This window comes from Nonomuraea sp. N2-4H, assembly GCF_045291505.1.
GTDB lineage: Bacteria > Actinomycetota > Actinomycetes > Streptosporangiales > Streptosporangiaceae > Nonomuraea > Nonomuraea fastidiosa.
Genome location: NZ_CP147987.1, coordinates 3,127,505 through 3,577,764, shown reverse-complemented (window position 1 = coordinate 3,577,764; position 450,260 = coordinate 3,127,505). Strand labels below are relative to the sequence as shown.

The window sequence follows — 450,260 nt, the reverse complement described above, 5'->3', positions numbered from 1 at the left end:
TCCTCGGCACCGTACGCGACGACGACGAGGCCTACGCGCTGATCCGGCGCTACATGGACGCGCTGCCGTCCGGCAGCTACCTGATGATCGAGGACGGCACCAAGACGGTCAAGCCGGAGGCGGCGGCCGAAGCCGAGCAGCTTCGCGACGAGGGCCACGTCTACAGCTACGAGCTGCGCACCCCCGCCAGGATCGAGCGGTTCTTCGACGGCCTGGAGCTGATCGAACCGGGTGTCGTGTCGGTCTCGCAGTGGCGTTCCGAGGCGGAGGCGGTCACCGGATCGCCCGACCCGGTGGACGCGTACTGCGGCGTCGCCCGCAAACCCTGAGCGCTGCTCAGCTTGACGGTGTGGCCGCCAGGTCGCGCAGCAGGCCGGCGGTCTCGTCCGGCGGCAGCGCGGCCAGCCCCAGCTCGTCCATCAGGGCGTGGTGCGGCAGCACATCGGCGCTCTTGGTGACGTACTGTGCGGTGGTGAGCTGCTCGATGTAGACGACGTCGGGCAGCTGCTGCTGCGGGAAGCGCAGGATCGTCACCGGGCCGATGCCGCCGGCGATCTCGCTGGAGGTGAACGGCAGCACCTGGATGGTGACGTGGGGCAGCTCGCTCATGCGCGCCAGGTGCTCCCACTGGGCGCGCATGGTGGCCTCGTCGGCGACGCGGCGGTGCAGCGCGGCCTCGTCCAGCACCACCCACAGCTTCGCCGGATCGTCCCCGGTGAGCACGCTCTGGCGGCGCATCCGCACGGCCACCCGCTGCTCCAGCACGCTGCCCGTGGCGCCTTGGGCGATGACCGCCCGCGCGTACGCCTCGGTCTGCAGCAGGCCAGGCACGAGCTGCACCTCGAAGGCGCGGATGAGGCAGGCGTCCTGCTCGAGGCCGAGATAGGGCTCGAACCAGTCGGGGATCGCCTCGCGGTACTCCTGCCACCAGCTCGGCGCGTTGGCCTGCTCCACCAAGGCGAGCAGGCTGGCCCGCGCGCCCTCGTCGGTGACGCCGTACAGGGTGAGCAGGTCGGCGACGTCGCGCACCTTGAAACTCGTGCGGCCGGCCTCCATCCGGCTGATCTTCGAGGTCGAGCCTCGGAGGAGGAACGCGGCCTCCTCACGGCTGACCCCGCGCGCCTCCCGCAGCCGCCGCAACTGGGCCCCGACGAGGGCGCGCAGCGTCGTGGGCGCGGACCAGAGCCCGGTGCCGTCAGTGACGTCGCTCAGGTCGCTCATGTCGGCAGCCGGCATCAATGCTCCCTCGGTGTCAGGCCCTCGCCCACTCCAGCATCGCCCCCATATTGGCACGAACCAACGGCCGCACGATCGGCGATCCGCCGAAGGAGAACGCGCGGGTGCGGCCTGTGCCGGTGGCGATCATATGTGATGTCCGTGGTGCCACGACGTATTCGCCCTTCGCGTTTTTCTCCGGCGGTCCGTGCCTCTTTGGCGGCTTTTGGGGAGTTTTCGTGGTACCGGGTCTGAGCAGGTCTCGATCGCATGTCGAACGGCGGGCGGGGAAGGGCTTCCGCTTCCTGGCGCCGCTTTTTTGAGAGTGGCGCCCGATAAGCTCCGCTCCCGTGTTATCAGCTGATTTATGGCGCTATATCAGGATCGGATTGGTAAGTCTGGTCCTGCTGGGCGCGATCGCGGGCCTCATACTCGGCGACGACGTGCTCTGGGTGGCCGTCGAATGGTCGCCGCCGCCGTACATCGGGTTCTTCCACCGCAGCCCTTACGGCCTCGCCGTCGTCACGGCGCTGCTCGCCGCCGCTCCGGTGAAGGCCGCCGCCCTGTGGATCATCCTGCGTCCCCCGGAGCCGGGGCCGCTCAGAGGGCGGGAACGGGCGCTGCGCCTGCTGCTCTATCTGGCGGTGGCGGACGGTCTCGTGCTGTGGGCGCCGATCTCGTGGATCTCCGACGCGGCAGGCGCGGCCTTCCAGCTCGCGCTATGGGCCGCGATCGACACGCTGCTGCTGCTCGTCATCCGCTGGCGGTCCCGGGTGCTGCGGGCCGTGGCGGGGGTGATGTTCGCGTGCGAGCTGGCCTTGGCGGTGGTGGACCTGCTCGGCTCGCTCGGCCTCACGGATGCCGGATACGGCACCGTCTACACGGTGGGCTCCATCGTGGCCGCCCTGGCGACGACCGCCCTCACCGTCGCCGGGCAGTGGCGCGACGGCCGGTGGAGCCGCGGCACGTTGGGCGCGGGCTGGCTGTCGACGGTCTCCGTCGCGTCGGCGTACCCGGTCTTCTTCGTGGGCGGCTCGGACTTCGAGGGCCCGCTGGTGTGGATCGTGGTCACCGACGTCATACGGCTCACCGGCGCGCTCTATCTCGCGGCGACCGCCAGGGAGATGCCCGTCGCGCCCGTCCCGTCGGCGTCCGGGCGCCGGTCGCGCGGGCGGGCGTACCGGGCCGCCGTGGCAGCCCTGGCCCTCCTGCCGATCGCCGTGCTGGTCCAGCCGGAGGAGCACGCGCGCCGCACCCTCACCGGCGCGGCGGAGGACTGCTACGACCGGCCGGAGTCCGGCGACCTGGACCCGGCGCGGCGCGAGGCCGTGTTCCTGTGCCTGGCGCGCGAGGGCAGCCAGGGGACGCCGCCCATGTTCCCGGACAGCATGTCGGACCAGGCGATCCTCGCGTACGGGCGGGCGCTGTGCCGTACGCAGGACCCCGCGAAGCAGCAGACGCTGCTGAGGGAGGCGGGAAGCCCGCGGGCGGAGTGGGGCGCCGATCCGTGGGACCTCGTCTACGTCTGCCCGGAGATCGTCGGCAAGACCCACCCCGATCTGCTGCGGTCGAGCGAGGAACGGAAGCAGGCGGAGATCGACTACGTCGCCGAGCACAACGCGACGTGCCGCGACCCGTGGCCCAGGACGAAGGGCGTCGTCCAGGCCACCGCCTACTACTTCCTGTTCGTCGACGGCGACCCCGGCTACCTCGTTTACGACCCCGCAGATGAGCAAGGGGAGGGTGGGGACCGGACGATGGACGAGCTTTACCAGAAGGGCAACAAGACGGGGCTCGGGGTGACCCCCACCGCGGTCCTCGTCGGGCACGTCGCCGACGTCACCGGCCTCTGCCTCACGGTCAAAGCCTTCCGCAAGGCGCCGCCGCCCCGTACGGGCGGGTGGGACACCGTGCACGAAGTGCCGATCACGACCCGCGGCGGGCGGCTCACCGTCCCGGAGATGGACGGGGGAGAGGTGGGCGCGGGCGCGCCGATGCCGAACCTCGCGATCAACGGCAAGGGCCGCTACCGGCTCCGCGTGTACGTCCGGGTGACGCGCGGGGGAGAAGAGGAGCACCTGGTCGTGGTGTACCCCGGTTCTTCGAGGAAACGGCTCGACCTGAAGTCGTTGTACGGACGCCGCAACTCACGAGCTCAGGGACAAGATTGATCCGATGGGAACCATCGCCCCTGCTCCTCCCATCACATCTACGGAAGGAGCGAGGAACCGGCCACCCGGTTCCCGCGCGTAGCATCGACAGCGCAGGGGAGGTCACCGAGACGAGGTGAAAGCAACGGGCCGCGACCACGCCCACCACGGCGGCACGACCGCCGGCGGCGCGGCGCGCCCGATCGATCCCTTCCACGGCCGGGGGAGTGGCCACCCCCCGGCGCCGTCGCCCGCGCAGGCGTACGGTCGTCCGGCATTTTCCGAGCGTCCCGAGTCCGAGCACACCGTGAACGTGCCCGGTGCACCCTCCGACGACGGAGGTTCCGCGTTCGACCCGGACCTCTGACCGCGCGCGGCCGGGGGAGCGCGACCCGTTCCGCCGCCGCGTCCACCACGACGACGAGGAAGACAAATCACATGCATCCTGAGGCGTTAACCCAACGCGCGCGCCGCCACGGATGGAAGGTGGCGTCCGCCGAGGGTCCAGTGATCGCCGTTGAGCGCCACCATTGGCGCATGAGGGTCACCTTCACCGGGAAGGCCCCTCAGACGGCCAGCATCACCGGCCCCGACCTCGAGGAGAGCCGGCCCGTCAATCTCCGTCTGATCAATTCGTTGCTACGGGCGAGCCCGGCGGAGTTCGCCGAGCACGCCCACGAGGCGATCATCGGCGAAGGCCAGAACGGCAGTCAGGCACGCACGTGACCGAACCGTCAGGAGGGTGGCCGGGGCCGCTCGGCCCCAGGCCCCGTCCCCTGCGACGACCCGCCGGGAGTCGTCGCGGCGCAGTGAGCGATGCCCGGCGATCGACGACCAGAGCAAGCCCCTCGGCGTGAGTGCCGAGACCGAGATATCCGAGACCGCGCTCATCCGGCGCGGGACTCCGCCGGTGCGGTCCCCGCACCCACCCCCATCCCGCTCCGCGCGTGAGGTGCGGCGTCCGCCCGGCCCCACGGACCGAGCTCGGGCCGGGCGGACGCCGCCGTCTTGAGCCGCGTCAGGTGCCGCGCGCGGCGTCGTAGCGGGCGATACGCCGTTCCAGTCGATGAGGTCGCACAGCTTCTCGACGTCGTCCGGGCGGACGTTGCGGTACTGCAGGTGGCAGGCGTGCTCCCGGGCGTCGAAGACGAGCGGCGGGGTGGTGTTCATGCCGACGTTGCCGTGGTGGTCGTAGACCTGCTCGACCACCAGACGACGGCCGACCGGCTCCCAGGCCGGCACGCCCCAGCCCGAGCCCTGCACGGTCTTCTCCAGCCCGACCAGCCCGCCGAACTCGCCTTCTCACGAGCCTCCGCCGGCCGCTCCAACGTGTCGTTGGCGCCCTCGGCACAGGCGGCGTGATGCACCTAGGGGTGGAGCGCCGCAGGCGGCGGTGACATGCGGGCCTGCGCCGGTGAGGCGCGGCCCGCGGGCGAGGGCTACGGCCTGGTCGGAGGCGGGTTCTCCGCGCTGTGGAGGTCCGGAGGGAGGGGGTGGGCTTCGGGGTGCAGGGCTCGGGCGCACAGCGTGAGCGTCTCGGCGAGCCTCCTGCGGTCCGCGGCGTCGACGTCGGCGAGCATGACGGCCTCGATGCCGTCGAGCGAGCGGTCGCAGCGCTGCAGCTTCCGCAGCCCTTCAGCAGTGAGACGGGTACGCAGGGCGCGCCCGCCGTCGGGATGAGGTTCGCGGGCGATCAGGCCGCGCTTTTCGAGATCGCGGATGACGAGGTTCATCGCCTGCGGGGTGACGAAGGCGATGCGGGCGAGGTCGGCCGACGAGGGCGCGTCGCGCAGGCGTAACTCGCTGAGCGCCATGTACTCGGTGGTCGTGATGCCGTGCCGGGCGAGCGCTTCGTCGAGGCAGGCGCGGATGCGGCGTTCCAGCCGGAACACCAGATAGCTCACGTGGGGCGGCGGTGCGTGCGGCGCGGCGGCCGCGGGGACAGCCGGATCGGTCACCAGCCGACCATATCGTGCCCGGGCGCCGATGTAAGTTTCCTGAACATGTATCAAGGACCTTGATGTCAAGGTACTTGATAACCAGCGGAAACGGCCTTTCTCCGAATGATCGCGTGAACGCGCCTGCCGGGCGTCCATTGACGACGTGCCGCGGCGCTTTTATTTTCCAGCAACCCGGATCCACACGCTGAGACGGAGAAAGGGATCGCGAAATGACACGATTAACCACAGTGCTGGCCCACGCCTGCGCCGCGGCGCTCTTCGCCGTCATGACCGTGGTGGCCGGCTCACCGGCCGCCGCCGCGACCCTGGTCGAGGTGACGAACTTCGGCAGCAACCCGGGCAACATGCGGATGCACGTCTACGTACCGGACTCGCGCCCCGCCTCGCCCGCGATCGTGGTCGCCATGCACGGCTGCGGCGGCTCCGGCCCCGGCTTCCACCAGAGCAGCGAGTTCGCGTCCCTGGCCGACCGGTACGGCTTCATCGTCATCTACCCGACCGCCACCCAGTCGGCCGGGTTCGGCAACTGCTTCGACACCTGGTCGGACGCGGCCAAACGGCGCGGTGGCGGCAGCGATCCCGTCTCGCTCCTGTCCATGATCGACTACGTCGAGCGGACCTACGGGGGCGACCCTGACCGGGTCTACGCGACCGGCAGCTCGTCCGGCGGCATGATGACCCAGCACATGCTCGCCGTCTACCCGGACGTGTTCAAGGCGGGCGCGTCCTTCATGGGCGTGCCGTTCGACTGCTTCGCCGGCGCCTCCGACTACCCGCCGGGCAGCAGCAGGTGCACCGGCGGCAGCATGGACCGCACACCCCAGCAGTGGGGCGACGCGGTACGCCAGGCGTACCCCGGCTATTCCGGCGCCCGCCCGCGCGTGCAGCTCTGGCACGGCACCGCCGACACCCTGGTGCCGTACTCGCTGCTGCGCGAGTCGATCGAGCAGTGGACCGACGTGTTCGGGCTGAGCCAGACGCCGACCTCCACCGACAGCCCGCAGGCCGGCTGGAACCGCAGCCGCTACGCCGATGCGTCCGGCACCGTGCTGGTGGAGGCGTACAGCATCCAGGGCGCGGGCCACGCGCTCCCGCAGTCGGGCATGGCCCGCTACGCCGTCGAGTTCTTCGGCCTGACCACCCAATCGAACGACACCACGCCGCCCACGGCCCCATCCGGGCTCACCGCCTCGGGCACCACCGCGACCGGCACCACCTTGACGTGGACCGCCGCCACGGACGACACCGGCGTGACCGGCTACGACATCCTGCGCGCACCGGGCGCGTCGGGCGGGACCTTCGCCCAGGTCGGCACCTCGGCCACGACCTCGTACGCCGACACGGGCCTGACCCCGAACACGACCTACCGCTACCAGGTCCGGGCGCGCGACGCCGCCGGCAACGTCTCGCCGGTCTCCGACACCGTCCAGATCACCACCCAGGAAGGGGGTCCGAGCGACGGCACCTGCTCGGCCGTCCCGACCGTGCAGTCCGAGTGGGGGAACGGCTACGTCATCCAGCCGCTCACCGTCACCAACACCGGCACCTCGACGATCACCGGCTGGACCGTCACCTTCACCCTGCCCGCCGGGCACACCCTGACCGGTTCATGGAACGCCGACGTCACCACCAGCGGCCAGACCGTCACGGTCAGGAACGTCGGCCACAACGGCACGCTCGCGCCGGGAGCCGCGACGACCAGCGTCGGCTTCCAGGTCAGCAGGCCGAACGGCGACAGCGCCCTGCCGTCCGGCTACACCTGCGCATGACCGCCCAGGGTCACGGCCCCTTGACGCCGGGGCCGTGACCCTGGGACACCCGCCTAGACCGTCACAGCCGCGCCCTCGAGCACCCGCATGAAGGCCCGCGACCATTCCGGCAGGTCAGGCCAGCCGCGGCAGGACACCATGGAGCCGTCCACCACGTCGGGCGCGTCGACGAACGTCGCGCCCGCCAGCTCCATGTCCGTCTTCAGCGGCGGGAACGCCGCCGTCCTGCGCCCGCGCAGCAGCCCGAACGCCGCCGGCACCTGCGGGCCGTGGCAGATCGTGCCCACCGGCAGGCCGCGCTCGAAGAAGTGGCGCACGATCGGTCCGACGTGGGGATCGGTGCGGATGTACTCCGGCGCACGCCCACCCGGGATCACCAGCGCCTGGAACTCCTCCGGACGCACGTCGCCGAACGCGAGATCCACCTGCAGCTGGTGGCCGGGCTTTTCGGTGTAGGCGTCCCACCCGGGTTCGAAGTCGTGCACGACCAGCTTCAGCGCGCGGGTGGTGGGGGCGGCCACGACCGCCTCGTGTCCTCCCTCGCGGAGCCGGAAGACGGGGTACATGGTGTCGAGCTCTTCCGCCGCATCACCGGCCAGAACAAGCACACGTGCCATGGCTCACTCCTTGCTCTCCCTTCGGTTGAGCGTAGTCCGCCTGCGCCGGAAAGGGCAGACCTCGGCCTGGTGCTCCGATGCGATCGACACCGTCGGCCGTCCTCCAGGTGAGGCGGTGGCTTCCGCTCTGGTTCTCTGACGGGAACGCGTCATGAGATGCGGGACCAGCGCTGGTTGGCCGCACCCGTGCACGTCCAGATCTGCAGCCGGCTGCCGTTCGCGGTGGCGTTGCCCGCCACGTCCAGGCATTTGCCCGCGCCCACCGCCGTGATGGTGCCGTCGTCGTTGAAGCGCCACTTCTGGTTGTCCTGGCCGTTGCAGTCCCAGATGATGACCGCGGTGCCATCGGCGGTGCCGGCCTGCTCGACGTCCAGGCACTTGCCGCCGTAGACGCGCAGCTCGCCGTCGGCGGTCACGGTCCACTGCTGGTTGGCCTGCTGGTGGCAGTCCCAGATGATCACGGGGGTGCCGTTGGCCTGGGAGGCTTCGGTCACGTCGAGGCAGCGGCCCGAGCCCGCCCCTTGAATGCGGACGGGCGGCGGGGCCGGGGTGCCGCCGCTGACGCGGAACACGGCGGTGCCGTGCGCCGGCACCGTCGCCGAAATGGTGCCGGTCGTCGTGGTGACGGCGTTCGTCCAGGCGTCGCGCAGCGTGAACGGGCCGCCGGTGAGGCCGATGGCGGCGGCCGTGGTGCTGATCGTGGTGGTGCTGCCGCCCTGGTTGAACAGCGCGACCGCGACGTCGCCGTTGCTCAGCCGCTTGGCCAGCACGCGGCGCGTTCCGTCGAAGCCGACCTGAACGGCCTGCAGGCCGAGCGGGTCCTGGTTGATCGCGATCAGGTTCGCGTTCTTCAGGATCGTCGAGGTGGCGGAGTCCATGTTGCGGATGTCGTTCCCGGCGATCAGCGGGGCGGCCATGATCGCCCACAGCGCGAAGTGGCTGCGCATCTCGGTGTCGTTCATGCCGCCGCGGCCGACGACCATCATGTCCGGGTCGTTGAACTGTCCCGGCCGGGCGTTGCCCGCGAGCGGCACGTTCACGTCCACGATGTTCTTGATGCCCATCGGGTAGCCGTTGGTCTGCCCCGTGTCCCAGGCGTTCGTGATGTCCTCGGTCGTGCGCCAGATGTTGGCGACGTCGCCCCAGTCACGCTGCGGCCCGGTCTTCTCGTGGATGCTGTTGGGGTTGATGCTGTAGAGGATCGGCCGGCCGGTCGCGGCCAGCGCGTCGCGCATCTTCGCGAACGTGCGCACCTGGTCGTCGATGGTGCCGGTGGGGGAGCACCAGTCGTACTTGAGGTAGTCGACGCCCCAGGCGGCGAACTGCCGGGCGTCCTGCTCCTCGTGGCCGAGGCTGCCGGTCGCGCCCGGATAGCTGCCGAAGTACTGTGCGCAGGTCCGGTCGAGCGGCGCCTGGTACAGGCCGAACTTCAGGCCCCTGGCGTGCAGGTAGTCGCCGAGCGCCTTCATGCCGCTGGGGAACCTGGACGGGTTGGCCTGCAGGTTGCCCGCCGAGTCGCGCTCGGGCGCGAACCAGCAGTCGTCGACCACCACGTACTCGTAGCCCAGGTCGCGCATGCCGGAGCTGACGAGCGCGTCGGCCGTCTGCTTGATCAGCGTCTCGTTGATGTTGCAGCCGAAGGTGTTCCAGGTGTTCCAGCCCATCGGCGGGGTGCGGCCCACGCCGTTCTCCAGCGCCTGCGCGGGCGGGCCGGTCACGATGGCGCCCGCCGTCATGGTGAGCAGCATGGTCAGGGCGAGAGAGATGCGCGTTCGTTTCCTGGTCATCGAAGTCTCTCCTCAACGGGGGGTACGGGGGCTCGTCCGGCGGTTCACTGGGACGTGAAACGCCACCAGTCGACGTTCAGCAGGTAGCCGCTGCCGCCGGTGAAGCGGAGGTAGAGGTCGTGCGTGCCGGTCGCGCCGGACACCGGGCAGCTGACCGAGGTCCAGCTCTGCCAGCCGCCGGTGCCGGTGACGGTGCAGGTGCCCACGAGGGTGCCCGTGGGGCCGTCGAGCCGCAGCTCGATCCGGCCGCCGTCGGTGGCCGAGGCCACGCGGGCGGTGAAGGAGGACGCGCCGCCGCCGAACGCGACGCCCTTGACCTTGAGGTAGTCGCCGTTCTCGATATAGCCGACGTTCATGCCGCCCTCGCTGGACGGCTCCGTCTCGACGCCCTGGGCCCACGCGGTCGTCTCGGCCTCCTGGCGGACGTACGGGTCGAGCGTGCCGATCTGCGGCGGCCCCGCGGTGGTCATGGTGATCGTGGGGAACGTGCCGTCCGCGTTGTAGCTGAACTTCTCGACGGCCACTGACCTGGTGAAACCACCTCCGCCCGGGAGCGCGCCGTTGTGGTAGAAGAAGTACGAGCCGCCCCGGTAATCGATGACGCCCGGATGGTTGGTGAAGCTGCTGCCCTGGGTCGGCATGATCGTGCCCCGGTACGTCCACGGGCCGGTCGGGGTGGGCGCGGTCGAATAGCCGATGAACTCCGAGCAGCACTCGGCGGCGAAGACGATGTAGTACAGGCCGTTGCGCTTGTAGACCCAGGGGCCCTCCTCGTACAGGGTCGGGCGGTCGGGGTTGCCGGTACGCGTGCCGAACCCGGCGGTGGTGAGCGGGATCTGCGTCGGGGCGCCGGAGTAGGAGATCATGTCGGGATTAAGCCGGACGTACCAGAGGTTGGGGTTGCCCCAGTACAGGTAGGCCTGGCCGTCGTCGTCGATGAAGACGTTCGGGTCGATCTCGTTGTTGTTGACGAGCGGGCGCCCGAGGGCGTCATGGAACGGCCCTGTGGGGCTGTCGGAAACCCCGACACCGATGGCCATCGAGCCGGTGGCGCGGTGGCGTACCGGCACATACCAGTAGAAGCGGCCGTTGCGGTGGACGACGTGGCCCGCCCAGGCGTTGTCGTCGGCCCAGGCGAACGTCTCCAGGCTCATGGGCGAGCCGTGATCGGTCCAGTTGGCCATGTCCGTGGTGGAGTAGACGCGCCATTCGCGCATCGTGAACCACGTGGAGCCGTCCTCGTCGTGGCCGGTGTAGACGTAGAGGCGGCCGTCGTGGACGAGGGGCGCGGGGTCGGCCGTGTAGATGGTCTGCACGATCGGGTTGTCGGCGGCGGCCGCGGACGGGAACAGCACGCTGGGAAGCAGCAGGCCCATGGTGCACAGGACCGTGCGCAGGACGGATTTCACCGATGGTCTCCCTTGTGGCAGGTGCTGTTAGCGCTAACATCAAGCGGGTACGTGAAGCTCCTGTCGCGGAGTACAGCCGAGGGCCTGGGCGGAGTCAATGACGGGATCCGCCCGCCGGTGGGGGCGTCGCGGCGGGCACACCTTCTCGCCTGGCGTTTCGCGCCCGGGGAGATCACGATGCGGCGCCGGCGGGCGTGAAACTTTCAGGGCGGCGCGGCGTTGACGATAGAGATCCGATGTTAGTTGTCGTTCCTTCGCCGGGTGTTTCGGGCGCCGATTTTCCTGTCCGATGCGTGATCGGCCGGTTGACGGGCACCGTCATGCCGCTTTACCTTCCTCCAGGAAGTCGGCGCGCCCCCGTAAGCCCGCGACCCCCAAGGGGACGATCACAGAGATGTCCGATGTATCGCGAAGGCAAGTTCTGAAGTTCGGCGCTGTCGGTGCCGGTGCCGCGATGTTCCCGCTGTCCTGGACGGCCACCGCGAGGGCCGCCGTCGCGCCGCCTCCCGAGGTGCGCGCCGCCCACGACCTCGCCCTCTGGTACGACGAGAGCGCCGGCACCGACTGGCTGCGCGCCCTGCCGATCGGCAACGGCCGCCTCGGCGCCATGGTGTTCGGCAACACCGACACCGAGCGGCTGCAGCTCAACGAGGACACCGTCTGGGCGGGCGGCCCGTACGACCAGAGCAACCCCAGGGGCGCGCAGGAGCTGGACCGGATCCGGCAGCTCGTCTTCCAGGACAAGTGGAGCGAGGCCCAGGCCCTCATCGACCAGGCCATGCTCGGCGCCCCCGCCGGGCAGCTCGCCTACCAGACGGTCGGCGACCTGCGGCTCACCTTCCCCGGCGGCGCCGCCGTCGCGGAGTACCACCGCTACCTCGACCTCACCACCGCGATCACGGGCGTGTCCTACCGGCGGAACGGCGTGCGCTACCGGCGCGAGGTGTTCGCCAGCGCCCCCGACCAGGTGATCGCCGTCCGCCTGACCGCCGACACACCCGGCTCGATCACGTTCTCCGCGACGTTCGCAAGCCCCCAGCGGACGACGCTGACCAGCCCCGACGCGACCACCGTGGGCCTCGACGGCGTCTCCGGCGACATGGAAGGGCTGAAGGGCTCCGTCAAGTTCCTCGCCCTGGCCCGCGCCGTCGCCGAGGGCGGCACCGTCAGCAGCTCGAACGGCACCCTCCAGGTGCGCGACGCCGACAGCGTGACGCTGCTGATCTCCATCGGCTCCAGCTACCGCGACTGGCGCGACGTCAGCGGCGACCACGAGGGCATCGCCCGCCGCCACCTCGACGCCGCCGCGGGCAGAGCGTACGACGACCTCAGAGGGCGGCACGTCGCCGACTACCGGCGGCTGTTCGGGCGCACCACCCTCGACCTCGGCCGCACCGCGGCCGCCGACCAGCCCACCGACGTGCGGATCGCGCAGCACGCGAGCACCGACGACCCGCAGTTCTCCGTGCTGCTGTTCCAGTTCGGCCGCTACCTGCTGATCTCCTCCTCCAGGCCCGGCACCCAACCGGCCAACCTGCAGGGCATCTGGAACGACTCGCTGAGCCCGGCGTGGGACTCCAAATACACGATCAACGCCAACCTGCCGATGAACTACTGGCCGGCCGACACCACGAACCTGCCGGAGTGCTTCGAGCCGGTCTTCAAGATGATCGACGAGCTGGCGGTCAGCGGCGCACGCACGGCCAAGGCGCAGTACGACGCCGGCGGTTGGGTGACCCACCACAACACCGACGCCTGGCGGGGCACGTCCGTCGTGGACGGCGCGTTCTGGGGCATGTGGCAGACCGGCGGCGCCTGGCTGGCCACCCTCATCTGGGACCACTACGCCTTCACCGGCGACCTCGGCTTCCTCCGCGAGCACTACCCGGCCATGAAGGGCGCCGCGCAGTTCTTCCTCGACACGCTCGTCGAGGAGCCGAACCTCGGCTACCTGGTCACCAACCCGTCCAACTCGCCGGAGCTGGCCCACCACCCCGACGCCAGCGTCTGCGCGGGGCCCACGATGGACAACCAGATCCTGCGCGACCTGTTCGACGGCTGCGCCAAGGCCGCCGACGCGCTCGGCGTCGACGCGGACTTCCGCGAGCAGGTCCTCGCCGCCCGCGACCGGCTCGCCCCCATGAAGATCGGCTCGCGCGGCAACATCCAGGAGTGGCTGTACGACTGGATCGAGCCCGAGACCAACCACCGGCACGTCTCCCACCTCTACGGCCTGCACCCCAGCAACCAGATCACCAAGCGCGGCACGCCCGAGCTGCACGACGCCGCCCGGCGCACCCTCGAACTGCGCGGCGACGACGGCACCGGCTGGTCGCTCGCCTGGAAGATCAACTACTGGGCGCGCCTGGAGGAGGGCGACCGGGCGCACGAGCTGCTCCGCCTCCTCGTCCGTACGGACCGGCTCGCGCCCAACATGTTCGACCTGCATCCCCCGTTCCAGATCGACGGCAACTTCGGCGCCACCTCCGGCATCGCCGAGATGCTGCTGCACAGCCACGCCGGCGAGCTGCACGTGCTGCCCGCTCTGCCGCCCGCCTGGCCGAACGGCGAGGTGCGCGGCCTGCGCGGGCGCGGCGGTCACACGGTGGACGCCACCTGGAGGTCCGGCGCGGCCACGGAGGTCCGCATCGCCTTCGACCGCACGGCGACGGTGAACGTCCGCAGCCGCGCGTTCACGGGCGAAGTCAAGGTGACCGACACCGGGACCGGCGACGCCGTGAAGGTCGAGCGCCCCGAGCCGGACGTCATCACCGTGTCAGGCCGCGCGGGCCGCACCTACCGCATCACCGTGACCGGCTGACCGTGTTGTCAGGGCTGCCCTGACGCCGTATGCTCTCGCGTACAGGTGTCAGGGCTAACCTGACAAACGTCTCCGCCGGAAGGGCGCACGCGCATGAGCTCCACTCCTCCGCCCCGCTGCTCGTTCTGCGGGAAGGCGGCCGCCGAAGTCGGCAAGATCATCGCCGGGCCCGGCATCTACATCTGCGACCAATGCGTCGCGGCCTGCAACGACATCCTGGCCGCCGGCGCCGGGCCGTCCCAGCCGGAGATCCCCGAATGGGGGAGCATGTCCGACGAGGAGATCCTGCGCGCCCTGCCCAGGATCGACGCCGTCGGCACCCAGGTCGAGCTCGGCCTGCGCCGCAGGGTCGCCGACCTGCGCGCCCGGGGCGTGAGCTGGGCCAGGATCGGCGCGGCGCTCGGCATCACCCGCCAGTCGGCCTGGGAACGCTTCGCCGACGAGGAGAAGCGCTCCCACGCCGGCACCCCATGACCGCGCACTGCCGCGCGTACGCGTGACCGGCCGGGGCAGCGTCGCCAGTGCCCGCCACGGCAGGTGTAGGTGCGCCCGTTGGAGACGATCCCGATCGCGCCGGGAGAGCCGCAGAAGCCCCCGTCGCCCCCTTCCGCGACGACGCCGAATGCCTGCGCCGGCTGCGCTGCCCCGAACCTCCCGACCGGCGCCGCCGGATGGAGCTCTTCGCCGCCGCCTACGGCCTGCCCTCCCTGGAGGGCCTGGTCGATGCGGTCATCGACGTGCAGCGCGACACCATCGAGCAGGTCGCCCGGCTCGCCGCCGCCCGCATCCAGCAGGCGCGGCGGCCGCTGCTCGAATGGGGCTCGACGCTCCTCGGCGACGCCGAGTTCGCCGCCGCCACCACCGCCCTGCGCCGCGTCCTCGACCGTGCGTGAGCGGTGAAGCTTGCATGTGCCCACCCCAGATGGATAGCGTCCAACCGGAATAAGCGTTCCAGTTCGTTGACGTGGGAGGGCGTTCCAGATGTCGACCCCCAAGGCGGCCCAGCAGCAGCCGCGCCGGGCGGATGCGATACGCAACCGGAACCTCGCCTTGGAAGCGGCCAAGACACTGCTCGTCCGGCCCGGCGCGACGCTCACCGTGGAGACCATCGCCCGCCAGGCCGGGCTGGGGGCCGCGACGGTCGTACGGGCCTTCGGCACCAAGGACGCGCTCATCGACGCGGCCACCGCCGACCTGCTCGAACCGCTCGTCCAGCGCGCCCGCGAGGCACTGACCGAGGACGACCCGGGCGCGGCGCTGCGCGCGTTCCTGCTCGAACTGATCGACTTCCAGGCCGCCCACCGGGTCATGAGCGGGCAGCTCGAGGGCCTGCAGCTCCCCTTGACCGCCACGCTGCGCACCGAGCTCCGCGACGCCCTGCACGCCATGCTCGCGCGGGCGCGCGACGCCGGCGCGATCAGGACCGACATCCACCCCGCCGTCACCACCGTGCTGCTGGGCGAGGCGACCTACGCCATCGCCCGCTCCAGCGAGAGCTCCCCGGAGCTCGCCGCCGGCTTCGTCACGGTCATGATGGACGGCCTGCGCCCGCAACCTGGTAGCGGCGCGCAGGAGCCTGAAGCGCGACCGACGGTGTGACGGCGGCGGCCACGCCCTCCGTCCGCTGCGAGCCGCCCGGTGGCCGCCGGTGAGCGGCGAGGCCGATCACTCGTCGAGAATCGTGACGGGACTCCCGCAGATCCAGCACAGGCGCATCAGGATCTCGTCTGACGGATGTGGCTGCTCGTCGTCCGGATCCCACAGAAAGCCGTGCGTGATCGTCGTCTGTTCGCTGCCCGTGGCCTCGTAGCAGGCCCGGCAAGCGGCGCTCCGGCACTGCGTGCACCGGTACCCCGCTCCGGCAAGGATCACCCGGTCGGCACTCCACGCGAAGTCCGCCGTGTGCCAGGGGTGGCCGCAGTCCGGGTCGCCGCAGGAGGAGGGCGTCACATCGGTGACGGGCAGGACCGGGTAGCCGCAGCGGGCGCAGTGGGTCGGCGACGGCGTCGGCTACGGAAGCGGCGTGCGCTCGGGTATCTCGATCAAGGAGCCGTCGGCCTCGTCGAAAATCATGATCATGTCGCGGCCGAGGTCGCGGTGCGGCGTCTCCACGATCACGTAGTGGCCCTCTCGGCGGACGTCCCGGCGGCGCAGGTACTCCAGTGCGATGGCCTCCGTCTTGACCCAGGACACCTCGTAGACGTGACCGTTGTCCTTCCTGTCCACGATGTGGTCGCTGCCCTCGACGGAGTCGGCGTAGACGCGCCACGCGCCGTACGCGCGGACGCCGGGCTCGTACGGGGACCGTTTGCGACGTCGCCACCACATGAGGTCAGTATCCACGCGCCGGCCGGGACTCGTCCCGATAGGAATTCCAGCCGGCCTCGGCCGCGCGGAACGCCGGTGCGATGTGCGACGCAGGCGGGCCTGGGCGGTGGCGTTCCGGGTTCGTGCACCATCCTTGTGACAGCCGGCGAAGAGTGAGGAGAGTCGTGCAGTTCACACCGTCGTGGGAGTCGTTGGAGGAGCGGGAGACGCCAGAGTGGTTCCCGAAGGCCAAGTTCGGGCTCTGGGGACACTGGGGGCCGCAGTGTCAGCCGGGGTTCGGGGATTGGTACGCCCGGAACATGTACCTCCCGGGCACCGACGCCTACCGGTTCCACCTGGAGCGGTACGGGCATCCGTCGCAGTTCGGGTTCAAAGACGTCATTAACGAGTGGAAGGCGGCTCGCTGGGATCCTGAGGAACTGCTCGGCCTGTACGCGCGTACGGGTGCCCGCTACTTCGTGGCCATGGCCAACCACCACGACAACCTCGACCTATGGGACAGCCCGCACCACGCGTGGAACTCGGTGCGGGTGGGCCCGCGCCGCGACATCGTGGGGGAGTGGGCCGCCGCTGCGCGCGGGCAGGGGCTGCGGTTCGGGGTGAGCGTGCACGCGGCGCACGCCTGGTCGTGGTACGAGCCGAGCCAGGGCGCCGATCCCGACGGGCCGCTGGCGGGCGTGCCGTACGACGGGCGGCTGACCAAGGCGGACGGCGCGGGCACCTGGTGGGAAGGGCTCGACCCGCAGGAGCTGTACGCCCAGAACCACCGGCCGGTCCCCGGCTTCGACCAGCCGGAGACGGTCAACCGCACCTGGGACTGGCCCGACCCCGAGCACTGGCCGGACGCCGCCTACCAGGCGAACTTCAAGGCCAGGACCCTGCAGCTGGCCGGAAAGTACCGGCCGGATCTGGTGTACTTCGACGACACCGTGCTGCCGCTGCACCAGTGCGGCCCGGTCGGGCTGGAGATCGCGGCCGAGCTGTACAACCTCAGCGAGGACATGGTCGTCTGCGGCAAGATCCTCGACGAGCGGCAGCGGCGCGCCCTCACCTGGGACGTCGAGCGCGGCGCGAGCGACCGCATCGAACCGGAACCCTGGCAGACCTGCACCTGCCTGGGCTCGTGGCACTACGACGAGCGCAGGCTCGCCGAGCACGGCTACAAGAGCGCGGCGCAGGTGATCGGCATGCTCGCCGACGTGGTCAGCAAGAACGGCAACCTCCTGCTCAGCGTCCCGATCACCGGCGATGGCGAGATCGACGACGACGAGCGGGCGATCCTGGCCGGCATCGGCGACTGGCTCGCGGTCAACGGTGAAGCGATCTTCGACACCGTCCCCTGGAAGGTGTTCGGCGAGGGACCGTCGGCGGACGACCCGCCCGCGCTCAGGGCCCAGGGCTTCAACGAGGGCGGCGCGATGACCGCCGAGGACATCCGTTACACCGCCACCGGCACGTCCCTCTACGCCATCGCGCTCGCCGAGCCGGTTCGGGGACCGGTGGTGCTGCGGCGGCTCGGGCGGGCGTCCGGGCTGCTCGACCGGGAGATCACCGGGGTGCGCGCGCTCGGCGACGGGCGGCCCGTGACCTGGCGGCAGGAGGAGCGGGCACTGGTGATCGAGTCGGCGGCGCAGGTCCATCGCATCGATCTCGGGCCCATGCCGCATTGAGTCTGTTGTCCCCATGCGGGCGGCCGGGGGTGGCGGTCCAGCGCCCCGGACAGCAGACCGGGGGTGGTGGTCCAGCACCCGGGACACCAGGCCGGGTGGTGGGGGTCCAGCGCGCCATCACCCGGCCGTCCTCGGCAGCGGGCCGGGTGATGGCTGCGGACATCGTCACCCTGCCGCCGCGCGGCTCACGTGCCGATGTTCGCCTGCGGGCCCGCGCCCGACTGGACGATGGACGGCACCTGCGACGCCGCGTCCAGGCCGGACGCCGCCGTTGCCGTCATGGCGGATCGTGCTCGCCAGTTCCAGAGCCGGCCAGCGCTTCCACGGCCGCCAGGGACCGGCCCATCAACGAGGCGCACCACATCGGCGGCGCCGCCATCCTCATGTGCGACGCCACCATCCCCGGCCGCGGCGAGGGCCGCCTCGACGCCGAGACCCTCGCCTGAACGCGCTCCACCCTCGGCGGCCTCGACTTGCGTGTTCGACCGTGCGCGGAATGCGCCTTTCCTTATATCGGTGGTTTTCAAGGGTTGATAGGAGAGGCCAGGACGACGGTGATGTCCACGGGTTCGGTGTCGGTGCGGTAGAAATGCGGGGCGTCGCCGGCGAAGGCGAGCATATCGCCGGGGTTCAATTCCTGCGGGGCATCGACGGGTCCGGCCGTCACCCGCCCGGAGGAGACCAGCAGGTGCTCGATCGTGCCGGTCGCATGCGGCACCCCGGCCAGCTCCGTCTCGGGCGGCACCCGCAGACGCCAGATCTCCAGGCTGTTGCCGCTGCTGATGCGGCGCAGCAGCTCGCGTGAGACCTCACCCGGCGCGGCGGGCGTGCCCGGCCGGTAGACCGGGCCGGTGTCGGCCTCGCGGGCCAGCAGGTCGGCGAGCGGGATGCCCAGCGCGATGGCGATCGCGTCCAGGGTGTCGATGGTCGGGTTGCCCTTGCCCGCCTCCAGCTGCGACAAGGTGGCCTTGCTCAGCCCGGCGCGCCGCGCCGTCTCCGCCGCGCTCATGCCGCGCTGCTGGCGGCGCAGGCGGATCTTCGCGCCGATCGCGGCCGCGGTGCTGCTGACCGGCTGCCGGCCGGTTGCGGTCATCAGGCGCTCCTGTGGGCGGCGGTGTAGGAGACGCGGATGCGGCCCTTCTTGACCTTCAGCCCCGTCACGGTCACCTCGGCCAGGTCGGCGAGGCTGCGCACGTGGGTGCCGCCGCACGGCACCGCGTGCAGGTCGTCGATGTGCACCATGCGCCGCCGCTCGCCGTCGTTCCGCGCGAAAACCGGCAGATCATCCTTGATCGCCTCCACCACCGCGGCCTGCAGGGTGGCGGTCACCTCCTCCCGGCCCTGCGGATCGGCCAGCCGCGTCTCCGCCTCCGGCATCAGGAACTCGATCCGCGCCTGACCGGGGAAGTGGTTGTTGCCCACCTTCTCCCATCCCTGCCGCTGGCCCATCGCCTCGACCAGGTGTCCCGCCGTGTGCAGCGCGGCATGCAGCATCCGGGTCTGCAGGTCGATCCGCGCCCGTACGGGCTGCCCCTCGGTGAACGGCGGCAGGCTGCCGCCCTCCGGCGCCATCGCCACCACCAGGCCCGACTCGTGGTCACGTACCGGGACGATCTCCTCGTCGTCCAGCCAGCCCCGATCGGCGGGCTGCCCGCCGCCCTGCGGGTGGAACGGGCACTGCTCGACGGCCGCCCACGACGTGCCGTCCCGCTTGCCGGTCGCGATCACCCGCGTGTCGATCTCTGCCAGGTAGGTGTCGTCGAGGTAGACGCTGACCTGTTCGGTGTCCGTCCCTATTGGGTGAATCATACGTTCACTATAACGAACCACAGAATGCGGTTGAACGTACCGTTCACTTCATCGAACGGTGACCTTCTGGCCGCACGGAGGCTCATACGGCCGGTCAGGGAGGTATCGCCGCCACTGCTCGGGGGTGATGGGGTCGCCGACCGCCGCGCAGATGTCTCTGAGCACGCTCTCCGGCCTCATGTCCCAGGTGTCGACACCCGCACCGCTTCGCACGGTGTTGAGGAAGCGCCCATCCGGGCTGAAGGCGAGTGCCGAGATCGATTTCGACGACTCGCTGGGCAGATAAGACTGCAGCTTGGGAGAGCCCGTGTCGCTCACCTCCCAGATCTCGATGCGCTCCTTGCCGGTTCCGCCGTGGTCCGCGACCAGGGCGAGAAGGGTCCCGTCGGGGCTGAAGCCGAGGGGACCGCCGTCGTTGCCCAGCGTGAGGCGGGTCACCGCTTCGGGGGACCGGGGGTTCGCGATACGCCACAGGGTCAGTGTCCCGGCGGGGTCGTAGACGGCGAGGAGCCTGCCATCCGGCCGGAACGCGATCCGCGCAGAACCTATCCCGCCCTGAACGTTCCGTTCCCACACCTTCTCGGGCCGCGCTGGGTCCGTGACATCCCACCCCTGCAACAGATCGCTGTCGTTGGCCTGTGGCTGAGCGGGATCCGTGCGGGGTGCGTCGACGAGGACGAGGGTTTCACCGTCCGGCGAGAAGGCGAACTGACTGGTGATCGCCTTGATCTGGCTGATCTCCCGCGGATGCCTGGGGTCGGCGATGTCGTAGATCCGTACGACCGGCGGTTTGCGGTTCCCCTTGACGAAGCCGCTGAGATCGGAGAGCGCAAGGATGGGCCGGGTGGGGCTGAAGGCGATCCCCTGCACACCGTTGTCCAGCTCTTCGATGGTGGCCAGCAAAGGCGCGTCTTTGGCGGCCGTGCGCAGCCGCAGACCCACGTAATCTGCTTTCTCGCCTTTCTTGTTCACCTTCTCGAACATCTCCACGTCGGCGAGCAGACGTCCGTCGGGGCTGAGGGCGATGCCGGCGCCGTAGAGCAGGCCGGGGGAGCGGGTCGCGGCCAGGACCTCGCTCTCTCGCGTGGACGTCACGTCGATGAGGAAATTCCCCGTACTCCCTTCAAGGGCGAGCAGCTCCTTGTCCCCCGCCCGGCGGTGATCGAAGTGAGCTCCGCCTCCGGGCTCTATCGGGATGACCGATTCGGCGCCGAGCTGGCCGTAGTTGTCGATGTCCCAGACGCGAACCCCACGGTTCGTGGCCTGCAACATTCTGCGAGGATGAGCGGGGTCGAACAGGACCATGCCCGCCTCGCGTTCCGTTGCCGCGGCGCCCTCTCCCGAGGCACCGGTCTTGATCGATGCGGGTTCATCGGTCCTCGTGTAGAACTGGACGTGCCAGGAGCGGCCGCAGGTCCCGACGAAATACTGGTGCGCCGGGTTGAACGCCACGGAATCCACGCTGTCGTGACAGCCGGGCAACGGCCGGTCGCCTGCCGGCCCTTTCTCTTCCGGGCCCACGCGCCTGGGGCGGCCCGGCTCGTCCAGCCGCCATAGCCGGAGCTTGTCGTAGGTGCTCCCCGCCACCGCTGCCGCGAGCAGCCGCCCATGGGGATCGAAGGCCACCCGGTGCAGTGGCTGAGGGTTCGTCCTGGTGTCGTGGCGGTACTTCGCGCCTTCGAGCACCGCGACCCGGTCGGGCCGTCCGGAGCCTGCCGCCGTCCAGATCTGGATGCGGCCGTCCACGCTCATGCTGGCGAGCAGGTCGCGTTCGGTGGACGCGGCCAGGGAGTCCACCCGCGAGGAATGCGCCTTGAGCGGCGGCAACGGTTGGGGCCTGGCGCGGTCGGCGACGTCCCAGACCCGGATCTCGCCCGCCTGCGTACCGGCGTAAAGGATCCCGCCGTCCGGGGTGAGCGCGAGCGAGTAGGCGGCCTGGTCCAGGTCGGATGCGGAGACCTGCCGGGGACGGCGGGGATCGGCGACGTCCCACAGCCGGATCCTCGTCTGCGGCCCGTACGTGACCATGGCGAGCGTCCGGCCGTCCCGGCTGAGCACGACGGGGCCGATCAGGTCGACGTCCTGCGGCTCGACCCGGCCGGAACCACCTTCGAACCGCAGCTCGACGGCCCTGCCGGCCGAGATGGCGAGGACGCGCCCGTCGCCGCTGAAGGCGAGGTCGTAGGCCGGCTCGTCCTCGTTGATCACACCGGGTGTGCGCCTGCTGTTGAGCAGCGCGCCGCGCCCCGCCTCCTTGTTCATCCGGTACGCCATCAGGCTGAGCTGCTTCGCCAGGCCGGGTTGTTCCTCGCGCAGGCTCTCGGCCTCGGCCGCGAGGTACCTGGCGAGGTCGCGTTCTGACGCCTGCTCCGCCCGCCGCTGGAAGACGAAGGAGCCGACCCCGCCGGACGCCGCGAGCACGACCAGGACCAGCAGGGACGCCATCACGATCCGGGCCCGCCGCACGCTCCGCCGCTCCTGCCGCCAGGACGCCGCGACGAACTCGGCGATCACGGGATCGGGTTCGAGCGCGCTCGCCGACGAGGACTCGGCACGCGCCCGGACGGCGGCCAGCCTGCTGCCCCGATACAGCAGCGACGGCTCCCGCCCGGCCTGCTCCCATGCCCGCGCGTCGGCGGCGAGCTGCTGCCGGGCACGCAGCCACTCTCGGTCGGCGTCCACCCACTCCGCCAGCCGTGGCCAGGCGCGCAGCAGCGCCTCATGGCTGATGCGGGCGGAGTCGTGGTCGAGCGTCAGCAGGCGAGCCTCGATGAACGCCTCCAGCGCCCGCTGCCCGGCCGCGCGGTCGGGCAGGCCCTGCAGCAGCGTGGAGCGGTCGACGGGCTGGGCGGTGTCGGCGGAGTCCTCGCCGACGCGCACCAGCCGGGGCAGCATGAGCCGCGCGGCCTCCTTCGCCTGCTGGTCGAGCTCCTCGTACGCCTTCTCGGCCGTGGTCTTGATCGCCTCCGCGATGCCGCCGGTGGCGCGGTACTGGGCGACGGTGAGCCGCGATCCGACCCGGCGCAGCCAGGTCGCCCACAGCACGTGGGACAGCAGGGGCAGCGCCCCTGCGGTCGGCTGCCGGTCGGCGGTCGCTCCGAACTCGTGCAGGATGATGTCGGCGAGACCGTCGTCGAGGATCAGCCCCGCGGCCGCCGCGGGCCCTTCGATGGCGGAACGGAGCTCGTCCGGGGTCATCGGCTCGATCAGCACCTGCCTGTCGCGCAGGGCGGTGAGCAGTTCGGGATGGGCGGCGGCCCGGCCGTAGAAGTCGGCCCGGAGCGCGAGCACCACCGGCGCCCTCGACGCCAGGGCGGTGACCGCCCGCAGGAACGCGGCCCGCTCCGACGGCACCCGGCAGAGGGTGAACAGCTCTTCCAACTGGTCGACCAGCACGATCAGCCGCTGCTCGGGCCGCCCCGCCAGCAGCCGTTCCGCCAGCTCGACGGCGTGATCGGGGCTGTCGCGCAGAGCGTCGGCGTCCTCAGGGCCGGTCCCGAACGCGGCCGCCAGCCGCCGCAGCGGGTCACCGCCGGGAGTGAGGCGCAGCGGAAGCCAAGAGGTGGTGCCCGATAAGCCCCGTTCGCGCAGACTCGCCGTGAGACCGGCATTGAGGAGTGACGTCTTCCCCGAACCCGACGGGCCCACCAAGATCAGCGGACCCGGCTCGGCCGCCTCCGCGAGCGCGGCGAACAACCGCTCCGTCATGCGGTCGCGCCCGAAGAACACGCCGGCGTCGTCCACACCGTACGCGTCGAGACCGAGGTACGGGCAGCGGCCCGGCGCGGGCTCCGGCTCCTCCTGGACCTCCGGCCTCGCGGGCACCGCCGGGTTCGGCGCGATGACGAGGTGCCCCGAGCGGTCCCCGGCCTGACGCCGTGGCAGCGGCCCCTGCCGCTCGCTCATGGCACGGAACACTCCGTCGAACACGGCGTCCAGGGTCAGCGGCTGGACCCCGCGCGGGTCGCCGTTCGTCAGCAGGTCGATGAGCGCGCCGGTGAACGCGGTGTGCTTCGCATCCGGGGGAGCGAGGGCGAGCTGCTCGGCCGAGCTCATGAGGTACATGCCGTGCGCGGGCGTCATGGGAAGGGCCGCGCCCCCTCCCAAGGACGCTCGCCCGGAGAAACAGCAGTCGAGGACGACGACGACGGACGACGCCCGGCTCGCCTCCAGGGCCTGCCGCAGCGAGGAGAACGACAGAGCCTGGTGCTCGGCCATCCCGGGAGTCAGCCGGTCGGTGCTGGACGCCGCCAGGTACAGCTCTCCGTCCGGGCCGATGAGGCCGTGCCCGATGAAGTAGACGAGCAGCACCGTTTCCGCGCGCTGCGCCTCCTCGGCGACGGCCCGTGCCATGGTCCGCGCGTCGGGCGGATCGAGCAGCGTGCGCAGGCGGTCGGGCCGTACGCCGCAGCGCTCCGTCAGGACCTTGCCGAGGTCCTCGGAGGAGGTGGCGACCGCCTTCACCGACGGCAGCCCCGGGTTCTCGTGATGCGCCGTGGCGATCAGCAGCACCCGTACGCCGGGGCCCGACAGGTCGGTCACGGCAGCGCGCGTGGCTCGGGCTCGTCGGCGTTCCGCTGATGCTGCTTGAGCAGGGCGGCGACGTCGGTCACCTGCTGCTGCAGCGCGGTGCTGTCGAGACCGGCGACGCGTTTCGCGGTCAGCTCCAGCGAGGTGCCGTCGGGGAGCGTCACCTTGATGCTCACCTCACCACGGCGGGTGCGCAGCCAGGCGACGAGCCCGGTCACGAACGCGGTCACCGCCCCGGCCGGCCCGAGCGCCACCGACAGCGCCTCCAGCAGCGGACCCAGGGTGCCGGGCTCCGGCGGCCGTTCCACGCCGTCGATCCGCCCGCGTAACTCGGGAGCATCGCTCAGCCAGTCTCGCAGGGAACGGAGTAAATCTCCTCGATCGGAGCCTTCCGCGATGACCGTGACGTCCATGGGTTTCCCGTCCTCGCCTGAGATGGTCCTTTGCCGCGCCGGAGGTGTTCGCCGCCTCTCTGGTGGCTTAACGGAGATCATCACTTCGATCCTAATGACGGCGGATCATTTCGCGTGGTCGCGCTTTCCGCGCCGTTGCTCTTTCGGTGATCGCGCACATGCTGACCTGTTGTGATGGCGGCACTGTCACCAGACGTAGGACCGGCTTCACTGATGTCGATCTTGACGCGCATATCTCCGTCTGGCTTGATCGTGGGGTTTCGTCTTCACGAGAAGCGGAGGTGTGCGTGCGCTTCTTATCCTCTGTCCGGCGCAGGTCCATCGCGTCACGATCGTCCGTGATCGGTGGAGTTCTGGCTCTGGCCGCCGGCCTGGTCGTCGCCGTGGCGCCCACGGCCGCGGCCGACGATACCTTGACCGACCTCGGGCCCGTCCCCTCGAACCGCAACGACATCGTCGTCGCGGGTGACAAGGTCGTCGTGTCCCTCGACGATCGCATCGTCTTCACCGACAGGAAGGGCGAGGTCGAGGAAACGATCACCGATGTTTCCGGCGCCCACGGACTGATCGCGACAGCTGACGGCACCCGCGTGTACGCGGCGCTGTCCGGCTCCGGAGAGGTGGCCGAGATCGACATCGCCACGCGGGAGATCGCGCGGCGCATCAACCTCAGCGACTACGGCTGCCCTTACGATCTGGCGCTCACCGGCGACCGCCTGTGGGTCGCCTATTCCTGCGGCGAGAGGGGCGTGCTGGGCCTCGACCTCTCCACACCGGAGTCCGAGCCGGTGAACGTCGACACCTCGCTGCTGAAGGCGGGTCCGCTCATCGCGGCGGCCGGCGACACGCTGGTCCTGGGCGAAACGCTGAGCCCTGCCGACTTGTTCGTCTACGACGTGAGCGGCGCCGCTCCCGTCCTGCGCGGCGAGATCGACGGACACGCCCACGATCATCACGGCTTGGATGACGTCGCGGTCACTCCGGACGGCTCGTACATCATCTCGGCGTTCACGCTTCCTGATGCCTTCAGCATGTGGGACGCCGTCACCTTGACCAAGGTGCGCGACTACCAGAAGGGACCCGAGGCCGAGGGCTACCCCCGGTCCGTCGCGATCAGCCCGGACGGCGCCTACATCGCGGGCGGGCGCACACTGGGCTTCGGGATGACGGTGTACGACAGGGCGTCGGGCGCCGAACTCTTCACCGCGAACCCTCCCAAGGGCGAAGTGGCACGCGGAAGCAGCGCCTACGCCGGCCGTGACATCTACAGCCTGGTGCAGGCGGACGAGCGCATCTACCTGTGGCGGCTGCACGACGTGACCCTGCCGGAGAGTTCCCTGACGCTGACGGCGGAGCCCGGCGCGACGGTGCACGTCCCGTTCACCATGACAGGACGGCTGACCTTCCCCGACGGCACGGCCCCGGGCGCGCAGCCCCTCATCGTGACCCGCACGGCCGGCGACGGCACCACCGAGACCCTGCCCGGCGTGACCACCGCTGAGGACGGCACCTACACGATCAACGACACACCCCCGGCCGGCGGTCAGACCACCTACACCGTGCTGTGGGACGGAGACGGCAAGCGCCGGTGGAGCAAGGCGTCGGTCACCATGATGGTCAGATACCAGGCCGTGCTCACGCTGAACGGACCGGCCACCGCGGTCGCCGGCACAACGCTGCGGCTCTGGGGATCGCTGGAAGCCGTGGGCACCGACCGGCCGGAGAACGTCTGGATCCCGATGGAACGCACCCGCAAGAGCGACGGCCAGACCGTCACCGGCAACATCTACCAGGGCGGCATCGGCACGTTCACCTTCAGAGACAGCCCGGAGCCCGGCGAGTACACCTACACGCTGCGATGGCCCGGCGACTCGCGCACGGGACCGGCGGAGGCCAGCCACACGGTCATCATCGAAGCACCCGCGGGCTGACCTCGCACCGCCGCTGGGGCCTGGCGTTCAGAAGGCGCGCTCGTGGTGGATGTGCTGGGGGAGCAGGTCGAGGAACGCGTGCAGCGCCCGCGTCGGCTTGTGCCGGGCCGAGCGGATCGCACAGAGCGTCCAGGACAGCCGCTTCCCGTCCAGGCGCAGCGCCCGCACGCCCGGCGGTACGCCGAGCGCCTCGGGCAGGAGCGCCACGCCGAGGCCGTGGGCGACGTACTGGGGGATCGTGGTGATGTCGGAGACCTCGACCCGCACCTGCCGGGTGAGCGCCGAGCGGGCGAACGCCTCGTCCACCCGGTGCCGCTGGCCGAACCCCAGCGGCATGTCGATGAACGGCTCGCCCGCGACGTCGGCCAGGCTCACCGCCTCGCGCCGCGCCAGCGGGTGGTCCTCGGGGACGAGGAGCCGCAGGTCGTACCTCTTGATCGGTACGACGTGCAGGTGCTCGTCGCGCAGGTGCGTGCCGACGAAGGCCACGTCCATGCGGCCCTCCTTGATGTGCTCGGCCAGCCCCGCCGTTCCGCGCTGCGACATGGAGATGCGCAGCAGCACGCCCGGGTGCCTGCGGTGGAAGTCGCCGGCCAGCGCGGGCACGTCCACGATGGTCATGCTGGTCAGCATGCCGACGGTGAGGCTGCCGCGCAGGCCGGACGAGACCGGCTCGACGGCGGCGCGCGCCCGGTCGAGGGCCTCCAGCGCGGCCCTGGCCTCGGGCAGGAACGCCGACCCCGCCTCGGTGAGATGCACCGATCGGGTCGAACGCGACACCAGCTCGACGCGCAGCTCGCTCTCCAGTGCCTTGATGCCCGCCGACAGCGTCGACTGCGTGACCTGGAGGCGCTGGGCGGCGCGGGTGAAGTTCATCTCCTCGGCCACCGCGATGAAGTACTCCAGCCTGCGCTCGTCCATGCCGCCCTCCCTCATCTATCGAAGCACACGATAACGGCATCGGAACTCTTCGTTGGACGCGATAGGTCAGCGTCGGTGAGAGTGGGCATGCGGCTCTCGACATGCAGGCCGCCATCCACGACATCGCGACGAAGGACGACTCATGCGCGTATTTCTCACCGGCGGCACCGGCTACGTCGGCGCGGCGGTCCTCCACAGGCTGGTAACTGCGGGGCACCAGGTCAGCGCACTGGTCCGCGACCCGGACAAGGCGGAGATCGTAAGAGACAGGGGAGCGGAGCCCGTCATCGGCGACCTGGCCGACGGCCCCTCCGTGCGACGGTTCGCCGACGCCGCCGACGGCGTCATCCACACGGCGCTCCCCGCCGACGGATCCAGCGCGCGGATCGACGACTCGGCGGCGACGAGCATCCTCGCCGCGCTCGAGGGCAGCGACCGGCCGTACGTCCACACCACGGGGGCGTGGGTGCACGGCAGCGGCGCCGCGATCACCGAGTCGAGCCCGATGAACCCGCCGCGCCTGACCGCCTGGCGGGTGCCGATCGCGGAACGCGTGCTCGCCGCGCCGGGCGTGCGCGGCGTCGTGATCGCCCCCGCCCTGGTCTACGGCCACGGCGGCGGGCTGGTGAACCTGGTCGCCGCCGGGCCGCGCACCGAGGGGGACGCACCGGCCCTCACCATGATCGGCCACGGCGACCAGCACTGGGCCACGGTGCACGTCGACGACCTCGCCGACCTCTACGTACGGGCGCTGGAAGGCGCACCCGCGGGCTCGTACTTCATCGGCGCGAGCGGTGTGAACCCCACCGTCCGCGAGATCACCGAGGCCGTGAGCCGGACGATCGGCCTGGACGGCCGGGTCGCCCCTGAGACGGTGGTCCAGACGCTGGAACGCCTCGGGCTGCTCGGCGAGGCCCTGCTGCTCGACCAGCAGGCCGGCGGGGAGGCCGCGCGGCGGATCCTCGGCTGGGCCCCGGAGCGTCCGTCGATCCTCGACGACATCGCCGCGGGCGCGCTCGCCGCCGCCTCCTGACGCACACCGACCCAGGGGAGGCTCCATGACCTCGACCACCATGTCTCGCCGGGCGCCCGCCCGGTCACCGTCCCGCTCGCGCGTCCTGGCCGTGGTCGCGGCCGTCGCGGCGGGCACCGTCGTACCGGTGCAGTCCCGCCTGAACGCCGAGCTGAGCCACCGGCTCGGCGACGGGATCGCCGCCGCGGCCATCAGCTTCACCGGCGGCCTGATCATCATGAGCGTGCTCGCACTCTTCCTGCCGGGGCTGCGCCGGGCGCTCAAGGACGTGCCCGCCGCCACGCGCGAGCGCGGCCTGCCCCGCCGCTACCTGCTGGCGGGCGTGCTGGGCGGGACGTTCGCGCTGGCGCAGTCCACGGTGGCGCTCGTCACGGGGATCGCGGTGTTCACCGTGTCGGCCATCGCGGGACAGACCATCGGCGGGCTTATCGTCGACGCGCCGGGGCGTCGGCGGCGGCGTCAAGCAGCGGCCCAGCGTCCATCGCCTGGCGGGCGCGCTCCTCACGCTGGTGGCCGCGGTGGTCTCCGCCCTGCCGGGGCTCTCCGGCGTGCCGTCGGCGGCCACGGTGCTGTTCCCCGCGCTGCTCGCCGTGTTCGGCGGTCTCCTGCTGGGGTTGCAGCAGGCCATGAACGGCGCCACCGGGGCGGCGGTCGCCTCGCCGCTCGCCGCCACCTGGGTGAACTTCGCCGTCGGGTCGATCTTCCTCGGCCTCGCCCTGACCGCCAAGACCCTGGCCGGCGGACCATCCGGCCCCGCGCAGCCCACCGCGTGGTGGATGTATCTCGGCGGCCTGTGCGGGGTGGTGTTCATCGGCACCGCCGCCGTGCTCGTCCGCAGAATCGGCGTGCTCCTGCTGGGTATGGCATCGATCGCCGGGCAGCTCGCGGGCTCGATCGTCCTGGACGCCGTGCTGCCGTCCGGTGATCACGCGCCGGGCGCGTTCACCGTCGCCGGCGCGCTCCTCACCTTCGCGGCCGTCTCGATCGCCGCCCGCCGCACGCCGGCCGCCAAGACCTCCTGAACCACGAGAAGGAAGAACCATGTCGTACGAACGCATCCTGATCAAGGGCGCGTACCTGATGACGCAGGACGAAAAGCTCGGCGACCTCGTCGGGGACGTCCTCATCGCCGATGGAACGATCCAGGCGATCGGCCGCGACCTCCAGGACGACCGCGCCCGCGTGATCGACGGCTCCGGCAGCGCCGTGCTCCCCGGCTTCATCGACACCCACCGCCACAACTGGCAGGGAGCGCTGCGCAGCCTGGGCCCGTCCTGGACCTACCAGGAGTACCGCAACGCCATCCAGATCGGCCTCGGCCAGTACTTCGAGCCCGAGGACGTCTACATCGGCAACCTCGCCGCCGACCTGCTCTCCATCGACGCCGGCGTCACCACGGTGCGCGACGAGTCGCACATCAGCAACAGCTCCGAGCACACCGACGCCGCCATCAACGCGCACTGGGACTCGGGCATCCGCGCCGTCTTCGACCACGGCTGGCCGTCAACGGAGGCCGAGGAGTGGCAGTTCGGCAGCGCGAGGACGCACCCCGAGGACATCAGGCGCGTACGCGCCGAGGTGCTCGCCGACGACACCGCCCGCGTCACGCTCAACGCGATGCTCCGCGGCCCCGAACTGTCCACGTTCGAGGTGGCCGAGCACGACATCCGGCTCGCCAGGGAGCTCGGGCTCCGCATCAGCATGCACGTGGGTCTCGGCGAATGGGGCGCCAAGCAGCAGGCCATCCGCAAGCTGGCCGAGGCGGGGCTGCTCGGCTCCGACATGACGTTCATCCACTGCTGCACCTCGACCGACGAGGAGCTGCGGATGCTCGCCGATCACGGCGCCACCGCGTCCGTGGCCTCCGCGCTGGAGGTCTTCATGCCGGGGCTCGGCCAGCCGGCGACCAACCGGCTGCTCGCCGCGGGCGTACGCCCGAGCCTGAGCGTCGACACCGAGACCATCGTCAGTGGCGACATGTTCGGCGTCATGCGGGCGGCGCTCGCCTACCAGCAGCTCGTCATCGCCGGGGCGGCCGGCCCGATGGACCGCGCCCCCGGCCTGCCCACCTTCGGCTCCGCGGACCTGATCTCGTTCGCCACCATCGAGGGCGCGCGGGCCTGCGGGATCGACCACCGTACGGGGAGCCTGACGCCCGGCAAACAGGCCGACCTGATCATGATCAGGCTCGACCACGCGAACCTGCTGCCCGCCACCGACGTCGCGGCCGCGATCGTCGCGGGCGGTCACGCGGGCAATGTGGACACCGTGCTCGTCGGCGGCCGGGTCCTGAAGGAGGGCGGTGTGCTGAAGGGTGGTGAGACGGTGTTCGAGCAGGCGGCGGCATCCCGCGACCGCCTGTTCCGCGCCGCCGGCTACCCGCCGCAGTAGCCGTCCAGGCGGAAGCGCACCAACTTCGCACCAACGTGGGTTCGTACGATCGGCGGCCATGTCGTATTCGCCCCACAAACCGTTGCTCGCGTCGATCCTCGCTCTCGTCCTGGCCGGTGGCGGTGGCGCCACCGCCTGCGCGTTGCCGCCCCAGCCGGGGCGCGGCGGCGACGACGGCGCGCGTACGGGGGCGACGGCGCCGGAGGAGAACGAGCCGGAGAAGGAGCGAGCGGCCGTCCGGCTGGCCTCCTACAAAGGCGAGGACCTCTGCTCGATCTTCCCCGCCGCTCTGCTGAAGAAGCTGGTGCCGAACGCGGAGGAGAACCCCGCCGACGACACCTCCACGCTGTCGTCCGCCGAGAGCACCTGCGAGTGGAACTCGGGCGAGCAGCCGAGCAGCAGGATCGATCACAAGCGCCACCTCGAGGTGAGCCTGCTCACCTACGACAAGGCCCAGGGCGGTTTCAACGCGCAGCGGCACTTCGGCATCAAGAAGCAGGACACCCAGGAGATGCTGGCGGACCCGCCTCCGGGGACCAGGTTCGGCAGGCTGACCAGCGTTCCCGGCCTGGGTGAGTCGTCGTACGCGTTCACGACCGTGGACACCGGCACGCCCACGAAGAGCGTGGACGCCGAGGTGACCTTCGAGCTCTCCGGCGCTCTGGTGATCCTCCGCTACAGCGGGTACGACAGCCTGCCCGGCCTGAACGGCGGCTACCGGCGGCTTCCCGAGTCGCAGGTGATGAGCTCCGCGCAGCAGGCGGCGAAGGCGTTCGCCGCCGCGCTGCTGAAGGGCGGCACCCGGAGGGACGACGACAGCGGCGAGGCCGGCCGGATCACCGCCGCTTCCAGGGGGCAGGACGTGTGCAAGGCGCTCCCGGCGGAGACCGTGCGCAAGTACGTCGGTAAGGCCAGGACGAGCGCCCGCAACAACGAGTACTCCGACGAGCGCTGGGCGGTGTGCAGCTGGAGCAGCACCTTCGAGCCCGACGGCAGCGGCGAGACCGCGTACGACATGGTGGACCTGCGGGTCCAGGTCACGACCATGAAGAAGGGCGCCGCCGCGGCCCGCGTCGAGTTCCGGGAGAAGAAGGAGGCCGCCGCGGCCACGCCCGCCGGGGTGTCCGAGCGGCTGACGAAGGACAGCGGGCCGGTGGCGGTGGCGGGCATCGGCGAGGAGGCGTTCGTCCAGATCAAGACGAGTACGCAGATCGTCAACCGGCGCGAGGCGGTCCTCGTCTACCGGGTGGGCGGTCAGGTCGTCCAGGTGACGTTCGGCGGTCTGTCGACCGTGGCCACGACCGCCGGCCCGGACTCCGGCACTACGGCCCTCAGCCAGGAGCGGGTGCTGAACCCGGTCAAGGACGTCGCCAAGCAACTGGCCGCGCGCACCACCGGCAGGTGACGCCCGCACGCCCCGTGTATCGCACGGGGCGTGGGTCCAGCGTGAGGCGGCGTCAGCGGGCGAGCGACTCCTCCTGGCGAGTACGCAGGGTGGACAGCGCCCAGCGGCCCGGGCCGAGTACGGCGATCAGCAGGAAACCCCAGCAGAACAGGGCGGCCTTCTCGCCGCCGTTCTCGATGGGGAACAACGCCTGCGGCTGGTGGACGACGAAGTAGGCGTAGGCCATGGTGCCCGAGCAGATCACCGCGGCGACGCGGGTGGCCACGCCGAGAAGCACCAGTCCGCCGGCGACGAGCTCGATGACGGCGGCGTACCAGCCCGGCCATTCCGCGAACGCCGGTGGCGCGCCGCCCTGCGGCCCGCCGGGAACGCCGAAGAGAGTGGCGGCGCCGTGGCAGGCGAACAGCAGACCGAGCACCATTCTGTAGAGGGCCAGGAAGAGATCCTGCCGCTCTTTGACCAGTGTTTCCATGGCGGGCGTCCTTTCTCGGCAGGGCTCTCACCGTGCCGCCTTGTGTCATCTCCACAAGCCGGATGAAAAGTCGTGGGAGCGCTCCCAAAAAGGTCAACTCTCGGGCTGTGTCATGTCAACTCGAGGTGGTCAGGAAAGAACGGCCGAAGGCGTGAGAAAGCGGCTTTGACTTGGTTCAACGGCGCGCCGCTAAAACTTTCGGCAAGGTGAAAATTTCATCGGCATCGGAGGGGCCCATTGGGTCGAAGCCGCACGTCGAGCGAGGCGTGTCGGAAGGCCGGGGCGGCGGGTCGCCGGTGCCGGTTCTCACGAGCCTTTTCCCGCCGCCGTGTTAGCGCTAACTTGGCGCTGTAAGGCGAAGTGATCTCCGTGGGGCGACGGCGTACGAGAAGGGTTCGCTCATGGACACATCCCGAGCCAGGAAGCTGCTCGCCGGGCTGGCGGCGCTGGTCCTCCTGCCGATCATCACGGTGAGCTTAGGGGCGACGCCCGCCGTGGCCGCCACCGCCCAGTTCCGCGGTGTCAACTGGGCGGTGCTCGGCGACAACTTCAGCACCGGCCCGCTCGTCATCGACGGTCTCAGCAGCTCCGACAGCTACGCCACCGTGCAGGCCAAGGCCAACGCGGTCTACGACGACATGCAGGCCACGCTCGGCGTCAACACGGTCCGGCTGCCGATCAACACCCACACCGTCGGCACCGCCTGGTGGAACGCCTACCGCGGCGCCATCGACGCCGCCACGGCGCGCGGGTGGAAGGTCATCCTCGCGTACTGGGAGGACGGCGCGGCATCGGGCGGCCGCATCACCAACCTGACGGCGTGGCACTCGATGTGGTCCACCGTCACCTCCCAGTACGCCTCCAACAACCTCGTCTACTTCGAGCCGATGAACGAGCCCCACGGCTACAGCTCCACCGAGTGGCGCAACCTCGCCGCCGACTGGCTGAGCCGGCACTCCGCGGCCCCGCACGGCCGGGTGCTCATCGGCGGCACCGGCTACAGCCAGGACCTGCGCGATCTGTGCGGCGACTCGCGCTTCGCCGGCACGCTGTTCTCGTTCCACCACTATGCGTTCTTCTATCCGGAGAACACCTACGACGGCTGGCGCTCCCACGTACAGACCCGGCTCGGGAGCTGCGCCTCGCGGGCGATCGTCACCGAGTTCGGCGCGCCGATGAACAACGGGCTCAACTACCTCGACCCCAACAGCCCGGACAACTTCGTCCGCCACATCCGCGCCGTCACCCAGGTGATGCGCGACAACGCCATGGGCGGCACGTACTGGCCGGCGCTCGGCGGCAAGCCCGGCGACATCGGCTACGACTGGTACTCGATGTACGCCAAGAGCGGCAGCGGCACCAACCTCGACCTCACGATCCGCAACCAGTCCGGCGCCGACCGGCTGCGCTACGGCTGGGGCGACGACGTCGACGACGGCGGCAGCACACCGACCACTCAGATCGTCAACCAGAACTCCGGCAAGTGCGCCGACGTGCTGGAGGCGTCGACCGCGAACGCCGCCGAGATCATCCAGTACACCTGCACCGGCGCCGCCAACCAGCAGTGGCAGCTGCGCGATCTCGGCAACGGCTACTACAACATCGTGGCCCAGCACTCCGGCAAGTGCCTCGACGTCAACAACGCCTCCACCGCGAACAACGCGCCCGTCATCCAGTACACCTGCGGCACCGGCACCAACCAGCAGTGGCAGCTCCGCCCCGTGTCCGGCACCGGCTACGTGGAGATCGTCGCCCGCCACTCGGGCAAGTGCCTCGACGTGTCCGGCCAGTCCACGGCGAACAGCGCCCGCATCCAGCAGTACGACTGCTGGGGCGGCGCCAACCAGCGCTGGGACGTCTGAGCCCCACACGACCGTGTCCGGCGGACGGCTGCCGCCGCGTCGAGCCGTCCCGCCCGGTACACGCCCGGCCCCGCCGCCGTCGCGTCACGGCGGCGGGGCGGCGTCCTGAGGTGCCCGGTCGCGCGCGGCGGGAGGCCGGCCGTGCACGCAGTCAGGGAGCGGTCAGCCGCGCCTGGCCGGCGGCCAGCCGTACCCCCAGCCGCCCTGCACCATGGTCTGGAACGCCCACCCGTCCTCGGTGCGCACGAGCAGGTCGGCGTAGTGCATCCGCTGCTCCTGCCCGTCGATCGTCATCGTGGCCTCGGTCTCGACGATCACCAGGTTCGGGCTGAGGAAGCGCGGGGTGCGGGTCGAGCGCAGATCGAGCCCCGCGGTGCCGCCGCCCATCGACTCCTTCATCGCCTCGATGTACTCGGCCCGCGTCCACTGCTTGACGCTCGCGTAACCGTCAGGCACGTCGGTGACCACGTTCATGGGGAACACCGCCAGATCGGCCAGCTCCTCGATCGCGCCCTGCTCGGCCAGCGCGTCGTAGGTGGCGAACCAGTCGTCGATGCTCTTCAGCTCGTCAGCGCTCGGTCGGTACACGCCGCCCCTCCTCATGTCGTTGTCGTACGAAGTACCGTACACCATACGCTAAGTCTTCGCATCCTGAGGCGCGGGTGACGCGACGTCAGGTATGACCGGAGACGACAGGAGCCTGCGCTCAGCCCTCTACGCCAAGATCGACCGGCAGGGCGCGGAGACTCCGGCGAAGGGGGTTCACCACGGCGGCCTGGAAGTACCTCAAGCGCGCCGTGGGCTTCGGGCCTCGACCGCGCGCGGCCCACTGACAGGCCGGGCGTGCCGGCGTCCGGCCGCGGGCCTCAGCCGCGTGCGGGCGACGGTGGCCGTGGAACTCAGCGGCGGGCGATGTCGCCGGTGGCGTCCTGCCCGGCGTCGGTGGTGCGGCGGAGGAAGTCGGCGAGCAGGTCGAGCTCGGCATCGGTGTACCGGTCGCAGATGTCGTCCATCTTCGAGCTCATGCCGCCGTACAGCTCGAACAGCTCCGCGTTGCGCTCCTTGAGCGCCCGCACCATGACGGCGCGCCGGTCGGACGCCTCCGGGTCGCGCTCCCGGGTCACCCAGCCGCCGCGCTGCAGCCGGTCGAGGATGCCGGTGATGGTGGCCGGGTGCAGGCCCGCGCGGCGGGCCAAGGCGGTGGGGCTGATCGGACCGTACCGGTTGATGATGTCCAGGCACGACAGATCGACGTCCTTGAGACCCGCGTGCGCACCGACCTGATGGTTGAGCAGCGAGAGCTGGATGCTCAGCGCGCGCAGCGACTCCTTGATCTCGCTCGTCACCCGGCGCCGCCGCCGCGCGGGCTCGGCTTCTCCGGAGGTCGAGGACGTCATGCGATGGGCCTTCCGCGGGCGAGTACGACCTGCGTATTTTATGCGGCTCGAAACACTTCGGCGGTCACGCGAGAAGCTCCGCGCGACCCCGCGACGCCCTGGACGTGTGCGCGGCGGCCGCGAGGTGATCGTGCAGGCCAGGCGACGTCCACGGCGGCGTAATCGCAGGGTGATGGCTTGTGCGCGTTCAGCGGCGCAGGGCGGTCACCCGGTCCATGCGGGACAGCTTCTCGGGGTTGCGGACGGCGTACAGGCCGGTGATGAGGGAGCCGTCGACGCGCAGCGCCAGGACGGAGTCGAGCTCGCCGCCCTGCCGGGCGATCAGCGCCGGGTGGCCGTTCACCTGCGCGGGCTCCAGGGAGACCGTGGAGTGGAGCCGGCAGAGCACGCGGGCCACCTCGTCCGCCCCCACGATCGGCGCGAGCGCCGCGCGTACGACCCCGCCGCCGTCGGTGAGCAGGACGACGTCCGGCGCGAGGATGCCGAGCAGGCGCCGCAGATCGCCGGTCTCCACCGCTTCCTGGAACGCCGCCAGCGCCCCACGGCTCTCGGCGGCGGAGACGGCCGTGCGCGGTCGCTGCGCGGCGACGTGCGCGCGTGCCCGGTGCGCGGTCTGGCGGACCGTGGCGGGGGTCTTGCCGACGGCGTCTGCGATCTCCTCGTACGCCACGCCGAACACCTCCCGCAGGACGAACACCACCCGCTCGACCGGCGTCAGCGTCTCCAGCACCAGCAGCATCGCCATCGAGACGCTGTCGGCGAGCTCGACGTCGTCGGCCACATCGGGCGAGGTCAGCAGCGGCTCGGGCAGCCAGGGGCCGACATAGGACTCCTTGCGCCTGCCGAGCCTGCGCAGATGGCCGAGCGCCTGGCTGGTGACGATGCGCACCAGGTACGCACGATGGTCCCGTACGGCCTCGACGTCCACGCCCGCCCACCGGAGCCAGGTCTCCTGCAGCACGTCCTCGGCGTCGGCGGCGGAGCCGAGCAGCTCGTAGGCCACGGTGAACAGCAGGTTCCGATGCGTGACGAACGCCTCGGTCACCACGTCCACACCTGCCGGGTCGTTCATCGGGTCGGCTCCTGCCTGTTTCGCTGACTGCCGGGTCGCACACGAGATGCCCGTCACCGCCGTTCTGTGACATCCGGGGCTGGTGGCGTATGTCACATCGCCGCGCCGTCACACGGGGCGGGGCGCCGGCATCTCGTGGTCGTCCAGTACGCGACAAACCTAGTGAGGACGGACAATCATGGAGCCTCGTTTCAACCTGTTCGACAGCCCTACGGCGGCGAAGGTGGCCAAGCGGTTCTTCGGCGTCTCGGCGATCCTCGACCAGTCCACGCTGCCGAAGACCCTGCGCGAGCTGGTCGAGCTGCGCGTCGCCCAGCTCAACGGCTGCGCATACTGCGTCGACGTGCACACCAAGGAGGCCGCGGCCGCGGGGGAGAGCGCGCTGCGGATCAACCTGGTCGCCGCCTGGCGGCACAGCACGGTCTTCACCGAGGCCGAGCGGGCGGCGCTGGCGCTCGCCGAGGAGGGCACCCGGCTCGGTGACGGCGGCGTGTCCGACGAGACCTGGGCGGCGGTGCGCGAGCACTACGACGACGACCAGGTCGGTGCGCTGGTCTGCCTGGTCTCCCTGATCAACGCGGCCACCCGGATGAACGTCATCGTGCACAACCCGGGCGGCTCGTACCAGCCGGGCGCGTTCGCCGCCCTGTCGAACTGAGCCGCGCGCGGCGGGACCGGACGGGCCGGCGCTCCGCCGACCCGTCCGGTCCGGTTCACCTGGTGGGTGCCGAGCCCGGGAGCGGGCTGTCGTCGGCGTACCTGACCTCGTAGACGCGCTCGGCGAACTTCCAGCCGTCGGGCGTGCGCCGGTAGCGGTCGTGGTAGACGGCGTAGTTCGCGTGGGAGGCGCCGTCGCGCATGCGCCCGAACTCGTGGATGTAGGCGCGTCCGGTCGCGGTGTCGCCGTCGATCCTGATGACGCCGGGGTGGACGTTCTGTACGAAGAACTCCCACAATCCCTGCCCCCACTCGATCCCGGCGCGGATCTCCTTGCTGCCCACGAACTCCCTGCCGATGTGCGGCCACCGCATGGCGGCGTCGGGCGTGAACAGGGATTCGACGCGGTCGTAGTCCCGGGTCAGCACCGCGTCGGTCAGCTCGCCGCGCAGCGCCTCGATCTCGACGCGGTCGGCGATGGCTCGCATGTCGCTCATGGGTTCCCCCTCGTTCCGATGCTGGGGTTCCAGCATCGGAACGAGGGGGCGGCGGAACAACGTAAGGTTCGAGCGGCGATCCATAACATGGGGGTTATTCGTGGAGCTGAGGGACATCGAGATCTTCCTGACGCTCGCCGAGGAACTGCACTTCGGCCGCACCGCCGAACGCCTGCGCGTCTCGCAGGCGCGCGTCAGCCAGGCCATCGGCAGGCAGGAACGGCGGCTCGGCGTCGCGCTGTTCGACCGCACCAGCCGCCGCGTCACCCTCACCCCCGTCGGGCGGCGGCTGCGCGAGGACCTGGCGCAGGCGTACGAGCTGATCCAGGAAGGGCTCGCCCGGGCGAGGGCGGCCGGTGCGGCGCGGACCCTGCGGGTGGGCGTGTTCGGCCATGCCGGGTACGTGCTGCGCCCGCTCGTCGACGCCTTCCGCAGCCGCCACCCCGGCGGCGACGTGCAGTTCTGCGAGGTCACCGGCGGCGACCCGTTCGGCGCGCTGCGCGCCGGAGAGGCCGACGCGCACGTGCTGTGGCTACCGGTGGCCGAGCCCGATCTCACCGTCGGCCCGACCGTGCTCACCAGCGGGCGGGTGCTGGCGGTCGCGGCCGGCCATCCGCTCGCCGAACGCGGCAGCGCGTCCCTGGAGGATCTGGCCGACGAGCACGTGGTGGACCTCGGGCCAGGCGCGCCCGAGTACTGGGTGGCGTCCATGGTCCCCGTCCGTACGCCGTCCGGGCGGCGGGTCCCTCGCGGGCCGGTCGCGCGGACGTTCCACGAAATCCTCACCCTGGTCGCCGCCGGTCGCTGCGTCCACCCGCTCGGCGAGATCGCGGCCCGGTACAACAGCCCGCCCGGCGTCGTCTTCGTGCCGCTTCGCGACGCCCCCGCCCTTCACTTCGCCCTGGTCTGGGCGACGGCCGCCGACGGCCCGCACGTGCGCGCGCTGGCCCAGACCGCCGCCGACCTCGGGCCGATCGCGTTCGGCGAGCCAGACTGAGGGCGTCTCGGGACGCCTCGTTGAGGCGTCAGCCCTCGCGCAAGGCGCGGAAGGCGCCGGCGTGGTCGGCCACCCAGGCGGCGTACGTACGCGCCGGTCGGCCGAGGATCCTCTCGACCTCGCCGGTGACGGCCTCGGCGGGGCCCATGCCTCTGGCGTACCTGGCCAGCAATGCCTGCACGAACGGCTCGGGGAAGCCGCGCCGGATCATGCTCTGCCCGTACGCGTCCGGCGGGATCTCCTGATAGTGCAGCGGCCTGCCGATCGCCTCGCCGATCGTGACCACCAGCTCCTCGTGGGAGATCGGCTCCGGGCCGGTGAGCGGCACCTTCATGAAGGTGAGCTCGTCGCCGAGGAGCGCCCGCACGGCGACCTCCGCCAGGTCCCCTTCGTGGATCAGCGGCTCGGCGAAGGAGGCGTACGGGCCGCGTACGACGTCGCCCGCAGACCGCTCGCCTGCGGATCGCGGGTGACGGCGCGTACCTGCACGCCTTCGGCGGCGAGGAAGGAGAGGAGAGGACGCCCGATGGTGCCGGTGGCACCGGTGACAAGGATCATGACATGTCCCTTCTGATATGAAACTCATATTATATGAGTTTCATATCAGTTAGCGGCGGGGGGTGGATGGACCGAAGTGGACAGAGGGTGCAGAAAGGTGCCAATCGGCTGACTGAAGGTGATCTTCGCCGCTAGCCTGCGTGATCACCGAACATCACCCTCAGAACGGGAGCATTCATGCGACACCCTGTTGTCGTGGGCGCGTTACTCGCCGTGGTCGCGACCGCCGGCCTCCTGGCCGGGCAGACCACCGGCGCCGCCGCCTCGGCGGAGAGCGCGTCCGGCGGCTGGTACACCGAGTTACCGGACGCCATACGGGTCTGCGACAACGCCACGTGGCAGGACGGCCCGGAGAGCGCGCCGGAGGGGGCCATCGTGGTCCCGGCCGGCGACAACGCGGGCTTCGACTTCGGCCAGAGCGGCAAGACGTACTGGTTCGCCCCGGGCGTCCACACTCTGGGCGACGGCCAGTACAGCCAGATCACCCCCGGAGACGGCAGCACCTTCCTGGGCGCTCCGGGCGCCGTCCTCGACGGCATGAACAAGAACGTCTACGCCTTCACCGGCCACGCCTCGAACGTGCGCATCGCCTACCTCGAGATCCGCAACTTCGGCAGGGGCGCGGACAACAAGAACGAGGGCGTCATCAACCACGACGCGGCCTCCGGCTGGGTCATGGAGCACCTCTACGCCCACCACAACGACGGCGCCGCCGTGTTCCTCGGCAACGCCAACACCGTCCGCTTCAGCTGCCTGAAGGACAACGGCCAGTACGGCGCCAGCGCGTACCGGGAAGAGATCGAGGGCGAGCGGGCGGTCAAGGACCTCGTCGTCCACAACAACGAGATCGCCGGCAACAACCAGGACGACTGGGAGACCAGGGAGCAGGGCTGCGGCTGCAGCGGCGGCGTCAAGTTCTGGGACGTCGAAGGCGCCACCGTCACCCAGAACTACGTGCACGACAACCTGGGCGTCGGCCTCTGGGCCGACACCAACAACGTCGACTTCCTGTTCGACCGCAACTGGATCGAGCACAACGAGAGCGAAGGCATCTGGTACGAGATCAGCTACAACGCCACCATCACCCGCAACGTCTTCAAGAAGAACGGCTGGGTCGGCGGCAACGACAACCAGGGCTCCCCGTCGCCCGCCATCTACATCTCCGAGTCCGGCGGTGACGCGAGGCTCCCGAGCGAGGTGAGCGGCAGCACCGATCTCAACATCGCCGACAACTACTTCGAGGACAACTTCTCCGGCGTCTCGATCTTCGAGAACGCCAACCGCTTCTGCAACAGCAACGGCAACACCAGCAAGAGCTACTGCACGCCGTTCGTCTCCCCGACGGTGATCCCGGAACCGCACAACACCGACTACCCGAACCCCATCAACGACACCCACCCCTGCTACACCGGCATCGCGAACGAGCCGCTGCGCACCGACTGCCGCTGGCACTCGCGCAACGTGAAGGTGACCGGGAACGAGTTCCGCTTCGAGCGTTCGAACGTGCCCTGCGCCGGCACCTACTGCGGGGTTCAGGCCCTGTACGCCCAGGGCGCCGACAACATGTCGTGGGCGCCGTACACGGTGACGGAGATCCAGCAGAACGTCATGTTCAACGCCGGCAACAGCTTCGCGGACAACACCTACATCGGTGACTGGAAGTTCGCCAAGGGCTGGGGCGAGACGGTCACCTGGGACGTGTGGCGCGCCGCACCGTACAACCAGGACGCTGGCAGCACGCTGAACGGCTCCTCGGAGGAACCGCCGACGCCCAACGCCCTCGACACCGACACCTCGACCCTCGAAGGCTCGATCGGCACCTGGGCCGCCTGGTACAGCGCCTCCGCCGAGCGGTCGGCCGAGGCCGCCCACGAGGGCGACTACGGCCTGCGCGTCGAGGTGACCGAGGCCCACGGCTGGGGCGTCACCACGGACAACTGGCCCGGCTTCACCGCCAGGCAGGGCGGCAAGCAGATCGGCTTCTGGGCCAGGCAGGGCAGCCCCGGCGTCTCCGCCGCGACCCTGAGCGTGCTGTGGCGCGACTCGAGCGAGGAGCTGCTGCGCAGCGACGAGATCACGCTGGACGGGCTGAGCACGAGCTGGAAGGAGTTCACCGCCGAGCTCACCGCCCCGGCGGGCACCGCCACCGTCGCCCTGGAGCTGACGGGTGACGGCGACGCCGGCGAGGTCCTCCACCTCGACGACATCGTGATCGCCGACGCGTGACCACCCGGGGTGGGATCGGCTACCTCTTTCCCGATCCCACCCCGTCACCCCTCGGACGACATGGTCCCCAGCAGGTATTCATCCGCCTTCTCGGGATCGGACCGCATCACCTGAAGGATCTCCCCCTCCGGCTCGGGCCCGACCTGCCGCACCTGCTCGACGCTGGTGACGTTCACAGACGTCCCCTCCCACCTGGCGGATTCCAGGAAGAGCACTTTGTAGCTGGAGCCCACGACCTACCAGCCGCGCTGCTCCAGCCTGCCACGTGCTATCTCCAGCGCCTCGTCGCCGCCCGATGCGCCGACGTCGATGAGCATGTTCTCCAACACCAGGATCGTGTTCTCGTACATGGGGTCGTCCTCGGTGCGGGCGACCACCGTGCCGATGCCGCTCACCTCCTCGACGGCCGCGGGATCGACCGATAACACCCTCGGCGCCCCACCCTGCGGGGAACACCGTGGCATCATCGTTGCGCTGCCCGGAAGGCGCAGCCGAGGAGCGGGGAACGGCGGACGGGAAGGGCGGCCATGGCAGACCCGTCACGCGATCCGCCCTGGCCGGCCACCGCCTACCGTGGGACGCCGGGCCGTCGCAGCCAGCGTGAGCCCGGTCAGCACGGCGAGCAGGACCCAGGCGGCGGCGAAACCCCCGGTCACGTCCGTGAGGAGCCCGAGCGCGGGCGGCGCGAGGATGATCGCCACCTGGTTGACCGCCATGGCCAGCCCCAGCGCGAAGCCGGTGCGGTCGGGCGGCGCCGCCTCGGCCGCATATGCGACCCACGGGCCGTACCAGCCGATGCCGAAGAAGCCGAGCCAGACGAAGAGCAGGCAGGCGACGGCAGGGGAGCGGCCGGCGGGGGTGGCGAGCAGCGCCATCCCGGCGATCACCGCGGCCAGGCAGGCCAGCACGCAGGCGTACCGGCCGGACTTGTGGCGATCGCTCCAGGCCGCCAGGCAGACCCGGCCCAGCGCACCGGCGCACTGGACCGCCACATAGACCAGCGCGGCCGGGGCGGCCTCCATGGACGCCACCTCGTGCAGGTAGAGCACGGTGAGCACGCCAAGCCCGCTGTGCACCGACACCAGGCACGTACCGGACAGGATGACCTTCTTCATGTACGGCTCGCGCAGCAGGTCCAGCCGCATGGGGGACGCCGTCCGCGCGGGAGGCCGGTGCGGCGGGCGGCGGTAGAAGGCCATGAACGCGACCGCCCCCGCCAGCGCGACGAGCGCCCCGGCCACCAGCGTCGAGCGCCAGCCGAAGGCCGTGGCCAGCGCGGGCAGCGCGGAGGCGGAGAGCACCCCGCCGAGCGGCAGCCCCGCCTGCCGGATCCCCATGGCCAGGCCGCGCTGCGAGGTGTCGAACCAGGACGCCACCGACTTGCTGCCGCCCGGCTGGATCGTGCTGTATCCGGCGCCGACGATCAGCAGTGCGGCGAGCAGCGAGACGTATCCGGGGGCCAGGCTGCCGGCGGCCAGCGCCACGGCGACGACGAGAGCGCCGGTGCCGACCACCCAGCGTTCGTCGTGCCGGTCCAGCAGCCGTCCCGCCACCAGCAGCCCGGCCAGCGGCAGGAGCTGAGCCGCCGACAGCAGCAGGCCCAGGCGGGTGGTGTTCAGGTCGAGGTCCCGCTGCAGGTGGACGCTCATCGCGCCGATGCCCTGCACGAAGAACGCCGCCGCGGCCTGGGTGAACGTCGCGACCCCCAGGACGACCCAGCGGTACCGGCCCGCCGCCCTCACGGGATCCGACATGACGGGCAAGTCGGGACGATTCCTGAAATGTCGTGATCGGATGGCGCCATGGCGTACAGGCTTGCGTAAGGGCCTTATACGCCTCAACCCTTACTGTCTGCGACCGTCACAGGAGCAGGCGGGAGGCGGCGTGCAGGGCGACGTACCGCCTGCTCAGACGGGAAGCGGCGCGGGCCTCGCCAGGCGCTCATGCCGGGTACGCGTGGGTCTCGGTGGCCTTGACCGACGCCCAGATCCGCTGACCCGGGCTCAGGTCGAGGTCGGCCACGGCGGCGGGCGTGATGTCGGCGAACACCGCGATCGGGCCGTCGAGGTGGACGCGGACGTTGTCGCCGTGCCGTTCGATCCCGTCGATGCGGGCCTGCCAGAGGTTGCGCGGGCTGCCGTCGGGACGGGAACGGTAGAGCGCGACGGCACCGGGCGGGAACGCCACGAACACCGGCCCCGTCAGCTGCTCGGAAGCATGCAGCGGCACCTCGCCGACCTTGACCTGGTGCCCGTCCGCCGTGCCCCGGTAGAGGTTGAGCCCGACGAGGCGGGCGACGTAGTCGGTACGCGGGCGGCGCGCCACCTCGGCGGGGGCGCCCTGCTGGACGACGGCGCCGTTCTCGATGACGATCAGCCGGTCGGCCAGCACCATGGCGTCCAGCGGGTCGTGCGTGACCAGCACGGTCGCGCCGTCGAAATCGGCGAGGTGGCGGCGCAACCCTGAGCGGATCTCCAAGCGGGTGTGGGCGTCGAGCGCGGCCAGCGGCTCGTCGAGCAGCAGCAGTTCGGGACGTACGGCGAGCGCGCGGGCCAGCGCCACCCGCTGCGCCTGCCCGCCGGACAGTTGCCGGGGCCTGGCGGCGGCGCGATCGGCCAGCCCGACCCGCTCCAGCAGCTCGGCCGCGACACGACGTGCCTCGGCCTTGGGCACGCCCTGGCAGCGCGGCCCGAAGGCGACGTTGTCCAGCGCGGACAGGTGGGGGAAGAGCAGGTAGTCCTGGAACACCATGCCGATCGGGCGGCTCTCGGCGGGCAGTGTGTGCAGCGGCCGGCCGCGCAGCGTGATGTGGCCACCGGACAGCCGGGTGAGCCCGGCCAGGGCCCGCAAAGCGGTGGTCTTGCCCGCGCCGTTGGGGCCGAGCAGCGCCACCACCTCGCCCGCCCGGACGCTGATGGCGATGTCGAGGGTGAAGGCGGGCCTGGTGACGACCAGGTGGGCGTCCAGCGTCATGGCGCGCTCACCCACCGGTCGCGCAGGCTCGCCAGGATGATCACCGAGACGGCCAGCAGCACCAGGCTGAGCACGATGGCCGCCTCGGGTTCGGTCTCCAGTGCCAGGTAGACGGCCAGCGGCATGGTGCGGGTGGTGCCGGGGAAGTTCCCGGCGAACGTGATCGTCGCCCCGAACTCGCCGAGCGCCCGCGCCCAGCACAGCACCGCCCCCGCCACCACGCCCGGCATCACCATCGGCAGCGTGACCCGCCGGAACACCGTCCACCGCGAGGCCCCGAGCGTGGCGGCGGCCTCCTCGAAGCGCCGGTCGGCCCCGCGCAGCGCCCCCTCCACGCTGATCACCAGGAACGGCATGGCCACGAACGCCTCGGCCACGATCACCCCGGCCGTGGTGAACGGCAGCGTCACGCCGAACGACGCCTCCAGCCACTGCCCGGCGATGCCGCGCCGCCCGAGCACGAGCAGCAGCGCCACGCCGCCGACCACGGGCGGCAGCACCAGCGGCACCGTGACCAGCGCCCGCACCACCCGCCGCCCGGGGAACTCGACCCTGGCCAGCAGCCAGGCCAGCGGCACGCCGAGCAGCAGGCACACGGCGGTGGCGACGGTGGCGCTCACCAGCGACAGCCGCAGCGCCTCCAGCACCTGCGGCTCGGCCAGCCGCGCGGGCAGCGTGCCCCACGGGGCGCGGATGAGCAGCCCGGCGAGCGGCAGCACCAGGAACGCCAGCCCGGCCAGCGCGGGCACGACCAGCATCCACGGCAGCCGCCCGGCGACCTCGCGGCTGCGCTGTTCCTGAACGGGCGCGCTCATCAGGGGGCGTCGAACCCGGCCTTGACCAGCACGTCCTTGCCCTGCTGCGACAGCACCAGGTCGACGAACCGCCGGGCCGCCGCACCGGCCGGAGCCTTGTCAAGCGCGGCGATGGGATAGTCGTTGACCGCCTGATCGGCCTCGGGGAACGCGATGCCCTGCACCTTGCCCGCGGCGGCGATGACGTCGGTCTTGTAGACCAGCGCGGCGTCCACCTCGCCCAGCTCGACCTTGGTCAGCGTGGCCTTGACGTCCTGCTCCAGGGTGACGGGCGTGACCTGCAGGTCGGCCGCTTGCAGGGCCTTGACGGCCGCCGCGCCGCACGGCACCTGCTCGGCGCAGAGCGCCACCTTCACGTTCGGGTCGGTGAGGTCCTTCAGCTCGTCGACCTTGGCCGGATTGCCGGCGGGTACGGCGATCTGCAGCGTGTTCCGCGCGAACGTCGTCGGCGAGCCCGCCAGGGACGCGTCCGTGACGGTCTTCATGGTGGCCGGGCTGGCGGCGGCGAACACGTCGGCAGGGGCGCCCTGGACGATCTGCTGGGCCAGGGTGGCGCTGGAGCCGAAGTTGAACGTCACCGTCGTGCCCGGATGCGCGGCCTCGTATATCCTGCCGAGCTCGGTGAACGTCTCGGTCAGCGACGCCGCCGCGAACACCGTCAGCTCCGTGGCCGCTCCGGCCCCCGAGCCCGTGAACGCGGCGGGCTCGCCGGAGCCGCAGCCGGACAGGCCCGCGAGCGCCAGCGCGACGGGTAGCACGGCCGCCCATCGGGACACACGCCTGAACACCACGGGGCCTCCTCACACGTTGCCGGCCACGCGCTCGTGACCCGGGATCTCCACGACGACGTTGGTGGACTTGATCACCGCGTCGGCCACCACACCCGGCTCCAGCCCCAGCTCGTCGGCGGCCTGACGGCTCATCAGCGACACCACCCTGAACGGCCCGGCGGCGATCTCCACCTGCGCCATCACCGCGTCGCGCACCACGTCGGTCACGATCCCCCGGAAGTGGTTGCGCGCCGACGAACGGCCGCCGCCCTCGCTCTCCCCGACCTGGGAGCGCGCGAAGGCCGCCAGATCGGCGCCGCCGACCCGCCGATGACCGTGCTCGTCGCGCTCGGCCCGCAGCCGGCCCGCGTCCACCCAGCGGCGGACGGTGTCGGCGCTTACCCCGAGCAGCGCCGCCGCCTCGCTGATCCGAAACGTCGTCACAAGCCCCACTCTATGCCCGCATCTGCAAGCCTGACCACTCTCCTTTCCCCGCAGAAGCGGTGGGAACCCTCACTTCGGCTTGGTATCTACGAGATCACGCACGCGCGCGGGGGGCGTGACCCGGGAGGCGGCGGCTTCGAGGAGCCGTGGAGCGAGGGCGGCGGCCTGGGCGCGGATCTCGGGGACGGCGGTCGTCTCGTACAGGGTGCCGCGCAGCAGCGGGCCCAGCGCGAACAGGCGATCGCTCGGCCGCCCGGACGCGTCCAGCACCGCGCCGTCAGCAGCGGCGTCCAGGCCGAGCATGAGCGGGTCGGGGCGGGCCTGACCGGCGTTGATGAGGCTCGCGATGAACGGGTCGGAGGTGACGTCGGGCGACGGCCCGGTGGCGTTGACCAGCCAGCCGACGTCCAAGCCGGTGATGGCGCCGTCAAGGTCGGCGTGGACGCGCAGCCCGCTCGCGGCGGGCCCGGCCGTGGTCGGGCTCGCCGCGAGCTCGGCGCTGATCAGGGTGCCGCGCAGCAGCCGCAACCGCCCGCTCGCGCGCAGCTCGTCGAGGGCGGCGGCGGACGCGGGCGGGATGCGGTGCCGGTGGACCTCCCAGTAGCGGGCCACCCGCCGCAGGAACAGCCGCCGCTCATCCGGGGCGAGCCGCCGCCACAGATCCTGTACGTGCGGCCGCAGCCCCTCCATCACGCCCTGCCAGTCGCCGCCGTTCGCCCGGATGGCCCGGCGGACGACGGCGAGCAGCTCCGCCACCCGCAGCGGGCCGCCGGGGACGGCGACGGGGATCGGCAGGGCCGGGCGGATCGGGTGCGCGCGGGGGAGCAGGGCGTGCCGGGACAGCGCGTACACGACGGTGCCGGGGTGCGCCCTGGTCACGGTGAGCGCGACGTCCACCATCGTCAGGCCGGTGCCGAGCACCAGCACGGGCGCGCCGTCGTCGATCGCGGCAAGCGCGCCCGGCGCCCACGGGTCGGCGATGTGGCGGGGATGCGCGGCCACGCCGGGCAGCGGGGCGGGGCGGCGGTTGCCCAGCGCGAGGACGACCGCGCCGGCCTCGACCCGCCCGCCGTCGGCGAGGCGTACCGCGTGGTCGGCGTCGAGCGAGGCGGCGGTCGCGGTGACGCGGTGCAGCGGGCGCTCGGGCGGGTCCTCCGCATCGGCCAGCACCTCGCGCAGGTAGCGGCCGTAGAGGGCGCGCGGCAGGTAGTCGTAGGCGTGCACGCCCGCCGAACGCGCCCAGTCGCGCAGGTGATCAGGATCGTCGTCGAAGGCGCTCATGCGCTCGACCCGGGTGTTGAGCAGGTGGTGCGGATCGGTGGTCGAGTAGGCCTGGCCGAGCGCGTGCCAGGCCGCCCTGGTCGATCAGGGTGACCGCCAGCGGAGTGGCGGTGGCGCGGGCGAGTCGCAGCAGGTGGATCGCGGTCAGGGCGCCGCTCGCGCCGCCCCCGACGATGGCGACCGAAGGTAGGACCATAAACCCACTATAGCTGTAGGATATATAGGATATTTGAGACTGCGATGCGCTATCCGTACGTTTTGTACGGCCCGCCTCACGGAAAGTCCGGGGAACTCTCGAACGCCCTGCGGATAAAGACGATCGTGAGCACCATCGCAGAACGGGAGCCCGTCGTGACGGACCGTCCACCCCTGAGCGCCCATCCGCCGCCGGCGGCCGGACGAGCGGGAACGATGGAGGCCCGCGACGACTCCTCGATCATCCGAGCCTCGCTGCGCACGCCCGAGTGCTTCGCGGAGCTGTTCGACCGGCACGCCGCCACCCTGCACCGCTACGTCGTGCGGCGGCTCGGCCCCGAGCACGCCGAGGACGTGGTGGCCGAGGCGTTCACCAGGGCGTTCGAGACGCGCCACCGCTACGAGTTCGGCCGCGCCGAGGCGCTGCCCTGGCTGTACGGCATCACCACCAACATCATCGGCGTGCACCGCCGCGCCGAGGTGCGCGGACTGCGGGCCCTGGCCAGAACGGGCGAGGACCCCGTGACGGCGGCGTTCGACGACCGGGTGGCCGCCCGGGTGTCCGCCTCGGCGACCCGCCGCAGGCTGGCCGCCGCGCTGGCCAGGCTCGGGCGCGGCGAGCGTGACGTGCTGCTGCTGATCGCCTGGGGCGACCTGACGTACGAGGAGACGGCCAGGGCGCTGGGCGTGCCCGTCGGCACCGTCCGCTCGCGCCTGTCGCGCGCCCGCCGCAAGGTCACAGCCGCCCTGGGCGGCGCCAACCCCGCCGAGACGAGAGAAGAAGACCATGGATGACCTGCGCCTGATCAAGGAACTGCGCTCGGAGGTGACGGAGGCCGGCCCGGACGCCCTGTCCGGCGCGCGGGGGCGGCTGCTGGCCGCGACGGCCCGGGGGACGGCTCCCCGGCGCGCCCCTCGGCCGTGGACCGTGCGCCTCGCCGGCATCGCCGCCGCCGGGCTCGCGGTGGCCGCCGCCGTCATAATCGTGACGAACCAGGCCGTCGCGCCCGTCGCAGAGCCCCGGCACCTCACCTCCGCCAAGGACGTCCTGCTCGTCGCCGCGGACAGCGCGCGGCGCGCACCGCAGGATCCCGCGACCTACTGGCACATCAAGCGGGAGAACGAGGACGGCGCGGTCATCGGCGAGACCTGGACCACGCGTGACGGACAGCGGTGGAGCCGGGGAGAGCCCGGCAACGGAAGAGACCTGATCAAGCTGGACTCCGGCACGTTCCTGCTCGGGACCGCGGGCGACGACGGCCCCCGGCTCACCATGGAAGATCTCGAAACGCTGCCGGCCGAGCCCGAGGCGCTGCGGCGGAAGGTCGTCGAGATGCGGAAGGGCGACGCGGAAGACGGGGGCGATCCCGCGCTGATCCCGCTGCTGTCGCTGGTCGCGGAGCTCCCCGCGCCGGCCGAGGTGCGGGCGGCGGCGTTCCGCGCCCTCGCCGAGCTGCCGGGCGTACGGCGGCTCCGCACGGTCGAGGACGGCGAAGAGCTGCAGTTCCGGAACGGCCTGAGTGACCGCAAGGTGGTCATCGATCCGGACACCTCCCGGGTGGTCCGCACCGACCTGCTTCCGGCGGCCACAGGAGGCATCACGACCTCGGGCGACGGGTTCATCAAGCTGACCGCGGAGTGGACGGACGAAGGTCCGCGGTGAGACGCGGCCCCGCGCATCGGCCGCACGATCGATATGAGGAGAACCATGACGTTAGGCAAGTCGATACTCGCCGTTGTGCTGGCGGGGACGATCGGCGCCACACCCGCACCGGCGCACGCCCAGGCCGCGCCGGGCGCGCAGCCGGAGGCGGTGACGCTGATCACCGGTGACCGCGTCGTGCTCACCGGGCGGGGGCATCGCGTGGAGCCCGGGCCCGGCAGGCAGGCCGCCTTCTTCACGAAGGTGCGCGACGGGCACCTGCACGTGATCCCGTCCGACGCCGCGCCGCTGCTCGCGCAGGGCGTGCTCGACCGGCGGCTGTTCGACGTCACCCAGCTCCTGGCCTGGGGCTACGGTGACGCCGACACCCCCGACATCCCCGTCATCGAGCAGGGCGTCAGCACCGGCTCCCCGCAGGTGCGGCGGCTGTCCGCGCTGGGCATGAACGCGGCCCGCGTACCCAAGAAGAGCGCCACGCAGACCTGGCGGACCCTCACCGGCTCCCGCACGCTGGTGGCGGGCCGCACCAAGCTGTGGCTGGACGGCCGCAGAAGCCCTTACCTGAACGAGAGCGTCAAGCAGGTCGGCGCGCCGCAGGCGTGGCAGCAGGGCTTCGCGGGCAAGGGCGTCAAGGTCGCGGTGCTCGACACCGGATACGACCCCGACCACCCGGACCTGAAGGACGCGGTCGTAGCGGAGCGCAACTTCACCAACGATCCGGACATCCGCGACACCAGCGGCCACGGCACGCACGTCGCGTCGATCGTGGCGGGCAGGGGTGAGAAGTACCGCGGCGTGGCCCCCGAGGCGAGCCTGGCCATCGGCAAGGTGGGCACGATCGCGGGCATCACCGAATCCGCCGCGCTCGCCGGCCTGGAGTGGGCCGCCATCGAGGTCAAGGCCAGGGTCGTCAACCTGAGCTGGGGCGGCCCGGACGGTCCTGAGCAGGATCCGGTGGAGCAGGCGGTCACCACGCTCTCGGAACGGACCGGCACGCTGTTCGTCGCGGCGACGGGGAACAGCGTGCAGACCAGCGTGGGCAGTCCCAGCAGCACCGATGCGGCGCTCGCCGTGGGAGCGGTGGACAAGCAGGGCCGGATGACCGGGTACTCCAGCCGGGGGCCGCGCACGGGCGACCACGCGATCAAACCCGACGTGACCGCGCCGGGAGAGGAGATCACAGCCGCCGTCCCCGGAGGCGATCACGAAGTGATGGGCGGCACCTCGATGGCCGCCCCGCACGTGACGGGAGCGGCGGCCATCCTCGCCCAGCGCCACCCGGACTGGACCGGCGCCCAGCTCAAGGCCGCGCTCATCGGCAGCGCCGCCCCCGTTGAGGACGCGACCCCGTACGATCAGGGCACGGGAACGATCGACCTGGTGCGCGCGCTGCGCCAGCAGGTCGTGGCCGAGCAGCCCAACGTGTGGGCTGCCTTCCCGTGGAACGAGAGCGGCGACCGTACGGCGGCCAAGACCATCACCTACGCCAACTCGGGCGACACGCCGGTCACCCTCGAGCTGTCGGCCGACGGTGAGGTCCTGAAGCTGTCGTCCGAGCAGGTCACGGTCCCCGCCGGTGGCGAGGCGTCGGTGACGCTCACCATCGACGCGCGCGGCAAGGCTCCGGGCGACTACCCGGGCACGGTCACCGCCAGGTCGGGCGAGACGGTGGTCCGCACGCTGGCCGGCGCGTACGTGGAGCCGGAGTCGTACGACGTCACCGTCAACGTCGTGAGCAGGCAGGGCGAGCCGATCGACCCCGCCGATGCCGAGGTCTACGACGCCGAGACGGGGGCCGTCCATGTGCTGGCCTTCAGGAACGGGACGGCCACGGTGCGCCTGCCCGAGGGCGACTGGAACCTGTACACCGCCACCTTCGAGAAGGTGGACGGGACAGTGACCGAGACGTTCGCCGATCGCCCGCTGAAGGTCGACGGCGGGGATCAGCGGATCACCGTGGACCACCGCAAGAGCAAGCCGACGCAGGTCACCGTGGACGACCCGGGCGCCCAGCTCACCAGGGAAACCAACCTCGGGCTGGAGCACGGCGCCTGGGGCAATTGGTCGTCGAGCAACCTCGATGCCAACTCCGAGACGTTCGTCGTACCCGCCGCGTCCCCGGGGCTGACCTACACGCTGGGGACCACATGGCTGAGCAAGGACGTCTCACCCAGCCCGTACGTCTACACCCTCGTCGACCGGCGCACCGGCGGCATCCCCGACGATCCCACCTATCACGCCGAGCGAGAGGACCTGGCCAAGGTCACCGCGACCTACCGGGCCTCGGGAACGCCCGGCACCGGTATCGCCTCGGTCCAGCTGACCGGGTCGGGGCCGCTGGGAGCCATGGTGGTCTCGTTGGTCCGCGGCATCGAGCTGCCGGGTAGGCTCGTCCACTACCGGACCCCCGGCCTGCCCTACGCCGGCACCTTCGGGACCGGCACGGGGCTGATCTCCGCCGACAGCGGGACCGCGGAGCCGGGAAGCCACACGACGGAGGTCTGGAACGCCGCCGTCACCGGCCCGTCGTTCCGCACGACGGCCGGCGAGCGCACCGGCGACGAGCTGAGCTTTCCCGCGACCGGGATGTTCGCCGACGGGCGGCCCGGCAGCACCGGCACCGACTCCGCCGCCACCGGCACCGCCACCCTCACCAGGGACGGCGAGACGCTGGCCACCGCCGACCTCGCGGCGTGCCACGTGCCCCGGCCGGAGCGCTGTGAGCTGCGCGCCGACCTGCCCGCAGGATCCGGCGACTACACGCTGACCGCGTCGCTGCGCCGGGAGGCTCCGCTCTCCACGGAGGTGACGTCGGCCTGGACGTTCTCCTCCGCGACCACCACCGAGCGGCGGGCGCTGCCGCTGATGGCCGTCCGCTACAGCCCCGAGGGCCTGGACGACTTCAACCGCGCCGAGCCGGGCGCCACCACCCGGCTGCCCGTGTGGGTCGAGCGCAACCCCGGCGCGGCGGAGGCGGAGGTGAGGGAGATCCGGCTGGAGATGTCCGCCGACGACGGCGCCACCTGGAGCGTTGTGCCCGTCACCCGGACGGACTCCGGCTGGGCCGCCTCGCTGGCGAACCCCGCCGAAGCCGGGTTCGTCTCCCTTCGCGCGACGGTCACCGACGCCGACGGCAACGGCGTTACCCAGACGGTCATCCGCGCGTACGCCGTGGGCTGACGGCTGAGACGGGCCGGCGCACGCGGCGCCGACCAGGCCGGCGATGAGGGCCTGTACGGCGGTGAGGGCCCGTGCGGCGCCGGCCGGGGCGGCGGTGAGGACGCGTGCGGCGCTGGCCAGGACGGCGGTGAGGACGCGCGCGGCGTCCTCACCGCCGCCCCTTGCCGTCGCGCCGGTGCAGGCGGGCGTTGACGCGCAACAGGCCGGGCACCAGCAGATACACCACCGCGGGCACCACGATCGCGGTCACCACCAGCGTGCGCAGCGCCATCGGCAGCGGCGAGATCACCGGCCCGAGCAGCGCCTGCACCAGCATGAGCATGGCGTAGACGGCGAACCAGGTGAGAAGCGCGCGACGGTGCACGGAGGGAGCGGCAGGCATGACTGATCCTTTCAACGACGCAAATCCAACTCGTCAGTTGGAGTTTATGCGCGAGACTCTCCAACTGTCGAGTTGGATTTTTGGGCTATGCTGGCGGACATGGCATGGAACACGGCCCGTACGCGGCAGTTGCTGCTGGACGCGGCGATCGACGAGTTCGCCGAGTACGGCCCCGAGGCCGCCAGGCTCGACCGCATCGCCGCCACCGCCGGCGTCAACAAGGAGCGCATCTACCAGTACTTCGGCAACAAGGAGCAGCTCTTCGGCGCCGTGCTGAGCTGGAGCCTGGAGCGGCTGGCCGAAGCCGTGCCGCTGGAAGGGCCGCTCGCCGCGAACCTGCCGGAGTACGCGGGCCGCGTCTTCGACTACCACCGCGAGCACCCGCAGTTCATCAGGCTGCTGTACTGGGAGGGCCTGCATCGCGGCGGCGACCCCATCGCCGCCAGGGAGGAGCGGGCTGAGCACTACGCCGCCAAGCTCGCCGCCCTGGCCGCCGCGCAGAAGGAGGGCGCGGTCCCGTCGGAGTTCGCGCCGGGGGAGCTGCTCTACGCGGTGATCGCGCTGGCCGGATGGTGGTACGCCACCCCGCCGCTCGCCCAGATGATCATGGGCGATGACGTCGAGAACGCCCGCGAGACCCTGGTCAGGGTGGTGGCCAAGCTGGTCTCCTGACCATCGCCGCTCTCGTCACCGGCGGCTCTGGAGCCGCAACGGCGGTGCGCGCGCCGCTCACCCGCCGCCCGGCGGCTGATCAGCCGGAGCGATGGCACCAGCGTCCCGCCGACGGGAGCACGGCCAGAACGGCAGCCGTGGCGGCCGCCACGGCTGTCAGCGGGGAGGCGATGAAGACGAGCTTGGGCATGGTCCCTTCGAGGGTCGGCACCCCGCCCATCGCCAGGTATTGCCCGATGGCGCTCAGGCCGTGCAGCGCCGTCGTGCCGCCGGCCGCGAAGATCATCCAGCGGCCGGCGTTGTTTCGCCGGGTGAGAAGAAGCGCACCTGTGGCCAGCATGACGGCCTCCACAACGGTCAGGATCAGGTCGCCCATGAGCAATCCGAACCACGGGGTGGTGTGCTCGAGGCGTTTGGCCAGTTCGAGGCTCATGGCCAGCAGGCCAGGCAGGCAGAGGAGCGCCAGGGCCGTCGCGGCCCGTGCGATGCCGGCCGCGCGATGGTCGGGTGCCGGATGGGTACCGCCGGCAGCGGACGGCTCTCGTACGGGCTCGGTGCGATCGGCGGTCTGGCGACGGCGATGACCCGGGTCAGGTGCTGGTGCGGCGCGCTGCGGTCGGAAGGCGCCGGCCCCGGCATACGGCCGATCGGCCGTGACGCCGCCCGCAACAGCGCCGCCGGGTTCGACACGGGTGCGCCCGGGCGGCTGGGGGTCCGAGCGGATCGCCTCGCGCATCATGGCGCCGCGTTCGGCGATCATCGCGGTCACGTCCGGCGGCAGCCAGGCGGCGGTGGTGAAGCCGTCCACGTGCGGCGCGAGATGATCGAGGACGTCGTCCAGGGCCGGCCGCTCGGCCGGGTTCTTGGCCAGGCAGGAGCGGAGCAGGGGCACGAGGTCGTCGGGCACTCCGGCGAGGTCCGGCTCCTGGTGCACGACCCGGTAGACCACGAGGTCGGGACGCCCGCCACCGAACGGCCCGGTGCCCCTGGCGGCGTACGCGAGGACGCAGCCGAGCGAGAAGACGTCACTCTCGGGACCGGCCCTGCCGCCCGTGGCCTGCTCCGGGGACATGAACCCGGGAGTGCCGATGACGGACGTGGACAGGTGGACGGTGTCGAGCGCCTTGGCGATGCCGAAGTCGATGACGCGGGGCCCGTCATCGGCGAGGATCACGTTGCGGTGGGTGAGGTCCCGATGCACCAGTCCGTAGGCGTGGATCGCGGACAGCCCTTCGGCCAGGCCGGCACCCAGCAAGCGGACGGCGGGCGGCGGCAGGGGTCCGTGCGTTCCGACGGCTTCGGCCAGGGAGGGGCCCGGGATGTAGGCGGTGGCCAGCCATGGCGGGTCGGCGCTCGTGTCGGCGTCGACCACCTGGGCGGTGTAGAAGCCGCCGACCTGCCTGGCGGCGGCGACCTCGGCCGCGAAACGGCGCCGGAACTCCGAATCCCCGGCGAGTTCGCGGTGCACCACCTTGACCGCGACCGCGCGACCTCCCCGCGACCTGCCCAGATAGACGTGGCCCATCCCGCCGCTGCCCAGTTCCCTGATCAGCCGGTACGGCCCGATCTGCCGCAGGTCGCCATCCCGCATGAGATCCATCGGCCCATGGTGCCGTAAACCCGGGAGCCGCGTCCCGCCACTGCGCGAATTGCTCATGAGGTAGAACGTTCGGTCTTGACGAAGTGGACGGATACCGACAGGATGAGACCGAACGTTTTACCTCTTAATGGTGACGTCCTGCCGCGTGGAGACGTCACAGCCGCTTCACCCCGAAGCGCACAAGACCCGAAAGGCCGCATCATGCGAACCCATGTCCTTCGCCGCGCCGCGCCGCGCTCGCCATCGGCACGGCCGCCCTGCTCGGCGCCACCACGCCCGGCGCGGCGATGGCTGAGAACGCGAAGCCGACCGTGGTCCTCGTGCACGGGGCGTGGGCGGAGTCGTCGAGCTGGTCGGCGGTGATGGAGCGCCTGCGCAAAGACGGTTATCCGGTACGCGCCATCGCCAACCCGCTGCGCGGCCTCACCAGCGACACCGCGTACGTCTCCAGCTGCCTGGCCACGATCGACGGCCCGATGGTCCTGGTCGGCCACTCGTACGGCGGCGCCGTGATCACTAACTCCGCCGTCTCCGACCCCGACGTCAAGGCCCTCGTGTACGTCGCCGGCTTTATCCCCGCCAAGGGCGAGACGGTGGGGGACCTGGCGGCCAAGTCGTCGCCGCCCATCCCGCTGGTCACCACCGAGGTCCCCGGCGGTGCGGAGGTCTCCATCGACCCGGCGCACTTCCGTGAGTCGTTCGCCGGAGACGTCGACAGGACCACCGCGGCCGACCTCGCCGCGGTTCAGCGGCCCGCCGGCACCAAGGCGGTCACCGACGCGAGCGTGCAGGAGGCGTACCGCACCATCCCCTCCTGGATCCTGATCACCCGCCGTGACAAGGCGATCGCCCCCGACCTGCAGCGTTTCATGTCCAAGCGGGCAGGCGCGCACATCGAGGAGGTCAACGCCTCCCACGCCGTGATGGTCAGCCGTCCCGACGCGGTCACGCGCGTGATCGAGGACGCCGCCCGCGCCACCCGTTGATCGCCATGCTCTCAGCGGACGGTGAACTCCATCCCGCGACGAAGGCCCCATGACCGCACACGAACCACTCGACCGGCTGACCGGCACCCTGCGGCGCACCATCGGCGCGGGCCGCGTGACCACCACAGGCCCGGACTACGAGGCCGCCCGCCACATCGGGAACGGCGCCGCGCAAGCCCGCCCCGCAGTGATCGTCCGCCGCGCCGATCCGGCCGATGCCCAGGCGGCCGTACGGGCCGCGCGGGAGGCGGGCGTGCCGCTGCCGGTGCGCGGCGGCGGCCACGACTGGGCCGGACGTTCGCTCAGCGGCCGGTTCGGGCTCGCCCTGGACAACCTGCTCTCCGCCGGCATGGTGCTCGCCTGCGGCTCCCTCACCGCCGACGCCGAACACGAACCGGACCCGCTGTGGGCTTTGCGCGGCGGTGGCGGGAACTTCGGTGTTGTGACCTCGATGCGCGTCCGGCCGCACGCCGTGCCGGTGCTGCTGTCCGGCATGGTGCTGTTCCCGTGGGAACAGGCCGGGAGCGTGCCGGCCGGGCTGGACGACGTCCTGGCCGCGCGCCCGGACGAGCTGACCGTGCAATCTGGCGTCTTGGCGGGACCGGACGGCAAGCCCCTGATGGTCCTCGCGCCGACCTGGAGCGGCGACGACGCGGCGGCGGGGGAGCGGGCGCTGTCCCGGCTCGACGGCCTCGGTACGCCGCTCGTCTCCCAGGCAGGCCCCACCAGCATGGCCGAGATGCTCGCGGGCATCGGTGCGCAGTTCCCCTTCGGGCGGCATGTCGAGATCCGTACGCGTTCCGTGCCGTCGCCGACCCCGGGCGTACGCGGGGTGCTGGCGGGTTCTCCTGGGAGCCCGGCGACGCCCGTGAGTCCGCCCACCGCGCCTGCGCCGCCGCGCCCCTCGAGACGGACGCGCAGAAAGGTGAACACATGAATCTGCGGACAAGGATGACCCGCTACGCGGTGATCGCGGGCTTGTGCGGCGCGGCGACGGCGTTGGCCGTCCCGCGAGCCACCGCCGCCGCGACGCCGGTCGCCGCGGGCGCGGTCGCGGCCTCGCCGGGCAGGCTCGGCCCTCTGACGGACCTCGTCATCGAACGGCTGCTCGTCAGCGACGACGTGGCGGCCTCCAAGTTCGGCACCGGCTCGCCCATCGAGGACCCCGTACGCGAGCAGCAGGTCCTCGACCAGGTCCGCCGCCAGGCCGGTGAGGCCGGGGTGGACCCGGACGCGGCGGTGACGTTCTTCCGCGACCAGATCACCGCGAGCAAGGTCGTACAGAAGGGACTCTTCGCGCGCTGGACCGCTCACCCGGAGCAGGCCCCCACGACCCGCCCCGACCTCGCCCAGATCCGCGCCCGCCTCGACCGGCTCACCACGGACCTGCTGCGCCGGCTCAAGCGCACCGGACACGTACGGTCCAAGCCCGCCGCCTGCACGGCCCAGCTCGCCCTCGCCACCGCGACGGGCGCGGCGAGGCAGCACCTGGACGCCCTGCACCGCCGAGCACTCAAGACGGCGACCCACTCGGTGTGCCGCCTGCCCGGCCACTGACGCCGCCGTCACGGGGCCGGCGGCTGATCCTCGTTCGCGGTCGTGTTCGCGTTGGAGGCGCTGCGGCGGGCAACCGCTTCCCGGACGCCGGGATCCACCGGCAGGCCGCGGCGGCCGGAGCCTTCCTGGCGTTCGACGGTCCGTCCCGCGCACACCACGGCACCGACTGGCGCCTGCTGGACCGCCTCGCGGCCCTCGCCGACGCCGGCCACGCCCACCAGCTCCTGCTCGGCGCCGACACGGTCACCCCGGCCGCCCGGTCGAGCGCCGACGGTCCGGGCATGCCGTTCCTGCTCAGCGGCCTGCGCCCGCGCATCGGACGGGAGCTGGGATCCGGCCTCGCATCCGCCATCTTCACCGAGAACCCCGCCCGCGCATTCGCAACGCGATGGCGGCGACCCTGACCCGACCTGGGCCGGAAACGTCAGATACACGTCGCGAGCTTCAGGTGGCCCCCGCTGCGGTGCTCGCCGCGACCGTCGTCACCCCGGCGTACGCCGCCAGGAGGCCGAGCGCCCCTGACGTTCACCCGCTCTTCGCGTCCCCGGTGGGTTCGATGCGGACGATGGCCGTGTCGCCGGTGATCCTGAGGACCTGGAGGCTCATGGCGTCGTTGATGGTCGCGGTGATGCCCTTGGCGCAGTCCATGCGGACGCCGCCGCCTCCCCCGAGACCACGGTGCCGCCGCCGTCACAGTTCGAGATGCTGAAACCCATCCCCGTCACCGGCGCGACCATCTCGACCGAGTCGCGGCGGATCGCCTTCACCTCGATCGGCCCGAGGCCGTAGCGTTCCGGCACGACGACGGCGTCCCCTGCGGTGACCTTGATCTCGCACGTTCCGTCAGCGCACGGTCCGGTCAGCGAAGGCGCGGGCGCCGCCGTGTCCGTGGAAGCCGCCGTGTCCGTGGAAGCCGCCGTGTCCGTGGGGGGCGACGCCGCCGAGCCGGAGCCGCCGGCCGCCTGGCCTCCGATGGGGGCGGCGGGGGCGGGGGAAGAACCCGAGGAACACGCGGTGAGGGCGGCGAACATGACGGCTATGGCGACGGCCATGGACGACCTTGTGCGCATCATGATCCCCATCGAACCGCGCCGTTACCGGCGACGTCCACTGGGCGATGCGCGGTTGTTGGCTGAGCGTTACACACGGCCGCGTACCAGCCCGAGATCACCTGTAGGGTGCGCCGGAAGCGAAGGAGTTCCCGACATGTCATCCTCTGCCCCGTTAGCCTGGGCGGCGGCGCCGGCCGCCGCTGCCTACCCCACGTGGGACGCCTGGAGGACCAGGTTCGAGTGGCCCGCGCCGCCGGAACGCATATACGAGGAGTACTACGCGGGGGACGCGGGCGGCTTCGCCGAGGGCTCGGTGCGCTGCGACCCTGGCGCGATCGACCGCTCGCCGTTCCTGCTGGTGCGCGACGACCTCGCCACGCTCGCCGAGGTCGCGACGACGTGGGCCGTTCCCGTGCTCATCGTGCTGTTCGCCCTCGTACGCAGGTGCTCGCCGACGGCTGCACCGCGCGCCGCATGGGCGCTGACGCTGCTCGCCGTCATCCGGCCGCTCTCGGCCGACTACCGGGGTGAGGACGTCTGCTCCGGCTCGCTCCCGCTGTTCACCGCCGACTGGTTCGAGGCGGTCTTGGCCGGGTGGGAGCTCGGGGAGCTGTGGCTGCTCGGCGCCGCCCTGCTGGTGCTGCTCGCGTCCGGCGCTGAACGGCGGACGTTCACGCCGGTTCGATCCCTACGGGGACTCCGTTGAGACCGCGGTGCCGCCGGCGTCGTCGAGCACCTTCGCTGAGACACCTCAGTGGTGCTGGGCCCCGGTCTCGATCCGGCCGCCGACCTGCTCGCGCAGCCCTTCGAGCAGCTCGGGCGTGGACACGACCGTCCACCGGTCGCCGACCAGGTACGTCCCGCCGTACGGCTGGGCGTGATCGAGCCAGGCGCGCTTGCCCTCGTCGGTGGTGAACGTGACGATCGTGTACCGGCCGCGCTCGGTCTGGCAGGCCGCCTGCTTGAGCTCGTCGGCGTCGATCTGCAGGCGCGCCTTCGGGCAGCCGGCGGTGGCCTTGAGCTTCTTCATGCTCACCCTGGGCAGCTCGGCGGCGGGGGAGGGCTGTGGCTGCGTGCCGCCGCCTGTCATGGATGCGTGCCCCTGATGCTGCATCTGGTGCTGCGGCTGCGGTCGGGCTGCCGCTGCGCCGGCCGCTTGGGGCTGCGGGTTCCCACAGGACGCCAGGCACGCGCCCAGCACGATCGCACCCGCCGAGACGGCCAGCAGGCCCGTGACCCGCTTGCGTGCACGGGCGAGTGGTGGCGGTTGCGGTGTGAGCGTCATGGTGGTGTTCCTCCGTTCAGGCGGCTCCGATCGGAGGTACGCGCGCCCGTCCGCACGCGGTTCACGCTCGTGGAAAAGGGTTCGTGCCCGTCATGGACCGCCGGTTAGCATCGCGCGGATGAACACTGATCGTCTGCCGTTGCTGTGGTTGTCGGGCCCGTCGGGCGTCGGGAAGTCGTCGGCCGCGTTCGAGATCTGCGCGCGGCTCGGCCGGGAGGGCGTCAAGGCGGCGTTCGTGGACGCCGACCAGATCGGCCTCATCTACCCCGCGCCGGAGGAGAACACCCACCGGCTCCGCGCCCGCAACCTGGCCGCCCTGTGGGAGGGGTTCCGGGAGGAAGGCGTGGAGTGCCTGGTGCTCGCCGGCTTCGTGGACACCCCGGAGGAGGTGCGGGAGTACACTTCACGGCTGCCCGACGCCGACTTCACCGTGTGCAGGTTGCGGGTCTCGGGGGAGGAGCTGCGGCGGCGCTTCCTCGGGCGGGGCTGGATGCCGGACCTGGTGGAGCAGGCGGTCGCCGAGGCCGAGGCCCAGGAGCGTTCGGCGTACGCGGACCTGTCCGTGGACACGGGCGGGCTGACGGTGCGGGAGACGGCCCGCCTGATCATGGAACGCGCGGGCCGGCCGCGACGGGTCGCCCCTGTTGTGCGGCCGGGACGTTCTGAGCCCGGCCCGATGGCGGACGGCGAGCCGGTGCCGCTGCTCTGGTTCACGGGAGCGACGGCGGTGGGCAAGTCCACGGTCGCGTACGAGGTGTTCCGGCACATCGTGGAGACCGGCGCGCGGGCGGCGTACGTCGACCTGAAGCAGATCGCCACGCTGCGACCCGCCTCCGGCGACCCGCGGGACCTCAAGGCACGCAACCTCGCGGCGCTGTGGGCGGGCTACCGCGCGGCCGGAGCCACGTACCTGATCGTCTGCGGCGAGGCGGACACCGACGAGACCGTCCGCGACTACACCCGCCGGCTCTCCGACGTGACCCCCACCGTGTGCCGGCTGCACGCCTCCCCGGCCACGCTGCTCGAACGCGTCACGGCCCGCGGCCGGGGCGAGGGACCGACGATCCCCGGCGACGAGCTGAAAGGGCTGGACGAGCCCGCCCTGCGCGAAGCCGCTGCCCGCGCGGCGACGGAGGCGGACGCTCTCGATCGGGCCGATGCGGGGGACCTGCGGATCGGCACCGACGGCCGGCCGGTGGCCGACGTGGTCGCCTCCGTGCTGGCCGGCATCGGGCTCGCACCGGAGGATGCCCGCGCTTGAGCCGTCCTGTCCGGGGCATTCAGGTGGACCGGCGGCCGGCCCCGGAAGGGCGGCGCCCGCCTGGCCCCGCGGACCAAGCTCAGGCCGGGTGGGCGCCGCCGGCTCGGAGGCCGGAGAGGCTGCGCAGCGAAGGCGATCGAGCCCCGCGGCGCAAACCGGCCGCACGTTACGGTACTGCAGGTGACGGGCGCGTTCCCAGGCCTCGAGAGATGATCACGGCCGTGCGGACGCCCGCCGCCGCGCGGACAGGGGAGCGGCGCCACCGCGCCACACCTGCGTCAAAGAGGGACCGCGCCGGCATCGCCACTCCGCCCGAAGCCGGATCACCGTCGAACTGAGTTGCGCCGAAATCGCACCTGGGCGGATCAGGACGTCTGACGTGGCTTGGGGGCGGGCTCGGGCTCGGTCCAGGACGCGACGAGGTCGAGCAGGCCGGGGAAGCGCGCGTTCAAATCGTCCACACGGACGTGGCTGCGGCGCTCAAGGCCGTACTGACGCTGCCTGATGATGCCGGCCTCGCGCAGGGCCTTGAAGTGATGGGTGAGCGAGGACTTCGGCCGGTCGATGCCGAACCAGCCGCACGTGTGGTCGAAGCTCTCCCGCTCCAGCAAGAGCTTGTTCACGATGCGCAGCCGCAGCGGATCGCTCAGCGCGCTCAGCACCGTCTCAAGGCGCAGGTCGTCGACTGCGGGCTCGGGCAGCGGCTCGGGCAGACCGGCAGGTTCCGGCAGCTTCACGATGGCGGCCAGGGTCGGCTCCTCCCACGAGTTCCTCAGTACGACTCGAATCGTACTGCATGCTATTGTTCGACTCCATTCGTACAAGTTCGACAAAACTCGTACAGGAGAGAGTCGTGTCCGAAACCCAGACCGATCCCGCGCGCCGCCGAACCGGCACCGGCCCGAGACCCGCTCCCACCTGGTGGGTATGGCTGGCCGCCTGGCCGGTCACGGCCGTCTTCGTGCTGTCGAACGTCGCGACACCGCTCTACGCGCTATGGCAGCGGGACATCGGCTTCTCCAAGGGCACGCTCACCGTGGTCTTCGCGTTCTACATCGTCGGCCTGCTCGGCTCGCTGCTCGTCTCCGGTGTGGCCGCCGACCGGCTGGGCCGCAAGCGCGTACTGCTGCCCGCGCTCGGCCTCGCGCTCGCCGCCTGCGCGATCTTCGCGACGGCGCAGAGCGTGGCCGCGCTGATCGCGGCCCGGCTGTTCACCGGCATCGCCGTCGGCGCCGTGGTCTCGGCCGGCATGGCGGCGGTCAGCGACGTCGCAGGGACGGCCCGCGCGCGGCTCGGCGCGCTGCTCGCCTCCTGCGCCATGGTCTTCGGCGCAGGCCTCGGCCCGCTGCTCGCCGGCGTCCTGTCGGAGACGCTGCCCGCACCGACCGTCACCGTCTTCGCCGTCGAGGCGGCCCTGCTGGCGACCGCCGTCCTCGCCGTCGCCCGCATGCCCCTGCACCGCCCCGCCGCGGTTCGTCAGACGGCGGGGGAGGTCTCGGAGTCCGCCGAGGCCGGTAGGCCGGAGGAGCGGCGGGCCGAACCCGCGCGGGGCTCCTGGGTGCGCCTGCCGCGCGTGCCTCAAGGCAACGGCCTGCGGCTGGCCCTCGGCCTCGCCGTGTTCGCCCCTGGCATCACCGCCACCTCGTTCGTTCTGTCGCTCGGCCCCTCGCTGCTGTCCGGCCTGCTGGACACCACCAGCCGCGTCGTTGCCGGAGCCATAGCCTGCGCGATGTTCCTCGCCGCGACCGGGGTCCAGTTCCTCGTGCAGCGTCTCGGCCGCCGCGCCATGCTCGTAGCGGGAGCCGCCGCCATCGCCGCGAGCATGGCCGCCCTGATCGCCGCCGTGCACACCTCGAACGTCCCGGCGCTGCTCGCCGCCGCGTTGCTGGCCGGAGCCGGCCAGGGCCTGGGCCAGCTCGGTGGACTGTCCCTGCTGAACGCCAGCGTCCCGCCCGACCGGCTGGCCGAGGCCAACGCGGCGTTCAACGTCGGCGGCTACCTTCCGGCCGGCACTCTCCCCGTCGCCACCGGCTACCTCAGCGACGCCATCGGCCTGGCGAGCGGCACGACCGCTTTCGGGATCGCTCTGATCACCCTGGCCGTCGCAGGTGGCATCGTGGTCCTCACAACGGGACGCCGAGTCACGGAACCGGCCGGCACGCGTACACCTGACAGGCATCGCAGAACACACCCACCCCGGTGACCAGCGCGGATTACCAGCACCCCGGCATCCAGAACGACACCGATCCTGCGCCGGGCCCGCCTTCCGGTTCCGGTCCGTTGGGTGCTCTTTTCGCTCGGCGTTAGGTGATCGTCTCGCGAGACGACATGGTCACGTTTTCGTGGTGCGAACCAAACCCCGCGAATGTCGGTCACATAGGGCATAGCGAGGGAGGGCCTTCATGTCCGTCCGAGTGCTCGTCGCCGCGTTCGTGGGTGTGGCGCTGATCATGGCCGGCATTCAGCCGGTGAATGCGAAGGAGCCGGGCACGCCCACCCTGAGCGCGCCGGCCACGGAGTCGGAGCCGTGGGTCAAGCCGGCCGGTACGTCAGGCAAGGTCAACGACAGGGGCCCGTTGCGCCTGGCCTCGTACTCGCTGGTCTTCGACGCCGGCCAAGGGCTCTACGGTTACCTGCGCGAAGGGAAGAAGTTCGTCAAGACGCCGTACCGCGAGGCGGTGGTGGCGCCCGGGCGGCGGTGGGTGGCCGGGATCCCGGGCTACGAGTTGTGGAAGGCGAAGAAAAAGATCGACCTGATCGATCGGCACAGCGGCAGGAAGCACACCATTTCCCTGCCCGCGCCGGCGACGTCGCCCGAGTGGTCGCCGGATGGCCGTACGCTCCTGCTGACCGCGTACAGGAACATCGGTGGCGGCAGCCTGACCGTCATCGGCTTCATCACCCTGAACGTGGCCGATCGCGTTCCCCGGCTGGTCAAGGCAGGGCCCCGCCACATAGTCTCCGGCGGCTGGGAGGCCGGGCGTAACTACCGGTTCTTCTTCGCCGGAGGATCCGACCGGGTGCTCGCCCGGCACGACGACGCGGACGCCTCCTCGCCCAAGAGCCGCCTCGCCGTCTACGACCTGCGGGGAAAACCGCGCAGGTACTACACCGGAGTCGGCGTGCCGGACGAGACGTCGGCGTCGCACGTGTTCTCGCCGTCCGGGCGGCTGTTCGCCACCATGGTCTGTGACGACGACCTCAGGTGCGCGATCTGGATCGTCGAGACGTCGACGGGCAAGATCGTGCGCCGGATCGGCGGCAAGGGCCTTCGCGCATTCATCGACTGGTACGACGACGAGCACACATCATCGTGCAGCGGGAACGCGGCCGAACCCACCTGTTCCAGCGCGTCGATCTTGCGGGCCGAGGCGGTGTCGACCTGATCAGGGAGAAGCTCACCGCCAACGTGGCCGGCTGACGACCCGCATCTGGAACGGGTCCACTTCGTACGCCCGGCATAGTGCTCCAGCCGTGTCCACCTCGTCTGCGGCGGTGTGTGCGGAAGCGGGGTGCATGATCGGCGCCGATCCGCAAGGGCGCCGGGATGCGTTGTCTCGCCGTACGCGGTGAGCTGCGGAAATTTCACCGGGAAGTCAGTGGAAGATCCCTTACCGTCACTGAAGTGTGCCTGGTCGATGGATCTCCCGATACATACCTTCCTGGTGTCGGACCATGCATACATCCGGGCGAGGGATGCATGAGCGCGTACGCAGGAAGTTCAGACGAACCCCAGAAGTGGACATGCAGGCTGTTCGGGGGAAGAAGGCGAGCCGAGGAAGCCGTACGGATGGCCGAGGAAGCGCTCAAGGGGACTCAGCGCATCTCGGATGAAATCGCTGAGCGGATGGACACGATGAGAGCCGCGGTGGAGCAGAGGCTCGACCGGCTGTCGGTGGACGTCGCTCGGCTCAACCGGCCTGAGCCGAAGCAGGCATGGAGTGTGGAAGAGGAGCTGGGGCATCTCCTTTTGGAGATCATCAAGGATGGTCATACCCAGATTCATCTGCATAAGAAGCTCGCTGAGTTCGTCACGGAGGAGACCGCGCGAGGGGCGAGTCTGGCCGCCGACGAGGTTCTTAGCGCAAGCCGGGACAAGCCGCTGAAGCCTGGCGTGTTGAATACGTTCAAGCAGCTAGCAGAGGATCCGCTGCATGCGCTCGATCGTCAAGCGAAAAGCGGCCGGCCGAAGGCGGACGCCGGCGGAGCGTAGCCGTGGCAATGGTGCCGGTTCTTCCGCCATCCGTCACATGCCTACGGCGTGATCAGGTGCATCCTCCGCAGCGTCCACCTCAGGGCAGCGGGTCCTGCGAGTACGCGATCAGGCCGGTCACCTTGCTGGCCGGTTCCCGGCAGAGCGCGAGTGCGGCGGCGGCCATCACCTCCGGGGGTTCGGCGTTCGGGTCGTTCTCGGTGGTCAGGCCGTGGAAGAGGGTGCCGGGGGTGGGGACGACCTGGGTGGGGGCGAGGGAGTTGACGGCGATGTTGTCGGCGTACAGCTCGGCGGCGAGGCCCGTGGTGAGGCGTTCCAGCGCAGCCTTGCACATGCCGTACACGGTGGCGCCCAGGCCGGCGAGCCGGTCCGGTGGGATGGACGGGTGCCGGGCGGCCACCGATGAGATGTTGAGTATCCAGCCCTGGCCGCGTTCCCGCATGCCGGGGATGACGAGCTGGGCGAGGTGCGTCGGCGCGTTCACCTGGACTTCGAACATGAGGGCCATGCGGCGCGGGCTGAAGTCCGCGACCGGTGTGAAGTAGGTGACGGCGGCGTTGTTGACCAGGATGTCCACCCGGCCGAAGCGGTCGAGGACCTGCGACACCAGGCGGGCCCTGTCGTCGGGGACCGACAGGTCGGCGGCGAACGCCTCCGCCGTGCCGCCCGCGTCGCGGATGCGGCCGACGGTGTCGCGCAGCGTGCCCGGCAGCCGGTTGGTGCCCTCCTCCAGCGTCCTGGCGGTGGCCGCGATCCGCGCGCCCGCCGCGCCGAACGCCTCGGCGATCGCGGCGCCGATGCCCCTGCTGGCTCCGGTCACGATCGCGACCCGTCCGTCCAGCTCGCCCATGGCCACTCCCTCATTCTAGAACTATGTTCTGAAATGAGCTTCTGTCCGGGCGGCGCAGGCTGTCAAGGGCTCAGGCGGGCAGGGGGCCGCGCCCAGTGCGGTCGGTCAAGGGCTCAGTCCAACGGGGACCCTGGCGCGGCCGGTCAAGGGGTCAGTCGAGCAGGGATCGGCCCAGCGCGTACGCCTCCGTCAGGTCGCCGCCCCGATAGCTGAGGGCGGCCAGATCGGCGAGGTGGTGGTCGGCGTTGACGGCGACCGTGTTGGTCAGCCGCCGGAACAGCGGCGCGTCCGACATCGAGTCCCCGTACGCGACGCACCGCTCGTACGTCAGCCCGTACCGCCGCCGCAGCCGCTCGGCGATCCCGACCTTGTCGGACGGGGTGAGGATGTTGGCGGGATCGAGCGGCTCGGCGAACGGCGGCGCCGGGAACCGCGACGCCACCACCTCGTCGAAGCCCAGGTCGAGCAGGTGCCGGGCGAAGAAGTCCGGCGACATGGTGATGACCGCGGAGTGCTCGCCGCGCTCGCGGATGTCGCGGCAGACCTGCTCGATGCCGTTCAGCCACGGGCTGGCCGCGAACGCCTCCGCCACGGCCGCCTCCGTCAGCTCGCGCCACAGCTCGTGGATGGCGGCGGCGAAGCCCCGCGTGTCGATCTCGCCGGCCGCGAACCTGGCCTCCAGCTCCACGAGTTCGTCGTACGTGCCGAGCCGCCGGGCGATCTGCAGGCTGGCCGAGGAGCCGGTGAGCAGCGTGCCGTCCATGTCGAAGACGTGCAGGGACGTCATCCCATCACCCGCGCCTTCCGCCCCGGTCCTCTCATGTCCATCCGAGATCGTAGCGGGGTGGGGCGAAACGGGAGAACCGGGCGTTCAGCGCGTGGTGGCGATGGCCCTCAGGCCGTCCGTGTGAACACGGACGGATGCCGGGTGCCGGACGCGACAGATGACGTGCTCACGCGATGCGCGCCTCGTCGGTCTCGCCGTCCGACAGGAACGCCGCCAGCGCCTGCCCCTCCTCGGCCAGCTCGGCCCGCTCGGCACGCGTGAGATCGCGCAGCGGGGCGATGACGACCGCGCCGGAAGGACCGCGTTCGACGGTCCAGGTGGCCGACACCCGGCCGTCCACCAGGACGACGCGGGCCCCCGCCACCGACAGGTTCCGGTGCTCGTCGTCGATGATGCGGGTGCGGTCGTGGTAGCCGAGGATCGCGTTGTCGAAGGCCGGCAGGAAACGTACGGGGGCGGGCGTGTCAGGGTCGGGGCGCGGCGCGTCCGGCAGGTCGAGCAGCACCCGGCCGCGCTCGTCCTTGAACGTGACCAGCTCGTCCCGTACGGCCGCCACGGCTGCGGGCAACCCCGCCAGACCGGCCCAGGCCCGCAGGTCCGCGGTGGCGGCGGGGCCGTAGGCGGCGAGATAGCGGCGTACGAGCTCCCGGCCCGCGGGGTCGGAGCCGTCGGCGGGCAGCGGTTCGATCTTGCGGCCGAGCCAGGACTCCAGCGTGGCGTAGCGCACCCCCGCCTTCGTCCGCCACACACCGCGCGGCGGCAGCTGCACCGCCGGGACGAGCGCGGCCATGGCCAGCTCGCCTAACGCCCGGGCGTCCGCCTCCGGCCGGTGCTCCGCCAGCGTCCTGCCCACCTCGCCCATCGACCGGGGTACGCCGTCCGCCATGATCGCCACGGTCGCCGCCTGCAGCTCCTCCAGGTCGATGCCGTCCAGCTCCCGCCGGTACACGGCGAGCACCTTCTGCCGCAGCATCGCGTCATGGCGGGCCCGCCAGGCGAGCGCGTCGTCGGCGGTCACGAGGTGCACGGTCCTGCGCATGAGAGGCATCCGTACGACCTGCCGCCCGGTGAGCAGCCCCGACAGCTCCGCGGGGTCGAACGCCGACAACCGCGACCACAACCCCACGAACGGCTCCTGCGGCTCCTGCGCCTGCAACCCGCACAGGTGCGCGACCGCGTCCAGTGCGGGGACGGCGGCCCGTTCGAGCAGCGACTGCCGGGCCAGCGTGGCGCGGTTGAGCGCCCGCGTGCTGAGAACGACCATGAGCATCCTTCGAGGGGCGGGACGGGTGGCGCTACGGACACACTCTCGCAGGAATTGCGGCCAGGTCATGGCCGCAATGGCAACCCCCGCGCCTTCGGGTACCCCGCCGCATGTAACTCCGCGGACACAGCATAGATACAAGCATGTATTCATGCCTGGTATCCTGAAGGCATGTCCGAGACCGCCAAGCGTCCGTCCGCTGCTCAGACCGCGTACGCCGTCACAAAGGAGCTCATCCTCTCCGGCGAGCTGCCCGGCGGCACCCTCATCAGCGAGGGCGAGATCGCCGAGCGCGTACAGGTCAGCAGGACCCCCGTGCGCGAGGCGTTCCTGCGCCTTGAGTCGGAGGAGCTGCTGGCGCTGCACCCCAAGCGCGGCGCGGTCGTCGTGCCGGTGCCGCCGGGAGAGGCGGCCGACGTGCTGGAGCTGCGGCTCGCGCTGGAGCGTTCCGCGGCCGAGCGCATCGCGCGCACCGGCCTGCCCGATGAGCACGACCAGCGGATGCGCGACCTGCTGGCCCGGCAGCGGGAGCTGGCGGCGGCGGGTGACGTCGGAAAGTACGCGGAGGCGGACGAGGCGTTCCACCGGTCCATCGTCGAGGCGTCGGGCAACCGCCTGGCCGCCCGCTTCTACGCCACCCTCGGCGACCGCCAGCGCCGCATGAGCATCTCGGCGCTGCGGCTGCGTCCCGAACGACTGCCACTGCTCACGGGTGAGCACGAGACGCTCCTCGATCACCTGCGGGCCGGCGAGACCACGGCCTTCGGAGAAGCGCTCCACGCCCATCTGACGGCCACCCACGGCAACCTGCACTGACCCCGGCCTGCCCCTTGACCTCCAGGCCGCATGGGGGTTCCTCGGCAGGTCCCGGGCCCCGCCCCGGCAGGCACGTCCGCAACGCTCCCGTTCGTACACGACCGACGCCGAAAGTCCCTATCGTCATGCTCGAAACACGGCAGGCCACCGCGGTGAAACCGCCCGCACCCCGCAGGTCGTCCTGGAGGGTCGTCGCGGTGGCGATGTTCCTCTGCGGGTGGGGCGGCAACCAGTTCACGCCGCTGCTGCTCATGTACCGCCGCCTCGGCGGCTACTCGATGCTCGACGTGGACGCCTTCCTCGGCGCGTACGTCGTCGGCCTCGTCCCCGGCCTGCTCCTGGCCGGCCCCGTCTCCGACCGGCGCGGCCGGCGTCCCGTCCTCGTGGCGGGCACCGTCGCGTCCGCGCTGGCGAGCCTCGTGCTGTGCTTCGGCGGCCAGAGCCCCTGGGCGATCTACGCGGGCCGTCTGGTCACCGGCGTCGCGGTCGGCATCGCGATGGCGGTGGGCAGCAGCTGGGTGAAGGAGCTGTCGTCCGGCGAGGACGGCGCGCTGCCCGCCCGGCGCGCCTCGCTCTGCCAGACGGCGGGGTTCGCGCTGGGTGCCGCCGTGGCGGGCGCGCTCGCCCAGTGGGGTCCGTGGCCCATGGTCAGCCCGTACGTCGTGCACCTGCTGCTCACCGCGGCCGTCCCCGTGCCGCTGCTGCGCGTGCCCGAGACCCGCGCGCCCGGCCCTCACCCGGAGGGGCGGGGAGTGCTGGCCTCGCTGCTCGACGACCTGCGCATACCCGCACCGGCGCGGCGGCGGTTCCGGCTGGTGGTCCTGCCGATGGCGCCGTGGGTGTTCGGGGCGGCCGGGCTCGCGTACGCGGTCATGCCGCAGCTCGTGGACACCCGCGTGGGGGAGTGGGGCCTGGTGTACGCCACCGGCCTGACCGTGCTGATGCTCGGCATGGGGGTGGCCGTCCAGCCGGTGGCCAAGAGGCTGCGCGGCGGGCGGGCGCCGGTGGCGGCCATGGGCGTGATGCTCGCGGGGGCGGTGCTGTGCGCGGCGGGCGCGGTGGTGCTGTCGCCGTGGCTGGCCGCCGCTGCCGCCGCCGTGCTCGGCGCCGGGTACGGGATCGCGGTCGTGTCCGGGCTGCTGGAAATCCAGCGCATGGCGGGCGCGGACGACCTGGCCGGCCTCACGGGGATCTACTACATGCTCGCGTATGCGGGATTTCTGCTTCCTGCCCTGCTGGCCGGATTGTCGGCGTGGCTGTCGTACCCGGTGATGCTGGCGGCGGTGGCCTGCGCGGCGCTGATCTGCCTGGCCGTCGTCGCGACCGGCGTACGCGTCACCGCGCGAGCCGGTCACTGATCCTGGCCGAAGGGACGGGGGGTTAGCTGAGAGTAACGGAAAGTTACGGTGAGTGACATCGCGGTGGGTTATCACAGCAGGTGCGTGCCGCCCGCGGCGTCACAGCAGTAACGGGCGTCGCACCCGGCATCGCGCTCCGTGATCCGCTACACCGTGGAGGTATCCATGCGTCCATCCCCCCGTAGCGTCGCCGTCGCCGCGGCCGCCGCGCTAGCGGGCGGCCTCGTGCTGGCGGCGCCCGCCGCGCACGCCGTGGTCGACCCCGCCAAGATCAACGTTCTGGAGTCCCTGCAGAAGGCCGACCCGATCGTGATGGCCAACTGCGCCACCGGCACCGTGGCCGACCCCGTGGGGGCCGTCGTCATACCGCCGGAAGTGCCGCTCGTCGGCTGCCTCACCCTCTGAACGCGCCGGAGCGGGACCCATCCGCGGGTCCCGCTCCGCGTTCTCCCTCACGACGGGGGCCGTCAGGAGTGCCGGGGGAGGCGGTGGCGAAGCGCCTCAAGCCTGGCTTGTACACTCTTGGCGTTTCTTGGGGGAATCGGGGGAATCGCGCGTGCCGCTGGAGCAGGTCCTGGTGTTGCTGACCGCGGCGGCCGCAGCCGGATGGGTCGACGCCGTCGTGGGAGGCGGCGGGCTGCTGCAGCTCCCCGCCATCCTGATGACCGGCATGCCGACGGTCGAGGCGATGGCCACCAACAAGCTGTCGTCGGTCTTCGGCACCACCTCCGCCGCCGTCGCGTACGCGCGCTCCAGCAAGCTCGACCGCGAGGTCGCGATCCCGGGCGCGGCCATGGCCGTGGTGAGCGCCGGACTCGGCGCGTGGGCGGCCGCGTCCATCTCCGCCGACGTGCTGCGGCCCGCCGTCATGGTGGTGCTGCTCGCGGTGGCCGCGTTCGTGACGCTGCGGCCGAGCATGGGGGCGCTGCCCGAGCCGCGGCTGCGCACCAGGGCCCGGGTGGTGGCGGCGGTGGCCACGGCCGGGATCGGCATCGCCTTCTACGACGGGATCATGGGGCCCGGCACCGGAACGTTCCTCATCATCGCCTTCACCACGATCCTCGGGCTCGACTTCGTCTCCGCGTCCGCCTCCGCGAAGATCATCAACATCGGCACGAACGTCGGCGCGCTGGCCGTGTTCGCGGTGGAGGGGCACGTGCAGTGGCTGCTCGGCCTCCTGATGGCGGTCTGCAACATCGCGGGGGCGCAGGTCGGGGCGCGGATGGCGCTCAAGCGGGGGGCGGCGTTCGTACGGATCGTGCTGTTGTGCGTGGTCGTGGCGATGGTGATCAGGCTCGGGTGGCAGCAGTTCGCCTGACCCCGGTCCGTCCGGCCTGGCCGGTCCCGTCGCGTGTCAGCGCCCGGCTGCAGGACGACGCCGGGTCCACCGCCAGGCCGACGCGCCCCGGCTGAGCGCCCTGCCGTGCGGCGCTTGCGTTCCGGCTGGTCGCGGCTTGCCCCGGACGCCCCGGGAGGCGCGCCGCTTTGCCCAGATCGGGCGTGACCTGCCGGAAATAGAATGGCCGGCATGCGCGCCAGCCGCCTCCTTTCTCTGCTTCTGCTCCTGCAGACGCGGGGCCGTATGACCGCGCCCGAGATCGCGGCCGAGCTGGAGGTGTCCGTACGCACCGTCTACCGCGACATCGAGGCCCTGTCGGCGGCCGGCGTGCCGGTCTACGCCGACCGCGGACCCGCCGGCGGCTACCGGCTGCTCGACGGCTACCGCACCAGGCTGAACGGCCTGACCGCCGAGGAGGCGTCCTCACTCTTTTTGGCCGGACTGCCGGGACCCGCCGCCGAGCTGGGCCTGGCCGAGGTCGCCGCCAACGCCGAGCTGAAGCTCCTGGCCGCGCTGCCGCCCGAGCCGCGCTCCCAGGCCGCCCGCATGCGGGAGCGGTTCCTGCTGGACGTGCCCAGCTGGTACCGCTCCGCCGACGACGTGCCGCACCTGACCGAGGTGGCCGAGGCCGTGTGGGACCAGCGGCCGCTGCACATGACCTACCGGCGGTGGGGCCGGGAGGTGGTCGACCGGGTGATCCACCCGTACGGGCTGGTGCTCAAGGGCGGCTCCTGGTACCTCGTGGCCGCGCCTCCCGGCGGCTCGCCGCGTACCTACCGGGTCGCGCGCATCCTCACCCTGGAGACGCTGCCCGGACGCTTCACCCGGCCGGAGGACTTCGAGCTGGCGACGTTCTGGGCCAAGTACGCCAAGGAGTTCCGCGAGCGGATGTACACCGCCGAAGCGGTCATCAGGCTCGCTCCCGGGCGGGGCGACCTGCTGGCGTACACGATGGGCGCGGACGTGGTCGCCGCCGCGCTGGCCGCCGCCGGCGAGCCCGACCCCGAAGGCTGGGTCACGCTCACCTTGCCCATCGAGTCGCTCACGCACGCCCGCTGGCTGCTGCTGCGCATGGGCACCGACGTCGAGGTTCTCGAGCCGCCGGAGCTGCGCGCGATGATGGCCGAGGCGGCCGCCGGCCTGGCCAAGCTGTACTGCTGACCGCCGCCTGCGCGGCGTGGCCGCCGGGCCGGGCGGAAAATCAGGCGACACCCGCGCCCGCCATCTGCCAGCATCCCCGGCATGTACCTTCTCGCTTTCGTGGGCGCGTGCGTCCTGGTGGCCATGGCGCCTGGGGTGAGCACGGCCATCATCATGCGCCAGACCCTGCGCGCCGGCCGCGGCTCCGGCCTGGCCGCCACGCTGGGCAACGAGACCGGGATCCTGCTGTGGGGCCTGGCGGCGGCGTTCGGGCTGTCCGCCCTGGTCGTGGCCTCGCAGCTGGCCTACGACGTGATGCGCGTGACGGGCGCGGTCGTGCTGGTGGTCATGGGCGCGCAGGCGCTGTGGCAGGCGAGGAAGCCGGCCCCCGTCACCGCCGCCGAAGGGGAGGCGGTGACGAGCCATCGCGGGGCCTACCTGGCGGGCCTCGGCACGTGCCTGGCGAACCCGAAGGCGGCCGTGTTCGCGATGTCGTTCCTGCCGCAGTTCGTCCCGGCCGGGCAGGACGTGCCGTTCACCCTCGCCACGCTGGCCGTCGTGTGGGTGCTGGTGGACGTGCTCTGGTACGCGCTGCTCATCTGGGCCGTCGCCCTGGCGAAGGACTGGCTGGGCCGCCCGGCCGTCAAGCGGCGGCTCGAACAGATCTCCGGCGTGGTGCTGATCGGCCTCGGCGTGCGGATGGCGGTGGAGTCACGATGACGATCTGGTACGACGAGCGCGGCGCGGGCGAGCCGGTGGTGCTGCTGCACGCGACCGCGGCCGACTCCGGCATGTGGGACGCCCAGTGGGAGGCGCTGGCGGACCGCTTCCGGGTGATCAAAGTGGACTTCCGCGGCTACGGCCGCAGCCCGTACGAGGCCGGGGAGCCGTACAGCGACGCGGGCGACGTCGCCAAGGTGCTGGCCGCGCTCGGCGTCAGCAGGGCGGCGCTGGTCGGGTCGTCGGGCGGCGGCCGGGTCGCCCTGGAACTGGCGGCCGCCGGGCTGGCGGGGCGGCTGGTCCTGCTCAACCCGCTGGGCACGCTGGAGCCGACACCCGACCTGCGGGCGTACTGGGACGAGGAAGGACGCCTGCTGAAGCAGCGTGACGTGCAGGGCGCGGCCGAGCTGAACGCCCGCACGCTCCTCGGTCCCGACGCGGGCCAGGCGGCGCGGGACAGGCTGGTGGCGATGCAGCGGCACGCGTTCGAGGTGCAGCTCGCCGCCAACCCCGAGCCCGAGCAGGTCGAGAACGAGATCACCCCGGCCGAGATCGACGTGCCCGCGCTGGTGGTGTCGGGCGGGCACGATCTGCCGTACTTCCGCGAGAGCGCCCGCCATCTCGCCGCCGAGCTTCCCCAGGCGCGGCTGCTTGAGCTGGAGTGGGCCGGGCACCTGCCGGCGCTCGAACGTCCCGATGAGATCAACGCACTGCTGCTGGATTACCTTTAGTGCATGACGAACGACCTGGCGGACCTCATGAGGCAGGCACAGGACGACGATCCGCTGCTGGCGCTGCACGCCACGAGCGCGCTGCGGCGCGAGATCGAGCGGCTGGAGGCGGTCCAGGTGCGGCGCGCCAGGGTGGCGGGGCTGGCCTGGTCGCAGATCGCCGACGCGATCGGGGTGAGCAAGCAGGCGGTGCATAAGAAGTACGGCCGCCGCTAGCGCGCCACCTCCTCGGTGGCGTCGAGCCGAATCGCTCGGCACCGGTCCGCGACCAGGGCGATCCGCGAACTGTCGAGCGCAGTCTCGGCTGCTCGTGGGTGGGAGCCCAGGGCGCAAGCAGGCTGTTCGTCAGGCGTTCCCGCCGAGAAATCTACAATGTAAAGGCGCCCGGCTTCGATGCTCTGCAGTAGTCAGACAAACGCGGGATCCCGCGAGAGCGCCTGAAAAGACCAGCCGTCTTGGGGTAACCCGCCGCCGCGCCGAGTCCGCGCCCATCGCACCCGCTCCGACGCCCATCGCACCCGCTCCGACGCCCATCGCACCCGCTCCGACGCCCATCGCACCTGTTCCGACGCCCATCGCACCCGCTCCGGCCGCGGCTGATCGGGAACGCCTCAATGACCGCCATGTCGGGTCCGGCCGCACGTGCCGGTGCCAGGCGCGGTGTCGAGGGCAGCGGCGTTCACGGCGCTGGAACGAGAATGCGCTGCATTGGAACAGTGCGCGGCGCCGGAACGACAGCGCGCTGCATTGGAGGAGTGCCCGGCGCCGGAACGACAGCGCACGGCATGGGACCAGTGCCCGGCGATGGAGCGAAGGGATGTCCTTGCGCACATCGGCCGCGCCCCGCGCGTCGCTCCCCGGAACACCGTCCACGCGCGCTCAGGTCGGCTCCCTGGCCCGTAGAGAGCCCGCGAGGGTCACCCCGCGAAGACGAGCCGAGGGGATCGTGGCGCCGCCGGGCGCAGACGGTAGTGGCAGGCACCGGGCGGGAGGACCTTTGCCGCGGGGGCAGGTGTGAACCCGTGGCAGATCACCAGGCAGGCATGCCCGCGAGGGACTCATGAGAAGGCACGGGGTCACTGACGGGTCACCGGGCAGGGGCGCCCGCCCGTGAGGGACTCAGTAGACAGCGCATGGCGGGTCACCGGACAAATGCGCCCGTGAGACGCCGGCGGGTCAACGGTCGGGTATGCCCGCGAGACGCTGACGCGTCACTGGGCGGGCATGCCCGTATGAGGGGCTTATGAGACAGCGCGTGAACCCCGGCGGGCCACTGGGCGGCCGCAGCGTGAAGGCGCAGGTGAGAACGAGAGTGGACCAGGCTGGATCACCTCGCGGAGACGGCGTAAGCGGGCTCACGGGCCGGGCGGGGTGCAGCCGGGCGGTGGCGTTCGCGGGCCGGCCACCAGATGCGCGGGCCCAGGTGACAGGTCAGCGCCGGCACCAGGAACGAGCGGACGATCACGGTGTCGATCACGACCCCGACCGCCACCAGCAGCCCGAGCTGGACCACCGGCACCAGCGGCAGCACGGTCAGCACGGAGAAGGCCGCCGCCAGCACCACCCCGGCCGCCGTGATCACCCCGCCGGTCGCGCGCAGCGCGTGCAGGGTCGCCTGGCGGGTGCCGAGGCGCACGGTCTCCTCCCGCACCCGGGCCATCAGGAAGATGTTGTAGTCGACGCCGAACGCGACCAGGAACACGAACGCGTACAGGGCGAATGACACGTCCATCACGGGATAGTCCAGCACCTGCGTGAACAGTGCCGAGCACACCCCCAGCGTGGCCGCGAACGACAGCACCACCGTGCCCATCAGCAGCAGCGGCGCCACCAGCGAGCGCAGCAGGACGACCAGGATCAATCCGACGACCAGCAGGATCAGCGGCACGACGAGGCGGGCGTCGGAGAGCGCGGCGTTCTTGGCGTCGAGCAGCTCGCCGGTGACCCCGCCGACCAGCGCCGCGTCGCCGGCCGCCACGCGTACGGCCGCCCGCAGGTTCTCCACCAGACGCTCGGCGTGCGGCGTGTTCGGCTCGGCGGCCAGCACCACGTCGTAGACCCGCCAGGGCGCGGCGGGCCCCCTGCGTACGGACACCACTCCCTCGGCCCCGCGTACGGCCCGCGCCACGGCGGCGGTCGAACCTTGCTTGGCCAGCACCACGACGGGCGCGCTGGCCGGATAGTGCCGCCGCAGCGCCTCGTAGCCATCCACCGAGCCCGTACGGGTGGTGAACATCGCCGACGGTGGGATGCCGGAGGCGTCCAGCGTGGTCAACCCCAGACACATCACCGCAAGCAGGACCAGCGATCCCACCCACACCACGGGAGCCCGCCGCCCCACGAACTCCGCCACCCGCGCCCAGATCCGCCCAGGCCCCGCACCTGCACCAGGCCGCCCCTGGTCGGGCTCGGTGCCTGCGCCCGGCCGGGCCTGGTCAGCTTCCATGCCTGTGCCCGGCCAAGCCCGGTAAGGATCCACGTCCGCGCCCTGCCTGCGGAAACGCGTGAGCCCGAAACCTCGCGCGATACCTACCGGCGCGCCGATATCGGCTACGTCTGACGAGTCGAAGCCTGGGCGGGGAGTGGACGGCCAGAAGGCGCGACGGCCGCCGAGCAGCATGAGGGCGGGCAGCAGAGTGACCATCACCGCCATCGTGATGAGCACCCCGATGGCGGCGGCCGCGCCGATCGAGCGCAGGGCGTTGGTGTCGGCCGCCACCAAGCAGCCGATACCGCCCGCCACCGTCAGCGCCGAGGCGACGACCGTACGGACGCCGCTCGCCATCGCCTCCTTCAGCGCCGCTGTCTCGCCGACCGTGACGCGCAGCCGCTCGCGGAAGCGGGCGACCAGCAGCAGCGCGTAGTCAGTGGCCACCCCGAACACCAGCACCGTGAACACCTCAGGCGTGGCCGCCCGCAGAGTGATCAGCCCCGACCGGCCCAGCGCGTAGATCGCCGCCGCCGAGCACAGATAGGCGACCAGCACGGACAGCATGGGGATCAGCCACAGCACCGGACTGCGATAGACGGCCAGCAGGACCAGCAGCACCACGGTCACGCTCAGCGCCAGCAGCGTGCCGTCCACTTGCAGGAACGCGTCGGAGTAGTCGGCCGCAACCCCGGCCGCGCCCGCGACATGGCTGACCAGCCCCGGCGGGTTGGCCTCGGCCGCGATGCGGCGCACCTCCTCGACCAGCGGGGAGATCATCACGCCTGGCTTGCCCGACAGTAGCACCGTCACCTGCAGCGCACGCCTGTCGACGCTGGGCAGCGGCGCCGCCGAGGTGCCCACCACGTTGGGCACGCGGGCGAACTCTCGTAGGTCGCGCCGCACGGCAACGAGATCGTCGGGCCGCAGCGGGCCCGGGCGCTCGTAGACGACCAGCGTGGGCACCGTACGCCCGGACTGCTCGGCCACCAGGTCGAGCACGCGCGCCGACTCGACGCCCCTGGCGAGCATAGACGTGCCGCTGGTGACGCGGACGTCCTCCAGCGGGCCGCTCGTGAGAACGGCCGCCAGCGTGAGGACGACCCACCCGAGCACCACGCAGGCGGCAATCGCCCGCGCGCGCATTCTGCGAAAAAGAACCGGCAATTCCCGCCCACCCCCGGCTTGGTACAAAGGCGCCGGCCGACACGTAGACCCTAGATTCCCGATCCTGCTCAAACAAATTGACGAGGCGGTCTTTTATTTACGTCAGGCGGCAACAAAAGCCGACATTGCACTATTAGTAGGGCGAAGGAATTTGTGGTGAAGGAAGGGAATGTGCGGCTTTTGCCCTATGTGAGGGCGTGCTGATTTCGCCTCTCCGCGAACGCCCACGGACGCAGGTGCGGGGTGTCGGGTGCGTGCGGGGGAGTGGGGGTGCACGGGTATGCGCCCGGCTATGGACGCGGGCGTGGGCAAGGCCACGGGTGGGGGCCGGGGCGCGGACATGGAGCGGTGCCGGGTGGCGGTGTGGTCGGGGGCGGGGTCAGGCGCGTACGCGGAGGTCGGCGAAGAGGGCGCGGTGGTCGGAGCCGGGGATGTCGAAGATCTGCGTGGCCGCCGCTCCGGCGCGCGAGTCGGTCAGTACGTGGTCGATGGCGACCAGCGGCGGCAGCGATCGGCCGTGTGGCCAGGTCGGGATGAGGCCGTTGCCGGTGGAGTCGGCGGCGTCGGTGTAGCCGGTGGCGAGGAGGTCGCGGAAGACGGCGTGGTCGAGGGTCGCGTTGAAGTCGCCTGCCAGGATCCGGGGAGGTCCGGACGTGGGGGCGGGCGGCAGGGAGGCCACCCCGGCGTGCCATTCGGGGACCGTACGTGGTACGGGCGCCACCGGGTGCACCACGACCACTTCGACAGGCGAGCCGCCGGGGAGCGAGACCTCAGCGACCGGCATGTGGTGCCCCACCGGCTGGAACAGCCCCTTGCGTTCGCGCAGCGGGTGGCGGGAGTAGATGCCGCTGCCCTCGGGACCACGTACGTCGGGCACGCTGATGTGGTACGGCAGCAGGTGATTGAGGCCGGCCGCGTTGAGCCGGACCATGGCCGACCAGGTGAGTTCCTGGATGCTGAGGACGTCCACCTGAAGTCGGCGTACGAGATCCACGAGGACGGCCGCGTCGCCCCGCCCGCCGTTGAGGTTGGCGGTCAGCACCCGCAACGCGCGCCCGCCCGCCGGGGCGGCGCCGTCGCCGAACGCGCGCGGCACCACGCACCAGGCGAGGCAGGCGCAGACCACCACCATGATCGCCGTTGCGGCCCGGCTCCTGAGCACGACCGCGACGCCCAGCACGACCAGCGCCATCACCGCGAAGTACGGCGTGAACGCGGCCATCGGCACCAGGAAGACGCCGGTCTCCAGCCCGCCGAGCCGCACCGCCGTACCGGCCGCGAACAGCACCGCCAGGCCGACCGTCAGCCGCCTGCGCCACACCCGCCGGGGCCGCGCCTTGGGCACCGCCGCCTCCACGTCCTCCTGCATCAGCACGAGCGCTCAGGCTAGAAGACCATCCTTAACGTCTGATGAGGAACAGCCCGCCGCGCGGGCCGTGCGGTGCCGGGGCCTCGCCTGCGCCGGCGCGAGTACCCGAGGCTGTCCCCTTGCTGTTCGCGCGGGAGGCACGGCAGCGCTGTTGGCGGGAGGCGCGACAGCGCCGGGAGGCACGGCAGCGCTGGGAGGCACGGCAGCGCTGTTCGCGGGGGCACGGCAGCGAGCCTCGGTGGCCTTGGGAGCGTGTGACGCTATGCGGCTGACGACTGGCCTGGGCGGTCGGCCTCGTGGTTTGCGCCGGCGTGAGTGCGCAGGTTCCGGGGTTGTTCTCGGCTTCGGATGCCCTGCCGCGCGGGGCGCGCGGTGGCGGTGTCCCACTTGCGTCAGTGTGTAGCGCCCAGGCTGAAGGATCATCCTCGACGTGTGATGAGGGTCAGCTTGCCGCGCGGGCCGCGCGGTGGCGGCGGACTGCGTCGCGGTTGGCGCAGCGCTGTGAGCAGTAGCGCTGTCGTCCGGTACGCGAGGTGTCGGCGAAGATCGTGGCGCACTCGATGACGGCGCAGCGCCTGAGCCGGTGCATGCCCCGCCCCACCAGGTGCAGCGCCGTGCCGACAGAGATCAGAGCGGCCAGTACGGCGCCGGGCGGTTGGTCGTCGTCGCGGTAGTGCAGGTGCCAGCCGCTGCCCGCGTGGTCGGTCAGGCGCGGGTGGGCTGCGGATGCGGCCAGCATGCGGTTGACCAGCTCGGCTCTCCGCTGCTCGTCGGGGGTGTCCACAACCTGCTCCCATGCGTCGAGTACGGCGTGCACCCGCTCTACGTCCTGCGCCGTGACCGGCGACTCCAGCGCGAGCCCGAACGCACGGCAGCGGTCAGCGAGCTCGGCGGGGGTCGAGGGCCGCTGGTTGGCGAGGGACGCGGCCAGCTTCACAGCGTCCTCGCCGTAAGGGTTCAGATGCACAATGCCATTACAGCACGCTCAGACCAGGCCGACCATGAAGCCCTCGTCCTTGATGCCCCAGTACGCGGCCGGCCGGTACTGGCGCATCGCCTGCTCGATGATCGGGATGTACTTGGGGTTCGAGCCGAGCGGCAGCCGGTAGCCGTTCTTGACGGTGTGGAACTCCCACAGGTGCTCCATCTCCGGATGCCGCTGCCGGAAGCCGGGGTCGGCCGGGAACAGGTCGAGCCGGACCATCGTCTTGCGGAACAGGTAATCGGCCAGTTTGACGCGGCGCTGCTGCGTACGGGAGATGCCGACGCCCGCCAGCTCCTGCCACGCCGCCGCCCACGGCCGCCCCTGCGGATCGTCCCAGCGCACACCGGCCGCGTCGAAGACGAGCCGGCGCGGCCGGGCGAGCTTCTTCCAGGTGAAGACCGGCAGCAGGCCGATGAGCAGGAAGATCGCCCCCACGATCCCGATGGCGACCGCCGTACCCGAGCCGCCCGTGGTCTGCCCCGTCAGCGCCGAGAAGACGGCGAGGAGCCCGATCGCGCCCGCGACCGAGCCGCCGATCACCGACTTGACCTTGGCGTCGCCGCCCACGTCGATGACCACGGGAGCCGGTGCCGCGGCCGGGACCGGCGGTGCCGCAGGACCCCCTGGCGCTGCGGGACCCGGTGGTGTGGCGGTCCTCGGTGGCGCGGCGTGGCCCGGCGGTGCCGCGGGGCTCGGCGGTGTGGCTGTCCCCGGTGGCGCGGCAGGGCCCCACGGTGCGGTGGCGCCTGGCGGTGCGGCGTGGCCCGGCGGCATGGCAGAGCCTGGCGGGGGATAGGGCGGCCGGGGCGGGTAGGGCTGCTGCTGGAGGGGGCCGTATGTCATGGGATGTCACGTTAACGGGGGTGAACAGCGGAGATGTCACGCTTCAGGGTTTTGCGAAGCGAAGGCGTTGCGGTTGTGCGAAGCGCGGGCGTGGGGGTCGTGCAAAGTACGGGCGTGCGGGTTGTGGCGCTCGCTCCTCCCGTTCGCGGCGCGTTCCTTCCGTTCGTGGGCCGCTCCTCCCGTTCGGGGCTCGTCGTTCCGCTCGCGGCGCGGACACTCCCCACCGGCAACGTGTTGCTTGGCAGAACATCTACGCCGCCGAAAGTCGGCGATCGGTAGTATCTGGGTATGAGTGACGAACCCGTGGCGAACCACACCTTCGGCTGGACGCTCGGCGTCCTGCTGCGCGCTTACCAGAGCACGGTCGTCACGGTGATCGGCGACCTGCCCCATGGCCAGCGTGGCTATCAGACGCTCGCCGCCGTCGTGAGCGGCCGGCATCCGACTCAGCTCGCCCTGGCCTCTTACCTCGGCATCGACCGCACCGTGCTGACCTACCTCGTGGACGACCTGGTCGAGGCAGGGCTGGTGGAACGCAGGCTCAACCCGAACGACCGGCGGCAGCGCCGCATCGTGGCCACCGACAAGGGCGAGCGCGTCTACAAGGAACTCGAACGCCGGGTGAGCGAGGCCGAGGACCACCTGCTCGGCGCGCTGTCGCCGGACGAGCGCACCGCGTTCAAGGACATGTTGCAGCGGACGGCCTGCGCCGTGAGCGACATCGAACCGGCCAAGGACCCGTGCCAGGTGGCCGAAGAGATGCTGTCGGACGGCGGCTGACCAGGCGTTTCGTGCCCTCCCCAAATTAGTGCCGGATGCGGGGAATGTCCTCGCGCAAACGGTGGTTGTGCCACTCGTCTGGCGCTGAGATCGTCTAACTGACAACATATTTGGAGGAGGGCACCATGGCTGACTACGGCCACGACCTCAAGTTCGGCACCTTCATCACTCCCCTGAACGCCTCACCGAAGGAGGTCGTCGCCCTCGCGCAGGAGACTGAGGCCGCCGGGCTCGACCTGGTCACATTCCAGGACCACCCCTACCAATCGGCTTTCCTCGACACGTGGACGCTGCTGTCGTACGTCGCCGCCGTGACCGAACGCGTCCACCTGTCGGGCAACGTCGTCAACCTGCCGCTGCGCCCGCCCGCCGTGCTCGGCAAGGCCGCGGCCAGCCTTGACCTGCTCAGCGGTGGCCGGTTCGAGCTCGGGCTGGGCGCCGGCGGGTTCTGGGACGCGATCGAGGCCATGGGCGGCCGCCGGCTCAGCCCCGGCAAGGCCGTGGACGCGCTGAGCGAGGCCATCGACATCATCCGCGGCATCTGGGACGCGGACAACCGGACCCGGTTCCGCGTGGACGGCACCTACTACAAGGTCGACGGGGTCAAGCGCGGGCCCGCCCCGGCGCACGACATCGGCATCTGGCTGGGGGCGTACAAGCCGAAGATGCTCAAGCTCGTCGGTGCCAAGGCCGACGGATGGCTGCCCTCCCTGCCGTACATTGAGAGCCTGGAGCAGATCAAGGAGTCCAACGCCATCATCGACGAAGCCGCCGCCGCGGCCGGGCGCAAGCCCACGGACATCCGGCGGCTGCTCAACATCGGCGGCCGCTTCAGCGCCACCCCCAGTGACCGGCTCCTGTCCGGCCCGCCCGAGCAGTGGGCCGAGCAGCTGGCCACCCTCACCCTTCAGTTCGGCTTCTCCAGCTACATCCTGATGGCCAACGACGACCCCGCCACCATCAGGACGTTCGGCGAAGAGGTCGCGCCCGCCGTTCGCGAGCTCGTGTCGAAGGAGCGTGCCAAGTGAGCACTCGGTACGGCCACTCCCTCCGCCTCGGCCTGCTGCTCACCGGCACCGACCGGGACAGCGCCGCCGAACTCGCCCGGCTCGGTGAGGAGCTGGGGTACGACCTGATCGCCGTCCACGACCGCCCGGCGACTCCTGACGACCACGATCGGCCGTCCGGCCTGGACCCGTGGACGTTGCTGAGCTGGGTGGCGGGGCGCACCGGCCGCATCACGCTGGCCGCCCTCACACGGCCCGCCGTCGCGCCTGCGCAGCCCGCCGCCACGGCCGCCTCTGGCCCCGTCCTGCCCGCCGCCGCGTACGGCACCGTCCCCACGGTGACCGGGCGCGCCGCCGCCAGCCTCGACCTGCTCACCGGCGGACGCGTCGAGCTGGCCCTGGCGGCGGGCCCGGGCGCCGACGAGGCCGCCGAGATCATCCGCGGCATCTGGTCGGCCTCCGACCGCTCGCCGCTGAGCCACGACGGGGAGCACTACCGGGTGCCTGGCATGGAACGCGGCCCCGCTCCCGCGCACGACATCCCGCTCTGGATCGCCGGGGGCGCCGACCCCGAGGCGCTGCGCCTGGCCGCCCGCAAGGCCGACGCCTGGCTCCTCACCTCCAGCCCGGACGGGGAACGTGGCGATCTGCCGGCCACGCTGAAAGAGGCGAACGCCGTCATCGACGAGGCCGCCAAGGAGGCGGGACGCGACCCGCGCGAGATCCGCCGCATGGTCCACGTCACCGGCGCGCCCCAGGCGTCCGACCTCCTGCCGCTCATCGAGGAGGCAGGCGTCGGCACGATCCTGCTGGCCACCGACGACCCGGAGGAGGTCAGGCGCTTCGCGCGCGACACCGCCCCGGCCCTGCGCGCGGCGGCCCAGCAGAACAGGGAGGCCCAGGTCAAGAGCGTGTTCGTCCGCAGCAAGCGCCACCCCGACATCGACTACGACGCCATCCCCGCCTCCCTGGCCGCCGACGCCGTCGAGCCCGGCGACCCCGGCTACGCCCGCGTGCGCTCGACGTACATGCGCGGCGGAGCCCCCGGCCTGGTCCTGCGGCCCGGCACGCCGGAGGAGGTGAGCGAGGCGGTGCGGTACGCCCGCACGCAGCCGGTGAAGCTGTCGATCCGCAGCGGCGGTCACGGCATCAGCGGCCGCTCGACCAACCGCGGCGGCATCGTCATCGACGTCTCCCGCATGGACGCCATCGAGGTGCTCGACAAGGAGACCCGCCGCGTCCGCATCGAGCCCGGCGCACGCTGGGGCGATGTGGCCGCCGCGCTCGCCCCGCACGGCTGGGCGCTCAGCTCCGGCGACTACGGCAGCGTCGGTGTGGGCGGGCTGGCGACGGCCGGCGGCATCGGCTGGTTCGTCCGCGAGCACGGCCTGACCATCGACCACCTGCGGGCGGTGGAGATGGTGCTGGCCGACGGCACGCGGGTACGGGCCGACGAGAACGAGAACGCCGACCTGTTCTGGGCGGTGCGCGGCGCGGGCGCCAACTTCGGCATCGTGACGTCGTTCGAGTTCGAGGTGGACGAGGTGGGCGACGTGGGGTTCGCCCAGTTCATCGTGGACGCCACCGACACCGCGGGCCTGCTGGAACGCTGGGGCGCCGCCGTGGAGGCCGCGCCGCGCGACGTGACCAGCACCCTGCTCATCGGCCGTCCCCAGCCGGGCCAGCCGGTCATCGGGCAGATCTCGGCCGTCGTGGACTCGTCCGACTCCGACACCATCGTCTCCAGGCTGCAGCCCATCGCGGGCGTGGCGCCGCTGCTGGACTACAGCATCCAGGTGATGCCGTACTACGCGATCATGGCGGGCCCGCACGGTCCCCAGATGGGGCAGGGTGAGCCGGTGGCCAGGTCGGGGCTGGCCGACCACCTGACGCCCGAGCTGGCGGCGGCGGCCGAGAAGCTGGTGCGCAGCGGGCAGACCTACTTCTTCCAGATCAGGGGCATGGGCGGCGCTTCGAGCGACGTGCCGCCGGACGCCACGGCGTACGCGGGCCGCTCGGCCAACTTCCAGCTGGTCGCGTTCGGCCAGAGCAAGCGCGGTCTGGACGAGCAGTGGGACCCCATGATCGACCACTTCTCCGGCCTGTACATCAACTTCGAGACCGACCAGCGCCCGGAGCGCCTGCACGAGGCCTACCCTGAGGGTCACCTGCGGCGGCTGCGGGAGCTCAAGCGCCGCTACGACCCGGAGAACGTCTTCCGCGACAACTTCCCGATCGAGCCCGCCGAGCCCGCCGAGGCGGCCGAGTCCGTCACGGTCTGACGCGGGCTCACGCGAGGTCCCACAGCAGGCGGTAATAGGCGAGGCGTACGGGGTCGGGCTCGATCCCGTACCCCTCGCGGTGCCCGCCGAGAAGGTGCCGCTCCGCAACGAGATGCTGATCTTCGGCGTGCACTCGCTCCCGGTCGCCTGGTCCTGACGCGCCCGGCGTGCGGCCCGCGGCCTGCGCGGCTCCTTTCTGGGCTCCCTCCCCACGGCGGCCTGCCGCCGTTCGCGCCTTCTCCGTCCCGGCTAGACCGATTACGGCGACTTGCCCGACACGGGCGGAATCGCCTGGGACAGTCGCGGCGTGGAAAGTGTGCGACGTGTGGCGCGGTTGCGGCGGGGCGGGGTGTTGTGGCCCGCTTCCCGGGCGGCAGGGGTCGATGTGGGGCGGCTGGCGCTGCCCAGCCTGGTGGTGTTCGCGCCGCTGGCGTGGTTCGCCGCGCTGGCCGCCCTGCCCATGGTGGGGTCGCTGGCGCTGGTCAACGGTGAGCTGGTGTTCGCCGAGGATCCCGGGCCGTGGCAGACCGGCTGGACGGCGGTCGTCGGGGTTGCGGCGGTGGCGGCGTACGCGGTGGTGTCGGGCGCCACGACGCTCCTGGCCGCCGCCCGCCAGACGGGACGGCACGCCGAGCCGGCGGCGGCGCTCGGGATGGCGGTGCGCCGCCGGCGCGGGCTGCTCGCGGTCACCGTGATCGCGCTGCTCGGCGCGGCGGCGGTGGCAGGGGCCGGGGCAGGCGTGCAGGCGGCCGCCGGCTGGAGCCTGCTCACCTGGCTCACGGTGGCCGGGCTCGCGCCGGCCGTCACGCCGGTCGTGCTGGCCGTGCCGGTGCTGATCCTGGAACGGCACAAGCCGCTCCAAGCGGTCGGCCGGGCGTACGCGCTGGCCGTCGAGGGCACCTGGCCGGATTTGATCGCGCTGCTGACCGGAGCGGTGCTCGTGCCGGGCCTGGCCGTCTGGGGCGCGATATGGGCCCTGGGAGCCGTCCCCGCTCCGCTGGCGATCACGCTGGCCGCCGCGCTCGCCGCGACCGTGGTGCCGTTCCAGGCGAGCGTCGTGACCCGCGCCTACCTGCAACGCCTGGCCCGGCGGCACGCCGGGCCGCAGGACTCCGCCGTCTTCCCGGAGACCGCCGTCCTCCAGGAGATCTCCTTCCGTGCGGACGTCGCGCCGCGCGCGGGGTCGTGGCCGTACAGGCTGCTCGCGGCCGTCCTGCTGCCGGCCGTCCTGTACACGATGACCGCGACCGCCAACCTGCTCGACCGGCCCCGGCTCCACCAGCGGCCCGTCACCGCCCTGACCGACAGCGGCGCAGAACCGCTCGTGGCGCACCTGACCGGCGACGGCCGCCTGCTGCTGCTCCTGGACAAGGCGGCCACCCCGCCGGCGCTGGTGGCCTGCACGGACACCGCCTGCACCGACACCGTCACGGTGTACGCCGGCCCCGAAGGCTCCGACCGCTGGGGAAGCCTGACCACGGCCCCCATGCCCGACGGCCGGCTGCTCGTGGCGGCCTGGGCCGGCAGCGGCATCGGCGGTCCCACCCAGGTCGAGGTGCTGCTGTGCGACGCGAGGAGCTGCACCGCGCCGGAACGCAGCACCGGGCGGTTGCCGTCGGTGCCGCACGAGCTCGCGCTCGCGGCGGCCGCCCGTCCCGGCGGCGGGCTGGTGCTGGCGCACGCCGGCGAGCCGGACGCGGCCCGGCCGGGGGAGCAGACGGTGGCGTTCAGCTTCTGCGCCGACCCGGCCTGCACCACGCCGGTCACCCGGCAGGCGGCGGTGCTGAAGCTGCCGTCGTACCTGCACAAGGAGGAGGGGTTCGCGCTCGGCGTCGCTCCCGACGGCCGGCCGGTCGCCGCCCAGCTCGACGCCACGACGGGCGCGGTGCACGTCGTCTCCTGCCAGGACGCGGCCTGCGCGCGGGCCACGGTGCGCACGCCCGTGCCCGGCTCGGCGGCCATGGAACGGGACGTCCTCCGGAGCCTGGCCGGGTCCGCTCTCACGCTGGCGATGCGCGAGGACGGGCGGCCGGTGATCGCGTACCAGGCGGGCGGAGACGGCGCGCTCACGCTGCTCGACTGCCGCACGCCCGACTGCGCGGACGGCGGCACCGTGCGGCTGGCCGAGGCCACCAGCGGCCCGCCCGTGCTGGTGCTGGACCAGGCGGGCCGGGCCCTGCTCGCCTACCGGGACGTGGAGCGCGACCGGCTCGCGCTGGCCTCATGCGCCGGCGTGCGCTGCGCCACGGTCGCCGTGACCAGGCTGACGGGCACGGGCGGCCACGTGGCGATGACGCTGGACGGCGAGGGACGGCCGGTGCTCGCCTGGCAGGCCCACCAGGGCCGCGAGGGCAGCCGCGTCATGGTGGCGACCCTGCTCGGCCGCTGAGCACCGGTCGCGGGACGGCGCGGGCGAGACGGTGCCGGTCAGAGACGCAGCAGCGGCGGCCAGGTCTGCGGCCCCACCTCACCGTCGGCGTCGAGGCCCTCGGACCGCTGGAACTCGCGGACGAGCTCCACGAGCTGATCGTCATAGACGGTGGAGTTCAGCCAGCCCTCCAGCCCGTCGGCGACCTCGGCGTACGCGGCCCGGGGGACGCGCCCGCGCGCGAACAGGCACCCCCTGACGGTCTTGACGTCGAAGTTGTCGTCGCCGCGCCGGATCAGCGGCAGTTGCTTCACGATGTCCTCCGTCCAGGACGGCCCCGCCCCGCCGCCTCCCGGGGCGGGCTGACCGTCGACGAGGGCGGCGACGGCCGCCCTGAAGTCGTCCATGTCGATCGAATGAGGATCGGGCTTGGAGGTGTTGACCTCACGGTGCGCCTTGACGCGCGAGGCGGGCAGCCCGAACTCGCGGCACAGCTCCGCGCACAGCTTCCGGTACGCGTCCAGCTGCTCGGCCGGCCACGGCTGCGAGCCGTCGTTCTCGGCCTCGATGCCCAGCGAGCGGGAGTTGGTGTGGAAGTCCGACGTGGACGGCGCGTTGTGCCAGCACCGGCCGGCCGCGATCACGTAGATGTGACCGGAGCGGCCGAGCCCGAAGTGCGACAGCGGCCCGTCGAGCCCGGGACGGCCGTCGCGTACGACGGCGAGCGAGGGATAGTCGCCGCCGCCTGCGGGCCCCGCGGTGTGGTGGCAGACGATGCCTTGCACCTCCGGCTGCGGGCCGTGACCGCGCTCACGCCATCCGGACACCTCGGTCACCGGGTAGCCGGTGCGCCGGGCGACGTCGGCGAGCCGGGTCAGGAAAGGCATCGAGGACCTCCGTCGTGCGTCTCGATGATGCTCACACCCTTCGGTGGATGGGGGAGAAGACCGCGTCATCGCGGTGCGCGGACGCCGCGGGGGACGGGCGTCCGCGGGCCTCGCCGTCGTGGCGGGCGCCTACAGATCATTAGCATGCCGTACCCGAGCGCGACCGGAAGATTCGCGGAAATCACAGCGAGCGAGGTCAGGGGCGTACGGCGCCGACGAGGCGGCTACGCCAGTACGCGTCGAGCGTGACGACCTTGACGACGTCGCCGGTCTGCGGGGCGTGGATCATCTTCCCGTCGCCGACGTACATGCCCATGTGCCCGAGCCCTCTGCTGAACAGCAGGTCGCCGGGCTGCGCCGCCGACAGCGGGACGCGCCGGGCGGCGCCCCAGGCCCACTGCGTGTACGTGGTGCGCGGCAGCTTCACCCCCGCCGCCCGCCAGGCCGCCTGCACCAGACCCGAGCAGTCCCACGAGCCCGGCCCGGTGCCGCCGTACCGGTAGGGCTTGCCGATCTGCGCGAACGCGAACTCCAGCGCCCGCCGCGCGTTGCCCGACGCGGGACCGGTGTACGGGCGGCCCGTGCTGCGGGGATCGCCCGTCTTGAACGCCCCGAGCCGCCGCAGCAGCGCGGTCTGCTGGTCGACGAGCTTGTCCACCTCGGCCTGCTCGCGGCGTACCGCCTCGCGCGCCTTCTCGGCCTCGGCCAGCACGTCCTTGGCCCGGTCGCGCTTGTCCCGCAGCCGCGCGGTGGCCGCCTCGAACGCCCGCAGCCGGGCGGCGCGGTCGCGGGCGAGCGCCTCCAGAGCGGCCATGCCGCCGAGCACGGACTCGGGATCGCCCCTGCCGACGAAGCGCTGCCAGCCGAGCGGCGAGCCGAGCCGGTAGTCGCGCGCGGCCAGCTCGGCGAGCTGTGCGCGCAGCTCCTCGGCCCGCGCGTCGTCCCGCGCCGCCTCGGCGTCGAGCGCCCGGTAGCGCTCGCGGGCCTTCCGGTAGGCCTCGGTCGCCCGGTTGTAGCGCTCGACGAGCTGGTCCGCCTTCTCGTTGAGCTTGACCAGCCGCGCCCTGACCTGGGCCGGCGACGGGTCGGCCATGGCGGGTGCGGGTGACGCCAGGGCTCCCGCGCACAGCGCCGCCGACACCATCGCCGCCCGTACCTTCACGTCCGCGCCTCCTCGGTCATCACGACGAGGTACGCAGCGGCCGTGCCGGCCGGTTCACCGATCGGCGCGGGGCCAGATGCGGGCGGTTCCGGTGCGTGAGCCGCGCCGCCCGCCCGGGTTCCGCCCGGGCGGGCGGCGCGCGTCCGGGGGCTTACCCGGCGGCGGCGAGTTCGGTTTCGAAGCGGCGGCGCAGCGCGGCCTTCTCGGGCTCGGGCAGCCAGCAGGCCTCCACCCCGGCCAGCGCCATCGCCCGCAGCCGCTCGTCCGGCACGCCGAGGTCTTCGGACAGGATGCGGTACTCCTCGGCCAGCGACGTCGGGAACATGCCCGGGTCGTCGGATGCGGGGATGACGTTCAGCCCGGCCTCGATCATCGCCGCGATCGAGGCCCGCCGCCACGGCCGCCACGACCGCCGCGACGTGGTCGAGATGACCGTGAACGGCACCTGCTCGTCCCTGACCCTGGCCACCACCTCGTCGTCCTCCAGGACGAAGTAGCCGTGGTCGATCCGGTCGCAGCCGAGCACGTCCAGGCAGGTGACCGTGTTGACGGCGACGGGCGCGTGCTCGGAGGAGTGCGCGGTACGGCGCAGCCCCGCCTCGCCGGCCAGCCGGAACGCCGCCGCGAACCGCTCGGGCGGCCCCGCCGTCTCCAGGTTGTCCAGGCCGATCCCGGCGACGTACTCGTGCGGGTGCTCCACCACCGTGCGCACCCACTCCAGCGCCTCCTCGCCGCTCCTGCTCCGGTCCACCGCCGCGATCAGCCGGCCGGTCATGCCGAAGTCGCGCTCGGCCATCCTGATGCCCTCGGCGTACGCCTCGACGACGGTCGCGTAGCCGAGCTTGCGCTGGTGCTCGGTGAGCGCGTCGAACGACAGCTCCAGGTGCAGGGTGTTGCTGGTGCGGTGGGCGGCTTCGAACGCCTCGTAGGTGATCCTGGTGAGATCGTCGGCGTCGCGCAGCGTCTGCAGCACCCACGACGACACCTGAAACAGCGAGTACGACACCTCGGGCTCGTCGGCGCTCCTGCCCTGCGGCACCGGGATGCGGGTGTCCAGGTAGAGCTTCGGGTCCGGCGGCAGCGAGTTGACCTGGGCGTAGATGCGCTCCGGCGGGTCCGGCAGATCGAGCTTCTCCCTGCGCGCCAGCTCGGCGAAGGTGGAGGCGCGCACGGTGCCGATCAGGTGGCAGTGCAGATCGACCTTGGGCAGCGCTGCGAGGTTCACTTGCCGGCCACCTCGCGGGTGAAGCGCTTGACCCACTCGTCGCGGGTGTCCACGAGCTGGGCCGGATCGAGCGTCTTGTAGCCGGCGGCGACCGGGTCCTTGGCCGCCTCGCCGGTCACCTTGGCGATCTCGGGCGGGATGTCGGCCTTCGGGTTCACCGGCAGGTCACCGACGATCTTCGCTGTGGCGCTCTGCGCCTCCGCCGACAGCAGGTAGTCGATGAACTTCTTCGCGCCCTCCTGGTTGCGCGCGCCCTTGGGGATCATGGCCCGGTTGGTGGCCATGTAGCGGCCCTTGGCGGGGGCGGTCCAGGCGATCGGCTCGCCCGAGGTGACGAGCTGGGTGGCGAACCCGCTGAGCGCGTCGGCGGCGACGATCTCGCCCTGTGACAGCAGGTTGGTGACCTCGGTGGTGGAGCTGTAGAACTGCAGCACGTTCGGCGCCCAGCCGGACAGCGTGCGCAGCGAGGTGTCGATGTCGTACGGGCCCTTGCCGTACGCCTCGCCCACCCCGGAGATCATGAGCTGCCCCGCGGTCACCGAGATGTCGGGCAGCGCCACCTTCTTGGCGTACGCCGCGTCGCCGAACAGCTTCCAGTCGGCCGCCTGATCCTTCGACAGCTTCTCGGTGTTGTAGATGATCCCGTTGAGCTGGTGGGTGTAGGCGGGCCCCTCGTAGGCGCCCTCGGTCGCGAACGGTGCCAGCTCCTTCATGGCAGGCACGTCCACCTTCTCGAACAGGCCGTCCTTCTGCCCGAGCGCGGCGAAGTAGTCGGAGATCAGCACCACGTCCGCCTCCGGCCTGCCCTTGGTGAGCTTGAGCTTCGACAGCCGGTCGGCGTTGGAGCCGGTGTCCAGCTCCACCTTGATCCCGGTCTTCTTCGTGAACGGGTCGACGACCGCCTGCTCGAACTCCTTCACCCCGAAGGGGAAGGTGCTGACCACGATGGTGTTCTGCTCGGCCTGCTCGCCGCCGGAGCTCGATCCTGAGCATCCGGCCGCGGCGAGCAGCGACAGGGCAACGGCCAGTACGGCACGGCGCGTGGGCATGGGTGTTCCTTCTTTCAGCGGGGAAGTGGGACCAGCCGGTCGTCCGGCGTGATCACCGAGACGCTCGATCCGGGAGCCGGGGCGTCGCCGCCGCGTACGTCGGCGAGCAGCCTGACGGTCGCGCCCGACGGGTCCACCACGTCGAGCGAGACCAGCAGATCGACGCCGCGGAAGGCGACGTCGGCCACCGTGGCGTGCAGGCCCTGGCCCTTCCCGGCGATGCGCAGGTGCTCGGGCCTGATGGTCATCAGGGTGCCGTCGGCGGCGGTGAGGAAGTTCTCGTAGCCGAGGAACTCGGCGACGAAGCGGTCGGCGGGCCGGGGAAGATCTCCTGGGGCGAGCCCTGCTGGACGATTCTGCCCTCGTTCATGATGACCATGTGGTCGGACATCTCCAGCGCCTCGTCCTGGTCGTGGGTGACGAGGATGACGGTCAGCCCGGTCTCGGCCTGGATGCGCCTGATCTCGGCCCGCATCTGCACCCGCAGGCGGGCGTCGAGGTTCGACAGCGGCTCGTCGAGCAGCAGCAGCTTCGGCCTGATCGCGATCGCGCGGGCGAGGGCCACCCGCTGCTGCTGGCCGCCGGAGAGCTTCTTCGGCTTGCGGTCCGCCAGGTGCGCCAGCCCGACCAGCTCCAGGACCTCCATGACGCGGGCCCGCCGCTCGGCGGCCGGCACCTTGCGCAGCTTGAGCCCGTACCCGACGTTGTCGGCCACCGTCATGTGCGGGAACAGCGCGTACGACTGGAAGACCATGCCGAGGTTCCGCTTCTCCGGCGGGGTGCGGGTGCTGTCCACGCCGCCGATGCGGATCGTCCCGGAGGTCGGCTCGGCGTAGCCGGCGATCATCCGCAGGGTGGTGGTCTTGCCGCAGCCGCTGGGGCCGAGCAGCGTCGTGAGCCTCCCGGCCGGCACGGCCAGGTCGATCGCGTCCACGGCGGTGAAGGCGCCGAACGTCTTGGTGACGGCGATCAGCTCGGCGGCGGCGGTCATGGGTCGATCCCTCCGAAGATCTTGGCGAACCCGACGGTGCGCTCGGCGACCATCGCGATGACGACGGTGGCGGCCAGGATGAGGGTGGAGGCGGCGGCCACCATCGGGTCGTAGGACTGCTGGACGTAGTCGAGCATCGTCACCGGCAGCGTGCGGAAGTCGCGCCCCTGCAGCAGCAGCGACAGCGGCACGTTGTTGAAGGACGTGACCAGGCTGAGCAGCCCGGCCGAGAAGATCCCCGGGCGCAGCAGCGGCAGCGTGACGCCGAAGAACGCGCGCAGCGGCGAGGCCCCGAGCCCCCTGGCGGCCTCCTCCAGCGCGGGGTCGGCCAGCGCCAGCGACGCGCCGGTGACGCGCACCGCGTACGGCAGCATCAGCGCGGTGTGCCCGGCGAGCAGGGTGCTGAAGTTGTCCAGGCCCAGCCCCACCATGAGCTGCTGGTAGAGCGCGAGCCCGACGACCAGCTCGGGCACGATGAGCGGCGACAGGAACAACCCCTCGACGAGCCCCTTGCCGGGCAGCCTGCCCCGGTGGATGGCGAGCGTGACGGGCACGCCGACCAGCAGCGCGAGCAGCGTGGCGAGCACGGCGAGCTGGAGGCTGGACAGCGCGGCCTCCATGAACGGCTCGTAGCCCAGCGCCTCGCCGAACCAGCGCAGCGAGAACCCGTCCGGCGGGAAGCGCAGCACGCTGCCCGAGGTGAACGCGGTGGACACCACGAAGATGATCGGCACGATCATCATGACGTAGCCAACGACCGCCAGCGCCGCCGTGATGGGCCGCTTCACGAGGTGGCCCCCTTGCGTCCCATCAGCGACGACAGCCCCGAGACCAGGAAGACCAGCACCGTCATGATGAGCGCCGTCGCCGAGGCCGACGCCCAGTCGACGGTGGTGCTCGCGTACGTGAACAGCTGCGTGGACAGCATCCGCTGGCTGGACCCGCCGAGCAGGTACGGCGTGGTGTAGGCGGTGACGGACCCGGCGAAGACCAGCGTGGCGGCCACCACGATGCCCGGCATGGTCAGCGGGATGACGATGTTCCACAGCGTGCGGATGCGGCCCGCGCCCAGCCCGCGCGAGGCGTCGTCGAGACCGGGATCGACCTGGGCGACGGCCGAGTAGCACGAGATGATCGCCAGCGGCAGGAACAGCTGGGTGAGCCCGAGGACGATCGCCACCTTGGTGTAGAGCAGCTGCGGCGCCGTCTCCACCAGGCCCAGCGAGACGAGGAGCTGCCCGAGCGCGCCCTTGGAGCCGAGGATCACCAGCCAGCCGAACGTCCGCACCACGTTGCTCAGCATCAGCGGGAAGATCGCCACCGCCAGCAGCACGCCGCTCCAGCGGGAGCGCGAGCGCGCCAGCCAGTACGCGATGGGGAACCCGAGGAAGACGCAGATGACCGTGACCACCAGGGCCAGCCCTACCGTGCGCCCGATGACCTCGAGGTCGTAGGGGTCCTTGAGCATCTCGCCCAGGCGCGCGAAGATCTCACTGGTCGAGACGTCCGGCGGCGCGAAGAGCATCGCGACCGAGGGGACGAGGAAACCCGCGAGGAGAAGGACGAGCCCTGGCACCAGTAGAAGGGCCGATGTGCGAGAGATGTCGGCGTCCTTTCTCGGTGGCGTACGCTGTCACTGGAACCGGTTACGGAACCGGTTGCATGAGCCTGACCATAGAGGACGAGCCGCCTCGCGCACAAACCACTGCGTTAAATCCGTGTTAACTGGTCAAGGAGGATCATTGCCGACACTGGCGGACGTCGCCGTACTGGCGGGGGTATCGAAGGCGACGGCCTCCCGCGCTCTGGGCCGGCCCGACCTGGCCGCCCCGGAGACCGTCGCCCGCGTGCGCGCGGCGGCCGAACAGCTGGGATTCGTGCCCAACCGGGCGGCCACCCAGCTCGCGCGAGGCAGGACCGGCGTGGTCGCCATCGTGGTGCCCACGCTCGACAACACCTTCTTCACCCCGATCATCGGCGGCGCCCAGGCGCGCGCCGCGGAGTCGGGCATGCAGCTCACCGTCGCGGTGCACTCGCTGGAGCACACCTCCCAGCTCGCCGCCGTCGAGCAGCTCGCCCACCAGGTGGACGGCTTCCTGCTCACCGCGCCACGGGGGTCCGACGAGATCATCCGCGCGGCGGCGGCGTACAAGCCCACCGTGCTCATCGACCGCGAGATCGACGGCATGCCCTCGACGGTCGCCGACACCGCCACCGCGTTCGGCGCGCTCGTCGGCTGGTTCGCCGACAAGGGGCACGAGCGCATCGTCTACGTCGGCGGACCCGCGGGATCCTGGCAGGACCGCCAGCGTCAGGCCGCCATCCGCGCCGCCGCCGAGGAGGGCGGGGTGACGCTGACCATGCTCGGTCCCTACCCCTCGACGTTCGCCTCGGGGGTGGCGGCGGCCGACGACGTGGTGGCCGCCCGCGCCACCGCCGTCGTCCCCTACGCCACCTCCATCGGGCTCGGCCTGATGTTCGCCCTCATGCGGCGCGGCGTCGACGACGTCGTGGTCAGCTCCGAGCGCATGGTCGTCGACAGCCTCGGCCTGCACGACGTGCCCTCGATCGACGTGGACGGCGAGAAACTGGGGCAGGTCGCCATGGATCAGCTCATGACGCTCCTCGGTGAGCGCAAGGAGGCCCCCGAGCCCACCCGCCAGCGCCTCGACGTCCCGCTCAGCTGATGCGGATGCCGCAGACGTTGCCGGCCTGCGCTTGATCGCCGGGGCCGCTGCGGGCCGCGCTGCCCGCAGCGGCTACCGCTGACCTGACCTCATCCCGGCGAGGTCCAGCAGGGCCGTGTGGGTCTCCTGGCCGGCCGCCGCGATCAGGTCGCCCGCGCCGCCGTCCGTGACGGCCGGGGTCATGCGCGGGCGGCAGGGACGGGGCGAGGGGCGGTGATGATGCCCGTCACCAGGCGCTCCAGGCGCTCACGGTCGCCGGGGTCGATGTCGCCGATGAGCCGCTCGACGTGCTCGGTGACCTTGCGGTGGGCCGCGTACGCGATCTCTCTGCCCTGCTCGGTCAGCTCGATGCGGGCCGCGCGGCGGTCGCGCTGGTCGCGCACCCTGGCCACCACGCCGCGCTTCTCGGCCCGGTCGACCAGCCCCGTCATGCTGCATCTCTCCAACCCCATGACTGACTACGGGCACGAGCTGCTGTTCGGCGCCAACCTCATCCCGTCGAGCGAGCACCCGGACACCGTAGTGGCGCCCGCCATGCTCGCGCAGAGCGCGACCAGCCTCGACCTGCTCAGCGGCGGGCGCTTCGAGCTGGCGCTCGGCGCGGGCGGGTTCTGGGACGCGATCGCGAGCATGGGCGGGCCGCGCCGCACCCCCGGCCAGGCGGTCGCCGCCCTGGAGGAGGCCATCGCGATCACCCGGGCCGCGTGGGACCCGCCCGGCGAGGTGATCTTCCACGGTGAGCATCACTCGATCGACGGCATGGCGCGCGGGCCGCGTCCCGCCCACGACGTCGCCATCTGGGTGGGCGGCTACCGGCCGCGCATGCTGGAGCTCATCGGCCGCGCCGCCGACGGCTGGCTGCCCTCGCTGCCCCGCCTGGAGGAGCTCGAGGCCCTGGAACGCGGCAACGCCGTCATCGACGAGGCCGCAGAACGCGCCGGTCGCCAGCCGCCGGCATCAGGCGGCTGCTCAACCTGGCCGAAGAACCGCCCGCCGAGCAGCTGGCCGAGCTGGCGCTGACCTACGGCACCAGCGTCTTCACGCTCCTCACCATGGATCCGGCGCGGATCAGGCGGTTCGGGGAGGAGACGGCGCCCGCCGTACGCGAGCTCGTGGCCAAGGAGCGCGTGGTCACTCCGCGATGAACGGGCGCAGCAGCGCGAGCAGGGCGCGCGGCCTGTGCAGCGGGATGATGTGGCCGCAGTCCTCGATGACGTGCCCGGTCAGGTCGCCGGCGTACGGGCGCAGCTGCCGCTCCAGGGCGGCGCCGACGGGTTTGGCGCCGATCGCCAGCGTCGGCACCGTCAGCCGGGCGGTCACCGCCTGCTCGATCTGCGCCGCGCTCTGCGGCAGCGCCCGGTAGTAGGAGAAGGCGCAGGCCAGGGCCTCGCGACCGGTGTACGCGCGGACGAAGGCGTCCCTGATGGCGGGCGTGACCCCGTCGCCGAGGGTGCCGGCGTCCAGGAACCAGTCGACGTACGCGGCCTCGTTGCCCTCCAGCACGGTCTCGGCCAGGCCGGGCACCGCGTGGAAGCCGAACCACCACGGCGGCCCGCCGGCCAGGAAGTCCTCGGCGCCGGGCAGCCGGCCGAGCAGCGACTCCATGACGACCAGGCGCCGCACGAGGTCGGGACGGCGGGCGGCGAGCAGGAAGGCGGGCGGGGTGCCCGCGTCGATGCCGGCCACCGCGGCCGAGGACACGCCGAGCGCGGTGAGCAGCGCGGCGGCGTCATCGGCCAGGGTGGCGGCATCGTACCCGGTGGCGGGCCTGCTGCTCGCGCCGAACCCGCGCAGGTCCGGCGCGATCACCTGGTGGCGGGCCGACAGGTCGGCCATGACGTCCGTCCACACCTGCCACGTGTGCGGGAAGCCGTGCAGCAGCAGGACGGCGGGGCCGGAGCCGGCGATGGCGACGTTCAGCTCGACGCCGTTGACGCGGACGCGGCGCAGCTCGGGCATGGGAGCACTCCAGGCGTGGTGAGAAAGGGTGACCAGGTCACAGTAGGGAACTAGGCTGGTTTCCCCAAGACGGCACTTCTCTCTCAGGTGGTGAGCTCCAGGTGACCAGGTCCGAGAGCGCGGGCGGCCGGCGGGGAGACCTGTTCGACCCGCTCTGCCCGACCCGGCAGCTGCTCGACCGCGTCGGCGCCAAGTGGACCTCGATGGCGGTCAAAGTGCTGGCCGAGGCGGCGCCGGACGAGCTGCGGTTCGCGGAGCTGCGGCGCCGCATTCCCGGCATCTCACAGAAGATGCTCTCGGTCACCCTGCAGAGCCTGGTGCGCGACGGGCTGGCCGAGCGCCGCGTCGAGCCGACCGTGCCGCCCGCCGTCCACTACCGGCTCACCGATCTCGGCCTGTCGCTCGAAGGCCCGCTCGCCGCGCTCCGCCAGTGGGCCGAGACCCACATGGCGCAGATCGAGCACAACAACCGGCTCGCCGACGAGATCGGCCCCACCTGAGCGTGCGGTAGGTTGCCCGCCATGGTTGAGATCGACTCCGTCGCCTGGCCGCCCGATCCCGTCAGGACCGAGCGCCTCCTGCTCAGGGCGCCGGAGGCCCGCGATCGCGCGGCGTTCGTCGAGCTGCTGTCCTCGCCGGAGGTGCACGCCTACCTGGGCGGCCCCGGCGACCGCGATCGGCTCGAACGCGAGCTGCCGGAGGTGCCGGGGCGGCCGGGCACCTTCGTCGTCGATCTCGGCGGGCAGATGATCGGGCTGGTGGAGTTCAAGCGCGCCGGCGAGCACGGCCGCCCGGCCGCCGTCGGCAAGGCCGAGCTCGGCTACCTGTTCCTGCCCCGGGCCTGGGGCCACGGGTACGCCACCGAGGCGTGCGCGGCGGCGCTCGGCTGGCTCGGCCGCGTCCTGCCCGGCGAGCCGGTGGTGCTCACCACCCAGACCGCCAACGCCGCGTCCATGCGCCTCGCGGCCAGGCTCGGGTTCGCCGAGGTGGAACGGTTCCACGCCTGGGGCGCCGAGCAGTGGCTCGGACAGCGTCCCCCGGCCAGGCCCGCCGTCTGAGCCCTGACTCTCCAGCAGCTCAGGCGAGGTGGGGGAGGGGTCGCCGGTGAAGCGGCGCAGCTCCGGGCTGAGCGCGGCGACGGCGGCGGTCACCAGGAGCAGCCCGCCGAGCGCGACGAGCGTCGCCGCGCCGCCCAGCGCCGCGGCGAGCGCACCGCCGAGCACGGGCCCGAGCGGCTTGAGCGCGAACCCGCTCACGCTCAGCACCGCGCCCACCCGGCCGAGCGTCGCCTCCGGCACCATGCGGGCGATCACCACGCTCACCACCACGTTCAGCGAGGGCGTGGAGAGCGTGATGAACACCAGCGGCGGCATCGGCCACCACATCCCGAAGGGCAGCGCCGTGGCCGCCAGCGCGGTGCCGAAGACCGTCACCACGGCCAGCGTGATCTTGCCGGGCGGCGGCAGCCTGCCGATGCGCCCCGACAGCGGCGCGCCGAACCGTCTCCTTCCGCGCGGCTGTCGTCCGATGCGCCTTCAGCGGCGGGGCGGCGCGGCACCTTCGCCAGGGCGTAGAAGAGCGTGGCGGCCACGTACGTGATCGCGTCCACCACGAACGGCACCGCCCGCCCCAGGCCGTACAGCAGCCCGCCGGGCGGCGGCCCGACGAGCCCGGCCGCGTGGGTGCGGGACTCCTCCTGCGCGTACGCGCTGTGCAGCTGCCCGGGCGGGACGATGCCGCGGATCGCCGTGGTCGTGAGGGGCGAGATGAACGCCACGCACAACCCGTCCAGCACCGCCAGCACGATGAACTGCCAGACCCGCACCTGGCCGGTGACCACCAGCGCCGCCAGCACCGCGGAGACCACGGCCTGCAGGCCCTGGGCGGTGATGAGCGTACGGCGGCGATCCCACCGATCGACCCAGACCCCGGCCGGATCTGCAGCGCGAGGTTGGCGGCGGTGCGGGCCCCGCGACGACGCCCGCCAGCCCTGGCGAGCCGGTGAGCGCCAGCACCAGCAGCGGCGTCGCGAGCCTGGTGAGCTCCGAGCCCAGCTCGGAGACCGCGCTGCCGGCCCACAGCAGCTGGAAGCGGACGTTCTTGCGCAGCGGGACGATGGCGGTCATGGGGCGGCTTCCTCGCGGGCGGGGGGCGGCCTGGCCGGGACGGGCGCCGGCCGGGTCGGGGCGGGACCGGGAGAAGATACCTCATCCTGCCTGCCCGGTAGGGGCGCGTTCGTCCAGCAGGCCCGCCTCGCGCAGATCGGACCACAAAGCCGCGGGTACGGGGGACGAGAACGCGGCGACGTTGCGCCGCACCTCCTCGGCCGAGCGCATGCCGGCCACGACCCCCGCGACGGCCGGGTGCAGCAGCGGGAAGGCCATCGCCGCCTGGGGGAGCGTCACGCCGTGGGCCGCGCAGACGTCCGCGATGCGGTGCACCCGCTCCAGCACGTACGGGGTGGCGGGCGCGTAGTCGTAGCGGGCTCCTTCCCGGGGCCGTTCCGTGGCCAGCAGGCCGGAGTTGAAGACGGACGCGGCCAGCACCGACACGCCGCGCTCGGCGCAGGCGGGCATGAGGTCGTCGAGCGCGCTGTGGTTGAGCAGCGTGTAGCGGCCGGACAGCATGACCACGTCGGCGTCGGTCTCGCGGACCAGGCGGGTGAGCTTGGCGGAGTCGTACATGCCCGCGCCGATCGCGCCGACGACGCCCTGCGCGCGCAGCTCGGCCAGCGCCGGGTAGGCGTCGCGCAGCGCGGCCTCGAAGTGCTGCTCGGCGTCGTGGAGGAACAGCACGTCGATCCGGTCGACGCCCATGCGGGCCAGCGAGTCCTCGACGCTGCGCAGGACGCCGTCGCGGGAGAAGTCCCAGACGCGCCGGTGCGTGGCCGGCACGGCGAACTCCTCGTCCATCCGGCCTTGCGGATCCTGCGGCACCAGCAGCCGCCCGACCTTCGTCGAGAGCGTGAACTCCGCCCGCGGCTTGTCTCGCAGCAGCTCGCCGATGCGGCGCTCGGAGTGCCCGATGCCGTAGTGGGGTGAGGTGTCGTAGTAGCGGATGCCCGCCTCCCAGGCCGCCTTCAGCGCCCCGGCGGCGGTGGCGTCGTCCAGCGGTTCGAACAGGCCGCCCAGCGGGCCGCCGCCGAAGCCCAGCTCGGTGACGCCGACCATACTGCGGCCGAGCCGATTCATGCGCATAGGCTGTGTCTCCCTCGTCATGCGGTCGCGAGATGGTCGGACAGGACGTGCGTGATGACGCGGCGCTGCTCGGCGGCCTTGACCCGGTCGGAGTCAGTGTCGGAGTCGATGGCCGAGGCCAGCAGCAGCAGGGCCTTCCACAGCGCCCACCCGCGCGCCCGCGCCCACATGCCGGGGTCGCCGCCCACGGCCGCCCGGAAGGCCTCCCTGGACGCGCCCTCGAGCATCGTCCAGGCGATCACCAGGTCGCAGGCCGGGTCGCCGACCCCGGAGGTGCCGAAGTCGATCACGGCCGTCAGCCTGCCGCCGGCGACCAGCAGGTTCCCGGCGGCGACGTCGCCGTGGAACCACACGGGCCGCCCGGTCCAGGTCGCCGCCAGCGCCGCCCGCCACACCTCGGCGGCCAGATCCGTATCGACGCGGCCCTCCAGCGCGGCCAGGCAGCGGCGGGTCTCCTCGTCGTAGTGGCGCAGCGAGGCGCCCCGGTAGAAGCTGTGCTCGCCCGCCGCAGGACCGCCCGTGGAGTCGCAGCGCTGCAGCGCCAGCAGGAACTCGGCCAGCTGCACGGCGAACGCCGACATGTCGCCGATGCGCGACGGGTGCGCGGTCTCGCCCTCCAGCCAGCCGCGCACCGACCACGGATGCGCGTAGCCCTCGCCGGGCTCGCCGGTGGCCAGGATCGGCGGCACGGCCACCGGCAGGTGCGGCGCCAGGCGCGGCAGCCAGACGCTCTCCTTCCGCACGGCGGGCGCGTAACCGGCGGCGGTCGGCAGGCGTACCGTCATGTCCTCGCCCAGCCGGTACGTACGGTTGTCATGGCCGTCCACGGGCACCGGGACGACCGGCAGGCCCGCCCACTGAGGGAACTGGGCGGCGATCAGCCGGCCTACCAGGTCGGCGGTGATGCCCGCGCGCCCGTCTCGAGGCGCGGAGACGGCGGATGCGTTCTGCATGAAACTCCGTTTTTATCAGCGCAGGTCAGAAGGCCGGGAACGCCCAGCCGGAGGGGTGGAAAGGGGCGCGCTCGCCGCGGAAGGCGAGCGAGGCGGCGGCGAGCGCGCCGGGACGCAGCTCCTCCACGCGGCCCGCCGCTGCCAGCGACGACAAGGTGGTGCCGCCCAGGTAGGCCGCGCCCAGCTCGGCGGCGGTCAGCCGCAGGTCGGGATGGGCCCGCGTACGCTCGCAGGACACCGACTCGCCGCCGGCCGTCAGGCGGTAGCGGCCCGCGTTCCACGGGCAGAAGGCGTCCTGCACCTCCAGCACCACGTCCAGCGGCGCCGCGTACCCGCGTGCCGCCAGCGCCCGCGGCACGTCCGCGAGCCGCACCCACAGGTTGTCCATCACGGTGGCGTGCGCCGCGCGCGGATCGGACATCAGGTGGATCAGCGGCTCGTCCACGGCCCCGTCGTAGGCCAGCTCGCTGTGCGCGTCGAGGTCGATGAGGAAGCGCCACAAGGCGGCGTACGCCTGCCTGGTGGTGGCCGCGACCTCGATCACCCGCACAAGAGGCGGCTTGGAGCGGTAGAGGGCGTAGCCGGTGACCTCGCCGCCCCGCTCGGTGTGCACGGCGAAGCGCAGCGCCGTGCCGCCGTCGCGGGCCCGCTCGTCCTCGGCCAGGCGCGCCTCCCAGAACCGGTCGGTGCGGTCCACCCACCCGACCCCGCTCCTGCGCGCGGTGTCGTAGACCTTCTCCAGCAGCGGCCTGGCCTCGTGGCGGCCGAGCAGGCGGATCGTGCCGTCGCCGACGTCGGTGCCGGGCCGCAGGCCCATGAACCTCTTGTCGCCCCTGATCAGGGCCACCTGGCTGGCCAGGCCGTAGCCGAAGCGGCCGTAGATCGTGGCCTGGGCGGCGTTGAGCGCGGCGAACGGCTCGCCGCCCGACTCGTACAGGTCGGTGAGCTGCCTGCGCATCATCGCGGTGAGGATCCCGCGCCGGCGGTGGGTGGGCAGGACCGCGACGAGCGTGATGCCCGCTACCGGCACGGACACCGGCGCCGTCCAGCCGGGCACCGTCATCACGCGGCCGTAGATGGACGCCCCGCCGACGATGTCGGGGCCGTCGCAGGCGGCCAGCGTGCGTGCCGGGTCGAGGGAGCGGGCGGCGTTGCGCAGCCCGCCCTCGCGCCGCCAGTCCTGGCCGTAGGTGGTGGTGACCATGCGCGCCCAGGCGTCGATCTCGTCCGCTCCGATGGTGCGCAGCGGATAGGTGGTTGTCATGCTTCGAGCGTGGCCGGATAAAGATCCATAGCGCATCAGGTTTTTTCGGTATTTATATGCTGGCGCGATGATGGCGGAGCGCGTGGTCAGTCCGGTGTTCGTCGGCCGGACGGAAGAGCTGTCCGAGCTGGCCGCGGCCCTCGGCACGGCCATCGAGCAGGGGCCGGCGGTGGCGCTGGTGGCCGGCGAGGCCGGCATCGGCAAGTCGCGGCTGCTCGCCGAGTTCGCCGGATCCCTGGGCGATCGGGCGATGGTGGTCGAGGGCGCGTGCACGGAGCTGGGCAGCGACAGCCTGCCGTACGCGCCGTTCGTCACCGTGCTGCGCAGGCTGATCCGCGTCGAGGGCGCGCTGCCCGGCCCCTACCGCCAGCTCGCCCGCTGGTTCCCCGAGCTGGGCGACGCGGGCGACGCCGAGGGTGGCAAGCACCGGCTCTTCGAGGAGGCGCTGACGCTGATCGAACGGGTCGCCGCGCACCGCCCGCTGGTCATCGCCGTCGAGGACCTGCACTGGGCGGATGCCGCCACCCGCGAACTCCTCGGCTTCCTCGCCAGGAACCTCGCCCAGCCCGGCGTGCTGCTCACGATCACCTACCGGCCCCCCGAGACCGGCGACGGGCGGCTCGGGCCGCTGCTGTCGGAGCTGTCCCGCCGCCCGCGCACCACCCTGCTCCGCCTGCACCGCCTCGACCGGCAGGGCGTGGCCCGCCAGCTCGCCGCGATCCTCGGCACCGAGCCGGACGCCGCCGCCGTACGCCGGGTCCACGAGCGCAGCGACGGCAACCCGCTGTTCGTCGAGGCCCTGGCCCGCGCCGGCGAACGCACCCCCGACAGCCTGCGCAGCCTGCTGCTGTCCGGCCCGCGCGCGCTGCCGGGACCGGCTCGCGAGCTGCTGCGCATCGCCTCCGTGGCGGGTGGCAGGGTCGGGCACCGGCTGCTCGCGCAGGTGGCCGGGCAGGACGGCGCCGAGCTGGACGCGCTGCTGCGCGAGCTGATCGACGCCAGCCTGCTCGTCACATCGGGCGACGGCTACGACTTCCGCCACGCGCTGATCCGGCACGTGGTGTACGAGGACCTGCTGCCGGGCGAGCGGGCCCGCCTGCACGCCCGCTACGCCGAGGCCCTGCGCGGCTCCGGCGCCTATGCCGAGCTGGCCGCCCACGCCAGTGCCGCCGGGGACCGCAGGCTGGCGCTGACCGCGGCGTACCGGGCGGCGGGGCAGGCGCGCCGCACGTACGCGTACGAGGAGCAGGCCCGCCTCCTCGGCCAGGTGCTCGACTTGTGGGACCCGGACGTGGACCTCGGCGTGGACAGGATCGGCGTGCTGACCGAGGCCGCCGAGGCGTGCATGCTCAGCGGCGACTACGCACGGGGCGTGGACCTCGCCGCCGAGGGGCTGGCCGAGGTGGACGAGCGGCGCGAGCCGGAGCGCGCCGCCCTGCTGCTGGAGCACCGGGGCAGGCTACGGCACCGGCTGAGCATGACCGGCGTCACCGACTGGGAGCACGCCCTGGAGCTGCTGCCCGCCGGAGACGGCCTGCAGCGGGGCCGGCTGCTCGGCGTGCTGGCCATGGGGCTGCTGCCGGAGGTGGACAGGGCGCGCGAGCCGTTCGAGGAGGCGCTGCGGATCGGCCGCCTCACCGGCGACCCCTTGGTCACGGTGCGGGGCCTGCTCGGCGTGGGCCTGATGCGGCGCGACCTCGGCATGCTGGAGGAGGCGCGTACGCTGGCCGCCCGGCTCGACGGCCACGACCTGCTCATGACGGTCCCGATGTACGAGGCGCTGCTGCACACCAGGGCCGGCGACCACCGGCGCGCCATCGCCGCCGCCCGCGAGGGCATGCGCCACGCCCGCCGCTACGGCCTCGGCCGCAGCCGGGGCGCGGAGCTCGCCCGCTACGCAGGGCGCGGCCTGATCCTGGCGGGACAGTGGGATGAGGCGGCCGAGCTGCTGCGCGACGGCCTCCAGGAGGATCCGCCGCCGCTGTCGCGGCAGGCCCTGCTCATCCTCTCCGGACGGCTGGCGCTGCTGCGCGGCGACCTCGCCGCGGCGGCCGAAGCCGCGTCCGCCGTCGAGCACGCGGGCCCCGGCAGCCCGTACGGCCGCCATCAGCTCCTCTGCCTGCTCGCCGCCGCCCAGGGCGCGTTCGAGCGCGCCGACCTGCTGCTGGAACGGGCCCTCGCCGACCCCGACCTCACCCGCGTCTACAGCAGCGACGCCCGCCCGGTGCTGGTGGCGGGGGCGCTGGTGCAGCGGGCCAGGCTCGCTCACGGCACGGGGGAGGCGCTGCGGCGGCGGGTCGCCGAACGCCAGGCCGAGCTCGCCGCCGCCGACGCCCGGCTCGGCGTGGACGGGCGGCTCGACCGGGCCTGGCAGGTCACGCTCCACGCGCTGCTTGATGACGACGGCTATGACCGGGCGGCCGAGGCATGGCGGGAGCTGCGCCAGCCGTACGAGCTGGCGCTGTGCCTGTACCACGGCGCCCGCGTCGCGCTGGCGGCGGGCGACCGCGAGGGCGCGACGGCCCGGCTGCGGGAGGCGGCGCGGCTGGCCGACGACCTGGGCGCGGCGCCGCTGGCCAGGGAGATCGCCCTGCTCGGGCGGCCCCGGCCGGCGCAGGAGGGGCTGACCGAGCGCGAGCGCGACGTGCTCAGGCTGATCGCCGAGGGCCTGTCCAACCGGCAGATCGCCGCCCGCCTGCACATCTCGCCGAGCACGGCGGGCGTGCACGTCTCCCACATCCTGACGAAGCTCGGCGCGGCGACGCGTACGGAGGCGACCGCCATCGCCTTCCGCGAGGGGCTGACCGGCCCTTGACCTGTTCGTCCAGCTTTACCTATGTCACACTGGACGAGTGTCGTACATCGACGTGTTGATCCTGCGGCAGCTCGCCCAAGGACCGGCCCACGGCTACGAGCTGCGCAAGCAGGTGGAGGCCGGCACCGGTTACGTGCTGCACAACAACTCCCTGTATCCGGCGCTGCGCCGCATGGAGGAGGCCGGCGCGGTGGTCAAGACCGCGCAGGCCCAGGAGAAGCGCCCGCCGCGCCACGTGTACGAGATCACCGAGGCAGGACGCGAGCTGCTGCACGACCTGCTGGCCGAGCTGCCGCCCGAGAGCGCAGGGGACGAGGCGGAGTTCCTGTGTCGCGTAGCCCACTTCGACCTGCTGGCGCCTGGGGAGCGGCTGGCCGTGCTCGACGCCAGGGAGAAGGCCGTCGAGGCCAGGATGGCGCACCTGCGCTCCCTGGACGAGGGGGCGCGCGACGACCGGTGGGGGTCGCTGGTCACCCGCGAGATGATCCGCCGCGGTGAGTCGGAACGGGGGTGGCTGCGCGAGCTGCGCGCGCGAGCCGGGGAGGGCGCATGAGCACGGGGACGTGGTGGTTCCTGGCCGGGTACGCGGGCCTTGCCGGGCTCTTCCTGCTGGAGGCGCTGGCCCGCCACGACGGGCCTGCCGTGAGCATGGACGCCTCGCCCGACGACCGCGGCACCTCCCTCATGATCGGCCTGGCCTTCGCCGTCGCCGCTTGCCTGCCGCCGCTGCTCCGCCTCCTGCCGGCCGGATCGCTGCCCCTGGCCGTGGCCCCCGCCGGCCTGGTGATCGAAGGGGCGGGTCTGGCGCTGCGCGGATGGTCGATGCGGACGCTGGGCCGCTTCTACTCCCGAACCCTCCGCATCGAGGGCGACGGGCACCGGCTCGTGCGGACGGGGCCGTACCGGCTGGTGCGGCATCCCGGCTACGCGGGCTCGCTGCTCATCTGGGCGGGGTTCGCGCTCACCTCGGGCAGCGCCGTCGCTCTCGTGGCCGTGGCCGCCCTTCTGGGCTGGACGTACGGGCGGCGTATCGCCGCCGAGGAGCGGATGCTGGAGCGGCGGCTCCCCGAGTACGCGGACTACCGGGCCGTCACGGGCGCGCTGATCCCGTTCATCAGGAGGGCGGGCGGCCCGCGCGGCTGAAATTCATCGCGTATCTCTGAGCCTCACTCAGGCAGGTCCTCCGTACGGACCCGGCCCCCGTCGAGCACGACGACCCGGTCCACGAGGTCCAGCGTCGCCCGCCGGTGCGTGATCCACACGGTGGTGCAGCCGGCCAGCTCGCTGCGCAGCCGCCGGAGCAGCCGGGCCTCGGTGCCGGCGTCGAGCTGGCTGGTGACCTCGTCGCAGATCAGCAGGGCGGGGCGGCGCAGCAGCGCCTGAGCGAGGGACAGGCGCTGCAGCTCCCCGCCCGACAGGTTCCGGCCGCGCTCGCTGAGCGGCGTGCCGAGCTGCTCGGGCAGGCCGCGTACGGTGTCGGCCAACGCCACGACCTCCAGCGCGTGCCACAGGTCCGCCTCGCTCGCGTCCGGACGGGCGAGGCGGAGGTTGTCGGCCACGGTGCCGGAGAAGACGAACGGCCGCTGGTCGGCCAGCGCCACCCGGCGGCGCAGCTCGTCGTCGGGGATGTCGCGCAGGTCGGTGCCGTCGAGCGTGATCGTGCCCTCCGTGGGCGTGAGCGCGGCGGCCAGCAGGTAGCCGAGCGACGACTTGCCGCTGCCGGTCGGACCGAGCACGGCCGTGGCCGACCCTGGCGGCAGGTCGAGGTCGATGCCGTCCAGCACCGGCGGCACGCCAGCGGGCGCGCCGGGGTAGGCGAAGCGGACGCCGCGCATGGACACGGCGACGCCCGTACGGGGCCGCGTACTCGTTCCGGCGGCCGGCCTCGCACCCGGGACCGCGCCCGGCCCGGCGCCCGGCCCGGCGGCCGGCCTCGCGCCGGGCACCGCATTGAGCCCGGCCGCCGCCTCTGCTCCGCCCGGCCTGGCACCGGGAACGGCCGCGGCACCGGCGCCCGCTCCCGCACCCGGCGCGGACTCGTCCTGGCCGGACCCGGCGGGCGCGTCGATGATGGCGAACAGCCTCCTGGCGGCGGCCAGCGTGGTGCCGAACTCCGAGGCGAACGCCTCGACCGCCGTCAGCGCGGGCCCCAGCGCGAGGGCCACGGCGACCGACACCCACCACGCGAGCATGGTGATCCTGCCGTCCTGCCACAGGTACGCGCCGGCCAGCGCGATCGCGCACACGGTCGCCGCCAGCACGGCGGTGTTCGCGGCGCTCCGTGAGGCGGTGCGGACGGCCAGCGTCCGGGTGCCGGCGGTGGCGCGGGCGTCGAGCGCGTCGAGCCGGTCCTGCCACTGGCCGAGCGCCCGCAGCAGCGTCAGCTCGCGCAACCCGCCGATGCTGTCGGTGACGTGCGCGGCGATCTGCCCCCGGGTGTGCTGCCGCCGCCGGGCCGCACGTTCGGACGCGCGACGGCCGAGCAGCGGCACCACCAGGCCGGAGACCGCCGCACCGGCCAGCAGGATCACCCCGAGCGCCGGGTCGGCGGCCACGGCCAGGCAGGCGGCCGAGCCGATGGAGACGACGGCGGCGGCGATCGCGGGCGCGATCGTGTGGGCGTAGAAGACCTCGACGCTGTTGACGTCGGCGGTGGCGCGCGCGGTGAGGTCGCCGGAGCGGTGCTGGTGCAGCACGCCGCGCGACAGCCGGGTCAGCGCGTCGAAGAACGTGACGCGCAGCCTGGCCAGCACGGTGAACGCCACCCAGTGCCCGAGGTACTGCTCGCCGTAGTGCGCGGCGCCCTTGGCGAGGGCGAGCACCGCGATCAGCACGGCCGTCCCCGCGATGCTGATCTCGTCGATCCTGACGACCGCGCCCACGGCGACCGCGAGGATCGCGATGCCGCAGGCCAGTTGCACCACGCGCAGCGCCGTGGAGAGCGCCAGCGGGATCGCGAACGGCCGGGCGAACGCGGCCAGCCGGGCGATCATCGTGCCACCGCCTTCTCGGCCTGGACCTCGATGACCCGGTCGGCGACTCCGCTGAGCGCGGGTGAGTGGGTGGCGACGATGATCGTACGGGTGCCGCGCAGGCGGCGCAGCGAGTCGATGATGAGCTGCTCGGAACGCGCGTCCACGTGGCTCGTCGGCTCGTCGAGCAGCAGCACGGCGGCGTCGATGAGCAGCGCGCGGGCCAGCGCCAGCCGCTGCGCCTGCCCGCCCGACAGCGTGAGGCCCTCCTCGCCGACGCGCGCCTCCAGGCCGCCCGGCATCGCCTCCACCTCGGCGGCCAGCCGCGCATCCCGCAGGGCCTGCCACATGCGTTCCTCGCTCGCGGTGGGGTCGGCGAGCCGCAGGTTGCTCGCGATGGTGCCGCTGAACAACCAGCTGTGCTGGGGAACCAGCGCCAGGCCCGGCGCGCCGCCCCCGGCCGCGGGGAGGCGTACGGTGCCGCTGCGCGGCGCCAGCTCTCCGGCGATCACCGACAGCAGCGTGGACTTGCCCGCGCCCGACGGGCCCACGAGCGCCACCATCTCGCCCCGGCGCACGCTGAACGTCACGTCCGTCACGACGTCCGGCCCGTCGCCGTGGCCCGCGGTGACCGCGACCAGCTCTACCGCATCCCGTTCGTCACCGTCATCGGGATGGGCTGCGGGCGCGGCCGTGTCACCGTGGTCCGGGGCCGCAGGGCGTTCACCGGCCAGGGCGGCGAGGATCTGACGTCCCGCGGCCCGGCCCGTCATGGCGATGTAGAAGAACTGGCCGACGACGCTGATCGGCTCGGTCAGCAGCAACGAGATCAGCACCAGCGCCACGGCCGTGCCCGCGGAGATCGCGCCCGACGCGTACCGCGACAAGGCGAGCGCGGTGCCGGTGCCGATCAGCCCGCCGTAGAACACCACGTCCGTGATGAGCAGCACGAGCTGGTTGCCCGCCAGCAGCCGCATGGTGGCGCGGCGCTGCCGCTCGCTCTCCTCGGCCAGCAGTTCGGATCGGCGCTGCGCCGCGCCCAGCAGGGTGAGCAGCCGCAGCCCCTGAATGGACTCCAGGAACTGCGCGGCGAGGCGCCTCGACTGCGTCTGGTACGCGGCGGAGGACGCGCGGAACAACCGCTGGAACCCGCCGACCACCGGCGGCACCGCCACCACGACCGCCAGCAGCACCAGCGCCGAGGTCACGTCGATGACGAGCGCGACGACCACCACGACGACCAGGGGAGTGGTGACCGACGCGACCAGCGGGCCGAGGAAGCCGCCGCGCCAGGCGGCGAGCTTGGCGGCGCTCTCGGTGGCCAGCGAGGCGAGCGAGCCCGTCACCGGGCCGCCGCCCGCGCGGGCCTCCCGCCGCGTCCCGCCGGACAGGACGAACCGGTGGATCCTCGCCCGTACGCTGACCTCCGCCACACCTTCGCCACGGCCGCGCGCGACGCCCTGGCCGACGGCACCGGCGGCGGCGAGCACGATGCCGCCCGCCATCGTCGCGAGCGCAGCCCACAGCCGGTCGCCGCCGGCCATGACGTCGTCGATGAGCCGGCCGATGCCCAGGTAGCACGTGCACAGGCCGACCGCGACCAGCCAGCCGCAGGCAAGGGCCGCCAGGACGTGGGGTCGTACCGGCAGATCGAGCCGGGATGGTGACAGGTCGGGGCTGGCGGGGCTCATCGCATCTCCTCGGGGTGCAGCCAGCGGGCGATCTCCTCCAGCCCGTCGGCGACGCGCACGCCGCCCGTGCCGTACGAGATCCGCGCCGGCAGGAGCTTGACGCGGCCGTCGCGCACGGCGGGCAGCTCCGCCACGGCCGGGTTGTCCAGGACGCCGGCGAACGACTCCCGGCCCTTGCCGGTGACGTCGATCAGCAGGATGGCGTCGGGGGCGGCGGCGATGAGCTGCTCGGCGGTGACCGGCGCGGTGGCGCGCAAACCGATCTTATCGGCCACCAGGTCCCCTCCGGCGCGCTTCACGAGATCGGAGGCGAGCACATCGGCGGCGTTGATGAACGGCCTGCCCGCCTGGTTGGACAGGATCGCCACGCCGGGCCGCCGCGCGGGCTCACCGAGCCGCGCGGCCACGTCGCGGGCGCGCCGGTCGAGCTCGGCGTTCAGCTCGGCGGCCGTGGACTCGGCGCCGAGCGCGGTGCCGAGCAGCGTCAGGTTCTGCTTGACCTCCTCCAGGGTGCTCCAGCCGTTGCCGATGGCGATCATCGGGATGCCGGCCTTGGCGAGCGCGGCCCGGGCGTCACGCTCGCCGCCGTGCCTGGTGGTGACGAGGATGAGGTCGGGGGCGAGAGAGATGATCTGTTCGGGGTCGGGATCGTTGCCCGGCGGCAGCTTGGTGGGGACCTTCGCCATCTGCTCGGCGTGGCTGGACAGCGACGCGCCGGCGCTGGACGCGGGGACGGCGATGAGCCGGTCGGGGCCGGCCAGCTCCATGGCGGCTTCGGCGGTGTCCGGAGAGAGTGCGGCGATGCGCTGCGGCCGGGCGGGGATCGTGATCTGCCGTACGGGGTCGCCGGGCACCTGGACGGTGCGCGGGAAGGCGGCGTCCGAGGGGTGGTTCGCGGGTGCGGCGGGCGCCGGGGCGCACGCGGTGAGCAGGCCGAGGCCGAGCACGGCGGCGGCGAGGCGGATCAGGGTGGGGTTCACGGGTTCTCCAAGGCGGTGACGGTGAGTGAGCCGGTGACGTCGTCGGGGCGGACCACGGCGCCGACGCCGTACGCGGTGGCCAGGTGATCGGGGGTGAGCACGGTCGCGGGCGGGCCGCAGGCGATCACCCGGCCGCCGGACAGCAGGGCCAGCTCGGTGCAGTAGCGGGCGGCGAGGTTGAGGTCGTGCAGCACGACCAGCACCGTGCGCCCGGCGCCGGCGCAGCCGCGCAGCAGCCGCAGGACGTCGAGCTGGTGGCGCAGGTCGAGGGCGGAGACCGGCTCGTCGGCCAGCAGCACGGGGGCGTCCTGGGCGAGCGCCTTGGCCAGGAGCACGAGCTGGCGCTCGCCGCCCGAGAGCGTGGCCACGCTCCGCCCGGCCAGGTGCGCGGTGCCGGTGGCGGCCATGGCGCGCTGTGCGGTCCGGTGGTCGGCGGCGCTTTCGCGGGCGAAGCGGCCGAGGTGCGGGTGCCGTCCCATGAGCGTCACCTGGTAGGCGGTGAACGGGAACGGCAGCGCGATGTCCTGGGGCAGGTAGGCCACGTCGCGGGCCAGCTCTTGGGGTTTCCTGGCGTGCACCGGGCGGCCCGCGAGCAGCACGCGTCCTCGGCTGGGGCGGTGCAGCCCGGCGATCGTCCGCAGCAGCGTGGACTTGCCCGCGCCGTTGGGGCCGACCAGACCCACGATCCGCCCCGGCGGCACGGCCAGCTCGACATCGTGGAGCACCGCGTTCCCGTCCAGGTCCACGTGCAGGCCGTCGACGGCGATCATCGGGCGCTCCTTGCGGACCAGAGCACCAGCAGCAGGAACACCGGCGCGCCGGCGAACGCGGTGACCACGCCGGTCTGCAGCGCCACCGGCACCGGCGACATCCGCGCCGCCGTGTCCGCCAGCACCAGGAACGCCGCCCCCAGCAGCGCGCTCGCCGGGAGCAGCAGCCGGTGGTCGGGCCCCGCGACCAGCCTGACGATGTGCGGCGCCACCAGGCCGACGAAGCCGATCACCCCGCTGACCGACACCGCCGCCCCGGCCAGCAGGGACGCCAGAATCAGCAGGAGGTGCCGGGTGCGGGTCACGTCCACGCCGCCGGTGCGCGCCGCGTCGTCGCCGAGCAGCATCACGTTGAGGTCGCGGGCGAACGCCGGCGTCACTGCCACACCGGCGAGCACCGGGCCGGCGATGAGCCGGACGTGCTCCCACGTACGGGCGTCCAGATCGCCCTGCAACCAGAAGACGACGCCGCGCAGCGACTCCTCGTCCGGCGCGTTGGCCACCAGAACGGACACGACCGCGCCGAGCAGCGCATTGAGCGCGACCCCCGCCAGCAGCACGGTGGCCATGCCCCGCTCCCGGCCGAACGCCCCGATCGCGTAGACCACGGCCACCGTGACCAGCGCCCCGGCGAACGCGGCGGCCGGGAGCACGAGGCCGCCAGCCGCGCCCGAGGTGATCGCCAGCACCGCCCCCACGGCCGCGCCCGACGACACGCCGGTCACGCCCGGCTCGGCCAGCGGGTTGCCGAACAACGCCTGCATCACCGCGCCCGCCACGCCCAGCGCCGCGCCGGCCAGCGCCGCCACCAGGACTCTCGGCAGCCGGAGCTGCTCGACCACGAGGACGTCCTGTGCCGTCACCCCGTCGCCCGGCAGCCCGAGGTGGGCGGCCAGGATCGTGGCGACGTCGCCGGGCGCGACCGGGACGGGGCCGAGCGAGACGGCCGCCATGCCCGCCGCGACGAGCAGCACGGCCAGCCCGGCGAGGGTGACGGCGGTCCTGGGGCGCGGTCTGGGGAGGGGTTCTTCGGGGGTGGGCTCGATCATGCGGCACCACATGCAAAGTCCGACATGGTCGAGAATGATAATGATTATCGTATTGAGTGGGAAATCGGGGGGTCGCGCAGCCGCCATGACGCAGCGGAGGTGGGACGGCGATCAGGGGGGACGGAGACCATGAGAGGGACCGCCAGAGACGGGAGCGCTGAGGCGATGGCGACGGAGCCAGGGAAGCCGGGGCAGGCGAGCAGGCGTCAGGGAAGCCGGGGCGGGCGAGCCGGGGTCAGGGAAGCCGGTGGCGGTGGTAGGCGAGGAGGGCGAGGGCCGCGATCCCGCAGGCGGCGGCCACCGCGCCCATGACCCATCCGTAGCCGGCCGCCTGGGCCAGAGCGACGGCGGCGAGCGGCGCGAGCGCCTTGTCGGCGACCGCGAACAGCGCGATCCGGCCGGACAGGCCGGCGTAGGCGGCGGTGCCGTACCGCTCGGCGAGCAGGTGCGGCAGCGTGATCGTGCCGACCCCGAACCCGATCCCGAACAGCAGCACGCACGCGACCGCCCCCGCCGCGTGCGCCGCCACCACGGGCAGCAGCAGCGCCCCGGCGCCCTGCACGGCGAAGACGCCCGCGGCGACCGGGGCGGCGTGCCAGCGGCGGCGCAGGCCGGTGGTGACCACGCGGCCGGTGACCGACAGCACGCCGAGCAGCCCGGCCACGGTGGAGGCGAAAACGGGGGAATGCCCGACGTGGACCAGGTAGGTGACCAGCAGCACCGCGATCGTGGCCACCGCACCGCTGTGCGCGGTGAAGGCCGTCGCCAGCAGCCAGAACGGCCGCGCCCGCACGGCCTCCCGCACCAGATCGTCCCGGGCCTTGGCGGCGGCCCTCGCGGCATGGTGCGCCGGCCTGCGCAGGACGAGGGCGTGCAGCGGGATCGCGGCCACGCCGTACCCGATGCCGAGGACGACCAGCGCCTGACGCCAGCCGTAGCGCTCGACGAGCAGACCCGACAGCGGCAGGAACACCGCCGATGCGAACCCGGCCACGATGGTCACCGCGAGCAGCGCGTTCGCCCGCCCGCGCCCGTGCGCAGGACCGTCGAACCAGGCGACGATGACGGCGAACGCCGGCTCGTACAGCACCATGGCCGAGGCCACGCCGATACCCAGGAACGCGGCGTAGAGCTGGAGCAGGTCGTGCGCCTGCGACCACCCCAGAACGGCCAGCGTGCCCAGCACAGAACCGGCCGTCATCAACCCCCGCCCGCCCCGCGCGTCCAGCCACCTCCCCGCGGCCGGGGCGCACAGGGCGGTGGTCAGCACGGCGAGCGTGAGCGCACCCGCGACCTGCGTACCGCTCGCGCGCAGGTCCCGGGCCATGGGGGCGAGGAAGACGGAGAAGGCGTAATAGAGCACCCCGTAGCCGATGGTCTGCGTGACGGCCAGCGCCGCGACCATCCGCCACCCCCGGTGAAACCGGCGCCGGCCGGTGGCGGCGCCAGGACCTCGGTCTCGGGCGAAGCGCGCGCGTCTGCGTTCGTGCATGACCTCAGCCTGCGCCCGGGCAGGGCGCGGACGTGGATCTCCGGCGGTGAGTCGTCCGGCCGGGAAGGCGGTAATGTCCCGGGCCATGGCCTTCGACCACAACGAGCATTACCACGACCTGCTCGTCAGGGAAGTCCCCGAGGGCGCGAGCAGAGCCCTCGACGTGGGGTGCGGCGCCGGCGCGTTCGCCCGCCGGCTGGCCGGGCTCGGCCTGGAGGTCGACGCGATCGACACGGTCCCCATGCTCGATGCGGCGAGGAACATGCCGGAATCGGTGCGTTTCCGGCAGCTCGACATCACCTCGGCCGACCTCCCCGAGCGGCACTACGACTTCATCTCCTGTCTGGCGAGCATCCACCACGTGCCGTTCGCCACGGTGACCCGCTTACGCCGCGCGCTCGCCCCGGGCGGGCGGCTCGTGATCCTGGGGCTGTACCGCGAGAGCACGCTGACGGACTTCCTGGTCAGCATGGCGGCGGTGCCCGCGAACGCGGTGGCCCGCCTGGTGACGGCCGGAAGACCGCGAACCGGCCGGGCCGTGATGCCGACGACCGACCCCGTCATGACGCTGCCGGAGATCAGGGCCGCCGCCGCGGACCTCCTTCCCGGCGCCACGATCCGCCGCCTCCTCTTCTGGCGCTACCTCCTCGTCTACACCGAACCCCGGGAGACGAGCGCGGGCTGAGAGCAGGACGGGCGGGTCAGGCGGGATGCCAGCCGAGTGCGGGGCCCAGTTTCGTGGCGATGTCGGTGAGGATCTGTACGTAGTCCTCGTGCTCGAAGGTGAACGGCAGCGCGAAGGCCACCTCGTCGATCTCCTGGAACGCCGCGTGCGCGTACAGCCGCTCGGCGATCTCGGCGGATTCGCCGACGAAGTCCGGAGAGAACAGCATGCGGGCGGGACCCTGCGGTGCGGCGGTGCGGGGCAGGCGCTTGGCCGCGTACTCGGCGTACTTGGCCTTCTGCTCCTGGGTGGCCGAGTCGGTGGGGATGACGACGAGGCCCTGGGAGACGCGGGCCTTGTCACCGTGCGGGTGGCGGGCGCGGAACTCCCGGATGTGGGAGAGCTGGATCTGGGCGAAGTCCTCCGACTCCTCGGCCTTGACGACGCTGCTGGTGAGGAAGTTGATGCCCTGCTCGCCGGCCCAGCGGGCCGAGCGCAGGCTGGCGCCGCCGTACCACATGCGGGAGGCGAGACCGGGCGAGTGGGGCTGTACCCGGTCGGAGAAGACCTCGAAGCCCTCGGTGCCGCTGAAGGAGGTGGCCGGTTCGCCGCGTACGAAGCTCAGCAGCAGGCGCACCCGCTCGTAGCTGAAGTCCTCCGCGTCGGCGGTGTCCGGGTAGAGGGCGTCCTTGATCTGGTCGTAGTGCATGGGCGGGCCGACGCTGACGCCGGGGTTGAGCCGGCCGCCGGACAGGATGTCCACGGTGGCGAGGTCTTCGGCCAGGCGCAGCGGGTTCTCCCAGCCGAGGGGGATGACGGCGGTGCCGAGTTCGATGCGGGTGGTGCGCTGGGTCGCGGCGGCCAGGACGGCGACGGGGGAGGAGATGCCGTACTGCAGGTGGCGGTGGCGCACCCAGGCGCTGTCGAAGCCGAGCTGCTCGCCCAGCTCGATGATGCGCAGGGTCGACTCGTGTCCGGGGCGCGGGTCGTTCCCGTCGAACAGCCCGATGGTCAGGAAACCCAGCTTGCGCAGGGGGCGCGTGGGCAGCGGCACGGCGGCTTCCTCTCTCCCGCGATATTGCCTATCCAAAAGGTAGGTTATATCGGGACAAGGAGGAACTTGTCAGGGGATGGCGCGCAACACCCGGAAATTGTGGGTTGCGTCGCGTTCGAGCTGCTTCACCAGGCCGTACTCCCACTCCAGGTACGCCTCCATGGCCTCCCGGGGATTGTCCGTGCCCTCGTACGGCCGCCGGTACCGGTCGTTCGGGGCGACCGCGTATCGCACGGAATCCGTCTCCAAGCCCTCCCACGCCCCGGTGCCGCCGTCCAGCGCGAACACCGGGACGGAGGTGAGGCGGCGCAGGTCGGCCGCGGCGAAGCGGGCCAGCACGCCGGTCGGCGAGGTGACCACGTACCGCTCGGCGTCCCCGATCGCGCCGAGCGCGGCGGGCAGCAGCGCCCTGGCGGCGTACCAGGCGCCGGGGACGTGCCCGGCGGCGTACGCACGGCTGGGCCCGACGTCGATGACCACCGCCGAGCGGCTGTCCAGCCAGGTGCGCAGGGTCGCCGCGTCCACGGTGTCCATCCGGGGCGGCTCGGGATGGAGGGGCGGCTCCTCGCCCTTCCAGACCAGGTCATCGGGCGCGGCCGGGCTGATCGCGTACGTCTCCCAGCCCATCTGGGCCAGCCACGACCCGGTCATCGCGGCGCGGACCCCGTCGTCGTCCACGACCACGATGCGCGCGCCGCGCACCGGCGCGTAGTGGTCGGTCTCCTGCACGAGCTGCCCGCCGGGCGCGTGGCGGGCCCCGTCGAGGTGCCCGGAGGCGTACTCGGCGGCGGAGCGGACGTCGAAGACGTACGTGGTGCGCCCGGGCTCGCGCAGGCCGGGCAGGTCTCGAGCGCCGATGAAGGCGACCCCGGCCCGCTCGGCGACGGCGCGGGCCCCCGCCACGGCTCGGGCGTGGTGCTCCGGCGTCACGGCGGGCGGTGCCGTCCTGGTGGCGCCGTGGTCGAGGCGCTGCCCGGCGAGCGTCCAGCCGATGGTGCCGTCGCGCAGCGCCGCGACCGGGTTGGGCAGGCCGGCGTTGATGAGGGACTGCGCGCCGATGATGCTGCGGGTGCGGCCCGCGCAGTTCACCACGATGGGGGTGGCGGGGTCGGGCGCCAGCTCGCGGACGCGCAGCACCAGCTCCGCGCCGGGCACGCTGGTGGCGGTCGGGATGCTCGTGGTGGCGTACTCGTCGAACGTGCGCGCGTCCACGATGACCGGCGGCGTGCCCGCGTCGATCAGCTCCCGCACCCGCTGCGGCGGCAGCGATGGAGTGCCGGCGACCGACTCGACCAGCTCGCCGAACGCCTTGCTCGGCACGTTCACGTCCTGGAAGATCTCACCGCCCGAGGCGATCCAGCCGTCGAGCCCGCCCTCCAGCTCGTGCACGCGGGTGTAGCCGAGCCGCCGCAGCACGCCGATCGCCCGGGAGGCGGGGGAGTCCGCGTCGCCGTAGACGACGATCGGGGTGTCGCAGCGGGGGATGCGCCGCCAGGCGTCCAGCTCTAAGCGGGAGAGCGGGAAGCTGGCCGCCCACAGCGGGTGGCCCCGCGCGTGGACGGCCTCCTCGCGTACGTCGGCGATGACGACTTCGCTGCGGCGCAGCAGCAGCGCCCGCACCTGCTCGGCGTGCATCGGAGCGGCTCTAGCGGATCTCGACTTCGGACCAGTCGAGCCCGTCGAGGTTCACCACGATCGCCTCCTGCGTCGTACGCGCGATGACCACGACGGCCTCGGTCTCCGGGTCGGGGTTCTCCTCCCGGTGCGGCACGTACGGCGGCACGAAGATGTAGTCGCCCGGATCGGTCTCGACGCGGCGCTCCACCGGCTGGTCGCCCTCCACGTCGAGGAAGACGAAGACGGGATGGCCGGAGACGACGTAGATGGCGGTCTCGGAGGCCCCGTGGTGGTGGTTGCCCGACGCCGTGGACGCGGCGACGTGCGTCTGCCCCATCCACAGGTTGGCCGAGCCGACCGTCTTGCCGCTGATCGCCTCCAGGCGGGTCATGCCAGAAGTCTGCGTGGTCTGGCCGAGCAGCCCGCTCGGGGCCACGTGGTGCAGGGTGCGGTGGAACGGGTCGATCCCGGCGGGCACGAGCACACCGCTGGGCGTACGGACGAGGTCACGGTCGGGCATCAGGCTCCTTTGGCGAGGACGAGGTCGTGCGGGGGCACCTCGGTCAGGACCGGGGTCGTCAGCAGGCGGCGCAGCGTCTGCGCGACGCGTTCGGACACGGCGGGCTTGACGCCTCTGCGCGTCCAGAGCGCCAGCGGCAGCGGCTTGGGCCGGGGGAGGTCGTCGCGGGGCACCAGGCCGTCGGGGGTCTGCCCGAGCGTCGCCAGCAGCGCCACGCCCGCGCCCGCGCTCACGGCGGCCTGCACCCCGGCGAGCTGGTTGGCCTCGGCGGCGATCGCGACGGGCACCGCGTGGTGCGCCAGCGTGGTCAGCGCGCGGTCGCGCAGCGCGCAGGGATGGTCGAACGCGACGACCGGCAGCGGCTCGCCGTGGCGGGGCGGCGTCCAGCCGGGCGCGGAGTACCAGGTCAAGGCCAGGTCGCCGACCGGGGTGGCGTGCGGGTCGTCGGCGGGGCCGATGAGCAGGGCCAGGTCGATGCGGCCTGCGGCGAAGCTCTCGCGCAGCTTGGTGCCGCGGTCGATGCGGAACTTCACGCCGTAGCGGGGCGCGGCCCCGTCGAGCGCGGTGGCCAGGTGCGGCAGGAGCTGGGCGGCGGCGTGCTCGGTCGAGCCGATGACGATCGTGCCGCGCGGCTCCTCGCCGAAGCTGCGCAGCCCCTCGTCGTGCAGCGCGAGGATGCCGCGCGCCAGATTGAGCAGCTTCTCGCCGTCGGCGGTGAACCGGGAGCCACGCCCGCGCCGCTCCACCAACGGCCGCCCGATCGCCGACTCCAGCCGGCGGACGTGCTGGCTCACCGCCCCCTGGCTCAGGTGGAGGGCGTCGGCGGCGCGCTGGAAGCCGCCGGCGTCGGCGACGGCGACGAAGCTGCGCAACGGAGCGATGTCCAGCGTACGGTTCATGAACGCCAGCATACCCATTATTCCTACCTGATGTAAGGGTAATTATCACGTGACGTGATGAACCGCGATTAGAAACCGTCGTTGGACAGCCGGGCGTGCGACACCGCAGGCTGGGACCAGACGTCGCCCGGCGGCGCCGACGACGGCGCCCCACACCCTCGGCCGCACCGTCGCGCCGCACCTCCATGCCGCTCACGCGCCGGCTCCGGCGTGCCCTCGCGCGCCCGCAGGGCGCGGCGGCACCGAAACGTCGAAAGGCAGACACTTGTCGATCCAGATCTTGGGGATGGTCTCGACCACCTACGGCTCGGAAAGCGCCGGATGGCGGGGTCCGGTCGTCGATCCCGGCTACCTCACCGACTTCGCCCGAGCCCACGAGCAGTCCGGCTTCGACCGCGTGCTCATCGCCCACAGCGCCAGCTCGCCCGAGGGCTTCGCCGCCGCCGCCCACGTGCTCTACAACACCGAACGCCTCGGCGTGCTCATCGCCCAGCGGCCCGGGTTCATCCAGCCCACGCTGACCGCGCGCAAGCTCGCCACCCTCGACAACCTCACCGGCGCGGGCCTGCGCGATCCACCACATCACCGGCGGCAGCGACACCGACCAGCGGCGCGACGGCGACTTCCACGGCAAGGAGGCCCGCTACCGCCGCACCGCCGAATTCATCGAGGTGCTGCGGCGCACGCTCACCTCCGGCGAGCCGTTCGACTACGAGGGCGAGTTCTACCGCTTCGAGGGCGCGTTCAGCTCCGTCAAACCGCACGGCGAGGTGCCGATCTTCTTCGGCGGCCAGTCCGACGACGCCATCCGCGTCGGCGGGCGCTGGGCCGACGTCTACGCCCTGTGGGGCGAGCCCCTGGCCCAGACCCGCGAGCGCATCGAGCTCATCCGCGCCGAAGCCGCCCGGCACGGCCGCGACATCGCCTTCTCCCTGTCCGTACGCCCGATCGTCGCCGACACCGAGGAGGCCGCCTGGGACAAGGCCGCCGCCATCCGCCGCGCGTTCGAAGAGAACCTCGCCGGTGGCAACGGCGGCGCCGCGGGCTGGCGCATCGGCCGCGGTGAGAACACCGCCGTCGGCGCCAAGCGGCTCAAGGACGAGGCCGACGAGAAGCTGATCCACGACGAGCGGCTCTGGTTCGGCGTCACCCAGCTCACCGACGGCGGCGGCAACTCCACCGCCCTGGTCGGCACCCCGCAGCAGGTCGCCGACGCGCTGCTGAAGTACTACGACCTCGGCATCCGCACGTTCCTCATCCGCGGCTTCGACCCGCTGCAGGACGTGCGCGACTGGGGCGAGGAGCTGGTGCCGCTGCTGCGCGCCGGGGCCGCCGCCCGCGAGCGGCGGCTCGCTCCCGCGGGGCGAGGGTGAGCTCCGTGCGCAACCCCGCACTCAAGGTCGCCGGCATCGCCGCCGCGGTGACGCTCCTGCTCACCGGCTGCGTCTCCCAGGCGTCGATACGCCAGGACGCCGGCGGGCAGTCCGGCGACACCCTCACCTGGGGCTGGTCGCTGCCGTCCACCTGGGACCCGGTCACCTCCGCCGTCGGCAACGACGTCCACGCCCTCACCCTCGTCTACGAGGGGATCACCGAGGTGGACGAGAACGGCGAGGCCAGACCGGGACTCGCCGAGTCGTGGACGTACGCGGGCGACGGCCGCTCGGTCACCTTCCACCTGCGCCCCGGCCTGACCTTCTCCGACGGCACCAATCTCGACGCCACCGCCGTTAAGGCCAGCCTGGAGCGCGGCAAGACCGCCAAGGACTCCACGATCGCCCCGCAGCTCGCCACCATCGAGCGCATCACCGCCGACAGCGAGACCGACGTGACCCTCCACCTCAACCAGGTGGACTACCAGATCCCGCTGCTGCTGGCGGGCAAGACCGGGCAGGTCGTCAGCCCCGCGGCGGCGAAGGACCCGGCCAGGCTGGCCACCCGGCCGGTCGGCGCGGGACCGTTCATCCTCACCGGCTACGTGCCCGGCTCGCAGGCCACGCTGGTGAAGAACCCGGACTTCTGGAACGCCGACCAGATCCACATCGCCAACTTCGTGCTCAAACCGGCCCCCGACCCGTCGGTCGCGGTCGCCGGCCTGCAATCGGGGCAGTACGACGTCGCCGACCTCACCGCCGCCCAGGTCGCCGGCGTCAAGGCCGCGGGCTTCCCCGTGCTGACCACCGACGTGCTGCCGGTCCGCGTCCTCGACGTGAACAACACGGTCAAGCCGTTCGACAACCCCAAGGTCGTCGAGGCCATCAGCACCGCGATCGACCGGCGGGCACTCGTCGAGACCGCCAACTTCGGCTACGGCGAGCCCGCCTGGCAGCCGTTCCCCAAGGGCTACGTCGCCTACAACCCCGAGCTGGAGAACCTCTACCCGCACGACGTGGCCAAGGCCAGACGGCTGCTGGCCGAGGCCGGCTACCCCGACGGCGTGGACGTCCAGCTCGCGCTCAACAGGGCCGACGACCCCGTGGGCGAGCTGATCCAGCAGCAGCTCAACGCCGCCGGCATCCGCACGAAGCTCACCGTCATGACGCCGGGCGTCAACAACTACATCACCCGCAGGCACCCGTTCGTGCTCGACCAGTTCAACGCCCGCCAGTCGCCGGTGCAGGCGCTGCAGGTGCTGTTCGGCCCCGAGGGCCTGATGAACCTCGGTAAGACCACACCCAAGGAGCTGCCCGCCGCCGTCGCCAAGGCCGGCGGGTACGCCCTCGACGACCCCGCCTACCCGGCCGCCATCCAGAAGGCCACCAAGATCGCGGTGACGAACATGCCCAACGTCTTCCTGTTCACGGTGACCCGCTTCACCGCGCACAGCCCCAAGGTGCAGGGCCTGCGCAACTGGGTGGACATCCAGCGGTTCGAGGTCGTCCGGGTGACCACGTGACCGCTCTCGACCTGCGCGATCGCGCGGCCCCTCCGAGCACGGCCCCGGCGTCCTCCCGGCCGGGGCCGGCCGCGCTGCTGCTCAGGGCGGCCGCCGCCCTGAGCAGGGGGCTGTTCATCGCGGTGCCCGTCATGCTCGTCTCCACCTTCATCACGTTCATGCTGGGCGGGCTCACCGAGCAGGATCCCGCCTCGGTCGTGCTCGGCGACTCCGCCACCCCCGCCGACGTGCAGCGCATGCGCGAGGCGTTCGGGCTCGACCGGCCGCTGCTGCTGCGCTACGTGACGTGGCTGTGGAACGCCCTGCACGGCGACCTCGGCGCCTCCTGGTTCACCAAGATCCCGGTGGCGCAGAGCATCGCCGAGCGGCTGCCCGTCAGCCTGTCGGTGGCCGCCGGGGCGCTGCTCATCGCCGTCGTGCTCGGCGGCGTCTTCGGCACGCTCGCCGCCGTACGCCAGGGCGGCCTGCTGGACCGCACGGTCACCGTCGTCACCTCCGTGCTGGCGACCGTCCCCGGCTTCGTCGCCGCGGTCGCGCTCATCACGGTGTTCGCGCTGATCGTGCCGGTGCTGCCGGCGGGCGGCTGGGCACCTCCGTCCGCCGGCCTCGGCACCTGGGCGAGCTTCCTGCTGCTGCCCAGCCTGGCGCTCAGCCTCGACGCCGCCGCCGACGTCGCCCGCCAGCTGCGCACCGGCCTGGCCGGCACCCTGCACGAGAACTACATCGTCGGCGCCCGCATGCGCGGACTGCCCGGCCGCCGGGTCGTGCTCGTCCACGCGCTGCGCAACGGCGCCGGACCCGCGGTCGCCGTGCTCGGCATGCACGTGCCCCGGCTCATCGGCGGGGCCGTCATCACCGAGACCGTGTTCGCGCTGCCCGGCATCGGCGAGCTGACCAAGTCCGCCGCGCTGAGCGGTGACGTGCCCGTCGTCCAAGGGGCGCTGCTCGTCACGATCGCGGTCGTGCTGGTCTCCTCCGCGATCGTCAACGTCCTGCTGGTCAAGCTCCGGCCGGCCGCCAGGAGGGAGCTATGAAGGCCATCACCGACGCCCTGCGCACCCGCGCGGGCGCCGTCGCGGCGATTGTGCTCGCGGCCGTGCTCGTCCTCGCCGTGACCGGGCCGTTCCTCGCGCCGTACGACGCGCTGAAGAACAGCGCCGACATCCTCCAGCCGCCCAGCGCCCAGCACTGGTTCGGCACCGACTACCTCGGCCGCGACGTGCTCAGCCGGGTGCTGGCCGGCGCGCCCGCCTCGGTGTTCACCGCCTTCGAGGCCGTCGCCATCGGGCTCGTCATCGGCGTCGTGCCCGGCATCACCTCGGTCTACCTCGGCCGCGCCTACGAGTGGATCACGCTGCGCATCATGGACGGGCTCATCGCGCTGCCCTTCCTGATCTTCGCGATCGCGGTCGCCGCGCTGCTCGGCAACGCCGTCCACCAGGCGATGGTCGCCGTCGGCATCCTCCTCGCGCCGTCGTTCTACCGCATCACCAGAGCCGCCGCGCTCAGCCACGCGGGCGCCCAGTACGTCACCGCCGCGCAGCTCTTCGGCGCCTCCGCCTGGCGGGTGCTGCGCACCCACGTGTGGCCGAAGATCGTGCCGACGCTCGTCGTGACCACCGCGAACGCCACCGCCTCCGCACTGCTCATCGTCTCGTCGCTGACCTTCCTCGGCATCGGCGTCGTGCCGCCCGAGCCCACCTGGGGCGGCATCGTCGCCGGCGACCTCGGCTACCTGGCGCAGCGGCCGTACGGGCCGGTGTTCCCCTCGCTGTTCATCATGGCGACCGTCGGCGCGCTCAACCTGCTCGCCGACGGCATCAGGGACGCCGGCGGCGACCGGGGCCGGGCCAGGACACTCATGAGAGGAGCCCGCCGTGTCCGCCTCACCTGACTTCGCGACCGCCGTCCGCCCATCCGCCGGCGATGGGGCGGGCCGCGAGCCGCTGCTGTCGGTACGCGGCCTGCGCGTCAGCGTCGCCGACGGCACCGAGGTCGTGCACGGCGTGGACCTCGGCGTGCCGCGCGGCTCGGCCGCCGGGCTGGTCGGCGAGTCCGGCAGCGGCAAGACCCTGACCTGCCGCGCCGTGCTCGGCCTGCTGCCCGCCGGCGTCCAGGTCACCGGCGGGCAGATCGCCTTCGACGGCGCCGAGCTGACCGCGCTGCCCGACGCCGAGCGAGCGCGGCTGCGCGGCACCGGAATCGCCGCTGTCTTCCAGGACCCCGCCTCCTACCTCAACCCCTCGATCACCGTCGGCGAGCAGCTCGCCGAGGTGCTGCGCGTCAAGGTCGGGCTCGGCCGCCGCGCCGCCCGCGAACGCGCCGTGGAGCTGCTGCACGCCATGGGGCTGCGCCGCCCCGAGTACGTCTACACGCAGTACCCCTTCGAGCTGTCCGGTGGCATGCTGCAGCGCGTCCTGATCGCCATGGCGATCAGCGCCGACCCCGAGCTGCTCATCGCCGACGAGGCCACCACCGCGCTCGACGTGACCGTGCAGGCCGAGGTGCTGGAGCTGCTGTCGGAGCTGCGCCGCGACCGCGGGCTCACGCTCATCGTCGTCTCCCACGACCTCGCCGTCATCGCGCAGACCTGCGACACGGTCCACGTGTTCCGCGACGGCGCCGTGGTCGAGTCAGGCCCGACCCGGCGGGTGCTGCGCGCGCCGCGCCACCCGTACACGCGGCAGCTCATCGACGCCCACGAGCGCTTCGGCATCGACCGGGTGCGCGAACAGCGAAGGAGCCCCCGATGACCGCGCTGCTCGACGTACGCGGCCTGCGCGTCTCGCTCGGCCGCGGCCGCGCGCGCACCGAGATCCTGCACGGCGCCGATCTCACCGTGGCGCCCGGCGAGATCGTCGGGCTGATCGGCGAGACCGGCTCCGGCAAGACCACGCTCGCCAGGGCCGTGCTCGGCCTGGTGCCGCCGAGCGCCGGCACCGTCGCGATCGACGGGCGCGAGGTGAGCGGGCTGCGCGGCCGCGAGCTGCGCGCCTTCCGCCGCGGCGGCGCCGTCCAGTACGTCTTCCAGGACCCGCTGCGCAGCCTCGACCCCGACCGCACCGTGGCCGACACCCTGGTCGAGGGCCTCGCCGTACGCGGCGGGCGCGGCCGCGCCGAGCTCCGCGCGGCCGCCGAGGAGGCGGCGCGGCACGTCTCACTCCCGCCCGACCTGCTGCCCAGGTACCCGGGCGAGCTGTCGGGCGGCCAGCGGCAGCGGGTCGCGATCGGGCGCGCCATCGCGGTCGATCCCCGGCTGCTGATCTGCGACGAGCCGGTCAGCGCACTCGACGCCTCGACCCGCATCACCATCCTGGAGCTGCTGCTGCGGCTGCGCGAGACGCGCGGCCTCGGCGTGCTGCTGATCACCCACGACCTCGGCTCGCTGGGCGGCGTCGCGGACCGCGTCGTCGTGCTCTACCACGGGCAGGTGGTGGAGACCGGCACCACCGAGGAGATCCTCCTCGCCCCGCGCCACCCCTACACGCGGCTGCTGGTGACGTCCGTGCCGTCGATCACCGACGATCAGCCGCCCGACCCCGCCGCCCGCCGCCCGCCGCGCGCTGCGCGAGCAGGTACGCGCCCTCGCCGACCTCCCTCGAACGTCTGGAGCATGAGCATGACGCACAGTGGCGACCACCACGCCCCCGAAGGGCTGCGTACCAGGGGCACGGTCATCGTCGTGCCCGGCCGTGGCGAGACCCGCGCCACCTACGCCCGCCTCGGCGCGCGGCTCGCCTACGACGCCTACCGGGTGCGGGTCATCGGCCCGCCCGCCGCCGGTCCCACCGCGGCGACCGTCCTGGACGATCTGGCCGCCCGGCTGACCGGGGCCGTCGAGGGCGTCGCCGCCGAGCGGCCGGAAGGGCTGCCGCGCCCGCTGGTGCTGGCCGGATCCGACCTGGGCGCCGCCGCCCTGTCCGCCCTCCTCGCCACCGCTTCCGGGACCTCGGCATGGTGGCCGGACGCGGTCGTGCTCGCGGGCCTGCCCGGCGCCGGGTCCCGGGCCGGCGGCGGCTGGGAGGACGAATTGGACGTCCGTACGCACTGTCCCACCCACCGCGGCGTGCTGACCGGCGACGCGTCCGTACGGCGCGGCGCGCTGGCCGACGCCCTGCCGCAGGACCTGCTGGACGCCGCCTACGCCGACGCCACCGGCATCCCCCACCTGCTGCTCGCCGGGCAGGCCGACCCGCTCGCCGACCACGACGCGCTCGCCCGGGCGGCCAAGGCGCTGCCGAGGGCGCGGCTGGTCAGCGTACGCGGCGCCCACCACGACGTGCTCAACGACCTGCAGCACCGCTCGGTCGCCGCGGAGATCGTCGCGTTCCTGGAAGCGCTGCGCGACGACCTGGTCCCCGCCGTCACCGTGGAGAGCAGCACCTGGTGACCCGCCGCGGGGGCGCCGCGCGATGATCAGCCTCACCGCGCCCGTCGCCCTAAGCTGTCGGTATGTCCCCCGCACTGGTCCTCCTCGACGGCGTGCGCTGGCACGGCGCCCGCGTGTCCGGCGACCGCGCCCACACGCTGCTCGCCGTGCTCGCCCTGCACGGCCGGGCGGGGGTCAGCGACGAACGGCTGGTCGAGGAGCTGTGGCCGGACGAGCCGCCGGCCAACCCCACCAAGGCGCTCCAGGTGGTCGTCTCGCGCACCAGGGCGGCGACCGCCGCCGACGTCATCGTCAGGACACCTCACGGCTACCGGCTCGGGCTGCCCGCATGCGAGGTGGACGTGCTGCTGCTCGGCGAGCTGGCCGAGCGGGCCCGCGACGCCCTCGCCGCGGGCGACACCGCGCTCGCGCACCGGCACGCGGGCGAGGCGCTGGCGATCACCGCCGCACTGCACGACACGAAAGGTCCTTCCGGCGCGCTCGCCGAGCTGCGCGCGACCGCCGCGACCTGGGCCGCCGAGGCCCGCAGGGTGGCGGCCGTCGCGCACTCGCGCGACGGCGCGCACCCCACCGCACTGCCGCTGCTCGAACAGGCCGCCGCCGACCGGCCGCACGACGAGGAGCTGCTGGCCTGCCTGCTGCGCAGCGAGGCCGCCGTACGCGGCACGCCCGCCGCACTCGAACGCTACGAGCGCCACCGCGCCGCCGTGGCCGCCCGCCTGGGCACCGACCCCGGCCCCGAGCTGGCCCGCGTCCACGCCGAACTGCTGGCCGCCGACCGGCCGGTACGCCAGGGCATCCAGTACGACGGCTCCACCCTGCTCGGCCGCGACGACGACATCCGCGCCGTGCAGGCCCTGCTGCACACCCACCGCGTGGTCTCCATCGTCGGTCCCGGCGGGCTGGGCAAGACCCGGTTGGCGCACGCCGTCGGCAGGAACGCCCCGCAACCCGTCGCCCACTTCGTCGAGCTGGTCGGCGTCTCCTCACCGGAGGGTGTGGTGGGCGAGGTCGGCTCGGCGCTCGGCGTACGCGACTCGGTCAGCGGGCGCCGCATCCTGACCTCCGAGCAGCGCTCCAACGTACGCGCCAGGATCGCCCAGCAGCTCTCCCAGACGCCCGCGCTGCTCATCCTCGACAACTGCGAGCACGTCATCGAGGCCGTCGCCGACCTGGTGGCGTTCCTCACCGTGACCACCCGCGACCTGCGCGTGCTCATCACCTCCCGCGCGCCGCTGTCCATCCCCGCCGAGCGCGTCTATCAGCTCGGCGAGCTGTCCACGCGGGACGCGGTCGAGCTGTTCCGCCAGCGCGCCGTCGCCGCCCGGCCGGACGTGCTGCTCGACGACGAGACGGTCGAGCGGGTCGTCGCCCGCCTTGACGGGCTGCCGCTGGCGATCGAGCTGGCCGCCGCCAAGGTGCGGGTGATGTCGGTGGCGGAGATCGCACGCCGCCTCGCCGACCGGTTCGCGCTGCTGCGCGGCGGCAACCGTACGGCGCCGGACCGGCATCGCACCCTGCACGCCGTCATCGACTGGTCGTGGAACCTGCTGGACGAGCCCGAACGCCGGGCGCTGCGCTGGATGTCGCTGTTCGGCGACGGCTTCACGCTCGCCGCCGCCGAGGCCGTGCTCGGTCCCGACGCCCTGCCCGCCGTGGACGCCCTGACTGAGCAGTCGATGCTGAGCGTCCGCGAGACCGCGTACGGCCTGCGCTACCGCATGCTGGAGACCGTCAGGGAGTTCGGGCGGATGCGGCTGAAGGAGGCGGGCGAGGAGGAGCCCGCCAAAAAGGCGCAGCGGGAGTGGGCGGCCTCCTACTCGCTCTTCCACGCCGCGCGCTTCTTCGGGCCGGAGGAGTTCGAGGCGACCGACGCGCTGCGCGCCGAGGAGGGCAACCTCGCCGACCTGCTGCGGCAGGCGCTCGCCGAGCCCGACCTGCCCACGCTGGTGCGGCTGCTGCCGGGTCTCGGCGGCATGTGGTCGATACGCGGCGACCACCAGCGCATCCTCGTGCACCGCGACGCGATCATCGCAACGTTCACGGGCTGGAGACCGCCGCCCGACCTGGTCGAGGAGACCAGGGTGGCGATGCTGATCACGCTCCAGAACATCATGATCCTCACCGACCGGCACGGGCACGCGCTGCTCGACCTGCTCCGCTCGCTGCCCGTCAGCGAGGCGACTCATCCCAGGGTCCTGGCGATGTGCCAGGTGCTGGACGCCTGGCACGGGCTCGACGCCCCCGGCATGCTGGCCCGGCTGTCGCAGCTGTCGCAAAGCCCCGACCGCGACGTGGCGATCGAGGCGGCCCGGCAACTCGCCCATGTCCTGGAGAACGCCGGTGACCTGGCCGGGGCCACCGCGGCCGCAGAACGCACCCTGGCGCTGCTGAACGAAGGCGACGAGGGGCAGTGGCAGAGCGCGATCATGCACGCCATGCTGGCCCAGCTCGTCATGCAGCTCGGCGACCGCAAGCGGGCTCTCGCGCACGCCCGGATCGCCGTACCGGTCCTGCAGCGCCTCGGCGCCTCCGACGACGAGGCGCAGCTCCGGGCCGTGCTGGTGACGTGCGCCATCGAAGACGGCGACCTCGAGCGCGCGGAGGCCGAGCTCGCCGCGATCGCCTACATCAACGACAACGAGCCGGTGATGGGCGGCGTGGCGACCGTCGCGCTGTGCTCCGCCGAGATCGCCCTGGCCAGAGGCGAGACGGACGCCGCGCTGGCCGCGTACCGGCGGGCCGTGCAGAGCGCGCGCGACCTGCAGCTGGCCGGCATGGGACCCGCTGAGGTCGCCCCATGGACGGTGGTGGCCGAGTCGGTGGCCCTGACCGCGCACGCCCGCCACGCGCGCGGGGACGGCGTCCGCTACGGCGAGCGGCTGTACGCCGACGTGATCGGTCACGACCTGCTCTTCGGCGACAACCCCATCCGCGACTACCCCATCTGCGGCTCGGCGCTCTTCGCCCTGGGCGCCTGGGGGCTGCTGCGCTCCGCCATGCCCGCGAAGACCGCGATCAGGATGCTGGTGCTGGCCGAGCGGTTCTCGTACATCGCCCTGCTGCCGAGCATGTCCATGGAGCGCATCGAGCCGCACGCGGAGCGGATCGCGCCGGGGACGCTCGCCGCGATACGCGCCGAGTACGGCACCCGCACCGGGCCCGACCTGCTGGACGAGGCACGCCTCCTCGTCCGGCAGGTGGCGGGCTCACAGGTGCCGCTTGTAGCTGCGCACCGACAGTGGCGCGAAGACCGCGATGACGATCAGGCCGGCGAGCACCGTCCAGGCCACCTCGCCGGAGACGACGGCGCTGTTGGCCAGGTCGCGGGCGGCCGTGACCAGGTGTGACACCGGGTTGACCGTCACGAACGCGGCCAGCCAGCCGGGCAGCGTCTCGACCGGGACGAACGCGTTCGACAGGAACGTCAGCGGAAACATGATCATCATGGAGATGCCCTGCACCGCCTGGGCGCTCCTGGCGATCGTGCCGACCCACGTGAAGATCCACGCCAGCGACCAGCCGGTGAAGATAGACAACACGATCGCGGCGAGCACGCCGCCCACGCCGCCGCCCGGCCGGTAGCCCATGAGCAGGCCCATGGAGAACGTCAGCGTGGCCGCGATCGTGTAGCGCAGCAGGTCGGCCACCATGGGACCGGCCAGCGGCGCGATCCTGGCGATCGGCAACGCCTTGAACCGGTCGAACACGCCCTTCTCCATGTCCTCGCGCAGCTGCGTACCGGTGGCCATGCAGGTCGTCAGCACGGTCTGGGCGAGGATGCCCGGAATCATCAGCGGCAGGTAGCTCTGCACGTCGCCCGCGATCGCGCCGCCGAAGATGTAGGCGAACATCGCGGTGAACAGGATCGGCTGCACCGCCACGTCGAAGAACTGCTCGGGGTTGCGGCGCATCTTCTTCAGCGCCCGCCACGCCATCGTCATCGTCTGGCGCACCGTCTCCGCCACGGTGACGCGCCGGCGGGTGGCGGCCACCCGGGCGGCGACGTCGATCCGCTCGCGGGCGGGTGCGATCGTGGTGGTGGTCATCGGCGGTCCTCCTTCGTCGTGTCGGCGTCCGTCTCGTGGCCGGTGAGCACCAGGAACACCTCGTCCAGGCTGGGCTTGGCCACGCTCACCGACGAGATCGACAGCCCGGCGGTGCGCAGCGCGATCAGCACCTCGGCCGCCATGTCGGCCTGCTCCAGCGCGACGTTCAGCCGGGCCTGCTTCGGGCTGAGCACCGGGTCGGAGCCCAGCACCCGCCGCACCACCTGGACCGCGTCCTGCACGTCGCCGGGGTCGGCCAGGTGCACCTGCAGGGTGGAGTCGCCGACCGCGGTCTTCAGCTCGTCCGGGGTGCCCTCGGCGACCTTGCGGCCGCGGTCGATGACCGCGATGCGGTCGGAGAGCTGGTCGGCCTCGTCCAGGTACTGGGTGGTCAGCAGCACCGTGCAGCCGTCGGCCACCAGCTCGCGGATGGTGTCCCACATCTGGCCGCGCGTACGCGGATCGAGCCCGGTGGTCGGCTCGTCCAGGAAGATCAGCGGCGGCCTGGTGATCAGGCTCGCCGCCAGGTCGAGGCGGCGCCGCATACCGCCGGAGAACTGCGCGATCGGCTTGTCCGCGGCGTCCTCCAGGCCGAACCTGCCCAGCAGGTCGTCGCCGACACGCCGGGCGCGCGGGCTCGGCAGGCCCTGGAGGCGGCCGAACAGCCACAGGTTCTCGCGGGCGGTCAGGTTCTCGTCGACGGAGGCGTACTGTCCGGTGACGCCGACGAGCTGGCGGATGACGTGCGGCTCGCGGGAGACGTCCACGCCGAAGATCTCGGCGCGGCCCTCGTCGATCGCCAGCAGCGTCGCCAGCATCCGCAGCGTGGTGGTCTTGCCCGCGCCGTTCGGGCCGAGAACGCCGAAGATCTCGCCGGTGCGTATGTCGAGGTCGATGCCGTCCACCGCGCGGTGGGTGCCGAACGCCTTCGCCAGCCCCTCCGCGCGGACGGCCACGACTGGGGGAGCGTCCAGATTCGTGATGCTCATGCACGCAACTGTCGGCGGCCCGGGTTTCACGCCGCCCTCGGCCGGGTTTCACGAGACCGCGGCCGTGTGAAACCAGGGGGCGCGGTTTTGTCGGTGGCGTCTGGCAGGGTGAGTCACGCTTGCCCCCGCTCGACCATGGAGGAAGACATGTCGTTCCAGGCGTACCTCGACAACATCGAGGAGAAGACCGGCCTGACGCCGCGGCAGTTCATCGCGCTTGCCAAGGAGCGGGGTTACGACGACCCGTCCGTGAAGGCGGGAGTGATCATCGACTGGCTCAAGGAGGACTACGGGCTGGGGCGAGGGCATGCGATGGCGCTCGTCCACGTGATCAAGAAGGGCCCGAAGATCGACGCCAAGCACGTGGGCGGCACGGGCTCGCACCGCGACGAGTCCGACACGCTGTGGCTCGACGGCAAAGCCACCCGCCCCACCGCCTGACCCTGACCGCCCGCCGGGCGCGCCGGCTCTCCGGTGGGCGGCACTCGCCGCCCTCGTTACCGCCGTCTCGGGCGGGCAGCGGGCGGTGGGGGTGGCGGTCGGCCAGGACCAGTACGAGCACCCTGATGCAGCCGGGCGGCGCGCTGCGGCGATACTGCTCGACGTGACACGACGCGACGACCACCCCGGCACGCCCGAACACCCGGCCGCCGCCTCGCCTCCGGCTCCGTCCGCGGCTTCGGCTCCGGGCGTGTCCGTGCCCCCGGCCGCCGCCCCGCCCTCGGCTGCGGGCGCGCCCGTGGGCCGGTCTGCGACTTCGGCCTCTCCCGCGTCCGGGGCTCCCTCCTCGTCTTCTGGCGCTTCCGGGGGGCCGTCCGCAGCCGCGGCTGCGGATCCGAGCGGGCGGGCACGGGCGCGAGAGCTGGGCGTCGTCGTCGGAAGGCTGCCCACCGGGCCGCTCAACGCGATCACCGACGTCGAAGGCGTCCTGGTCGGCCACACCACGATCGACGACGGCGCCGACCTCCACACCGGGGTCACCGCGATCGTGCCGGAGCAGCTGTTCAGCACCTGGCGGCTGCCCGCTGCCGTGCACGTCGGCAACGGCTACGGCAAGCTCATCGGCTCCACCCAGATCGACGAGCTCGGCGTCCTGGAGTCGCCCATCGTGCTGACCGGCACGCTGTCGGTCTACCGGGCGGCCGACGCGCTGCTGTCGTACGTGATGCGGCGCCGCCCCGACGGCCTGTCGTTCAACTGCGTGGCGGGGGAGACCAACGACGGTTACCTGTCCGACATCCGGCGGCGGCCGATCACCGAGCGGCACGTGCTCGACGCGCTCGAAGGCGCGAGCGGCGGCCAGCCCGGCGAGGGATGCGTGGGCGCGGGCACCGGGACGACCGCGCTCGGCTTCAAGGCCGGTATCGGCACCTCGTCACGGCGGCTGGAGGTCGAGGGCGGCGTCCCGGTCACGACGGGAGCGCTCGTCCAGGCGAACTTCGGCGGCGTACTGACCGTCCAGGGCGTCCCGATGCCGGCCGCCGAGCTGATCCCAGGAGCCGACGGCGCCGAGCCGCCGGGCAACTCCTGCATGATCGTGGTCGCCACCGACGCCCCGCTCGACGCCGCCGGCTCGGCCGCCTGGCTCGCCGGGCGATCTTCGCGATGGGGCGGGTGGGCGTCGTACTCGCACGGCAGCGGCGACTACGCGATCGCCTTCAGCACCGCGCCGCCCCAAGTCCCGCTCCTGCCCGACGAGGCGCTCACCCCGGTGTTCGCCGCCGTCATGGACGCCGTCGAGGAAGCCCTGCTCAACGCCCTGTTCAAGGCCACGACCACCACGGGATACCAGGGCCACGTCAGCCACGCCGTCCCCTACGACCGCCTCTTGCATCGCCTCCATCGTCAGCGCCCCTGATCGGGCCGTGGGCTTCCCGCGTGCTCTCTCGCCCGGCTCCGGTGCCGTCCCCATCGCGAGCGCCCCTGAGCGAGCCCCCGGGCGTCTCCTGTACCGCCGCGCCTCGCGTGCGACGCTGATCAGCCCTCCCCGTCCGGCCGCTCCTTAGCGCGCGGGAACGGCCGTGACCGCGGGTGGACGTCGCCATCGACGGCACACCCTGAGCGTGTCAGGCGCGCGTCGCCGGCCGGGAGGACAGGACGAGGAGGAGGGCGCCTGCGGTCAGCGCGATGCCGAACCAGACGACGCTGGTCACCCCCAGCCCGTCCGCGAACAGCCCGCCGACGAGCGCCCCCAGCGCGATGGAGGTGTTGTACGCCATCGTGTTGAGCGACATCGCGGCCTCGAACGTCTCAGGAGCGGCCGCCTGCGTCATCGTGACCTGGCTGAGCTGCACGATGCCGAAGGTGACACCCCACAGGATCAGCGTGACCACCGCACCCGCCTGCGTCTGCCCGAGGGTGAGCAGCAACAGCAGGGACGCCACGAGCCCGGCCGACCCGCCGATGAAGCCGCGCCGCGCGTTCCTGGCCACGATGGGCCCGGCGACGAGGTTGCCCACCGCGCCGCCGACGCCGTACGCCATGAGCAGGATCGTCACGAACAGCGGCGTGGCGGCGGCGTGCTCCTCCAGGTAGGGCCGGACGAAGGTGTACGCGCCGAAGTGCCCCAGCACGAACAGCACGACGGCCGTCAGCACCAGCCGCAGCGGCCCGTTCCGCAGCGGAAGACGGAACACCTCGCGCGCCGAGACCGCGTTGTCCGACGGCAGCGACGGAATGAGGACGGCGACCGCGACGAGCACCAGCGCGCTGAGCCCGCCCCAGATGAGGAACGTGGTCCGCCAGTCCGTCAGGCTCTCCAGCGTGGTGCCCAAGGGGATGCCGGCCACCGCGCCGATGGAGATGCCCGACATCACCACGGCGGCGGCCCGGCTCGCGTGCCGTTCCGGCACCAGCCGCATCGCCATGGCCACGCCGATCCCCCAGAACGTGCCGCTGGCGAACCCCATCACCAGCCGCGTGGTCAGCACCAGCGGGAAGTTCGCCGACACGGACGTGATCACGTTCCCCAGCGTCAGCACCACGAGCAGCGCGGCCAGCAGCGTCCGCCGGTTGACGCGCCTGGTCCACGCCACGATGAACGGCACGCCCAACCCCGCGGAAACCCCCATCAACGTCACCATCAGTCCCGCAGTGCCCACGGAGATGCCGAGGCCGGCGCTGATGGGGGTGAGCAGGCCGACCGGCATCAGCTCGGTGGTGAGGAAGACGAACAGGCTGGCGGTGATCGCCGCGACACCGAGCCACGGCCTGACCTGGGATGGCCGCTCTTGCCGAGCGGCACGACTCGCTTGGTTCACAGTCATGCGTTCCAGCGTGGTGGAACACCGATCAATGAGTCCAACACATACTTTTCATCGTGATCGATCGTGATTCATGATAGATGGGTGGAACTTCAGCAGTTGAGGTACGTCGTCGCGGTCGCCGAGACCATGAACTTCACCCGCGCCGCCGAGCGCTGCCGTGTCGTACAGTCGGCGCTCAGCCACCAGATCGCCGCCCTCGAACGCGAGCTGGGCGCCCGTCTGTTCGAGCGGACCAGCCGCAGGGTCCGGCTGACGGCCGCGGGCGAGGCCTTCCTTCCGGCCGCCCGCGAATGCCTGGAGGCCGCCGACCGCGCGCGGGCCGAGGTGGCGGCGGCCGGCGGCGAGATCCTCGGCCGGCTGGCCGTCGGCGCCATCCCCACGGTGACCGCGCTCGACCTGCCGGTGGAGCTGCGCGAGTTCCGCCGCCGCCATCCCCGCGTCCGCATCACGCTCACCTCGGCGGGCAGCGACCCGCTCATCGAACGGGTCCGGCAGGGCGCCATGGACGTCGCGTTCCTCGGCCTGCCGCCCCGCACCGAGCCGAAGGGGGTGCGCAGCCGCCGGCTGGGCGGCGGCGAACTGGTCGCCGTGGTGGCCCCCGACCATCCCCGTACGGAGCGGGAGGCGGATCTGCGGAGCCTGGCGGACGAGCCGTTCATCGACTTCCGCGCCGGCGCGGCCGGACGGGTGCAGTCTGACGAGGCGTTCGCGGCGGCCGGGGTGCGGCGCGAGGTGCCGTTCGAGGTGTCGTCCGCGGACTTCATGGTCGATCTGGTACGCCAGGGGCTCGGCGTGGGCATGCTGCCCGCCGCGTACGCCCCCCGCTTCCCCGACCTGCGCGTCATCCGCCTGCGCGACGACCCCACCCGCGTTGAGCACCTCATCTGGCACGACCCGCCGTCCCCGGCCGCCAAGGCGTTCCTGGACCAGATCGGCGGCGATCGGCGGGAGGAGGGACCCGCGGCCGTGTGAGATCATCACGGCCATGAGTCCCGACAAGAGCCCTGACGGCGGCAGGACCGGCATCGGCGACATGGTGGCGGAGCTGATCGGCTTCTGGACGTTCGGCCCCGAGCCCCACGCCTCCGAGCACAACGTCCGCTACCACCCCGTCAAGCTCGTCATCTGGACGATTGTGGCGATCGGCGTCTCGGCCGCCGTCTCCGCGGTGCGGCTCGCGCTCTTCGGCGAGCCGAGGGCGGGCTGGGCGGTGGCGCTGTTCCCGCTGGTGCCGCCGCTCACCGGAGCGCTGGCGCACCGGCCGCCCCGCTACGTGCCCGCCCTGGTGGCGGGGATCGCGGCCGGCCTGGTCACGGCCCTGATGATCGGGATCGACCTCGGCACGTCCCTCAGCTCGTTCTGGACGGGCTTCGCCGGCATGAGCGCCGGGTTCCTGGCCTGCTCGGTGGTCTTCGCGGCCGTCACGTGGCCGCGCCCCACCCCGCTGGAGGACGCCGAGGACTTCAGCGGCTGAAGCGCCGGTCGGGCGGTGCTCCACCGCGCCGGTCAGACGGCGATCGCCCCTGACGCCGCCGCGAGCGCGGCGCGGGCGCCGGTGATGGGTGCGCCGTGACCGACGCAGGCCAGGTCGGCGTCCACGTCCGCGAGCCGGAGGAACGATCGCAGCGCCGCCGCGCGGTCCCGGTGAAAGACGCCGGGCGTGACCTGCCCGTTCACGTGCGCGACCGTGTCGCCGGTGAACAGCACACCGAAGCGCGGCAGGTACAGCGCGATGCTGCCGTCGGTGTGGCCGGGCTGGTGGAGGACGTGCGCGCCGCCGCCGAAGTCGATGACGTCCCCGTCCTTCAGCTCCTGGTCCACCCGGCACGGCGGTGCGGCGGGCAGCAGGTGCGCGCCGAGGTCGCGGTGCAGATCCCGCTCCTCGTCGGTGAGGTCCAGCGGGGGCACGGGGACGTCGCCGCGGATCACCGGCGCGTCCTGCCAGTGAGCCATGACGCTGACCTCGCCCCACCCGCTGATCTCGGCTGCCCCGCCGCTGTGGTCTTCGTGGTGATGGGTGAGCACCACGCGCCTGACGTCGCCTTTGCGCATGCCCAGCTCCTCGATCGCGGCGGCGATCTCCGCCGCCGAGGTGGCGATGCCGGTGTCCACGACAGTGAGCTCGCCCCCGTCGTTCCACAGGTACGCCTGGCCGAACTCCAGCAGCAGCAGGTGCAGCTCAGGACGCACCTCGATGATCTTCACGTGCCACTCCTTCCTGATCGCGCAGACCAGCAAAGCGGGCGGCCGTGTCCGCCGTCCAACAACGATCCGCCGCCGATTGACAACCGCTGGGCGATGATCACAGGCTCTCAGCGTGGAACCGGACATCGAGGGCATGCGGGCGTTCGTCGTCACCGCCGAGGAACTGCACTTCGGCCGTGCCGCCGCCCGCCTCTACCTCACCCAGCAGGCGCTGTCGAAGCGGGTGCGCCGCCTGGAGGAGGCGCTGGCGGCGCCGCTGTTCACCCGCACTACCCGGGCGGTGGAGCTGACCGAGGCGGGCCGGCGGCTGCTGCCCAAGGCGCGGGCGGCGGTGTCGGCGTTCGACCTGGCGGTACGTGAGGTGCGCGACGGAGGCGAGCCGCTGCGCGTGGACGTCTACGACGAGCGGTTCACGCCGCTGCGGATGATCCGCCAGGCCAGCGAGCTCGATCCCCGCCTGCGGGTCGAGCTCAGCATGCGCCAGGGGCTGTCGGTGGCGTTGCCCGCCCTGCGGCGCCAGGAGATCGATGCCGCCTTCGGCCGCGTCCACGACACCCCCGCCCCTTGGCCGGGCGAACTGCTGCACCGGCTCGTGCACCTGGAGCCGCTGGTCGCCTACGTCCCTGAAGACCATGCCCTGGCCGGCAGGGACGTGCTGCGGCCCGCCGACCTGCGGCCCGCGGGCATCGCGATGCCCGACCCCGCGGGCGCGGTGGAATGGCGCGGCTACCTGACGTGGCTGGCCCGGCGGCTCGGCGTGCCGCTGCGCTTCAACCCGCCCGCGATCGGCCTGCGGCACCTGGTGGAGCAGTTCCTGGCGGAGAAGGAGGCGGTGGGGCTCGGGGAGAAGAGCATCGACGCCTCGGGCAGCGGGCTGCGCCGTATCCCGATCGTCGAGCCCGAGCCGCTCATGCCGTGGTCGCTCGTCTGGCACCGCCGCAACCCGAGCCCGCTGCTGCGCACGCTGCTGCGCCACCTGCGCCCCCGCCGGCTGCCACCCGCCTCCGACCGCACAGTGTGGGTACCCGACATCGACCGCCTGCCCCCTCCCTCCTGACGAGGGCGGGCACGTGGCTCAGCCGGCTGCGGGCTGAGCGCCCTGCTCGCGATCAGCGGGCGGCCGCTCAGTGGGGGATCGCGTCGATGACCTCGCGGGCGCCCTGCCGCAGCAGGGCGACGGCGACCGAGGTGCCGAGGGTGGCCGGGTCGAGAGGGCCGGCCCACTCGTGGGCGTCGAGGACCGTCTTGCCGTCGGGGGAGAACACCCGGGCGCGCAGCGACAGCCGGCCGTCGCGCTCGGCGCGGGCGTACCCGGCGATGGGGCTGTTGCAGTGGCCCTGCAGGACGTGGAGCAGCATGCGCTCGGCGGTGATCTCCCGCCAGGTGGGCGGGTGGCCGAGGCCGGCGACGGCGTCGATGGTCGCGGTGTCGTCCTCGCGGCACTGCAGGGCGAGCACCCCCGCGCCGATCGGCGGGCACATGGTCTCCAGCGACAGGATCTCGCTGATGCGGTCGCGCAGCCCGATGCGTTCCAGGCCGGAGACGGCGAGCAGCAGGGCGTCGGCCTCGCCCGCGTCGAGCTTGGCCAGGCGGCTGTTGGCGTTGCCGCGGATCGGCACGCAGCGCAGGTGCGGGTGGGAGGCGGCGAGCTGGGCGACCCGGCGTACGGACGAGGTGCCGATGCGGGTGCCGTCGGGCAGCTCGTCCAGCGTGAGGCCGCCGGGGTGGACGAGGGCGTCGCGCAGGTCGTCGCGCTTGAGGTGGGCGGCGAACACCGTCCCGGCCGGCAGCGGCCGGTCGGCGGGGATGTCCTTCATGCAGTGGACCGCCAGGTCGGCCCGCCCGGTCAGCAGCGCCTCGTCCACCTCCTTGGTGAACGCGCCCTTGCCGCCCAGCTCCGACAGCGCCCCCTGCCACCTGTCCCCGGACGTCGTCACCGGCACCACCTCGGTGCGGATGCCGGGATGCAGCGCGGCCAACTCGCCGCGTACGCGCTCGACCTGGGCGAGCGCCATGGGTGACGAGCGGGTGGCGATGCGGATGAGCTCGGGTACGGCCATCCGCCGATCGTAGACTGTCGGCCCGCGGACCGGACCCGCTTTGCCGATGTCCGGGCATCCGATTAAGGACGGCCGTGGCGGCGGGCGCTACAGCGGATCGCGGGGTGCTGGAGATGATGACGGCGCTGGGCCGGGCGTCGCTGGACTGGCTGCGCGAGCGGTGGTGACCCCGCCCGGGCGCAGGCGTTCCAGCTCGGCCGCGCGGCGCAGGTCCTTGGGACGGCCCAGGGTGCGGCGCATCAGGATGAGGTCGTCGAGGCAGGCGTAGTGCACGGTGAGGCCGTCCGGACCGGTCGCGGTGAGCGCGCGGTCCAGGAAGCCCGGCACATGCAGGTCGCCCCACGGCAGCGCCGGGGTGCAGCAGTCGCCGCCCGCCCCGGGCGCGGTGAACGCCACCTTCGGCCGCAGGAACGACTTCGGCTCCAGCGGCAGCCCGCCGCCCAGCCGCGCCCCGATCGAGGCGAACGCGGCCGCCACGGCGGGAGCGTGCGCGGGCGAGCCGTCCCAGAGCAGGTCGAGGTCGCCGGTCAGCTCCGCCGAGCCGTGCATGATGCCCGCGACCTGCCCGATCACCACCGCCCTGACCCCGTGCCGGTGCAGCGCCTCGAGCAGCGGGAACGGGTCGAAGCCGAGCGCGCCGTCGGTGCCGATCGTGCCGACGTCGTCATCGGCGTCCTCATGGCTCAGGCCGGTGCTCTCACGGCGGGTCTCACGGGTACGGCGGGCGGCGGCGCGAAGGCGTTCCAGCGGATCGTCGATCATCCGAAGCATGTAACACCGGCGGAGCGTTCGGCGCACCCTGCCTGCCGCCCGGTCAGCACGTGTCCGATGCCCGGGTCGGCGCCGTCAGGTCAGCGCGCCGGCACGGCGTCACGGCACCAGCCGGTAGCGGTGCCGCGACGGCTTCCACTCCACGGTCATCACGGTCGCGTCGTCCTGCAGCCGTCCGCCCTGGTGGGCCAGGATCGCCTGGATGAGCCGCCGCAGCGTCTCGGGTGCCGCCAGCCCGTCGGCCTCCCGTTTGACGACGAAGTCGATGAAGCGGTCAAGCCCGAACTCCTCGCCGTCCGGGCTCTTGGCCTCGATGATCCCGTCGGTGTAGAGCAGCAGCCGGTCGCCGGGTTCGAGCTGGAAGCGCAGCTCGCCGGTCGTCCCGCCCAGCCCGAGCCCCATCGGCGGGTCGGGGGTGCTCGACAGCGTGGCCACCAGCCGGCCGCCGCGCAGCACCAGCGGCGGGTGGTGGCCGCGGTTCACCCAGGTCAGCACGCCCGTACGCAGGTCGAGCGCGGCCAGTATCCCGGTGGCGAAACGCCCCTCGAACTCGCCGCCGATCGCCTCGTCCACCGCCTGTGCGGTCTCGGCCAGGCTCCTGCCCTGCCTGCGGTGGTTACGCGAGGCGCCCATCGCGAGCGTGGCCGTCAGACCGGCGGAGGTGTCGTGGCCCATGGAGTCGTAGATCGACAGGTGCAACGTGTGGCCGTCGATCGCGTAGTCGTACGTGTCGCCGCCCATCGCGTACGCGGGCTCCAGCGTCGCGCTGACCACCACGTCGTCGTTGGCGAACGTGCCGGGCGGCAGCAGGTTCCACAGCACCTCGGCCGACAGCGTCAGAGGATGGGCGCGTACCAGCCGCGCACACGAGTCGCTGTGCGGGCGCTTGCTCACCACCAGCAGCGCCACCAGCGACGCCAGAGCCTTGACCCGCTCCTCGACCGGCTCGCCGTCGTGCGGCGCGGTCAGGCCCAGCGTGCCGATCCGCTCGGCGCCGTCGAGCAGGGGCGTCCACATCCGGTACGGCCCGTCGTCGCCCACGCGCGACCTCACCAGCGACACCGACTGGAACGCCCGCCCCGGCAGCGTCCCGTCGATCTTGATCGTTGGCAGTGGGCCGCCGGAGGCGTCCTGCTGGCCCGGCAGCGGCACGAGGAGCAGGTGCTGCAGGTCGGTCACGTAGATCGCGAGGTCGGAGAAGCCTTCGAGCCGCGCGTGCTCGGCGACCAGGGCCGGCATCTCCTCCATGCCGGCCAGGTGCATGGCGGTGAGCAGGCCGTCGAGTGCCCGCTCACCGGCGCTGCGCAGGTCGCCGGTTGCCTGTTCGCCGTCGTCTCGCACGCCGTCCCCCTTCCGGCCGCCTCACTCCTCCCGTCCCTACCCGGGAGCGTCGCGCGTATCGGTGCGGGAGGGACGGCGGTGGAGGGGTCAGCGGGCCGTGGTGAAGCGGCCGAGCAGCTCGTCCACGGCGGCGAAGTCCGCGACCACGTCGGCGGCCGGGCGCTCGCGCCGCACCGTGCCCACCGCCTGCCCCGCGTACACGTAGGCGGTGTCGTAGTCGCGTCCGGCCCGCGCCGCCTGCAGCTCGGCCCGCGCCCCCGCGTTGCGGGCCAGCTCGTCCTCGCGGCCCTTCCACCGGTCGTAGAAGGCGTTGCGCAGCGCCCGGCCGCCGTACTCGGGCGGCCACGCCAGCCCTTGCGCGACGTCGAACACCCGCCCGTAGGCGGTGCCGGTCTCCCCGGTGGCGAGCAGCCGCTCGCGTCCCTCGGGGAGAGCGTCGTCTCGGTGCAGCCGAGGAACGCGGTGCCCGCCCAGCCGCCCTCCGCGCCCGCGGCGAGCACGGCGGCCAGCCCGCGCGCGGTGGCGACGCCCCCGGCCGCGAGCACCGGCGCGCGCACGGCGTCCAGCACGCCCTGCAGCAGCGGCAGCGTGGCGACCTCGTCGCGGCCGTGCCCGCCGCCTTCGCCGCCCCTGGCCACCACCACGTCCGCGCCGGACTTCTCGGCCTGCACGGCCTCCTCGGTGGTGCCCGCCTGGACGGCCACGGTGATCCCGGCCGCGCGCAGCGGCTCGACGTACGGGGCGTAGTCGCCGAAACTGACCGACACCAGGGCGGGCCGCACCCGCAGCACCGCGTCGAGATGCTCGGGATGATCGCCGAGCGCCCAGGCCAGCAGCCCGATGCCGTACGGCCTGCCGGTCGCGGCGGCGACCTGCGCCTGCTCCTCGATCCACGACGCGGTCGCCGACGGCGGCACCCCGAACATGCCGAGCGCCCCCGCGGCCGACACCGCCGCCGCCAGCCGCCCGTCGCTCACGCCCGCCATGGGCGCGCCCACCAGCGGCACCGTCAGCCCGAACCGCTCGGTCAACCAGGTACGCGGCATGGTCCCTCCTCGCTCCGCAACGGCGGCCCCAGCGTAACCCTCGCGAGGGAAGCGTCAGGTGACCGGCTCGATGGCGTACGTGGACTGCACCACTCCCGCCCCGAGCACCCTGGTCGCCACGTGCCGCAGCGGCACGTCCCGCTCGAGCGGCCCGAACAGCGGCACCCCGCTCCCGATCAGCACCGGCACCGTGGTGATGGTGAGCGCGTCGATCAGCCCGGCCCGCAGGAACGTGCGGATGACCTGGCCGCCGTCCACGTAGACGCTCTTGGCGCCGCGCTCGTCCAGCGCGCGCAGCAGGTCGCCGAGGTCGCGGTGCACGCTGATGCGCGGGTCCGCGTCAAGGGGGAGAGTGGTGCTGAGCACGGCGACGTGCCAGGCCCTCGTACGGCCACGGATCATAGGTTCGGCCCGGCTCGTACGTGCCGCGCCCCATGACGACGGTGTCGATGCCCTCGATGAACGCGTCATAGCCGTAGTCGCCGGCGGCCTCGCCCCTGCTGGTGAGCCAGTGCAGGTCGCCGTCCTCGCGGGCGATGAACCCGTCGAGGCTGACGCCGACGAACGCGGCCGCCTTGAACGCCCGATCCACCATGGTGCCTCTCCCGGTCAATTAGTAAACGTATATTCGTTTACTAACGTACCCCAAGCGCAAGCCGGCGATGATGTCGGTGGAGGAGTCCATGATGGTGGCCATGACTTCATGGCAGGAGTTCCAGCGTCAGGCGCCCGAGCTGGCCGAGGCCGCTCGGCGGCTGATGGACGCGTACAAGCACAAGGTCCTCGCCACCCTGCGCAAGGACGGCTCGCCGCGGGTCAGCGGCACCGAGGTCGACCGCAGGAACGGCGAGCTGTGGCTGGGCTCGATGGCCGGCGCGGTCAAGGCGCTGGACCTGCGGCGCGATCCGCGCATGGCGATCCACGTGACGTCCGCGTTCAACGACGACCCGGCCACGTGGGAGGGCGACCTGAAGCTGGCCGGCCGGGCGATCGAGATCACCGACCCGCGGGAGCGTGCGGCGGCCGGGCAGCCCGGCGACGACTCCCACCTGTTCAGGGTCGAGCTGAGCGAGGTGGTGTGGACCCGCGTCGAGGGCGACGAGCTGGTCATCAGGGCCTGGCGCGCGGACAAGGGGGAGCGGGAGTTCCGCCGTAAGTAATCTACAACGTAAAGGCGTGGGGCCGGTAGCCGAGGTAGGCGAGGTCGAACTCGGCGTAGAAGTGCAGTGCGCCGCGGGCCTGGAGCTCGTCCATGCGCCGCCGTACGGTCGACCGCGACCAGCCGGTGGCGGAGGCGAGAGCGGGCAGTGCCATGCGGCCGTCGTGGGCGAGGACGTTCAGCAGGCGCAGGTCGTCGGCGTCGCAGTGCGGCAGCCCGGCGCCCGCCGCGGTGTCGGGGCGGCGGGCGAGCGCGGCGGCGACGGCGTCGGCGGTTCCCGGTGCGCACCGCAGGCGCAGCATCCAGCGCCCGTACCCGTGGAATCCGGCGGGGGCACCGCGACCACCCGCAGCAGGCCGGCCGAGCGCAACCGCCGATAGCGGCGCGCGACCGTCTGGTCGGAGACGCCCAGCACTTCGGCGATGCGGCTGAACGGTGCGCGCGCGTCGAGCTGGAGCGCGTGGATGAGCCGCCGGTCGAGCTCGTCCGCCGTGTCGATTCCCACCGTTCACAGGCTCGTGAGTGTCGGATCCGCGTCATGCGCCCGCTTCCGGCTCGCCATCGGGTCGCCCGGACCGCACCCTCGTCCCGAGACGTGAGCCCGAGACCTGAGAAGGGATGAGGCGATGATTCTGGTGACCGGCGCCACGGGGAACGTGGGGCGACACGTGCTCGCGCGGCTCCAGGCGATGGGCAGGACCGATGCCCGCGCCCTGGTACGCCCCGGGAAGGCGGCGCACGTATCGGTGCCCGCCGTGACCGGAGGTCTCGATGCCCCGGAAGGGCTGGGCGAGGCGCTGGACGGGGTCACGGCGGTCTTCCTGGTGTGGCCGTTTCTCACCACCAGGGGCGCGCCCGCCGTGCTGGAGGCGATCGCCCGGCGTGCCCGGCACGTGGTGTACGTGTCGTCGATCGGCGTGGGCGGCCCCGAGGAGCGCGACGACCCCATCTTCCGGCTGCACGCCGCCATGGAGCGCCTCATCGAGGAGTCCGGTCTGCGGCGGACGGTGCCCCGCGTTCGCGCTGCTCGCCGCGTACGCGATCATCTTCGCGCCCATCACGATGCCGCACCTGGTCCGGGACATCCTCGGCGGCGACCCGCTGTCGCCCGAGATCCGGGAGGTCCTGCGGGCCCAGCTCGTCACCCTGCTCACGGAGGAGTCCACATCATGACCACGGTCGTCTTCGGCGCGGGGCGGCGTCGGCCGCCACGTCGCCGCGGGTCTGACCGCCGCCGGCGTTCCGGTGCGGCTGACGAGCAGGACGCCGGACGCGTCCCACGTGCGCGCGGACCTGGACGCCCCGCAGACGCTGCCCGCCGCACTGGAAGGCGCCACGCACGTCTTCCTCTACGCCAGGCCCGCGGGCATCGAGGGGTTCGTGGCGGCCGCCCGCTCGGCCGGGGTGCGGCACGTGGTGCTGCTGTCGTCCGCGGCGATCGTGCAGCCCGGCGCCGCCCGCAATCCGATCGCGCGCGACCATCGCATCGTGGAGTCGGCCCTGGAGGAGTCGGGGCTGTCGTGGACCTTCCTCCGCGCGGGGATGTTCGCGACCAACACCCGCTGGTGGTGGTCGCGGACGATCAAGAGCGGGGAGGCCGTGCGGCTGCCGTATCCGGAGGCGATGACCGCTCCCGTGAGCGAGCGGGACCTGGCGGCGCTCGCGGTGACGGCGCTGACCGAGCGGGGGCACGGGCGGCAGGCGTACACGGTGTACGGGCCGCAGGCGCTCACCCTGCGCGAGCAGGTCGGCCACATCGGCGCCGCCCTCGGCAGGGCGATCCCGGTCGAGGAGGTCACGCCCGAGCAGGGGCGGGCCGACCTGGCCGCGACGATGCCCGCGACGGCTGTGGAGGTCGTCATGCGGACGTGGGCGGCGGGCGCCGAGGCCGTGCCCGAGACGTCGGTCATCGTCGAGAAGGTCACCGGACGATCCGCCCGGACGTTCGCGGAGTGGGTGTGCGACCACGCCGCCGACTTCCGCTGAGGTCCCGCGCCGGCCTGGCGGCCCGGCCGGTGGCGGCGGACGTTAGGGTGTCGCCATGAACACCCCCGCGGCCGAGATCGACATCGACGCCGATCTCGTCGATCGTCTCGTCCGTGCCCAGCACCCGGATCTGGCGGGCCCGCTCACCCTGGTCGCCAACGGCTGGGACAACGTGATCTACCGCCTGGGATCCGACCTGTCCGTACGGTTGCCGCGCCGCGAGGTGGCGGTCGAGCTGATCGTCAATGAGCAGCGCTGGCTGCCGGTCCTGGCGGGGTATGTGGAGGTCGCGCTGCCGGTCCCGGTGCGGGCGGGGGTGGCGGGTGAGGGGTATCCGTGGCCGTGGACGATCGCGCCCTGGTTCGAGGGCCGTACGGTCGCCGCCGTGCCGCCGGCCGAGCGGGCGGGGCTGGCGGTTCCGCTGGCCGCGTTCATGAACGGTCTGCACCGGCCCGCGCCGCCGGAGGCGCCGCGTAACCCCGTGCGCGGTGTGCCGCTGGCCGCCCGCGACGAGGCGGTGCGGGGCCGCCTGCGGTCGATCCCCCGCTCGGCGGAGCTGCTGGCCCTGTGGGAGAAGGCGGTGGCGCTGCCGTCCTGGCAGGGGCCTGCGCTGTGGCTGCACGGCGACCCGCATCCGGCGAACCTCCTGGCCGGCGCCGACGGTGGCGGGCTGGCGGCGGTGCTGGACTTCGGCGACCTGACCAGCGGCGATCCGGCCACCGATCTGGCCGCCGCGTGGCTGGTGTTCGAGGAGGAGGCGCGGGAGGTGTTCCGCGCGCACGTGGACGCCGACGAGACGACGTGGGAGCGGGCCCGCGGCTGGGCCTTGGTCATGGGCACGGCGCTGGCCGCCCATTCGGCCGATCATCCCGGCATGGCGGCCATCGGCGAGCACGTCCTCGGCCAGGTCCTGCTCTCCTGATCTCTGATCGCGCGGGCGGCGTACGGCGACGGATGCGGCCGGGCCCAGACCCGCGCGCTGCGGATCCCGGGCCCGGCCGCGGCGCCGGGCGTGGTGTGCGGCGTCCTGGTCACGCCGCGCACCACGCCGTCCGCGCGACGGCGGTGGTCAGGCGGCGGGCTGGTCGAGGTCGGACAGGTCGAGGACGAAGCGGTAGCGGACGTCGTTGTTGTCCAGGCGGTGGAGCGCCTCCTCGACGCGGCTGGACGGCAGCACCTCGATGTCGGCGGTGACCTGGTGCCGGGCGGCGAACTCCAGCAGCTCGGCGGTCTGCCGGGTGCCGCCGGTGCCGGACCCGGTGAGCTTCCTGCGGCCACGCATCAGCTCCATGATCGCAACCGTGGTCGGGAAGGGGTAGCCGAGGATGGACAGGGTGCCGTCCAGGGCCACCATGCTGATGTACGGGGTCAGGTCGTGCTCGATCGGGACGGTGTCGAGGATGACGTCGAACCGGTGGCGGGCGGCCGCGACCTGCGCCTCGTCGGTGGTCACCAGCAGGTCGCAGGCGCCCAGCGCGCGGGCGTCGCCGGCCTTGTCGGGGGTGCGGCTGAGCACGGTGACCTCGGCGCCGAGCGCGACGGCCAGCTTCACGCCGAGGTGGCCGAGGCCGCCGAGCCCGGCGACGGCGACCTTGGTGCCCTTGCCGACGCCGGCGGCGCGCAGCGGCTCCCAGGTGGTGATCCCGGCGCACAGCAGCGGGGCGGCGCCGGCCGGGTCGAGGCCGTCGGGCAGGTGGTAGGCGAACCTCTCGGTCACCACGAACTCGCGGCTGTAGCCGCCCTGGTTCTTGGTGCCGTCCACGCGGTCCTTGGCGCCATAGGTGCTGGTGGGGCCCTCAAGGCAGTAGTTCTCCTGGCCGATCTCGCACATCGCGCACTTGCCGCAGGAGTCGACGATGGTGCCGACCGCGACCCGGTCGCCGGGGGCGAAGCGGGTGACGGCGGGGCCGACGGCGGTGACCGTGCCGGTGAACTCGTGGCCGGGGACGATCGCGCCCTCCTTCAGCATGCCCTTGACTCGGTGCAGGTCGCTGTGGCAGACGCCGCAGTAGTCGACGCGTAGCGCGATGTCGTGGTCGCGCAGATCGCGCCGCTCGATGGTGACCCGCTCCAGGGTCACCGAGCCGTCGCCGGTGCTGCGCCATGCGGTGGTGGTACGCACGATTGCCTCCAAACAGACTATTCGGTCTGTTTCGGGAGCGTAGCGCGTCGCCGCGAAAAAGCAAACCAACTAGTCTGTTTGCTATGGTGGTGCCCATGCCTGAACTGCCCACCACCGCGCGCGGTGCCGCGACGCGCAGGCGCATCCTCGACGCGGCCGCGGCGGAGTTCGCCGAGCGCGGCATCGCCGGGGCCAGGATCGACCGCATCATCGCGGCGGCCAAGACGAACAAGGCCCAGCTCTACGGCTATTTCGGCAGCAAGGACGGGCTGTTCGACGCCGTGATCGCCGATCTGTCCGACCGGTTGCGCAACGCTGTCCCGCTGGACGCCGACGATCTGCCCGGGTGGGCCGTCAGCATCTACGACGAGAACCTGCGCCATCCCGAGCTGGCCCGCCTGACGGCCTGGCTGCGCCTGGAGCGCCACCCGACGGGCCGCCTGATGGACGATGCCCCCGATGACGGCCCGAAGCTCGAGGCGATCAAGGCCGCGCAGGCGGCCGGCCGGGTGCGGCAGGGGGATCCGGCGGCGCTGATGGCCCTGGTCATCTCCCTGGCCTTCGCCTGGTCGCCGGTCAGCAGCTACCACGCGGCCTCGGCCGGCGAGCCGGAGGATGTGCACGAGCGCCGCCGCGCGCTGCTGCGCGAGACCGTCGCCCGCGCCGTCGCTCCCTGATCCAGTTTTGATCTACAACGTAAAGGCGCGGGGTCTTCTCGCCCCGGTGGCCGGGATCAGTGGACGGAGAAGCCGCCGTCCACGAAGAGCATCTGTCCGGTGATGAACGAGCACGCCTCGCTCGCGAGGAAGACCGCCGCGCCGGCGAAGTCCTGCGGCAGGCCGTTGCGTCCGACCATGTGGCGGGCGGCGAGGGCTTCGACGCGGCCGGGGATGGCCTGGGCCTCGGCGGTGAGCGGGGTGAGCACGAAGCCGGGGATGATCGTGTTGACGCGCACGCCGTGGGCGGACCACGCCTCGGCCTGGGAGCGGGTGAGCCCGGCGAGGGCGGCCTTGAAGGCGCCGTAGATGCCGCTGTCGCCGAAGGCGCTGATGGACTGCTGGGAGCCGACGTTGATGATGCGGCCCCAGCCGCGGGCGGCCATCTTCGGGCCGTAGTGCTGGCCGAGCAGGTAGGGGGCGGTGAAGTTGACGGCCAGCGTGCGGTCGTAGTCGTCCTGGGTGAGCTCGGCCATCGGCTTGCGGATGTTGTTGCCGGCGTCGTTGACGAGGATGTCGATGTCGTCGCCCGCGGTGGCGACGACGCGTTCGACGTCGGCGCGCACGCCGAGGTCGGCGGCGATGGCGGAGGCGGTGACGCCGTGCTCGCGCATGCGGGTGACGGCCTGGTCGAGTGCGCTTTGCGTACGGGCGACGATGACGACTTCGGCTCCGGCGCGCCCGATGGCCTCGGCCGTCGCGTACCCGATGCCGGAACTTCCGCCGGTGACCAGGGCGCGCCGGCCGTGGAGGGAGAACAGCTCTCGCAGATAGTCCGCCATGGACGGTCAAGCTAGCACCTGCGGTGCGGCAGGAAAGGCGGGGAGGGTGATTGCGCGCGGGCGTGCGCGGGACTAAGCTCGTGCGTCCATCACATTACGTCGAGCTCCACAGACCTCCAGAAGGAGTATATCACGGAATGGCTAATCGTCAAGATGGTCTCGCCGAAGCCCTTGACACCGAGCAGCGCACCGTGTCGTGGCTTTACGGCAGGCTCGACGCCGCCAGGGAGCGTGCGCGGGAGGCGCTGCGCGAGGTGTACGCCAGGGGCGGCGCTGCGGGCACCCGCCAGGCGCGGGTGGAGCGCGAGGTGCTGGCCGCCGAGCAGGCGCGGCGGCTGGCGCAGCTCGACGCGGTCGAACGCGGCCTGTGCTTCGGCCGCATCGACGACGCCGACGGCAACACCACCTACATCGGCAGGATCGGGCTGCGCGACGAGCAGCACGAGTCGGTGCTCATCGACTGGCGGGCGCCGGCCGCGCGGCCGTTCTACGTCGCCACCGCCGCCGACCCCGGCGGCCTGGTGCGCCGCCGGCACCTGCACCTGAAGGACCGCGTGGTGGTCGGCATCGACGACGAGGTGTTCGACCTGGAGGGCATGAGCGAGGGCGACCGCCGCACGCTGGTGGGCGAGGCGGCGCTGCTGGCCGCGCTGCGCCGGGGCCGCACCGGGCGGATGAGCGACGTGGTGGCCACCATCCAGGCCGAGCAGGACCGGGTGATCAGGTCCGCCCTGCAGGGGGCGCTGGTCGTCCAGGGCGGCCCCGGCACCGGCAAGACGGTCGCGGCGCTGCACCGGGCGGCGTACCTGCTCTACACCCACCGCGACACGCTGGAACGGCGCGGCGTGCTGGTGGTGGGCCCCAACCCGATGTTCCTGCGCTACATCAGCCAGGTGCTGCCCGCGCTGGGTGAGACGCAGGTCGTGATGACCACGGTGGGCGGGATGTTCCCCGGGGTGACGGCGGCCGTGGCCGACAAGCCCGCGCAGGCGCTGGTCAAGGGCGACCTGCGCATGGCCGAGCTGCTGGCCGAGGCGCTGCGGCGGCGCCAGCGGGTGCCGGACGGCGATCTGGTGATCGAGCTGGACGGGCTGCGGCTGCGCGTGCCGCACGGGACCTGCCTGCGGCTGCGCGACCGGGCCCGCGCGGTGCGGCTGCCGCACAACATGGCGCGCAAGCTGTACGTCACCGAGCTGCTGAAGGAGCTGGCCAGGGCCGAGGCGCGGGCGCTTGAGGAGTCGCTGCACATCGAGGAGCTGGACATCCCCGATGAGCCGGAGCTGAGCGAGCCGCTGGATCTGGAAGGCGACCTCGACGAGCTCGACATCGAGCTGGCCTCGCGGCGGCTGTGGGGCGAGCCGGAGGTGCGCGCGGCGGTGGAGGAGCTGTGGCCGGAGCTGACGCCGCAGCGTTTCGTGGCCGAGCTGCTGTCCTCGCCGGAGGAGCTGGAGGCGGCGGCCCCCGCCGGGCTGTCGTGGCGTGCGCTGGTGCGCCCGCTGGAGTCGCCGTGGACGGTGGGCGATGTGCCGCTGCTGGACGAGGCGGCCGAGCTGCTGGGCGAGGACGACTCGGCGCAGCGGGTCGCGGCCCGGCGCGAGCGCGAGGAGCAGGCCGGGGAGGAGCGGTACGCGGCCGAGGTGCTGCAGGTCACGGGCGTGGCCGAGCAGGGCATTCTGGAGCGGGCCGACGTGCTGGCCGAGCGGCACGCCGATGACGGCATCGGGATGACGACGGCCGACCGGGCGGCGGCGGACCGCACCTGGGCGTACGGTCACGTGATCGTGGACGAGGCGCAGGAGCTGTCGCCGATGGCGTGGCGGATGGTGATGCGGCGGGTGCCGGCGAAGTCGCTGACCGTGGTGGGCGATCTGGCGCAGACGGGCTCGGCGGCGGGCGCGCGCTCCTGGGGCGAGGTGCTCGACCCCTACCTGGAGGGCCGCTGGCGGGTGGAGCGGCTGGAGGTCAACTACCGTACGCCGGTGGAGATCATGCGGGTGGCGGCCGACGTGCTGCGCTCGTTCGCGCCCGATGAGGAGCCGCCGGAGTCCGTACGCGAGGGCGAGTCCGAGCCGCGCGCCCTGAGGCTGCCGGTGGAGGCGCTGCCCGGCGTGGTGGACGAGGAGCTGGCCGCCATCGGGGAGGGCCGGCTGGGCGTGCTGACGCCGGATGCGCGGCATGCGCGGGTGTCGGCGCTGTTCCCCGGCAGCGGGCTCGAGGCGCCGGTGGCGGTGCTGACGGTGGGTCAGGCCAAGGGACTGGAGTTCGACGCGGTCGTCGTGGTCGATCCCGCGGGGATCCTGGAGCAGTCGCCGATGGGCGGTCAGGACCTGTATGTGGCGGTGACGCGGGCGACGCGGCGGCTGACGGTCGTGTACGAGGACAAGCTGCCGTCCGTCCTGTCCCGCCTGGCCTGACCAAGGGGCGGCCCCGTATCCGTGGGTGCTGTGAATCTACATTGTAAAGGCGTCGGGTTGGTGACAAGCCTCCGCCCCTCAAAGAGAAGAACAGCACCCACAGGCGAGGCCCCCGGTCAGCCGCCGATGCCGCCGTGGGGGTCGCGGCGCAGCTCGGGCCCGCCGGGGATGACTTCGCAGGGTGCGACGGGGCCGGTGGCGACGCGGGGGCGGGCGATGGCCATGCGGTCGTCCCCGTCCTCGATGTACCAGAGGGTGTAGACGAAGGTCTGGCCCGGCTTGATCTGTTCCGGGTGGAGCCTGCTGTAGGTCTCCTCGCCTTCGGCGGGCGGCTCGGCGGTGAGGAGGGCGGGGTTGTCCGGCAGGTACGTGGCCCTGGGCTCTTTGCAGTCCTTGCCGGCGGGGAGGAAGGTGACGTCGGCCTGGACGCCGAAGCCGCGCAGGCGCCGTTCGATGAGCTCGGGGTGCTTGTAGTCGGTGATGTAGATCTTGATGGATCCGTCGGGTTCGCGGATGACGGCGTTGGCGGGGGTGCCGCCGTGGTCGAGGGCGATGGGCAGGCCGATGACGAGGGCGGCGGCCGCGGCGGTCGCGAGGGCGGCGAGGATCGGCCAGCGGGGGCGGCGTGCGGGTGGGGTGGCGGTCTGCTGGTCGATGAGGGTCATGAGGTGGGTTTTCCTGAGGGCGTGCCGGTGGGCGGGAAGGTCGCGTTCCTGTGGGAGGCGGTGGTCGGTCACAGCTGTTCTCCCTTCCTGCTGAGCGCGGTGAAGGCGGTCGCTCCATCGGCGTGGTGCGGGGGTTGTGGCGGAGAGGTTCTTCAGGCGGGTGCGGGCGCGGGCGAGCCGGGAGCGTACGGTGCCGACGGGGATGTCGAGGGCGATGGCCGCTTCCTGGTAGGTGAGCTGGGACCAGACGCACAGTTCGAGGACTTCGCGGTCTGCTCGGGGCAGCTGGTCGATGAGCGCGAGGATGTCGCGCATGCGGTGTTCGTCGTCGATGCGGCCGGCGATGTCGTCGGCGGGGTCGGGTTCGCAGGCCGAGGCGGGGAGCTGCTGGAGTGCGTTCTTGTGCCGGCGCAGGGCGCGGTGGCGGTTGCGCAGGACGTTGTTGGCGACGCCGAGGAGCCAGGGCAGGACGCTGTCGTGGTGGATGCGTACCTGGTCGCGGCGGCGCCATGCTTCGAGGAAGACGACGGAGGTGAGGTCTTCGGCGGCCGACCAGTCGGCGGTGCGGCGGAAGCAGTGGTTATAGATGTGGCGCGCGTAGGCGTCGAACAGGGCCCCGAAGGCTTCGCTGTCGCCGTCGGCCGCGCGTGACCATAATTCGCGATCGGTGCTCACGCTCTGTCTGTGTCCGCGCGTGGGGCGGGGTTCCGTGTGATGGGCGCCACAGGTGCCGGGCGGTCGTCAGCGGTGGGCGGGGGTGTCGTGCTCGTTGCGGGCGAGGTTGCCGGCGACGGTGTGGATGGTGCGGGTGACCTGGTCGAGGGCGCGCAGGGTCTCGGTGTCGAGGTGGTCCATGATGCGCCGGTACTGTTCGACGCCGGCGTTGTTGATCTCTTCGATGAGGCGGGTGCCGGCGGGGTGAGTTCGACGCGGCGTACGCGGCGGTCGTGGGGGTCTTCGTGGCGGCTGACGAGGCCGTGGGCGACGAGGCGGTCGACGATGCCGGTGACGGTGCCGAGTCCGACGCCGAGGTCGTGGGCGAGGTCCTGTCCGGATGCGGAGCCGTTGATGGACAGGAGCATGATGACTTTGAGCTGGCGGAGGGTGAGGTTGGAGGTGAAGAGGGGGCTTTGGTGTTGCTGGGCGAACAGTCGTGCCAGGGCTCGTTGGGTTTGGTTGATCCGGTGGATCAGCTCTTCGCGTTCGTTGTTCACGCTCACCTCTCGCTTCCTGAGAAGGTTATCAGGAAAGCTTGTTGTGGCTAAATATTCGTTCTAGGCGAAGTGTTAGTCTTGGGCGAACTCTTAGAGGGGGAGCTCTGTGACCGCATTCGCCCGGTTGAGCTTGGTCAACCGCAGTCTTGTGATCTTGGTGGCGGTCGTGCTCAGCGCCTTCGGCGTGTTCACGATCCCGCAGCTGAAGCAGCAGTTGTTGCCGTCGTTGTCGTTTCCCGGGGCGTTCGTGGTGGCGTCCTATCCCGGGGCGTCGCCGGAGATCGTCGAGGATCAGGTGACGGCGCCGATCGAGGACTCCTTCCAGGGCCTGGCCGGGATGGAGCAGATGACGTCGACGTCGAAGGAGGGCCTGGCGCAGATCCAGGTGGCCTTCGAGTACGGCACGGACATCGACGCGGCGCTGAACAAGATGCAGCAGGCGATCAACCGGGTGTCGTTGCCGGATGGTGTGGAGCCGCAGGTGGTGGCGGGGAGCACCGATGACATTCCGGTGATGGTGCTGGCGGTCGGCGACGGCGGTGACGAGCGGGCGATGGCCGACAAGCTGCGGCGGATCGCGGTGCCCGAGCTGTCCAGCGTGGAGGGCGTGCGCGAGGTGTCGGTGACCGGCACCCGTGACGAGGTCGTGACGATCGAGCCGGATGCGGGGAAGATGGCGCTGGCGGGGGTGTCGGCGGCGCAGATCCCCGAGGTGCTGAAGGCGAACGGGACGCCGATTCCGGCGGGCACGCTGACGTCGGACGGTAAGGCGCTGACGGTGCAGGTGGGCTCGCGGGTCGACTCGGTGGCCAAGCTGAAGAGCCTGTATCTGACGCCGTCCCAGCCGCAGCCCCAGGCGCAGCCTCAGCAGCCGCAGGCTCAGGGCCGGCCGGGTCAGGCGCAGCCTGCTCAGGCCGCACAGGCGCAGCAGCAGGCGGCGCGGCCGAAGCCGCTCAAGCCGGTGAAGCTGGGCGATGTGGCGGTGATCAAGCGGGGGCTGGCCGAGGCGACGACGATCACCAGGACGGACGGCAAGGCGAGCCTGGGGCTGTCGGTGACGATGGTGCCCGACGGGAACGCGGTGGCGATCTCGCGTGACATCCGGGAGAAGCTGCCGGAGCTGACGCGGGCGCTGGGTGATTCGTCGGACACGGCGGTGTCGGTGGTGTTCGACCAGGCGCCGTACGTGGAGCAGTCGATCGAGAGCTTGACGACCGAGGGCCTGCTGGGCCTGGTGTTCGCCGTTTTGGTGATCTTGGTGTTCCTGCTGTCGGTGCGCTCGACGCTGGTGACGGCGGTGTCGATCCCGCTGTCGGTGGTGATCGCGTTGCTGGTGCTGTGGGCGGGTGATCATTCGCTGAACCTGCTGACGCTGGGCGCGCTGACGATCGCGGTGGGCCGTGTGGTGGACGACTCGATCGTGGTGCTGGAGAACATCAAGCGGCATCTGGGCTACGGCGAGGCCAAGATGCAGGCCATCTTGACCGCGGTGCGCGAGGTGGCGGGGGCGGTGACGGCCTCGACGCTGACGACGGTGGCGGTGTTCGCGCCGATCGCGCTGGTGGGCGGCATGGTGGGCGAACTGTTCAGCCCGTTCGCGATCACGGTGACGGTGGCGTTGCTGGCGTCGCTGGTGGTGTCGCTGACCGTGGTGCCGGTGCTGGCGTACTGGTTTTTGACGGCGCCGGATCTGTCGCCGGAGGAGGCGCGCCGGCAGCGTGCGGAGGCCGAGGCGAAGGAGCTGCGCTCGCCGTTGCAGCGGGCGTATCTGCCGGTGCTGCGGTTCGCGACGCGGTTCAAGCTGGTGACGATCCTCATCGGGGTGGCGGTGTTCGTCGCGACGATGGGCATCGCGGGGTCGTTGCGGACGAACTTCCTGGACGCTTCGGGGCAGAACACGTTGTCGTTGTCGCAGCGGATGCCGGTGGGCACGGATCTGGCGACGACGGACAAGGCGGCGCGGAAGGTCGAGGAGGTGCTCGCCGGTCAGGCGGGTGTGGAGACGTACCAGGTGAACGTCGGCGGCGGCAGCGCGATGGCCGGCGGTCTGGGCGGCGGCGCGGACCGGGCGTCGTTCTCGGTGACGCTGGCCGAGGACGCCGATGCCGCGGCGGTGGAGGCCGAGCTGCGCGAGAAGATCGACGGCCTGTCGGGTGTGGGCGAGGTGACGGTCGGCGGCGCGGCCGGTGGCGGCGGGTTCGCGGTGGACACGATCGAGGTGATCGTGCGGGCGTCGGATGCCGGGACGCTGAGCGCGGCGGCCGAGAAGGTGACGTCGGCGCTGGGTGAGGTGCCGGGTCTGCGTGATGTGTCGTCGAACCTGGAGTCGAGCGCGCCGCGGGTCGAGGTCGTGGTGAACCGGGAGAAGGCGGCCGAGCGCGGCCTGTCGGAGGCCGCGGTGGGGCAGGCGGTGGCGCAGGCGTTCCGTGGTGCGCCGCTGGGGCAGATCACGCTGGACGGCCGGTCGAGCGATCTGGTGTTGCGGGGTGCGGAGGCGCCGGACGACATCAAGGCGATCAAGGATCTGCGGTTGCCGACGGCGGCGGGGCTGGTGAAGCTGTCGTCGGTGGCGTCGGTGCGTCAGGTGGACGGGCCGACGCAGGTGACGCGGATCGATGGTGAGCGTTCTGCGACGGTGTCGGCGCGTGCCGTCGATGCCGGGAACCTGGGTGCGGTGACGCAGGAGCTGACCGAGAAGCTGGACGGGCTGGATCTGGGTGCCGGGGCGTCGTACGAGATCGGCGGTGTGTCGGCGGATCAGGCGGATGCGTTCGAGGATCTGGGGCTGGCGATTCTGGCGGCGATCGCGATCGTGTTCATGATCATGGTGGCGACGTTCCGGAGTTTCGTGCAGCCGGTGATCTTGCTGGTGTCGATTCCGTTCGCGGCGACGGGTGCGATCGGGTTGCTGGTGGCGACGGACACGGCGCTGGGCGTGCCGGCGTTGATCGGGATGCTGATGCTGGTCGGCATCGTGGTGACGAACGCGATCGTGCTGATCGACCTGATCAACCAGTATCGGGAGCAGGGCATGGGCGTCGTGGAGGCGGTGATCGAGGGCGGCCGGCGGCGGTTGCGTCCGATTCTGATGACCGCGGTGGCGACGATCTGCGCGTTGACGCCGATGGCGCTGGGCGTGACGGGGTCGGGCGGGTTCATCTCGCAGCCTTTGGCGATCGTGGTGATCGGTGGCCTGGTGTCGTCGACGCTGCTGACGCTGGTGCTGGTGCCGACGCTGTATGTGGTGGTGACCCGGGACCGCGACAAGGGCGCGCGGGGTGCGGGTGAGCCGAAGGTGAAGGACCTGGCCGGTTCCCCGGCCTGAGGACCTGAGCGCGCCCGGCGGGTGGTCGCCCGCCGGGCGCACCGCCGTTTCGGGGCGCGGCTGGCGTCCGTGAGGCTGGTGAGAGACCGGGGCGAGCGCGGAGCAGGCGGCCGCGCGGGGCTGCTCGTCGTGGCGCGCCTGGGGCGGGTCAGCCGGGCGGGTCGTCGATTTTGAGTTCTCAGCCGGCGTCGGCGATGAAGATGACCAGGAGCCTGCCCGGCTGGGTCCGGCTGGTGTTCTCGGTGAGCAGGTGGTGGGTGCCGGGCGGCTCGGTCCAGTTCTCGCCCTGCCGGAAGGTGCGCACGCCCTCGCCGGCCAGGCGGCTGCGGAAGGTGCCGTCGAGGACGTAGGCGTAGACGAAGGCGTTGCCGTGCTTGTGGGGGCCGGCGCGGCCGCCGGGGGAAGGTGATCAGGACCGAGGTGAAGGTCTTGCCTTTGACGTTGGGCAGCTGCTGTTCGAGCAGGACGGTGCGGGTTTCGGCGGGAGTGGTCGTGGCGATGGCCGGCGCGGGCCCGGCGGGGGCGGTGGCGTGGTGGGGCGCGGCGGCGCATCCCGCGGCGAGCAGGCAGGTCACGGTCGCGCCCGCCAGCAGGGCGCGGCCCGGGCGTGGTCGGATCATGAGGCTGCTCCCGTTCTGCTCCGGTGTCGCTCGGCGCATCTTCTGTCCGGGCAGGCGCGCAGGTAACCGGCGGCCGGTTCAAGTCTTGGTGTACGGAGCCGGGGGCCGGGCGATGACGCGGCCGGGCGGGCGGAGGTGACCGGCGGGGGTGTGAATAGACTTGTCCGACGTGACTTCCAAGCCGCGTATCCCGAATGTTCTGGCCGGTCGCTACGCCTCGGCGGAGCTGGCCCGCCTGTGGTCACCCGAATACAAGATCATCGCTGAGCGGCGGTTGTGGCTGGCGGTGCTGCGGGCGCAGGCCGAGCTGGGCGTGGCGGTGCCCGAGAGCGCGATCGCCGATTATGAGAAGGTGGTCGAGCGGGTCGATCTCGACTCGATCGCGGCGCGCGAGCGGGTGACGCGGCACGACGTCAAGGCCCGCATCGAGGAGTTCAACGCGCTGGCCGGGCACGAGCAGGTCCATAAGGGCATGACCTCGCGCGACCTGACCGAGAACGTCGAGCAGCTGCAGGTGCGCGACAGCCTGCTGCTGGTGCGCGACCGGGTCGTGGCGTTGCTGGCGCGGCTGGCGCGGCTGGCGCACGAGCACGAGGCGACGGTGATCGCCGGCCGCTCGCACAATGTGGCGGCCCAGGCCACGACGCTCGGCAAGCGGTTCGCCACGGCGGCCGATGAGCTGCTGGTGGCCTACTGGCGGCTGGAGGAGCTGATCGCCCGCTACCCGCTGCGCGGCATCAAGGGGCCGGTGGGCACCGCGCAGGACATGCTCGACCTGCTGGGCGGCGATCGGGGCAAGCTGGCCGCGCTGGAGGAGCGGGTGGCGGCCCACTTGGGGTTCGAGCACCGCTTCACCAGCGTCGGGCAGGTTTATCCGCGCTCGCTCGACTTCGAGGTGGTGACGGCTTTGGTGCAGCTGGCGGCGGCGCCGTCGTCGCTGGCCAAGACGATCCGGCTGATGGCCGGGCACGAGCTGGTCACCGAGGGGTTCAAGGAGGGGCAGGTCGGCTCCTCGGCGATGCCGCACAAGATGAACACCCGTTCCTGCGAGCGGGTCAACGGCCTGGCGGTGGTGCTGCGCGGCTACGCCTCGATGGTGGGCGAGCTGTCCGGTGATCAGTGGAACGAGGGTGATGTGTCGTGCTCGGTGGTGCGCAGGGTCGCGCTGCCGGATGCGTTCTTCGCCTTCGACGGGCTGGTGGAGACGATGCTGACGGTGCTGGAGGAGTTCGGCGCCTTCCCCGCCGTGATCGCCGCCGAGCTGGACCGCTACCTGCCGTTCCTGGCCACGACGAAGATGCTGATGGCGGCGGTGCGGGCCGGGGTGGGCCGCGAGCAGGCCCACGAGCTGATCAAGGAGCACGCGGTGGCCTCCGCTTTGGCGATGCGCTCGCGCGGCGCCGCCAACGAGCTGCTGGACCGGCTGGCCGGCGATGACCGCTTCCCCCTCGGCCGCGATGAGCTGGAGGGCCTGCTGGCCGACCGGGTGTCGTTCACCGGCGCGGCCGGCGACCAGGTGCGGGCCGTCACCCAGGCGGTCGAGGCGATCGTGGCCGAGCATCCGGAGGCGGCCGCCTACCGGCCGGGGGCGATTTTGTGATCATGCCGCTGCGCTCGGAGGCGGAGCTGCGGGCGGCGTGCGGCGATGCCGACCTGGTGATGTGGACGGGCCAGGGGTTGCGCGGGCGGGCGCGGGCCTGGGCGCTGGGGGATGCGGTGGTGGCCGCCTGCCCCGGCATCTCCCGCGGTGACCGCTTAGCCGTGCACGGCCCCGTGCCGGAGGCGGTGCGGCTGGTCCGGCACGCCCTGGCCGAGCTGGGCCCCACCTACCGGCCCTGGGGCGAGGCGGGCCTTTTGGCCGAGGTGACGGCCCGCGTCGACGGGCTGGCCGAACGGGGCCGCTTTTCGTGGATGAGCCTGCCCGCTGCCGCCGCCGAGAGCCTGCCGGCCGCTGTCGTGGACGGCGGGGCGCAGGTGGGGTGGCTGCAGGCCGCGGAGGAGGCGGAGGTGGCCGAGCTGCTGGCCGCCGACGCCCCCCACTCCTACGCGGTTCCCGGCGGTTCGGGTGTGCGGCGCTGGGCGGGCATCCGCCTTGACGGCGAGCTGGCGGCGGTCGCGGCCGACGCCTGGTCGGCGCCCACCGTCGGGCTGCTGGCCGGGGTCGCGACGCGGGCGCGTTATCGCGGGCGCGGGCTGGCGCGGCTGGTGTGCGGGTGGGTGACGCGGCAGCTGGTGGCCGCGTACGGGCGTGCGGCGCTCATGGTGGACGACGACAATCCCGCCGCGATCACCGTGTACGAGCACCTCGGCTACCGCAGGGTGCGCGTCATGGCCTGCCACCTCGCTCTCTGACCTCCGTGGGGAACCGCCCGGCCCCACCCGCACAAATCCGGCCCGCGCCCCGCGCGGGGGAAAACCGGGTGAGGTTCGGCGGGCGCTGGTGCACAGTTGACGGCGTGATGACCGATTTCGTACCTGGTATCGAATTGTCGCGCTCCTTCTACGGTGAGGTCGTGGCCCCGCTGGTGACCGGCGTGCCGCACGCGGCGGCGCTGATCGGGCCCGGGTCGGAGGTGCTGGCGTTCGACACCGCCCGCTCCGCCGACCACGACTGGGGGCCGCGGGTGCTGGTGTTCGTGGCGGCCGATCAGGTGGCCGAGATCGAGCAGCGGGTGGTCGCCGGGCTGCCGGAGCGGTTTCGCGGATACCCGACCGTGTTCGGCTACCACGGGCGGGTGCAGCCGGGGGTGCGGGTGACGGAGCTGGGGTCGTGGCTGGTGGAGCGGCTCGGGTTCGACCCGCGGGGCGGGGTGTCGCTGCTGGACTGGCTGTCGTCGCCCTGGCAGAGCCTGGCCGAGGTGACCGGTGGTGAGGTGTTCCACGACGGGCTCGGCGAGCCGGGCCTTAAGACGGTCCGGCGGCTGCTGCGCTGGTATCCGGAGGATGTGTGGCGGTATGTGCTGGCCTGTCAGTGGCGGCGCATCGCGCAGGAGGAGCCGTTCCCGGGGCGCTGCGGCGAGGTGGGCGACGAGCTGGGCTCGGCCGTGGTGGGGGCGCGGCTGGCGCGGGAGGTGATGCGGCTCGCGCTGCTGCTGCGCCGCCGCTATCCTCCGTACGCCAAATGGCTGGGCAGCGCGCTGGCCCGGCTGCCCGGCTCGGCCGAGCTGGGCGAATCCCTGGGCGCGGCGCTGGCGGCGCGGTCGTGGCGGGAGCGCGAGGACGGCCTGGCCGCCGCCTACGGCAGGCTCGCCGCGCTGCAGAACCGCACGGCGCTGGCCGAGCGGCTCGATGAGCGGGTGCGCTGCTTCCACGACCGGCCGTTCCGGGTGATCGGCGGCGACCGGTTCGCCGAGGCGCTCATGGCGCAGATCTCAGACCCCGCTGTACGGGGCCTGCCGGTGGGCGGGTGCGTCGATCAGGTCTGCGATGCGGTGGACGTGCTCACCCGGCCGGAGCGCGCCCGCGCCGTGACCGCCGCCGCCCTCGGCCTCACCGCCTGACCACCCGCCCGGACGGGCGGAAGCTCCTTCCCGGGGGCAGGCCGACACTCCGTGACATGCGCCGGGGGCCGCGTGGAGGCGGTCAGAACCGCGCGGTGGTCATCGAGTACCAGGTCGGCGGGGACGTCAGCAGCACCACCGCCACGACCACCGCGAGCGAGCCGGGCAGGCGCGCCCTGGTGAGAGCGGCCGACGGGGGCGTGCACTCCCACGTCGCCGGCGACCACGCCCCGCCCCGGCCTCGCCTGCGTGCAGGTGTGCGGCGCGCCGCCCGCGCGGTGAGCCCTGAGGTGGCGGCGGTGATGGCACGGCGGGGGAGGGAGGAGATCGCGATGCCGTCCCCGGTTCGTGGCCGCGGCGATCGCGTTCGCCATCGAGCAGGCCGACGGGAGAGACGTCAGCGAGGTCGTGGTCCGGCCCGCCGCCCGAGACTGATCCGATCAGGTGGTGCCCGTCAGGGCCCGGTAGGCGGCCGGCGGTGTGCCGTACTGGCGCTTGAAGGCGTGGGTGAAGGTGTACTGCGAGCTGTAGCCGACCTGGCGGGCGATCGTGTGGACGGGGGCGTCGCCGCTGCGCAGCAGCCGGGCGGCGGTGGTCAGCCGCCACCAGGTCACATACGCCAGTGGCGGCCGCCCGGTCAGGGTGGTGAAGCGGCGGGCGAAGGCGGCTCGTGACAGCCCGGCCCGCGCCCCGAGTTCCTCGACCGTCCACGGGTGGGCCGGGTCGGCGTGGACGGCGCGCAGGGCGGCCGCCACGGCGGGGTCGTGCAGGGCCGCGGCCCATCCGGCGGGGGAGTGGCCGTCGGCGTGCTGTTGCTCGAACCAGGCGCGCAGGATGTAGAGCAGCAGCAGGTCCAGCAGTGTGAGCAGCACGCCGTCGGAGCCGGGGCGGGCCGGGGCGTCCAGCTCGGTCCCGAGCAGGTCGACGGCGGCGCGCAGCTGTCCGTGCCGCCCCACGTGGGCGGGCAGGTGGACGACGTCGGGCAGGTCGTCCAGCAGCGGGTGCTGGGCCGAGCCGTCCAGCAGGTACGCGCCGCACAGCATGTCCACGCTCACCGCCCCCGGCCCGCCTGCGGCGGAGGCTGCCTCGTCCACGCTGGAGTCTCCCTGCTGACGCGTGCTGGAGGGGGCCTGCTCGGGCGCGCCGGCGGGGGCCGCCGACCCGGCGTCGGACAGGGTGTGGGCGCAGCCGCGCGGCAGGAACGCCACGTCCCCGGGCCCGAGCACGATCGGCTCGCCCTGCGGCGGCGTCAGCCGGCACGTTCCGCGCAGGACGACGTGGAACCCGGCCGCCGGCATCGCGGGGAAATGCTCGGCGAAGGGGGCGGGGCGGCTCACCCGCCGCGAATGGGGGCGGCCCGTGCGGGCCGCGCTCACCACGTCCGACAACACGTCCATCCTGACACCCTAACCGGCTCTTCTTTGAAGACGATGGCGCAAAGGTGCACGCGTCTTGCTTATTCCGGCGTCTCGTGCCGGAGCCGTAGCGTGCTGCGCGGGGCTGATCCCCTATCGGCGTGTTCGAGGAGACGAGATGAAGATCACCGTGTACGGCGCGAGCGGCTACCAGGGCAGGCTCGTCCTGGCCGAGCTGGCCCGCCGCGGCATCGAGCCGATCCTGGCCGGACGCGATCCGGCCCGCCTCACGCAAGCGGCCGAGGCCACCGGCCTGCACGGCGCGCAGCGGCGGCAGGCCGCAGCCGGCGACCACCGGGCTCTGGCGCGCGCTTTCACCGGCAGCGATGCCGTCATCAACTGTGCCGGGCCTTTCACTTTCACCGCCCGCGCCGTGGCGGCGGCCGCGATCGACGCCGGCTGCCACTACGTCGACACCTGCGGCGAGCAGCTCGCCATCAAGGACCTCTTCGACACCCTCGCGTCCCGAGCACGTGGTGCCGGGGTGAGTGTGGTGCCCGCCGCCACCGACGGCTGCGTCCTGCTGGATCTGCTGGCGAGCCTGGTGGCCGCCCGCCTGGACCGGATCGGGGAGATGCGCACCGTCCACCTCATCGGCCCGGGCGGGGGCGTCTCGCGCGGCACGCTGCGCTCGCTGGCCGCGACGATCGAGACCGTCCGATCGGGCGGCCTGGTCTACGACGGCGGCCTCTGGCGTCCTGCATCGCCCGGCCGCCGCGGTGAGGTGCGGCTGCCGGGGCGGGAGGAGGTGCTGCCGGTTGCGGGGTTCGCGGTGCCGGAGGTGGTGACCATTCCCCGCCACGTACGTCTTGCGCGCCTGGAGGGGCTGGCCGAGGCCGGGCTGGGGGAGCGGCTGGGCGACGCGCCCCCACCCGAGGTCATCGCGAGCCTGCCCGAGGGGCCGGCCGAGCGGGAGCGCCGCGCCCAGCGTTTCACCTACCTGGCCGAGGCCGCCGGCACGGACGGGCGGCGGGTGCGCGGCGTCGTGGAGGGGAGCGACACCTACGGCCTGACGGCGGCGATCGCGGTGGAAAGCGCCCGCCGCCTGGTGGCCGAGCCCGCGAAGGCGGGGGTGCTGGCGCCCGCGCAGGCGTTCGATCCCGGCGCGTTCCTGGACTTTCTGGGCGCGTACGGGGTGCGGTGGGCGATCGAGGGCGGGCCGGGGCGCTGACCCACCCACCCGGATATCCGACTTGTCTGGAATTTCATGAAATCTACTTTGTAAAGGGCATGGGAAAATGCGGCACCTCACACCTGCAAAGAAGAAAAACCACGGCTAGAGGAGGGAGGCGGCCAGCTCCTCGACACGGACGCGCCAGGCGTCCAGGGTGGCGGTCTGGCCGGCGTGGGTGAGGACCAGCCGCGCGCCGTGCCCGGTGCCCGCTGCCAGCTCCCAGCGCACGGTCCCGCCGCCGGTGTCGTACTCCAGCAGCTTGCCGGCCTCGATGCGGCTGACCGGGCCGGGCGGTGCGGCGGGCACGGTGAACGGCTGCGGCGGCGGCGCGCCGACGGTGGCCTCGGGGCCGCCGAGCCGCTGCCAGACGTCCTCGGCGGGGCGGGTGAGCTGGCGTTCGACGCGGACGCCGCCGTCGGTGACGGTGGCCGCGGGCAGGCCGAGGATGGCGATGAAGTCCTCGTGCAGGCGGGCGGTGTCGCCGGTGCCGGGGAACGGGCGTTCGTCGAGGTGGGCGTGGAGGGCGGCCAGGCAGGTGTGCCAGCCGGCGGCGAAGCTGGCGGCGCCGTGGCGGTCGGCGAAGGTGTGGGTGAAGGTCAGCAGGGTGCCGTCGCCGTCGGGGGCGAGCTCCCAGCGCAGCTCATCGTCGCCCCAGGTGTGGGCGAAGACGCGCGGCGGGTCGTTGACGGTGATGCGTCCGCCGGGGCCGAAGCCGTAGGCGATGCGGTCGCCGTCGATGCTGACCTCGGCGGGGAACCAGGCGGCCATGTGCTCGGGGCCGGTGACGGCCCGCCACACTTTTCCGGGCGGGTGGGGCAGGCGGCGCTGCATCCGCAGGGTGGTGCGGCCGTCGGCGTGCAGGGTGACGCTTTCGTTCACGGTGTGTCGTCCTTCATGGTGTCGAGGTGGTGTTCGAGGCGGTCAAGGGTGTCGTTCCACAGGCGGCGGTAGGGGGTGAGCCAGGCGTCGATCTCGGCCAGGGGGCGGGGGTTGAGCTCGTACCAGCGGCGCTGGGCGTCCTTGCGGACGGTGACCAGGCCGGCGCGGCGCAGGGCGGCCAGGTGCTTGCTGGTGGCGGGCTGGGTGAGGCCGAGCAGGCGGGTGAGCTCGCCGACCTGGTGGGGGCGCTGCAGGAGGAGGTCGAGGATGCGCCGGCGGGTGGGTTCGGCGACGACGTCGAACGGCATGCCCGTGAATATACCGAGCCGGTTATATGCCCGCAAGGGCATGTTCAGAGGTGGCGGCGCGCGTTGGCGTGGATCGCGGTGCGGAAGTAGGCGGCAAGGCCCGGGGCGAGGGCGTCGTAGACGGCGGCGAAACGGGGGTCGGAGGCGTACAGGTCGCCCAGGCAGCGGTGCAGCTCGTGGTCGCAGGTGTAGAACCAGCGGTTGATGTGAGCGCGGTGCCGCTCGGCGATGTCCATCACCTCCGGTGAGTCGGCCGGCAGTCCGCCGGTGCAGGCGGCGGTCAGCTCGTCGTTGATGGCCTGGGCCTCCTCGGCGAGCAGCAGCCAGTCCTGCTTGGTGTAGGAGGCGATGCGCTCCTGGCTCTCGGCGTACTGGGGGTGTGGCCCCAGCGGCGCTCGACCTCGGCGTCGTAGTCCTCGGGCCGCAGGGAGCCGAAGACCTCCAGGCGTTCCTCGGCCGTCAGCGAGATGCCGGTGGTGCGGGCGTTGATGGCGCGCTCGACGGCGGCGATGACCTGGCTGATGCGCTCGGCCTTGGCGGTCAGCAGCCGGTGCTGGCGGCGCAGGTGGTCGAGGTGGTCGGCGCCGGGACGGTCGAGGATGGCGGCGATCTCCTCCAGCGGGAAGCCGAGCTCGCGATACAGCAGGATCTGCTGCAGGCGGGTGATGTCGTCGTCGCTGTAGCGGCGGTATCCGGCGGGGGTGCGCTCGCGGGGCGACAGCAGGCCGATCTCGTCGTAGTGGTGCAGGGTCCGCACGGTGACGCCGGCCAGCCGGGCGACCTGGCCCACGGTGAAGCTCATGCCTTCCACCTTGCCGCCTGGGACCGGGTGGTGGTCAAACCGGGCCATGCTGGTGGGTGTGGATGAGGAGTTGCTGCCGATCGGGCGGTTCGCCCGGCTGGGCCGGTTGAGCGTCAAGCAGCTGCGGCACTACGACGAGCTGGGGCTGCTGCGGCCGGCGTACGTGGACCAGGCGACCGGCTACCGCTACTACCGGCCCTCGCAGGCGCGGCAGGCGTTGTCGATCGGGCTGCTGCGGTCGCTTGATGTGCCGCTGGCGGTGATCGGGCAGGTGCTGGCCGGGTCGGCGGACGCGCTGGAGGGGGTGCGCCGGCAGCTGGAGGAGGAGCTGGCGCGGCGGCGCAGGACGCTCGGGGTGCTGGAACGGGTGATGGCCGAGGGCCTTCCCGAGACCGCCGTGCGCGTGGTGGAGGAGGAGCCGCTCGCGGTGGTGCTGGAGCGCGAGCCGGCGGCGGGCATGGAGGACGTGGGACGGGCCACCTCGGCGGCGGTGGCGCGGCTGCTGGCCGGGCACGCGGGACAGGGGCCGGTGCGGCTGGTCGGGTTGTTCCCGCTGGATGTGGCGGAGGCGATGGAGGTGGAGGTCGGCCTGGCCGTGGAGCGGGGGCGGGCCGGGGCGGTGGTGCTGCCGGGCGGGCGGTTCGCCTGCGCCACCCACGTGGGGGCGTATGAGCAGATGTCGCTGACCGTGCACGGGCTGCTGGCCTGGTGCGCCGAGCGGGGGCGGGCGGTGCGCGGGCCGGTGCGGGAGGTGTATGTGTCGGATCCGGCGGTGACGGCGCCGGGGGAGCTGGTGACTCAGGTGCTGGTGCCGCTGGAGGACGACCCGCCCGCCAGGTAATAGATGCCCGTATGGGTGCTTATGGGTGCTTTTTGGGCAGGCTCAGGGAGGTGGGGGAACGCCCCCGACAAGCGGGAAGGGAAAAGCGAGGGACGGTGATCATGACTCATCATCGGCCGCCCCGCCCGCCTGCCCAGGCCGCGTACCTGGTGGCCCCGCAGACCCCGGTGGGCGCGGCCACCTCCGGTGGCCGGCGGACGCGGGGCGGTCCCAGCCCTAACGGCCCCGCCGGCGCGGGCGGCGCCCCGTCGGCCGTGTGGACGCTGCCGGCCCTGCCGGCCTCGGTGCCGCAGGCACGCCACCTGATGCGCAACGCGCTCGCCGGCTGGGGCATGCGCCCCAGCGCCGAGGCCGAGCTGCTGGCCGACGAACTGGTGACCAACGCCGTCCGGCACGGCCGCGGCCCCGTACGCCTGCAGATCCGGCTGCGCTGCTCCGGCGAACGCCTGCTGCTGCGCTGCGAGGTCGGCGACCGCGGCAGCGGCATGCCCCAGCTGCGGCCCGCCGGCATCGAAGACGAAGGCGGACGCGGCCTGGCCCTGGTGGCCGGGCTGTCGCGCGCCTGGGGCTGCGTCCGCACCCGCAGCGGCAAGGTCGTCTGGTTCGACATGCCCGTGGAGTCCTGCTGACGCCCGGCGCGCGCAGCGCGTCAAGCACGGGCCGTACGCCCGCCATGACATGGTCAAATCTTCCCGCGCGCCTCCGGCTCGCTCGCCCCGCCCACCTGGCGGGACTTAGCCTGAAGGCGACGGCGAGCAGGCGCCCTCCTGCGACTTCACGAGGCACCATGACAGCGGTGATGACGCACACCATCAGCGGACGCCCCGGCGGCGCACCCGCCGCATCCCGCCGCGTGCCCGCCCGGATCAGGCCGCGCCCGCACGTGCCTACAATGCCATCCGCATCCCCCCGGCCGACCGCGCCCGCCGCCTGCGAGGACCCGGCGCCCGGCGTTCACCGGCACCGCCGCACCCACCCGCGGCCCGCCTCGCCGGACCTCTCCTGTGGCGTCCCGCCGGCGGCGCGGCGCAGGAGAGCAACGCTTCGCCCGCCGGCCGGACGGCGCACCGCCGGACCGGCCTTGCGACCGTATCCGCCCGCCGCGTGCCCCAAGCCGGGCCGGGCGGGCGCCGATCGACGGGAGTTACGCCCTATGCCGAGCACACGCCCCGCCGCCGCCACGCGCCCAGGACGCGCACGGCGGCCGGCCGACACCCGGCGTCCGGCCGGCCAGGTACGCGCCGACGCGCGCAGACCGGGCGGACGCCGCACCACAGGCGGCGCCTGCGCACGCCCGCGCCCCGCGCTCGCGCGGCCCGTGGTGCCGCGCCGGGCCGGATGCGCCGCCGCACGAGCATCGCAAGCCTTATCACCGCAGCCCGGCGGCCCAGGCGCGGGAGCCCGATCGGGAGCGGGAGCCGTCGCACCGGCACCCGCCAGACGCTCCTGCGACCCCGCACGCCGCCCGGACCTCGACACCGCCCACACCGGCCACGCCAAGGGGCGGGCCGAGCGCGGCCACCAGGCGGCCGCGATCTTCGAGCACGGGTTATTACGCACGGCTCCTCTAACGCACGGCTCCTCTAACGCACGGCTCGGTGAGCAGCACGTCCCAGGCGGCGGCGAGGGCCGCTGCCCGCGCGCGGAGCCCGTCCTCGCCCGGCCGCGCGCACAGGCGGCGGAACCCGCCAGGCCGGATGATCCGGGCAGGGCTCGGCCGCGCGCACAGGCGGCGGAACCCGCCAGATCGGACGATCCAGGCAGGGGCGCCGGTCATCCGGGGCAGGGCAAGGTCGCACCCGGACGGCAGGGGAGACGCCCGGACGGCGGGGGAGACGCCTGGGCCGGCTCGCGCACGCCGTCACCCCGGGGACCGGACCGGTATTTGTATCCCAGGGGTATAAAGTGGAGGTCATGGTGCGACCTCCGCTGACCCCCGAAGAGCGGCTGCGCGGCGAGCAACTCGGACACGTGCTGCGCCAGGCCCGCGGCGACCGCAGCATCGTCGAGGTCGCCGCCGCCGCGGGCATGTCCGCCGAGACCCTGCGTAAGATCGAGACCGGCCGCATCGCCACGCCCGCGTTCTTCACCATCGCGGCCCTGGCCGACGTGCTCGGCATCTCCCTCGACCAGCTCGCCGTCCGCTCCACCCCGGCTCCCGCACCCTGACATCCCGCCCGGAGCGGGCCTGACGGTGATACCGTGTCCTTGCTACTCAGTGGTACCAAGTAGCCGGGAGCTGGCGGCGCGTGGACAACCTCACGGAGATGCTGAAAGGCACGCTCGAAGGCTGCGTGCTGGAGATCATCGGCAGCGAGGAGACCTACGGCTACGCCATCACCCGCCGCCTGAACGACCTCGGCTTCACCGACGTCGTCGAAGGCACCGTCTACACCATCCTGCTCCGGCTGGAGAAGAACGGCCTGGTCCAGGTCACCAAACGCCCCTCCGAGGTCGGGCCGCCGCGCAAGTTCTACGCCCTCAACGACGCCGGCCGCGAGCAGCTCGCCACCTTCTGGGCGAAATGGGACTACATCGCCGAACGCCTCGGCAAGCTCAGGGAAGGCCGCGGATGAACCTCGCCCGCATCGGCGACCGCCCCGCCGCCTGAGGCCCCCCACGGTTCACGCCGGCGGGTCCAGGCGGGCGGCGACGCCGTCCAGCACCCACTCCAGCCCCGTGTGGAACGCCGTCTCGGCGTCCACCTCCCGCCCCTCGCTGACGAACCGCGACAGCGCCGGAAAGCGGCCCGTGGCCAGCATCTTGGTGAGGTACGGGCCGTGGGCGTGCTGCCAGTCGCGCTCCGACAGGCCCGTGGCGCGCTCGGCTCGCAGGTGCGCGATCTCCCGCCGGATCGCGCCGGTGCAGTAGTCGTTGACCACCTCCACGGCCCGCATCACGGCCTGCAGGTCGGCCACCCCGTCCAGCGCCGACAGCAACGCCTCCATCACGGCCAGGGCGTTCGGCCCCAGCGCCGGGCGGCCGCCGAGCAGATCGGCCAGCCACTCGTGCCGCAGAGCCGACGCACGGGTGCGGCAGGCGTGCCCGCGCAGCGCCTCGCGCCACCCGCCCGCCGGCCCGGCGGGCAGCAGCTCGGCCCTGACCTCGTCCACCATGAGGTCGAACAGCTCCTCCTTGGTGGAGATGAAGCCGTACAGGCGCATCGGGCCCGCCTGGAGCCGGGCGGCCACCTTGCGCAACGACACCGCCTCCAGCCCGCCCTCGTCCGCCAGCTCGATCGCGGCGGCGACGATCCGCTGCCGGTCCAGCGGCGCGGGGCGGGCGGGCCGCTCGGGCCGGTCCCACACAGTCATGCAGGACATCGTACTGTTGCGATACTCCGTATCGGAGCGATACGGTGTATCGACATGAGACACCGTATCGCCGTGGTGGGGGCAGGCCCCGCCGGCCTCACCTTCGCCCGCGTCCTGCACCGCCACGGCCGCCCCGCCACCGTCCTCGAACGCGACACCGCACCCCACGCCCGCCCCCAAGGCGGCACCCTCGACCTCCACGACGCCCTCGGCCAGCGCGCCCTCGGCAAAGCCGGCCTGCTCGCCGAGTTCACCCGCCTGTCCCGCCCCGAAGGACAGGCCATGCGCATCCTCGACACCGACGGCACCGTCCTGCGCGACTGGAAGCCCCGCCCCGGCGAACGCGCCAACCCCGAAATCGACCGCGGCCACCTGCGCGACCTGCTCCTCGGCCCCCTCTACGTCCAGTGGGGGACGACGGTGACCGAGGTCGAACCCGCCAATGACGGCGTGCGGGTCCGCTACGCCGACGGACGCACCGCCACCTTCGACCTCGTCATCGGCGCCGATGGCGCCTGGTCGCGCGTCCGCGCCGCCCTGTCACCGGTCACCCCCCACTACACCGGCGTCACCTACCTCGAAACCGGCATCGACGACATCGATGACCGTCACCCCGAGCTGGCCCGCCTCATCGGCGACGGCTCACTGGCCGTCTACGGCGTCAACCGCGGCCTGGTCGCCCAGCGCAACAGCGGCGGCCACGTCAAGGTCTACGCGCAGTTCCGCGCGCCCCGCACCTGGCACACCGACCCCGAACGCCACCTGGGCCTCACCGGATGGCCCCGCGTGAACCTGGCCGACCCGCAGGCCGTACGGGCGCTGCTGGAGGCACTGTTCGACGGCTGGGCGCCGCACCTGCTCGACCTGCTGCGCCACGGCACCGCCTTCCACCACCGCCCCCTGCACGTCCTGCCCCCGGACCACACCTGGACCCACGTGCCCGGCGTGACCCTCATCGGCGACGCCGCCCACCTCATGCCGCCCCTCGGCGTCGGCGCCAACCTCGCCATGCTGGAAGGCGCCGAACTCGCCGAGGCCCTCGCCGCAACGGACGACCTCGACGCCGCCGTCCGCGCGTTCGAGCAGACCATGTGGGAACGCGCCCGCACCTTCGCCACGATGACGATCGCCGGACTGCAACGCCTGGTCAGCCCCGACCCCGCCCAGGCGATCGCCCTCTTCGACGAGCTCCAGCCCGCCTGACCCCCCTTGCGGCCACACAGCACCCCTCAGCCGGACCGCCGGTCACGCAACAGCGGATGGGCCCGCATCGCCACCTCCAGCTCCCCGGGCAGATCATCCCGGTAACGCCCCAACGTGGACAGATCTCCGTGTCCCAGCACCCGCCGCACCGCGTCCATGTCGACCGCGTCCGCCAGCAGATGCGTCGCCGTCGTATGCCGCAGCCCGTGCGGGGTGACCGAGCGACGCTGATCGGCCGGCACCCGCGCCTGCACCCGGTCGATCACCGCCTGCACATCACCCCGCGCCAGCCGCCGCCCCCGCCACGACAGCAACAACGCCTTGTCATCCTCGGCATCCGCGCGACGGCCCCGCTCCAGATACGCCTGCAGCACCGCCGCCACGTCATCCGGCAGCGGCACATCACGCGTGCGGCCGCCCTTGCCGAAGATCCGCCAATACCGCACCCCGTCGTTGGTGTAGAAGTCCTCCACATTCGCCCGCACCAGCTCCGACACCCGCGGCCCCACCGTCGCCAGCAACAGCACGATCACCGCATCACGCAGCTCCGTGCGCTGATCACGCCGCCTGCCCTGCTCCGGCGCGGCCTCGGTCAGCGCCCGCGCCGCCTTGATGAGGCCCTGCGCCTGCTCGCGGGTCAGCGCCCGCCGCTGCGGCGCCAGCCCGCCCCGCTCCCTGGCCGTCACGCTCGAGCGCGTCATCGGGTTGATCTGCACCCACCCGGCCAGCGTCGCATGCTTGAACAACGCCGAGATCGACCGGCGAAACCGCGCCTGCGACGACGGCGACTGCCCCGCCGCCCGCTGCCCGCCGCCGCGTCTGCGGCCGTCAGGACGGCGCGCGAACGCCAGCAAAATCGCATCGACGTCCTCACCCGTCAGATCGTCGAGCACCACATCAGGACCGGCCAGCTCCACCAGCGTGGCCACATCACGGGCATAGACCTCGGCCGTGGACGGCGACAGCGCCCCCGTCAGCGTCCTGGCGCGCACCAGCTCCACATAACGGTCCGCCGCCTCCGCCACCGTCACCCGGTCGAGCTCCGCAGGCCGCACCGGCACCCCTCCCATCACGCGCAACACGATCGGCAAGATCCACGCACGACGGTAGCGGCCGCCACCGACAATCTCAGGCCCCCGCAACACGGCGAACGCCGGCCCCACCGAGGACCGGCGCCCACCCCACGGCAGCAAGGGGGGTCAGATGTCGCGGAAGGTCTCGATCCGCGCGCCCAGCGCGTTCAGCCGCTCGGCCAGATCCTCATACCCCCGGTTGATCACGTACACGTTGCGCAGCACCGACGTGCCCTCGGCCGCCATCATCGCCAGCAGCACCACCACCGCCGGCCGCAACGCCGGCGGGCACATCATCTCCGCGCTGCGCCAGCGCGTCGGCCCCTCCACCAGCACCCGGTGCGGATCCAGCAGCTTCACCGACGCGCCCAGCCGGGTCAGCTCCGTCAGATAGATCGCGCGGTTGTCGTAGACCCAGTCGTGGATGAGCGTCTGCCCCTGCGCCGAGGCCGCGATCGCCGCGAAGAACGGCACGTTGTCGATGTTCAGCCCCGGGAACGGCATCGGGTGGATCTTGTCGATGGGGGAGACCAGCTTCGACGGCCGCACCGTCAGATCCACCAGCCGGGTCCGGCCGTTGGCGGCCGCGTACTCGCCGCCCCGGTCGTGATCCAGCCCCATCTCCTCCAGCACCGCCAGCTCGATCTCCAGGAACTCCACCGGCACCCGGCAGATCGTCAGCTCCGACGACGTCACCACCGCAGCCGCCAGCAGGCTCATCGCCTCCACCGGATCCTCCGACGGCGAGTAGTCGACGTCCCGCTCGATGTCGGGCACGCCGTGCACCGTCAGCGTCGTGGTGCCGATGCCCTCCACCCGCACGCCCAGCTGCTCCAGAAAGAAGCACAGGTCCTGGACCATGTAGTTGGAGGAGGCGTTGCGGATCACCGTCACCCCGTCATGGCGGGCCGCGGCCAGCAGCGCGTTCTCCGTCACCGTATCGCCCCGCTCGGTCAGCACGATCGGCCGCGACGGCGACACCCCGCGATCCACCCGGGCGTGGTAGAACCCGCCGGTGGCGGTGATGTCCAGCCCGAAGTGCTTCAGCGCCGACATGTGCGGCTGCACCGTACGGGTGCCCAGGTCGCAGCCGCCCGCGTACGGGATCTGGAACTGATCCGTACGGTGCATCAGCGGACCCAGGAACATGATCACGCTGCGGGTGCGGCGCGCCGCCTCGGTGTCCATCGACTCCAGCTCCAGCCGGGACGGCGGCACGATCTCCAGGTCGCTGCCCTCGTTGATCCAGCGCGCCCGCACCCCGATCGAGGCCAGCACCTCCAGGATGCGGTACACCTCCTCGATCCGCGCCACCTTCCGCAGGATCGTCCGGCCGGAGTTGAGCAGCGACGCGCACAGCAGCGCCACGCACGCGTTCTTCGACGTCTTGACGTCGATGCTGCCCGACAACCGGCGGCCGCCCACCACCCGCAGATGCATCGGCCCCGCATAGCCGAGCGAGACGATCTCGCTGTCGAGCGCCTCGCCGATCCGGGCGATCATCTCAAGACTGATGTTCTGATTTCCGCGCTCGATCCGGTTCACCGCGCTCTGGCTCGTCGCCAGCGCATCCGCCAGCTGCAGCTGTGTCCAACCGCGATGCTGGCGAGCGTCCCGGATCAGCCGGCCGATCCGCACAAGGTAATCATCTGCCACAACAGCAGACCATATCTCACATATGAGATGTACTCGCGCCCAAGGGTGCCGACGCGCCGGACAGCTCCCGAAGACGCGCCAGATGCTCCGGCGTCGCCTGCGGCTTCAGCTTGTGCACGAACGCATGCCGCGCCTGCCGGAACCCGCTGCGATCGTCGAACATGTCCCGGCTCATCTCCGCCAGCTCCTCGGCCCGATAGGCATCCAGCGGCTTACGCCGCTCATCGGCCTCGCGCGCCTGCCGCCGCGCCGCCAGGAACCGCTCATAGTTCGGATCGGCCGCAAGCCGCTCGGCGTACTCCAGCACCCGCCGCTCGAAGTCCAGCCGCGAACCCGCCAGCGCCTTGTCGGCCAGCCCGACCTCCACCGCCTCGGCGGCGCCGATCGGCAACGCCTCCTGCGTCAGCCGCCGCGCCACATCCGCGCCCACCCGGCGCGTCAGCGAATACGTCCAGTACTCACTGCCGAACAGCCCCATCGTCCGGTAATGCGGGTTCAACACCACCGAATCCCGCACGATCACCCGGTCGGCGCCCAGCCCCATCATCACCCCGCCCGCACCGGCGTTCCCGCCGATCGACGTCACCACCAGCTGACTGGTGCACCCCACGATCTCCCGGCAGACCGCGTTGATGGCGTTGATGTTCATCCACGCCTCCAGCTCCGGCTGCCGCGCCGCCTCGATCACGTTCAGATGGATGCCGTTGGAGAACACCTCACCGCCGCGCACCACCAGCACCCGCGTGTCCTGCGAGACCGCGTACCGCAGCGCCGAGGCCAGCCGCCGGCACTGCTCGGTCGACATCGCCCCGTTGTAGAAGTCGAAGCTCACCACGCCCACGCCCTCGCTGCGGTCGTAGGTGATCTCGCTGTAGCCCGACCGCTGCGGCACCCCGGCCACCGCGTCGCCGAGCGCCATCGTGGCCGGCAGCTTGATACCGCCCTCACGCTCGACCTTCACATGACCCACCCACAGCGTGCCGTCACCGGTGTGCACCAGCACCGCGCCCTCACGCCGGCCGGCCACCGTACCGGGCGTGCCCAGCAGCTCAGGACCCCGGTAGACGTCGAACACCCGCACCGGAAGATCGCACAGCACCGACCGGCCGCCCGGCGCGCCGTCGGCCGCCCGCACCCGCCGCAGGATGTCCTCGGTCGGCTCGCCCCAGGAGAACTCCCGGTCGGCGTGCCGCATCGGCCGCCGCAGCCGCCCCTTCACCTCCGGGTTGCGGTAGTCCAGCGGCACCGGCACGAACGCCGGATCGGCCGCCTTGCGCGCCACCTCCGCCACCAGCTCGACCGCCGCGTCCGCCACCGGCCCGTTGTACAGCGCCGACTTGCGCGGCGGCTCCGAGGGCATCGGGAACGTCCGGTACGCCCAGATCGGGCCGGCGTCCATCTCCTCCACCGCCTGCAGCGCCGTCACCCCCCACTCGGGCTCGGCGTCGGCGATCGCCCAGTCCAGCGAGGACGGGCCGCGGTCACCGGGAGGCCCCGGGTGGATGATCACCGTACGGCGGGTGCGCCACAACGCCTCAGGCACCCGCTCCTTCAGGAACGGGCAGATGATCAGATCGGGCTTGTGCAGCTCGGCCGCCTCCGTCATCTGCTCAGGTGAGATCGCCAGCTCCACGCCGACGTCGTGCCCGGAGCGACGCAGCTCCAGCCAGGCTCGCTGGGTCAGGCCGTTGAAGGAGGAACAGAGCAGCAAGATACGCAACGCGGGAACTTCTTTCCGAACAGGGGAGCAGCGGTCACCAGGGCGGGACTTACCGGGCGGGCGGCGCCTCGCCGCACGCGCCACAACCCTTTACGGCAGTCCCATATGACCCATACATGCTCAAGATGCTGACATGAAATTTCCACTGCTGGTGACCAAACACGACAAAAACCCTGGTCGGAGGCCCCAGATTGACCTGCTTTGCCCGGAAAGATCCCGCCCGGTCACCAGACCACCACGCAACGAACCGGTCCCGCCCGCCGGCCACTCCCGGGAAGACCACCAACCCCTCAGCGCCAGACCACCGGACCTCACCCGAGGACCTGCCAGCCACATCACCGCAGACCGAACCGAGCCTCGGGGACGGGGCGCCCGAGCGGGGGAGAGGCCCGAGCGCCCCCGGCGATGACAGTCCGCCCATGCAGGACACATCACCACACCCCCAGCATCCCGCCCCACCACCCCACCGCAGGTCACGCCCAGGACAGAATCCACCGACAGCCCCTTGACACAACCCCGCCCCACCACGATCCAAACCCGCCACCCCACCCCGACTTCCCGCACCACCAAAACCCCTTGACCCACCCTTCACCCCACCTGCACCCGGCCACCCGCCCCCACACCCCATCCTGAACGAAACGAAAGGACACGCCATGCACCCCACCCTCACCACCCTGACCGCCACCCTCGCCCTCACCACCGCCTGCACCACCACCCCACCCGCACCCCCAGACGCCCACCCGCCACCGCCCGCCGCCGCCCGCACCACCGACTGCGGACGCACCCCCGCCGGACTCCACATCACCGCCGACCTGCCCGCCATCCACCCCGCAACCGCCTGCACCACCGCACGCCACGTCGCCGACGCCTACCAGCGCAACCGCCCCGCCCCAGACGACGACCTGCCCAACTTCACCATCAACGTCGACGGCGCCACCTGGGAATGCCGCCTCATCACCGGCACCCACCCCCACGGCCGCTGCCAGCACCCCGCCGGAGGCGACGTCACCCTCACCACCTGACCCCGGACACAAAAGCCGCCGAGCAGCCCCTCAGCCACCCGGCCAACCCCTCTCCCAGCCAGACCCGGCCTCAGACGATGCCACCCACCGGCTCGCCGTCGTGCACACCACCCACGCACACCAGCCGCGCCGGACCGGTCGCGCTCAGCATGACGACCCCCCGAACACACATGCCGCAGTCGTCGAGACCTGCGGCACCCCGCCGGCCCGGACGAGGCCACCGGCACGGCCGACGCAGGCAAGGCCGCGCTCACCGGCAGCGCAGCATTCAGCGCGAGCACCGCCACAACGACACCGACACGAGACATGACCCCGCCCAATCACGAAAAGTCACACTTAGTGACTCTTCGCTTCCTGTCGCACGACCACAAAGATCTCAGGAAGGAAGTCCATGTCTGACCTTGCCCTCCTCACCCGCCGCACCCTTCTGGCTGCAACGGCCCCCACCGCCGCCCTTGCCCCTGACAAGTCCCGCCCATACGCGTGGTCGCAAGGTCCCCACCTGGGACAGCATGGCCTCATGAGCCTCGGGTTCGAAGCGTGGGGCCTGCGGCGGGATCAGTCATCCAGCCCCCTGGGCGCCACCACCTCCTAAGTCCGAAGTGTCTGGTTTGCTCGCGTTTGGGGTGACTAGTCTCCGCCCGGGGCGGGGTAGGGGAGCGCCGCTGATGCGTCACCCGCGCTGCTGCGTGCATGTGGGGGTGGGGTGCGACGGCGTGGGTCCATCGCTCGCGCCGCCTGGTGTGACGAGGGGAGCAGGCCGTCGCCACCAGGTGTCGGGGGCGTGTGCGAACACATCACGTCACGACAATCGCCACATCCAAGGACGAATGGAAAGTAAAGCGCTATACCATACAGAACCTACATTCTGTCTGGTATCGGAATGGAATGGGTAAGGGAAACGTCGGCCGGGGGTGGGGCCGGCGGCCGTGACCCCAGAGACCGGGAATCCTCGGCTGGGGGCTCACAACCGGTTGACGAAGCGTGCTGCGGCGCGCTGGCTCATGCCGGTCTCACCGCGTACGAGGAAGACGGCCTCACGGATCTGCCCGAGCGCCTTCAGCTCCCGGGCTTGATCGACAAGGTCGATGCTGATCGTCGGCCGGTTGCGCGGGCTCCTGGTGAGCCGCACCGCGAAGATGATCAGCCAGATGGCCGCGGCGGTGATCACTGCGGTGATCGCGACGAGGCCGGGTGTGGTGATTGCTAAGGCGGGCATGGTGTGGCGCCTGCCCGTGCGCATCGCCCTTATTCGCAGGCGTTGCCGGTTGCTTGATAATGAACATTATGTCAAGTAGACCGTTTCCGGGACGGGGCGGGGAGCAGCGGTCGCTGCTCCCCGAGCCCACTTCATCCGAGTCATCACCGGCGACGCGTCTGACGCCTTCGCTGCTGCCGGAAACTTCGAGAGCCGCGTGCCGCCTGCGTCTCGAACGCGGGCGGCACCTCGTTCCAGCGCCGCGAACGCCGGCCCCGGGCCCGCGCACAGGCCGTCATCACCGCACTCTCCATTTCCCGCATGACCGGTGCGCGCAGGCGAGCGGCGGGATCAGCGCGCTGGTGACGGCCATCCGCAGCACCTCGTCCAGCGTGCGCGGGCCCGGGGCCGGGGCGCCGGCGGCCCGCTCCCCTCGTCACGCCCCTCACCTACCGTCCCCCACCGATACGAGCGCGTGCACACCGTCGGCCCCGTCACCGCGGCCTGCCGACCCGGCATCCGGCGGGCCTTGCCGGTCTCGCGGTGCGGTCCCCCGCGCAGCCGTCCGCACCGCTCGGCCGGATGCCGCCCTCTCGGACGTTCCGTGTCGAAGTCGCATGCACCCCCTGGCCGAGGCGCTCGTGGTAAGCGCGGGGCTGATCAGCGGCGCTGTGCAGCAGCTCTCTTGGGGCGAGTGTCAGCGGCGGCGACCTACGCGAACAGGTCGTCAGTGCGGCTGAAGGCAGATCCCTTGCGCCGGCCCCATCACTTTCCGGCCCGCCGTTGCTGCGCTGCGGATCGGGCAGGGGTGGGCGCGCAGGTTGGATGTGGCGCCGCTGCCGAAGGCTCTGTCTGCCGGAGCGGTGTCGGTTACATGTAGGTGTATGGGGTGCCGGATGCGCCGATCGAGAAATCGCACGGGCGTTTATCGGATGTCGGAGCCGGGTCTGTAGGCGGCCGATGCGGGCCTTAACCGCGATTCGGGTGATTATTGGCCGCGTTTGGTGCGGGTGGCCATCAATTGACGGGCTCCTCCCCCGGTTCCCGCTGCCAGGAGTTTCAGTGTGGCGAAGGTGAGCAGGCGGGTGGCGATGATGACGAGGGTGCCGGTGAGGAGTGCGGTGGGGCCGTCGATGTGCAGGGGCAGGCCGAGGGTGGTGCAGAGCCGGTCGGACAGCCACAGGGCGGCGGGTGGGGCGAAGAGGGAGAGGCTCAGGATCGCGGCCGGGGGTTGTGACGGCCCCTCCGTCCGGTGGTCGAGGGTGGTGCGGGCGGCAAGGGTGGTGCGGGCGGCGAAGGTGGTGGCGCCCAGGGTGAGGGTAGTGACGGCGATGGCCCCGGCTTGTTGCGGGGGTGGGCCGGCGAGGTGGATGCCGGGGGTGAGCACGAGTGCGGTGCAGGCGGCGGTGAAGGAGGCGGCGAGGGTGGTGGCGATGGTCGTGGTGGTGGCCGGGAGGGGCGTGGGGGGTGGTCTTAAGTGGGCCATCAATTGAGAATGGCACGCTTTTCGAGGTTATGCGAGGTGGGTGATGATATGGCGGTGTTTATGGGGCTTAATGCGGCTGGTTTATGGCGGGTATTGTGCGGAAATGCACATCTCCGGGCGGTGGGCGGTGAAGGCTTGCGGTGCGGGCCTCCAGGGGTGCGAAGGTGCTGGTGGCAGGGTGGGTGGCCACTCTCCTGCTGGTGAGATGGATGTGTCTGGTGGGAAGATTTTTGGGCCGTGTCGAGGCATGTGCGCAGGGTGATTTTGTGGGCGTTGAGCGGGGGTTTCAGCCTCTCAGGTGGCGGTGTTCGGGGTGTTGACTGCGGGTTTGACTTTGTGTTGATTGACTGTCGCCGCCGGGGTGCGGCGTTTTAGGGTGGAGCTCCTGCCGTTCGCGCCGCGAGAGGAGCAGCACGTGGGGACCGAGTCGGTGTTATGTCCGGTATGCCGGGGGGTTCTGCCCGCGTCGGGCAAGGATGCGTACACGACGTTGCGCGGCCGGTTGATCGTGTCGAACGGGTACTGCGCGGGTGGCTGCGTGGAGCGGCGTGCGCAGGCGGCTGAGCAGGAGGCGCAGCGGCGTGCCCGGCAGCAGGCGAGCCCGCGGCCGGGTGCCGGGCCGCAGCGCCCGGTGCCGGGGCGGATGCAGGAGGCTCGGCCCGAGCCCGAGTCTCCGGAGCGGGCTCCGGAGCCGGTGAGGGGGCAGGGGCCCTCCCCTGCCGCTGGTCCCTCCCCCGCCGTCGCGGGTGCGGGCAGGGTGCCGCTGCGCGCGGTGCGCTGATCGGTGGCCGGTCGCCCGCCTCTCAGGGTGTGTAGGGGCGGGCGGCGGTGACGGCCGACAGGGGCAGTGGCCCGTACAGGTGGGGGTAGCCGTTCTCGATGCGGACGTCGAGGCCGGTGGGGTCGATGTCGAGGACGAGCAGCGGCTCGGTGACGTCGCGGTAGTAGGTGGCGTGGACGGTGCGCAGCTGGTCCATGTCGCGGCTGCAGTGGATGAAGCCCTCGTCGTCGAGGGTGCGGCCGAGGGTGGAGATGCGGTACTCCCCCGCGCTTTGGGCGTGCTGCCAGTCGGTGCGCAGGGCGAGATGGTGGATCATGTGCTTCATTATGGCGGTCTCGGCGGCCTGGGCGAGGAGGGCGCGGGCGTCGTCGAGGGGGCGCTGTTCGACGAGGTGCTCGAGCCAGAGCGTGGAGACGGTGGTGGAGAGCAGCCGCACGCGGGTGTCGTGCGGGGGCAGGCCGAGGGTGCGGGCGAGGATGTGCAGGCAGCCGTCGGTCCAGCGGCGGGCGATGGCCTGCAGGGCGGGGTCGCGGCCGGCGTGGACGTACAGCTCCCACAGGCCGAGCTGGCGGGTGCGGTCGGCGGCGGCGATCTGGTCGAGCAGGCCGGGCAGGCCGTGGCGGGCGATCCAGTCGCGCAGGGTGCCGAGCTCGCGGTCGACGAGGGTGGCGAAGGCTTCGGCGATGAGCTGGTCGCGTGAGGCGAAGTAGTAGGTGGTGGCGGCCAGGGGCAGTCCGGCGTGGCGGGCGACCGCGCGGTGGGTGACGGCGGCGAAGCCGCCGTCGGTGAGCAGGTGGACGGCGGCGTCGAGCAGGGTGGCGCGGCGGCGTCGGCTGCGGTCTTGGGCGGGGCCGCGGTGCTGGGTCAATGGGCACCTGCGAGGTTGAGGAGGACGACGCCGGCGATGATGAGGAGGATACCGCCGATCTTGAGGGCGGTGAGGGTCTCGCCCATGAAGGCGGCGCCGATGAGGGCGATGGCGGCGGTGCCGGCGCCGGACCAGACGGCGTAGGCGGTGCCCATGTCGAGCTGGAGTTTCAGGACGCGGGCGAGCAGGGCGAAGGAGGTGAGGTAGCCGGCGGCGACGACGATGCTCCAGCCGAGGTGGCTCAGGCCGTTGCTGAGTTTGAGTGCGCTGGTGGCGATGACTTCTGAGGCGATGGCGAGGGCGAGCAGGAGCCAGGCCATGGGGGTCTCCCTGACTGGAAGTGGTACGGGCGTACCGGATTTTAGGGTGGTGCCGTGTGCGCTCCCCCGGTTGGCGTGATCCGCTTGAAAACGCTGTCGAAAACGTGTTCCACTGGTGGGCGTGGATTGGGACGTGCTGGCGCTGGTCGATTCCACGGCCGCCGATGATCGGCCGCTGATCGAACGCCGTGCGGTGGTGCGTAACGGTTTTTACGAGATGCAGGCCCGCACGGTGATCGAGAGGGTGCCGCCGGCGGCGGGCATCGCGCAGGAGTGGGCCGTCTCCCCCTATCGGGGTTGCGCGCATGCCTGCCGGGGCTGCGGGGCGCGGGCCGGGCACCGCAGGCTCGGCCTCGGTGCCGGCGGCGATTTCGACACGCGTATCGTCGTGCGGCCGAATGTGGTCGAGCGCCTGCGGGCGGAGCTGGCGCGCTGGGACGGCCGGGAGCTGGCCGTCGGCGTCGGCGGTGACTGCTACCAGGCGGCCGAGGAGACCTACCGGCTCATGCCCGGGGTGATCGGGGCGCTGGCGCGCTCGGATACGCCGTTCACCGTCTACACCAAGAGCGCTCTGGTGCTGCGTGATGCGGCGCTGCTGGCGCGGGCGGGCGCCCGGGTGGCGGTGTCGATCGCGTTCGTCGACGAGCGGATCCGGCGGGCGGTGGAGCCGGGGGCGCCGTCGGCGCAGGCGCGGCTGGAGCTGGTGTCGGCGCTGGTGGAGGCGGGTGTGGAGTGCCGGGTGCTGATGGCGCCGGTGTTGCCGCTGCTCAGTGACGCCGCCGATCAGCTGGCGGCGACCGTGCGCCGGATCGCCGCGACGGGGGCGCGGGCGGTGGAGCCGGTGGTGTTGCGGCTGCCGCCGGGTACCCGCGAGTGGTACCTGCGGTGGCTGGAGCAGGCGCACCCGTCGCTGGTGGAGCGCTATGAGGAGCTGTACGACCGTGCGGGCCTGCCGGCCGAGGGCTATGAGCGGCGCATCACCGGGCAGATCGCGCAGCTGTGCCGGGTGTACGGCATGGCGTGCGGCGCCCCCGAGCCCGCGCGGCGCGAGCCGAGGGCGGCGCAGCTGGCTTTGGTGTAGCCGGTCATCCGGTGGCGGGGCAGACGGTGCCGGGCGGCGGGAGCCTGAGCGTGGTGAGGTAGCGGTTGACGTGGGCGGTGACGCAGCCGCTTGAGCTGTTGAGGTAGGCCATGTGGCCGTGGCCGTCGTAGCGGATGGTGGACGAGCCCGGCACGTGGCGGATGGTGGTGGCGACCTCGTCGTGGTCGGTCCAGGTGCCTACGCCCAGGACGGGCGGTAGTGCGTGGCCGGGCAGCGGGGCGGGTGGGTTGGTGACGGGTGCGGGCCAGCCGGCGCAGGCCAGCGCCCACCAGGCGCGCTGTCCGGCGAAGTGCGGTGAGAGCTCGCGCGCTTTCGCCAGTGCGGCGCGGTAGGCGGCGTATCCGGTGTATCCCCCGCCGTCGAGGCAGCGCGTCATGTTCTGTCCGACCGGTGAGGGCACTTTGGGCCGGTCGGTGGCCTGGCGTACGTAGGCGGCGAAGCCGGAGGCGTCTCCGTCGGCGGCTTTGGCGATGGCGTCGGCGAGCTGGACCCAGCGCGGCCGGTCGGGTTCGCGGCCCGGCGAGGTGAAGCTGGGCGCGGCGGCCACCTTGACGTCGAACCCTGTGTAGGCGGTGCCGTCGGGGTCGCCGCGGACGGGGATGGGGGTGCGGTCGGCGCGCTCCACCAGGTGGCGCCACACTTGTTTGACGTCGCGGCCGTGCAGGGCGCAGGAGGGGTCCGTGCGGCACCAGGCGGCGAAGCGGTCCAGTTGCCGTTCGGCCCGCTGGTACAGGCGGGGTTCGCCGGTGGCGGTGTCCTCGGTGTGGCTGGTGGTGCCGTCCATGACCAGGGCGCGGATGCGGGAGGGGAACAGGCGGGCGTAGGCGGCGGCGGGGTGTCCGCCGTAGGAGTTGGCCAGCAGGTTCACGCGGGGTTCGCCGAGGGCGGCGCGCAGGGCGTCGATGTCGCGGGCGACGGAGGCGGAGTCCATGTGGTCGAACAGTTCCGGGTCGGCGGCGCGGCAGCGCTCGGCGTGGGCGCGGTTGGTGCGGGCGAGTGCGGCGTACTCGGCGCGGTTGCGCGGCAGGGGCAGGTAGGGGCCGGTGGTCAGGCACTCATGTGGCAGCGGCCCGCCGGGGGTGACGGCGTTGCGCGGGGCGAAGCTGATGACGTCGAAGCGTCGGCGCAGGGGATCGAGCCTGCCCTGGTACTGCGTGAGGTCGTCGATGCCGGAGGCTCCGGGGCCGCCGGGGATGGAGATGACGGTGCCGATGCGGCGCTGGGTGCCGGAGGCGGGGAGCATGGCGAGCGGGATGGTGATGGTGCGGCCGGTGGGGTGGTTCCAGTCGAGCGGTACCCGCAGGTCGGCGCAGCGCATCTCGCGGGGCAGGCCGGGTGTGGTGCAGGGGTGCCAGGCCAGGTGCCGTGCGGGTGCGGCCTCGGTGGCGGGCAGCGCGATGAGTCCGGTCGCGAGTGTGAGGGCCGCCCCTGCGGCCAGGACCGCCGCTTTGTGGCGTTTGAGCGCGATGGCGGTGGCCCCGGCGGTCAGCGCGAGGAGCGGGTAGGCGGCGAGCAGGGCGGCGGCCGCCGGTGGGGGCAGCAGGCCGCCGGTTCCGGCGATCTCCTCCGGTAGGGCGGCGAGCGTGTACGCGCTCACCTGGGCCCGCAGCGGGGCGGGCAGTGCTTGGACGGCGACGGGCAGCACGACGAAGAGCAGGGCGAGGGCGACCAGGCTGCCCGGCGTGGATCGCAGTGTCGCGCCCACTCCCAGCCCGGCCAGCGCCGCGGCGGTCATCGACAGTCCGGCGGCCACGAGCGTGGTGAGCGCCCCGGGGTCGGTGAGCGGGATGCCGAGGCTCTGCCCGTCGAGCAGGATCTGCCCGGCCCGCTCCCCCAGCACGCTTTGTGCGGTCAGGTGCATGGCGAAGGCCAGGAGTTGCCCGGCGGGGAGGGTGACGGCGGCCAGGCCGGGGATCTTGGCCGCCAGGAGCAGCTGCCGCTGCGGTACCGCCATGAGGCTGGTGTGGATCATGCCGGTGGCGTATTCGGAGGTGATGGTGAGCGCGCCGAACGTGCCGAGCACGAAGTGCGCGATGGGCAGCCCGGGGCCGAGGCCGGTGCCGTTGCCGGTGAAGCGCAGGCGTTCTTCGAACGTCTGGGTGTCGAAGCCGCGTCCGATGAGGTACGCCACGGCGGCGCAGGCCAGGACGGCGAGCAGGGTGCAGGCGAGCAGGAGGGCGTTGGAGCGCAACGTGCGGAGCTTGAGCCATTCGGCGGCGATGGCGTCCCATGCGTGTGTCATCGCCGGGCCTCCTGTGGGTGGTCGTCGGTGAGTTCCAGGAACGCTTCCTCCAGGGTGGCGGTGCGCGGGGTCAGCTCGCGCAGGGGGATCTGGGCCGTGAGTGCGAGCTCGCCGATCGTCTGCGGTGCCAGGCCGTGTACGGACAGCTCGCCGGGGCCGGGGGTGACGGTGGCGCCGTGGGCGCGCAGGACCTCGGCGAGGCGGTCGGGGTGGGCGGCGCGGACGAGCACGTCGCGGTGGAAGCGGGCGGCGAGCGCGTCCACCGGGGTGTCGGCGATCAGGCGGCCGCCTGCGATGACGATGACGTGGTCGGCGGTCAGTGCCAGCTCGTTCATCAGGTGGCTGGACAGCAGCACGGTCCGGCCCTGGTCGGCCAGGCGGCGCAGCAGGTCGCGGATCCAGCGGATGCCTTCGACGTCGAGCCCGTTGAGCGGTTCGTCGAACATCAGCGCCTGCGGGTCGCCGAGCAGCGCGGCGGCGATGCCGAGCCGCTGGCGCATGCCCAGGGAGTAGGTGGCGATGCGCCGGTCGGCGGCTTGGTGCAGGCCCGCCTCATCGAGCACCTCTTCCACCCGGCGGAGGGGGATGTGGTTGCTGCGGACCAGCCAGGTCAGGTGGGCGCGGGCGGTGCGGCCGCCGTGGACGGCTGCGGCGTCCAGCAGTGCGCCCATGGTGTGCAAGGGGCGGCGCAGTGCGGTGTAGGGGCGGCCGTCGATGAGCGCCTGCCCGGCGGCGGGGGTGTGCAGGCCGAGGATGGCGCGCATGGTCGTGGATTTGCCGGCGCCGTTCGGGCCGAGGAAGCCGGTGACCAGGCCTGGTTTGACGGTGAAGGTGAGGTGGTCCACGGCGCGGGTGCGGCCGTAGCGGATGGTCAGGTCTTGTACGTCGATCACAGTCGGACAGCCTGGCGGCCGGGCGCGGTGGTCTCCATGGGGGCGGGCCCACCGCGTGGGTGGGGGAAACGCTCCCGCCGGGGGTGGGGCCAGGCCTACCGTCTCATGTGCGCCGGCACGGCAGACTGCCTGGTGTGAGAGTGAGAGTCTGGGGGGCGGCGGCGCTGCGCGGGGCGGGCGAGCTGGTGCTCAACGTCGTCACCGGCCTGGCGGCGCTGCTGCTCGTGGCCGGGCTGGCGGTGTGCGCGGTGCTGGTGCCGGTGGGCGTGCGGGGGCCGTTCGAGCGCGTGCGGCGGGTCGCCGGGGATCTTGCCGGTTTCCAGGCGGAGCGGGTCCTCGGCGCGGCCAGGAGGGTGAGCGGGCGGCGGGAGCTGGTGTGGCTGGTGGTGCACGCGGTCGCCGGGCCGGCTCCGTGGTGGTGCTGTGGGCGATGGTGGCGGCGCTGGATTATGTGTTCCTGCGGATGCGGCCGGCCGAGACGAGCGTGTGGAACACCTTCGCGTTGAGCGTGGCGACCGTGGCGATCGCGGTGGTGGTCGTGCTGGCGGTTCCGGTGTTGCGGCGCGGTCAGGCGCTGCCGGTGCGGTACCTGCTGGCGGGCTTGGGGCCGCGGGAGCGGATCAGGGAGCTGGCCGCCTCGAGGGCGGCGGTGGTGGACGCGCGTGCGGCCGAGTTGCGCCGTATCGAGCGTGATCTGCATGACGGTGCGCAGGCCAAGCTGGTGGCGATCCGCATGCAGCTCGGGTTGGCGCGCGGCGCACGTGATGTGGAGGAGGTGCGGGCGATGATCGATGAGGCGCGTGAGGTGGCCGGTGAGGCGCTGGCGGAACTGCGCGATCTGGTGCGCGGTATCCATCCGCCGGTGCTGGCCGATCGCGGGCTGGCCGGGGCGATCGAGGCGTCGGCGTTGTTGTGTCCGATGCCGGTGGAGGTGGACATCGATCTGCCCGGCCGTCCGCAGCCGCCGGTGGAGTCGGCGGTGTACTTCGCCGCGGCCGAGGCGCTGACGAACGTGGCCAAGCACAGCGGTGCCTCCCGTGCGTGGGTGCGTCTGCGCTATGGCGGCGGGGTGCTGCGGCTGGTGGTGGGCGACGACGGGCGTGGCGGGGTGCGGCGTGATGCGGGTGGCGGGGTGCGCGGCATCGCCGATCGTCTGTCGGTCTTCGATGGTTCGCTTGTGGTGAGCAGTCCTGAGGGCGGGCCGACGGTGCTGACGATGGAGGTTCCGTGCGTGTTGTCATAGCCGAGGATCTCGCGCTGCTGCGCGATGGGCTGGTGCGGTTGTTGTCGGCCCATGGGTTCACTGTGGCCGAGGCGGTGGACAACGAGCCGATGCTGCTGGCGGCGCTGCTGCGGCACCGGCCCGATGTGGCGGTGATCGATGTGCGGTTGCCGCCGGGTTTCACCGATGAGGGGCTGCGGGCGGCGCTGGAGGCGCGCCGGCGGGTGCCGGGGCTGCCGGTGCTGATCCTGTCGCAGTACGTCGAGCAGCTGTATGCGCGTGAGCTGCTGGCGGATCGTGGCGGTGGGGTGGGGTACCTGCTGAAGGACCGGGTGGGTGATGTGGAGCGGTTCGTCGATGCGGTACGTCAGGTCGCCGCCGGTGGCACGGCGATGGATCCGGAGGTGGTGTCGCAGTTGCTGACCCGGCGGGACCGGCAGGGGCCGTTGACCGCTTTGACGCCGCGCGAGCGTGAGGTGCTGGCGTTGATGGCCGAGGGGTTGTCGAATCTGGCGATCGCCGCCCGGCTGGGGGTGAGTGACAAGGCGGTGGGCAAGCACACCAACAACATTTTCGCCAAGCTCGGCCTGCCGCCCTCGGATGATCACAATCGGCGGGTGATGGCGGTGCTGGCGTATCTGCAGGCGGTGCCGCGCTGAGCCGGTCCTCCAGGTGATGTGGAGCCGCTGACACCGGCGAAGGCGCCGGTCCGGCCGCCCCGCGAGGGGGCGGCCGGACCGGTCACAAGAGGGGGGTTACTGGCCGACGTTGGCGTTGTACTTCTGGATGGCCTGCTGCAGGCTGTCGGCGGCGGCCTGCATGGCCTGCTCGGCCGAGGTCTTCGGCTCCTGGCCAGCGCCGGCGGGGACGGCCTGCTCCAGGCCGACCTCGGCCGCCTTCCTGGCCTCGGGCATGATGCCGAGCAGGCAGCCGGAGGTGGCCGGCGACGGCTTTTGGGCGCGCAGCTGGGTGACCGCGACCTGGAAGTTGGGGTCGTCGTTGGAGGTGGCCTGCGGGTTGACCGGCACGTAGCCGGTGGCGGCGTGCCACTTGCCCTGCTGCTCAGGGGTGTTGGCGAACTTCACGAACTCCCAGGCGGCGCGCTTTTCGGCGTCGGTGTGGCCGACGGCGTTGATCCACAGGGAGGCGCCGCCGATGATGGTGCCGCCGCTGGAGTCGGCCGACGGCTTGGGGAACGGCGCGGTCTTCAGCTCGAACTTGCCCTTGGCGGCCTCGGTGTAGCCGCCGAGCGCGCTGGTGGACTCCAGGTGCAGGGCGACGGTGCCGGTCTTGAAGGCGTTCTGGGCCTGGTCGGTGGGGCGGCCGGTGTTGGTGGCGTAGCCCTGTTTGACCAGGTCGCCGAGCCATTGGGCGAACTTGACGCCGGCGCCGGTGCCGAAGTTCACCTTGGTGGCAAGGCCGTTGCGGCCGTTGCCGTTGTCGCAGTATTCGGTGTTGTCCTGGGCCATGAGCTGCTCGACGAACCAGCCGTACAGGGCGGCGTTGAAGCCGTACTGCTTGACGGTGCCGCCTTCTTTGATGGTGAGCTTCTTGGCCCATTCGGCGATCTCGTCGAGGGTGGCCGGCGGCTTGTCGGGGTCGAGGCCGGCCTTGCGGACGGCGTCGGCGTTCATGTAGAGCAGCGGGGCCGAGGAGTTGAACGGCATCGACCAGAGTTTGCCCTTGATGCTGTAGTAGCTGGCGATGTTGGGCTCGATGTTGGCGTTCTGGTCGAACTTGTCGGCCTCGATGAACTTGTACATCGGTACGACCTGCTGGGCGTCGTACATGAAGCGCGAGCCGATGTCGTAGATCTGCACCAGCGGCGGGGTGGCGCCCTGCTGGACGGCCTGCTTGTAGGCGACGATCATCTGGTCGTAGTCGCCTTTGAACACCGGCTTGACGGTGATCTTGGGGTTGGCCTTCTTGAAGTCGTCCACCATGGCCTTGATGGCCAGCTCGTTCTTCTCCTTCATCGAGTGCCAGAACTCGATCTCGATCGGTTCGGTGATCGCGTCAGGTCCTGGAGCGGTGGCGGCCTCGCCGCCTTCGTCTGAGCCGCTGTCGCCGCCGCAGCCGGTCAGGGCGAGGCTGAGGGCGGCCGCGACGGCCAGGGCGCCGCGGGTGCGGCGGAATCGGGGTCGTGCCATGAGGGAACTCCGTTTCTGATTCACGATCACTTCACGGCGCCCGCGGTGAGCCCGCGGATGATGAAGCGCTGCCCGAAGATCACGAGTGCGAGGGTGGGAAGGAGAGCGAGGGTGACGCCGGCCAGGATCAGCGTGGGGCTGGAGGACTCGGCGTCGTTCAGCATCGACACGCCGATCTGCAGGGTCTTGTAGCGGTCGTCGTTGCCGAGGATCAGCGGCCAGAAGTACTGGTTCCAGGTGGTCATGAACACGTACACGCCGACGGCGGCGATGGCCGGTTTCGACAGCGGGATGAGGATGCGCCACAAAAAGCGCAGGTGGCCGCAGCCGTCCATGACGGCGGCGTCGCGGACTTCGAGGGGGAACTGCAGGAACGACTGGCGCAGCAGGAAGGTGCCGAAGGCGTGTGCGAGGAACGGCAGGGTCAACCCGAGGTAGGTCAGCGGTCCCTTGGTCAGGCCGAGGTCGGAGATGAGCAGGTAGTTGGGCAGGATGATCGCCTCCCACGGCACCATGAGGGTCACCATGAACAGCGCGAACATCGCGGTTTTGGCCCACATGCGCAAGAACGCGAAGGCGTAGGCGGCCAGCACGCTGGTGATCAGCTGGGAGATGGTGACGATGCCGGTCTGGATGGCGGAGTTGAGGTACTGGCGGGCCAGCGGGATCGTGTCCAGCGCCGAGGTGAAGTTGCCCAGGTCGATGGCGGTGGGCAGCAGCTTGGGCGGGTAGCTGGCCAGGTCGCTCGGGGTCATGATGCCGCCGACGACCGCGTAGTACAGCGGGAAGACCACCGGCAGGGCGCAGACGATGAGCACCAGGTAGACGACCAGCTTGCTCGCAAGCGACGAGGAGGTGGAGGTGGGGGTGCGGCTCATCGGTAGTGGACTTTCCTTTCCAGCACGCCGAACTGGATGCCCGTGCAGATCAGCACGATGACCAGCAGCACGATCGCCGCGGCGCTGGCCGTGCCGAAGTCGGAGGAGCCGTAGCTGAAGGCCTTTTCGTAGATCCAGTAGACGAGCGTGGAGGTCGCGCCGTCGGGGCCGCCCTTGGTGAGGATGTGGATCTGGCCGAAGCTCTGCAGCGCGTGGATCGTGGAGATCACGATGAGGAAGAACAGCTGCGGCGAGAGCATGGGGATGGTGATGCGGTAGTGCAGCCGCCATCCGGTGGCGCCGTCCAGCCTGGCCGCCTCGACCACTTCGGTGGGGATGGTGCCGATGCCGGCCGACAGGACCAGGACGTTGTAGCCGAGCGTCATCCAGACGGTGGTGATCGAGACGGAGATGAGGGCCAGGTCGGGTTCGGTGAGCCAGCCGATCCGCTCGATTCCGAAGTGGCTGAGGATGCCGTTGGCCATGCCGACGGCGGGGTTGTAGATCAGCGCGAAGATCACTGATGCGGTCGCCACGGAGAAGGCGAACGGCAGCGCGAAGACGGTGCGGAACATGCGCTGCCCGCTGATGCGCGACTCCAGCAGCAGCACGATCACCAGCGCGCCGAGGATGCCGGGCACGACGGTGAACAGTACGAACAGCGCCGTGGTGCCGAGGGCTTTGAAGAAGGTGGCATCGGCGAACATGGCCGTGAAGTTGTCGAGGCCGACGAACTTGTTGGCCCGGCCGATGATGTCGGTCCCCATGGTGGACAGGTAGAAGGTCCTGCCCAGCGGATAGAAGACGAAGATCGCGAAGATGATGAGGGAGGGCGCGAGATAGAGCAGTGCTAACCGGCGCTCGCCCGTCGGTCCCCGTTGGCTGCTAGCGCGCGCTTCCATCGTCGTGCCGTCCTGCTTTCGTTCATCGGTGGTTCACATTTGTGCTTGCTGGATTCTGCCCAGCCGAGTCAGCTTGCGGTAGGTCTGACCAGTGACTTCACCATGAACGTTCGCGGAACGTTATCCGCGTGGCCGGCAGGCCGTTCACCGTCACGGTCTCGCGCCTGGCGGTAGGGGCGGTACGGGCGCCGGTACGGACAGCGCCGCGCCAGCGGGGGTGCCTAGCGTCACTGGACCTCGGCGCTGGCCAACCAGGGCAACCTGGCCAGCGCCCTGCGCCGTCTCGGCGAACAGGAGCGGGCCTATGCCTTGCTGGATGAGGCGCCGGCGGCCTACCGCAGGGCGGCGAACATGCGCGGTGAGCTGTCGACGCTGGATGAGCCGGCGTTGTGGCACCTGCAGCGCGGCCAGGCGGCCACCGGGCTGAAGGTGGCGCGGCGGGCCCATGAGATGGCGATCGCGGTCCACGGCAGGAAGGCCACCGCGCAGACCGCGGCCACCGTGGCCAAGGCGTACCTGGCGCTGGGCGAGGCCGAGACGGCGGCCGGATGGTACGAGCGGTGCCTGTCGATCGCGCATGCGACGTACCCGTTCGCGGAGGCGCGGGCGCTGGCCGGTCTGGCGGCGGCCCGGCTGGAGGGCGGGGACGCCCAGGCGGCGCGCGGCCTGGCTGAGCAGGCCGCGGCGATCGCCTCGGCGTGCGGGTTCCGCCGGCTGGCGGCCCGCGCGCGGACGGTGCTGGCGGCGTGCGGGGCGCAGGTGCTCATCGGCTGACGGCCCGCACCGGGCAGGCGATCGATGCCGCAGTAATGTGATCGGATACCCATGACAGGCAAGGGACGGCGGATCGAAATGAGAGCTATCGTTTACCGCACCACTGGCGATCCCGATGTGCTGGAGCTCGTCGAGCGTGACACGCCCGAGCCGGGGCCCGGCGAGGTACGGGTGCGCGTCGCCGTGTCCGGGGTCAACCCGACGGACTGGAAGACCCGTTCCGGCGCCACCAATCCCAAGATCTTCCCTGAGGTGACGCCGCACCTGGACGGCGCCGGGGTGATCGACGCCGTCGGCGAGGGCGTCGATGCGGGCAGGATCGGCCAGCGGGTGTGGCTGTACATGGCGACGCTGGGCCGCGCGACCGGCACCGCGGCCGAGTACACCGTCGTCTCCGCCGACCAGGCGGTGCCGCTGCCCGATGGGGTGAGTTTCGACGTCGGCGCCGCGCTGGGGGTGCCGGCGCTGACCGCGCACCGGGCGCTGACGGTCGCCGAGGACGGGCCGCGCCGGCTGCGGCCCGGCGCGCTGGAGGGCAAGGTGGTGCTGGCCGCCGGCGGGGCGGGCGCGGTCGGGCATGCCGCCATCCAGCTCGCCCGCTGGGCCGGGGCGACCGTGATCAGCACGGTCAGCGGGCCGGAGAAGGCGCGCCTGGCCACCGCCGCCGGCGCCCACCACGTCATCAACTACCGGCAGGGCGATCCGGCGGGTGAGATCCGCGCGATCGCGCCCGACGGGGTGGACATCATCGCCGAGGTGGCGCTGGGGGCGAACCTGGAGCTGGATCTGGCGGTGCTGCGCACCGGGGGCGTCATCTCCACCTACGCCAACGACGGCGGCAAGCCGGTGGGGCTGGACGTGCGGCAGAACATGATGCTCAACACCCGCTTTCAGTTCCTGGTGCTCTACACCGTCGGCGAGGAGGCGCTGCTGGCGGGTGCCGAGGATGTGGCCGCGGCGGTGGCGGACGGGGCGATGCCGGTCGGTGAGGAGCACGGGCTGCCGCTGATCCGTTTCCCGCTGGAGCGCACCGCCGATGCCCATCGGGCGGTGGAGGGCGGCGCGGTCGGCAAGGTCGTGGTGGACGTCGCGCCCTGACCGGCGGGCGTGGGCCCGGCCGCGGCTGGAGGCGTCAGGCGGCGGCCGGATCGATGCGGCGCTGCAGCAGCATGCCGGGCCACTCCCCCACGGTGAACGGGGCCACGCGGGTGAAGCCGCAGCTTTCGTAGAAGGCGACCAGCCGGCCGTCGCCGCCGGCGTAGCAGTCGACGCGCAGCAGGCCCAGGCCGCGCTCGCGGGCTTGGCCTGCGGCCCAGTCGAGCAGGGCGCGGCCGACGCCGTGGCCGGCGTGGCGGCGGTCGGTCACCAGCGCCTGGACGTACAGTTCGGGCTCGGTGGCGGGGGTGACGTAGTCGTGGGCGGGCCCGATGGAGATCGCGCCGGCGGGCTCGCCGTCGCGTTCGGCGATGTGCATGCCGCCGCCGCGCTGCCAGCCGGCGACCTGTTCGGTGCGGCGGGCGTCCCCGGTGAAGGGGCGGGTGCCCCACTGGCCGGTGCGGCCCTGGGCGGTCAGCCAGGCCACGGCGCTGTCGAACATGGCCAGGGTGACGGGCACGTCCTCCGGGCCGGCGGGGCGGATGTGAATCACTGTGCGGTGTCTTTCCTCGTCAGGGCGTGGCGTCCGTCAGGGCGCTGCCTTTCTTCCACTGGGAGAACGGCATCTGCCAGAAGCCCCAGCCGTTGTTCCACTCCAGCTCGCGGTCGGTGCCGGTGATCTCGACGACGTCGCCGCGCTGCATGGTGTCGTAGAACCACTTGGCCTGGTCGGGGCGGGCGTTGATGCAGCCGTGGCTGACGTTCTGCCGGCCCTGGGCCCAGACGTTGTCCTTGGCGTGGACGTACTCGCCGGAGTTGGAGATCCGCACCGCGTGGTTGATCATCACGTCGTAGTACTCCGGGTCGCCCTTCTTGCGGCCCGGGGAGATCATGCGCACGGGGTTGCCGCGTTCCATGGTCAGGTGCACGCCGGAGGTGGTGGTGTACTCGCGGGTGGTGCCCTTGCCGGCGCTGATGCGCATGGTCTGCACGCGCTTGCCGTCGCGGTAGACGTACATCATGTGCTTGCGGACGTCGACCTTGCTGATCTGCCGCGCGCCGATCTGCAGGTCGGCGGTGTAGTCCTTGACGCCGTAGAGGCCCTTGCCGGCCTTGATGCCGGTGATGTCGGCGTTGAAGGTGACCGTCTGGTGGGCGGGCCAGTATTTGGCGGTGCGGTAGATGACGACCTTGTCGTTGATCCAACGCCAGGCGCCCGGCACGGGCTTTTCCGCCTCGACCTTCAGGGCGCGCTCGATGCGGGCCTTGTAGGTGACGGGCTGGTTGAAGGTGACGATGATGGGGGCGCCGACGCCGATCTTCTCGCCCTTGCGGTTGGGCGTCACGTCGGCCACCTGCAGGGCGCGTTCGGGCTTGGCGGTGGTGAACGTGCTGGTGGCGGTGGTGGCGCCGGCGGTGGCCGAGACGCGGTAGCGGGTGGACGGCTTCAGCGGCGTCTTGGAGATCCACCGGGTCTTGTCGGCGTTGAACTTGCCCGACAGCTGCTCGCCTTCGGCCTCGACCGTGACGTTGTCCAGGGCGCCGCCTGCGGCGGTCACCACGACCTTTTTGTCGGGGTGGACCTTGCTGGTGCCTTCGGCCGGGGTGATGGCGACGGTGGGCGCCTGCGGGGTGGCGACGATGGTGGCGTCGGGGGCGTCGGGAGGCGGGCTGGCGGAGCCGCCTGAGCAGGACGTCGTCAGGGCGGCCGCGGCCAGCAGTGCGAGGGCGGCGGGTCTCCTGTGGACGGTCACTGCGTTCAACGTCTTCCTCTCCCCAACGGTGCCCTCAAGGGCACGTCAAGAACCCTAATGCTTACGCATATAAGACGCCGAATCGTTTGGGAGAGTTCGATCACATTTCCATTACTTGTGGGGGGCGGCCAGGCGGTGGGTGAGCCCGGTGTGGCGGCGACCGGCCCCTTTGGTGCGGACGGCCTGGGCCAGCGCCCGGCGCGAGCCGACGATGACGACGAGCTTCTTGGCGCGGGTGATGGCGGTGTAGAGGAGGTTGCGCTGCAGCATCATCCAGGCGCTGGTGGCCAGCGGGATCACCACGGCGGGGTATTCGCTGCCCTGGGAGCGGTGGATGGAGACGGCGTAGGCGTGGGCGAGCTCGTCGAGCTCGTCGAAGGCGTAGTCGACGGACTCGTCCTCGTCGGTGAGGACGGTGAGCTTGTGCTCGTCGGGGCGGATGTCGGTGACGATGCCGACCGTGCCGTTGAACACCCCCGCCGCGCCCTTGTCGTAGTTGTTGCGCAGCTGGGTGACCTTGTCGCCGATGCGGAAGACGCGGCCGCCGTAGCGGCGTTCGGGCATGTTCTCCCGTGCCGGGGTCAGCGCCTCCTGCAGGGCGGCGTTGAGGTTGCCCGCGCCGGCGGCGCCGCGGTGCATGGGCGCCAGGACCTGCACGTCGCGGCGGGGGTCCAGGCCGAAGCGGCGCGGGATGCGGCGGGCGACGACGTCGACGGTGAGGGCGGCGATCTCCTCCGGCTCCTCGCAGGGGAACAGGAAGAAGTCCTTCATGCCCTCCAGGACGGGGTGGCGGCCGGTGTTGACGCGGTGGGCGTTGACGACGACGCCGGACTCCTGGGCCTGGCGGAAGATCTGCGTCAGGCGCACGCGCGGGATGCCGGGGGCGGCCAGCAGGTCTTTGAGCACTTCGCCGGCGCCGACCGACGGCAGCTGGTCGACATCGCCGACGAACAGCAGGTGCGCGCCGGGCGCGACGGCCTTGACGAGCTTGTTGGCCAGCAGCAGGTCCAGCATCGACGCCTCGTCCACCACGACCAGGTCGGCGTCGAGGGGGTTGTCGCGGTCGAAGGTGGGATCGCCGCCGGGGCGCAGCTGCAGCAGCCGGTGGACGGTGGTGGCCTCGTGCCCGGTCAGCTCGGCCAGGCGCTTGGCGGCCCGGCCGGTGGGGGCGGCCAGGATGACCTTGGCGCGTTTGGCGCGGGCCAGCAGCACGATCGAGCGTACGGTGAAGCTCTTGCCGCAGCCGGGGCCGCCGGTCAGCACGGCGACCTTGTGCGTCAGCGCCAGGCGGACGGCCTGGCGCTGCTCGGGGGCCAGCTCGGCGCCGGTCTGGCCGTGCAGCCAGCGCTCGGCGCGCTCCCAGTCGACGTCGGTGAAGCTCTTGAGCCGGTCGTGGCCGTTGTGCAGCAGGCCGAGCAGGCTCGCCGCCAGGGAGGCTTCGGCGCGCTGGAAGGGCGGCAGGTAGACGGCCGGGACGTGGTTGTCGCCCGCGGGGACCTCCTCGCGGATGACGCCCTCGTCGGCCACCAGCTCCTCCAGGCAGGCGGTGACGAGGTCGGGCGGCACGTCGAGGATCTTGACGGCGTCGGCGACGAGGTTGGGGGCGGGCAGGTAGCAGTGGCCGTCGTCGGCGGCCTGCGACAGGGTGTAGCGCAGCCCGGCCTTGACGCGTTCGGGGCTGTCGTGGGGGATGCCGACGGCCTGGGCGATGGTGTCGGCGGTCTTGAAGCCGATGCCCCACACGTCGTCGGCCAGCTTGTACGGCTGGGTACGCACGACGTTGATGGAGCCTTCGCCGTACTGCTTGAAGATGCGCACCGCGATGGAGGTGGACACGCCGACCCCCTGCAGGAAGATCATCACCTCTTTGATGATCTTCTGTTCCTCCCAGGCGGCGGCGATCATCTTGGTGCGCTTGGGGCCGAGGCCGGGCACCTCGATCAGGCGTTCGGGATGCTGCTCGATGATGTCGAGGGTGTCGGTGCCGAAGTGGTCGACGATGCGCTCGGCCATCTTGGGGCCGATGCCCTTGATCAACCCGGAGCCGAGGTAGCGGCGGATGCCCTGCACGGTGGCCGGCAGGACGGTGGTGTAGGACCACACCTCGAACTGGCGGCCGTAGCGGGGGTGGGAGGTCCAGCGTCCGCGCAGCCGCAGCGACTCGCCGACCTGCGCGCCGAGCAGCGGGCCGACGACGGTCAGCAGGTCGGGGCCGGTGCGGTCGGTGGCGACCCGGGCGATGGTGTAGCCGGTCTCCTCGTTGGCGTAGGTGATGCGTTCGAGGACCGCCTCCAGCGTCGCACCGACCGGCCCGTTGTCGCCAGGCTTCACGCGCCAACCCTCCTCCGCCTGCTTGTCGGTGGCAAGAGTAGAGGAACGGGCCGACGAGAGTGATCGCCGCGGCGGGGACAGGCTCGTCCGGCCGCCGCCTGCGGCCCCTGATCGGCACCTGATGCGGCGCGCCGCTTCCCGGCCGGGGGCGGCGCGCTCGCTTCAAGCGCCGAGGCGGGGAACAGGCCGTTGACGAGGGCGCGCAGGCCGGCGTCGTCCGCCTCATCCTCGACACCTTCGATCGCGCTCCCTCCCGCTGAGCGCGCGATCAGCGACTACCCTTGTGGCTCATGAGTCAGGTGGGACAGACGACGGCCCGCGCCCTGCTGCGCAGGCTGGCCGTCGAGCAGGCCGAATGCAGGATGCCGTCGCTGACGGCGGCAATCGTCCGCGACGGGCGGACGGCGTGGTTCGGCGGCAGAGGCCGCGTCGGCGACCACGAGCCGACGCCGGCCACCCAATACCGCATCGGGTCGATCACCAAGAGCATGGTCGCCGTCGTCGTCATGCGGCTGCGCGATGAGGGCCTGCTCGACCTCAACGACCCCCTCGAGCGGCACCTGCCCGGCACCAAGGTCGGCCACCTCACCATCGCCCAGCTGATGTCGCACACCGCGGGCCTGACCGCCGAGCCGCCCACCGAATGGTGGGAGCGCACCCCGGGCATCCCCGTCCACGACCTGATCGACCGGCTCGACGACAAGGAGCTCAAGCACCGGCCGGGCCGCCGCTTCCACTACTCCAACGTCGGGTTCGCGCTGCTCGGCGAGCTGGTGGGCCGCCTGCGCGGCACGACCTGGCTCAAGGCGCTGCGCGCCGAGGTGCTCGACCCGCTCGGCATGCACGACACCACCGCGCGCCCCCGCCCGCCGCACGCCACCGGCTATGCGGTGCATCCCTTCGCCGACGTGGTGCTGGCCGAGCCCGAGCACGACGCCGACGCCATGGGCCCGGCCGGGCAGCTGTGGTCCACCCCGCACGACCTGGCCCGCTGGGCCGCCTTCCTGTGCGGCCACACCGGCGGCGTGCTGTCGCAGGACACCCTGGCCGAGATGCGCGAGCCGGCCGGCGTCGACGACGGCGACACCTGGACCTCCGGCTTCGGGCTCGGCCTGCAGCTGTCGCGCTCGCGCGGCCGCCGCCTGTCCGGCCACACCGGCTCCATGCCCGGCTTCCTGGCCACCGTGTGGACCGACCCGGCCGACGACGTCGGCGTGCTGTTCATGGCCAACACCACCACCGGCATGAGCGGCACCCTCACCGACGACCTGCTCGACATCCTGCACGAGTTCGAGCCGCGCATGCCCGACGAGTGGCGGCCCGTCCCCGCCGACCCCGAGCTGCTCGCCCTCACCGGGCTGTGGCACTGGGGCCCCAAGCCGTACGTGCTGCGCCTGCTGCCCGAGCGCCGCCTGTCGCTGGAGCCGGTCGGCGGCGCCGGGCGGGCCTCACGGTTCGTGCCGCAGGACGACGGCACCTGGCTCGGCCTGGACGGCTACTACGCCGGCGAGACGCTGCGCGTGGCGCCCGACCACCTCAACCTCAACACCTTCATCTTCACCCGCGAGCCGTACGACCCGGGCGCGCCCGTGCCCGGCGGCGCCGGCGACTGGCACGCCTAAGAGCCGTCCTCAGAGGCGTCCTCGCCCGCCAGCATCGCGGCCACCTGGGCGGCCGGGCCGGGCGGCAGCGCGCCGTGCAGCAGCTCCACCCGGTGCACCAGGCGCGGCTCGGCCAGCCGCACGCCCGTGCACGGCCCCGCCGGCCGGGCAGAGGCGGGCAGCAGGGTCAGCCCGTGCCCGGCGGCCACCAGGGTGAGCACGGTGTGCACGTCGCCGCCGTCATAGGCCACGGCGGCGCGAAAGCCGTCGCCGGCCAGCTCGCGCAGCCGCTCCAGCGGGCACAGCGGGCTCTGCAGCCAGCGTGCGTCGATCAGGTCGGCAAGGCGCAGCGCCGTCCGGCGGGCCAGCGGGTGGCCGGGCGGCAGCATGACCAGCAGGTCCTCCTCGCTGACGCCGGTGGCCGTCATGGGGCCGGTCTCGGGCAGGCGCACCGGGTCGCTGGGCGCGGTGATGCCGTCGGCCAGAGCCAGGTCCGCCTCGCCGCCGGCGACCGCGGCGGCCACCTCCTGGTGCCCGCAGGTGCGCAGATGCACATCCAGGCGGGGCAGACGCTCCCGCGCGGTGGCCAGGCGGCCTGCCAGGGTGGCGTTGATCGCCAGCGGGGTGGCGGCCAGCCGCAGCAGGTGGCCGGGCTCGGCGGCGGCGCGCCGTACGTCGGCGCGGGCCGCGCGGTCGAGCTGCCCGGCCACCCGTTCTTCGTCGGCGTGATGTTCCAGCCGGAGCTGGCCGGCGACGGGCGGCGCCCGCACCCGGTGATCTCGGCGTTCGCCGCCGCCGTCGCCCGCCACGCCGTCACGGCGAGGACCTGACGAGGTCAGCGGGAGGCTTCGCGTCTGGTCGAGGCCAGGTGGACGTTGATGGAGCGGGTGAGGGTCAGCGGATCCTCAGGGTCGTCGGCCTGGAAGCTCACGCGCCGGAGCAGGCCGACCCTGTCGAGCCCGACGCCCTCGCGGGCCAGGACGAAGACGAGGGCGAGGAACGCGGCGCGCGCGTTGCCGTCGTCGAAGGGGTGGAAGAAGCACACGTCGAGGTAGGCGCGTGCCGCGCGGGCGGTCAGGAACAGCGGCCGCTCGCGGTCGTACGCGCTCTCGGCCAGGCAGGCGTCCAGCCGGGCACGCGTGCCGGGAGCGATGCCATAGCGCTCCCTGCCCCCTTTGGCGAAGGCCGGCGAGCGGCGGAACGGCGGCGGCTGCGGCGTGCCCAGGACGTGCTGCTGCCAGGACTGTAACCGCTCGAAGGTGAGGTCGGCGCCGCGCGCGGCGTCCGCGCGGGCCAGCTCCAGGGCGGCCAGCAGGCCGTCGGCGCGGGCGGGGTCGATGGCGCCGTCGAAGAGGCGGATGTCGTCCGCGGCGCCGTCACGGGACGGGGTCACCGGGCCGCCTTCGCCGCCGTCCGAGGCGTCGTGCCACGGCACGGACGCGCGGATCTCCAGCCAGCGTTCGAGGTGGTCGGGTTCGGAGCGAGGCGGGGCGGTGTCCCAGTGCAGGGTCTGGGCGAGGCGTTCGGCGACGTCGTCGACCAGCACCAGATCGGGGCCGGTCCAGCTGCGGAATCGCCCGCCGATCGCTTCGGCGACCAGGGTCTCCGCGACGCCGGCCGGCACCTGCCAGCGCTGCAGGAACCACGACAGCACCTGCCCGCAGTGGCCGTACCAGCCGCTGCCGCCGCCGGTGCGGTCGACGACCTGCCAGATCAGGTTGCGCGCGGCGCGCTCCCACAGGATCCGCTGGTCGTCGATGGAGGCCGGATCCAGCGGGTACGCCTCGAACCAGCCGGCCACGCTCTCCAGCCACGCCCGCCACTCGCGCAACGCCTCGGCGACCCGGGCGATCGTCTCCTCCGGCGTGCCGATCGAGCCTCGCGGGCAGCACCAGGCGCCGACCGGGCCGCCGTCGAAGTCCCCTTCGTCGTGGGACCATCGCCAGCCCAGCACCCAGCGGCCGTAGTGCTCGGCGAGGGCGTATGACATGGCGTCCGCCCACAGGTCGTCCGCGTGCCTTGCGGCGTTCGGGCCGGGCACGCGGCGAGCCGGTCCGAGTGAGGCCACCACCTGCGCGGCCGAGGAGGGATCGAACGGATGGCGGGCGGGGTCCACCTCATCCCACGTCAGGTAGCCGGGATGCAGATCGCTGATCACGACTCCAACCTGCCACGCCGGCCTGCCGGCCGGTCATGGGCGTTCGCGCCCGGCGGAGCGGCTTTTTGAAACGCCCGGCCGGTGCCGCGTTCAGCCTGTGGCGGCCAGGGCTGCCAGCTTGCGCAGCGAGTGGCGCGCCACGGCGGTCACCAGCGGCCGCAGCAGCGGCCAGGCCGCCTGCCCCAGCACCCCCAGGGGCAGGTACAGCTCCTCGGCCCACACCACCCGGCTGCCTCCGGGCACGGCGCGTACGCGGATGGCGCCCCGCCCGCGCACCAGGCGGCCGGTGTGGGTGACGCGCAGCAGCGACGGCGGCTCCCAGTGGGTGATCGTCATCGTGTCGAGGAAGCCGAACGGCCGCGCCCCCGTGTAGGCCTCCAGGCCGTCATCGCCCACCCGCCGGGCGGTGGTCATGAACATCCACTCCTGATGCCGCGGCCAGTCGGTGATCAGCGTGAACACCTGCTCGGGCGGCGCCGCCACGTGCCCGGCGACGGCGGTGTAGACGGGTCTCACCCTCGCGCACTCCCCTTCAGCTGGACGAAGCCGCCACCTACCCGCCGGCGGCCGCCTGACTCTCGCGCCGGTCAGGAGTTCGCAGGCGGGCGGTGGTGAGGAGCCGGGCCGTGTCGATGACGTACTGGCGGCGGCGCGCGTACGCGGCCTGCTCGTCGTCCTCGTCCAGGACGGCCCTGCACATGCCGGGCACGGCGAAGTTCCAGGCGATGAGCCCCATGAGCGTGAACAGCAGGTCCTGGCCGGCGCGTACGCACGAGGGGTGGTCGGAGGCCGGCACCATGCCGCTGTCGGTCAGCAAGCGCACCTTGTCGCGGAAGGTCTCCCGCCGCTCGGCCTCGCCGATGAAGCAGTCACCGGCCTCCAGCGCCTCCCACAGCAGCAGCCTGATCAGCTCGGGATGCTCCCGGTACCAGTCGAACATCTGCCCGACCGACTCGGCGATCGCGTCCGGGTCGATCGTCACCGTGCAGCTGATCTCCTCGAGCTTGGCCCGTACGACGGCGGCGAACAGCTTCTCCTTGCTGCCGAAGTAGAGGTAGATGGCCTGCTTGTTGGCCTGGGCCTCCTCGGCGATGCGGGCGACCCGCGCGCCGGCCAGGCCGTATCGGGCGAACTCTGCCGTCGCCGCCTCGAAGATGCGTCGTCTGGTGTCGTCCGCGTCGTAGGCCATACGTCAAATTAAACCATCCGGTTGACTATGGCGTCGCCGGCGTGCAGGATCGGGCCCAAGGACAAAAACATCCAGTTGGTTTATTTCGAAGGGGCATCATCCTCATGACCACCCCCATTCCCGTCCGCACGCCGCTGCCCGCATCGCTGGCCGGCTCCACCGTGCTGCTGCTGGGCGGCAGCTCCGGCATCGGCCTGGCCGCCGGCACCCTGCTGCGCCGGGTCGGCGCCCGCGTCGTGCTGGTCGGCCGCGACCCCGAGCGGCTGAAGGCCGCCGCCGGCCACGTACGCGCCGCCGCGCCGAGCGGCGAGGACGACGTGCTCACCGCGGCCGGCGATGCCGGCGACGAGCGCACGCTGGACCAGGCGTTCGAGCGGGCCGGCGAGGTGCAGCACGTCTACTCCACCGCGGGCGGCATCGGCGGCGCCGGCCTGCTGAAAGACCTGACCTCCGAAAGCATCCGCGAGACCCTCGCGCAGGCGGCGTGGCGGCCCTTCGCCATCGCCCGTGCCGCCGCCGCCCGCCTGCCGCCGGCGGCTCGCTCACCTTTAGCTCCGGCATCCTCGTGGAGCGGCCCATGCCCGGCATGTCCGCCCCGCTGACGGCCGCGGGCAGCGTGGAGATCCTCACCAAGACCCTGGCGGTCGAGCTCGCCCCCTCGCGGGTGCGCGTCAACACCATTCGCTACGGCCGCATCGACACCCCGCTGCTGCGCTCGCTGCCCGGCCTGGACTCCGACGAGGGCGTCGCCGCCGCCGGTGCAGACGCCCCGCTCGGCCGCGTCGGCACGGCCCAGGAGGCCGCCGCCGCGGCGCTGTTCTGCATGGCCAATAACTACGTCACCGGCCAGATCATCACCGTCGACGGCGGCGAGAGCCTGGCCTGAGCCCGCCCGTCAGTGCAACGTGGGGCGGTAGACGAGCTCCTGGATACGGCCGTCGAGCGTCCGGCTCTCCAGCAGCTCCAGATCGAAGTCCGCCGCGCCCTTGAAGATCGGGGCCGCTCCCGTACGTCCCGTGATCACCGGGAAGATCGTCACCTGCACCCGGTCCACCAGGCCCGCCGCCATCAGGGCCCGGTTCATCGCCAGGCTGCCGTGCGAGCGCAGCGGCACCTTCGACTGCTCCTTCAGCCGCGCCACCACCTCCACCGCATCGCCCCTCTCGACGGTCGCGCCCGGCCAGTCGAGCGGCTCGGTGAGCGTGTTGGAGATCACGGTGGTCGGCAGGTTCCGCATGCGGGTCACCCACGGGTCGCGCACGTCCGCCTCCGCGCCGGCGTCGGCCAGCATCCGCACGAAGTCGCGGAACGTGGTGGCGCCGAAGACCATGCGCTGCTCCTCGCTGTAGCAGGCAAGCCGGTGCTGAAGCAGCTCGGGGCCCTGCTTGCCCCAGTAGCCCGTCCAGTCGCCGGTCGCCGAGCCGAAGCCGTCGAGGCTGGCGAAGACGTCGAAGGTGTAGGTGACGGTCACGGCGCTCTCCTCGCGTACGGGCGATCGGGTTCGTCCTTACAGACCGGGCATCGGCCCGGAACTCATCGCCGCCGGCGCGATCGATTGTTCACCCGTTCCTGCGTGATCGCCCAGGTCATCGGCAGGACATTCACCGGACATCGCCGCCGGCGACGCTCGCGCGGCCGCGTACCGGAGATCTCCCATGAGGATGCGCGACACCCTCATCGGCTCGCCCGCTGACCGCCGGATCGGGGCGCGCGCGGGCGGCTTCGCCTGAGCGTTCCCCGGCGTCAGCGCTGCGGGCTCAGCCCGGCCACGGCCAGCGCGAACAGGCGCTCGGCCGCCCCCTGGGGTCGGGGTGGTGCTCGGTGGCCAGCGCGATGCCGACCACCAGCGTGACCAGGTCGGCGACGGTGACCTCGCCGGAGACCGCGCCGTCCTCGACGGCCCGGCGCAGCAGCGGGCCGCCGGCCTCCTCCATGCGGACTGAGCAGGCGTTCTGGTGCGCCGCCTCGGTCTCGGCGTCGTAGGTGAGGACGTTGGCGAGCCCCCGGGCGGTCACGCAGTAGGCCAGCAGGTCGCCCAGCCATTCCAGCAGGGCGGCCCGGCTGTCGTCCTTGCCGGCCAGCTCGCGGGCGCGCTCGCACAGGGCGTCGATGCGCTGGTGGGAGACCGCCTCCAGCAGGGCGCGGCGGGTCGGGAAGTGGCGGCGCACGGTGGCCGAGCCGACCCCGGCGACGCGGGCGATCTGCTCCAGCGAGGCGTTCGCGCCGTGGGCGGCGACCTCCTGCTCGGCCACGGCGAGGATCCGCGCATGGTTGCGCCGGGCGTCCGCGCGCTGGCGCTCGGGCATCGCGTCATCACCCCCTCGGTAAACGGCGGGCCCCGCCGTTTTTGGTCGGCAGAGGAGAGTCGTGTCCGCATCCACCGCACCCGTCCTGGTCACCGGCGTCACCGGCAGGCAGGGTCGGCGACGTGCTCAACCCTGCCATGGACAAACCCGGCGTACGGGAGAACCTTCCTGAGATCCGGCGCGCCGAGATGGCCGCCGCCCGCGAGATCCTCGGCGTGCGGCAGCAGTTTCTCGGCTACGTCGACTCCGGCCTGCCCGGCCCCGGCGAGCCGCTGCCCGACGACTGCTTCGCCCGCACGCCCGTCGAGCAGGCGGCCGGGCGGCTGGTGGCGCTCATCCGCTCCTTCCGCCCGCACGTGATCATCACCTACGACGAGACCGGCGGCTACCCGCACCCCGACCACGTGCACACCCACCGGGTGACGGTGGCCGCCTTCGACGCGGCAGGCGACGCCGCCTCCTACCCCGAGGCGGGCGCGCCGTGGCAGCCGAGCAAGCTCTACTACCACGGCGCGCTGTCCAAGGCGTGGTTCCAGACCATGCACGACGCCCTGACCGCACGCGGTCTCGACTCCCCCATGGCGGGCGTCCTGGCCGAGTTCCCCGCCGACGCGCCCGAGCCGGCGTTCACCACCCGCGTGCCCTGCGCCGAGCACTTCGCCACCCGGGACCGGGCGCTGCTCGCGCACGCCACCCAGATCGATCCGGCAGGAGGGTTCATGCTCCACGACCGCGACGTCGAACGCGAGGTCTGGCCCACCGAGGACTACCACCTGGCCCGCAGCCACGTGGAGGTCACGCTGCCGGAGGACGACCTGTTCGCCGGGCTGCGCCCCGCGGGCTGACGTCAGAACCCGATCAGCTCGGGCGGGTCCGCGGCCTGGCTCAGCACCTGCGGAACGGCCGCCCGCAGCGTGGCCATCTGGGCGGCGTCCAGGTCGAGGGCGACCTCGAAGACGGTCTCGGTCTGCAGGTCGTCGGCGGCCCACGCCGGCAGCTCCAGCCGCAGCGTCGCTTTGTCGAGGGTCAGCGACCGCACGGGTTCGCCGAGGGCTTCGTCGGGGTCCAGCCGCGCTCCGTCGGCGATCCCGAACGGGTGACGGACCAGCCAGTACTCATCGCCGAAGGCGACCACCACGAGCCTCTCCTCCTCGGGATCGCCCGGCCGTGTCTCCAGGTAGAGGTACCGCAGGCCGGGCGGCGGCTCGGCCTGCTCATCCAGCCGGACGGCGCGGGCTGTCATGCCCGTGGCCGGGGTGTAGGACACCTCGCCGGTGATCGGCGGCTGGTGGTGGGTCAGGACGGTGCGCCAATCGGCGAGGGGGATGCCCGGCGGCCTGAGCCGGCTGGACACCACCGAGGCGGGCGGGCTCAGCGGCGCGGCCGTGGGCAGCGCCGCCACCAGCCAGCCGGGCGGCTCGTGCCGGTGGAACACCGTCATCTCCCCCAGCGCCCCCAGCGGATCGACCTGCGCGAACGGCATCTCCTCGCCGTCGGTGCGGCAGACGTAGCCGCGGCTGTCGGCGGACAGCTCCAGCTCGCAGGTGAACCAGGTGCCCTCGCCCTCCCGGTACGACATCTCGCGCAGCCGCTCGAACGGCTCGTCCAGGCCGTCGACCGCGAGCGGCCGGCCGTCGCACGTGACGGTCGTCTCCCCGACCGCGCCCACCTGGGCCCGTCGTACGGTCATGCGGGAGGCGTCCGGTCCGGCGGCGGCGCGCACCAGGTCGGCGATGTGCAGGCGCACGCCGTGTGCCTCGCCCTTCATCGGCTGTGACCTGTGGTGACCCATCATGCTCGGCCTTCCTTCGCGGCATCGGTGACGGCCCCGGCGCTCCCGTGCCCGCCGGGCGAGGTCAACAGGGTGTGCAGGCCGCGCAGCTCGCGCAGCAGCGCGCTGCTCCCCTTGCGGGAGGCCAGGTCGCGCACCTGCGGGATCTCCCCGCGCGCCCCGCACCATCCGGCGACCCTGGCGGCCAGCACGACGAAGCCGGCGAGCCCGTTGCGCGGCCGCTGCCCCGGCGCGGGCAGCAGCACGGGCAGCGCCGCCACCGCGATCGACCACACCTGTGCGTGCGCGCCGCGCTCGGCGGCCTCGCCCAAGGCGGCCACCATGTCGCCCATCCGCGCCTTGCGGCTCTTGAGCATGAGCCCGACCTGCCTGCCGAGCTCCCCGGCCGGCAGCTCGCCGCGCGCGGCCACCTCCAGCAGCACCTCCACCGCCTCCGGCCGCTGCCGGGCATCGCCCAGCAGCCGCGCAAGCACCACCGCGAACGACTCGCCCACCGGCCCTTCGGCCCGCGCCAGCGACCGCGCGTACTGCGCGTACAGCGTCCACTCGTCCGTGCCGCGCAGCAGGCCGCGGGTGAGGTGCGCCGCGGCCACCTCGCGGTGTGAGGGCAGCATGGCGGGCCACCAGTCGAGGTGATGTGCCAGGACGTGGTGCTCGAACCGGCGGAACATCAGGTCCACCAGCGGCAGTCCCGTGCGCACGCGACGGCGGACGAAGGTCATCAGCTCGACGGGGTGGTCGTGGCCGCAGCAGTCGACGTTCACCTCGAGATCCCGATTGCCGCTATACCACCGCAGCGTCAGCTCGGGCTCAGGGTGCCGCCAGCCGGCCAGGATGCGCCCCGCCGCCGACGTCAGGCGACCGGCATCGGGAAGCTCGCCCGGCGGCAGCCGCAGCAGCGCTTGCTGCAGGTCGGCGGCCAGCGGCTTGACGCCCGCCGCCTCCAGCACCTCCATGCGGCGCACCAGCTCGTCGGCGGCCACGTGCCCGGTGTCGTGCGTGGGCGTGGCCAGCAGCAGCGGCGGCAGCGTGCCCTCCTCCAGCGCGCGCAGGATCTCGGCCGCGCGGTACAGCACCAGCAGCTGCGGGGTGGGCAGCTCCGCCACCGGCATCGCCGTACGCCACACCTGCGCGTCAGGCGCCTGGTCGGTGAGGTGGTCGGCCAGGCCCTGGAACCAGCGGTCCACGGAGGTCCAGTTGGCGGCCCGGGGACCCGACTTCCACATGGGGGTCCTGATCGTGGCCAGCGCCGCCGCCAGCGCGTCGCGGTCGTGGTAGGCGAGCGTGACGAACCCGGCCAGCAGCCGCTCCCAGGTCTGCCACGAGTGCAGATGGCTGTCCGACCACAGCTCCACCAGCTCGCCGGGTTCGGCGGGCGGCGGCTCGAAGGGCCGGGCGCGCTCGGGCGCGGCGGGCAGCGGCGGCAGGTGGACCGGCTCGGCCTCGGCGACCGTGCCGCCGCCGAACGCGTCCGCCACCCGGGCGCCCGGCTCGGGCGGCAGCAGTCCGATCGCCTGACGTATCGTCTCGCGGCCCTGCTCGTCCATGCCGGGCGCGCAGGCCAGCGCCAGCTCGGCCGCCTTCTCCTGCAGCTCGGCGAAGCCGGCCCCGAACGCCCTGGCCAGCGGCGCCGCCGCCACGACCGCCAGCTCGGGCGCGCGGCGCACCTCCGCACGCAGCCACGACAGCCCGGCCCGCACCAGCTTGCGCTCGGGGCGGAACAGTAAGGACTCCCATGCCTCGGCCAGGTCGCCGGCGGTCAGCGCCGGGCAGCCGCGCAGCCGCTTGGCGGCCGCCTCGGCGACCGTGCCCGGGGCGGCGGGCAGCAGCGGCAGGTAGTCGCGGGCGCGGGGCTCGACCTCGGCCGGCTGCGGGTCGAGCGCTTCGTGCAGGCGTACGAAGAAGCGCAGCTCGACCGGGGTGCCGCCGAGCAGGAACCGCCGCAGGCAGCCGTCGAGGAGATCGGCCCGCCGCACCCGCCCGCTCCCGGCGAGCCGCAGCAGCGCGCCCAGCAACCCCCGATCGGGGTCGGTGTCCCACTGCAGGACCCGCCCCACGCCCTGCGCCTCGAACAGCCGGGGCAGCAGGTGGCCGAGCAGCGGATCATCGGCCAGGCCCTCCGGCGGCTGCGCGGCCCAGCCGGCCACCAGCGCGTCGTTGCGCGGCGGCTCGATGCCGGTCTGGCGCAGCAGCTCCAGCGCCAGCCGCATGCCGCGGTCGTCGGCGGCGCGCAGCCGCCGCGCCAGCCGTTCGGCCAGGTCGGCCCGCCAGGCGGCGGGACGGCCGGCGAGCACGGCGAGGATGAGGTCGACGTCGTCGTCGGGGCCGGCCCACTGCGGCGCGAACGAGCGCCGATACAGCCACGACGCGACGGCCGCCGCGCCGCCCAGGGTGGCCGCGCCCGCCACCCGCAGCACGGGACCGAAGCCGGCCAGGCCGCCGGAGTCCCACCCGCTGTGGACGGCCGGCAGCTCCTTCAGCACCTCCGGCAGCATCGCCGCGACCCGCCTGCGTGACGGCCCGTCGAGCGCCATGACACGCTCGGCGAGCCGCTCGGCGTCGCGCCGCCGGATCAGCTTCCTGATCTCGTCCTCATGATCCATGTCAGGGCACGGTAACCGGCCATGCCGACATTTCGCGGACAGTTCGCCGGCACCCGTCCGGCGTTTTCGATCAACGTCGATGAGCCGGCCGTGCGCCTGCCCTTGATCATCAGCCCGATGGGCGCGCCGGGGAGGGTGACGGCTCAGGTCAGGACTTCAGGAAGTGGAGCACCGCCAGCACGCGCCGGCTGTATCCGGTGATGTGCGACAGGTCGAGCTTGTCGAACAGCGAGTTGACGTGCTTTTCCACCGCGCTCTGCGAGATGTGCAGCGCCTGGGCGATCGAGGCGTTGGTCAGGCCCTGGGCCATGAGCTCCAGCACCTCGCGCTCGCGGGCGGTCAGCTTCGCCAGCGGGTCGCGCCGGGTGGTGCGGGCCAGCAGCTGGCGCACCACCTCGGGGTCGAAGGCGGCGCCGCCCGCGCCCACGCGCTCCAGGGCGTCGAGGAAGTCGCCGACCTGGCCGACGCGGTCCTTCAGCAGGTAGCCGACCCCTTCGACGTCGGAGCTCATCAGCTCGGTCGCGTAGCGCTTCTCCACGTACTGCGACAGCACCAGCACCTTCACCTGCGGCCGGCGCCTGCGGATCTCCAGCGCCGCCCGCAGGCCCTCGTCGGTGTGGGTGGGCGGCATGCGCACGTCGACCACCACGATGTCGGGCTCGTGCCGCTCCACGGCCTCGATGAGCGCCTCGCCGTCGCTGACGGCGGCCGGCACCTCGTGGCCCTCCTCCAGCAGCAGCCGTACCAGGCCCTCGCGCAGCAGCGTGGAGTCCTCGGCCAGGATCACCCGCACGGCAGCACCGCCGTGACCGTGGTGGGGCCGCCCGCGGGGCTGTCGACCTCGAACCGGCCGTCCAGCGCCGCCACCCGCCTGGCCAGCCCGGACAGGCCGCCGCCCGACGGCCGCGCGCCGCCGACGCCGTCGTCACGCACGCGTACGAGCACCGCCGCCCCCTCCTTGTGCACCTCGACCGTGATGGCCGCCGCCCCTGAGTGCTTGGCGGCGTTCGTCACCGCCTCGCACACCACGAAGTACGCCGCCGTCTCCACCGCCATCGGGGGACGTTCGGGCAGCCGGCAATCTACCGTGACCGGGACGCTCGAGCGCTCCGCGACCCCGGCGAGCGCCTCGCCGAGCCCGAGCGAGTCCAGCCCGCTCGGGTAGACGCGCCAGGCCACCTCGCGCAGCTCGGCCAGCGCCTGCTGCGCCTCCTGGTGTGCCTGCTGCAGCAGCTCGGGGCGGCCGCGCAGGGAGCGGCCGATGAGCATCGACAGCGCTACCAGGCGTTGCTGCAGCCCGTCGTGCAGGTCGCGTTCGATGCGGCGCCGCTCGGAGTCGACCGCGGCGACGATGCCGGCCCGGCTCTCGGCCAGCTCGTCGATGCGGCGCCGCAGCTTCTCGGTCGGGTCGGGGCCGAGCATGCGGACGGCCAGCCGGCGTTCCAGCGCGTGCACGCCCGCCACCCCCGACAGGTCCAGGAACAGCAGGACGAACCCGCTGATCGTCAGGTACGCCACCAGCGGCGCCGTCGGCCGCATGCCGTCGTACGGCTCGCCCATGCTCCAGGCCAGCAGCAGCCGTGTCACCATCACCGCGCCGATCGCCAGCAGCGCGATCACCAGGCCGCCGAGCACCCCGATGGGCAGCCGCGCCGCCAGGTAGCGCAGGGCGCGATCGCCGCGCTCGTCGCCGAGCGCGTCCAGCTCGGAGGTTTGCAGGCGCAGGCGGCGCGCCTCCAGCCGGGCCAGGCGGCGGCCGGTCGCGCGGACGTTCGGATGGCTCAGGAACGGCAGCGCCACGATGAGGAAGAGGAGTTCGAACAGTGCGGTCAGACCGCCCGCCGTGACCGCGCCGGTCACCCGCAGGCCCTCAGCGACGGCTCGCATGCCTGCCCTTGCGCCGCTCGGCCAGCCGGACGCCGATGAACACCAGGATCGCCACCACCACGATGGCGATCACCACGTTGGTGGCGATGCCGACGTACGTCTCGACGAGGTGCCAGTTCTCCCCCAGCACGTAGCCGGCCATGACGAAGATCGTGTTCCAGATGAGGCTGCCCGCCGCGGTGAGCAGCGTGAACGTGAGCACCGGCATGCGCTCGACACCGGCCGGGATGGAGATCAGGCTGCGAAAAATGGGGATCATCCGGCCGAAGAAGACGGTCATGCGGCCGTGCCGCTGGAAGAACGCCTCGGTCTTCTCGATGTCGGAGGTCTTGACCAGGGGGAGCTTCGCTGCGATGGCCAGCGTGCGCTCGCGGCCCAGCAGGGCTCCCACGCCGTACAGCGCGAGCGCGCCGATCACCGAGCCCAGGGTGGTCCAGATGATCACGTCGAGCAGCTGCATCTCGCCCTGGCTCGCGGTGAAACCCGACAGCGGCAGGATCACCTCGCTCGGCAGGGGCGGAAAGAGATTCTCCAGCGCGACGGCGAGGCCCGCCCCGGGTGCTCCGAGGCGGTCCATGAGTCCTACCAGCCAGTCAGTCATGCGATCCAGGCTATGGATGATCGGAACGCGTGCGGAATGAGGCCGATGCCCGTTCGCTACTGCGGTAAACCCCACCCCCCACGTACCGTACACTGTACGGCCGTGAGCTCTCAGACGGATCTGGCCCGGTACCCTGCGGTCTTCCAGCCCGGCGACCCGCCACGAAGCGGGCACATCGCCTTCCTCACCCCAGAGGGGGACAGTGTGCTGACCGTAGCGGAAGAACGTGACGGCGGCGTGGCCACCCGGTCCGTCCCCGCCACGTTCGTGCCCGTCGGGCAGGCCGTCGCCGCCCTGGCCAGAGCCCGCAAAGACCCCCACGCTCACCCAGCGGCGCGCTTCTGGGGCGCCGCCGCGCTCATCGCGCTGCAGCTCGTCACCCGGGGCCGCATCCTGCCCGGCGTATCCCCCGGCGAGCACGACTCCTGGCGGGCCGGGCCGCTGGACGCCGACGACGCCCGCCGCGTACGCGAGTTGGCCGCCGCCATGCCCGCCGCCGCCCGCGCCGTACCGCTCTCTCTGGACGGCACCCCGCACGCCGCCGGTGATGCGCTGCTGCCTGACGCCGAGCCGCTGCTGCGGGCCTTCCTCGACGCCGTCGCCGACGCCATGCCGCGCTCGCCCGGCGCCGTACGCGCCACCGGACAGACCGCCTACGCCGCCATGAACCCCGTCAAGGTGCCCCACCTGCGCGGCTGGGCCGAGGAGGTCTCATCAGGGCTGGACGCGGGCCTGCGGCTGTCGCTGCGCATCGAGGCCGACGACCTGGCCGGCGATCAGGACGGCGCCGAGCTCCGCGCCGTCGCCCAGCTGCACAGCCTCGCCGACCCCGCGCTCGTCGTGGACGCCGCCGACCTGTGGCGCGGCCGCGACCCCGGCTTCGGCCCGCGCGCCAGGATCGAGGCCACCCTCGCCGTACGCCGGGCCGCCCGCGCCTGGCCCCGCCTGCAGGAACTGCTCGACAGCGCCGTGCCCGACGAGCTCGCGCTGTCCGACGGCGACGTGGAGGAGCTGCTGGCCGGGGCCGCCGACCGGCTGGCCGCCGCGGGCGTGGACGTGCACTGGCCGCGATCCCTCGTCCGCGGCCTCACCGCCCGTGCCGTCGTCGGCGACCGCGACCCGGCGCCGTCCGACCTGCCCTCCTTCCTCGGCGGCAACCACCTGGCGAGCTTCGACTGGCAGCTCGCGCTCGGCGGGCAGCGCCTGACCGCCGAGGAGATGGACCGGCTCGCCGAAGCGCACCGCCCCGTCGTACGGCTGCGCGACCAGTGGGTGCTCATCGACCCCGACCTGGCGCGCAAGGCCCGGCAGCGCGAGCTCAAGCCGCTGACCGGCATCGAAGCGCTCGCCGCCGCGCTCACCGGAACGGTCGAGGCCGAGGGCGAGCAGGTGCCCGTCGAGCCCACCGCCTGGCTCGACGAGCTGCGCCGCCGCCTGTGCGAACCCGCCGACGTGCCGCCGCCGCCCGGCCTGGCCGCCACCCTGCGCGACTACCAGCTCTCCGGGCTGCGCTGGCTGGCCAGGATGACCTCGCTCGGTCTCGGCGCCTGCCTGGCCGACGACATGGGCCTCGGCAAGACCGTCACGCTCATCGCCCTGCACCTGCACCGTGCGGCCGGGCCGACGCTGGTCGTCTGCCCGGCCTCGCTGCTGGGCAACTGGGAGCGGGAGATCGCCCGCTTCGCGCCCGGCGTCCCGGTACGCCGCTACCACGGAGGCAACCGCACGCTCGCCGACGAGGGGTTCGTGCTCACCACGTACGCCACCATGCGCCTCGACGCCGACCGCCTGGCCGCGCACACCTGGGGCATGGTGGTCGCCGACGAGGCCCAGCACGTCAAGAACCCCGCGTCCGGCACCGCCAAGGCGCTGCGCGAGATCCCCGCCGCCGCCCGCGTCGCCCTGACCGGCACCCCCGTCGAGAACAATCTGTCGGAGCTGTGGGCCATCCTCGACTGGACCACTCCCGGCCTGCTCGGACCGCTCGCCCGTTTCCGCGCCCGCTGGGCCAGGCCGGTCGAGTCCGGCGACACCGAGGCGGCGGAACGCCTGTCGCGGCTGGTCGGGCCGTTCCTGCTGCGCCGCCGCAAGAGCGACCCCGGCATCGCGCCCGAGCTGCCGCCCAAGACCGAGACCGACCGCCCCGTGCCGCTCACCACCGAGCAGGCCGGCCTGTACGAGGCCGTCGTCCGCGAGATCATGGGCCGGATCGCCGACGCGCGCGGCATGGCCAGGCGCGGGCTCATCGTCAAGCTGCTCACCGGGCTCAAGCAGATCTGCAACCACCCCGCCCAGTACCTGCACGAGAGCGACCCGCGCCTGCCCGGCCGCTCCGGCAAGCTGGAGCTGCTCGACGAGCTGATCGACACCATCGTCGCCGAGGACGGCTCCGTGCTCGTCTTCACCCAGTACGTCGCCATGGCCCGCCTCCTTGACAGGCACCTCACCGGGCGCGGGATCGCCACCCAGCTCCTGCACGGCGGCACGCCGGTCGCCCGCCGCGAGGAGATGGTGCGGCGCTTCCAGGACGGCGAGGCCCCCGTCTTCCTGCTGTCGCTCAAGGCCGCGGGCACCGGCCTGAACCTCACCCGCGCCGACCACGTCATCCACTACGACCGCTGGTGGAACCCGGCCGTCGAGGACCAGGCGACCGACCGCGCGTACCGGATCGGCCAGACCAGGCCCGTCCAGGTGCACCGGCTCATCGCCGAGGGCACCATCGAGGACCGCATCGCCACGATGCTGGCCGCCAAGCGCTCCCTCGCCGAGGCGGTGCTCGCCTCCGGCGAGGCCGCCTTCACCGAGCTGACCGACGCCGAACTCGCCGCCCTGGTCGAACTCCGATGACCCGGCCGACCGCCCTCGGCCCGGCTCGCCGCCGCGATTCCCCGCCGATCGCCCTCGGCTCGGCTCGCCGCCGCGATTCCCCGCCGATCGCCCTCGGCTCGGCTCGCCGCCTCGGCTCCTTGCCGGCCGCTCTCGGCTCGGCTCGCCGCCTCGATCCCTCGCCGGCCGCCCCGGGCCGGTTCGCGTCGAAGCCCCCGTTGACCGTCCTGAAGTCCCGCATGAGCGTCCTGGAGCCCCGATGACCCCCGCCCGCGGCTTCCCCGCCTTCCCCCGCCAGCGCGCCGGCGCCCGCTTCGCCACCTCCTGGTGGGGCCGCGCCTGGATCCAGGCCATGGAGGACACCTCGCTCGACGCCGGCCTGCTGCGCAAGGGCCGCGCCTACGCCAAGACCGGGCAGCTCGGCCCGATCACCGTCAGCCCCGGCAGGCTCGCCGCCGTCGCCGAGAACGACTACGACGTGGTCGTGAGCGTCGAGCAGCTCACCGATGCCGAGTGGGAACGCTTCCTCGACCAGGTCGCCGCCAAGGCCGGCCACATCGCCGCGCTGCTCGACGGCGACATGCCGCACGACCTGGTGGAGGCGGCGCAGGACGCCGCCGTGCCGCTGCTGCCCTCCGTCGGCGACCTGGAGCCCGAGTGCTCCTGCCCCGACTGGGGTCACCCCTGCGTGCACGCCGCCGCCCTGTGCTACCAGGCGTCATGGCTGCTGGACGCCGACCCGTTCGTGCTGCTGCTCCTGCGCGGGCGCGGCGAGCGCGAGCTGGTCGAGGCGCTGCAGAATCGCGACGTGCCCGCCGCCGCGGGCCCGCCCGGGGCCGGTGGCGGTCCGGCGGGCTCGGAGGGCGCGGACGCGACCGGTGGCGTCCTGCGGCCGTCCGGGACGCCCGCGAGCGTGGCGTTCGCGGCGGGGGTGCCGCCGCTGCCCGAGCCGCCGCCGTACGACGTCGCCTTCACCCCGCCCGCCCTCGACCCGGCGCCCGGCGTGGACGTGGCCGCCCTGCAGGTGCTGGCCGCCTCGGCGTCCGCCCGGGCGCGCGAGCTGCTGCTGCACGACCGGTGGCCGGAGCTGACCGAGCACGAGGACCACGTACGGCTGATCGCCGAGCACATCGGCGACGAAGGCGCCGACGACGGGCCGGCAGTGGCCGCCTGGCGGCACGGCGGCGCCGAGGGCCTGGCCGTGCTCGAACGCCCCTGGACGCCGCCCCGCCAGGACCTGGCCAGAGCGCGCGCCCGGCTCGAAGCGGCCTGGGAGGGCGAGCGGCCTCCGCCCCTGCACGCCTGGCGCAACCGCTGGACGCTCGGCGACGAGATCCAGCTCCGTTACGGCCGCGACGGCCGCTGGTACCCGTTCACCCGCCGCGACGACCGGTGGTGGCCCGCCGGTCCCCCGGAGCGCGACCCCTCCGCGCTCATCGGCTGAGCCACCACCCTCACGCGGCCATCGAGACAGCGGCCATCGGACACCCTCACGTGGCCACCGACACCACGTGCCCCACCGACGTACGGTCGTCGATCAGCGTGAGCATGCAGTCGGCCAGGTCGGCGCGCGTGGTGGTGTGCCCGCCGCGCACGCTGAGGTCGCGGGCCGTGCGGTAGCGGCCCGGGGCCGCGGCGTCGGTGAGGCGGGCGGGCCGCACGATCGTCCAGTCGGTGTCCGAGTCGCGCAGCAGCCGCTCGGCTCGCGCCAGGTCGGCGTAGGAGTGGCGGAAGACGCGTTGCACGATCGGCTTGAGCACGTACCGGGTGACGAGGCCGTCGCCCGCGTCGCTCTCCAGGCCGGCGGCGCTGACCATGAGCAGGCGGCGCGCCCCGGCGTGTTCCATGGCGGTCAGGATCGAGCGGATGCTGCCGGAGCAGACGGTGGTGGGGCCGTTGCCGTGCGGGCCCATCGCGCTGAGCACGGCGTCGCGACCGGCGACGGCGGGGGTGACGGCGTCGGGGTCCATGACGTCGGCCACCACGACGTCGGCCCGTTCGCGCAGCTCGGCGGGCAGCCGGGCCGGGTCGCGGACCACGGCGGTGACCTCGTGGCCCCGGTCCAGCCCCTGGCGGACGAGCTGGATCCCGCTGCCGCCGGTCGCTCCGAAGACAGTGATCTTCATACGACTCCTCCCAAGGGGGTGAGTGAGTACTCACTACCCTACTCGGAGAGGGCCGCGGTCACTCAGGCGCGTAGAAACCGGTGGTCGCGCGAACGGCCGCCTCGACGGCCTCGGGCACGCCCCCGGCCGCTCGGTACGCCTCGCCCCACGCCTCGCTGCTGGCCACGATGCAGCGGCGGCCCTCCTCGGTCTCGTGGAAGGTGTCGGTGTCGGGCTTGGATGCGCCGGTCAGGTGCAGGGCCAGGCCGAGCAGGCTCAGGTCCCAGCCCACCCCCGTGGCGCCGGGGCCGAACTGCGCCCACATCTCCTCCGGCACCTCCGCCGTGTGGCGCAGCTCCAGCAGCGTGCCGCCGTCCTTGGCGGTCAGGCTCACCTCGACCTCGCTGAAGCCGGGGTTCGGCCCGAACAGCCAGCTCACCTTGAACAGGCTGGGCGGCTCGCAGCGCAGGATCTCGCCGTGGGCGTTGCCCTCGAGCTGGTAGTGGCCGCCGAGCCGAAGGTCGCCGGAGACCGGCATGAACCAGCGGGCCAGCCGGTCGGCCTCGGTGCAGGCCGACCAGACGTCCTCGATCTCGGCGTCGTAGTGGCGGCGCAGTACCTGCACCTTGCGCTTGCCGTCGATCAGCTCGCGGTGCGCTTTGTTGATCTCTTCGACCATGTCCATCAGGACTCCTCCTTCTCATTGGTGATGCGGCGTTCGCGCTTGCCCCGGGCCAGCTCCGTGGCCAGCGCGTCCAGGCGCTGGTCCCAGAAAGCGCGAAAGCGCTCCAGCCAGGCGTCGATCTCCCGCAGCGGGCCGGGCTCGACGGCGTACAGGCGTCGGGTGCCCTCTGCCCGTACGCTGGCGAACCCGCTGTCGCGCAGCACCCGCAGGTGCTGGGAGACGGCCGGCTGGGAGATGCCGAACTCGCGCTGGATGACGGCGGTGACCTCGCCGGAGCTCTGCTCGCCGGTTGCCAGCAGCTCCAGGATCCGGCGGCGTACCGGATCGCCGAGGACGTCAAAGGCGTGCACCCACGAGAGTGTTTCAGGAAGAGCTTATATAAGTCAAGGCTTAATCTTCGTCGTCGAGCCCGCGAGCGCTCAGCGCCTCGCCGAGGGCGTCGGCGTACCGCAGAGAGCTGACCACCAGCGGCACCGCGAAGGCGCGCAGGCTGCGCTCGACGCCCCTGGCCCGCTGTGCCTCCCTGACCCGCGTGGCCAGCGAGGCCACCACCGGCACGCTGCGGATGGTCAGCGACAGCAGCAACGACAGACGGAACGGATCCAGCCCCACGAACCTGACCGGCGACAGCAGGCGTTCCAGCGCCGCCGTCATGTCCGACGACCTCGTGGTCACCGTCACCAGCCCGGCCAGCGCCACCGCCAGCACCACCCGCAGCGTCGTGGCCAGCGCCGCGTCCAGTCCCACGAGCACGAACTGCACGGCGAACAGCGCGAGCGCGAACCAGCGCACCGGCTTGATCTGCGCCCACGCCACCGCCGCGCCGACCCTGGCGAGCGCGTACAGGCCCGCTGTCACGGCCGCCGCCCCGGCCAGCGCGAGCGGCGAGCTCAGCAGCACCAGCACCGTGCAGGCCAGTGCGAGCGCGGCCAGCTTGGCCCCGGCCGGCAGCCGGTGCAGCAGTGAGCTTCCGGGGACGTAGGAACCGGTCAGGCTGTTCACGCCATCAGCTTCCGGTAGTGGGCGATGGCCTCGGCGGGGGTGCCGTCGGCGGCGATGCGGCCCTCGTCGATCACCAGCACCCGGTCGAAGCCCGACAGCAGCGGCAGGTCGTGGGTGACCAGGAGCACCTGCTGCGGCATCTCCTCCAGCAGCTCCGCGACCTGGCGGGAGTGGCGCAGGTCGAGCAGCGTGGTGGGCTCGTCCATGACGATGATCTCCGGCTCCAGCACCATGACCGAGCAGAGCGCGAGCAGCTGCTTCTGCCCGCCCGACAGGTGGTGCGCGGGATGGTCGGCGTGATCGGCCAGGCCGTAGCGCTCCAGCACCTGGCGTACCCGCCGGTCCACCTCCTCGCGCGACAGGCCCTTGCGGCGCAGCGAGAACGCGACGTCCTCGGCCACCGTCGGCATGACGATCTGCGCGTCGGGATCGGTGAACAGAAAGCCGACACCGCGCCTGATCTTGGCGCCGTCGCGGCGGGTGTCCATGCCGAGCACCGTGACGCTGCCCGACGTCGGCAGCGCCAGGCCGTTGACCAGCCGGGCCAGCGTGCTCTTGCCCGAGCCGTTGGCGCCCACCACGCCGACCCGGCGCTCGGGCAGCTCCGCGGTGATGCCGCGCAGCACGTCGCGGGTGCCCAGCCGGACGTGCACGTCCGCGAATTCGATCATGTCTCACACCACCTCGAACAGGGCGGCCACGCCGAGCCCGCCGCCGACCGCGGCCGCGGCCAGGCCGAGCGTGCCCTTGGGAGCCGCCGCACGGACGAGCCTGCTGAACAACCTGGTCACCACGACCGCCCCCGTCGCGCCCCACGGGTGCCCGAGCGCGAGCGCGCCGCCGTCGGGGCAGACCCGCTCGTCGTCCGCGCCGAGCGGGTCGAGCCCGAGCGCGTCGGTGACGGCCAGCACCTGGGCCGCGAACGCCTCCACGATCTCCACCGCCGCGAGCGACTCCAGACTTGTTCCGGTACGCGCGAGCACCCGCTCGATCGCGGGCACCGGCCCCCACCCGGGCAGCTCGGGATCGCACCCGGTCACCGCCCCGGCCAGAAGCCGCAGGCCGGGCAGGCCCGCCCGCACATGCTCGGGCACCACGGCCACGGCGGCGGCGCCGTCGCTGACCGGGGAGGAGTTCCCCGCCGTCACCGTGCCGCCCGGCACGAACGCGGCCGGCAGCCGGGCCAGCGACGCCGCGCGCAGCGGGCGCGGGCGCTGGTCGTCGCCGCGGCCTGCGACGGGCACGATCTCCTGGGCGAACCGACCCGCCGCGCGGGCGGCCAGGGCGCGGGCGTGGCTGCGGCAGGCGTAGGCGTCCTGGCGTTCGCGATCGATTTTCCTGGCCTGGGCCAGCGCCTCGGCGGCCGGGCCCATGTCGGGGTCGGGGGTGCCGTGGGGCGTGAACGGCGCCCGCTCGTACGGGGCGCCGGCCCCGCGGAACGTGCGCAGCGGCGCGGTCGAGGCGCTCTCCACACCTCCGGCGATCACCAGGTCGGCCTCGCCCGCGCGTACCGCCTGACCGGCGAGCAGGATCGCGGCCAGCCCGCTGCCGCACTGCCGGTCCACCGTCACCCCGGGCACCTCGTGCCCGAGCCCGGCGGCCAGCGCGCAGACCCTGGCCAGGTTGCCGCCCGGGCCCATGCAGTTGCCCAGCATCACGTCATCGATCCGCCGTCCCGGCAGGTCGGCGGCGACGGCGGCGATCACGGGCGCGGCCAGGTGCTCGGCGGTCAGCTCCTTGTACGCGTGCCCGGCCGTGCCGATCGGGGTGCGCCTTGCGGCCACCACCACGGGGGTCAGGTCCATGTCACACCAGCCGCCTGATCGCCGGGTCGCCGTCCGCCAGCCGGGCCGCCACCTGCGCCCGCGCCGGCTTGCCCGTGGGCGTGCGGGGCAGGCCGGACATCGCGTACCAGCGGCGGGGCCGCTGCGCCCAGTCGAGCGCGGCGCGCGCGGCCTCCTCCAGCAGGGCGCGCGCGGGCGGCTCGCCGAACGGGCTCTCGATGACGGCGGTCACCACCGACTCCAGGGACGGGTGCGGCGTCCCGACCACCACGGCATCTGCCACGCCGGGCACCTTGCGCAGCACCTCCTCGACGTCCTCGGGCACGACGGTGGCCCCGCCGGTCTGGATCGCCCCGTCGCCGCGCCCGCGTACGCGCAGCCCGCCCTCCTTGTGGTAGGGCTCGGCCACATCGCCCACGCTCACCCAGCCGTCGCCGTCGCGCCGCAGCGGCCCGGCCGCCTCACCCAGGTAGCCCTCGGCCAGCCATGGCGAGCGCACCCACACCTCGCCCAGCGGCCCGTCGCCGCGCACCTCGATCTCCACTTCGGGAAAGGGACGCAGGCCGCTCCCGTCGGTGTCGGCGGCCACGAACGACAGCTCGGTGGCCCCGTAGTAGGCGACCACCCGCACCCCGGCCTTCTCCGCGGCCTGCCGGGCGCCGGGGGCGAGGGCCGCGCCACCGACCACGGCCACCCGCAGCGCTCCCGGCCGCTCCAGCACGTCCGGCAGCCGGTGCGGCACCAGGTGCACGACGGTCGCCTCGGCGAGGTGATCGGCCAGCGCGCCGCCGGGCCAGCGGCCGGGCAGCAGCGCCGTCGCGCCGGTGGCCAGGGTGTGCAGGGCGGCGAACGCGTACAGGGAGGAGACCAGCGGGCCGGGAATGAGCACGACGTCGTCGGGGCCGATGCCGGTCAGCGCGTTCAGGTGGGGGTACGAATCGGTCCAGGAGGCGCGAGTACGGACGATGGCGCGCGGCCGTCCCGTGCTGCCGGAGCTGAAGCAGGCCCAGGCGAGATCGCCTGGTTGGGCGCGGCGCGGCACATCGGGCCCGGCCGCGTACGGCAGGGGCGCGTCGATCAGCACCGCCACCGGCGGCGCGGCGGGCGTGCGCCGGTCGGCGGGTCGAGTCGCGTGCGGCGCCGGCTCGCCGGCGGGCACCGTCGCCGACGGCCCGGTGACCGCCGCTAGAGGGCCGGTGACGGCCGATAGAGAGCCGGTGGCCGCCGTCAGGGGGCCGGTGACCGCCGCCCACCGCGCGCGGTCCCAGGTGTGCTCGCCCACCAGCGGCGTCGCCCCGGCCAGGTCGGCGGCCAGCACGGCGACGAGCAGCTCCACCGGGTCGGCCAGACCGATCGCGGCCGTGGTGCCGGGCCCGGCCCCGGTCTCGGCCAGGTGCCTGGCGGCACCCTTGACCCGGTCGGCGAGCTGCGCGTACGTCAGCTCGCCACCGGGTCCGCGCACCGCGAGCCTGGAGGGGCGCTCGGCGGCGTGCGCCAGCACGTGTTCTGCTACGGGCATCGAGCCGTCAGCGCTCCCCACCGGCGCGCAGGCGTTCCTGGTGCACGGCGGGCACCGCGTCGGGGTAGGCCCGCTGGACGCCCCTGACCACGACGGCCGTCAGCGCCGCCTTGATGAGGTCGCCGGGCACGAACACCAGCGTGAGCCCGGCCGCCGCGCCGAGCGAGGCGCCCGACACCAACGCCTGGATCGGGATCCCGAACAGGTAGACCACGCCCATGCCGCCCGCGACGCTCGCCAGGAACAGCCGGAGCGTGCTCGGGCTGCGGCCGGCCCGCTCGACCAGCCAGCCGGTGAGGGCCGCGCCGGGCAGCCAGCCGATGAGGAACCCGGCCGACGGCGCGGTGAACACGCCCAGCCCGCCTCGCCCGCCGGCCAGCAGCGGCAGGCCGGCGGCCACCAGCACGTACAGCACCAGTACGGCCAGCGCGCCGCGCCAGGTGCCGAGGATGGCGCCGGCCAGCATCACGCCCATGGTCTGCAGCGTGATCGGGACCGCGTTGCCGAAGACGTTCAGCGTGCCGGGCAGGCCCATCACCGCGATCAGCGCGGTGAACACGGCCACCCGCGCGAGCGTGCCCGTCTCGAGCCTCCTGCGCTGTTTCCCTTCATCCTTCATGGCGTCGATCCCACACCAGAACGGGCACGCTCAGGCATGGAGGTATCCCACAACATTCCCTCCGATCATCTGCTGGCGATCGATACCGCGTTCACGCGCCGTCCCTGCCGCACGGCGCCGCATCGAACGCGGCAGTTATCCCGTCTTGCCGGGATCGCAGCTCTTTGGCGCTCAGTGTACGGTTCGGCAGGATCACCGTGACCGGCCGGGATGCCACCTTGAGACTGACGCGGATCGTGTCCGGGGTCAGCGTCGTGCCGTTGGGATAGTGCAGGCGTACGCGATAGTCGCGGACCTCGCCACCGTCCTCCAGGCAGTCGCGGGCGCCGTTCTCGACCCGTTTCATCAGACCCTGGTTGATCTGCCGCCCGCGCATGGGGACGAGGTTGTAGCGCATGCTCACGCCGCGGAACGAGGCGGCGATGAGGTGGCCGCCCTGCCAGTCGCCGCGCCCGCCCCAGTCGCCGACCGCGCCTTCGCAGGAGCCGCGCGGGGCGTCCCGGTCGACCAGGATCCTGGCCACGGCCTCGACGGGGCGGCCCGCGGCGTCGGTGGTGAAGGTGTGGTCGTAGGCGCGATAGGTGGCTGAAGGCCGGAGCAGGCGCGCGCACGGGACGGCGTCCGGCTTGGCGGGCGCGGGCGCTGGGGCGGATGCGGGGGCGGATGCGGGGGCGGTGAGCAGGAGCGCGGTGGCGCCCGCGCCGCCCAGGGCACGGCGAAGCCGGGTCGGGGGCACGACGGGAAGTCCTCTCGGGATTCAGGGGATGCGCCGCGCAGGGGAAGGGAAGGCCGGCGGCATGGAGGAACTCGATCGGCCGCCTGCCGGCTTTGTCGTGACGTCCGTGCCCGCGAGGAGTACTACGTAACGTTACCGATCGGCCACTTTGAGCGCTTGTCGCAGATAGGTCCGGCTGCGAAAAGCAGCGCCCTGGCCAGGTCGGTGGCCGCCGTGGTGCGGCCGCGGTGCGATGGCCTCGCGAATTCGCCCTTCTCACGGCCATCCGTCCCGATAATCTGCGGCAAGATCGAATCCGGGGATTCGGTCGCCATCGACTGACCAGACCAGATGGATCGAGACCGCAGCATGACCGGACCAGGAACACTGATCGGCGGCCGTTACCGGCTCGAACACCCGCTGGGCCAGGGCGGCTTCGGTCGCGTCTGGAAGGCCCATGACGACCGGCTGCGCGCCGACGTGGTCGTCAAGGAGGTGTACCTCCCTCCGACCCTCGACGAGGAGGATCGCAACGCGCGACTCAAGTACGCCGAGCGGGAGGCCCGCAACGCCGCCCGGCTGCGCCACTGCCCCAACATCGTGCCCGTCTACGACGTGGTCATCGAGGACGGCCGGCCGTGGATCATCATGGAGCTGATCAACGGCGAGTCGCTCGAGGACCGGATGCGGACCGGGCCGCTGGCGGAGCCCGACGTCGCCGACCTTGCCAAGGCGCTCCTTCATGCCTTGGAGGCGGCCCACGGCGCGGGTGTCGTCCACCGCGACATCAAACCCGCGAACGTCATGCTGGCCGCCGACGGTCGGATCATGCTGACCGACTTCGGCATCGCCATTCACGAGACCGACACCCGCATGACATCGACCGGCACGGTGATCGGCTCCTTCGAGTACATGGCGCCCGAGCGTTTCAACGGCGATCACGGCTCGCCCGCCTCCGACCTGTTCTCCGTGGGCGCGACCCTGTATCAGGCGGCGGAGGGCGTCTCACCGTTCCGGCGCGGCGCCGTCCCCGCCACCATCGCCGCCGTCCTCCGTGACGAGCCTCCGCCGCTCACCCGCGCCACACGCCTCGCCCCGCTGCTGAACGCCCTGCTGGCCAAGGACCCCGGCAAGCGCCCCTCCATCCCCGACGCCCTCGACCTCCTCCGCACCCCTGACCAGGGACCCGCGCCGACGAAGAGGTACACCACACCGGTCACCGCGCCCACTGTCCCGCAGGAGACGCCGGAGAAGCCCGACCCGCCGGCCTCCCCGCCCATCGCTCCTCAGGACGCACCTGCTTTCCAGGAGTCCTGGACGGGTGACGAGCGCCTTTCGGCGTTCTGCTGGGAGGAAGGTCCGGAGCTGTTGTCGTGGATCTTTCGGGGCCTCGCCTTCATCGTCGCGACCCTTGTCGTGATCGGGCAAGCGCTCGGAGAGCTGGACGACTCGACGAGGTGGGTGGGCATGGGGGTCTTTGCGGCCTTGATGCTGGTCGGCCCCCTGGCGAACCAGTGGTTGCGCTTCACGACGAAGAGGAGCATGCCCGCGAGAAGCGTGCGCCTCGACCGGGACGGCGTCACCGGCAGCGACGGCTCCGGCGTCCAGACCATCCCCTGGACCGCGATCAGGCAGGTCACCGTCCGCCACACCGACGACGCCATGGGCGTCGCCCACCACCCGCTGGCCCTGCACGTGCGGCTGGACCAGCCGGGCTCCGCGGTGTACCGCCCGGTCGGCTGGCCGCTGGACACCCCCGTGCCCAAGATCTTCCGGCGCGCCATCGAGAAGGACGACTGGGTGCCCGTCTGCGTCCTCGGCCCTCTGTCCGACCCGCGCAGGACCGACTTGAAGAACGCCCTGGCGGCCTGCAAGGGGCCCCTGACGGCGGACGAGCTGAACTGGTGACCGCCTGTCAGGCGGCCAGGCGCAGCGCCCTGGCCACATCCGCGGTCGCGGCCGAGGTCTCGGCGGCGGTGTAGCCGCCGCGCAGCGAGGCGTCGAGGTCCTTCAGGCCGTTGCCGCTCAGCGTGATCACCGCGCGCAGGCCGGGTTCCAGCCCGCCCCTGGCGTGCAGGTCGAGCAGCCCCGCCACGCCCGCCGCCGAGGCGGGCTCGGCGAAGACGCCGTCGCGGCGGGCGATCATCCGGTACGCGGCGAAGATCTGCTCGTCGCTCACCGCGGCGATCAGCCCACCGGACTCGTCGCGGGCCGCGATCGCGCCGTCCCAGGTCGCCGGGTGACCGACGTTGATCGCGCTGGCCTCCGTGCGCGGCTCGGCCACCGGCGCGCCGTGCACCAGCGGGGCCGCGCCCGCCGCCTGGAAACCCCACATGCGCGGCAGCCGGTCCGGGCTGTAGGCGCGGTAGCCGGTCCAGGTCGCGGTGATGTTGCCGCCGTTGCCGACCGGCAGGCAGTGCACGTCGGGGGCCGCGCCGAGGGCGTCCACGATCTCGTACGCGACCGTGCGCTGCCCGGCCAGCCGCAGCTCGTTGCGCACCGAGTTGACGAGGGCGACCGGGTGGTGGGCGGCCAGCTCGCGGGCCACCCGCAGGCAGTCGTCGAACGTGCCGCCGACCTCGACGATCTCCGCGCCGTACCGTACGGCCTGGGCCAGCTTGCCCAGCGCCACCCTGCCCTTGGGCACGAGCACGGCGGCGCGCAGCCCGGCGCGGGCCGCGTAGGCGGCGGCAGAGGCGCTGGTGTTGCCGGTGGAGGCGCAGATGACGGTCTGCGCGCCGGCCTCGACGGCGCGGCTGATCGCCACGGTCATGCCGCGATCCTTGAACGACCCCGTCGGGTTCGCCCCCTCGACCTTCAGCCAGACCTCGCAGCCGGTCAGCTCGGACAGGTGGGCCGAGCGCAGCAGCGGGGTGTTGCCCTCGTTGAGCGAGACGGCCGGGGTGTCGGGGGTGACCGGCAGGAAGCGCCGGTAGGGGCTGTCGATCAGGCCACGCCAGGTGTTCATGCCGAGAACCGTAACATTCGTTAGAAGATTTCGGTACGGACGGGTTGATGTAACATTTGTCAGCATGGAGAGCGACGCGATCGTGGCCCGGCTCAGCTCCGTCTACGCGGAGCTGCCACCCGGCGAGCGCGCGGTGGTGCGGGTGCTGCTCGACGACCATCCGTTCGCTGCGCTGGGCTCGCTGCGCGCGCTGGCCGAGCGTGCGGGGGTGAGCCCGCCGACCGCCTCCCGGCTGTTCGACCGGCTCGGGTACGCGGGGTTCGCCGAGTTCCAGGCCGCCGTACGCGACGGCGCCAGAGACCGCTCGCGCCTGCTGGAGTACGTCACCGGGAAAAGCGAGCCCGGCGAGCCGTCAGGCGGGCTGGGAGAGGCGGCGGAGGAACTGCGCGCCGGCCTGGACGGCGCGCTGGCCGCCGTGCCCGCGCCGCTCTGCGACCGCGCCGCGGGCCTGCTGGCCGAGGCCAGGACGGTCTGGGCGCTCGGCGGACCGCTCAGCGAGCTGGCCGCCGACTACCTCATCCGCCAGCTCGCCGGCCTGCGCCCCGGCGCGCACCGGGTGCCGGAGCCGCCGCACGCGCGCGCCCGCACCGTGCTCGACCTGGGCGCGTCCGACCTGGTGGTGGCCTACGACTTCCGCCGCTACTCCCCCGCCACCGAGCGCTTCGTACGCGCCGCGCGCGGCAGGGGCGCACGGCTGATCCTCATCACCGACACGTGGGGCTCGCCGCTGGCCGCCGAGGCGGAGCTGCTGATCGCGCTGCCGCGCGAGGCCGCCGGGCCGATCGCGCCGCTCACCCACGAGATCGCGGTCACCGAGCTGCTGCTCGTCGCCACCGCCGCGCGCCTGGCCCCGGCCGAACGGCTGGCCGAGCTGGATGCGCTCACCCGGTCGCTGTGAGCCGCTTGTAGAAGAAGCTGCACTCGCGCAGCGTGCCGTCGGGCGAGGCCGCATAATCGGGGACGATGCCGTAGCGGGTCCACCCGCCGGTGAGGTAGACGTGCTCGGCCGCGCTGCCGGTCTCGGTGTCGAGCATCAGCAGGTCGAGCCCCGCCGCAAGCGCCGCCTGCTCGGCCGCGGCCAGCAGGGCGCGTGCGTGGCCGCGCCCGCGCGCCTCGCTGTGGACCATGAGTTTGACGATCTCGCCGCGGTGGCGGGCGTTCGCCTTGGTCGCGGGGGCGAGGCCGACGGTGCCCACGACCGCGCCGTTCTCGCGGCAGACCCACACGATGAGATCGCCCGAGGCCACGGCCGGGGCCTGCGCGCGCCACCAGGCGGCGGCGTCCTCGTGGTCGAACGGCGTGACGAACCCCAGCGACGAGCCGCCGTCCACGGCGTCGGCGAGCAGTGCGGCCAGCTCCTTGACGCAGGTGTCGAACGCGGCCGGGGTCAGGCGGGCGATGGTGCGCATGGGGCTCCTCCCGGGGGTCAGGGCAGGACGACGAAGATGGCGTACCGGACCGGATCGGGGCCCGGGCAGCGGAACCGGGACGGCCCCCACAGCCGGAAGCGCAGGCAGTCACCGGCTCCCACGGTGTGGGTGCGGCCGTCGAAGGTGATCTCCACCGCGCCCTCCAGCACCCAGATGTGCTGCTCAAGGCCGGGTACGGGCGGTGCGTCGTAGGAGATGTCGGCACCCGGCCGCAGCCGCCCCTCCACGACCTCGCCGCTCAGCCCGGGATGGGGCGGCGAGACCGAGCGGCGGACGAACCCCGACGTCTCGTCCCGCCACACCTGCTGCGCCCCGGCCGCCACGATCTGCGGCGGCTCGGACTCCACCTCGGCGAGCAGCCGCGACATCGTCCGCCCGTACACCTCGCAGAGCTTGCCGAGCAGCGCCGCCGTGGGGCTGATCTCGCCGCGCTCCAGCCGCGACAGCGTCGAGCGGCTGATGCCGGAGCGGCTCGCCAGCTCCTCCAGCGACCAGTGGTGCTCGACGCGCAGCCGGGCGAGCCGATCGGCCAGCCTGGCCTCCACATCCACGGGCTGTCTCATATCCGGGATGATATCCCAGATCTGAGAATCAGCGTCGGCGGATCTTGATGTCGCGCATGTCCGTCACGCCGATGCGCAGCACCTCGTACGGCTGCCCGTACGCCTCCAGCGCCGCCATCGCGCCCAGGGCCGCCTCGTCCTCCCCGTCGTCCGGCCCGGCCGGTACCTGGCAGCGGAAGGTGAACGCCGACACGCTCGGGTCGTGGGTGAAGGTGCCCGCCTCGGTGTACGCCGTGCCGCCCGCCGCGCGCACCGCCTCCCGTCCGGCGTCGTCGATCGCCTGGAACTTGCCGCTGATCGTCACCCGGAACATCGCGTCACTCCCCGCGTACGCCATAGCCCAGCACCTTCTCCCCCAGCACGCTCTCGGCCGCGTCGAGCAGATCGAGCACGGCGGCGGCGATCTCGTCGGGCCGCTCACCCGCCGCCGTACGGCGGCCGATCTCGCCCATCACCAGCGCGTGCAGGCTGCCGATGTGCCAGGCGATCACGCGGGGCAGCGGATCTTGCGGCCCATCACCGCACTCCTCGGCCAGCAGCGCGGCCAGCTCGTCGGTCATCCTGCGGCCCAGGTCCTCAAGGCGCGCGGTCAGCGTGGGCGCGGCCCGCATCATCTCCAGCACCCGGCCGAAGCCCGGAGTGAGGCCCACCCGGCGCTCGCGCTCACGCACCTCCTGCCGCAGCCGCGCCAGCACCGCACCGGCCGCCGACTCGCCGGGCGCGCGCCCGGCCACGATGTCGGCCAGCCGGCGGGGCGAGGCCTCCTCAGGAGGCAGCACCAGGTCCTCTTTGGACTGGAAGTAGTTGTAGACGGTGTTCACCGACACCTCGGCGGCGTCGGCGACCTCGGCGATCGTCACGTTGTCGAAGCCGCGCTCCACGAACAGGCCGACGGCCACCTCGGAGATGCGCTGCCGCGTCAGGCGCTTCTTGCGCTCGCGGAGCCCTTCTGTCATGCCGCTGGAGCGTACTGCAAACTTTCAGTGGACTCCAACTTTACAGCCGACTCCACGAAAGGAGTTCGTGGCACGCATGGATGAGAGTGGAGAAGAAGAGAAACCGGCCCCTCAGAACACCCGCTGACATGGCGGCATAGGGGCGGAAGGGAAGAGATGTGGCGCCGGGCCCGGACGCACCATCAGCATACGTCCGGGGTGTCCCTATCGCCACAGAGACACCCCGGACGTGCGAGTCGTGCGTCAGCCGTTCAGCAGCGCGACGAGCTGCTCCTCCTCGTAGGCGAGGTGCGCCTCCAGCTCCTTGGTGAGCCGGTCCACCCCGGCGACCAGGTCGGCGGGAGCGACGTCGGCGGCGGACAGCAGCGCCTTGAGCTCGTCGAGCAGCCGCGCCACCACCTCGTGCTCGGCCCGCATCCGCTGGATCGCCGGGGCCAGCTCCGGGAACTGCTGCTCCATCCCGCGGAACAGGCCGTTGTCCTCGTGCGTGTGGTGCACGTGCAGGCCGCTGCACATCGTCAGGCAGTTGACCCGCAGCTGCGCGGCCAGGCGCGGCCCCGAGGCGGCGGCCTCCCTGCGGATCAAGGCCAGCTCGCGGCGGAAGGCGTCGTGGATGTCCTTGAGCGCGTCGCCCATACGCCGCCCGGGCGGCGGCCCGGGGTTCACCTGCACCAGCGCCACCACCGGCAGCGTGCGGCCCGAGCGCTCCTCGTAGGCGGCCCAGCCCGGGTCCATCTCGGCCGCGCGGGCGAACAGGCGGTCGCGCTCCTCGCCCTCGAGCACGATGGCGTCGGCCTCGTAGGTGAGAATGCCGTCCTCGACCGTCACCCGCGGGTTGGCGAGCACGTTGTGGTACCAGTCCGGGTGCTTGGGCGAGCCGCCCGCCGAGGCGATGACGAGCAGGCGGTCCTCATCGGGCAGGTAGCCGAGCGGGGTGGTGTGGGGGCGTCCGGTCTTGGCGCCGGTGGTGGTGAGCAGCAGCAGCCTGCCGCCCTCGAAGGGGCCGCCGACCTTGCCGCGGTTGGCCCGGAACTCGTCGATGATCTGCTGGTTGAAGTTGTTCGGCATGCTGAAAAGAAGGCTCCTGGTGAGTGGGTGTCGTGGACATGCTGAAACCCGCACGGACATGCCGGCGTACGGGTGTTACGACACCGAACCAGGCATGGGGAGACGCGCGGGCGCGGTGTGCTCAGGCACGACCGACGGTGCTAGTGGCCATTGGCGTCAACCCCCTTGGTACGGCGCCTCCATGCCGCGACCGTCCTCCCGGACCGCGACACGCGACGCGACCGCCATTACGCCCAGATCGCCCAAGATCTGTCAACCGGCGTCGGGCTGAGTACAGTAGCTGTACTGAAGGGGGTGGGTGCGACCGCACGCGACAAGGGCTCATCCGCCGACGAGCCTGCCAGGAGCCAGGCAGCAGGCAGCGCCGCAGCTACCACCTCACCAAGGCAGGCGCGGACCTGCAGGTGGTGCTGGGCGCGCTGCAGCAGTGGGGCGACGCCCACCGCCCGCGCCCGTCCGGGCCGTCGGCCCTGCGCAGGACGCGCTCCACCGGCGAGCCCGTGCACGTCGCGTTCGTGAACGGAGAGGGCCGCGAGGTGGCCTGCGACGACGTCGTGATCGACGTCCATCCGTGATCGATACCAGGCTTTGCCGGAGGTTGAGGTAGGACGCGGTCTCGCCGGGCACGCCGACCCAGTCACGCCGCCGGGTCCGGCGGCCGGCATGAGAAAGGAAGTTCCGCGATGACCGCTGTGCGGGCCGACGCGTCCGGCCAGTTCATGATCGAGAAGACGCTGCCTGTCAACCGGCTCGGCTACGGCACCATGCAGCTGACCGGGCCCGGCGTGTGGGGGCCGCCGGCCGACGAGGACGAGGCCGTACGCGTGCTGCGCCGCGCGGCCGAGCTCGGCGTGACGCTCTTCGACACGGCCGACTCCTACGGCCCCCTGGTCGCCGAGCCGCTGCTCAAGCGGGCGCTCGCCCCGTACGACGAGAGCATCGTCATCGCCACCAAGGCCGGGCTCACCCGCCAGGGCCCCAACCAGTGGACGCCCGTCGGCAGGCCCGCCTACCTGCGCCAGCAGTGCGAGATGAGCCTGCGCGTCCTCGGGCTCGAGCGGATCCCGCTGCTCCAGCTCCACCGCGTCGACCCGGAGGTGCCGCTCGAGGACCAGGTCGGCGAGCTGAAGAAGCTCCAGGACGAAGGCAAGATCGCGCACATCGGCCTGTCGGAGGTCAGCGTCGAGCAGATCGAGCAGGCGCGCGCCGTCGCCCCGATCGCCACGGTCCAGAACCTCTATAACCTGTCCAACCGGTCCGCCGAGGACGTGCTGGAGTACTGCGAGCGCCACGAGATCGGCTTCATCCCGTGGTTCCCGCTGGCCACCGGCCAGCTCGCCAAGCCCGGCGGGGCGCTCGACACGATCGCCTCGCGGCTGCCGGCCACGCCGTCGCAGCTCGCGCTCGCGTGGCTGCTGCGCCGTTCCCCGGTGATGCTGCCGATCCCCGGCACCTCCTCCATCGCCCACCTGGAGGAGAACGTCGCCGCCGCCGGCATCGAGCTGTCCGACGACGACTTCGCCGAGCTGTCCTCGGCGGTCTCCTCCTCGAGCTGAGTCCCGCCCGGTTGGGGCCGTCCCCGGGCCCGCCGGGACGGTCACCGGCCGGCACCTTCTCACGTGACATCCGGTCCGGGCCTGCCGCGCGGGTGTGAGGATGTCACGTGCGACGGGGAAGCTCCTGGGAAGGTGGCGCGATCACCTCCCCATCTGAGTTGTCTTTTGCAACTCAGCTGGTGAACGGAGAAACAGCATGGACATCAAGGGATCGGTCGCCCTCGTGACGGGCGGAAATCGCGGGATCGGCCGCGCGTTCGCCCGAGCGCTCGTCCAGCATGGCGCGGCGAAGGTGTACGTCGGCGTCCGAGACCCGGGCAGTGTGCAGGACGCCGACGTCGTGCCGCTGCGCCTGGACGTCACCGACGAGCGCGGCATCGCCGCCGCGGCGCGGGAGGCCGGTGACGTCTCCATCCTGATCAACAACGCGGGCGTCGGTGACGGCAGGACCGCGCTGCTGGAGGGCACGCTCGACGGCGCCCGCCAGGCGATGGAGGTCAACCTCTTCGGCACCTGGCGGGTCTCGCGCGCCTTCGCCCCGATCCTGGCCCGCAACGGCGGCGGCGCCCTGGTCAACATGCTGTCGCTGGCCTCCTGGGGCGGGCGGCCCGGCTTCCCGGGGTACGCGGCGTCGAAGGCCGCGCAGTGGTCGCTGACCGACTCCCTGCGCCAGGGGCTGCGCGAGGAGGGGACGCTGGTGATCGGGGTGCACGTCGGGTTCGTGGACACGGATATGGCCGCCTGGGTCGACGCTCCGAAGATCAGCCCTGAGGCCGTGGCGGAGCAGACCATGGAGGCGCTGCTCGCGGGCCGTGCCGAGGTGCTGGCCGACGAGCGGACCCGCGAGGCCAAGGCCGCGCTGTCGCAGCCGATCGTCTGATCTTCACGCCCTCTCGGCTTCCGCAGGTGCCCGGCCGGCCGGAGCCACATCGCCTTCCCGCCTCGTGAGCAGGAGCGCGGCCGCGGCGAGCAGCGTGCACAGCGTCATACCGGCGAACAGCGGCACGGCGGTGTGGCCTCCGGCGATGCCCATCAAGGGGGCCACGGCCGCGCCGAGGGCGTTCTGCAGCGTGCCCAGCACCGCCGAGCCCGTGCCCGCCGCATGCGGTACGCGGTCCAGCGCGAGGCCGGTGGCGGTGGCGCAGACCTGGCCGAGCCCGATGAAGGCGACGCCCAGCAGGCCCAGCGCCCAGAACCGGTTCAGCTGCCCGGCGAGGGTGAGGAGCAGCGCGGCGACACCGGGGACGAGCATGAGCGCCAGCCCCGCGCGCAGCAGCAGGCGGGGGCTGATGCGGCCGGCGAGACGGCTGCCGGCCAGCGTGGAGGCCGTCGCGGTCAGCGCGCCCGCGGAGAAGACGGCCGACGCCGTGCCCACGCTGAAGCCCAGGACGTTCTGCAGGAGGAACGGCGAGGCGGAGATGTAGCAGAACAGCGCGGCGAACGCGAGGCAGAAGGCGAGCATGTAGCCGAGGTAGGGGCGGTCGGTGAGGACCGTGACGCCGGCCCGCAGCGAAGCGCCCGCGCCGCCGGTGTGCCGCCGCTCGGCGGGCAGCGTCTCGGGGATGCGTACGCAAGCTGCTGCGAACATCAGCGCCGACGCGCCCGCCAGCACCCAGAACACCGCACGCCAGCTCCCTGTGCCGCCCACCACGGCACCGCCCGCCAGCGGAGCGAGGATGGGCGCGATGCCGCCGAGCCCCATGAGCAGGCCGAACAGCCTGGCCGCCGCCGCGCCGCTCGCGACGTCGGTCACCACGGCACGGCCGACGACCACCCCTGCCGCACCCGCGAATCCCGTGACGAAGCGCAGCACGACCAGCACGCCCAGCGTGGGCGCGACCGCGCACAGCGCCGTGGCCAGTGTGCAGACGCCGGTGCCGATGAGGATCGGCCCGCGCCGCCCGTAGCGGTCGGAGAGCGGGCCGAGCACGAGCTGGCCCGTCGCCAGCCCCACGAGGAAGGCGGTGAGCGTGAGCTGGACGCCGGCCGCGTCCGTGCCCAGCTCGCGCGCCATGGTGGGAAAACCCGGCAGGTACATGTCGGTGGACAGCGGCACCACGAACGACAGCAGGGCGAGGGTCACCGTCAGCCCTGAAGCCACCGGCCGTCGGGCGGCGAAGGTCATCGGCACTCCGGTCAAATAGATATAAGTTCATATCTATATCTAAGGTAAGATCCAGGAGTGCGCAAGAGCGATGCCCCTGCCGGCCGTGACGACCTGCTTCGCGAGGCCAGGCGGCTCGCGCCGGCACTGTACGCGCTCGCCCGCGTGTTGCGGCAGGGCGGCATCACCGAAGCGGGCCTGCCGCCCCTGCCCCCGTCGGAGCTCGACGTGCTGCGCTACGTTCTCGACTGCCCCGGCACCGGCACCAAGGCGCTCGCCCACGAGCTGGGGCTGCACAGCAGCAACGTCAGCACGGCCGTGCGCGCCCTGCTCGCCCGCGGGCTCATCCGCCGCGAGCCCGACCCGCACGACCGCCGCGCGGTGCGCCTCTATCCGACCGTGGACGCCCAGCACGGCATGGCCATGATCGAGGACGCCTGGGCGGAGATGTTCGCCGACGCCCTCGCCGCGCTGACGCCTGACCAGCGCGGCGCGCTGCAGGCCGCGGTGCCCGCGCTGCGCGCGCTCGGCGCTCCCCTGCGGGAGCGCCGCTCCCCGCCCGCGACTAGCCGGCGGGCTCGCCGAACCAGCGGGCCAGGTGTTCATCGAGGTCGCGCTGGTCGTCGCCGAGCCAGGCCACGTGGCCGTCAGGACGGAGCAGCACACCCGGTACGTCCACCGCCGCGCCGGGATCGGTGAGCTGATCGACGCGGTCCGACCAGCCGCCTGCGGTGAGGCGTCCCGTACGGTCGAGCAGCAGGCCGCGCCCACCGCGCAGCAGGTCGTACAGGCGGCACCGCGTCAGCCCGACGTCGGGCATGCGACGGCCGAGCAGGTCGGGACCCGCGCCGAAGTCGTAGCGGACGGCGATCGCGGTGATCTTCTCGATGAGGCGGCGGTTCACCTCGTCGATGTCCATCAGCTCGGCGAGCAGCCGCCGCACCGCGCGCGGCCCCGCCTCCGGGGACGCCAGGACGGCCTGGGCGCGGGTGTTGTCGAGGACGTCGGCGGCGACCGGGTGGCGTTCGGCGTGGTAGGTGTCGAGCAGCGTGTCCGGCGCCCAGCCGCGCACCTGCGCCGCCAGTTTCCAGCCGAGGTTGACCGCGTCCTGGATGCCGAGGTTGAGCCCCTGCCCGCCGAAGGGCGGATGGATGTGGGCCGCGTCCCCGGCCAGCAGCACCCGCCCGACCCGATAGCGCTCGGCCAGCCGGGTGGCGTCGCCGAAGCGGGACAGCCAGCGCGGAGAGTGCACGCCGAAGTCGGTGCCGGCGACGGCGCGCAGCCGCTGCCGGAAGTCGTCCAGCGTGGGCGGGCGCGAGCGGTCGGCCACGCCGCCCGCGGGGACGACGACGCTGTAGGTCCTGCCGCCGTTGAACGGCCTGATCCAGAACGGCCACTGGCGGGCGGCGACGGCGGAGGCCACGGCGGCGATCTCCTCCTGCGGCGCGCTCGCCTCCATCTCGCCCATGAGCGTGTCATTGCGCGCGGGCTCGCCGGGGAAGCCGACGCCGAGCCGCTTGCGCACCGTGCTGCGGGCGCCGTCGCAGCCGATGAGGTAGCGGGCGCGCAGCCGCTCGCCGCCGGTCAGCTCGACGGTCACCCCCTCGGCGTCCTGCTCGAAGCCGGTCACCGCGCGGCCGGGAATGACCTGCGCGCCCAGCTCGGCGGCGCGCTCTTCGAGCAGGCGGTTGATGACCGGTTGCGGCATGCCCAGGACGTACGCGTACGGGGTGTCGAGGCCCTCGGGCGCGGGCTTGGGGATGGCGGCGAAGAAGCCCGCCGCAGGACGCCGCCTGCCGTGCGGGAGCAGGCGGTCGAGCAGCCCGCGCATCGCCATCAGCTCCAGGCTGCGGATGTGCAGGCCGACGATGCGGACCATCGGCCCAGGCTCGCTCTCGCGCTCGGCGACGAGGACCCGTACGCCGTGCAGCCGCAGCTCGGCGGCCAGCATGGCGCCCGTGGGCCCGCAACCGGCGATGACCACGTCGTACGGCGGATCGGCGGGTTCGGCGTGCGAGGGCTCGACGGACTTCGGAGAAGAGTGCATTTTCGGTGCCTTTCGACGGGAGTGCCGGGGTGGGGCGCTCCCGGCGGCACCTACGTCGCTCGCCTGACCGTGGCGCGAGGGCGGAGCGCCCACTTCGCTACAGCGTTCATGGGTCTGTCACCTCCTCGGGCCGTGTCACGGTCGCCGGTACGGTACAAGCCCGGCGACCGCCCGGTCCACCGCTTTTCCCCGGCGGCTTGACCTTGACGCGGCGTCAACGTCTTAACTGGGCACATGCGGATCGGAGAGCTGGCCGCGCTGCTCGGGGTGTCCACCCGTACCGTGCGCCATTACCACCACCAGGGCGTCCTGCCGGAGCCGCCGCGCCTGGCCAACGGCTACCGCGAGTACGGCATGCGCGACGCCATCGCCCTGGCCCGCGTACGCCGGCTGGTGGGGCTGGGGCTCAGCCTCGACGAGATCCGCGACGTCATGGCCGAGGAGCGCTCCAGGGAGCTGCCCGAGATCCTCGCCGAGATCGACGCCGACCTGGCCGCGCAGGAACGCGACATCCGCCTGCGGCGGGCCAGGCTCGCCGAGGTGCTGAGCCGGGTCGAGGACGGCACGCTCAGCCCCGACGACACCGCATCGCCCGACCTGGTGTCGTTCCTCAAGGCCATCGACGTGCCGGCCTCGCCGTCGGCGGCCTGGGACCGCGACCTGCTCATGCTCGTCGACAGCGTCTCACGCGCGCCGGACGGGCGGCGGACGTTCGCCGCGCTCGACGCGCTGACCGCCGACCCCGAGCTGGCGGCGCGCGGGCACGACTTCTACCGCAGGCTCGACGAGCTGGCCGGCGCCGATCCCGACGACCCGCGGGTGGCGCCGATGGCCGAGGAGCTGGCCGCGTTCAGTCTGGAGCACGTGCTGGCCGACCACGCGGTGGACGGCTGGAGGGCCGAAGCGGTCGAGCCGTTCCTGGACGGCCTGGCCCCGGCCCAGGCCGAAGTGGTCCGCCGCGCGATCCGCCTCATCGGCGCCCGCCTGCCCCGCTGACGCCGGCCGAGGGCGCGGGACTCCTCCCGCGCCGGACGTGACGCTCGCCGAAGGGGGCGAGGGAGAGCACCACCGGCAGCGCCGGCCGTCGAGCTAGCCGCCGAGCGCGTTCAGCCGGGCGAGGTCGGCGCCGGAGAGCCGCAGCTCGCCCGCCGCCACGTTCTCGGCCAGGTGGCCGAGGTCGCCGGTGCCGGGGATGGCGAGCACGTTGTGGCCCTGGGCGAGCGTCCAGGCCAGGCGGACCTGCGCGGGTGAGGCGCCGTGGGCGCGGGCGATCTCCTCCACCGCCCCGTGCTCGCCGGTCACCGCTCCCGACTCGCGGCCGGTCCCGGCGATCGCGAAGAACGGCACGTACGCGATGCCCTGCTCGCCGCAGGCGCGCAGCAGCTCACGCTCCTCGGCCGGAGAGCCGATGCCGAACGCGTTCTGCACGCACACCACCGGCGCGATCGCCTGCGCCTCGGCGAGCTGCGCGGCCGTGACGTTGGAGACGCCCAGGTGCCGGATGAGCCCGGCGTCGCGCAGCTCGGCCAGCGCGCCGAAGTGCTCGGCGATGGAGCCGTTCCGCCTGCTGCCGGGCACGCGCAGGTTCACCACGTCGAGCCGGTCGCGGCCGAGCGTCCGCAGGTTCTGCTCCACCTGCTCGCGCAGCTGCGCGGGCTTGGCCCACCACCAGTCGCCGGTCACGCGGCTGCGGCCCGGCCAGACCTTGGTGGCGATGACCAGGTCGTCGGGGTACGGGGCCAGCGCCCGCGCGATCAGGTCGTTGGCCGCCAGGTCGCCGGTGAAGTAGAAGGCCGCGGTGTCGATGTGGTTCACGCCGAGCTCGATCGCCCGCCGGAGCACGGCGATGGCCTGCTTGGGGTCGCGCTTGTCGGAGCCGAAGGCGACCCGCCCGGGCAGGCGCATCGCGCCGAAGCCGATGCGGTTGACGGTCAGGTCGCCGAGCCGCCACGTGCCCGCACTCGCCGCAGAAGTCATGTCGATCCTCATCACATGTCAGTCGAACGCCCATTTTCGGGCACGAAAAAAGCCTCCTCGGCAGCGGACGGATATCCGGCCGAGAAGGCTCACGCGTTCACGATCATCATATCAGCTCCCCCGGCGGTGGTGTTCCCGCGCTGTCCATGCCACACTCACTGTTATAGAACTCTGAGAAGAGTTATAGAACGAGAGAGGGAGGCCGGCATGTACGACGTGCTGCCTTGGACAGACCCAGCCCCGCCGGGCGCGACGATGGCCGAGCCCCGCGACCTGGGCAGATTCGGCGCCTACGGCGGCAGATACGCACCCGAATCCCTGGTGGAGGCCTGCCACCAGGTGGGCGAGGCGTTCCGCGCCGCCTGGACCGACCCCGGCTTCCGCGGGGCCCTGGCGGACCTGCTGGCCGTGCACGCGGGCCGGCCCACCCCGCTCACCCCGGCCGCCCGCCTGTCGGAGGAGCTGGGCGTGCGGCTCTACCTCAAGCGCGAGGACCTCACCCACACCGGCTCCCACAAGATCAACAACGTGCTGGGGCAGGCCCTGCTCGCCAAGCGCATGGGCAAGGCCAGGCTGATCGCCGAAACCGGCGCGGGCCAGCACGGCGTGGCCACCGCGACCGCCGCCGCGCTGCTCGGGCTGCAGGCCACGGTGTTCATGGGCGCACGCGACATCGAACGCCAGGAGCTGAACGTCTTCCGCATGCGCGTCCTGGGCGCCGACGTGGTGCCGGTGAGCACCGGCAGCCGGACGCTCAAGGACGCCACCAGCGAGGCCATGCGCCACTGGGTGAGCACCACCGGAGACTCCCACTACTGCATCGGCTCGGTCGTCGGGCCCGACCCGTACCCGTGGATGGTCAGGGAACTGCAGCGGGTCATCGGCGACGAGGCCCGCGCCCAGTGCGCCGCCGCGCTGCCCGCCGGAGTGCCCGACCACGTGGTGGCCTGCGTCGGCGGCGGCTCCAACGCGGCGGGCACGTTCGCCGGGTTCGCCGACACCTCCGCCCGGCTGGTCGGCGTCGAGGCCGAGGGCGGGGCGGGAGCCGCCAGAGGCCGGCTCGGCGTGCTGCACGGGGCCCGCTCGCTGTTCCTCCAGGACGGCGACGGGCAGATCGTCGAGGCGCACTCCATCGCCGCCGGGCTCGACTATCCCGGCGTCGGCCCCGAGCACGCCCACCTGCGCGACCTGGGTCGGGCCCGCTACGTCACGGTGACCGACGAGGAGGCGGTCGCCGCCGCCGTACGGCTGGCCCGCACCGAGGGCATCCTGCTGGCGCTGGAGTCCGCGCACGCCCTCGCCTGGATCATCCGCGCGGCGGGCGACGGCGAGCTGCGGGCCGGATCGACGGTGCTGATGACGCTGTCCGGCCGCGGCGACAAGGACATGGCGACGTTGAAGGAGCTGCTGTGAACGACTCGGTCCTGACCATGGGCGCGGTCGAGCGCCACCTGCGGGCCCGCCGCGACGCCGGGCGCGGCCTGCTCATGCCGTACGTCACCGCCGGCATCACCCCCGGCTGGACCGGCTACCTGCACGCGTTCGCCGCCGCGGGAGCCGACGCCATCGAGGTCGGCCTGCCGTTCTCCGACCCCACGCTCGACGGCCCCACCATCCAGCAGGCGAGCCAGGAGGCCCTCAGCAGGGGCGCGAGCACCCGCGGCATCCTCGCCGACCTGTCCGCGCTGCCGGACCTGGGCGTGCCGCTGATCGCGAGCACCTACTACAACCTCGTGCTGCACGACGGCCCCGAGGCGTTCTGCGCCGCGCTGCGCCGGGCGGGCGTCACCGGGCTCATCGTGCCCGACCTGCCGGTGCACGAGGCGGACGAGCTGATGGAGGCGGCGGCCGCGTACGACGTCGAACCCGCCCTGCTGGCCTCGCCCACGACACCGGACGCCCGGCTGGCGGAGATCGGCGCCCGCAGCCGCGGGTTCGTCTACGCGGTCTCGGTCATGGGCATCACCGGCGAGCGGGCCGCGCTCGCCGGGTCGGCGGCACGGCTCGCCGCCCGCCTCAAGAACGTCACCGACCTGCCGGTCTTGCTAGGATTCGGCATCTCCACCCCGGATCAGGCCCGCGAAGCCCGCCGGCACGCCGACGGCGTGGTGGTCGGCGCGGCCGTCATGCGGCGCGTGCTCGACGGGGCGGCACCGGACGACCTGCGGGCCTTCGTCACGACCCTGCGGCAGGCCCTCGACCAGGAGTGTGACCCACCACGATGACCGCCGACGCCGGGCACGAGGCGAGATACCGCGCCATCGCCGCCGACCTCGCCGCGAAGATCCGGTCCGGCCACTACGCCCCCGGCGAGGCACTGCCGCCGCAGCGCGAGCTGAGCGCCTCCTACGGGGTCACGCTCATGACGCTGCGCCAGGCGCTGCGGCAGCTCAGCGACGAACGGCTGATCGTGCAGCGGCCCGGCAAGGGCACGTTCGTCTCGCCGCCGCACCTGGCGTACCAGCTCGACTCGCTGCGCAGCCTGGCCGACGACCTGCGCACGCAGGGCCACGATGTGCGGACCGTGGTGGTCGGCCGGGCCGTGCGCCGTGCGCCCGCCCGCGTCGCCGCCGAGCTGCGGCTGCCGCCCGGCGAGAGCGCGCTGCGCCTTGAGCGGGTGCGCGAGTTCGCCGGGCGTCCGGCCGTCCACCAGGTCTCGTGGGTACGCCGCCCGGTGGGCGACCGCATCCGCGACCGCGACTTCACCGAGGTCTCGCTCTACACCGCGCTCGCCGACGCCGGGGTGGCGGTCGCCCGCGCGTCCGAGGTGGTGCGGCCCGGCCTGCTCGACGGCGCCGCCGCCCGCCGCCTGCGCGAGCCGGAGGGCAGCCCGGTGCTGCTCAGCACCCGCGTCACCCACACGCTCGACGGCACGCCCGTGGTGTCCGACCACGCCACGATCCTGGGCAGCATGATGGAGATCCGTACCGAACGCGCCGCCACCGGCCTCTCCCTCACCTGGCGCGCCACCTCCTGACCCGATCACCCGGGGGCGTGTCCATGCGGGCGTGATCCGCATCTCGCGCGGCCGCCGGCCCTCCGGCGTCCTCGTGGCGGTGAAGCGCTGTCGCAGGGGCGAAGGGGGCGCCCCGCCGGCGCGCGCAGCTCGCCTCAGCGGGGCGAGTGCACGGTCACGTCGCCGGCGAAGACGGTGCCCGCGTGCTGCCGGCGCTTCTCGTCGAGCAGGAGCGCGAAGCGGGCGAGCAGGAGCGCGAAGCGGGCGAGCAGGCCGGCGATCGTCAGGCCGACTGACGCAACCCGTTATGATCAGCGCCATGAGCGGCGGAGCCGAAGCGACCGACACGCTGCACTCCGGCGGGACGAAGACGCCGGAGCGGCTGCGCCGACGGGTCCTCGGCGACCTCCACGACGAGCTGCTCGCCCTGCCGGCCGCCGCGGAGCGCGACCAGTTCGTGGACCTGCTCACCCGCCTGCTGGACCACCACACCCGGCGGGCACCGCATCTCGACGCCGCGCGCCGGCGGTGAGGAGGTTCGCATGCCCGTGACGCGCCGCCGCAGATTCTGGTGGATCGCGGGTGCGGCGGTCGCGGTGGTGCTCGCCGCGGCCGTGGCGGTGACCGCGATCGCCTTCCCGTCCGTCGCGGCCACCACATGTCCGGGCTGTTACGGCCTGGAACGGATCGCGCCCGGCGTCTACGCCGAGCCGGGTCTGGCCCCGGCCGAGCGACGGCGCGTGACCGAGGCCGTCGCGCAGGCGAACGAGCGGGTTCGCGCCTTCTTCGGCGGCCGGGTGACCGCCCCCGACGTCCTGGTGTGCCTGACCGATGGCTGTTACCGCAGGATCGGCGGCGGCGGTGAACGCGGCATCGCCGTGCTCAACCGGTCGGTCATGCTGTCCCCGCGCGGCGTCGATCCGGTGATCGCCTCACACGAGCTGACCCATGTGGAGCTGCACGCCCGCCTCGACGGCGCCGGCGTCCCGCAGTGGTTCGACGAGGGCCTGGCGGTCCTGGTCAGCGACGATCCCCGCTACCTCGCCCCGGCCGGGGACCGCTGCCTGCGCGCGCCCCGCGGGGCTCTGCCGGACACGCTCGACGGCTGGCTGCGCGCGGCGTCGGCCGATCCTCAGACGTACGCCGACGCCGCCTGCCAGGTGCACCGGTGGGTGACGGCCAACGGCGGCGAGAAGGCCGTCGCCGGCCTCATCGAACGGCTGGCGTCAGGTCAGCCCTTCCCCAGCACGCGCTGAACGCGAGCCACCGGCCCACCGGCGGCCCGAGATACCGCGTGCTGAACGCGAGCCACCGGCTCACCGGTCCTCCGAGGCGCCACGCGCTGAAACGGGCCACCGGCCCACCGGCGGCCCGAGGCGCCACGTGCCCCCAGCCTCCTCAGGCCCCACAGAGGCCCGGCTGACTACACCTCGTCCCTTGTTCGATTGCCAGAATATGTAGACCGGTCTATTTTTTGAGGCATGGGACGTAAGGGCGCGGAGACGCGCGCACGACTGCTCGACACCGCCCAGGAGCTGATCGAGGCCGGCGGCTACTTCGGCGCCGGGCTCAACCAGGTGATCGCAGCCAGCGGCATGCCCAGAGGCTCGCTCTACTTCCACTTCCCCGGTGGCAAGGACGAGCTGATCGCCGAGGCGCTGCGACGCGCCGGACGGGAGATCGCGGACGCGGCGCACCAGCTCGCCACCACGGCACCTGACACGACGGCCCTGGTCACGGGCCTGATCACGATGCTCGGAGACCGCCTTGAGTCGTCCGGGTGGCGCAAGGGCTGCCCGGTCGCCACCGTCGCGCTGGAGCTGGCCGCCACCCACGACGTGCTTCAGCAGGTGTGCGCCGAGGTCTACGACTCCTGGGAGCGCATCCTGTCCGACCGGCTCGCCGCCGACGGGCACCCCGACCCCGAGGGCGCCGCCACGACCGTGCTCGCCCTGATCGAGGGCGCGCTGCTGCTCGCCAGAGCGCGGCGCGACCGCCGGTCGCTCGACACCGTGGCCCGCCGGGCCGCGGTCCTGCTCACCGCCTCTTGAGGAGCCCGCTCATGTCATCAGACTCCCCCGACTCCATCGTCTTCGGCGCCGCCGGGTTCATCGGGCGTGCCGTGGTGGCCGAGCTGCTGCGCCGCGGCAACCGGGTGGCCGCCGCCGTACGCGGGAACCCCGACAGGCTCACCCCCTGGCTGGACGGCGAGGGCGTGCCGCTCGGCGGGCTCAGCGTCGTACGCGCCGACATCACCACGTCCGGCCTCGGCCTGCCGCCCACCGGCCTGGACGGCGTGCGCGACGTCTACAACTGCGCGGCCCGCTTCGCGTTCGGGCTGAGCGTGGAGGAGGCGCGGGCGGCCAACGTGACCGGTGCGCTCAACGTCCTCGACTGGGCCGCCGAACGGGCAGGCCTGCGGCGGGTCGTGCACATCAGCGGCTACCGCGTCAGCCCGGGACCCGGGGGCGAGCAGCCCGACTACCGGCGCGAGGGCGCGTACGAGGCGTCGAAGAAGGAGGGCGACACGGCGATCAGGGCCCGCGCCGCCGAACGCGGCATCCCGCTCACCATCGCCAACCCCTCCACCGCCATCGGGCCCGGCCAGTTCCTCGGGCTGGCGTCGATGGTGTCGGACCTGTGGCACGGCCGCCTTCCCGCCGTGCCCGGGGGTCGTGAGGTGTTCGTGCCGGTCGTGGACGTGCGCTACCTGGCGGCGTTCATGACCCGGCTGCCCGAGCATGAGGAGACCGCGGGCCGGGCGTACTGGATCCTCGACGACCGCACGCCCGTCCTGCCGGACCTGATCGCGCTGCTGGCCCGGCACATGGGCGTGCGCGCGCCCCGGCACTCGATCCCGGTCGGGCTGCTGCGGCGGCTGCCCCGGGCGCTGATCGGCGTGGATCCCGAGACGCTGTCGTTCCTGTCGCCCGACCGTTACGACACGGGGCCCGCGCGGGCGTTCGCCGAGCGGGCCGGGCTCAGCCCGCCGCCCATCGAGGACGCGCTGACGAGCTGGGCCGACGACCTGGTGGCCGCCCGCTTCGGCGCCGCGCCCGCCCCCAGCGGCCCGTACGGCTACCAGGACGTGGCGGGCGTACGCACCTGGGTGATCGGCGAGCGGGAGCACCCCGGCTACGTGCTGCTGCACGGCCTGCCTCTGGATGCCGGCTCCTGGCGGCAGGTCACCGACCGCCTCGGCGCCCCGGCCCTGGCCGCCGACCTGCCGGGCCAGGGCCGATCGGGCCCTCCGGCGGAGGAGCCTCTCCCGCCGGAGGAGACGCTGGATGTGTGGATGAGCGGGCTGCTCCGGCCGGTGCGGAGGCGTCCTGTGCTGGTCGCGCACTCGTTCGCCTGCGGCCCCGCGCTGCGTTACGCCGCCGCGCATCCCCACGCGATCTCCCGGCTGGTGCTGGTGGCACCGGCGTTCCTGCAGCGGCCCGGCCCCCGGCTGTCGCGGTCGTGGGCGGCGGTGCCGCTGCTGCGCCGCCTGCCGAGGGCCCGCCTGGCGGCGATGCTGGGCGTGCCCGAGGGCGACCTGGCCGACCTGGCACGCCCCGGCCGCGCCCGCAACGTGGTGGCCGCCCTGCGCGCGGGCCACTCCCAGCGCGACGAGCTGCGCCGCCTCCTCGAGCGGGTCGAGGTGCCCGTGGAGATCGTGGTGGGCTCGGACGACCCGCTGGCCGTCGCGGTGGACGTTCCCGTGACCACGATCGACGGCGCCGGCCACTACCCGCAGCTCACCCACCCCGCCACGCTCGCCGCTCGCCTCGAAGGCGAGCTCTCGCCCCGCACCGGCGTCGTGACGCGGCAGGCGAGCTGGAAGCTCACCAGGTGACGGGCAGCTCGTGCATGCCGTAGACGGCGGCCTCCTCCTTGAACGACAGCTGCTCGGCGGGCACGGCCAGCTTCAGCGTCGGGACCTTATGGAACAGCGTGGCGAAGAAGATCTCCAGCTCCGCCCGCGCGAGGTTCTGGCCCAGGCACTGATGGGCGCCGTAGCCGAAGGCGAGGTGGTTGCGGGCGCCGCGCTCGATGTCGAAGCGCTCGGGGTCCTCGAACACCTCGGGGTCGCGGTCACCGGCGTTGGCCAGCATGAGCACACCCGACCCGGCCGGGATGACGGTGCCGCCCACCTCGACGTCCTCGAGCGCCACCCGCGCCATCGCGAACTCGGCGATGGTGAAGTAACGCAGCAGCTCCTCCACGGCCCACTCGGCCTTCTCGGGGTGCTCGCGCAGCGCCTGCGCCGCCTCGGGGTGCTCGGTGAGCATCAGGTACGTGCCCAGCGAGATCATGTTGGCGGTGGTCTCGTGGCCGCCGATGAGCAGCAGGAACGCCGTGCTGAGCAGCGCCCCGCGATCCACCTGGCCGCTTTCGCGCTGCTTGACGATCTGGCGGCCGAGCAGGTCGTCGGTGGGCTGCTCCTCCTTGGCGGCGATCAGCTTGTCGAGGTAGCCGACCAACGACAGCACCGCGTGCCAGGCGCTCCTGCTCGGTGGCGCGCCGGTTGAGCAGCTGCGCGGAGTTGGCCTGGAAGAAGTCGTGGTCCTCGTACGGCACGCCGAGCAGCTCGCAGATCACCAGCGACGGCACCGGCAGCGCGACGGCCTCGACCAGGTCGGCCGGGCGCGGGCCGGCCAGCATGGCGTCGAGGTGCTCGTCCACGATCTGCTGGATGCGCGGCCGCAGGGCGGCGATGCGCCGCAGCGTGAACTCGCCGACCACCGCCCGCCGGACGGGCCCGTGCTCGGGCGGGTCCATCTCCAGCATCATCTTCGGCAGCGGGGACGTGGCGGGCTGATCGACCTGGTCCTTGACCAGGCGCGGCGCGGCGGGGTGACGGCGGTTCGCGCTGAAGCGCGGATCGCTCAGCACCTTCTTGATGTCCTCATAGCGCGTGGTCACCCACGCCTCGCGGCCGGTCGGCAGCTTGACCTTGGTGACGGGCCGCTCGCGCAGGAGCCGCAGGTGCTGCTCGGGCGGGGCGAACGGGCAACCGCGGGTGGTCACCAGCGTCTCAGCGGAGTCGGTGGTCAAGGCTCTCCCTTCGAAGATGGACGCGCACGGCGTTCACGACCTGGGCAGCAACGTGTCGACGACCTCGCGCAGCGGCCCCGCCAGCTCCTCGTCCCCGGCCGTGGCCAGCGGCCGCAGCTCGGTGGACACGCGCAGCGTGGCCACCCCGACCGCCAGCGCCAGCACGAGCTGGGCGCGCAGCATGAGCGCCTCGCCCTGCGGGTCCTCGGGCCGCCACCCGGCCACGGAGGCCAGGTCCTCGCTGGCGGATCTGAGCAGCCCGACGCGCATCCGCTCGGCGTTCTCGTCGCCGGACGTGCGCAGCAGGAGCAGCAGCACGTCGGTGATCCGGTCCTCGCCGGTCGCGGTGATGATGTGCCGGATGGCGTCGGAGAGCGGGGCGTTCCCTGCGACGCGCCGCAGCTCTTCCACGGCGGCGGCCAGGCACGCCTCGAACAGCCCTTCCTTCGACTGGAAGTAGCGGTTGACGAGGGCGACGTTGACGCCGACGTCGTCGGTGATGTCGCGGACGGTCGTGGCGGCGTAGCCGTCGTGGGCGAAGCGTTTGAGTGCCGCGTCGAGCAGCCGCTGCCGGGTCCTCGCCGCGTCGCGCCTGCGGACGGCTTCGGCGCCGCTTGCGGTCATCGATGTCCCTTCCGGTTGACGACCGCAGGATAGTCATGATCGGCAAGGGATGTAAATAGCCGTTGACTTACGTCCTGGCGTAGTCGGGGCCGAGCACGTCGAGCAGCGCCAGGGCTTCGGCGTCGCGGGAGCCCGGGCGCGCGCTGTAGAGCACGAGCCGCTGGTCGCGGTCGGTGAGGCGAAGTCCTCCATGAGCGCCGCGGCGAGATGGTTCCAGGCGAGCACCTCGAAGGCCGCCGACAGCACGATCGCGGCCGTCTGCGGCAGCCGCTCCAGCAGCGCGAGGATGCTCGGCCGCACGTCGCGCCTGAGCACCGCGGCACGCGTCGGCGCGGTGCCCGCCAGGAGGTGGAGGTGGCGGCACTCGGTGTCGCTGAGCCGCAGCGCCGTGGCGATCCCGGCCAGGACCTCACCCGACGGGCGCGGCGCCCGGCCCTGCTCCAGCCGTACGTAGTACTCGGTGGAGATGTGCGCGAGCACCGCGACCTCCTCACGGCACAGGCCGGGCGTCCTGTTTCCGCACCTGCCGGCCTGCTCACGGGCAAGGTCACCACCGGCGCCAGCCGCGGCATCGGGGAGGCGGCCGCCCGGCTCTTCGCCCGTGAGGGCGCCGCCGTCGTGCTCGCCGCCCGCAGTGTTGACAGCCTTGACCGGATCGTGGCCGAGATCCGGGAGGAGGGCGGCGTCGCGGACGCCGTACGCGTCGATCTGGGCGACAGCGAGAGCATCCGCGCCGCCGTCGGCCGCGTTGAGGAGTTGCACGGGAGGCTGGACGGCGCGTTCAACGACGGCGCGGCGATGCCGCAGCCGGGACCGCTCGACGTCACCAGCGATGAGGACATCGACCGGCAGTTCGCGGTGAACTTCCGCGGTCACTGGACGGCCATGACCGCCGAGGCCGCGCTCATGCGCAAGAGCGGCGGCGGCGCGATCGTCAACACCTCCAGCATCGGCAGCCGCCGCGCCAACCCGGCGCTGCCCGCGTACGGGGCGATGAAGCGGGCGCTCAACAGCATCACCGAGACCGCGGCGGTGAGCTGGGCGGCCGACGGCATCCGGGTGAACGGCATCACCCCCGGCGGCACCGCCACGAAGATGATGGACGAGTGGGAGGCGATTTCGCCCGGTGTCCAGAAGCGGGCGACCGCGATGACCCCGCTCGGCCGGATGGCCGAGCCACGCGAGGTCGCCGAGGTGGCGGCGTGGCTGCTCAGCGACCGCGCCTCGATGGTGACCGGCGCGATCGTGCCGGTGGACGGCGGCGCCGGCGCGCTGACCCCGGCCGCCGGTTTCACCTGCCTTCGCCGTGCCCCCAGTGTCGTGCGCGCCTCGGCCTGGTCGACCTTCAGCGGGTGAGCCGCCTTTTCGGCGAGAGCTCCGCGCGCGCCGATCCGCGGGCGGAGCCAGAGGAGGCGGCTTCGCAGGGTCAGAGGAGGCGGCGCTGGAGGACGTCCGCGAGCACCAGGCTGACCATGGACTCGACCGCCTCGGTGTCCGGCGGCCCGGCCGCGCGGTCGGCGAACAGCATGTGACCGGTGCCGACCAGCGTCAGCGCGAGCGTCGCGGCGTCGGTGTCGGCCGCCAGGCGGCCCAGCTCCACCTCGTCGGTGAGGTAGGCGCGCACCATGTCGATGCCCTCGGCGAGCAGCGGGATGCCCGACGGGGTGGTGGAGCGCAGCCGGGCGCGCAGCTCGTCGCGGAAGATGACCAGGCCGACGATCGCCACGGTGACCGGGTCGAACAGGTCGAACAGCGCGCGGGTGACATTGCCCGCGACGGTGCCGGTGCCCGCCACGGCGGTGAGCGAGCTGGCCTGGGTGTCGAGGCGGACGATGCGGTCGCGTATCAGCTCGGCGACGAACGCGTCGAAGTCGGCGAAGTGCCGGTGCAGCACGCCCTTGGCGACCCCCGCCTCCGCCGTGACCGCCCTGCTGGTCAGGCCCTCGGGCCCGGCCCGCAGCAGCACGCGCTCGGCCGCCGCGAAAAGCTGCGCGCGGACGTCGCGGATGGCGGTGCCGGTCGGCATCGTACGTCCCCCTCTCGAACGCTCGATGTGACGCAGCGGCTCAGAGGCCGGCCACGAAGTCCAGCGCGATCGCCCAGGCGCGCTCGGCCGCCTCGGCGTCGTAGTCGGGCAGGTCGGGGTCGGTGAACAGGTGGCCGGCGCCCGCGTAGCGGAACACCTCGACGTCGGCCCTGGCCCGGCGCATCTGGATGTACCAGTGGTTGAGCCAGTCGGCGGGCTCGTTGGTGTCGGGGTCGGCGACGTGGAGCTGCACGGGCAGGTCGTCGGCCGACACGCCCTCGGCCATGTCGGAGGTGCCGTGCATGAGCAGCAGGCCACGCGCGCGCTCGTCGCCCAGCGCGAGGTTCTGTGCCAGCGCCGCGCCGAGCGAGAAGCCCGCGTAGATCAGGCCGTCCTCCGACAGCGGGGCCGCGGCGGACACGGCCCGCTTGAGCAGCTCGTCGCGGCCGATCTCCTCCTTGATCGCGATGCCCTCCTCGGCCGTGTCGACCACCCGGCCGTCGTACAGATCGGGCACGTGCACCTCGTGTCCGGCCGCCCGGAACCTGTCGGCGGCCTGGTGGACGGCGGGCCGCAGCCCGTACATCGAGTGCAAGAGGAGAATCCGTGCCATGCGCGCAGCTTAGCGCCCCTGAGGGGCGGCTCATTCTGACGGCGGCGCGGCGGCGCGCAGCCGGTGGTCGAGCGCGGCGCCCACGGTGGGACAGTTGCGGCGAATCGTGTCCAGGAACGCGGTCAGCACCGGCGACGTATCGCGCGCGGCGAACGACAGCACCAGATCGGGCAGCGGCGTACGCGGGACGACCTCGCAGAACCACGTGCCCTGGCGCGGCGCGGCGAGCATCCGTGACGGGCCCAGCCCGACGCCGACTCCCGAGGCGGCCAGGCCGACGATGGTATGCACGTCTCGTGCGACGGTCGCGCCCGCCAGCGCCGGTGAGTCCCTGCCCAGCAGCGCGCGCAGTCCGGCGCTCACGGCGGGCTCGTCCTCGCTCGCCGCGACGATGAGCCGCTGCCGCCGCAGCTGCTCCACGCGCACCTCCGGGCGGCCGGCCAGCGGGTGGGCGGTGCTCACCACCGCCACCAGGTAATCGTGCCCGATCGGCACCGACACCAGGCGCTCGGCCCCCGCGCCCCGGGGCGGGCCGAGGGTGATCGCGACGTCCAGCTCGCCCGCGATCAGCGCGGCGGAGCTGCGGCTGCTGGCCATCTCGTGCAGCTCAAGCCGTACGTCGGGACGCTCGCGCCCGAACCGGTGCAGCACGCCGGGCAGCGGGTCGAGCAGCGCCGAGGCGATGAACCCCAGCCGCAGCCTGCCCGTCTCACCGCGCGCGGCCCGGCCCGCGTCGGACACCGCCGCCGCCATCTCGTCGAGCGCCCGCCGCGCCCTGGCCAGGAACGCCTCGCCCGCCGCCGTCGGAAACACGCCCTGGCGGGTGCGCTCGAACAGCCGCGCCCCCACCTCGCGCTCCAGGTCGGCAATCTGCTTCGACAACGGCGGCTGCGCGATGCCGAGCGCGGCGGCGGCCCGGCCGAAGTGCTCGTGCTCGGCCAGGGCGAGCGCGTAGCGAAGGTGCCGTGCCTCCATATCGTCCTTTATACCTGCTGTGTATCGCCGAGCCGCCTGTCATATCTCGTGGTGGATGCTCATGCGGTCGCTGCATGGGATGGGCGGCATGAACGACACCGTCTTCGTCCTCGTACACGGCGCCTGGCACCACTCCGGGCACTGGGCGGCCACCCAGCGGGCCCTTGCCGGGCTCGGTGCCGCCTCCGTGGCCGTCGATCTGCCCGGCCACGGGCTCGACGCGCCCCTGCCCACCGGCTACCTGCGTCCCGGCCAGCCCGGTCTGGCGTCGGAGAAGTCCGCGCTGGCCGCCGTGACCATGGACGAGTGCGCTCAGGCCGTCATCGGCGTGCTGCGCCGGGTCCGTCACTACCGCCAGGTCGTGCTCGTCGCGCACAGCGCGGGCGGCGGCCCCGCCTCTCTGGCCGCCGAGCAGGCACCCGAGCTGGTGGACCGGCTGGCGTACCTGAGCGCGTTCGTCCCTGCCGGGCGGCCCAGGTTCTTCGACTACCTCGCCGCACCCGAGAACGCCACCGCCCTCGGCCAGGGTCTCTTCCTCGGCGACGCCGACGCGATCGGCGCCGTACGGATCAACCCGCTCTCCCCCGACCCCGCCTACGCCGAGGAGCTGCGGCGGGCCTACTACCACGACATCCGGGAGGACGCCTTCGACCGCTGGCGCATCTCACTCACTCCTGACCTGCCGATGGCCGTCCCCGCCACGCCCGTCGTCCTGAGCCGGGAACGCTGGGGGCGCATCCCCCGGACCTATCTGCGCTGCGCCGACGACCGAGCGCTGACTCCCGCCGTGCAGGACCTGATGATCGCCGAGACCGACGCGGCCTTCACCGACCGGCCGTTCACCGTGCGCAGCCTGCCGGGCGGGCACAGCCCGTTCGCCGCACGGCCCGCCGAGCTGGCGGCGGCGCTGATCCCGTGACCGGCACTCACGTCACAGGCGGGCGCGCGGTGCTGCCGGTGGTGCTCAGCGCGACCTTCGTCCAGCTCCTGAACGTCACCGTCGCGCAGGTCGCCGCGCCGTCCATCCAGGCCGGGCTCGGCATGGGGCCCGGCGCGGTGCGGCTCGTCCTCGCCGGGTACACGCTGACGTACGCCTGCCTGCTCATCACGGCCGCCAGGCTCGGCGACCGGTACGGCTACCGCCGGCTGTTCGCCATCGGCACCGCGATCTTCCTCATGGGGTCGCTGGCCTGCGCCGCCGCGCCAGGTCCCGCCTGGCTGGTCGCGGCGCGGCTGGTGCAGGGCGCGGGCAGCGGCCTGGTCGCGCCACAGGTCCTGTCGATCATCCAGGTCGCCGTGCCGGAGCGGGGCCGCGCCCGCGCCATGGGCCTGTACGGGGCCACCATGGGCATCGCGTCACTGGCCGGGCCGCTGGCCGGCGGGCTGCTGGCGGGGTTCGGCTGGCGGCCGGTCTTCCTGGTCACCGTGCCGGTGGCGCTGATCTCGCTCGCGGGCGCCGCGCTGCTTCCCGCCGCGCGCGGGACGGGCTCGCAGCGGGTGGACGTCACCGGCGCGGTGCTGGTCACCGCCGGGTTCGGGGCGCTGCTGCTGCCGCTCACGCTGGGCCGCGAGGTGGGCAGACCCTGGTGGACGTGGGCCGGTCTGGCCGCTTCCGTGGTGCTGCTCGCCGCCTTCGCGCTGACGCTGCGGCGGCCGGATGCGCTGATCCACCCGTCCGTGCTGCGCGACCGCACCGCGCGGTGGGGGGTGACGCTGGTGTTCGTGTTCAACGCGGGCGTGCCGTCGTTCACGTACCTGCTGATGCTGCACCTGCAGACCGCGCTCGGCCGGTCGCCCCTCGCCGCCGCGCTGATCTCGGCGCCGTTCGCGGCGGCGGCCATCGCGGGCAGCCGCGCCGCGCCCGCGCTGTCGGCCCGCCACGGGCCGCGCGTGCTCACCGCAGCCGCGCTCGCGCTGGCCGTTACCGTGGTGACGCTCCCGCCTTTGCTGAACGGGCCGTGGGCGACGGCGCCGCTCGCCGTCGGAGGCGGGGCGTTCGGGGTGTTCACGGCGTCGGTGTTCGCGCTGGTGCCGGCCGGGGTCGGCCGGGACGCGGCCGGGTCGGTGTCAGGGCTGCTGCCGACCGCGCAGCAGCTCGGCGGGACCATCGGGGTGGCTCTGGGCGGTCTGGCGTACGCCGCCGCCCCCGGAGGGTCGTTCTGGTACGCGATGACGTACGAGGGCGCGGTCTTCGCCGTCACCGCGCTCATCAGCCTCCGGCCAGGCTCACCCGGGACGGCGGAGGGTGCGGCGCACGGCCAGCCCTCCGACGGCCACCGACGCGAGCGTCAGGATCGCCGCCTCCGTCCACTGGAAACGCCAGAACCGGGACGGCGGATGGTAGTACACCGCGTACCGGTAGCCCTTACCGAACAGGCACGCCTGCCAGGCCTCGGCGTTCCTGCTGCTCTGCCCGGTGTCCATGCGGCGCGGGCAGCCGCTGCCCGCCGGGTCGGCCACCTCACCGCCCGACGGCTCCACCCAGGCGGCGCGCACCAGCCTGGCGTCCTGATCGGGCAGCACCACGGTGCCGGTCAGCTCGGCGCGTACCGGCTCGGCATAGTGGTCGCTCAGCCGGAACAGCGCGAACATCGTCACCGCCACCCCGGCCACGACCACCGCCATCGCGGGCAGCGTGCGGCGGAACAGCGCCCCGGCCGCCACGCCGAGCGCGCACGCGTACAGCCACCACGCCGCAGGCAGCACGCCGACCATGTTGAACACGCCGATGTTGCCGAACGCGGAGTCGGTCCTGAACACCGGCCGCCATAGGCTCACCATGAGCGAGAGCAGCAGCCCGCCCGCCACGACCGCGCCGCCCAAGATCGACAGCTTCACCGCCAGCCACCTGCCCACGGACACCGACTGGGTCCAGGCCAGCCGGTGGGTGCCGCGCTCGTACTCGCGGCCGAGCAGCGGCGCGCCCCAGAACGCGCCGATCAGCGCGGGAGCCACCAGCGGCAGCCAGCCGAACACCGAGTAGACCGCCTCATAGCGCTGCCCGAGCGCCGCCGCCACGTCACCGCAGGTCACAGCGGTTCCCGGGCAGCCGGGCGGGGCGTGCTCGGCCACGTACGCGTTCGCCTCCAGCGCCGAGACGAGCAGCAGCACGCCCAGCAGCGCCAGGAGGCCCGCCGTCACGAGGATCTGCGCCCGGTGCTGGCGCCACGTCACCCAGATCACGCGCGCACCTCCGCGAGGCCGGGCAGCGCCCCCGACTCGGGGCTGCGCAGGTAGCCCGTGACGAGCTCGTCCAGCCCGGGACGGCGCGCCTGCCAGCGCGGGTCGAGCGGCGGCCCGCCCCTGACCAGCATGGTCACCTGCCTGCCGGTACGGCTCACGCTCACCGCGTCCGCTCCGGCGGGCGACGCCTGCTCCGGCCCGGTGAGCACGTGATGCCCGTCCAGCAGCTCCTCGATGTCGCCGCTGACCTGCAGCCGGCCCTCGTTCAGCAGGATCAGCCAGTCGCAGGTCTCCTCCAGGTCGGAGACGACGTGCGAGGACAGCAGCACGGTCAGCTCACGCCCGGCCACCTCCGCCATGATCGAGCGCATCACGTCGTGGCGGGCGAGCGGGTCGAGGTTGGCCAGCGGCTCGTCCAGCACGAGCAGGTCGGGACAGGCGGCCACGGCCAGCGTCACGGCCACCTGCGCCTGCTGGCCGCCCGACAGCCTGCCCACCTTGCGGTCCAGCGGGATGCCCAATCCGGCGAGCCGCCGTCTTGCCGCGCCGTCATCCCAGCGGCGGTTCAGACGGCGGCCGAAGGCGAGCATCTCGGCGACGGTGAACCCGTCGTACAGCGGCTTGTCCTGGGCCACGAACGCCACCTCGCCGGCCACGCGCACGCTGCCCGTCTCCGGCCGCAGCAGGCCGACGGCCGCATGCATCAGCGTGGTCTTGCCCGCGCCGTTGGGGCCCACGAGCGCCGCCACGCGCCCCGCGGGCACGGACAGCGAGCAGTCGCGCAGCGCCCACGTACGGCGGTAGCGCACGCCCAGCCCGGTCACCTCCAGCGCCGGTTTCATGCCACGTCCTCCTTGGCGGTGTCTTCTTCGGCGGTGTCTTCTTCGGCGGTGTCTTCCTTGGCGGTGCCGGCCAGCACTGCGGCGAACAGCGCCCGCAGGTCCTCCTGGTCGAGCCCCGCCGCGCGGGCCTCGCGCACCCACGCCTCCAGGGAACGCCGCAGCCGCGTGTGATCGGCGAGCGTCGGACCCGCGACGCCCTCCCGGACGAACGTCCCCATCCCCGGCCGTCCCTCGACCAGCCCCTCGCGCTCCAGCTCCCGGTACGCCTTGAGCACGGTGTTGGGGTTGATGGCCAGCCGCTCGACGACCTCGCGCGCGGTCGGCAACTGGTCGCCGGGCCGCAATGTGCCCAGGCGGAGCGCCTGCTTCACCTGGTGGACGAGCTGCAGGTAGGTCGAGACGCCTGAGCCGCGATCCAGGTTGAACTCGATCACACCAAAACACCCTTTCACTATTTGATTAGTGAAAGGGTGGTGGAGTGCTGATCGCTTGTCGACCCGCGCCGGCGCCCGCCTTTCAGACGGCGGAGGGTGCGGAGGGGCCGTCCAGCGGAAGGCGGGGCGCTCTCAGGAGGCGGAGGCGTCGAGATCGGTGCCGGAGACCGTGAGCACGCCGTCGATGTCGGCCAGCGTGCTCGCCAGGTCGCTGATCTGCCCGGGACCCTGCACCACCATCCAGATGGACACGCCGCGCTGCTCCCCGCCGCCGCGCTCGCGGTCCACGGTCAGCTCCGCGATCACGAACCCCTTGTCCGTGCACGTCTGCAGCACCCGCCGCAGCACGCCCCGCCCGTCGAGATAGGTCAGCCGCAGGGGCGTCTGCGCGTACTTCGAGCGGGGCAGCCGGCCGGTCAACGGCGGGAACGCGAACACCACCAGGAAGTGCCCGACGGTCACGGCGATCGCCGGCAACCACAGCCCGGCCCCGGCCGCCATGCCGACCGCGCAGGTCAGCCACACCACGGCGGCGGTCGTCAGCCCGCGCACCGCGTCCCGGCGGACGAAAATGAGACCGCCGCCGATGAACCCGATCCCCGAGACGATCTGCGCGGCCACCCGCGACGGGTCGAGGGCGACGTCACCGCCGAGCACGTCCGCGAAGCCGTACTTGGAGACCAGGACGATCAGCGCGGAGGCGAAACCGACCAGCGTGTGCGTGCGCAGCCCGGCGCTCTTCTGCCGGATCTCGCGCTCCAGCCCGATCGCGGCGGACAGCAGTAAAGCCAGCCCGAGATCCCCGAGCTGTGCCCATCCCTGACCACTGAACGCACCGACCGCGAACGTTCCTTGCATTCCATGGCCTCTCCCCCACCCGCCGCCCCGCCACACCTCCCCCGGCCTCCGGCCTGCGCACCGTCATCCCCCACTTTGCGCAGGCATGGTGCGACCAGAAAGGCGCGCCTGCCCGCGGCCTCGACGTGACCGGCAGCGGCACACCCGACTCGATCCGGCCAGGGCGGGGGCATCCCGAGCGGCCGTGGGGCGGCGGCCGCTCCTTGGCACCGCCCCACGGCCACGGCTGGGGCGGGGTCAGCCGGCGACCCAGTCCATGTGGTCGATCCAGTGCTCGAACAGCGCGCGGTCGCCCTGCACGTCCAGCGCGGGAGCATCGGCCGGCGGGCGGCGGCGGCTGATCACGAGGAGGAGGTCGGTGGCCGGGCCGCTGACCGTGACATCGGCCTCGCCGTGGACGCGCTCCAGGGCGATCCCGTCCTTCTCCCGGCGGGCCAGCCACTCGCCGGGAGCGTCGGTGGCGTGGAAGTGGAGGGTCTGGCCGTCGCCGGTCATCGCCTCGGCGAAGCGCGGTACGTTCTCCCAGTAGCCGCGCGAGGTCATCGTGTCCAGCCAGTCGCTCAGGGCGGCGACGGCGAGGTCCGTCGGCAGCTCGTACGGCAGCCCCAGCGCCGCCGCGGCGTCGGCGCGGTGCACGCACATCTCGCCGAACAGCCGCCGGGCCCAGAACGGCACGCCCGCGGCCGCGCCCGACGGATCCCACACCGGCGTGTCGTCGGTCACCGAGGAGTACGCCTGCCGCGCCTCGGCCGCGCCGTCGATCAGCCACTGGCGCCACTCGCCGGGGCCGGCAGGCCCGGAGGCGGGCTCCAACGCCTTGGTCGGATCGACCAGCCGTTCGCCGACGAGCGTCGTCACCATGCGCTGCACACCGCCGACGTGTTCGACGAGGTCGGACAGCGTCCACTCCGGGCAGGTCGGCACCGGAGTCGAGGCGTCTTTCCCGTCAACCCAGTCCGCGAGCGTGCCGGTCTGCTCGATGACGGCCTTCAAGTACGCGGATGTGTCCATCGCCGCACCTCCAGGTGCCTTAGAGCATCGGATGCCGCCCGTCCGGCGGCGCGTCAGACGCTACCGGTCACGTCCGACAATTCGCAGAGCCGGCGCGACGCTCCAGGAACGCCCTCACCGCGGGGTCGGTGGCGAGCGCGGCGGCCTTCGCGTACGCCGCCGCCGCGTCCTCGTGCCGCCCGAGCCTGGTCAGCAGGTCTCCCCGCGTCGCGTGGTACGGCTGGAACCGCTCGCGCTCGGGCGGCAGCTCCTCCAGCAGCTCGAGCGCCTGCTCGGCCGAGCCGGTGCGGGCCGTGACGGCCGCGTGCGCGACCCGGCTGCCGAGGCTGGGCGCGACGGCGACCAGCGCGGCGTAGAGGGTCCGCAGCGCGGGCCAGTCCGTCACGCCGGTCCTGGCCCGGTCGCAGTGGACGGCCTGGATCGCCGCCTCGAGCTGGAACCGGCCGGGCGCCTGGCCGGGGCGCTCGGCCTTGCGCAGGTAGTGCTCTCCTTCGGCGATGAGCCGGAGGTCCCAACCGGACGGATCCTGCTCCTCCAGCGGCAGATACGGCCCGCCGGGCCGCCCCGCCCGCGCCGAGTCCAGGGTGAGCAGCGCGGCCAGCCCCCACGCCTCCGGCTGGTCCCCGAGCAGGCGGGCCAGGGTGACGGCGAGGTAGCGTGCCTCCCCGGCCGGCGAACCGCCGTCGCCGCGTTCCGGCCAGGCCAGGGCGTAGCAGCCGTAGACCGCCTCCAGCACCGGCGCGAGTCGTTCCGGCATGGCGTCCCTGCCGGGGACGGCGAAGGGGATGCGGGCGTCGCGGATCCGCCGCTTGGCGCGTACCAGTCGCTGCTGCATCGCGCCCGCCGGCACCGCGAACGCCCGCGCGATCGCCGCGGAGTCGAAGCCGAGCACGGCCTGCAGCATCAGCGGGGTGCGGACGTTCGCGGCGATCGCCGGATGGGCGCAGACGAAGAGCAGGGCGAGCCGCCGGTCGGGGATGGCGTCCGGGTCGAGCGCGTCCAGCGGGCCTGCGGGCCCGTCCGCGCCCTCGTCCAGCGGCGCGGTACGGCGGTGCGCGGCGGACTTCCAGAAGTCCCGCTGGCGGTTGCGCGCCACCGTGAGCAGCCAGCCCTCCGGATTGTCCGGCACCCCGTCGCGCGGCCACGTGGTCAGCGCCTGCTCGAACGCCTGCGCCAGCGTGTCCTCGGCGAGCTGCAGATCGCCGGTGGACGCGGCGAGCAGCGCCACCAGCCGCCCGAACGACTCCCGCGCCGCCCGCTCCGCCATGATCGCCGCCTCCGAGCCGTCCGGTCCGAACAGCGCCGCATCTCCGGTCGCGGCCTCCGAGCCGTCCGGCCCGAGCTGCGCCGCACCTCCGGCCACCGCCTCGGAACCGCTCGCCCCGGACGGCGCCGCCTCCGGGAGGTCCTTCCGGCTTGCGGGTCCGGTCGGCTCGCCCGGCTGGCGTGCGGGGCCTCCGGTCACGATGGGACCCAGGTCCCGTTCTCGATGTGCACCGCGCCGGGCCGGACCTCGACCGTGCCCCAGGCGGCCGGCGGCGCCTGCCGCGCCCAGGTCAGCGCGGTGTCGAGGTCGGGGACGTCGATGACGATGACGCCGCCGAGCTGCTCCTTGGTGTCGGCGAACGGCCCGTCCTGGATGCGCGGCTCGCCGCCGGCAGAGGAGAGCGTGGTCGAGGCCGACGACGGCTGCAGCACGTCTCCGCTCACCAGGACCCCGGCCTGCTCCAGCGTCGCCGCGTAGCTCGCCATCGCCCGCATGCCCTCGGCGATCGCCTCAGCTCCGATGGACGCCTCGCTCTCCTCGCTGTGGTGGAACAGCAGCATGTATCGCATTATGCGATCCTCCCTCATTTCACCTGGTAGCGCGCCATGACGATGCCGGTCGGGGACGTGACGGTCTCCTCGAGCACGAGGTCGGTACGGTCGCCGGCGCCGAACAGCCGGGTCCCCGACCCGAGCACGATCGGGTGGATCAGCAGGACGTACGCGTCGATGAGCCCGGCCCGGTGCAGCGAGCGGACGAGCTCGCCGCTGCCCAGCACCGTGATCACCCCGTTCACCTCGTCCTTCAACCGGGCGACGGTCTCGGCGGCCTCGCCCGCCAGCGGCACGGAGTTGGGGTAGGCCAGATGGGCCTCCGGGGCGCGGGTGGCGACGTATTTGCGCTGCCGCACCAGCGACTCGGTGAACGGGTTGGGCTCGGCGACCGACGTCCAGTGCCGCAGCAGATCGTCGTACGAGCGGTGCCCGAACAGCAGCGCCGCGGTGCGTTCCCGGCCGGAGACCGGCGGCCGCGCGGTCACCTCGTCGGCGTGTTCCACGCCCCAGCCGCCGTGGCGGAACCCGCCTCTGATGTCCTCGTCAGGCCGCCCCGGGGCCTGCATGACCCCGTCCAGGCTGATGTGCGCGAAGACGTTGATGGTGCCCATGCGATGTCACTCCCTGTCCCGCCGGGCCGCCGTGTGCGGCCCGGCATGGAGATGACGAGGACGGCGGGCCGGGACAGACACCCAGGCGTCAGGGTTTCGCGGGGACGGTGGCGTAGAGGAGGTCGCGCAGACCAGGGAGCGATTCGCGGTCGCCGCGCCACACCAGCGTCCAGCGGGTGCCCGGGCGCGGCGACCAGGACGAGGGGCACGGTGTCGACGTCGAGGAAGCTCAGCGGCGGCGCGGCGAAGCCCGAGGTCGCCGAGCGCGTCACCGGTGTCGAGGAGCAGCGCCGCCTCCAGGCGTCCTGCGGCGACGTCGGCGAGCAGGTCGTCCCGCCGCGTGCCCGGCAGCACGTCCACCTGGAGCCCTGGGCGGCGTGCTGCGAGGGGGGCGAGCACGCGCGGGACGTAGGTGGCGGCGAGCGTCTCCAGCGCGCCGAGCCGCAGCCGCGCGGCCTGTCCCGTGACCTCGCGCCGGGCCTGTTCCGCCTGGTCGAGCAGGCGGCGTGACCAGATGAGGAGGCGTTCGCCCTGCGGGTGAGCCGCATGCCCTTGGTCGTGCGCGCGAACAGCTCCACCCCGAGCGATCGCTCCAGGGCACGGATCTGCGCCGAGACGCTGGACGGCGCCAGGTCGAGTGCCACGGCGGCGCCGGTGACCGTGCGGTGGCGACCTGGGCGGCCATCAACGGCGCGGCGGTGGCGGCGGCGTCCTGGTGGATCTGGCGGGCTGGCGGGCCGTCTTCCTCATCAACGTGCCGATCGCGGCGCTGGTGCTCGGCCTGGCGCTGCTGGCGGCCGGTGCGGCCGGAGGGCTGCTCAACGCCGTACGGCAGGCCGGCGCCACGCTCGGCGTCGCCGCGATGGGCGGCGTCATGGGGCTCGGTGAGGCGAGCGGGCCCGCGACCGCGATGGCGCTGGCGGCGGCGGTGTGCGCGGCGGCCGGGGTCTGGTTCGCGTCCGCCGCGCCCAGCCAGAATTGACACTTTGCCGAGAAAAATCGACATAGTGTAGATTTTGTGAGGTGGAGCCGTCCGGCTCCCGCCCGACCTAGCCCCTGGAGGGGACATGCAACAGCAGAAATGGCTCATCACCGGCGTCAGCTCAGGGCTGGGGCGGGCCTTCGCTCAGGCCGCGCTGGCGGCCGGGCACACCGTCACGGGAACCGTCCGCTCCGAGGCGGACCTGCGGGCCTTCGAGGCGCTCGAGCCGGGGCGCGCGCACGGCCGCGTCCTCGACGTCACCGACGAGGACGCGGTCCACCGGGTGGTCGCCGAGGTGGAGCAGAACGTCGGCCCACTCGACGTCGTGATCGCCAACGCCGGTTACGGCCTGGAGGGCACGTTCGAGGAGACCTCGCTGGCCGAGGTGCGGCGGCAGTTCGAGGTCAACGTCTTCGGGGCGGTGTCCACGCTGCGGGCGGCCCTGCCCTACATGCGGCAGCGCAGGAGCGGCCGCCTGATGGCCGTCACGTCCATGGGCGGGCTCATGGCCGTGCCCGGCATGTCCGCCTACTGCGGCAGCAAGTTCGCCCTCGAAGGCATACTCGAAGCGCTGGGCAAGGAGGTCGCGCAGTTCGGCATCCACGTGACGGCGATCGAGCCCGGATCGTTCCGTACGGACTGGGCCGGACGCTCCATGACCCGCGCTGAGCACTCCATCGCCGACTACGACGAGCTGTTCCTGCCCATCAGGGCGGCGCGGCGCAAGGCCAGCGGCAACCAGCTCGGCAACCCGGCCAAGGCCGGTGAGGCGGTCGTGCACATCGCCTCCATCGAGAACCCGCCGGCCCACCTCGTCCTGGGCTCCGACGCGCTGCGCCTGATCGCCGCCGCGCGTACCGCCGTGGACGACGACATCCGCACGTGGGAGGCGCTGTCCCGGACGACCGACTTCCCCGAAGGCGCGCAGCTCTGATGCGCGGCACCCCTCCCGCTCGGCGGCGGCGCACCGCCGCCGAGCGCAAGGGCGACCTCAGGGAGCGGGCGATCCTCGACACCTGCGAGGCCCTGCTGGCCGAGAAGGGCTATGAGGCGATGACCGTCGGCGACATCGCCCAGGGCGCCGGCATCACGCGCGGCGCGCTGTACTTCTACTTCGGCTCCAAGCAGGAGGTGGTCACGGGGCTCGTGGCCAGGACCGTCGAGCACCTGTGGGAGCGCTCGCGGGCCACCGCGGCGAACGACGACCCGCGCGCGGCCATCGCGGCGGCCATGCGGCGCACGATCGAGCTGTGGAACGAGCACGGCCTGGTCATGCGCACGGCCATCGACCTGTCGCTGACCGTCCCGGAGATCGGCGAGCTGTGGAGTCGCACGGCCGACCTGTTCACCGGCGCCATCACCGCCGTGCTGGAGCGCGCGGGTGTCCCCGCGGGCACCGAGCCCCACCAGGCGTCGGCGATGGCGCGCGCCCTGTGCTGGATGATCGAGCGGAGCTTCTACCACGCCTCGCAGGAGTCTCCCGAGGCGCTGCGGCGGGCGTCGTCGGCGTGCGAGCACATCTGGCTGACCTGCGCCGGGCTGGCCGGCGGCGACAAGTGATGCGGGAACGAGACGGGAAGCGGTCAGTATTCGAGAAGCGCCGGGCGCCGGTCTGCCCCTAGCGTGGGTGGGCAAGCGCGGCTCACCCGGCGCAAGGCCGGACAAAAGCCGACATACTTCTCATAACTGCCCGACGGTGGCAGCGCCCGCACCACAGATGGAGACACCACCAGCATGGCCACGAGCACGGACCCACGATCGCCCGCGCCCCACGCCGCCGACACCCACGACTGGATCCGGGTGCACGGCGCCCGTGTCAACAACCTCAAGGACGTCACCGTCGAGATCCCCAAGCGCCGGCTGACGGTGTTCACGGGGGTGTCGGGGTCGGGCAAGAGCTCGCTGGTGTTCGGCACCATCGCCGCCGAGTCGCAGCGGATGATCAACGAGACGTACAGCACGTTCGTCCAGAGCTTCATGCCGACGCTGGCCAGGCCCGAGGTGGACGTGCTCGACGGGCTCACCACCGCGATCATCGTCGACCAGCAGCGCCTCGGCGCCGACCCGCGCTCCACGGTCGGCACCGCCACAGACGCCAACGCGATGCTGCGCATCCTGTTCAGCCGTATCGGGCAGCCGCACATCGGCTCGCCCAACGCGTTCTCCTTCAACGTGCCCACCGTACGCGCCGCCGGCGCGATCACCGTCGAGCGCGGCGAGAAGAAGAAGCCCGTCAAGGCGACCTTCACCCGCACCGGCGGCATGTGCCCGCGCTGCGAGGGCCGCGGCTCAGTCTCCGACCTCGACCTCACCCAGCTCTACGACGACTCCAAGTCGATCTCCGAAGGCGCGATCACCATCCCCGGCTACAAGGCCGACAGCTTCTGGACGGTACGCGTCATCGCCGCATCCGGCGTCATCGACCCCGACAAGCCGATCCGCGAGTACACCAAGAAGGAACTCGACGACTTCCTCTACGCCGAGCCGCGCAAGGTCAAGGTCGACGGCGTCAACCTCACCTACGAGGGCCTGATCCCGAAGATCCGCAAGTCGTTCCTGTCGAAGGACCCCGAGGCGATGCAGCCGCACATCAGGGCCTTCGTGGAGCGTGCGGTCACGTTCGTCACCTGCCCCGACTGCGACGGCACCCGGCTCACCGAGCTGGCCCGCTCCTCGCGCATCCGCGGCGTCAACATCGCCGACGCCTGCGCCATGCAGATCAGCGACCTGGCCGAGTGGGTACGCGGCCTCGACGAGCCGACCGTCGCGCCTTTGCTGGCCAAGCTGGCGCACACGCTCGACTCGTTCGTCCAGATCGGGCTCGGCTACCTGTCGCTCGACCGCCCCGCCGGCTCCCTGTCCGGCGGTGAGGCGCAGCGCGTCAAGATGGTCCGCCACCTCGGCTCCTCGCTCACCGACGTCACGTACGTCTTCGACGAGCCCACAGCGGGTTTGCACCCGCACGACATCCAGCGCATGAACGAGCTGCTGCTGCGCCTGCGCGACAAGGGCAACACGGTGCTCGTCGTCGAGCACAAGCCCGAGACCATCGCGATCGCCGACCACGTCGTGGACCTCGGACCCGGCGCGGGCACCGCCGGCGGCGAGATCTGCTACGAGGGCACCGTCGAAGGGCTGCGGGCCTCCGGCACCGTCACCGGGCGCCACCTGGACGACCGGGCCACGCTGAAGGACACCGTGCGCACGCCCACCGGCCACCTGGAGATCCGCGGCGCCACCACCAACAACCTCAAGAACGTCGACGTCGACATCCCGCTCGGCGTGCTCACCGTCGTCACCGGCGTGGCGGGGTCGGGCAAGAGCTCGCTCATCCACGGGTCGATCCCCGCCCGCGCCGGCGTGGTGTCGATCGATCAGAGCCCCATCCGCGGCTCGCGGCGCAGCAACCCGGCCACCTACACCGGCCTGCTCGACCCGATCCGCAAGGCGTTCGCCAAGGCCAACGGCGTCAAGCCGGCGCTGTTCAGCGCCAACTCCGAAGGCGCCTGCCCCGACTGCAACGGCGCCGGCGTCATCGAGACCGAGCTGGGCTTCATGGCCAGCGTCACCACCGTCTGCGAGGAGTGCGAGGGCAAGCGGTTCCACCCGTCGGTGCTCGAGCACCGGCTCGGCGGGCGCGACATCAGCGAGGTGCTGGCCATGCCGGTCGCCGAGGCCGTGGAGTTCTTCGGCTCGGGCGAGGCGCGTACGCCGGCCGCCCACGCCATCCTCACCCGCCTCTCCGACGTCGGGCTCGGCTACCTGACGCTCGGCCAGCCGCTCACCACGCTGTCCGGCGGCGAGCGGCAGCGGCTCAAGCTGGCCACCCACATGGCCGAGAAGGGCGGCGTGTACGTCCTGGACGAGCCCACCTCCGGCCTGCACCTCGCGGATGTCGAGCACCTCCTCGGCCTGCTCGACCGGCTCGTGGACTCCGGCAAGTCGGTCATCGTCATCGAGCACCACCAGGCGGTCATGGCGCACGCCGACTGGATCATCGACCTCGGGCCGGGCGCGGGTCACGACGGCGGCCGGGTGGTGTTCGAGGGCACGCCCGCCGAGCTGGTCAAGGCCCGCTCGACGGTGACCGGCGAGCACCTGGCGGAGTACGTCGGGGCCTGATCAGCACGGCACCCGCTCGGGCGCCCCGTCGCCGCCCCGTGACGCCCGCTCGTGGTCCGTCGCGGGGCGGCTCAGTCGCGGCAGCACGGGAAGCGTCGCCAGCAGCACTCCGGTCAGCGCGGCCACGCCGAGGAACGCCCGCTGCACACCGCCTGCGTCGGCGAGCATCCCGAAGTAGGCGGGGCCGGCGAGGAAGCCGAGGTAGGCGACCGTGGAGACGGCCGAGGTGGCCCTTCCTCTGAACGCGTCGGGGACGGGCCGCAGGCCGTACGACAGCAGGGTGGGGAAGAGCGTCGCCGTGCCCAGGGCTGCGGCGACCACGCCCGCCAGGGCGATCGGCAGCGACGGGGCGACCGCCGTCAGCACGCCGCCCGCCGTGGCGATCAGGCCGGATGTGACCAGTGCGGCGATCGGGCGGCGCAGCATGACCGGCCCGCCCGCCAGCCGGGCCAGCGCCGCCGTGGCCGCGAACGCCGCCGGCGCGACCGCGGCCACCGCCGGTGATGCTGAGAAGGCGTCGGCGAGAAGGACCGCCCCCCAGGTCTGGAACGCGTTCTCCGCCGCGAACGCCAGCGCCCCGATCCCGCCGATCACCACCAACGCCCCGCCTCCCGGCAACCGCCCCGCCCCTCCCCGCCGCCTGGGGCGTGCGCTTGTTCCGGTGACAGCGCGGAAACCCGCCCGCGCCTGGTCGCTTCGCCCCTCCGGCTCCGCGCTCGGCCGCCCGGCTGCGTCCCAAGCCCGCCGGGCGTCGGCCCTTCGGCCGTCCGGGCCTGCGGCCTGCGGGACGTCGATGTCCGTGCGCGGGGCTCCGGCGCCGGTCCGTACGGCGGCTGGGCGGGTCGCGGTCACCACGGTTACGGCGACCGCTGCGACCAGCGCGGCAGCGGCCGTGAAGGCGGCGAGCAGGCTGCCGGTCGCGGCGGCGAGTGCGCCCGCAGCCAGGCTGCTCGCCGCGACGGCGGCGGAGAACGCGGCGTGCGAGCGCGCCACCACCGGCCGTGCCGTGCGCTTCTCCACGGTGGCGGCGAGCGTGTTGATGGCCACGTCGGAAGCCCCCGACGCGGCTCCCACGGCGAGGATGCCCGCACACAGCCCGGCGTAGCCGGTGGAGATCGCGCACAGCACCACACCCGAGACCCCCAGCAGCGCGAGCAGCATCCCGGCCACCCGCAGGCCGACGGCGTCGACGAGCCGCCCGGTCAGCAACATGGCGGGCAGCGCTCCCGCGCCCACCAGCAGCAGGGCGACGCCGAAGCGCGCGTCGCCCACCCCCGCATGGGCGCGCAGCAGGGGCAGGCAGGCACCCCACACACCCCAGAACACGCCGAAACCGGCGAAAGCGAGGAACGGCGACGTACTGAAGAGCCCTGGGCGAGGGCTGGATCCCGACATGTGTGTAACGCTACACAACTAGGATGGCGGCGTGCCCACCAACCGCAGACGCGTGACGCTGAAGGACGTGGCGGCCCGCGCGGGAGTCTCGCTGATGACCGCCTCCTACACGTTCACCCGCCCGGCCCGCGTCGCCGACGCCACCCGCGAACGCGTGCACCGCGCGGCCGGAGAGCTGGGCTACCACCCCGACGCCGTGGGCCGCGCCCTGAAGTCCGGCAAGACCCGGCAGCTCGGCGTGGTCTTCGGCGAGCACCTGGTGTACGCCTTCGACGACCCGCAGGCGGCCAAGTTCCTCGCCGGTGTCGCCGAGGTGTGCGTCGAGGAGGGGCAGGGGCTGACGTTCATCCCGACGCGCGGGGACGCGGGCGACGTCGATCGGGTGCTGTCGTCGGCCGTGGACGCGTTCGTGCTCTGGACCACCACCGAGGACGACCCGGTGCTCGCGGCCGTCGCCGCCGACCCGCGTCCCGCCGTCATCCAGGGCGGCCCGGCGCGTACGGGCATCGCCTGCGTCACCCAGAACGACGAGGAGGCCGCCCGCGCCATCGTCGCCCGCGCACTGCGCGACGGCGCTGCGCAGCCCCGCGCCGAGGGTGACTCCGGACGGCTCCGCACTGGCGACACCTCCGGAAAAGCCCTCACTGACGACGCAGGTCATGGCAAGGGGCGCTCGCGCAGGCCCGTCGTCATCTCGTTCCCCCTCGATCGGGGCCGCACGGCCGTCACGACCACGGGCTCTGGCCTGCCCGCGCACGTCCCGTTCCCCGTCACCGACGCCCGCCTGCGCGGCTACCGGGCCGCCGTCGAGCAGGCCGGGCTGGACTGGGCCGAGACGCCGGTCGCCGTCGTCGCCCGCAACACCCGCGCCGACGGTGCGGCGGCCGCCCGCGCGCTCGCTCCGCGCCTCCCCCCGGACGCGCTCGTCATCGCGATGAGCGACGAGCTGGCCATCGGCGCCCGCGAAGCCCTCCGGGACACGCACCCCGGTGCCGCCTACCTCGGCTGGGACGCCTCACCGGCCGCCCAGGAGCTCGGCATCGTCTCCGTCGCCAACCCCCTGCGCGACCAGGGCCGCCGCTGTGCCCGGCTCGCCCTCAACCCGGAAGGGCACGCCGAAAGCGAGATCCCCTGGAGCATCACCGGCTGAGGCGCGACGCACGACCTCCGCTCGGCCGGCGCGGGGTTTGCTTGGAGCGGCACCGGTCGACGCCGGACTCCTCGACGGGCGCGGCCTCAGCCGCCCCTTGGACCGCGACGCGCCGAAGCCACGGCCGGATCACCGCCATACCGAAGCCGAGCCGGAGGAGCCGCTGGGGCGCGCCGGCCGGAGCCGGAGGCACGGCAGATGTGGTTGTCCGGGCTCGTGGCGCACCACTACCGTGTGGCCGCGTGGATGACTTCTCACGTTCCTGGGCCGCTCTGCGCGCGGCGGTCGCCGATCTCGACGACGACGCCTTCGCGGAGCCGTCGGGCTGTGCCGGGTGGCTCGTACGCGACCTGGTGTGCCACCTGATCGTGGACGCTCAGGATGTCCTGATCACGCTCGTCACGCCCACCGACCAGCCGCCCACCCGCGACGCGATCACCTACTGGGACGTCACCGACACTCCCCCGACCGGTGACGACCCGCTCGACAAGCTGACGGTGCGGCTCGCCGCCGCGTACGAGGACCCGTACCTGCTGAAGTTCCACCTCGACGACGTCGGCTCCGCCGCGGGCCGCGCCGCCGAGCTGGCCGATCCCGCCCAGCGGGTCACCACGCGCGACGAGGTGCTGACGACGGGCGATTACCTGTCGGCATACGTGCTCGAATGGACCCTGCACCACCTCGACCTGATCGCGCACCTGCAGGGCGTGCCGGGGCCGCCCGCCGAAGGGCTGGCGCGGTCGCGCGAGATGCTGGAGAAGATCGCCGGGGCGGCGTTCCCCGCGTCGTTCTCCGACGAGGCGGCGCTGCTCGTCGGCACCGGCCGCCGTGCCCCGACCGCGAGCGAGAAGGACGAGCTGGGCGAGCTGGCCGCGCGGCTGCCGTTCGTGGTGGGCTGAACACGCCTCCCCGCCGCGCCGCGGGGAGCCGCAGATCAACCGCTGTCAGCAGACGTCGAGGTATCAGGAGGGTCCCAGGTGTTGATCCGCACGGGGCTGCTGGTCGGCCAGTACTTCGCGTAGGTGCTCCTGTCCTTCTCCCGCGAGGTCGTCACGGCGTTGCCGTACTGGCGGTTGCTGAGGGCGCCCTGGCCCAGCCGGTTCCGCGTGTCCGTGCTGACGTCGTGGTGCGCCCGCTCCTGGCCGCCGCTGAACGGGGTCAGCCTCGGCGCGCGTGCCGGCGTCTGCTCGTACCGGTCTCCGCCGCCCGCGCGGTCGGAGCCGCCGTCGCGAGCAGCGCCGACAGCAGGACGAACGCCGCGCCGACCGCCGGCCCCGCATCCGCGTCAAGCGCGACGTGTTCGCGTGAACTGTCATGAACATCGGCCTTCCCCTGGGCGGTGAGTGATCTCGTTCGGTGCCGGCGCAGGTAGGAGGCCATTCCAAGGTCGCAGGCCGGGTACTTCCCGGGCATTTCACGGCCGGCGCGGCGGCGAGTCAGAGCCGCCGGCGCAGCCACTCCAGGCCCTCTTCGGCGCGGGTGACGATCGTGAAGTGGCTGTCGCCTGGGATCAGCCGCAGCTCGGCGGCCGGGCAGCGGGCCGCGAGCCAGGACCCGTGCGCGGCGGGGATGACGCGGTCGTCGGTGCCGTGCATGAGCAGGACGGGAGCGCTGATGTCGGCGGGATCGCAGCCCCAGTCGTGGGTGCAGGAAACGTCGTCGTCGATCTGTCCGTACGGCCCGGCGGCCAGTGCGGGCTCGGAGACCTTGCCCAGCCACCCCCACGGCCCCTCGAACACCGCCAGGTCGGCCTGGGTGAACTCGCAGTCGTACGCGAAGCCGGACGCCTCCAGCGCCGCCCGCACCTCACGGCCCGCGGCCGCCGTGCCCAGCGCGGCCACGCCGGACGGGATCATCCCGGCGAACCAGTCGAGCCCGTCGGCTCCGTACGGGGCGATGGCGGCCAGGCTCAGCACCGCCCGTACGCGATCGCCCAGCACGGCCGCGCACCCCAGAGCGCAGGATCCGCCGCCCGAGTACCCCGCGACGGCGAAGCGGCCGATGCCGAGCGCGTCCGCGACGGCCGCCGCGTCGTCGGCGATCGACGCGATCGTGCGTCCCGGCGCGACGTCGGAGCCGCCGTATCCCGGCCGGTCGAACGACACCCAGCGCAGCCCCAGCCGGTGGGCGGTGGCGAAGAGCGGCTCGGGCGGCGATCCGAGGTTCGGCGTGCCGTGCTGCCACAGGATCGGCACCCGCTCGCCGTCCTCCGGCGCGGTGTCGTAGACGTGCAGGGTGCGGCCCCCGCTCACCTGAACGTCCAGCTCGATCATCACGCCGCCCCTTTCCGCGGATCACCACACGACCGTACCGCTCCGGACCGGGGATCCCGCGGAACGTCTTCTATCGGCCGGCCGGGGCCGGCCACTGGAGCAGGGCGAGGTCGGCGATGCGGTGCAGCTCGTCGCGGCAGGCGCCGCCCGCGGCCTGGACGGCGATGCCGTTGGCCACGGTCATGAGGTAGCGGGCCAGCAGCTCGGGGTCGCTGCCTGCGGGCAGGTCGCCCTCGTCGGCGGCGCGCTTGAGGCGTTCGGCGAGGAGTGTGACGCCGCTCTCCCGCCAGGCGGCGAGCGTGTCGCGGGCGGCGCGGCCCGGCTCTCCCGCGGCCAGCGACCCCTGCACGCCGAGACAGCCGGCCGGGGCGCCGGGAGTGGTGGTGGCCTGGACGGCGCCGTGCAGGAACGCGGTCGCCACTTCGCGCGCGGTCGGCTCCAGCAGGGCACGCTGGACGTACGAGGCGGGGCCGTCGGTGTAGCGCTGCAGCACCAGGTGGAACAGGTCCTCCTTGCTGCCGAAGGCGGCGTACATGCTGGTGCGGCTGATGCCCATGGCCTTGGTCAGGTCGGTGAGGCTGGCGCCGTCGTAGCCCTGCTGCCAGAACACCCGCATGGCCTGCTCCAGCGCTTTTTCGGTGTCGAAGCCGCGCGGGCGGCCGATGGGTCCCTTTTCCTGACTTTGCACACCCTCGATCCTACCCTTGTGTACCGATCGGTGCAGAAGTGCTATCGTCATCTTTCGTACCGATCGGTACAAATATCTGACGAGGTGAAGGTCATGAAGCTGTTCGAAGGAAAGACCGCGGTCATCACCGGGGGCGGGACCGGGATCGGGCTTGCGACCGCCAGGAGGCTGGCGGCCGAGGGCGCGCACGTGTTCATCACCGGCCGCAGGAAGGCCGTACTCGATGAGGTGGTGGCGGAGATCGGCCCGTCGTCGGTGACCGCCGTACAGGGTGACATCGCGAACCTTGCCGACCTGGACCGGCTCTATGCCGCCGTACGCGACCGGGGCCGCGGCATCGACGTGTTGTTCGCCAACGCCGCCGCCGCGTCGTTCGCGACCTTGGAGCAGGTCACCGAGCAGCACTTCGACGAGATCTTCGGGGTCAACGTCCGGGGCACGCTGTTCACCGTGCAGAAGGCGCTGCCGCTGCTCAACGACGGCGCCTCCGTGATACTCAACTCCTCGGTGCGGGCCGGCGACGGCGTGCCCGCGTTCGGCGTGTACGCGGCGTCGAAGGCGGCCATCCGCTCCTTCGCCCGCACCTGGGCCGGCGAGCTGGCAGGCCGCAACATCCGGGTGAACGCGATCTCCCCCGGCACCATCGACACCCCCGGCCTGGACAACGTGGTCGCCGGCGACAACTCGCCTGTGACGAAGGAGAGCTTCGCGACGGGCATCCCGATCGGCCGCGTCGGGCGTCCCGAGGAGATCGCCAACGTGGTCGCCTTCCTCGCCTCCGACCAGGCAAGCTTCATCCTGGGCGCGAACCTGGTCGTGGACGGCGGCGAAGTCCAGATCTAGCAGCCGGTACGTACGGCCCGGCCGAACTGGTCGAGGCGTGACAGCAAGGACTGCCCCAGCCGGGACCTGTGCACCCGCGGGGCCAAAGACCGGCGCATCAGCTTCCTACTGGTCAGCTTCCTGCTGGTCGCCGGGCTTTTCGCCCGCCTGAACGTCGCCGGCCCCGACCAGACCGCCTTCCAACTCACCGAGCTCACCGAGGTCACCGAGGTCCTCGCGGGCGGAATCAGGCGCCGAACGCGATCAGGAAGGAGCACGTCGATATCTCCTATGGACCGTGGCGAGTACCAGTCCGGGCCTCGGTCGGCCAGTACGCGGGCCCGCTCCTCCTGGCCGTCGCCGCCTGGCGCTCGGGCGTTCTCGGCACCGCCCGCGCCGTGATGTTGTCGCCGGCAGGAGCCACGTGGATGGGGCTGCTGAAGGGCATCTCCGTCCCCGACGTGCTGGTCACCGGCCTGCTCTGCGTGGCCTTGGTCCCGCTGGGCGTACGGATGCCGCAGGACCGGCTGACGGTTCCGGCCGGACGTCCGAAGCTGCTGACCTGGTGAATGGACTCATCCCTGCCAAGCGGCGGACGTTCCCTGCACGTCGCGGCCTGGCATGTCGGCTTACGGCACCCAGAACACGGAACCGATCCGCCAACCGCGTCGTGCCTGGGCGGGCGGGGCCGCCGGGCGACTGACCAAGGCCGCCCTCGGTCAGTCGCCCGGAGGGTCCTCGGGTCAGCGGCGGCTGTCCGGGATGGTGACGAGACCGCCCTCGTAGGCCGCGATGACGAGCTGAGCCCGGTCCCGGGCGTGCGGCTTGGCCAGGAGGCGGCCGACGTGCGTCTTCACCGTGCCGACGGTGAGATGCAGGTGATCGGCGATCTCGGTGTTGGACAGCCCGCGGCCGATGAGGGTCAGCACCTCGCGCTCGCGCTGGGTGATGTCACTCAGGTCGCGTACGGCCGGGGCGGCGCGAGATCCGTGCAGGAACTCGGCGATGAGCCGCCGGGTCACCGAGGGGGCGAGCAGCGCCTCACCGGCGGCGATGACCCGGATGGCGGCCAGGAGCTCCGCCGCCGTGGCGTTCTTGACGAGGAACCCGCTCGCCCCCGCTCGCAGTGCGCCGTACACGTATTCGTCCAGGTCGAAAGTGGTGAGGATGAGCACGCGGGCGCCGGTGCCGCCGGGCTGGGAGCAGATGCGCCTGGTCGCTTCGATGCCGTCCATGTCGGGCATGCGGATGTCCATCAGGACGACGTCGGGGCGCAGCCGCCGGGCCAGGGTCACGGCCTCGGCACCGGTGCCCGCCTCGCCCACGGTGACCAGGCCGGGTGTGGTGTCGATGAGCACCTTGAGGCTGTCGCGCACCAGCACCTGATCCTCCGCGAGCAGGACCCGGATCGGCGGGGACTGCTCGCGCCCACTGATGTCACCAGTGGTCTGCGCATCAGCGTCATCGGTGGTGGCGGGTTCGCGCCGAGCGCTGTCACCGGGCGCTCGCGCTGGGGCGTGCCTGGCCGCGGGTTCGTCCGTGCCCGAGTTTCCGGTCGAAGGCGGACCCGCTGGGGCGTGCCTGGCCGCGGGTTCGTCCGTGCCCGAGTTACCGGTTGCGGGTGCACCTGCAAAGACATCGCGGGTGGAGAGCCCGCGCGTGTTGCTATCCCAGGTCATCGCATTGCCCCGCTCCCAGTGGCGTCTTCGGTCACGGGCTCACGTCCTACGGTGTCGCGTGTCGAGGGCCCGTGTAGGCACACTGACGGCTCCCGGTCACGGCGTCACATGCACCGACATCGCCGGTGACGGTACCGCGCCTAGCAGCGTCGCCTGTCACGAACTCGCGCCCAGCGGCGTCGCCGGTCACGAGCCAACGCCGAGCAGCGTCGCCGGTCACGGGGTCGTGTGCAGTGATGTTACTGATCACGATTGCACGCGCAGCGTCCTCGCGCGCTGCGACGCTGCCGGTTACGGTCACGCCACCAGCGGCGTCGCCCCACGTGGCCTGCCGTCCAGTGGTGTCGCCCCTCATGACCTGGCGTGCAGTGGTGTCGCCGGTCATGTTCCTGCGCCGTTCGCGTTGTAGGGCAGGCGGGCTGCCACGCGGAAGCCGCCCTCGGGGCGGGGGCCTGCGCTGAACGTGCCGCCGTACAGCTTCACCCGTTCGCGCATGCCGATCAGGCCGTGGCCGCCGGGGCCTGCGCGGGGCGGGCGGCCGTGGGTGGGGCCGTCGTCCAATACCTCGATCGCGGCTTCGCGGCCGTCGATGTCCACGGTGACCGTGCAGCGGGTGGGTGCCGCGTGGGTGACGACGTTGGTCAGCGCTTGTTGCACGATGCGGTAGATCGACATCGCGACTCCGGGTGGCGGCTCGGTTTCCCCGTTGACGGTGAGGTGGACGTCGACTCCGGCGGATCGGGCGTCTGCGGCCAGCTTGGGCAGGTCGGCCATGCCGGGGACGGGCAGGTGGGCCTGCTGCGGGTCGCCGTCTGAGCGCAGGAGGCCGATCACGCGGTGGATCTCGGTGAGCGTGCTCCGGCTGGTCTCCTCGATGACGGCCAGCGCGGCACGCGCCTCCTGCGGTCTGGCGTCGGCGACGTGGTTGGCTACGGTGGCCTTGACGGCGATCAGGCTCATGCTGTGGCCGATGACGTCGTGCAGCTCGCGGGCGATGCGTCGGCGCTCGTCCGCCACGACCGCCTCGGAGAGGTGGCGGACGAGGGCGGCGGTCGTGGCGCGTTTCCAGCGCACGGCCGCTCCGACGGCCCACGCCACGACCAGGACCACGGAGATCGCCCCGATCTCGATGGGCCAGGCCGGCGGCAGCTCGCTCGGCCCTGCCGCCGGGTCGAGGCCGGGGAACACGCGCTCGTAGAAGATCAGGACTGCGGCGACCGCCCCGGCGGCGCATGCTGCCAGGCTCGCCATCGACCAGGCGAGCCAGGTGGTGGTGGCCACGAGGTACAGCGTGAGCGCGGTCGGCACGTACGTCACCCAGATAAGCGCCTGCCGCCACCGCGCCGGTCACGGTCGCCGCCACGGCTCCGCTGTGGGGGATGTGGGGCGGCTGCCTGGTGATCGTCGGGCTGTTCACCCGGACCTTCCAGTACGGCACCGACCACCTGGCATTCCACCTGACCGACAGCCTCGGCCTGCAGACGATGCTCGACGGCATCGGCGCCTACTACACCGCCTGGGGCGACACGCGCTGGCATCCGTTCAGGGCGCTGTCGGGCCGGCGTTCTTCGGGTGGGTCGTGCTGGCCGCCGGCGCTTACCGTTCCGGCGCTCTCGGGCTGGGGCGATCGGTCGCGCTCGGCCTGATGTCGATGCTCGCGCTCGGCCCGCTCAAAGGCACCCAGGTCCCGCAGTCCTTCCTCGCCGTGGGCGGACTGTGCGTCGCGTTCATCCCTCTGGGCGTCTCGCTGCTGCGCGACGGTCCCCCGCCGACCAGGCGCGCCCTGGTCTGGATCGCTGTTCTCGCCGCGGTGTACGTCCTTGTGACGGCCTACGGGCCGAAAGGGTGACGCTCGGCCAGGACCTCGGCGAACAGGTCAGGGCGCTGCAGGGGGATGCCGCGAGCAGGGTCTCCCGGCTCGTACGTACGCTGTCGCGAACGTAGTCGGCCAGCAGCTCGTCCGGAATGAGCAGTTGCCTGGCCTGGAGCCTTGCGAACCACTCCCGCCTGGCCAGCGGTGCGGTCGCGGCGAGAAGCCCCAGCGTCGCACCGGGGAAGCGGAGCGGCTTCGCCTGTGCGCTCACCACGACGGCCCTGGCGACGAGGCCAGGACGGGTTGCGGCCAGGAGGATCGTGAGCTGCGCCCCCAGTGAGAACCCCGCGACGGTCGCGCCGTTCGGTGCGCGTTCCTCCAGGATCTGCACCAGGGCCCGCGCGGTCTCCTCATGCGATCGGTACGCTTCCGCCGCGCTGCGCCCGTGGCCGGGGAGGTCGGGGATGATCGCGCGGTGACTCGTGCCGAGCCGGTCGAGCGCCGGGCGCCACATCCAGCCCGCCACGCCTCCGCCGTGCAGTAACAGGAGGGGTGGGGCGTGCGCGTCGCCGGTCTCACGGACGTACATGGCCTCATCCTCCCACCGGCGGCGGATCACCCCGGCGGATGCAGGTCGCTCGGGAGTGCCCTTACTGTGGGGGGATGACTCGTCAGGCGGTGCCGTACGTGGGGACGCTCAGCGCGTACGAGCTGGGCCGGCGCGTGCATCGCGGGCTGCCGTCGTCCACGATCTCGATCACGATCCCGGAGGCCGACCCGGTGGAGATCGCCTGGCTCGGGCGGCCCGGCCCGCCGGGACGGTTTCACGCCGCCGTCGCCGGGCTGCACCTGGACGCGGCCGAGCTGCGGCAGGAGGGCTATGGGCGGGGCGTGTGGGTGACGCTCAGCCCGCTGGGGGCGGCGGCGCTGCTGGGCGTTCCCGCGGCCGAGCTGAGCGGTCGCGTCGTCGAGCTCGCCGATGTGGCACCGGCGCTGGCGGACCTGCCTGAGCGACTGGCGGGCCGCAGGTCCTGGCCGGAGCGCCGCGCCCTCGTCGAGGACGCTCTGCTCGCTGGGTGGGCAAGGCACGAGGCACGCGCCGGTGACCGGGATCTGCGGGTCGTGCTGGCGGCGTTGTCAGGGACCGACCGGGTGCGGGAGACGGCCGGGCTGCTGGGCTGTTCGCGGCGGTATCTCAGTGCCACGGTACGGGCCGCGCTCGGCGTGACGCCGAAGGAGTACCAGCGGCTGGTGCGGTTCGAGGCCGCGCGCGGCAGGCTCGTGGCCGCCGCCCGATCCGGCGCGGTCAGCTTGGCGGAGGTGGCGGCGACGGCGGGGTTCGCGGACCAGGCCCACTTCACGCGGGAGTGGCGCGCCATGACCGGGTGTACGCCGGTCGAGTGGCTACGCACCGAAGGGCCGTCCGCGTAGGCGGGGCCGGGGCCGACGTGCCGGTACGGCCGGCGGCCGCCTCCATCGGGGCCGCGAGCCGTCACGGGCGCCGGTCGTCTCCGACGTGGCGACATGTGGTGACGGGTGGTGGTCGTCTCCGGCGCGGCGGCGTGTGCTGACGGGCGGTGTCCGGTACCCGGCCAGAGGCGTTCCCAATTCTTCAAGACCCCGCTGGCCGTCGCCAGCACGATGAGGCGCATGAACCTTTCCCCACGCCTCATCGTGCCCGACCCCGACCGCGCCTCGGCGTTCTATCAGGCAGCCCTCGGCGCAGAGCGGGTGTTCAGCGCTCCCCCGGTCGGAGCCGACGACGGCCGGCCCAGCGTCATCGAGCACCGCGTCGGCGAGGCGACCTTCCGGGTATCGCCGAGCGTCGAAGCGTGGGGCTGGCGGTCGCCGGACGACCTCGGCGGTTCGGCGGTGCTCATCGAGATGGAAGCGGACGATCCGGACGCCGTGGGCGAGCGCATGGTCGCCCACGGCGCCGAGGTGACCGTCCCGATCGAGAACCGGCCGTCCGGCAAGCGCTCAGGCCGGACCCGTGACCCGTTCGGCCACCTGTGGATCATCACGGGACCACTACGCTGAACCGGAGGCGAGCGCGGCGCACACCTCGGTCGCCATCACCGCGCTGAGCTGCGCCGACAGCGAGACCTTCGGCCCCGGCGGGCGGTTCCAGTCCTGGCCGGCCAGCAGCAGGCCGTCGCTCAGGCAGTTCTTCCACAGCCGCTCGGTGCTGCCCACCAGGAAGTCTCGCACCTCGGGCACGTCGCGCACCTCGACCAGGCGGTGGGCGTAGCGGTAGTAGACGCCCTTGAAGAGCCCCTCGTCGCCGCCGTCGCCCTCGTGAGCGAAGACGCCGTCGGAGCTCAGCTCGGCGATCGCCGTCGTCGCGGTACGGGCGGCGCGCTCAAGGTAGTCGTCCCGGCCCAGCGCCTGGGCCAGCTCGACACAGGCGCCGACGTACAGGCCCTGGTTGTACGTGAAGCGCCAGTCCACGTCGATGGCGTGGTCCTGCTGCCGGTTGACGCCGTCCTCCACGAACCCGTCCGGCCGCACCAGCGCGCCCTCCAGCCAGTCCATGACCCGCACGCCCCACTCCAGGTAGCGGTCCTCGCCGGTGACGCGGTGGAGCCGGGCCGACAGGATGACGAACGGCGCGTTGGCCGGGGTGTTCTTGTAGTACGGCTGCTGCACCCGCCAGGCGATGCCGCCGCCCTCGTGGTCGTTCCAGCCGTGGTCGAGCACGTGCTGCCAGAGCACGATGGCGTGGCGGCGCAGGTCGCCGGAGCCGGTGGCCTCGGCCAGGCGCAAGGTGGCGAGCGCGAGCCAGAGCATGTCGTCGAAGTAGTCGTTGAACAGCGCGCCGCCGTTGCGCCGCCGGATGCCGGCCAGGATCTCGGCGGCCTGGTCGAGCCTGGCCGGGTCGGAGGTCCGCCGGTGGGCGTCGATCCGCACGTCCATGGCGTGCGCGAGCCACCAGTAGTTGAAGACGTCGTCGTCGCCGGGCTCCAGCGGATACCAGTTGTGGAAGAGCTGGTCGCCGGGGGCGGCGAAGTAGTGATCGAGGCTGCGCTGCGCCAGTTCGGCGCGGTCGCTCCAGATGTCGGGCAAGGGTCCTCCGTGGTTCAGCTGATCTCTGGCTCGACGATCGAGAACGGGACGATGGAGCGCGGCGGCACCGTCTCACCGCGCATCTGGGCGAGCAGCAGGTCCACCGCCTGCCGGCCCATCTCCCGCTGGTTCTGGCGTACGTGGAGAAAAGGCGGCCCGGCGACGGGGTCCAGCGGCGAGTCGAAGCAGGCGATGAGCGGCCGCGGCTCGGTCTCCGCGATGGCCCGGCTCATCACCCGCGCCAGGTTGTACTCGCACACCACGAACGCGGTCACCTCGGGTTCGCGGGCCTGGAAGTCGTGGATGCGCTCGACGTCGGCGAGCACGTTCTCCGGGGTGAACGCGCCCGGCAGCGTGCTGGACAGGCCGGTGAGCTGGCGGGCGTTGTCGAGCGACAGGCCGCGCCCGGCGAAGGCGGCGCGAAAGCCCTCAAGGCGCTCCTCGATGCTGGAGGTGTTCTCCGGCGGCGGCGAGACGAACGCGACCTGCCGGTGCCCCTGGTCGAGCACGCGCTCGGTGAGGGCACGGGCGGCGGCGACGTTGTCGGTGTGCACGGCGCACACCTGGATGCCGACGAGATAGCGATCGACGAGCACCAGCGGGAAGCCGTCGAGGATGGTCCGCAGCAGGCCGGCGTTGTAGTACTCGCCGTGCACGGGGAACACGATCAGCCCTTCGGCCAGCCCGGCGTCGACCATCGACTCGATGGCCTTCTCCTCCTCTTCCTGGCTGCCGCGGGTCCGCTTGATCACCAGGTTGATGCCGCGCTCGGCGCAGCGCTCCTCCACGGCGCAGAGCAGCTCAAGCCCGTACGCCTCGGACGCGTCCGGATAGATCATCGCGATCGTGCCGGGCACCCGCTCGCCCTCGCCGGCCGCAGTGCTGGACGGTGAGAGCTCCAGGGCGTCGAGGTCGGGCAGTTCGGCGGCCACGAACGAACCCTTGCCGCGGATCCGCTGCACCACTCCGGCCTGCCGCAGCACCTCCAGCGCCTTCTTCGAGGTGATCCGGCTGACCTCGAAGCGCTCGGCCAGCTCCATCTCCGAGGGGACGCGGTCGCCGGGGTTCAGCGCTCCCCTCCGGAGCTCGTCCAGGAGGTATTCGATGATCCGCTCGTACAGAAGCGGGCCTCTCGCAGCCACTCTTCCCCTTCATAGGTTGGTATGTCACCTTGTCTTGGTATATATCATCTCATAGATCGGCATAATGTACATATTGACTTATGCCAACTTAGTTCCTACGTTTCCCTCAAGTGACATCTCGCGCACCTCACGAAGGGAAACGCGTGAACCCTGTCCCCCCAGTGCTGCTCGGCGTGGCCGAAGACGTACGAACGCGCCTCGCGCCCCGCTTCCCCGAGGCCGCCGCCATGTTCCGGCAGTGCTTTCTCAACACGCTGGAGACCACGGTCAAGCGGCTGCCCGACGGGACGACGTTCGTGCTGACCGGCGACATCCCGGCCATGTGGCTCCGCGACTCGGCCTCCCAGATCGAGCCGTACGTGCGTTACGCCGCGGAAGACGACGACCTGCGGGCCATGGTCCGCGGGGTGATCCGCCGCCAGGCCCGCTACGTCGCGCTCGACCCGTACGCCAACGCCTTCAACGAGACCCCCGACGGCCAGGGCCACCAGGACGACCGCACCGAGCTCACCCCCTGGGTCTGGGAGCGCAAGTGGGAGCTGGACTCGCTGTGCCACCCGCTGCGGCTGCTGCACCTCTACCACACGGCCACGGGCGACGCCGAGGTGTTCGACGAGGACGTGCACCGCATGCTCACCGTCGCCGTCGCGACCATGCGCACCGAGCAGCACCCCGAGTCCTCGCACTACCGCTTCGAACGCCCGCACCCCCAGCAGCCCACCGACACCCTCGTCAACGGCGGGCGCGGCCCCGAGTGCGGCTACACCGGCATGGTCCGCTCGGCGTTCCGGCCCAGCGACGACGCCTGCACCTACGGCTTCCTGGTCCCGGCCAACATGTTCGCGGTCGTCGTGCTCGGCCACGTCGCCGCCTTCGCCCGCGACTTCTACGCCGACGCCGCCCTGGCCGACGACGCCGCCGCGCTGCGCGACGAGATCGAGGAGGGCATCAAGCGGTACGCGATCGTCGACCATCCCCGCCACGGCCCCGTCTACGCGTACGAGACCGACGGCCTCGGCAATCACCTGCTGATGGACGACGCGAACATCCCGAGCCTGCTGTCCATCCCCTACCTCGGCTACCGCCCGGCCACGGACCCGACGTACCGCAACACCAGGGCCTTCGTGCTCAGCCCCGGCAACCCGTACTACAGCGAGGGCAGACACGCGCGCGGCATCGGCAGCCCGCACACCAAGCCCGGCCAGGTCTGGCCGATGTCGCTGGCCATGCAGGGCCTCACCAGCACCGACCAGGAGGAGCGCGCCGAGCTGCTGACCACGCTCGCCGCCACCACGGCCGGCACCGGCTACATCCACGAGAGCTTCGACCCCGACGACCCCGGCGTGTTCACCCGCCCCTGGTTCGGCTGGGCCAACAGCCTGTACGCGCAGTTCGCCATGGAGGTGGCGCTGACATGACACAGACGCTCGCCAGGCCTAGCGGCCGGCCGGGCCTCACCCGGCGGCCGGCGGCACCGTGCCAGGCCCCGGCGTTCCCTGCTGGCCAGGCACCAGGCGCGGGCCGGGGTGCTGTTCGCCACGCCGCCGATGGTGCTGTTCGTCGTCTTCACCGTGCTGCCGGTGATCGGCGCGCTCGGCCTGAGCTTCACCAGCTACGACGTCTTCAGCCCGCCGTCGTGGGTCGGCCTGGAGAACTACGCCAGGCTGCTGGAGGACGTCACCTTCTTCACCACGCTGAAGAACATCCTGCTCTACTGCGCGATGTTCGTCCCGCTGATGATCGCCGCCTCGCTGCTGCTGGCGGTGGCGCTCAACAGCAGGCTCCCGGCGATGGGCATCTTCCGCACCGTCTACTACATCCCGGTGGTGACCTCGCCGGTGGCCGCCGCGACCGTGTGGACCTGGATGCTCAACAGCCACTACGGGCCGGTCAACGAGATCCTCGGCTTCTTCGGCATCCCCGGCCCCGCGTGGGTGGGCGACAGCAGCACGGCCATGCTCTCGATCGTGATCGTCACGCTCTGGCAGGGCGTCGGCTCCAACATGCTGATCTACCTCGCCGGCCTGCAGAACATCCCCAAGCACCTGTACGAGGCCGCCGCGCTGGACGGGGCCGGCCGCTGGGCGACGTTCGCCCACGTCACCTGGCCACAGCTCCGGCTGACCACGCTGTTCGTCACGACCCTGTCGCTGATCGGCGCCTTCCAGCTCTTCGACCAGGCGTACGTGATGACCAAGGGCGGGCCCGGCAACTCCACGCTCACGCCCGTCTACCAGATCTACGAGACCGCGTTCAACCGGCTGCAGATGGGCTACGCCTCGGCGCAGGCGTTCACGCTCTTCCTCATCATCGTGGCGGTCACCGTGATCAACATGCGGATCAACCGGAGTGACGAGACATGACCATGGCCAGGCGGATCAGGATCGCGCTGTTCTACATCGTGCTCACGGTCGTCGGGCTGTTCATGCTGCTGCCGTTCCTGTGGTCGCTCAGCACGTCGCTCAAGCCCGACAACGAGATCATCTCGTTGCCGATCAAGTGGCTGCCCAGCTCGATCACCTTCGAGCACTACTGGACGGCGTTCACCATGGTGCCGTTCGCCCGCCACTTCGCGAACTCGATGCTGCTCGCCGTGGCGGGCGTCATCACGAACCTGCTGCTCGGCGCGATGGCCGGGTACGCCTTCGCGCGGCTGCCGTTCCGCGGCAGCAAGGTGCTGTTCCGGCTGCTGCTCGCCTCGATGATGGTGCCGGCCGTGGTGACGCTGGTGCCGTCGTTCCTCATCGTGCGCAGCATGCCGCTCGCGGGCGGCAACGACATCACCGGGCAGGGCGGCATCGGGCTGCTGAACACGTACTGGGCGGTCATCCTGCCCGGTGCGGTCGGCGCGTTCGCGGTGTTCATGATGCGGCAGTTCTTCCTCTCCCTGCCCAAGGACCTCGGCGAGGCCGCCCGCGTGGACGGCTGCCCCGAGTTCCGCATCTTCTGGAAGATCTACCTGCCGCTGTGCCGGCCCGCGCTGGCCACGCTCGCGGTGTTCACGTTCGTCGCGGGCTGGAACGGCTTCCTCTGGCCGCTCATCGTGCTCAACGACCCCGACATGAGCACCATCCAGATGAGCCTGGCCGCCTTCTCCTTCAACCGCCAGACCGACTACGGGCCGCTCATGGCCGGATCGATCGTCGCCATGGCGCCCACCCTGCTGCTGTTCGCCTTCGCGCAGCGCTACCTCACCCGGGGCCTCGCCTTCACCGGCTCCGGCCTCCAATGACCAGGTCTTTCACGAAGATCTCCACGAAAGGAATGAGCCGCCGATGCACGCGACCCTGACCAGGCGGCTGGCGGCCGCCGCACTCGCCGTCGCAACGGTGATCACCACCGGCTGCGCCTCCTCATCCGGCACCTCCTCCTCGTCGTCCGACGGGGTGGTTCGGCTCAAATTCTGGGGCGACTGGTCCGGCGAGGGCGAGCAGCAGTTCAAGACGATGACCGAGGCCTTCAACAAGTCCCACCCGAAGATCCAGGTCGAGTACGTCGTCCAGGAGGACATCCTCACCAAGTTCCTGACCGCCTCCACCTCCGGCCAGGCCCCCGACATCATGTTCTGGGACCGCTGGCGCACCGCCAGCTACGCGCCCAAGAACGTCCTGCTCCCCCTCGACGACCTGCTGAAGAAGGACGGCATCCCCAAGGAGCGCTTCTACGGCGAGGCCATGCGCGAGCTGACCCACGACGGCAAGCTGTACGGCCTGCCGCTCACCGTGGACGCCCGCGCCCTGTTCTACAACAAGGCCCACCTGAAGGAGGCGGGCCTGGAGCCCCCGCGCACCTGGGACGAGCTGGAGAAGGCCGCGGTGAAGCTGACCAAGCGCGAGGGCGGCAAGCTCGTCCGCGCCGGGCTGTCCATGGACGACACCGGCCTGTTCAGCATGTACCTGCGCCAAGCCGGCGGCCAGATGGTCACCGACGACTGCTCGCGCACCGCGTTCAACGGCCCGCAGGGCCGGCAGGTGCTCGGCCTGTGGGACCGGATGGCCAAGGCCGGCGTCTACCAGAGCGGCTTCGAAAAGGGCCTCGGCGAGGGCACCGACGCCTTCGCCACCGGCAAGGTCTCCATGATCCTCACCGGGCCCTGGAACATCACCACGTACAAGAAGTACGGCAAGGACCTCGACTTCGGCATCGTGCCGCCGCCCGCCGGGCCGCAGGGCGACAAGGCCAGCCTCATGGGCGGCTTCGGCCTGGTGATCCCGCGCGCCTCCAAGCAGCAGGACGCCGCCTGGGAGTTCATCAAGTGGTGGGCGGCCGAGAAGGACAACGCCATGCTGTGGGCCAAGACCAGTCTGAACATCCCCGGCAACGTCGAGGCCGCGCAGGATCCGTTCTTCTCCGGCGACCCGTTCTGGAAGCCGATCCTGGAGACGCTGGAGTTCGCCAAGATCCGCCCCACCTGCGCCGGCTACCCGCCGATGGAGGAAGAGGCGCTCATCCCCAACCTCCAGCTCTTCCTGGAGGGCAAGGTCAGCGCACAGCAGGCCCTCGCCCAGGCGCAGCAGCAGGGCGACCGGGTGCTCAAGGACAACAACCTCAACTAAAAGGATGCGCCGGTGAGATCACGCCTCGCGGCTGCCTGCGTCGTGTTATCGGCAGCCCTCCTCCAGCCGCTCCAGCCGGCCCCGGCCGCCGCCACCGTTCCTGGTGACGCCGACGCGGCCATGTCGGCCTTCATCGCGACCTTCTGGGACCCGCAGAAGAAGTACTTCTACACCAACAGCGACAGAAAGATCCATCCCGAGCACGCACACGGCCCAGAAGGCGGCCTCTACACCGACTTCTGGTGGGAGGCCCAGCTCTGGGAGCTGGTCATGGACGCCTACGAACGCACCCGCGGCTCCACGTACCGCACGATGATCGACGACGTCTACGCCGGGTTCGTCGCCGCCTATCCGACGTTCGAGAACGACTTCAACGACGACCTGGGCTGGTGGGCGCTGGCCTGCGCGCGGGCGTACGAGATCACCGGGGACACCGCGTACCTGGACAGGTCGCGTGAGCTGTTCGAGCGGATCTGGGCCTTCCACGACTCGACGTACGGCGGCGGCATCTGGTGGCGCAGGAGCGTACGCGACCAGAAGAACGTCGCCACCAACGCCCCCGCCGTGCTCACCGCCACCAAGCTCTACACCGCCACCGGCGAGGCGAGCTACCTGGAACGGGCGCGCGGCCTGTTCGCCTGGATCAAGGAGAACCTCCAGGAGGACGGCCACGTCTACGACCACCTCCAGGACGCCGGCACCCTCGTGAAGTGGGACTTCACCTACAACTTCGGCACCTACATCAGCGCCGCCGCCGCGCTCCGCAAGGTCACCGGAGCGGACTCCTACCTGGACGACGCCCGCGCGGCGGCCGACTGGGCCACCACCTACCTCACCAACGGCGGCACGCTGCTGCACGAGGGCGTCGATGACGGCGGCGGCTTCAAGGCGCGGCTGGTCCGCGCGCTCAACACGCTCGTCAAGGAGCACGGCCAGCGCCAGTACCTGCCGTTCCTGCAGCGCAACGCCACCCAGGCGTGGAGCCACCGCCGCGCCACCGACAACCTGGTGGGCCCCGACTGGTCGGCGCCCGCGCCCGGCACGTACCTGCAGAGCCTGACCGCGGCGGCCCCCGTCAGCATGCTGCAGATCGTCCAGCCGGACGGCAACGCCGGGCTCCAGCCGGAGAACGGCGTCTACGAGGCCGAGAACGCCCGCCCGTCGGGCATCGGAGCCGAAAGCAGCCAGTCCGGCTTCAGCGGGCGCGGCTACCTCGCCGGCTGGAACAACCCGGACCAGACGCTCACCTTCCACGTCAACGTGCCCTCTGCCGGGGCGCACGAGCTGCGCCTGCGCTACGCCGCCGGAGCGGGCGACGCCACCCGCCGCGTCCTCGTCAACGGCACCGAGGTGGCCGCCGCCCAGCCGTTCCCCTCCACCGGCGGCTGGGGCACCTGGAACACGGTCGTGCTCGACGGCGTCACCCTCGCCAAGGGGCACAACACGATCCGGCTGGAGATGGGCTCGAACTTCCTCAACCTCGACAGGCTCGACGTCTCCGCCCAGCACCAGGCCGAGTCGGGCACCCTGCGCGGCGTCGGCACCGAGTCCGCCCACGCCGGCTACACCGGCACCGGGTACGTCGCCGGCTGGAACGCGGGCGGCCAGTCGGTGACGCTGCGTCCCAACGTGAGCAGGGCCGGCAGGTACGACTTCACCTTCCGCTATGCCGCCGCCGCGGGCGACGCCGTACGCAGGATCGTCGTCAACGGCGCCGAGGCCGCCGGGGCCCAGCGCTTCCCCGCCAGCGGATCCTGGACCGAGTGGAAGACGGTCACCGTGCCGGACGTGCCGCTCCGCAAGGGCGCCAACACCGTCGCGGTCGCGTTCAGCTCCGCCACGGGCAGCACGAACCGGCTCAACCTCGACGCGATGACCCTCCGCTACACCGGCACTTCCTGACCATCGGCGACAGGAGGAGCGGACCTGCGCGCGCCCGCGCAGGTCCGCGCGGCGGCGTACCAGGCGCTCGCCGCGACGCCGGGGATCCGGAACGCGCGGCCTGATCGCGGCCGCTCAGCCCGCGGCCGCCCAGGCGCCGGCCACGATCGCCTACGCCCAGCGAACGACGACCTGGGAAGTGGTGCTCACCAGCGGCAAGGTGGTGAAGGTGCCCGAGGCGCTGACCGTAGCGCCCAAGGACGCGGTCAACGCGGGGGCCCGCGCCCCGTTCCTGATCAGCGCCGACGGCCGGCACATCTTCCGCGCAAGTCCCTGAGGCCGCCGGAGAAGACGGACGCCCGGGGTCTGGGCGCGTTCAGCCCCGACGGCAAGCGGCTGCTGGTCCAGGGGGAGGGACAGGCCGTCGTCTTCGACCGTGCGCTGCGCTCCCGGCTGCGGCTGAAGACGAAGCTCGCGCCGGAGGCGCTGGCGGGCGACTACACGACCTCGGCCGTGCTGGTCGGCACGGCCTGGCAAGTACCGGAAGCTGCGCCTGCTGAACCTGCGTACCGGACGGGCGGGCGCCACGGTGAGCGTGAAGCTGCCGCGCGGGCAGTACATCGACGACGTCGACGTCGACCGGTCGAAGCGGCTGATCGTGTGCTCCAAGACCGCGAGCGGGGTGGCGATCTACCAGGTGTCACACCAGACGGGCGCGGTGAAGACGCTCAAAAAGATCAAGCGGCCGAACGTAGCGACCTGGGTGCTCCCAGGCGACGACACCTACGAGCGGTGGACCGAGCGGAAGTGAGCAGCCTGCGCCCCTGATCCGGTCCGCGTCTTCGAAACGCCCGCGTTTCAAAGACGCGGACCGGGCCGATCAGGCGCCGGGGCGTACCAGACCGCTCTCATAGGCCAGGATGACGAGCTGCACCCTGTCACGCACGCCCAGCTTGGCGATGGCCCTCGTGATGTGGGTCTTGGCCGTGAGCGGGCTGATGACGAGCCGTTCGGCGATCTCGTTGTTGGACAGGCCGAGCGCCACCAGCCGTACCGCCTCCAGCTCCCGTGAGGTGAGCGCGGCCAGCCGCTGATCCGGGCCGGGCATGTGGCCGGGCCGGTGGGCGAACTGCTCGATGACGCGCCGCGTCACGCCCGGCGACAGGAGCGCGTCTCCCCCGGCGACGGCGGCGACCGCCCTGCGCAGCTCGGCGGGTTCGACCTCTTTGGTGAGGAAGCCGCTGGCGCCCGCGCGCAGGGCGGCGAAGATGTGCTCGTCGGTGTCGAACGTGGTGAGGATGATGACCCGGCACCCCTTGGTCTCCGGGTCCGTGACGATGCGGCGGGTGGCGGTGATGCCGTCGGTGCCCGGCATGCGGATGTCCATGAGGATCACGTCGGGGCGGGCGCCGGCGGCCAGCCGTACGGTCTCGTCGCCGTCCTGCGCCTCGCCGACGACCGTGATGTCCCGGGAGCGGGCCAGCAGGCTGCGGAAGCCGGCCCGGACGAGTGCCTGGTCGTCGGCGAGAAGCACCTTGATCGTCATGCCGTCGAGCCTGCCACAGGGATGCCGGCCCGTACGGCGAAGCCGCCGCCGGGTGCGGGTCCCGCCGTGAGCGTGCCCCCGAGTGCGCTCACCCGCTCCCGCATGCCGGCCAGGCCGTGGCCCTCGACGACCTCGGCGCCGTCCGGGACACCGCGGCCGTTGTCGGCGATCTCGACGGTGATCGAACGCGGCCCGTACCCGATCGTCACCCTGGCCTCGCTCGCCTGCGCGTGCTTGAGCGTGTTGGCGAGGGACTCCTGCACGACACGGTGCACGGCGATGGCGGTCACGGCGGGGACGGCGGCGCGGTCACCGTCCTCGTCGAGCGTCACCTTCAGCCCGCCCGCCCGCGCGTCTTCGATCAGCGCGTCCAGGGAGGACAGGTCCGCCTGCGGCGCGGTGCCCTCCGGGCCGTCGCGCAAGACCGTGATGAGGGAGCGGAGGTCGGCCATCGCCCGGTTCCTGACGTCCTTGGCCACCCGCAGCGCTTCGGCGGCCGCCGCCGGGTCCTCCTCGTCAAGGGCGTCGGCGGCCACGTTGAGCTGCACGCCCACGACCGCCAGCGTGTGGGCGATGACGTCGTGCACCTCGTGCGAGACGCGCAGCCGTTCCTCGGCGGCGTGCGCGCGGCGGTCGGTCTCACGCAGCCGCTCACGCCAGCGCAGCGCGGCCGCGTAGGTGACGCCCGCCGCGACGAGGATCGCCAGCAGCACCCCCTCCCCGATGACGTGGATGAGGTAGCGGGGCAGGTTGCGCTCGATGAGCCAGCGCGCGTCGAACCCGGAGTACACCAGCTGGGCCACGCCGATGGCGGCCACCCAGCGTACGTGTGGGGTGGTGGCGGCGGTGAAGTACGCGACCGCCGCCGGCCAGATCCAGCCGGCCGGAGGCCAATGCCCGGTCAGGTGATAGACGAAGATTCCCGCGACCGACAACAGCAGCACGGTCATCGGCCACCGGCGACGTACCAGGAGCAGCGCGCCGAGGAACGCGCCGAGCTGAATCGCGCCGTCCCACGGGTTGTGCACCCCGGTGGCGAGGGCCACGGCCACGAAGAAGACCAGGGTGAGGACGGCGAGCGTCGTATCGGTGATCCGGGCGAGGTGCCGGACGAGCGCGGGTTCGCGCCGCGGCGGCGACTCTGGCATGCGAAGGCTCACTCTCGGCTGGTTCAGACGTGCGTGACCAGCAGTGTCACACCGGCCTCGCCGCCGCAATCGACGAACACCGGGCCCACGCCGTTACCGATCCTGGGGTCGAGGGCCGCCTTGGCCACGAACCCCTTCGGGTCGTCCTTGACGATGCGGATGTTCCGCAGCACCGGGTTCTTCCTGTCCAGCCCGGCGAGCACGGCCTTGAGCCCCTTGCCGCCGCCGCAGTGCCCGGTGATCGTCACCTCCTGGCCGCGCTTGGTGGTGGGGTTGGGGCTGACCTGCACCACCGCCCTGGCGCCCTTCGGCGCGGCCGCCTCGCTCACCGTACTCGCCTGGCCGGTCTGGGCTACTTGGCTCGCCTGCGCTGCCTGGCCCGCCTGGGTTGCCTGGGCTGTCTTGCCCGCCTGCGCTGTCTTGCCCGCCTGCGCTGCTTGGGCTGCATGACCCGCCTGCGCTGCCTTGCCCGCCTGCGCTGTTTGGGCGCCGGCAGGCGTGCTCGCTGCGGCGAGCAGCCCGGCCGTCAGGCCGAGCCCGGCGATCGCGGCCAGCACACTCTTGCTCATCACGGTTCCCCTCTGTCGGGCTTCGATCATCTCGGTGGGAGACGCTAGGCCCGGCGGCACCAGGAGCACATCGTCCGTTGATCGTCACTTCGCGGTGCTCCGTTCGCCGTACGCACTACACCGGACGGAGTACGTGATGGCGAGCCGGGAGGCGGTGGTGCCAGGACTACCCCCGGCACTCGCCCGTCCACCAGTGTGCGCTCCGGCCTGCGGCGCTTGGATCGTTGCCGTGACGACGAACGAGAGTTTCCCCGGCCGATGGATCGAAGGCGCCGGGCTGGTCCTGGGGCCGTTGCTGGTGATGAGCGGCGTACTGAGGATCGCCTCCACGCACCCGCGCCTCGCCCAATGGGGCCTGGCCCTCACCCTGGCCGGCCTGTTCGCCCGCACCTTCCACGCCGGCATCGTCCACCTGGCCTTCCAGTTGGTGCACGTCCAGGGCTTGAGCGCGGCGCGGCAGGCGATCACCGCGCAGTACGGCTCGTTCCACATCTTCCAGACGATCAACCTGGCCACGATGGCCGGCTGGATCGTGCTCGCGGCCGGCGCGTGGCGCGCGGGCGTGCTCGGGCCAGCGCAGTCGGCGGGCTTGGCACTGATGGCGGCGATGCCGCTCGGGGTGCTCAAGGGCACCGGCGTGACATCGATCGTCGCCGCAGCCGGACTGTGCGTCGCCCTCGTCCCGCTCGGCGTCAAGGTCCTGTCGCAGGGACCGGCGCCCAGGTGGTGGACGTATCCCCTGGCCGCCGCCGTCACGACCACCTCCGTCCTGATCAGCCTCCTGGGCTAGACGGGCCGCTATGTGAAGCCGCCCCGCCCCGGCCGTCGCCGACATCGCGCAGCGCCTGCACATCGGCGCCGCGACCGTCAAGACGCACATCAGCAGGCTGCTCACCAAGCCCGACGCCGAGACCCGGGTCCACCTGGTGATCCAGGCGTACGAGTCGGGGCTGATCATGCCGGGCAGGTCGAGCAGCGCGTCGTGAGCTACGCAGCGCGTTGGGCGGCGGCCATGACGCCGTGCATGGCCCTACTCTGACGGGCACGGCCCCGCCATGAACACGGGAGCCCAATCGACGACCACGACTTCGCTATGAGGATCGCAGCTCCGCTGCCACCGCGCGTTCCCGCAGTTGCGCCGCCTCGCTCCGCACCGCCTCAAGCTCGGCCCGCAGATCCTCAAGCCGCACCCGCTCCAACCGCAGCTCCGCCTGCGCCTGGTCGCGTTCCTTGGCCGCCGCGTCGGCGCGGGACCGCTCGCGCGCGGTCGCCTTGCGCTCGCGTGCCAGCTCCGCCGCGCTCTCCTCCTCCAACGCGGCGAGCCGCTCGGCCAGGCGTTCGGACTCGGCCGTGGCCCGCGCGGCGTCCTTCAGCGCCACCGCCCGGTCCCGCTCGGCCTCGGCGGCGGTGCGCTCGGCAGTGACGGCCCGTTCGACGGCACGCTCGCGTTCCTGAGCCGCCACCTCCTCCCGGGCCTTCGCGCCGGCGGCCGCACGCTCGGCACGCTCGCGCTCCCGTACGGCCGCCGCCGCCTCCTCCCGCGCCCGGTCGCGCTCCTCACGAGCCAGTGCGGCGTCCTCCTTGGCCCGTACGACCTGCGCCTGTGCCTCCTCCTTGGCCCGCTTGACCTGGGCGTCGGCTGCTTCCTGCGCCTGCGCGACCTGCGTTTCGGCCTCCTGCCGCGCCAGCAGGATCTCCGCCTGCGCTTCCTCCCGGATCCGCTCGATCTCGGCCTGCGCCCGCTCCTCCGCTGCGGCGACCTCGGCCCGGGCGCGTTCCTGGGCCTCGGCGGTCTGGGCCTGCGCTTCGGCGATCTTCCGGTTGGCCAGCTCGACCCGTTCCGCCAGCTCTTGAACGGCCTGGTCCCGGGCCAGCGCGTTCAGCTCCGCTTCCCGTAGCGCCTCCTTGGCGCGCCGTTCGGCCAGCTCGGCCCGCCGCTTGGCCTCCTCGGCCGCCTGGAGCGCCTGGCGTTCGGTGCTTGCCGCCTCCCGCAGGGCCGCCAGCGCCTGTTCGCGTGCCCGCTCGGCATCGCCCAGCGCGGTCTCCCGCTCGATCTCGGCCTCCTCGAGCCGCTTGCGCATCTCCGCCGTCTGCCGCCGGGCGTGCTCGGCCGCCTCGCGTGCCAGGCGTACCTGCTCGAACGCCTGCTCCCGCTCCGTACGTGCGATCGCCACCCGCGTGTGCGCCTCAGCCTGCACGGCGCTGATCTTAGCCTCGACCCCGGCCGGGCTCAGCTCCTCGGCCAGGGCCTTCGCCAGCGGCTCGATCGCCGCCGCCAGCCCGGCCTCCATGCGCTCGTACAGCTGCTCGGCCCTGGCCAGCGCCCCCTCAAGCCCAGGGGTGGCGCGCCGCAGCTCGCGTTCCCGCTTGGCCGCCGCCTGGCAGTCCTTCTCCGGGCAGTACGACTTCGGCCGCCCTCTCCCCCGCCGCTGCTCGATCGGCGACCCACAGTGCTTGCACGGCGTCACCAGGACGTCTTTCTTGGCCTGCCGGGCGGCGGCCTCACGGATCAGCGGTTCGCCGTTGGTGTCGGGGAAGGTCACTGGTCTCGCTCTCTCACTTCAACTGGCAGTTCTTCGGGGAACGGGACGACGGCAGAGGCGCCACTAGAAGACCCCTCGATCGGAGCGCTAGCAGTCGCCATGATCACCATCCGCGGGCTTCTCCGGCTGCTGCAACACGCAGAACTCGTTGCCGTCGGGGTCGGCGAGCACGTACCAGGTCCAGCCGTCCTCCTCGATGGGATCGTCGGTGACGCGCCGCGCCCCCAGGGCCACCAGTCTGGCGACTTCCGCCTCCAGGTCAGGTACGCGCAGATCCAGATGCAGCCGGTTCTTGGTCGTCTTCGGCTCCGGAACCCGCTGCAGAAGCAGCTCAATGCCGTTCCCGTCAGGCGGTTGCAGCGCCCGATAGCGCTCGCTCGAGCTCGGCTCGGTGGTGTAGCCGAGGACCCCGCACCAGAACGCCGCGGACCGATCGAGGTCGGCGCAGTCCAGGACCATCACCAGGGCGACATCCTCCCGCCCACCGAAACGCGTCGGTCCACCCGTCATAGCCTCACCCTCCACTGGTGTCGAACCCGAATGCGTACTGCCATGGAAGGGCCGGGAAAGGCCGGCTTGCCCGCAGCACCGCCGGCAGAGCGACCGGAACTGTGCGCCGTGGGGCGGTGCAGGTAGTGGCTTGCACGCTCGTACGCCGTACGGCGAGACCCCGGCCGCAACCGCACGGTCCACGGCCTCCTGCTTCCGACGGCGTCCGCGCCGAGGGAAGGCATGGAGCCAACACGCGGCATGAAGCCAGCGCACGGCAGGGAGGCAGCACGCGGAACGGTGTGCGAGACCGCGCGCGGGACGAAGCCGGCACGCGACACGGAGCCAGCGCGCGGAACGGTGCGCGAGACCGCGCGCGGGACGCCGGCACGCGGCAGGGAGCCAGCGCGCGGGACGGCGCGCGGGACGCTGCACTGACCACCACGCGCGAGCGTGCCTGAGACGGCGTCCGGACCGCGCCGATCCACCCGGCCGCAGCGCCGGCTCCCGGCAGACGACCGTAGGTGCGGCGCGAGAGCCGGCGCCGAGCCGCCGCCTCGCCGCCAGCGCTGAGCCGCAGCCTCGCCCTCCACGCAGTCGACGTACCGGCCACTCCTGCCGCCAGGGCACGTGGCAGTGGGCAGCCACACTTCGCTCGGTCGCACCGAGGAACGGGGATTTCGGCCCCTCATCTGGCACCGCCACCGCTGAGGTGACGGTGATGTGCGCTGCCGACGGGAGGCGCGCGGCGCGGACCGCTGGCCCCTCCAGCCGAGCACACACAGTCACGGAGCCCATCTCCAGAGTCACGCGGACAGCTTACCATTTTCTATTTTCTAGAAATTCAAATTCAGAAAATCAGATCCGTTGCGCGATCGGAGCTGTGAAGCTACTTGTGAGAAGGCAGAATTCCCGCAAGTAGCTGTCAGCGAGAACCTCTTTGCCGAACGTCACAAGCCCCAAGACGTGACCGAGCACGCCCCTTGCCGCGCGTCCCAGGCGACAGGGGTGCTCAGCGCTGGCTGTGGGGCGCGGCTCGGCGCCGGCTGTCGGGCCGTACGTACGGCACTCCGCACGTACGGACCGTGCCTCGCCCTTCAAGCAGAGACATACCGGGCACTCTCCTGTCGCCAGGACGCCGTGGCAGTGGGCAGGCACACTTCGCTCGGTCGCGCCGAGGAACGGGAAATCGACCCCTTGTCTGACACCCCTCCGCTGAGGTGACGGCGGGTGGAGTCAGAGGCGGTCCCGCCCACCGAGATCGGCGTGTCCGAGGGGCGTCCATGCCAGGGCAGGGCTGACACCTGCGAGCGGGACGGCATGATTCTGGCGGCGCACCAGATGGGGCGGTCATCCGACGGATCGGGCGGTCGTCCGACTGAGGGGCGGCCGGTATCGCGTTCGCGACCTCAGGGGACGGCACCGGCGCGACACCAGGGTGCCCCGAAACGACCACCGAGCGGCCATTGCCAGTCAACCTCGGCGGCAGGAGGGCCGTCGGCGGCCTCGCCGCGCCGCAACACCTCACGGACCTTGCGCTCGACGGCCTCCCATAGCGCGAGGAGGACGGCGGGGTCGAGGTTGCCCTGCACCGCCCTGCCGGGGCGCCTACGATGGGGACCACCGGCGTGAACCTCATGGGCGAGCTTGATGGCGTGGGCATGGTGCAGTGGACGGGTGTCGCCTTCGACGCATGCGGCCGTGCAGTACGTCAGCGGTGGGGGTGTCAGACGAGGCGCCGAGTTCCCTCTCCTCGCACGTCGCCTGCATGGACGGCGAAGCGACAGCTCGGCGCCCGCTCTCGCGCCGCACCTGCGGTCGTCTGCCGGGAGCCGGTGCTGCGGCCAGGCGGATCGGCCGCCGACGGTGCGGCGTCGTAGGATCGCGCACCGCTTGCCGTACGACAGTGGCCTGGTTGCTGCTGATCGGCGATGGTTCGGCGAGTTCGGACAAGTAGGCGCTGATAGTCGTACGGGAGCGCTTCTAGCCGGTGACAAAGCCAGTGAGTGTCGCGGTCGGCTCGCCCGAGGTGGAGCTGAAGGCCGAAGGCGCAGGCTCTTTCAGACGTCTGCTTCACCCGTAGTGGCCGGCCGCTCTGATCTCGCGGCGCCGACTGGCAGGGGTGTAAGGCCCTTCAAGTCGGCGATTCGGCCGTCGTAGTGAGCGGCGAACCGCCCATGGAAGGCGTGCGGGGAGACGCTGACGTTGGCCAGGTCGGTGCGAGATTCGTCAGGTACTGGATTGAACGGCATCGCAAGTCGCGGTTGCGATGCCGTACGAAGTGATCTCTCGGCAGGTGTCGGTGCCGGATCGCTGAACCCGGCTGGTAATGCCCTGTGATGTGGCCTCAACAGGAGCGACCCAATCGGTCAGGAATCGAGAAGCGCCTGGTCCTGGGCCGCACCTAGCGTGATCTGTCGTGGAGCGCAACGCGTAGGTGGCGGCCGCCCGCCGGCCATTGTCATGATCACCGTGGTGATGTGCTCGGCTGCGTAACGACCGATGAGTGCCGGGCAATGTCCCCGTATACGGCTCATCGCGACGACACCGAGCATCGGCTGACCCACCACAAAGACGTCTGGGTGAGCCGGGCCGTGGCGGAGGATCTGCGCGCTGCATCCATTGCCGCTGCCCTGCGGTCAGCGATGTCCGCAAGCGGCTGAACGTCCCACCCGGCAGGTCGCCCTGGCCGGGGTCGCCCGTCTCTCAGAGGAGGTCTCAATGACCGGGGACAAGTGGGTTCGGCAGACTCACCGCTGGCTGTCCATTTTCTTCACGGTGACCGTCCTGGTCGCTCTCGTCGCCGTGCTCCAGGAGGAGCCTCCCGAGTGGGTGTTCTACCTGCCGCTGCTCCCACTCGTCTTGCAGATGTTCACTGGCCTGTTCTTGTTCGTGTCACCGTACGTCGCCAGACGGCGCCGTGTGCAGCGCACCGCCCGGGAGGCATGACCCCGGACGAGGAGACGGCGGGACCGGCCGCCGGGCCGGTCTCCTCCATGCGATCAAGCGCGATCCTGCTGTTCACGGGCGGAGAAGGTCGTGCGCAGGCGGAGACGTTCCGCCACGACCGGGCGGCTGCGGGGCTTGTTCGACTCGTCCTGCGCGATGCTGTTCGGTACCGCGTGGGAGACCGTCCCGATCGCGGCCCGGCGGTTCACCGCGCTGGTCGGCGGGCCTCCGGTCGTCTACCTGGCGAACCGCCGATGGCCTGTCTCGCGAGCCGGAGCATCGCCCTGGCCGCCGACCTGCTGCGCGAAACCGATCTACGGAGGAGACGATCGCGAGGACGGTCGGCTATGCCAACGCCTTCGCGCTCCGCGTGGCGTTCAGGCGGCTGCGTGGCATCCGGCCCAGCGGCCCCAGCGACCGAAACCGCCTGACCACGCCGGCCCTCTTGTGGCGATGGCTGCCCCGGCCCCCGAAGGCTGCCCTCAGGCGGCGAAGGCGGGGCGGTCGGGGGCCGGGAGCCATTGGCGGGCCGGGTCGAAGGGGCGGAATCGGCTCTCGACGAAGCGGATGAGCCGGTCCAGCACCGGGTGGTGGTTCTGCCGGTGGTGCAGCAGCGAGCACGGATAGACGGGCGAGGGTTCGACGAGCGGGATCTGCACGATGTGGGGATGCCATGGCAGCCGCAGCCCTTCGCCGCCGAACCCGATGTGCTCGCCGGCGGCGATCCGCTCCACGAAATGGTCCCAGCCGAAGTCGGGGCCCGAGGTGTCGATGCGGATGTCGAACGTGCTGCCCAGATGGTCGTAGTAGTCGGCCCATTCGCTGCCGGGGGTGTTGCCGGGCATCCAGACGGTCGATCCGGACAGGCGTTCCATCTCGACCTGCGCAAGGCCGGCGAGGGGGTGGTCGCGGCCGACAAGGAGGTGCACCGGGCCCAGGTCGGCGGGGATGTGGCGGAGCTCCTCGTTCAGCTCGCCGGTGACGCGGCAGAAGAAGGCGTCGGCGGTTCCGCGGGTGAGTGCGGTCTGCGCCGATCTGAGCCCGTTCGAGGTGAGGATCTCAATGTCGATGTCCTCGGCCGTCCGGTGGAAGGCCTGGAGCAGGTCCACGGTACGTAGCCGGGTGTCCAGAACGTCGACCCGGAGCGCGCGCGACCGGGAACGCAGCAGGTCGACCGCCTGATCGGCGAGGCCGACGAGGGAGCGCGCGTGCTGCAGGAACGCCCTGCCGTCCCCGGTGAGCTCGGCCCCGCTGCGGGTGCGGAAGAACAGCCGGACGCCGAGATCGGACTCCAGCTTCGCGATGCGTTTGGAGATGGCCTGCTGGCTGATGCCCAGCCGGGTCGCGGCCTCGCTGAAGTACCGGTCCTCGGTAAGGGCCACGAAGGCCCTGACCGCGCCCAGGTCGAGATCCAGCGGCGCTCGTTGGACAACTTCTGGTTGTGGGTTATCGGTGTGTCGATTGTTGGACAACCACGCCTGCCCTCGGGTCGAATGCTCGGGTTCGCGGGCCGAGCCTACAACGAAAGGGTGTGGTCGTTCGTGGATTCGTTCGTGCACCTCCACGTGCACACCGAGTACAGCATGCTCGACGGCGCGGCCAAGGTCGGGATGCTGATGGAGGAGGTGGCACGGCTGGGGATGCCCGCCGTGGCGATGAGCGACCACGGCAACGTGCACGGGGCGTACGAGTTCTTCCAGACGGCGCGCAAGACGGGGGTCAAGCCGATCATCGGCATCGAGGCGTACGTCGCCCCCGCCTCCAGACACCACCGCAAGCCGGTGTACTTCAGCGACGACCTCTCGCTGCGCCGCTCGGACGACGACACCGGCGAGGGCGGTGACGTCTCAGGGCGCGGCCTGTACACGCACATGACGATGTGGGCGGCCGACGCGCAGGGCCTGCGCAATCTTTTCCGGCTGCAGTCCCGGGCCTGGCTCGAAGGCCATGTCCAGAAATATCCGCGCATGGATGATGAACTGCTCGCCGAGCACGGCCAGGGCATCATCGCCACGACCGGCTGCCCGTCCGGCGAGGTGCAGACCCGGCTCAGGCTCGGCCAGTACGACCAGGCAGTGGAGGCCGCCGCCCGCTACCGCGACATCTTCGGCCGGGACAACTACTTCCTTGAGCTGATGGACCACGGCCTGGCCATCGAGCGCCGGGTCCGCGACGACCTGCTCAGGCTCGGCAAGGAGCTCGATCTGCCGCCGCTGGCCACCAACGACTCCCACTACGTCACCGAGAGCCAGGCCCAGGCCCATGACGTGCTGCTGTGCGTCGGCACCGGCAAGCGGCTCGCCGACACCGACCGCTTCCGGTTCGGCGGGACCGGCTACTACGTCAAGCCCGCCGAGGAGATGCGCGCCCTGTGGGACGCGGAGGTGCCGGGCGCCTGCGACAACACGCTGCTGGTGGCCGAGCGGATCGGCGACTACGGGGAGGTGTTCGCGCATCGGGACCTGACGCCGCGCTTCCCCGTGCCGGAAGGGGAGACCGAGTCGAGCTGGCTGCGCAAGGAGACCCTGGAGGGGGCGCGCCGCCGCTACGGTGGCCGGCCGTCGCAGGAGGTGCTGGACCGCATCGACTACGAGCTGTCGGTCATCGACGCGATGGGCTTCCCCGGCTACTTCCTGGTGGTGGCCGACATCTGCAGGTACGCCCGCGAGCACGGCATCGGCCTGGGCCCCGGCCGCGGCTCGGCCACGGGGTCGATGGTCGCGTACTGCACGGGCATCACGCAGCTCGACCCGATCGAGCACAAGCTGATCTTCGAACGCTTCCTCAACCCCGAGCGCATCTCCATGCCGGACGTGGACCTCGACTTCGACGACCGCCGCAGGGACGAGGTCATCGAGTACGTCACCCGCAAGTACGGCGATGACCGGGTCTGCCAGATCGTCACGTTCGGCACCATCAAGGCCAAGGCCGCCATCAAGGACTCCTGCCGGGTGCTGGGCCTGCCGTACGCGCTGGGCGACCGCATCACGAAGGCCTTTCCCGCGGCGGACGGCGGCAAGGAGATCCCGCTCGCCGCCATCCACGACACCGGCCATCCCCGCTACGGCGAGGCGGCCGAGCTGCGTCAGATGTACGAGCAGGACCCCGACGTCAAGAAAGTGATCGACACCGCCACGGGCATCGAGGGGCTTACCCGCGGCACGGGTATCCACGCCGCCGGCGTGATCCTCTCCCGCGAGCCGCTCATCGACGTGATCCCCCTGGTCAAGCCGAAGGCGGACGGCCCGGTCATCACCGGGTTCCCCTTCACTCAGGCCGAGGACATGGGCCTGCTGAAGATGGACTTTCTGGGTCTGCGCAACCTCACCGTCATCGGCGACGCCATCGCGAAAGTCCGCGCCAACAGGGGCGTCGACATCGACATCCTGGACGTCCCGCTCGACGACGCGACGACGTACGAGATGCTGGCGCGCGGCGACACGCTCGGCGTGTTCCAGCTCGACAGCGCCGGCATGCGGGTGCTGCTGAAGCTGATGCGCCCGACCACGTTCACCGACATCGCCGCTGTGAACGCGCTCTACAGGCCCGGCCCGATGGAGATGAACGCCCACACCAACTACGCGCTGCGCAAGACCGGCAGGCAGCCGGTCGAGCCGATCCACCCCGAGCTGGAGGAGGCCCTTGAGCCCATACTCGGCGACACCTATCACCTGGTGGTCTTCCAGGAGCAGGTGATGGCGATCGCGCAGCGGCTCGCCGGCGATTCGCTCGGGGCCGCCGACATGCTGCGCAGGGCCATGGGCAAGAAGAAGAAAGAGGTCCTGGACGCCGAATGGGACCGTTTCTCGGCGGGCATGCGTGAGCGCGGCTTCTCCGAAGAGGCCGTCAAGGCGGTCTGGGACGTCCTCGTCCCGTTCAGCGGGTACGGCTTCAACAAGTCGCACACCGCCGGTTACGGCCTGGTCTCCTACTGGACGGCGTACCTCAAGGCCAACTACCCGGCCGAATACCTGGCCGCGCTGCTCACCTCGGTCGGCGACGACAAGGACAAGATGGCCGTCTACCTGTCGGACTGCCGGCGCCTGGGCATCAAGGTGCTGCCTCCCGACGTGAACGCGAGCCGGCTGGACTTCACCCCCGTCGGGTCCGAGATCCGCTTCGGCCTGGGCGCGGTGCGGAACATCGGAGCGGGCGTCGTCGAGGCGATCGTCGCCACCCGCGAGGCGCGCGGCGCCTACACCGACTTCAACGACTTCCTCGCCAAGGTCCCCGCGGTGGTCTGCAACAAGCGCGTCATCGAGTCGCTGGCCAAGGCCGGCGCGTTCGACAGCCTCGGCCACCACAGGAAGGCCCTGGTCGCCGTGCACGAAGCCGCGGTGGACGCGGTCATCGAGGTCAAGAGGAACGAGGCGCACGGCCAGGACTCGCTGTTCGGCGAGCCGGGACAGAGCAGCGCGTTCTCGGTCGCGATCCCCCAAGGCGAGCGGGACGGCGAGTGGGACAAGGCCACCCTGCTCGCCTACGAACGCGAGATGCTCGGCCTCTACGTCTCCGCCCACCCGCTCGACGGCGCGGAGAGCGTCCTGTCCGCCAACCGCGACACCACCATCGCCGACCTGCTCGCCTCGGGACGCCAGGACGGCACGACCCGGATCAGCGGCATCGTCTCCGGCCTGCAGCGCAAGGTCACCAAGCAGGGCAGCCCGTGGGCGATCGTCACTCTGGAGGACCACGACGCCTCCGTCGAGTGCCTCATCTTCCCCAAGACGTACGCGCTGTACGGCGAGCTGCTGGCCGAGGACCGCGTCATCTCCGTGCGGGGGCGGATCAACGTCCGCGACGACGTCATGACCGTGTACGGCGAGGAGATCGCGGTCCTGGACGTCTCCCAGGCGGGCGGCCATCCGCCGGTCGTGCTCTCGCTCCAGGAGGCACAGCTGAACCCGCGGGTCGTACGGGAGCTGAAGCAGATCCTCACCACGCATCCCGGCCGGACGCCCGTCCACGTGTGCCTGCACCGCCGGGGCGCCAGGAGCGTCCTGCTGGACCTCGTGCCCTACCAGGTCACCCCGGGGCCCGCGCTCTACAGCGACCTCAAGGCCCTGCTCGGCGCCGGCGTGCTCGGCGGCGGGTGACGCGCGGATCCGGCGGCTGACGGCGTCGCGGCCTAAGATCATGCGATGAGCGGCATCAGCAGCCCCCCGATCGCCCGCGTCGATGTGGTGCGCGACGTCCACCACGGCGTCACGATCGACGATCCCTACCGGTGGATGGAGGCAGACGGCGAGGAGTTCCACCACTGGCTCGACGGCCAGGCCGAACATGCCCGCGAGCGGCTGGACGCTATTCCGGGCCGGGAGGAGCTGCTGGGCCGGATACGCGAGCTCGGTGGCGCGCTTGCGCAGTGTTCGAGCTTCACACCGGTGGGCGACAGCGTCTTGTCTCTGGTACGCGAACCGGACGCCCGCGTGGCGGTGCTGACGGTGCGCGAGCCCGGCGGAACCACCAGGGTGCTGTTCGACCCGGACACCCTGCCCGGCGCGTCGCACCACGCCATCGACTGGTTCGTGCCCTCGCCCGACGGCCGCCTCATCGCCTGCGCCGTCTCCCCGTCCGGCTCGGAGGAGAGCACGATCCAGGTCATCGACGCCGGCACCGGAGCCGTCCTGGAGGCGATCCCGCCCACGACCCGCTTCGCGTTCCTGAGCTGGCTGGAGGACGGCCGGTCGTTCGTCTACCACCGCTTCATGCCCGCACCAGCGGGCGCCCCGCCGGAGGAGCGCCGCCTGGACAGCCGTTCGTTCCTGCACCGGCTGGGCACCGATCCGGCGCGGGACACGGTGGTGCTGGCGCGCGGGCTCAACCCCCACGTCGAGCTGACCCCGCAGGACCGGCCCTTCCTGGTGGTGCCGCCGCACGGGGAGTGGATGCTGGCGGTCGTCTCCCACAGCGCGCTCGGCCCCTGGACCGACGAGCAGCTGAGCGACTGCTCGCTGTACGTCGCGCCACGAGCCGGGCTCAGCGACCCCGCCACCTGCCCGTGGCGGAAGGTCGCGGACGTGGCGGACGGCGTGACCGCCTTCGCCATCGGACCGGACACCCTCTACCTGGTCTCCCAGCGGGACGCGCCGCGCTCCCGCGTGCTGGCCGTTCCGTTCGCCGCGCCGGATCGCGTCCGCGTGGTGGTGCCCGCGGGTGAGCGGGTGGTGGAGGCGGTGCGGGTCGTCGGCGACCGGCTGCTGGTGCGCGATCTCGACGGCGGTGTTCATCGGGTACGCCACGCGCCCCTGTCCGGCGGGGAGCCCGCCGACCTCCCGCTGCCGGTGGAGGGCGCCGTCTGGGAGTGGACCGTCCACCCGGAACGGCCCGAGGCCCTGCTGCTGATCGCCGGCTGGACGGACGCGCCCCGGCTCTACCGCTACGACGGAGAAACCCTGGAGGACACCGGCCTCGCGCCCCGGTCACCGGTCGACTTCGGCGACGTGCAGGCCCGCGTCCTGCACGTGCCCGCCAGAGACGGCACGCCGATCCCGCTCACCGTCATCCACCGCAAGGACCTGGAGCTGAACGGCGGCAACCCGGCCCTGCTCACCGGTTACGGCTCGCACGGCGTCCCCGACCTGCCGTGGTTCCGTCCCGAGATGCTCGCCTGGTACGAGCGCGGCGGTGTCTTCGCCATGGCGCACCTGCGCGGCGGCGGCGCGTACGGCCGGGAGTGGCACGAGGCCGGGCGCGGCCCGCGCAAGGAGACCACCATCACCGACTTCATCGACTGCGCCGAGCATCTCGTCGCGCTCGGCTACACCCGGCCGGGCAGGCTGGCGGGCGAGGGGGTCAGCGCCGGCGGCATCCCCACCGGCGGCGCGCTGGTGCGCAGACCGGAGCTGTGGGCCGCCATGGTGCTGCAGGTGCCGGCGGTCAACGCCACGCGGATCGAGTTCAGCGAGAACGGCCCGATCAACGTGCCGGAGTACGGCAGCGTCGCCACCGAGGAGGGACTGCGCGGCCTGCTGATCGCCGACGCCTACCTCCGGGTCCGGGACGGCGTGCCCTATCCTGCGGTGCTGCTGACCACCGGGCGGCGCGACCCGCGGGTGCCTCCGTGGCAGCCGGCGAAACTGACCGCCCGCCTCCAGGCGGCCACGTCCTCCGGGCTGCCGGTGCTGCTGCGCGTGGAGGAGCACGGCGGTCACGGCTTCGGCGCGACCCGCGAACAGGAACATGCCCTGCTCGCGGATGTGCTGGCGTTCGTGTCGCACGCCTGCGAGCGATGAGAAGGCCGCCGTCTACTGTGGCGGTGCCGTCGCCGGGCGGGTCCTGCCGCGGGGCCACCAGTTGAGCGGACCGGCCAGCCGCATCAGGCTCGGTACCAGCACCGCCCTGATCAGCGTGGCGTCCACCAGCACCACCACCGCCATGCCGACACCGAGCATCTGCACGAACGACACCGACGCGGTCCCGTAGGCGGCGAACGACAGCGCGAGGATGCCGCCCGCCGCGGTGATCAGCGGGGCGCCGTCCCGCAGACCGGACACCACCGCCCGCTCGGTGTCGCCGGTCCTGTCGTGCTCCTCTTTGATCCGCGAGAGCAGGAACACCTCGTAGTCCATGGAGAGCCCGTACGCGATGCAGAGCATGAGGATGGGGATGCTCGGGTCGAGCGATCCGGTCGGCGTGAGCCCCAGCAGACCGGACAGGTTGCCCTGCTGGAAGATCCAGACCAGGGTGCCGAACATGACGCCGAGGCTCAGCACGGTCAGCAGCGTCGCCTTGACGGGCAGCAGGGCGCTGCGGGTCATGGCGAACAGCACGATCAGCGTGACGCCGAGCATCAGGGCCACCACCAGCGGCAGCCGGTCGATCACGGAGGCGCGGTAGTCGGCCAGCTCCGCCGGATAGCCGCCGACGAGAGTTCCGAACGGCGCCGGTACCGCGCGTACCGCATCGACCAGCTCGACCGGGTCTCCCGCGAGCGCCTCGGCGGACGGCACCACGGACACCCAGGTGCCCTCACCGCGGAACCGGGCCGGGTCGCCGTCGCCGGTCCGCTGCCCGCCGGTGAAGATCCCGGCGGCGGAGTCGACCTGGGTGACGCCGGGCACCCGGGAGAGGGCGGCCGCGTACGGCGCGACGTCCCCGTTGACGGGCCCCGCCGAGACGATCTGCACGGCGTCGGTCTCCTCGGCGGTGAAGGACTGCCTGATGATCTCCTGGGTCTGCCGGGGCGCGGCATCGACCGGCGGGATCCGGTCGTCGGCGACGCCGAACCGCAGGTCGAGGAAGGGCGCGGCGAGCAGGAGGAGCAGCACCGTCATCGCGCCGCCCGCGACGGCGAGCACGGCGGGCAGCACGATCACCGCCGTGACGACGCCGCCCGCGACCACGGCGATGCCCGCGTACGCGAACGAGCGCAGGAAGTCGAACGGCAGCGCGAAGAGCACGGCCAGCGAGGCCGCGACGGTCAGCCCGCTGAACAGGACGGCGCGCCCGGCGTGCTCGACCGCCCCGGCCACCGCCGCGCCCGCGCGCGTCTCCTCGCGGAAGCGGGCGATCATGAAGAGGCTGTAGTCGATGCCCGGCCCGAGCCCCATGGCCAGGGTCAGGTTGAGGGCGAAGGTGGAGATCGTGGTGTGCGAGAGCGGGATCCATGGTGGCGGGGCGTCCCCTGCTCCAGCAGGACTCCACCCCGGCCACGCCCTCGTGGCGCGCCACCCGCTCGGCCAGCGCGCGGCTGTCGGCGGCCACGTCGTCGTCGTCGACGGTGCCGGTCCCGGCCGTCACCAAGAAGATCATGTCGGGGCCGCCGGTGCCGAAGCGTGCGGCCGGCTCGGCCGCCGCCCGGTCGGACTCCGACCCGGGCGCCTCGAACCTCGCCGGCGACATCCGCTGTCCGGCCGGGCATCGTCCCGGCCGGACAGCGGTGTTTCCGCCCGGCTTACGTCGCGGCCGAGGTGAAGCGGCGCATCACGTCCAGGCCCGACAGGCCGTAGACGTCCTCCACCGCGTTGGCCAGCAAGTGGCAGGTTCTGAAGCGGTCGAGCGGGGTGAGCCCGAGCCGGGTCAGGTGCAGGTACGTGTAGTTGAGCAGCACCCGATACCGCCGGAACGCCGGGCTGGCGAAGATCGCCGCGTGGTAGGCCGGGCTGTCGAAGACGAGGCGCTGCAGCTCGCTAGGCTCACGCTGAGGTGCGGGCGGCTCGCCGGGCCGGGACGTGAACGCCTGCCCCGGCTCCAGCACCGGCTGGACCAGGCGCCCGTCCTCCAGCATCTCCGCGATCACCGGCCGGTAGCGATCGAGCAGCGCCGCCCACTCCCGCACGAACGGCACCGGCGGCGCGCCGGGGTCGTCGAGGCAGGCGACGACGTCGCGGACGCGCCGCGTCAGCGCCTCGCGCCGCTCCTGGTACGCGCGGTCGAAGGACGCGCGGGCGGCGTCCGGGTCGGCCGCCCACGTGAGGTAGCCCTCGGCATGCATCCGGAACGACAGGTAGCTGCGGTCGATGCGCTGCGAGGTGTGCGCGATCGTCAGCATGAGGCTGAGCGCCAGCCCGGTCTTGCCGTCGTGCCCCGCGCGTACGTGCTCCAGCATGTCGAACAGCAGCGGGTCGGCGTCCACGTAGAACGCGGCCAGCAGCTCCGCCTCCTCGTCGGTGTTGAGGACCTGGCGGCGGGAGTCGTACGGCGCCTCGCGGATGGAGTTATCCGGCGGCCAGGGCGTGAGCGGGCCGCGCTCCTGCTCGCGCATGGCGAGAAGGCGGTGCCTGGGCAGGCTCCCGGCCGGGTCGAGCGCGGCCGTGGAGGGGTGTTCGCGCAGGTACGCACCGATGACCTCGTCCACGCGCGGGCGCACCACCCGCTCCCAGACGGCGGGCGTCGCCTTGACGTTGATCCGCAGGTGCGGGCCCTGCCGCCAGTGACGCAGCACGTACGCCGCCTCGATGTCACCGCGCAGGCCGTCGAGCAGCGGGCGCACGGCGTCCAGCAGCAGGCCGTCCTTGTCGGGCGCGTGGTAGTAGACGTGGACGCAGTGCCAAGCGGGCGTGCTGGTCAGGGTGACCACCTCCGGGAGTCGGCGAGGGCGGCGACGGCGCGGCCCGCCAGGAACGTCGTGTGCTGCTCGGCTCCGGCACGCAGCCCCAGCCGGTTGTGGAACAGGTGCACGCAGCGCATCAGGATCAGCGCGACCGTGCGCCGGTCCGGCGGCGCGGCCACGGCGAGTGCCGCGTGCGGCGAGCCCGAGTCGATGGGGGTGCAGCGGCCCTCCGCGTGCAGCACGTCGAGCTCGTCGCGCAGGGCGCGCACCGACGAGGCCCATGCCGCCAGCAGGCCGCCTGCGGACTCCGGGTCGTGCCACAGCTTGCGGGTCTGGGCCACCAACGCCTTTTCGCGCCGCCGCCAGTCCTCCTCCATGGCCTCCGCCGACGGCGTGGCGCGACCGGCCGTAGCGGCCGGGTGCTCGTGAGAGGAAGCGGCCGGGGTGATCGGGTCCTCATCCGAGGAAGCCGACTGGCTGCGGGCGGCCGTGGCGAGGCGGTGGGCGGCGGACGGCAGGTCGGGCTCGCAGGCGGCGATCGCCATGGTCAGCGCGGCCAGCCCGATCGCCGTACGGCGGCCCATGTCGGTGCCGGCGCGCAGCACGTCGAGGGCGAGGCTGCTCGACACGGCGAAGTGCCGTTCCGCGGCGGCCACGCAGGCGGCGTCACCGTACGCCTCGTACTCGGGCTGGTAGTCGATGAACGCCACCGTGCCCGGCGGGTGGAGCCGGTCGTCATAGTCGCTACGGCGCTCGCCCTTGGCCATGGCGGCGGCGAAGGCCCGGTAGGCGGCCGGGTCCACCTCGGGCGACGGATGGCCGGCGAAGTACGCCGCCGCCCGCTCGCGTACCAGGTCGCGGACGCGCTGGTGCCGCGCGGGGTCGGGCACTTCCAGGCGCAGCCGTACGTGCTGGCCTCCCTCCCAATACCGCAGGAAGAACGCGCGGCGGATCGTGCCGCCGGCCACCAGCTCCCGCGTCACCGGATCGACCACGCCGGTGATCAGCGGGTCGAGGTCGCCGAAGTGGAACAGGTGCGCGCTCACCCACCGGTTCTCGACGCGCTTGCCGGGGCCGCTCGGGTGCGGATGGACCGTGGTCATGACGCCGGCCTGGCGGAGAGCTGGACGACGTACTCGGTGACGCGGGCCTCGTCACCGTAGCGGGGCGCCTGGGACGGGTCGGGCAGGGCCTCTTCGAGCACCAGCAGCGCGCCGGGATCGCGCAGCGTGCGGATGAAGCCGGTCAGCAGCAGCAGGTCGGTGACGTCCACGTACATGGGCTTGCGATCCTTGCTGAGCAGCCCCGCCAGCAGGCCTTGACCCAGATCGACGACCCGGGCGAAGAAGCGGCGCGGCATCCCGTGCTCGGCCAGCCATCCGGCCAGCCGGGGCAGGTAGGCGGCCTCGCTCTCCCCCTTGGCCGGCACCGGGAACGCCCCGGCCCGCATCCGCCAGGCGGCCCGCGCGACCGTCACGCGCCCGACGTCCATGCGGGGCCAGCGCTCCACCGTGCCCTCGTCCGGCGGCTCGCTCCCGGTGCGGAACACCCAGCCGGGCACCATCGCCGTGGACGGCTCACCGAACACCCGGATCAGGAACTGTAGCCACGGCGGCAGCCAGTACTGGGCGGTCATGCCCAGGTGCACGGGCCTGACCGGGCGTCCCGCACCGTCGATCAGTGCCAGCCGGTCGTGTTCCCGGTCATAGGCGACGGTGAGCTCGGCCGGGGTGACCGCCGGGAGGTGCGCGTCCGGGGCGGTGAACGGGTGGTCGAGCGCGAGGTCGGCCGTGGCGGGCCGGACGTTGAGCCCGCCGCCGACGAGGCCACGGCACTCGGCCACCATGACGTCGCTCTGCGCGGCCCGCAGGTCCGCGACGGGTGGCGGCTCGCCGCCGGCCAGCGTGACCAGCCGGTGCAGACGGGACAGACCGCGCCCGTACCCGGCGGAGATCGAGTTGACGACGGCGCGCACGCCACCGGAGTCGGGCACCGCCTGCAGATAGCAGCAGATGGAGCCGGGCGGGCGGACGAAGCCCGGCCAGGTCTCCGCCAGGTCGGCCAGGCGGGCGGCGGTGAGATCCACCACCGGGACGCCGCTCGTCTCCTGAGTCGTGGGGCCCGCGCCGAGGCGCTCCCAGAAGCCGCGCCGCAGCTCGGTGAGGCGGGTCAGGCCGGGCGGCGGAGCGGCGTCCGGCAGGGCGCGCGTGCCCGCGACCGGGTCGCGCAGCATGCTGCGCAGCAGCTCGCCGCCCGCGCCCGGCGCGCCGCTGTGGATGTCGCGGTAGAGGGCCATGGCGTGCAGGCGGCTCGTGGTGCCGTACCGGTCCGCGAAGTACGCGGCGGCGGCGATCTTGACCGGCAGGTCGGGGTCGAACAGGCCGAGCAGCCCGCGCAGCGCGTTGAGATCGTCGCAGACGCCGCGCCAGGCGGTGGCGTTCAGCCGCCCGGCGACGCCGGGGATGACGGCGCTGTGCCAGAGCAGGTTCTTGTCGGGCAGGGACGGCCCCGGTGGCAGCACCTCGCGGAGCGCGGCCCGTACGGTCTCGGCGGTCCTCTCGTCGGACGGACGAGCTGCGCGCAGGGCTTCGGCGACGCGGGTCACGGCCAGCGTGTACGGTGCGGGATCGTCGGCCGCCAGCCACGACGCCAGCTCCCCCACCGGGTCTGAGCCTTGCTCGTCGTACGGCGGCACGTACTCCAGCAGCCCCGCCTCGGCCAGCGGCTCGATGCCGGGGGCGGCGGCGAGGGTGGCGTCGGACCGCTCGCGCACCCACTGGAGCGCCTGCCGCACCTGCGGGGTCGCGGGCACCGACGACAGCGGCTCGCCGTGCCCCGGGCTGAGGAACCAGATGCGCTCGCCGTCGTCGGCGGCGGACGGGTTGACTCGGAGCCTGGCCCGCCGGCGTACCCGCCGATTCCGGGTCAGCACCGCCCACAGCGGGCGCAGGACCGCCCGGTCGAGCTCGGCCATGAGCAGCCAGGACGGCTCGCCGTCCGTGGCCACGGCCGGCCCGTCCGTTTCCCACCGGCCCAGCCCGCTGAGCGTGAAGGTCGCATACGGGCTCGTCTTGACGCTCGCCCTCGCCAGGTAGCGGGCCAGCCGCAGCAGCTCCTGCCGCTGTGGCGGCCGGTCGGCGGGCCCGGCGAGCCAGGCTTCGAGTCGTTCCGCGAGTACGGCGCTGCCCTGGGCGAGGCTGTGACGGAACCCGGCGTCCGACACCGCCTCGCGCAGCACCGCCGTCTTCTCGCGCGTCTCCTCCGTGATGAGGTCCGGGAGCGCGGCGCGCAGCTCGTCGGCGCGCCGGCGCAGGGCCGTCCACGCGCCGACCCTGGCGGCCAGGCCCGCGGGCAGTGCGGCCAGCACCTCGGCGGACGCGGCCCGCCCGCTCGGGCGCCGCCCCGCGAACACCGCGCGGCGCAGCGCCACCAGCGCGGCACGCAGCGGGCCCGCAGCCGTGCCGCCGATCACCTCGTGCAGCGGATCGGACAGCTCAGCGCCCTCCCGCCGCAGCCGGGCGGTGACGTCCGTCAGCTCGTCCACCAGCCGCCACGTACGGGTGCACCGCATCCGGTCGAGCCCCGCCGCCGGCAGCCCGGCGACACGGACGGCGACGACCGGCGACAGTGCATAATCGGGCTCAGCGAGCCTTGCAGGATCGCCGTCCCCCGCGACGGGGACGGCGTGCGCTATCTGGGTCAATGAAACGCGCTCCTCGAACAGGTTCGTCAGGGGCCGAGGGCGCCCACGGCACTGGCGCCCTCGGCCTCGCTCATCGTCCCGGTGGCCGCTTCGGGCGGCACCGGTCGGCCGACGCCGCTATCTCAGAACTCGGGAGCCCAGCAGCTCATGGCCGTCAGGTACGACGAGCAGTAACCCGGGGAGGACGAGGCACCGGTCTCGACGGTGCCGTGACCCTCCGCCACGATGGAGTCGGCCGACACGACGTCGATCGAGTCGACCTCCAGGCCGCGCAGGTCGAGTTTGAGGTTGTCGGACATGTGCATCTCCAGTCTGTGATCTTGCAAAGGATGTGCATTCAGTACGTGGTCACGCTGTCGTCGGTGCGGGCATCACCTCCTCGTCGGCGAGGCCGGTTATCGGGCGGGTCACCAGGGCCCGCCGGTCGGTGAGGCGCCCGGTTCGTCAGGGGCCGGGGGCGCCCACGGCACTGGCGCCCTCGGCCTTGCTCGTCGTCACGGTGGCCGGGTCTCGGCTCACCGGAGTGACGGGCCCGCTGCTACAGCTCGGGAGCCCAGCAGCTCGTCGCCGTCAGGTACGACGAGCAGTAACCCGTCGCGGACGAGGCACCGGTCTCGATGGTGCCGTGACCCTCCGTCACGATGGAGTCGGCCGACACGACGTCGATCGAGTCGACCTCCAGGCCGCGCAGGTCGAGTTTGAGGTTCTCGGACATGTGCATCTCCTGTTTGTGATCTTTCAGGTACGTCTGAACGGGTCACGCTGTCGTCGGTGCGGGCATCACCTCCTCGTCGACGGGGCCGGGAATCGGGCGGGTCACCAGGGGCCCGCCGGTCGGTGGGGTGCCCATGACCAGGAAGGACAGGCTCCTCAGCGGGCTGCCTGCCAGGCCGAGCACCGCGTCGGTGGTCTCGTTCGCGCCGTCGGAGTGGATGCGGGCGGCCAGGCCCAGCGCGGTGGCGGCCAGCGCGGCCCGCTGGGCGATCAGGCCCGCCTCCATCTGCTGCATGCGGTACCAGCGGTCGCCGAACGGGGGCGCGCCCGCCAGCGGGTCGCCCGCGGGGATCAGCACGGCGGCGGCCCCGCGCAGCGCCACCCGCGTGTTGGGCAGCAGACGGCCGGTGGTCACGGCGTCGATCGGGGCTTCTGCGGTCGGTACGTGCAGGGTGTGGTTCACCGGGTCGTACCAGTAGGCGGCTCGTGGCAGGCCGTCCACCCGCAGGGACAGGACGTACAGGGCCGTTGCCGCCGGGCCTTCGTCCGTGCCTGGCAGGTCGGATGGGTAGCCGGCGCCGGCCGCTGCAAGCACCGCGCCGAGCGCGCCGCCTGGTATCGGGACCGGGCGGTAACCGGCGATCGGCGAGGCGCGGCGTGCGATGCCCGCCGTCAGGTGGGGCAGGGGTGCGGGCTCGGGGGCCGGGAGGGTGCGGGTTGTTCTCGTCGGCGGCTGCGGCCGGTCCGGGGAGGCGGCCCGCTGGGGTACGAGCGTGCAGGCCCGGTGCAGCGTCGCGGCCAGGCAGCCGGAGGGCATGGCCCGGGGAAGGGGCCTGTTCTCGCTCGCCGCCGGTTGCGCGATGAGCTGCTCGGGCGTCGGCGGCTCGGGGTCCGGGAGGGACGCTTCCGAGAGGGACGCTTCTGGGAGGGACAGCGTGAGGGCGGCCATGGTCGCTTCGCGGGTGTCGTCCAGGCCGAGCAGGCGATTCACCTCGTCGTCCGGGAACCGCAGGTGCGCCCCGCCGGTCACCCCCAGCCGCTCCCCCACGGCCAGGGCCTGCGCGATGAGCACGCCGGTCTCCTGGCAGATCAGCCGGTAGGCGAAGTCGCCGTACTTGAACATCGACCGCCAGAACACCGCCGACAGCACGATCACCACGTCGGACGGTGTGCCGCCGAGGAGACCGGTCAGCGCCGGGACGTGGTCGCCGCCCCGGACGCGTTCCAGCACGTGGTGCACCGGGTCGTAGTGGTACAGGGCGGCGGGCAGGTGCGGCTGGCGCGCGGCCACGTACGCCTCGATCGGGTAGAGCCCCCCGCCCGACGGCGCGGGACGTCCCGTGAGCAGCATCGGAGGCCGCCCCAGCAGCTCACCGCCGTCACCGAGGTAATGAGACCAGACGATCCGAGTCACGCCGAGCAGGTTCCGCAGCAGCTCGCCAAGCATGCCGAGGCCGGACGGTGAGGGCGCGGCGGTCCAGGGAAGCCGCACGCGTTCCGCGCCCGGGTAGCGCTTGTGCCGGGTCGGGGCGGAGGCCCAGTCGATGGAGAGCGGGCCTCGGTTCCGCATGGCGTCCAGGTACCGGCTCGTGGCCGCCCCGGCTGCCGTGGTCGTGTGCACGCGGGCTCTGCCTCCCTTCCTGTCATGGCCGGTCATGGGAACGGGTGCGGGTACGGGTTCAGCTCTTCCGGACGCAGGTCGCGGTCCCGGTGGCCGAGCAGCCGGGGCAGGGCCAGCAGCCGTGGCAGGTCGTGGACGCGCCGGTAGCGGTGCCCGAACGTCATGGAGACCGTCCCCGGCACGATGACCTTCGCCGCGTACATGCCGGCCGCCCGCGCCTCGGGCGAGGTGATGTCCACGGCGATCACGTCGAGGCCGGTCGCCAGGTAGCGTCCGGCCAGTTCGGCCACATCCGCGCAGAGGTCGTCGTGCCGGGGCCAGGCGGCGCGTTCCGCCACCTCCCGCAGCGAGAGCGCGGGCCCGTCAAGCGGCAGGAACGCCAGCCTGCCGAACGCGTCCGGGTGTGCGTAGGTGAGCGGATGATCCTCCAGCAGCCGCACCTGCTCGGAGTCGGCGACCAGCCGCGCCGACGTCGCGGGGTCGTAGCGTTCGAGGTGGCTGGCCAGCATGGGGCTCAGGTCCTCGAGCGCCCGGCGCAGCGCGCGTTCCGGGTCGAGGTGCGAGGCGGAGCCGCACAGCGCGTAGGGGCGATCGGGCCCGCCTACCGCGTCCACGGCCATCACCCAGAACACCGGCACCCGCTGCTCCATCAGCGCGGCGAACGCGTGCACGTCGTAGCCGAGCCGGTCCCGTACCCGCTGGGCGAGCATCGGGATGCGGCGGTCGGCCGCCGATCCGAGGTCGACGCGCGGGATGGGCATGCGGGCGTACCAGGTGGCCAGGGCCGCGTCGCGCTCGGCCACCTCGAGCAGCCCGTACAGGACGGCCTCCGCCGGGTGGCCGCCGAGGGCGCAGCCGTTGGAGCACTCGTAGGCGAAGCCGAGGTCGTCGCGCGGGCGCGGGCCGAAGAAGGCGTAGCTCTCGGGCACCAGCACGGGCGCGTCCCGGCCGAACGAGTACGCCCACACCCAGGTCGTCGGGCGTTCCGGGTCGAAGCGGGTGAACAGGAAGCCGGGCTGGTCGTACCAGCCGTCCGGGTAGAGGCCGAGCGTGCGCGGGTCGAGCGCGTGGCCGGCGATGTCGGCGTACGCGGCGCGCACGGTGGTGCGCCTGCCGCGCGGATGGATGCCGGCGATGCGCTCAAGCGCCTCGGCGATGGCGGTGGCCCGCGCGGAGGCGAAGTCGTCGCTGCGGCCGTAGCCGTGGTGGCTCTCGTGTTCGGTGCGGGACGGGCTGAGCCTGGCCACCGCCATCGGGCCGCCGCCGCGCTCCTGGGCCACGACCGCCTGCACGATGCCGGTCTCCGCGTCCACGAAGAGCCGTTCCAGCTCGTCTCCTCTGCCGGTGATGTCGCCGACCCGGAACGTGTTCGGGTCCGGCTTGGGGGCGGGGCGCGGGACGTACCGTCCTGCGTGCGGGCCGTCGTCCGTGCGCGTGCCGCAGTCGGGGCACAGCGGGTCGGGCAGGAACGCATGGCGGCGCACCGCGCCGGTCGGCAGGCGCACCTTCAGCAAGGCTCCTGCCGTGCGCGCCGCACCGGGGTCGTGCCGCAGCCTGCGCACCTCGTCGGCGACCAGCGCGGCGATCGTGCGCGACACCAGCGGGGTGAGCAGCGTCGTCGGCCGGGAGTCGAGGTCGGCGGCCCACTTCGCGCGCAGGGCGTCGCGGGCCAGGGCGTCCGGCCGGTTGCCCGCGCGCCGGCGCGCCACGCAGGTCGGGCAGCCGGGCCGTCCTGGACGTACGGACGGGCCTATCAGCGCCCAGCCGGCCTCGACGCGTACCGGCAGCCACGGCACGCCCCGCTCCGCCGCCCGCCTGGCCACCGCCGGGTACGGCCGCACGTCGTCGGCGTCGCTCGCCACCACGATCGCCCCGCCGGACGGTTCGGTCGCGAGGGCCTGCCTGATCGCCGCGTGCAGGCGTCCCTCGCCCAGGACGGTCACCAGGTCGGGGTCCGCGGCGGACGGGACCGTGGCGATGGCGGCCTCAGTCATCGAGCAGGACGATTCGGGCGACGAACGGCAGCCGCCTGGACACCTCGGGGTCGCCGTGGAGCGGCACCGCCACCGGCACCTTGCCCAGGCGGCGCAGCGCTCCGGCCATCGTCTGGACGGCCCGCGCCGGGTCGCCGCCCGGTGGCCAGAGAGGGTGGAGCCGCCCGTACGCGTGCTGCCCGGGAGCCCTGGACTGCCAGCGGAGCAGCAGCCGTTCCAGGCCGTCGCGGATCGCGTCGGTGAGCGTGGGGGCGGCGGACACGAGCGCCTCCTGGCCGGGGACCGTCAGGGTCACGGCGGGTACGCCGAGGACGGCGGTGCTGTCGTGGATGTCCGGGGTCTCCCCTGCGAGCGTGAGCTGCCGCAGTAACGCCGCGGCCTCCGGGTCCTGCGGGGGATCGATCGGCGAGGACGGGGAGTCGTTCGAGAGGTGGTCGCGCAGAAGCCGCTCGCAGTGGGACCGCAGGCCGGCGGCCAGCGCCTCCGTCCAGCTCAGCCCGGCACCGGTTCCGACCGGTGGGTGCTGGGTGCTCGGGGCGGGGTGCGGGTCCGTGGGGGCGCCGAGGCCGGCGGCGGTTCCGCTCGGCCGGCTCGGAAGACCGAGGTCGGCGGCCCGCACGGTGCGCGGCCGGCCGTCCGGCAGCTCCACGCCCTGTTCGTTCCGGGCGGGTACGCCGTACGTGGCGAGGGCGGCGAGCAGGCAGCGCAGCCGGGCCGTCCGCTGATCGGGGCCCCAGCCGAACGCCTGCCGCGCCGGCGCCCAGCCGGGCTGCACTCCGAACGGATCGGACACGACCGCCCGGCACACCGCCAGCGGCGACTGCGCCAGCGCCTGCTCGTCGAGCAGGCCGAGCACACCCAGCCGGGGGTCGACCAGCTCGGATATGAGGGCGAGCAGCTCGTCCGCCTCGACGGCCGCCACCGCCTTCTCCGCGACGGCACTCCCGGCATCGGCAGAGGCCACATCCCGGGCGGGCACCGCGTCGTGAGCGAGCGAGCCTTGCTGGGCGGGCGGGCTTTCCTGGGCGCGTGTGGCGGCGTGGGCGGGCGCGGCTGCCTTCAGGGGTGCCAGCGCCTCCGTCAGCTCTTCGACAGACCCAAGGACCTGAGGCCGAGGGGCGGCGGTGGCGGCGCGCGGGTGGGCCAGGAACCGGTGCGTAAGCGTGTCGAGCGAGCGCAGGTCCACGCGTACAAGCTCGCGTTCCGGACCCTGGTCGAGCCCGGTCACGCGGCTGAAGCAGGCGAGGGCGAGGATCGCGGCGACCACCGTGGGCACCGGCCCGATCATCAGGTCCTCTCCGGGCGGTGCCGGGGTCGCGGCGGGCAGCCCGGCGAGCCGGAGCCAGCCCGACTCGGCCGCCGTCTCCGAAGGCCGCCCCACCTGGCTGATCCAGACCTCCGCCGGGCCGACGAGCACCTGTCCGAGCACGATTCCGGCCGCCTCGCAGGCGCGGGCCGTCGTCACCAGCTCGCCGGGGTCCTCGCTCACCTGGAGCACGACGTCGGCGTTCGTCGGCAAGTCGCGGGAGAAGGGGAGCGTACGGAACTCTTGGGCGCTGTCACGGCGTGCGGCGTCCGCGACCCGGCGAACCCGCTCGGGGTCGGGGCTGATCACGGTGACGTGCCGCCACCCCGAACCGACGCACGCCCCGGCCAGCGCCTCCAGCAGCGGCCCCGCGCCGGTCAGCACCAGCCGGGCGTTGCGGACCCGTTCGAAGCGCTCCTCCGGCGAGTCGAGCGCGTAGCCGATGAAGGCGATCTCCTCCGCGTACGCCCGCAGCTCCGCCTCGGTCAGCCCGTGGGGCCGGGCCTGCCGGGCGTCCACCACGAACCGCTGCTCGGCGAGCTGCCCCACCAGCCGCTCGACCATGGCCTTCCGGTCGCCGGGAAGGTCGGCGGTGAGCTCGGCGAGGGTGTGGCGGCCGGTCAACGCGGGGGCCAGCCGGGTGAGCCATGCGTACGCCTGCCGCCCGCGCAGGGTGCACGCACCGTAGTCGCTGTGGACGTAGGCGCCGTCGGGGCATTCGACGAACCGTACGTCGTCCTTAAGCTGCGGTCTCATCGCCGAATCGGCTTTTGGGAGCGCTCCCATGCGATGGATATTACGAATCGAAATCCTTTATGTAAACCCCAAATCACCCCTTTTAAGTGCATCCAGTGCCGGTTATAATCGCTCATTCCCAAATTCGATTACGGAATGTCACTTACCGCAAATGGTCAGACAGACTCCGAAATTGGCCATTCAAGTCCTCGTGCTCGGCGTTGTGGCGGTGGAGGAGATAGCGCCCCCGGTACCCCGCGAAACGGGTGATGATCTCCCCCGCCTCACCCGGACGCAAAGACCATGTCCTTCAGGCCCGCGTCGTGCGGCAGCGGCGGCCGGCAGCCGCCCGAGAGCACCCGGAAGCCGACCAGGTGCAGGTGCACGGAATGGTGCACGTCGGCCACCAGCCGCCACACCTCCACATCCCGAGGCCGGTGCGAGCAGGCCCTGGTCCGCGCCGATCTGGACGAGGCCGAGCCGGCACCCGTCATCGGCGACGGCTTCGAGCCGGTAATGGCGCGCGTTCGAGGCGTTGAGCAGGGCAGCCGGTACCGGGCCGCGTCGGCCTCGTGCACCGGCCACGGGGCGCCGTTGACCAGGATCACGTCGCCCAGGACGCCGGCCACGTACGGTTCCCGCACGCCAGGCCGGATCCGCGTGCGGCGGGTCCGGCCTGGCACGGTCAGAGGCCGACGGCGCCGGCCAGGAGGTCCACCTGGGCGGGGTCGGGATCGTTGCCCATGAAGATCAGCTCGTCGCAGCCGACCTCCTCGAAGGCGGCGATCGCGTCGGTGATCTGTTCCGGCCTGGTGTAGGCGAGGGAGATGCCGTACTGGGCGTACTCGTCGCCGGCGAAGGCGTAGTACGGGCCGATGGCGTCCGCGACCGCCGCCTCGGCGTTCGGGCCGAGCGCGTACATCACCGATGCGACTATGCGGGGCGAGCCGGTCCGCCCGGCCTCCTTCCACGCCTGACGGAGCTGGGGCGCGAAGTCCCGCACGTCCTGCACGGTCGCGTCGCCCGCGATCCAGCCCGTGCCACGGGAGGCGATGCGGCGCAGGGTCGCCCTCGACGTGCCGCCGAAGAGCAGGGCGGGACCGCCGGGCGTGGCCGGTCGGGGGCCGACGAGGTCGTTTCCCGACATGACAGAGGCGAGCCGGTCCAGAAGCCGGTCGAGCCGGCGGCCTCTGGTGCCGTAGTCGACCTCACTGATCTGGAAGTCGTCTTCGCGGAGGCCGGGAGCGAGGCCCAGGTGCAGGCGGCCGGGGCCGGCGAGCTGGTCCAGCGTGGTGACGGCCTTGGCGAACAGGGCGTGGTTGGCGCGCAGGGGCGCGAGCAGGACGCTGGTCAGGAGCCGGATGCGCGAGGTGGCACCGGCCGCGGCGGCGAGCGTGATCAGGGGTTCGGGCGTCGTCCAGGCCAGTCGGTCGCTGACGCTGAGCGTGGAGAAGCCGCGCGCCTCGGCGCGGCGCGCCCACTCCACCAGGGCCGTGCCCTCGGTCCACGGGGCATGGCCGGGCAACCCGATACCGATGTCCATCGCGGTGAGATTCCTTTCCGTACGTCAGTCAGGCTTGATCGGGACGATGCAGGAGCCGTCGCAGGCCGGCGACGGGCTGCACGCCGGGGAAGGGCGGGCGGTCGTCGATCACGAGGCTGGGCACGCTGGTGACGCCGTGCACGGCCGCGCGGCGGCGGTCGGCGCGTACGTCGTCGGCGTAGGCGTCGCCGTCCAGGACCACCCGCACCTCCCCCGCGTCCAGCCCGGCCTCTTCGCCCAGGCGCTGCAGGACCTGCGGGTCGGCGACGTTCTGCCCTTCGGTGTGGTACGCGTGCAGCAGCAGCTCCATCATCCGATCGGCTCGGCCGCGCCCGGCGGCCAGCTTGACCAGGCGGTGCGCATCGAAGGTGTTCACCGGGCGGGCCAGATGCAGGTTCAGCTCCAGCCCCTCCGCCGCGCCCAGCGACCGGATTCGCGCGATGCGGGCGGGCGCCTGCTCACCCCACCAGCCGGTCATGGCCTCCGCTGCGGTCGGTCCTGGCGTGCGGCCCTCGTCGGGCGACAGCTCGTAGGCACGCCAGACGACCTCGATGCCGTCGCGGTCAGGGTGGCCGGCCAGGGCGGACGCCAGGCGTCTCTTGCCGATATAGCACCAGGGGCACAGCACGTCGGCGTACAGCTCAAGCTTCATCAAGGTCCTCGTGGTCGCTTCACCCAGCGGGTACGGCCGCCCGACGGCCCCCGCTTCGGCTCGCCATCGTGCAATCTCAACCGCACTTGAGGTCAACCGCCGGCGCGCCTGCGAGGGCGCTCGTCGCGGAGACCTGCCGGCTCGTACGCGACTTCCTCGTCCGTGAGCGCACCTGGCCGGGCACGTCGATCAGGTCAAGCCGTTCTGGACCCCGGGCAAGCGCGGCCCGCACTGACCGTCTTCACCGGCCCGCCCAGGTCAGGCGTGGCAGGTGAGAGGGCCGCCGTTGAAGGCGACCATCTCCTCGAAGATCTCCAGCACGTCCAGCGGGGCACCGGGGGCGGCGCCGAGGTGTTCGGCGTAGGCGCGGTGCAGGTTGGCCGTCAGCCGTTCCGGGTCGCGCAGCGCGCCGAAGCGCCCGTACCCGGACTCCTTGGCGGCCGACAGCGGCGGCAGGCCGGCGCGTACGCCCTCCGCCGCCACCTCGCGCACCCACCGCAGATACGCCTCCGCCTCGTCCAGCACCTCAGGCCCGGCCACCTGACCGTGACCGGCCACGATGACGGCGGCGTCGAGCGTGCGCAGCCACTCCAGCGCGCGCAGCGATCCGTCGATCGAGCCCATCAGGCAGAACGGCGTCACCCCCGACATCACCACGTCGCCGGTGAACAGCACGCGACGCTCCGGCACCCACACCACGGTGTCGTTCGTGGTGTGGGCGGGCACCGGCGGGTGGATGAGCTCCGCCCGCAGCCCGCCCAGGTGCAGGGTCAGCCGGTCCTGGTATGTGGCCTCGGGCAGGGCGAGGGCGAGGTCGCCCCACTCGACGCCGGGGAACAGCCCGCACAGCCCGAAGCCGGAGGCGGCCATCTCCTCCGGGCAGCGTTCGTGGGCGAGGACGAGCGAGTCCTGCGCGAAGACGAAGTTGCCGAACGTGTGGTCGCTGTGGTGGTGGGTGTTGACCACCACGCGCGGCGGGCCGCCCGCGATGCGGCTCACGCTGTCCTTCAGCCGGCGGGCGCGCGCCTCGGTCGCCGCCGTGTCGACGAGCAGCGTCCCGGTCTCGCCGACGATCAGCCCGGCGTTGTTCAGGCACCAGCCGCCGTCGGGCTGGACGTAGGCGTACACGCCGTCGGCCACTTCGTACGTCTCGGGCTCGCCGATGCCCTGCCGCATGCCGTACCTCCTCAACGTGAGCGCACCTCCTGACGGCGCAGGCGGGTGATGGCGGGCCAGGCGGCGCGCAGGGCCGCCCGCCAGTGCCGGATCGGCTCCCATCGGGTGTGCGCGAGCACGCTGCTGGCCGGCCGCCTTGCCGGGCGCGACAGGGCGGAGCTGGGCACCGGGCGGACCCGGTCCGGGTCCTCGCCCAGCAGCGTGAAGATCTCCCTGGCGAAGCCGTACCAGGTCGTGGCGCCCGCGCTGGTGCCGTGGTAGACGCCGGGCGGCAGGCCGGAGCGGGCCAGCCGGACGAGGTAGTCGGCCAGGTCGGCGTTCCAGGTGGGCTGCCCGCGCTGGTCGTCCACGACGTCGAGGTACGGCCGCTCGCGCGCCGCGCGGATCATCGCGTGCACGAAGTCGCGGCCGCCCGCCCCGTACAGCCAGGCGGTGCGCACCACGTAGTGGCCGTGCCGCAGCGCCGCTCGCTCTCCGGCGAGCTTGGTGCGGCCGTAGGCGTTCACGGGCGCGGGCCGGGCGTCCTCCGGGTACGGGCCGGCGCTGGCGCCGTCGAAGACGTAGTCGGTGGAGATCTGCAGCAGCCGCGCGCCGACCAGGTCGCACGCCTCCGCGAGCCAGCGCACCGCCGTGCCGTTGACCGCCAGCGCCTCGGCTTCGTGCTCCTCGGCGTCGTCCACCGCCGTCCATCCCGCGCAGTTGACGACGATCTCGGGGCGGTGGTCCGCGAGGGCGTCGCGGACCGCGCGGCGGTCGCGCACGTCGAGCGCGGCGCGGCCCAGCGCGTGCACGGGCTCGCCGGTCGAGGCCAGCCGGTCGAGCAGGCCGGTGGCCAGCAGCCCGCCCGCTCCGGTGATGAGCCAGCTCACGCGGGCCGCCGGTCGCGGCCGTCGCCGTACAGCGGCACCGGGCGGTCGCGCAGCAGACTCTGCGCCGCCGGTGCCGAGATAGCTGGTCATGAGCTGATCCGCGCCCTGCTGTGATCGCCCAGCACGAGACGGTGGGCCCTGGGCGTGTGGGGCGCCGGGGTGACCTCGACGTCGTGGCCGATCAGCGACGACTCGATGCGGCCCACCCCGGCGATGGAGGCGCGGGGCAGCACGATCGAGTACTCGATCTCGCTGCCGGTGACCGTGCAGGACGCGCCGATCGAGGTGTACGGGCCCACGTAGCTGTCCCGGATGCGGGCGCCGCCGCCGATGATCGCCGGGCCCACCACCCGCGAACGCTCGACCACCGCGCCCGGCTCGATCACCACCCGGCCGATCAGCTCGCTGGCCACGTCCACGAGCCCTTCGACCCGGGGCTCGGCGGACTCCAGCACCAATCGGTTGACCTCCAGCATGTCGGTCACGTTGCCGGTGTCCTTCCAGTAGCCGGTGATCATCGTGGACTCCACCCGCTGACCCGACTCGATCAGGTGCCCGATGGCGTCGGTGATCTCCAGCTCGCCGCGCCACGACGGCTTGCACTCGGCCACCGCCGCGTGCACCGCCGGGCTGAACAGGTACACCCCGGCCAGCGCCAGATCGCTCTTCGGGTGCTCCGGCTTCTCCTCAAGCCCGATCACCCGGCCGTCGGCGTCCAGCTCGGCCACCCCGAACTGGCGGGGATCGCCCACCCGGGTCAGCAGGATCTGCGCCGCGGGCCGCTCGGCGGTGAACCGCTCCACCAGGCCGGTGATGCCGCCCACGATGAAGTTGTCGCCCAGGTACATGACGAAGTCGTCGTCCCCCAGGTAGTCGCGGGCGATCAGCACCGCGTGCGCCAGCCCCAGCGGCGCCTCCTGCCGCAGGTAGGTGACCTGCAGCCCGAACGCGGAACCGTCGCCCACCGCCGCCTCGATCGCCGCGTGCGCGTCGCCCACCACCAGCCCCAGCTCCGTGATCCCCGCCTCCGCGATGGCCTCCAGGCCGTAGAACAGCACCGGCTTGTTCGCCACCGGGACGAGCTGCTTGGCCGAGGTGTGCGTGATCGGCCGCAACCGGGTGCCCGACCCGCCCGCCAGCACGAGGGCCTTCATCGTGGTTCCTTCTGCCGCAGGCGTTCGACCAGGCCGGTGTCGTAGCGTCCGGCGCGGAAGCCGGGGCTGGCCAGGACCGACTCCAGGAAGGCGGTCGTGGTACGCACGCCGGGGCCCGCGATCCGCACCTCGCCCAGCGCCCGCCGCATCCTGGCCAGCGCCGCGTCCCGGTCCGGCGCCCACACCGACACCTTCGCCAGCAGGGAGTCATAGAACGCCGAGACCGAGCCGCCCGCGCACGCGTGCGTGTCCACCCTGACGAACGGACCCGCCGGCACCGCGAACTCCTCCAGACGGCCCGGCGTCGGAGCGAAGTCGCGGGCCGCGTCCTCGGCGTTGACCCGGCACTCGATGGCCACCCCGCGCGGCACCACGTCCTCCTGACGCAGCCGCAGCGGATGGCCCGCCGCGATCCTGATCTGCTCCTGCACCAGGTCGATGCCCGTGACCAGCTCGGTGACCGGGTGCTCGACCTGGATCCGGCAGTTCACCTCCATGAACGCGAAGCCGCCCGCCGCGTCCACGAGGAACTCGAACGTGCCCGCGCCGACGTACCCCGCGGCCTTGGCACCCTGTACGGCGTGCGCGGCCATGTCGTCGAGCAGGTCCCGGCTCAGCGCGGGCGCGGGCGTCTCCTCCACGAGCTTCTGGTGGCGTCGCTGCACCGAGCAGTCCCGTTCGCCCAGGTGCACGACGTTGCCGTACGCGTCGGCCAGCACCTGGATCTCGACGTGCCTGGCCGGGCTGAGATAGCGCTCCAGGTAGACGCGGCCGTCGCCGAACAGGGCGCTCGCGTGCCGCCTGGTCTCGCGGTAGACGGACGGCAGGTCGTCCGGGGTGCGGCTCACCCCGATGCCACGCCCGCCGCCGCCCGCGACCGCCTTCACGACCAGGGGCCAGCCGATCGCCTCGGCGGCCTCCTGCGCCTCGGCCGAGGTCTCGACGGACTCCAGCGTGCCCGGCAGCATCGGCAGCCCGGCCCCCGCCATCAGCGAGCGGCAGGACGACTTGTCGCCCAGCGCCTCGATGACGTGGGGCGGCGGGCCGATGAACGTCAGTCCCTCGGCGGCGCACAGCTCGGCGAAGTCGGCGTTCTCCGACAGGAAGCCATAGCCGGGGTGCACCGCGTCCGCGCCCACCATGCGGGCGGCCTCCAGCACCGCGGGGATGTTCAGGTAGCTGTGCTTGGCCGCGCCCGGGCCGATGCAGACCGCCCGGTCGGCGTAGCGGACCACCTCCGTGCCGGCGTCCTCGGTCGAGTACACCACCGCCACCTTGACGCCCAGCTCCCGGCAGGCGCGCGCGATGCGCAGCGCGATCTCGCCCCGGTTGGCGATGAGCACGGTGCCGAACACGCCGCTCACCCGCCCTCGTCCGGGACGACCGCGAACAGCGGCTGACCGTACTCGACGGCCATGCCGTCCGGCTGGAGACAGGCCGCGATGCGGCCCTTCCTGTCGGCTTCGACGGGGATCATGAGCTTCATGGCCTCGATCAGGCCGACCTTCTGGCCCGGTACGACGGTGTCGCCCTCGGCCACGAACGGCGGCGCGCCCGGCTCGGGAGCGCGGTAGAAGACGCCCACGGACGGCGCCGCCAGTGTCACCGTCTCCTCCTCCGGCGGCGTGGACTGTCCGGCCGGCTCCACCTGTGACGCGTGGTCGGCCTGCGCGGGCGCCGTCGGCAACGCGGCGGCCGGTGGCGGCGCGGCCGGGGCCTGGCCCTCGGACCAGTCGAGCTCGATGGTCACCGGCCCCACCGCCAGCCGGAGCGTGCGCGGCTGCCGGGACAGCCCATTCAGCAGGTCCAGTACGCCCGCCTGCGCCGCGCCCAGCAACTCGCGCATCTCCGGCGTCTCCGGTCCCGGCCGCTCTGCCGGGCTCGGCAAACCTGACCGTTGTATCGGCTCCGGAGGTGCTGCGGGCTGAGGGAGGCCGTTGCGGTGGTCGGTGACCGGCGGAGTGCCGAGCGTGCCGCGTTCCTGCCTCACCCCGTCACCGCCTGCGATCCGATCCGCCGGAAGCGGGCTTTCCTGCGGGCCGTCAGCTCCTCGGCCGGCAACGCGCGCAGCTCGGCCAGGGTCGCGCCGACGACCTCGCCGAGCAGGCGCGCGGTCCCGTCGATGTCGGCCTGGGCGCCGCCGTCCGGCTCGGGCAGGACCGCGTCCACCACGCCCCGGGCCAGCAGCTCCCGCGCGTCCAGCCCCAGGGCGCGGGCCGCGCGCGGCGCCGCCGTACCGTCGCGCCACAGGATCGCGGCGCACCCCTCAGGGCTGATCACGGAGTAGACGGCGTTGCTCAGCATCAGGACGCGATCGGCGACGGCCAGCCCGAGCGCCCCGCCACTGCCCCCCTCGGAGATCACCACGGACACGATCGGCACCGGCAGCCCGGCCATGAGCCGCAGATTCTCGGCGATCGCGACGGCCTGGCCCTCGCGTTCCGCCGACACCCCGGGGTACGCCCCGCCCGTGTCCACCAGCGTCAGGACGGGGATGCCCAGCTTGGCGGCGAGCCGCATGAGCCTGGCCGCCTTGCGGTACCCGGCCGGTACGGGCATGCCGAAGTTGCGCTCCCGCAGCTCGGCGGCGTCGTGCCCCTTCTGCTGGCCGATCACCACGAGGGGCTGACCGTCGAGGGTGCCCACGCCGCCGACCGTGGCGGGGCAGTCGCCGCCCAGCCGGTCGCCGTGCAGCTCCTCGAAGTCGTCCACGAGCCGGTGCACGTAGTCGAGCGCGGTGGGCCGGTCGAGGCTTCTGGCCGACCGGACGATCTCGTACGGGTCGGCGGCGGGCAGCCGCGACGGCTCCGTCACCACAGCGCCGGGTCGCTCGACGGCGGCGGGGCCGGAGGGATACGGCCGGACCGGCGACGGGCGCGGGCAGCCGGAAGCCGGCGGACGGGACGGCGACGGGCGCGGGTGTCCGGGAGCCGGTGGCCGGGGTGGTTGCGCGGGGGCGAGCGCGCGGAGCAGGCGGCGCAGCGTGGGGCGCAGCTCGTTCCTGGACGTGATGGCGTCGATCTGCCCGTGCCGCAGCAGGAACTCGGCCGTCTGGAAGCCGGGCGGCAGCTTCTCGCCGATCGTCCGCTCGATCACCCGCGGCCCGGCGAACCCCATCCGCGCCCCGGGCTCGGCCACGATGACGTCGCAGAGCGTGGCGAAGGAGGCCGCCACCCCGCCGTACGTCGGATCGGTGATCACCGAGACGGTCGGCAGCCCGGCCTCGTCCAGCGCCAGCAGCGCCTGGCTGGTCTTGGCCATCTGCATCAGCGCGATCGCGCCCTCCTGCATGCGAGCGCCGCCGGACGCGGCCACGATGACCAGCGCCCTGCGCTCGGCCAGCGCGGTCTCGGCGGCCACCGTGATCAGCTCGCCGACGGCGGCGCCCAGGCTGCCGCCGAGAAAGCCGAACTCCATCGCGACGACCATCGCGGGCACGCCGCCGATGAGGCCGCGCGCCGCGATCGCCGCCTCGGCGAGCCCGCTACGGGCCCGCGCCTCGGCCAGCCGCTCCCGGTACGGCCGGGTGTCGGTGAAGCCGAGCGGGTCGTCGGCCGGGTACGGGACGTCGAGCGGCTCGGCCGTGCCCGGATCGAGCAGCAGCTCAAGCCGCTCGATCGCGGGCATGCGCCGGTGATGCCCGCACTCGGGGCACACGCCGTGGGAGCGGGCCAGCCGCTTGGCGTAAAGGAGGTAGCCGCAGCCGTCGCAGCGCCACCAGGAGGCGTTCGTGACGGGGCGGAGCGTGGTCGCGGTCACGGCGCCGGCTCGGTCTCGGAGCCCGCCAGCTCCAGCACCTGCCGGGGCGTGGCGGGGCCGAGAACGTCGTCGTCGGACAGGTGCACGCCGTAGTCCCTGCTCAGCCGGGCGGCCATCTCCAGCACGGCGATGGAGTCGTAGCCGAGGTCGCTGAACGGGACGTCGGCGAAGTCGCCTTCCAGTGGCGTGGTCTCGTCCTCGCCCGCGACCTCGCGCAGGATCGCGGCCAGGTCGGCCAGCGTGAGCGGTTTCATGAAGATCCCTCCTGAAGTTCCGGAATTGAGCGCTGCTCAGGCCGGCGCGCCCACCACGATCGCGCTGTTGAAGCCGCGCGCGCCTCTGGCGACGACCAGGGCGTTGCGCACGCGCAGCGGGCGCGGCTCGCCCGTGACCAGGTCGAGCCGGTGGCCGGGGTCCGGCCGTACGTGTACGGCGGGCGGGACGAGTCCGTCCCTGATCGACAGCAGCGCGGCCGCCACGTCGAGCGGCCCGGCGCCGGCGCAGAGCCGGCCGGTCATGGTCTTGGGTACGCAGACGGGCACCGAGCGCGGCCCGAAGACGGCGGCCAGCGCCTGCGCCTCGGCCCTGTCGAGGTCCGGGACGCCTGCGCCGTCCGCGAAGATCACGTCGATGTCGCCGGGCGCGCGGCCGGCGTCCGCCAGCGCGAGCTCGATGGCCCTGCGCAGGCCGAACGGGCTTGTGGGCGCGCCGGGGCGGGGCCGCCGGTCGAAGGTGGCCGCGTAGCCGAGGACGCGCCCGTGGACGCGGGCGCCACGGGCGGCGGCCGCTGCGGCGTCCTCGGCGATGAGGATCGCGCCGCCCTCGCCGGGCACGAACCCCGAGGCGTCCGCGTCGAACGGCCGATAGGCGCTCGCCGGGTCGGTGGCGCGGCTGAGCTGCCCCGTGCTCACCTGGGCGACCCAGCCCCACGGGCACAGCGAGCCGTCCACCGCGCCCGTCACGACCGCGGGCAGCCCGCCGCGTACGTGCCTGCGCGCCTGGGCGATGGCGTCCAGGCCGCCCGCCTGGTCGGACACGAGCACCCCGCTCGGTCCGCGGAAGCCGTGCCTGATCGAGATCTGGCCGGTGTTCACGGCGTAGAACCAGGCGAACGACTGGTAGGCGCTGACGTGCTCGGGGCCGTCGCGCCACAGCTTCTCCAGCTCCCGGTGGCCGAACTCGAAGCCGCCCGCGCCCGCCGCGGTCACCACGCCGACGCCGTACTCGGGCTGGGCGTCCTGGCGGAGCCCGGCGTCGCACAGCGCCTCGTCGGCGGCCACGAGCGCGAGCCTGGTCATGTGGTCGGTCTGCGGGATGAGCCGGCCGGGCAGGTGGTCGGCGGGGACGAAGCCGGAGATCTCACCGGCCAGGCGCACGGGGTAGCGGGCGGGGTCGAAGCGGGTGATGCGCCCGATGCCCGACCTGCCCTCCAGGGTCGCGGCCCAGTAGTCGGCGACACCCAGCCCGTTCGGCGCGACGACGCCGATCCCGGTGATCACGGTCGTCCCGGAAGCCGCTGCCTCGTCCCGCCGCGCCCCGTGCACCTCCGCCGCGTTGACACCCGTCTCGAACGTGCCCGTCGCGGTCATCGGCGGCCCGCCCGCCGCGGCCCCGTGAGCACCATCGCGCTCTGGAAGCCGCCGAAGCCGCTGCCCACGGTGAGGACGGTGTCGAGCCCGGCGGCGTCCCTGGCGACTAGGGGGACGTAGTCGAGGTCGCACTCGGGGTCGGGTTCGTGGAGGTTGGCGGTGGGCGGGATGACGCCGTGCTCGATGGCGAGCGCGCAGGCGGCGATCTCCAGCGAGCCGATCGCGCCGAGCGAGTGGCCGATCATCGACTTGATCGAGCTGACCGGCGTCCGGTAGGCGGCGTCTCCGAGCGCGCGCTTGAAGGCGGCGGTCTCGTGCCTGTCGTTCTGGCGGGTGCTGGAGCCGTGGGCGTTGACGTAGCCGACCTCGTCGGGCGTGAGGCGGGCCTCGTCGAGCGCGGCGCCGATCGCCGCCGCCATCTCCTTGCCGTCGGGACGCAGCCCGGTCATGTGGAAGGCGTTGCAGCGGGAGGCGAACCCCTCGACGGCGGCGTAGACGTGGGCGCCTCTGGCCAGCGCCCGCTCGCGCTCCTCCAGCACGAACACCGCCGAGCCCTCGCCGAGCACGAACCCGTTGCGGGTGTTGTCGAAGGGCCGCGAGGCCGTGGCGGGCTCGTCGTTGCGCGGTGTGGTGGCCCTGATGGCGTCGAAGCAGGCCAGGGTGATGGGCGAGATCGGGGCGTCCGACGCGCCGGCGATCATGGTGTCGGCCGAGCCCTCCTCGATCAGCCGTACGGCGTGGCCGACCGCGTCGAGGCCCGATGTGCAGCCGGTGGAGACGACGGTGCACGGGCCCTGCGCCTCCACAGCCCAGGCGACCTCGGCCGCGATGGAGCTGGGCACGTAGTAGTCGTACAGGTGCGGCACCGCGTAGCCGGGGTCGACGTGCCATTCGCGGCCGCCGTCGCTGACGACCACGTACTCACGTTCCAGGCTGGTGGTGCAGCCCACGGCGCTGCCGATGGCGACGCCGGTCCGGTACGGGTCGAGCTCCTGCGGCGCGAGCCCGCTGTCGGCGAGCGCCTGGCGGGCCGAGACCACCGCGAACTGGGTGGCCCGGTCCATCCTGCGCAGCTCCTGCGGGGTCAGCCCCTCGGCGGCGCCGTCGAAGTCGCATTCGGCGGCGACCGTGGACCGAAAGGGCGAGGCGTCGAAGTGCGTGATCGTGCGGGTGGCCGTCTGGCCGGAGACCAGCAGCTCCCAGAAGGGCTTCACCCCGACGCCACCGGGCGCGACGACGCCGATGCCGGTGATCACTGCGGTGCGGCTCATCGGGCGGGAGCCTCCTCGTCCAGCTCGGCGAGCGCGCGCAGCACCGCCGTGTGCCTGGCGTCCCGCTCGGCGGCGAGCTCTTCGTACGTGCGGCCGGCGAACGCCTGGTCGGCCTGGTCGATGAGGGTGCGTACGGTCTGCTCGTCCATCGTGGGGTTGCCGAGCCCGGCCCAGCCCTTCTCCAGCCCGGCGCCCAGGTGGCTGAGCCAGTGGCGCAGCCCGCCGGGCCCGCCGCCGAGGTGGAAGGAGTGGAAGGGGCCGATGGTGGCCCAGCGCAGCCCGATGGAGGCGACCACGATCGCGTCGAGCTGCTCGACCGTGACGACGCCTGAGCGTACGAGGTGGATGCTCTCGCGCAGCAGCGCCGACTGCAGCCGGTTGGCGACGAACCCGTTGATGCCGCGGCCGAGCACGATGGGCGTCTTGCCCAGGTCGCGATAGAAGGCCGCGGCCCGCTCGGCGAGCCGGGAGTCGGCGCCCTCGGCGGTGACGACCTCGACGAGCGGGATGAGGTGCGCCGGGTTGAACGGGTGGCCCACCACGACCCTGCGCGGGTCGGGCAGGTCGGCGCCGATGTCCTCGGGCAGGAAGGTCGAGGTGGAGCTGAGCAGCAGCGCGTCCGGCGGAGCCGCCGCGGCGATCTTGCCGAACAGTTCCTTCTTCAGCTCCAGGTTCTCCGGCGCGTTCTCCTGGACGACGTCCGTGCCGTCGAGCGCGCGGTCCAGGTCGGGCTCGATGCGCAGCCGGGTGACCAGCTCGTCCGGGTCGGCGCCGCCGCCCGGGATCGTGGGCGCGAACAGCTCGATGCCTTCGCGTACGATGCGCCCGGCGTCGGCCCGGCGGCTGTTGACGCGCACCCGGAGCCCGCGGGCGAGGAACAGGGCGGTCCATCCGAGCCCTATGGTTCCCGCGCCGATGATTGTCGCCTCAGCGGCCATTGGCCGTCACCATCCCCGATCGTTTCCGTTGCCGTACACCGGGTCAGCATCACCGGCGTGCCTCGTGGTGCACTCAAGTCCAGGACGAACTAGGACAGATCACTCAGTACGGTGGCGGCCCACCATGAACAGCGCGGGCACCAGCGTGAGCACGGTGAAGCCGATGGCCCACCAGAACGTCACCGCGTACGCGCCGGCGACCCCGCCGGGACCGGTCAGCCGCCACTGCAGCACGACCGCGAGCACGGCCGTGCCGAACGAGCCGCCCAGCCGCTGAACGATGTTGAACACGGTGGTGGCGCCCGGATAGTCGCGCTCGGCGACCCCGTAGTAGGCCGCCGAGACGACGGGGATCACCGCCGCGCCCAGGCCGAGCCCGCGCACCCCGAGAGCCAGCGCCAGCGCCGCCTGACCGGTCGCCGGGCCCGCCAGCGCGAACGGCAGCGTGCCCGCGATCGCCAGCACGATCCCGGCCAGCACGAGAGGCCGGGGGCCTATCCGGTCCACCAGCAGGCCGACCAGCGGCATCGCCAGCATCGCGCCGATCCCCTGGGGCGCGAGCAGCAGCCCGGCCCGCAGCGCGTCCGCGCCGTGCAGCCGCTCGTAGAACAGCGGCAGCACGAACATCGTGCCGAGCAGCGCGGCCTGGGTGCAGAACACCACGGCCGACGCCGAGGCCAGCGAGCGGGCCCGTAACAGGCGGACGTTCACCAGCGACGCGGGCCGGCGCAGCGCGCGGGCGGAGAAGGCGAGCAGCAGCGCGATCCCCGCTCCCGCGCATGCGACGGCCTGCGCGTCGGGGCCGCCGGGCACCTCGCCGACCCGGGTCAGGCCGTAGACGAGCAGCGCCATCGCGGGCGCGAGCAGCACCAGGCCCGTCACGTCCAGCCGCCGCCCGGTGTCGCGCGTGCCGCGCGGCAGCCCGCGATGCCCGGCCACCAGCGCGATCAGGCAGATCGGCAGGTTGACGAGGAAGATCCACCGCCAGCCGAGCGTGGCCACGAGCACGCCGCCGAGCGTCGGCCCCGCGATGGGCGCGAACTGGCCGGGCACCGCGAGGATCGCCATGGCGCGCCCGAGCCGCCGCTCCCCCGCGACCTGCGCGAGCACGGTCTGCATGACCGGGAAGACCATGCCGCCCGCCGCACCCTGCACGACCCGGGCCGCCACCAGGACCGGCAGCGACCACGCCACCCCGCACAGCAGCGACCCGGCCAGGAAGGCCAGCAGCGAGGCCGTCCAGACGGCCCGACCGCCGTAACGCTCGATCGCCCAGCCGACCAGCGGCACCACCATGGCGAAGGCCAGCAGATAGCCGGTGCTGACCAGCTGGATGGCGGAGACCGGCGCGCCGAAGGCCCGGCCGAGGTCCGGGATCGCGACGCTGACGATCGTGGTGTCCAGCAGCGGCGCGAGCGCGCCGAGCTGGAGTATCAGGCCGACGCGCAGCAGCCGGCCGTCCACGCGGGACGGGCCGGCCTGCCGCGCCGCCTCCTCAGGCATGCAGCTTGGGCAGCACCCGGTCGGCCAGCAGGCGCAGCGTGCGCTCCGCGTCCCCGACGTCGAGGTGCCCCGAGTGGATGCCCAGGCTGATCGTCACGTCGTCGCCGTACCAGCCGGCGATGCGTTCGAGCTGCGCCCTGACCTGGTCGGGGTCGCCTGCCAGGACCTTGTCGTCCTTGAGCCGGTCGTCGAACGTGGCGCGCGTGGTGAGGTCGGCCAGCTTCTCGTAGCCCGGGTAGGCGGCGCTGGTGGTGCCGCTCCAGGCGCGGACGGCTGCGGCGATGGCCGCGGTGTTGCGTTCCTCGTCGTAGCGTCCCTTCCTGGCGGCCTCCTCGCCGTCGTCCGCCACCACCGTGGGGTAGCTGAAGTGGATGCGGGCCGCGCCCTCGGGGTGTCCGGCGGCCGCCCAGGCGTTGCGGTAGATCGCCAGGCGTTCCTGGAGCACCTCGCGCGACATCACGTTCGGCACCGTCTGCAGGTGGTAGCCGTCAGTCCCGGCCCGCTCGACCGACTCGGGGCTGCGGGCGCTGGTGACGAAGACCGGCGGGTGCGGCCTTTGCACCACCTTCGGCAGCAGGGTGACCGGCCCGAACCGGTGGAAGCGCCCGTCGAACGTGACGTTCTCCTCGCTCCACAGCCGGACGCAGGCCGTCACCCCTTCGGTGAACCTGTCCCTGCTCTCGTCCAGGGGGATGCCGAAGGCGGCGAACTCGTCCGGCAGGAACGCCCGCCCGAACGCGACGTCCAGCCGCCCGTGGGAGATGTTGTCCAGCATGGCGAGCTTGCCGGCGAGCTTGACCGGATGCGTGAAGGCCGGGATGGCCGCGCTGGTGCCGAGCCGGATCCTGCTGGTACGCGCGGCCACGGCGGCCAGGAACGTCACCGGGTCGGGGCTGTAGCCGCCGTAGGGGAAGAAGTAGTGCTCGACGGTTTTGACGTGCGCGAAGCCCAGCTCCTCCGCCAGCGCCGCGAGGTGCAGGCACTCGTCGAAGTACTGCGGCGCCGGCCGGTCGTCGGGGCCGACGGTGGGGAAGAAGACTATGCCGAACTCCACGGCGCCTCGCTCTCCAGCGGCCCGGCCGCGTCGTGACGGATGCTGCGGTGGCGGACCAGCCAGCCACCGGCGTGCGGGACCAGTACGTCGTGCGCCTCGGCGCTGAGGTAGACCGACAGCCCGCCGCCCGCCGGGGTGGACATCACCAGCGCGTAGTACGTGGCGCCGAGCCTGCCGCCGGGCTCATCGGCGATCTCCAGCATGCCGAACCAGTGCCGGCGCTGGACTCCCTCGGCGGCGGTGGCCTCGGCGCGCTTGCGGGCGGAGGCGGCGATCGCCTCCCTGCCCTCCAGCCGCAGGCCCTTGGTGACCTCCTCGAAGACGCCGTCCTCGGTGAAGGTGGCCGCCCACTCGCCGGTCCTGCCGCGGTCGAGCAGGCGGGTCTGGCGGGCGTAGAACGCCTGGATCTCGGCGTACAGGACGCCCGGGGACAGCGAGGTCGTCACGACGCCGCTCCCGACGCCGCCGGTGCGGTGCGGCTCTCGGCGTACCGTTTGGCGTGCTCCAGCGTGGCCAGGCTGTTGCCGCTGAGCGCCCGCCGCACCCAGGCGCGGGCGGTCTCCACGTCGGCGTCCTCGCCGAGCACGGCGGGGATGGCCTCCTCCTTGATGACCACCGTGTGCTCGCTCGTCGCGACGGTACGGCCGTCGCGCTCTTCGAAGGTCCACCGGCCGTTGTGCACCGACAGCAGCGCGGGCAGCACCTGCTGCTTGTAGACGATGGAGCGGTGGGGGAAGGTCACCCGTACGGACTCGGTGGTGTGCACGTCGCCCTTGGCCGTCCGCGTGTCCATGCCGAGCACCTGCACGTTCGGCTGCACCTCGCGCAGCGAGACGCGGGCCACGTGCGGCAGCCGCTCGGCCCAGTGCTGTGCCTGGTCGACGAAGTCGAAGACGTCTGCGGCCGACCCGGCGACCTCGACGCTGTCGGCGAAGACCAGCAGCAGCCGCTCCTGCGCGGCCTCCCGCTCGGCGACCCGCTTGAGCGCGGCCAGCTCCGCCTCGCTGTTGCGGTCCACCGCCCGCGCGATCCACTCCGCGCCGTCCGGATCGCCGCCGACCGCCCGGTAGTCGTGGTGCAGCCGGACGAGCGTCTCGCCGCCGGGCAGCGACTCGATCTCCCACAGTCCGCCCATCTCGGCCACTGGGGGCTGCGAGACCTCCTGGCGGAACGCGATGCGCAGCGCGGCCCGGTCCAGCTCGCGGCGGGACGTCCACGACCTCACCGTGTCGTTGGCGGTCGCCCAGATCGTGATCCGCTCGGTGCCGCCGTCCTCATCGGCCGATTCCAGCCGCTCGACGTGCACGGTGGGCGGGAACACGCGCGGCCAGGCGGTCACGTCCGCGATCAGCTCGTAGACCTGCTCCGCCGGGGCCCGCACCGTGATGCGGTGCTCGGTCCGGTGGATGCGCGGCTCGGCCATCTCACTCTCCTCTCAGTAGTTGCCCAGGCCGCCGCACACGTTCAGCGCCTGCGCGGTGATCGACGCCGCCGTGTCGGTGACGAGGTAGCCGACCAGGCCGGCCACCTCCTCGGGGGTGGAGTAGCGCCCCAGCGGGATCTTCGCGTTGAACCTCGTGAGCACCTCGTCGGGCGTGGTGCCCCAGACCTCGGCGTAGCCGTTCCTGACGCGCTCGGCCATCGGGGTCTCGACATAGCCGGGGCAGACCGCGTTCACGGTGATGCCGGACTTGGCCAGCTCCAGGCCGAGCGCCTTGGTCAGGCCGATCACGCCGTGTTTGGAGGCCGAGTACGGCGCGCCGAGCACGACGCCCTGCTTGCCGCCCGTCGAGGCGATGTTGATGATCCGGCCTTGCTTGCGCGCCGCCATGCCGCCGCTGGTCAGCACCTCGCGCGTGACCAGGAAGACGCTGTTGAGGTTGGTGTCGATGACGTCGAACCAGAGCTCGTCGGTGATCTCGGCGGTCACACCGCCGCCGTTGCGCCCGGCGTTGTTGACCAGGATGTCCACGGGACCGTACCGGCTCACCGCCGTCTCGACGAAGTTCCGCACGTCGCCCGGCTCGCGCACGTCGGCCGGGACGCCGTCCACCGCCAGCCCCTCCTCGCGCAGCCCCTTCACCACCAGGGCGAGCTGGTCGGCCCTGCGGGCGCAGATGAAGACCTGATGCCCGGCGGCGGCCAGCGACCTGGTCACGGCCAGGCCGATGCCGCTGGTGCCGCCGGTCACCAGCGCCAGCTTGCGCCGTGCGACCGCGGCACCCGCCTCCCCGGTGCTGTGCTGTTCGGTCATGCCGTCTCCTCGCTCTCGCGCTGTCCGACCCCGACGGTCACACCCGGGTCTGGAGCCGGGCTGCCGCCCCGCTCGACTCGCGCTCGAACCCGCCGGTGAGCAGGTGGGCGGCATAGCGCAGGGCGGCAGGCTCGAAGCGCAGTGCCACGTGGCTCGCCACGCAGGAGACGTCCCGCCACGCGCGCTGGAGCGGGTCTCCGGCCGCCTGCACGCGGGTGCCCGCGGCGCGGAACAGCCGGTCGGTGGCCTGGCGCAGCAGCTCGACGGCGTAGGCGCAGTCCCGCGCGTTGCGCGCCTCGTCCCTCGCGATGTCGCCTTCGCCGTCCGGCGCTTCGCGATCGGCGGTCTCGGCGGCCCTGGCCAGCAGCAGCCCGGCCGTCTCCACCTCCGCCGCGGCCGATGCCAGCGCCAGCCGGGCGCTCTCGCCGGCCGACGCGTCGCCGCGCAGGCGCTCGCTCCACTCCCGTACGGCGGCCGTCGCGGCACCGAGCGCGGGCGCCCCGAACAGCAGGCCGCTGACCAGCCGCAACGGCACCGCATGGCACCGCGCCGCCGGAGGCTCAGGAGTGCCCCGGTGGATCCGCTCCCATGGGACCGACCGGTGCTCGGGGACGTACGCGTCGCTCACCACCACGGTGTCGCTGGCGGTGGCCCGCATGCCGAGCGCCCGCCACGTGTGCCGCACCGTGAAGGCGGCGCGCGGCAGCGCGAAGAAGCGCACCCCTGGCCGGTCGCCTCCGGCTGCGTCACGCGGGCCCGAGGGGGCGGCGAGCAGCACCCAGTCGGAGAACTCCGCGCCGCTGGCATACGCCCACTCGCCGGACAGCCGCCAGCCGTCGCCGTCACTCACCGCCCGGCCGGAGGGCACGAGCCCGGCCGCCACCAGCGCGTCCGGCCCTCTGGCCCACAGCTCCGCCTGGCCGCGCTCGGGCAGGTACGCGCCGAGCCGTGCCGACCCGGCCGCCAGCGAGGCGTTCCATGCGGCGGACGCGCACCGCTCACCCACGGCCGCGACCGCGCCGAGCAGCGCGGCGAACCCGCCCGCCGCCCCGCCGTAGCGCTCGGGGACGAAGTGCCTGGCGAAGCCGGCGGTCACGATGCCGCCCACCGTCTCCGGGTCCGGCCTGCCGGTGGCGTCGGCCCGAACGGCGTGCCGCCCGGCGACGAGCGCCAGCTCCCGCACCCCCGGCGCGCCGGCGGCCACCCCCTCGGCCACGGCGGCGCCGCCCGCCGGTGTCTGGACGTCCATTCCGGTCACCTCCGTCTCGCCGCGCGCCCGCCGGGGCGCCGTCGCCCCACTGTCATCGGCGCCCCTCTACCGGCGCTCGAACGCGGACGGACCGCGCTCCGGCGCTCGCGCCGCCTCCAGCGCGCATGGACGCCGGCTCCGCACGCACCAGCCACGTCCGATCGGTGGAACGGACCGCTCCCCCATCCGCGCCGCCTCCAGCCCCGCTCCAGCACGCATGGACGCCGGCTCCGCACGCACCAGCCACGCTCGGCCGGTAAAACGGAGGAGAAAGGGCACGTCGCATGACGGATGTGGAACCGTGGGGTGTGGTGGCGCCGCTGGTCGAGGCGGGCGATCTGAACGGCGGCTACGACCGCGTGATCGCCGAGACCGGCCCGGAGAAGGTGGCGGACGCGCTGGTGGCCGAGCTGCTCAGCCGCTGCGGCCCGGCCCGTGAACAGGCGGTGGTCCGGCTGGAGCTGACCGTCCCCGCAGAGACCTCCATCGTCGTCGACATCGGCTTCGGGCCCGAGGGCGCGACGCTGCTCGGCACGGGGGCTGAGGCGGACGAGGGGGCCGACGTGCGGATCGCGTACCCGATCGCGGACTTCGCGCGGGCGCTGTACGGCACCCGCGGCGCCGGCCTGCACCTGCGCCACGACCTGTCGGCCCGCTGGCCCGACGACCCCGACCCGGCCGAGGTTGCGCCGCTGCTCGCCCGCAGGCGGCGCGGCATCCGGGCCGGGCACGCGCTGCTGCGCGAGCTGCGCACCGCGCCCCCGCCGCTCGACGACCTGGCGGTGGCCTTCGGCTCGGACAAATGGGGCGGTGTGCACTGGTACACCCAGCACTACGAGCGCCACTTCGCGCCGCTGCGCGACGCCCCGGTGCGGCTGCTGGAGATCGGCATCGGCGGTTACGACGACCCGCGCGCGGGCGGCGGCTCGCTGCGCATGTGGCAGCGGTACTTCCACCGCGGCCTGATCCACGGGCTCGACGTGCACGAGAAACGGCTGGACGAGCCCCGGATCCGCACGATCAAAGGCGACCAGAGCGACGGCGCCTTCCTCGACCGCCTGGGCGCCGGGCTCGGCGGGCTGGACATCGTCATCGACGACGGCAGCCACGTCAACGCGCACGTGCTCGCCTCGTTCGCGGCGCTCTTCCCGCACGTGCGGCCGGGCGGCTGGTACGTCATCGAGGACCTGCAGACCTCCTACTGGCCCTCCTACGGCGGTGGCCCCTCGGGCCCCGGCACGACGATGGGCCTGATCGGGGCGCTGCTCGACGGCCTGCACCACAAGGAGTACGGCAAAGCGCCCTCCTACACCGACGCCCACGTGACGGGCGTGCACGTGTACCACAACATCGCGTTCATCGAGAAGGGCTTCAACGACGAGCCGGGCCCCGCCCGCAAGCCCCGGTAGCGGGGCCCAACGGCCCGCCGGTCACCAGGCTCAGGCCCTGAGCCCTACGCGGCCGCTCATAGGGCCGCCGTGATCAGGCTCTTGAGCGGGGGCTTCAGCCGCCCGCCGCGGCCAGGCCCTCCAGCCTGGGCACCAGGGCGGCGGGCGGTGGCAGGTCGCGCAGCCGCCGCGCGACCGCCCGTGCGGCGGCGCGGATGGGGCCGTCGTCGAGCAGCTCGGCGAGCTCCTTCTGGCCGGCTGCTTCGGGCTCGCGGCTCAGCCCGAACCCGCCGCCGCTGACGACGCCCGCGTTGATGTACTGGTCCGCGCCATGGGGCAGCACGAGCTGCGGTACTCCGGCGGCCAGCGCGGTCAGCGTGGTGCCGGACCCGCCGTGGTGCACGATGGCGGCGCAGCGGGCGAGCGCCGCGTGCACAGGCAGCCAGGCCGCCTCGCGTACGTTGGCGGGCAGCGGCCCGAGCGCGCCCGGCTCCGCCTGGCCGCCCAGGGCCAGCACGAACTCGGCGTCCGTCTCCTCGGCGGCGGCCAGCAGCGGGGCCAGCCCGTCGAGCCCGGCCATCTTCGGCACCACGGTGCCCAACGTGACCAGCACCCGGGGCCGCCGGGCGGGCTCGAAGAGCCAGGGCGGCAGCTCACCGCCCGCGTTGTACGGGACGTACCGGACAGGCCAGCCCTCACCGCCGCCGATCATCAGCTCCGGCGGCGCGACATGCAGCGGCTGAACGTACGGCTCGCGCCTGGGCACGCCGTTGCGGTCGAACGTCTCGGCGAGGTGCGGCAGGTAGCGTCCGGCGAAGCCGGGCTCGGCGACGAAGTTGAAGCCGTGCTCGACGGCCGGGATGCCGAGCGCGGCGGCGACGAGCAGCCCCGCGCCCTGCAGCCTGGAGTACACGACCAGGTCGGGACGCCAGTCCCGGGCCGCCTTCAGCGTCTCGCCCGCCATCAGCGCGCAGACCCGGGCGAACCGTTCGAAGACCAGGTCTGGGGTGGTGGCACCGGCTTCGGCGATCTTCTTGCCGCGCTCGCGCAAGGTGCGGGCGCGTTCCTCTTTGGTGCCCTGGCCCTGCCCGAAGACGGTGGCGGCGATGTCCACGCCGGGAGCGGCGTCCACGACCGGCAGCCCGGCGCGGATCGCGGCGTTCACCGCGCCGTCGGAGGTGGCCACCAGCACCTCGTGACCGGCCGCGCGCAACGCCCAGGCCAGCGGCACCACCGGGAAGAGGTGCCCGAGCGCCGGCAGGACGACGATCATGACCTTCATGCCCAGGCCTCCTCGCAGATCCCCGGCTCACGCATCGAAGTCCGCCCTCTCCGCCAGCTCGCGCCACGGCTCCCATCCGGCGATCCGCTCGCGCAGCACGCGCGGGGCCAGCTCGGCCGCGCCGCGCCCGAGCAGCAGGCGCAGCGGCGGCGGATCGGCGTCCAGCACCTCCAGCAGCGCCTGGCCGAGCCGGGCGGGATCTCCGGGTTGCAGGTGCGCGTACGCGCCAGAAAGCCCGTGCCGCCGCTTGGCCAGCACGTCGTCGTAGGCGGCCAGCGGCGTGGCCCTGACCATGCTGCCCGCGCTCCACTCCGTACGGAACTCGCCCGGCTCCACGATCGTCACTCGCACCCCGAACCCGGCCACCTCCCTGGCCAGCGTCTCGCTCAGCCCTTCGAGCGCCCACTTGCTCGCGCAGTACAGGCCGAGATTCGGGTACGTGGTCACGCCCGCGATGCTCGACATCTGGACGATGTGGCCGCTCCCCTGGCGGCGCAGCACCGGCAGGACCGCCTGCACGCACCACAGCGCGCCGAAGAAGTTGACTTCAAGCTCCTCGCGGGCCTGCGTCTCGGAGACCTCTTCCACGGCCCCGGCCAGCCCGTGGCCGGCGTTGTTGACCAGGACGTCGATGCCGCCGGCCAGTTCCACCGCCCGGTCGATGGCGGCGAAGACGGCCTGCCGGTCGGTCACGTCGAGCCGCAGGGCGATGGCGCGCTCGCCGTGGGCGGCGACGAGGTCGTGCAGCGCGTCCGGCTTGCGCGCGGTGGCGATCACGATGTCGCCCGCGGCCAGCGCGGCCTCGGCGATCGCCCGGCCGAGGCCGCGCGAGGCGCCGGTGACGAACCAGCGGCGCGGCCGTGCAGTGGTGTCGGTCATGCCGCCACCTTGGGCGGCCTCGCTCGATTCCGGCTACACGGCCGCTGGACCGCGCGGGGCGGATCGCCGCGCCCGGCTCGGCGGACCGCGCTGAGCGATCGCTGCACGCGGCCGGTGGCCCTGGACTCGGCGGAGCGCTACGTAAAGCCGACCAACGTAAAGCCGACCAACCGCGCCAAGCGGAGCGCTGCACCAAGCCGACCAACCAGGCAAAGTGGAGCGCTGCGCTCTGAACGGAGCGCACCGCTCCGTTTCGGTGTTACGATGCCCTCATTCCGCAGCGCAGAAGGGATCTCTCATTGTCCGGCGCTCCTCTGAACCTGGCCGTGATCATCGGCAGCACCCGCGAGGGCCGCTTCGGCTCCATCGTCGGCAACTGGGTCGTCGAGCGGGTCCGCGATCACGGCGGCTTCGAGCTCGACATCATCGACCTGGCCGAGGTGCCCCTGCCGATCGTCCAGCAGAAACACCCGGTCAGCACCGGCGAGTACCCCGACAGGCAGGTACGCGACTTCGCCGCCCGCATCGGCGCCGCCGACGCCTTCGTCGTCGTCACCCCGGAGTACAACCACGGCTATCCCGCCTCGCTCAAGCTCGCCATCGACTCCGTCGGCCCCGAGTGGCGGGCCAAGCCCGTGGGCTTCGTCTCCTACGGCGGCTACGCGGGCGGCCTGCGCGCCGTCGAGCAGCTCCGGCTCGTCTTCGCCGAGCTGCACGCCACCACGATCCGCGAGACGGTCAGCTTCCACATGGCGTACGCGCAGTTCGACGAGGCCGGCAGGCCGCGCGACGCCGAGAGCGTCTCCGCCGCCGCCAAGCTCCTGCTCGACCAGCTCGGCTGGTGGGGCGAGGCGCTGCGGTCGGCGCGGGCGGCCCGCCCCTACGTCTGCTGAGCCGGGCGGTCACCGGGAGCGCCCGCTCTCACGCGTCTTGGAAACCAGCCTCCGCCGAGCCGCCCCACGTCCGCAGCATCAGCACTCGCCGGGCGGCCCGCCGCCACCCCTGGAGAGCCGGCCTTCGCCGGGCGGCGGGCCGCCCGGCGTACGGCCTGAGCCTGGCGGCCCGCCACCCGGCTCAGCTCGTACGCCGCCAGTAGACGCCGAACGTGTCGATCGGCACGATCTCATCCTTAATGCCGAACGTCTCCCGGTAGTCGTGCACCGCCTCCCGGCACGCCTTGATGGCGTAGTCGTCGATGATGGCGAAGCCGCCCACCGACAGCCGCGGATAAAGGTTCACCAGCGCGTCGGTGGTCGACTCGTACAGGTCGCCGTCGAGCCGGATGACCGCGAGCGGCCCGGGCGGCGCGGCGGGCAGCGTGTCCTTGAACCAGCCCTTCAGGAATCTCACCTGGTCGTCGAGCAGCCCGTACCGCGCGAAGTTCTCCTTCACCGTCTCCAGCGACACCGCCAGCACGTGGTTGTAGCGGTGCACCGCCAGCGTCCGGTCGGCCTCGTGACCGTCGTCTCCCGTCACCGGCATGCCCTCGAACGAGTCGGCCAGCCACACCGTACGGTCGGTCACCCCGTACGCCTGCAGGATCGCGCGGATCAGGATGCACACGCCGCCGCGCCACACGCCGGTCTCGATGAAGTCGCCCGGCACCCCGTCCTTGAGCACCGTCTCCACCGCCCAGTGCACGTTGTCCAGGCGCTTGCGGCCCACCATGGTGTGGGCCACGGTGGGCCAGTCGAGCCCGATCTCCCGGATGTCGTCCCGGTAGCCCGAGATGCCGTGCTCCGCGGCGGGGTCGGGGAAGGTGGGGTCCTGGTAGATGGTGTTGGTCAGGATCTTCTTGAGCAGGTCCAGGTAGAGCTGCGTCCCGTCGGGCATGTGATCTCCTCGTGGCAGAGCCGGCGGCCGGATGGCGGAACGCGAGGATCGTCACCGCAGGGCCTCGAATACGGTTGGAGCCGGTACGCTCCACCCGCGCTCGAGCGGGGCTCTAGCGGCGGCGCCTACCGTGACGATCATGATCGTTTCGCCCCGCACGCCGCGCCCGTGAGCCGGTACCTTCTCCGGCGCCTGCTCTCCCTGGTCCTGGTCCTGCTGGTCGCGGTGACGCTGTCCTTCGCCCTCGTGCACCTGCTGCCCGGCGACCCGGTGGAGCTGATGCTCAACGGGAACCTCGGCGGCCTGCAGGCGACCCCCGAGCAGGAGGCCGCACTCCGGCACGAGCTCGGGCTCGACCGGCCGATCGCGGAGCAGTACCTGACCTTCATCGGCAACGCGCTCACCGGCGACTTCGGCAGGAGCATCGCCTCCGGCCAGCCCGCGGTGGCGGCCATCGGCGAGGCGGCGCCCGACAGCCTCGCCCTGCTGGCGCTCGCGCTCCCGCTGTCGCTGCTCATCGGCGTGGCCGTCGCCGTGGCCGGCACGCTGACCCGCATACGTCTCCTCAGCGGCGCGCTCGCGGGGCTGGCCGTGCTGGGCGTCTCGATGCCGGGCTACTGGCTGGGCATCCTGCTCATCGAGGGCTTCTCGTTCCGGCTGCCGCTCTTTCCCGCCACCGGCAACGAGGGCTTCGGCAGCCTGGTACTGCCCGCGCTCACGCTGGCCGTCCCGAGCGCCGGGATGATCGCGCAGGTGCTGCGCGGCAGCCTGCGCCACACGCTCGCCGAGCCGTACGTGACCACCGCCCTGGCCAAGGGCGCGAGCCCGGTACGGGTGAACCTGCGCCACGCCCTGCGCAACGCCGCGCTGCCCGCGATCACCGTGGTCGGCATGCTGACCGGCGGCCTGATCGGCGGCGCGACGGTCGCGGAGATCGTGTTCGGGCGGGCCGGGCTCGGCCGGCTGCTGGTGACGGCCATCGCCCACCGGGACATGACGGTCGTCCAGGCCATGGTCGTCTTCGTGGGCGCCGCGTACATCCTGCTCAACCTGCTCATCGACCTGCTCTACTCATGGCTCGACCCGCGCGTCACCGCGGGCCGCCCGGCCGGGAGGACCACCTGATGCCGACGTTCCTGCGCCGGCCCGCGACGCTGCTGTCCGCGGCGGCGGCCGCCGCCATCGCGGTCTGCGCGCTGTTCCCCTCCGCCGTGGCGCCGTACGGGCCGCACGAGGGCGACCCCGCGCGGGCCCTGCTGCCGCCCAGCGCCGCCCACCCCTTCGGCACCGACCAGCTCGGCCGCGACCTGTTCAGCGAGGTCGTCTGGGGCGCCCGCCCGTCGCTGGAGGTGAGCCTGCTCGCCACGGCGCTGGCGCTGGCCGCCGGCATGCTGCTCGGCCTGATCGCGGGGTACGCGGGCGGGCTGCTCGACGGGCTGGTCATGCGGGCGGTGGACGTGCTCATGGCCATCCCCACGATGCTGATGATCCTCGTCACCATCGCCGTGCTGGGCAGCGGCACCACCAACATCGCCATCGCGGTGGCGCTGGCCACGGTGCCCACGTTCGCCCGGCTCATGCGGGCCGAGGTGCTGCGCGTGCGCACCCGGCTCTACGTCAAGGCGGCGATCGCCGCCGGGGTGCGCACCCCGATGGTGCTGCTGCGCCACGTCGTGCCCAACTCCGCGCCGCCGGTGCTGTCGTACGCGGTGCTGGCGATCGGCGGCTCCCTGCTGGCCACCTCCGGGCTGGGCTTCCTCGGCTTCGGCGCGCCGCCGCCCAACGCCGAATGGGGAGCGCTGGCCGCCGCCGGCCGTGACTTCGTCGGCACCTGCTGGTGGCTGACCACGTTTCCGGGGCTCATGGTGGTGCTCACCGTGCTGGCCGCGACGGGCCTCAGCCACACCCGTCCCGAGGGCGCCGCGGCGGTGCCGAGGTGAGCGGCGGCGGGGAGCTGCTGCGGGTCAGCGGCCTGCGAGTCTCCTACCGTGGCGGCCCGGCGGTGCGGGGCGTGGATCTCACGGTCGGCGAGGGCGAGATCGTCGCGGTCGTGGGCGAGTCGGGCTCGGGCAAGAGCACCACGGCGCACGCCGTGCTCGGGCTGCTGCCCGCGGGCGCGGCGATCACCGGGGGCAGTGTGCTGTTCGCGGGCGAGGACCTGGTCCGTGCGGGCCGCCGCCGGATGCGGCGCATCCGCGGCAGGGAGATCGGCCTGGTGCCGCAGGACCCGATGGTCTCGCTCAACCCCGTCATGCGGGTGGGCGCGCAGGTCGCCGAGACGCTGCTGGTCCACGGCATGGCCGAGCGCCGCGAGGCGCGGGAGCGTGCCGTCGAGCTGCTCGGCGAGGTCGGGCTGCCCGATCCCGAGGCGTGCGCCCGCCGCTACCCGCACGAGCTGTCCGGCGGCATGCGCCAGCGCGTGCTCATCGCGATCGCGCTGGCCGCCGGGCCCCGGCTGCTCATCGCCGACGAGCCGACCAGCGCGCTCGACGTCACCGTGCAGCGGCAGATCCTCGACCATCTCACCGCGCTCACCCGGCGCTCCGGCACGGCCGTGCTGCTCATCACCCACGATCTGGCGCTGGCCGCCGAGCGGGCCGACCGCGTGTTCGTGCTGCACGAGGGTCGGTCGGTGGAGAGCGGTTCCGCGGCCGTGATCCTGCGCGCGCCGGACCATCCGTACACACGCCGCCTGGTCGCGAACGCCCCCAGCCTCGCCGCAGCGCCGTCCAGGCCGGCCGTTCCCGCCTCCGGCGAGCCGCTGCTGTCGATGGAAGGCGTCACCAAGACGTTCGGCGACGTGACGGCCGTGGACGACGTGACGCTGAGCGTGGGGCGCGGCGAGACGCTGGCGCTGGTCGGCGAGTCCGGCTCGGGCAAGTCCACGCTGGCGCTCATGGCGCTGTGCCTGCTGCCGCCGACGCGCGGCCGGGTCGTGTTCGACGGGCAGGACGTGGCCGCCGGCGGGCGGGCCGCGCTGCGCCGGTTCCGCCGCAGGGTGCAGCCGGTCTTCCAGGACCCGTACTCCTCGCTCGACCCCCGGCGCAGCGTCGGCGACAGCGTCGCGGAGCCGCTGCGCGCCTTCGGCGTGGGCGACCGCGCCGCGCGCCGGGCCCGCGTCGCCGAGCTGCTCGACCGGGTCGCGCTGCCCGCCTCGATCGCGCGGCGGCGGCCCGCCGAGCTGTCCGGCGGCCAGCGCCAGCGGGTGGCCATCGCCCGCGCGCTCGCGCTCGGCGCCGAGCTGGTCGTCTGCGACGAGCCGGTCTCCGCGCTGGACGTGACCGTGCAGGCCCAGGTGCTCGACCTGCTCGCCGGGCTGCAGGCCGAGCTCGGCCTCAGCTACCTGTTCATCTCCCACGACCTGGCGGTGGTGCGGCAGGTGGCCGACCGGGTGGCGGTGATGCGGGCCGGGCGGATCGTCGAGCACGGGCCCGCCGCCGACGTCCTCGGCGAGCCGCGCCACCCCTACACCAGGGCGCTGCTCGACGCCGTCCCCGCTGAACCGACCATAGAGGAGCCCGCATGACAGCCCGTACGACCGGGGCCCCGGCCTACGCCGGCCCCGTGGATCTCGACAGGTACGGCAGGTACGACCCGTTCCGCGGCATGACCGACCGCAGCGTGCCCCCCGCGTACGACTTCGACGGCCGCATCGGCGACGCCGCGCACCCCGCCGAGCCCGGCAGATACCACCTCTATGTGGCGCTGTCGTGCCCGGTCGCGCAGCTCGCCAGGATCGCCCGGCTGCTGCTCGGCCTGGAGAACGTGATCGGCGTCTCGGTCGTGGACGACGACCGCGACGGGCGCGGCTGGGCCTTCCGCGAGCGCCGGGGCCCCGACGAGGTCAACGGCTTCACCCTGCTCAGCCAGGCGTACGAGGCGAGCAGGCCCGGCTACTCCGGCCACATCTCGGTGCCGGTGCTGTGGGACCGGCACGAGGGCCGCATCCTGAGCAACCAGTACTTCAACATCCTGCGGGACATCGGCACGCAGTTCGGCGCGTACGCCACTAGCGACGTGCAGCTCTACCCGCAGGAGCTCGCCGGGCGCATCGACGCCGTCAACACGCTCATCTACGAGGAGATCTCGCTGGCCCTGTCCGCCACGGCCAAGCGTCACGAGGACGTGCGCCCGCAGGTGATCGCGGCGCTCGACCAGTTCGACGCGCGGCTGGCGACGCACCGCTACCTGCTCGGCGACGCCATCACCGAGGCGGACCTGCGCTTCTACACCACGCTGGTCCGCTTCGACCAGGGCGGGAACGCGCTGTCCAGCATCACGGGACGGCCGCTCCCGTCGTGGGAGCGGCTGCACCGCTACGTGCAGGACCTGTTCGCGCTGCCGGCCTTCCGCGAGACCACGCTCGTCGTCCCCGAATGGCTGGCGGACGCGCGGCCGTAGCCGCATCGGGTCGCCGGTCGTCCGCAGCCGTCCGGCGACCCGGGCCGTCCGGTGCAGCGGGCGGCCGGAGCGGCTTTCGCCGTCCGGCCCGCTGAGCGGCCGGACGCCCCTATGGACCGCTGAGCGGCCGGACGCCCGTATGGACGCCCCGGCTCAGGCGGTGCGGCGGGCGGCTCCTGAGCCAGACGCGCGCTGCTCGGCGTAGGCGCGGGCGCGCTCGGCGACCACGACGCTGTTGCCGCCCAGCGCCGTGCGGATCCACTCCCGTGCGCCGGCCACGGTCGTCCCCTCGCCGAGGACGGCCGCGACGCCTTCCGGCCGGATCACGACCGTGTGGGCCGCGGTCACCGACACGGATCCGTCGACCTCCTCGATCGTCCAGCGCAGCACGTGCAGCGTGGCCAGCGGCGGCAGCAGCAGGTGCTTGTCCACGATCGCGCGGTGCGGGAAGCCGACCCGGACCGCCTCGGTGGTGCGCTTCGGGCCATCGGGACCGGCGTTGTCGATCTCGATGAACCGCCCGTGCGGTCCTGCGGGCGTGGCGGAGGCGGCCGCGACGTGCGGGACGACCTCCGGCCAGCCCTCCACCGTGTGCAGGAAGTCGTAGACGTCGGCGGCGGCTCCCGCGATCTCGACGGTGTCGGCGAACTCCAGCAGCACCTCCGGCCGCCCGATCTCCTCCTCCGCCGCGATCCTGACCGGCTCGAGCAGGACCGCGGGCCCGATGTCGGCGCTCAGCCTGCTCTCGCCCTCGCCGCGCGGCTCCACCGTCCAGGTACCGGTGAAGGGCGGCACGGGGTCGCCGTCCGCGCGGAACGTCACGGAGGCGCCGTCGCCGCCGTACCGGACGGTGGTCAGGGCGATCTCGTCGCCGCGCAGCCACCACACGCGGGCCTGTCCGCCGCCGTCGAGCGGCTCGGCGTGCACGACGGAGGGAAAGACGCGCGGCCAGGCGGACACAGCGGTCAGCAGCCGCAGCACGGTCTCGGCCGGCGCTCCGACCGCCGCGGTGGACACGTGGGACGGGTCGGTCATGGCGGCCTCCTCAGGAGCCGTGCCGCAGTGTGACGGTCACGTGATCGACCTGGATCTCGATGCCCTGGCCCCACAGCCGGTTGCTCTCCAGGCTCTCGTCGTCGTAGAACTCGGCGGGCGTCGGCGCGCCCACGCGGGGCGCGTAGTAGGTGTCGGGCAGGCTCGACAGGCGTACCAGCCCCCGCCCGTCGCGGCCGGCGCCGTCGAGGAAGGTGACGGTGCTGAAGCCGCAGTAGAGCTGGCGCGGGTGAGCGAGCCGTGGCGTGCCGCCGTGGTCGGTGAGCAGGTACGTGCGGTCGAAGGCAAGCTCGCCGATGCGGTCGAGCCGCAGCACCCGCCGCCCGTCCACCACCCAGTGCACCACGCCCGCGTCCTTGTCGTACTCCAGGGCCAGGCTGTTGCTCTGCGACGGCACCCGCGGCACGACGGGGATGGCGTAGAAGAACGAGGCGTGGTCCTGGCCGGGCTTGGGCTGCCGGGCGTAGGCGGCGTAGATGAGCCGGTTGGTGACGAAGTACGTGAACACCGAGCCGGTCTCCGGGTCGGCGGCCTGCACGGTCGCCGAGGCCAGCCGCAGGTCGTGGTCCGGAGGGCCGGCCAGGTCGCCGAAGGGGTGCGCGGCGGTGCCGTACGTGCGCACCGCCAGCTCCACCTCGCAGCGGAAGACCGACCCGTCCGGCACGTCGAAGCCGCGGATGCCGTTGGACGAGGTGTGGTTGACCGTGGCGCCCCACTTGACCTCGTCGCTCGCGCCGAGCCCGCCGTCGTCCTCCTGCGGCGTGGTGAAGACGAAGGCGGGCTCGCCGGTGACGGGGTCGGTGCCCGACGAGCGGACGTTCAGGCCGGCGTCGGAGGTGGTGGGGACGCCGTCGCGGTCCACCACCCAGGTGTCCACCGTGTCGAATCCGGCGCGGAAGTCGTCGTGGAAGAGGCGCTCGACGCGGCCCGTGTCCGTCGCCGAGGCCGGAGCGGCGATGGCCGCGACCAGAGCCGCCGAGGCGAGCACACTCCCTATCGCGCGGTGCAGACTCCTCAATGCAATCTCCTGTTCTGAACAGCCGAAGATCGGCCTTGCAGCGGAGATTGAATGTGGAGCCGGTCGAGTCCGCGTCGAGCGCGGCTCGACCGCACCCGGGGAGGTCAGCCCACGGTCAGCACGACCTTGCCGCGCCCGTGGCCGTGATCGACCCGCTCGTGCGCGCGTACGGCGTCCGCCAGCGGGAACGGCGTCGTCGGCAGGATCAGTTCCTTGCGTGCGGCCAGCCCGGCCAGGTGGGCGAGCACCTCGGCGGAGCGGGCCCCGGTGAGCTGCTTGATGCCGTGTTTCGCGATGGCCGCCTCCGCGTCCACCAGCGTGCCGACCCGCCGGCGGTCGGAGACCAGCTCGACCGAGATCTCGGTCGCCTCGCCGCCGATCGCGTCGAGCGCCGCGTCCACGCCGCCGGGCGCGGCCGCGCGGATCCGGTCGGCCAGGCCGGGACCGTAGGTGACGGGGGTGACGCCCAGCGAGCGGAGATAGTCGTGGTTGCCCTCGCTCGCCGTGCCGATCACCGTCGCGCCGCGCGCCACCGCGAGCTGGGCGGCGACCGTGCCGACCCCGCCCGCCGCCGCGTGGATGAGGAACGTCTCCCCCTTCTTCACGCCCAGCTCGTCCACGAAGCCGTACGCGCCCTGCCCCACGACCGACAGCGCGCCGGCGACTTCCCACGGCAGGTCCGCCGGCTTGGCGGCGAGCTGGACGGCGGGGACGACGATCACCTCCGCGTACGCGGCCGCCAGCGTCCAGCCGAGCACCTCGTCACCCACGGCGAAGCCGGTCACGCCCTCGCCGACCGCGTCGATCACCCCGGCGAACTCGTTGCCGAGCCGCTGCGGGAACGACGCGGGGAAGAAGTCGCGGAACTCCCCGGCGCGGAGCTTGGCGTCGAACGGCGTCGCGCCCGCGGCCCGGACCCTGACCCGGACCTCCCCCTCGCCGGGCTCTGGCTCGTCGATGTCGATGGGGTGGAGCACCGAAGGGGGACCGTACTCGGAGAACGCGATGGCAACAGGCACCTGAGACCTCCTTGAGGACATGCCGCGGACCGCCCGGTGCGCCCGGGCGGTGCGGGGATGCGGGACAGCGGGCGGCGCGGCGCTGCGCGGCCCGGTCGTGCGCGATATGAGAGGGAGCGCCTCAGCCTGAGCCGGACTCCTTGGAACGGCCCTTCATCGCCTCCTCGATCTCCTGCCAGTCGGTGGCCGGCGCGCCCAGCCGATGGGCCCCTTCCGGGCGCAGGCCGTCGAGCACGATGCCGAGGAAGCGGCGGCTCAGCGCCGCCGCCGTCTCGCCCTTCTCCGCGCGCCGCTCGCGCAGCGCGTGCAGCAGGGTGATGATGTCGTCGGCGTTGACGTCGGGACGGAGGACCCCGGCCGCCTGCGCGCGGTCCACGAGCGTCTGGATGGCCTCGCGGGCCCGCTTGCTCGCGGCCAGCACATCCTCGGTGATCTCGAACGTGCCGGCCAGCCTGGGCGAGCCGTCGACGCCCGCCTCGACGCAGGCGGTGACGAAGCCCTCGAACCCCTCCCAGGCGTCCTCGGCGGCGAGGCCCCGCTCGGCCTCCTCCCAGGTCTGCTCCATGTGCGCCAGCGACAGGGCGCGCATGAGGTCTTCCTTGCTCGGATAGCGGCGATACAGCGTGCCCATGCCGACGCCGGCCCGTTCGGCGATGACCGAGACCGGAGCCTCCGGCCCCATCTCGACGAACACGGCGCGGGCGGCGGCGAGGATGCGCTGGTCGTTGCGGCTGGCGTCGGACCGGCGCGGCCCTTTTCCAGCGGTGTTCCCTCTCACATCCCGAGACTAGCATAGAACGGAGCACTCCACTCCGGTACGGTGATCGGTATCGCCGCTCTGCGGAAGAGAGGTCGTCATGCCTTTCCCGTTGCGTCTCGTCTCGCGCCGCCACGTGGATTACTGCCGGATCGCCGGCCAAGCCTGTCGCTGACCAGGCTCCCCTTTTTTCGTCTCTTTTCGTCTTTCGTCCCTGATCACCGCGGGCGACATCCCCGCGCCGCTCAAGCGTGCCGTGAGCACGTACGTTCCACGTTCTCGACAGGAGCTCACCCCAGTGACAGTCGTGTCACCGGCCGGCCGCGGCCTGTCCGCGGCCCTCGCCTTCGCCCTCACCCTCGCCGCCGCCGGTTGTGGCGGCTCCGCCGAGGGAGCGGGCAGCGCCGCCACCACCCCCCGCCCCGGCGGAACACTCAAGATCGCCGTCTCCGAGGATCCGGTCTGCCTCGATCCGCCGCAGGCCAACTTCTCCTCGGCCGTCAACGTCATGCGCCAGCTCTTCGACACCCTCACCGACCAGGACCCGCGTACGGGCGAGATCAAGCCGTGGCTGGCCACCTCCTGGGAGGTCGATCCCGAGGCCACCACGTTCACCTTCCACCTGCGCGAGGGCGTGACGTTCAGCGACGGCGCGCCGGTGAACGCGGCCGCGGTCAAGGCCAACCTCGACGAGATCGTCAGGCTGGGCGCGAAGTCGCTGTTCGCCTCCACGTACCTGTCCGGCTACAAGGGCACGACCGTGGTGGACGAGCACACCGCCAAGGTCGAGTTCGACGCCCCCAACGCCCAGTTCCTCCAGGCCACCGCGACCACCTCGCTGGGGCTCAGCTCCCCCGCCTCGCTCGCCAAGCCGCCGGCCGACCGGTGCCGCGCGCCGATCGGCTCCGGCGCGTTCGTGCTGGACAGGCTGCAGACCAACCACAGCGTCACGGTGAAGCGGCGGGCCGGGTACGCCTGGCCCTCGTCGCTGGCCGCCCACCAGGGCGAGGCGTACCTGGACGCGGTGGAGTTCCGCATCGTGCCCGAGCAGGGCGTGCGTACGGGGGTGCTCACCTCGGGCCAGGTGCACGCGATCACCGACGTGCAGCCGGTGACCGAGCGGCAGTTCCGGCAGGGCCGCTTCGAGGTGCTCAGCCGCTACAACCCGGGCCTGCCCTACGCCCTCTACCCCAACACGTTACGGCCGCTGCTCGGCGACGAGGCGGTGCGCAAGGCGGTCAGCAAGGGCATCGACCGCAAGCAGGTGGTCGACGTGGTGCTGACCTCCACCTACCGCCCGGCGACCAGCATCCTGACCAGCTCCACCCCGGGCTACGCCGACTTCGGGGCCGACCTCGCCTACGACCCCGAGGGGGCCACGGCGCTGCTGGAGAAGGCCGGCTGGCAGCCGGGACCCGACGGCATCAGGGTGAAGGACGGCCGCAGGCTCAGCCTGAACGTCTACTTCACCACCGGCTTCAACCCCAACACCACGATCCTCGAGCTGATCGCCCAGCAGCTCCGCAAGATCGGCGTGGAGCTGCAGCTCCGCCCGGTGGACGCGGCCGGGTTCGGCGAGGCACAGGAGAAGAAGCAGATCGACTTCCGCTGGGGCAACAGCACCAGGGCCGACCCCGACATCCTGCGCACGGTCTTCTCCACGAAGTTCTCCGCCGCCGCCTACCTTCCCGCCACCGACCTGGACAAGCGGCTCGACCGGCAGATCTCCACACTGGATCAGGCCGGCAGGAACGAGGTGGTGAAGGAGATCCAGAAGACCGTGCTCGACCGCGGCTACGCCATCCCGGTGTTCGAGCTGGCGCAGGTCGTGGGGGTGTCGAAGGCGGTGCGCGGGCTGACACTGGATCCGTCCGTACGGCTGCGCCTGCACGACGCCTGGCTGGCCTCATGAGCGGCGCGAACGCGATCCCGCTGTCGGTCCTGGACCTGTCGCCCATCACCTCGGGCGGCACGGCGGCCGACGCCCTGCACAACACGCTCGACCTGGCCCGCCACGCCGAACGGCTCGGCTACTCCCGCTACTGGATCGCCGAGCACCACCTCAGCCCCAGCGTGGCCGCTGCTGCTCCGGCCGTGCTCATCGCGCTGGTGGTCTCGGCCACCGAGCGCCTGCGGGTCGGCTCGGGCGCGGCGCTGATCGCCAACTCCACGCCGCTCCTGCTGGCCGAGCAGTTCGGCACGATCGCCCAGCTCCACCCCGGCCGGGTGGACCTGGGTCTGGGACGATCGGGCTCCAAACGGTTCGCCGAGGTCGCGGCCGAGTCGGCCAAGGCGCCGGCGGGCGGGGTCGCGCCGATCGGCCGGGGCGCGGTGGTGGACGGCGTCGTCATCCCCGCCAGGACCGCGATCTCCTTCGACACCGAGCTGTTCCGCATCAAGGCCAGGCTGCTCGGCCAGGTGGACGGCGCCGACGACGACTACTCGGGTCAGGTGCGCGACGTGCTGCGCTTCCTGCGCGGCGACTACCGCACCGACCAGGGGATATCGCTGCGCGCGCTGCCCGCGGAGAACGCCGACCTGCAGGTGTGGGTGCTGGGGTCGAGCGCGGGCGCCAGCGCGGCGGCGGCCGGAGAGCACGGCCTGCCGTACGCGGCCAACTACCACCTGGGCGGGGCGACCGTGCTGGAGTCGGTGGCGGCCTACCGGGCGGCGTTCCGGCCGTCGGAGCGGCTGGCGGAGCCGTACGTGATGGTGTCGGCCGACGTGATCGTGGCCGAGGACGACGAGAGCGCCGCCCGGCTCGCGGCCCCGACCGCGCTGTGGGTGCTGAACATGCGGCGGGGCCTCGCCACGGGGCCCTTCCCCAGCGAGGCCGAGGCGGAGGCGCACGAGTGGACGGATGAGGAGCGCACGTACGTGGCCGATCGCATCAGCACGCATATCGCCGGCTCGCCCGCCACGGTCACCTCGAAGCTGCGCCGCCTGGCGGCGGTCACGGGCGCCGACGAGCTGCTCATCACCACGATCACCGCGCGGCACGCCGACCGGGTGCGCTCGTATGAGCTGCTGGCCGAGGCGTGGGGCGGGCAGCGGGCTCGATCGGCGGTCGAGTGAGGTTCGGCAGCGGCCCCAGCGCCCGGTACCACGATGGCGGCCACAGACACCCGCAGGAAGGAAAGAGCATTGGCGCAACCCGACAAGCACGAGGTGGAGCACCGGGGCACCGCGCACGCTCCGGCGAAGACCGTCTACGGGCTGCTCGCGGACCTGACGGTGTGGCCGCGCATCTTCCCGCCGATCGTTCACGTGGAGTATCTGGAGCGGACGGCGGAGCGCGAACGGGCCAGGATCTGGCTGCACGGCGGCGAGGACGTGCGCCAGTGGGTGGCGCTGCGGACCCTCGCCCCCGAGTCGCTGAGCGTCTTCTACCGGCAGGAGGTGGCCCAGCATCCCGTCGCCGACATGGGCGGCGGCTGGATCGTCGAGCCGGACGGCCCCGAGCGGTCGCTGGTGCGGCTGCTGCACGACTACCGGCCGGTCAGCGAGGACGCCGTGGCCTGGATCGACGAGGTCCTGGACGACAACAGCACGGCGGAGCTGGCCGCGCTGCTCGCCGCGGCGGATCTGGAGCCTCGCGCGTCCGACGTGCTGCTCGAACTGCGCGACATCGTCCACGTGGCCGGCCCTGCGCAGGCGGTCTACGACTTCCTGTACGACGGCGGCAGGTGGCACGAGCACTTCGAGCACATCGCCCGCTCGGAGGTCCGGCCGGCCGGCGAGGAGGCGCACATCCTGGAGCTGGAGTCGCCCGACAAGGACGGCCACCCGCACACCACCCGCCAGGTCAGGATCGGCGTTCCCGGCAGGAAGGTCGTCTACAAGCAGCTCGTGATCCCGCCGCTGGCGAGCGGCCACACGGGTGAGTGGTCCATCGAGGAGCGCGAGGACGGCGTCGAGGTGACCGCGCGCCAGACCATCGTGATCCGCGAGGAGGGCATCGCCGACGTGCTCGGCCCGCAGGTGAGCCTGGCGGAGGCCAGGGCGTGGATCGAGCGGGCGTTGGGAGGGAACGCACGACTGATTCTGCAGCGGGCCAAGGCCCACGTGGAAAAGACGACCTGAAAGATCGCCGCGGATGCCATTCCGCGGCGATTTTCTCAGCGCTATCGGTGAAACGCCGATAGCGCTGTTCGGCGTTGCCGGAAATCGGCTCCATTTCCCGGCGAAAGGCGGATCCTCTCCGCCGGGAAACGTGACAATTCACTGCGAAACACTTAGTATCCCGCTATAACCTGCAAATTTGGTAGGGAAAGTTCTGAACGGCCCGCCATCGAGAACCCGAGGCGGACACCCACAGACCGGGAGGTCGTCATGCACGTCAGGGTGCTAGGCGCACTGAATGTCGATCACGACGGGGTCGACATCACCCCCAGCGCCCACAAGCCGCGGCAGATCCTGTCGTTACTGGCGCTCAACTCCAACCGCGTCGTGCCCAACGCCGCCATCATGGAAGAGCTCTGGGACGACAATCCGCCGCGCAGCGCGGTGACGACGCTGCAGACGTACATCATGCAATTGCGGAAAAGCATGGCCGCCGCCATGAAAGTCCCCGCCTCCGTCGTCGCGAAGGAACGGCTCGTCACGACCGCCGGCGGCTACCTGCTGCGCCTGCCGCCCGAATCCATCGACCTGCACCGCTACGAGGCGCTCGACGCGCGCGGACGCGAGGCGCTCGACGCCAACGACGGGGCCGAGGCCGTGCGGCTGTTCGACGAGGCGCTGCGGCTGTGGCAGGGCTCTGCCCTGGTGGACGTGCCGCCGGGGCCGCTGCTGCACCGCGAGATCGTCCGCATGGAGGAGGCCCGCTTCGGCACCATCGAAAAGCGCATCGAGGCGAATCTCCGGCTCAACCGGCACAGCGAGATGCTCGGCGAGCTGCGCGCGCTGTGCATGGAGCACCAGCTGCACGAGACGCTGCAGGCGCAGTACATGATCTGCCTGCATCACTGCGGGCGGCGCGACGAGGCGCTGGCCGCCTTCCGCACGCTGCGCGGCAGCCTGATCAACGAGCTGGGGCTGGAGCCGTCGGTCAAGCTCCAGCGGCTGCACCGCGCCATCCTGGCCGACGACCCCATCCTGCACCGCACCCCGTCGTTCTTCCGGATGCCCGCGCACGCGGGGGCGCCGGAGCGGGCCAAGCGGCCGGCCCCGGTCAGCGGGGAACCCGCCGACGGCGAGCGCACCCGCGGCAAGCCGTCCCGCCGCCGCAGGACGCAGCACCGGCGGCGGCGCGGCTGATGCGCCCGCCCATCAGACCGATCAGGCCGGTCAGACGCGGCGGATCCGGGCCAGCCAGCCCGGCACGTCCACCTCCCGCCGCGGGTCGGTGGGATCGAGGCAGGTGAACGGTGCGGCCTCGAACGCCTCCACCTGCCAGCCCGCGCCGAACGCCCGGCGGTGGTCGGCCTCCCCCGCGCCCGGCGGAAAGCCATCGGCCGGGGTGTCGGAGAGCGACAGGACGTGCACGCGCGCCCCCGGGCGGCAGGCCCGGTGCAGGGCCGCCGCGTAGCGTGCCCGGGTCTCGGCGTCGAACACGTGGAACAGCCCCGTGTCGATCACGGTGGCGTACGACTCCCCGCGCGCGCCGACGAGCAGCGCGTCCGCGCACTCGAACGCGGCCGCGATCCCGCGCTCCTTAGCCTTGTCGCGCGCCTCGGCGATCGCCGCGGGAGAGCTGTCGATCCCCAGCACGTCGTAGCCGAGCGCGGCCAGCAGCAGCGTGTGCTCGCCCGTGCCGCATCCCGCGTCCAGCACGGGCCCTTCGATCAGCCCGGCGCGCTCCAGGCCGACCACGACCTCCTGGGGGTGGCCCACGTCCCACGGCGGCGCCTTCCGCCGTGTCCTGGCGGCACGGTACGCCTCCTCGAAAGGGTCCTTCTCCCCCATGTCACCCCGCCTTTCCTCGCGGCGCCCTGCGATCCGGCTCCCAGCCTCCCGCCGTCCGGTAGAGCCGCCCTCAAGACCCCATGGACCGCGTTGTGAGCGGCGGCGGGAGCGGCCGGTTCGAGCCGCGTTCTAGGCCCGCGCGAGCGCGGAAAGCCAGCCTTCCCACGACATCGCACCAGCGATCTCTCAGCCGACCTCCGATCTCGCCGCGTTCCCGCGGTTCGATCGGCCGCAGCAGCACGGGGAGCAGCCGACCATGGTGAAACGACGTGACCTGTTCAAACTGGGCGCCCTCGCGGGCGGCGCCGCCGTGATTCCCGCACTCGCCGCGCAGGACACCGGCGTCCAGGCGTTCGCGCGGCCCGCCGGTCACCACCATCACGCCGCCGCCGTGTTCCGCGGGCGGGCGGCGGCCGCCCCCGAGCCCTTCACGGTGCGCCTGCCGCTGCCTCCCGTGCTCAAGCCGTCCGCCGTGCTGGCCGACGCCGACGTCTACCGGCTGACCACCCGGCCGGCGGTCGCCGAACTGCTGCCCGGCCTGCGGACCCCCGTGCTCACCTACGGCGGCTCGTTCGTCGGGCCCACGATCCGCGCCACCACCGGCCGGCGGGTGATCGTGCACCACACCAACGCCCTGGAGACGGGCACATCGGTGCACCTGCACGGCGCGCACGTGCCCGCCGCCCACGACGGCTTCCCCACCGACCTCATCGCGCCGGGCACCACCCGCACCTACGAGTACGCCAATCAGCAGGCCGCCGCGACGCTGTGGTACCACGACCACGCGCACCACATGGAGGCCGAGCACGTCTACCGCGGCCTGCACGCCTTCTACCTGCTCGAAGACCCCGGCGAGCGCGCGCTCAAGCTGCCCAGGGGCTCCTACGACATCCCGATCATGCTGACCGACGCCCGCTTCGCCGAGGACGGCGGCCTGGTCTTCATCATGGACGACTCGGGCAACCGCACCACGCTGCTCGCCAACGGCCGCCCGGCCCCGTACCTGCCGGTCGCCGGCCGCCGCTACCGCCTACGCCTGCTCAACGCCAGCAACATGCGGGTCTTCCAGCTCCGGCTCGCCGGCGGGGAGGAGCTGGTGCAGGTGGCGAGCGACGGCGGCCTGCTGCCCGCCCCCGCGCCCACGGACACGACCACGCTGAGCGCGGCCGAGCGCGCCGACGTCGTCATCGACTTCTCCCGCTATCCGGAGGGCACCAAGCTGGTGCTCGACGACGTGCTCAGCGGACAGCCCGTGCTCCGCTTCGACGTGGGCGAGCGCGAGCGCGACGACAGCCGCGTCCCCTCCGAGCTCCGGCCCCAGGACCCGCTGCCGGAGGCCACGATCGAGCGCGATGTGACGCTCGCCTACGACGTCGACCTCGGCTGGTTCACCATCAACGGCAAGCTCTTCGACCCCGAGCGCGTCGACTTCACGATCAACGAGGGCAGCACCGAGATCTGGCGCATCCACAACTCGGCGGACCCCATCGGGGTGCCGCACAACCTCCACGTGCACCTCGTGCAGTTCCAGGTGCTCGACCGGGACGGCGTGCCGGCGGGGCCGCAGGAACGCGGACCGAAGGACACGGTGGCGCTGGCGCCGGGCGAGACCGTACGGGTGAAGGCCACGTTCGCCGACCACCGGGGCCGCTACGTCTTCCACTGCCACCAGCTCGACCACTCCAGCATGGGGATGATGGCGGTGTTCGAGGTCGTCTGACCCCTCATTCCGCGAAATCTCGGGATGCGTCGCCCGGGTGCCGGGCGTCGTAGCGGCCGCGCGCGCTCTCGACGTCCTCGTGGTGCTCCACGGCCCAGTCGATCAGCCCGGAGACGCGTTCGAGCAGCGTGCGGCCGAGCGGCGTCAGCTCGTACTCGACCCTGGGCGGCACCTCGGCGTAGATGCTGCGGACCACCAGCCCGTCGCGTTCGAGCACGCGCAGGGTCCTGGTCAGCATGCGCTGGCTGATGCCGGGCACCGCGCGCCGCACCTCGTTGAAGCGGCGCGGCCCGGCGCCCAGCTCGTTGACGACCGACAGGGTCCATTTGTCCCCCACCCTGTTGAGGACGTCGCGGACCTGGCAGGTCAGCTCGTCGCGCGCTTTCAGCACGGAATTCACGCGGGCCGCTGGGCTGTCGACGTGCAAGGGTTCCCTCCGTTTCACCGAGGCAGATAAAAGTGCCTACTTCCGGTAGGAATTAAGCGTTACTCAGAATGGTGCCGGTTACCAGTCGAAACCGTCGCAATATTCAGGGGATTCATCATGTCCGTGGAAACTCTCGTGCCCGACCAGACCTTCGCCGCCCCCGTTCTGGACGGGCGGCTGGACCGCGCGGCCGCGGCGCTGCGCGAGAACGGCTTCGTCGTGCACGTCGTGGACAGCGTCGCCGACGCCCGCAAGCTCGTCGGCGAGCTGGTCCCCGGCGACCAGAGCGTCTTCACCACCTCCAGCGAGACGCTCCGGCTGTCCGGCATCGCCGCCGACCTCGACGAGTCCGGCACGTACGCCTCCGTCCGCGCCGGCGCCGAGCTGCCGGAGAACGACGTGCAGGCGGTGCTCCGCCTCGGCGCGACCGCCGAGTACGTCGTGGGCAGCGTGCACGCGGTGACGGAGGAGGGCCACCTGGTCGTCGCCTCGGCCAGCGGCAGCCAGCTCGCGCCGTACGCGTCCGGGGCGCGCAAGGTCATTTGGGTGGTGGGCGCGCAGAAGGTGGTGCCTGACCTGGAGACCGGGCTGCGGCGGGTGCGCACGTACAGCCTGCCGCGCGAGCACCAGCGGCTGCAGGAGATCGGGCAGTCGTCGTTCATCGGCAAGATCCTCATCATCGAGCGCGAGGCCCTGCCGGAGCGCGCCACGGTCGTACTCGTACGCGAGGAGATCGGCTTCTGAACGGCTACTGAACGACGGGTCACGCCCGCCTCGCGCCGGCCTCCGCCGAGGGCTGCCAGCCGAGCGCGGGCGCGACCTCGGTCGCCAGCAGCTCGATGGAGCGCAGGATGAGCGGGTGCGGCGGGTCCACCGAGTGCACCTGGAAGGCCACGTCGGTCACCTGCTCGAGCGTGGGGTCGGCGCGCAGGCTCTCGATGACGTCCTGCGGCGTGCCGAGGTGCACGTCGAAGGCCGCGATCTTGCTGTGGAGATCGCGCTGCGGCAGCTCGTACGGCAGCCTGCGGCGGCCCAGGCCCAGCTCGGCGTAGCGCAGCGCCTCGGCCCGGCTGTCGGCGACGAACGCGGTCCGCGAAGCCATGATGCGCGGCTCGGCCCCCGGCGGAAGGGCTTCGCGGTAGGCCGCGATGATCGGGAGCTGCAGGTCGGCGAGGGTGGCCTGCGGGTCCTCCGCGGGCCTGGGCTGGGTACGGGAGAGCATCAGCCCATGCCCAGCCCGGCCCGCGCGTGCGCCTCCGGAGACCGAGAATGTGGCCTCCCACACGGCGTCGAGCAGCCGGGACGCGGGCGGGTAGAGCCGGTTGCCGCCGCCGAGCCGCTCCCCCGCCCAGGCGCGCCGCAGCACCCACAGGTGCTCGGCGTACAGGGCCGCGCGGTCGGCGGGGTCACGTCCGAACGGCACGAATGCCGACGGCGTGCCGCCTCCGCCGACGCCCACCTCCAGCCGCCCGCCGCATAGCAGGTCGAGCACGGCGGTGTCCTCGGCCACCCGCAGCGGATGTTCGAGCGGCAGCGTGATGATCCCGGTGCCGAGCCTGATGCGGCTGGTCGTGGCCGCGACGTGGGCCAGGAACACCAGCGGCGCGGGCAGCCCGCCCTCCTCGCCGTCGAAGTGGTGCTGCGCCACCCACGCGGTGTCGAAGCCGTACGCCTCGGCATGTCTGATCTGCTCGGCGGCCAGCCGGTAGCGCTCGCCGGGCGGTACGTCGTCCAGCAGCCGGGTGAAGAATCCGAGTCTCATGGCATCCGCTCCTGGAACGCGGCCGACAACTCACGGGTGTTGTCATGCCCAGGCTGGGTGCTTCCGGTTATCAACGACGCGTCCTTTGCTTCACGGGGGGACCGCGACGAGCTGCGGTTTTCGATCGGGTCGCCTTTCTCGATCATGCACTATAACCCATACATCTAGTAGGGAATGTAGGGCTTACTGTCCCCGAACGGCCGGAGATGAGGTGAAACGATCCGGCGGGTCCGGACAGGTATGGGATGTCGGACCCATCGGAGGGAAGCAGGCGACGTGACGCACCAGGACCGTAAGCAGCGCTTCGAGGTGATCTACGTCGCCAACTACGCCGACATCCTGGCCTACGTACGGCGGCGTACCGCATCCCACGAGGACGCCGCCGACGCCGTCGCGGAGACGTTCGCCACCGCCTGGCGCCGCCTGGACGACATACCCGAAGGGCGGGACGCCCGCCTGTGGCTGTTCGGCGTGGCCCGCCGCGTGCTGGCCAACGGCCGCCGCGCCGAGTCGCGCCGCAGCGAGCTGGTCGAACGGCTCGGCCAGGAGCTCGCCCTATGGGCGGCGGAGCACGCCGAGCCCGGCGATCACCTGCGTGGCGTGAAGGAGGCGTTCGCCCGGCTGAGCCCCGGCGACCGCGAGATCCTCGCGCTGGCCGGCTGGGAACGGCTCGGCTCCGACGAGATCGCCACCGTGCTCGGCTGCTCCCGCGCCAACGCCCGCCTGCGGTTGCACCGGGCTCGAAAACGGCTGGCCAAGCAGTTGCTCGCGGAGAACGTCGACATCACCCGCATCGGCCTGCGCGCCGTCGCGATGACAAAGGGGACGCCATGACAAGGGACACTGTGATGCACGAGATCGATCGTCTCGTCGCCGGCATCGCGCCCGATCCCGGTCCCGGTATGACGCCGATCTCCAGGGAGCTGCTGGAGGAGGTCACCTCCATCCCCGTCGCCGAGAGCCGCAGAGGCCGTCTCACCTCTCGGATCCGCAGGTGGGCGGCGGTGCCGGCGCTGGCCGCGCTGACCGTGCTGATGTCGTTCGGCGTCGCGCAGGCCCCCGCGTCCGCCGCGCTGGACATCAAGGTCGTGGACGGCCACTACGTGATCACGGTCAAGGACCTGATGGCCGAGCCCGAGGTGTACGAGCGGGAGCTGCGCGCCAGGGGCATCAACATCACGCTCAAGCTGGTGCCGACCTCCGCGAGCATGACCGGGCAGATCTTCGTGCTGAACGACGTGGACCGGTTGCGGGCGGGCGAGACGGTGCCCGCGCAGGGCCCGATCCGCGCCATCGACCGTCCAGGGCCCTGCGAGCGCTTCGGCGGCTGCCCCATCGGCCTGAAGGTGCCGGTCGGCTACACCAAGAAGGCCGGTGTCATCCTCGGCCGCCGGGCCGCACCCGGCGAGCGATACGGCATGCCGCCCGGCATCGCCATGCCCGGCGAGCCGCTGCACTGCGTGGACTACGTCAACCGGACCGTCGCCGAGGTCGCGGCCATGCTGCGCGAGCGCGGCGTCACCCCGTCGTACACCGCGTACGGCAGGCCCCGCGGCTTCACGCCCCCCGACGGCTGGTACGTGCTCGACGGCGTGATGAGCGCCGACCACCAGGCCCTCCTGCTCGTCGCCGACAAGCCCGGCAAGCCCAGCGACTACAACGGGCCCGGCGAGCCCGGCGTACGCCGGCCCCAGAAAGGCTGCTGACGCTCCGCCCGCAGCACGCAGGCCCGGCCTCACCCGGCGTGCGCCGCCCACCGGCGGATCCGGCGCGCGCCGGACGCTGAACGTCCGCTGACGAAGCCGGCAGGCGGCACCGCACGCCGGAGGCCGGCCGCCGCCTTGCCTGCCACCTGATCCCCGCATGCCATCCAGGCGACCGCCATGGGTGCGGTTCGCCATGCCCGTACACGATCGGATCCACCGTGCTCGTAGACACTCGCGTCGCGCTGCCCTCGCAGCGCCGCTCCGCCGCCCTCGCGGACCACCGCCTCTTCGCCGTACTGCTGGCCCTGGCCGCCGCGCTGCGGGTGGTGACGATGCTCGGCTACCGCCCCGCCACCCTCTACTGGTACGACTCCTTCACCTACCTCGACATGGCGGTGCATCCTGCGCCGTCGGCGTCCTTCCACCCGATCGGCTACTCGCTGCTGCTGCGGGCGCTGCTGCCGTTCCACAGCGTGGAGCTGATCGTCGCCGTCCAGCACGCGATGGGCCTGGCCACCGGGCTGCTGCTCTACGCGGTGCTGCGGCGCAGGTCGGTGCCCGGCTGGGCGGCGGCGGCCGCGACGGTGCCGCTGCTGTTCGACGCCTCGTTCCTGCGGCTGGAGACCGGGATCCTGTCCGACACGCAGTTCATCTTCCTCATCGTGGCCGCCCTGGCCGTCCTGATGTGGTCGCCGGAGGTCTCGGTACGGGCGGCCGCGTGCGCGGGCCTGCTGTTCGCCGCGGCGGCATTGACCAGGACGATCGCGCTGCCCCTGCTGCTGCTCGTCGTGCTGGTGCTGGCCGTGCGGCGGGTGGGGTGGCGGCCGCTGGGCGCGCTGGCGCTGGCGGGTGCGCTGCCTCTGACCGGGTACGCCGCCTGGTACGCCCAGCACCACGGCCGTTTCGCCATCAGCGGCGCGGACGGCGTCGCCCTGTGGGCGCGGACCATGACCTTCGCCGACTGCGCCCGCATCCAGCCGCCGCCCCACCTGGCCCGCCTGTGCCCGAACGGCACGGAGCTGGACGCGGCATCGGAGTACGTCTGGGCCCCGCAGGCGTCGCTCAACCTGCTGCCCGGCGACCGGTTCACGCACAACGACCTGGCCCGCGAGTTCGCCGTACGGGCGATCCTGGCCCAGCCGCTCGACTACCTGCGAGACGTGGCCCGCGACACCGCCATCGCCTTCTCCTGGACCCCTATCCCGCATCCCGAACGCACCACGCCCGCGTTCGGCTTCAGGAAGGGACACTGGAAGCTGCCCGCGCAGCCGCTGATCGACAAGGTGAAACGCGAGTACGACCCGGACATCCGGGGCCTGTCGTCGGTCTCGCCGTACGCGGACTTCCTCATCGCCTACCAGTACGTCGCCTACCTGCGCGGCCCGTTCCTGGCCGCGATCCTGCTGCTCGGAACGGTGGCCGCGATCCGCCGGCCGCGCGTGGCGCTGCTGCCGCAGGCCGTGGCGCTGGCGCTGCTGGTCGGCCCGGTCGCGGTCCTCGACTTCGACCACCGTTACGTGCTGCCCGTCGTCCCCGTCGCCTGCCTGGCCGCCGCCCTCGCCTTCCAGCGGGACCCGTCACGGAATTAGCGGGGCCGCCCCCGGCACGTGGTCGTCCGGGCGCGGCCCGCCTCCTGGAGCTGCGGAATCAGTCGACTCCGACGTTGAACCGCTGGGTCTCGCCGAATTGGTAGGTGTTGAAGCTGCCGCTGGTGGCGCCGACCTTGATGTCGATGGTGTCGCCGTAGTCGCGGGAACCGCGCACACGGATGGGGACCGGCGTGTCAGTGCACCAGTACCTGACGTCCTGCCAGCTACGGCGGGTGGCGCCGTAGTCGAGCCGCACGGACTGGCCGGTGAGGGTGCCATGGTGACAGTAGGCGTCGAGCTCGCCCTCGATGATGTACGCGTTGGGGCCGTCGGAGCGGACGGTCCCGTTGAACCGGACGTCGTACTGGTTGACCCCGAAGGGGTCGTCCTTGATGTAGGCGACTCGGACCGTGACCGTGACGGCGTTCGCCGGTGGGGCGGTGGGCACGGTCAGCAGCGTCGAGCCGAGGATCGCCCCGGCCAGCGCCGCGTAACGCGAGCGTCGGGTGAGGGTACGGGCCATGCGGGTGCTTCCTTTCGTAGGAAGGGGCGGCGTTTGCCGCACGCCGCCTATGCGTACTCCAAGTAATCATGCGCTCACTCTCTGTGATGTAGCCGTGGGAGTGACAGCCCGCTCACCTGTCATGGCCGGCGTCGCCACCCGGCTCTGGAAACCGCACGAACAGGTCACCGGCGTCGCTTGTGATCCCTAAGCTATGCCAGCGATCACACCTGACCGACTTGTGGGATTTGATGCCGATGCATGTCCTCAGGAAGACGGCCGTGGTCCTCGCGGTCCTGTCGCTGTGCGGCTGCGGTGCCGACCCCAGAACCCCGAGCAGCCCTCCTCCGACGCCCGCTCCGCCCCGGGCCGGCGCCTCCTCTCCCCGGCCTCGCCGTCTCCCAGCGCATCGGGCGGGCCGTACGTACGGGAAGGGCTGGTCGGATTCCACGGCGCGGACAAGTTCCGCATCGAGGTGAAGGCGGTGGAACGGCACCGCGACCTGACCGCGCTCAAGATGGAGATCACCAACCTGGAGGACAAGATCTCCTCCGGCGACTTCGGATACGACGGGCTCCCCTTACAGACGGTGACGTTCGGCAGGTTCCGGCTGTTCGACCCGGTCGGCAAGAAGGTGTACTTCACGCTGCGGGAGGACAACGGCACGAGCCGGGCGTTCGGCACCCGCCACAGCCTGAAGGATCTGAACCGCCTGCCCGAGTACTTCCAGCCGGGCGTCCGCTACCCCGTCGAGGTGTACTTCCCGCCGCTGCCCGCCGAGGTCCGGCAGGTCTCGGTCGTGCCCGACCTGGCGTTCGCGCCGTTCACCGGCATCCCGGTCACCGACGGCGCCGAGCCGCCCGTCGCGCGCGAGCGCGAGCCGGAAGCGTCGCCCTCGCCCGGCGCGACGGTCCAGTGGCAGGTGGTGCCGCCGTCGGGCGAGATCTGGTCGGCGGTCTCGGACGTGAACGAGCTGATCGAGACCCCGCAGAAGACGACGCAGCGAGAAGGCACCGAAGAGACGATCGGGCTCCGCACGGACGTGCTGTTCTCCTTCGACAAGGCCGATCTGTCGCCCAAGGCCACCGCCGTGCTCGACGAGGTGGTCGAGGAGACCCGCGAACGCGCCGACCCGGCCAAGCCGCCGATCGTCATCGAGGGGCACACCGACAGCAAGGGCGAGGACGCCTACAACCAGAAGCTGTCGGTGCGGCGGGCCGAGGCGGTGCGCCGCTATCTCGCCGGCAAGCTGGGCGGCGAGTACCGGTACGAGGCCACCGGCAAGGGCGAGAGCGAGCCGATCGCCGAGAACACCAAGCCGGACGGCAGCGACAACCCCGAGGGCCGGGCCCGCAACCGCCGCGTCGAGATCTCGTACCAGCTCAAGCAGGAGAGCCCGGGCACGGCCTGGCACGTCGAGCCCGCCGGCGGGCAAGGTGCGCGGGTCCGTCAGGGAACCGGCCCCCTTCCTTGCCGACCCCCAGCCGGTCGTGGGGTCACTCCGGCGGCGGCTCCACCAGGACGTGCTGCGCATCGATGTGCATCCGTTCCGCCGCGACGGCGCCTACCTGCTGGCGACCTTCGACGTCGTCTCGGAGGGCGACCGGCAGTACGTCGCGGTCCCCGCGCCGTTCTCCAACGGCTCGAACCCGTTCTCCACGAACGCCGACTACGCCAGGTTCACCCTCGTCGACCCGGCCACCAAGGCGCGGTACCTGCCGCTGAAGATGGACAAGGAGTTCGTGGAGAACTTCGTCGCGGGTCTCGACAAGGGCGAGGTCAACAGGAGCTACGTCTACTACCCCGCGCCCGCCGACTCGGTCACGTCGATCACGCTGGAGGTCGAGGGCCTCGGCTCCGTGCCCGACGTACCGATCGAGTGACCCTCACGGCGACTTCTCCGCTCCCGCGAGGCCGCACTCCGCCGCGCCACACCCGAGAACTGATCAGCGCAGTACGGCGGCCAGCAGGTCGCCGCTGAGAAGAAGCCTCCGCGGCGGCACGACGGTTGCGGTCATCTGCGCGTGGTGCTGTGATTCACCGGCCGGAGTGGCCGGTCAGGGCGCGCAGGTCGTCGAACGCCTGGAGAAGGTGATCGTCCAGGCTCTGCGACGAGTCGGCGATCCAGGCCGCGATCGCCTCGTGGAAGGCGGCCCACCCGGCCTGGGCGGCCAGCATGGCCTGCCGTTCGGCCACGCCGCGCTTGCGCAGCGCCTGCGCCACCGCCTCGGTGATGGCCGCGGCCTTGGCCAGCTCCCGCTCGCGCAGCGCGGGCGTCGCCGCGATGACCTCAAGGCGCGGCTCCGCGAACGGCCGGTTGCTCTCGGGGAGGTGCTTGACCTCGCGGAACGCGTGGAGCAGCAGGTCGAGCACGGGCAGGCCGTCGGGCGCCTCGGCCACCGCCTGCTCAAGCGCCGCGCGCAGCTCGGCCTCCCCGCTGAAGAGCACCTCGCGCTTGTCGGGGAAGTGCCGGAAGAACGTGCGCTCGTTGACGCCTGCCCGCGCGGCGATCTCGGCCGTGGTGGTCTGGTCGAACCCGCGCTCCCGGTACAGCTCCAGAGCCGCCTGTTGCAGGCGGCGGCGCGCTTCTGCTCCGCTTCGTGGCACGGTCCGCAGAATAGCTGAATGTCAGTCACTGGCGCTTCTTGACGCCAGTGACTGACACTACTTAAGGTCAGTGACTGGCATTTCTTTACGCCAGTCACTGACTTTAAGTGGGAGAGTTCCATGCATGTCTTCGTCACCGGCGGTACCGGCCAGACCGGCCCCACCGTCGTCGCCGAGCTCATCAGGGCCGGTCACACGGTCACCGGCCTCGCGCGCTCGGACGCCGCCGCCGCCAAGCTGGAGTCGCTGGGCGCCACTCCGCTGCGCGGCTCCATGGAGGACCTCGACAGCCTGCGCAGGGGCGCGGAGGCCGCCGACGGCGTGCTGCACATGGCGTACGTCATCGACTTCGCCGACCCCGACCGCATGAAGCGCGCCGACCTCGCCGCGATCGAGGCGCTCGGCCGGCCGCTCGAGGGCACGGGCAAGCCGTTCGTCATCACCTCGGGCACGGCGGTCATGCCCGAGGGCCGCGAGAGCACCGAGAAGGACGAGCCCGACAGGAACGGCCTGGCCGCCTACCGCGTCCCCAGCGAGGACGCCGCCCTGGCCTTCGCCGGTCGCGGAGTGCGCGCCATGGTGGTGCGCCTGGCCCCGACCGTCCACGGCCCGCAGGACCACGGCTTCATCCCCATGCTGATCGCCACCGCGCGCGAGAAGGGCGTCTCGGCGTACGTGGGGGACGGCTCCAACCGGTGGCCCGCCGTGCACCGGCAGGACGCGGCCGTCCTGTTCCGCCTGGCGCTGGAGAAGGCCCCGGCGGGCAGCGTGCTGCACGGCGTGGGCGAGAGCGCCGTCGTCTTCAAGAGCATCGCCGAGCTTATCGGCCGCCGCCTCGGCGTGCCCACGGTCTCACTGACCCCGGAGGAGGCCGCCACGCACTACGCCAACCCGTTCCTGGCCCGGGTGTACGCCTTCGACGGGCCCGCCTCAAGCGCGTACACGCGCGAACTCCTCGGCTGGTCGCCCGAGCACCCCACGCTGCTCGACGACATCGAGCACGGCGACTACCTGGCCGCAGGCCCGGCGGCCTAGCGGTTCTCCGGGCGTCAGGACGACTGCCGCCTCCTCGGCCCGCCCGGCGGCGACCCCCGTGCCCAGGCGCTGACCCGCCGCGCTCACGGCCCGCCTGCCAGGGAGGCATGCTGGAAGTCATCGCGCCGGCCCCGGCCCTCACGCCCGTCCGCGTCGGACCTGCCATGGACGAAGCGCCGATGCTCGCCTACGGCCTGATCACGCCCGTGGCCGGGGAGCCCGGAGACGACCCCGCCACGATCACGGTGTACGACGTCGGCAACGAGACGGTGCCGCCACCTCCCAGGGCCTGGGGAGGCGGCCCCCTCCAACAACGAGGACCGCCACCCCGCAACGGTGTCAGGCGAGCCAGCTCGCCACCTGCGACTTGACCTGGGAGTGCCAGCCGAGCGTGAGGTGGTTGACGGTGGCGATGAGCGCGGTGCCTGACACGGTGCCGATGCCCGTCGTGGACAGCGCGCTGCTGACGAACACCACGCCGTCGCTGGGCCCGCGGTTCTCGTTGTAGATGCCCACGACGGTCGGCGATCCGCCGGCCAGCAGATACGTCTTCACCGACGACGGCACCCCGGCCTGCCGGATCCGCGAGATCAGCGACCCGGCGTCGATCGCGGCCTGGATGCCGGGACCGGCCGTGTAGAAGCCCTGGCCGCCGTAGTAGGTGGTGTACCAGTCCTGCTGGGTCTGGTCGATCCCGTACGTGCCGTCGAAGCGGGCCAGCATCTGCCGCTGCCCCGGGTAGGCGTCGTGCCCGCCGGTCGGCACGAACGAGAACTCCGGATGGTAGGCGTAGACGCCGTAGCAGGTCATGTGGGTGTGCGGCGACGGCGAGTTGATCCGGCCGCCGCATTCGGGCCAGATCGACAGGTCGTGCGCCCAGCCGTGCGCGAACGGGTAGTCGTAGCCGGCGTTCGGCCCGCCGATCGTGATGAGCTTGCGCACGTCGCCCGCGTACGAGCGGCCCCAGCTCGGCTTGACCGACGAGACGTACATGCGGGTCGACATCATGCCCTTGCTCCACCCCACCAGGTCCACGGACGAGACGCCGAGCCGGTCCTTGATGATCGCGATCGCGTCGCCGACCTGCTGGGCCTGCATGAGGTTGTCGCCCTCCTTGTGGGCGAACCCGATCGCGAACACCCGGTGACCGGCGTCGACCAGGTGCTGCATCAGCCCCGTACGCGGGCAGGTGAGCGCGCCGCAGCCGAACCCGCCGGATTCGCCGGGGTTCGCCCAGGCCCGGTCGGGGTTGTCGTTGGCGCCGTGCACCAGCAGGACCGGGGTGGTCTTGGGGTTGGTGTTCCAGCCGGGCGCGTAGTAGAGCAGGAACCGGCCGGAGAAGGGCCGCTTGACGCCGCCGAAGAAGGTCAGGCGCTGACCGTCCTGGTCGCCGCGGCCGTCCGGCGGGTAGTCCTCCTGGGTGAAGCCGGGGGTGGTGTCGAGGTACCGCTCGACCTTGGCCCAGCCGTTGGCGACGCCGGTGTACGTGGCCTCCAAGGTGAGGTACGACGGGGTCGCGGCATGGGCGGTGGCCGGCACCAGCAGCGCGGCGAGCAGCACCGCGACCGTCCACAGATAACGCATCGGGCCTCCTGTCACAGGGATCCGGCGACCGCCACGGCGGCGTGCCGGCAACCCCGGAGATCGCCCGTTATCGTCACCGGATCCGAGCGGCCGTTCCAGCGCCGCCCGCCACACTTTCGCCGCGCCCCTGGTGTGCCCGAGGCACATTCAGCGGGAGGCGCGCAGCCGGGCGGTGGCCTCCTCGTCCACCTCGAACGTGACCGGGTCCACCGAGACGCCGTAGTCGCGGGCCGCCGCCTCCACGCTGACGAACCCGTTGCGGACGTCCGCCGCCACCCGCGCGGGCTCGCGTTCGAACGGGTCGCCGTAGCCGCCTCCGCCGCCGGTGTTGTTGACGAGCACCTCGCCCGCCTCCAGCCGGTTGTAGCTGCCGCCCTGCACCACCTCGCGGTCGGTGCCCGGGTTGAGTATGACGTGGTTGCTCTCGCCTGGCCTGCCGCCGCCGATGGCCCACGGCCGGGTCTTGGTCTTGTAGACCAGGCAGATGCCGGTGGAGGGCGCGGTGAAACGGTAGGTGCGGCCGACGCCGACGCCGCCCCGGTGCCGGCCTGGGCCGCCGCTGTCGGGGCGGTAGCCGTACCACTCGATGAACATCGGTGACTTGGTCTCCAGCACCTCCACCGGGTTGTTGCGGCAGCCGGGCTCCGACAGGTGCATGATGCCGTCCTCGCCGTCGCCGCCCGCGTGGCCGCCGAAGCCGACGGCCTCGTTGGTCGCCTCCAGCCACGCCTCGCCGGTGCGCGGGTTGACGCCGAGTCCCATCATCGAGCACACGTCGCCGCCCGAGCAGGCGGGCACGCGGTCCGGCATGCCCTGGGCCAGCGCCTTGAGCACGACCTCGCCGCCGAGCAGCCCGGTCCACAGCGTGAACGTCGGCATGGGCGGCACCGCGTGCATCACCGAGCCGGGCTCGGTGACCACCCGCAGCGGGCGGAAGTTGCCGGCGACGACGGGGGTGTCCGGCGTGGTGAGCGCCTTGAAGATGAGGCTGCAGAACGCCTCCGTCTGGCCGAGCGGCAGGTTGATCGGGCCTTTGACGTCGCGCTCGCTGCCGGTCCAGTCGATGACCATCTCGTCGTCGCTGATGGTGACGGTGACGTTCAGCTTGATCAGGCGGTCGGTGTCGATGCCGTCGCTGTCCACGAAGTCGTGCGCCGTCCAGGTGCCCTTGGGCAGCTTGGCCAGGGCCAGCCTGGCCAGCCGTTCGCCGTGGTCGTTGATGGCGTCCATGGCGGCGGTGAGCACCCCCGCGCCGTACTTGGCGGCGATCTGCTGGGTCCTGCGCACGCCGGTCACGCACGCCGACACCTGCGCCTGGATGTCGCCGATGGTCCGCTCGGGCATCCGGCTGTTGAAGCGGATGATGTTGAACACGTCGTCGTTCTGCACCCCGCGCCGGTAGAGCCGGGAGCAGGGGAAGAACAGGCCCTCCTGGTACATGTCGGTGGAGTCCAGGACGTAGCCGGGGTCCTTCTGCTTCAGGTCGAGCACGTGGATCCGGCAGGAGGCGAACCCGATCAGCTCGCCGTCGTGGTGGATGGGCGCGAAGACCAGCGGGTCGAGGGTGTGCGCGGAGGCCCAGTACGGATAGTTCAGGATGAACACGTCGCCGGGCTCCAGCGCGTCGCGGCCCAGGAACTCGATCGCCCGCTTGATGCCGTGGTCGTTGCCCCGGGTGAACACCGCGATGCCGGGTGCGTCGGCCACCACGTCGCCGTGGGCGTCGTGGATGCCGATGCCGTAGTCGTGGATCTCGTAGACGACCGTGTTGTACGCGGTGCGGCACAGGTTGCGTGCCATCTCGTCGGCGGCGGCGAGCAGGCCGTGCCGGATGATCTCCGTGGTGATGGAGTCCGTCGTGGTGGTGGTGCTCACTACTGCCTCCCGGTCCTGTCGTTCACGGAAATGACCAGCTCGCCGTAGCGGCCGACGCGCAGACTGTCGCCGGCGTGGATGACGGACGTGGCCGTGTGCTCGGTGATCACCGCGGGCCCGGTGATGAGGTCGCCCGCCAGCAGGTCCTCGCGGATGTAGACGCGGTATTCGGCGGCCGGCTCGTCCTCCGACAGGTAGACCCGGCGGGTGCCGGCCGGTCGCGGCTCGCCCGATGCGCGTTCGGGCATGGTGGGCAGCTCGGGTTTGTCGACGGTGCCGGTGGCGCGCAGCCGCAGCGTGGTGACCTCGACGGGGTCGTCCATCGTGTGGCCGTACTGCCGCTCGTGCAGCTCGGCGAAGGCGGACGCGACGGCCGCGCCGAACGTCTCGGGGTCGTCGGGACAGGAGACCGTGACCGAGTGCTCCTGCCCCTGGTAGCGGACGTCGAGCGTACGCGTCAGCACGCGCCGGTCGGGGCCGAAGCCCTCCGCTTCGAGCTGCTCGGCCGCCGCCGCCTCCATCTCCCGGTAGACGGCGTCGGCGGCGGCCGCGTCGAGGGAGGCCAGCGGGGTGACGAGGGTGCGGGCGTAGTCGTGCTGCACGTCCGCGAGCAGCATGCCGAACGCGGAGAACGCGCCCTGGCCCGGCGGCACGATCACGGTCGAGATGCCCAGCTCCCTGGCCACCTCGACGGCCACCAGGCCCCCTCCCCGCCGAACGACAGCAGCGCGAAGTCCTTCGGGTCGCGCCCCAGCTCCACGGTGATCGCGCGGACCGCGCCCATGATCTTCATAGTGGAGATCTGCACGATGCCGCGCGCCAGCGCCTCGGTGGACAGGCCGAGCCGGGCGGCGATGGGCTGCAGCGCCTTGTCGGCCAGGTCGCGGTCGAGGGTGAGCGTGCCGCCGAGCGGGCTGTCGGCGCCGAGGTGGCCGAGCACCAGCGCGGCGTCGGTGAAGGTGGGGGCGGTGCCGCCCTTGCCGTACGAGGCGGGGCCCGGCGCCGCGCCCGCGCTCTGCGGGCCGACCTGCAGCGCGTCGGCCTCGTCCAGCCAGGCGATGGAGCCGCCGCCCGCGCCGATGGTGTGGATGTAGAGCGACGGCGTGTTGATCGGCAGTCCCTCGAACTCCGCGCCCTGGTAGAGGACCGGCTCGTGGTCGAGGATGAGCGAGGCGTCGAGGCTGGTGCCGCCCATGTCGATGGTGATGAGGTTGGGCTGGTCCAGCAGCCGCGACAGCGCCGCCGCGCCGATGACGCCGCCGGCGGGGCCGGACAGGATGAGGCTGACCGGCTGCTCGCGGGCCGCCTGCGCGGTCATCGCGCCGCCGCCGGAGCGGGTCATGAGGAACCGGCCCCGGAAGCCGTCGCCCGCCAGCTCGCCCTCCAGCTCGCGCAGGTAGCGGTGGACGATCGGCTTGACGTAGGCGTCCAGCACGGCGGTGCTGGTCCGCTCGTACTCGCGGTACTCCCTGGACAGCTCGTGCGACAGCGTGACCGCGACGCCGGGCGCGACCTCGGCGAGCACCTCCCGCATGCGCAGCTCGTGCTCGGGGTTGGCGTACGAGTGCAGGAACGCCACCGCGACGGAGCCATAGCCGCGCTCGGCGATGACGGTGGCCACCCGGCGGGCGTCCTCCTCGTCGAACGGCGTGTGCACGCTCCCGTCGAACAGGCACCGCTCGCGCACCTCGAAGGTGTCGTAGCGCTCCAGCAGCGCGGGCGGCTTGCGGTAGGTGATGTCGTAGTTGGTCCTGCGGTCGGTACGCCCGAGCAGGTAGACGTCACGGAAGCCCTTCGTCGCGATGACCGCGGTGCGCGCTCCCGTCCTGGTGAGCAGCGCGTTGAGGCCGAGCGTGGTGCCGTGCGTGAACATCGTGATGGCCGGCGTGCCGGACTCGGCCAGCGCGAAGGCGTTCATGACACCGCGCGCCGGCGCGTCCGGCGTGGTGGGGACCTTGCCGAAGCTGAGCGCGCCCGTCTCCGGGTTCAGCTCCACCACGTCGGTGAACGTGCCACCGACGTCGATCGCAAGCCTGCTCATCGTTCCGCCTTTCTGGGTAGTTCGTGCGTGGCCGCGAGCGATGGGGTCGGCGGGCCGGTCATCGTCGTCTGCTCGCCACGCTCAGCGCGACGGCGGCCAGGATGACCACGCCGGTCGTCAGGTCCTTGAAGAACGGGTTGGCGTTGAGGATGTCGAAGCCGTTGTCGATCAGCGCCAGCAGGTACACGCCGCAGACCGAGCGCCAGATCGCGCCGACGCCGCCGTAGATGCTGGTGCCGCCGAGGATGACCGCCGCGATCGCCAGCAGTTGCAGGCCGTCGCCCGCCTGCGGCTGCCCGGTGCCGATTCGCGACACCCCGATGGCGGCCGCGATGCCGGCGGCCAGGCCGCTGTAGAGGAACGTGTACAGCCTGATCCGGTTCACCCGGATGCCGGACAGCTCGGCGGCCTCGGCGTTGCCGCCGACGGACAGCACGTACCTGCCGAACGCGGTGCGGTTCAGCAGGAACCCCGACAGCAGGGCGAAGACCGCGAGGATGACGATCGCGTAGTAGACCGGGCCGATGCCGCCCCGCCCGAGCGCGGTGAACCCGCCGGCCGGGACGCTGATGAGGAAACCGCCGGTGATCAGCACGGCCAGCCCGCCGTACACGAGGCTGGAGGCCAGCGTCGCCAGGAACGAGTGGATGCGCAGCCGGGTGATCGCCACCCCGTTCACCAGGCCGAGCGCGGCCCCGGCGAGCGGCGCGGCGAGCAGGCCGAGCACCGGGCTGCCCAGGTGCACCGCGACCCAGGCGGCCACCACGTTGGCGACGCTGAAGATCGCCCCGGTGGACAGGTCGAAGCCGCCGCAGATGACGACGAGCGTCCCGGCCACCGCGATGATCGCCAGCGGGGCGTTCTGGTTGAGGATGTTCAGCAGGTTCGTGAGGGTGAGGAACGACGACGTCGACACGCTCAGCACCACGAAGAGCGCCACGAGCATGATCAGGACGGCGTAGTGGCGCACCAGGGCCGGCACGTTGACGCCGGTGGTTCCCGCGCGCGCCGGTGCGGTGGCGGTCATGGCCTTCCCTCCCTGGAAGTTTCTGCGGGCTGCTCCACCTCGAAGAGGCGCTGCAGGATCTCGTCGACGGACGTGCCGGGGCCGGGGACCTCGCCGACGATCGAGCCGCCGCGTACGAGGTGGACCCGGTGGCTGAGCCCGGCGACCTCCTCCAGCTCGGAGGAGATGAGCAGGATGCCGGTGCCGGCCGCGGCGATCTCCACGATGAGCTGGTAGATGCGGGACTTGGCGCCGACGTCCACGCCTCTGGTGGGCTCGTCGAGTATCAGCAGCTCGGGGCGGCCGAGCAGCCACTTGGCGAACAGCACCTTCTGCTGGTTGCCGCCGGAGTAGACCGCGATGTCGCCGTCGAGCGCGGCCGGGCGTACGCCGAGACGCTCGATCAGCTCGCGCACCGCCGCCCGCTCGCCGCCGCGCGACAGCACGCCCGTGCGGGTGAAGCGGCCGAGGTGCGGCAGCGTCACGTTCTCCAGGACCGGGCGGAGCAGCACCAGGCCCTGGGCGCGGCGGTCCTCGGGGATCATGGCCATGCCGCGGGCGATCGACGCGCGCGGCGAGGCGTCCGTGACCGGCTCCCCGCGGAACAGCACCTCACCGGAGCCGATGCGGTCGCAGCCGAACAGCGCGCGGGCGATCTCCGTACGGCCGCTGCCGACCAGCCCGGCCAGCCCGACGATCTCGCCGGGGCGCACCCGCAGCGACACGCCGCTGACCGCGCCCGCGTGCACGTCGCGCATCTCGGCCACCGGCGGCGTGTCGGGGGGCGGCGCGGGCGGGCGTTCGGGCAGCAGCATGTCGGCGGGCTCGCCGAGCATGGCCTCGACCAGGCCGGCCTTGGTCTCCTGCGCGGCGGGCGCCGTCCTGATCACCCGGCCGTCCCGCATGACCGTGACGCGGTCGCAGTTGGCGAGCACGTCGTCGAGGAAGTGGGTGACGTAGACGACGGTGGTGCCGCGCTCGCGCAGCCAGCGCATGATCTCGTGCAGCCGCTCGCTCTCGTCGGCGGTGAGCGACGACGTGGGCTCGTCCATGACGATGATCCGCGCGTCCCGGGCCAGGGCCCGCATGATCTCGACCTTCTGCTGGTCGGCGATCGGCAGGCTCTGGACCGGCGCGTCGGCGGGCAGCCCGAAACCGCAGAGCTTCTCCAGCTCCCGGTAGCGGGCGTCCAGGTCCCGGTGCAGGACGCCGAACGTGCGGTGCTCCCGGCCGAGGAACACGTTCTCCGCCACGGTCAGCGCCGGGACCAGGCACAGCTCCTGCGCGATGATCACGACGCCGGCGTCCTGCGCCCGCCTGGTGTCCCAGCGCTGCACCGCCCGGCCGAACACCTCGAGCTCGCCCGAGTCCGGCTGGTAGAGCCCGCCGATGACCTTGCCGAGCGTGGACTTGCCCGCGCCGTTCTCGCCGACCAGGCCGTGCACCTCGCCCTCGAAGAGGGACAGCGACACCGAGTCGAGCGCCTGCGTGGAGCCGAAGCGGACGGACAGCTCGCGTACGGTGGCGGCCACCGCCGGTGCCGGTCCGCCCATCAATCGGCCCACTCGCCGGCGAAGTCGGGGTGCTCGTCCAGGATCTCCTTGGTGACGATCACCGGTACGGGGCCCAGCGTGTTGGCGTCGATCACCGGTGTGACCGGCTTGCCGCGCACCGCGTTGACCACCTGCTCCAGCGCGGCCCTGCCCATGCTGTTGGGGAAGTCCACCTGGTCGGCGGCCCATGTGCCGGCGCGTACCTGCTTGATGGCCTCCTGGTTGCCGCCGCCGCCCGTCACGTACATCTTGCTCAGGTCGTATCCGGCGCTCTCCAGCGCGACCTGGGCGCCGATGGTCTGCTGGTCGGCGTTGGACAGCACTACGTCGAGCTTGGGGTTGGCCTGCAGGATGTTCTGCATGGCCTTCAGCGAGGTGTCGCGGTCGTAGTTGCCCTGGCCGGTGGCGACGACCTTGATGTTGGGATGCCCGTCGAGCACCGACCGGTACGCCTTGTTGCGCAGGTTGTCGAACGGGAACTGAAGCTGGCCGATGAGGATCGCGACCCGGCACGGGTCCTTGTCCTCGCAGTACTCGACGACGCCTGCCGCGAGTTTCTTGGAGTTCTCCTCCGTGTTGGCCGCCACAGTGGAGACGATGCCCTCGACCTGCGGCTTCAACTCCGTCAGGTTCGGGCCGACGGGGAAGAGCGTGGTCACCACGGGGATCTTGGCCTGGGCCGCCGCCGGGATGGCGGCCGCGATGCCGACGTTGTCGTTGGGCACCAGCACGATGCCGTCGTAGGTGCCCTGGCTTGCGACGTTCTGCACCTGGTTGAACTGGGTCTGGCTGTCGAACTTGCCGTCGAAGATCGTCACCTCGACGTCGCCGTACTCTTTGGCCTTGGCCACGGCGCCGTCGTACACGGCCTTGTTGAAGCCGTTCTGGCTGGAGGAGGCGAGCAGGGCGATGCGCACCTGGCCCGATTTGCCGCTGGGGGCGGCGCTTGCGGAGGAGTAGACCTGGGAGACGTCGGAGTTGCAGCCCGCGAGGGTCAGGCTGACAAGCGCGGAGGCCGCGATCACCAGTCTGCGTTGGGGGTTGGACAGTGGTTTCACAGGCACCTCTATTTCATGGTGCGTATGTTTCCGCAGGTAGCGACCTGTCTTGAATCAGTACCATGTCACACTGCAACTCGTGGGTCAACGGTGCAATGTCATTCGATAGACGCCGCCGCTTCCCGAGATACATGCGTTTTGCATAGAATTTCGGTATGAAGTCGGCACTGGAGGCGGCCATCAACGAGTGGCACGCGAGCGTGAACGACGGCGACCTGGAGCGCTCGGCGCGGGCGGTCGGCGATCCGGTCGTCGTCCTGGGGCCGAAGGGCGCGGGACCGATCACGCCCGAGCAGTTCGCGCAGTGGGTGGAGCGCTCCGGGATCAGGCTGCGGCCGCGCTCGTGGCATCCGGTCGGCGAGCGCCTCATGGTCGTGGAGCAGGACGCCACCTGGCCGCAGAGCCAGGAGCCGGTATGCGTGGCGACGGTCTTCCGGGTGGCCGGGGGCAAGGTGACGGCCGCTCTCCGGCTGCCGGATCTGCGGCAGGCGCTGGAGCTGGCGTACATCTGCCGCGAGATGGCGGCCACCGAGTGAGCGCCATGGGGCCGGGGCAGGTGCTGTTCGCGTTCGTCCGGCACTGGTCGCGCAGGCCCGCCCTGACCGGCGGCGGCAAGGTGTCCGAACACGGCCGGCTCGTCCTCGTCACCGAGGCCGTCCACGCGCTGGCCCGGCGCGGGGCCGAGGCGACGGTCAACGCGGTGGCGCACGAGATCGGCATCGACCAGAGCGGCGCGTCCCGGCTGGTCAAGAGCGCGGTGGCGGCCGGGTACCTCACGCTGCGCGCGTCTGAGGCGGACGGCCGCCGGCGCGAGGCCGCGCTCACGCCCCTCGGTCACACCCTGCTCGACCAGGCCCACGAATGGCAGGAGCAGGTCTTCGAACGGCTGACGGAGGGCTGGAGCGAGCAGCGCCGCCGCGACTTCCAGCGGGCGATGGAGGAGCTGATCGACCGCTCGTACGCGCTGGACGCCTGAGCCGTCAGCCCTGACGGGCGCGGTCGGCGTTGGCCATGATGGCGTCGTGGATGTACCGGGACAGCCCCGGCGCCATGTCGTCGTAGTTGCGGCCGATCCGCTGGTTGGCGAGGTAGGCCCTGGCCAGCTCGCGGTGGACGTCGTGGTCGCAGTCGTGAAAGCGCCGGTGCAGGTGCAGCCGGTGCTCTTCGGCCAGGTCCATGACGGCGGGGTCGTCGGCGGGCAGGCCGGCGTTCATCGCCTCCGGCAGCCGCCGGTGGATGCCCGCCTGCTCCTCGCGGATCTCGGCCCAGTCGGCGGCCGAGTACGCCGATGAGCGCTCCCGGCGCTGCCGCCACTGCGCGGAGCCGCCGAACAGCTCTTCCGCCCGTGCCGCGTTGTCCTCCAGACGGGTGCTGCCGATGATCTCCAGCCGCTCCTGGGGGGTGAGGGTGAGGCCGAGCCTGCGCGCGCCGAGCTCCCTGTCGATGGCGGCGACCATGGCCTGCTGCCGCTGGATGCGTTCGCCGAGCAGCGCGCGCTGCTCCCGCAGCCGGTCGGCGTCGTCGCGGGCCGGGTCGGCCAGGATGGCGGCGATCGCGTCGAGGCCGAAGTCCAGCTCCCGGTAGAACAGGACGCGCTGCAACCTGCGCAGGTCGTCGTCGGAGTAGAGCCGGTAGCCCGCCGGGCTGCGCTCGCTCGGCGTCAGCAGGCCGATCTCGTCGTAGTGGTGCAGCGTGCGTACGGAGACGCCGGTCAGGTCGGCGATGACGCCGACGGTGTACTCGCGTGCGGTCATGCGCACACTGTGCCGCCTGACGCGGCGTGCGGGTCAAACCCCCGCTCAAGCAGCGGCGAGCAGCGCGTTCGCGCGGGACAGGACGGTGGCGAGCACGCGGCCGGCGGTGGCCAGGTCTTCCTCCGGCAGGTCGCCCCACAGCTCGCCGGTGATGCGGGTGATGGCGGCGCGGACCTCACCCCACTGGGCCTGGCCGCGCTCGGTGACCTCGACGGTGCCGTCCTGGCCGATGCGCAGCAGGCCGTGGCCGGCCAGCTCGGCGATGCGGCGGTGCGCCGTGGCGTGGTCGACCTTCAGCGAGTGGGCCGCCTGCTCGGCGAGGGCGTCACCTGAGAGGGGCTCGCCGCTGGTCGCCGCGAGGGTGAGCGTCACCCACTGGGGTTCGGTGATGCCGGTCCCGGCCAGCAGCCGGTCGAGGAGGGCGTTGAGCGCCTTCTCGGTCTGTCCGACGACTCGGGTGCTGAAGGTGTGGTCGGTGGTCATACGGGCATCCTTTTCGTTGGTTGAGCCAATGTTGGCCTAACCAACGATAGCGCCATTCGTGGGTGGCGCCAACGTTTTTGCTAGATTCGGCCCGTGAACACCCCCGAAGGGCCGCCGCCCGAGCGGCTGCGTACGCTGCCGAGCAGGCTGACCAACGGCGCGGCACTGATCGCCAACCGGATCGTGGACCAGGCGCTCGCCCAGGCGGGCGCGCGCCGCTACCACTACGCCCTGCTCGCCACCGTGGAGGAGTACGGCCCGGCCAGCCAGGCCGCGCTCGGCCGCCGCACCGGCATCGACCGCAGCGACGTGGTGGCCGCCGTCAACGACCTCGCCGCCCAGGGCCTGCTCGAACGCGCACCCGACCCGGACGACCGCCGCCGCAACATCATCACCATCACCCCGGCGGGCCGGAAGCGCCTCGCCGACCTCGACCGGCTGCTCGCCGCCGCCCAGGACGCATACCTCGCCCCGCTCTCCCCCGCCGACCGGCGGACCCTGACCGACCTCCTCACCCGTCTGGTCGAGCACCACGCCTGACCATCGCGTACGCCCGCCTCAGCCGGCGACGTAGCGATCGCTCGCCTCCCCCCGCAGGTGGCCGGGCGGCAGCTTCCTGCCGTACGTGAGCAGGAGCAGGTCCTGCGCCGAGCCGATCAGCGGGACGCCGTCACCGTACGACCAGTCGAGGTCGTCGGCGCACAGCCGCACCCCGTCGAGCTTCGCGCCGAAGAAGCGCAGCGTGAAGGGCCTGACCTGCTCCAACAGGACGCGCACGCGCTCCTCGGGAACGCGGCGGCCGAGCCCGAGCGCGACGGAGATGTCCAGGCCGTGCACCACGTCATGCCCCAGCGCCGCCGCGATCCCGCCGACCGGCGGCCTCCAGGGGTGGCGGGCGTTGTCGCGGATCGCGCCGGCCAGCTCCGCCGTGGACATGGCGGCGGCGTCGAGGCGGGCGCGGCGGTCGGCCATCCTGTTGACGCCGCCTCCTGCCTTGACCAGCTCCCAGGCCATCTTCGGCAGCGAGTACCTGAAGCCCATCGACATGTGCGCCGCGACCTCCCGTACCCGCCAGCCGGTGCACAGGGTCGGCGCGTCCCACTGGGCCGGTGAGAGGTCGTCCAGGAGTTCCGCCAGCTCAGTACGTTCGGCGGCGATGGCGGTGGTGATGTCCACGTGGTCGCTTCTTCCTCATAGGCGTCTTGATAACGAGATTACGGTAATAATGGGATTATGAGAAAAACAAGGGCGGAGACCAAGGACCGCAACCGCCGGGCCCTGCTGGAGGCCGCGCACCGCATCGTCGCCCGCGACGGCCACCGCGCCCGCCTGGACGAGATCGCCGAGCAGGCCGGCCTGACCACCGGCGCCGTCTACTCGCTCTTCGGCAGCAAGAACGACCTGCTCATCGCCCTGGTCACGGACTACCTCGCCCCGCACTACGACGGCATCGAGCAGGCGGTCTCCCCCGAGATGGGCGTGGCCGAGACGGTGGAGGTCTTCGCCCGCCACTACCGCCGCACGTGCGACGACCCCGACGCGCTGCGCCGGCTGTCGTTCGAGATCAGCCTCCAGGACCTGGCGCTGCGCGACCCCGGGCTACGGTCCAAGCTCGCCGCCTCCGTACGGGCGCACGAGGAACGCCTGACCGCGCTGCTGTCCGGCAGGTCCCACGACGGGCACGCCCTCACCCCGGCCCAGGCGCACCGGCTGGCCACCGCCCTGCGCGCGCTGCTGGTCGGCCTGAGCCAGGGCGTCATCCTCGGCCTCGCCGAGAACGCCTCCGCCGACTACTTCGCCGCCGCCGCCCGCGCCCTGGTCACCCCCGCCGTCCTCGGCCCCGCTCAGCCGCCGAGCTCCAGGTGAACGCGCCGCACGCTGAAATGCGCTGCGCCGCGCCGGCGCTCCGCTCCGCTGTCGTGGTCATGGTGAACCAGCGCGGTTCACGCCGTACACCGCCAGCCGCCGTACGTGGCGTACGGCCACGAGCGGCACCGTCACGCCGATCAGGTTGCACCACGCCACCGCGGCGTAGAAGCCGTCCGCGCTGCCCGTGGCGCGTGCCGCCGCCGCGCCGGTCGCGACGATCAGGCCGAAGTAGATCGCGTTGAGCGCGATGGCCAGGAAGCCGCCGCCGGTCTCCTCCATGATGGTCAGCGCGGCGAGCACGGGCCCTTGGACGGCGTACGTGAGCGCCACGGCCCCCAGGTAGGCGCCCGCCTCCACGGCCACCCCCGCGTCACCGCCGATCAGCCGGGCCAGCGGGTCGTGCAGCGACCACACCAGGGCCGCGATCGCCACGTACGTCACGACGGTGGCCTCGATGCCGCCGCGCATCGAGGTACCCAGCCGCCGCCGTTCGCCCGCGCCGCGCTGCTGGTTGATGATGATCGCCGTGGCCGTGCCCAGGGCCATGCCCGGCAGCAGCACGACGTTCTGGATGGTCGCGACGACCGTGAACCCGGCAACGGCGTTCTCCCCGTAGTCTCCGAGTACGCCGATGGCCGCGAGGTTGTACGCGGAGATCACGAGGAAGGACAGCGCGATGGGCACGCCGATCCGGCGCAGGTCGGCGAGCACCTCGCGCCGCCAGACGCGTACGGCCGCCGGATGCCACAGCTCGGTGCGGCGCAGCAGCGCACAGCCCATGGCCAGGCCGGTCACAGCGGCCGCCGCCTCGGCGACGGGCACCGCCGCGATCCCGATGCCGGTGCCGAGCCCGAGCCCGGCCACGAGGCCGACCCGCACGCCCGCCGTGCAGGCGACCAGGACGGTGGCCTGCCGTACGTACCCGTAGCCGCGCAGGCTGGACGCGCACAGCTCCTCCCCGGCGATCAGCAGACCCGCGGCGCTGGTCCAGCGCAGGAAGGAGACGAACGTGTCCCGCAACCCGGCGTCCACGTCAAGCAGACCGGGCAGGGCGGGCGCGGCGACCGCGAGGACGAGGCACAGGGCCGCGCCGAGGCCGAGCCACACTCGGGCCAGGCCGGCCGCGTTCGCCATGACGTCCTGGGGACGTCCGGCCCCTTTGCTGATCGCGGCGGCGACCTGGTTGCTGACCGCGAAGCCCACGCTCAGGGCGAGGACGATGAGGCTGACCGGCTGGTACAGGGAGCGTACGTAGATCGCCTCTCCCCCATGCGCCCGAGAACGGCGATGACGCCGAGCTGGGCGGCGAAGTTCAGCGACCCGGCCACGAACAGGGGACCGGCGAGGCCGGAGATCCTTCGCCGCACCTGCCGTCTCTCGTGGGCGGGCGAGGAGACCATGCGGACCTCCGGGGACGCGGCGGCTCGGGCGGGGACGGACCCGCGGACGATAACGAGATTCCTCGTGGAATGTCCATGCGCGCCGGGCCGCGTCGATGGCCGGCGCGCAATGAGCCGGTGACGTCCCCGTTCGGCCGCACCCCCACCGACCGGGTCGCTCGCGGTCGCGACGGTCAAGCCGGCGACCGCGCTGCTCCTCCGGTCGTCAGGTCCTGCTCAGGAACTCGGCGAGGCGGACCGGGGCGTCGCCGCCGTGTCCGGCCGAGATGGCGGCGTCCACGGTGCCCTTGGCGGTGCGGGTGAGCGTCGCGGAGATCCCGGTCTCCTCCAGGACGTGGACGATGTGGTCGAGGCTCGCGGCCACCGACGTCAGGGAGGCCGAGTCCGCCCCGGAGAAGCGTCCCGCGTCGATGTCGGCGGCGAGTCCGGGCAGCAGCTCGGCGACCAGGCCCGCCATCTGCTGGGCGTGCGGCGCGAGCGCGGTGGCCGGCACGTTCTGCCGGGCCGCGAGCGCGAACGAGTGCATCAGCCCGGCGATCGAGGTCCAGAACAGGTTCAGCAGAGCGACGTCGAAGCTCGCCGCCCTGCCGGGGTCGTCCCCGAGGTGCACGGCCGCGCCGCCCAGCGCCGCCAGCGTGGGCCGGTGGCGCTCGAAGAGGCCGGCGGGGCCGCTGTAGAGGACGCGCGTCGCCTCCGTGCCGATGGCCGCCGCGGGAGTCATGATCGAGCCGTCGAGATAGCGTACGCCCAGGTCGTTCGCCTTGGCGGCCAGCTCGCGCGCGCGTCCTGGCCCGTCCGAGGTGAGGTTCACCAGCGTGGTCGCGGGCAGCGGCCCGCCGGACTCGGCCCGCGCCTGGTCGAGGATGGCCTCCACGGCGTTCGCGTCGATGACGCAGACGATGGCCAGTTCGGCGGCGTCGAGCGCGGCCAGCGGGCCGTCGGCGAGTACCGCGCCGCGGGCGACGAGCTCGCCCGCCTTGCCCGCCGTTCTGTTCCACACGGTGGTCGGGTGGCCGGCGGCGAGGAACGCCCCGGCGATCGCCCGTCCCATCGGCCCCATGCCGAGCACGGACACCGGGGCATGCGAAAGCTGCTGAGTCATGGTGGTGATCCCCCGTCATTCGTTGACGCCGAAGTTCGCCGTTACGCTAAACGTTCACGTTGGCGTGAAGGTCAAGCTGGGAGGCGGCGGCAGGTGCGGATCAGTGCTCTGGCCCGGCGTACGGGGGTGAGCGCCCGTGCGCTGCGCTACTACGAGGAGAAGGGGCTGCTGGTCCCCGAACGTACGTCCGCCGGCTACCGCGTCTACACCGAAGAGCACGTCGAGACCGTGCGCCGCATCCGGATCCTGCTCGCGGCGGGGCTCAACAGCGACATGGTCCGCGAGATCCTGCCCTGCATGGTGGCCGACGGCGAGTTCCTGGCGCCCGGCTGTGAGGACCTCATCGCCGAGTTCGAACGCGAGCTACAGCGCATCGACACGCAGATCGCCGAGCTGCACGACGTACGGTCGGCGCTGACCGGCATCATCACCGCAGGAAAGGCACTCGCGAGCCGTTAGCAGGCCGTATCACCACGACGCGCCGTCTCGCGGGGTGGGTCGTCGAAGAGCGCGAGCTCGTCATCGCCGGGAGCCTGGAAGATCTTGGCGTACCTCTCCATCGCCTCGCGGCTGATCGGCGCCGTCCCCGGCACTCGCTCCCGGTTCCGGGCATCGACGCGCCGCCACAGCTCCTCGAACGGCGCGGTGAGGTAACGCAACTCGGTGCGAACGCCGAGGGCGCGCCCCACCGCCAGCATCTCGTCGCGCTCGGCCCGCGTCCAGAACCCGGACTCCAGCACCACACTCTGTCCGAGCCGCAGCAGATCCTGGGTGTGGACGGTGAACCGCCGCTCCAGCCGGGCCCGCGTGGGCTCGTCGAACAGGTCGATGCCGAGGTCCGCCAGCCACTCGTCCGGGGACAGCCGCACGGCGGGGATCTCGCGCGCCAGCCGCTTGGCCAGCGTCGTCTTGCCCGAGCCGGGCAACCCGCACAGCAGGATCATCCTGGGCTCGCCATCCATGGGGCACCTCCGGCCTGAACGTCACCCTGAAAATCCTCCCGCAACCGCGCCCCGGCCGGAAAGGTCACTGACGGCCGGACGGCGGCCACCCGCTTGCCGACCCTGATGACCGGCGCGCTCTCGGCCTGCCGCACTCCGGTTCGGCCAGGAGCCGGTCGAGGTGGACGGTGATGGCGTGGGCGTCGGTCCCGGCCGGCGCCATCAGACGGTGCCTTCCAGGTCACCGCGCATCCGTACACCCGTGCGCAGGACGCCCGAGAGCGCAACGCCTCGTCGCCGAGGCCGATGCCGTAGGCGTTGGGCGACGTGGCCACCACGTGCTGGTAGGCCGGCATCGGAAAAACGATGCGGCAAACCCTCCCGGCCTCAGCAGCCCTCGGGCGGGATATTCGCAGGTCGGGCGGGTAGATGCCGGGGCCGGAGGAGCGCATGCTGGGGTTGCCTGAGGGAATTCGCGGTTGCCTGTTCGACATGGACGGCGTGCTGACGCGCACGGCCACCGTCCACGCCGCCGCGTGGAAATCGATGTTCGACGAGTTCCTCCGCGCGTGGGCCGCCAAGACGGGCACGCCGTTCGTGCCGTTCGACAAGGTCGCCGACTACGACCGCTACGTGGACGGCAAGAAACGCGCGGACGGGGCGCGGAGCTTCCTGCGGTCGCGCGGCATCGACCTGCCCGAGGGCACGCCCGGCGACCCGCCGGGCGCGATGACCGTGCAGGGGCTGAGCAACCGCAAGAACGAGCTCGTCCAGGCCGTCATCGAGCGGGACGGCGTGCAGGTGTTCCCCGGCTCGGTCCGGTACGTGGACGAGGTCAGGCGGGCCGGGCTGCGCACGGCGGTGGTGTCGTCGAGCGCCAACACCGCGCAGGTGCTGGCGGCGGCGGGGATCGCCGACAGGTTCATGGCGAGGATCGACGGCGTCGTGGCGAAAGAGCGGCGGCTGGCGGGCAAGCCGGCGCCCGACATGTACGTGGCGGCGGCCGAGGCGCTGGGGCTGAAGGCGGCCGAGTCCGCGGTGTTCGAGGACGCGCTGGCGGGGGTGGCGGCGGGCCGCGCGGGAGGGTTCGGGTTCGTGGTCGGTGTCGACCGCGCCGGCCAGGCGGACGCGCTGCGCGCCGACGGCGCCGACGTCGTCGTAGGCGACCTGCGAGAGCTGCTGACGCACGAGGACGCGCGATGATCCGGCATCCGGCGTTCACGATCGAGCCGTGGGCCCTGCGGGAGCGGCGGCTGGACCTGGGCGTGCTGGCCCAGACCGAGTCGGTGTTCGCCCTGTCCAACGGGCACATCGGGCTGCGCGGCAACCTCGACGAGGGCGAGCCGCACGCCGAGCCGGGCACGTACCTCAACGGGTTCTATGAGCTGCGCCCGCTGCCGTACGCGGAGGCCGGCTACGGCTACCCGGAGTCCGGCCAGACGGTCGTCAACGTCACCAACGGCAAGGTGATCCGGCTGCTGGTCGAGGACGAGCCGTTCGACCTGCGCTACGGCACGCTCCACGAGCACGAGCGGGTGCTCGACCTGCGGGCGGGCACGCTCACCCGCAACGTGCACTGGAGCTCACCGACCGGCACGCCGGTGCGCATCCGATCGACGCGGCTGGTGTCGTTCACCCATCGCGCGGTCGCCGCCATCCGGTACGAGGTGCAGGCCGTCGACCGCCCGATCCGCGTCGTCGTCCAGTCGGAGCTGGTCGCCAACGAGATGGGCACGCCGGCCTCCGGCGACCCGCGAGCCGCCGCGCCGCTGCGCTCCCCGCTGATCGGTGAGGAGAACGTCACCAGCGACGACGGCCTGGCGATCATGGTGCACCGCACCCGCGACAGCGGCCTGCGCCTGGCGGCAGGCATGTGGCACGAGATCGACGGTCCGGACGAGACGCTGGCCGAGGGGCGGGGCGGCGACGACGTCAGCCGGATGACCGTGGCCACGCGCCTGTCGCCCGGCCAGACGCTGCGGGTGGTGAAGCTCTTCTCGTACGGCTGGTCGCGCCGCCGCTCGCGGCCCGCCCTGCACGACCAGGTGGCCGCGGCTTTGGCGGCGGCCCGGCTGACCGGCTGGGACGGGCTCTGCGCCGACCAGCGGCGTTTCCTCGACGCCTTCTGGGACGGCGCGGACGTGGAGGTGGAGGGCGACGACGAGGTGCAGCAGGCGGTCCGGTTCGGCATGTTCCACCTGCTGCAGTCATCGGCGCGGCTGGAGAAGCGGCCGATCCCGGCCAAGGGCCTGACCGGCTCCGGGTACGACGGCCACACGTTCTGGGACACCGAGATCTTCGTCATGCCGGTGCTCACCTACACCTATCCCCGCGCCGTCGCGGACGCGCTGTGCTGGCGGTACGCCACGCTGCCCCTGGCCAGGGAGCGGGCACGGCAGCTCGGACTGCGCGGCGCCGCCTTCCCCTGGCGGACCATCCACGGCGAGGAGTGCTCCGGCTACTGGCCGGCCGGGACCGCCGCCTTCCACGTCAACGCCGACATCGCGCACGCGGTCACCCAGTACGTGGACGCCCGTCAGGACGAGGAGTTCGACCGGGACACCGGCCTGCCGCTGCTGGTCGAGACCGCCCGGCTGTGGTGCTCGCTCGGCCACCACGACACGACCGGGCGCTATCGCATCGACGGCGTGACCGGTCCGGACGAGTACACCGCGGTCGCCGACAACAACCTCTACACGAACCTGCTGACCCAGCAGAACCTCCGCGAGGCCGCCGCCGCGGCCGAGCGTCACCCGGAGCGGGCGGCCGAGCTCGGAGTCACCCAGGAGGAGATCCGCCGCTGGCGCGCGGGCGCGGAGGCGATGACCGTCCCCTACGACGAGCGGCTCGGCGTGCACCAGCAGAGCGACGACTTCACCCGGCACGCGCCGTGGGACTTCGACGCGACCGGACCCGACAAGTACCCGCTGCTGCTGCACTTCCCCTACTTCGACCTCTACCGCCGGCAGGTGGTCAAGCAGGCGGACGTCGTGCTCGCCATGCACCTGCGCCCCGACGCGTTCACGCCCGAGCAGAAGGCCAGGAACTTCGCCTACTACGAGGCGCTGACCGTGCGCGACTCGTCCCTGTCGGCCTGCACGCAGGCGGTCATCGCCGCCGAGGTCGGCCATCTGGAGCTGGCCTACCGCTACCTCGGCGAGGCCGCCCTGATGGACCTCGACGACCTGGAGAAGAACACGGTGGACGGCGTGCACATGGCCTCGCTCGCGGGGGCGTGGATCGCGCTGGTGTCGGGGTTCGGCGGGATGCGCGCGGTCGGCGGGCGGCTGCGCTTCTCGCCGTGCCTGCCCTCCCGGATCACCCGGCTCGGCTTCCGGCTGCGCTATCGCGGCAGCCGGCTGTCGGTCAGCGCGACGCGGGAGGCGACGACGTACCGGCTGCTGGAAGGCCCACCGCTCACGCTGCTGCACCACGGCGAGGAGGTCGAGCTGGGCGCCGAGGAGGTCACCCGGCCCAACCCGCCGCGCCATGAGCCGGATCAGGAGGTACGCCAGCCGCCCGGCCGCGAGCCCCGCCCCCGCTCCTGAGCGCCACGCCGCCCGGCCGCGAGCCCCGCCCCCGCCGCCTTCTCTGAGCGCTAGGCCACCCGGCTCGAACGCGAGGCGTGGTCCCGTACCAGGTCGTGGAAGCGGTAGCGGCCGGGCGCGGACTCCCGCAGCAGGTGCGCGTCCAGCAGCCGTTCGAGCAGCCGCTCCGCGTGCGGCGCGCTCGTCCCCAGCAGCGCGGCGGCCGTGCGCGAGTCGAGGTTTGCACTGTCGTCGGCGCCGTCGTCGGCGCCGTCGCCGGCGCGCGCCCCCAGCAGCCGGTACGCCCGCCGCAGCTCGGCGGGGAGCCGGTCGTAGGAGCGGTCCAGGGCGGCGGCCACGTCGTGCCCTCCCGCCGCCAGCTCGGCCAGCCGATCACCGGCGAGCCGCTTGAGCAGGTCGCGCACGCTCCATGTAGGCCGCGCCCGCAGCCGCTCGGCGGCGATGCGCACAGCCAGCGGCAGCCACCCGCACCTGGCCGCGACCTCCTCCAGCTCGCCGGGGGACGCGCCCGCCGCCCGTTCATGCCCGGCAACCTCGGCGAACAGCGCGACCGCCGCCGGGGCGGGCAGCACGTCCAGCGACACGGCGCGCGTGTCCCCGAGCCCGCTCAGCCGCCCCCGGCCGGTGACGATCACCCGGCAGCCGGGACCGGCGGGCAGCAGCGGCTTGACCTGATCCTCTCCTGCGGCGTCGTCCAGCACGATCAGCACCCTGCGCTCGGACAGCACGCTGCGGTAGAACGCGGCGCGGTCCTCGTCGTGGTCGGGAATCTCCTCGGCGGGCACGCCGAGCGCGCGCACCATGCGGGCCAGGGCCTCGCCCGGCTCGACCGGGGCCGCGCCATGACCGTGCAGGTCCACGTAGAGCTGGCCGTCGGGAAAGCCGGGTGCGAGCCGGTGCGCGGCGTGCACGGCGAGCGCCGTCTTGCCGGTCCCCGCCATGCCGTCGATGGCGACGACCAGCGCCGTCCGCGCGCGGTGCGCGTCCTCGACGACGGCCAGCTCGCGCTCGCGACCGGCCAGCGCCGCGAGCCCCGCGGGCAGTTGCCGGGGCACGATCGGGCGCGCGGCCACCTCGCCGGTCCCGGCGACCGGCAGGCCACGCGCGGCGGCGGCGAGCTGCTCGCGTTCCTCGCCGCCCAGCTCAAGTGCCTGCGCGAGCAGCAGGACGGACCTGCTGCGCGGCTGCCACAGCCCGCCGTTCTCCAGCCTTCGTACGGTCCTGACGTTGAGCCCCGCCTTCTCGGCGAGCTGCTCCTGCGTCAGCAGCGCCCGCTTGCGCCATCCCCGTAGCAGCGTGCCCACCGCGTGCGCGGCGCCGGTTCCCCGCGCGGCGTCGGGCAGAGCGCAGCGTCCCGAAGGCAAACCCGAATGCAAGTTCGTCTCCCGCGATCCCCCATGGAGGGCTCCGGCGCAGCCGCCGGGCCTCTCGATCAACTGGCAGCACGTCCATCAGAACCGCGTTCGCGCCGTTCAGACCATGGATGGGACGACATCGGACGATATTGGAAGCATTAGGACGCAACTCGTTTGATGCCGGTGGCCCCCTTTGTCAGAATGACCGCCATGAGCGAGCGGGGCGGTCATCCCAGCGAGATCTGCCCCTACCAGGGACTCGCCCCGTTCGAGGCGGGCAGCGCCGAGCTGTTCTACGGCCGCACGCGCGCCGTACACGATCTTCTCCACCGTCTCGGACGCCGCGTGGACGGCCGCGGCGCGATCCTGCTCGTCTCCGGCGCTTCGGGCGTCGGAAAGTCGTCGCTGTTACGTGCCGGTCTGCTTCCCGCGGTGGCCAAGGGCGAGCTGCCGCACGCCGGGCAGCGGGAGTGGCGGTGCCTGCTCACCACGCCCACCGCGACGCCGTTCCGCGCGCTCGCCGAGGCGTGGGCCAAGGAGTTCGGCGGTGACGCAGAGGCGCTGGCCGGGCGCCTGCGCGCCGGCCCGCGCGGCCTGCTGCCGGAGGTGGCAGGGCGCCTGCTGCTGGTAGCCGACCAGTTCGAGGAGCTGTTCACGCTGGTGACCGACGAGCGCGAGCGGCAGGCGTACGTCGCCACCCTGCACGCGCTCACGCAGGGCCCGCAGGGCGCGGGCGTGGTCATCGGCGTACGCGCCGACCACTGGGATCGCTGCGCCGCCTACCCGCGCTTCGCCGAGGCCATCCAGGACGGCCAGGTCATCGTGGAGCCGATGGCGGAGGCGGACCTGCGCCTGGCCATCACCGGCCCGGCCGCGGCCGCAGGACTGCGCATCGAGCCGGGGCTGGTGGAGACCATGCTCGCCGAGCTGCGCGCCGGCACCGGCGAGCATCCCGTCGCGGGCGCGCTGCCCCTGCTCTCGCAGGCGCTGCGCAACACCTGGGAACGGCGCACGAACGGCACGCTCACCCTGCGCGGCTACGAAGAGTCCGGCCGGGTCCGCGACTCCGTACGTCGCACGGCCGACGAGGTGCTCGCCCGGCTGCCCCGGAGGACCGCAAGGCCGCGCTGCGCATCTTCCGCCGCCTGACCCTGATCACCGCGGGCGGTCAGGTGGCCCGGCGCAGTGCGCGGCTGGCCGACATCCACGCCGCCGCCTCCGCCCGCACCCCGCAGCGGCGCGCGCAGGTCGAGGCGCTGCTGTCGGCGTTCGCCGACCGGCGGCTGCTCACCCTGCACGAGGACACCGCCGAGATCTCCCACGACGCGCTGCTGACCGCCTGGCCCGCCCTGCGGCAGTGGCTCGAACCCGACCTCGCCGCCCAGGCCGTCTACGACCGGCTTCTGGAGGCGGCCGCCCAATGGGCCGGCAACCACCGCGATCCCGCGTTCCTCTATCGCGGCGCGCGGCTGCTCGCCGTGCAGGACAGCCGGCCCCGCTGGGAGCGCGACCCCGACGGCTTCCCGCCTCCAGGGCCCGTCGTGGAGAGCTTCATCGCCGCCTCCACCAGGCAAGAGCGGCGGGCGAGCCGCCGCCGCAGGCTCGCCGTCACCGGCCTGGCGACGCTGTCGGTGCTCGCCCTCATCGCCGCCGCCACCGCCGTGAACGCCGCCGGCGAGGCCGGCAGGCAGCGCAGGGTGGCGATCTCCCGCCAGCTCGCCGCCCAGAGCGAGGTCACCGGCGATGCCGCGCTGTCGTCGATGCTCGCCGTGGCCGCCTGGACCATCGCACCCACCGACGAGGCGCGCAACCGCCTGCTGTCGGCGGCCACCGGCACGGGGCGGGGCCGGCTCGCCGGGCACACCAGAGGCGTGAGGTCCCTGGCGTTCAGCGCCGACGGCTCCACCGTGGCGACCGGCGGCGAGGACGGCACCGCGCGGCTGTGGGACACCGCCACCCGCAGGCAGCTCGGCGCGCCGATCACCCGCGCGACGTACGAGTGCTCGGGCGTCCAGGTGGCGCTCAGCCCCGACGGCCGCACGCTGGCCACCGCGTGCCAGGGCACCGTCCGCTTCTACGACGCGGCCACCCGCCGCGAGCTGGGCCCCGAGCTGAAGCACGAAAGGGTCGTCTCGGCGCTCGCCTACAGCCCCGACGGCACCGCGGTCGTGACCGGCGACTTCACCGGGGTCGTACGCCAATGGGACGCCGCCACCCACCGTCCGCGCGGCCCCGCCATGGGACACCCCGATCACGGGCCGGAGCTGCGGAACACCGTGCGCCGGGTGGCGTTCGCCCGGGACGGCAAGACCCTGGCCGTCGCGCGGGGCCGGTCCGTACGGCTGTGGGACCCCGCCACCGGGCGCCCGCTGGGCGAGCCGTTCGCCACGCAACGGCATCCCCTCGACGACATCGCGTTCAGCCCGGACGGCAAGACGCTCGCCACGGCGGGTGGCGACGGCGCGATGCTCTGGGACGTGACCTCCGGCCGCCGCACGGGTGTGCTGAAGGACCGCACGGCCGGCTTCTCTTCGATCGCCTTCAGCCCCGACGGCACCCGCATCGCCACCGGCGGCGCCTCGGGCCGTACCGTCCTGTGGGACACGGCCAGCCGCCGGCAGCTGACCGCGCTGCAGGACAACGCGATGAGCGTACGGCGGGTGGCGTTCAGCGCGGACGGCAGGCTGCTCGCCGCGGCCGGCGACGACGGCCTGGTACGCCTCGCCGACCCGCAGGTCCACCTGCAGATCGGCACGCCGACGCCCGCGGGCGGCGCGGTCGCGCTCAGCCCCGACGGCCGCATCCTGGCCACCGGCGGCCCCGGCGACGACCCCGCTGTACGGCTGCACGACGCCGCCACCCAGCGCCCCATCGGCCCCCCGCTGCTCGCGCCCGGCGCCGAGGGCACCGTCAACAAGATCGCGTTCACGCCGGACGGGCGCACGCTCCTCACCTCCGCCACGGACGGCCTGCGCGTCTGGGACGTCGCCGGCCGCCGCGTGCTCGCCCATGACCCCGCGTTCGGCGGGGTGGCCGAGCTGAGCCCCGACGGCAGGTTCGCCGCCGTCCAGCACGAGCAGGCCATCGCGTTCTGGGACGTCGCGAGCCGCCGCGAGATCGGGCCGCGCATCCGCGTACCCGGTCACACCGACGTCATCACCGGCATGGCCATCAGCCCCGACGGCAGGACGCTGGCGAGCGCGGGCCTCGACTCGCGGGTACGGCTCTTCGACGTCGCCACCCGCCGCCCCATCGAAGGCAGCCCGCCCGCCGCGGCCGGAGGGCTGGTCAACGGCCTGGCCTTCAGCCCCGACGGCGGGACGCTCGCGTTCACGGCCTCCGACGACGCCGTGCGGCTGTGGGACGTGCGGCACCGCCGCGTCAAAGGCGTCGCATTGATCCCCGAGGACGCCGCGCCCAACGCGCTCGCGTTCAGCCGCGACGGCGAGGTGCTGGCCACCGGCCTGCGGAACGGTGACGTGCTGCTGTGGGATCTGCGCACGTACCGGCCCATCGGCCACCCGATGACCGGCCACACGGGCGGCGTGATCGCGCTCGATTACGCCGCCGACGGCGCGAAGGTGGCCTCGGTCGCCACCGACGGCACCGCGCGGCTGTGGCACACCGGGATGCCCGCCGACCTCGTGGCCGCCGCCTGCGCCAACGCGGGCCGGGCACTCACCCGCGCCGAATGGGAGACCCTCCTCCCGGAGGAGGAGTTCCGCCCGACGTGTACGTGACGCTCGATCTCACCAGGGGAAGGGCCGGGATGTTCCTGCGAGGGCTGCGGCGGCGGACGGGCAAGCCGGTGCCCGAACTGGTGGAGCTGTTCCGCTCGATCATCGAGGGCGGACGGGACTTCCATCCCATCGCCTCCGACTTCCTGCAGCACTTCATGGACGGCGCGGGCGAGTCGAGGACGATGTCGCTGCGCTGGCTGCGCTCGTTCAAGGTGATCAAGAAGGCCGAGCGCAGGAACCAGCGCCGCTTCGAACGCCAGCTCCTGCGCCGGGCCGCGACCCTGGACGACCACGCCTCCGACTGGCTGCACGACTACTGGGACGCCCGCATCAACGCCTTCATCGGCACCGAGCTGTTCTACGTCAGCAGGATGAGCCTGCTGCGGTCGCAGGGGTCGTTCGTGCTGACCAGGGAAGGGCCGCAGGTGCGGATGTCGGGGACGGTGCGGCACCGCTGGTTCGACCCCTACGACTGGGATCGTGGACGCTGGGTCTACATTCCCCGGCACGGGTTCGTGCCCATCGCGGTGGGCCGGGAGCTGGTGGAGGCCGACGAGGCGCGCAACTTCCTCATGGAGTCGCGGCACGTCCAGACGCTGGAGGGGGTGTGCGTCCCCGGGCGGTGGCCGCGACGCGGGCGGGCGGCGTTCACGTGGGCGCTGGTCAGGACGGAGGAACGGTGAGCGCGGACCGTCCACTTCCGCCCGACCCGTCCCAGGCCGGCTCCGCGGCCGAGTTCGTCGCCGCGCTGGTACTTCTCCGGCAGTGGGCGGGTGAGCCCTCGTTGAGCCGGCTGCGCGCGCTCGGCGGCCGTATCCCCGCCGCCGACGGCGCCCTGGTGGACGCGCTGCCCAAGAGCACCACCTCGCACGTGCTGCGGCAGCGGGATCGGTTGCCGCGGTGGGAGTTCGTACGGGCGTTCGTCACGGCCTGCCTGCGGTCCTGCGATCATCCCGAGGAGCTGATCGCCGAGGAGCTGGAACGGTGGCGCCTCGCCCGCGCCGCCCTCATCCAAGGTGCCGCTCCCCCGCACTCACCGCCTGCGGCCGGTACCGATGCCGCGGCGCCGCCTCCGACCGCCGCGGACCCAGCGGCTCCGGGCGAGGCGCGTCCGGCTGCTGCGGGACGGTCCGGGGGCGGTGTGGCCGTCCCTCCCCGCCGGCCGTGCCCGCCGCGCCATGGGCGGGGGCGGTGCAGGAGCGGGATGCGGCGGTCGAGCTGCTGGTACGGCGGGTGCTGCCCGAGGAGGACCGGGCCCGCAAGGGGTTGCTCGGCGGCTATGACATCGCACCGGTCTCGTTCAGCCCCGGCCACACCGAGGCCGCCGCTCCCGGCCCTGACGACCTGCACACGATCGGCCGGTTCTTCACCGATCTCCATCCCCATCGGCTGCTGGTGGTGGGCGAATCGGGCGCGGGCAAGACGGTCCTCGCCATCGAGCTGGTGCTGCAGCTCCTGGAGTCCCCCTGGCCACCGGTCAGCCCCCGCGCATGGTCCCGGTACGCCTGAACGCCGCCCGCTGGACCCCGGGCAGGCCGTTCGAGAGCTGGCTGGCCGAGCAGCTCGTCCAAGACTTCGGCCTGGCGGGGGACGACGCGCACCGGCTCGTACACGACCGCAAGGTGCTGCCGGTGGTGGACGGCCTGGACGAGCTGGACCCCGGCCCGCCCGCCGGGCCCCCGCGCCGGGCGATGAGCCTGCTCGCCGAGCTCAACCGCTACAGCGACCTGTCCGGCCGCCGCGCCGGAGCGGTGGTCGTCACCTGCCGCGCCGACCGCCACGCCGAGCTGCGCGCGGCCGGTGTCTGGCTCGACGACGCCACCTTGATCCGGCTCCACGACCTGACCGTGGAGCAGATCGCCGCCTACCTGAAGGCCCGCTGGCCGGACGGCCACCCCTGCGCGGGCGACCGCGACGCCGTTCAGGCGGCGCTCACCGGACCCGCCGGCCGAGCCGTTCACCTGGCGCTGGCCACGCCGTGGCGGTTGCTGCTGACCGTCACCGCCGTGGAGTCCGGCGCCGACCCGGACGAGCTGCTGCGCGTCGATCCGCACGCCGACCACCGCAAGGGGGCGGACGCGATCGCCGGGCGGCTGCTCGACGCGTACGTCCCGGCGGCGACCCGGCTGACGCCCCGGGACGCGCACGGCGCCGCGTACCGGCCGGATCAGGTGCGGGCCTGGCTTGAACGGCTGGCTGCCCACCTGCGCTGGCAGGCCGCCGTCAGCGCGAGGTCGGACCGGCCGCCGCCCGGGCTGACGGCCATCGACATCGTGCCCCACCTGCTGTGGCCGATCGGCGGGCGGTTCCTGGTACGGGCGTTGCACGGCCTGTGCGCGGTGGCGCTCGCGATCGTGGCGATGGTCGCGTTCTGGACGGGTTCGGCGCTCGGCGCGCCGGATCTTGGCGCGGCCGGGGGCGGAGAGCAGGCTTTGACGCTGGCGATCATGGCGTCCTGGGTGGTGATCGTGAGCGGCCTGTCGCTGTCGCCGTGGCCGTCGGCCGCGGGCGGCCGGGCCAACGTGCCGCGCCGCAGGCGGGTGACGGGGGCGGTGCTCGGCGGGCTGGCGGGGCTGCCGGTCGGTGTGCTGGGCGGGCTGGCCGGGCTGCTGCTGACCGGCGGCGACGTCTTCGGCCCGCTCTTCGCGGTCGTCGCGGGCGGCACGGGCGGGCTGGCGCTGGGGTCGGTCATCGGGCTGACCGCCGCCGGGCGGGTGGGCGCCGGGCGCATGACGGTCGCCGAGGCGATCCGTGCCGAGCCGGTCACGCTGATGGGCTTCGGGCTGTGCGGCGCGCTCACCGGACTGGCCCCGCTCCGGCTTGCCCACGCCGGACCCGCGGCGCTGGTCGTGGGCGTGGCCGGGGCGTTCGTGCTGGCGTTCGCGCTCGGAGTCGTCTTCACGATCACTACGGGTGGGTGGAGCATGGACGCCGAGCTGGCGCACCCGCGCGAGGCGCTGCACCGCAACCCCACCATCGGGATGGCCTTCGGGCTCACCGGCGGGGTCGCGGCCTTCCTGGTGTTCGTGATGAGCCAGAGCCTCGCCGTGTCGCTGGCGTGCGCGGTCGTCGGCGGCGTCGCCTTCGGGCTCAGCTTCGGCGCGCTCGCCTGGACCCGTACCGTGATCGGCCTCATCGTCGCGGCGGCGCGCGGGCTGCTGCCGCTGCGCTTGTGGAGCTTCCTCGACTGGGCGTGCGAGGCGCGGCTGCTGCGCGTCAGCGGCGCCACGTACCAGTTCCGGCACCGCGAGCTCCAGGACTTCCTGACCTCCGCCGACAGCGGCTCTTGACCGCGAAGACCGCCGGCCTCGGCCCGTGATCTGGCCCGCCGGCCTCGGGCCGTGATCTGGTCAGCCCCACGAATCCCGGAGCGCGCTTCCGGCGGGAACATTCGTCCAATCCTTGCCACGCCCTCGGAGATGACACTGGCTCCACGATGCTCGCGATGCCCGGCGAAAAGGGGGCGATTCAACGTGCGGATTCTCATCTCCGGAGCCGGAGTGGCCGGGCCGGTGCCGGCGTACTGGCTGGTCAGGAACGGCTTCGCGGTGACCGTCGTCGAGCGCGCCCCGGAGCTGCGCAGGACCGGCGGCCACGCCGTCGATCTCTTCCGGCCCGCGGTGGACATCTCGGAGAAGATGGGCGTACTGCCGCACATTGCGGAGCGGGCCACCGGCACGAGCCGGATGAGCGTCCACCCCGAGGGCTCACGGCGCGCCGTACGGGCCGACCTCGGCAAGATCTTCCGCGCCACGTCCGCGCGGCACGTCGAGATCATGCGCGACGACCTGACCGCGATCTACCACGAGGCGACGCGCGACGGCGTCCAGTACGTCTTCGGCGACGCGATCACCGCGATCTCGCCGGACGGCGAGGTGCGCTTCGAGCGCGGCGGGCCGCGCCGCTTCGGCCTCGTCGTGGGCGCGGACGGGCTGCATTCCGGCGTGCGCCGCCTCATCTTCGGCGACACGTCCTCCTTGAGCGCTTTCGCCGGCGCGTACTTCGCGGTGCTGTCCCTGCCCGGCCGCCGCGACCTCGACGGCGAGCTGCGCATCCACGTCGGCGTGGGCAGGACCGCCGGCGTGTACGGCGCGCGGCACCTCGACGAGGCCCGGGTGCTGTTCCTGTTCCGCAGCGGGCGGCTCGACTACGACCACCGTGACGTGCCCCGGCAGAAGGAGCTGCTGCGCAAGGCGTTCCAGGGCATGCACCCCGAGGTGGACGGCTGGCTGGCCGGGCTCGGCGGCGCTCCCGCGTTCTACTTCGACTCGATCACGCAGCTCCGCATGGACACCTGGTCGCGCGGACGGGTGACGCTCGTCGGCGACGCCGGCGACTGCCCCGGCCCGGCCGTCGGCGGCAGCACCAGCCTGGCCGTCGTCGGCGCGTACGTGCTCGCGGGGGAGCTCGCCAGGGCGGGCGGTGACCACGAGCGCGCCTTTCCCGCGTACGAGCGCGCGATGGCCGAGTACGTGCGCCGCAGCCGCGACGTCGCGCTGGGCGCCGCGCGCACGCTCGTCCCGGCCTCGCGCCTCGGGGTGTGGGGCCTGGCCCGGGGCGCCCGCTCGATCTCCGCCCTGCCTGCGGGTCCCAGCCGCGCCCTGACCCGCCTCGCCAGCAAAAAGGCCCGCCTGCACGACTCGATCGCCGTGGACGACTACCCGCTTCCGGCGAACGCCGCCGCCACCGCGCCCGAAACGCCCGCCCCTCACGGACACCGCTGATGGCCGCCCCTCTACGGGAGCATCCGGACCTGCGCGCCCGGCATGTCCGACCACCAGTGGTCGTAGCGGCGGTAGACGGCCGGGTCACGGCCGGCCAGGAGCGCCGTCAGCGCCTCCGCCTCGGCGGCCAGCTCGGCCCACGCCTCGTCGGGCAGCCGGTGGAAGGCGGTGGCCTCGATCCCGCCGCCGACCGGTCGCCAGACTCCGGCGACGTAGCCGTCCACCAGCAGTGCCGGCAGGACGTCGCCGTTGCGCCGGGTGACGAACCCGCGGTATTCGGGCGGGACGACCCGGCTGCGGTCGGCGTAGGCGAGCAGGACGTTGTCCCACATCGGCAGCAGCCGCGCAGGCGCGGGCGTGTCTTCGGCCGGGCGGGGCGCGCCGGGCAGGTCGAACAGCTCCGAGCCGCCCGGGCCGGTCAGCCGCTCGAGCCGGTCGGCGACCGCGTCCAGCGCGGCGCGGGCGCGTTTCCTCGTCACCAGCGCGAACTGGGCGACGTCGAGCGCCGACGCGGGGCCGTACCCCGCTAGATACCGCAGAACGAGCGTCTGCAGGGCCTGGTCGGCGTCCGCTCCGAGCGTGGGCGGCAGGCCGGAGGCGACGTAGGCCGGGCGGAGGCCGAACGACCACGGCGGGCCCGTGGGCGCGTGCACCAGCGGCGCGAAGCTCTTCAAAGCCCACCACACGCCCTGAGGCGGAACGCCGAGCCGCTGCTCGATCCACGCACGAAGCTCGCCGGTCGAACGCGGCCGGTCGGCGAAGGCCAGCAGGTCGCCGACCAGCGCGTCGGCGTCGGCCGCGGTGAGGCCGCTGCCGGTGAAGCGCCGGTCACCGAGCCGGGAGCCGCGCAGCGTGGGCTGCATCGCCTCGTGGAAGCAGGGGTGATCGTCGGCGTGCACGGCGTGCAGCGTGATCCGCATGAGCGTGGCCTTGACGATCTTGCGCTCGGTGAACGCCGCGTCCAGATCGGCCGGGTCGAAGCCGGCGACGCGGTTCCATAAGGCCAGGTACGGCGAGGCCGCATGCTGTGCCTGCAACCCCACCACCCGGCGAACCGCCTCGCCGGCATCGACGGCCTCCCGCCCCAGCAGGAACTGGCGGGCGAGGGTGGAGCGGTTGAGTGCACGCGGGGAGAGCATGCGGCCATTCTTCCGAGCGGGACCGACAGAAACGCCCCCGATCACCCTCCCGGATGGCCGCCGCGATCACCGTCCCTTATGGATGAGGAACACGTTGCCCAGGGCTCGCTGGCCGGTGGCGTCGGACGGGCGGTTGATGATGCCCGATCGGGCGGTGGCCATGACGCTGGATCCGCCCCCGTCGAGGTTGAGCGCCTGCACCGCGCCCAGCCGCTTCATCAGCGCGGCCGTCTGCGCGATGCCGAGGCCCTCGCTGTAGCCGTCCTGGCGGCCGTCCACGACGACGAGCAGCAGGCGGCCCTGGCGGTCCACGCCGATCATCGAGCGCGGGTTGGCGCGTACGGTCCAGTTGTAGGTGAACGTCTGGTCGCTGCCGTCGCGGATGATGCCGTCGGCGGCCGCGTTGACCGAGATCCGGCCGTCGCGGACGAGCGTGGGGCCGACCTGGAGGATCGTGGTGTCCTTGGTGAGCGGTACCTGGTGGCCGCGGCCGTCCTCGACCCGTTCGGTGACGGTCACCCGCCGGCCCGGCTTGACGTTCGCAAGCAGCCAGCCGGCGCTGTCGCCGATGGCCTGGATGGTGGAGCCGCCGGGCGGGACGGCGGCGCCGCGCGTCGCGTTCACCGCGAGGACCTTGCCGTGGGCGTCCAGTACGGCCTCCGCGCCCTCACCGGCCGGCGGCGTCCCCCACTCCGGGGTGAAGCGGACGAGCTCGCTGTCGTCGGTGCACTTGAAGTCGTGCTGCGGCTTCTCGGTGGGCTGGTCGCCGCCGACGCCGCCGCAGTTCCAGACCTCGCCGGGCATCCGGTTGACGCCGTCGATCTCGGCCGTGGCGCGGCCGGCGCGGAGCGTCACGTGGGCGGTGTAGGAGTCGACCTCCACGTGCCGCCCGCCCTTGGTGAGCTTGATGCCGCCGCGGCCCTGGGTGGCCGAGCCGATGAGCTTGCCGTTCTTGACGTACAGGCCGGTGGGTGAGCCGTTGAGGAACCACTGGGCGTTGATGCCCGCCACCGCGCCGGTCGAGGAGACCAGGTCGGTGAGGGTCTCCATCCCGTTCAGCGTGGGCCCGAAGCCGGTCTCGACCGTGCCGTGGAAGTCGCGGAAGTCCACGCGGAGCACGTGGACCTTCTGCGGCGCCCCGGTGTCGGTGCCGTCCTGCGCCGTGTAGCGGGTGCCGCCGGCGAAACCGGCCGCCTTGACCTCGGCGAGTTCGGCGGCGGCCTCGTCGGCGGTGGCGTACCGGCCGATGCGGACGATCCAGCCCAGCGGGCCGCCGGGGTGGTCGGCGAAGGCGGGCATGACGACCTGCTCGATGCGGGGTTCGAATCCCTTCTCGACCAGGGCCGCGTGGACCCGGTCGGCGATCTCCCTGGGGCCCAGCGCCGTGGCGGCCCGGTCGAGCGGGCCGTCAATGGTGGCCGGCAGGTACACGTGGACGGTCCAGACGTCGTCCGAGTCCTTCGCGCCGAGGCTGAGCTGCGTCAGCGTGACGCCGGGAGCCACCGTGACGGGTTCAGCGGGAGATGCCTGCGCGGGGCCGGTCGGCGCCAGGAGCGCCGCGGCCACCACGAGGGAGAGGAGGGCTTTGCCGTTCATTCGTGTCACTCCACCGGAAAAGGGTTACGTTGCGGGATTCATACCTGTTTCCGGCGCTGAAGATCACGTGAACGGCGGGCTTCGCCAAGTGCTCGCTACGCGCGGTGCCGCCGTCCGATCAGCACGGCGGCACCGTCCAGCAGCAACCGCAGCCCGGCCTCGAAGAACACCGTCAGGTCGAATCCGAGGGTGTCGTCGATGGGCGCCGCGGGCGTCGAGAGCGCGGCGTGCAGGGACGGCAGGTGGGCGGTGTACCACTGGTCGGGCGACAGGCCCGTGTGCTGCTCGGCGTCGCGCTGCGCCTCCAGGTTGGTGGCGGTCCCCCTGGCGTGGTTGGCCACCGCCCACCACACGATCCGGGCCGTCTCGGGATCGAGGCCGAGCCCGAGTATGGCGTTCATGCCCCAGGTGCCGAACCTGAGCATGTTGGGCAGGGGCTGCGGGTGGGTGAGCGACATGACCCGGGGCAGCCAGGGATGGCGCAGGTAGAGGCCCCATTGCAGGCGCGCCGCGAGCTCCAGGTGCGCCCGCCAGCTCGGCGGCGGCTCCTGGGGCAGGTCCAGTTCGCCGAAGGCGGTGTCGGCCATGAGCGCGGCCAGTTCCTCCTTGCCGTCCACGAGGCCGTACAGGGACATGGTGGGCATGCCGAGCCTGGCCGCGACGCCGCGCATGGACACCGCCTCGAAGCCCTGCTCGTCCGCGAGCGCGATCGCGGCCCGCACGACCCGCCGCCGCTCGTCGTCCGGGCCGGAGGCGACCGGGCGGCGCTCCCGGCGCGGCCGGGGCCTCGGGGCTGACGCGGGTTCCGCGACGACGGTGCCGACGCGTGGGACGGCCACCACCCGGCCGCGCCTGCGCAGCGTGTCGAGCGCCTTGGCGGCGGTCGCGGTGGCCACGCCCCACTGCGCGGCGGCCTGCCTGATGGAGGGGACGCGGTCGCCGGGCCGCAGCGCGCCCGTGTCGATGCGCCGCTCGATCTCCCGCACGATCCGCTGATAGGGCGGGAGGCTTCTCCGCATGACCGATCGCGTCCTCTTCCTGTACTAGGGCAGCGGCGCACCGGCCACAGTGACGGGATCGCCCCTGGTGGAGGGCTGATGAGCTGGCCTAGCACACCGCCGCTCATGGCAGGCGCCGCCTCGCGGGGCGGGCTACCGTCTCCGTTCGTACACCGTACAACGACTCCTCCGAGGTGAGCATTGCCCGACGCCATCGAAGTGGTACGCGCCGCCGAGCTGGGCGAGAGCCATCGCCGAGCCATCGCCGAGGTCTTCGTCGACGGGTTCGGCCCCGACTTCTCCTACTTCTCCGACGACCCCGCCAAGCTCGCCGACGCCTTGGAGCACGCGCTGGTCCTCGACGTGTTCTACGTGGCCCTGGTCGACGGGCGTCCCGCCGGGATCACCGCCTGTACGGACGGCAGGCGGCCGTCGTTCCAGCACGACAGGCGCGAGCTGCGCAGGCACCTGGGGTTCTACAAGGGCACCATCGCCGACATCGGTTTCCGCCGCGAGTTCGCCAAACCTCTCCCCTACGCCAAGGACGGGATGGCCTCCCTGGAGTTCGTGGCCACCGCCATCCGGTACCGGGGCCGGGGCGTCGCGACGGCGTTGCTGACCCACCTGCTCGCCCTCCCCCAGTACGACGAGTACGTCCTGGCGGAGATCTCCGACGTCAACACCGCGGCCCTGCGCCTGTACGACAAGCTCGGCTTCCGCGAGTTCCAGCGCACCAAAGTGCGCCACACCCGAAAGACCGGGATCAACTACTACATCTCCCTGCGGCTCGTACAGGCCGAAAGGCGGGCCGTCGACGAGCGTCACTGAGACGACCGGCCGAGCAGCACGACCGCCAGAACGGCCCCGGCCAGGCAGACCACGCCCGCCACGAGCATCGCCGCGTGGAGCCCGCCCAGCGTGGCGAGCACGGGCGTCGCCGCGCCAGCGCCTCGGTACGCGCGGTCGCGACGGCCGCCAGCCCCGCGGTGCCGATCGCGCCTCCTCGTCGAGCGGCGGCCCGCACCGGCCGAAGCGCCGCCGGCGGCCGCGTCCCGAACGTGTGCGGCCGGGCCTCCGGCTGATGATCGAGGCGTTCGGCGACGTGCCCGCGCTCGTGATCGGCCGGTGCACCGACGTGCTGGCCTGGAACCGCACGGCGCACGCGCTGCTGGCCGGGCATCTGCCGTACGAGGCGCCCGAGCAGCCCTGGCAGCGCCCCAACATCGCACGCCTGGTCTTCCTCGACCCGCACACCCGCGAGCTGTACGCCGACTGGCGGGGCAAGGCCCGCGACACCGTGGCCGACCTGCGCCTGATCGCCGCCCGCTACCCCGACGATCCGGACTTGGCCGAGCTGATCGGCGAGCTGACCTTGAACAGCGCGGAGTTCGCCGCGCTGTGGGCGGCTCACCACGTACCCGCCTGCATCCCGCCCACGCGCGCCTTCCGTCACCCGCTGGTGGGCGTCGATGACGCTGAATGACGAGCTGATGGAGCTGCCCCAGGACGACGGCCGGCGCCTGGCGGTCTTCACCGCCGCCCCGGGCTCCCCCGACGCGGCCGCCCTGAAGCTCCTCACCCGCCTGGCCACCGGTGATGCGGCGCGCGTCAGCACTGAGGCGCCGTACGTGTGACGTCTGTGCCACGGACACGTAGCGGCTACGCGGGGCCGGGCCCGGCCGCGCGCCGTTCGTCACGCCGTGGACGCCGTCCTGCCCGAGACCCACCCCGCATGACCGCGACCTGAGTCGATCAAGGGCCTAAGGTAGGCGCATGGGTCATGGGAAGACGTCGTTCGTCTGCTTGCCGTGCCGCGCCTCGTACAAGCAGCCCCACCTCGCCAGGGGCGAGGGTGACCGGGTGTGCCCGGGGTGCGCCGGGCCGCTGATCCACGTCGGATCCGCCTTCGCGGCGCCGGCCCGGCGCGACGTCGAGGGCTGGCGGGTGCTGTCGGTGCTGCTGCACGCCGGGATCCGGTTCCCCATGGGGTGCGGCGACGGTCCCGGCTACCGGCCGCGCACGCTCGCCGAGGTACGCGAGCGCCAGGCGTACGCGCGGGCCGCCGGGGAGCCGTTCGCCCGCGCCCTCCTGCGCGAGGAGCTGCCATGACGCTGGGCCGGCTGCTGGGCAGGGGGCCGCGGCGCGAGCCGCCCAGCGATGCCGAGACCGCCGAGCACATGCGCGGCCTGGCCGACGGCTTCGTGGAGCGGGCGCGGGCCGAGGGGTTCGCGCTCGACTGGGACCCGGCGTTCCTGCATCACCTCGACAACTACTGCGCCGCGTTCGTGGCCACCAAGCCGGCTCCCGAGGACGCGCACGAGGTGATCATGGGTGCGGGCGCGTACCTGGGCGAGATGATCGTCAGGAACTGCGGCTGGTCGTGGGTGTACTGCACCGATCAGCGGGCCGCCGCGGTGGAGAGCCCCGACGGGCTGCGCGGCTACCCGCACAACAAGGTCGCCAAGCGCATCGGCCAGGGCCCCGCGCACGATCTCGCGGCGTTCTTCGCGTACGCGCGCACGGGCGAGCCGCCGCACGGGACGACCGCCCGCGTCTCCGGGCCGCCGTGGTGGCGGCGGCTGCGATCCAGGGCCTGATCGCGCCCTTCAAAAAAAGTCGCGGCGAAGATGTCGAGAACGCGGCGGCGGCTCCGTCCCCGGCATGAACACCGCGATGACGACCGACCGTACGAAGGAGAACGCGATGGCCAAGTACCTGCTGCTCAAGCACTACCGGGGCGCGCCCGCGCCGGTCAACGACGTGCCGATGGACCAGTGGACGCCGGAGGAGGTCTCGGCGCACATCCAGTACATGCGCGACTTCGCCAAGAGGCTGGAGGACACCGGCGAGTTCGTCGACGCCCAGGCGCTCGCTCCGGAGGGCATGTGGGTCCGATACGGCGGCGAGGGCCGGCCGCCGGTCACCGACGGCCCGTTCCCCGAGACCAAGGACCTGATCGCCGGCTGGATGGTGATCGACGTCGACAGCCAGGAGCGGGCGCTGGAGCTGGCCGCCGAGCTGTCGGCGGCGCCGGGCGCGGGCGGCGAGCCGATCCACGAATGGCTGGAGGTGCGGCCGTTCCTCCACGAGCCCGAGACCATCACGGAGTAGCCGCATGGTGGACGAGGCCCTGCTGCGCAGCCTCACCCCCGTCGTGATCGGCGTCCTCGTCCGTCGCGGAGCGGATTTCGCGGCGGCCGAGGACGCCGTCCAGGAGGCGCTGGTCGAGGCCGTGCGCGGCTGGCGGGACGGCCCGCCGCGCGACCCGCAGGGCTGGCTGGTCACCGTGGCCTGGCGCAAGTTCCTCGACGCCGCCCGCGCCGACACCGCGCGCCGCAACCGCGAGGCGCGTGCCGGGGCCGAGCCGCCGCCCGGCCCCGGCGCGGCGGTGGACGACACGCTGTGGCTGTACTTCCTGTGCGCGCATCCGTCGCTGTCGCCGTCCTCGGCCGTGGCGCTCACGCTGCGCGCGGTCGGCGGGCTGACCACGCGGCAGATCGCGCAGGCGTACATGGTGCCGGAGGCGACGATGGCGCAGCGCATCAGCAGGGCCAAGCGGACCGTCGCGAACGTCCGCTTCGACCGGCCGGGCGACGTCGCCACCGTGCTGCGCGTGCTCTACCTGGTCTTCAACGAGGGCTACTCCGGCGACGTGGACCTCGCCGAGGAGGCGATCAGGCTCACCCGGCAGCTCGCCGCGATGATCGACCACGAGGAGGTGGCGGGCCTGCTCGCGCTCATGCTGCTGCACCACGCGCGGCGCGCGGCCAGGACCGGCCCCGACGGCCGGCTCATCCCCCTCGCCGAGCAGGACCGCAGCCTGTGGGACACCCGCATGATCGCCGAGGGCGTGAAGGTGCTGCAGGCGGCGCTGGCCCGAGACCGGCTGGGCGAGTACCAGGCGCAGGCGGCCATCGCCGCGCTGCACGCCGACGCGCAGACGGCCGAGGAGACCGACTGGGTGCAGATCGTCGAGTGGTACGACGAGCTGGTCCGCCTCACCGGCAGCCCGGTGGCCCGGCTCAACCGGGCCGTCGCGGTCGGGGAGGCCGACGGGCCGCGCGCCGGTCTGGCCGCTTTGGCGGAGCTGGACCCCGCCCTGCCCAGGTACGCCGCCGTCGCGGCGTACCTGCACGAACGTGACGGCGACCGGGAGACGGCGGCCCGGCTGTACGCCGAGGCCGCCCGGTCGGCGCCGAGCCTGCCCGAGCGCGACCACCTCATCCGGCAGGCGGCCAGGCTCCGCTCCTCATGATCTCCTCAGGAGGTGGAGCGGCCGAGCACGCAGAACTCGTTGCCCTCGATGTCGGCCATCACCGTCCACGACACCTCGCCCTGCCCCACGTCGGCGAAGCGCGCGCCGAGCTCCTGCAGCCGGGCCACCTGCGCCGGCTTGTCGTCGGCCGGGTCGGGCAGCACGTCGAGGTGGAAGCGGTGCCACACCGCCGGCTCGCCGGAGACCCGGATCAACTCCAGGTACGGCCCGACGCCCTGGGACGAGCGCAGCCTGGCGTGGTCGCCGGTCACCTCGTGCACGGTCCAGTCGAGCGCCTCGCCCCAGAAGCCGGCCATGGCCCCGGGGTCGGCGCAGTCGACGACCACGGCGGCGATCGGCCCGGTGTCGCGGTAGATCTCGCGCGGCTCCAGGACGCAGAAGACGTTGCCTTCCGGGTCGGCCATCACCGTCCACGGCACGTCGCCCTGCCCGATGTCGGCGGGGGTCGCGCCGAGCTCCGTCAGGCGGGCGACCAGCTCGGCCTGGTGCTCGGCGGAGGTGGTGGCCAGATCGAGGTGGACGCGGTAGCGCACCGTCTCGGGGTCGGGGACCCGGACGAGGTCGATGCAGACGGCGGAGGGGTCCGGCCAGGGGAAGCCCGCCGGCGTGAGGTTCGTCACCCCGGGGGCCTCGCTGTCCATCTCCCAGCCGAGCGCGCCGGCCCAGAAGCGGCCGAGCGCGACCTCGTCGCGCGCCTTGAGGTTCACCTGAGGGAGTTGCAACGGCATGCCGCTCACCCTATCGGGACGCCCCTGGGTGATCGTCGGCCGTGGCCTGGGGCACGCCCGAGTGCGGCAGGCGGCGCGGCGGGACGCCGCCGGCCTCCGGGCGGTACTCGAAGTGCCACCACTCGTTGTCGTAGATGCGGTAGAGGTCGTAGCGGGCGCCGTGCTCCTCCAGCCAGCGTGCGCCCTCGCGCGGGCGGATGTCGAGGGCGACGCCCTGGACGTGGCGTGACTCCTCCGGCGGCAGCACCAGCATGCGCGCGACGGCCGGGGAGCCGCAGCGGCGTACCTCCTCGTCGAATAACCGCTGCTGCGTGGCCGGGTCACGGTATCCGGACGTCAGGCCGATGAGCCGGCCGTGCCGCCACAGCGCCTCGGTGCGCGCCGCCGTGAACGCCGCCCTGGCACCGTCGGTGAGCCCCGTCAGGTCCTCGGCGGGAAAGCGCAGCCCCAGGGCCCAGGTACAGGCCAGCTCCCGGGCCCGGCCGGGACGGCGGGCGAAGGCCACCGGCAGCAGCAGCACCGCCAGCACCATCGTGACCAGGGCGTACACCCGGTCGCGCAGCCTGGGTGGAATGGTGTGTGGTTCGTCCATGGCGACTTACCATGGGCGGCGAATGTGCGCGCGCTGTGCGCCGTATGTCATGGTTCGTCGACGGCTCGATCGTGACACGACCATGACATTGCGGGCACCGCATGCGGACACGGCCGGCCGATAGTGGAGCGGTTGACCGGCAGGTGTGATGTGACGGAGCGAGCCAGTGAAACTCGGCGGCGTATCGCGAGTGTTGTTGATCGAGGATGATCCCGCCGTGCGCGAGGGCCTGGAGCTGGCCCTGAGCCGCCACGGCCACCGCGTGCGCGCGGTGGAGTCCGGCGAGCAGGGGCTCGAGCAGCTGCGCGCGGACCCGCCCGACGTCGTCGTGCTCGACTTGATGCTGCCCGGCATCGACGGTTTCGAGGTGTGCCGCCGCATCCGCGCCGCCGGCGACGTGCCGATCATCATGCTGACCGCGCGCGGCGACGACTTCGACGTGGTGGCCGGGCTGGAGGCGGGCGCCGACGACTACGTGGTCAAGCCGGTGCAGCCCCGGGTGCTGGAGGCCCGCATGCGGGCGGTGCTGCGGCGCGTCGGCCGCGAACAGGCGGAGCTGGAGCACTACCGCGATCTGACCATCGACCGGGCGAGCCTGGTGGTCACCAAGCGGGGCGAGCCGGTCAGTCTCGCCCCGACCGAGCTGCGCATGCTGCTGGAGCTGTCCGGCACGCCCGGCCGGGTGCACACCCGCCAGCAGCTGCTGGAGTCGGTGTGGGAGCACGGCTACTTCGGCGACTCGCGGCTGGTGGACGCGTGCGTGCAGCGGCTGCGCGCCAAGATCGAGGACGACTCGGCATCGCCCGTCTACGTGCAGACGGTCCGCGGGTTCGGCTACCGGTTCGGGCCGGTGTGAAGCCTCCGGCGGCGTCCCTGGGGTTGCGCGGCAGGCTGCTGTCGGCGTTCGTGCTGCTGTGCGTGGTCACGGCGGCGGCGGTGGCCGGCGTCTCCTACGGCAAGGCGCGCAACGAGATCCTGCAGCGGGCCCAGGACGCCGCGGTGGAGGCGATGCGCGAGCGGCTGGCGGCGCTGTATCCGCTGCGCACCGACACGCCGGGCCAGGACGAGCTCGAAAGGATCGCCGCCGGCCTGAACGACACCAACTCCACGGCGGTCGCGTTCTTCCGCGGGCGGCGCGCGCCGGGCCGTCCCGCCCGCCCGCCGGGACAGTGGCGGCCCGGCCGTCCCCCGCTGACGCCGGACCTGGACAGGGCCGCCGTCCCCCCGAGGCTGCGCGAGACCGTCGCCGGCGGCACCATGGCCTGGCAGCGCGTGACCTGGCAGGACCTGCCCGTCCTCATCATCGGCGCGCCGCTGATGATCGCCGAGCCGGACGGCACGACCCGCAACTCCGGCATCGAGGTCTACACCGTGCACAGCCTGCTGCCCGAGCAGCGCAGCATCGACGAGCTCGCACTGTGGGCCTGGCTGTACGGAGGCGCGGCGCTGGTGTTCGCGGTGCTCCTCGGCCTGGCGGCCACCCGTGGGGTCCTGCGTCCGGTGCGCGAGCTGGGGCGGGCGGCGCGGCTGCTGGGCGAGGGCCGGCTGCACACCAGGATCGAGGTACGCGGCTCCGACGAGCTGGCCGACGTGGCCCGGACGTTCAACGACACCGCCGCCGAGCTGGAACGGCACGTCGCGCAGCTGCGTGCGATGGAGGCCGACGCACGCCGGTTCGTGGCCGACGTCTCCCACGAGCTGCGCACCCCGCTCGCCGCGCTGGCGGCGGTCGCCGACGTGCTGGACGAGGAGGCGGCCGACCTGCCCGAGCCCGCCGGACGGGCGGCGCGGCTGGTCAGCCAGGAGACGCTCAACCTGACCCAGCTCGTCAACGACCTCATCGAGATCAGCCGGTTCGACTCCGGTGTGGCGGCGCTCGCTGTGAACGACGTGGACGTGGCCGAGCTGGTCCGCGCGACGCTGCGGACGCGGGGCTGGTCGGAGGCGGTGGAGACCGAGCTGCCCGCCGGGGTGAGCGCGCGGCTGGATCCGCGCCGGGTGGACGTCGTCCTCGCCAACCTGGTCGGCAACGCCCTGCGGCACGGCGAGCCTCCGGTGTCGGTACGCCTGTCCGCCGACGGCGACTCGATCACCGTCGACGTCCGCGACCACGGTCCCGGCCTGGATGAGGAGGTGCTGCCGCACGTGTTCGACCGCTTCTACAAGGCAAGCGCGGCCCGGGCGAGGTCCGAGGGCAGCGGTCTCGGCCTGGCCATCGCCCGGGAGAACGCCCGCCTGCACGGGGGCGACCTGACCGTCGCCAACGCGCCGGACGGCGGCGCCGTCTTCACCCTCCGCCTCCCCCGCACCCAGGACCAGAACAGCGCGCCACCGCCGGGCGCCCCGGACACGGCCGCCGCGCCCGCGCTTTCCGCTCAGGATGCAAGCACCCCTCAGGATGGAAGCACCCCGTCCCAGCCGGGCGCCCCGCGCCGGGACGCCTCCCCCGCGCCCCGCGACGCGGACGGGGGCTCCTCATGAGCACGGGGCGGGCCTGGCGGGCTCTGGTGGGTGTGGGGCTGGCGCTGGTCGTGGTGGCGGGCTGCGGGGTGCGGCCGAGCGACGTGATCCCGGTCGGCCCGCCGCCGAGCGGCCCCGTCGCCTCGGCCAGGGCGACCGCCATCTACTTGATCAAGGACGGCAGGCTGCATCCGGTGCCGCGCCCGCGCGGCCGGTTGTACCCGGCGGACGCGCTGGCGCTGCTGGCGGCCGGGCCGACGGCGCAGGAACGGCAGCAGGGCTACACCTCGGACGTGCCGCGCGAGGCGGAACCGTTCACGGTGGCCTCCGAGCAGGGCGGCCGCCTGGTGATCATCCCGTCGGGCCCGCCCGGCGAGCTGCCGGAGCGGGCCGTCGGGCAGATCGTGTGCACGGTGGCGGCCATGCTGCCGGGCGCCGCCCAGGACATCACGGTCGCCGGCGCCGAGCCGCGCGTGGATCCCGGGGACTGCCCGCCCGTTTGACGAACATTATCCGTACGGATAATGTTTATCCACATGGATAACGAAGGGGATGCGCCGTGACCACGCGCGAGGCGGCGACGGCGGCCCGCAGGGAGCAGATCACCCGCACCGCCATCGCCCTGCTGGCCGAGCGCGGCTACCAGGCCACGACGTTCGAGGCCATCCGCACCGAGGCCGGGCTCAGCAGCAAGCGGCTGATCACCTACCACTTCTCCGGCAAGGACGAGCTGTTCGCGGCCGTGGCCGAGCAGATCGTCGCCGACAGCGAGCAGTACATGCAGGCCGCGCTCAGCGGCGTGACCGGCCCGCGCGAGCTGCTCGCGGCCGTCATCCGGGCGAACGTGCGGTTCATCGCCGAGCACCCGCGCGAGGTGGCGGCGCTGCGGCAGATCCTCATCAACGGCGGACTGCGCGACTACGAGCGCTACGACATCGACTCGCGCGAGCGGCTGGCCCGCCTGCTCGACGAGGGGCAGCGCGCCGGCGACTTCCGCCCGTTCGACGAGCGGATCATGGCGGCGGCGCTGCGGGCCTCGATCGACGCCGTGGCCCCGCTCATCGCGGCCGGCGTCGATCCCGAGCTCTGCGCCGAGGAGCTGGTGGAGCACTTCGACCGCAGCACCCGCGAGGTACCGCGGCGAACGGGAGGGGACGAGCGATGAGCAGCACCGACCACGCCGGGCGCACCTACGTGGTGACCGGCTCGGCCTCGGGTATCGGCGCAGCGACCGCGGCCATGCTCCGCGAGCGCGGCGGCACGGTCATCGGCTGCGACCTCGCCGGCGCCGACGTCCAGGCAGACCTGTCCACCCCTGAGGGGCGGCGGTCGCTGGTCGAGCAGGTGGCCGGGCACGGCCCCATCGACGCGGTGCTCGCCGTGGCGGGCGGCGGCAAGACGGGGATGCTGGAGACGAACTTCTTCGGCGCGGTCGCCACCCTCGAAGGGCTGCGCCCGCTGCTGGCGCGCAGCGGCGCGCCCCGCGCCGTGGCCGTATCGTCGACCTCCTCGCTGGAACCCGCCGACGCACGGGTCATCAAGGCGTGCCTGGACGGCGACGAGGAAGCCGCGCTCGCCCTCATGCGCGCCGAGCCGGGCATCGGCGGCGCCACCGGCGGTTACGGCCTGGCCAAGCGGGCGCTGAACCGCTGGGTGCGCAGGGCCGCGCCGACGCCGGAGTGGGCGGGGTCCGGCATCGCGCTCAACGCGGTCGCGCCCGGCGTCGTGGACACGCCCGCCGCCGCGTACATCATCGAGGACGACGAGGTGCGCCGCGCGGTGGAGTCGGTCTCGCCGCAGCCGTTCGGCGGCTTCCCCGGACGGCCGGAGTGGGTGGCCGAGCTGATCTGCTGGCTGGCCGGGGCGGGCAACCGGTTCGTCACCGGGCAGGTGATCTTCGCCGACGGAGGCGCGGAGGCCACGCTGATCGGCGACGCGCACTGGCGCTGACACGCTCCCCCACATCCCAGGCCGACAAGGGCGCGGCCTTCGCCGTCTCGCCGCAGACCTCCCCGGCGCCGGAGCCGTCCCGAGGCCACGGCCGGGTGTCAGGTGGTGACCCTGGCCAGCACGATGCCGCCGACGATGAGGCCGAGCGCGGCGATCCTGCCCACCGAGACGGGGTCGTCGTTGAGCACGATGCCCAGCGTGATCGCGCCGATGGCGCCGATGCCGGTGAAGACCGCGTAGGCGGTGCCGACCGGCAGCGTGTTCATGGCCTGCGACAGCAGCCAGACGGCGGCGGCCATCAGGGCCAGGCAGATCAGCGTGGGCAGCGGCCGGGTGAAGTTGTGCGTCGGTTTGATGCTCTGCGACCAGGCCACCTCGACGAGCCCGGCCAGCAGCAGGGTCAGCCAGCTCATCGGGCCGCCTCCTTGGCCACGGCCTCCACCGCCGCCGACAGCGACCGCTCGTGCTGCTCGCGCAGGTGGGCGAGCCCGGGGTCGAGGCGGGCGTTGGCCAGCTCGGCGTGGATGAAGGTGACGTCGTCCACGCCGAAGTGGCCCGTGAAGAAGTCGCGCAGGTAGCGCTCCTGGTGGTCGTAGGGCTCGCGCGGCGTGCCCGGCCCGTAGGCGCCGCCGCGCGCGCTGGTCACCACGAACGAGCGCCCGCGCAGGGACATCTTGGGGAAGGTGATCTGGTCGAGCCAGGCCTTGAGCGACGACGGGATCGAGTAGTTGTACATCGGCGTGCCGATCAGGATCACCTCGGCCGCGACCACCTCCTGCAGCAGCGGCTCCACGATGGCCCACGCCGCGCGCTGCGCCGGGGTGCGCACGGCCTCGCGGTAGCGCGCGATGTCGGTGATCTCGCGCTCGAGGATGTGGTCGCAGATCTCGGTCCACGCCTCGCCGATGTGCGGTACGGGGTTCGCGGCCAGGTCGCGGTAGGCGTACCCGGCCTGGGGGTGCGCCGTGCGCCAGGTCTCGGCGTACAGGCGGGACAGCCTGCGCGAGAACGACGTGCGGCGGGCGCTGGCGTCCAGGTGCAGCAGCATGGTCTCTCCTCACCACAGCTATGCGGACACGGTGTCCACTTGACTATAAGCGGACATCGCGTCCACATACAATCGGTGGCATGGAGAGAGCCGACGCCGCACGCAACCGGGCACGGATCCTCGAGGCGGCCGCGCAGCTGTTCGCCGAGCGGCCGCCGCACGAGGTGACGATGGACGACATCGCCAAGAGAGCCGGCGTGGGCCGGGGCACCCTCTACCGCCGCTACCCCGACCGGGCGTCGATTGCCGTCGCGCTGCTCGACGAGCACGAGCGGGACCTGCAGGAACGTCTGCTGCGCGGCGAGCCGCCCCTGGGGCCGGGGGCGCCGCCCGCCGACCGGCTGGCCGCCTTCTACGCCGCCATGGTCGATCTGCTGGAGGGCCACTCCCACCTGGTGCTCGGCTCGGAGCTGGGCCGCTCGCGTTTCGAGACCGGCGCGTACGGCTTCTGGCGCGCGCACGTGCGCTCCCTGTTGGTCGCCGCCGCCGTCCCGGACCCCGACGCCCTGGTCGAGATCCTGCTCGCACCGCTCGCCCCCGAGGTGTACGACCACCAGCGCACGGTGCTCGGCCTCAGCCCGCGGCAGATCACGCAGGCGCTGGGCAGGCTCGCGGCGATCCTGCAGCGGTGACACCGCTCACCACCCGTACGGCCCCTCAGCGGCTTCCTGCGCGCGGCCGCGCGGCGGCGTGTGCGGCCAGGAACGGCAGCACGACCTCGGCCATCTCGTCGGGGACCTCCTCGGCCAGGTCGTGCCCGGCGTCGAAGACGTGGCCGGTGACGTCGTCGGCGAACATCCGCATCTGGGTCTCGTTGCGCTCGCCGATGAAGGCGGAGCCGCCGAGCGCCAGCACGGGGATGCCGAGTCTGCGCCGCGCCGCCTGCCTGTTCTGCTCGGCGTCGACGAGCATGGCCCGATAGATCGACAGCATCGCGCGGATGCCGCCGGGCATGGAGTAGCAGCGCACGTACTCCTCGATGGCGTCGGGGGTGGCGCTGTCAGGGCGGCTGCGCTCGTTCTTGATCATGTACGTGATGAGCTCGCGCTCGTGCCCGGCGATGAGCATCTCGGGCACGTCGGGCTGGAAGTAGAAGCCGAGGTGCCACAGGTGCAGGCCGCCTGCGACGTTCTCCGGGGTGAGCGCGGCGTGGTCTTCGAAGCCGTAGCCGGGAAAGAGCGCTTCGGCGAAGACCAGGGAGGTGACGCGGTCGCGGTGGCGGGCGGCGAGCTGGTAGCCGATCACCGCTCCCCAGTCCTCGCCGATCACGGCGTAGGCGTCGTGGCCGAGGCGGGCCATGAGGGCGGCGACGTCGTCGGCCATGGTGGCGGAGTCGTAGCCGCCGGCGGGGCGGGCGGAGTCGCCGAGCCCGCGCAGGTCCGGCACGACGACGGCGTAGCGGGGCGTCAGCTTCGGCACCAGGTGGCGCCAGTGGTAGCCGGTCTTGGGCACGCCGTGCAGCAGCACCACGGCGGGCCCCGACCCGGCGGTGCGGTAGTGCAGGCTCGTTCCGTTGGCGGCGGCGCGGCCGGTGCGTACGGGGGCGCCGCGGTGGTCGATCATCATCGCGTGGATCAGCCTTCCGATAAGTAACTGGATCGTTCGATACAGATTGCGGGCAGGAAAAGCTCACTCGATGGCGGCCACGGCGACCTCCACGAGCGGCTCCAGGGCGCGGACGTCCGGCGTCACCTTGGCGGAGACGAGCAGCCCGTTGAGGAACGTCACCAGGAAGGCCGCGAGCGTCTCGGGATCGTGCCGCGGCGACAGCTCGCCGCGCTCGGCCGCCGCCCGCAGCAGGCCGGCCAGCGCCTCTTGGTTGGCGTCCAGCACGTCGCGCACGATGCGCCGGGTCGGCCGGTCCTGCGGCAGGCGCTCGGTCGCGGCGTTGATCAGCAGACAGCCGCGGCCGCCCTCGGCGGCGATGCGGACCCGCTCCAGCAGCAGCGCGCGGATGGCCGCGCGGGCGTCGCCCTCGCGTTCGAGGGTGCGCAGGGCGGCGGTCGCGTACGTGGTGCGGTAGTGCTCCAGCGCGGCCCGGTAGAGGCCGTCCTTGTCGCCGAACGCGGCGTACAGCGAGCCCTGCCCGAGCCCGAGGTGGTGGGTGAGGTCACGGATGGAGGTGGCCTCGTATCCGCGCGCCCAGAACAGCTCCATCGCGCGGGCCACGACCGCCTCGGTGTCGAACCCCCTGGTCCTTGCCATGGCACTGACCGTACCCTATCTGGATCGAACGTTCAAAAATCGCGATCCTGAGCCCCTGGCGTGCTGGAATGTTCTTGACTGGAGGAAGGTTGAAGCCTGCATGAAAAAGATCGGTTTCCTGAGCTTCGGGCATTGGTCGTCGTCGCCCTATTCGAAGGCGCGCAGCGCGTCCGACACCCTGCTGCAGTCCATCGAGCTGGCGGTGGCCGCCGAGGAGCTCGGTGCCGACGGCGCCTACTTCCGGGTGCACCACTTCGCCCGCCAGCTCGCCAGCCCGTTCCCGCTGCTGGCCGCCGTCGGAGCGCGGACCAGCCGCATCGAGATCGGCACGGGCGTCATCGACATGCGCTACGAGAACCCCCTCTACATGGCCGAGGACGCCGGCGCGGCCGACCTCATCGCAGGCGGCCGGCGACAGCTCGGCATCAGCCGCGGCTCACCCGAGCAGGTCATCGACGGCTGGCGCTACTTCGGCTACGCGCCCGCCGAAGGCGAGAGCGACGCCGACATGGCGCGCCTGGCACGCCGAGGTCTTCCTCAAGGTGCTGGAGGGCGAGGGCTTCGCCGAGCCGAACCCGCGCCCGATGTTCCCCAACCCGCCGGGCCTGCTGCGCATCGAGCCGCACTCGGACGGCCTGCGCAAGCGCATCTGGTGGGGCTCCAGCTCCAACGCCACCGCACGCTGGGCCGCCGGGCTCGGCATGCACCTGATGAGCTCCACGCTCAAGGACGACGAGAACGGCAAGCCGTTCCACGTGCAGCAGGCCGAGCAGATCGCCGCCTACCGCGAGGCGTGGAAGGAGGCCGGGCACGAGGGCGAGCCCCGCGTGTCGGTGAGCCGCTCGATCATGCCGATCGTCAACGACACCGACCGCGCCTACTTCGGTCACGAGCGCACCAGCACCGACCAGATCGGCTTCATCGACGCCACCACCAGGGCCATCTTCGGCCGCACGTACGCCGCCGAGCCCGAGGTGCTGGTCAAGGAGCTGGCCGCCGACGAGGCTATCGCCGCCGCCGACACGCTCCTGCTGACGGTGCCCAGCCAGCTCGGCGTGGACTACAACGCCCACCTGATCTCCTCGGTCCTGAAGTACGTCGCCCCGGAGCTCGGCTGGCGCTGACCGCTCGAACGGCCGTTTTTGTCGGTCCCGCCGTGCACCATCGCCTTGGACACCGTGAGGAGGCGCCATGGCGAGGGGATCCAAGCGGAGCAGGCGGCAGACGCCGATCGTGGCGGCGGGCGCGATCGGCGTCGCGGCCGTGTGGTTCGCCGCCGAGCATCCCGGCTGGGCGGCTGCGGCAGGCGGCCTGCTCGTGCTGCTGCTGGCCGCAGCGCTGCTGCTGCGGCGACGCGTGATCGAGGCGGGACGGCGGCGTTTCCTGGCCGCCAACGCCGAGCTGGAGCGCATCGATCGCCTCTCGGGCAGCGCGTTCGAGCATCTGGTGGCCGAGCGGATGCGGGCCGACGGGTTCCGGCAGGTCCGCGAGCGCGGCGGCGCCGGCGACGGCGGGGTCGACATCGTCGCCGTCGCTCCCGGGCCGGGCCGCCTGGCCGTCCAGTGCAAGCGCTACAGCCGTCCGGTGGGCGCGGCCGAGGTGCGCGAGTTCCTGGGAGCGCTGGCCAACTCCTTCGCCGGTCACACCGGCGTGCTGATCACCTCCAGCCGGCTCACCCGGCAGGCCCGCCAAGAGGCTCAGGGCGCGCGGGATCCGCTCATCGTCGTCGAACGCGACCACCTCGCCGACTGGCTCCTGGGCGAAGCCCCGCTGCTGCCCGGCGGCCGCCTCACGCGCCGCCCGCCGCCGTTGGCCGGCAAGGCCGGATAGGCCGGGGCGCGCGGTGAGCGCGCCGGAGACGTCCAAGCGACGATGGCCGAACCCGCAGGCGCGTGCTCTGCTCACGCGGCGAGCGCGGGGCGGCGGGCCCACGTGGCCCAGCGCCACACCCACTCCAGCGGCCCCTGGCGGAAGCGGCGCAGCCACAGCACCGACCAGCACCACTGCACGAGCAGGATGCCGCCCGTGATCGCGAGCACCGCGACGGTGGGCCAGGCGTGCGGCGGCCCGTCCATCACGGGCGCGACGGCCAGCACGAGGACGGTGGCGGTCAGGTAGTTGGTCAGCGCCATCCGCCCCAACGGCGCGAAGACGGCCTGCAACACCGGCCGCAGCGGGGTCCGGAGCAGGATGAGCAGCAGGCAGATGTACGCGCCCGCGATCAGCAGCCCGCCCAGCGGCATGGTCAGACCGGGCTGCACCTGCTGGGCCTGCAGCGCGCCCACGGGCACCGCCAGCGCGGCACAGGTCAGGCCGATCAGCGCGGGGAGGCGGGCGGAGTCCTCGATGCGGTCGATGACGCCGTACCGGGTGAGCGCCGCGCCGAGCAGGAACAGGCCGGGCACGACCGCGAACGGCCCGCCGCCCAGGGCGAGCGCCGCGAGCAGGAACGCCGCCGCCAGCCAGGCCACCGCTTTGGCGGGCAGCCAGGTGGACGGCAGCAGCACCACGAGCCCGGCCACGGCGTAGACGGCGAGGATGTCACCCTGCCACAGCAGGAAGTGGTGGGCCAGGCCGATCGCCAGCAGCGCCAGCAGCCGGCGCAGCAGCACGAGCCGGGGCCGGGCGGCCCGCTCCCCGCCGAGCGCAACAGCAGCGCGAACCCGATGCCGAACAGCACCGAGAAGATCGGGTAGAAACGCTGGTCGACGAGCAGGCCGTGCCAGGAGATGCCGTCCTGCGGCGGTGCGACGGGCGGGGCGCCGGCGGCGGCGATCGGCTGCACGTTGGCCAGCAACACGCCGCACAACGCGAAACCGCGCACGACGTCGAGCGCCGCGATGCGGGGCCGTTCAAAAGGGGACATGGAGCCTGATCCTGCGGCCGGCGGCCGGCCGTGCGCATCGGCCCAATGGCGGATCCCGGCCCGTCCCTTCGGCCGAATGTCCGAAGGGACAGGCCCGCCCACCGACGAGCCTGCACGGGCTCATTCATGGTGCGACGTCGAGGTGGGTCGGTTGTCAGTGGGTATGATCCGATCCCTGCCGCCGCTTTCATCCGCTCCGGAAAGGGGTCGCCGGGGAGGGTTGGCCGCCGGAACGTCATCGAGTTCGCCGGGTTCGACCGCATAAGATCCTGTTGGTGCCATCGGGTGACTGCGCGTTCGCGAAGAGAGAAGGACGCGCGGGCATCACGTGCGCTTGCGATGCCCCGGGCCGCCGGCGGGCGTCGATGGCCGAGTCCAGCACGTGGCCTGAAGCGGGTCGCGTTCCCCTCGCCCCCGGAGATTTCCTTATGACGCCGGCTCTCGAGATCGACGAGCTGACCAAGCGCTTCGGCGACACCCTCGCCGTCGACGGCATCCACCTCACCGTCCCGCCGGGCTCGTTCTTCGGGCTCGTCGGCCAGAACGGCGCGGGCAAGACCACCACCCTGTCCATGGCGGTCGGCCTGCTGCGCCCCGACGCGGGCACCGCGCGCATCTTCGGCCAGGACGTCTGGTCCGCGCCCGAACGCGCCAAGGCGCTGGTCGGGGTGCTGCCCGACGGGCTGGCCATGCCCGAACGGCTCACCGGACGGGAAGTGCTCACCTATCTCGGCCTGCTGCGCGGGCTGGACAAGGACGTGGTGGCGCAAAGGACCGACGACCTGCTGGGCGTGCTGGAGCTGGACGGCGCCGACAAGACGCTCGTCATCGAGTACTCGACCGGCATGCGCAAGAAGATCGGGCTGGCCACCGCGCTGCTGCACGCGCCCCGCCTGCTGGTGCTGGATGAGCCGTTCGAGGCCGTCGACCCGGTCTCGGCCGCCACGATCAAAACGATCCTGCGCGGCTTCGTGGCCGGCGGCGGCTCGATCGTGCTGTCCAGCCACGTGATGGCGCTGGTCGAGCAGCTGTGCGACCGCGTCGCCGTGATCGACAAGGGGCGCGTGGCGGCGGCCGGCACGCTGCAGGAGGTACGCGGCGCCCGCTCGCTGGAGGACGCCTTCGTCGAGCTCGTCGGCGACCCGGACGACGGCATCAAGGAGTTGTCGTGGCTGTCGAGCTGACCATGGCCCGGATGAAGATCGCGCTGCTGCGGCACGCCCTGCACGGCAGGCGGGCGCAGACGGCCGGCACGGGCGCGACGCTCGGCCTGCTGTGCGCGGCGGCCACGCTCTATCTGGCCTTCACCGACCTCGACCTGCTGGCCGCCGCGTACGCGGTGTGGCTGCTGGGCTGGGTCCTCGGCCCGATCTTCATGGGCGGCGGCGACGAGACGCTGCGCCCGGAGTACTTCGCGCTGCTCGGCCTGCCGCCGCGCCGCCTGGCGGGCGGCCTGCTGGTGGCCGCCTTCGTGGGTCTGGCGCCGCTGGCCAGCCTGGTCGCGCTGGGCGGGCTCGTGGTGGCGGGGGCGCGGCAGGGCGCGGCGGCCGCGCTGGTGGCGGTGCCGGCGATGGTGCTGCAGCTGGCCGTGTTCGTGCTGCTGTCGAAGGTGGCGGTGGCGCTGGTCGGCCTGGCCGTACGCACCCGGCCCGGTGCGGTCGCCTCCGGCCTGCTGAACGGCGCGCTCCTGGCCGGGCTCGCGCAGATCTGGGTGTTCCTGGTGGCCTTCGAGCAGACCGGCGTGCCCGCCGTGGTGTACTACCTGCCCTCCGGCTGGGGACTGCTGGCCGTGCAGGGCCGGTGGTGGGCGCTGGCGGCGCTGGCCGCCCTGGTGGTGCTCCTGCTGGCGGTGTGGGCGGCGCTGCTCGGCGAACGCTCCGGCACCACCCGCCGCTCCGGCCGGGCCAGGCGGCCGATGACCGCCGCCACCGCCAACGGCGCGATCGTCGCCAAAGAGCTGCGCACCTGGTCACGCGACCTCGTACGCAACCATCAGCTCACCTTCGCCCTGGCGTATGCCGCCTGCTTCACCACCAGCCCGCTGCTGCTCGGCTGGAACGGCATGCTGCCGTACACGGGCCCGATCTTCATCGTGATGGCGGCGGCGATGAGCGCCAACGTCTACGGTTTCGACGGCACCGCGCTGTGGCTGACGTTGATGATGCCCGGCACGAGCGACGTGCGCGGCCGCCAGCTCGCCTGGCTGGCGGCGCACGCGCCGGTGGCGATCGTCCTCGCCGTGGCGTGCACGGCCGTGACGGGCGGGCCGTGGCCGCTGGTGCTGGCGTTGACGGCCGCGCTGCTGGGCGGCGCGGCCGGGCTGGTGCCGTGGGTGTCGGTGCACCTGCTGGTGCCCGGCACCGATCCGCACCGCCGCGCCGGCAACCCGCTGCGCACCAGCGAGGACGACGGCGGCCTGACCGGGCTCGCCTACCTGATGCTCGTCCTGGTCATCCTCACCGGCGCGCCCGCGGCGCTGGCGGCGCTCTTGTGGGGCTGGGCCGGCGTCGCGGCCGGCGTGGTGAGCGGGGCCGCGTGCTGGTGGTGGTTCGGCCTGCTGGCCGAGCGGCGGCTGCGCTCGCGCGGGCCGGAGCTGCTGGACGTCATGCGGACCGGCCGCAAGCCGGAGACGACCGTGACCTCCCGCTTCGACCGGCTGTCGCGGCGCCGCAAGACCGTCGCCTGGTACTGCTTCGGCTTCGGCGCGATCCCGCTGGTGCCGCAGGGCATCGTGGCCGCCGTCTTCGTGGCCAACGACATGCTGCGCCACACCTGGTTCCTGGCCACGTACATGCCGGAGGGGCTGCGCTATCCGGTGGCCGGCGGCTTCATGCTGCTCGGCCTGGCCATGTACGGCGCGGGCCTCTGGGCCGTCAGACCGGCCGCGACCCGCCAGGACGCCCCGGACGCCGCCTCGGACGCTGCCGCCCGCGAGAGCGCCCCGGACGCCCCCTCGGAAGCCGCCGCCCGCCAGGGAGCACCGGACGGCTCATGATCCGGCCGGCACGGATCCCAACCCGCTCCCGGCATGGCTGGTCAAGGAAGGGGCGTGAACCGTTCCGGCCTGTCCCCGACTGTTCCGGCCTCTCACTCGACCGTTCCGGCCCCTCACCCGACTGCGCGGGGTGATGGGAGGGCGAGATGGCCGGCGACCAGAAGCCGAGCGAGCGGGAGGCACAGCGCCGGCGGTGACCGTGCCGGCCCAGAGCGGTGGCCTGGCTGCCACCGGGGGTCGGGGTTCGGTGGCGGCCGTGCGGGCCGGGGTGGTGGCTTGGCTGCCATCGCAGGTTGGGGGGTGCGGTGATGGCGTGGCCGTACTACGAGAGCCGCGGCGCGGTGCCGTTCGGCCGGTCGGTGCGGCGCAGGCGGCCGGGGTGGCGCTGGGTGCGGCCACCCGGCACACCCGCGTCGCGATGCCGCTGCCGGTGCCGCTGGTGAGCGCCGGGCAGCCGGCGGCACGGGCGAGCCGACTCGGCGAGCCGACTCGGCGTTTCGGCCGTCGCAGTGGGCCAGACCGGGCTGAGACACGCCACCCCGATTCTGGACGGGGCCACCTCCGTGGTAACGGACAGGGCCACCTCCGCGACCTCGTCGCCGCACCCCAGGTCGGGGCGTCCGGCCTCTCGTCCGCGCAGCGTGCCCGGTGCCGGGGCGGCGACGCTGGGCGCCCGCGTGCCTGGTGCCGGCGGCGCCGGTCGGGGCGGCGTACGTGGTGCTCCGCCGCCCGGCCTGACGCGAGGGCCTGCGTCGTGTTCCGCCGCCGCACCTGACCCCTCGCGAAGAGGGTCAGCGGCGACCGTAGGCGCCGGCTTCGATGTCGGCGATGAGGGTGGGCCCGGTGGGCTTCCAGCCGAGCAGCTCCTGGGTGACCGTGCTGCTCGCGTGGCAGCCGGCGGAGAAGAAGTGCCCGATCCAGCCGAAGTGGCCGGCCACCTCGGCGGGGTCGATCGAGGCGGTGGGCAGGCCGAACACCCGGCCGATGGCCTCGGCGATCTCGCGGGTCGGCACGCCCTGCTCGGCGACGGCGTGCACGCGGCTGCCCGCGGGCGCCTTGTCGAGGGCGAGGGTGACCAGGCGGGCGGCGTCGGAGATGTGCACGGCCGACCAGCGGTTGGCGCCGTCGCCGGGGTAGCCGGAGGCGCCCTTGTCGCGGGCGATCCCGGCGATGACGGAGATGAAGCCGTGGTCGTCGGTGCCGTGCACGGTGGGCGGGAAGCGCAGGGCGACGGCGCGCACGCCGCGCTCGGCGTACGACAGGGCGAGGTTCTCGCTGCCGCCGCGCGGGGCGTCGGGGCCGTGGAAGGGCGAGGGGGTGGCCTCGGTGACGATCGCCTCGCCGAAACCGGCGATGCCGGAGGCGAGCAGGAACGGCCGGTCGCTGCCGGCGAGGGCGTCGCCGATGGCCTGGACGGCGGCGCGTTCGGCGGCGTTGGTGCCGGCCAGGTCGTCCCAGTTGTGCTTGTTGGCCAGGTGGATGACGGCCTCGGCCGTCGAGGCGGCGGCGCGGATGCCGGCCAGGTCGTCGAGGTCGCCGCGGTGGACGGCGGCGCCCTTGGCCTCCAGTTTGGCGGCGGAGGCGTCGGAGCGGGCCAGGCCGGTGACCTTGTGGCCGGCGGCGAGCAGGTCGTCGACGACGGCGGAGCCGATCCATCCGGAGGCTCCGGTGACGAACACGTGCATGGCGGGATCTCCTCACGCGCCCCTTCCGGGGCGGATTCCAAGTGATGACAGCAACTGACGTCAGTCGCTGACATAGCGTAGCTCGCATGTCAGTTGCTGTCATCACTAGACTCGAGGCCATGGTGCGTTGGGAACCCGGAGCCCCCGATCGGCTGCAGCAGGCGGCCCTAGAGCTGTTCGCCACCCGCGGCTACGAGGAGACGACCGCCGCGGAGATCGCCCAAGCGGTCGGGCTGACCGAGCGCACCTTCTTCCGCCACTTCAAGGACAAGCGCGAGGTCCTCTTCCGCGGCCAGGACCACCTGGTCAAGGCCGCCCTCCAGGGCGTGAACGCCGCGCCCGAGCAGGCCACGCCGATGGAGGTGCTCACCTCCGCCCTGCAGGCGATCACCTCGGCCTTCTCCGACGAGCGCCGCCCCTGGTCACGTACCCGCCAGCAGGTCATCGACCGCAACCCCGCCCTGCAGGAACGCGAGCAGCACAAGCTGTCGATACTGGCCGCCACAATCGCCGAGGCCATGGCCGCACGCGGCGTCGCCGCGCCCACGGCCACGCTGGCCGCGCGCTCGGGCATCGCCGCGTTCGAGGTCGCGTTCCTGCGCTGGATCGCCGACGGCGAGCAGCGCCCGCTCACCGTCATCATCAAGGACGTGCTCGACGAGCTGCGCGCCCTCCTGCGGTGAGGCCCGTTATTCGATTGCGGTCACCGGCCGATCCCCTCCTATCCTGTACGGCGTGATTCATCGGGGGCGACCGGCAACGGCGCACATGCGCATCACGCGGGCCAACGCCCGCTTCCAGCAGTGGCAGGCCCTGCTGGGCAACCGCACCAAGCGGCAGCGCGCCAAGGAGTTCATCGTCCAGGGCGTACGCCCGATCAGCCTCGCAGTGGAGTTCGGCCACCCCATCCGGGCCATGCTCTACGACGCCGAGCGCACGCTGTCGAGCTGGGCCCGGCAGATGCTGGAGGTCTCCGGGGCCGAGCCCGTGGCCCTCGCCCCCGACCTGCTGCGGCAGCTCGGCGAGAAGGACGAGGACGTGCCCGAGCTGGTCGCGGTCGCCGAGCTGCCCGAGGACGACCTGTCCCGCATCCAGGCAGGGCCGCGGTTTCTGGGCGCGGTGTTCGACCGGCCCAACATGCCCGGCAACATCGGCACCATGGCCCGCTCGCTGGACGCCTTCGGCGGCACCGGCCTCATCGTCACCGGCCACGCCGCCGACCCCTACGACCCCCGCTCGGTGCGCGCCTCGACCGGCTCGCTGCTGGCGTTGCCGGTGGTGCGCTGCCCCTCACACCGCGAGGTCCTCGCCTGGGTGGACGGCCTGCGCGCCCAGGGGGTGCCGCTGACGGTCGTCGGCACCGACGAAAAAGGCGACCGCGACATCTCCGAGCTCGACCTGACCGGCCCGACCCTGCTGGTCATCGGCAACGAGACCACCGGCATGAGCGCCGCATGGCGGCAGTCCTGCGACGTCATGGCCCGCATCCCCATGGCCGGCTCGGCCAGCTCGCTCAACGCCGCCAGCGCGGCCACCGTCACCCTGTACGAGGCCGCCCGCCAGCGCCGCGCGGCCACGAGCGGCCCCGCATGACCTACCGCCACGCCGTCGAGCCCCGCGACCACCAGGACCTGGCCAGCGGCTCGGTGCTGCACTCCGCGCTCGGGTTCCCCGCCTTTCCCGTCCGGCTGGCCAGCGAGATCTTCCAGCGCGCCCTGGCCCTGCGCGGCGGAGACGAGCCGGCCGCGCTGTGGGATCCGTGCTGCGGCAGCGGCTACCTGCTGACCGTGACGGCGCTGCTGCACCGCTCCCGCATCGCCTCGGTGCTGGCCACCGACCTCGACCCCGAGGCGGTCGCCCTGGCCGGGCGCAACCTCGCCCTGCTCAGCCGGGCCGGACTCAACGCCCGCGCCGCCGACCTGCGCGAGCGCGCCGGACGCTTCGGAAAACCCGCCTACACCAAGGCCGCCCAGGCCGCCGGCCGCCTGGCGGACGCGCTGCAGGCGGCCGGCGGCGACCTCCCCCACGCCGCACGCCAGGCCGATGTGTTCGACCCCGCCCAGCTCCGGCAGGCCGTCGCCGGCCGCATACCGGACATCGCGATCACCGACGTCCCCTACGGCGAGCAGGCCCACTGGCACGGCCCCTCGGCCGCCGAAGGCGTCACCGGCATGGTCGAGGCGGTGACGGCGGTGCTGCCGCAGGGCGGCGTGCTGGCGGTCACCGTACGCGGCCGCAAGGTCGTCGTGGACGGCGACCGCCGCCCCGACGCCTCCTTCAAGATCGGCACCCGCGCGGTCGCGCTGTTCCGCATCCCCGCCTGACGCGGCCCGCACGAGGTCAGTCGTCGTGCGTCGTGCTCACTCGTCGTGGGCGATGTGCAGCAGCTGCCGCCACAGCAGCACCACGAACGCCGCCGACCCGGCGAAGGCGAACCAGAACGGCGCCGCCACCCCCCAATGCGTGGCCAGCAGCCCGCCGATGACCGAGCCGACCACCAGCCCGGCGTAGACGCAGATGGTGTTGACGCTGCCGACCCGGCCCTGCAGCTCGTGCGGGACCGCCCGCTGCCGCACCGTCACCGACGTGGTGCCCCAGATGAAGGCGTGCGCGCCGAAGACCAGGAAGATACCGCCGGCCACCCATGGCGAGTGCGTCAGCGCCAGCCCCAGGTGGGTGAACGTCTCGATGATGAGCCCGATCCGCATCAGCACCCCCAGGCTCACCTTCCGGGTGATCGCCCCGTACAGGCCGGTGCCGACCAGGCCGCCGACGCCTTGGATGGTGGTGACCAGGCCGAACCCGACGGCGCCCAGGCCGAGCTGCTCCTGGGTGTAGAGCACGAGCACCGACCAGGCGGCGCCGAACGTGAAGTTGAAGATCAAGATGGTGAGGACCAGCGTGCGGACGGCCGCGTGCCTGATCGTCCAGCGGAAGGCGTCCAGCAGCTCGTGCACCGCCCCGGAGCCGCCTCGTCCGGCGGAGCCGCCCCGCCCGGCGGAGGCGGCCTGCGCGGCGCGGCGGCCGTGCGGCGGCAGCGCGATCCGCGACACCAGCACCATCCCCGCCAGCACCAGCAGCAACTGCGCCGCGAACGGCCACAGGAGGCCGAGCCCGATCAGCGCCGCTCCCACCGGCGGCCCGGCGAGCTGGTTGAGCGTGATGAACCCGGTGCCCAGGCGGGCGTTGGCCACCATCAGATCCTCACGGCCGACCAGCATGGGCGTCAGCGTGGAGGTGGCGTTGTCGGCGAACACCTCCGCCACCGACCGCAGCGTCAGCGCCACCAGCGCCATGGCCACCGTCAGCGTGCCGGTCAGCAGCATCACCGTCAGCGCCGCCAGCACCACCGCGCGGGCGGCGTTGGCCACCAGCACGATCGTGCGCCGGTCGTGCCGGTCGGACAGCACGCCCGCATACAGGCCGAACATCAGCGGCGGCGCCCAGCCCACCAGGGCCGACAGCGAGATCAGCAACGGGTCGCGGGTCAGGGTGGCGATCAGCAGCGGCCCCGCCGCCGCAGCCAGCCCGTCGCCGAGGTTCGTCAGCCAGCTCGAGGCCAGCAACCACCGGAAACCCGTCCCCAGCCGGGCGGGCAGCACGCGTTCCATCACCGAGACCACGAGCGCAGCAGCCTACGTCGGGCCCCTGACCGGCAGCAACGCATTTTCCCGCACACGGGACACGCCGGGCGGCCCGGAAAAGCAGCCGCACATCCCCCGCACCGGAAACAGCCGAAACGCCGGACCGGCCGGCGAAAAGACGCCTGCGGCACGCCGGACGTCGTTTCCGTATCGTTTCCCGCTCTGTCTTGCCCGCCCCGGCGGCGCCGGGGATGATGACGCCGTCCGGCCCCGACCGCACCTCCCGGTCCGCACCAAATCAACGCTTGTGTTGCCCCGTTAATCTTGCGATTCTTTCCCCAACCGGCCGCATTCACGACACCATTCCTCACCACCCCCTGAACGCGTCTTCGCACCAACGGATCGAGGCCGCGCACGCACGCCCCACGGGCACGCGCTGACGAGGAGGTCGCGATATGACACTGACCAGCAGGTACCGGGCCGCCGCCCGCATGATCGCCGTCATCGGCGCGACGGCGCTGGTGGCCGCCTGCTCCGGCACCGGCGGCACCGGCGGCACCACAGCCGGCACCGGCGGCGGCTACCCCGACCGCACCATCACCTTCGTCGTACCGTTCAGCGCGGGCGGCCCCACCGACACCGTCACCCGCATGATCGCCGACCCGATGGCCGCGACACTCGGCGGCAAGATCGTCGTGCAGAACGTCGAAGGCGCCGGCGGCACCGTCGGCGCAGGCGAGGTCGCCCGCGCCCAGCCCGACGGCTACACCGTGCTCATGCACCACATCGGCATGTCCACCGCCCCCGCCCTGTACAAGGACCTCGGCTACCAGCCGCTGGAGAGCTTCGAGACCGTCGGCCTGGTCACCGAGGTGCCCATGACGATCGTGGCGCGCAAGGACTTCGGCCCCGCCACGCTGCAGGACCTCGTCTCCTACGTCAAGGCCAACGCCGACAAGGTCACCCTCGCCAACGCCGGCATCGGCGCCGCCTCCCACCTGTGCGGCCTGCTGTTCCAGACCGCCACCGGCGTCAAACTCCAGGAGGTCCCCTACGAAGGCACCGGACCCGCCCTGACCGACCTCGTCGGCGGCCAGGTCGACTTCATGTGCGACCAGACCACCAACACCAGCGGCCAGATCGCCGCCAAAGAGGTCAAGGTCTACGCCGTCACCACCCCCGAACGCGTCACAAGCCTCCCCGACGTGCCCACCACCAGCGAAGCCGGGCTCCCGCAACTGCAGGTCAGCGTCTGGCACGGCCTCTACGTCCCCAAAGGCACCCCGCCCGACGTGGTGACCAAACTGTCGGAGGCGCTGAAGACGGCCCTGGCCGACCAGAAGGTCATCGACCAGATGGCCAAACTCGGCACCGCCCCCGTCCCCGCCGACCAGGCCACCCCCGAGGCCCACAAGACCAAGCTGCAAGAACAGCTCGGCACCTGGGGCAAGGTCATCGCCGACGCCGGCGTGAAGGCCTCCTGAACATGCGGGCACGCCGCTCCTGGCCGGACGTCCTGGCCGGCGCCATCTTCATCGTCATCGGCGCCGCGTTCGCCGCCGGCGCGCTCGGCTACGACCTGGGCACCCCGCTGCGGCTGGGGCCCGGCGCCTTCCCGCTGCTGGTCGGCGCCATCGTCGCCGCACTCGGCCTGGCCATCGTCGTCAAGGGCCTCATCGCGGGCGAGGCGATCACCTTCGGCCGCATCCCGTGGCGCGCCGCCGCCGTCATCACCGCCGCCCTGGTGTTCTTCGGCTTCACCGTACGGGGCCTCGGGTTCGTCCCGGCCTCGGCGGTGACCGCCCTGCTCACCACGCTCGCCGCCCGCGTACGGCTCATCACGGCCCTGGCCGTCACCGCCGGCCTCACCGCGGCCGCCACCCTCATCTTCGTCGTCGGACTCCAGCTGCGCATCCCCCTCCTGGGCCCGTGGCTCGGAGCCTGACACGCGACCGGATCTTGAGGTATGGACCTTCTCGACAACCTCGCCCTGGGCTTCTCCACCGCCCTGCTCATCCAGAACGTCCTGTACTGCTTCGTCGGCGTGCTGCTCGGCACCGCCGTCGGCGTGCTGCCCGGCATCGGACCGACCGCGACGGTCGCGATGCTGCTGCCCATCACCTTCACCTTCGAACCGGTCACCGCCCTCATCATGCTGGCCGGCATCTACTACGGCGCCCAATACGGCGGCTCGACCACCGCCATCCTCATCAACCTGCCCGGCGAATCCTCCGCCGCCGTCACCGCCCTCGACGGCCACGAGATGGCCCGCCAAGGCCGCGCCGGACCCGCCCTGGCCACCGCCGCCATCGGCTCGTTCATCGCCGGCACCATCGCCACCGTCGTCCTCGCCCTCGCCGCACCGCCCCTGGCCCGCGTGGCGCTGCAGTTCGGGCCCGCCGAGTACTTCTCCCTGGTGCTGCTCGGCCTCATCGTCTCCATCGCGCTCGCCCGCGGCACCGCGCTCAAAGCCCTCGCCATGATCGCGCTCGGCGTCCTGCTCGGCACCATCGGCCAGGACATCTACACCGGCACCCCCCGCTTCGTCTTCGGACAGCGCGAGCTGTACGGGGGAATCGACTTCGTCTCGGTCGCCGTCGGCATGTTCGGCGTCGCCGAGATCCTGCGCAACCTGGAGGCCGGCCACACCCGCACCGCGATCGTCTCCCGGGTGCGCCACCTGTGGCCCACCCGCGACGACTGGCGCCGCATCGCCGGCCCCATCCTGCGCGGCACCGGCCTGGGCGCCGCGCTCGGCGTGCTGCCCGGCGGCGGCCACGTCCTGGCCTCCTTCACCTCCTACGCCGTCGAGAAGCGCATCTCCCGCCGGCCGCAGCAGTTCGGCCACGGCGCCATCGAAGGCGTCGCCGGACCGGAGTCGGCCAACAACGCCGCCGCCCAGACCTCCTTCATCCCGCTGCTCACGCTCGGCCTGCCCGCCCACCCGGTGATGGCCCTCATGGTCGGGGCGTTCATCGTGCACGGCATCACCCCAGGCCCCAACGTCATCGTCGAGGAACCGGCCCTGTTCTGGGGGCTGATCGCCTCGATGTGGATCGGCAACGTGCTGCTGGTGCTGCTCAACCTGCCGCTCATCGGCATGTGGGTGCGCATGCTGCGCATCCCCTACCAGGTGCTGTTCCCGATGATCGTGCTGTTCGCCGCGATCGGCACCTACTCGCTCAGCTTCAACGCCTTCGACGTCTACGCGATCGTGGCGTTCGGGCTGCTCGGCTACATCCTCATCACGTGCGGCTGCGAGCCGGCACCGCTGCTGCTCGGCTTCGTGCTCGGCCCCCTGCTGGAGGAGAACCTGCGCCGCGCGATGATCATCTCGCGCGGCGACGCGTCGGTGTTCGTGACCCGCCCCATCTCGGCCGTGCTGCTGGCGCTGGCCGTGCTGGCGCTGGTGGTGGCCGTGCTGCCGGCGATCCGCCGCCGCCGCGAGGCCGTCTTCACCGACGACGACTGACCCCCGATGTGTCCTTCACCCTCCGCCACACCTCGCCCCGCGACGACAAGACCGTCACCGCGCACAACGGCAGGCTCACCATCCGCGGCCGCCTGGCCGACAACGGCCTGCGCTTCGAAGCCCAGCTCCAGGTCATCACCCAAGGCGGCCGGCGTACCGACGAAGGCCAGAGCGTCCGCGTCGAGGGCGCCGACAGCGCCGTCCTGCTGCTGTCGGCCGGCACCGACTACGCCGACACCTACCCCACCTACCGCCGCGACGACCCCACGACCGCGTCACCGCGGCCGTCGACGCCGCCGCCCGCACCGGCCACAGCTACACACTGCGCAACGAGGCGGCCGCCACGCCACCGGCCGCACCGGGCCCGACGGCATCGCCGGCCGCGCCACCCGGCCGCTGCGCTTCGGCGCCGACCAGAACGGCGATCAGCGCCCGACCGGCGGCCTGGACCGGCCCGCCATCATCGCCCGCGCCCTGACCGCCGAGGAGGTGAAAACCAGGCGCGACCTCGTCTTCTGACGCCGAAGACGCCTGGGGCGAGCCTCGTCAGTTCTGCTGGCCGATCGGCCGGATCGTGATCGTGTTGAGGTCCACCCCGGCCGGCTGGTCGAGCGCGTAGCAGATCGCCTCGGCGATCGCACCCGGCTGCAGCGACACCGGCGGCGCGCCCGCGTCCCACCAGAACGGCGTGTCGATGACGCCCGGATTGACCAGCGTCACACCGACCCCGCGGCCGGTGGCGAGCATGCGCAGGTTCTCCGCCAGCCCGGTCACCGCCCACTTCGTCGCCGAGTACAGGTTGCCGGGGCTGTTCTTCACCCCGACCACGCTGCCGACGAACACCAGCCGCCCGCCGGTCGCCTCCAGATGCGCGAGCGTCGCCCTGGCCAGCAGCGCCGGGCCGAGCACGTTGGTCAGCACCATCGACGGCCACAGCTCAGGATCGCCGTCGGCCAGCGTCGTGCCCGCGGTCTGCACATGGTCGCGGGAGGTGAACCCGGCGTTGGCCACCGCCGCATGCAGCGCCCCGAACCGCTCCACGGTCTGCGCCACCGCCCGCTGGGTGTCCTGCCAATCGGCGGCGTCGGCGATCACACCGAGCAGCCGGTCCGGATGCCCGGCCTCCTCCACGAACGCCTTCAGCCGCGCCTCGTTGCGGCCGGTGACGGCCACCTGGTGGCCGCGCTCCAGCAGCAGCCGCGCGGCCTCGGCGCCGACGCCGCTGGTGGCGCCGGTGATCAGTACGGTCTTCACGGTCATGGTCCTGCCCCTGAGAGGATGAAATTCCAACACTCGTGTTGGCGACAGGCCGACCATAACCCCGCCCCGCCACCAAATGCAACACGCGTGTTGGAATATGATGACCGCCATGGCATGGGACGTCGAAGGCACCAAAAAGCGCATCTACCAAGCGGCACTCACCGAATTCGCCGCCCACGGCCCCGACGGCACCACCATCGACCGCATCGCCAAACGCGCCAAAGTCAACCGCGAACGCGTCTACAACTACTACGGCGACAAAACCGCCCTCTTCTCCACCGTCATCCGCACCGAAGTCGACGCCCTCGCCGCCGCCGTCCCCCTCCACATCACCGGCCCCGACGACATCGGCGACTTCGCCGGCCGCGCCTTCGACTACCAGCGCACCCACCCCGACCTCGCCCGCCTCGTCCTCTGGGAAGGACTCACCGGCAAGGACGCCGTCCCCGACGAACTCACCCGCACCGACCTCTACAAGGCCAAAGCCGCCACCATCGCCGCCGCCCAGCAGGCCGGCCATATCGACGACACCCTCGACCCCGCCCACCTGATGTTCCTCATCATCTCCCTGTCCAGCTACTGGTCGGCCGCACCCCAGATCGCCCGCATGCTCACCGGCCACCACGACGGCGACACAGACGAAGCCGCCCGCCGCCGCGCCGCCGTCGTCCACGCCGCCCGCCGCCTCGCCACCCGCCCCTGACGGCCGGCCAACCGCGCCTTAGCCTCCCGTGCACCGCGTCCACGCCACCGACGAGAAACCCGACGATCACGCTGCGATCACCGGACCCCCTCACCCGATCACGCGTCCAACGGCCGCCACACAGAACCCGCACCGTCCCGGACGACCCGACCGAAGACCACATCGGCGAAATGCACCCCGAAGCCGATCGTGTCCGGCCGCTCAAGCTCGGCGATCAGCCGGCGACGATGCTCAGCCGACCGCACCCGATCATGGTCGTACACGCAAGACCACTCAGGATGATCGGCCTGCACCGGCGAATGCATGGCATCCCCGAACGCGATCAGCCGCCTCCCACCACCGCTGATGACATACTCCGCATGCCCGGCCGTGTGACCACCGGTGACCCGCACCCGCACACCCGGGAAAACCTCCTCCCCATCGGCCACCGTCCGCACCCGCACCCCCTCAAGCACCCCCTGCGCGGACAGATCAGACCCCGCCCACTCCGGCTCCGCCACCAGATACTCCGCCCGCGCGAACACCGGCCCCACACCACCCTGACCCCAGGCCCAGCCGAAATGATCAACATGCAGGTGCGTGAACGCCACCGCCTCGATCTCCTCCGGCCCACGCCCCAGCGCCCGCAAACCGTCCAGCAACGCACCACCACGCACGGCACCATTCGGCCGCCCCGGCACGGCCGGCAACGACACCGGCCCCCACCCCGCATCGATCAGCAACGCCCGGCCACCGCTCTCCACCAGCAGACCGCCGATGCTCGCCACCAGATACCCCGAACCGTCCACATACTCGGGATGAGCGGCCCAGAACTCCTCCGTCGAGTCCGGCAGCCACGCACGCGGCACCCCCTGAATCACCCCATCAGGAACGAACGACACCCGCGTCTCACCCAGCCACAACGACCGGGCCTCACCCGGCCGCCGCAACCGCTCACCCAGACCAACCGCACCGATCGCCATGCCACACACCCTTCCTCGACAAGGCCGCAGATCCACGCACCGCGCCCCAACGCGGCGACCAGCGCCACCGTAAGCATCCAGCGTGAATCAGTCAAGCTTGAAATATCCTGACTTGAAACAGTGAAGCTAGAAAAATGCTGTCTTGAAGCACGTTGCTAGCATGAACGCCATGACCATCTCCCCAGAACCGCAAGCCACCGCCGAACGCGAGCTCTGCGGCCTGGTCAACGGCCTGGCCCAGCAGATCGCCGACCACGTACGCCGGCGCGCCACCACCCTGGGCCTCACCGCCGCCCAGGCCACCGCCCTCCGGGAGATGACCGGCCCCATGACCATGCGAGAGCTGGCGGAACGCATGAGCTGCGAGCCCTCCAACGCCACCTTCATCGTCGACAAGCTGGAAAAGCAGGGCCTCATCGAACGCCGCCCCCACCCCACCGACCGCCGCGCCAAACACCTCGTCCTGACCCCCGAAGGCAACGCCCTGCGCGAGCGCCTCCTCCAGCTCCTCGTCGAGGACTCACCTCTGGCCGCCCTCACCCCCGAGCAGCAACGCACCCTCCACCACCTGCTCGAACAGGCCATCACCCGCCGATAGGCCCGCCCGGCCTTGGTTGTTCGTCGGGGCGTGCGGGCGAAGCCCGCTTCGAAAAAGGGGGAAGAGTAGAGCCTCAGAACCCGGCGCCTTTACGTTGTAGATCAATAAGTGGCAACTGCTCGCGTTTGACCAGTCCGGAGTTCATCGCGCTGCGCGACCGGACGCTGCGCGAGGTCCGGCTGCGGCCCGACCCGATGGACCTCGCCCTCCACTACGCCGACGACCTCGCCGACGAGGACCTCCGCGCCGTGATCGGCGACCGGCTGGACGCGCTCAAGGCCCGGCTGACGGCCTGGCGGCACCGGCGCACGCAGGCCGAGCCGTACCTGCGCGGGCTGGAGCCGATGACGTTCGACCACACCACGGCGCGGCTGAAGGCGGAGATCGCCTGGCACGAGAGCCTGCTGGAGCAGCTACCGAAGCCGCGCGCCACCGGCGATGACCCAGCGAAAGGACCACACGTGAGCCACTCCCCCACCCGACCGTCCTGAAAGGGCCGGACCATGCTGCGCACGCGCCTCTTCGCCTGGCATCGCGAGCTCCAAGACGTCCACCACCGCCTGGAGAAGACCCTGGAGGACGCCCGTAAGGCCATTCGCCGCGGTGAGCGCGCCCAGGCGCTCAAGCCCGAGCTGCGGATCTTCTGCTACACGTTCTGCTCCGCGCTGGGCAGCCACCACCGCAGCGAGGACGACCACTTCTTCCCCGCCCTGCTCCGGCAGGCACCCGAGCTGGCGCCCGCGATCGCCCGCCTGCGCCGCGAGCACGAGGTCCTCGCGCGCCTGCTGGCCGGCTTCCAGCACGCGCTCGACGGTCCGCGCACCTCACCGCGGCGGCTCTTCCAGCAGATCAACGAGGTCAAGGCCACGATGAAGGCCCACTTCGGCTTCGAGGAAGGCTCGCTCACCCGGGCGCTGCACGCCTTCGACGCCCCGGAGAGGGACGCCCGGCGCATGTTCGGCGACGCCTGACAGGCCGGGCTCACGACCCCTGGAAGCCCTCCTGCGGCCGGCTGACCGTGCGGCAGGCCAGGTGCAACGCCAGGCGCTCGTCACGGTGGCGCAGGTCGACGCCCAGCAGCCGCTCCACCCGCTGGATGCGCGCGGCCACCGTGTTGCGATGCACCCCCAGCACCGCCGCCGTCTCCGCGATCGACGACTCGGCGTCCAGGTAGGCCGACAGCGTGCGGATGAGGTCGCCCGGCTGGTCCTGCAACGGCGCGAGCAGCGCGCGGGCGGCGGGTTCGAAGGTGTCGGTACGCGCCCACTCCAGCAGCAGCTGCGCCATCCCGAGCTGGTCCACCTGCAGAAAGAAGCCCGCCTCCGGCCGGGTGGCGGCCAGCCGGGCGGCGTCGGCGGCCTCGGCCACCGTGCTGATCAGGCCGCTGGTGCCCGGATGCGGGCGGCCCACCCCCATGTGCGCGCCGACCGAGCCGTGCAGCGCCCGGTTCGCCGTACGCAGGGTGTCGGCCAGCGCCCGCACCCGGGCGGCGGTGGGCTCCTGCGCGAACGTCGTCCACCCCGTCCAGCCGTCGCCGTGCTCCACGACCACCGCGTCCACGCCCTCGCTGCGCAGCACCCGCACGACCTGCGCCGTCCAGGCGACGGTGTCGAGCGCGGGCGGCGCGCCGATGCGCAGGCCCACGTGCCAGCCGGTCAGCTGCCAGCCCGCATCGGCGGCCCGCCTGCGCAGCTGCGCCGACGGCTCGCCGTCCAGCCTGAGCAGGTCGCCGAGCAGCGCCGTACGCGAGCGCGCGTCCCGTTCCAGCTCAAGCCGGTGGCTGAGCAGCCAGCGCTGCACCGCCGTGGCCGCCACCGACAGCGCCACCGGCACCGCGTCGGCCCGCCCCGCCGCCGTCCCCCGCAGCTCCACCACCAGCCAGAACGACGGCCCCGGCGCTCCCGGCAGCAGCGCCGGATGCGCCAGCAGCACCCCGTCGTCCAGCGGAACGCGCTGCCGCACCACCTCCCGCACCCGCACCGCGCCGGGCTCGCGCACCTCCCCCGCCAGCGGCTGCCCGCGCTCGTCCAGCAGCGCCGCGGGCGCCTCCAGCAGCTCCCCCAGGCGGGCGACGACGTCCTCGGGCGCGAGCGTGCGCTCGTCGAAGGCCCGGTGGGCGGCCAGCACCAGCCTGGCCCGGTCGGTCTCCGGCTCGGCCAGGAAGAGCCGCGCCGCCACCAGCAGATCCAGCACGTCGGCCGACGCACCCAGCAGCGGCAGCCCGAGCCGGTCGGCCAGCCGCAGCGTCCCGTACGCCACCTCCCGCGCGGCCAGCAGCACCGCCGCGCCGCCGGCGTCCACCACGCGGCGCAGCAGCGCGTCCAGCCGCCAGTCCCCTGCCTCGACCGGCCCGGTCACCATGACCACCTCCCCAGCCCCGCCGGAGCCGGGAGGGTAGGCGGCGGGGTCGGAGAGCGGCCGCACGGCCGACACCGGCTCGTCCAGCCCGGCCGCCCCGGCGAGCACGCGCACCGCGCCGCTCCACTCCGGCAGCGCCAGCAGCCTGCGCACGGTGGTCATCGCCCGCCTCCCAGCAGCACGGGGTCGCAGTCGATCCCGTACGCCCGCGGCGCGACCAGCTCGATCCGCCCCGGATCCGTCCAGAACGCCGCGATCGGCACCTGCAGCACGATCACCTCCATGCCCGCCCGCACCGCATCGCCGGAGATCGGCGTCACCGTGCGCCGGTCGAGCACCGCCAGCACATCGGGTGTCGAGGCGACCAGGCGGCCGTCGCGCAGCGCGAGCAGGTACTCGTTCTCCATCTCCAGCCGCAGCAGCGCGCCCGTGGCGTGGTCGGCCACCGTGACGCCGCCGCGCGAGAACCCCGCCCTGCCGTGCCGGCGAGGCCCTGGCCTGCGGGCCACCTCGATCACCCGCCCGAGCGCGAGCACCCGCCCGCCGGTCGCCTCCGCCAGCGGGCCGGGGCCGGGCGACTCGCCGAGCTCCAGCATCCGGCGGCCCAGCCGCAGCGCCGCCGACACCGACCCCGCGACGCTGCAGCAGGCCAGCTCGTGCACCGGCAGCGGGGCCAGTGCCAGCGCCGCCCAGCCGCCCGCGCTCGGCAGGAACGCCCGCACCGTGCGCTCCAGATCGGCGGGGAAGCCGGTGGCCTGTACCAGCACCTGCCCGCCCGGCTCGGCCAGCGCGGCCGGGGTGACCGGCCGGCCGCAGGCGTTCAGCGAGAGCTGGTCGAGCCTGGGCACGCCGCGCCCGGTCAGGTCGGCGTCCACCACCGGCAGGCCCAGGTCCCAGGCCAGCGGCAGCAGGCCGTTCAGCCCGCCGATCTCCAAGGAGGCGACGGCGGCCGCGCGGGTGCCGGTCCAGCGTTCGATGGCGGCCACGGCGGCGGCGAACTCCTGCCCGCCCGGCAGCTTCTCATTGAACACCGGCGTCGCGCCGACGACGCCCACCGGCACGACGTACGCCTGCGGCGGCACCTCATCGAGGGCGTGCACGACGACGTTCGCACCCGCGGCCAGGCGCCGGCGCAGCAGCAGCCCGGCGATGCGGGTGTCCCCGCCGCCGCCGGAGCCGAGCACGGCCACGCCCCGCTCCAGCGCCGGCACGTCCGGCAGCTCGATGCGCATCTTCCCAGCTTGCCGCACCGGCCCCGCCCGCCGCGCCACCGCCCAGGCGGCCACGGCCGCCGCGGAGCCCGCCGTGCCGGCCGCGATCAGCCGACGGCGGCCGGCGCCGGGTTGCGCTCCTCCACCGGGGTGAACGGGTGCGGCAGCCCGAACGCGGCCGGCCCGAACACCGCCAGCGCCTCCGGCGTGCGCATCAGCTCCGGCGTGGAGATGCCGACGACCGTCACGCGCTGCCCGTAGCGCAGGTTCTCCGTGGTGATCGGCTCGGCCAGCTCCGACTCCAGCACGCACACCAGGTCCGGCACCACGCACCGGACCTCGCCGTCCACCACCGCCACCAGGTGCTCGTTCTGGAACGTCAGCTCCAGCTCATGCCGCCCGTCGAACGACACCGCCTTCGCCCGGCCGCGCGCGAAGCCCGCCTCGGTGCGCCGCTCCACGTCCGACACCTTGCCGCGGAACAGCACCCGCAGATGCCCGTACAGGGTGCCGCGCAGCGCCTCGGCCAGCGCGGCCACCGGGTCCGCGCCCACCTCACGCGCCCGCCTGATCGCGCGGCCGATGGACAGGGCCAGCGAGAGCGTGCGCGGCACCGCGGTCCGCTTGACCTCGGCCCCGGTCATCGCGTACTCGGCGATGTGCGCCACGCCGCCCAACCTGACGGTCACCCCGCGCGCCAGCCACTCCATGCGCCGGTTGTCGGAACCGGTGTCGATGATCGTGGTCTCGCCCCGCTCCCCCGCCACCGCCATCGGCGAGCCCGGCAAGCCGTACACGCCGAAGGTCTCCATCTGCAGCTCGGGGAAGGCCCGGCCCATGCCGTCGGCGTCCACCACGGGCAGCCCGGTCACCGCCGCCACCACCAGCGGGATCATCGAGTTGATACCGCCGCACTCGATCGGCATGGTGGCGCCGGCCGTGCGGCCGAGATGGCGTTCCAGGGCGCGCAGCGCGGCGACCGGCTCGGTGCCGCGCGGCAGCTTCTCGTGCACGACGGTCGGCGCGCCCATCTGCGCGGTGGGGATGACGAGCGTGTCGTCGTCCAGCTCGCCGGGATCCAGCACGGTGATGGGGCCGTGCTCGCGGATCGCCTGCCGCACCAGCAAGCGCCCCACGTACGGATCCCCGCCGCCGCCCGTGCCCAGCACCGCCGCGCCGCGCGCCAGGTCGGGCAGGTCGTCCTCGGTCAGCAGCCGGCTCATCGGCCCACCCCCACCGGGTCGACGTCGTAGCCGAAGTAGCGCGGCCCGGCCAAAGCCAGCCCTTCCGCGCTGTGCCAGCGCGGATCGCACGGCGCGAGGATCACGCTGACCCGCTGGCCGAAGCGCAGCGCCTCGGTGGTGATCGCCTCGCCGCTCTCCCGGTCGAGCGTGCAGATCAGGTCCGGTACGGTGCCGCGCACCTCGCCGTCCAGCTCGGCCACCAGATACTCGTTCTGGAAGCGCAGCACCAGTTCGCGGCCCGCGTCGCCGTCCATGCCCGCCAGCCGGGCGGTGCCGCGCGCGAACCCGGTGGTGGTGCGCCGCTCGACGTCGGTCACCTTGCCGGTGAACAGCCGCCTTCCGCCCAGCCGCCGCGTGACCGCCTCTACCGGGTCGGCGTGCTCGGCGCGGGCCTTGCGCGCCAGCGCGCCCAGCTCGGCGCACAGGCTCAGCGTGCCCGGCACCAGCGACTCGCGCGCCTGCGCGCCGGTCATCGCGTACAGGGCGATCATCGTCGAGCAGCCCATGTCGACGGTGGCCGACCGGGCCAGGCGCTCGGCCCAGTGATTGTCCACCGCGTCCAAAACGACCTTGTTGCCCTTCTCGTCGGCGATCGACATGGGGGTGGCGCGGGCGCCGTACAGGGTGGGCAGCACCATCTGCAGCTCGGGGAAGGCGCGGCCCATGCCGTCGGCGTCCACCAGCGGCAGGCCGAGCTGCGCGGCGGCCACCACGGGAATGAGCGAGTTGACGCCGCCGGCCTCGGCGCAGGCGATGTGGGTCACCCTTTGGCCGAGGTAGCCCGACAGCGCCTCGACGGCCATGGATACCTGCTCGGCCGAGGGCAGCTTCTCCACCATCACGGTCGGGGCGCCCATCATCGCCACGTGCAGCACCGCCGCGTCGTCCGGCAGCTCCTCCAGGGGGCACAGCTCGACCGGGCCGTGCGCGACCACGGCCGCGGAGGCCAGCAGCCGGCCGATGTGCGGGTCGCCGCCGCCCCCGGTGCCGAGCACGGCGGCGCCGGCGGCGAGGTCGTCGAGGTCGGCGGTGGTGATCGTGCGCGTCATCGCCGCCTCACCGTCCCTTCGCGTCGGTCAGCTGCAGCTCGCCGACGGCCTTGGCTCTGATGCGGGTGGCGTTGCCCGGCAGGTACGGGATCGGCACCTCGTCGAAGTCCACGATCCGCACGCTGGACGGCGAGGCCCCGGCCGCGACCGCCCGGTCCACCGCCTCCTGCTTGGCGGCGTCCACCACCGCGTCGCGGCGGCCGGGCTCCACGGCGTAGACGCGGTCCACCTCGCCGCCGATCTGCGCGATGGCCGCGCCGATGGCGTTGGCGACCGCGTAGTGCTCCGGCCGGTGCACCTCGCCGGAGCCGGCCAGCTCATCGGGCAGCAGCATCGAGCCGCCGCCGACCGCGACCACCGGCAGCGGCTCGGCGGAGGTGCGCATGCGCTCCACCGCGTCGGCCACATCCGAGGCGATGCGCCGCAGCGCGGCCTCGGCCAGCTCCCTGTCCAGATGGGCCACCCGGGCCACATCGCCGATCTCGGCGCGGCCCGCGGCCACCGCGATGTCGGTGGCGGTCAGCGTGTCACCGCCGAACACCAGCGCCCGCGAGGTCAGCTCGTAGCCGACGCTGTCGGGGCCGACCGTGACCGGCCCGTCGTGGCGGACCAGGCTGCCGCCGCCGATGCCGATCGACAGCACGTCCGGCATGCGGAAGTTCGTCCTGATACCCGCCACGGTCACGTCGGTGGTGGCCTCACGCGGGAAGCCGTGCCGCAGCACCCCCACATCGCTGGTGGTGCCACCCACGTCGACCACCGCGCAGGTGTCGAGCCCCGACAGCACGGCCGCGCCGCGCATCGAGTTCGTCGGCCCCGAGGCGAACGTCGCCACCGGATAGCGGCGGGCGAAATCGACGTCCATGAGCGTGCCGTCGTTCTGGCTGAGGTAGAGCGGCGCGGTGATGCCCTCGCCGGTGATCGAGGCGGCCAGGCCGTCCACGATGTGCGCGGCCAGCTCGCGCAGCGCGGCGTTGATGATGGTGGCGTTCTCCCGCTCCAGCAGCCCCACCCGGCCGATCTCGTGCGACAGCGAGATCGCCACGCCCGGCAGCCGCTCAGCGATGATCTCCGCCGCGCGCGCCTCGAACTCGGCGTTGACCGGCGAGAACACCGACGTGATCGCGACGCTGCGCACCCCGGCCTGGCCCATGTCGTCGGCGGCCTTGCGCACCTCGGCCTCGTCCAGCTCGGCGATGTGCCGGCCGTCGAACTCGTGCCCGCCGTGCACCAGGTAACTACGCCCGGAGACGGCGTCGATGAGCCGCTGCGGCCAGTCCACCATCGGCGGCAGCGACGCCCCCGCCGGCAGGCTGAGCCGCAGCGCCGCGGTGGGCGCCAGGCGGCGGGCCTCGACCAGCGCGTTGATGAAGTGCGTGGTGCCGATCATCACGGCTTGCACGTCCGCCGGGTCGAACGCCCGCTGCTCCTGCAGCCCCCGCAGGGCGCTGACGATGCCGGAGGTGACGTCGGCGGTGGTGCCGGTCTTGACGGCGGCCAGCACCTGCCTGCCGTCCAGCAGGACGGCGTCGGTGTTGGTACCGCCCACGTCGATGCCGATGCGCACGAGTTCCCCCACTCCCCTATCAGGTGTCTTTGCTTGATTACGGGCTTGATTACGGGCTTGATCTCGGGGGCTTGATTCCGGGCCGCCCGCCTGTCAGGCGTTCGCCGGCTGGGGCACCGCGTCGGCCGTGCGGTGCGCCCCCACTCCCCGCACCCAGCCCAGCTTCCCGGCCACGACGTACAGCACGAACGCGAGCACCAGCGAGTTGATGCTGCCGAGCCCGACCTCCACGAACCGCCCCACCAGCGCCGAGACCAGCCAGATCGCCAGCGTCGCCGGCACCCAGTCGGGCGCCTGCTCGGGCACCGTGCCGCGCGCCTTGGCCTCCTCCAGATCGCCCCGCCAGCGCCGCACCACGAAGTACTCGGCCACCATGATCCCCGCGATCGGCGGGAAGACCACGCCGAGCAGCGTCAGGAAGTCCACGAACCGGTCGAGGATGCCGGCCGCGGCCAGCACGCTGCCCAGCAGGCCGATGACGGCGGTCGCCGCGCCCCGGTGCACCTTCTTGCCCAGCACGGTGCCGACGAAGTTCACTAGGCCAAGCCCGGAGGAGTACAGGTTCCAATCGTTGATCTTGATGGTGCCGGCGACGATGACCAGGATGCCGACCCAGCCCACCGACGAGGTGACGATGGTGGTGATCTCGCTGCTGCCCACCGCGTGCGCCAGCAGCACACCCGCCATGCCGATCACGTACTCGCCGAGCGTGACGCCCACCAGCGTCTGCTTGACCACGTCGGCCACGCCCCGGTTGAACCGGGTCATGTCCGGGGTGACGATCGCCCCGACGATGAAACCGCCCGCCACCAGCGTGGTGCCCTCCAGCAGGCTCAGCTGCGGCCCCGGCGGCGCCGAGGCCACCAGCGCGCCCACGTCGTGCCGCGACAGCTCGCTGATGATCGACCAGCCGACCAGGATGAGGAACGCCGGCACCGTCACGTACGCGGTCCAGGCCATCGACCCGAACCCCCACAGCACGATCGCTGTCACCACCAGCCCGAACACCAGCGACCACCCCCACTCGGGCAGCACGCCCACCAGGCTCGCCAGGCCCTGCGCCGAGACCGCCGACTGGATGCCGAACCAGCCGATGAGGCTGATCCCGATCGCCAGGCCGATCACCGCTGACCCGGCCCTGCCGAACCCCGTCCAGCGGGCCAGCATCGACGTCGACAACCCCTCGCGCACGCCGATCACGCCCACGAACACCGCGACCACCTCGAGGATGACCGCGCCCAGCGTCAGCGCAAGGAACGCCTGCCAGAACCCCATCCCGAACCCGAGCGTGGCGCCCAGCAGGAACTGGCTGAGCGCCGAGATCTGGCCGAACCGCTGCACGGCCACCGACCACCAGGAGTAGCGGGCGCCGCTGGGCACCCTGGACAGCGCGTAATCGTCGACACCGACGGCCGAGGCCATGCCGACCTCCCTTACCGAGCGAAACCAGTGGTTGGACGCTTACGGTAGAAAGCGGCGGCCACCGTGTCAGTGTGGACACTCCACAGCCGGAAGGCCGCGACTGTGCACTGTGCACGGTCGCCGGTTACGCCCGGCTCACAGCGTACGCGCGGCTCCGGTGAGCGCCTCGTCCAGGATGGCCGCGCAGCGGCCGGCCCAGCCGCCGGGCCCGCTCCTCCAGCCGGTCGCGCTCCACCACCCGCAGCACGGTGGTGCCGACGGCGGCCGGCAGCGGGTCGCTGACGTGCGTGGTGGGGAAGAGGAACCCCCGCTCGTGGGCGCGCCGCTCGATCTCGGCGCCGGTCACCACTGGCGGCGCCAGTCCAGCTCGCCCGAGGCGTCGGTGATCGCCGGAATGAACCGGTCGGGCACCGGCAGCGCGAGGTTGCCCGGCGCGGCGGGCCCGTAGCCCTTGCGGCCGGCGCTGCAGGTGGCGTTCGCGGCGGCCTGCGTCATGCCGTGCCAGGAACGCCCGAACGACACGATCTCGTGGCGGCCGGTGACGAGCTTGGCCCGCCGGCTCCACCACCGGTGGGCTGAGCATCCCGCTGTGCAGGTGGTCCAGCAGGACGATCTGCTCGCCCACGGTGGCGACGATCTCGGGGTGGCAGTGGCCGAGGATCGCGCTCATCTGCCCGGAGATGAAGTCGAGCAGCTCGCGGCCGCTCTCGGTGAACACCGACGTGCCGCTCGCGCGGACGATCAGCTCGGGCGAGAACGCGGCGTGGCCCGTACGCGCAGGCATCGACCAGCGCCGGCCCCAAGACGGCTCAGCCCTCCGGATAGAACAGGAACAACGTGCACCCCGTCGCCGACTGCGGCACATGCGACGACCCCGCCGGCGCATGGATGAACGTCCCCGCCGGATAGTCGCGCTCGCCGTCGTTGAACACCCCGGAGACCACAAAGACCTCCTCCGGCCCAGGATCGTGCACGTCGATCCCCTCCCAGCAGGATCCGGGATCCATCTCCAGCACGTACGCACCGGCCCCGCCCTCACCCCGCCACAACGGGCGCAACCGGATACCGGGAAACACCTCACGCACCGGGGCGTCCGCAACGGAAGACCACACGTACCCTGACATGTTCTGCTGCGTCGTCATGCACACCACCCTGACAGCCCGCACCCACCCCGGCCGAGTGTCAGAAAAGACATCATGCGCTACTTTTCCGACATGCAGCGCGTCACCGCACTCGTCCGCCCCGGACAATCCACCTTCGAACTCGCCTGCGCCGCCCACATCTTCGGCATCCACCGCCCCGAACTCCCACCCGCCTACACCTTCGGCGTCTGCACCGAACACCCCGGCCCCATCCCCACCCGCGCCGGCTACGACATCCTCGTCACCGACGGACTCGACGCACTCGATCACGCCGACACGGTGATCATCCCCGGCTGGCTGCCACCCGCCGACCCGCCCTCCCCCGCCGTCACCGACGCCCTCCGCCGCGCCCACGAACGCGGCGCCCGCCTCGTCAGCATCTGCTCCGGCGCCTTCGCCCTCGCCCACGCCGGCCTCCTCGACGGCCGCGAAGCCACCACCCACTGGGCACTCACCGGCGAACTCGCCACCCGCTTCCCCAAAGTCCGCGTCGACCCCGACGTCCTCTACGTCGACCACGGCGACCTCGCCACCAGCGCAGGCGCAGGAGCCGGCATCGACCTGTGCATCCACCTCGTACGCCGCGACCAGGGCGCACGCTACGCCGCCCACATCGCCCGCGCCATGGTCATGCCGCCCCACCGCGAAGGCGGCCAGCTCCAATACACCGCACCACCCCGCCCCGCCCAGATCGACGGCACCCTCGCCCCGCTCCTCGACTGGACCGCCGACCGCCTCGCCGAATCCGTCACCGTCGAGACCATGGCCGCCCACGCCGGCGTCTCCTCACGCACCCTCACCCGCCGCTTCCTCGACCAGCTCGGCACCACCCCAGGACAATGGCTCCTCGCCCAGCGCATCGCCGCCGCCCAAGACCTCCTGGAGACCACCGACCTGCCGCTCGACGCCATCGCCCGCCGCACCGGCCTGTCCTCCGCCACCAACCTCCGCCGCCGCTTCCGCACCGCACTCGGCACCACACCCGGCGCCTACCGCCGCGCCTTCCGCGGCCGGAAAACGAAGGAGCCGGCCCGCAACGGACCGGCTCCTTCCTGAGGACCCGCACGGACGTGCCCCCGGCAACCCACGACAAGGACTCCAAGGCGTGCCACCGCAAGCCCCGGACCGGCCCTTCGAGGGCGCGCCCGCCCAGCCCTCCGTCAGGGAGCCAGCGCCCGCCGCAGCACCGCGCCGATCTCGGCGATCTGCCGCTGCGACACCTCCGCCGACAACAGCGCCTGCGAACCGTGGAACGTCCCCGCCCACTGATGCAGCTCCACCGGCACCCCCGCCTGCAGCATCCGCAGACCGTACTCGATCGCCTCGTCCCTGTTCGGGTCGAACTCCGCCGTCGCGATGTACGCAGCCGGCAGACCCGACAGGTCATCGGCACGGCTCGGCGCCGCATACGGAGTGGCCGGCCGCCCGCCCAGGTAGTGACCCCAGATCTGCGTCACCTTGTCCCGGGTCATCCACGGCGTGTCGGTGAAGTTCACCGCCGACCACGTCTGCTGCCGATCGTCCAGCCCCGGCTGGTTCAGCAGCTGGAACCGGATCGGCGGCCCCTGCTCGTCACGCGCCCGCAGCGACACCGCCGCCGCCAGACCCGCACCCGCGCTGTGACCGCCCACCGCCAGCCGCTGCGGATCGAACCCCAGCTCCGACGCCTGCTCGTGAGCCCACCGCAGCACCGCCCACACATCCTCAAGCGCCGCCGGATACCGATGCTCCGGCGCCAGCCGGTACCCCACCGAGATCACCACCGCGCCCGACGCCTGCACCAGCCGGCCCGCCCACGGGTGCTCCGTCTCCAGATCACCCATGACGAATCCGCCGCCGTGCAGCCACACGATCGCGCCCTGCGCATCACGCGGACGGTAGACACGCACCGGCACGTCCGGATCCGCCGGCACCGTACGATCCTCCACCTCCACGCCCGCCAGATCCGGCGCGGGCACCGAGGTGGCCAGCTTGGCGAAGTTCTCCCGCTGCGCGATCGGATCACTCAGATCCGCACGGGGAACAACGCGAGAAATGGTTCGAGTTCGGGATCCATGCCCCCATCCTCGCCACCCGGCCCCACCCGATCATCCGCCAACCGTCGCACATCCATCCCGCCACACGCACCGATCGGCGCGCATACGCTGTCAAGCGTGGAGGCACTCGCCGTACGACTGTCGCAACTCGATTCCCAAGCAGGCGGCGCCATCCGCGTCGTCATGTTCTACGACACGCTGATGCGCCGCCGTGTCGACCTGCCCGCCCTCGCCCGCGCCTCGGCCAGCCTCGCTGAATGCGTCGCCGGCATCCGGCTCCACGGCACCGGCCAGCCCATCCGCTACGCCCCCGACGGCCACCCCGCGAACGGCACACTCCACCCGCCGTCCACCAGCAGCCCCATCCTCCTCGACGACGAAGAGATCGGCACCGTCTGGCTCGAACGCCCCGACACCCCACGCACCCTCGACGACCTCCTCCTCGACCGCCTCGCCATCGCCGCCGCGGCCGTCGTCGAACGCTACGGCCCCGCCCGCACCACCATGGCCGACCCCGCCCTCGTCGAACTCGCCATCAGCGCCGACAGCGACGAAGCCGCCAGAGCCCGCGCCCTGCGCCTGCTCGGCTTTCCCCCGACCTGCGCCTCCATGTCGCCGCCGTACACTCACCACTCCCCCTCGACCAGGTCGGCACCTCCATCTGCCCCGCACGCCCGGTCAAAGCCGCACCCCTGGCCGGCGTCGGCGCCATCCTCGCCACCACCCTCGACCCCGCCCGCTTCCCGCCGGGCGTACGCGCCGGACTCAGCACCGCCCCCGGCCCCGGCCGCGCCTGGCGCGAAGCCCGCACCGCACTCCGCTTCACCACCCCACGCCAGCCCATCGTCCGCTACGACGACCTCGGCGTCGTCGCACTCCTCGCCGACGTACCGGAAGACGCCATCCGCGACAACGCCGACGTCACCGCCATCGCCGCACTCGCCGAAACCCCCGACGACCTCGAAACCCTCGACGCCTACTGCACCACCGGCTCACTCCGCCGCGCCGCCGACCTCCTCCACCTCCACCACAGCAGCGTCGCCCGCCGCATCGACCAGCTCGGCAAGACCCTCGGCGTCGACCTCACCCAGCCCGCCGGACTCACCCGCGCCCGCCTCGCACTCAACGCCTGGCGCCTCCTCCACGCCTGACGCTCGCACGGGGCGGGCCTTCCGCTGGAGCGGGTTGAGCGCACCCGACCTCGCCTGATGACCGGATCGCCGGCGAACGCTGGCGGCTGCGCACCGAGCCGGCCCGCACCAGCCGCCGGTTGTCTGCGAGAGGGGCAGACCAAGTACGAGAGAAAGGGGCAGTGACGCCTATGACCTGTGACGTTGCCCGTTCGATTTCGGCGTACGCGGTTTGACCGGGAGGCCCCGCTGCTACAGGTACTGGCCCGCCTCGGCGCTGTCTGTCTTCGACACACGCGCCGACACCACGTTGGCGAGGTTGATGACTATGCCGTTCACGTCGGCTTCGCGATCATATCTTGCTCGCATCAACACCAGGCTGCGCCGCTCGTCCACAGCACGAGCGATCGCCGTCACCGCCTCCGGCTCTCCGTCGAAGTCCCCGCTGATCACGGAGACGTCTTCGCCGCTCATCAGGTGGAATCGAATGATCAGTGCGACATTCTCAGGCACGGCCGGCTCCTTTCGACAGCATCCGCAAGGGGCCCCTGCCCAGGGTCGAACGGTGTAGGCAGTTGCCCTCCGCATTCGCCTACCGTGGCGCGGACGCGGTGCCCTCCAGCCGGGCTGGGATACGGAGTGACAATCGCGGCACCCGGTCCGAACCGGTTTGTTGCCCTGGTCAGTGGTCGGTGATGAGGGCGTCCAGGGCGGCTTCCTTGTCGGCTTCGGTGGGCAGGGCGTAGCGGCGGGTGGTGTCCAGCGAGCCGTGACCGAGGAGTTCGGCGACCAGGATGGGGTCTTTGCCGTCGCGGATGAGCTGGGTGGCGAAGGTGTGGCGCAGGACGTGCGGGCTGAAGGGTTCGGTGGGGTCGTCACCCAGGCCGACGGCGTCGCCGAGGCCGGTGATGATGTCACGGGCGGCGCGGTCGCTCAGGCGGCCGCCGCGGTGGTTGAGGAACAGCGCGGCGTGGGTGTCGGCCCCCTTCCAATCGGCGCGGGCCTGCAGCCAGTCGGTCAGGGCCTGGCGCAGGTCGGGGTGGACGGGCAGCAGGCGGATCTTGCCGCCGTCTCGGCCCTTGCCGCGGATGCGTAGCTCGCCCTTGCGGGCTGAGAGGCGTACGTCGGCCAGGTCGAGGCCGACGACTTCGGAGATGCGCAGGCCGGCGTAGTAGGGCAGCAGGGCGATGGCCTTGTCGCGCGCAGATGCGGTGAGCTGGACGTGGCGGACGTAGCGGCGGGTGCGCCGGGTGTTCAGGGCGCGGGGTGCGGTGCGGCGGGTGTCGCGTTCGCGGCGGGCCTGGGGCTTGCCGAGGCCGCGGCGGGCGTAGAAGTCGTCGATGGCCGACAGGTAGGTGTCGATGGTGTTGGGAGCGCGGCGGCCGTTCTTCAGATGCCGGCGAAAGTCGCGCACCGCGCCGGTGGCGGCGATGGGGTCGGCGAGCGGGTCGCCGTCCAGCGCGCCGGCGTCGGCCTGGTCAGCCAGCCAGGCCAGATAGCCGCGCAGCCGGGAGGCGTACTTGGTCCTGGTGGAGCCGGCCAGCGGGGCGTGCGCGAGCGCGGCGGTGTAGCCGGCCAGGACGGCGGCGTGGGGGGCGGAGAGTGGCACGGCCCGCGACCGGCGCGTGTTTCCGGAAGCTGCTCCGGCCGGTTGCGTGATCTCTGAGGGCGTGTTTCCGGAAGTCACCCACCCAGTTTACTTCCGGAATTGCCGAATTCCGGAAGTCATGGCGTACAATGAAGGTACCGAGGTCTTTTCGAGCGTTGGCATTCAGGTCTGCGTCGCCCCCGGCGAACCACCACCGGCCTCTTCGGGGGCCTGGACAGGTCAGGCGACCATGACGCCGACACTTCTTTCTCCACCCGCACCGCTCAGCTCCGCCTCGCCCGCGATCCCCCGGGTCGATTCCGCGCTACGGCTCAGCCTCAACCCGGTGCCGAACCGGCTGGCTGTGGTGGACGGGGCCTGGTGGCCCTGCTCCCGTGACGCGGCCGCCGAGCTGCCCGGCCTCATCGCCGCTGTGGACCGGCTGCTGGATCGGGCCACGCTCCGCATCGGCCTGCACGGCGATGTGTGGCAGAACGTCCCGCGCCGCATCCCCGCGCGTGGGCGTCAGGTCCGCATCGGCTGGTTCCGCCACACCGACCCGCGCGTGATCACTCTCAGCTTCGCCACCGGCGAGCCAGTCGTCCTGCTGATCATCCCGTCGGGCACCGCCGCCGGCGCCGCCGAGGCCACGCTCAAGCTCACCGCCCAGGACATCGCCGGCATGAGCATCGACGCCATCCTCACCCTCGCGCATCTGCCCGCCCGCCCGGTCCCGCGTGCCACGGCCGACGGCTCGGCCCGCTGGGAGGACGAGGGCGGGTCGGTCATCGGGCAGGCAGCGCAGCCATCCATCGGACGGCCTGGCAACGCCGGAATGACCCCGTGCCGCCTGCCGGCCGGATCGAGCGGTCCAGGCACCGCCCGAACTGGCGGCGGGCCGATCTCCGGCCGGCAGGCATCTCATCACCTTTCAGCTTCTCCCGTGAGGAGACATTCCATGACCGTCATCGACACCGCCCCGCTCGCCGGGGCCAGCGCCTCGGCGCCGACCCTCGTGCATCTATCAGGGGACATCGACCTCTTCACCACAGCCCGCCTGCGCCGCCGGCTGATCAACGCCCTCGACCACAGCACCGACCTGCTCATCGTGGATCTGTCCCAGGTCACCTTCTGCGGGGCAGGCGGGCTGGGCGTGCTCGTCGGCGTGCAAGGCCGTGCCCGGACACGAGGCATCACGCTGGCCCTGACCGGCGTTCCCCCGCGCGTGGCCCGGCTGCTGCGCATCACCGGGCTGGACCGCCGCTTCCCGGTCATGGCATGACCGGCATGCCGACCGCCACCCGCACCGCCGCCGAGGCGGGCTATGACGGCCATGCGCCGTTCCCCGGCCCGCTGCGCCCGCGCGGGCCGGCATCGTCGCGGTGACGCTGACCGCGGCGATCGTCATCGCGCCGTTCCTCGCGCTGGGCGCCGGCATCTGGCTGGCATGGGGAAACGGAATCACCCTCACCGACCTGCTGCTGGCCGCCGTCTTCTACATGGTGACCGGGCTGGGCGTGACGGTCGGCTTCCACCGGCTGCTGACCCACCGCTCCTTCACCGCCCGCCCGTGGCTGCGCGTCATCCTGGCCGTGGCCGGGTCGATGAGCTTTCAGGGCAACCTCATCGACTGGGTGGCCGTCCACCGCCGCCACCACGCCTTCACCGACCAACCGGGCGACCCGCACTCCCCCTACCGCTACGGCACCGGCCTCGGCGGGCAACTGCGCGGCCTGGCCCACGCCCACCTAGGCTGGCTGTTCTCCGCCGAACCCACCTCGGCCACACGGTATGCCCCCGACCTGCTCCGCAACGATCCGGCCATGCTGCGCATCTCGCGCGCCTTCCCCGCCTGGTGCGCCATCTCCCTGCTGCTGCCGTTCGCTGCGGGCTGGGCCATCAGCGGCAGCCTGTACGGCGCCCTGACCGCGTTCATCTGGGCCGGCCTGGTCCGCATCGCCCTGCTGCAGCACGTCACCTGGAGCGTCAACTCCCTGTGCCACATGATCGGCCAGCGGCCGCACACCACCCGCCGCCACGACCGCTCCACCGACCTGTGGCCACTGGCCCTGCTCTCCTTCGGCGAAAGCTGGCACAACGGCCACCACAGCCAGCCCGGCTGCGCCCGGCACGGCCGCGGCCCCCGCCAGATCGACCCCTCCGCCGCGCTCATCCGCCTGTTCGAACGCCTGGGCTGGGCCACCCACGTGCACTGGCAGCCCGCCGACGGCCTCGGCCACCCACGCATGGTGGCCGGCAAGCACACACTGCGCACCAGCACCCGCCCCAGCACGCCCGGGAGACGTTAGCCCTGGTCAGCACGCTTGATAGGAGCTCGTTCCGCATGGAGGAGACGATCTAATGTGAGGGGAGGGGCTCCAGGGGGAAGGCGTCAAGGTGACGGGCGATGGTGAGCGGATGCTGGGCGGCCTGCTGGACGCCACTCAGCTGTCGGCGATGGAGGATCTGCCGGGCCTGGTCGCCGCGTACGGACGGCTGGCCGGCTTCTCTCAGACGATGATCTACGTAGCTGACCTGCAGCAGCAGCTGCTGCTGCCCTTGGCCGGGCAGCGCGACGTGTACGGCGAACGGCTCGAGGCGATCCGGATCGACGCCACCATGGCCGGGCGCGCCTTCCGCGACGTGGAGATCGTCGAGGCCCGGCACGTGCTGGATCCCGCCGCTCCCGAGAGCGTCCCTGCCTCGCCGGCCGGCGAGGGGCCGCAGCGGCTATGGGTGCCGTTGCTGAGCGGCACCGAACGGGTCGGCGTCCTGGGAGTGAGCGTGCAGCGGGGATCTGAGGCCGCGGCGTTGCTGGCCTGGCCTGGCCTCGCTCGTCTCGCTGCTGCTGATCAGCAAGCGCCCCTACAGCGATTCCTACGCCCGTCTGGTCCGCGCCCGGCCGATGACGCTGTCGGCCGAGGTGTTGTGGAACCTGCTGCCGCCTGGGGCCTTCGCCGACGACAGGGTGGTGGTCAGCGCCGCGCTGGAGCCGGCCTACGAGGTGGGCGGAGATGCCTACGACTACGCGATCGACGGCGACACCCTGCATGTGTCGATCTTCGACGCGATGGGGCACGACACCGCGGCCGGGCTCACCGCCACCATCGCCATCGGGTCCGCTCGCACCAGCCGCCGCCAGGGCACGAACCTGCCCGCGACGAGCGAGGCCATCGACGCGGCGATCGCCGAGCAGGTCACCGGCCGCTTCGCCACCGGCGTCCTGGCCGATCTCGATCTGCGGACCGGCCGGCTGGCCTGGGTCAATCGAGGTCACCATCCGCCGTTGGTGATCCGAGGCGGCCGGCAGGTCGCCACCTTGACCAGCGTGCCCGACCCCCCGATGGGTCTCGGCCTGGACCTGTCCACCGGCCTGCTGCACTACCAGCTCGAACCCGCAGACCGGCTGCTGTTCTACACCGACGGCATCATCGAGGCCCAGAGCCCGGACGGGGAGCCGTTCGGGCTGGAGCGCTTCATCGACTTCATCATCCGCCGCGAGGCCGACGGCATGTCGGCCCCGGAAACCCTGCGCCGCCTGATCCAGGCCATCCTGGCGCACCAGCGCGGCCGGCTGCAGGACGACGCCACCGTACTGACGGCCGAATGGCGCACCCAGCGGCAACAGCCGCTCATCCTGGAACGCTCCAGGCCGACCGCGCCGCACGAGGCAACACAATGAGCAAAAGCCATCGGCACGCCGAAAATCACGCGGCCAGCTCGACGTCGGTGAAGTCGACCTCTTTGAGCAGGGGGTCGAACGGATCCGGCCGATGACGGAGCTCGTCGGTGGCGTACGCGCCGAAGCGGCTGATGTGGGCCCGCAGGTACGGGGCGATCTGGCCGAGCTGGTCGGCGGTGATCTCCCAGCCCTCGGCGACCAGTTGACGCACGATGTCGGAGATGTCCAGGGCGTTGTGGAAGACGACGAGGTTGGCCAGCAGGGTGTTGAACTTGATCAGTTTCTCCTGCTCTTCGGGGTCGTTGTCGGCCAGCACGCCGCCGAAGCCGAGCCACTTGGAGAACCCGTTGTAGGACTCGACCTTGTTGGTCGCCGCGGTGATGCGCGCCCGCAGCGCCGGATCGGCCAGATACCGCAGCAGGGCGACGGTACGGACGCTGCGGCCGACCTCGCGGAAGGCCTTGTAGATGCGGTTCTTGCGGGAGTTGGACCGCAGCCGCCGCATCAGCGTGGCCGAGCTCAGCCGGCCCTCACTGATGGAGATCGCCACCTGCATCAGGTCGACCCAGTGCTTATCGATCAGCTTCCAGTCGATGACGTTGCGGCCGCTCTCGCCGAACAGCTGGTCGATATGCGGATAGGCGATCTTCTCCGAGGCGCGGAAGAAGATCAGGTCCTTGAAGTTGCGGATGCGCGGCATCAGGTCGAACCCGAACAACGTGGCCAGGGCGAAGACCGGGAAGTTCTGGCCCTGGGTGTCGGCGTGCACCGTGGAGGGCTGGATGTCGGAGGCATTCGCCAGCAGCCCCTCGATCAGGTGCACCGCCTCCCACACCCCGCACGGAATGAACCGGGAGAACAACGCCACGTAGGTGTCAGAGATGTAGTGGTAGGCGATGCCGCCGAATCCTCCGTACCGGATGCTGGTCTCGGCCAGGAGATTATCGATGTAGGTGTCCACCTGGGTGCCGTCGACGGCCACCGTGCTGCCATCCCCCCAGGCCTTGATCACGTCCAGCTCGGCGAAGGCGTTGACCACATCGGCGATCGCGGCGTTCAGCTTCTTCAGGCTGATGTGCCGGTTGCGCACCATGGACAGCTCGCGGGCGGTGACGCCGGCGATGTGTTTGGCCGCCTCGTACGGGCCGATGTTGATGCCGCCGGTGAACACGGCCAGCGAGTACCGCCCCAGCTTGTCCTTGATCTTGGGGTCGGAGCCGGAGGCCGGCCCGAAGTGGCGATACCAGGTGAGCCAGTGGGCAGTACGCGCGACGATCGACAGCAGCGACCGTTCGGGCATGCGCCGTTCGATCTCGGCCGCCAGCCGTTCGGCCTCGGCATCGCTGCCCTTGCCGCGGCGGCGTTTGAGGGTGGGCACGCCATTGTCGTCGATGACCAGGTCGGCGTTGTCGAGGTAGCCGGCGTCCAGGTGCGCGGCCGCGCTCAGGTGGGCGTCCTTGAGGTGGGCGGCGAAGCCGGCAGGGGTGTCGGGCAGGCCGACCTTCTCGCAGAAGGCGGCCAGTTTCGGCTGGCAGTCTTCCCAAGGCAGCAGGTGGGCGCCCCAGTCGGCGTACTCGTTCGAGCCGAGCACGGCCACGTCCCCGGTGCGCAGTTCCTCGGCCACGTAGCAGAACACCATCGCCTCGAAGTGCCGCCGCGCCACCATGCCGGGCCGTCTGCGGTCGGTGACCGCGCGCCGCCAGTTGCCCGAGGCGAACGCGATGCCCGACTCCGGCTCCTCCTCCATCGGTGGCGGCAGCGGGATGAAGTCGCGCCGCTTGGGTGAGTGCTCGCGGGCGTGCGCCAGCGCGGCCAGCACGGAATCGTCGCTGGAGGTGGCCTTCAGCCGCAGCTTGCTGGTCAGCTCGAACAGCGCCGGCCGGTCCTTTTTGAAGAACCGGTACACCAGCAGCTCGTGCGCGTCGCCGTGGAAGGCGGCGACCTCCTCGATGTCGGCCAGCTGGGCGGCGAACCCGCCGGCCTGCTCCACCGCCGCCCGCACCGCCTGCACGCTGTGGGTCTGGACCACGAGCGCCGACAGCATCTCGCTGAGCGCCTGGACCTGCCCGGCGTTACCAGCGCACGAGGTCACCGCCTCGACGGCCCGCGCCACCGCCTCGTGTCCGGCGGCCGAGGTCTCGCTGTCGGGGTCGAGACGTTCCAGCACCTGACGGTAGGTGCCGATCAGCCGCTCGCTGGTCGCGCGCTGGCGGGCGCGGATCTCCTCCAGCTCCGTCTTGGCCCGTTTGACGTGGGCGGCCATCCGCTTGCACAGCATTTCGGCCAGGTCGTCGCGGGCCCGCATCCGGGCGGTGTGCGTCAGGCAGGCTAGCAGCGCCACCTGCTTGACCGGATCGTAGCGCGACAAGGTGTCGGCGTCCTGGGTGTCGGCCTCACCGGCGAAGTCGGTGATCTTCGACGGCGCGATGCCCTCCAGCCAGGCGTCGGTGTCGCCGAGTGCGTCCACCTGGTCCAGCCATTTCACCTGATCACGGAACCGCGACCAGGTGGCCCGCTGGGCGGGCTTCTTGAGCCGGTTGAACGTCGATTTGCCGTCCGGCCCGACAACCAGCAGACCCTCCATCCGGGCCCGGCCGGCCTCACCCATCCGCCGCAGGATCGTGGCGAAGATGGTGGCGTTCACCTCGGCGCGGATGCTCGTGGCCAGGTCCTCCAGCGTCGTGTACCCGAGCAGTTCCAGCCGGAGCCGGAGCAACTCCTCGATCGCCACGTTGATCAGGTCCGCCGGGTTGTTCTTGGCCTGTGCCGCCTTCCGGATCGCCACCGCGGCGATCGCCCGGGCCCGGCCCGCGTCGTACTTCACGCCTTGACGTTGGCGCACCAGCTTGCGATGCGCCTTCGCGCTGCGGGAGGCGCCATGATCCGGCCAGACGTCCTCGGGCAGCTCCAAGCAGCGCCGGACGTGGTCGATCACCACGTCGGGGATCTCGTCCGGGGACGGAAAGCGCGCCATCTTCTGGAAGCACTTCAACGCCAGCACCAGCGCGAAGCGCGACTCCGGGCTGCCTGTCCGTTCTTCAGCCCAGTCCACCTCTTCCGTCGACGGCGTGAAGAACACATGCAGCACCCGCGCCGACGTCAGCCGCTTGAACTGCGGATAGGCGGTCCGCTCGATCCACGTCATCCCAGGCCGTCCCTCGCCTCGATCCCGGCGTCCAGACCCCGGAAACCGTAGCGATGATGACCCTCACCAGAGATCTCGTTCACCAAACCGCAACCAAGCCCATCCGGAGGGTCACATCATCCGACGCATCTGCCCTCTGGGCCGCGGCTCAGCGCCTCACTGCCCCTTTCTCTCGTACTTGGTCTGGCCCCCTGCGACGGCCGCTCCGCACGCGGCCACCCGGCCCGAAGATGAGCAGGTCCATCGGGTGCCGAGCCGGCCCGGGACGCACGACCGACGCGACGTCGTGGACGCGATCAGGGGTCTGGTCGGCAACGGATGCACTCAGTGTTGCGGGCCCCGGCAAAGCCCCCGTGACCGGTGGCCTCCGTCCGCCTCGGCGAGGCCACCGCTCGCGAACCTTCACCCGGATGCGCTCTGGCCTCTGG

General features: G+C 72.5%; 430 protein-coding genes and 19 pseudogenes (2 of these 449 running past the window's edge). 199 read left to right on the top strand and 250 right to left on the bottom strand.

Features of this window, described 5'->3' with window-relative positions:
• Positions 1-329: the final stretch of an SAM-dependent methyltransferase gene (locus WBK31_RS16650; RefSeq protein WP_378788720.1), read on the top strand. The gene continues 475 nt to the left of window position 1, outside the view; only the last 329 of its 804 coding nucleotides appear in the window; its start codon lies beyond the left edge, outside the window; it ends in the stop codon at positions 327-329.
• A 7-nt stretch (positions 330-336) separates the two neighbouring features.
• Here WBK31_RS16650 and WBK31_RS16645 read toward each other — a convergent pair whose 3' ends face one another.
• Positions 337-1,236: a helix-turn-helix domain-containing protein gene (locus WBK31_RS16645; protein ID WP_406675177.1), complete on the bottom strand. Its 900-nt coding sequence runs from the start codon at positions 1,234-1,236 to the stop codon at positions 337-339.
• 368 nt (positions 1,237-1,604) lie between these two features.
• Here WBK31_RS16645 and WBK31_RS16640 point away from each other — a divergent pair, with 368 nt between their 5' ends.
• Positions 1,605-3,386, top strand: a complete 1,782-nt coding sequence (locus tag WBK31_RS16640; protein WP_406675176.1) for a hypothetical protein — start codon at positions 1,605-1,607, stop codon at positions 3,384-3,386.
• A 516-nt stretch (positions 3,387-3,902) separates the two neighbouring features.
• On the top strand, positions 3,903-4,091 hold the full coding sequence (locus WBK31_RS16635; protein WP_364057579.1) for a hypothetical protein: 189 nt from the start codon (positions 3,903-3,905) through the stop codon (positions 4,089-4,091).
• On the opposite strand, the gene WBK31_RS16630 is transcribed toward WBK31_RS16635, so the two are convergent.
• Positions 4,005-4,574 (bottom strand): Fe-Mn family superoxide dismutase, encoded by a 570-nt coding sequence (locus tag WBK31_RS16630; RefSeq protein WP_364057405.1) that lies wholly within the window; start codon positions 4,572-4,574, stop codon positions 4,005-4,007. The two genes, WBK31_RS16635 and WBK31_RS16630, sit on opposite strands and share 87 nt — an antisense overlap.
• A 230-nt stretch (positions 4,575-4,804) precedes the next feature.
• Positions 4,805-5,323, bottom strand: coding sequence for a MarR family transcriptional regulator (locus WBK31_RS16625; RefSeq protein ID WP_364051838.1), 519 nt, complete (start codon positions 5,321-5,323; stop codon positions 4,805-4,807).
• Between the two features lie 212 nt (positions 5,324-5,535).
• On the opposite strand from WBK31_RS16625, the gene WBK31_RS16620 reads away from it, so the two are divergent.
• Positions 5,536-7,095 carry a PHB depolymerase family esterase gene (locus tag WBK31_RS16620; protein WP_378788724.1) on the top strand — a complete coding sequence of 520 codons (1,560 nt, stop codon included), beginning with the start codon at positions 5,536-5,538 and terminating at the stop codon, positions 7,093-7,095.
• Between the two features lie 53 nt (positions 7,096-7,148).
• Here the strand turns inward: WBK31_RS16620 and WBK31_RS16615 are convergent, their stop codons facing one another.
• The 3 genes from WBK31_RS16615 to WBK31_RS16605 form a co-directional block, all read right to left on the bottom strand.
• Positions 7,149-7,712 (bottom strand): DJ-1/PfpI family protein, encoded by a 564-nt coding sequence (locus WBK31_RS16615; RefSeq protein WP_364051832.1) that lies wholly within the window; start codon positions 7,710-7,712, stop codon positions 7,149-7,151.
• Between the two features lie 149 nt (positions 7,713-7,861).
• Positions 7,862-9,499 carry a lectin gene (locus WBK31_RS16610; RefSeq protein WP_364051829.1) on the bottom strand — a complete coding sequence of 546 codons (1,638 nt, stop codon included), beginning with the start codon at positions 9,497-9,499 and terminating at the stop codon, positions 7,862-7,864.
• A gap of 44 nt (positions 9,500-9,543) precedes the next feature.
• Complete coding sequence (locus WBK31_RS16605) at positions 9,544-10,908, bottom strand: glycoside hydrolase family 43 protein (RefSeq protein ID WP_364051826.1); 1,365 nt, start codon at positions 10,906-10,908, stop codon at positions 9,544-9,546.
• Positions 10,909-11,302: 394 nt separating this feature from the next.
• On the opposite strand from WBK31_RS16605, the gene WBK31_RS16600 reads away from it, so the two are divergent.
• The 4 genes and pseudogenes from WBK31_RS16600 (at position 11,303) to WBK31_RS16585 (ending at position 15,328) form a co-directional block, all read left to right on the top strand.
• Positions 11,303-13,729: a glycoside hydrolase family 95 protein gene (locus WBK31_RS16600; protein ID WP_364051823.1), complete on the top strand. Its 2,427-nt coding sequence runs from the start codon at positions 11,303-11,305 to the stop codon at positions 13,727-13,729.
• A gap of 93 nt (positions 13,730-13,822) precedes the next feature.
• Positions 13,823-13,948 (top strand): annotated as a pseudogene (locus WBK31_RS16595) (ClpX C4-type zinc finger protein); the annotation flags it as partial.
• A 452-nt stretch (positions 13,949-14,400) separates the two neighbouring features.
• A complete protein-coding gene (locus WBK31_RS16590) occupies positions 14,401-14,622 on the top strand; it encodes a hypothetical protein (protein ID WP_406675175.1) in 222 nt (73 codons plus the stop codon).
• Between the two features lie 88 nt (positions 14,623-14,710).
• Positions 14,711-15,328 (top strand): TetR/AcrR family transcriptional regulator, encoded by a 618-nt coding sequence (locus WBK31_RS16585; RefSeq protein WP_364051817.1) that lies wholly within the window; start codon positions 14,711-14,713, stop codon positions 15,326-15,328.
• A gap of 411 nt (positions 15,329-15,739) precedes the next feature.
• On the opposite strand, the gene WBK31_RS16580 is transcribed toward WBK31_RS16585, so the two are convergent.
• On the bottom strand, positions 15,740-16,057 hold the full coding sequence (locus WBK31_RS16580; RefSeq protein WP_406675173.1) for a hypothetical protein: 318 nt from the start codon (positions 16,055-16,057) through the stop codon (positions 15,740-15,742).
• Between the two features lie 164 nt (positions 16,058-16,221).
• Between WBK31_RS16580 and WBK31_RS16575 the strand changes: the two genes are divergently transcribed.
• Positions 16,222-17,727, top strand: coding sequence for an alpha-L-fucosidase (locus WBK31_RS16575; RefSeq protein ID WP_378788728.1), 1,506 nt, complete (start codon positions 16,222-16,224; stop codon positions 17,725-17,727).
• 523 nt (positions 17,728-18,250) lie between these two features.
• On the opposite strand, the gene WBK31_RS16570 is transcribed toward WBK31_RS16575, so the two are convergent.
• From WBK31_RS16570 to WBK31_RS16555, 4 genes are read right to left on the bottom strand one after another with little or no spacing between them, the layout of a single operon-like run.
• Entirely contained in the window at positions 18,251-18,820 is a 570-nt protein-coding gene (locus WBK31_RS16570) for a helix-turn-helix domain-containing protein (protein WP_378788730.1), read from the bottom strand.
• Positions 18,820-19,536, bottom strand: coding sequence for a hypothetical protein (locus WBK31_RS16565; protein WP_406675172.1), 717 nt, complete (start codon positions 19,534-19,536; stop codon positions 18,820-18,822). The genes WBK31_RS16570 and WBK31_RS16565 overlap by 1 nt, the downstream gene beginning before the upstream one ends.
• Before the next feature lie 48 nt (positions 19,537-19,584).
• A complete protein-coding gene (locus tag WBK31_RS16560; RefSeq protein WP_406675171.1) occupies positions 19,585-24,078 on the bottom strand; it encodes a caspase, EACC1-associated type in 4,494 nt (1,497 codons plus the stop codon).
• Positions 24,075-24,479 carry an effector-associated constant component EACC1 gene (locus WBK31_RS16555; protein ID WP_364051799.1) on the bottom strand — a complete coding sequence of 135 codons (405 nt, stop codon included), beginning with the start codon at positions 24,477-24,479 and terminating at the stop codon, positions 24,075-24,077. The genes WBK31_RS16560 and WBK31_RS16555 overlap by 4 nt, the downstream gene beginning before the upstream one ends.
• Positions 24,480-24,817: 338 nt before the next feature.
• On the opposite strand from WBK31_RS16555, the gene WBK31_RS16550 reads away from it, so the two are divergent.
• On the top strand, positions 24,818-26,410 hold the full coding sequence (locus tag WBK31_RS16550) for a hypothetical protein (RefSeq protein ID WP_406675170.1): 1,593 nt from the start codon (positions 24,818-24,820) through the stop codon (positions 26,408-26,410).
• 27 nt (positions 26,411-26,437) lie between these two features.
• On the opposite strand, the gene WBK31_RS16545 is transcribed toward WBK31_RS16550, so the two are convergent.
• Entirely contained in the window at positions 26,438-27,331 is an 894-nt protein-coding gene (locus tag WBK31_RS16545) for a LysR substrate-binding domain-containing protein (RefSeq protein ID WP_364051793.1), read from the bottom strand.
• Positions 27,332-27,473: 142 nt separating this feature from the next.
• Here WBK31_RS16545 and WBK31_RS16540 point away from each other — a divergent pair, with 142 nt between their 5' ends.
• The 5 genes and pseudogenes from WBK31_RS16540 to WBK31_RS16520 all read left to right on the top strand — a co-directional run bounded on the left by WBK31_RS16540 (position 27,474) and on the right by WBK31_RS16520 (position 32,160).
• Positions 27,474-28,364, top strand: coding sequence for an NAD-dependent epimerase/dehydratase family protein (locus tag WBK31_RS16540; protein ID WP_406675169.1), 891 nt, complete (start codon positions 27,474-27,476; stop codon positions 28,362-28,364).
• A gap of 25 nt (positions 28,365-28,389) precedes the next feature.
• Positions 28,390-28,749: pseudogene (locus tag WBK31_RS16535) on the top strand (DMT family transporter); the annotation flags it as partial.
• A gap of 124 nt (positions 28,750-28,873) precedes the next feature.
• Positions 28,874-29,386: a DMT family transporter gene (locus WBK31_RS16530; protein WP_378788739.1), complete on the top strand. Its 513-nt coding sequence runs from the start codon at positions 28,874-28,876 to the stop codon at positions 29,384-29,386.
• Between the two features lie 19 nt (positions 29,387-29,405).
• On the top strand, positions 29,406-30,755 hold the full coding sequence (locus WBK31_RS16525; RefSeq protein WP_364051784.1) for an amidohydrolase family protein: 1,350 nt from the start codon (positions 29,406-29,408) through the stop codon (positions 30,753-30,755).
• A gap of 58 nt (positions 30,756-30,813) precedes the next feature.
• Positions 30,814-32,160 carry a hypothetical protein gene (locus tag WBK31_RS16520; RefSeq protein ID WP_406675168.1) on the top strand — a complete coding sequence of 449 codons (1,347 nt, stop codon included), beginning with the start codon at positions 30,814-30,816 and terminating at the stop codon, positions 32,158-32,160.
• Between the two features lie 52 nt (positions 32,161-32,212).
• On the opposite strand, the gene WBK31_RS16515 is transcribed toward WBK31_RS16520, so the two are convergent.
• Complete coding sequence (locus tag WBK31_RS16515) at positions 32,213-32,632, bottom strand: DoxX family protein (protein WP_364051778.1); 420 nt, start codon at positions 32,630-32,632, stop codon at positions 32,213-32,215.
• Positions 32,633-33,033: 401 nt separating this feature from the next.
• Here WBK31_RS16515 and WBK31_RS16510 point away from each other — a divergent pair, with 401 nt between their 5' ends.
• Entirely contained in the window at positions 33,034-34,494 is a 1,461-nt protein-coding gene (locus WBK31_RS16510; protein WP_406675167.1) for an RICIN domain-containing protein, read from the top strand.
• Between the two features lie 162 nt (positions 34,495-34,656).
• On the opposite strand, the gene WBK31_RS16505 is transcribed toward WBK31_RS16510, so the two are convergent.
• The 3 genes from WBK31_RS16505 to WBK31_RS16495 all read right to left on the bottom strand — a co-directional run bounded on the left by WBK31_RS16505 (position 34,657) and on the right by WBK31_RS16495 (position 36,963).
• Positions 34,657-35,082, bottom strand: a complete 426-nt coding sequence (locus tag WBK31_RS16505; protein ID WP_364051772.1) for a nuclear transport factor 2 family protein — start codon at positions 35,080-35,082, stop codon at positions 34,657-34,659.
• 311 nt (positions 35,083-35,393) lie between these two features.
• A complete protein-coding gene (locus tag WBK31_RS16500) occupies positions 35,394-35,891 on the bottom strand; it encodes a MarR family transcriptional regulator (protein ID WP_378788744.1) in 498 nt (165 codons plus the stop codon).
• Between the two features lie 187 nt (positions 35,892-36,078).
• On the bottom strand, positions 36,079-36,963 hold the full coding sequence (locus WBK31_RS16495) for an RNA polymerase sigma-70 factor (RefSeq protein WP_406675166.1): 885 nt from the start codon (positions 36,961-36,963) through the stop codon (positions 36,079-36,081).
• Positions 36,964-37,141: 178 nt separating this feature from the next.
• Here WBK31_RS16495 and WBK31_RS16490 point away from each other — a divergent pair, with 178 nt between their 5' ends.
• Positions 37,142-37,621 (top strand): carboxymuconolactone decarboxylase family protein, encoded by a 480-nt coding sequence (locus WBK31_RS16490; protein ID WP_364051763.1) that lies wholly within the window; start codon positions 37,142-37,144, stop codon positions 37,619-37,621.
• A 55-nt stretch (positions 37,622-37,676) separates the two neighbouring features.
• Here WBK31_RS16490 and WBK31_RS16485 read toward each other — a convergent pair whose 3' ends face one another.
• Positions 37,677-38,117 carry a nuclear transport factor 2 family protein gene (locus WBK31_RS16485; protein WP_364051760.1) on the bottom strand — a complete coding sequence of 147 codons (441 nt, stop codon included), beginning with the start codon at positions 38,115-38,117 and terminating at the stop codon, positions 37,677-37,679.
• Between the two features lie 100 nt (positions 38,118-38,217).
• On the opposite strand from WBK31_RS16485, the gene WBK31_RS16480 reads away from it, so the two are divergent.
• Positions 38,218-39,114: a LysR family transcriptional regulator gene (locus WBK31_RS16480; RefSeq protein WP_406675165.1), complete on the top strand. Its 897-nt coding sequence runs from the start codon at positions 38,218-38,220 to the stop codon at positions 39,112-39,114.
• 28 nt (positions 39,115-39,142) lie between these two features.
• Here the strand turns inward: WBK31_RS16480 and WBK31_RS16475 are convergent, their stop codons facing one another.
• Both WBK31_RS16475 and WBK31_RS16470 read right to left on the bottom strand, forming a co-directional pair.
• Positions 39,143-39,481 (bottom strand): hypothetical protein, encoded by a 339-nt coding sequence (locus tag WBK31_RS16475; protein ID WP_406675164.1) that lies wholly within the window; start codon positions 39,479-39,481, stop codon positions 39,143-39,145.
• A gap of 29 nt (positions 39,482-39,510) precedes the next feature.
• Positions 39,511-39,672 carry an NmrA family NAD(P)-binding protein gene (locus WBK31_RS16470; protein WP_364051751.1) on the bottom strand — a complete coding sequence of 54 codons (162 nt, stop codon included), beginning with the start codon at positions 39,670-39,672 and terminating at the stop codon, positions 39,511-39,513.
• A gap of 177 nt (positions 39,673-39,849) precedes the next feature.
• Between WBK31_RS16470 and WBK31_RS16465 the strand changes: the two genes are divergently transcribed.
• Complete coding sequence (locus WBK31_RS16465) at positions 39,850-41,898, top strand: right-handed parallel beta-helix repeat-containing protein (protein WP_406675163.1); 2,049 nt, start codon at positions 39,850-39,852, stop codon at positions 41,896-41,898.
• 44 nt (positions 41,899-41,942) lie between these two features.
• On the opposite strand, the gene WBK31_RS16460 is transcribed toward WBK31_RS16465, so the two are convergent.
• From WBK31_RS16460 to WBK31_RS16420, 9 genes and pseudogenes are all read right to left on the bottom strand, one after another.
• Positions 41,943-42,074 carry a hypothetical protein gene (locus WBK31_RS16460; protein WP_378788755.1) on the bottom strand — a complete coding sequence of 44 codons (132 nt, stop codon included), beginning with the start codon at positions 42,072-42,074 and terminating at the stop codon, positions 41,943-41,945.
• Positions 42,075-42,134: 60 nt separating this feature from the next.
• Positions 42,135-42,326 carry a hypothetical protein gene (locus WBK31_RS16455; RefSeq protein ID WP_378788757.1) on the bottom strand — a complete coding sequence of 64 codons (192 nt, stop codon included), beginning with the start codon at positions 42,324-42,326 and terminating at the stop codon, positions 42,135-42,137.
• A gap of 111 nt (positions 42,327-42,437) precedes the next feature.
• Positions 42,438-43,652 (bottom strand): MFS transporter, encoded by a 1,215-nt coding sequence (locus WBK31_RS16450; RefSeq protein ID WP_406675162.1) that lies wholly within the window; start codon positions 43,650-43,652, stop codon positions 42,438-42,440.
• A gap of 187 nt (positions 43,653-43,839) precedes the next feature.
• Positions 43,840-44,871 (bottom strand): ABC transporter ATP-binding protein, encoded by a 1,032-nt coding sequence (locus WBK31_RS16445; protein WP_364051740.1) that lies wholly within the window; start codon positions 44,869-44,871, stop codon positions 43,840-43,842.
• A complete protein-coding gene (locus tag WBK31_RS16440; protein ID WP_378788761.1) occupies positions 44,868-45,686 on the bottom strand; it encodes an ABC transporter permease in 819 nt (272 codons plus the stop codon). The genes WBK31_RS16445 and WBK31_RS16440 overlap by 4 nt, the downstream gene beginning before the upstream one ends.
• Positions 45,686-46,477: a molybdate ABC transporter substrate-binding protein gene (modA, locus tag WBK31_RS16435; protein WP_406675161.1), complete on the bottom strand. Its 792-nt coding sequence runs from the start codon at positions 46,475-46,477 to the stop codon at positions 45,686-45,688. Before modA ends, WBK31_RS16440 begins: the two co-directional genes overlap by 1 nt.
• A gap of 9 nt (positions 46,478-46,486) precedes the next feature.
• On the bottom strand, positions 46,487-46,900 hold the full coding sequence (locus WBK31_RS16430) for a helix-turn-helix transcriptional regulator (RefSeq protein WP_364051731.1): 414 nt from the start codon (positions 46,898-46,900) through the stop codon (positions 46,487-46,489).
• Between the two features lie 69 nt (positions 46,901-46,969).
• Positions 46,970-48,226, bottom strand: a pseudogene (locus WBK31_RS16425) (FAD/NAD(P)-binding protein); the annotation flags it as partial.
• The gene (locus tag WBK31_RS16420; RefSeq protein ID WP_406675160.1) at positions 48,156-48,377 is read right to left on the bottom strand and encodes an FAD/NAD(P)-binding protein; all 222 of its coding nucleotides are present in this window, start codon (positions 48,375-48,377) and stop codon (positions 48,156-48,158) included. The pseudogene WBK31_RS16425 and the gene WBK31_RS16420, both read right to left, overlap by 71 nt.
• Positions 48,378-48,502: 125 nt before the next feature.
• Between WBK31_RS16420 and WBK31_RS16415 the strand changes: the two genes are divergently transcribed.
• The 3 genes from WBK31_RS16415 to WBK31_RS16405 are packed head-to-tail and all read left to right on the top strand — an operon-like array spanning position 48,503 to position 53,219.
• Positions 48,503-49,171, top strand: a complete 669-nt coding sequence (locus WBK31_RS16415; protein ID WP_406675159.1) for an RNA polymerase sigma factor — start codon at positions 48,503-48,505, stop codon at positions 49,169-49,171.
• Complete coding sequence (locus tag WBK31_RS16410) at positions 49,164-50,039, top strand: CU044_5270 family protein (protein ID WP_364051722.1); 876 nt, start codon at positions 49,164-49,166, stop codon at positions 50,037-50,039. Before WBK31_RS16415 ends, WBK31_RS16410 begins: the two co-directional genes overlap by 8 nt.
• Positions 50,040-50,084: 45 nt before the next feature.
• A complete protein-coding gene (locus tag WBK31_RS16405) occupies positions 50,085-53,219 on the top strand; it encodes a S8 family serine peptidase (RefSeq protein ID WP_378788767.1) in 3,135 nt (1,044 codons plus the stop codon).
• Positions 53,220-53,367: 148 nt separating this feature from the next.
• Here WBK31_RS16405 and WBK31_RS16400 read toward each other — a convergent pair whose 3' ends face one another.
• A complete protein-coding gene (locus WBK31_RS16400; protein WP_406675158.1) occupies positions 53,368-53,601 on the bottom strand; it encodes a hypothetical protein in 234 nt (77 codons plus the stop codon).
• 99 nt (positions 53,602-53,700) lie between these two features.
• Between WBK31_RS16400 and WBK31_RS16395 the strand changes: the two genes are divergently transcribed.
• On the top strand, positions 53,701-54,273 hold the full coding sequence (locus tag WBK31_RS16395) for a TetR family transcriptional regulator (RefSeq protein ID WP_364051713.1): 573 nt from the start codon (positions 53,701-53,703) through the stop codon (positions 54,271-54,273).
• Between the two features lie 79 nt (positions 54,274-54,352).
• Here the strand turns inward: WBK31_RS16395 and WBK31_RS16390 are convergent, their stop codons facing one another.
• Complete coding sequence (locus WBK31_RS16390; protein WP_378788773.1) at positions 54,353-55,873, bottom strand: serine/threonine-protein kinase; 1,521 nt, start codon at positions 55,871-55,873, stop codon at positions 54,353-54,355.
• A gap of 287 nt (positions 55,874-56,160) precedes the next feature.
• Between WBK31_RS16390 and WBK31_RS16385 the strand changes: the two genes are divergently transcribed.
• Genes WBK31_RS16385 through WBK31_RS16375 form a run of 3 tightly spaced genes read left to right on the top strand, consistent with a single transcriptional unit; the run spans position 56,161 to position 58,416 of the window.
• Positions 56,161-56,859 carry an alpha/beta fold hydrolase gene (locus WBK31_RS16385; RefSeq protein WP_406675157.1) on the top strand — a complete coding sequence of 233 codons (699 nt, stop codon included), beginning with the start codon at positions 56,161-56,163 and terminating at the stop codon, positions 56,857-56,859.
• A gap of 49 nt (positions 56,860-56,908) precedes the next feature.
• Positions 56,909-57,796, top strand: coding sequence for an FAD-binding protein (locus WBK31_RS16380; RefSeq protein ID WP_406675156.1), 888 nt, complete (start codon positions 56,909-56,911; stop codon positions 57,794-57,796).
• Positions 57,793-58,416, top strand: a complete 624-nt coding sequence (locus WBK31_RS16375) for a chorismate mutase (protein ID WP_406675155.1) — start codon at positions 57,793-57,795, stop codon at positions 58,414-58,416. Before WBK31_RS16380 ends, WBK31_RS16375 begins: the two co-directional genes overlap by 4 nt.
• 8 nt (positions 58,417-58,424) lie before the next feature.
• On the opposite strand, the gene WBK31_RS16370 is transcribed toward WBK31_RS16375, so the two are convergent.
• Together WBK31_RS16370 and WBK31_RS16365 are read right to left on the bottom strand one after the other, a co-directional pair.
• On the bottom strand, positions 58,425-58,850 hold the full coding sequence (locus tag WBK31_RS16370; protein ID WP_406675154.1) for a hypothetical protein: 426 nt from the start codon (positions 58,848-58,850) through the stop codon (positions 58,425-58,427).
• Between the two features lie 91 nt (positions 58,851-58,941).
• On the bottom strand, positions 58,942-59,064 hold the full coding sequence (locus WBK31_RS16365; protein WP_406675153.1) for a hypothetical protein: 123 nt from the start codon (positions 59,062-59,064) through the stop codon (positions 58,942-58,944).
• Between the two features lie 558 nt (positions 59,065-59,622).
• On the opposite strand from WBK31_RS16365, the gene WBK31_RS16360 reads away from it, so the two are divergent.
• Complete coding sequence (locus WBK31_RS16360; protein WP_406675152.1) at positions 59,623-60,174, top strand: hypothetical protein; 552 nt, start codon at positions 59,623-59,625, stop codon at positions 60,172-60,174.
• Positions 60,175-60,219: 45 nt separating this feature from the next.
• Here WBK31_RS16360 and WBK31_RS16355 read toward each other — a convergent pair whose 3' ends face one another.
• Positions 60,220-60,558, bottom strand: coding sequence for a hypothetical protein (locus WBK31_RS16355; protein ID WP_364051692.1), 339 nt, complete (start codon positions 60,556-60,558; stop codon positions 60,220-60,222).
• Between the two features lie 313 nt (positions 60,559-60,871).
• Here WBK31_RS16355 and WBK31_RS16350 point away from each other — a divergent pair, with 313 nt between their 5' ends.
• Positions 60,872-62,014: an AAA family ATPase gene (locus tag WBK31_RS16350; protein WP_406675151.1), complete on the top strand. Its 1,143-nt coding sequence runs from the start codon at positions 60,872-60,874 to the stop codon at positions 62,012-62,014.
• A gap of 365 nt (positions 62,015-62,379) precedes the next feature.
• Here the strand turns inward: WBK31_RS16350 and WBK31_RS16345 are convergent, their stop codons facing one another.
• Complete coding sequence (locus tag WBK31_RS16345) at positions 62,380-62,751, bottom strand: ArsR family transcriptional regulator (RefSeq protein ID WP_364051686.1); 372 nt, start codon at positions 62,749-62,751, stop codon at positions 62,380-62,382.
• 116 nt (positions 62,752-62,867) lie between these two features.
• On the opposite strand from WBK31_RS16345, the gene WBK31_RS16340 reads away from it, so the two are divergent.
• The 3 genes from WBK31_RS16340 (at position 62,868) to WBK31_RS16330 (ending at position 66,227) form a co-directional block, all read left to right on the top strand.
• A complete protein-coding gene (locus tag WBK31_RS16340) occupies positions 62,868-64,217 on the top strand; it encodes an MFS transporter (protein ID WP_406675150.1) in 1,350 nt (449 codons plus the stop codon).
• Positions 64,218-64,416: 199 nt separating this feature from the next.
• The gene (locus WBK31_RS16335) at positions 64,417-65,400 is read left to right on the top strand and encodes a hypothetical protein (protein ID WP_406675149.1); all 984 of its coding nucleotides are present in this window, start codon (positions 64,417-64,419) and stop codon (positions 65,398-65,400) included.
• 404 nt (positions 65,401-65,804) lie between these two features.
• Positions 65,805-66,227: a hypothetical protein gene (locus tag WBK31_RS16330; RefSeq protein ID WP_364051677.1), complete on the top strand. Its 423-nt coding sequence runs from the start codon at positions 65,805-65,807 to the stop codon at positions 66,225-66,227.
• 79 nt (positions 66,228-66,306) lie between these two features.
• Here WBK31_RS16330 and WBK31_RS16325 read toward each other — a convergent pair whose 3' ends face one another.
• The 3 genes from WBK31_RS16325 to WBK31_RS16315 form a co-directional block, all read right to left on the bottom strand.
• A complete protein-coding gene (locus tag WBK31_RS16325; protein ID WP_364051674.1) occupies positions 66,307-67,077 on the bottom strand; it encodes an SDR family NAD(P)-dependent oxidoreductase in 771 nt (256 codons plus the stop codon).
• A 151-nt stretch (positions 67,078-67,228) separates the two neighbouring features.
• Positions 67,229-67,864, bottom strand: coding sequence for an HAD-IB family phosphatase (locus tag WBK31_RS16320; RefSeq protein ID WP_364051671.1), 636 nt, complete (start codon positions 67,862-67,864; stop codon positions 67,229-67,231).
• A gap of 166 nt (positions 67,865-68,030) precedes the next feature.
• Positions 68,031-69,128: a winged helix DNA-binding domain-containing protein gene (locus WBK31_RS16315; RefSeq protein ID WP_406675148.1), complete on the bottom strand. Its 1,098-nt coding sequence runs from the start codon at positions 69,126-69,128 to the stop codon at positions 68,031-68,033.
• A gap of 171 nt (positions 69,129-69,299) precedes the next feature.
• Here WBK31_RS16315 and WBK31_RS16310 point away from each other — a divergent pair, with 171 nt between their 5' ends.
• From WBK31_RS16310 to WBK31_RS16275, 8 genes are all read left to right on the top strand, one after another.
• A complete protein-coding gene (locus WBK31_RS16310) occupies positions 69,300-69,944 on the top strand; it encodes a GntR family transcriptional regulator (protein WP_378788792.1) in 645 nt (214 codons plus the stop codon).
• Positions 69,945-70,069: 125 nt separating this feature from the next.
• The gene (locus WBK31_RS16305) at positions 70,070-71,302 is read left to right on the top strand and encodes an MFS transporter (protein WP_364051662.1); all 1,233 of its coding nucleotides are present in this window, start codon (positions 70,070-70,072) and stop codon (positions 71,300-71,302) included.
• Positions 71,303-71,467: 165 nt separating this feature from the next.
• Positions 71,468-71,707, top strand: a complete 240-nt coding sequence (locus WBK31_RS16300; RefSeq protein WP_364051659.1) for a hypothetical protein — start codon at positions 71,468-71,470, stop codon at positions 71,705-71,707.
• 151 nt (positions 71,708-71,858) lie between these two features.
• Positions 71,859-72,620 carry a TSUP family transporter gene (locus WBK31_RS16295; RefSeq protein ID WP_364051656.1) on the top strand — a complete coding sequence of 254 codons (762 nt, stop codon included), beginning with the start codon at positions 71,859-71,861 and terminating at the stop codon, positions 72,618-72,620.
• A gap of 210 nt (positions 72,621-72,830) precedes the next feature.
• Entirely contained in the window at positions 72,831-73,802 is a 972-nt protein-coding gene (locus WBK31_RS16290) for a YafY family protein (RefSeq protein WP_364051653.1), read from the top strand.
• An 81-nt stretch (positions 73,803-73,883) separates the two neighbouring features.
• Positions 73,884-74,501, top strand: a complete 618-nt coding sequence (locus WBK31_RS16285; RefSeq protein WP_406675147.1) for a LysE family translocator — start codon at positions 73,884-73,886, stop codon at positions 74,499-74,501.
• Entirely contained in the window at positions 74,498-75,232 is a 735-nt protein-coding gene (locus tag WBK31_RS16280; RefSeq protein WP_406675146.1) for an alpha/beta fold hydrolase, read from the top strand. Before WBK31_RS16285 ends, WBK31_RS16280 begins: the two co-directional genes overlap by 4 nt.
• A gap of 3 nt (positions 75,233-75,235) precedes the next feature.
• Entirely contained in the window at positions 75,236-75,448 is a 213-nt protein-coding gene (locus WBK31_RS16275) for a hypothetical protein (protein ID WP_364051644.1), read from the top strand.
• 1,111 nt (positions 75,449-76,559) lie between these two features.
• On the opposite strand, the gene WBK31_RS16270 is transcribed toward WBK31_RS16275, so the two are convergent.
• From WBK31_RS16270 to WBK31_RS16255, 4 genes are all read right to left on the bottom strand, one after another.
• The gene (locus WBK31_RS16270) at positions 76,560-78,779 is read right to left on the bottom strand and encodes an MMPL family transporter (protein ID WP_406675145.1); all 2,220 of its coding nucleotides are present in this window, start codon (positions 78,777-78,779) and stop codon (positions 76,560-76,562) included.
• Positions 78,780-79,206: 427 nt separating this feature from the next.
• Positions 79,207-80,196: an endonuclease/exonuclease/phosphatase family protein gene (locus tag WBK31_RS16265; protein WP_406675502.1), complete on the bottom strand. Its 990-nt coding sequence runs from the start codon at positions 80,194-80,196 to the stop codon at positions 79,207-79,209.
• A gap of 442 nt (positions 80,197-80,638) precedes the next feature.
• A complete protein-coding gene (locus tag WBK31_RS16260; RefSeq protein ID WP_406675144.1) occupies positions 80,639-81,163 on the bottom strand; it encodes a CGNR zinc finger domain-containing protein in 525 nt (174 codons plus the stop codon).
• An 18-nt stretch (positions 81,164-81,181) separates the two neighbouring features.
• Positions 81,182-81,760 (bottom strand): hypothetical protein, encoded by a 579-nt coding sequence (locus WBK31_RS16255; protein WP_406675143.1) that lies wholly within the window; start codon positions 81,758-81,760, stop codon positions 81,182-81,184.
• 552 nt (positions 81,761-82,312) lie between these two features.
• Between WBK31_RS16255 and WBK31_RS16250 the strand changes: the two genes are divergently transcribed.
• The 3 genes and pseudogenes from WBK31_RS16250 to WBK31_RS16240 all read left to right on the top strand — a co-directional run bounded on the left by WBK31_RS16250 (position 82,313) and on the right by WBK31_RS16240 (position 86,093).
• Positions 82,313-82,804, top strand: coding sequence for a MarR family transcriptional regulator (locus tag WBK31_RS16250; protein WP_364051632.1), 492 nt, complete (start codon positions 82,313-82,315; stop codon positions 82,802-82,804).
• Between the two features lie 125 nt (positions 82,805-82,929).
• Positions 82,930-83,826: pseudogene (locus tag WBK31_RS16245) on the top strand (LLM class flavin-dependent oxidoreductase); the annotation flags it as partial.
• A 2-nt stretch (positions 83,827-83,828) separates the two neighbouring features.
• Positions 83,829-86,093, top strand: a complete 2,265-nt coding sequence (locus WBK31_RS16240) for an LLM class flavin-dependent oxidoreductase (RefSeq protein ID WP_406675142.1) — start codon at positions 83,829-83,831, stop codon at positions 86,091-86,093.
• Between the two features lie 7 nt (positions 86,094-86,100).
• On the opposite strand, the gene WBK31_RS16235 is transcribed toward WBK31_RS16240, so the two are convergent.
• A complete protein-coding gene (locus WBK31_RS16235; protein ID WP_364051623.1) occupies positions 86,101-86,226 on the bottom strand; it encodes a hypothetical protein in 126 nt (41 codons plus the stop codon).
• A gap of 252 nt (positions 86,227-86,478) precedes the next feature.
• Here WBK31_RS16235 and WBK31_RS16230 point away from each other — a divergent pair, with 252 nt between their 5' ends.
• Positions 86,479-88,482: a hypothetical protein gene (locus tag WBK31_RS16230; protein ID WP_406675141.1), complete on the top strand. Its 2,004-nt coding sequence runs from the start codon at positions 86,479-86,481 to the stop codon at positions 88,480-88,482.
• Between the two features lie 38 nt (positions 88,483-88,520).
• On the opposite strand, the gene WBK31_RS16225 is transcribed toward WBK31_RS16230, so the two are convergent.
• The 8 genes from WBK31_RS16225 to WBK31_RS16190 all read right to left on the bottom strand — a co-directional run bounded on the left by WBK31_RS16225 (position 88,521) and on the right by WBK31_RS16190 (position 95,351).
• Positions 88,521-89,348, bottom strand: a complete 828-nt coding sequence (locus WBK31_RS16225) for an N-acetylmuramoyl-L-alanine amidase (protein ID WP_364051617.1) — start codon at positions 89,346-89,348, stop codon at positions 88,521-88,523.
• Positions 89,349-89,544: 196 nt separating this feature from the next.
• Complete coding sequence (locus WBK31_RS16220) at positions 89,545-90,510, bottom strand: C40 family peptidase (protein ID WP_364051614.1); 966 nt, start codon at positions 90,508-90,510, stop codon at positions 89,545-89,547.
• A 151-nt stretch (positions 90,511-90,661) separates the two neighbouring features.
• Positions 90,662-91,735 carry a hypothetical protein gene (locus WBK31_RS16215; protein WP_364051611.1) on the bottom strand — a complete coding sequence of 358 codons (1,074 nt, stop codon included), beginning with the start codon at positions 91,733-91,735 and terminating at the stop codon, positions 90,662-90,664.
• Positions 91,732-92,784 (bottom strand): ABC transporter substrate-binding protein, encoded by a 1,053-nt coding sequence (locus WBK31_RS16210; RefSeq protein WP_364051608.1) that lies wholly within the window; start codon positions 92,782-92,784, stop codon positions 91,732-91,734. The genes WBK31_RS16215 and WBK31_RS16210 overlap by 4 nt, the downstream gene beginning before the upstream one ends.
• A gap of 14 nt (positions 92,785-92,798) precedes the next feature.
• Positions 92,799-93,032 (bottom strand): TOBE domain-containing protein, encoded by a 234-nt coding sequence (locus WBK31_RS16205; RefSeq protein WP_406675140.1) that lies wholly within the window; start codon positions 93,030-93,032, stop codon positions 92,799-92,801.
• Positions 93,032-93,775 (bottom strand): ABC transporter ATP-binding protein, encoded by a 744-nt coding sequence (locus tag WBK31_RS16200; protein WP_406675139.1) that lies wholly within the window; start codon positions 93,773-93,775, stop codon positions 93,032-93,034. The genes WBK31_RS16205 and WBK31_RS16200 overlap by 1 nt, the downstream gene beginning before the upstream one ends.
• The gene (locus tag WBK31_RS16195) at positions 93,772-94,563 is read right to left on the bottom strand and encodes an ABC transporter permease (protein WP_406675138.1); all 792 of its coding nucleotides are present in this window, start codon (positions 94,561-94,563) and stop codon (positions 93,772-93,774) included. The genes WBK31_RS16200 and WBK31_RS16195 overlap by 4 nt, the downstream gene beginning before the upstream one ends.
• Positions 94,560-95,351, bottom strand: coding sequence for an ABC transporter permease (locus WBK31_RS16190; protein WP_364051599.1), 792 nt, complete (start codon positions 95,349-95,351; stop codon positions 94,560-94,562). The genes WBK31_RS16195 and WBK31_RS16190 overlap by 4 nt, the downstream gene beginning before the upstream one ends.
• 166 nt (positions 95,352-95,517) lie before the next feature.
• On the opposite strand from WBK31_RS16190, the gene WBK31_RS16185 reads away from it, so the two are divergent.
• Entirely contained in the window at positions 95,518-96,462 is a 945-nt protein-coding gene (locus tag WBK31_RS16185; protein WP_364051596.1) for a LacI family DNA-binding transcriptional regulator, read from the top strand.
• 179 nt (positions 96,463-96,641) lie between these two features.
• On the opposite strand, the gene WBK31_RS16180 is transcribed toward WBK31_RS16185, so the two are convergent.
• Complete coding sequence (locus WBK31_RS16180; RefSeq protein ID WP_364051593.1) at positions 96,642-96,893, bottom strand: MarR family winged helix-turn-helix transcriptional regulator; 252 nt, start codon at positions 96,891-96,893, stop codon at positions 96,642-96,644.
• Between WBK31_RS16180 and WBK31_RS16175 the strand changes: the two genes are divergently transcribed.
• Positions 96,892-97,482, top strand: a complete 591-nt coding sequence (locus tag WBK31_RS16175; protein WP_406675137.1) for an LLM class flavin-dependent oxidoreductase — start codon at positions 96,892-96,894, stop codon at positions 97,480-97,482. The two genes, WBK31_RS16180 and WBK31_RS16175, sit on opposite strands and share 2 nt — an antisense overlap.
• A gap of 111 nt (positions 97,483-97,593) precedes the next feature.
• On the opposite strand, the gene WBK31_RS16170 is transcribed toward WBK31_RS16175, so the two are convergent.
• Entirely contained in the window at positions 97,594-98,421 is an 828-nt protein-coding gene (locus tag WBK31_RS16170) for an alpha/beta fold hydrolase (RefSeq protein WP_406675136.1), read from the bottom strand.
• Positions 98,422-98,522: 101 nt separating this feature from the next.
• Between WBK31_RS16170 and WBK31_RS16165 the strand changes: the two genes are divergently transcribed.
• Positions 98,523-98,921, top strand: coding sequence for a helix-turn-helix domain-containing protein (locus tag WBK31_RS16165; RefSeq protein ID WP_364051584.1), 399 nt, complete (start codon positions 98,523-98,525; stop codon positions 98,919-98,921).
• 21 nt (positions 98,922-98,942) lie between these two features.
• Positions 98,943-99,479, top strand: coding sequence for a GNAT family N-acetyltransferase (locus WBK31_RS16160; RefSeq protein ID WP_406675135.1), 537 nt, complete (start codon positions 98,943-98,945; stop codon positions 99,477-99,479).
• A 371-nt stretch (positions 99,480-99,850) separates the two neighbouring features.
• Here WBK31_RS16160 and WBK31_RS16155 read toward each other — a convergent pair whose 3' ends face one another.
• The 4 genes from WBK31_RS16155 to WBK31_RS16140 all read right to left on the bottom strand — a co-directional run bounded on the left by WBK31_RS16155 (position 99,851) and on the right by WBK31_RS16140 (position 103,835).
• Positions 99,851-100,297 (bottom strand): MFS transporter, encoded by a 447-nt coding sequence (locus WBK31_RS16155; protein ID WP_406675501.1) that lies wholly within the window; start codon positions 100,295-100,297, stop codon positions 99,851-99,853.
• 331 nt (positions 100,298-100,628) lie between these two features.
• Complete coding sequence (locus WBK31_RS16150) at positions 100,629-101,618, bottom strand: aldo/keto reductase (RefSeq protein ID WP_406675134.1); 990 nt, start codon at positions 101,616-101,618, stop codon at positions 100,629-100,631.
• A gap of 17 nt (positions 101,619-101,635) precedes the next feature.
• A complete protein-coding gene (locus WBK31_RS16145) occupies positions 101,636-102,571 on the bottom strand; it encodes an aminoglycoside phosphotransferase family protein (protein WP_406675133.1) in 936 nt (311 codons plus the stop codon).
• A 25-nt stretch (positions 102,572-102,596) separates the two neighbouring features.
• Positions 102,597-103,835 carry a GNAT family N-acetyltransferase gene (locus WBK31_RS16140; RefSeq protein ID WP_364051572.1) on the bottom strand — a complete coding sequence of 413 codons (1,239 nt, stop codon included), beginning with the start codon at positions 103,833-103,835 and terminating at the stop codon, positions 102,597-102,599.
• 67 nt (positions 103,836-103,902) lie between these two features.
• Between WBK31_RS16140 and WBK31_RS16135 the strand changes: the two genes are divergently transcribed.
• From WBK31_RS16135 to WBK31_RS16125, 3 genes are read left to right on the top strand one after another with little or no spacing between them, the layout of a single operon-like run.
• The gene (locus WBK31_RS16135; RefSeq protein WP_406675132.1) at positions 103,903-106,650 is read left to right on the top strand and encodes an ATP-binding protein; all 2,748 of its coding nucleotides are present in this window, start codon (positions 103,903-103,905) and stop codon (positions 106,648-106,650) included.
• A gap of 37 nt (positions 106,651-106,687) precedes the next feature.
• Positions 106,688-107,203, top strand: a complete 516-nt coding sequence (locus WBK31_RS16130) for a PadR family transcriptional regulator (RefSeq protein ID WP_406675131.1) — start codon at positions 106,688-106,690, stop codon at positions 107,201-107,203.
• Positions 107,200-107,793, top strand: a complete 594-nt coding sequence (locus tag WBK31_RS16125) for an isoprenylcysteine carboxylmethyltransferase family protein (protein WP_364051563.1) — start codon at positions 107,200-107,202, stop codon at positions 107,791-107,793. The genes WBK31_RS16130 and WBK31_RS16125 overlap by 4 nt, the downstream gene beginning before the upstream one ends.
• A gap of 23 nt (positions 107,794-107,816) precedes the next feature.
• On the opposite strand, the gene WBK31_RS16120 is transcribed toward WBK31_RS16125, so the two are convergent.
• The 6 genes from WBK31_RS16120 to WBK31_RS16095 all read right to left on the bottom strand — a co-directional run bounded on the left by WBK31_RS16120 (position 107,817) and on the right by WBK31_RS16095 (position 115,517).
• Positions 107,817-109,643 (bottom strand): ABC transporter ATP-binding protein, encoded by a 1,827-nt coding sequence (locus tag WBK31_RS16120; RefSeq protein WP_364051560.1) that lies wholly within the window; start codon positions 109,641-109,643, stop codon positions 107,817-107,819.
• On the bottom strand, positions 109,640-111,313 hold the full coding sequence (locus WBK31_RS16115) for an ATP-binding cassette domain-containing protein (protein WP_406675130.1): 1,674 nt from the start codon (positions 111,311-111,313) through the stop codon (positions 109,640-109,642). The genes WBK31_RS16120 and WBK31_RS16115 overlap by 4 nt, the downstream gene beginning before the upstream one ends.
• On the bottom strand, positions 111,310-112,293 hold the full coding sequence (locus WBK31_RS16110) for an ABC transporter substrate-binding protein (protein ID WP_364051554.1): 984 nt from the start codon (positions 112,291-112,293) through the stop codon (positions 111,310-111,312). Before WBK31_RS16110 ends, WBK31_RS16115 begins: the two co-directional genes overlap by 4 nt.
• On the bottom strand, positions 112,290-113,063 hold the full coding sequence (locus tag WBK31_RS16105) for an ABC transporter ATP-binding protein (RefSeq protein ID WP_378788829.1): 774 nt from the start codon (positions 113,061-113,063) through the stop codon (positions 112,290-112,292). Before WBK31_RS16105 ends, WBK31_RS16110 begins: the two co-directional genes overlap by 4 nt.
• Positions 113,060-114,112, bottom strand: coding sequence for an iron ABC transporter permease (locus tag WBK31_RS16100; RefSeq protein WP_364051548.1), 1,053 nt, complete (start codon positions 114,110-114,112; stop codon positions 113,060-113,062). The genes WBK31_RS16105 and WBK31_RS16100 overlap by 4 nt, the downstream gene beginning before the upstream one ends.
• 235 nt (positions 114,113-114,347) lie before the next feature.
• Entirely contained in the window at positions 114,348-115,517 is a 1,170-nt protein-coding gene (locus WBK31_RS16095) for an MFS transporter (protein ID WP_364051545.1), read from the bottom strand.
• A 172-nt stretch (positions 115,518-115,689) separates the two neighbouring features.
• Here WBK31_RS16095 and WBK31_RS16090 point away from each other — a divergent pair, with 172 nt between their 5' ends.
• Positions 115,690-116,289, top strand: coding sequence for a class I SAM-dependent methyltransferase (locus tag WBK31_RS16090; protein WP_364051542.1), 600 nt, complete (start codon positions 115,690-115,692; stop codon positions 116,287-116,289).
• Between the two features lie 16 nt (positions 116,290-116,305).
• On the opposite strand, the gene WBK31_RS16085 is transcribed toward WBK31_RS16090, so the two are convergent.
• From WBK31_RS16085 to WBK31_RS16070, 4 genes are all read right to left on the bottom strand, one after another.
• Complete coding sequence (locus WBK31_RS16085; protein ID WP_378788832.1) at positions 116,306-117,322, bottom strand: LLM class flavin-dependent oxidoreductase; 1,017 nt, start codon at positions 117,320-117,322, stop codon at positions 116,306-116,308.
• A gap of 69 nt (positions 117,323-117,391) precedes the next feature.
• Entirely contained in the window at positions 117,392-118,957 is a 1,566-nt protein-coding gene (locus tag WBK31_RS16080; protein ID WP_364051536.1) for a rhodanese-like domain-containing protein, read from the bottom strand.
• A gap of 10 nt (positions 118,958-118,967) precedes the next feature.
• The gene (locus WBK31_RS16075) at positions 118,968-119,459 is read right to left on the bottom strand and encodes a cupin domain-containing protein (protein WP_364051533.1); all 492 of its coding nucleotides are present in this window, start codon (positions 119,457-119,459) and stop codon (positions 118,968-118,970) included.
• Entirely contained in the window at positions 119,459-120,358 is a 900-nt protein-coding gene (locus WBK31_RS16070; RefSeq protein ID WP_364051530.1) for a LysR family transcriptional regulator, read from the bottom strand. Before WBK31_RS16070 ends, WBK31_RS16075 begins: the two co-directional genes overlap by 1 nt.
• Before the next feature lie 286 nt (positions 120,359-120,644).
• Between WBK31_RS16070 and WBK31_RS16065 the strand changes: the two are divergent.
• From WBK31_RS16065 to WBK31_RS16030, 8 genes and pseudogenes are all read left to right on the top strand, one after another.
• Positions 120,645-120,857, top strand: a pseudogene (locus tag WBK31_RS16065) (LLM class flavin-dependent oxidoreductase); the annotation flags it as partial.
• A 73-nt stretch (positions 120,858-120,930) separates the two neighbouring features.
• Positions 120,931-121,731 carry an LLM class flavin-dependent oxidoreductase gene (locus WBK31_RS16060; RefSeq protein WP_406675500.1) on the top strand — a complete coding sequence of 267 codons (801 nt, stop codon included), beginning with the start codon at positions 120,931-120,933 and terminating at the stop codon, positions 121,729-121,731.
• Positions 121,732-121,736: 5 nt separating this feature from the next.
• A complete protein-coding gene (locus WBK31_RS16055) occupies positions 121,737-123,254 on the top strand; it encodes an ABC transporter substrate-binding protein (RefSeq protein WP_406675129.1) in 1,518 nt (505 codons plus the stop codon).
• Positions 123,251-124,288 carry an ABC transporter permease gene (locus WBK31_RS16050; RefSeq protein WP_406675128.1) on the top strand — a complete coding sequence of 346 codons (1,038 nt, stop codon included), beginning with the start codon at positions 123,251-123,253 and terminating at the stop codon, positions 124,286-124,288. Before WBK31_RS16055 ends, WBK31_RS16050 begins: the two co-directional genes overlap by 4 nt.
• Positions 124,285-125,148, top strand: coding sequence for an ABC transporter permease (locus tag WBK31_RS16045; protein ID WP_406675127.1), 864 nt, complete (start codon positions 124,285-124,287; stop codon positions 125,146-125,148). The genes WBK31_RS16050 and WBK31_RS16045 overlap by 4 nt, the downstream gene beginning before the upstream one ends.
• Entirely contained in the window at positions 125,132-126,007 is an 876-nt protein-coding gene (locus WBK31_RS16040) for an ABC transporter ATP-binding protein (RefSeq protein ID WP_406675126.1), read from the top strand. Before WBK31_RS16045 ends, WBK31_RS16040 begins: the two co-directional genes overlap by 17 nt.
• Positions 126,004-127,644 carry an ATP-binding cassette domain-containing protein gene (locus WBK31_RS16035; RefSeq protein WP_406675125.1) on the top strand — a complete coding sequence of 547 codons (1,641 nt, stop codon included), beginning with the start codon at positions 126,004-126,006 and terminating at the stop codon, positions 127,642-127,644. Before WBK31_RS16040 ends, WBK31_RS16035 begins: the two co-directional genes overlap by 4 nt.
• Positions 127,645-127,706: 62 nt before the next feature.
• Positions 127,707-129,176: pseudogene (locus WBK31_RS16030) on the top strand (BTAD domain-containing putative transcriptional regulator); the annotation flags it as partial.
• Between the two features lie 1,677 nt (positions 129,177-130,853).
• Here the strand turns inward: WBK31_RS16030 and WBK31_RS16025 are convergent.
• On the bottom strand, positions 130,854-131,693 hold the full coding sequence (locus WBK31_RS16025) for an ABC transporter permease (protein WP_364051506.1): 840 nt from the start codon (positions 131,691-131,693) through the stop codon (positions 130,854-130,856).
• Positions 131,690-132,682 carry an ATP-binding cassette domain-containing protein gene (locus WBK31_RS16020; protein ID WP_406675124.1) on the bottom strand — a complete coding sequence of 331 codons (993 nt, stop codon included), beginning with the start codon at positions 132,680-132,682 and terminating at the stop codon, positions 131,690-131,692. The genes WBK31_RS16025 and WBK31_RS16020 overlap by 4 nt, the downstream gene beginning before the upstream one ends.
• Before the next feature lie 147 nt (positions 132,683-132,829).
• Here WBK31_RS16020 and WBK31_RS16015 point away from each other — a divergent pair, with 147 nt between their 5' ends.
• Positions 132,830-133,123: a DUF4287 domain-containing protein gene (locus WBK31_RS16015; RefSeq protein ID WP_364051500.1), complete on the top strand. Its 294-nt coding sequence runs from the start codon at positions 132,830-132,832 to the stop codon at positions 133,121-133,123.
• 163 nt (positions 133,124-133,286) lie between these two features.
• Positions 133,287-134,540 carry a P1 family peptidase gene (locus WBK31_RS16010; protein ID WP_406675123.1) on the top strand — a complete coding sequence of 418 codons (1,254 nt, stop codon included), beginning with the start codon at positions 133,287-133,289 and terminating at the stop codon, positions 134,538-134,540.
• A 208-nt stretch (positions 134,541-134,748) separates the two neighbouring features.
• Here WBK31_RS16010 and WBK31_RS16005 read toward each other — a convergent pair whose 3' ends face one another.
• Positions 134,749-135,948, bottom strand: coding sequence for an MFS transporter (locus tag WBK31_RS16005; protein WP_364051494.1), 1,200 nt, complete (start codon positions 135,946-135,948; stop codon positions 134,749-134,751).
• Between the two features lie 81 nt (positions 135,949-136,029).
• Between WBK31_RS16005 and WBK31_RS16000 the strand changes: the two genes are divergently transcribed.
• A complete protein-coding gene (locus WBK31_RS16000) occupies positions 136,030-136,920 on the top strand; it encodes a LysR family transcriptional regulator (protein ID WP_406675122.1) in 891 nt (296 codons plus the stop codon).
• Positions 136,921-136,933: 13 nt separating this feature from the next.
• Positions 136,934-137,422 (top strand): hypothetical protein, encoded by a 489-nt coding sequence (locus WBK31_RS15995; protein ID WP_364051488.1) that lies wholly within the window; start codon positions 136,934-136,936, stop codon positions 137,420-137,422.
• Between the two features lie 32 nt (positions 137,423-137,454).
• On the opposite strand, the gene WBK31_RS15990 is transcribed toward WBK31_RS15995, so the two are convergent.
• Positions 137,455-138,153, bottom strand: coding sequence for an MBL fold metallo-hydrolase (locus WBK31_RS15990; protein ID WP_378788839.1), 699 nt, complete (start codon positions 138,151-138,153; stop codon positions 137,455-137,457).
• A gap of 112 nt (positions 138,154-138,265) precedes the next feature.
• On the opposite strand from WBK31_RS15990, the gene WBK31_RS15985 reads away from it, so the two are divergent.
• The gene (locus WBK31_RS15985) at positions 138,266-139,210 is read left to right on the top strand and encodes a LysR family transcriptional regulator (RefSeq protein ID WP_364051482.1); all 945 of its coding nucleotides are present in this window, start codon (positions 138,266-138,268) and stop codon (positions 139,208-139,210) included.
• 67 nt (positions 139,211-139,277) lie between these two features.
• Here WBK31_RS15985 and hemC read toward each other — a convergent pair whose 3' ends face one another.
• The 7 genes and pseudogenes from hemC to WBK31_RS15950 all read right to left on the bottom strand — a co-directional run bounded on the left by hemC (position 139,278) and on the right by WBK31_RS15950 (position 143,966).
• Positions 139,278-140,213, bottom strand: coding sequence for a hydroxymethylbilane synthase (hemC, locus tag WBK31_RS15980; protein ID WP_364051479.1), 936 nt, complete (start codon positions 140,211-140,213; stop codon positions 139,278-139,280).
• An 87-nt stretch (positions 140,214-140,300) separates the two neighbouring features.
• The gene (locus tag WBK31_RS15975) at positions 140,301-140,975 is read right to left on the bottom strand and encodes a hypothetical protein (protein ID WP_406675121.1); all 675 of its coding nucleotides are present in this window, start codon (positions 140,973-140,975) and stop codon (positions 140,301-140,303) included.
• Between the two features lie 108 nt (positions 140,976-141,083).
• Positions 141,084-142,325: a PP2C family protein-serine/threonine phosphatase gene (locus WBK31_RS15970; protein WP_406675120.1), complete on the bottom strand. Its 1,242-nt coding sequence runs from the start codon at positions 142,323-142,325 to the stop codon at positions 141,084-141,086.
• An 87-nt stretch (positions 142,326-142,412) separates the two neighbouring features.
• A complete protein-coding gene (locus tag WBK31_RS15965; protein ID WP_378790287.1) occupies positions 142,413-142,697 on the bottom strand; it encodes a hypothetical protein in 285 nt (94 codons plus the stop codon).
• Positions 142,698-142,816: 119 nt separating this feature from the next.
• Positions 142,817-143,311 (bottom strand): annotated as a pseudogene (locus WBK31_RS15960) (nitronate monooxygenase); the annotation flags it as partial.
• 114 nt (positions 143,312-143,425) lie between these two features.
• On the bottom strand, positions 143,426-143,737 hold the full coding sequence (locus WBK31_RS15955) for a dihydrofolate reductase family protein (RefSeq protein WP_406675119.1): 312 nt from the start codon (positions 143,735-143,737) through the stop codon (positions 143,426-143,428).
• Positions 143,712-143,966: a dihydrofolate reductase family protein gene (locus tag WBK31_RS15950; RefSeq protein ID WP_406675118.1), complete on the bottom strand. Its 255-nt coding sequence runs from the start codon at positions 143,964-143,966 to the stop codon at positions 143,712-143,714. The genes WBK31_RS15955 and WBK31_RS15950 overlap by 26 nt, the downstream gene beginning before the upstream one ends.
• Positions 143,967-144,066: 100 nt before the next feature.
• Here WBK31_RS15950 and WBK31_RS15945 point away from each other — a divergent pair, with 100 nt between their 5' ends.
• Positions 144,067-144,531 carry a pyridoxamine 5'-phosphate oxidase family protein gene (locus WBK31_RS15945; RefSeq protein ID WP_378788845.1) on the top strand — a complete coding sequence of 155 codons (465 nt, stop codon included), beginning with the start codon at positions 144,067-144,069 and terminating at the stop codon, positions 144,529-144,531.
• Between the two features lies 1 nt (position 144,532).
• Here the strand turns inward: WBK31_RS15945 and WBK31_RS15940 are convergent, their stop codons facing one another.
• Together WBK31_RS15940 and WBK31_RS15935 are read right to left on the bottom strand one after the other, a co-directional pair.
• The gene (locus WBK31_RS15940) at positions 144,533-144,823 is read right to left on the bottom strand and encodes an Lrp/AsnC family transcriptional regulator (RefSeq protein ID WP_378790236.1); all 291 of its coding nucleotides are present in this window, start codon (positions 144,821-144,823) and stop codon (positions 144,533-144,535) included.
• On the bottom strand, positions 144,709-145,035 hold the full coding sequence (locus tag WBK31_RS15935) for an AsnC family protein (RefSeq protein ID WP_364051461.1): 327 nt from the start codon (positions 145,033-145,035) through the stop codon (positions 144,709-144,711). Before WBK31_RS15935 ends, WBK31_RS15940 begins: the two co-directional genes overlap by 115 nt.
• A gap of 121 nt (positions 145,036-145,156) precedes the next feature.
• On the opposite strand from WBK31_RS15935, the pseudogene WBK31_RS15930 reads away from it, so the two are divergent.
• From WBK31_RS15930 to WBK31_RS15920, 3 genes and pseudogenes are all read left to right on the top strand, one after another.
• Positions 145,157-145,528: pseudogene (locus WBK31_RS15930) on the top strand (SDR family oxidoreductase); the annotation flags it as partial.
• Positions 145,529-145,730: 202 nt separating this feature from the next.
• Positions 145,731-146,516: pseudogene (locus WBK31_RS15925) on the top strand (NAD(P)H-binding protein); the annotation flags it as partial.
• A gap of 55 nt (positions 146,517-146,571) precedes the next feature.
• The gene (locus WBK31_RS15920) at positions 146,572-147,438 is read left to right on the top strand and encodes an aminoglycoside phosphotransferase family protein (RefSeq protein WP_378788848.1); all 867 of its coding nucleotides are present in this window, start codon (positions 146,572-146,574) and stop codon (positions 147,436-147,438) included.
• Positions 147,439-147,585: 147 nt separating this feature from the next.
• Here WBK31_RS15920 and WBK31_RS15915 read toward each other — a convergent pair whose 3' ends face one another.
• Entirely contained in the window at positions 147,586-148,638 is a 1,053-nt protein-coding gene (locus tag WBK31_RS15915) for an NAD(P)-dependent alcohol dehydrogenase (RefSeq protein WP_406675117.1), read from the bottom strand.
• A 95-nt stretch (positions 148,639-148,733) separates the two neighbouring features.
• On the opposite strand from WBK31_RS15915, the gene WBK31_RS15910 reads away from it, so the two are divergent.
• Complete coding sequence (locus tag WBK31_RS15910) at positions 148,734-149,315, top strand: TetR family transcriptional regulator (protein WP_364051449.1); 582 nt, start codon at positions 148,734-148,736, stop codon at positions 149,313-149,315.
• 56 nt (positions 149,316-149,371) lie between these two features.
• Here WBK31_RS15910 and WBK31_RS15905 read toward each other — a convergent pair whose 3' ends face one another.
• Positions 149,372-150,136, bottom strand: coding sequence for an SDR family oxidoreductase (locus WBK31_RS15905; protein WP_364051446.1), 765 nt, complete (start codon positions 150,134-150,136; stop codon positions 149,372-149,374).
• Between the two features lie 137 nt (positions 150,137-150,273).
• Here WBK31_RS15905 and WBK31_RS15900 point away from each other — a divergent pair, with 137 nt between their 5' ends.
• On the top strand, positions 150,274-152,550 hold the full coding sequence (locus tag WBK31_RS15900; protein WP_406675116.1) for a HelD family protein: 2,277 nt from the start codon (positions 150,274-150,276) through the stop codon (positions 152,548-152,550).
• Positions 152,551-152,666: 116 nt separating this feature from the next.
• Here the strand turns inward: WBK31_RS15900 and WBK31_RS15895 are convergent, their stop codons facing one another.
• Positions 152,667-153,890: an RNA polymerase sigma factor gene (locus WBK31_RS15895; protein ID WP_406675115.1), complete on the bottom strand. Its 1,224-nt coding sequence runs from the start codon at positions 153,888-153,890 to the stop codon at positions 152,667-152,669.
• Positions 153,891-154,210: 320 nt separating this feature from the next.
• Positions 154,211-154,297: pseudogene (locus WBK31_RS15890) on the bottom strand (MarR family transcriptional regulator); the annotation flags it as partial.
• 238 nt (positions 154,298-154,535) lie between these two features.
• On the opposite strand from WBK31_RS15890, the gene WBK31_RS15885 reads away from it, so the two are divergent.
• On the top strand, positions 154,536-157,754 hold the full coding sequence (locus WBK31_RS15885; protein WP_406675114.1) for an efflux RND transporter permease subunit: 3,219 nt from the start codon (positions 154,536-154,538) through the stop codon (positions 157,752-157,754).
• Positions 157,755-157,932: 178 nt separating this feature from the next.
• Here WBK31_RS15885 and WBK31_RS15880 read toward each other — a convergent pair.
• Positions 157,933-158,142: pseudogene (locus WBK31_RS15880) on the bottom strand (cupin domain-containing protein); the annotation flags it as partial.
• 401 nt (positions 158,143-158,543) lie between these two features.
• Here WBK31_RS15880 and purB point away from each other — a divergent pair.
• From purB to WBK31_RS15865, 3 genes are all read left to right on the top strand, one after another.
• Positions 158,544-159,974 (top strand): adenylosuccinate lyase, encoded by a 1,431-nt coding sequence (purB, locus tag WBK31_RS15875; RefSeq protein ID WP_378788861.1) that lies wholly within the window; start codon positions 158,544-158,546, stop codon positions 159,972-159,974.
• Positions 159,975-159,976: 2 nt separating this feature from the next.
• Positions 159,977-160,726 carry a GNAT family N-acetyltransferase gene (locus tag WBK31_RS15870; protein ID WP_364051422.1) on the top strand — a complete coding sequence of 250 codons (750 nt, stop codon included), beginning with the start codon at positions 159,977-159,979 and terminating at the stop codon, positions 160,724-160,726.
• A 107-nt stretch (positions 160,727-160,833) separates the two neighbouring features.
• The gene (locus WBK31_RS15865; RefSeq protein WP_364051419.1) at positions 160,834-161,874 is read left to right on the top strand and encodes a DUF4037 domain-containing protein; all 1,041 of its coding nucleotides are present in this window, start codon (positions 160,834-160,836) and stop codon (positions 161,872-161,874) included.
• A 440-nt stretch (positions 161,875-162,314) separates the two neighbouring features.
• Here WBK31_RS15865 and WBK31_RS15860 read toward each other — a convergent pair whose 3' ends face one another.
• On the bottom strand, positions 162,315-163,271 hold the full coding sequence (locus tag WBK31_RS15860) for an AraC family transcriptional regulator (protein WP_364051413.1): 957 nt from the start codon (positions 163,269-163,271) through the stop codon (positions 162,315-162,317).
• Positions 163,272-163,407: 136 nt separating this feature from the next.
• Here WBK31_RS15860 and WBK31_RS15855 point away from each other — a divergent pair, with 136 nt between their 5' ends.
• Positions 163,408-164,460, top strand: a complete 1,053-nt coding sequence (locus tag WBK31_RS15855) for a saccharopine dehydrogenase NADP-binding domain-containing protein (RefSeq protein WP_364051410.1) — start codon at positions 163,408-163,410, stop codon at positions 164,458-164,460.
• 105 nt (positions 164,461-164,565) lie between these two features.
• On the opposite strand, the gene WBK31_RS15850 is transcribed toward WBK31_RS15855, so the two are convergent.
• From WBK31_RS15850 to WBK31_RS15835, 4 genes are read right to left on the bottom strand one after another with little or no spacing between them, the layout of a single operon-like run.
• Positions 164,566-165,342 carry an SRPBCC family protein gene (locus WBK31_RS15850; protein ID WP_406675113.1) on the bottom strand — a complete coding sequence of 259 codons (777 nt, stop codon included), beginning with the start codon at positions 165,340-165,342 and terminating at the stop codon, positions 164,566-164,568.
• Positions 165,339-165,650: a metalloregulator ArsR/SmtB family transcription factor gene (locus WBK31_RS15845; RefSeq protein ID WP_364051407.1), complete on the bottom strand. Its 312-nt coding sequence runs from the start codon at positions 165,648-165,650 to the stop codon at positions 165,339-165,341. The genes WBK31_RS15850 and WBK31_RS15845 overlap by 4 nt, the downstream gene beginning before the upstream one ends.
• A 44-nt stretch (positions 165,651-165,694) precedes the next feature.
• Entirely contained in the window at positions 165,695-165,970 is a 276-nt protein-coding gene (locus WBK31_RS15840; RefSeq protein ID WP_406675499.1) for a TipAS antibiotic-recognition domain-containing protein, read from the bottom strand.
• Entirely contained in the window at positions 165,931-166,452 is a 522-nt protein-coding gene (locus WBK31_RS15835) for a MerR family transcriptional regulator (protein WP_406675112.1), read from the bottom strand. Before WBK31_RS15835 ends, WBK31_RS15840 begins: the two co-directional genes overlap by 40 nt.
• 58 nt (positions 166,453-166,510) lie before the next feature.
• On the opposite strand from WBK31_RS15835, the gene WBK31_RS15830 reads away from it, so the two are divergent.
• The 4 genes from WBK31_RS15830 to WBK31_RS15815 all read left to right on the top strand — a co-directional run bounded on the left by WBK31_RS15830 (position 166,511) and on the right by WBK31_RS15815 (position 169,869).
• Positions 166,511-167,293 (top strand): MerR family transcriptional regulator, encoded by a 783-nt coding sequence (locus WBK31_RS15830; RefSeq protein WP_364051401.1) that lies wholly within the window; start codon positions 166,511-166,513, stop codon positions 167,291-167,293.
• 101 nt (positions 167,294-167,394) lie between these two features.
• Positions 167,395-167,922 (top strand): ATP-binding protein, encoded by a 528-nt coding sequence (locus tag WBK31_RS15825; RefSeq protein ID WP_364051398.1) that lies wholly within the window; start codon positions 167,395-167,397, stop codon positions 167,920-167,922.
• Positions 167,923-169,207: 1,285 nt separating this feature from the next.
• Positions 169,208-169,462, top strand: a complete 255-nt coding sequence (locus tag WBK31_RS15820; RefSeq protein WP_364051395.1) for a helix-turn-helix transcriptional regulator — start codon at positions 169,208-169,210, stop codon at positions 169,460-169,462.
• An 80-nt stretch (positions 169,463-169,542) separates the two neighbouring features.
• The gene (locus tag WBK31_RS15815) at positions 169,543-169,869 is read left to right on the top strand and encodes a PadR family transcriptional regulator (RefSeq protein WP_364051392.1); all 327 of its coding nucleotides are present in this window, start codon (positions 169,543-169,545) and stop codon (positions 169,867-169,869) included.
• 48 nt (positions 169,870-169,917) lie between these two features.
• On the opposite strand, the gene WBK31_RS15810 is transcribed toward WBK31_RS15815, so the two are convergent.
• Entirely contained in the window at positions 169,918-170,607 is a 690-nt protein-coding gene (locus WBK31_RS15810; protein WP_364051389.1) for a TetR/AcrR family transcriptional regulator C-terminal domain-containing protein, read from the bottom strand.
• Positions 170,608-170,661: 54 nt separating this feature from the next.
• Between WBK31_RS15810 and WBK31_RS15805 the strand changes: the two genes are divergently transcribed.
• Positions 170,662-171,810, top strand: coding sequence for an NAD(P)/FAD-dependent oxidoreductase (locus tag WBK31_RS15805; protein ID WP_364051386.1), 1,149 nt, complete (start codon positions 170,662-170,664; stop codon positions 171,808-171,810).
• 26 nt (positions 171,811-171,836) lie between these two features.
• Here WBK31_RS15805 and WBK31_RS15800 read toward each other — a convergent pair whose 3' ends face one another.
• From WBK31_RS15800 to WBK31_RS15790, 3 genes are read right to left on the bottom strand one after another with little or no spacing between them, the layout of a single operon-like run.
• Positions 171,837-172,973, bottom strand: a complete 1,137-nt coding sequence (locus WBK31_RS15800; RefSeq protein ID WP_378788880.1) for a tyrosine-type recombinase/integrase — start codon at positions 172,971-172,973, stop codon at positions 171,837-171,839.
• Between the two features lie 36 nt (positions 172,974-173,009).
• Positions 173,010-174,521, bottom strand: a complete 1,512-nt coding sequence (locus tag WBK31_RS15795; RefSeq protein WP_364051380.1) for a UDP-N-acetylglucosamine 1-carboxyvinyltransferase — start codon at positions 174,519-174,521, stop codon at positions 173,010-173,012.
• A 34-nt stretch (positions 174,522-174,555) separates the two neighbouring features.
• Complete coding sequence (locus tag WBK31_RS15790) at positions 174,556-176,259, bottom strand: enoyl-CoA hydratase-related protein (RefSeq protein ID WP_364051377.1); 1,704 nt, start codon at positions 176,257-176,259, stop codon at positions 174,556-174,558.
• A 653-nt stretch (positions 176,260-176,912) separates the two neighbouring features.
• On the opposite strand from WBK31_RS15790, the gene WBK31_RS15785 reads away from it, so the two are divergent.
• Positions 176,913-177,281 carry a hypothetical protein gene (locus WBK31_RS15785; RefSeq protein ID WP_406675111.1) on the top strand — a complete coding sequence of 123 codons (369 nt, stop codon included), beginning with the start codon at positions 176,913-176,915 and terminating at the stop codon, positions 177,279-177,281.
• Positions 177,282-178,245: 964 nt separating this feature from the next.
• Here the strand turns inward: WBK31_RS15785 and WBK31_RS15780 are convergent.
• The 4 genes from WBK31_RS15780 to WBK31_RS15765 form a co-directional block, all read right to left on the bottom strand.
• Complete coding sequence (locus WBK31_RS15780) at positions 178,246-178,524, bottom strand: hypothetical protein (RefSeq protein ID WP_406675110.1); 279 nt, start codon at positions 178,522-178,524, stop codon at positions 178,246-178,248.
• Positions 178,525-179,467: 943 nt separating this feature from the next.
• Positions 179,468-179,965 (bottom strand): hypothetical protein, encoded by a 498-nt coding sequence (locus WBK31_RS15775; protein WP_406675109.1) that lies wholly within the window; start codon positions 179,963-179,965, stop codon positions 179,468-179,470.
• Between the two features lie 803 nt (positions 179,966-180,768).
• Positions 180,769-181,614 carry a DUF952 domain-containing protein gene (locus tag WBK31_RS15770; RefSeq protein ID WP_378788887.1) on the bottom strand — a complete coding sequence of 282 codons (846 nt, stop codon included), beginning with the start codon at positions 181,612-181,614 and terminating at the stop codon, positions 180,769-180,771.
• A complete protein-coding gene (locus tag WBK31_RS15765; protein WP_364051362.1) occupies positions 181,611-181,934 on the bottom strand; it encodes a multidrug efflux SMR transporter in 324 nt (107 codons plus the stop codon). Before WBK31_RS15765 ends, WBK31_RS15770 begins: the two co-directional genes overlap by 4 nt.
• A 133-nt stretch (positions 181,935-182,067) precedes the next feature.
• Here WBK31_RS15765 and WBK31_RS15760 point away from each other — a divergent pair, with 133 nt between their 5' ends.
• Positions 182,068-183,015, top strand: coding sequence for a radical SAM protein (locus WBK31_RS15760; protein WP_364051359.1), 948 nt, complete (start codon positions 182,068-182,070; stop codon positions 183,013-183,015).
• Positions 183,016-183,019: 4 nt separating this feature from the next.
• Here WBK31_RS15760 and WBK31_RS15755 read toward each other — a convergent pair whose 3' ends face one another.
• The gene (locus WBK31_RS15755) at positions 183,020-185,278 is read right to left on the bottom strand and encodes an alpha/beta fold hydrolase (RefSeq protein ID WP_364051356.1); all 2,259 of its coding nucleotides are present in this window, start codon (positions 185,276-185,278) and stop codon (positions 183,020-183,022) included.
• On the bottom strand, positions 185,275-186,171 hold the full coding sequence (locus tag WBK31_RS15750) for an ABC transporter ATP-binding protein (protein ID WP_406675108.1): 897 nt from the start codon (positions 186,169-186,171) through the stop codon (positions 185,275-185,277). The genes WBK31_RS15755 and WBK31_RS15750 overlap by 4 nt, the downstream gene beginning before the upstream one ends.
• Positions 186,172-186,583: 412 nt before the next feature.
• On the opposite strand from WBK31_RS15750, the gene WBK31_RS15745 reads away from it, so the two are divergent.
• Both WBK31_RS15745 and WBK31_RS15740 read left to right on the top strand, forming a co-directional pair.
• Positions 186,584-187,414 carry a sensor histidine kinase gene (locus WBK31_RS15745; protein WP_406675107.1) on the top strand — a complete coding sequence of 277 codons (831 nt, stop codon included), beginning with the start codon at positions 186,584-186,586 and terminating at the stop codon, positions 187,412-187,414.
• Positions 187,399-188,052 carry a LuxR C-terminal-related transcriptional regulator gene (locus WBK31_RS15740; protein WP_378788897.1) on the top strand — a complete coding sequence of 218 codons (654 nt, stop codon included), beginning with the start codon at positions 187,399-187,401 and terminating at the stop codon, positions 188,050-188,052. Before WBK31_RS15745 ends, WBK31_RS15740 begins: the two co-directional genes overlap by 16 nt.
• 96 nt (positions 188,053-188,148) lie before the next feature.
• Here WBK31_RS15740 and WBK31_RS15735 read toward each other — a convergent pair whose 3' ends face one another.
• The 3 genes from WBK31_RS15735 to WBK31_RS15725 are packed head-to-tail and all read right to left on the bottom strand — an operon-like array spanning position 188,149 to position 191,323.
• Positions 188,149-189,543 carry an ABC transporter substrate-binding protein gene (locus WBK31_RS15735; protein WP_364051340.1) on the bottom strand — a complete coding sequence of 465 codons (1,395 nt, stop codon included), beginning with the start codon at positions 189,541-189,543 and terminating at the stop codon, positions 188,149-188,151.
• A 26-nt stretch (positions 189,544-189,569) separates the two neighbouring features.
• The gene (locus tag WBK31_RS15730; protein ID WP_364051337.1) at positions 189,570-190,421 is read right to left on the bottom strand and encodes a carbohydrate ABC transporter permease; all 852 of its coding nucleotides are present in this window, start codon (positions 190,419-190,421) and stop codon (positions 189,570-189,572) included.
• Positions 190,418-191,323 (bottom strand): sugar ABC transporter permease, encoded by a 906-nt coding sequence (locus WBK31_RS15725; RefSeq protein ID WP_364051334.1) that lies wholly within the window; start codon positions 191,321-191,323, stop codon positions 190,418-190,420. The genes WBK31_RS15730 and WBK31_RS15725 overlap by 4 nt, the downstream gene beginning before the upstream one ends.
• 309 nt (positions 191,324-191,632) lie before the next feature.
• Here WBK31_RS15725 and WBK31_RS15720 point away from each other — a divergent pair, with 309 nt between their 5' ends.
• Together WBK31_RS15720 and WBK31_RS15715 are read left to right on the top strand one after the other, a co-directional pair.
• Positions 191,633-192,097, top strand: a complete 465-nt coding sequence (locus tag WBK31_RS15720; RefSeq protein WP_406675106.1) for a hypothetical protein — start codon at positions 191,633-191,635, stop codon at positions 192,095-192,097.
• A gap of 78 nt (positions 192,098-192,175) precedes the next feature.
• Complete coding sequence (locus WBK31_RS15715) at positions 192,176-193,195, top strand: NADPH:quinone reductase (RefSeq protein WP_364051328.1); 1,020 nt, start codon at positions 192,176-192,178, stop codon at positions 193,193-193,195.
• A 34-nt stretch (positions 193,196-193,229) separates the two neighbouring features.
• On the opposite strand, the gene WBK31_RS15710 is transcribed toward WBK31_RS15715, so the two are convergent.
• The 3 genes from WBK31_RS15710 to WBK31_RS15700 form a co-directional block, all read right to left on the bottom strand.
• Positions 193,230-193,745, bottom strand: coding sequence for a GNAT family N-acetyltransferase (locus WBK31_RS15710; protein WP_378788902.1), 516 nt, complete (start codon positions 193,743-193,745; stop codon positions 193,230-193,232).
• A 19-nt stretch (positions 193,746-193,764) separates the two neighbouring features.
• Complete coding sequence (locus WBK31_RS15705) at positions 193,765-194,946, bottom strand: Ig-like domain-containing protein (protein WP_364057397.1); 1,182 nt, start codon at positions 194,944-194,946, stop codon at positions 193,765-193,767.
• A 111-nt stretch (positions 194,947-195,057) separates the two neighbouring features.
• On the bottom strand, positions 195,058-197,277 hold the full coding sequence (locus tag WBK31_RS15700) for an ATP-dependent RecD-like DNA helicase (protein WP_364051322.1): 2,220 nt from the start codon (positions 197,275-197,277) through the stop codon (positions 195,058-195,060).
• Between the two features lie 290 nt (positions 197,278-197,567).
• Between WBK31_RS15700 and WBK31_RS15695 the strand changes: the two genes are divergently transcribed.
• Positions 197,568-198,899, top strand: a complete 1,332-nt coding sequence (locus WBK31_RS15695) for a serine hydrolase domain-containing protein (protein WP_364051319.1) — start codon at positions 197,568-197,570, stop codon at positions 198,897-198,899.
• Here WBK31_RS15695 and WBK31_RS15690 read toward each other — a convergent pair.
• The 4 genes from WBK31_RS15690 to WBK31_RS15675 form a co-directional block, all read right to left on the bottom strand.
• Entirely contained in the window at positions 198,896-199,687 is a 792-nt protein-coding gene (locus tag WBK31_RS15690; protein ID WP_378788905.1) for a LysR family transcriptional regulator substrate-binding protein, read from the bottom strand. The two genes, WBK31_RS15695 and WBK31_RS15690, sit on opposite strands and share 4 nt — an antisense overlap.
• A 26-nt stretch (positions 199,688-199,713) precedes the next feature.
• On the bottom strand, positions 199,714-201,036 hold the full coding sequence (locus tag WBK31_RS15685; protein ID WP_364051313.1) for a Fic family protein: 1,323 nt from the start codon (positions 201,034-201,036) through the stop codon (positions 199,714-199,716).
• A 90-nt stretch (positions 201,037-201,126) separates the two neighbouring features.
• Positions 201,127-201,552 (bottom strand): SRPBCC family protein, encoded by a 426-nt coding sequence (locus WBK31_RS15680; RefSeq protein WP_364051310.1) that lies wholly within the window; start codon positions 201,550-201,552, stop codon positions 201,127-201,129.
• Between the two features lie 37 nt (positions 201,553-201,589).
• Positions 201,590-202,225, bottom strand: coding sequence for a TetR family transcriptional regulator (locus WBK31_RS15675; RefSeq protein WP_364051307.1), 636 nt, complete (start codon positions 202,223-202,225; stop codon positions 201,590-201,592).
• A gap of 104 nt (positions 202,226-202,329) precedes the next feature.
• Between WBK31_RS15675 and WBK31_RS15670 the strand changes: the two genes are divergently transcribed.
• Complete coding sequence (locus WBK31_RS15670; protein ID WP_406675105.1) at positions 202,330-202,827, top strand: SDR family NAD(P)-dependent oxidoreductase; 498 nt, start codon at positions 202,330-202,332, stop codon at positions 202,825-202,827.
• Positions 202,812-203,111, top strand: a complete 300-nt coding sequence (locus tag WBK31_RS15665; protein ID WP_406675104.1) for an SDR family oxidoreductase — start codon at positions 202,812-202,814, stop codon at positions 203,109-203,111. Before WBK31_RS15670 ends, WBK31_RS15665 begins: the two co-directional genes overlap by 16 nt.
• 9 nt (positions 203,112-203,120) lie before the next feature.
• On the opposite strand, the gene WBK31_RS15660 is transcribed toward WBK31_RS15665, so the two are convergent.
• The gene (locus WBK31_RS15660) at positions 203,121-203,696 is read right to left on the bottom strand and encodes a dihydrofolate reductase family protein (RefSeq protein ID WP_406675103.1); all 576 of its coding nucleotides are present in this window, start codon (positions 203,694-203,696) and stop codon (positions 203,121-203,123) included.
• Between the two features lie 286 nt (positions 203,697-203,982).
• A complete protein-coding gene (locus tag WBK31_RS15655) occupies positions 203,983-204,531 on the bottom strand; it encodes a TetR/AcrR family transcriptional regulator (RefSeq protein ID WP_406675102.1) in 549 nt (182 codons plus the stop codon).
• A gap of 122 nt (positions 204,532-204,653) precedes the next feature.
• Here WBK31_RS15655 and mca point away from each other — a divergent pair, with 122 nt between their 5' ends.
• On the top strand, positions 204,654-205,376 hold the full coding sequence (mca, locus tag WBK31_RS15650; protein WP_406675101.1) for a mycothiol conjugate amidase Mca: 723 nt from the start codon (positions 204,654-204,656) through the stop codon (positions 205,374-205,376).
• Between the two features lie 2 nt (positions 205,377-205,378).
• On the opposite strand, the gene WBK31_RS15645 is transcribed toward mca, so the two are convergent.
• The 5 genes from WBK31_RS15645 to WBK31_RS15625 all read right to left on the bottom strand — a co-directional run bounded on the left by WBK31_RS15645 (position 205,379) and on the right by WBK31_RS15625 (position 211,414).
• The gene (locus tag WBK31_RS15645; protein ID WP_378788915.1) at positions 205,379-206,299 is read right to left on the bottom strand and encodes a hypothetical protein; all 921 of its coding nucleotides are present in this window, start codon (positions 206,297-206,299) and stop codon (positions 205,379-205,381) included.
• A gap of 23 nt (positions 206,300-206,322) precedes the next feature.
• Positions 206,323-208,926, bottom strand: coding sequence for a DUF6493 family protein (locus WBK31_RS15640; protein WP_406675100.1), 2,604 nt, complete (start codon positions 208,924-208,926; stop codon positions 206,323-206,325).
• Between the two features lie 148 nt (positions 208,927-209,074).
• Entirely contained in the window at positions 209,075-209,719 is a 645-nt protein-coding gene (locus WBK31_RS15635) for a response regulator transcription factor (RefSeq protein WP_364051286.1), read from the bottom strand.
• Positions 209,710-210,813 (bottom strand): sensor histidine kinase, encoded by a 1,104-nt coding sequence (locus tag WBK31_RS15630; protein WP_378788918.1) that lies wholly within the window; start codon positions 210,811-210,813, stop codon positions 209,710-209,712. The genes WBK31_RS15635 and WBK31_RS15630 overlap by 10 nt, the downstream gene beginning before the upstream one ends.
• The gene (locus WBK31_RS15625) at positions 210,797-211,414 is read right to left on the bottom strand and encodes a DedA family protein (RefSeq protein ID WP_364051280.1); all 618 of its coding nucleotides are present in this window, start codon (positions 211,412-211,414) and stop codon (positions 210,797-210,799) included. The genes WBK31_RS15630 and WBK31_RS15625 overlap by 17 nt, the downstream gene beginning before the upstream one ends.
• A 102-nt stretch (positions 211,415-211,516) precedes the next feature.
• Between WBK31_RS15625 and WBK31_RS15620 the strand changes: the two genes are divergently transcribed.
• Positions 211,517-214,261: an SNF2-related protein gene (locus WBK31_RS15620; RefSeq protein ID WP_406675099.1), complete on the top strand. Its 2,745-nt coding sequence runs from the start codon at positions 211,517-211,519 to the stop codon at positions 214,259-214,261.
• 238 nt (positions 214,262-214,499) lie between these two features.
• Positions 214,500-215,684 (top strand): SWIM zinc finger family protein, encoded by a 1,185-nt coding sequence (locus tag WBK31_RS15615; RefSeq protein WP_406675098.1) that lies wholly within the window; start codon positions 214,500-214,502, stop codon positions 215,682-215,684.
• Positions 215,685-215,730: 46 nt separating this feature from the next.
• On the opposite strand, the gene WBK31_RS15610 is transcribed toward WBK31_RS15615, so the two are convergent.
• From WBK31_RS15610 to WBK31_RS15570, 9 genes are all read right to left on the bottom strand, one after another.
• Positions 215,731-216,366, bottom strand: coding sequence for an NAD(P)-dependent oxidoreductase (locus tag WBK31_RS15610; RefSeq protein ID WP_406675097.1), 636 nt, complete (start codon positions 216,364-216,366; stop codon positions 215,731-215,733).
• A 58-nt stretch (positions 216,367-216,424) separates the two neighbouring features.
• The gene (locus tag WBK31_RS15605) at positions 216,425-217,030 is read right to left on the bottom strand and encodes an SRPBCC family protein (RefSeq protein WP_406675096.1); all 606 of its coding nucleotides are present in this window, start codon (positions 217,028-217,030) and stop codon (positions 216,425-216,427) included.
• Complete coding sequence (locus WBK31_RS15600) at positions 217,030-217,380, bottom strand: metalloregulator ArsR/SmtB family transcription factor (RefSeq protein WP_364051265.1); 351 nt, start codon at positions 217,378-217,380, stop codon at positions 217,030-217,032. The genes WBK31_RS15605 and WBK31_RS15600 overlap by 1 nt, the downstream gene beginning before the upstream one ends.
• Before the next feature lie 40 nt (positions 217,381-217,420).
• Entirely contained in the window at positions 217,421-218,032 is a 612-nt protein-coding gene (locus WBK31_RS15595) for an energy-coupling factor transporter transmembrane protein EcfT (protein ID WP_364051262.1), read from the bottom strand.
• A complete protein-coding gene (locus WBK31_RS15590) occupies positions 218,029-218,703 on the bottom strand; it encodes an ABC transporter ATP-binding protein (RefSeq protein ID WP_364051259.1) in 675 nt (224 codons plus the stop codon). The genes WBK31_RS15595 and WBK31_RS15590 overlap by 4 nt, the downstream gene beginning before the upstream one ends.
• Before the next feature lie 3 nt (positions 218,704-218,706).
• Positions 218,707-219,837: a thiolase family protein gene (locus WBK31_RS15585; RefSeq protein ID WP_406675095.1), complete on the bottom strand. Its 1,131-nt coding sequence runs from the start codon at positions 219,835-219,837 to the stop codon at positions 218,707-218,709.
• A gap of 1 nt (position 219,838) precedes the next feature.
• Complete coding sequence (locus WBK31_RS15580; RefSeq protein ID WP_378788929.1) at positions 219,839-221,335, bottom strand: class I adenylate-forming enzyme family protein; 1,497 nt, start codon at positions 221,333-221,335, stop codon at positions 219,839-219,841.
• A 7-nt stretch (positions 221,336-221,342) separates the two neighbouring features.
• Positions 221,343-221,954, bottom strand: coding sequence for a biotin transporter BioY (locus WBK31_RS15575; RefSeq protein ID WP_364051250.1), 612 nt, complete (start codon positions 221,952-221,954; stop codon positions 221,343-221,345).
• A gap of 91 nt (positions 221,955-222,045) precedes the next feature.
• The gene (locus WBK31_RS15570; protein WP_364051247.1) at positions 222,046-222,690 is read right to left on the bottom strand and encodes a DNA/RNA non-specific endonuclease; all 645 of its coding nucleotides are present in this window, start codon (positions 222,688-222,690) and stop codon (positions 222,046-222,048) included.
• A 348-nt stretch (positions 222,691-223,038) separates the two neighbouring features.
• On the opposite strand from WBK31_RS15570, the gene WBK31_RS15565 reads away from it, so the two are divergent.
• The gene (locus tag WBK31_RS15565; RefSeq protein WP_406675094.1) at positions 223,039-224,577 is read left to right on the top strand and encodes a serine/threonine-protein kinase; all 1,539 of its coding nucleotides are present in this window, start codon (positions 223,039-223,041) and stop codon (positions 224,575-224,577) included.
• A gap of 7 nt (positions 224,578-224,584) precedes the next feature.
• Here WBK31_RS15565 and thrC read toward each other — a convergent pair whose 3' ends face one another.
• Positions 224,585-225,637 carry a threonine synthase gene (gene thrC, locus WBK31_RS15560; protein WP_406675093.1) on the bottom strand — a complete coding sequence of 351 codons (1,053 nt, stop codon included), beginning with the start codon at positions 225,635-225,637 and terminating at the stop codon, positions 224,585-224,587.
• Between the two features lie 64 nt (positions 225,638-225,701).
• Here thrC and WBK31_RS15555 point away from each other — a divergent pair, with 64 nt between their 5' ends.
• A complete protein-coding gene (locus tag WBK31_RS15555; protein ID WP_364051238.1) occupies positions 225,702-226,535 on the top strand; it encodes a MurR/RpiR family transcriptional regulator in 834 nt (277 codons plus the stop codon).
• On the opposite strand, the gene WBK31_RS15550 is transcribed toward WBK31_RS15555, so the two are convergent.
• The 5 genes from WBK31_RS15550 to WBK31_RS15530 all read right to left on the bottom strand — a co-directional run bounded on the left by WBK31_RS15550 (position 226,519) and on the right by WBK31_RS15530 (position 229,654).
• On the bottom strand, positions 226,519-227,046 hold the full coding sequence (locus WBK31_RS15550) for a GNAT family N-acetyltransferase (protein WP_364051236.1): 528 nt from the start codon (positions 227,044-227,046) through the stop codon (positions 226,519-226,521). The two genes, WBK31_RS15555 and WBK31_RS15550, sit on opposite strands and share 17 nt — an antisense overlap.
• Before the next feature lie 17 nt (positions 227,047-227,063).
• Positions 227,064-227,630: a helix-turn-helix domain-containing protein gene (locus tag WBK31_RS15545; RefSeq protein ID WP_378788936.1), complete on the bottom strand. Its 567-nt coding sequence runs from the start codon at positions 227,628-227,630 to the stop codon at positions 227,064-227,066.
• Positions 227,631-227,658: 28 nt separating this feature from the next.
• Positions 227,659-227,967, bottom strand: a complete 309-nt coding sequence (locus tag WBK31_RS15540; RefSeq protein ID WP_378788938.1) for a DUF6204 family protein — start codon at positions 227,965-227,967, stop codon at positions 227,659-227,661.
• A complete protein-coding gene (locus tag WBK31_RS15535) occupies positions 227,948-228,586 on the bottom strand; it encodes a TetR/AcrR family transcriptional regulator (protein ID WP_378788939.1) in 639 nt (212 codons plus the stop codon). The genes WBK31_RS15540 and WBK31_RS15535 overlap by 20 nt, the downstream gene beginning before the upstream one ends.
• 243 nt (positions 228,587-228,829) lie before the next feature.
• A complete protein-coding gene (locus WBK31_RS15530; RefSeq protein WP_406675092.1) occupies positions 228,830-229,654 on the bottom strand; it encodes a nitroreductase/quinone reductase family protein in 825 nt (274 codons plus the stop codon).
• A gap of 38 nt (positions 229,655-229,692) precedes the next feature.
• Between WBK31_RS15530 and WBK31_RS15525 the strand changes: the two genes are divergently transcribed.
• From WBK31_RS15525 to WBK31_RS15515, 3 genes are all read left to right on the top strand, one after another.
• Complete coding sequence (locus tag WBK31_RS15525) at positions 229,693-230,229, top strand: winged helix-turn-helix transcriptional regulator (protein WP_378790240.1); 537 nt, start codon at positions 229,693-229,695, stop codon at positions 230,227-230,229.
• A gap of 108 nt (positions 230,230-230,337) precedes the next feature.
• Positions 230,338-231,210 carry an aldo/keto reductase gene (locus tag WBK31_RS15520; RefSeq protein WP_364051218.1) on the top strand — a complete coding sequence of 291 codons (873 nt, stop codon included), beginning with the start codon at positions 230,338-230,340 and terminating at the stop codon, positions 231,208-231,210.
• 196 nt (positions 231,211-231,406) lie between these two features.
• Complete coding sequence (locus WBK31_RS15515; protein WP_406675091.1) at positions 231,407-232,090, top strand: SDR family oxidoreductase; 684 nt, start codon at positions 231,407-231,409, stop codon at positions 232,088-232,090.
• Between the two features lie 3 nt (positions 232,091-232,093).
• On the opposite strand, the gene WBK31_RS15510 is transcribed toward WBK31_RS15515, so the two are convergent.
• The gene (locus WBK31_RS15510) at positions 232,094-233,335 is read right to left on the bottom strand and encodes a multidrug effflux MFS transporter (protein ID WP_364051212.1); all 1,242 of its coding nucleotides are present in this window, start codon (positions 233,333-233,335) and stop codon (positions 232,094-232,096) included.
• Between the two features lie 57 nt (positions 233,336-233,392).
• Here WBK31_RS15510 and WBK31_RS15505 point away from each other — a divergent pair.
• Positions 233,393-233,701, top strand: a pseudogene (locus WBK31_RS15505) (MarR family winged helix-turn-helix transcriptional regulator); the annotation flags it as partial.
• Between the two features lie 178 nt (positions 233,702-233,879).
• On the opposite strand, the gene WBK31_RS15500 reads toward WBK31_RS15505, so the two are convergent.
• Complete coding sequence (locus WBK31_RS15500) at positions 233,880-235,361, bottom strand: FAD-dependent monooxygenase (protein ID WP_406675090.1); 1,482 nt, start codon at positions 235,359-235,361, stop codon at positions 233,880-233,882.
• 234 nt (positions 235,362-235,595) lie between these two features.
• On the opposite strand from WBK31_RS15500, the gene WBK31_RS15495 reads away from it, so the two are divergent.
• Positions 235,596-236,357 (top strand): MerR family transcriptional regulator, encoded by a 762-nt coding sequence (locus WBK31_RS15495; protein WP_364051204.1) that lies wholly within the window; start codon positions 235,596-235,598, stop codon positions 236,355-236,357.
• Between the two features lie 93 nt (positions 236,358-236,450).
• On the opposite strand, the gene WBK31_RS15490 is transcribed toward WBK31_RS15495, so the two are convergent.
• Positions 236,451-237,338, bottom strand: coding sequence for an oxidoreductase (locus WBK31_RS15490; RefSeq protein ID WP_406675089.1), 888 nt, complete (start codon positions 237,336-237,338; stop codon positions 236,451-236,453).
• Positions 237,339-237,545: 207 nt separating this feature from the next.
• On the opposite strand from WBK31_RS15490, the gene trpB reads away from it, so the two are divergent.
• From trpB to WBK31_RS15455, 7 genes are all read left to right on the top strand, one after another.
• Positions 237,546-238,751: a tryptophan synthase subunit beta gene (trpB, locus tag WBK31_RS15485; protein WP_406675088.1), complete on the top strand. Its 1,206-nt coding sequence runs from the start codon at positions 237,546-237,548 to the stop codon at positions 238,749-238,751.
• Complete coding sequence (gene trpA, locus WBK31_RS15480) at positions 238,748-239,563, top strand: tryptophan synthase subunit alpha (protein WP_364051198.1); 816 nt, start codon at positions 238,748-238,750, stop codon at positions 239,561-239,563. Before trpB ends, trpA begins: the two co-directional genes overlap by 4 nt.
• A complete protein-coding gene (locus WBK31_RS15475) occupies positions 239,560-240,315 on the top strand; it encodes a GntR family transcriptional regulator (RefSeq protein WP_364051195.1) in 756 nt (251 codons plus the stop codon). The genes trpA and WBK31_RS15475 overlap by 4 nt, the downstream gene beginning before the upstream one ends.
• A 298-nt stretch (positions 240,316-240,613) precedes the next feature.
• The gene (locus WBK31_RS15470; protein ID WP_364051192.1) at positions 240,614-240,826 is read left to right on the top strand and encodes a hypothetical protein; all 213 of its coding nucleotides are present in this window, start codon (positions 240,614-240,616) and stop codon (positions 240,824-240,826) included.
• A 10-nt stretch (positions 240,827-240,836) separates the two neighbouring features.
• Complete coding sequence (locus WBK31_RS15465) at positions 240,837-241,550, top strand: hypothetical protein (RefSeq protein ID WP_364051189.1); 714 nt, start codon at positions 240,837-240,839, stop codon at positions 241,548-241,550.
• Positions 241,551-241,775: 225 nt separating this feature from the next.
• Positions 241,776-242,345 carry a TetR/AcrR family transcriptional regulator gene (locus WBK31_RS15460; RefSeq protein WP_378788954.1) on the top strand — a complete coding sequence of 190 codons (570 nt, stop codon included), beginning with the start codon at positions 241,776-241,778 and terminating at the stop codon, positions 242,343-242,345.
• Between the two features lie 11 nt (positions 242,346-242,356).
• Entirely contained in the window at positions 242,357-244,132 is a 1,776-nt protein-coding gene (locus WBK31_RS15455; protein WP_406675087.1) for an alpha/beta fold hydrolase, read from the top strand.
• Here WBK31_RS15455 and WBK31_RS15450 read toward each other — a convergent pair.
• Positions 244,122-244,769, bottom strand: a complete 648-nt coding sequence (locus tag WBK31_RS15450) for a cytochrome P450 (protein WP_378788957.1) — start codon at positions 244,767-244,769, stop codon at positions 244,122-244,124. The genes WBK31_RS15455 and WBK31_RS15450 overlap by 11 nt on opposite strands.
• 53 nt (positions 244,770-244,822) lie before the next feature.
• On the opposite strand from WBK31_RS15450, the gene WBK31_RS15445 reads away from it, so the two are divergent.
• Complete coding sequence (locus WBK31_RS15445; protein WP_406675086.1) at positions 244,823-245,098, top strand: hypothetical protein; 276 nt, start codon at positions 244,823-244,825, stop codon at positions 245,096-245,098.
• A gap of 269 nt (positions 245,099-245,367) precedes the next feature.
• On the opposite strand, the gene WBK31_RS15440 is transcribed toward WBK31_RS15445, so the two are convergent.
• On the bottom strand, positions 245,368-245,958 hold the full coding sequence (locus WBK31_RS15440; RefSeq protein ID WP_364051177.1) for a TetR family transcriptional regulator: 591 nt from the start codon (positions 245,956-245,958) through the stop codon (positions 245,368-245,370).
• Between the two features lie 33 nt (positions 245,959-245,991).
• A complete protein-coding gene (locus WBK31_RS15435; RefSeq protein WP_406675085.1) occupies positions 245,992-246,438 on the bottom strand; it encodes a hypothetical protein in 447 nt (148 codons plus the stop codon).
• On the opposite strand from WBK31_RS15435, the gene WBK31_RS15430 reads away from it, so the two are divergent.
• Complete coding sequence (locus WBK31_RS15430; RefSeq protein ID WP_406675084.1) at positions 246,427-247,314, top strand: SDR family NAD(P)-dependent oxidoreductase; 888 nt, start codon at positions 246,427-246,429, stop codon at positions 247,312-247,314. The genes WBK31_RS15435 and WBK31_RS15430 overlap by 12 nt on opposite strands.
• A 70-nt stretch (positions 247,315-247,384) precedes the next feature.
• Here the strand turns inward: WBK31_RS15430 and WBK31_RS15425 are convergent, their stop codons facing one another.
• The 3 genes from WBK31_RS15425 to WBK31_RS15415 are packed head-to-tail and all read right to left on the bottom strand — an operon-like array spanning position 247,385 to position 249,572.
• Positions 247,385-247,984: a helix-turn-helix domain-containing protein gene (locus WBK31_RS15425; protein ID WP_364051168.1), complete on the bottom strand. Its 600-nt coding sequence runs from the start codon at positions 247,982-247,984 to the stop codon at positions 247,385-247,387.
• Between the two features lie 40 nt (positions 247,985-248,024).
• Complete coding sequence (locus tag WBK31_RS15420) at positions 248,025-248,597, bottom strand: dienelactone hydrolase family protein (RefSeq protein WP_364051165.1); 573 nt, start codon at positions 248,595-248,597, stop codon at positions 248,025-248,027.
• Between the two features lie 30 nt (positions 248,598-248,627).
• Entirely contained in the window at positions 248,628-249,572 is a 945-nt protein-coding gene (locus tag WBK31_RS15415; RefSeq protein ID WP_364051162.1) for a LysR substrate-binding domain-containing protein, read from the bottom strand.
• Positions 249,573-249,633: 61 nt separating this feature from the next.
• On the opposite strand from WBK31_RS15415, the gene WBK31_RS15410 reads away from it, so the two are divergent.
• On the top strand, positions 249,634-250,491 hold the full coding sequence (locus WBK31_RS15410) for an alpha/beta fold hydrolase (RefSeq protein ID WP_364051159.1): 858 nt from the start codon (positions 249,634-249,636) through the stop codon (positions 250,489-250,491).
• A 7-nt stretch (positions 250,492-250,498) separates the two neighbouring features.
• On the opposite strand, the gene WBK31_RS15405 is transcribed toward WBK31_RS15410, so the two are convergent.
• A complete protein-coding gene (locus WBK31_RS15405) occupies positions 250,499-250,681 on the bottom strand; it encodes a hypothetical protein (RefSeq protein ID WP_406675589.1) in 183 nt (60 codons plus the stop codon).
• Between WBK31_RS15405 and WBK31_RS15400 the strand changes: the two are divergent.
• Positions 250,596-251,624, top strand: a pseudogene (locus tag WBK31_RS15400) (MFS transporter); the annotation flags it as partial. The gene WBK31_RS15405 and the pseudogene WBK31_RS15400 overlap by 86 nt on opposite strands.
• 174 nt (positions 251,625-251,798) lie before the next feature.
• On the opposite strand, the gene WBK31_RS15395 reads toward WBK31_RS15400, so the two are convergent.
• The 10 genes and pseudogenes from WBK31_RS15395 to WBK31_RS15350 all read right to left on the bottom strand — a co-directional run.
• Positions 251,799-252,755 carry a hypothetical protein gene (locus WBK31_RS15395; RefSeq protein WP_364051153.1) on the bottom strand — a complete coding sequence of 319 codons (957 nt, stop codon included), beginning with the start codon at positions 252,753-252,755 and terminating at the stop codon, positions 251,799-251,801.
• Entirely contained in the window at positions 252,752-253,597 is an 846-nt protein-coding gene (locus WBK31_RS15390) for an ABC transporter ATP-binding protein (RefSeq protein WP_406675083.1), read from the bottom strand. Before WBK31_RS15390 ends, WBK31_RS15395 begins: the two co-directional genes overlap by 4 nt.
• On the bottom strand, positions 253,594-254,031 hold the full coding sequence (locus tag WBK31_RS15385; RefSeq protein WP_406675082.1) for a GntR family transcriptional regulator: 438 nt from the start codon (positions 254,029-254,031) through the stop codon (positions 253,594-253,596). Before WBK31_RS15385 ends, WBK31_RS15390 begins: the two co-directional genes overlap by 4 nt.
• A gap of 132 nt (positions 254,032-254,163) precedes the next feature.
• Positions 254,164-254,889 carry an MgtC/SapB family protein gene (locus tag WBK31_RS15380; RefSeq protein ID WP_364051144.1) on the bottom strand — a complete coding sequence of 242 codons (726 nt, stop codon included), beginning with the start codon at positions 254,887-254,889 and terminating at the stop codon, positions 254,164-254,166.
• A 237-nt stretch (positions 254,890-255,126) separates the two neighbouring features.
• Positions 255,127-255,900 carry a maleylpyruvate isomerase family mycothiol-dependent enzyme gene (locus WBK31_RS15375; protein ID WP_364051141.1) on the bottom strand — a complete coding sequence of 258 codons (774 nt, stop codon included), beginning with the start codon at positions 255,898-255,900 and terminating at the stop codon, positions 255,127-255,129.
• A gap of 67 nt (positions 255,901-255,967) precedes the next feature.
• Entirely contained in the window at positions 255,968-257,365 is a 1,398-nt protein-coding gene (locus WBK31_RS15370; protein WP_406675081.1) for an RNA polymerase sigma factor, read from the bottom strand.
• Positions 257,362-257,736, bottom strand: coding sequence for a YciI family protein (locus tag WBK31_RS15365; RefSeq protein ID WP_364051135.1), 375 nt, complete (start codon positions 257,734-257,736; stop codon positions 257,362-257,364). The genes WBK31_RS15370 and WBK31_RS15365 overlap by 4 nt, the downstream gene beginning before the upstream one ends.
• A gap of 14 nt (positions 257,737-257,750) precedes the next feature.
• Positions 257,751-258,332 carry a dihydrofolate reductase family protein gene (locus tag WBK31_RS15360; RefSeq protein ID WP_364051132.1) on the bottom strand — a complete coding sequence of 194 codons (582 nt, stop codon included), beginning with the start codon at positions 258,330-258,332 and terminating at the stop codon, positions 257,751-257,753.
• 6 nt (positions 258,333-258,338) lie between these two features.
• Positions 258,339-258,731, bottom strand: coding sequence for a hypothetical protein (locus WBK31_RS15355; RefSeq protein ID WP_364051129.1), 393 nt, complete (start codon positions 258,729-258,731; stop codon positions 258,339-258,341).
• 140 nt (positions 258,732-258,871) lie between these two features.
• Positions 258,872-258,991, bottom strand: a pseudogene (locus tag WBK31_RS15350) (LysR family transcriptional regulator); the annotation flags it as partial.
• Between the two features lie 56 nt (positions 258,992-259,047).
• On the opposite strand from WBK31_RS15350, the gene WBK31_RS15345 reads away from it, so the two are divergent.
• From WBK31_RS15345 to WBK31_RS15330, 4 genes are all read left to right on the top strand, one after another.
• Entirely contained in the window at positions 259,048-259,314 is a 267-nt protein-coding gene (locus tag WBK31_RS15345; RefSeq protein ID WP_364051126.1) for a hypothetical protein, read from the top strand.
• Positions 259,315-259,399: 85 nt separating this feature from the next.
• Positions 259,400-260,248 (top strand): oxidoreductase, encoded by an 849-nt coding sequence (locus tag WBK31_RS15340; RefSeq protein WP_364051123.1) that lies wholly within the window; start codon positions 259,400-259,402, stop codon positions 260,246-260,248.
• The gene (locus WBK31_RS15335; protein WP_364051120.1) at positions 260,248-260,874 is read left to right on the top strand and encodes a TetR/AcrR family transcriptional regulator; all 627 of its coding nucleotides are present in this window, start codon (positions 260,248-260,250) and stop codon (positions 260,872-260,874) included. The genes WBK31_RS15340 and WBK31_RS15335 overlap by 1 nt, the downstream gene beginning before the upstream one ends.
• 174 nt (positions 260,875-261,048) lie before the next feature.
• Positions 261,049-263,436: an ATP-binding cassette domain-containing protein gene (locus tag WBK31_RS15330; protein ID WP_378788970.1), complete on the top strand. Its 2,388-nt coding sequence runs from the start codon at positions 261,049-261,051 to the stop codon at positions 263,434-263,436.
• Here the strand turns inward: WBK31_RS15330 and WBK31_RS15325 are convergent, their stop codons facing one another.
• Positions 263,437-264,831, bottom strand: a complete 1,395-nt coding sequence (locus WBK31_RS15325) for an MFS transporter (protein WP_364051114.1) — start codon at positions 264,829-264,831, stop codon at positions 263,437-263,439.
• 31 nt (positions 264,832-264,862) lie between these two features.
• Between WBK31_RS15325 and WBK31_RS15320 the strand changes: the two genes are divergently transcribed.
• Together WBK31_RS15320 and WBK31_RS15315 are read left to right on the top strand one after the other, a co-directional pair.
• Positions 264,863-265,981, top strand: a complete 1,119-nt coding sequence (locus tag WBK31_RS15320) for a LacI family DNA-binding transcriptional regulator (protein ID WP_364051111.1) — start codon at positions 264,863-264,865, stop codon at positions 265,979-265,981.
• 242 nt (positions 265,982-266,223) lie between these two features.
• Positions 266,224-266,880, top strand: a complete 657-nt coding sequence (locus WBK31_RS15315; RefSeq protein ID WP_364051108.1) for a maleylpyruvate isomerase N-terminal domain-containing protein — start codon at positions 266,224-266,226, stop codon at positions 266,878-266,880.
• A gap of 537 nt (positions 266,881-267,417) precedes the next feature.
• Here WBK31_RS15315 and WBK31_RS15310 read toward each other — a convergent pair.
• A complete protein-coding gene (locus WBK31_RS15310; RefSeq protein WP_406675080.1) occupies positions 267,418-268,254 on the bottom strand; it encodes an alpha/beta fold hydrolase in 837 nt (278 codons plus the stop codon).
• Between the two features lie 70 nt (positions 268,255-268,324).
• Entirely contained in the window at positions 268,325-268,942 is a 618-nt protein-coding gene (locus WBK31_RS15305) for a TetR/AcrR family transcriptional regulator (protein WP_364051099.1), read from the bottom strand.
• A gap of 93 nt (positions 268,943-269,035) precedes the next feature.
• On the opposite strand from WBK31_RS15305, the gene WBK31_RS15300 reads away from it, so the two are divergent.
• The gene (locus WBK31_RS15300) at positions 269,036-269,785 is read left to right on the top strand and encodes a glucose 1-dehydrogenase (RefSeq protein ID WP_364051096.1); all 750 of its coding nucleotides are present in this window, start codon (positions 269,036-269,038) and stop codon (positions 269,783-269,785) included.
• Between the two features lie 407 nt (positions 269,786-270,192).
• The gene (locus tag WBK31_RS15295; protein ID WP_364051093.1) at positions 270,193-270,333 is read left to right on the top strand and encodes a hypothetical protein; all 141 of its coding nucleotides are present in this window, start codon (positions 270,193-270,195) and stop codon (positions 270,331-270,333) included.
• A gap of 174 nt (positions 270,334-270,507) precedes the next feature.
• On the opposite strand, the gene WBK31_RS15290 is transcribed toward WBK31_RS15295, so the two are convergent.
• Together WBK31_RS15290 and WBK31_RS15285 are read right to left on the bottom strand one after the other, a co-directional pair.
• Entirely contained in the window at positions 270,508-271,200 is a 693-nt protein-coding gene (locus WBK31_RS15290; protein WP_364057391.1) for a response regulator transcription factor, read from the bottom strand.
• 624 nt (positions 271,201-271,824) lie between these two features.
• Complete coding sequence (locus tag WBK31_RS15285) at positions 271,825-272,760, bottom strand: sensor histidine kinase (protein ID WP_378788982.1); 936 nt, start codon at positions 272,758-272,760, stop codon at positions 271,825-271,827.
• Between the two features lie 80 nt (positions 272,761-272,840).
• On the opposite strand from WBK31_RS15285, the gene WBK31_RS15280 reads away from it, so the two are divergent.
• Positions 272,841-273,089, top strand: a complete 249-nt coding sequence (locus WBK31_RS15280) for a hypothetical protein (protein WP_406675079.1) — start codon at positions 272,841-272,843, stop codon at positions 273,087-273,089.
• Entirely contained in the window at positions 273,089-273,292 is a 204-nt protein-coding gene (locus tag WBK31_RS15275; protein ID WP_406675588.1) for a hypothetical protein, read from the top strand. Before WBK31_RS15280 ends, WBK31_RS15275 begins: the two co-directional genes overlap by 1 nt.
• Positions 273,293-273,305: 13 nt before the next feature.
• Here the strand turns inward: WBK31_RS15275 and WBK31_RS15270 are convergent.
• Positions 273,306-273,845 (bottom strand): annotated as a pseudogene (locus WBK31_RS15270) (alpha/beta fold hydrolase); the annotation flags it as partial.
• Between the two features lie 74 nt (positions 273,846-273,919).
• Between WBK31_RS15270 and WBK31_RS15265 the strand changes: the two are divergent.
• Both WBK31_RS15265 and WBK31_RS15260 read left to right on the top strand, forming a co-directional pair.
• Positions 273,920-274,687, top strand: coding sequence for a helix-turn-helix domain-containing protein (locus tag WBK31_RS15265; RefSeq protein WP_406675078.1), 768 nt, complete (start codon positions 273,920-273,922; stop codon positions 274,685-274,687).
• A gap of 219 nt (positions 274,688-274,906) precedes the next feature.
• Positions 274,907-275,296: a VOC family protein gene (locus WBK31_RS15260; protein WP_364051078.1), complete on the top strand. Its 390-nt coding sequence runs from the start codon at positions 274,907-274,909 to the stop codon at positions 275,294-275,296.
• Here the strand turns inward: WBK31_RS15260 and WBK31_RS15255 are convergent.
• Together WBK31_RS15255 and WBK31_RS15250 are read right to left on the bottom strand one after the other, a co-directional pair.
• Complete coding sequence (locus WBK31_RS15255) at positions 275,288-276,322, bottom strand: glycoside hydrolase family 76 protein (RefSeq protein ID WP_406675077.1); 1,035 nt, start codon at positions 276,320-276,322, stop codon at positions 275,288-275,290. The two genes, WBK31_RS15260 and WBK31_RS15255, sit on opposite strands and share 9 nt — an antisense overlap.
• A 14-nt stretch (positions 276,323-276,336) precedes the next feature.
• Positions 276,337-277,464 (bottom strand): substrate-binding domain-containing protein, encoded by a 1,128-nt coding sequence (locus WBK31_RS15250; RefSeq protein ID WP_406675076.1) that lies wholly within the window; start codon positions 277,462-277,464, stop codon positions 276,337-276,339.
• 143 nt (positions 277,465-277,607) lie between these two features.
• Between WBK31_RS15250 and WBK31_RS15245 the strand changes: the two genes are divergently transcribed.
• The 7 genes from WBK31_RS15245 to WBK31_RS15215 all read left to right on the top strand — a co-directional run bounded on the left by WBK31_RS15245 (position 277,608) and on the right by WBK31_RS15215 (position 284,712).
• Positions 277,608-278,882, top strand: coding sequence for a glycoside hydrolase family 125 protein (locus WBK31_RS15245; RefSeq protein ID WP_378788994.1), 1,275 nt, complete (start codon positions 277,608-277,610; stop codon positions 278,880-278,882).
• A gap of 108 nt (positions 278,883-278,990) precedes the next feature.
• Entirely contained in the window at positions 278,991-279,827 is an 837-nt protein-coding gene (locus WBK31_RS15240) for a carbohydrate ABC transporter permease (protein WP_406675075.1), read from the top strand.
• Positions 279,824-280,696 (top strand): carbohydrate ABC transporter permease, encoded by an 873-nt coding sequence (locus tag WBK31_RS15235; protein ID WP_378788998.1) that lies wholly within the window; start codon positions 279,824-279,826, stop codon positions 280,694-280,696. The genes WBK31_RS15240 and WBK31_RS15235 overlap by 4 nt, the downstream gene beginning before the upstream one ends.
• A 43-nt stretch (positions 280,697-280,739) precedes the next feature.
• The gene (locus WBK31_RS15230; RefSeq protein WP_364051060.1) at positions 280,740-282,020 is read left to right on the top strand and encodes an ABC transporter substrate-binding protein; all 1,281 of its coding nucleotides are present in this window, start codon (positions 280,740-280,742) and stop codon (positions 282,018-282,020) included.
• A gap of 12 nt (positions 282,021-282,032) precedes the next feature.
• Positions 282,033-283,922 carry a glycoside hydrolase family 76 protein gene (locus tag WBK31_RS15225; protein WP_406675074.1) on the top strand — a complete coding sequence of 630 codons (1,890 nt, stop codon included), beginning with the start codon at positions 282,033-282,035 and terminating at the stop codon, positions 283,920-283,922.
• 178 nt (positions 283,923-284,100) lie between these two features.
• Positions 284,101-284,238, top strand: coding sequence for a hypothetical protein (locus WBK31_RS15220; RefSeq protein WP_364051054.1), 138 nt, complete (start codon positions 284,101-284,103; stop codon positions 284,236-284,238).
• Positions 284,239-284,490: 252 nt separating this feature from the next.
• On the top strand, positions 284,491-284,712 hold the full coding sequence (locus tag WBK31_RS15215; RefSeq protein WP_406675073.1) for a hypothetical protein: 222 nt from the start codon (positions 284,491-284,493) through the stop codon (positions 284,710-284,712).
• Positions 284,713-284,781: 69 nt separating this feature from the next.
• Here WBK31_RS15215 and WBK31_RS15210 read toward each other — a convergent pair whose 3' ends face one another.
• Genes WBK31_RS15210 through WBK31_RS15200 form a run of 3 tightly spaced genes read right to left on the bottom strand, consistent with a single transcriptional unit; the run spans position 284,782 to position 287,164 of the window.
• Positions 284,782-285,447: a response regulator transcription factor gene (locus WBK31_RS15210; RefSeq protein WP_364051048.1), complete on the bottom strand. Its 666-nt coding sequence runs from the start codon at positions 285,445-285,447 to the stop codon at positions 284,782-284,784.
• Positions 285,444-286,595, bottom strand: a complete 1,152-nt coding sequence (locus WBK31_RS15205; protein ID WP_378789001.1) for a sensor histidine kinase — start codon at positions 286,593-286,595, stop codon at positions 285,444-285,446. Before WBK31_RS15205 ends, WBK31_RS15210 begins: the two co-directional genes overlap by 4 nt.
• A 23-nt stretch (positions 286,596-286,618) precedes the next feature.
• Positions 286,619-287,164, bottom strand: coding sequence for a hypothetical protein (locus WBK31_RS15200; protein ID WP_406675072.1), 546 nt, complete (start codon positions 287,162-287,164; stop codon positions 286,619-286,621).
• Between the two features lie 229 nt (positions 287,165-287,393).
• Here WBK31_RS15200 and WBK31_RS15195 point away from each other — a divergent pair, with 229 nt between their 5' ends.
• Positions 287,394-287,954, top strand: a complete 561-nt coding sequence (locus WBK31_RS15195; RefSeq protein WP_364051040.1) for a hypothetical protein — start codon at positions 287,394-287,396, stop codon at positions 287,952-287,954.
• Positions 287,955-287,997: 43 nt separating this feature from the next.
• Positions 287,998-288,150 (top strand): LuxR C-terminal-related transcriptional regulator, encoded by a 153-nt coding sequence (locus tag WBK31_RS15190; protein WP_364057388.1) that lies wholly within the window; start codon positions 287,998-288,000, stop codon positions 288,148-288,150.
• Positions 288,151-288,255: 105 nt separating this feature from the next.
• Here WBK31_RS15190 and WBK31_RS15185 read toward each other — a convergent pair whose 3' ends face one another.
• From WBK31_RS15185 to WBK31_RS15175, 3 genes are all read right to left on the bottom strand, one after another.
• Positions 288,256-289,707 carry a hypothetical protein gene (locus tag WBK31_RS15185; RefSeq protein ID WP_378789007.1) on the bottom strand — a complete coding sequence of 484 codons (1,452 nt, stop codon included), beginning with the start codon at positions 289,705-289,707 and terminating at the stop codon, positions 288,256-288,258.
• An 87-nt stretch (positions 289,708-289,794) separates the two neighbouring features.
• Positions 289,795-290,217: a VOC family protein gene (locus WBK31_RS15180; RefSeq protein ID WP_364051034.1), complete on the bottom strand. Its 423-nt coding sequence runs from the start codon at positions 290,215-290,217 to the stop codon at positions 289,795-289,797.
• A 1,388-nt stretch (positions 290,218-291,605) separates the two neighbouring features.
• Entirely contained in the window at positions 291,606-292,193 is a 588-nt protein-coding gene (locus WBK31_RS15175; protein WP_406675071.1) for a uroporphyrinogen decarboxylase family protein, read from the bottom strand.
• Positions 292,194-292,917: 724 nt separating this feature from the next.
• Between WBK31_RS15175 and WBK31_RS15170 the strand changes: the two genes are divergently transcribed.
• On the top strand, positions 292,918-293,145 hold the full coding sequence (locus WBK31_RS15170) for a hypothetical protein (protein ID WP_364051028.1): 228 nt from the start codon (positions 292,918-292,920) through the stop codon (positions 293,143-293,145).
• Between the two features lie 482 nt (positions 293,146-293,627).
• Here the strand turns inward: WBK31_RS15170 and WBK31_RS15165 are convergent, their stop codons facing one another.
• Entirely contained in the window at positions 293,628-294,704 is a 1,077-nt protein-coding gene (locus tag WBK31_RS15165) for a LysR family transcriptional regulator (protein WP_364057385.1), read from the bottom strand.
• On the opposite strand from WBK31_RS15165, the gene dnaE reads away from it, so the two are divergent.
• Entirely contained in the window at positions 294,639-298,241 is a 3,603-nt protein-coding gene (dnaE, locus tag WBK31_RS15160; protein ID WP_406675070.1) for a DNA polymerase III subunit alpha, read from the top strand. The genes WBK31_RS15165 and dnaE overlap by 66 nt on opposite strands.
• Positions 298,242-298,286: 45 nt before the next feature.
• Positions 298,287-300,380: a prolyl oligopeptidase family serine peptidase gene (locus WBK31_RS15155; protein ID WP_406675069.1), complete on the top strand. Its 2,094-nt coding sequence runs from the start codon at positions 298,287-298,289 to the stop codon at positions 300,378-300,380.
• 12 nt (positions 300,381-300,392) lie between these two features.
• On the opposite strand, the gene WBK31_RS15150 is transcribed toward WBK31_RS15155, so the two are convergent.
• From WBK31_RS15150 to WBK31_RS15015, 28 genes are all read right to left on the bottom strand, one after another.
• On the bottom strand, positions 300,393-301,697 hold the full coding sequence (locus WBK31_RS15150) for an MMPL family transporter (RefSeq protein WP_364051019.1): 1,305 nt from the start codon (positions 301,695-301,697) through the stop codon (positions 300,393-300,395).
• 344 nt (positions 301,698-302,041) lie between these two features.
• Positions 302,042-303,166, bottom strand: coding sequence for a thiopeptide maturation pyridine synthase (locus tag WBK31_RS15145; RefSeq protein ID WP_406675068.1), 1,125 nt, complete (start codon positions 303,164-303,166; stop codon positions 302,042-302,044).
• On the bottom strand, positions 303,154-304,242 hold the full coding sequence (locus WBK31_RS15140) for a lantibiotic dehydratase C-terminal domain-containing protein (RefSeq protein WP_364051013.1): 1,089 nt from the start codon (positions 304,240-304,242) through the stop codon (positions 303,154-303,156). The genes WBK31_RS15145 and WBK31_RS15140 overlap by 13 nt, the downstream gene beginning before the upstream one ends.
• Entirely contained in the window at positions 304,239-306,842 is a 2,604-nt protein-coding gene (locus WBK31_RS15135) for a lantibiotic dehydratase (protein WP_406675067.1), read from the bottom strand. The genes WBK31_RS15140 and WBK31_RS15135 overlap by 4 nt, the downstream gene beginning before the upstream one ends.
• 122 nt (positions 306,843-306,964) lie before the next feature.
• Entirely contained in the window at positions 306,965-307,141 is a 177-nt protein-coding gene (locus WBK31_RS15130; RefSeq protein ID WP_364051007.1) for a hypothetical protein, read from the bottom strand.
• A gap of 239 nt (positions 307,142-307,380) precedes the next feature.
• Entirely contained in the window at positions 307,381-307,557 is a 177-nt protein-coding gene (locus WBK31_RS15125) for a thiomuracin/GE37468 family thiazolyl RiPP peptide (RefSeq protein ID WP_364051004.1), read from the bottom strand.
• A gap of 42 nt (positions 307,558-307,599) precedes the next feature.
• The gene (locus WBK31_RS15120) at positions 307,600-309,177 is read right to left on the bottom strand and encodes a SagB family peptide dehydrogenase (RefSeq protein WP_406675066.1); all 1,578 of its coding nucleotides are present in this window, start codon (positions 309,175-309,177) and stop codon (positions 307,600-307,602) included.
• A gap of 32 nt (positions 309,178-309,209) precedes the next feature.
• Entirely contained in the window at positions 309,210-311,171 is a 1,962-nt protein-coding gene (locus WBK31_RS15115; protein WP_364050998.1) for a TOMM precursor leader peptide-binding protein, read from the bottom strand.
• Positions 311,164-313,233, bottom strand: a complete 2,070-nt coding sequence (locus tag WBK31_RS15110) for a hypothetical protein (protein WP_406675065.1) — start codon at positions 313,231-313,233, stop codon at positions 311,164-311,166. The genes WBK31_RS15115 and WBK31_RS15110 overlap by 8 nt, the downstream gene beginning before the upstream one ends.
• Positions 313,234-313,496: 263 nt before the next feature.
• Positions 313,497-313,856 (bottom strand): hypothetical protein, encoded by a 360-nt coding sequence (locus WBK31_RS15105; protein ID WP_406675064.1) that lies wholly within the window; start codon positions 313,854-313,856, stop codon positions 313,497-313,499.
• Between the two features lie 41 nt (positions 313,857-313,897).
• Entirely contained in the window at positions 313,898-314,755 is an 858-nt protein-coding gene (locus tag WBK31_RS15100; protein ID WP_406675063.1) for an LLM class flavin-dependent oxidoreductase, read from the bottom strand.
• A gap of 28 nt (positions 314,756-314,783) precedes the next feature.
• Positions 314,784-315,407, bottom strand: a complete 624-nt coding sequence (locus WBK31_RS15095) for a DsbA family oxidoreductase (protein WP_364050986.1) — start codon at positions 315,405-315,407, stop codon at positions 314,784-314,786.
• A gap of 258 nt (positions 315,408-315,665) precedes the next feature.
• Positions 315,666-316,583 (bottom strand): MBL fold metallo-hydrolase, encoded by a 918-nt coding sequence (locus WBK31_RS15090; RefSeq protein ID WP_364050983.1) that lies wholly within the window; start codon positions 316,581-316,583, stop codon positions 315,666-315,668.
• An 11-nt stretch (positions 316,584-316,594) separates the two neighbouring features.
• Positions 316,595-317,452, bottom strand: coding sequence for a dTDP-4-dehydrorhamnose reductase (rfbD, locus tag WBK31_RS15085; RefSeq protein WP_406675062.1), 858 nt, complete (start codon positions 317,450-317,452; stop codon positions 316,595-316,597).
• A gap of 86 nt (positions 317,453-317,538) precedes the next feature.
• Positions 317,539-318,606, bottom strand: coding sequence for a glucose-1-phosphate thymidylyltransferase (locus WBK31_RS15080; RefSeq protein WP_364050977.1), 1,068 nt, complete (start codon positions 318,604-318,606; stop codon positions 317,539-317,541).
• Positions 318,603-319,970 carry an acetyl/propionyl/methylcrotonyl-CoA carboxylase subunit alpha gene (locus WBK31_RS15075; RefSeq protein WP_378789042.1) on the bottom strand — a complete coding sequence of 456 codons (1,368 nt, stop codon included), beginning with the start codon at positions 319,968-319,970 and terminating at the stop codon, positions 318,603-318,605. Before WBK31_RS15075 ends, WBK31_RS15080 begins: the two co-directional genes overlap by 4 nt.
• Positions 319,967-320,452 carry an acetyl-CoA carboxylase biotin carboxyl carrier protein gene (locus WBK31_RS15070; RefSeq protein WP_406675061.1) on the bottom strand — a complete coding sequence of 162 codons (486 nt, stop codon included), beginning with the start codon at positions 320,450-320,452 and terminating at the stop codon, positions 319,967-319,969. Before WBK31_RS15070 ends, WBK31_RS15075 begins: the two co-directional genes overlap by 4 nt.
• A gap of 140 nt (positions 320,453-320,592) precedes the next feature.
• Entirely contained in the window at positions 320,593-322,365 is a 1,773-nt protein-coding gene (accD, locus tag WBK31_RS15065) for an acetyl-CoA carboxylase, carboxyltransferase subunit beta (RefSeq protein WP_364050968.1), read from the bottom strand.
• Positions 322,362-322,619, bottom strand: coding sequence for an acyl carrier protein (locus WBK31_RS15060; RefSeq protein WP_364050965.1), 258 nt, complete (start codon positions 322,617-322,619; stop codon positions 322,362-322,364). Before WBK31_RS15060 ends, accD begins: the two co-directional genes overlap by 4 nt.
• Positions 322,620-322,655: 36 nt before the next feature.
• Entirely contained in the window at positions 322,656-323,954 is a 1,299-nt protein-coding gene (locus WBK31_RS15055) for a ketosynthase chain-length factor (RefSeq protein WP_406675060.1), read from the bottom strand.
• Entirely contained in the window at positions 323,951-325,225 is a 1,275-nt protein-coding gene (locus WBK31_RS15050) for a beta-ketoacyl-[acyl-carrier-protein] synthase family protein (protein ID WP_378789046.1), read from the bottom strand. Before WBK31_RS15050 ends, WBK31_RS15055 begins: the two co-directional genes overlap by 4 nt.
• The gene (locus WBK31_RS15045) at positions 325,222-326,163 is read right to left on the bottom strand and encodes a 3-hydroxyacyl-CoA dehydrogenase NAD-binding domain-containing protein (protein WP_364050956.1); all 942 of its coding nucleotides are present in this window, start codon (positions 326,161-326,163) and stop codon (positions 325,222-325,224) included. The genes WBK31_RS15050 and WBK31_RS15045 overlap by 4 nt, the downstream gene beginning before the upstream one ends.
• A 99-nt stretch (positions 326,164-326,262) precedes the next feature.
• Complete coding sequence (locus WBK31_RS15040) at positions 326,263-327,666, bottom strand: MDR family MFS transporter (RefSeq protein ID WP_406675059.1); 1,404 nt, start codon at positions 327,664-327,666, stop codon at positions 326,263-326,265.
• Positions 327,659-328,720 carry an LLM class flavin-dependent oxidoreductase gene (locus tag WBK31_RS15035; RefSeq protein WP_364050950.1) on the bottom strand — a complete coding sequence of 354 codons (1,062 nt, stop codon included), beginning with the start codon at positions 328,718-328,720 and terminating at the stop codon, positions 327,659-327,661. Before WBK31_RS15035 ends, WBK31_RS15040 begins: the two co-directional genes overlap by 8 nt.
• The gene (locus WBK31_RS15030; protein WP_364050947.1) at positions 328,705-329,166 is read right to left on the bottom strand and encodes a nuclear transport factor 2 family protein; all 462 of its coding nucleotides are present in this window, start codon (positions 329,164-329,166) and stop codon (positions 328,705-328,707) included. Before WBK31_RS15030 ends, WBK31_RS15035 begins: the two co-directional genes overlap by 16 nt.
• Positions 329,163-330,143 (bottom strand): aromatase/cyclase, encoded by a 981-nt coding sequence (locus tag WBK31_RS15025; protein ID WP_364050944.1) that lies wholly within the window; start codon positions 330,141-330,143, stop codon positions 329,163-329,165. Before WBK31_RS15025 ends, WBK31_RS15030 begins: the two co-directional genes overlap by 4 nt.
• 12 nt (positions 330,144-330,155) lie before the next feature.
• Positions 330,156-330,974 carry a 3-oxoacyl-ACP reductase FabG gene (gene fabG, locus WBK31_RS15020; RefSeq protein ID WP_406675058.1) on the bottom strand — a complete coding sequence of 273 codons (819 nt, stop codon included), beginning with the start codon at positions 330,972-330,974 and terminating at the stop codon, positions 330,156-330,158.
• A 37-nt stretch (positions 330,975-331,011) separates the two neighbouring features.
• Positions 331,012-332,223: an acyl-CoA dehydrogenase family protein gene (locus WBK31_RS15015; RefSeq protein ID WP_364050939.1), complete on the bottom strand. Its 1,212-nt coding sequence runs from the start codon at positions 332,221-332,223 to the stop codon at positions 331,012-331,014.
• Between the two features lie 284 nt (positions 332,224-332,507).
• On the opposite strand from WBK31_RS15015, the gene WBK31_RS15010 reads away from it, so the two are divergent.
• Positions 332,508-333,632 (top strand): hypothetical protein, encoded by a 1,125-nt coding sequence (locus WBK31_RS15010; RefSeq protein ID WP_406675057.1) that lies wholly within the window; start codon positions 332,508-332,510, stop codon positions 333,630-333,632.
• A 94-nt stretch (positions 333,633-333,726) separates the two neighbouring features.
• Here WBK31_RS15010 and WBK31_RS15005 read toward each other — a convergent pair whose 3' ends face one another.
• A complete protein-coding gene (locus WBK31_RS15005; RefSeq protein ID WP_406675056.1) occupies positions 333,727-334,893 on the bottom strand; it encodes a nucleotide disphospho-sugar-binding domain-containing protein in 1,167 nt (388 codons plus the stop codon).
• Between the two features lie 27 nt (positions 334,894-334,920).
• A complete protein-coding gene (locus WBK31_RS15000) occupies positions 334,921-335,772 on the bottom strand; it encodes an oxidoreductase (protein ID WP_378789055.1) in 852 nt (283 codons plus the stop codon).
• A gap of 299 nt (positions 335,773-336,071) precedes the next feature.
• On the opposite strand from WBK31_RS15000, the gene WBK31_RS14995 reads away from it, so the two are divergent.
• Positions 336,072-336,665 (top strand): NAD(P)H-dependent oxidoreductase, encoded by a 594-nt coding sequence (locus WBK31_RS14995; protein WP_364050929.1) that lies wholly within the window; start codon positions 336,072-336,074, stop codon positions 336,663-336,665.
• A gap of 181 nt (positions 336,666-336,846) precedes the next feature.
• Here the strand turns inward: WBK31_RS14995 and WBK31_RS14990 are convergent, their stop codons facing one another.
• Complete coding sequence (locus WBK31_RS14990; protein WP_406675055.1) at positions 336,847-337,605, bottom strand: TylF/MycF family methyltransferase; 759 nt, start codon at positions 337,603-337,605, stop codon at positions 336,847-336,849.
• 168 nt (positions 337,606-337,773) lie between these two features.
• Between WBK31_RS14990 and WBK31_RS14985 the strand changes: the two genes are divergently transcribed.
• The 4 genes from WBK31_RS14985 to WBK31_RS14970 are packed head-to-tail and all read left to right on the top strand — an operon-like array spanning position 337,774 to position 342,006.
• Positions 337,774-338,730 (top strand): ABC transporter permease, encoded by a 957-nt coding sequence (locus WBK31_RS14985; protein WP_378789059.1) that lies wholly within the window; start codon positions 337,774-337,776, stop codon positions 338,728-338,730.
• Positions 338,730-339,545: an ABC transporter permease gene (locus WBK31_RS14980; RefSeq protein WP_378789061.1), complete on the top strand. Its 816-nt coding sequence runs from the start codon at positions 338,730-338,732 to the stop codon at positions 339,543-339,545. Before WBK31_RS14985 ends, WBK31_RS14980 begins: the two co-directional genes overlap by 1 nt.
• Positions 339,542-341,131 (top strand): ABC transporter ATP-binding protein, encoded by a 1,590-nt coding sequence (locus WBK31_RS14975; RefSeq protein WP_364050918.1) that lies wholly within the window; start codon positions 339,542-339,544, stop codon positions 341,129-341,131. The genes WBK31_RS14980 and WBK31_RS14975 overlap by 4 nt, the downstream gene beginning before the upstream one ends.
• The gene (locus WBK31_RS14970; RefSeq protein WP_364050915.1) at positions 341,128-342,006 is read left to right on the top strand and encodes a glutathione S-transferase C-terminal domain-containing protein; all 879 of its coding nucleotides are present in this window, start codon (positions 341,128-341,130) and stop codon (positions 342,004-342,006) included. Before WBK31_RS14975 ends, WBK31_RS14970 begins: the two co-directional genes overlap by 4 nt.
• Before the next feature lie 153 nt (positions 342,007-342,159).
• Here WBK31_RS14970 and WBK31_RS14965 read toward each other — a convergent pair whose 3' ends face one another.
• The 4 genes from WBK31_RS14965 to WBK31_RS14950 all read right to left on the bottom strand — a co-directional run bounded on the left by WBK31_RS14965 (position 342,160) and on the right by WBK31_RS14950 (position 345,874).
• Positions 342,160-343,041 (bottom strand): SRPBCC family protein, encoded by an 882-nt coding sequence (locus tag WBK31_RS14965; protein WP_378789064.1) that lies wholly within the window; start codon positions 343,039-343,041, stop codon positions 342,160-342,162.
• A gap of 10 nt (positions 343,042-343,051) precedes the next feature.
• Positions 343,052-344,077, bottom strand: coding sequence for a DUF6081 family protein (locus tag WBK31_RS14960; RefSeq protein WP_364050910.1), 1,026 nt, complete (start codon positions 344,075-344,077; stop codon positions 343,052-343,054).
• Positions 344,078-344,181: 104 nt separating this feature from the next.
• Positions 344,182-345,096: an NADP-dependent oxidoreductase gene (locus tag WBK31_RS14955; protein ID WP_364050907.1), complete on the bottom strand. Its 915-nt coding sequence runs from the start codon at positions 345,094-345,096 to the stop codon at positions 344,182-344,184.
• Positions 345,097-345,217: 121 nt separating this feature from the next.
• Entirely contained in the window at positions 345,218-345,874 is a 657-nt protein-coding gene (locus tag WBK31_RS14950) for a TetR family transcriptional regulator (RefSeq protein WP_364050904.1), read from the bottom strand.
• A gap of 277 nt (positions 345,875-346,151) precedes the next feature.
• Here WBK31_RS14950 and WBK31_RS14945 point away from each other — a divergent pair, with 277 nt between their 5' ends.
• The 4 genes from WBK31_RS14945 to WBK31_RS14930 all read left to right on the top strand — a co-directional run bounded on the left by WBK31_RS14945 (position 346,152) and on the right by WBK31_RS14930 (position 351,112).
• On the top strand, positions 346,152-347,765 hold the full coding sequence (locus WBK31_RS14945) for an ABC transporter substrate-binding protein (RefSeq protein WP_406675054.1): 1,614 nt from the start codon (positions 346,152-346,154) through the stop codon (positions 347,763-347,765).
• The gene (locus WBK31_RS14940; RefSeq protein WP_364050899.1) at positions 347,762-348,928 is read left to right on the top strand and encodes an MsnO8 family LLM class oxidoreductase; all 1,167 of its coding nucleotides are present in this window, start codon (positions 347,762-347,764) and stop codon (positions 348,926-348,928) included. The genes WBK31_RS14945 and WBK31_RS14940 overlap by 4 nt, the downstream gene beginning before the upstream one ends.
• Before the next feature lie 69 nt (positions 348,929-348,997).
• Positions 348,998-349,936, top strand: coding sequence for an aromatase/cyclase (locus WBK31_RS14935; protein WP_364050896.1), 939 nt, complete (start codon positions 348,998-349,000; stop codon positions 349,934-349,936).
• Between the two features lie 249 nt (positions 349,937-350,185).
• Positions 350,186-351,112, top strand: coding sequence for a BTAD domain-containing putative transcriptional regulator (locus WBK31_RS14930; RefSeq protein ID WP_406675053.1), 927 nt, complete (start codon positions 350,186-350,188; stop codon positions 351,110-351,112).
• 30 nt (positions 351,113-351,142) lie between these two features.
• On the opposite strand, the gene WBK31_RS14925 is transcribed toward WBK31_RS14930, so the two are convergent.
• Complete coding sequence (locus WBK31_RS14925) at positions 351,143-351,760, bottom strand: class I SAM-dependent methyltransferase (RefSeq protein WP_406675052.1); 618 nt, start codon at positions 351,758-351,760, stop codon at positions 351,143-351,145.
• Between the two features lie 256 nt (positions 351,761-352,016).
• Here WBK31_RS14925 and WBK31_RS14920 point away from each other — a divergent pair, with 256 nt between their 5' ends.
• Complete coding sequence (locus WBK31_RS14920; RefSeq protein ID WP_406675051.1) at positions 352,017-353,480, top strand: multicopper oxidase family protein; 1,464 nt, start codon at positions 352,017-352,019, stop codon at positions 353,478-353,480.
• Between the two features lie 4 nt (positions 353,481-353,484).
• On the opposite strand, the gene WBK31_RS14915 is transcribed toward WBK31_RS14920, so the two are convergent.
• Entirely contained in the window at positions 353,485-353,871 is a 387-nt protein-coding gene (locus WBK31_RS14915; protein ID WP_364050884.1) for a helix-turn-helix domain-containing protein, read from the bottom strand.
• A gap of 153 nt (positions 353,872-354,024) precedes the next feature.
• Here WBK31_RS14915 and WBK31_RS14910 point away from each other — a divergent pair, with 153 nt between their 5' ends.
• Positions 354,025-354,651, top strand: coding sequence for a lactate utilization protein (locus tag WBK31_RS14910; protein WP_364050881.1), 627 nt, complete (start codon positions 354,025-354,027; stop codon positions 354,649-354,651).
• 19 nt (positions 354,652-354,670) lie between these two features.
• Here WBK31_RS14910 and WBK31_RS14905 read toward each other — a convergent pair whose 3' ends face one another.
• Positions 354,671-355,669 carry a putative FMN-dependent luciferase-like monooxygenase gene (locus tag WBK31_RS14905; RefSeq protein ID WP_364050878.1) on the bottom strand — a complete coding sequence of 333 codons (999 nt, stop codon included), beginning with the start codon at positions 355,667-355,669 and terminating at the stop codon, positions 354,671-354,673.
• A 276-nt stretch (positions 355,670-355,945) separates the two neighbouring features.
• Here WBK31_RS14905 and WBK31_RS14900 point away from each other — a divergent pair, with 276 nt between their 5' ends.
• The 3 genes from WBK31_RS14900 (at position 355,946) to WBK31_RS14890 (ending at position 358,964) form a co-directional block, all read left to right on the top strand.
• Positions 355,946-356,503, top strand: coding sequence for a sigma-70 family RNA polymerase sigma factor (locus tag WBK31_RS14900; RefSeq protein WP_364050875.1), 558 nt, complete (start codon positions 355,946-355,948; stop codon positions 356,501-356,503).
• Complete coding sequence (locus WBK31_RS14895; protein ID WP_364050872.1) at positions 356,500-357,375, top strand: hypothetical protein; 876 nt, start codon at positions 356,500-356,502, stop codon at positions 357,373-357,375. The genes WBK31_RS14900 and WBK31_RS14895 overlap by 4 nt, the downstream gene beginning before the upstream one ends.
• A 218-nt stretch (positions 357,376-357,593) precedes the next feature.
• Positions 357,594-358,964 carry a hypothetical protein gene (locus WBK31_RS14890; protein WP_378789084.1) on the top strand — a complete coding sequence of 457 codons (1,371 nt, stop codon included), beginning with the start codon at positions 357,594-357,596 and terminating at the stop codon, positions 358,962-358,964.
• A gap of 58 nt (positions 358,965-359,022) precedes the next feature.
• On the opposite strand, the gene WBK31_RS14885 is transcribed toward WBK31_RS14890, so the two are convergent.
• Together WBK31_RS14885 and WBK31_RS14880 are read right to left on the bottom strand one after the other, a co-directional pair.
• Positions 359,023-359,487 (bottom strand): hypothetical protein, encoded by a 465-nt coding sequence (locus tag WBK31_RS14885; RefSeq protein WP_364050867.1) that lies wholly within the window; start codon positions 359,485-359,487, stop codon positions 359,023-359,025.
• A gap of 720 nt (positions 359,488-360,207) precedes the next feature.
• Positions 360,208-360,480 carry a hypothetical protein gene (locus WBK31_RS14880; RefSeq protein ID WP_378790289.1) on the bottom strand — a complete coding sequence of 91 codons (273 nt, stop codon included), beginning with the start codon at positions 360,478-360,480 and terminating at the stop codon, positions 360,208-360,210.
• Here WBK31_RS14880 and WBK31_RS14875 point away from each other — a divergent pair.
• Positions 360,389-360,781: pseudogene (locus WBK31_RS14875) on the top strand (OmpA family protein); the annotation flags it as partial. The gene WBK31_RS14880 and the pseudogene WBK31_RS14875 sit on opposite strands and share 92 nt — an antisense overlap.
• Positions 360,782-360,956: 175 nt before the next feature.
• On the top strand, positions 360,957-361,349 hold the full coding sequence (locus WBK31_RS14870; RefSeq protein ID WP_406675587.1) for a hypothetical protein: 393 nt from the start codon (positions 360,957-360,959) through the stop codon (positions 361,347-361,349).
• 154 nt (positions 361,350-361,503) lie between these two features.
• Here the strand turns inward: WBK31_RS14870 and WBK31_RS14865 are convergent, their stop codons facing one another.
• Complete coding sequence (locus tag WBK31_RS14865; RefSeq protein ID WP_364050861.1) at positions 361,504-362,073, bottom strand: TetR family transcriptional regulator; 570 nt, start codon at positions 362,071-362,073, stop codon at positions 361,504-361,506.
• A gap of 120 nt (positions 362,074-362,193) precedes the next feature.
• Here WBK31_RS14865 and WBK31_RS14860 point away from each other — a divergent pair, with 120 nt between their 5' ends.
• Complete coding sequence (locus tag WBK31_RS14860) at positions 362,194-363,108, top strand: SDR family oxidoreductase (RefSeq protein WP_364050858.1); 915 nt, start codon at positions 362,194-362,196, stop codon at positions 363,106-363,108.
• A gap of 339 nt (positions 363,109-363,447) precedes the next feature.
• Here the strand turns inward: WBK31_RS14860 and WBK31_RS14855 are convergent, their stop codons facing one another.
• From WBK31_RS14855 to WBK31_RS14825, 7 genes and pseudogenes are all read right to left on the bottom strand, one after another.
• Positions 363,448-364,692, bottom strand: a complete 1,245-nt coding sequence (locus WBK31_RS14855; protein ID WP_406675050.1) for an esterase/lipase family protein — start codon at positions 364,690-364,692, stop codon at positions 363,448-363,450.
• Between the two features lie 147 nt (positions 364,693-364,839).
• Positions 364,840-366,567: a hydantoinase B/oxoprolinase family protein gene (locus tag WBK31_RS14850; RefSeq protein ID WP_364050831.1), complete on the bottom strand. Its 1,728-nt coding sequence runs from the start codon at positions 366,565-366,567 to the stop codon at positions 364,840-364,842.
• Positions 366,567-367,184 (bottom strand): hypothetical protein, encoded by a 618-nt coding sequence (locus tag WBK31_RS14845; protein ID WP_406675498.1) that lies wholly within the window; start codon positions 367,182-367,184, stop codon positions 366,567-366,569. Before WBK31_RS14845 ends, WBK31_RS14850 begins: the two co-directional genes overlap by 1 nt.
• 33 nt (positions 367,185-367,217) lie before the next feature.
• Positions 367,218-368,608, bottom strand: a pseudogene (locus WBK31_RS14840) (hydantoinase/oxoprolinase family protein); the annotation flags it as partial.
• Positions 368,609-368,666: 58 nt separating this feature from the next.
• The gene (locus tag WBK31_RS14835; RefSeq protein WP_406675049.1) at positions 368,667-369,635 is read right to left on the bottom strand and encodes an ABC transporter permease; all 969 of its coding nucleotides are present in this window, start codon (positions 369,633-369,635) and stop codon (positions 368,667-368,669) included.
• Complete coding sequence (locus WBK31_RS14830) at positions 369,632-371,167, bottom strand: sugar ABC transporter ATP-binding protein (protein WP_406675048.1); 1,536 nt, start codon at positions 371,165-371,167, stop codon at positions 369,632-369,634. The genes WBK31_RS14835 and WBK31_RS14830 overlap by 4 nt, the downstream gene beginning before the upstream one ends.
• Positions 371,167-372,231: a sugar ABC transporter substrate-binding protein gene (locus WBK31_RS14825; RefSeq protein WP_406675047.1), complete on the bottom strand. Its 1,065-nt coding sequence runs from the start codon at positions 372,229-372,231 to the stop codon at positions 371,167-371,169. Before WBK31_RS14825 ends, WBK31_RS14830 begins: the two co-directional genes overlap by 1 nt.
• Positions 372,232-372,380: 149 nt before the next feature.
• On the opposite strand from WBK31_RS14825, the gene WBK31_RS14820 reads away from it, so the two are divergent.
• Together WBK31_RS14820 and WBK31_RS14815 are read left to right on the top strand one after the other, a co-directional pair.
• Positions 372,381-372,761 (top strand): hypothetical protein, encoded by a 381-nt coding sequence (locus tag WBK31_RS14820; protein ID WP_406675046.1) that lies wholly within the window; start codon positions 372,381-372,383, stop codon positions 372,759-372,761.
• Positions 372,762-372,766: 5 nt separating this feature from the next.
• Positions 372,767-373,201, top strand: a complete 435-nt coding sequence (locus tag WBK31_RS14815; protein WP_364057382.1) for a MarR family winged helix-turn-helix transcriptional regulator — start codon at positions 372,767-372,769, stop codon at positions 373,199-373,201.
• Positions 373,202-373,205: 4 nt separating this feature from the next.
• On the opposite strand, the gene WBK31_RS14810 is transcribed toward WBK31_RS14815, so the two are convergent.
• Both WBK31_RS14810 and WBK31_RS14805 read right to left on the bottom strand, forming a co-directional pair.
• Positions 373,206-373,979: a MerR family transcriptional regulator gene (locus tag WBK31_RS14810; protein WP_406675045.1), complete on the bottom strand. Its 774-nt coding sequence runs from the start codon at positions 373,977-373,979 to the stop codon at positions 373,206-373,208.
• A gap of 45 nt (positions 373,980-374,024) precedes the next feature.
• Positions 374,025-374,462 carry a hypothetical protein gene (locus WBK31_RS14805; protein ID WP_364050810.1) on the bottom strand — a complete coding sequence of 146 codons (438 nt, stop codon included), beginning with the start codon at positions 374,460-374,462 and terminating at the stop codon, positions 374,025-374,027.
• Positions 374,463-374,555: 93 nt separating this feature from the next.
• Here WBK31_RS14805 and WBK31_RS14800 point away from each other — a divergent pair, with 93 nt between their 5' ends.
• Positions 374,556-375,002 (top strand): MarR family winged helix-turn-helix transcriptional regulator, encoded by a 447-nt coding sequence (locus WBK31_RS14800; protein WP_364050807.1) that lies wholly within the window; start codon positions 374,556-374,558, stop codon positions 375,000-375,002.
• Positions 375,003-375,020: 18 nt separating this feature from the next.
• Here the strand turns inward: WBK31_RS14800 and WBK31_RS14795 are convergent, their stop codons facing one another.
• On the bottom strand, positions 375,021-375,638 hold the full coding sequence (locus WBK31_RS14795; protein ID WP_406675044.1) for a maleylpyruvate isomerase family mycothiol-dependent enzyme: 618 nt from the start codon (positions 375,636-375,638) through the stop codon (positions 375,021-375,023).
• Positions 375,639-375,695: 57 nt separating this feature from the next.
• On the opposite strand from WBK31_RS14795, the gene WBK31_RS14790 reads away from it, so the two are divergent.
• The gene (locus WBK31_RS14790; RefSeq protein WP_378789100.1) at positions 375,696-376,328 is read left to right on the top strand and encodes a TetR/AcrR family transcriptional regulator; all 633 of its coding nucleotides are present in this window, start codon (positions 375,696-375,698) and stop codon (positions 376,326-376,328) included.
• A 57-nt stretch (positions 376,329-376,385) separates the two neighbouring features.
• On the opposite strand, the gene WBK31_RS14785 is transcribed toward WBK31_RS14790, so the two are convergent.
• Together WBK31_RS14785 and WBK31_RS14780 are read right to left on the bottom strand one after the other, a co-directional pair.
• Positions 376,386-377,534 carry an MATE family efflux transporter gene (locus WBK31_RS14785; protein WP_406675043.1) on the bottom strand — a complete coding sequence of 383 codons (1,149 nt, stop codon included), beginning with the start codon at positions 377,532-377,534 and terminating at the stop codon, positions 376,386-376,388.
• Between the two features lie 402 nt (positions 377,535-377,936).
• Positions 377,937-378,833: an NAD(P)-binding domain-containing protein gene (locus tag WBK31_RS14780; protein ID WP_364050795.1), complete on the bottom strand. Its 897-nt coding sequence runs from the start codon at positions 378,831-378,833 to the stop codon at positions 377,937-377,939.
• Between the two features lie 93 nt (positions 378,834-378,926).
• On the opposite strand from WBK31_RS14780, the gene WBK31_RS14775 reads away from it, so the two are divergent.
• Positions 378,927-379,292 carry a MerR family transcriptional regulator gene (locus WBK31_RS14775; RefSeq protein ID WP_364050792.1) on the top strand — a complete coding sequence of 122 codons (366 nt, stop codon included), beginning with the start codon at positions 378,927-378,929 and terminating at the stop codon, positions 379,290-379,292.
• On the opposite strand, the gene WBK31_RS14770 is transcribed toward WBK31_RS14775, so the two are convergent.
• Positions 379,289-379,795 carry an AAA family ATPase gene (locus WBK31_RS14770; protein WP_364050789.1) on the bottom strand — a complete coding sequence of 169 codons (507 nt, stop codon included), beginning with the start codon at positions 379,793-379,795 and terminating at the stop codon, positions 379,289-379,291. The two genes, WBK31_RS14775 and WBK31_RS14770, sit on opposite strands and share 4 nt — an antisense overlap.
• A 429-nt stretch (positions 379,796-380,224) precedes the next feature.
• Between WBK31_RS14770 and WBK31_RS14765 the strand changes: the two genes are divergently transcribed.
• Both WBK31_RS14765 and WBK31_RS14760 read left to right on the top strand, forming a co-directional pair.
• A complete protein-coding gene (locus WBK31_RS14765; protein WP_406675042.1) occupies positions 380,225-380,977 on the top strand; it encodes a beta-phosphoglucomutase family hydrolase in 753 nt (250 codons plus the stop codon).
• Entirely contained in the window at positions 380,974-383,322 is a 2,349-nt protein-coding gene (locus tag WBK31_RS14760; protein WP_406675041.1) for a glycoside hydrolase family 65 protein, read from the top strand. Before WBK31_RS14765 ends, WBK31_RS14760 begins: the two co-directional genes overlap by 4 nt.
• A gap of 50 nt (positions 383,323-383,372) precedes the next feature.
• Here the strand turns inward: WBK31_RS14760 and WBK31_RS14755 are convergent, their stop codons facing one another.
• Positions 383,373-384,686, bottom strand: coding sequence for an NB-ARC domain-containing protein (locus WBK31_RS14755; protein ID WP_406675040.1), 1,314 nt, complete (start codon positions 384,684-384,686; stop codon positions 383,373-383,375).
• A 168-nt stretch (positions 384,687-384,854) separates the two neighbouring features.
• Here WBK31_RS14755 and WBK31_RS14750 point away from each other — a divergent pair.
• From WBK31_RS14750 to WBK31_RS14725, 6 genes and pseudogenes are all read left to right on the top strand, one after another.
• Positions 384,855-386,062, top strand: a pseudogene (locus WBK31_RS14750) (ATP-binding protein); the annotation flags it as partial.
• Between the two features lie 375 nt (positions 386,063-386,437).
• Positions 386,438-388,417: a WD40 repeat domain-containing protein gene (locus tag WBK31_RS14745; protein ID WP_406675497.1), complete on the top strand. Its 1,980-nt coding sequence runs from the start codon at positions 386,438-386,440 to the stop codon at positions 388,415-388,417.
• A complete protein-coding gene (locus tag WBK31_RS14740; protein WP_364050774.1) occupies positions 388,408-389,100 on the top strand; it encodes a hypothetical protein in 693 nt (230 codons plus the stop codon). The genes WBK31_RS14745 and WBK31_RS14740 overlap by 10 nt, the downstream gene beginning before the upstream one ends.
• Positions 389,101-389,581: 481 nt before the next feature.
• Positions 389,582-389,926, top strand: coding sequence for a hypothetical protein (locus WBK31_RS14735; protein ID WP_406675039.1), 345 nt, complete (start codon positions 389,582-389,584; stop codon positions 389,924-389,926).
• Positions 389,908-391,707: a hypothetical protein gene (locus WBK31_RS14730; RefSeq protein ID WP_406675038.1), complete on the top strand. Its 1,800-nt coding sequence runs from the start codon at positions 389,908-389,910 to the stop codon at positions 391,705-391,707. Before WBK31_RS14735 ends, WBK31_RS14730 begins: the two co-directional genes overlap by 19 nt.
• A gap of 183 nt (positions 391,708-391,890) precedes the next feature.
• A complete protein-coding gene (locus WBK31_RS14725) occupies positions 391,891-393,141 on the top strand; it encodes an FAD-dependent monooxygenase (RefSeq protein WP_406675037.1) in 1,251 nt (416 codons plus the stop codon).
• Between the two features lie 11 nt (positions 393,142-393,152).
• On the opposite strand, the gene WBK31_RS14720 is transcribed toward WBK31_RS14725, so the two are convergent.
• From WBK31_RS14720 to WBK31_RS14710, 3 genes are all read right to left on the bottom strand, one after another.
• The gene (locus WBK31_RS14720) at positions 393,153-394,280 is read right to left on the bottom strand and encodes a winged helix DNA-binding domain-containing protein (RefSeq protein ID WP_364050768.1); all 1,128 of its coding nucleotides are present in this window, start codon (positions 394,278-394,280) and stop codon (positions 393,153-393,155) included.
• A 66-nt stretch (positions 394,281-394,346) separates the two neighbouring features.
• Entirely contained in the window at positions 394,347-395,876 is a 1,530-nt protein-coding gene (locus WBK31_RS14715) for a phosphodiester glycosidase family protein (protein WP_364050765.1), read from the bottom strand.
• Between the two features lie 95 nt (positions 395,877-395,971).
• On the bottom strand, positions 395,972-396,895 hold the full coding sequence (locus WBK31_RS14710) for a GntR family transcriptional regulator (RefSeq protein WP_364050762.1): 924 nt from the start codon (positions 396,893-396,895) through the stop codon (positions 395,972-395,974).
• A gap of 180 nt (positions 396,896-397,075) precedes the next feature.
• Here WBK31_RS14710 and WBK31_RS14705 point away from each other — a divergent pair, with 180 nt between their 5' ends.
• The 7 genes from WBK31_RS14705 (at position 397,076) to WBK31_RS14675 (ending at position 401,129) form a co-directional block, all read left to right on the top strand.
• On the top strand, positions 397,076-397,702 hold the full coding sequence (locus WBK31_RS14705) for a GNAT family N-acetyltransferase (protein ID WP_364050759.1): 627 nt from the start codon (positions 397,076-397,078) through the stop codon (positions 397,700-397,702).
• A gap of 232 nt (positions 397,703-397,934) precedes the next feature.
• Positions 397,935-398,357, top strand: coding sequence for a hypothetical protein (locus tag WBK31_RS14700; protein WP_406675036.1), 423 nt, complete (start codon positions 397,935-397,937; stop codon positions 398,355-398,357).
• Positions 398,344-398,508, top strand: a complete 165-nt coding sequence (locus WBK31_RS14695) for a hypothetical protein (protein WP_364050750.1) — start codon at positions 398,344-398,346, stop codon at positions 398,506-398,508. The genes WBK31_RS14700 and WBK31_RS14695 overlap by 14 nt, the downstream gene beginning before the upstream one ends.
• A gap of 139 nt (positions 398,509-398,647) precedes the next feature.
• On the top strand, positions 398,648-398,983 hold the full coding sequence (locus tag WBK31_RS14690) for a hypothetical protein (protein ID WP_364050747.1): 336 nt from the start codon (positions 398,648-398,650) through the stop codon (positions 398,981-398,983).
• Positions 398,980-399,471: a hypothetical protein gene (locus WBK31_RS14685; protein ID WP_406675035.1), complete on the top strand. Its 492-nt coding sequence runs from the start codon at positions 398,980-398,982 to the stop codon at positions 399,469-399,471. Before WBK31_RS14690 ends, WBK31_RS14685 begins: the two co-directional genes overlap by 4 nt.
• A 106-nt stretch (positions 399,472-399,577) precedes the next feature.
• On the top strand, positions 399,578-399,985 hold the full coding sequence (locus WBK31_RS14680; protein ID WP_364057376.1) for a YciI family protein: 408 nt from the start codon (positions 399,578-399,580) through the stop codon (positions 399,983-399,985).
• A gap of 7 nt (positions 399,986-399,992) precedes the next feature.
• On the top strand, positions 399,993-401,129 hold the full coding sequence (locus WBK31_RS14675; RefSeq protein WP_406675496.1) for an RNA polymerase sigma factor: 1,137 nt from the start codon (positions 399,993-399,995) through the stop codon (positions 401,127-401,129).
• A 5-nt stretch (positions 401,130-401,134) separates the two neighbouring features.
• Here WBK31_RS14675 and WBK31_RS14670 read toward each other — a convergent pair whose 3' ends face one another.
• Both WBK31_RS14670 and vanY-N read right to left on the bottom strand, forming a co-directional pair.
• On the bottom strand, positions 401,135-401,878 hold the full coding sequence (locus tag WBK31_RS14670) for a VOC family protein (protein WP_406675034.1): 744 nt from the start codon (positions 401,876-401,878) through the stop codon (positions 401,135-401,137).
• 10 nt (positions 401,879-401,888) lie between these two features.
• Positions 401,889-402,470: a D,D-peptidase/D,D-carboxypeptidase VanY-N gene (gene vanY-N / locus WBK31_RS14665; RefSeq protein WP_364050738.1), complete on the bottom strand. Its 582-nt coding sequence runs from the start codon at positions 402,468-402,470 to the stop codon at positions 401,889-401,891.
• Positions 402,471-402,660: 190 nt separating this feature from the next.
• Here vanY-N and WBK31_RS14660 point away from each other — a divergent pair, with 190 nt between their 5' ends.
• From WBK31_RS14660 to WBK31_RS14640, 5 genes are read left to right on the top strand one after another with little or no spacing between them, the layout of a single operon-like run.
• A complete protein-coding gene (locus WBK31_RS14660) occupies positions 402,661-403,326 on the top strand; it encodes a response regulator transcription factor (RefSeq protein WP_364050735.1) in 666 nt (221 codons plus the stop codon).
• Positions 403,323-404,951, top strand: coding sequence for an ATP-binding protein (locus WBK31_RS14655; RefSeq protein ID WP_406675033.1), 1,629 nt, complete (start codon positions 403,323-403,325; stop codon positions 404,949-404,951). The genes WBK31_RS14660 and WBK31_RS14655 overlap by 4 nt, the downstream gene beginning before the upstream one ends.
• Positions 404,948-405,433, top strand: a complete 486-nt coding sequence (locus WBK31_RS14650) for a hypothetical protein (RefSeq protein ID WP_364050729.1) — start codon at positions 404,948-404,950, stop codon at positions 405,431-405,433. The genes WBK31_RS14655 and WBK31_RS14650 overlap by 4 nt, the downstream gene beginning before the upstream one ends.
• Before the next feature lie 56 nt (positions 405,434-405,489).
• The gene (locus tag WBK31_RS14645; RefSeq protein WP_378789126.1) at positions 405,490-406,095 is read left to right on the top strand and encodes a TetR/AcrR family transcriptional regulator; all 606 of its coding nucleotides are present in this window, start codon (positions 405,490-405,492) and stop codon (positions 406,093-406,095) included.
• Positions 406,092-406,880 carry an SDR family oxidoreductase gene (locus WBK31_RS14640; RefSeq protein ID WP_364050723.1) on the top strand — a complete coding sequence of 263 codons (789 nt, stop codon included), beginning with the start codon at positions 406,092-406,094 and terminating at the stop codon, positions 406,878-406,880. The genes WBK31_RS14645 and WBK31_RS14640 overlap by 4 nt, the downstream gene beginning before the upstream one ends.
• A gap of 98 nt (positions 406,881-406,978) precedes the next feature.
• Here the strand turns inward: WBK31_RS14640 and WBK31_RS14635 are convergent, their stop codons facing one another.
• On the bottom strand, positions 406,979-407,293 hold the full coding sequence (locus WBK31_RS14635; RefSeq protein ID WP_364050720.1) for a multidrug efflux SMR transporter: 315 nt from the start codon (positions 407,291-407,293) through the stop codon (positions 406,979-406,981).
• Positions 407,290-407,928 carry an FMN-dependent NADH-azoreductase gene (locus WBK31_RS14630; RefSeq protein WP_406675032.1) on the bottom strand — a complete coding sequence of 213 codons (639 nt, stop codon included), beginning with the start codon at positions 407,926-407,928 and terminating at the stop codon, positions 407,290-407,292. Before WBK31_RS14630 ends, WBK31_RS14635 begins: the two co-directional genes overlap by 4 nt.
• Positions 407,929-408,008: 80 nt before the next feature.
• Between WBK31_RS14630 and WBK31_RS14625 the strand changes: the two genes are divergently transcribed.
• A complete protein-coding gene (locus WBK31_RS14625) occupies positions 408,009-408,560 on the top strand; it encodes a helix-turn-helix domain-containing protein (protein ID WP_364050714.1) in 552 nt (183 codons plus the stop codon).
• A 25-nt stretch (positions 408,561-408,585) separates the two neighbouring features.
• Here the strand turns inward: WBK31_RS14625 and WBK31_RS14620 are convergent, their stop codons facing one another.
• Both WBK31_RS14620 and WBK31_RS14615 read right to left on the bottom strand, forming a co-directional pair.
• Positions 408,586-409,494, bottom strand: coding sequence for an alpha/beta fold hydrolase (locus WBK31_RS14620; RefSeq protein WP_406675031.1), 909 nt, complete (start codon positions 409,492-409,494; stop codon positions 408,586-408,588).
• A gap of 63 nt (positions 409,495-409,557) precedes the next feature.
• Complete coding sequence (locus WBK31_RS14615) at positions 409,558-410,133, bottom strand: TetR/AcrR family transcriptional regulator (protein WP_406675030.1); 576 nt, start codon at positions 410,131-410,133, stop codon at positions 409,558-409,560.
• Between WBK31_RS14615 and WBK31_RS14610 the strand changes: the two are divergent.
• The 3 genes and pseudogenes from WBK31_RS14610 to WBK31_RS14600 form a co-directional block, all read left to right on the top strand.
• A pseudogene (locus WBK31_RS14610) lies at positions 410,045-410,608 on the top strand (LLM class flavin-dependent oxidoreductase); the annotation flags it as partial. The gene WBK31_RS14615 and the pseudogene WBK31_RS14610 overlap by 89 nt on opposite strands.
• Positions 410,609-410,675: 67 nt before the next feature.
• Positions 410,676-411,257, top strand: a complete 582-nt coding sequence (locus WBK31_RS14605) for a hypothetical protein (RefSeq protein WP_378789135.1) — start codon at positions 410,676-410,678, stop codon at positions 411,255-411,257.
• A 67-nt stretch (positions 411,258-411,324) separates the two neighbouring features.
• Positions 411,325-411,963, top strand: a complete 639-nt coding sequence (locus WBK31_RS14600; RefSeq protein WP_364050704.1) for a restriction endonuclease — start codon at positions 411,325-411,327, stop codon at positions 411,961-411,963.
• A gap of 71 nt (positions 411,964-412,034) precedes the next feature.
• Here WBK31_RS14600 and WBK31_RS14595 read toward each other — a convergent pair whose 3' ends face one another.
• Complete coding sequence (locus WBK31_RS14595; RefSeq protein ID WP_406675029.1) at positions 412,035-412,745, bottom strand: DUF418 domain-containing protein; 711 nt, start codon at positions 412,743-412,745, stop codon at positions 412,035-412,037.
• Between the two features lie 682 nt (positions 412,746-413,427).
• On the opposite strand from WBK31_RS14595, the gene WBK31_RS14590 reads away from it, so the two are divergent.
• Positions 413,428-414,183 (top strand): ABC transporter ATP-binding protein, encoded by a 756-nt coding sequence (locus WBK31_RS14590; protein ID WP_406675028.1) that lies wholly within the window; start codon positions 413,428-413,430, stop codon positions 414,181-414,183.
• Positions 414,168-415,994 carry a hypothetical protein gene (locus WBK31_RS14585; protein WP_378789138.1) on the top strand — a complete coding sequence of 609 codons (1,827 nt, stop codon included), beginning with the start codon at positions 414,168-414,170 and terminating at the stop codon, positions 415,992-415,994. The genes WBK31_RS14590 and WBK31_RS14585 overlap by 16 nt, the downstream gene beginning before the upstream one ends.
• 791 nt (positions 415,995-416,785) lie before the next feature.
• On the opposite strand, the gene WBK31_RS14580 is transcribed toward WBK31_RS14585, so the two are convergent.
• Positions 416,786-417,679 (bottom strand): SDR family oxidoreductase, encoded by an 894-nt coding sequence (locus WBK31_RS14580; protein ID WP_406675027.1) that lies wholly within the window; start codon positions 417,677-417,679, stop codon positions 416,786-416,788.
• A 119-nt stretch (positions 417,680-417,798) separates the two neighbouring features.
• Between WBK31_RS14580 and WBK31_RS14575 the strand changes: the two genes are divergently transcribed.
• The 3 genes from WBK31_RS14575 (at position 417,799) to WBK31_RS14565 (ending at position 420,003) form a co-directional block, all read left to right on the top strand.
• On the top strand, positions 417,799-418,362 hold the full coding sequence (locus WBK31_RS14575) for a helix-turn-helix domain-containing protein (RefSeq protein WP_364050689.1): 564 nt from the start codon (positions 417,799-417,801) through the stop codon (positions 418,360-418,362).
• A gap of 85 nt (positions 418,363-418,447) precedes the next feature.
• The gene (locus tag WBK31_RS14570; RefSeq protein ID WP_364050686.1) at positions 418,448-419,272 is read left to right on the top strand and encodes a TrmH family RNA methyltransferase; all 825 of its coding nucleotides are present in this window, start codon (positions 418,448-418,450) and stop codon (positions 419,270-419,272) included.
• Positions 419,269-420,003: an rRNA methyltransferase gene (locus WBK31_RS14565; protein WP_406675026.1), complete on the top strand. Its 735-nt coding sequence runs from the start codon at positions 419,269-419,271 to the stop codon at positions 420,001-420,003. Before WBK31_RS14570 ends, WBK31_RS14565 begins: the two co-directional genes overlap by 4 nt.
• Positions 420,004-420,039: 36 nt before the next feature.
• On the opposite strand, the gene WBK31_RS14560 is transcribed toward WBK31_RS14565, so the two are convergent.
• Positions 420,040-421,290 carry an MFS transporter gene (locus tag WBK31_RS14560; protein WP_406675025.1) on the bottom strand — a complete coding sequence of 417 codons (1,251 nt, stop codon included), beginning with the start codon at positions 421,288-421,290 and terminating at the stop codon, positions 420,040-420,042.
• Between the two features lie 428 nt (positions 421,291-421,718).
• Between WBK31_RS14560 and WBK31_RS14555 the strand changes: the two genes are divergently transcribed.
• The 4 genes from WBK31_RS14555 to WBK31_RS14540 are packed head-to-tail and all read left to right on the top strand — an operon-like array spanning position 421,719 to position 425,313.
• A complete protein-coding gene (locus tag WBK31_RS14555; protein ID WP_364050677.1) occupies positions 421,719-422,747 on the top strand; it encodes a tripartite tricarboxylate transporter substrate-binding protein in 1,029 nt (342 codons plus the stop codon).
• 2 nt (positions 422,748-422,749) lie between these two features.
• Positions 422,750-423,208, top strand: a complete 459-nt coding sequence (locus WBK31_RS14550) for a tripartite tricarboxylate transporter TctB family protein (protein ID WP_364050674.1) — start codon at positions 422,750-422,752, stop codon at positions 423,206-423,208.
• A 21-nt stretch (positions 423,209-423,229) separates the two neighbouring features.
• The gene (locus tag WBK31_RS14545; RefSeq protein ID WP_406675024.1) at positions 423,230-424,735 is read left to right on the top strand and encodes a tripartite tricarboxylate transporter permease; all 1,506 of its coding nucleotides are present in this window, start codon (positions 423,230-423,232) and stop codon (positions 424,733-424,735) included.
• An 8-nt stretch (positions 424,736-424,743) separates the two neighbouring features.
• On the top strand, positions 424,744-425,313 hold the full coding sequence (locus tag WBK31_RS14540; protein WP_378789146.1) for a glycoside hydrolase N-terminal domain-containing protein: 570 nt from the start codon (positions 424,744-424,746) through the stop codon (positions 425,311-425,313).
• On the opposite strand, the gene WBK31_RS14535 is transcribed toward WBK31_RS14540, so the two are convergent.
• Positions 425,282-425,995, bottom strand: coding sequence for an SDR family NAD(P)-dependent oxidoreductase (locus tag WBK31_RS14535; RefSeq protein WP_364050665.1), 714 nt, complete (start codon positions 425,993-425,995; stop codon positions 425,282-425,284). The genes WBK31_RS14540 and WBK31_RS14535 overlap by 32 nt on opposite strands.
• 109 nt (positions 425,996-426,104) lie before the next feature.
• Here WBK31_RS14535 and WBK31_RS14530 point away from each other — a divergent pair, with 109 nt between their 5' ends.
• A complete protein-coding gene (locus tag WBK31_RS14530) occupies positions 426,105-426,698 on the top strand; it encodes a TetR family transcriptional regulator (protein ID WP_364050662.1) in 594 nt (197 codons plus the stop codon).
• 98 nt (positions 426,699-426,796) lie between these two features.
• Here the strand turns inward: WBK31_RS14530 and WBK31_RS14525 are convergent, their stop codons facing one another.
• Positions 426,797-427,660 carry an MBL fold metallo-hydrolase gene (locus WBK31_RS14525; RefSeq protein ID WP_364050659.1) on the bottom strand — a complete coding sequence of 288 codons (864 nt, stop codon included), beginning with the start codon at positions 427,658-427,660 and terminating at the stop codon, positions 426,797-426,799.
• 160 nt (positions 427,661-427,820) lie between these two features.
• Between WBK31_RS14525 and WBK31_RS14520 the strand changes: the two genes are divergently transcribed.
• The 3 genes from WBK31_RS14520 (at position 427,821) to WBK31_RS14510 (ending at position 429,229) form a co-directional block, all read left to right on the top strand.
• Entirely contained in the window at positions 427,821-428,258 is a 438-nt protein-coding gene (locus WBK31_RS14520) for a MarR family winged helix-turn-helix transcriptional regulator (RefSeq protein WP_406675023.1), read from the top strand.
• Between the two features lie 125 nt (positions 428,259-428,383).
• Entirely contained in the window at positions 428,384-428,749 is a 366-nt protein-coding gene (locus WBK31_RS14515) for a hypothetical protein (RefSeq protein ID WP_406675022.1), read from the top strand.
• A 12-nt stretch (positions 428,750-428,761) separates the two neighbouring features.
• Positions 428,762-429,229: a hemerythrin domain-containing protein gene (locus WBK31_RS14510; protein ID WP_378789152.1), complete on the top strand. Its 468-nt coding sequence runs from the start codon at positions 428,762-428,764 to the stop codon at positions 429,227-429,229.
• A 10-nt stretch (positions 429,230-429,239) separates the two neighbouring features.
• Here the strand turns inward: WBK31_RS14510 and WBK31_RS14505 are convergent, their stop codons facing one another.
• The 8 genes from WBK31_RS14505 to WBK31_RS14470 form a co-directional block, all read right to left on the bottom strand.
• The gene (locus tag WBK31_RS14505; RefSeq protein ID WP_406675021.1) at positions 429,240-430,778 is read right to left on the bottom strand and encodes a PucR family transcriptional regulator; all 1,539 of its coding nucleotides are present in this window, start codon (positions 430,776-430,778) and stop codon (positions 429,240-429,242) included.
• Positions 430,775-431,848: a DUF917 domain-containing protein gene (locus tag WBK31_RS14500; protein WP_364050649.1), complete on the bottom strand. Its 1,074-nt coding sequence runs from the start codon at positions 431,846-431,848 to the stop codon at positions 430,775-430,777. The genes WBK31_RS14505 and WBK31_RS14500 overlap by 4 nt, the downstream gene beginning before the upstream one ends.
• Positions 431,849-431,934: 86 nt before the next feature.
• Positions 431,935-433,050, bottom strand: coding sequence for a DUF917 domain-containing protein (locus tag WBK31_RS14495; RefSeq protein ID WP_406675020.1), 1,116 nt, complete (start codon positions 433,048-433,050; stop codon positions 431,935-431,937).
• Positions 433,047-434,120 (bottom strand): DUF917 domain-containing protein, encoded by a 1,074-nt coding sequence (locus WBK31_RS14490; RefSeq protein ID WP_364050645.1) that lies wholly within the window; start codon positions 434,118-434,120, stop codon positions 433,047-433,049. The genes WBK31_RS14495 and WBK31_RS14490 overlap by 4 nt, the downstream gene beginning before the upstream one ends.
• Before the next feature lie 7 nt (positions 434,121-434,127).
• The gene (locus WBK31_RS14485) at positions 434,128-435,687 is read right to left on the bottom strand and encodes a hydantoinase/oxoprolinase family protein (protein ID WP_364057370.1); all 1,560 of its coding nucleotides are present in this window, start codon (positions 435,685-435,687) and stop codon (positions 434,128-434,130) included.
• A 93-nt stretch (positions 435,688-435,780) separates the two neighbouring features.
• Entirely contained in the window at positions 435,781-437,109 is a 1,329-nt protein-coding gene (locus WBK31_RS14480; protein ID WP_364050643.1) for a cytosine permease, read from the bottom strand.
• Between the two features lie 124 nt (positions 437,110-437,233).
• Positions 437,234-437,893, bottom strand: coding sequence for an aminotransferase class III-fold pyridoxal phosphate-dependent enzyme (locus WBK31_RS14475; RefSeq protein WP_406675019.1), 660 nt, complete (start codon positions 437,891-437,893; stop codon positions 437,234-437,236).
• Positions 437,894-437,918: 25 nt separating this feature from the next.
• Entirely contained in the window at positions 437,919-438,251 is a 333-nt protein-coding gene (locus WBK31_RS14470; RefSeq protein ID WP_364050640.1) for a cupin domain-containing protein, read from the bottom strand.
• A gap of 54 nt (positions 438,252-438,305) precedes the next feature.
• Here WBK31_RS14470 and WBK31_RS14465 point away from each other — a divergent pair, with 54 nt between their 5' ends.
• Positions 438,306-439,307, top strand: a complete 1,002-nt coding sequence (locus WBK31_RS14465; protein ID WP_364050637.1) for a helix-turn-helix domain-containing protein — start codon at positions 438,306-438,308, stop codon at positions 439,305-439,307.
• Positions 439,308-439,411: 104 nt separating this feature from the next.
• Here the strand turns inward: WBK31_RS14465 and WBK31_RS14460 are convergent, their stop codons facing one another.
• Together WBK31_RS14460 and WBK31_RS14455 are read right to left on the bottom strand one after the other, a co-directional pair.
• A complete protein-coding gene (locus WBK31_RS14460) occupies positions 439,412-440,209 on the bottom strand; it encodes an alpha/beta hydrolase (protein WP_406675018.1) in 798 nt (265 codons plus the stop codon).
• 189 nt (positions 440,210-440,398) lie between these two features.
• On the bottom strand, positions 440,399-440,917 hold the full coding sequence (locus tag WBK31_RS14455) for a hypothetical protein (protein ID WP_378790291.1): 519 nt from the start codon (positions 440,915-440,917) through the stop codon (positions 440,399-440,401).
• On the opposite strand from WBK31_RS14455, the gene WBK31_RS14450 reads away from it, so the two are divergent.
• The gene (locus WBK31_RS14450; protein ID WP_406675495.1) at positions 440,887-441,438 is read left to right on the top strand and encodes a PucR family transcriptional regulator; all 552 of its coding nucleotides are present in this window, start codon (positions 440,887-440,889) and stop codon (positions 441,436-441,438) included. The genes WBK31_RS14455 and WBK31_RS14450 overlap by 31 nt on opposite strands.
• 231 nt (positions 441,439-441,669) lie before the next feature.
• On the opposite strand, the gene WBK31_RS14445 is transcribed toward WBK31_RS14450, so the two are convergent.
• Together WBK31_RS14445 and WBK31_RS14440 are read right to left on the bottom strand one after the other, a co-directional pair.
• Positions 441,670-441,930 carry a hypothetical protein gene (locus tag WBK31_RS14445; protein WP_378789034.1) on the bottom strand — a complete coding sequence of 87 codons (261 nt, stop codon included), beginning with the start codon at positions 441,928-441,930 and terminating at the stop codon, positions 441,670-441,672.
• A gap of 169 nt (positions 441,931-442,099) precedes the next feature.
• Positions 442,100-443,026, bottom strand: coding sequence for a tyrosine-type recombinase/integrase (locus WBK31_RS14440; protein WP_406675017.1), 927 nt, complete (start codon positions 443,024-443,026; stop codon positions 442,100-442,102).
• Positions 443,027-443,072: 46 nt separating this feature from the next.
• Between WBK31_RS14440 and WBK31_RS14435 the strand changes: the two genes are divergently transcribed.
• Entirely contained in the window at positions 443,073-444,287 is a 1,215-nt protein-coding gene (locus WBK31_RS14435; protein ID WP_406675016.1) for an STAS domain-containing protein, read from the top strand.
• Between the two features lie 100 nt (positions 444,288-444,387).
• Complete coding sequence (locus WBK31_RS14430) at positions 444,388-445,314, top strand: acyl-CoA desaturase (protein WP_406675015.1); 927 nt, start codon at positions 444,388-444,390, stop codon at positions 445,312-445,314.
• Positions 445,315-445,363: 49 nt separating this feature from the next.
• Here the strand turns inward: WBK31_RS14430 and WBK31_RS14425 are convergent, their stop codons facing one another.
• Positions 445,364-445,672, bottom strand: coding sequence for a hypothetical protein (locus tag WBK31_RS14425; protein WP_406675014.1), 309 nt, complete (start codon positions 445,670-445,672; stop codon positions 445,364-445,366).
• Positions 445,673-445,910: 238 nt separating this feature from the next.
• On the opposite strand from WBK31_RS14425, the gene WBK31_RS14420 reads away from it, so the two are divergent.
• Positions 445,911-446,687, top strand: a complete 777-nt coding sequence (locus WBK31_RS14420) for a PP2C family protein-serine/threonine phosphatase (RefSeq protein ID WP_406675013.1) — start codon at positions 445,911-445,913, stop codon at positions 446,685-446,687.
• A 25-nt stretch (positions 446,688-446,712) separates the two neighbouring features.
• On the opposite strand, the gene WBK31_RS14415 is transcribed toward WBK31_RS14420, so the two are convergent.
• Both WBK31_RS14415 and WBK31_RS14410 read right to left on the bottom strand, forming a co-directional pair.
• Complete coding sequence (locus tag WBK31_RS14415; protein ID WP_378789024.1) at positions 446,713-449,832, bottom strand: Tn3 family transposase; 3,120 nt, start codon at positions 449,830-449,832, stop codon at positions 446,713-446,715.
• A gap of 402 nt (positions 449,833-450,234) precedes the next feature.
• On the bottom strand, positions 450,235-450,260 hold the 3' end of the coding sequence (locus tag WBK31_RS14410; protein WP_364050628.1) for a helix-turn-helix domain-containing protein. It continues 580 nt past the right edge of the window; 26 of the gene's 606 nt are visible here — the last part of the coding sequence; its start codon lies off the right edge, out of view; it ends in the stop codon at positions 450,235-450,237.

What these genes read in the sequence shown, in the direction of transcription:
- WBK31_RS16570 (WP_378788730.1), bottom strand. Translation starts at nt 18,820, where the DNA reads ATGACCGCAACCGGCCGGCAGCCGGTCAGCAGCACCGCGGCCGCGATC.
- WBK31_RS15335 (WP_364051120.1), top strand. Translation starts at nt 260,248, where the DNA reads ATGCGCGGCACCCCTCCCGCTCGGCGGCGGCGCACCGCCGCCGAGCGC.
- WBK31_RS16095 (WP_364051545.1), bottom strand. Translation starts at nt 115,517, where the DNA reads ATGGTCGCGGCGCTGGCCGTCACGCAGACCATCGGCTACGGGGTGCTC.
- WBK31_RS16225 (WP_364051617.1), bottom strand. Translation starts at nt 89,348, where the DNA reads ATGCCTTTCCTGACCCGGCTCGCCGACGTCGCCCGGCGCACCGGCTAC.
- WBK31_RS15390 (WP_406675083.1), bottom strand. Translation starts at nt 253,597, where the DNA reads ATGAAACCGGCGCTGGAGGTGACCGGGCTGGGCGTGCGCTACCGCCGT.
- WBK31_RS16015 (WP_364051500.1), top strand. Translation starts at nt 132,830, where the DNA reads ATGTCGTTCCAGGCGTACCTCGACAACATCGAGGAGAAGACCGGCCTG.
- WBK31_RS15360 (WP_364051132.1), bottom strand. Translation starts at nt 258,332, where the DNA reads ATGGGCACCATCAACGTCTTCGCGCACATCAGCCTGGACGGGGTCATG.
- WBK31_RS15765 (WP_364051362.1), bottom strand. Translation starts at nt 181,934, where the DNA reads ATGGCCTGGCTCCTGCTCGCCCTCGCCATCGCCTCAGAAGTCATCGCC.
- WBK31_RS14530 (WP_364050662.1), top strand. Translation starts at nt 426,105, where the DNA reads ATGGCATGGGACGTCGAAGGCACCAAAAAGCGCATCTACCAAGCGGCA.
- WBK31_RS14510 (WP_378789152.1), top strand. Translation starts at nt 428,762, where the DNA reads ATGCTGCGCACGCGCCTCTTCGCCTGGCATCGCGAGCTCCAAGACGTC.
- WBK31_RS16520 (WP_406675168.1), top strand. Translation starts at nt 30,814, where the DNA reads ATGTCGTATTCGCCCCACAAACCGTTGCTCGCGTCGATCCTCGCTCTC.
- WBK31_RS14820 (WP_406675046.1), top strand. Translation starts at nt 372,381, where the DNA reads ATGAAGTCGGCACTGGAGGCGGCCATCAACGAGTGGCACGCGAGCGTG.
- WBK31_RS16580 (WP_406675173.1), bottom strand. Translation starts at nt 16,057, where the DNA reads ATGTGGTGGCGACGTCGCAAACGGTCCCCGTACGAGCCCGGCGTCCGC.
- WBK31_RS16325 (WP_364051674.1), bottom strand. Translation starts at nt 67,077, where the DNA reads ATGGGCGAGCTGGACGGACGGGTCGCGATCGTGACCGGAGCCAGCAGG.
- WBK31_RS16150 (WP_406675134.1), bottom strand. Translation starts at nt 101,618, where the DNA reads ATGCGCATGAATCGGCTCGGCCGCAGTATGGTCGGCGTCACCGAGCTG.
- hemC (WP_364051479.1), bottom strand. Translation starts at nt 140,213, where the DNA reads ATGGCCGTACCCGAGCTCATCCGCATCGCCACCCGCTCGTCACCCATG.
- WBK31_RS16105 (WP_378788829.1), bottom strand. Translation starts at nt 113,063, where the DNA reads ATGATCGCCGTCGACGGCCTGCACGTGGACCTGGACGGGAACGCGGTG.
- WBK31_RS15375 (WP_364051141.1), bottom strand. Translation starts at nt 255,900, where the DNA reads ATGGACACATCCGCGTACTTGAAGGCCGTCATCGAGCAGACCGGCACG.
- WBK31_RS15365 (WP_364051135.1), bottom strand. Translation starts at nt 257,736, where the DNA reads ATGCGATACATGCTGCTGTTCCACCACAGCGAGGAGAGCGAGGCGTCC.
- WBK31_RS15825 (WP_364051398.1), top strand. Translation starts at nt 167,395, where the DNA reads ATGACTCATCATCGGCCGCCCCGCCCGCCTGCCCAGGCCGCGTACCTG.
- WBK31_RS15645 (WP_378788915.1), bottom strand. Translation starts at nt 206,299, where the DNA reads ATGAAGGGCGAGGCACACGGCGTGCGCCTGCACATCGCCGACCTGGTG.
- WBK31_RS16365 (WP_406675153.1), bottom strand. Translation starts at nt 59,064, where the DNA reads ATGGACTGCGCCAAGGGCATCACCGCGACCATCAACGACGCCATGAGC.
- WBK31_RS15780 (WP_406675110.1), bottom strand. Translation starts at nt 178,524, where the DNA reads ATGCGCACGGGCAGGCGCCACACCATGCCCGCCTTAGCAATCACCACA.
- WBK31_RS15055 (WP_406675060.1), bottom strand. Translation starts at nt 323,954, where the DNA reads ATGACCGCGACGGGCACGTTCGAGACGGGTGTCAACGCGGCGGAGGTG.
- WBK31_RS16310 (WP_378788792.1), top strand. Translation starts at nt 69,300, where the DNA reads ATGTCCGAGACCGCCAAGCGTCCGTCCGCTGCTCAGACCGCGTACGCC.
- WBK31_RS15465 (WP_364051189.1), top strand. Translation starts at nt 240,837, where the DNA reads ATGCCCGTGACGCGCCGCCGCAGATTCTGGTGGATCGCGGGTGCGGCG.
- WBK31_RS14905 (WP_364050878.1), bottom strand. Translation starts at nt 355,669, where the DNA reads ATGAGACTCGGATTCTTCACCCGGCTGCTGGACGACGTACCGCCCGGC.
- WBK31_RS16335 (WP_406675149.1), top strand. Translation starts at nt 64,417, where the DNA reads ATGTCCGTCCGAGTGCTCGTCGCCGCGTTCGTGGGTGTGGCGCTGATC.
- WBK31_RS14695 (WP_364050750.1), top strand. Translation starts at nt 398,344, where the DNA reads ATGACGCTGAATGACGAGCTGATGGAGCTGCCCCAGGACGACGGCCGG.
- WBK31_RS15060 (WP_364050965.1), bottom strand. Translation starts at nt 322,619, where the DNA reads ATGAAACCGCTCACGCTGGCCGACCTGGCCGCGATCCTGCGCGAGGTC.
- WBK31_RS15340 (WP_364051123.1), top strand. Translation starts at nt 259,400, where the DNA reads ATGCAACAGCAGAAATGGCTCATCACCGGCGTCAGCTCAGGGCTGGGG.
- WBK31_RS14940 (WP_364050899.1), top strand. Translation starts at nt 347,762, where the DNA reads ATGAGCGGCGCGAACGCGATCCCGCTGTCGGTCCTGGACCTGTCGCCC.
- WBK31_RS16600 (WP_364051823.1), top strand. Translation starts at nt 11,303, where the DNA reads ATGTCCGATGTATCGCGAAGGCAAGTTCTGAAGTTCGGCGCTGTCGGT.
- WBK31_RS15420 (WP_364051165.1), bottom strand. Translation starts at nt 248,597, where the DNA reads ATGGCACGGATTCTCCTCTTGCACTCGATGTACGGGCTGCGGCCCGCC.
- WBK31_RS15180 (WP_364051034.1), bottom strand. Translation starts at nt 290,217, where the DNA reads ATGACGGGTGGACCGACGCGTTTCGGTGGGCGGGAGGATGTCGCCCTG.
- WBK31_RS15080 (WP_364050977.1), bottom strand. Translation starts at nt 318,606, where the DNA reads ATGAAGGCCCTCGTGCTGGCGGGCGGGTCGGGCACCCGGTTGCGGCCG.
- WBK31_RS16540 (WP_406675169.1), top strand. Translation starts at nt 27,474, where the DNA reads ATGCGCGTATTTCTCACCGGCGGCACCGGCTACGTCGGCGCGGCGGTC.
- WBK31_RS15230 (WP_364051060.1), top strand. Translation starts at nt 280,740, where the DNA reads ATGCACGCGACCCTGACCAGGCGGCTGGCGGCCGCCGCACTCGCCGTC.
- WBK31_RS16375 (WP_406675155.1), top strand. Translation starts at nt 57,793, where the DNA reads ATGAATCTGCGGACAAGGATGACCCGCTACGCGGTGATCGCGGGCTTG.
- WBK31_RS15170 (WP_364051028.1), top strand. Translation starts at nt 292,918, where the DNA reads ATGACCGGGGACAAGTGGGTTCGGCAGACTCACCGCTGGCTGTCCATT.
- WBK31_RS15695 (WP_364051319.1), top strand. Translation starts at nt 197,568, where the DNA reads ATGAGTCAGGTGGGACAGACGACGGCCCGCGCCCTGCTGCGCAGGCTG.
- WBK31_RS14535 (WP_364050665.1), bottom strand. Translation starts at nt 425,995, where the DNA reads ATGACCGTGAAGACCGTACTGATCACCGGCGCCACCAGCGGCGTCGGC.
- WBK31_RS14990 (WP_406675055.1), bottom strand. Translation starts at nt 337,605, where the DNA reads ATGCCCGACGGGACGCAGCTCTACCTGGACCTGCTCAAGAAGATCCTG.
- WBK31_RS14765 (WP_406675042.1), top strand. Translation starts at nt 380,225, where the DNA reads ATGCTGGGGTTGCCTGAGGGAATTCGCGGTTGCCTGTTCGACATGGAC.
- WBK31_RS15155 (WP_406675069.1), top strand. Translation starts at nt 298,287, where the DNA reads ATGAGCGGCATCAGCAGCCCCCCGATCGCCCGCGTCGATGTGGTGCGC.
- WBK31_RS16070 (WP_364051530.1), bottom strand. Translation starts at nt 120,358, where the DNA reads ATGAACCGTACGCTGGACATCGCTCCGTTGCGCAGCTTCGTCGCCGTC.
- WBK31_RS14625 (WP_364050714.1), top strand. Translation starts at nt 408,009, where the DNA reads ATGGAGAGAGCCGACGCCGCACGCAACCGGGCACGGATCCTCGAGGCG.
- WBK31_RS16100 (WP_364051548.1), bottom strand. Translation starts at nt 114,112, where the DNA reads ATGATCGAGCCCACCCCCGAAGAACCCCTCCCCAGACCGCGCCCCAGG.
- WBK31_RS15125 (WP_364051004.1), bottom strand. Translation starts at nt 307,557, where the DNA reads ATGTCCGAGAACCTCAAACTCGACCTGCGCGGCCTGGAGGTCGACTCG.
- WBK31_RS16135 (WP_406675132.1), top strand. Translation starts at nt 103,903, where the DNA reads ATGATGGCGGAGCGCGTGGTCAGTCCGGTGTTCGTCGGCCGGACGGAA.
- WBK31_RS15050 (WP_378789046.1), bottom strand. Translation starts at nt 325,225, where the DNA reads ATGAGCCGCACCGCAGTGATCACCGGCATCGGCGTCGTCGCGCCCGGT.
- WBK31_RS16125 (WP_364051563.1), top strand. Translation starts at nt 107,200, where the DNA reads ATGAGCACGGGGACGTGGTGGTTCCTGGCCGGGTACGCGGGCCTTGCC.
- WBK31_RS15860 (WP_364051413.1), bottom strand. Translation starts at nt 163,271, where the DNA reads ATGGACGTGTTGTCGGACGTGGTGAGCGCGGCCCGCACGGGCCGCCCC.
- WBK31_RS16210 (WP_364051608.1), bottom strand. Translation starts at nt 92,784, where the DNA reads ATGCCCACGCGCCGTGCCGTACTGGCCGTTGCCCTGTCGCTGCTCGCC.
- WBK31_RS14525 (WP_364050659.1), bottom strand. Translation starts at nt 427,660, where the DNA reads ATGGCGATCGGTGCGGTTGGTCTGGGTGAGCGGTTGCGGCGGCCGGGT.
- WBK31_RS15910 (WP_364051449.1), top strand. Translation starts at nt 148,734, where the DNA reads ATGCCTGAACTGCCCACCACCGCGCGCGGTGCCGCGACGCGCAGGCGC.
- WBK31_RS14760 (WP_406675041.1), top strand. Translation starts at nt 380,974, where the DNA reads ATGATCCGGCATCCGGCGTTCACGATCGAGCCGTGGGCCCTGCGGGAG.
- WBK31_RS14420 (WP_406675013.1), top strand. Translation starts at nt 445,911, where the DNA reads ATGACGCTGTCGGCCGAGGTGTTGTGGAACCTGCTGCCGCCTGGGGCC.
- WBK31_RS15455 (WP_406675087.1), top strand. Translation starts at nt 242,357, where the DNA reads ATGTCATCAGACTCCCCCGACTCCATCGTCTTCGGCGCCGCCGGGTTC.
- WBK31_RS15015 (WP_364050939.1), bottom strand. Translation starts at nt 332,223, where the DNA reads ATGGACGTCCAGACACCGGCGGGCGGCGCCGCCGTGGCCGAGGGGGTG.
- WBK31_RS16470 (WP_364051751.1), bottom strand. Translation starts at nt 39,672, where the DNA reads ATGATCCTTGTCACCGGTGCCACCGGCACCATCGGGCGTCCTCTCCTC.
- WBK31_RS16275 (WP_364051644.1), top strand. Translation starts at nt 75,236, where the DNA reads ATGACGAACGACCTGGCGGACCTCATGAGGCAGGCACAGGACGACGAT.
- WBK31_RS16175 (WP_406675137.1), top strand. Translation starts at nt 96,892, where the DNA reads ATGCTGCATCTCTCCAACCCCATGACTGACTACGGGCACGAGCTGCTG.
- WBK31_RS15095 (WP_364050986.1), bottom strand. Translation starts at nt 315,407, where the DNA reads ATGAAGCTTGAGCTGTACGCCGACGTGCTGTGCCCCTGGTGCTATATC.
- WBK31_RS15575 (WP_364051250.1), bottom strand. Translation starts at nt 221,954, where the DNA reads ATGAAGGATGAAGGGAAACAGCGCAGGAGGCTCGAGACGGGCACGCTC.
- WBK31_RS15610 (WP_406675097.1), bottom strand. Translation starts at nt 216,366, where the DNA reads ATGAAGATCACTGTCTTCGGAGCGACCGGCGGCAGCGGGATCCAGCTC.
- WBK31_RS16170 (WP_406675136.1), bottom strand. Translation starts at nt 98,421, where the DNA reads ATGCCCGAGCTGCGCCGCGTCCGCGTCAACGGCGTCGAGCTGAACGTC.
- WBK31_RS15905 (WP_364051446.1), bottom strand. Translation starts at nt 150,136, where the DNA reads ATGGCGGACTATCTGCGAGAGCTGTTCTCCCTCCACGGCCGGCGCGCC.
- WBK31_RS15525 (WP_378790240.1), top strand. Translation starts at nt 229,693, where the DNA reads ATGCTGAAACCCGCACGGACATGCCGGCGTACGGGTGTTACGACACCG.
- WBK31_RS16025 (WP_364051506.1), bottom strand. Translation starts at nt 131,693, where the DNA reads ATGACCACCACCACGATCGCACCCGCCCGCGAGCGGATCGACGTCGCC.
- WBK31_RS14690 (WP_364050747.1), top strand. Translation starts at nt 398,648, where the DNA reads ATGGGTCATGGGAAGACGTCGTTCGTCTGCTTGCCGTGCCGCGCCTCG.
- WBK31_RS14885 (WP_364050867.1), bottom strand. Translation starts at nt 359,487, where the DNA reads ATGGCCCGTACCCTCACCCGACGCTCGCGTTACGCGGCGCTGGCCGGG.
- WBK31_RS15820 (WP_364051395.1), top strand. Translation starts at nt 169,208, where the DNA reads ATGGTGCGACCTCCGCTGACCCCCGAAGAGCGGCTGCGCGGCGAGCAA.
- WBK31_RS14805 (WP_364050810.1), bottom strand. Translation starts at nt 374,462, where the DNA reads ATGACCACCGACCACACCTTCAGCACCCGAGTCGTCGGACAGACCGAG.
- WBK31_RS16510 (WP_406675167.1), top strand. Translation starts at nt 33,034, where the DNA reads ATGGACACATCCCGAGCCAGGAAGCTGCTCGCCGGGCTGGCGGCGCTG.
- WBK31_RS14505 (WP_406675021.1), bottom strand. Translation starts at nt 430,778, where the DNA reads ATGACCACCGTGCGCAGGCTGCTGGCGCTGCCGGAGTGGAGCGGCGCG.
- WBK31_RS15520 (WP_364051218.1), top strand. Translation starts at nt 230,338, where the DNA reads ATGACCGCTGTGCGGGCCGACGCGTCCGGCCAGTTCATGATCGAGAAG.
- WBK31_RS16315 (WP_406675148.1), bottom strand. Translation starts at nt 69,128, where the DNA reads ATGGTCGTTCTCAGCACGCGGGCGCTCAACCGCGCCACGCTGGCCCGG.
- WBK31_RS15550 (WP_364051236.1), bottom strand. Translation starts at nt 227,046, where the DNA reads ATGCGCACCATCGCCCGCCTGACCCCGGCCGCGTTCGACACCTGCGTC.
- WBK31_RS15605 (WP_406675096.1), bottom strand. Translation starts at nt 217,030, where the DNA reads ATGGACATGGTCGAAGAGATCAACAAAGCGCACCGCGAGCTGATCGAC.
- WBK31_RS16205 (WP_406675140.1), bottom strand. Translation starts at nt 93,032, where the DNA reads ATGACCATCAGGCCCGAGCACCTGCGCATCGCCGGGAAGGGCCAGGGC.
- WBK31_RS14720 (WP_364050768.1), bottom strand. Translation starts at nt 394,280, where the DNA reads ATGCTCTCCCCGCGTGCACTCAACCGCTCCACCCTCGCCCGCCAGTTC.
- WBK31_RS15260 (WP_364051078.1), top strand. Translation starts at nt 274,907, where the DNA reads ATGAACCTTTCCCCACGCCTCATCGTGCCCGACCCCGACCGCGCCTCG.
- WBK31_RS15300 (WP_364051096.1), top strand. Translation starts at nt 269,036, where the DNA reads ATGAAGCTGTTCGAAGGAAAGACCGCGGTCATCACCGGGGGCGGGACC.
- WBK31_RS14565 (WP_406675026.1), top strand. Translation starts at nt 419,269, where the DNA reads ATGACCTACCGCCACGCCGTCGAGCCCCGCGACCACCAGGACCTGGCC.
- WBK31_RS16290 (WP_364051653.1), top strand. Translation starts at nt 72,831, where the DNA reads ATGCGCGCCAGCCGCCTCCTTTCTCTGCTTCTGCTCCTGCAGACGCGG.
- WBK31_RS15460 (WP_378788954.1), top strand. Translation starts at nt 241,776, where the DNA reads ATGGGACGTAAGGGCGCGGAGACGCGCGCACGACTGCTCGACACCGCC.
- WBK31_RS16120 (WP_364051560.1), bottom strand. Translation starts at nt 109,643, where the DNA reads ATGATCGCCCGGCTGGCCGCGTTCGCCCGGCCGTTCGCGATCCCGCTG.
- WBK31_RS14500 (WP_364050649.1), bottom strand. Translation starts at nt 431,848, where the DNA reads ATGCGCATCGAGCTGCCGGACGTGCCGGCGCTGGAGCGGGGCGTGGCC.
- WBK31_RS16305 (WP_364051662.1), top strand. Translation starts at nt 70,070, where the DNA reads ATGCTCGAAACACGGCAGGCCACCGCGGTGAAACCGCCCGCACCCCGC.
- WBK31_RS14575 (WP_364050689.1), top strand. Translation starts at nt 417,799, where the DNA reads ATGGTGCGTTGGGAACCCGGAGCCCCCGATCGGCTGCAGCAGGCGGCC.
- WBK31_RS14715 (WP_364050765.1), bottom strand. Translation starts at nt 395,876, where the DNA reads ATGAACGGCAAAGCCCTCCTCTCCCTCGTGGTGGCCGCGGCGCTCCTG.
- WBK31_RS14465 (WP_364050637.1), top strand. Translation starts at nt 438,306, where the DNA reads ATGCGCTACTTTTCCGACATGCAGCGCGTCACCGCACTCGTCCGCCCC.
- WBK31_RS14590 (WP_406675028.1), top strand. Translation starts at nt 413,428, where the DNA reads ATGACGCCGGCTCTCGAGATCGACGAGCTGACCAAGCGCTTCGGCGAC.
- WBK31_RS15995 (WP_364051488.1), top strand. Translation starts at nt 136,934, where the DNA reads ATGAGTCCCGACAAGAGCCCTGACGGCGGCAGGACCGGCATCGGCGAC.
- WBK31_RS16645 (WP_406675177.1), bottom strand. Translation starts at nt 1,236, where the DNA reads ATGCCGGCTGCCGACATGAGCGACCTGAGCGACGTCACTGACGGCACC.
- WBK31_RS15590 (WP_364051259.1), bottom strand. Translation starts at nt 218,703, where the DNA reads ATGATCGAATTCGCGGACGTGCACGTCCGGCTGGGCACCCGCGACGTG.
- WBK31_RS16300 (WP_364051659.1), top strand. Translation starts at nt 71,468, where the DNA reads ATGCGTCCATCCCCCCGTAGCGTCGCCGTCGCCGCGGCCGCCGCGCTA.
- WBK31_RS14650 (WP_364050729.1), top strand. Translation starts at nt 404,948, where the DNA reads ATGAGCACGGGGCGGGCCTGGCGGGCTCTGGTGGGTGTGGGGCTGGCG.
- WBK31_RS14790 (WP_378789100.1), top strand. Translation starts at nt 375,696, where the DNA reads ATGAGAAAAACAAGGGCGGAGACCAAGGACCGCAACCGCCGGGCCCTG.
- WBK31_RS16075 (WP_364051533.1), bottom strand. Translation starts at nt 119,459, where the DNA reads ATGCCCGACCGTGACCTCGTCCGTACGCCCAGCGGTGTGCTCGTGCCC.
- WBK31_RS14620 (WP_406675031.1), bottom strand. Translation starts at nt 409,494, where the DNA reads ATGATGATCGACCACCGCGGCGCCCCCGTACGCACCGGCCGCGCCGCC.
- WBK31_RS15545 (WP_378788936.1), bottom strand. Translation starts at nt 227,630, where the DNA reads ATGAGACAGCCCGTGGATGTGGAGGCCAGGCTGGCCGATCGGCTCGCC.
- WBK31_RS15975 (WP_406675121.1), bottom strand. Translation starts at nt 140,975, where the DNA reads ATGATCGACGATCCGCTGGAACGCCTTCGCGCCGCCGCCCGCCGTACC.
- WBK31_RS14730 (WP_406675038.1), top strand. Translation starts at nt 389,908, where the DNA reads ATGGTCCCGGTACGCCTGAACGCCGCCCGCTGGACCCCGGGCAGGCCG.
- WBK31_RS14835 (WP_406675049.1), bottom strand. Translation starts at nt 369,635, where the DNA reads ATGACCGCCACCGCACCGGCGCGCGCGGGAACCACCGGCGTCAACGTG.
- WBK31_RS16005 (WP_364051494.1), bottom strand. Translation starts at nt 135,948, where the DNA reads ATGACTGTGAACCAAGCGAGTCGTGCCGCTCGGCAAGAGCGGCCATCC.
- WBK31_RS15090 (WP_364050983.1), bottom strand. Translation starts at nt 316,583, where the DNA reads ATGCGGCAGGGCATCGGCGAGCCCGAGACGTACGAAGTGGCCGACGGC.
- WBK31_RS14680 (WP_364057376.1), top strand. Translation starts at nt 399,578, where the DNA reads ATGGCCAAGTACCTGCTGCTCAAGCACTACCGGGGCGCGCCCGCGCCG.
- WBK31_RS16330 (WP_364051677.1), top strand. Translation starts at nt 65,805, where the DNA reads ATGGCCGAGGAAGCGCTCAAGGGGACTCAGCGCATCTCGGATGAAATC.
- WBK31_RS15330 (WP_378788970.1), top strand. Translation starts at nt 261,049, where the DNA reads ATGGCCACGAGCACGGACCCACGATCGCCCGCGCCCCACGCCGCCGAC.
- WBK31_RS15950 (WP_406675118.1), bottom strand. Translation starts at nt 143,966, where the DNA reads ATGGTGGATCGGGCGTTCAAGGCGGCCGCGTTCGTCGGCGTCAGCCTC.
- WBK31_RS16515 (WP_364051778.1), bottom strand. Translation starts at nt 32,632, where the DNA reads ATGGAAACACTGGTCAAAGAGCGGCAGGATCTCTTCCTGGCCCTCTAC.
- WBK31_RS16180 (WP_364051593.1), bottom strand. Translation starts at nt 96,893, where the DNA reads ATGACGGGGCTGGTCGACCGGGCCGAGAAGCGCGGCGTGGTGGCCAGG.
- WBK31_RS15640 (WP_406675100.1), bottom strand. Translation starts at nt 208,926, where the DNA reads ATGGATCATGAGGACGAGATCAGGAAGCTGATCCGGCGGCGCGACGCC.
- WBK31_RS15515 (WP_406675091.1), top strand. Translation starts at nt 231,407, where the DNA reads ATGGACATCAAGGGATCGGTCGCCCTCGTGACGGGCGGAAATCGCGGG.
- WBK31_RS14770 (WP_364050789.1), bottom strand. Translation starts at nt 379,795, where the DNA reads ATGGATGGCGAGCCCAGGATGATCCTGCTGTGCGGGTTGCCCGGCTCG.
- WBK31_RS14930 (WP_406675053.1), top strand. Translation starts at nt 350,186, where the DNA reads ATGCACGTCAGGGTGCTAGGCGCACTGAATGTCGATCACGACGGGGTC.
- WBK31_RS15490 (WP_406675089.1), bottom strand. Translation starts at nt 237,338, where the DNA reads ATGACTTCTGCGGCGAGTGCGGGCACGTGGCGGCTCGGCGACCTGACC.
- WBK31_RS15235 (WP_378788998.1), top strand. Translation starts at nt 279,824, where the DNA reads ATGACCATGGCCAGGCGGATCAGGATCGCGCTGTTCTACATCGTGCTC.
- WBK31_RS16565 (WP_406675172.1), bottom strand. Translation starts at nt 19,536, where the DNA reads ATGATTCACCCAATAGGGACGGACACCGAACAGGTCAGCGTCTACCTC.
- WBK31_RS15510 (WP_364051212.1), bottom strand. Translation starts at nt 233,335, where the DNA reads ATGACCTTCGCCGCCCGACGGCCGGTGGCTTCAGGGCTGACGGTGACC.
- WBK31_RS14925 (WP_406675052.1), bottom strand. Translation starts at nt 351,760, where the DNA reads ATGGGGGAGAAGGACCCTTTCGAGGAGGCGTACCGTGCCGCCAGGACA.
- WBK31_RS15670 (WP_406675105.1), top strand. Translation starts at nt 202,330, where the DNA reads ATGACCACCCCCATTCCCGTCCGCACGCCGCTGCCCGCATCGCTGGCC.
- fabG (WP_406675058.1), bottom strand. Translation starts at nt 330,974, where the DNA reads ATGACCGAACAGCACAGCACCGGGGAGGCGGGTGCCGCGGTCGCACGG.
- WBK31_RS15130 (WP_364051007.1), bottom strand. Translation starts at nt 307,141, where the DNA reads ATGTCCGACAACCTCAAACTCGACCTGCGCGGCCTGGAGGTCGACTCG.
- WBK31_RS15665 (WP_406675104.1), top strand. Translation starts at nt 202,812, where the DNA reads ATGTCCGCCCCGCTGACGGCCGCGGGCAGCGTGGAGATCCTCACCAAG.
- WBK31_RS16145 (WP_406675133.1), bottom strand. Translation starts at nt 102,571, where the DNA reads ATGCAGAACGCATCCGCCGTCTCCGCGCCTCGAGACGGGCGCGCGGGC.
- WBK31_RS15565 (WP_406675094.1), top strand. Translation starts at nt 223,039, where the DNA reads ATGACCGGACCAGGAACACTGATCGGCGGCCGTTACCGGCTCGAACAC.
- WBK31_RS16405 (WP_378788767.1), top strand. Translation starts at nt 50,085, where the DNA reads ATGACGTTAGGCAAGTCGATACTCGCCGTTGTGCTGGCGGGGACGATC.
- WBK31_RS15495 (WP_364051204.1), top strand. Translation starts at nt 235,596, where the DNA reads ATGCGGATCGGAGAGCTGGCCGCGCTGCTCGGGGTGTCCACCCGTACC.
- WBK31_RS15655 (WP_406675102.1), bottom strand. Translation starts at nt 204,531, where the DNA reads ATGCCCGAGCGCCAGCGCGCGGACGCCCGGCGCAACCATGCGCGGATC.
- WBK31_RS16140 (WP_364051572.1), bottom strand. Translation starts at nt 103,835, where the DNA reads ATGACAACCACCTATCCGCTGCGCACCATCGGAGCGGACGAGATCGAC.
- WBK31_RS15540 (WP_378788938.1), bottom strand. Translation starts at nt 227,967, where the DNA reads ATGGCGTACGCGGGGAGTGACGCGATGTTCCGGGTGACGATCAGCGGC.
- WBK31_RS15555 (WP_364051238.1), top strand. Translation starts at nt 225,702, where the DNA reads ATGGAGAGCGACGCGATCGTGGCCCGGCTCAGCTCCGTCTACGCGGAG.
- WBK31_RS16360 (WP_406675152.1), top strand. Translation starts at nt 59,623, where the DNA reads ATGTCATCCTCTGCCCCGTTAGCCTGGGCGGCGGCGCCGGCCGCCGCT.
- WBK31_RS16620 (WP_378788724.1), top strand. Translation starts at nt 5,536, where the DNA reads ATGACACGATTAACCACAGTGCTGGCCCACGCCTGCGCCGCGGCGCTC.
- WBK31_RS14555 (WP_364050677.1), top strand. Translation starts at nt 421,719, where the DNA reads ATGACACTGACCAGCAGGTACCGGGCCGCCGCCCGCATGATCGCCGTC.
- WBK31_RS14670 (WP_406675034.1), bottom strand. Translation starts at nt 401,878, where the DNA reads ATGCCGTTGCAACTCCCTCAGGTGAACCTCAAGGCGCGCGACGAGGTC.
- WBK31_RS14545 (WP_406675024.1), top strand. Translation starts at nt 423,230, where the DNA reads ATGGACCTTCTCGACAACCTCGCCCTGGGCTTCTCCACCGCCCTGCTC.
- WBK31_RS16355 (WP_364051692.1), bottom strand. Translation starts at nt 60,558, where the DNA reads ATGACAGGCGGCGGCACGCAGCCACAGCCCTCCCCCGCCGCCGAGCTG.
- WBK31_RS15675 (WP_364051307.1), bottom strand. Translation starts at nt 202,225, where the DNA reads ATGGCCTACGACGCGGACGACACCAGACGACGCATCTTCGAGGCGGCG.
- WBK31_RS14470 (WP_364050640.1), bottom strand. Translation starts at nt 438,251, where the DNA reads ATGACGACGCAGCAGAACATGTCAGGGTACGTGTGGTCTTCCGTTGCG.
- WBK31_RS16635 (WP_364057579.1), top strand. Translation starts at nt 3,903, where the DNA reads ATGAGGGTCACCTTCACCGGGAAGGCCCCTCAGACGGCCAGCATCACC.
- WBK31_RS15870 (WP_364051422.1), top strand. Translation starts at nt 159,977, where the DNA reads ATGCCGCTGCGCTCGGAGGCGGAGCTGCGGGCGGCGTGCGGCGATGCC.
- WBK31_RS15845 (WP_364051407.1), bottom strand. Translation starts at nt 165,650, where the DNA reads ATGCCGTTCGACGTCGTCGCCGAACCCACCCGCCGGCGCATCCTCGAC.
- WBK31_RS15110 (WP_406675065.1), bottom strand. Translation starts at nt 313,233, where the DNA reads ATGAGACCGCAGCTTAAGGACGACGTACGGTTCGTCGAATGCCCCGAC.
- WBK31_RS15025 (WP_364050944.1), bottom strand. Translation starts at nt 330,143, where the DNA reads ATGGCCGAGCCGCGCATCCACCGGACCGAGCACCGCATCACGGTGCGG.
- WBK31_RS15500 (WP_406675090.1), bottom strand. Translation starts at nt 235,361, where the DNA reads ATGCACTCTTCTCCGAAGTCCGTCGAGCCCTCGCACGCCGAACCCGCC.
- WBK31_RS14810 (WP_406675045.1), bottom strand. Translation starts at nt 373,979, where the DNA reads ATGACCGCACGCGAGTACACCGTCGGCGTCATCGCCGACCTGACCGGC.
- WBK31_RS15735 (WP_364051340.1), bottom strand. Translation starts at nt 189,543, where the DNA reads ATGGCACGACCCCGATTCCGCCGCACCCGCGGCGCCCTGGCCGTCGCG.
- WBK31_RS15140 (WP_364051013.1), bottom strand. Translation starts at nt 304,242, where the DNA reads ATGACCACGGTCCATCCGCACCCGAGCGGCCCCGGCAAGCGCGTCGAG.
- WBK31_RS15630 (WP_378788918.1), bottom strand. Translation starts at nt 210,813, where the DNA reads ATGCGAGCCGTCGCTGAGGGCCTGCGGGTGACCGGCGCGGTCACGGCG.
- WBK31_RS15725 (WP_364051334.1), bottom strand. Translation starts at nt 191,323, where the DNA reads ATGGAAGCGCGCGCTAGCAGCCAACGGGGACCGACGGGCGAGCGCCGG.
- WBK31_RS14570 (WP_364050686.1), top strand. Translation starts at nt 418,448, where the DNA reads ATGCGCATCACGCGGGCCAACGCCCGCTTCCAGCAGTGGCAGGCCCTG.
- WBK31_RS16500 (WP_378788744.1), bottom strand. Translation starts at nt 35,891, where the DNA reads ATGACGTCCTCGACCTCCGGAGAAGCCGAGCCCGCGCGGCGGCGGCGC.
- WBK31_RS15530 (WP_406675092.1), bottom strand. Translation starts at nt 229,654, where the DNA reads ATGCCGAACAACTTCAACCAGCAGATCATCGACGAGTTCCGGGCCAAC.
- WBK31_RS14490 (WP_364050645.1), bottom strand. Translation starts at nt 434,120, where the DNA reads ATGACGCGCACGATCACCACCGCCGACCTCGACGACCTCGCCGCCGGC.
- WBK31_RS16035 (WP_406675125.1), top strand. Translation starts at nt 126,004, where the DNA reads ATGACCGCGCTGCTCGACGTACGCGGCCTGCGCGTCTCGCTCGGCCGC.
- WBK31_RS14895 (WP_364050872.1), top strand. Translation starts at nt 356,500, where the DNA reads ATGACAAGGGACACTGTGATGCACGAGATCGATCGTCTCGTCGCCGGC.
- WBK31_RS15730 (WP_364051337.1), bottom strand. Translation starts at nt 190,421, where the DNA reads ATGAGCCGCACCCCCACCTCCACCTCCTCGTCGCTTGCGAGCAAGCTG.
- WBK31_RS14415 (WP_378789024.1), bottom strand. Translation starts at nt 449,832, where the DNA reads ATGACGTGGATCGAGCGGACCGCCTATCCGCAGTTCAAGCGGCTGACG.
- WBK31_RS15805 (WP_364051386.1), top strand. Translation starts at nt 170,662, where the DNA reads ATGAGACACCGTATCGCCGTGGTGGGGGCAGGCCCCGCCGGCCTCACC.
- WBK31_RS14980 (WP_378789061.1), top strand. Translation starts at nt 338,730, where the DNA reads ATGCCGACGTTCCTGCGCCGGCCCGCGACGCTGCTGTCCGCGGCGGCG.
- WBK31_RS14780 (WP_364050795.1), bottom strand. Translation starts at nt 378,833, where the DNA reads ATGACTCAGCAGCTTTCGCATGCCCCGGTGTCCGTGCTCGGCATGGGG.
- WBK31_RS15295 (WP_364051093.1), top strand. Translation starts at nt 270,193, where the DNA reads ATGGGGCTGCTGAAGGGCATCTCCGTCCCCGACGTGCTGGTCACCGGC.
- WBK31_RS14520 (WP_406675023.1), top strand. Translation starts at nt 427,821, where the DNA reads ATGAACGCCATGACCATCTCCCCAGAACCGCAAGCCACCGCCGAACGC.
- WBK31_RS16250 (WP_364051632.1), top strand. Translation starts at nt 82,313, where the DNA reads ATGAGTGACGAACCCGTGGCGAACCACACCTTCGGCTGGACGCTCGGC.
- WBK31_RS15380 (WP_364051144.1), bottom strand. Translation starts at nt 254,889, where the DNA reads ATGCAAGGAACGTTCGCGGTCGGTGCGTTCAGTGGTCAGGGATGGGCA.
- WBK31_RS16445 (WP_364051740.1), bottom strand. Translation starts at nt 44,871, where the DNA reads ATGACGCTGGACGCCCACCTGGTCGTCACCAGGCCCGCCTTCACCCTC.
- WBK31_RS14475 (WP_406675019.1), bottom strand. Translation starts at nt 437,893, where the DNA reads ATGCCTGCGCGTACGGGCCACGCCGCGTTCTCGCCCGAGCTGATCGTC.
- WBK31_RS15440 (WP_364051177.1), bottom strand. Translation starts at nt 245,958, where the DNA reads ATGACCGCAAGCGGCGCCGAAGCCGTCCGCAGGCGCGACGCGGCGAGG.
- WBK31_RS16045 (WP_406675127.1), top strand. Translation starts at nt 124,285, where the DNA reads ATGAAGGCCATCACCGACGCCCTGCGCACCCGCGCGGGCGCCGTCGCG.
- WBK31_RS14480 (WP_364050643.1), bottom strand. Translation starts at nt 437,109, where the DNA reads ATGGCCTCGGCCGTCGGTGTCGACGATTACGCGCTGTCCAGGGTGCCC.
- WBK31_RS14630 (WP_406675032.1), bottom strand. Translation starts at nt 407,928, where the DNA reads ATGCTGCTGCACCTGGACGCCAGCGCCCGCCGCACGTCGTTCTCGCGC.
- WBK31_RS14560 (WP_406675025.1), bottom strand. Translation starts at nt 421,290, where the DNA reads ATGGAACGCGTGCTGCCCGCCCGGCTGGGGACGGGTTTCCGGTGGTTG.
- WBK31_RS16265 (WP_406675502.1), bottom strand. Translation starts at nt 80,196, where the DNA reads ATGCAGGAGGACGTGGAGGCGGCGGTGCCCAAGGCGCGGCCCCGGCGG.
- WBK31_RS16495 (WP_406675166.1), bottom strand. Translation starts at nt 36,963, where the DNA reads ATGAACGACCCGGCAGGTGTGGACGTGGTGACCGAGGCGTTCGTCACG.
- WBK31_RS16285 (WP_406675147.1), top strand. Translation starts at nt 73,884, where the DNA reads ATGTACCTTCTCGCTTTCGTGGGCGCGTGCGTCCTGGTGGCCATGGCG.
- WBK31_RS15625 (WP_364051280.1), bottom strand. Translation starts at nt 211,414, where the DNA reads ATGACTGACTGGCTGGTAGGACTCATGGACCGCCTCGGAGCACCCGGG.
- WBK31_RS15005 (WP_406675056.1), bottom strand. Translation starts at nt 334,893, where the DNA reads ATGAAGGTCATGATCGTCGTCCTGCCGGCGCTCGGGCACCTCTTCCCG.
- WBK31_RS16615 (WP_364051832.1), bottom strand. Translation starts at nt 7,712, where the DNA reads ATGGCACGTGTGCTTGTTCTGGCCGGTGATGCGGCGGAAGAGCTCGAC.
- WBK31_RS15810 (WP_364051389.1), bottom strand. Translation starts at nt 170,607, where the DNA reads ATGACTGTGTGGGACCGGCCCGAGCGGCCCGCCCGCCCCGCGCCGCTG.
- WBK31_RS14970 (WP_364050915.1), top strand. Translation starts at nt 341,128, where the DNA reads ATGACAGCCCGTACGACCGGGGCCCCGGCCTACGCCGGCCCCGTGGAT.
- WBK31_RS15900 (WP_406675116.1), top strand. Translation starts at nt 150,274, where the DNA reads ATGGCTAATCGTCAAGATGGTCTCGCCGAAGCCCTTGACACCGAGCAG.
- WBK31_RS15045 (WP_364050956.1), bottom strand. Translation starts at nt 326,163, where the DNA reads ATGGCCGCTGAGGCGACAATCATCGGCGCGGGAACCATAGGGCTCGGA.
- WBK31_RS16320 (WP_364051671.1), bottom strand. Translation starts at nt 67,864, where the DNA reads ATGACGTCCCTGCACGTCTTCGACATGGACGGCACGCTGCTCACCGGC.
- WBK31_RS16525 (WP_364051784.1), top strand. Translation starts at nt 29,406, where the DNA reads ATGTCGTACGAACGCATCCTGATCAAGGGCGCGTACCTGATGACGCAG.
- WBK31_RS16350 (WP_406675151.1), top strand. Translation starts at nt 60,872, where the DNA reads ATGAACACTGATCGTCTGCCGTTGCTGTGGTTGTCGGGCCCGTCGGGC.
- WBK31_RS14745 (WP_406675497.1), top strand. Translation starts at nt 386,438, where the DNA reads ATGCTCGCCGTGGCCGCCTGGACCATCGCACCCACCGACGAGGCGCGC.
- WBK31_RS16440 (WP_378788761.1), bottom strand. Translation starts at nt 45,686, where the DNA reads ATGAGCGCGCCCGTTCAGGAACAGCGCAGCCGCGAGGTCGCCGGGCGG.
- WBK31_RS15325 (WP_364051114.1), bottom strand. Translation starts at nt 264,831, where the DNA reads ATGTCGGGATCCAGCCCTCGCCCAGGGCTCTTCAGTACGTCGCCGTTC.
- WBK31_RS15100 (WP_406675063.1), bottom strand. Translation starts at nt 314,755, where the DNA reads ATGGACATCGGTATCGGGTTGCCCGGCCATGCCCCGTGGACCGAGGGC.
- WBK31_RS15310 (WP_406675080.1), bottom strand. Translation starts at nt 268,254, where the DNA reads ATGATCGAGCTGGACGTTCAGGTGAGCGGGGGCCGCACCCTGCACGTC.
- WBK31_RS15785 (WP_406675111.1), top strand. Translation starts at nt 176,913, where the DNA reads ATGCACCCCACCCTCACCACCCTGACCGCCACCCTCGCCCTCACCACC.
- WBK31_RS15775 (WP_406675109.1), bottom strand. Translation starts at nt 179,965, where the DNA reads ATGGCCCACTTAAGACCACCCCCCACGCCCCTCCCGGCCACCACCACG.
- WBK31_RS14920 (WP_406675051.1), top strand. Translation starts at nt 352,017, where the DNA reads ATGGTGAAACGACGTGACCTGTTCAAACTGGGCGCCCTCGCGGGCGGC.
- WBK31_RS15410 (WP_364051159.1), top strand. Translation starts at nt 249,634, where the DNA reads ATGCGGTCGCTGCATGGGATGGGCGGCATGAACGACACCGTCTTCGTC.
- WBK31_RS16400 (WP_406675158.1), bottom strand. Translation starts at nt 53,601, where the DNA reads ATGCCTGCCGCTCCCTCCGTGCACCGTCGCGCGCTTCTCACCTGGTTC.
- WBK31_RS16420 (WP_406675160.1), bottom strand. Translation starts at nt 48,377, where the DNA reads ATGGTCCTACCTTCGGTCGCCATCGTCGGGGGCGGCGCGAGCGGCGCC.
- WBK31_RS15535 (WP_378788939.1), bottom strand. Translation starts at nt 228,586, where the DNA reads ATGACAGAAGGGCTCCGCGAGCGCAAGAAGCGCCTGACGCGGCAGCGC.
- WBK31_RS15415 (WP_364051162.1), bottom strand. Translation starts at nt 249,572, where the DNA reads ATGGAGGCACGGCACCTTCGCTACGCGCTCGCCCTGGCCGAGCACGAG.
- WBK31_RS15265 (WP_406675078.1), top strand. Translation starts at nt 273,920, where the DNA reads ATGACTCGTCAGGCGGTGCCGTACGTGGGGACGCTCAGCGCGTACGAG.
- WBK31_RS15010 (WP_406675057.1), top strand. Translation starts at nt 332,508, where the DNA reads ATGACGGATGTGGAACCGTGGGGTGTGGTGGCGCCGCTGGTCGAGGCG.
- WBK31_RS16200 (WP_406675139.1), bottom strand. Translation starts at nt 93,775, where the DNA reads ATGACCGCCGCCGCCGAGCTGATCGCCGTCACCAAGACGTTCGGCGCC.
- WBK31_RS14495 (WP_406675020.1), bottom strand. Translation starts at nt 433,050, where the DNA reads ATGAGCCGGCTGCTGACCGAGGACGACCTGCCCGACCTGGCGCGCGGC.
- WBK31_RS15920 (WP_378788848.1), top strand. Translation starts at nt 146,572, where the DNA reads ATGAACACCCCCGCGGCCGAGATCGACATCGACGCCGATCTCGTCGAT.
- WBK31_RS16485 (WP_364051760.1), bottom strand. Translation starts at nt 38,117, where the DNA reads ATGAGCGACATGCGAGCCATCGCCGACCGCGTCGAGATCGAGGCGCTG.
- WBK31_RS15615 (WP_406675098.1), top strand. Translation starts at nt 214,500, where the DNA reads ATGACCCCCGCCCGCGGCTTCCCCGCCTTCCCCCGCCAGCGCGCCGGC.
- WBK31_RS14860 (WP_364050858.1), top strand. Translation starts at nt 362,194, where the DNA reads ATGCATGTCTTCGTCACCGGCGGTACCGGCCAGACCGGCCCCACCGTC.
- WBK31_RS16590 (WP_406675175.1), top strand. Translation starts at nt 14,401, where the DNA reads ATGGAGCTCTTCGCCGCCGCCTACGGCCTGCCCTCCCTGGAGGGCCTG.
- WBK31_RS16610 (WP_364051829.1), bottom strand. Translation starts at nt 9,499, where the DNA reads ATGACCAGGAAACGAACGCGCATCTCTCTCGCCCTGACCATGCTGCTC.
- WBK31_RS14550 (WP_364050674.1), top strand. Translation starts at nt 422,750, where the DNA reads ATGCGGGCACGCCGCTCCTGGCCGGACGTCCTGGCCGGCGCCATCTTC.
- WBK31_RS16410 (WP_364051722.1), top strand. Translation starts at nt 49,164, where the DNA reads ATGGATGACCTGCGCCTGATCAAGGAACTGCGCTCGGAGGTGACGGAG.
- WBK31_RS14615 (WP_406675030.1), bottom strand. Translation starts at nt 410,133, where the DNA reads ATGGCAAGGACCAGGGGGTTCGACACCGAGGCGGTCGTGGCCCGCGCG.
- WBK31_RS16080 (WP_364051536.1), bottom strand. Translation starts at nt 118,957, where the DNA reads ATGCACGCCGAGCAGGTGCGGGCGCTGCTGCTGCGCCGCAGCGAAGTC.
- WBK31_RS16490 (WP_364051763.1), top strand. Translation starts at nt 37,142, where the DNA reads ATGGAGCCTCGTTTCAACCTGTTCGACAGCCCTACGGCGGCGAAGGTG.
- WBK31_RS15425 (WP_364051168.1), bottom strand. Translation starts at nt 247,984, where the DNA reads ATGCCGACCGGCACCGCCATCCGCGACGTCCGCGCGCAGCTTTTCGCG.
- WBK31_RS15945 (WP_378788845.1), top strand. Translation starts at nt 144,067, where the DNA reads ATGACTTCATGGCAGGAGTTCCAGCGTCAGGCGCCCGAGCTGGCCGAG.
- WBK31_RS14815 (WP_364057382.1), top strand. Translation starts at nt 372,767, where the DNA reads ATGGGGCCGGGGCAGGTGCTGTTCGCGTTCGTCCGGCACTGGTCGCGC.
- WBK31_RS16280 (WP_406675146.1), top strand. Translation starts at nt 74,498, where the DNA reads ATGACGATCTGGTACGACGAGCGCGGCGCGGGCGAGCCGGTGGTGCTG.
- WBK31_RS16555 (WP_364051799.1), bottom strand. Translation starts at nt 24,479, where the DNA reads ATGGACGTCACGGTCATCGCGGAAGGCTCCGATCGAGGAGATTTACTC.
- WBK31_RS16395 (WP_364051713.1), top strand. Translation starts at nt 53,701, where the DNA reads ATGGCATGGAACACGGCCCGTACGCGGCAGTTGCTGCTGGACGCGGCG.
- thrC (WP_406675093.1), bottom strand. Translation starts at nt 225,637, where the DNA reads ATGAACACCTGGCGTGGCCTGATCGACAGCCCCTACCGGCGCTTCCTG.
- WBK31_RS14710 (WP_364050762.1), bottom strand. Translation starts at nt 396,895, where the DNA reads ATGCGGAGAAGCCTCCCGCCCTATCAGCGGATCGTGCGGGAGATCGAG.
- WBK31_RS15000 (WP_378789055.1), bottom strand. Translation starts at nt 335,772, where the DNA reads ATGACCGACACCACTGCACGGCCGCGCCGCTGGTTCGTCACCGGCGCC.
- WBK31_RS15475 (WP_364051195.1), top strand. Translation starts at nt 239,560, where the DNA reads ATGACCGCCGACGCCGGGCACGAGGCGAGATACCGCGCCATCGCCGCC.
- WBK31_RS14600 (WP_364050704.1), top strand. Translation starts at nt 411,325, where the DNA reads ATGGCGAGGGGATCCAAGCGGAGCAGGCGGCAGACGCCGATCGTGGCG.
- WBK31_RS16385 (WP_406675157.1), top strand. Translation starts at nt 56,161, where the DNA reads ATGGCTGAGAACGCGAAGCCGACCGTGGTCCTCGTGCACGGGGCGTGG.
- WBK31_RS14635 (WP_364050720.1), bottom strand. Translation starts at nt 407,293, where the DNA reads ATGAGCTGGCTGACCCTGCTGCTGGCCGGGCTCGTCGAGGTGGCCTGG.
- WBK31_RS14830 (WP_406675048.1), bottom strand. Translation starts at nt 371,167, where the DNA reads ATGGGCGGACCGGCACCGGCGGTGGCCGCCACCGTACGCGAGCTGTCC.
- WBK31_RS15205 (WP_378789001.1), bottom strand. Translation starts at nt 286,595, where the DNA reads ATGCCAGAGTCGCCGCCGCGGCGCGAACCCGCGCTCGTCCGGCACCTC.
- WBK31_RS16450 (WP_406675162.1), bottom strand. Translation starts at nt 43,652, where the DNA reads ATGTCGGATCCCGTGAGGGCGGCGGGCCGGTACCGCTGGGTCGTCCTG.
- WBK31_RS16020 (WP_406675124.1), bottom strand. Translation starts at nt 132,682, where the DNA reads ATGAGCATCACGAATCTGGACGCTCCCCCAGTCGTGGCCGTCCGCGCG.
- WBK31_RS15715 (WP_364051328.1), top strand. Translation starts at nt 192,176, where the DNA reads ATGAGAGCTATCGTTTACCGCACCACTGGCGATCCCGATGTGCTGGAG.
- trpB (WP_406675088.1), top strand. Translation starts at nt 237,546, where the DNA reads ATGTACGACGTGCTGCCTTGGACAGACCCAGCCCCGCCGGGCGCGACG.
- WBK31_RS14855 (WP_406675050.1), bottom strand. Translation starts at nt 364,692, where the DNA reads ATGCGTTATCTGTGGACGGTCGCGGTGCTGCTCGCCGCGCTGCTGGTG.
- WBK31_RS15470 (WP_364051192.1), top strand. Translation starts at nt 240,614, where the DNA reads ATGAGCGGCGGAGCCGAAGCGACCGACACGCTGCACTCCGGCGGGACG.
- WBK31_RS15200 (WP_406675072.1), bottom strand. Translation starts at nt 287,164, where the DNA reads ATGAGCAAGAGTGTGCTGGCCGCGATCGCCGGGCTCGGCCTGACGGCC.
- vanY-N (WP_364050738.1), bottom strand. Translation starts at nt 402,470, where the DNA reads ATGGACGAACCACACACCATTCCACCCAGGCTGCGCGACCGGGTGTAC.
- WBK31_RS15580 (WP_378788929.1), bottom strand. Translation starts at nt 221,335, where the DNA reads ATGCCCGTAGCAGAACACGTGCTGGCGCACGCCGCCGAGCGCCCCTCC.
- WBK31_RS16545 (WP_364051793.1), bottom strand. Translation starts at nt 27,331, where the DNA reads ATGGACGAGCGCAGGCTGGAGTACTTCATCGCGGTGGCCGAGGAGATG.
- WBK31_RS15865 (WP_364051419.1), top strand. Translation starts at nt 160,834, where the DNA reads ATGACCGATTTCGTACCTGGTATCGAATTGTCGCGCTCCTTCTACGGT.
- WBK31_RS16585 (WP_364051817.1), top strand. Translation starts at nt 14,711, where the DNA reads ATGTCGACCCCCAAGGCGGCCCAGCAGCAGCCGCGCCGGGCGGATGCG.
- WBK31_RS14845 (WP_406675498.1), bottom strand. Translation starts at nt 367,184, where the DNA reads ATGCTGCTCGCGGACGTGCAGCACGACTACGCCCGCACCCTCGTCACC.
- WBK31_RS15210 (WP_364051048.1), bottom strand. Translation starts at nt 285,447, where the DNA reads ATGACGATCAAGGTGCTTCTCGCCGACGACCAGGCACTCGTCCGGGCC.
- WBK31_RS15585 (WP_406675095.1), bottom strand. Translation starts at nt 219,837, where the DNA reads ATGGACCTGACCCCCGTGGTGGTGGCCGCAAGGCGCACCCCGATCGGC.
- WBK31_RS14580 (WP_406675027.1), bottom strand. Translation starts at nt 417,679, where the DNA reads ATGCACGTGTTCGTCACCGGAGCCTCCGGATGGATCGGCTCCGCCGTC.
- WBK31_RS15150 (WP_364051019.1), bottom strand. Translation starts at nt 301,697, where the DNA reads ATGGGGCTCGGGCCGGGCATCGACTACAGCCTCTTCATGATCGCCCGC.
- WBK31_RS16380 (WP_406675156.1), top strand. Translation starts at nt 56,909, where the DNA reads ATGACCGCACACGAACCACTCGACCGGCTGACCGGCACCCTGCGGCGC.
- WBK31_RS15275 (WP_406675588.1), top strand. Translation starts at nt 273,089, where the DNA reads ATGTCGATGCTCGCGCTCGGCCCGCTCAAAGGCACCCAGGTCCCGCAG.
- WBK31_RS14910 (WP_364050881.1), top strand. Translation starts at nt 354,025, where the DNA reads ATGTCCGTGGAAACTCTCGTGCCCGACCAGACCTTCGCCGCCCCCGTT.
- dnaE (WP_406675070.1), top strand. Translation starts at nt 294,639, where the DNA reads ATGCTCGGGTTCGCGGGCCGAGCCTACAACGAAAGGGTGTGGTCGTTC.
- WBK31_RS14685 (WP_406675035.1), top strand. Translation starts at nt 398,980, where the DNA reads ATGACGCTGGGCCGGCTGCTGGGCAGGGGGCCGCGGCGCGAGCCGCCC.
- WBK31_RS15835 (WP_406675112.1), bottom strand. Translation starts at nt 166,452, where the DNA reads ATGAGCTTCACCGTGGGCCAGGTCGCCCGGCTGGCCGGCGTCACCGTG.
- WBK31_RS15855 (WP_364051410.1), top strand. Translation starts at nt 163,408, where the DNA reads ATGAAGATCACCGTGTACGGCGCGAGCGGCTACCAGGGCAGGCTCGTC.
- WBK31_RS15070 (WP_406675061.1), bottom strand. Translation starts at nt 320,452, where the DNA reads ATGCGCGAGTTGCTGGGCGCGGCGCAGGCGGGCGTACTGGACCTGCTG.
- WBK31_RS15755 (WP_364051356.1), bottom strand. Translation starts at nt 185,278, where the DNA reads ATGACACACGCATGGGACGCCATCGCCGCCGAATGGCTCAAGCTCCGC.
- WBK31_RS16465 (WP_406675163.1), top strand. Translation starts at nt 39,850, where the DNA reads ATGCGACACCCTGTTGTCGTGGGCGCGTTACTCGCCGTGGTCGCGACC.
- WBK31_RS14640 (WP_364050723.1), top strand. Translation starts at nt 406,092, where the DNA reads ATGAGCAGCACCGACCACGCCGGGCGCACCTACGTGGTGACCGGCTCG.
- WBK31_RS15115 (WP_364050998.1), bottom strand. Translation starts at nt 311,171, where the DNA reads ATGACTGAGGCCGCCATCGCCACGGTCCCGTCCGCCGCGGACCCCGAC.
- WBK31_RS14965 (WP_378789064.1), bottom strand. Translation starts at nt 343,041, where the DNA reads ATGACCGACCCGTCCCACGTGTCCACCGCGGCGGTCGGAGCGCCGGCC.
- WBK31_RS16115 (WP_406675130.1), bottom strand. Translation starts at nt 111,313, where the DNA reads ATGAGCCCCGCCAGCCCCGACCTGTCACCATCCCGGCTCGATCTGCCG.
- WBK31_RS16160 (WP_406675135.1), top strand. Translation starts at nt 98,943, where the DNA reads ATGGTTGAGATCGACTCCGTCGCCTGGCCGCCCGATCCCGTCAGGACC.
- WBK31_RS16090 (WP_364051542.1), top strand. Translation starts at nt 115,690, where the DNA reads ATGGCCTTCGACCACAACGAGCATTACCACGACCTGCTCGTCAGGGAA.
- WBK31_RS16390 (WP_378788773.1), bottom strand. Translation starts at nt 55,873, where the DNA reads ATGGATCTCATGCGGGATGGCGACCTGCGGCAGATCGGGCCGTACCGG.
- WBK31_RS15040 (WP_406675059.1), bottom strand. Translation starts at nt 327,666, where the DNA reads ATGCCTGAGGAGGCGGCGCGGCAGGCCGGCCCGTCCCGCGTGGACGGC.